Here is a 461,373-nt window from a genome sequence, read left to right on the forward strand (position 1 = left end):
ACCGGCCGGAAAAAAGCTGCGGCTGTCAGTGAAAGCCAGCAGATCGCCGACCTGAGCTTTCTGCCAGGTGCCATCGGCGACGCGTGCCGCCAGCACCTGGTTGAACAGAAAACTGCGCGCGGTGGAGAGCAGGCGCGAACGCACATTGCGCTGTTCCGGCAACGCTTTACGTGCCGCCCAACCGCGGGCATCGACCACGTTGCCGCCGTCAAAGCCGAAACGCTGGGCGCCGAAATAATTCGGAATACCTTTTTGGGCGATCAGTTGCAGGCGTTCTTCGATTGCCGCTTTATCACCCGCGAACTGGGTCAGGCGCAACGTGAAGCCATTTGCCGAGTGGGCACCGCGCTGCAGCTTGCGCTTGTGCCGACCGGTCTTGAGGATTTTCAACGTGTCGTTTTCGGCCGCCGACAGATCGGGATCGGCCTTGCCCGGCAGTTGCACGCTGAACCACTGGCGGGTCAGCGCCTGACGATCCTTCAATCCCGCATAACTGACGGTACGCAATGGCACGCCCGCCGCCTTGGCGATCCGGCGTGCAGCTTCTTCGGTATTCAAACCGCGCTTTTCGACCCAGATCCACAAGTGCTCGCCATCACCGCTGAGGGGGATATTGAGCACTTCATCGACCTGAAAATCTTCTGCCGTGGCTTTTAGTACCGCCGTGCCGAGGGCTTCACCATAGGCTCGTGGGCCGAGCAATTGCAGCTCGTTCATGCGCGCAGCAACAAGGCAACGGAATGCACGGCGATGCCTTCTTCGCGACCGACAAAGCCAAGCTTTTCAGTGGTGGTAGCTTTCACGTTCACTTGATCCAACTCAACTTGAAGATCCGCGGCAATCAGCGCGCGCATCGATTCGATATGCGGGGCCATTTTCGGCGCCTGGGCGACGATGGTGTTATCGACGTTGCCGATTTTCCAGCCTTTGGCGTGGATCAGTGCGACGACGTGACGCAACAGCACACGGCTGTCGGCGCCCTTGAACGTTGGGTCGGTGTCCGGGAAGTGCTTGCCGATATCACCCAGCGCAGCAGCGCCGAGCAAGGCATCGCTCAAGGCGTGCAGCAGGACGTCACCGTCGGAGTGAGCGAGCAGCCCGAAGCCGTGTGCAATGCGCACGCCGCCCAGAGTAATGAAATCGCCTTCAGCGAAACGGTGCACATCATAGCCGTGGCCAATACGCATAAAAAAACGCCCCGATTTTTGTCAGGGCGTGATTCTACCTGCATTAGGCGCCTAGGGCGCGCGCGTGATGCTGTAAGTGATCGCCTATAAAGCTGGCGATGAAGAAATAGCTGTGGTCGTAGCCCGGTTGCAGGCGCAACGTCGGCGGATGACCAGCCAGTTTGGCGGCCTGTTGCAGGGCTTCAGGCTTGAGCTGGGTGGCGAGGAAATCGTCGCGATCACCTTGGTCGACCAGCAACGGCAATTGCTCATCGGCTTCAGCGATCAGTGCGCAAGCATCCCACTCGCGCCACTTCGAACGGTCTTCTCCCAGGTAGCGGGAGAACGCTTTCTGCCCCCACGGGCAATCCATCGGGTTGTTGATCGGCGAAAACGCCGACACCGACTGATAGCGCCCCGGATTGCGCAACGCACAGACCAGCGCGCCGTGACCTCCCATGGAGTGACCGCTGATGCCGCGCTTGTCCGACGCCGGGAAATGCGCTTCGACCAATGCCGGCAATTCCTGCACGACATAGTCATGCATCCGGTAGTGCCGGGACCACGGTTCCTGCGTGGCATTCAGATAGAAGCCGGCGCCAAGGCCAAAATCCCAGGCGCCATCCGGATCTGCCGGTACATCAGCGCCGCGCGGACTGGTGTCCGGCGCAACGATGATCAGCCCCAACTCGGCGGCCATGCGCATGGCGCCGGCCTTTTGCATGAAGTTCTCGTCGGTGCAGGTCAGGCCGGACAGCCAATACAGCACTGGCAACTTGCCGCCCTGCTCCGCTTGCGGCGGCAAGTACACGGCGAACACCATGTCGCAGCCGAGCACGTCGGAGCGGTGCCGATAGCGCTTGTGCCAGCCGCCGAAACTTTTCTGGCAGGAGATATTTTCCAGGCTCATGAGCGACCTCAGAAATGGATGACGGAACGGATGCTCTTGCCTTCATGCATCAGGTCAAACGCCTTGTTGATATCTTCCAGGCCCATGGTGTGGGTAATGAAAGTATCCAGCGGGATCTCGCCGGTTTCGGCCATTTCAACGTAGCTTGGCAACTCGGTACGCCCGCGCACGCCGCCAAACGCCGAACCGCGCCAGACGCGACCGGTCACCAGCTGGAACGGACGGGTCGAGATTTCCTGGCCAGCACCGGCCACACCGATGATCACCGACTCGCCCCAACCCTTGTGGCAGCACTCAAGGGCCGCGCGCATCAATTGCACGTTGCCGATGCACTCGAAGGAAAAGTCGACGCCGCCATCGGTCATGTCGACGATGACTTCCTGGATCGGACGATCGAAATCTTTCGGGTTAACGCACTCGGTTGCACCCAGTTGCTTGGCGATCTCGAACTTGGCCGGGTTGATGTCGATAGCAATGATGCGCGCAGCCTTGGCTTTCGCTGCACCGATTACCGCTGACAAACCGATACCGCCGAGGCCGAAGATCGCGACGGTGTCACCCGGTTTTACTTTGGCGGTATTCAGCACCGCGCCGATGCCGGTGGTGACACCACAGCCCAGCAGGCAGACTTTTTCCAGCGGCGCTTCCTTTGGGATCTTGGCGACGGAGATTTCCGGCAACACGGTGTACTCGGAGAACGTCGAGGTGCCCATGTAGTGGAAAATCGGCTGGCCCTTGTAGGAAAAACGCGAAGTGCCATCCGGCATCAGGCCTTTGCCTTGGGTAGCACGAATGGCCTGGCAAAGGTTGGTTTTACCCGACAGGCAGAATTTGCACTGGCGGCATTCCGGGGTGTACAGCGGGATTACGTGATCGCCGACGGCCACCGAGGTCACGCCTTCGCCGATGGCTTCGACCACCGCGCCACCTTCGTGACCGAGGATCGACGGGAAGATGCCTTCCGGGTCGGCGCCGGACAAGGTGTAGGCGTCGGTGTGGCAAACACCGGAAGCCACCACGCGCAGCAGGACTTCACCGGCCTTCGGCATGGCGACATCGACTTCAACGATCTCGAGGGGTTTCTTGGCCTCGAAGGCAACGGCGGCGCGCGACTTAATCATGCTGACTCTCCAGTGAATAAAAACGAGACAGGGAGTGTAATACACAGCCGTACGATGAATAATCAGGACAAATGCAAAATATTATTGCCGTACAGGGATAATCCTTAATGTCGGAAAACCGCTGGGAAGGGATCGACGAATTTGTCGCCGTCGCCGAATGCAGCCAATTCACCGCTGCGGCTGAACGCCTAGGGGTTTCTTCCTCGCATGTCAGTCGACAAATCGTACGCCTGGAAGAACGACTTCAGACGCGCCTGCTGTATCGCAGCACCCGTCGGGTCACGCTGACCGAGGCCGGGCAAACATTCCTGCAACATTGCCAGCGTCTACAGGATGGTCGCGAAGAAGCGTTGCGCGCGGTCGGTGATCTCACCAGCGAACCCAAAGGCATGCTGCGCATGACCTGCGCCGTGGCTTACGGCGAGCGCTTTATCGTGCCGCTGGTAACCCGCTTCATGGGGCTTTACCCGCAATTGCGGATCGACATCGAGCTGAGCAATCGCCAACTCGATCTGGTGCATGAAGGCCTGGACCTGGCGATCCGTCTTGGTCGCCTGCAGGACTCACGACTGGTGGCGACACGCCTGGCACCGCGACGCATGTATTTGTGCGCCTCCCCGTCCTACGTGGAACGGTACGGTCGGCCACACAGCTTGTCGGAATTGAGTCGGCACAACTGCCTCATCGGCAGTTCGGACCTGTGGCAACTGGAACAGAACGGGCGGGAGTTTTCCCAGCGGGTGCAGGGAAACTGGCGTTGCAACAGTGGGCAAGCAGTATTGGATGCGGCGCTGCAAGGGGTGGGGTTGTGTCAGTTGCCGGACTATTACGTGCTGGAGCATCTGAAAAGCGGAGCATTGATTTCGCTGCTCGATGCGCATCAACCGCCGAATACGGCAGTGTGGGCGCTGTATCCGCAGCAGCGGCATCTGTCGCCGAAGGTGCGCAAGTTGGTGGATTTTTTGAAGGAGGGATTGGCTGAGCGACCGGAGTATCGGGTTTGACGGTTGAAGATCAAAAGATCGCAGCCTCGTTGCACTCGACAGCTCCTACAGGTGCCATACGGTGAGCGCGTGCAATGTAGGAGCTGTCGAGTGCAACGAGGCTGCGATCTTTCAGCGCCGGTTAGCCCAACGCTGACGCAACCACTCCAGATCTTCGGGGCGGGTGACCTTCAGATTATCCGACCGACCTTCAATCAAGCGCGGCGCCAAACCTGACCATTCCATCGCCGACGCTTCATCAGTGATCACTGCATCGGCCACCAGACTATCAGCCAATGCCCGATGCAACGCGCCGAGACGAAACATCTGCGGCGTATAGGCTTGCCAGATCACGCTGCGATCCACGGTTTCAACCACACGACCGTGCTTATCAATCCGCTTCAAGGTATCGCGTGCCGGCACTGCCAGCAGTCCGCCGACCGGATCGTCCGCCAATTCACTCAGTAACTTATCGAGATCGTCCCGGGCCAGATTCGGTCGAGCAGCGTCATGCACCAACACCCAATCCTCATCATCAGCACCCAGCGCATGCAAATGCAGCAACGCGTTGAGCACCGACCCGGAACGCTCGGCACCACCCTCTACCCGCTGAATGCGAGGGTCGGAGGCACAGGCCAGGTTCGGCCAATAAGGATCATCAATCGCAAGACTGACCACCAACCCCTTCAGGGCAGGATGATCAAGGAAACAGCCGAGGCTGTGTTCGAGAATAGTGCGCCCGCCCAGTTGCAAGTATTGCTTGGGACGGTCCGCGGCCATACGGGCACCGACGCCCGCGGCAGGAATTACGGCCCAGAAGGCCGGTAACGACTGGATCATTGAGCCAACTGGTAAAGGGTTTCACCGTCCTTGACCATGCCCAACTCATGACGAGCCCGCTCTTCAACGGTCTCCATGCCTTTTTTCAACTCACTGACTTCAGCGTCCATCACCCGATTGCGCTCGAGTAAACCTTCGTTCTCGGCGTGTTGATCCGCAATCTGCTGAGTCAGCTCGGCCACTTGCGCCAGACTGCCATTTCCCACCCACAGGCGGTACTGCAGGCCAGCCAGCAGCAGGAGCAAGACGAGGAACAACCAATTGGGACTGCGCATCGAATATCAGGTATCCAGTGAAAAAAGACAGCCATGCCAAAACTATGAAGCTTCTGATAGCACGAAGCCTGGAAGACCCAGGCTTGTGCTCTTAAGGCATCAGATTAGTGGCAAAAACGTCGCTGTCGCGATTTTTTCGACACAATCCGCTGTCTTTTTTACCATTTAACAATCAGCCGCGGAACTCGCTGCGACCGTTGTACTTGGCTTTGCCGTTCAACTGCTCTTCGATACGCAGCAGTTGGTTGTACTTGGAAACGCGATCGGAACGGCACAGGGAGCCGGTTTTGATCTGGCCAGCCGCGGTGCCCACAGCCAGGTCGGCAATGGTCGAATCTTCGGTTTCGCCGGAGCGGTGCGAGATGACGGCGGTGTAACCAGCGGCCTTGGCCATCTGGATGGCTTCCAGGGTTTCGGTCAGGGTGCCGATCTGGTTGAACTTGATCAGGATCGAGTTGGCGATCTTTTTATCGATGCCTTCTTTCAGGATCTTGGTGTTGGTCACGAACAGGTCGTCGCCCACCAGTTGGATTTTCTCGCCGATCTTGTCGGTGAGGACTTTCCAGCCAGCCCAGTCGGACTCGTCCAGGCCATCTTCGATGGAGATGATCGGGTAACGTTCGGTCAGACCTTTGAGATAGTCAGCAAAACCTTCCGAGGTGAACACGTGGCCTTCACCGGACAGGTTGTATTTACCGTCTTCGTAGAATTCGCTGGCCGCGCAGTCCAGTGCCAGGGTCACGTCGGTGCCCAGCTTGTAACCGGCGTTGGCCACAGCTTCGGAGATCACTTTCAAAGCGTCTTCGTTGGAGGCCAGGTTGGGTGCGAAACCACCTTCGTCACCGACCGCAGTGCTCAGGCCACGGGCCTTCAGCACAGCTTTGAGGTGATGGAAAATCTCGGTGCCCATGCGCAGACCTTCCGAGAAAGACTTGGCGCCAACCGGCTGAACCATGAATTCCTGGATGTCGACGTTGTTATCGGCGTGCTCGCCACCGTTGATGATGTTCATCATCGGAACCGGCATCGAGTAGACACCCGGAGTGCCATTCAGGTTGGCGATGTGAGCGTACAGCGGCAGGTCCTGGTCCTGTGCTGCTGCCTTGGCCGCGGCCAGGGAAACGGCGAGGATCGCGTTGGCGCCCAGGGAACCTTTGTTTTCAGTACCGTCGAGCTTGATCATCGCGTGATCGAGGGCTTTCTGGTCGCTTGGGTCTTTACCCAACAGCAGGTCGCGAATCGGACCGTTGATGTTGGCTACGGCTTTGAGTACGCCCTTGCCCAGGTAACGGCTTTTGTCGCCATCACGCAGCTCGAGTGCTTCACGCGAGCCAGTGGAAGCACCGGACGGCGCGCAAGCGCTGCCGATGATGCCGTTATCGAGAAGCACGTCCGCTTCGACGGTGGGATTGCCACGGGAGTCGAGAACTTCACGACCTTTGATGTCGACGATTTTTGCCATTGTTGTAAACACTCCAAAGTTGACGAAAACGACGCAGCTAGAGGAAATCTTTTACCGTCGGCAAGTGATGTGCAGCGGGCAGGCTTGCGGACGATAAGGCTCAGGCCCGAGGGCCTGAACATTAAATCGTGCGGTACTTTACCGGAGAAATGAGGTTTACGCGGTTTCTACCGTCGGAAAACTCTTAACCAGTTCGTCCAAAGCTTTGAGCTGGGCCAGGAATGGCTCCAGTTTGTCCAGGCGCAAGGCGCAAGGGCCGTCGCATTTGGCGTTGTCCGGGTCCGGGTGGGCTTCGAGGAACAGGCCCGCCAGGGACTGGCTGATGCCAGCCTTGGCCAGGTCGGTGACCTGGGCGCGACGACCACCAGCGGAATCGGAACGACCGCCAGGCATTTGCAGCGAATGGGTCACGTCGAAGAACACCGGGTATTCGAACTGCTTCATGATGCCGAAGCCGAGCATGTCGACGACCAGGTTGTTGTAGCCGAAGCTCGAACCGCGTTCGCAGAGGATCAACTGATCGTTACCCGCTTCCACGCACTTGCTCAGGATGTGTTTCATCTCGTGCGGCGCGAGGAACTGGGCTTTCTTGATGTTGATCACGGCGCCAGTCTTGGCCATCGCGACCACGAGGTCGGTCTGGCGCGACAGGAAGGCCGGCAGCTGGATGATGTCGCAGACTTCAGCGACGACCGCGGCCTGTTCAGGCTCGTGGACGTCGGTGATGATCGGCACGCCGAAGGCTTGCTTGATGTCCTGGAAAATCCGCATGCCCTCTTCCAGGCCGGGGCCACGGTAAGAGGTCACGGAGGAACGGTTAGCCTTGTCGAAACTGGCCTTGAACACGTAAGGGATACCGAGTTTCTCGGTGACCTTGACGTACTCTTCGCAGACCTGCATCGCCATGTCGCGGCTTTCCAGCACGTTCATGCCACCGAAAAGCACCATTGGCTTGTCGTTGGCAATCTCGATATCGCCTACACGGATGATCTTCTGCGCCATCGGATTTATGCCTTCTTCTGGTGTTGAGTCAACGCTGCCTTGACGAAGCCGGTGAACAACGGGTGACCGTCGCGCGGTGTCGAGGTGAACTCAGGGTGGAATTGGCAAGCGACAAACCAAGGATGATCCGGCGCTTCAACCACTTCAACCAGCGCGCCATCACCGGAGCGACCGGAAATTTTCAGGCCGGCTTCCATGATTTGCGGCAGCAGGTTGTTGTTCACTTCGTAGCGATGACGATGACGCTCGACGATCACGTCTTTGGCGTAGCAATCGTGAACCAGCGAACCCGGCTCCAGCAGGCATTCCTGTGCGCCAAGACGCATGGTGCCGCCCAGATCGGACGCTTCGGTACGGGTTTCGACAGCGCCGGTGGCATCTTCCCACTCGGTGATCAGGCCCACGACCGGGTGACCGCTGGCGCGATCGAACTCGGTGGAGTTGGCATCTTTCCAGCCCAGCACGTTACGAGCGAACTCGATCACGGCCACCTGCATGCCCAGGCAGATACCCAGGTACGGAATCTTGTTTTCACGAGCGAATTGAACGGCGGTGATCTTGCCTTCCACGCCACGCAGACCGAAGCCGCCCGGTACGAGGATCGCGTCGACACCTTCCAGCAGCGCGGTGCCCTGGTTTTCGATGTCTTCGGAATCGATGTAGCGCAGGTTGACCTTGGTGCGGTTGCTGATGCCGGCGTGACTCATCGCTTCGATCAGCGACTTGTAGGCGTCCAGCAGTTCCATGTACTTGCCGACCATGGCGATGGTGACTTCATGCTCAGGGTTGAGCTTGGCGTCCACCACGGCTTCCCACTCGGACAGATCGGCGCCGCCACATTGCAGGCCGAAACGCTCGACGACAAAATCATCCAGGCCTTGCGAATGCAGGATGCCCGGGATCTTGTAGATGGTGTCGGCGTCTTCCAGTGCAATCACCGCACGTTCTTCAACGTTGGTGAACTGGGCGATCTTGCGACGCGACGAGATGTCGATCGGGTGATCGGAGCGGCACACCAGCACGTCAGGTTGCAGACCGATGGAACGCAGTTCCTTGACCGAGTGCTGGGTTGGCTTGGTTTTGGTTTCGCCGGCAGTGGCGATGTATGGCACCAGCGTCAGGTGCATCAGCATCGCGCGCTTGGCGCCGACTTCGAAACGCAATTGACGGATCGCTTCGAGGAACGGTTGCGATTCGATGTCACCCACGGTGCCACCGATCTCGACCATGGCCACGTCGGCATCGCCGGCGCCCTTGATGATCCGGCGCTTGATTTCGTCGGTGATGTGCGGGATCACCTGGATGGTGGCGCCCAGGTAATCACCACGGCGCTCTTTGCGCAGGACGTGTTCGTAGACACGGCCGGTGGTGAAGTTGTTGTTCTGGGTCATGGTCGTGCGGATGAACCGCTCGTAGTGGCCCAAGTCCAGGTCGGTCTCGGCGCCGTCGTGGGTGACGAACACTTCACCGTGCTGGAACGGGCTCATGGTGCCCGGGTCAACGTTGATGTACGGGTCCAGCTTCAGCATGGTGACCTTAAGTCCCCGCGCCTCCAGGATGGCCGCCAATGAAGCCGAGGCAATGCCTTTCCCCAATGAAGAAACAACACCGCCCGTGACGAATATGTAGCGCGTCATGAAAAACCCTAGAAGTCTGCGTTAAAGCGGTCCGAGCCGCCGGGGAAAGCGAAGGAAGGCCGAAGCCCCCGATCACCTGCATTAATCACAGTGCATCTTTCAAAAAAACCGCCGCGTTGGGACAGACCGGGAGATGAAACACCGGTGCGTTGCTCGCTACACATTTTTTGGAATCGCCCAGCAAAGACTGCTTGGTAATCGGCAACTCCTGCAATTCAGGCGAATCCACAGAAGTTGTATCAAGAAGGGAGCGTAGTCTACCGGAAAGCCCCTTTCAGCTCAAACCTTGATCTTCGCTCGGCGGCTGCCAATGTAAATTCCAGCCATCCCGCGCGCTGCCGTTCAATCCCCGCAACCCCGCCACCGCCAGCAATTGCTCGCCGCGATAGAGCAGCGGCAATCTGCCACGGGCAAATGACGGTACACCACTTTCATTAAGCAAACGCTTCAGGTCGCGGTGGCCGCGCTCAGGCAAATTCATGATTTCACCACCTTCACGATAGCGGATATGCAGCGAGCCATCGGGGATCGGGCCGGTCAATGAGAGCAGGCCGTTATCGAGCAACGCCAGCGGCAACGTGGGATCAGCCCAACGCCCGACCACCGGCGGCGTGCGCAACCATGCACCGGACAGCCACCAGATACGCCCGTTCGCGCGATGCAATTCACCGTCCGCCAGTCGCCAGATAGGACGGGCATCGCCGGTGGCATCGCGAAGATCTTGCCAACCCGACCAATGGTCGCTGTCCGGCAACCGCGTCCGGGTCGCCAACCAGTGACTCAAGGCATTGCGCTGACGAGCGGCAGAGAGCTTTTCCAATGACGCCAGCTCCAGGGACGGCAAGCCCAGCCAATCGAAATCATTGCGGTGACCCGCCTCATCCAGATCGATCTGCGCCAACTCATCGAGCAGTCCTTGGGCTTCGCGCAGATGCGCCGCGCTGCGGGCCATGGTCGCCTGCGCCTGCGGCCAACGCTCGGTCAACACCGGGAATACTTGATGCCGCAGGTAATTGCGCGAAAATTGCCGATCCTCATTCGAGGGATCTTCGATCCATCTCAATTGGTGCGCAGCGGCGTACACCTCAAGGTCCGCCCGCGTGACATCCAACAGCGGTCGCAGCAAATGCCCCTGCCCCAATGCCCGCTCACTCGGCATGCCCGACAACCCTCGCACCCCGGCCCCGCGCAACAGTCGAAACAGCAGGGTTTCGGCCTGGTCGTCACGGTGCTGGGCGGTCAGCAGTACTTCATTGGCGTGAGTGCACTTGATGAAGGCGCCATAACGCGCGTCCCGGGCGGCACGCTCAAGGCTGGCGCCTGACTGAACCTTGACGCGGACAACCTCGAGCGGCACACCCAGCGCATCACAGACTGACTGACAATGCGCCGGCCACGCATCAGCAGCAGCCTGAAGACCATGGTGAACATGGACAGCATTGAGCGTTGGCAGGGATTGGGTTTTGGCGAGGTGTGCGAGAAGGTGCAGCAGGACGGTGGAGTCGAGGCCTCCGGAGAAGGCGATGCGCCAAGTGGTGGCGGTGCGCCAAGGCTTGAGGTTCAGCAGAAGCCTGGCAGACAGATCAATCATGGACTGGCTCATATCGATCACTTCACACAAAACAAATGTGGGAGCGGGCTTGCTCGCGAAGGCTGCCTAACATTCAACACACCAGTTGAATGTTATACCGCTTTCGCGAGCAAGCCCGCTCCCACATTGAAGCCGAGGTCAGATCAGAGACCGTAGCTCATCAGTCGATCGTAACGACGCTTGAGCAGCGCTTCGTTGTCGAACTTCTTCAGCATCGCCAGTTGCGAGCTCAGCTCGGCACGGATCGATGCCGCCGCAGCAGCCGGGTCGCGGTGAGCGCCGCCCAAAGGCTCGCCAATTACTTTATCGACGATGCCCAGGCCTTTCAGGCGCTCGGCGGTGATGCCCATGGCTTCAGCGGCATCCGGGGCCTTCTCTGCGGTTTTCCACAGGATCGATGCGCAACCTTCCGGCGAAATCACCGCGTAGGTCGAGTACTGCAGCATGTTCAACTGATCGCAAACACCGATCGCCAATGCACCACCAGAACCGCCTTCACCGATTACGGTGGCGATGATTGGGGTCTTCAGGCGCGCCATTACGCGCAGGTTCCAGGCAATCGCTTCGCTCTGGTTGCGCTCTTCGGCGTCGATACCCGGGTAAGCACCCGGAGTGTCGATGAAGGTCAGGATCGGCATTTTGAAGCGTTCGGCCATTTCCATCAGGCGGCAAGCCTTGCGGTAGCCTTCCGGACGCGGCATGCCGAAGTTGCGGCGAACCTTCTCGCGCACTTCACGGCCTTTCTGGTGACCGATGATCATCACCGGCTGGTCGTCCAGACGGGCAATACCGCCGACGATGGCAGCGTCGTCGGAGAAGTGACGGTCGCCGTGCAGTTCATCGAACTCGGTGAAGATGTGTTCGATGTAGTCCAGGGTATATGGACGTTTCGGGTGACGCGCCAGACGCGCGATCTGCCAGCTGGTCAGCTTGCCGAAGATGTCTTCGGTCAAGGTGCTGCTTTTGTCCTGCAGGCGGGAGATCTCATCGCCGATATTCAGCGAATTGTCATTACCGACCAAGCGCAACTCTTCGATCTTGGCTTGCAGGTCGGCGATCGGCTGTTCGAAATCTAGAAAATTCGGGTTCATAGGCGTCCGTCTTGGGTCGACATCCAAGAGAGCTTGGGCCGGCCGGTTGTCTATTCGCGCCCTACCTTAAGGGAGAGGCGCGTTCAGGTCGAGATTAAAAATTCAGGTCGAGATCAGGGCCATTCAAAGACACCTGACCGTCAACGGTATTGGAGGAAGACGTTGTCTCGCCCGAACTGGTCACGCAGGGCTTGAATCAAGGCATCCGCCGGGTCGATCCGCCAGGTCTCGCCGAACTGCAGCAAGGCCTTCGCATCAGGACTGGTGTACTCCATGGTGATCGGGCACGCGCCACGGTGACGCTTGAACAGCTCACCGAGCCAGCGTAGCTGATCGCCTTTCAAATCCTTGGTGTGCAGCTTCAAGCGCAGGCTTTCGGCCAGGTTGGTGCGCGCATCTTCCATGCTCATCACCCGCTTGACCCGCAGGCGCAAGCCACCGGAGAAGTCATCGTTGCTGACTTCGCCTTCGACCACCACCATCGCGTCAGTCTGCAACAGCGACTGCGCGGAATGGAACGCCTCGGCGAACAGCGACGCTTCGATCCGGCCAGAGCGGTCGTCGAGGGTGATGAAACCCATCTTGTCGCCCTTTTTGTTCTTCATCACCCGCAACGCGATGATCATGCCCGCGACCGTCTGCGTATCCCGCGCCGGTTTCAGGTCGATGATGCGCTGGCGAGCGAAGCGGCGGATCTCGCCTTCGTATTCGTCAATCGGGTGACCGGTCAGGTACAGGCCGAGGGTGTCTTTCTCGCCTTTCAGGCGCTCCTTGAGCGTCAGTTCCTTGGCCTTGCGGTGATTGGCGTAGACATCGGCGTCTTCTTCGACGAACAGACCGCCAAACAGGTCAACGTGACCGCTGTCTTTGGTACGCAGGGTTTGTTCGGCGGCTTTGATCGCCCCTTCCATGGCGTTCAGCAGGACCGCGCGGTTGCGGTCGATGTTGGCCTGATAGGCTTTCTGCTCGTCATGGAAGTAAGGACCGAGACGGTCCAGCGCGCCGCTGCGGATCAAGCCGTCCAGAGTACGTTTGTTGATGCGCTTGAGGTCGACACGGGCGCAGAAGTCGAACAGATCCTTGAACGGACCGGCCTGACGCGCCTCGGTGATAGCTTCGACCGGACCTTCGCCCACACCCTTGATCGCGCCGAGGCCGTAGATAATCCGGCCTTCTTCGTTCACCGTGAACTTGAATTCCGAAGTATTCACATCCGGCGCGTCGAGACGCAGCTTCATGGTGCGAATTTCTTCGATCAAGGTCACGACCTTGTCGGTGTTGTGCATATCCGCCGACAGTACCGCGGCCATGAACGGCGCCGGGTAGTGGGTTTTTAGCCATGCCGTCTGGTAAGACACCAGACCGTAAGCGGCGGAGTGAGACTTGTTGAAGCCGTAACCGGCGAATTTCTCTACCAGGTCGAAAATGTTACCGGCAAGGTCGGCGTCGATATTGTTGGTGGCGCAACCTTCAATGAAACCGCCGCGCTGCTTGGCCATTTCTTCGGGTTTTTTCTTACCCATGGCCCGACGCAGCATGTCCGCACCGCCGAGGGTGTAACCGGCCATGACCTGGGCAATCTGCATCACCTGTTCTTGATACAGGATGATGCCGTAAGTCGGTGCCAATACTGGCTTGAGGCCTTCGTACTGGTAGTCCGAGTGCGGGTACGCCAGTTCGGCGCGACCGTGCTTACGATTAATAAAGTCGTCCACCATGCCCGATTGCAGCGGGCCCGGACGGAACAGGGCCACCAGTGCGATCAAGTCTTCCAGGCAGTCGGGCTTGAGCTTTTTGATCAGCTCCTTCATACCCCGGGACTCGAGCTGGAACACCGCGGTGGTTTCAGCTTTTTGCAACAGCGTGTAAGTCGGTTTGTCGTCCAGCGGGATGAACGCGATGTCCAGCGGCGGCTGATCGACCTTGGCGCGATCACGGTTGATGGTTTTCAGCGCCCAGTCGATGACCGTCAGGGTCCGCAGACCGAGGAAGTCGAACTTCACCAGACCGGCAGCCTCGACGTCATCCTTGTCGAACTGGGTTACCAGGCCATCACCGGCCTCGTCGCAGTAGATCGGCGAGAAGTCAGTCAGTTTGGTTGGCGCGATAACCACACCACCGGCGTGCTTGCCGACGTTACGCACAACACCTTCGAGCTTGCGAGCCATCTCCCAGATTTCCGCAGCTTCTTCATCGACCTTGATGAAGTCGCGCAGGATTTCTTCCTGTTCGTAGGCTTTTTCCAGGGTCATGCCGACTTCGAACGGAATCATCTTCGACAGACGATCCGCCAAACCGTAGGACTTGCCCTGCACCCGCGCCACGTCGCGGACCACAGCCTTGGCGGCCATGGAACCGAAGGTGATGATCTGGCTTACCGCGTTGCGACCGTACTTTTCGGCCACGTATTCAATAACCCGGTCACGACCATCCATGCAGAAGTCGACGTCGAAGTCGGGCATCGATACCCGTTCCGGGTTAAGGAAACGTTCGAACAGCAGGTCATATTCCAGCGGATCAAGGTCGGTGATCTTCTGCACATAGGCCACCAGCGACCCGGCACCCGACCCCCGGCCCGGACCTACCGGCACGCCATTGCTCTTGGCCCACTGGATAAAGTCCATAACGATCAGGAAGTAACCGGGGAAACCCATCTGGATAATGATATCCAGCTCGAAATTCAGCCGGTCGACGTAGACCTGGCGCTTGGCTTCGTAGTCTTCGGTGGTGTCTTTGGGCAGCAGTACGCTCAGGCGATCTTCCAGGCCATCGAAGGACACCTTGCGGAAATACTCGTCGATGGTCATGCCATCGGGGATCGGGAAGTTGGGCAGGAAGTGCTTGCCCAGCTTCACTTCGATATTGCAGCGCTTGGCAATCTCAACGGTGTTTTCCAGCGCCTCGGGAATGTCGCTGAACAGCTCGGCCATTTCCTCGGCGCTTTTGAGGTATTGCTGATCGCTGTAGTTCTTCGAGCGCCGCGGATCGTCGAGGGCGCGGCCTTCACCGATGCAGACGCGGGTTTCGTGGGCTTCGAAGTCTTCCTGCTTGATGAAGCGCACGTCGTTGGTCGCAACCAAAGGCGCGCCGATCTTCTCGGCCAAAGCAACGGCGCCGTGCAATTGTTCTTCGTCATTGGGACGGTTGGTGCGCTGGATTTCCAGATAGAAGCGATCCGGGAACACTGCCATCCATTCACGGGCCAGGGTTTCCGCTTCAGCCGGGTTGCCGCCGAGCATGGCCAGGCCGATCTCGCCCTCTTTTGCCGCCGACAACATGATTAAGCCTTCGCTGGCCTCAGCCACCCACTCGCGCTCGATGATGATCGAACCATTGCGCTGACCATCAATGAAGCCGCGCGAGATCAGCTCGGTGAGGTTGCGATAACCCACGGCGTTCATCGCCAGCAGGCTGATCCGGCTCAACGGGTTGTCCGGATCCTTGTTCGACAGCCACAGGTCGGCGCCGCAGATCGGCTTGATGCCCGCGCCCATGGAGGCTTTATAGAATTTGACCAGGGAACACATGTTGTTCTGGTCAGTGACCGCCACGGCAGGCATGTTCATGCCGACCAGGGTCTTGACCAGCGGTTTGATCCGCACCAGACCGTCGACCAGGGAATATTCAGTGTGCAGGCGTAGGTGAACGAATGAAGCCGGCATAGTGATCCTGCGTTAAGTCATGAAAACAACAAGGCCCGGATTGTACCGGGCCTTGAGTAAAACATCAGCCTTGCGACTAACTCTCGATCAGGTTTTCCCGCGCCTCGTAGGCCAGGCGAACCGGGGCGAACGAGCGTCGGTGAATCGGCGTTGGCCCCAGGCGAGCCAGAGCTTCCAGATGAACGGGGGTCGGGTAGCCTTTGTGGCCGCCGATGCCGTAACCCGGGTAAATCAATTCGAAAGCAGCCATTTCACGGTCGCGACTGACCTTGGCCAGAATTGAGGCCGCAGCGATGGCCGGCACCTTGCCGTCGCCCTGCACCACCGCTTCGGCACGCATGGACAGTTTCGGGCAGCGGTTGCCGTCGATCATCGCCAGTTTGGGCTGAATGTGCAGGCCTTCGATCGCGCGCTGCATGGCCAGCATGGTGGCATGCAGAATGTTCAGCTCGTCGATTTCCTCGACTTCGGCGCGAGCGATATGCCAGCTAAGGGCCTTCTCGCAGATTTCGTCGTAGAGCTTTTCGCGGCGTGCTTCGGTGAGCTTCTTAGAGTCGTTCAAGCCGAGGATCGGCCGATTCGGATCGAGAATCACCGCAGCCGTGACCACGGCGCCGCACAGCGGGCCGCGACCGACTTCATCGACGCCGGCAACCAAGTCTTCCACTTCAGCGACCAAGGTGAAATCCAGCCCCATTTGCATGCTTGTTTTACTCATTGTACTTGGCCGATCAGTTTCAGCACGGCATCCGCCGCCTGGTTGGAGGCGTCCAGACGCAAGGTGCGGTGGATTTCATCGAAGCCGCGGGTCTGTTCTTCACCGCCCTCGATCAACGGCGACAAGGTCTGGGCCAGGGCTTCGACTGTCGCATCGTCCTGCAACAATTCGGGCACCAGCAGCCGTTGGGCCAGCAGATTCGGCAGCGAAACGTAAGGACTTTTCACCATGCGCTTGAGAATCCAGAACGTCAGCGGCGCCAGGCGATAAGCGACGACCATCGGCCGCTTGTACAACAACGCTTCAAGCGTAGCGGTTCCGGAGGCGATCAATACCGCATCGCAGGCCGCCAGGGCCAGATGGGATTTGCCGTCGAGCAAGGTCAGCGGCAGATCGCGGCCAGCCAGCAGCTCTTCGAGCTGGGCCCGGCGTTCGGGGCTGGCGCAGGGCATGACGAACCGCACGCCGGGGCGCAAGGCACGCAGGCGCTGGGCGGTATCGAGGAACAACGCACCGAGGCGCCCTACCTCACCGCCACGGCTGCCCGGCATCAGCGCCACCAGCGGACCATCAGGCAAACCCAACTCGGCCCGCGCCGCAGCGCGATCTGCCTCCAGCGGAATGGCATCGGCCAGGGAGTGCCCGACAAACCTAACCGGCACGCCTTTCTCTTCGTAGAATTTGGCTTCGAACGGGAACAGCGTCAGCATCAGGTCGCAGCCTTCGCGAATCTTCAGCACCCGCTTCTGACGCCAGGCCCATACCGACGGGCTGACGTAATGCACGGTCTTGATCCCGGCCTGACGCAGCTTGAGTTCGATATTGAGGTTGAAGTCCGGGGCATCGATACCGATGAACACGTCCGGCTTCTCGGCGATCAAGTCGGCGATCAGCTTCTTGCGCCGGGCCATCAGCTCACGCAATCGGCCCAGCACTTCCACCAGGCCCATGACCGAGAGCCGTTCCATCGGGAAGTAGGAGGTCAGGCCTTCGGCCTGCATCAGCGGGCCGCCAACGCCAATGAACTCCACCGCCGGATGCTGTGCCTTGAGTGCACGCATCAGACCGGCGCCCAGAATGTCACCGGAAGCCTCACCCGCTACCAGCGCAATACGCAGATTAGCCATGATTAACGGGTGATGCCGCGGGTCGAAGACTGGATGGAGTCACGGAACACTGCGACTTCCGGAAACTGTGCCGAGGGCTCGGCCAGTTCGGCGAGCGCTTGCTCGACCGTCAGCCCCTGGCGATAAACCACCTTGTAGGCGCGGCGCAGGGCGTGAATCGCGTCTTCGCTGAAACCACGACGGCGCATGCCTTCGAAGTTCATGCTGCGGGCTTCGGCAGGGTTACCGAATACCGTAACGTACGCGGGGACGTCCTTGCCAATGGCGGTGCCCATACCGGAAAAGCTGTGGGCGCCGATGTGGCAATACTGGTGAACCAGCGTGAAACCGGACAGGATCGCCCAGTCTTCAACATGCACATGGCCCGCCAACGCGGTGTTGTTGACCAGGATGCAGTGGTTGCCAATAACGCTGTCGTGACCGATGTGGGCATAGGCCATGACCAGGTTGTGATCACCCAGGGTAGTTTCCGAACGGTCCTGCACAGTGCCACGGTGAATCGTCACACCTTCACGGATGATGTTGTGATCACCAATGACCAGGCGGGTTTCTTCGCCTTTGTATTTCAGATCGGGCGTGTCCTCACCTACCGAGGAAAACTGGTAGATACGGTTGTGCTTACCGATTCGGGTCGGGCCCTTGAGAATCACATGCGGCCCAATCACTGTCCCCTCGCCGATTTCCACACCTGCGCCGACGATCGACCAAGGGCCGACTTCGACACCCTCAGCCAGTACGGCCGTCGGATCGATGATTGCGCGAGGGTCAATCAAACTCATAGTTTGCGTTCCGCGCAGATGATTTCAGCGGAGCAGACCGGCTTGCCGTCGACCGAAGCCTGGCATTCGAACTTCCAGATCTGGCGCTTGCAGCTGATGAAGCGGGCTTCGAGGATCAACTGATCGCCTGGGGTGACAGGCTGGCGAAAACGCAGCTTGTCGGAGCCGACGAAGTAGTAAAGCGTGCCGTCGGCAGGCTTCACGTCGAGCATTTTGAAACCAAGGATACCGGCAGCCTGAGCCATCGCTTCGATGATCAGTACGCCCGGCATGATTGGATGCGCAGGGAAGTGACCATTGAAGAACGGTTCGTTGATGCTGACATTCTTGTAGGCGCGAATGCGCTTGCCTTCCACATCCAGTTCCACGACCCGGTCCACCAGCAGGAACGGGTAACGGTGTGGCAGGTATTCGCGAATCTCGTTGATGTCCATCATTTCGGGGGGAAGCCTATGTAAAGATTGGGAGAGCGCGACTGACGCGCACCCCTCTAGCAAATCAAGGAGGCAGTCTAGCGGCTGTGCACACTTGATATGGAAATGGTATCAGCCATCTGATGAAGCATTACCGCCAGGGGTCACTTCCCCTACTCGCTTTTCCAGCTGTCGCAGACGTCGCGCGATATCATCGAGCTGACGGATGCGTGCCGCGCTTTTGCGCCACTCGGCAGCCGGTTGCATGGCTGTACCGGAAGAATAGGAACCGGGCTCGGTAATCGAGTGGGTCACCATGGTCATCCCGGTCAGGAAAACGTTGTCGCAAATCTCGATATGCCCCACCAGCCCTACACCGCCGGCGAGCATGCAGTGCTTGCCGATCTTGGTGCTGCCGGAGATTCCCACGCACGCTGCCATGGCAGTGTGATCACCGACCTGGACGTTGTGAGCGATCTGGATTTGATTGTCGAGCTTCACGCCGTTGCCAAGAACGGTATCGGCCAGGGCGCCACGGTCGATGGCGGTATTCACGCCAATCTCCACATCGTCACCGACCAGCACACCGCCAATCTGGGCGATTTTCTGCCAGACACCCTTCTCGTTGGCGAAACCGAAACCTTCACCACCGAGTACGGCGCCCGACTGAATCACCACGCGTTTGCCAATGCGCACGTCGTGGTACAGCGTGACCCGCGGAGCCAGCCAACCGCCCTCGCCAATCTCGCTACGCGCACCGATGAAGCAATGTGCCCCTACGGTCACGCCCGCCGCAATACGCGCGCCGCTCTCGATCACCACAAAAGCCCCAATGCTCGCCGCCGGGTCCACCACCGCGTCCGCTGCCACTACCGCTGTCGGATGAATACCGGCAGCAGCCTTTGGCTTGGGATCGAAAAGATGGGAAACACGGGCGTAAGCCAGGTACGGATCCGGCACGACCAGCGCATTACCGGCGAAACCTTCAGCGTCAGCGGCCTTGAGTAACAAGGCTGCGGCTTTGCTGTCCGGCAGGTATTTACGGTATTGAGGGTTTGCCAGAAAGCTCAACTGAGCTGGGCCAGCCTCTTGCAAAGTGGCTAGCCCAGTAATTTCTTTCTCCGGGTCGCCACGGAGGGTGGCGCCGAGGAACTCGGCCAATTGGCCGAGCTTTATAGTCGCTGTCATGGATTACTTCAGCTGATTCATGCGCTCGATAACCTGGCGGGTGATGTCGTATTGAGGCTTGACATCAATCACTGCGCCACGCTCGAAGACCAGGTCAAAAGCACCTTTCTTGATGACTTCTTCCACAGCGCTGTCCAGTTTCGGCTTGAGCTGCTTCAGCATTTCACGGTCGGCAACGGCTTTGGCTTCGTTCAGCTCCTTGGACTGGAACTGGAAGTCGCGGGCCTTTTGCTTGAATTCAAGCTCCAGACGCTCGCGCTCGCCTTGTTGCATCTTGTCGCCACCGGCTACCAGACGATCCTGGATACCTTTGGCACTGCTTTCGAGGGTTTTCAGCTTGGTCAGTTGCGGACCGAACTTCTTCTCGGCATCCACGGCGTACTTCTTGGCCGCGTCGGATTCCAGCAAAGCCATCTGATAGTTCAGAACGGCGATTTTCATGTCGGCAAAAGCCGGGCCTGCTACCAGTACGGTCGCCAGGAGAACCAATTGAGTCAACTTACGCACGATGCACTCCTACAAAATCCATTGTCGTTATCTTGGGTCAGACGCTTAGAACGTCTGGCCGAGGGAGAATTGGAACACTTGAGTTTCAGCGTCATCCGGTTTCTTGATCGGCATGGCCAACGCGAAGCTCAGAGGGCCCAGTGCGGTAACCCAGGTCACGCCTACACCGACGGAGCTGGCCATGTTGGTCAGGCTGATGTCGTTGCACTTTGTTTGAGAGCTCGAGCCAACAGTGGCGTTCGTCGTTTTCTGGCACGTGGAATCAAATACGTTACCCACATCCCAGAATACCGAAGTGCGCAGGGAACGCTGATCCTTGACGAATGGCAGCGGGAACAGCACCTCGACACCACCCTGGATCAGGACGTTACCACCGAACGGCAGCGGATCCTGGTCCGGGTCGGCCAGCGTACCGGCGTTGCCTGTTATACCTTGACCACGACTAGGCGTACTGCGTGGACCCAAGGTACTGTCCTTGAAGCCGCGAACCGAGTTGAAACCACCAGCATAGTAGTTTTCATAGAACGGCAAGCCGTCGGTCGAACCATAACCATCGCCATAACCCAATTCGGTGTGCAGACGCATGGTGTAGTTTTCGCTCAATGGCTGGAACAACTGGCCACGGTAGTCGAGCTTGAAGAACGACAGGTCGCTGCCCGGGGTCGTGGTTTCCAGCGTCAGGCTCTGGGAATGACCACGGGTAGCGAGCACGCCTTTGTTCAAGGTGGACTCGGACCAACCGGCCGACGCCTTGAAGTTCAGGTAGCTGTCGCCTTCCTTGTTAACGAAGTCGAAAATCTCGTCGACGGTGTATACGCCCGTCTTGATCTTGTCTTGTTGCGCTGTCAGGCCGAAGGTCAGGCGCGACGTCTCGCTGATCGGATAGCCGACGCTGACGCCAGCACCCAGGCTGTCTACCGCATAGCTTGCTACGTCGACGTCGAGGTCTTTGTAGTCAGTAGTGCGATAGAAAGCGTTGTAACCCAGGCTCACACCGTCAGCAGTCCAGTACGGGTCGACATAACCGAAGTTATAACGGCTCTGGTATTCGCTTCGGGTCAGACCGATGCTGACCCTGTTACCGGTACCCAGGAAGTTGTTCTGGGTGATCGAACCACCGAGGATCAGACCGGCACTCTGGGCGAAACCGACACTGGCGGTAATCGAACCGGAGGCTTGCTCTTCAACGCTGTAGTTCACGTCAACCTGGTCATCCACGCCCGGAACGGCCGGGGTCTCGACGTTGACTTCCTTGAAGAAGCCCAGACGATCAAGACGGGTCTTGGATTGGTCGATCAGGTAAGTCGAAGCCCAACCACCTTCCATCTGACGCATTTCACGACGCAGCACTTCGTCTTCGGACTTGGTGTTGCCACGGAAGTTGATACGGTTCACGTAGGCACGCTTGCCCGGATCGACTGCGAAAGTGATGTCTACGGTGTGATCGTCATCGTGAGGCTGAGGCACGCCGTTGACGTTGGCGAAGGTGTAACCCTCGTTACCGAGACGACGGGTGATCAGTTCGGAAGTCGTGGTCATCAGCTTGCGCGAGAATACCTGGCCTTTCTGAACCAGCAGCAGGGACTTGACCTGGTCTTCAGGCACTTTCAGGTCGCCGCTGAGCTTCACGTCACGAACGGTGTACTTCTCGCCTTCGTTGACGTTGACCGTGATGTAGACGTGTTTCTTGTCCGGGGTGATGGACACCTGGGTCGAAGCGATATCCATGTTGATATAGCCGCGATCCAGATAGTAGGAGCGCAGACGCTCCAGGTCACCGGAGAGTTTCTCACGAGCATACTTGTCATCGTTCTTGAAGAACGACAGCCAGTTGGTGGTCTTGAGTTCGAACAGGTCGATCAGGTCGTCATCAGGGAAGACGGTGTTACCCACCACGTTGATGTGCTGGATAGCAGCAACGGTGCCTTCGTTGATGTTGACCTTCAACGCAACGCGGTTACGCGGCTGCGCCACCACTTCGGTGTCGACGGTCGCCGAGTAGCGACCCTGAGCGACGTACTGGCGCTGCAGTTCGTTACGCACACCTTCAAGGGTGGCGCGCTGGAAGATCTCGCCTTCGGAGAGACCGGATTGCTTGAGGCCCTTCATCAGGTCTTCAGTGGAGATGGCCTTGTTACCTTCGATCTCGATACTGGCGACCGACGGACGCTCGACTACCGTGATAACGAGGACATTGCCTTCGCGACCCAGCTGGATATCTTGAAAGAACCCGGTTTTGAACAACGCACGAGTGGATTCCACCAGGCGACGATCATCCGCCTGTTCACCGACGTTCAACGGCAAGGCACCAAAGACACTACCCGCGGAGACCCGCTGGAGGCCATTGACGCGAATATCAGAGATAGTGAAGGACTCGGCGTGAACTTCGGCGATCATCAATACGGTGAGAACCGCAGTTAGCAGCAGACGTTTCATGAAGTCCTTTCTTATTCCAACTGGCAATAAACAAACTGCCGCAAAATGCGGCAGATTCGCAATTCAGCGAAGCGTTACAGTCGACCCAGATCATTGACCAGAGCAAGCAACATCACCCCGACCACCAAACTGATACCGATCTGTATCCCCCAACCCTGCACCCGATCTGACAAGGGACGACCACGCGCCCACTCGATCAGATAAAACAACAAATGCCCCCCATCCAGTACAGGAATGGGCAACAAATTCAGAACTCCCAAGCTAATACTCAGATAAGCAAGGAAATTCAGGAAATCAGCGACACCCGACTGGGCAGAAGCGCCCGCCACTTTAGCAATGGTTATCGGTCCACTCAAGTTTTTTACCGAGAGCTCGCCGAACAACATTTTCTTGAGCGAATCGAGGGTCAGTACACTCATGGTCCAGGTGCGTCGGGCACCCTCCCCAATCGCGGCTATCGGACCGTAGCTGACCTCGCGAATCATCTCTGGTGGCCAATCGACTGCTTTCACCCCGGCACCCAGGTAACCTGTAGGTGCTTTGCTGCCACCACGAGCCGCCAGCGTCACTGGGACGTCGATTTGAGCACCATCGCGCTCGACGCGCAGCATGATTTTGGTATCCGGATGCATACGCACGGTATCGACGACTTGCTGCCAGTCATCCAGCGCCTTGCCATCAAGGGCCAACAACCGGTCACCGGTCTTCAGGCCCGCAGCTTGTGCCGGCCCTTTCGAATCAAGTTCCGCGAGGATCGGCGGCAATGCCGGACGCCACGGACGAATACCCAGCGAGCGGATAGGATCTGGTTCATCGGCACCTTTAAGCCAGTGATCCAGCGCCAGCTCACGAGGCGAATCTGCTGTAGAGCCCTGTTCGCGCACCAACAACTGCAAGGTACCGCTCTCACCCAGGCGACGGACCAGTTGCAGGTTTACCGCCGACCAGCCGGAAGTCGGCTCGCCGTCAATGGCAACGATTTCCTGATTGGCGCTCAACCCGGCCTTGGCCGCGATGCTGCCCGACTCCACGGCACCGATGACAGGACGTATCTGTTCGCTGCCGAGCATGGCCAGCACCCAGAAAAACACCATCGCCAACAGAAAGTTGGCGATTGGGCCGGCAGCGACGATGGCGATCCGTTGGCGCACGGATTTACGATTGAAGGATTGATCGATCTGGTCGGCCGGCACTTCGCCTTCGCGCTCATCGAGCATCTTAACGTAGCCGCCCAACGGAATGGCGGCCAGCACGAACTCGGTGCCTTGCTTGTCGTGCCAGCGCAGCAACGGCATGCCAAAGCCCACGGAGAAACGCAGCACTTTGACCCCACAGCGACGCGCGACCCAAAAGTGGCCGAACTCGTGGAAGGTGACCAGCACGCCCAGGGCTACCAGGGTGCCGACAATCATATAGAGCGCGCTCATCTACTTTCTCCGCAATCCTATCCAGTGCTGCATTGGGCCAACGTACTGCAGCACTTATTGCCCGTGACGACTCAACCACTGTTCAGCCAGCACACGCGCCTTGGCGTCTGCAGTGAACACCGCCTCGAGATCATTCACCGCAACCACAGGCTCAAGATTCAAGACTTCCTCGATGATACTCGCGATTTCCGGGTAACGAACCCGTCCGTCGAGAAACGCGGCGACTGCCACTTCATTTGCCGCATTCAGCATGGCCGGCGCACTGTTACCGGCCTCTGCCGCTTGTCGAGCCAGGCGCAGACACGGGAAACGCTCCTCATCGGGCGCCTGGAAATCCAGACGGGCGATGGCAAACAGATCCAGCGGGGCAACCCCCGAGTCGATGCGCTCCGGCCAGGCCAAGGCGTTGGCAATCGGCGTTCGCATGTCCGGATTACCCAACTGCGCAAGCACCGAACCGTCGATATAGTCCACCAGCGAGTGGATGACACTCTGCGGGTGAATCACCACTTCGACCTGGGATGGCTTGGCATCGAACAACCAGCAGGCCTCGATCAGCTCGAGGCCTTTATTCATCATGCTGGCCGAATCGACCGAAATCTTGCGCCCCATGGACCAGTTCGGGTGAGCACACGCTTGATCGGGGGTAACATGCGCCAATTCCGCCATCGGAGTCTGCCGGAAAGGGCCACCAGAGGCTGTCAGTAAAATCCGACGCACACCGACCGCACCCAGTCCGCGAGCGAAATCGTTGGGCATGCACTGGAAAATCGCGTTGTGCTCGCTGTCGATCGGCAGCAACACCGAACCGCTTTTGCGCACTGCCTGCATGAACAACGCGCCAGACATCACCAGCGCTTCCTTGTTGGCCAGCAGGATCTTCTTGCCGGCCTCGACCGCCGCCAGGGTCGGGCGCAAGCCCGCCGCACCGACGATGGCCGCCATGACTGCATCGACTTCAGAGTCGGCGGCGACCTGACACAGGCCCTCCTCCCCCACCAGCACGCGAGTCGAGAGGCCCGCAGCGCGCAAGTCGTCCTGCAGGACACGGGCAGCCACGACCTCAGGCACGACCGCAAACCGCGGCGTATGCCGGACGCACAAAGCCAGCAACTCACTCAACCGAGTGAAACCGCTCAATGCATAAACCTGATAGCGCTCGGGATGACGGGCAATGACATCGAGAGTACTCAGGCCAATCGAGCCCGTCGCCCCCAAAACGGTAATCTGTTGTGGGCGGCTCACGGTGCAGCCATCCACAACAACACCGCGAAGATCGGGATCGCTGCCGTCAGGCTGTCGATGCGATCCAGCACACCGCCGTGACCGGGCAGCAGATTGCTGCTGTCCTTGATCCCTGACTGACGCTTGAACATGCTTTCGGTGAGGTCGCCCACCACCGAAATGAACACGATCAATGCGGCGCCAACCAGACCTTTAAGCAGCTCTGCCACGGTCCAGTCGCGAACCAGGCCGACCACCAGCGTGATCACCAGGCTCAACGCCAGGCCACCATAGACGCCTTCCCAGCTCTTGCCCGGGCTGACTTGCGGCGCCAACTTGCGCTTGCCGAACTTGCGACCGGAGAAGTAAGCACCAATGTCAGCGCCCCAGACCAGCACCATGACGGCCATGATCAACCAGTTACCCAAGGGCTCCTGCTTGATCTGGACCAGACCTTGCCAGGCCGGCAGCAGGATCAACAGGCCGATAACCAGTTTGCAGGCGGCACTGGACCAGTGTTCGCTGGAGCGCGGATAGGTCAGCACCAGGTAAGTCGCGACACCCCACCAGAGCACCGAGGCGCCCAGCACCCAAGGCGCGAGCCCGGGAAGGATGTGCATGACAAACAGCATCAGCGCGACCACAGCCGCGTAGGCCACGCGAGCCGGCTGGGCGGTGAAACCCGCCAGGCGAGCCCACTCCCATGCACCCAAGGTCACGACCAGCCCGATGAACAGCGCAAAACCGGAGCCTTCGAGCAGGAAAAACCCGCACAAGGCGATCGGCAGCAGGATCAGTGCAGTGATGATTCGTTGTTTAAGCATTAAACCCGGGCTCCAGACTCGACCTGCTCGCTCGTTTTACCGAAGCGGCGCTGACGAGAAGCGAAATCGGCCAGCGCGGTGCGCATGGCGTCGTGTTTGAAGTCCGGCCAGAACAGGTCGGAGAAATACAGCTCGGTGTAAGCCAGCTGCCAGAGCAGGAAATTGCTGATGCGGTGTTCACCGCCGGTACGAATGCACAAGTCCGGCAACGGCAGGTCGCCGGTCACCAGACAGGTTTGCAGTAGTTCCGGGGTGATGTCTTCCGGGCGCAGATGCCCGGCCTGAACTTCCCGAGCCAGACGCTGTGCAGCTTGCGCGATATCCCACTGACCGCCGTAGTTGGCGGCGATCTGCAGGATAAAGCGATTGGCGCCGGCGGTAATCGCCTCGGCTTCGCGCATGGCTGCTTGAAGCTCAGGGTGAAAACGCGAACGGTCGCCAATGATGCGCAGGCTGATGTTGTTGTCGTTCAGGCGCTTGGCCTCGCGACGCAGCGCCTTGAAGAACAGGTCCATCAAGGCGCTGACCTCATCGGCCGGACGCTGCCAGTTCTCACTGGAGAAGGCGAACAGGGTCAGCACCTCGACCTTGGCCTCAGCGCACACTTCAATCACCGCACGAACTGCATCCACACCCGCTTTATGCCCGGCGACACCCGGCATAAAGCGTTTTTTCGCCCAGCGATTGTTACCATCCATGATGATCGCGACATGGCGCGGCACCGCGGACGGCGCAGTCTGCTTGGTCTTTTCCATGAAAACGCGACCCTTATACGGCCATCAGGTCCGCTTCTTTTTGCTTGGTCGCTGCATCGATATCGGCCTCAGCCTTGTCGGTCAGCTTCTGGATATCAGCAGCGGCACGACGCTCTTCGTCTTCGCTGATTTCCTTGTCCTTGACCAGTTTCTTCAGGTCGCCAAGTGCATCACGACGAATATTGCGCACGGCAACACGGGCATCTTCAGCTGCGCTACGCGCCTGCTTGGTGAAGCCCTTGCGGGTTTCTTCAGTCAGGGCAGGCATGGAGATCAGCAGCAACTCGCCCAGGTTGGTCGGATTGAGGTTCAAACCGGCACTTTGGATCGCTTTGTCGACTGCCGCGAGCATATTGCGCTCAAACGCCACGACCTGAAGGGTCCGGGAGTCTTTTACGGTGATGTTGGCCACTTGAGTGATGGAAGTGTCTGTGCCGTAGTACGGCACCATCACGCTGCCCAGAATGCTTGGGTGAGCCTTGCCGGTACGAATCTGACCAAATGCATGGTTCAGAGAGTCCAGAGATTTCTGCATGCGCTCTTGAGCGTCTTTCTTGATTTCGTTGATCATTGTTGGCCTTCCTCGATCAGGGTCCCTTCAGCGCCGCCATGCACGATGTTCAGCAGGGCGCCGGGCTTGTTCATGTTAAATACGCGCAGCGGCATTTTGTGGTCGCGGCACAGGCAGATAGCTGTCAGATCCATCACACCCAGCTTGCGATCCAGTACTTCATCGTAAGTCAGATGATCGAACTTCTCGGCATGCGGGTCTTTGAATGGGTCAGCGGTGTAGACGCCATCGACCTTGGTCGCCTTGAGCACGACATCGGCATCGATTTCGATTGCACGCAGGCAGGCTGCCGAATCCGTGGTGAAGAACGGATTGCCCGTACCGGCCGCGAAAATCACGACTTCCTTGGCATTCAGGTGGCGCATGGCTTTGCGGCGGTCGTAATGATCGGTCACGCCAACCATGGAAATGGCCGACATCACGATGGCCGAGATATTGGCACGTTCCAGCGCGTCGCGCATGGCCAGGGCGTTCATCACAGTGGCCAGCATGCCCATGTGGTCGCCGGTAACCCGATCCATGCCGGCCGCGCTCAGCGCTGCGCCACGGAACAGGTTGCCGCCGCCGATCACCAGACCGACCTGCACACCGATGCCGACCAATTGGCCCACTTCGAGCGCCATGCGATCCAGAACTTTCGGGTCGATCCCGAACTCTTCCGAGCCCATCAGGGCCTCGCCGCTAAGCTTGAGTAGAATGCGTTTATAGCGAGCCTGATAACCACTGCCCTGCTGAGCCATTGCGAATCTCTCCTGCGGCGTATTTTAAAAAATTCTTTGCGAGCTGTTTACAGCTGGCGTTCACTCTAGCTTGGCGCTGCTTCAGCGCCATCGGAACATGGCTTTGTAAGCCAGTTCCAAAGGGAAACCAATAAAAATTGGCAGCCCATCTGAAAAGAGGCTGCGCGCGTAAGCGGGCAGCCTCTTCAGGGCGACAGTTAAAAAACCGTCTTATTGCTTGGCGGCAGCCAGCTGGGCAGCAACTTCTTCAGCGAAGTTGTCGACCGGCTTCTCGATGCCATCGCCTACTTTGAAGTAGGTGAAGGAAACGATTTCAGCACCGGCTTTCTTGGCCAGTTCGCCAACCTTGATTTCAGGGTTCTTGACGAACGCCTGTTCAACCAGGCTCGCTTCAGCCAGGAACTTGCTGATACGGCCTTTGACCATGTTTTCAACGATGTTTTCTGGCTTGCCAGCGATCTTGTCAGCGTTGAGGGTCAGGAACACGCCTTTCTCGCGCTCGACCGCTTCAGCGGAAACTTCCGATGGCAGCAGGAATTCAGGGTTGGTCGCCGCTACGTGCATAGCGATGTCCTTGGCCAGCTCAACAGTGCCGCCTTTCAGGACAACTGCAACACCGATCTTGTTGCCGTGCAGGTAACCACCAACAACGTCACCTTCAACGCGTGCCAGACGACGGATGTTGACGTTTTCGCCAACCTTGCCGACCAGTACCAGGCGAGCAGCTTCTTGAGCTTCGATCAGCGGAGCAACATCAGTCAGCTTGTCAGCGAATGCTTTTTCAACGCTGGAAGCAACGAATGCCTTGAAATCGTCCTGCAAAGCCAGGAAGTCGGTCTGCGAGTTCACTTCCAGCAGAACGGCGGATTTACCGTCTTCTTTCAGAGTGATCGCGCCTTCAGCAGCTACGTTGCCTGCTTTCTTGGCAGCCTTGATGGCGCCCGAAGCACGCATGTCGTCAATGGCTTTTTCGATGTCGCCGCCGGCCTTGGTCAAGGCCTTTTTGCAATCCATCATGCCTTCGCCAGTACGCTCACGCAGTTCTTTAACCAACGCTGCAGTAATCTCTGCCATTTCAAAAATCCTCTTGGATAGGTTATCAACCATTCCACCCGATCGAACGGGCGTTCAATTCTTCCCGAAACACCTTTGTAAGTCGCTGCACGTTACAGAAGCTGTAGCTGCGCTACCGACAAATGGTTTTCGAGGTGGCAAAAAGGGGGCCAAGCCCCCTTTTTGCTTACTGAGTTAACGCCAAGGCGTCAATTACTCAGCTGCTGCTACCGGAGCTTCTTCAACGAACTGCTCGGTGCCGCCAGCAACGTGGTTGCGACCGCGGATTACAGCGTCAGCCATCGAACCCATGTACAGCTGGATAGCGCGGATTGCGTCATCGTTGCCTGGGATGATGTAGTCAACGCCTTCCGGGCTGCTGTTGGTATCGACTACGCCGATAACCGGGATACCCAGTTTGTTGGCTTCGGTGATCGCGATGCGCTCGTGATCAACGTCGATAACGAACAGTGCGTCTGGCAGACCGCCCATGTCCTTGATACCACCCAGGGAACGATCGAGCTTCTCAAGATCGCGAGTGCGCATCAGCGCTTCTTTCTTGGTCAGCTTGGCGAAAGTACCGTCTTCGGCTTGCACTTCAAGGTCACGCAGACGCTTGATGGAAGCACGGATGGTTTTGAAGTTGGTCAGCATGCCGCCCAACCAGCGGTGATCGACGTACGGCGAACCGCAACGTGCTGCTTCTTCAGCAACGATCTTGCCAGCGGAACGCTTGGTGCCGACGAACAGAATCTTGTTTTTGCCCTGGGCCAGGCGCTCTACGAAAGTCAGAGCTTCGTTGAACATTGGCAGGGTTTTTTCAAGGTTGATGATGTGAATCTTGTTACGCGCGCCGAAAATGTATTTACCCATTTTCGGGTTCCAGTAACGGGTTTGGTGACCGAAGTGCACACCGGCCTTCAGCATATCGCGCATGTTGACTTGGGACATGATAGTTCCTTAATAAGTCGGGTTTGGCCTCCACGTATCCCAATGACCAACCAGCAGCATCAGCTGAAGGCACCCAGGTCATCGTGTCGACACGTGTGTGGATTTAAGCCTTTCGGGGTATCCCCGGAAAGCGGCGCATTTTATATCACAAGGCAGGAAAAAACGGAACCCGGATTCTGAATTCCTGGCGCGCGCCTTTATCCACGCCCTTGGAATCGCCCAAGAATGCGCCTATCTATAGAGAGAAGCGACGCACAGAGGCTCAGATTTGCGCTGATCGTCTGTTAGAATCGCGTTTTTCAGGGCTGCGAAGATTGACCGCGCAACGCCCATTCCGAATTAGTAAGCGCCGTTGAGCGCAGAGAGAGCCTGTATGACCGTCACCCTCAAGACCCCCGAGGACATCGCAAAAATGCGGATCGCCGGCAAACTGGCCGCCGATGTGCTGGAAATGATTGCCGAACATGTCAAACCGGGCGTCACCACCGAAGAACTGGACCGCATCTGCCACGACTACATCGTCAACGAGCAGAAAGCCATCCCTGCCCCGCTCAACTACAAGGGCTTCCCGAAGTCGATCTGCACCTCGATCAATCACGTGGTGTGCCACGGCATCCCGAATGAGAAGCCGCTGAAGAATGGCGACACCGTGAACATCGACGTGACCGTGATCAAGGACGGCTACCACGGCGACACCAGCCGCATGTTCCACGTCGGCACCGTGCCGGTCTGGGCCGAGCGTCTGTCGCAGATCACCCAGGAATGCATGTACAAGGCCATCGAAATCGTCAAACCCGGCTGCCGACTGGGCGACATCGGTGAAGTGATCCAGAAGCACGCGGAAAAGAACGGCTTCTCGGTGGTTCGCGAATTCTGCGGCCACGGCATCGGCAAGGTGTTCCACGAAGAGCCGCAGATCCTGCACTACGGCCGCGCCGGCACCGGCATGGAACTGAAAGCCGGCATGACCTTCACCATCGAGCCGATGATCAACCAGGGCAAGGCCGACACCAAGGTGTTGGGCGACGGCTGGACCGCGATCACCAAAGACCGCAAGCTCTCGGCGCAGTGGGAACACACCCTGCTGGTCACCGAAACCGGCTACGAGATCTTCACCCTGCGCGCCGATGACACCATCCCCCGCGTTTCGGCCTGATCGACCCGCACAGTTCACAGCCTTATAGAAAGGAAAGCCAATCGATGCCGCAGGTGGATCCCGAACTCTTCGACCGTGGCCAGTTCCAGGCGGAACTGGCCCTGAAGGCCAGCCCGATTGCGGCCTTCAAGAAGGCGATTCGCCAGGCCCGCGAGGTTCTCGACGGGCGTTTTCGCAGCGGGCGGGACATTCGCCGGTTGATCGAGGATCGTGCCTGGTTCGTCGATAACATCCTGCAAAAGGCCTGGGAGCAGTTCAACTGGAGCGAAGACGCCGACATCGCGCTGGTTGCGGTTGGCGGCTACGGTCGCGGCGAGTTGCACCCGTATTCCGACATCGATCTGCTGATCCTGCTGGACAGTGCCGACCACGAGGTTTTCCGCGATTCCATCGAGCGTTTTCTAACGTTGTTGTGGGATATCGGCCTGGAAGTCGGTCAGAGCGTGCGCTCGGTGGACGAATGCGCCGTCGAGGCCCGCGCCGACCTGACTGTCGTCACCAACCTGATGGAGAGCCGCACCATCTGCGGCCCCGAGCGCCTGCGCCAGCGCATGCTCGACGTCACCAGCACCGCGCACATGTGGCCGAGCAAGGAGTTTTTCCTGGCCAAGCGCGCCGAGCAAAAGGCCCGTCACCACAAGTACAACGACACCGAATACAACCTGGAACCTAACGTCAAAGGCTCGCCCGGCGGCTTGCGGGATATCCAGACGATTCTGTGGGTCGCCCGTCGCGAGTACGGCACCCTGAACCTCCGGGCCCTGGCCGGCGAAGGCTTTCTGGTAGAAAGCGAAAACGCCCTGCTGGCCTCGTCCCAGGAATTCTTGTGGAAGGTTCGTTACGCCCTGCACATGCTCGCTGGCCGCTCCGAAGACCGCTTGCTGTTCGACCACCAGCGCTCCATCGCCGGGCTGCTGGGGTTTGAAGGTGATGACGCCAAGCAGGCCATCGAAAACTTCATGCAGCAGTATTACCGCGTGGTCATGAGCATCGCCCAGCTCAGCGACCTGATCATCCAGCACTTCGAGGAAGTCATTCTCGCGCCGGAAGACGAAGCGCCACCGCAGCCGATCAACTCGCGATTCCAGCTGCACGATGGCTACATCGAAGCACGTAACAACAACGTGTTCCGCCGTACGCCGTTCGCCATGCTCGAAATCTTCGTGCTAATGGCCCAGCAACCGGAAATCAAAGGCGTGCGGGCCGATACCATTCGTCTGCTGCGGGAAAACCGTCACCTGATCGACGATGACTTCCGTAACGATATTCGCAACACCAGCCTGTTTATCGAGCTGTTCAAGTGCAAGATCGGCATCCATCGCAACCTGCGGCGGATGAACCGTTACGGCATCCTCGGGCGCTACCTGCCGGAGTTCGGCTTTATCGTCGGGCAGATGCAGCACGACCTGTTCCACATCTATACGGTCGATGCCCACACCCTGAACCTGATCAAGCATCTGCGTAAGTTGCAGTACACCCAGGTGTCGGAAAAATTCCCGCTGGCCAGCAAGCTCATGGCCAAGCTGCCCAAGCCGGAACTGATCTACCTGGCCGGCCTGTACCACGACATCGGCAAGGGCCGGCATGGTGATCACTCGGACATCGGCGCGGTGGACGCCGAAGCCTTTTGCCAGCGTCATCAATTGCCAGTGTGGGACAGTCGCCTGATCGTCTGGCTGGTGCAGAACCACCTGGTGATGTCGACCACCGCCCAGCGCAAGGACTTGTCCGACCCACAGGTGATCCATGATTTCGCGCAGATCGTCGGCGATGAAACCCATCTCGATTATCTGTATGTGCTGACCGTCGCCGACATCAACGCCACCAACCCGACGCTGTGGAATTCCTGGCGTGCCAGCCTGTTGCGCCAGCTCTATACCGAAACCAAGCGCGCCTTGCGTCGCGGCCTGGAAAATCCGGTGGACCGCGAAGAGCAGATCCGCCAGACCCAAAGCGCGGCCCTGGACATTCTGGTGCGCGGCGGCACCGACCCGGACGATGTCGAGCAGCTGTGGGCACAGTTGGGCGATGACTACTTCCTGCGTCACACCGCCGGCGACGTGGCCTGGCACAGTGACGCGATCCTGCAGCAGCCGGCCGATGGCGGTCCGCTGGTGCTGATCAAGGAAACCACCCAGCGCGAATTCGAGGGCGGCACGCAGATCTTCATCTATGCGCCCGACCAACACGACTTCTTCGCCGTGACCGTGGCCGCGATGGACCAGCTCAACCTGAACATTCACGACGCGCGGGTGATCACCTCCAGCAGCCAGTTCACCCTCGACACCTACATCGTGCTCGACACCGACGGCGACTCGATCGGCGACAACCCGACGCGGGTCAAGCAGATCCGCGAAGGCCTGACCGAAGCCCTGCGCAACCCGGACGATTACCCGACGATCATCCAGCGTCGGGTGCCGCGCCAGCTCAAGCACTTTGCGTTCGCGCCACAAGTGACGATCCACAACGACGCCCAGCGTCCGGTGACCGTGCTAGAACTCAGCGCCCCGGATCGCCCGGGCCTGCTGGCGCGCATTGGTGGCATCTTCCTCGAGTTCGATCTGTCGCTGCAAAACGCCAAGATTGCGACCCTGGGCGAGCGCGTGGAAGACGTGTTCTTCATCACCGACGCGAACAACCAGCCGCTGTCCGACCCGTTGCTGTGCAGCCGCTTGCAGGATGCAATCGTTGAGCAACTGAGCGTCAGCCAGGAACCCGATATCAAACTGTCTCGGATCAGCATCTGAACCAACATATTTCCCCTGTGGGAGCGGGCTTGCTCGCGAAAGCGGTGGGTCAGTCGACATTAACCTGTCTGACACACCGCATTCGCGAGCAAGCCCGCTCCCACATTAGAAGAGGCCCCCGATGAACAACGCTCTGAACCAGTTGCAGCCCTACCCGTTCGAGAAGCTCCGCGCCCTGCTCGGTAGCGTCACGCCCAACCCGGACAAGCGCCCTATCGCGCTGTCGATCGGCGAGCCGAAGCACCGTTCGCCAAGCTTTGTCGCCGAAGCCCTGGCCAGCAATCTGGATCAGATGGCCGTGTATCCGACCACCCTCGGCATCCCGGCCCTGCGCGAAGCCATCGCGGCCTGGTGTGAACGTCGCTTTGACATCCCGAACGGCTGGCTCGACCCTGCGCGCAATGTGCTGCCGGTCAATGGCACCCGTGAAGCGCTGTTTGCCTTCACCCAAACCGTGGTCAACCGTGGCGACGACGCGCTGGTGGTCAGCCCGAACCCGTTCTATCAAATCTACGAAGGCGCGGCATTCCTCGCCGGGGCCAAGCCGCATTACCTGCCGTGCCTCGACGAAAACGGTTTCAACCCAAATTTCGATGCGGTTTCGCCCGACATCTGGAAGCGTTGCCAGATCCTGTTCCTGTGCTCGCCGGGGAACCCGACCGGCGCACTGATCCCGGTCGACACCCTGAAGAAGCTGATCGCCCTGGCCGACCAATACGACTTCGTGATCGCCGCCGACGAGTGCTACAGCGAACTGTACTTCGACGAACAAACCCCGCCGCCGGGCCTGCTCAGCGCTTGCGTGGAACTGGGCCGCAAGGACTTCAAGCGTTGCGTGGTGTTCCACAGCCTGTCCAAGCGCTCCAACCTGCCGGGCCTGCGTTCGGGTTTCGTCGCCGGTGACGCCGACATTCTCAAAGGCTTCCTGCTGTACCGCACCTATCACGGCTGCGCGATGCCGGTTCAGACCCAGCTGGCCAGCGTCGCCGCGTGGAACGACGAAGTGCACGTGCGCGCCAACCGTGCGCTGTATCGCGAAAAATACGATGCGGTCCTGGAAATCCTCAGCCCGGTGATGGATGTACAACGTCCGGACGGCGGTTTCTACCTGTGGCCGAACGTTGAAGGTGATGACGAGGCGTTCTGCCGGGATTTGTTCGTTGAAGAACACGTGACGGTGGTCCCGGGGTCGTACTTGTCTCGCGACGTGGACGGCACCAATCCTGGCGCTGGCCGGGTGCGTATGGCGCTGGTTGCGCCGTTGGCCGAGTGCGTTGAAGCCGCCGAGCGGATTCGCGCCTTCATCCAGCGCCGCAAATAAAACCCCACCTGTAGGAGCGAGGCTTGCCCGCGAAAGCGTCTTATCTGACACACCGCTTTCGCGGGCAAGCCTCGCTCCTACAGGGGGCGGTGTTATTTCACCTGGCCGAGGTTTGCTTCGCTCAGGTCCAGCTCGCCCAGCACTTCACGCAAAACGTCATCACCAATCTGGTGGTGACGGCTGAGGCTGTATAACTCCAGACGCTGCGCCCGCAGCGCCTTCAAGCGCAATCGCCGCTCCAGCAGGTCCATCTGAAACGCCAGGGCCTGGGCTTCGGCGGAGTCGTTGAACACCTCCAGTTGATGCCGATATTCGGACATGATTCGCGCCTTGAGTTCAGCCGCCAGCGCCGCTTCCGCCGCATCCGCAGGCTTGGCTTCTTCGACTTCCAGCGCATGAATCGCCGCTTCTGCGGTTTTGCGCCAAGCCTCACGCACTTCGTTACGGCGCTTGTCGTCGGGGCTTTTCTCGATGCCACGCAGTAACAGCGGCAAGGCAATGCACGCCGCGATCAGCGACAGCAGAATCACCCCGGCAGCGATGAAAATCAGCAGGTCACGCTCGGGAAACGCATCAGCCCCCATTAATAGCGGCACCGACAGCACGCCCGCCAGGGTCACCGCACCGCGCACGCCGCCGACAGTCAGCAACCAGCAAGATCGCGCCGTGGGCACCAGCGTCAACTCGCCCTTCCCGCGCCAGCGGCGCAACAGTCCCGAGAAGCGCCACGTGCTCTGCACCCAGATAAACCGCAGCACCAGCAACACCAGGAAAATCGCCACCACATCCAGGCAACGGTAGAGCAGCGTCGGCCACAACGAGGTTTCGTGACTGGCCACAGCCTTGATGATGTCTGGCAGTTGTAGGCCCAGCAGCAGGAAGATCAGGCCGTTGAAGGCGAATTCCAGCAACGACCAGACACTGCGATTGAGCAATCGGGTACTGGTTTGGCGTGGCAGCAGGTCGAGCCAGCTCTGCATCATCCCCGCTGCGACTGCAGAAAGAATGCCGGATGCACCAAGACGTTCGGCCAGCACATAAGCGGCGAACGGCAGCAGCAACATGAACACCACGTGAGTCGCCGGGTCATCCCAGCCCCGGGCGATCATCCACGAGCGCAAGCGCCCGACCAGCCAACTGAGCGCCACGCCAATGGCCAGGCCACCGACCGCCACCAGTACGAAGGTCAGACTGGCGTTGGCCAGGGAGAACACGCCGGTCACCGCGGCGACCAAGGCAAACTTGAAGGTCACCAGGCCCGACGCGTCGTTCATCAACGCCTCGCCCTGCAGCATGTGCATCAGCGGTGTCGGCAAACGGTTCTGGGAAATCGCCGACACCGCCACGGCATCAGTTGGCGACAACACCGCCGCCAACGCGAACGCCACCGGCAGCGGGATACTGGGGATCAACCAGTGAATGAAATACCCGGCGCCGACCACCGTGAACAGCACCAAACCGACGGCCAGGGTCAGGATCGGCCCGCGCAGACGCCACAGTTCGCGCTTGGGCATGCGCCAGCCATCGGAAAACAGCAGCGGCGGCAGAAACAGGAAGAGGAACAACTCGGGGTCCAGCGCTACATGCAGCCCCAACGTGGGCCAGGCGAGTAAAGCACCCGCGCCGATCTGCACCAATGGCAGGGGCAGCGGGATCACCCGTCCGATCAGGCGTGAAACGCCGACCAGCATCAACAGGATCAGGACGGTGTAGGCGGTTTGCATAAAGCGTTATTCCCAGACAATCGACAGCATTGAAGTGCCATATTAGCCGCTTAGACTGCTGGCTGGCCGTTGCACCAATGTCGCATCGCCCCGCTACACCGCAAAACCACTGTGGGAGCGGCGGTGCGACGATTCGACTTGCTCGCGAAGGCGTCGTGTCAGCCGCCATCACTGCTACCTGACACGACGCCTTCGCGAGCAAGCCCGCTCCCACAGGTTTTGCGCTTTAACCGGAAGGCCATGGCATAATCCGTCACCATTTTTTTCCAGCACCTGCAAAGGGGGCAATTCCTTGACCGATTCAAGCAAAACGTTGCACCTTTTCGGCATCAAAGCCTGCGACACCATGAAAAAGGCGCGCACCTGGCTCGATGAACACGCTGTCAGCTATGACTTTCATGATTACAAAACGGCCGGTATCGACCGTGAACACCTCAACCAATGGTGCGACGAGCACGGCTGGCAAGTGGTGTTGAACCGCGCAGGCACGACCTTTCGCAAACTCGACGACGAACGCAAAGCCGATCTCGACCAAGCGAAAGCCATCGAGCTGATGCTCGCACAACCCTCGATGATCAAGCGCCCGGTGCTTGATCTCGGTGACCGAACCCTGATTGGCTTCAAGCCAGATATCTACGCGGCCGCACTCAAGTAAGGCAGCCCGTTCTTTTTGTTAGAGGTATCAACATGTCCAATTCCCTGTTCAGCCTGGCCTTCGGTGTCGGCACTCAAAACCGTCAAGGCGCATGGCTGGAAGTGTTTTACGCACAGCCGCTGCTCAATCCGTCGGCCGAGCTGGTCGCAGCCATTGCACCGGTCCTGGGCTACACCGAAGGCAACCAGGCCATCACCTTCACTACCGCACAGGCTTCGCAACTGGCTGAAGCGCTGAAGAACGTCGATGCCGGCCAAGCCGCGCTGCTGACCCGTCTGGCCGAAAGCCACAAGCCGCTGGTCGCGACCATCCTGGCTGAAGACGTGCAACTGACGTCCACGCCTGAGGCTTACCTCAAGCTGCACCTGCTGTCCCACCGTCTGGTCAAGCCTCACGGCCTGAACCTGGCCGGCGTGTTCCCGCTGCTGCCAAACGTTGCCTGGACCAGCCAGGGCGCCATCGACCTCGCCGAACTGGCCGAGCATCAACTGGAAGCCCGCCTGCGCGGCGAGCTGCTGGAAGTGTTCTCGGTGGACAAGTTCCCGAAAATGACCGACTACGTGGTTCCGGCCGGCGTGCGTATCGCTGACGCCGCGCGGATTCGCCTGGGCGCCTACGTGGGCGAAGGCACCACGGTGATGCACGAAGGTTTCGTCAACTTCAACGCAGGCACCGAAGGCCCGGGCATGATCGAAGGTCGTGTGTCGGCTGGCGTGTTCGTCGGCAAGGGTTCGGACCTGGGCGGCGGTTGCTCGACCATGGGCACCCTGTCGGGCGGCGGCAACATCGTGATCAAGGTTGGCGAAGGCTGCCTGATCGGCGCGAACGCCGGTATCGGTATCCCGTTGGGCGACCGCAACACTGTTGAATCGGGCCTGTACGTGACCGCCGGCACCAAAGTCGCGCTGCTCGACGAAAACAACAAACTGGTCAAAGTCGTGAAGGCTCGTGAACTGGCTGGCCAACCTGACCTGTTGTTCCGTCGCAATTCGGAGACCGGTGCGGTGGAATGCAAAACCCACAAATCGGCCATCGAACTGAACGAAGCGCTGCACGCTCACAACTAAGCAGAGCATCAAACGATCACCTGTGCCTTGCCCTCGATCTTGATTTTGATCTTGATCTTGATCTTGATCTTGTAGGAGCGAGGCTTGCCCGCGAAGCTTTTGGGCGTCAGTGAAGACGCCTTCGCGGGCAAGCCTCGCTCCTACAAGGGCAAGGGCGAGGAATATCAAGGTCAGGCGCTCCCCCCGCCCATGTTCAACAGGGCCCGATAGCATGATGATTCCTTCTCCCTGGCGCGCCGATTTTCCGGCCATCGCCGCCTTGCAACGGCAAGACCAGACCTATCTGGACAACGCCGCCACCACGCAAAAACCTCAAGCCCTGCTGGATGCCCTGACGCATTACTACGCCAACGGCGCGGCCAACGTGCATCGGGCGCAACACCTGCCCGGCGCCCACGCCACCCAGGCGTTCGAGGACAGCCGCAGCAAAATCGGCCAATGGCTGAATGCCGGCGATTGCGGGCAGATCATCTTTACCCACGGAGCGACCTCCGCGCTGAACCTCCTGGCCTATGGCCTGGAACACTTATTCAATCCGGGCGATGAGATTGTCATCAGCGCCCTGGAGCACCACGCCAACCTGCTGCCCTGGCAGCAACTGGCCCTGCGCCGCGACTTGAAGCTGATCGTTTTGCCGCTGGACGCCGACGGTTTGATTGACCTCGCGACCGCCGCGCAGTTGATTGGCCCGCGAACCCGGTTGCTCGCGGTCAGTCAGCTCTCCAACGTGCTCGGCGCTTGGCAGCCATTGCCCGAATTGCTGGCGCTGGCCCAAGCGCACGACGCGTTGACCGTGGTCGATGGTGCTCAAGGCATCGTCCATGGCCGGCATGATGTGCAGGAGTTGGGTTGCGACTTTTATGTGTTTTCCAGCCACAAGCTCTACGGCCCTGACGGTTTGGGCGTGTTGTTCGGCCGCAATGAAGCGCTCAAGCAGCTGCGTCATTGGCAATTCGGCGGTGAAATGGTGCTGGACGCCAATTACCACGACGCCCGTTTCCGCCCGGCACCGCTGGGTTTCGAAGCCGGAACGCCGCCGATTGCGAGTGTGATTGGCCTCGGCGCGACCCTGGATTACCTGAGCGGACTGGATCAGGACGCAGTGAACGCCCACGAAGCGGCGCTGCATGACTATTTGCTCAAGGGTCTTGAGGCACGCAACGGCATTCGATTGCTGGGCAAGCCGCAACTCGCGTTGGCCAGTTTCGTCGTCGAGGGTGTGCATAACTCCGATCTGGCGCATTTGCTGACCGAACAGGGTATCGCCGTGCGCGCCGGTCATCACTGCGCCATGCCGCTGCTCAAAAGCTTCGAATTGGCCGGGGCGATTCGGGTATCGCTGGCGCTGTATAACGACTCCGAGGATCTGGAGCGGTTCTTTGAAGCGCTGGATCAGGCGCTGGAGTTGCTGCGATGAGCTTGCCGGCCGATGCGGCGTTGGCGCTGGAAACGTTCGAACAAGCCGGAAGCTGGGAACAGCGGGCGCGATTGCTGATGCAGTGGGGCGATCGCCTGCCGGCGTTGAGCGATGTGGATAAGGTTGACGCCAACCGCGTGCATGGCTGTGAAAGCCAGGTTTGGTTGGTGGGCGCATTGCAGGATGGACATTGGCAGTTCGCCGCAAGCAGCGATGCGCGTTTGATTCGCGGATTGGTGGCGTTGCTGCTGGCGCGGGTTAACGGGTTGTCGGCGGTAGAGTTGCAGCAGGTGGATTTGCCGGATTGGTTTAGTCAGCTTGGGCTCAGTCGCCAGCTCTCCCCTTCGCGCAGTAATGGCCTGAATGCCGTGTTACAGCGGATGAATGAGTTGGCTGGTTAATCGCCTTCGCGAGCAAGCCCGCTCCCACAGGGAAATGCATTCCAATGTGGGAGCGGGCTTGCTCGCGAAGAGGCCATCAGCCACACCGATCAAGCCTCAGGTTTGACTCGGTCTGCCGGGCGCCGCACACCCGCCACAATCTTATCCACAGCCTTGGTCGCCGCGACCATGCCGAACGTCGCCGTCACCATCATTACCGCGCCAAACCCGCCGGCGCAGTCGAGCTTCACGCCGTCGCCGACAAAACTCTTCTGCAAGCAAATGCTGCCATCCGGTTTCGGGTAGCGCAGCTGTTCGGTGGAGAACACGCACGGCACGCTGTAATGGCGGGTCACGGTGCGGGAGAAGTTGTAGTCGCGGCGCAACGTCGAGCGCACTTTCGAGGCCAGCGGATCGTTGAAGGTCCGGTTCAGGTCGCAAACCTGGATCAGCGTCGGGTCAATCTGCCCGCCCGCGCCACCGGTGGTGATGATCTGGATCTTGCGCCGCTTGCACCAAGCGATCAGCGCAGCCTTGGCATTCACGCTGTCGATGCAGTCGATCACGCAGTCGATATTCGGCGTGATGTACTCGGCCATGGTCTCACGGGTGACGAAATCCGCCACCGCATGCACCGTGCAGTCCGGGTTGATCCCGCGCAGGCGCTCGGCCATCACTTCGACCTTGGGTTTGCCGACGGTGCTGTCCAGCGCGTGCAACTGACGGTTGGCGTTGCTGACGCAGACGTCATCGAGGTCGAACAGCGAAATCTCGCCCACGCCACACCGGGCAATGGCTTCCGCCGCCCAGGAACCGACGCCGCCAACGCCGACAATCGCCACGTGGGCCGCGCGCAAGCGGTCCAGGCCTTCAATGCCATACAACCGAGCGATGCCGGCAAACCGCGGATCTTCTGTACTCATGACCATTACCCCAAAAACCGGCGCGCATTATAGGGCTTCGCAGCCACAAGTTTTAAGCTTCAAGCTACAAGTGTAAGAACTTAAGACAAACTTCAGTGCCAAATGTGAGGCTTTTCCTTGCTTGCTGTACGGTAAGTGAAAGCACGGTGTAGGATGCGCGCCCCCTTGGCCAACCGCCGACCCGTTCCTTCGTTCCACAGCCTTTGGAACCTGAAATAGCTATGTCATCGCGTAAATTTGGACTCAACCTGGTTGTGGTGCTCGCCATCGCTGCCTTGTTTACCGGCTTCTGGGCGCTGATCAACCGCCCGGTCACCGCTCCCAACTGGCCTGAACAGATCTCCGGTTTTTCGTACTCGCCGTTTCAACAAGGCCAGTACCCACAGAAAGACCAGTACCCGACCGACGATGAAATGCGTCGCGATCTGGAGATCATGAGCAAGCTGACGGACAACATCCGCACCTACTCGGTCGACGGCACGCTGGAGGACATTCCCAAACTGGCGGAAGAGTTCGGCCTGCGCGTGACCCTAGGGATCTGGATCAGCCCGGACCAGGAACGCAACGAACGCGAGATCCTGCGCGCCATCGAATTGGCCAACACCTCACGCAGTGTGGTTCGCGTGGTTGTAGGCAACGAGGCGATCTTCCGTAAGGAAATTACCGCCAAGGACCTCAGCGTCATCCTCGACCGCGTCCGCGCCGCCGTGAAAGTGCCGGTGACCACGTCCGAGCAGTGGCACGTCTGGGAAGAACACCCGGAACTGGCCAAGCACGTCGACTTGATCGCCGCGCACGTCCTGCCTTATTGGGAATTCATCCCGGTGGACAAGGCCGGTCAATTCGTCCTCGACCGCGCCCGGGACCTGAAAAAGATGTTCCCGAAAAAACCGCTGCTGCTTTCGGAGGTTGGCTGGCCGAGCAACGGCCGCATGCGTGGCGGCACCGATTCGAGCCCGGCAGACCAGGCGATTTACCTGCGCACCCTGGTTAACAAACTGAACCGCCAGGGCTTCAACTACTTCGTGATCGAAGCCTTTGACCAACCGTGGAAGGCCACTGACGAAGGTTCGGTGGGCGCGTATTGGGGCGTGTTCAACGCCGCGCGCCAGCAGAAATTCAACTTCGAAGGCCCGGTGGTCGCGATCCCGCAATGGCGTGTACTGGCGATCGGCTCGGCCGTCCTGGCCTTGCTGTCGCTGACTTTGCTGATGATCGACGGCTCGGCCCTGCGCCAGCGTGGCCGTACCTTCCTGACCTTTATCGCGTTCCTGTGCGGTTCGGTTCTGGTGTGGATCGGTTATGACTACAGCCAGCAATACAGCACCTGGTTCAGCCTGACGGTGGGCTTCTTGCTCGCCCTCGGTGCGCTCGGGGTGTTTATCGTATTGCTGACCGAAGCCCACGAGTTGGCGGAAGCGGTCTGGACTCACAAGCGCCGGCGAGAATTCCTGCCGGTCGTGGGGGATTCGGACTACCGACCGAAAGTGTCGATCCACGTACCGTGCTACAACGAACCACCGGAGATGGTCAAACAGACCCTCAACGCCCTGGCCAACCTCGACTATCCGGACTTCGAAGTCCTGATCATCGACAACAACACCAAGGACCCGGCGGTCTGGGAACCGGTGCGCGATTACTGCGAGACCCTCGGCCCGCGCTTCAAGTTCTTCCACGTCGCCCCGTTGGCCGGTTTCAAGGGTGGCGCGCTGAATTACCTGATCCCGCACACCGCCAAGGATGCCGAAGTGATTGCGGTGATCGACTCCGATTACTGCGTCGACCCGAACTGGCTCAAGCACATGGTGCCGCACTTCGCCGATCCGAAAATCGCCGTGGTGCAGTCGCCACAGGATTATCGCGACCAGAACGAAAGCACCTTCAAGAAGCTCTGCTACGCGGAATACAAAGGTTTCTTCCACATCGGCATGGTCACCCGTAACGACCGTGACGCGATCATTCAGCACGGCACCATGACCATGACCCGACGTTCGGTGCTCGAGGAACTGGGCTGGGCTGACTGGTGCATCTGTGAAGACGCCGAACTGGGTCTGCGGGTATTCGAAAAAGGTCTGTCGGCGGCGTATTACCACACCAGCTACGGCAAAGGCCTGATGCCGGATACCTTTATCGACTTCAAGAAACAGCGTTTCCGCTGGGCCTATGGCGCGATTCAGATCATCAAGCGCCACACCGCCAGCCTGCTGCGCGGCAAGGACACCGAGCTGACCCGTGGCCAGCGTTACCACTTCCTCGCGGGCTGGTTGCCGTGGGTGGCGGACGGCATGAACATCTTCTTCACCGTCGGCGCCCTGTTGTGGTCGGCGGCGATGATCATCGTGCCGCAACGGGTCGATCCACCGCTGCTGATCTTCGCGATCCCGCCATTGGCGCTGTTCGTGTTCAAGGTGGCCAAGATCATCTTCCTGTACCGCCGTGCGGTCGGGGTCAACCTGAAGGACGCGTTCTGCGCGGCGCTGGCCGGGCTGGCGTTGTCGCACACCATCGCCAAAGCGGTGCTATACGGCTTCTTCACCAGCAGCATTCCGTTCTTCCGTACGCCGAAAAACGCCGATAACCACGGCTTCTGGGTGGCGATTTCGGAGGCTCGCGAAGAGGTGTTCATCATGCTGCTGTTGTGGGGCGCGGCGCTGGGGATCTTCCTGGTGCAGGGCCTGCCAAGCAACGACATCCGCTTCTGGGTGACCATGTTGCTGGTGCAGTCTCTGCCGTACCTGGCGGCGCTGATCATGGCGTTCCTGTCTTCGCTGCCCAAACCGGCCGCCGAGCCTGAGCCTCTACCAGCCGTCTAAATCAGTACAGATGCACTAAACGGCGGCCAATGGCCGCCGTTTTGCTTTAAGATAACCGCCATTTTGCAGGCCTTGGCGGGATATACGGTCCTTCTGACCGTACTCAAAACCTGTGGGAGCGGGCTTGCTCGCGAATGCGGTGTAACAATCAACATTTATGCTGACTGACACACCGCATTCGCGAGCAAGCCCGCTCCCACATTTCGACCGCGCCCAAATTCATGTTTCCGGAGTTTTCCATGACGGCCCACGCCGACCTTTCGCCGACCCTTCAACTCGCCATTGACCTGATCCGCCGTCCGTCCGTGACGCCGGTCGACGCCGATTGCCAGAAGCAGATGATGCAGCGCCTGGGCGATGCCGGTTTCCAACTGGAACCGATGCGCATCGAAGATGTGGATAACTTCTGGGCCACACACGGCAAACACGACGGTCCGGTGCTGTGCTTCGCCGGTCACACCGACGTGGTCCCGACCGGTCCGGTCACCGCGTGGCAGATCGACCCGTTCAACGCGGTGATCGACGAACACGGCATGCTCTGCGGCCGTGGCGCGGCGGACATGAAAGGCAGCCTCGCGTCGATGACCGTGGCCGCCGAGCGTTTTGTCGCCGACTACCCGGATCACAAGGGCAAGGTCGCTTTCCTGATCACCAGTGACGAGGAAGGCCCGGCGCACCACGGCACCAAGGCTGTGATCGAACGCCTCGCCGCGCGCAAGGAGCGTCTGGACTGGTGCATCGTCGGCGAACCGTCGAGCACCACCCTGGTCGGTGACGTGGTCAAGAACGGTCGTCGCGGTTCCCTCGGCGCCAAGCTGACCGTGCGCGGCATTCAGGGCCATGTGGCCTACCCGCACCTGGCGAAGAACCCGATCCACCTCGCCGCCCCGGCCCTGGCCGAACTGGCCGCCGAGCATTGGGACCACGGCAACGACTTCTTCCCGCCGACCAGTTTCCAGATTTCCAACGTCAATTCCGGTACTGGCGCGACCAACGTGATTCCAGGTGATCTGGTGGCGGTGTTCAACTTCCGTTTCTCCACCGAATCCACCGTCGAAGGCCTGCAAAAGCGCGTTGCTGACATCCTCGACAAGCATGGCCTGGACTGGCACGTGGATTGGGCGCTGTCGGGCCTACCGTTCCTCACCGAACCGGGCGCGCTGCTGGATGCCGTGGCGTCGAGCATCAAGGACATCACCGGTCGCGAAACCAAGGCGTCCACCAGTGGCGGGACGTCCGACGGTCGTTTCATCGCGACCATGGGCACGCAAGTAGTTGAGCTGGGACCGGTCAACGCGACGATTCACCAAGTCAACGAACGTGTGCTGGCCGCCGACCTCGACGTGCTGACCGAAATCTACTACCAGACCCTGATCAAGTTGCTCGCCTGATGCTGGCCTGCCCGATCTGCAGCGAACCGCTGAACGCGGTGGACAACGGCGTGGCCTGTCCCGCCGGGCATCGTTTCGACCGCGCGCGCCAGGGTTACCTGAACCTGCTGCCGGTGCAGCACAAGAACAGCCGCGACCCTGGGGATAACCTGGCGATGGTCGAGGCCCGACGCGACTTCTTGAACGCCGGCCATTACGCGCCGGTGGCCAAGCGTCTGGCGGAACTGGCGGCGCAGTACGCGCCCCAGCGCTGGCTCGACATCGGTTGTGGCGAGGGTTATTACACCGCGCAAATCGCCGAAGCCTTGCCGAATGCCGATGGTTACGCACTGGATATTTCCCGGGAAGCGGTCAAACGCGCCTGCAAGCGTAATCCGCAGTTGACGTGGTTGATCGCCAGCATGGCGCGGGTGCCGTTGGCGTCCGGCAGTTGCCAGTTTCTGGCGAGTGTTTTCAGTCCGCTGGACTGGGAAGAAGCCAAGCGCCTGCTGAGCCCTGGCGGCGGTTTGATGAAAGTCGGGCCGACCAGCGGCCACCTGATGGAGTTGCGCGAAAGTCTGTATGACGAAGTGCGTGAATACACCGACGACAAGCATTTGGCCCTGGTGCCGGAAGGCATGACGCTGGCGCACAGTGAAACCCTGGAATTCAAACTGACGCTGGCAAGCGGTCAGGATCGTGCCAACCTGTTGGCCATGACGCCCCACGGCTGGCGCGCCAGTGCTGAACGCCGGGCAGCGGTCATCGAGCAGGTCGAGCCGTTCGAAGTCACGGTTTCGATGCGTTACGATTACTTCGTACTTCAATAATTTTTGGTCTTGAGCAACAGCTTGAGGCCGGCTAAATCCGCGAATGGATTTTTCAAGACCGCAGTGAGGACATCCATGCGCCAACCCGATATCGAGATTTACCTGAAAGACGCCGACGTCGACTACAAGACCGTCGCCGATTGGCTGAGCGCCGCGTTGGGCCCGTGCAGTGAGTGGGTCAAGAAAGGCCAGACCTACAAGTGCAAGGCCGGCAGCGTGCCAGTCACCTGGCTGCCGAAAGCCGTGGGCAAGTGGAACAGCCTGTACCTGGAAAGCGACCAGACGCCGTGGGAAGACGACATCGCCTGCGCCCGTGCAGCCTTCGCCGCGCTGAACGTCGAAGTGCGTTGCGCGCCGGGAACGTGGGTCGAGGAAGAAGGTGAAGAAACCGCAGATCGCTGGATGCGCATCAGCGCTGATGGTGAAGAAGAAATCACCTGGAAGACCGCGTAAAACCAGCAACACCCATCAAATGTGGGAGCGGGCTTGCTCGCGAATGCGGTGTATCAGTCGCCATCAACGTTGACTGATACACCCCATTCGCGAGCAAGCCCGCTCCCACAATGGTTTTTGGGTGATCTGAAGAGCGGGTTTACAGACCTACAACATCCTCAGCCTGCAATCCCTTCTCGCCCGTTACCACGGCGTACTCAACCTGCTGGCCTTCAGCCAGCGAACGGTGGCCTTCACCGCGAATCGCGCGGTAATGCACGAACACGTCCACCCCGTCCTCGCGTTGAATAAAGCCGTAGCCCTTGGCGTCGTTGAACCACTTCACATTGCCGGTCTCGCGCGTAGCCATGTCTCGTTACCCCCCTTGTTTTTATTTTGAGCGGTCGAGTATATGACAGCCGCGAAAACTCTCAACTCAAGTTTACTTGACCGCTTTTTTGCCGATTTTCGGCGAATACGGCACACTATCGACCGCCCGAGCATTTGCTCGGTTTTATTCACTCAAGCAGAAGCCGTATGACCCGTTCCCCGTTCCGCCGTCTTGTGTTTGGCACCCTGCGCCGACTGTTGTACCTCTGGGTTCGCTCGGAGACGATCAACCAGTCGTCCCTTACCCTCAACCTCGACCGCAGCCGTCCGGTGTTCTACGTCCTGCAAAATCCTTCGCTGACCGACCTGGCCGTGGTCGACACCGAGTGCACCAAGGCCGGCCTGCCGCGTCCGGTGCTGCCGGTATCGGTGGGAACGTTGATCGAACCCGCGGCGTTCTTTTACCTGACGCCGGAGCCCGACTGGCTCGGCCGCCAGGACAAACGCGGCGCGCCGCCGACCCTGACCCGTCTGGTCAGCGCCTTGAGCCAGAACGCCGCCGAAGATGCGCAGATCATTCCGGTCAGCGTGTTCTGGGGTCAGTCGCCGGACAGCGAGTCGAGCCCGTGGAAGCTGTTGTTCGCCGACAGTTGGGCGGTCACCGGGCGCCTGCGCCGCTTACTCAGCATCATCGTGCTGGGGCGCAAGACCCGCGTGCAGTTCTCGGCGCCGATTCATCTGCGCGAACTGATCGAGCACAACAAGGGCCACGAACGCACCGTGCGCATGGCCCAGCGGATCCTGCGAGTGCACTTCCGCAACCTCAAAGCTGCCGTAATCGGTCCGGACATTTCCCACCGTCGCAATCTGGTCAAAGGCTTGCTCAATCAGCCCTTGGTCAAGCAAGCGATTCTGGACGAAGCCGAGCGCGAGAAAATCTCCCCGGAAAAAGCCAAGGCCCAGGCCCTGCGCTACGGTAACGAGATCGCCTCGGACTACACCTACACCGCGATCCGCTTCCTGGAAGTGGTGCTGAGCTGGTTCTGGAACAAGATCTACGACGGGATCAAGGTCAACCACATCGAAGGCGTGCAGAAAGTCGCCCAGGGTCACGAAGTGATCTATGTGCCGTGCCACCGCAGCCACATCGATTACCTGCTGCTCTCGTATCTGCTGTTCCGAAACGGCCTGACTCCGCCGCACATTGCCGCCGGGATCAACCTGAACATGCCGGTGATCGGCAGCCTGCTGCGCCGTGGCGGTGCGTTTTTCATGCGCCGTACCTTCAAGGGCAACCCGCTGTACACCTCGGTATTCAACGAATACCTGCACACCCTGTTCACCAAAGGCTTCCCGGTCGAGTACTTCGTCGAGGGCGGCCGTTCGCGCACCGGGCGCATGCTGCAACCGAAAACCGGGATGCTGGCGATCACCCTGCGCAGCTTCCTGCGTTCGTCACGCATGCCGATCGTCTTCATTCCGGTGTACATCGGTTATGAACGTGTACTGGAAGGCCGGACCTACCTCGGCGAACTGCGTGGCGCGAGCAAGAAGAAAGAATCGATTTTCGACATCTTCAAAGTCATCGGCGCCCTCAAGCAGCGCTTCGGCCAGGTGGCGGTGAACTTCGGCGAACCGATCAAACTCGCGGAGTTCCTCGACAGTGAGCAACCAGATTGGCGCCAACAGGAGCTCGGTCCGCAGTTCAAACCGGCCTGGCTCAACGAAACCACCAACCGCCTCGGCGAGAAAGTCGCGCAGCATTTGAACGAAGCCGCGGCGATCAACCCGGTGAACCTGGTGGCCCTGGCGCTGCTGTCCACCAGCCGTTTGGCGCTGGATGATCGTGCGATGGCGCGGGTGCTGGATTTGTATCTGGCGCTGCTGCGCAAAGTCCCGTACTCGCCGCACACCACATTGCCGGAAGGCGATGGTCGGGCGTTGATCGAGCATGTGAAGGACATGGATCTGCTGTCCGAACAGAGCGACGCGCTCGGCAAGATTCTGTACCTGGGCGAGCAGAACGCCGTCCTGATGACCTACTACCGCAACAACGTGTTGCACATCTTCGCCCTGCCGTCTCTGCTGGCGAGTTTCTTCCAGAGTGCGTCGCGCATGAGCCGCGAACAGATCCTGCGCTACACCCGCGCGCTGTACCCGTACCTGCAATCGGAACTGTTCATCCGCTGGTCCATGGATGAGCTGGACGGCGTGGTCGATCAGTGGCTCGAAGCCTTTGTCGAGCAAGGCCTGCTGCGTTTCGAGAACGACGTGTACCTGCGTCCTGCACCGAGTTCGCGGCATTTCGTGTTGCTGACCCTGCTGTCGAAAAGCATTGCCCAGACCCTGCAACGCTTCTACATGACTGTGTCCTTGCTGCTCAACAGCGGCCAGAACAGCATCAGCGCCGAAGAACTGGAAGACCTGTGCACGGTCATGGCCCAGCGCCTGTCGATCCTCCATGGTTTGAACGCCCCGGAGTTCTTCGACAAGAGCCTGTTCCGCCACTTCATCCAGACCATGCTCGATCTGGACGTGCTCAAGCGCGACGAAGCCGGCAAGCTGAGCTACCACGAACTGCTCGGCGAACTGGCCGAAGGCGCGGCCAAGCGCGTACTGCCGGCGGAGATTCGCTTGTCGATCCGTCAGGTGGCGCTGCATCGCAGTGAAGATGCGGCGGATCAGGTCGCCACACCGCCTGAGGCTTGATGCAATAACGGTGGGAGTAAGCTCCCACCCATCCACTGATTTCCCTTATTCGTACAAGGAAGCCGCCATGCTCCGCCCTACCCTTCGCTTCGCCGGCCTCTGCGCAGGCTTGATGATTTCCGCCAGCGCACTGGCGCTGTCCCTCAGCGACCTGTCGCAGAACGACGCCACCGGCGGCCTCAAGGACGCCCTGACCCAAGGCGCGCAACTGGCCGTTAAACAACTCGGCACACCGGGCGGCTTCAGCAACAACCCGGACGTGAAGATCGAACTGCCGGGCAAACTCGGCAAAGTCGCGAAAAAAATGAAACAGTTCGGAATGGGCGACCAGGTCGATCAGCTGGAAACCAGCATGAACAAAGCAGCTGAAACCGCCGTGACCCAGGCCCAGCCGATCCTTGTCGATGCCGTGAAAAAAATGAGCGTGTCCGATGCCAAGGGCATCCTCAGCGGCGGCAAGGACTCGGCCACCCAGTACCTGGACAAATCCAGCCGCGAACAGATCCGCGCCAAGTTCCTGCCGATCGTCAAACAAGCCACCGACCAGGTTGGCCTGGCCAAGCAATACAACTCGTTCGCCGGCCAAGCCGCGACCCTCGGTGTGGTAGACGCGAAGAGCGCCAACATCGAAAGCTACGTGACCGAACAAGCGCTGAATGGTTTGTTCGAGATGATTGGCAAGCAAGAAGAAACCATCCGCCAAAACCCGGCGGCTGCGGCAACCAGCCTCGCCAAGAAAGTCTTCGGCACCCTATAAGCCTCACAGCAAAACCCTGTGGGAGCGGGCTTGCTCGCGAAAGCGGTGTATCAGTCAACGTTGATATCGACTGACACACCGCTTTCGCGAGCAAGCCCGCTCCCACACAGGCTCGCTCCTGCAGTAAGTCAGGCTTTTGCGGTAGACCTCGGTAAAGCCAGTCACCGCCCGCAAAACGACCGAACACTGGAAATCGATGAAGTAAGTCAGGTCCAGGTCATCGGCTTCGGTGTGTAGATAAGAGCGTCCATACTTCACCGGCGCATTGCGCAGCAGTGTGCTGATGGCGATGTAGCGAAAGGCCGAAAAGTCATTTTTGAACATGGACCAATAAAACAGCGCTCGGGCGACGCGGCCGTTGCCGTCGCGAAACGGATGCTCGTAGCCCAAGGCAAAATGTAGCGCGATGGCTTTGATCAAGGGATGAATGTAATCCGCATGGAGGGGGTCGTTATTGGCTTGATTGATCCACTTCGCCAGCGCTTGCAAGCGTAATGCGAGCCCCGCCGCGGGAGGCGGTGTGTGGACGGTGTTGCCCTCGCCGTCCTGCACCACCACATCATCTTTGACCCTGAAAGTCCCGGGACTGTATTTCGCGTCGTCGATGCCTTCGACACCCACGCAATGGATCGCCGCGATCAACTCGACGCTCAAGGGTCGGTCACGCATTTCCCAGGCGAAATTCATCATCTTGTAATTGCCGATGACCATGCGTTCATCCGGCGTGCGCGGCAGGCGCTTGCGCTTGAGCATGTCCTTGGCTACCCGCGTGGTGGTGGCCGCGCCTTCCAGCTGACTGCTGCTGATGGCTTCGTCTTCGATCAGGTCATTGAGCAGGTAGCTGAAGTGCGCCTGCTCACCAATCTGGCGACTCATGTACGCCAACGCTGCGGTCGTCGCCTCTCGGTCGACGGTGGATATCGCGATTTGCGCGACCGGTGTCAGCACAAAGGTGGCCCATTGGATCGGCTCGCCCAATGGCAGCAGGCTTGCGTACTGGGCGGTGCGAGCCTTCTTGACCAGTGCCCAACAGAGACGGGTATCCAGGCCCGGCGCCCAGCGATGGCGCAAGTCTTCAAACGGAAGGTAACGGCCCTGACCGTCCAGAGGTTTCAGCAGTACGAGGTAATCCGAAAGGCGTTCTTTGTGCGGCGATTGCGCCAGCAGGTCAAACACAGGGTCGGACCTGCCTCTCAGCGCAGGGGGCTTTTTCATTACGACTGCCTCAAGAACTCATCAAAACCGAGTCCGGAGTACAGCATTCAGCCCTCTGCGACTCAATATCAGAGCATTCTGAAAATCCTGTAGGAAATCTAATGTGGGAGCGGGCTTGCTCGCGAAGGCGGCCATCCATTCAGAAATGTATTGCCTGACACGACGCCTTCGCGAGCAAGCCCGCTCCCACAGTTTTGAGTAGTGTTCGGCGGCAAAAAGCAGGCGGCCCTTAGGCCGCCGAGATCACTCGGTTTCTTTTTTGATCCTGAACCACGCCGCATACAGCGCCGGCAGGAACAGCAGCGTCAACGCTGTCGCCACGATCAATCCGCCCATGATTGCCACTGCCATCGGCCCGAAGAACACGCTGCGCGACAGCGGGATCATCGCCAGCACGGCGGCGAGTGCCGTCAGCACGATGGGCCGGAATCGGCGCACGGTGGCTTCGATGATCGCCTGCCACGGTTTGAGCCCGGCGGCGATGTCTTGTTCGATCTGGTCCACCAGGATCACTGAGTTGCGCATGATCATCCCGGACAAGGCAATGGTCCCGAGCATGGCGACAAAGCCGAACGGCTGGCGGAACACCATCAGGAACAGGGTCACGCCGATCAAGCCCAATGGCGCTGTCAGAAACACCATCGCGGTGCGTGAGAAACTGCGCAGTTGCAGCATCAGCAAGGTCAACACGACCACGATGAACAGTGGTACGCCAGCCTTCACCGAGTTCTGTCCGCGAGCCGAATCCTCCACGGTGCCGCCGACTTCCAGCAAGTAGCCGTCCGGCAGTTCGGCGCGAATCGGGTCGAGGGTCGGCATGATCTGCTGCACCAGGGTCGCCGGTTGTTCCTTGCCGTAAATGTCCGCACGAATTGTCACGTTGGGCAGGCGGTTGCGGTGCCAGATGATGCCTTCTTCGAAGCCATATTCCAGGGTCGCAATCTGCGACAGCGCAACGCTTTTGCCGTTATCGGTCGGCACCGCCAGGCTCGGCAGCAGCGACAATTCGGTGCGTTCATGCACGGTGCCGCGCAGCAGGATTTCGATCAACTCGTTGTCTTCGCGGTACTGGCTGACGCTGGAACCGGTCAGGGAGCTTTGCAAAAACTTCGACAGGTTGGCGGTACTCACGCCGAGCGCGCGGGCGCGATCCTGATCGACGTTCAGGTACACGACTTTGCTCGGTTCTTCCCAGTCCAGATGCACGTTGACCACGTGCGGATTCTCGCGCACCTTCTCCGCGACTTTGCGCGCCAGGGCCCGGACTTCTTCGATGTGTTCACCGGTCACGCGGAACTGCACCGGGTAGCCAACGGGCGGGCCGTTTTCCAAGCGCGTAACCCGCGAACGCAGGGCCGGGAATTGTTCGTTGAGGGTTTCGATCAGCCAGGTGCGCAGGGTTTCGCGCTCTTCGATGGTCTTGGCCAGGACCACAAACTGGGCGAAGCTCGCTGCGGGAAGTTGCTGATCCAGCGGTAGGTAAAAGCGCGGCGAACCGGTACCGACGTAGGCCACGTAATTGTCGATGCCGGCGTGATCCTTCAAGAGACCTTCCAGGCGTTTAACCTCGTCGTTGGTGTTGCTCAGGGACGCGCCTTCGGCCAGTTTGAGATCGACCATCAGTTCCAGACGCCCCGAGGCCGGGAAGAATTGCTGCGGCACGAAGCGGAACAGGAAGATGGAGCCGATAAACAGCACCACGGTCAGCACGATCACGGTCTTGCGCCAACGCACGCACCACTCCACCAAGCGCCGAACGCGTTGATAGAACGGCGTGCCGTAGGGGTCCGGCTGACCGCCCGTGGTGCCGTGTTTGGCGGCGTGAATCTTCGCCAAGTCCGGTAGGAGTTTTTCCCCGAGATACGGCACAAACACCACCGCGGCAATCCACGAGGCCAGCAGTGCGATAGTCACTACCTGGAAGATCGAACGGGTGTATTCACCAGTGCCCGACTGCGCGGTGGCAATCGGCAGGAACCCGGCTGCGGTGATCAACGTGCCGGTGAGCATCGGGAACGCGGTGCTGGTCCAGGCGAAGCTGGCGGCTTTGATCCGGTCAAAGCCCTGCTCCATTTTGATCGCCATCATTTCCACGGCAATGATCGCGTCGTCCACCAGCAAGCCCAAGGCCAGTACCAGTGCGCCGAGGGAAATCTTGTGCAGGCCGATGCCGAGGTAATACATGCAGGCGAATGTCATCGCCAATACCAGCGGAATCGCCAGCGCCACCACCATCCCGGTGCGCACGCCGAGGGAGAAAAAGCTCACCAGCAACACAATCGCCAGGGCTTCCACCAGCACTTGGACGAACTCGCCGACACCGGTTTTCACTGCGGCGGGCTGGTCCGAGACCTTGCGCAGTTGCATGCCGGCCGGAAGGTTTTTCTGGATACGGTCGAACTCCACTTCCAGGGCCTTGCCCAGTACCAGAATGTCGCCACCGTCCTTCATCGCTACGGCAAGACCGATCGCGTCTTCAGCCATGAAGCGCATACGCGGCGCCGGGGGATCGTTGAAACCGCGACGCACGTCTGCGACATCGCCGATGCGGAACGTACGATCACTGACCCGGATCGGGAAGTTCTTGATCTGATCGACCGTCTGAAAATTCCCCGAGACCCGTAGCTGCAATCGCTCGCTGCTGGTTTCGAAGAATCCGGCGGTAGACACCGCGTTCTGTTCCTCAAGCGCCTGCTGCACAGCGGCCAGCGGCAAGCCGAGGGTGGCGAGCTTGACGTTGGACAGCTCGATCCAGATCTTCTCGTCTTGCAGGCCGAGCAGATCGACCTTGCCCACATCCTTGACCCGTTGCAGCTGAATCTGGATACGGTCGGCATAGTCCTTGAGCACCGCGTAGTCAAAACCGTCGCCGGTCAGCGCGTAAATGTTGCCGAACGTGGTGCCGAATTCATCGTTGAAAAACGGCCCTTGAATGCCCGGCGGCAGAGTCTGTCGGATGTCACTGATCTTCTTGCGGACCTGATACCACAGCTCCGGGATCTGCGCCGAGTGCATCGAATCCCGGGCCATGAACGTCACTTGGGATTCCCCTGGACGCGAGAACGAGACGATGCGCTCGTACTCGCCGGTTTCCATCAGCTTCTTTTCAATGCGCTCGGTAACCTGACGCGAGACTTCCTGGGCCGTGGCTCCCGGCCAGTTGGTGCGAATCACCATGGCTTTGAAGGTAAACGGCGGGTCTTCGCTTTGGCCGAGTTTGGTGTAGGAAAGTGCCCCGACGATTGCCAGCAAGAGCATCAGGAACAGTACGATCTGGCGATTGCGCAGCGCCCATTCGGAAAGATTGAAACCCATCGGGGATTACTCCTTGTCCGCCAGATTGACCACGCGGTTGGAGCGATCCACCGGGCGCACTTGCTGCCCGTCATGCAGCACATGAACGCCGGCCGCCACCACCCAATCGCTGGCATTCAACCCTTCCAGCACCGGCACGGTTTTCTCACCGAAGGCACCGACCCGGACCGGGACTTTTTTCAAGGTGTTGTTGGCGCCGACCACCCACACGTAGGTGGCACCGTTTTCGGCGGTAACCGCCGACAAAGGCACTGCCAGTGGCACGACGGCGGCAGTCTGGATAAACACCCGGGCGCTCTGGCCGAGTTCGGCGGGGACTTTGCCGGAAGTGAAGGCGATACGCGCCGCGAAGGTCCGGGATTTGGGATCGGCGGCGGGCGACAGTTCGCGGATGCGTCCGGTAAAACGCTGGTCAGGCTGGGTCCAGAGTTCCACCGACACCGGTTGATCGACCTTGAATCGACCGAAGCTTTGCTCTGGCAGGCTGATCAACACTTCACGCTCGCCATCGGTGGCGAGGGTAAACACGGTTTGCCCGGCAGCGACCACTTGGCCGACTTCCACCGCACGTTTGGCGACCACGCCGTCCTGAGGCGCACGCAGCACCGCGTAGCTCGCCTGATTGGTCGAGACGCTGAATTCGGCTTTGATTTGTTTGAGGCGCGCTTCACCGGATCGGTAAAGGTTTTCGGAATTGTCGTACGCAGACTTGCTCACCATCTGACGGTCCATCAGCGTCTTGTAGCGATCCCGCTCGGCACGAACCAGGCTCAGATTGGCTTCGGCGGCGGCGACCTGAGCGCGAGTCGCTTCCAGTTGCAGGCGCACGTCCTGGGGATCAAGCTCGGCCAGGGGTTGATCGGCCTTGACCCGCTGGCCTTCATCGACCAGTCGTCGGCTGACTTTACCGCCAATGCGGAACGCCAAATCCGGCTCATAACGGGCGCGAACTTCACCGGGGTAGCTTTCCATCGCCTGTGCCGAAGGCTGCGGCTGCACCACCATGGCCGGGCGCACGCTGACTTGCGGCGCCTCCTCGTGACCGCACGCCGACAATAAAAAAGCCAGGCTGACTGGCAACGCGAGGGGCAAGGCATAGCGGAACATGGTGAAGGACCTTTCGCTAATGGTGCTTGGAATAATTATACTGGCGGGTATGTTATTAATAGCAAACTCACCAGTCCAGTATTAAAAGCGAAGAATGTCGAACAATCTTTCAGCATCTAATGGTCCGGGCCGCCCCAAGGATCTGGCCAAGCGCCAGGCCATCCTCGATGCGGCGAAAATTCTGTTCCTGAGTAATGGCTATGCCAGCACCAGCATGGATGCCGTGGCGGCCGAGGCCGGGGTGTCTAAACTGACGGTCTACAGCCACTTCAACGACAAGGAGACGCTGTTCTCCGCTGCCGTGGTGGCCAAGTGTGAAGAGCAACTGCCACCGCTGTTCTTCGAATTGCCCGACGGCATCGCGGTGAAAACGGTGCTGTTGAACATCGCCCGCGGCTTTCATCACCTGATCAATAGCGATGAGTCGGTGAACCTGCACCGCTTGATGATCAGCCTGGGCAGCCAGGACCCGAAGCTGTCGCTGATCTTTTTCGAGGCCGGACCGGAGCGCATGCTGAATGGCATGGAGCGATTGCTGGGCCAAATCGATCAATCGGGCGCACTGAGCATCGATAAACCGCGCAATGCCGCCGAGCATTTCTTTTGCCTGCTCAAGGGCGCGGGGAATTTTCGCTTGTTGTATGGCTGCGGCGAGCCGTTGATCGGGGATGCGGCCGAGGAGCATGTGCTGGAGGTGGTGGAGTTGTTTATGCGGGCTTATCGGACTGAGGCAGTCTGAGAGATTGCCGGTGTTTGATCGGACGTCTTCGCGGGCAAGCCTCGCTCCTACAGGGTTAGCGCAGATCCTGTAGGAGCGAGGCTTGCCCGCGAATGGGTCGACGCGGTCCTAAGGCTTAAGCGCCTTCTTCGGATAAATGTCATACCGACTGGATTTACCATCCAGCGCATGACTCGGCTTCGGCCCGGCAATACACGGCGCCTTGCGCGGGCGCTTGACCACCACCCGATGGCTGGCCAACGCCAACGCTGCTTCGAGCAAGGCCGGCGCATCCGGGTCATCCCCCACCAGCGGGCGAAACAGGCGCATTTCCTTCTTCACCAGCGCGGTTTTCTCACGGTGCGGGAACATCGGGTCGAGGTAGATCACCTGCGGCGGCTCGCCTTCCCAATTTTGCATGACTTCAATCGAATTGCCCTTGAGCAAGCGCATCCGCGCCACGATCGGCGCGACGTCGAAATCTTCCGCGCCACGGGCCAGGCCATCTTCGAGCAATGCGCCGATCAGCGGCTGACGCTCGATCAGGCTCATCTCACAACCCAGGCTCGCCAGCACAAACGCATCCTTGCCCAGCCCCGCCGTGGCATCCAGCACCCGTGGGCGCACGCCTTGGGCGATGCCGACGGCTTTGGCGATCATCTGCCCCGTACCGCCACCGAACAACCGACGATGCGCCGCACCGCCCTCGACGAAGTCCACCCGCACCGGCCCCGGCGCGTCAGGCCCCAGCTGTTGCAGCTGCAAACCCTGTTCGCCGACCTGTAAGGCAAACTCGCCGTCATCCACCTGCAAAGGCAAGCCCAGGCGCTCGGCCCATTGCTCGGCCTGTGGCTGAAACGCCGGGGCCGAGGCCTCGACATGGATGCGGCAGGCCGCGGGTTGTTCAATCATGGGGAAAAGTGCTCAAAAAATTAATGATCGGCAAAAAATGTCCGATAACAAAACTATCGAGCATTTTGCCAGAGCTGAGCGTCGACCGAGAAAAATGTCAGACATTCAAACCACATCCGTAGGCTACATATCGCGTCATGGCGATTATGGCCTGCGAAACTCCCAAGCACTGAGCGGCGTCAGTCACCTGTGGCAAGATTTCTTTGCCCAGGCCCTGGCCGAACAGTCGAGTGATGTGGTGCCTGCCTGCGGGACCTTTCCACCGGTGGATCTGGAAAGCCCGGTCGAGCCGACCGTCGGCAGCGAGCTCTACGCGCACATCGTGTCCCAGCGTGAATGCGATGTGACAGAAACCCAGGTCAAACCACCAGAGCCGCTGTTCCTGCCGATTGCCGAGTTCGAAATGGACCTGGCCGACAAACCTTTCCCACCGTTCCCGCCGGAAGAAATCGTCGCCCAGCAGAAACAGCAGGACTTCGAAAGTGGCTGGGTACGCCCAATCGTACTCACAGCTGGCCAACCTGTACCCGAAGCCGGCCCGGCACCGCAGCCGCGTCCGCTGCACCTGCCAATCGCCGAATTCGAACTGCACCTGCTGGACAAACCGTTCCCGCCGTTCTCGCCCGAAGAGCTGGTGGCGCAACAGAAACAACTCGATTTCGATAACGGCTGGGCACGCCCGATCATCCTGCAGAACCTGCGCATCGCTGCCTGATCCCTCAGAATCTCTCAGCGACACACCCACCACGGCCCCACATCCAGATGAAAGTGATTGCGATGGGCGGCGTTGTAGTCCGGGCTCAATACCACACTGAACATATCGCAGGCGCCGTCGCGGACCTGGCGTAGAAACCGCGCGTCCTGATTATCCTTGGGCCAATCCTTGAGCACGCTGATCGCTCGGCCATCGGCCAGACGAAAACCGGCGATATCCAGCGCGTTGGCACCGGCATGCTGGCTGCGGGCACCGTTCTCGCGGTTGTACATGTTGCGGCAGGCGAAACTGCCGAGGTGATCGACCCGCGTCACCGCCTGGCCGTAAACCGCCTGAGACGCCGGTTGCAGGGCGTGGCGCTCGAACAGGGCGAACGCCACCGCCAACGGACAACTGGCGAGGAAACTGCTGCTCAGGGCCACCTCGCCACCTTGTATGCGCAAGGTGTTGGTCAACGGACATGTCGCGTCGGGACTATCGGCCTGGCGGGTGACTCGTAGACCAGAGCTGCTGAGGGCCTTATCGCACAGCTGTGGATCATCGCGCAGACGCATCAGTTTGTAGCGGGTCAGAAAATTCGGCGCGGCGTTGACGTCCAGCGCTGCCCAGGGATTCCATTGCGCGGGCACGGCAATCCACCCGCGCCAGACGCTCAGCCCCGCCGCCCCCACGATCAACAACACCAGCAGCAATCCCTTGGCGGCCCGCATCGTCAGCCTTTGAAAAACTGATTGGCCTTCGCGTAGGGCATGGAACGCGACGTGAAGCTGAAGGTGCCAGACGTCTTGATCTCTTCAGCCGCGCGGAAGAATTCGCCGTACGCCGCCAGGGCGAGCGCCGATCCGACGCTGATGCGCTTGACGCCCATCTCGCTCAGTTGCTCGACCGTCAACTTGAGCCCGCCGGACATCAACACATTGACCGGTTTTGGCGCCACGGCGCGGACCACCGCCAACACGTCTTCTGCACTGCGCAGCCCCGGCGCGTAAAGCACATCGGCGCCGGCTTCCGAGAACGCTTGCAAGCGGCGGATGGTGTCAGCCAGATCAGGATTGCCGTGCAGGAAATTCTCCGCGCGGGCCGTCAACATAAACGGGAATGGCAGGCTGCGAGCTGCTTTCACGGCGGCTTCAACACGCGCTACCGCATGCTCGAAGCAGTAGATCGGCGCCTCTTCACGACCGGTAGCGTCTTCGATCGAACCGCCGACAGCGCCCGCCTCGGCCGCACGCAAAATGCTCTGCGCGCACTCGGCCGGATCGTCGGCGAAACCGTTTTCCAGATCGACAGCGACAGGCAGATCAGTCGCCGCGACAATCGCCCGAACGTTGGCCAGGGTGTCGTCCAGCGACAATCCGCCATCGGGGCGAGCATTGGAAAAAGCATATCCGGCACTGGTGGTCGCCAGTGCCTCGAAGCCCAGGCTGGCGAGCATTTTCGCCGAGCCGGCGTCCCACGGGTTGGGAATCACAAAAGCCCCCGCGCGTTCATGCAGCGCTTTGAACGCCTGGGCTCGAAGGGTTTGCGCATCCATTGGCAGGCTCCTGAAAAGAGGAAGAATTCACCTCAGAGCAGGCCAAGTTGCTCCGCGGCGGGTTCTCTGTATAGCTCAGGCAGCGGCGGCAAGCCAGGCAAACGCAGCATCAGTTTTGCGTGGAAACGTTGCGCGAGTTTCGCCGCCAGCAGGTTGTCGGCGGTGTGCAGGAAGATGTAAGGCGTGCGGCCCTCTTCGATCCACACGGCAATTTTCTCGACCCAAGGCACCAGGAACGGGTCATTGGCCTCCAGTTGCGGATGGCCGATAAAGCGCACTTGCGGACATTGCGTAAACGCTGCCGGGCGGGTTGGCACGTTGGGCTTTTTCGATTGGGCGTGGAGCACCGAGGGATCGGTCGAGATGCAACTGAACAGCGCGCGCGGATCGAGGCAGATACGCTCGACTCCCCGATCCAGCAACAGGCGATTGAGCATGCGCTCGGCATCGCCCTTGGCAAAGAATTCGGGGTGTCGCACTTCGACCGCCAGCGGTCGGTCCACGGCGTCGATAAAACCGGCCAGCTCCGACAGCCGCTGCGGAGTGAAGCTTTTCGACAATTGCAGCCATACCGGCGACACCCGCTCGCCCAGCGGGCTGAGCAATTGCAGGAAGGTTTCGACGGCGGTCAGTTGTTCGCGCAAGTCGCCGCTGTGGCTGATATCGCCGGGGAACTTGGCGGTGAAGCGAAAGTGTTCGGGCATGGTCTCGGCCCAGCGCTGCACCGTGGTGGCAGCCGGGCTCGCGTAGAAGGTCGTATTGCCTTCAACGGCGTTGAACACTTGGGAATAGAGATTGAGGAATTCGGCGGGTTTGGCGTCTTGCGGGTAGAGATAGTCGCGCCAGGCGTTTTCACTCCAGGACGGGCAACCGAGGTAGTAAGGCAGCAACATCAGATATACAGGTCGAGGCCCAGCACATCGGCATCCCAATCGACAAAACCGGCGGTGCTCAGGTAGCTGGCCAGGGCCATCGCCACGCTTTTGCTCATAGCGCGGTGGTAAATCATGTCTTGCTGACGGGCGGGAAGATTGCTCAAGCGTTGCGCGGAGGCTTTGGCAGCGCGGGCGGCCAATTGCTCTTCAGTCGGGATTTCCAGCTCGCCGTCGATGTCATCGACGGATTCATCCAGCGCTACATTGCCTTTGCGAGGCTTGCGCTTGATGGGGTAGGACTGAGAGGAAAGACCGTCTATACGCATAAGTGCATCTCGGTATCAGTGATGGCAGTTTAGTGGCGCGCGGACCACTTCGCAAACTGTCGAGTGATAACTAGAACACATAAAAGGAAAAAGGTTTAACGCTGGGGGTTAGAAACTGACGATTGGCGGTATCCGTCAGATCGCTTTCGCGGGCAAGCCTCGCTCCTACAAGGGTTAGCGCAAATCCTGTAGGAGCGAGGCTTGCCCGCGAAGGCGGCGTGTCAGTCAATAATGATGTCGCCTGACACTACGCCTTCGCGAGCAAGCCCGCTCCCACATGGGTTCGCTTTGATCAACGTGCCTTCGGGGTCGCAACCTTGTCGCGCAGATAAACCGGCTGAGCCTCATCCGCGACAATCGCCTCGCCCCGCTCCCAGGCAAACCGCGCCAGGGTCAGCAGGTCTTCGGCATGCGGCAACATCCCCGCGTCCTGCCCGCTCAGGCTGACACCGATGCGCTCGGCATAGCCCCAACCGGTGCCCGCGCCAAACCACTCGCCACTGGCATCCGCCGGCAACGCCGCCACCTCGGGTGGCAACACGGCTTCATTGCCGACGAGGCGCATCTCCCCCGCCGTTTCGCGGTAGCAACCCCAATACACTTCGTCCATCCGCGCATCGATGGCTGCCGCGACCTGGCTCACACCGTGTTCACGATAGGCGCGCTGGGCCAGCACGGCCAGGTTCGACACCGGCAACACCGGGCGTTCCAGGGCAAAGGCCAAACCCTGTACCACACCGATGGCGATCCTCACGCCGGTGAAAGCCCCCGGCCCGCGACCAAACGCGATGGCATCCACCGCTTGCAGGGTGGTCCCGGCGTCGGCCAGCAGTTGCTGGATCATCGGCAACAGTTTTTGCGCGTGCAGGCGCGGGATCACCTCGTAATGGCTCGTAACCTTGCCGTCGTGCAGCAAGGCAACGGAGCAAGCTTCAGTCGCGGTGTCCAGGGCCAGCAAGGTGCTCATCGATGTTTCCGTAAGAGAGGTCAGAAAAAGTGCGCCAGTATAAACAACTACGGCCCGCAAGCGGGCCGTAGAAGATGAAGCGTTTCAGACTTTTCAGTTCAGCGCTTCAAGCACCTTGCCGGTGATCGCTTCAACCGAGCCAACACCTTCGATGTGGCTGTACTTCGGCTTACCCTGAGCGGTGGACAGTTCCTGGTAGAACTTGACCAGAGGCTCGGTCTGCGCGTGGTAGACCGACAGGCGATGACGCACGGTTTCTTCGGTATCGTCTTTGCGCTGTACCAGCTCGTCGCCGGTGATGTCGTCTTTACCGGCAATTTTCGGCGGGTTGTAGACGATGTGGTACACGCGGCCAGAAGCCTCGTGCACACGGCGACCGGCGATACGCTGGACAATGTCTTCGTCTTTGACGTCGATTTCGACCACGTGGTCCAGTTCGACGCCGGCTTTCACCAGGGCTTCAGCCTGGGGAATGGTGCGCGGGAAACCGTCGAACAGGAAACCGTTGGCGCAATCAGCTTGGCTGATGCGTTCTTTAACCAGGTTGATGATCAGGTCATCGGAGACCAGACCACCACTGTCCATGACGCTTTTGGCGATCAGGCCCAGCTCGGTGCCGGCCTTGACCGCTGCACGCAGCATGTCGCCAGTGGAGATTTGCGGAATGCCGAATTTCTCGGTGATGAACTTAGCCTGAGTACCTTTACCGGCCCCGGGAGCTCCCAGCAGAATGACGCGCATCGATGTGCTCCTCAATTTTTTATATAGATAACGTCAGATTCGCCTCGTGGGGCCAATCTCAAAAATAGGGTCGTGGCCGCCCAAACGGCCAAAGGCTGATCAAGATACACAGCAGGCCCTGACCACACAAGCCGCCGAAAGTCGGAGAAACCCGCGCCGGTTGCGACCTTTGGACGGGGTACCCCAAGTCGCAACCCCGTCATTAACTGTCGCCTGCCAGACCTTTTCGGCCCTTCGCCCACAGGCACGCGGCGCAGGTGCCAAGTGCCCGGACCCAAGAGGAAAACCTTAGCCGGTATTTCGCAAACCGGCGGCAATCCCCGCCACAGACACCAGCAACGCCTGTTCTACCGGGCTGCCCTGCGCCACTTCCTGTTGCCGCGAACGGGCCAACAACTCGGCCTGCAATAGATGAAGCGGGTCGAGGTAGGTGTTGCGCAGGCGAATGAATTCCAGGGTGTCTGGGCTATGTGCCAGTAGCTGCGACTGACCGGTCAGCCCAAGGACCACTGCGCAGGCCTGCGACAATAGGTCGCGTAAATGCGCGCCCAAAGGAAGCAGATCGGGCTCGACCAGCCGCTGATCGTAAGACTGGGCGATGTCCGCGTCGGCCTTGGCCAGCACCATTTCCAGCATGTCGATGCGGGTACGGAAGAATGGCCACTGCTCGCGCATCTGCCCCAGCAACTCACCTTCGCCACGTTCCAGCGCCTTGCTCAGGGCCGCTTCCCAGCCTAGCCAGGCCGGCAACATCAGGCGCGTCTGGGTCCAGCCGAAGATCCACGGAATAGCGCGCAGGCTTTCGATTCCGCCCGCACGGCGCTTGGCCGGACGACTGCCCAACGGCAAACGTCCGAGTTCCTGTTCCGGGGTCGATTGACGGAAATACTCCACAAATTGCGGATTTTCCCGCACCACGGCGCGGTAAGCCTTGACGCCATCGGCGGCCAATTCGTCCATCAAGTGGCGCCAGGCCGGCTCCGGCGGAGGTGGCGGGAGCAAGGTCGCTTCAAGCACTGCCGCCAGATACAGATTGAGGTTTTGCTCGGCGATGTCCGGCAGGCCAAATTTGAAACGAATCATTTCCCCCTGCTCGGTGGTGCGGAAACGTCCCGCCACCGACCCTGGTGGCTGCGACAGAATCGCCGCGTGAGCCGGACCGCCGCCACGGCCTACAGTGCCACCGCGACCGTGGAACAACAGCAGCTCCACTTGTTGCTCGCGGCAAATATCCACCAAGCGTTCCTGCGCTCGATATTGCGCCCAGGCCGCCGCCGTGGTGCCGGCGTCCTTGGCCGAGTCGGAGTAACCGATCATCACTTCCTGCGGCCCTTGCAGACGCGCACGATAGCCCGGCAGCAGCAACAGTTTTTCAATCACCGGACCGGCGTTGTCGAGGTCGGCGAGGGTTTCGAACAATGGCACCACGCGCATCGGCCGCAGCACGCCAGCCTCTTTAAGCAGCAATTGCACGGCCAGTACGTCGGAAGCGGCGCCAGCCATGGAGATCACATACGAGCCGAGGGACGCGCCCGGTGCGGCGGCGATTTCCCGACAGGTCGCCAACACTTCGGCGGTGTCAGCGGATGGTTTGAAGTAAGCCGGCAGCAAGGGGCGACGGTTGTTCTGTTCACGCATCAGGAAAGCGATGCGCTCTTCCTCGCTCCAGTCTTCGTAGCGACCGAGGCCCAGGTAATCGGTGATTTCGGTCATGGCGGCGGTGTGGCGGGACGAGTCCTGCCGCACGTCGAGACGCACCAGGAACAAGCCGAAAGTCACCGCACGGCGCAGGCAATCGAGCAGCGGGCCGTCGGCGATCACGCCCATGCCGCACTCGTGCAGCGAGTTGAAGCACAGCTCCAGTGGATCGAGCAGGTCGCGGTTGTTTTGCAACACATCAGCCGGTGCCGGTGTGCTGTTCGTCAAAGAGGCATGCGCCCAATTGCGCGTCGCCCGCAGACGTTCGCGCAGTTGCTTGAGTACCGCGCGGTAAGGTTCGGCGCTGTCGCCGGCCTTGGCTTTCAGGGCTTCGCTGGCCTGCTGCATCGACAACTCGGCGGCCAGGTGATCGACATCGCGCAAGTACAAATCAGCGGCCATCCAGCGCGCCAGCAACAGCACTTCGCGGGTCACGGACGCCGTGACATTCGGGTTGCCGTCGCGGTCGCCGCCCATCCATGAGGCGAAGCGGATCGGCGCCGCCTCCAGAGGCAAACGCAGTCCGGTCGCCGCGTGTAGCGCTTGATCGGCTTTGCGCAGGTAGTTGGGGATTGCTTGCCACAGCGAATGCTCGATCACCGCAAAACCCCATTTGGCTTCGTCGACCGGGGTCGGGCGCGTGCGGCGGATTTCTTCGGTGTGCCAGGCTTCGGCGATCAGGCGCTGCGATTTCGCCTGGATCTGCTCACGCTCGGCGGTGGTCAGGTCACGGTGGTCCTGAGCTGCCAGTTGCGCGGCGATGGCATCGTATTTCTGGATCAGGGTGCGACGTGCGACTTCGGTCGGGTGCGCAGTCAGCACCAATTCGATTTCCAGTCGACCGAGTTGCCGGGCCAGGGATTCGGCGCTGTGGCCTTCGGCGCGCAGGCGGGCGAGCAGTTCCGGCAGCACCCGGGCTTCGAACGGCGCGGGCTGCGACTCTTCGCGGCGGTGGATCAGCTGATATTGCTCGGCGATATTGGCGAGGTTGAGAAACTGGTTGAACGCCCGCGCCACCGGCAGCAACTCGTCTTCGCTCAACTGGTTGAGGCTGGCGCTGAGTTCGGCGTCCATCGAGCCGCGACGGTCGGCCTTGGCGCCCTTGCGAATCTGCTCGATCTTGTCGAGAAAACCGTCCCCGTACTGTTCACGAATGGTGTTGCCCAACAGCTCACCCAACAGGTGAACGTCCTCGCGCAAGCGTGCATCAATATCGGTCATCAGCAGTTCTCCAGCAAAAAATCCGGGCGGCTTTAACAGCATGCTTTGAAGTCCAAGAGTGCCGCCGTAAAGCGCTTCTTACAAGCAAACGACGAAGGGACTTTAAACCTTAGGCGATAAAGCTAGTCTCAACAGTAAGCCGTACAACGGCTTACCGGCAGCCACCGCCGGACACTCACCCTGCCTGCCACCCGCAGGTGCGACATGAGGTCTTTATGAAAATCCGTGAGCTAGCCCAGCATTGGGAAGAAAACGCCAAGGGTCGCCTGACCGACACTGGCTACGCGATTCACCTGGACGTGGAAGCCGCCGCACGGCTGGCAGCGATCACCGAGATGTACCCGAAACGGCATCCCGAAGAACTGCTGGGCGAATTGATCGGCGCGGCGCTGGAAGAACTCGAAGCGAGCTTCCCGTATGTGAAAGGACAGACCGTGGTCGCCACCGATGAAGAAGGCGATCCGCTTTACGAAGACGTCGGTCCGACCCCGCGTTTCCTCGCGTTGTCCCGTCGGCATTTGCATGATTTGTCGGCCAGTGACGACAAGCCAAAACACTAAAATTTGACACCGAACCTGTGGGAGCGGGCTTGCTCGCGAAGAGGTTGTATCAGTTGAAATAAATGTCGACTGACACACCGCTTTCGCGAGCAAGCCCGCTCCTACATTGGCCTGCATTTCCCTTCAAAAATGGTGTAATCCTGAGCGCTTGAATGTCCGGGAATACCGCCGCACATCGCGAAAGTTCCCGTCCTAGAGCCTTGTCCGCTCGGTCAAAGTTTTTTTAGGCAATACGCCATCTTCTCTGAACTTTTGAAAAACCCCTCGGGTCGTACCCATTAACCACGCCTGGTACGGCCGTTTCAAATCACGCTTTGAAAGTACGGTTACGGCTCCTAACACCAGGATGGATTTAGATGTTTTTCAGGAGATATCCAATGGAGTTGAAGACCATGACGACCAGCACTGCCAAATCCTCGTTTACCCACCTGCGCGGTCTGAAATTGGCTGCCTTGGCGATCGGCAGCACCTTCGTACTCGCCGGTTGCGCTGGCAACCCGCCGACCGAGCAATACGCCGTGACCCAGTCCGCCGTGAACAGCGCTGTCAGCGCCGGTGGTACTGAATTCGCAGCGGTGGAAATGAAGTCCGCCCAGGACAAGCTGAAACAAGCCGAAATCGCCATGCACGACAAGAAGTATGAAGAAGCCCGCACCCTGGCCGAACAAGCCGAGTGGGACGCTCGTGTAGCAGAACGCAAAGCCCAGGCGATGAAAGCCGAACAGGCTGTGAAGGATTCCCAGAAAGGTGTTCAGGAACTGCGTCAGGAAAGTCAGCGCACTGTGCAGTAAGCGCGCATCCGGACCACACGCCTGAAGCTCTTATCGATAGAAAGGACGAACCATTATGCGTAAACAATTGATGATCCCCGCTCTCCTGGCCGCAAGCGTCGCACTGGCTGCTTGCTCCACCCCGCCGAACGCGAACCTGGAACAGGCCCGCGTGAACTACTCCGGCCTGCAAGCCAACCCGCAAGCCAGCAAAGTCGCTGCCCTTGAGACCAAAGACGCCAGTGATTACCTGGACAAGGCCGACAAGGCTTACCAGGACAAACAGGACCAGGCCAAGGTCGATCAACTGGCTTACCTGACCAACCAGCGCGTGGAAGTGGCCAAGCAGACCATCGCCCTGCGCACCGCTGAAAACAATCTGAAAAACGCCGCCGCCCAACGTGCCCAAGCGCGTCTGGACGCTCGCGACCAGCAGATCAAGCAACTGCAAGACAGCTTGAATGCCAAGCAAACCGATCGCGGTACCCTGGTGACCTTCGGTGACGTGCTGTTCGCAACCGACCGTGCCGACCTGAAATCCAGCGGTCTGGTGAACATCAACAAACTGGCGCAATTCCTCCAGGAAAACCCGGACCGTAAAGTGATTGTCGAAGGCTACACCGACAGCACCGGTAGCGCTGGCCACAACCAGCAACTGTCCGAGCGTCGTGCCGATTCGGTACGTACCGCACTAGTGAAAATGGGCGTTGATCCAGCGCGCATCGTCGCTCAGGGTTACGGCAAGGAATATCCGGTTGCCGAAAACGGCAGTGTCTCGGGCCGTGCAATGAACCGTCGGGTGGAAGTGACCATTTCCAACGACAACCAGCCAGTGGTGCCACGTTCGGCTGTTAGCTCGAACTAAGCGTCACGCTGAAACACAAAAGCCCCGCCTGATCTGATCAGGCGGGGCTTTTTTTGGATCAAAAGATCGCAGCCTCGTTTCACTCGACAGCTCCTACCCGCCTCCGCGTAGTCCGCGTGCTTTTTGTAGGAGCTGTCGAGTGAAACGAGGCTGCGATCTTTCCGGGGCGCGTTACTGCTCGAGCTTCTGTGGGGTTTCCTGGCCCATGCAGCGCACGGCTTTTTTCTGACCGTTGATCAATACGCCGGTCAGGCCTTTCTGTTCGGTGTCGAACAGCACCAGCACGCCATCAATGCACTGGGCCACTTGTGGCGCGGGGTCCAGGGCGACTTTGTAGTCTTCGCCCGGCACGGTCTTGAGCATGGTGAATTCGTTGAGCAGCAGCGCATCCTCGGGCTTGGCGAAGTGCAGGTAGCCGTAGTACCACAGCACCCCGACGGTGCCGAGGATGGTGCAGATACCGGTGATGATCAGCGGGATGGCGTTACGTTCTTCACTCATTGCGGACTCTCTGGTGGTTCATCTTTTGAGTTGACGGGCACCGGGTAATTCGGGATTTCACCCAGGCGGCGCAGACCATTGAAATGCTGCGGGTCTTCGAGATAGCGCAGCATCACCTGACGCCAGACCGGGTCGGCGAAAGTCTGCACGTGACCGCCACGGGTCAGTTGCAGCACCCGCGGCGGCGGCGCAGCTTGATACAGACGAATGCCGTTGGAAAGGGGCACGAGGTTGTCGTCGATGCTGTGGTAGATCAGTTTCGGTACGCCTTTGAGCTGCGCCATGGAGTTGATCGCGCTATCGCTGTCCGGCACCAGCCACGACAGCGGCACCTGGAACGGCCAGGTCAGCCATGAGGTGGTCAGGGCAAATCGACCGACATCGCGGTAGCTGGCGGGCGCGCCGTCGAGGACCAACGCCTTGATTTGAGGCTGGCGTTCCGGGTGCTGGACCAGGTAATGCACGGCCATCGAACCGCCAAGGCTCTGGCCCAGAACGATCACCGGCTTGCCCTTGACCTCGGGCGCCTGATCGAGCCATTTGAACGCAGCGTCGATGTCCTGATAGATCTCCGGCAGGCTCGGTTTGCCTTCGGACAGACCATATCCGCGATAGTCCACCAGCAACACTTGGTAACCCTCTTTCGGCAGCCACCAACTGCCGCCCAAGTGATAAGACAGGTTGCCGCCATTGCCATGCAGGTGCAGCACGGTGCCTTTGACCTCGACGCCTTTGGCCACCGGCAGCCACCAACCGTGCAGCTTCACGCCGTCGGCGGTGGTCAGGGTGAGGTCGCGGAATTCGAGTTTGGCCTTGTCCGGGGTGAACGGCTGGCCGGGTTCGGGGTAGAACAACAGCGAACTGCAACCGCCGAGGGTCAGGAGCAGGCAGACGATGCCGAGGATTCTCATCCGTTGAAACCTCGCAGAAATTTGGGTTGGAACTCATTCCCCATTGTGGGAGCGGGCTTGCTCGCGAAAGCGGTGTGTCAGGCAACATCAATGTTGAATGTTAAGCCGCTTTCGCGAGCAAGCCCGCTCCCACAGGGGGTATTGTGGTGCTTACAGGATGTTGGAGTAATCCGCTTCGATCCGGTCCAGACTCAAGTGATTGAGGAAGTTGGAGAAGCACATCCACGCCGACAGTGCATTCAAGTCACGGAATTGGTCCGGCAAATACTTGGGCGCGACCACCAGGCCTTCGTCTACCAATTGGCGCAGGGTGCGCATGTCTTCCAGCGTGGTCTTGCCGCAAAACAGCAGCGGTATCTGCTCAAGCTTGCCCTTACGCACGGCCAACTGAATGTAGTTGTAAACCATGATAAAGCCCTTGAGGTAGGACAAGTCTTTGGTAAATGGCAGACCATTCGGCACCGAGCCACGGAAAACCCGGCTGGCGTTGCCATAGCTTTCCGCCATTTCGAAGCCTTGCTCGCGGAAGAACTCGAACACCTGCAGGAAGTCCGCGCCCTCCTCCACCATGTGAATGGCGCGGGTACGGTTGGTCAGTTTGCGCAAGCGGCTCGGGTAGGAGGCGAAGGTGATGATTTCCATCAGGATCGCCAGGCCTTCCTGGGTCACCGTCGACGACGGCGGGCCCTTGGACAGGAAGGTGCAGATCGGCTGGTTCAAGCCGTTAAGGGTCGTGCCCACGTGCACCAGCCCTTCATGGACTTCCAGAGCGCGCACGTCACGTTCGTTGAACATCGCATCGGTGCGGATCTTGATGTAGTCGGCACCGGCCGCCGCATCGGCGACGATCCCGTCGGACTCGAACACCCGAATGGTTTCCTCGGCCTCGCCAAACACCTTGTTCAAGCGGGTTTGCAGCAAGTGCACGGCGTCCTTGGCAGTGAGGATTTTCGGCTCATCCTTCAGATCGCCACGGCCATCGATGTTGTTCAAGTAGTCGGACATCATCAGGCCAAGGTCGGCCAGGGTCGGGTCGCCGGCGTGGAACGCGTCGGACGCGGCGCCATACAACTCCTGGGAAATCAGGCCAAAATCCTCGGTGCCGCGCGCTTCGAGCATGCGCACCACCATCCGGTATTCCTTGCACATGCGCCGCATGATCTGGCCGACCGGGTTGAACTGACCGAGCTGGCGGGTGATGTCGCGCTCGATGTTCTGGAATTCCAGTTTGACCTTGCTGGAATCGAAGGACAGCGGCCGGTTCAGGTAATAGTCGCGGTCCACGGCCGGCATTTCCTTGCCCTTGCCCTTGAGAAAACCCTTGCGGATGCTGTCGTCCCACTTGACCGCATCGAGGACGCGAATCGGCGTCTGCGCCAGCACTATGCGATCGGACAAAATGCGTATCGTCTGCTGGTAATCGTCCACCCGAAACTCCTGTAGAAAAACCGTTAGGTGCTGGATTTATTTGGCTTTGGCCAGGCGCTGGTAGCGCACCGCTTCGACGAACACATCGGAATTGGCCGGATCGTCGAGGTAAGCGAAGACTTGGTTCATGCCAGTGTTGATCAGCACACCATCGCCATCGTCAGTCTGGAAGCCTTCACCGCTGAGGGCTTTTTGCCCCAAGGCCTGGTTGATTTGCTCGAGGTCGAGGTTGTAGACCACCAGTTCGTGCTTTTCGTTGAGCTCGAAGCCGGCAATCGTGAAATGCCCGCCGAATCTGGCTGGCACCGGCGCCGACAAATACCAGCGATTGCCATGGCGGGACACCGTGAAGGGATAGGCCTCGCGCTCGCGGGGCTTGGCCTTGAAGTAACTGACGGCCTGATAGCGGTTGTCGCCGAGGCGTGTGAGCTCAAGGTTCATCGGTTCGCCCCAGGCATTGGTGCTGGTCCATTTGCCGAGCAGCCCGTTAGGCGCGGGTTCGCTCGAAGGCAGCGGTTCCTTGAAAGTCACCAGACAGCCACTGAGCAGCAGGAACGACAAGGCGATCACAACGACGCGCCAGGCTTTCATTCAATACTCCCTATGAACAACAGTCCCCAAGGTCACCGCCCCCATGTGGGAGCGGGCTTGCTCGCGAAGGCGGTTTAACATTCAACATCTACGTCGACTGTCACGCCGCTTTCGCGAGCAAGCCCGCTCCCACAGGGTTTGTGGGTTCCCACAAGGGGTTACACCGACGCCAATACCAAATGCATATACCGCGTGAGGATACCGAGCATTTCGGCTTCGGTCGCAGGCTCGGCGTCGTTGAGCAGGCCCTGATATTCCATCCGTCCGATAATAGCCGTCAACACTTTGGCATCCTGTTGTGGCTCGCGGGAGCCCAATACTTCGAAAAGCTGGCAGGTGCCCTGCAACAGAATCTGCTGATGGGAGCGCACCAACAGGGCCAGGCGCGGGTTGAGCAACGCTTCCTGGCGGAAGGCTTGCTCGGCCATCAAGTGCTCACGACGATTGATCAACTGCCGGTGCACATAGTCCGCCATCAGCCGCGCAATATCATCGGCCAACTGCGAGCGAGACTCCGGAGTGCCATCGCCGCTGACGACCATTTCGCGCAGCAGGCCTTCGTTGCTGGCCCACAGCTTGCCCATGTAAGCGGCGCTGCGCTCCACGTATTGGGCGAAGGTATCGGTGAGCAGATCATCGATATCCTTGAAATAGTAAGTGGTGGCCGACAACGGCACACCGGCCTCTGCCGCCACCGCACGGTGACGCACGGCCCGCACGCCATCGCGCACGACAATGCGCATGGCCGCATCGAGAATGTCCTGTCGACGCTGTTCGCTGCCCTGTCGGCTGGCCTTGCGGCCCTGGTACTGAACACTTTCAGCGACCGCAGTGGCGATACCCGCTGCACCTTCTTGAGCCATTGCACGATTCACGACAGGTAATCCCTCTTACGTCAAAAGTAACCAATTGATACGTTTGTACCAGACAGGCAATAAAAAGCCGCCTGTTTTAGGCGGCTTTTTAACTGAAACGTTTACGCTTGCGGCCGCATGTGCGGGAACAGGATCACGTCTCTAATCGACGGTGAGTTGGTCAGCAACATCACCAGGCGGTCGATGCCGATCCCTTCACCGGCCGTTGGCGGCATGCCGTACTCCAGCGCGCGAACGAAGTCGGCGTCGTAGTGCATGGCTTCGTCGTCGCCGGCGTCCTTGTCGGCCACCTGAGCCATGAAGCGTTCGGCCTGGTCTTCTGCGTCGTTCAACTCGGAGTAGGCGTTGGCGATTTCACGGCCGCCGATGAACAGTTCGAAACGGTCGGTGACGTTCGGGTTGTCATCGTTGCGACGGGCCAGCGGCGACACTTCGAACGGGTACTGGGTAATGAAGTGCGGCTGTTCCAGCTTGTGCTCGACCAGCTCTTCGAAAATCATTACCTGCAACTTGCCCAGGCCTTCGAAGCCCAGCACCTTGGCGCCGGCCTTCTTGGCGATGGCGCGAGCCTTGTCGATATCGGTCAGGTCGTCAGCGGTCAGCTCAGGGTTGTACTTGAGGATCGAGTCGAACACCGACAGACGCACGAACGGTTCGCCGAAGTGGAACACTTTGTCGCCGTAAGGCACGTCGGTGCTGCCCAGAACCAGCTGCGCGAGTTCGCGGAACAGTTCTTCGGTCAGGTCCATGTTGTCTTCGTAGTCGGCGTAGGCCTGGTAGAACTCCAACATGGTGAATTCAGGGTTGTGACGCGTCGAAACACCTTCGTTACGGAAGTTGCGGTTGATCTCGAAAACTTTCTCGAAACCACCGACGACCAGACGCTTGAGGTACAGCTCCGGCGCGATACGCAGGAACATTTCCATGTCCAGCGCGTTGTGGTGCGTTTCGAACGGCTTGGCCGCCGCGCCACCCGGGATGGTTTGCAGCATCGGGGTTTCGACTTCGAGGAAGTCACGCTTCATCAGGAAGCTGCGGATGTGCGCAATCACTTGCGAACGTACGCGGAAGGTCTGACGCACGTCTTCGTTGACGATCAGGTCAACGTAGCGCTGGCGGTAGCGCTGCTCGGTATCGGTCAGGCCGTGGTGCTTGTCCGGCAGCGGACGCAGGGATTTGGTCAGCAGGCGCACTTCGGTCATTTCGACGTACAGGTCGCCCTTGCCGGAACGCGCCAGGGTGCCAACGGCGGCAATGATGTCGCCCATGTCCCAGGTTTTCACCGAGGCCAGGGTTTCTTCGGACAGGGTTTTACGGTTGACGTAGACCTGGATGCGCCCGGTCATGTCCTGGATCACCATGAACGAACCACGGTTGAGCATGATGCGACCGGCAACCTTGACCGGGATTGCAGCCTCTGCCAGCTCTTCCTTGGTCTTGTCCGCGTATTGCTTCTGCAGTTCTTCGCAGTAGTTTTCGCGGCGGAAGTCGTTCGGGAAGGCATTGCCCTTGGCGCGCTCGGCAGCCAGCTTTTCCTTGCGCAGGGCGATCAGGGAGTTTTCTTCCTGTTGCAGGGCTTGCGGGTCGAGTTCTAGGTCGCTCATGTCTTTAAATATTCCATCAGGTTCGTTGCCCCCGGCATTCGCCGGGGTTCGCGGGCAAGCCTCGCTCCTACAGGTATCCGAAGATCCTGCAGCGCGTGCTTTAGAGCCCTTGTTTCAAGCTTGCTACCAGATATTCGTCGATATCGCCGTCGAGCACCTTGTCGCAGTCACTGCGTTCGATGTTAGTGCGCAAATCCTTGATTCGCGACGCATCGAGCACGTAAGAGCGAATCTGGTGACCCCAGCCGATGTCCGACTTGGTGTCTTCCAAGGCCTGGGAGGCGGCGTTGCGTTTCTGCACTTCCTGCTCGTACAAGCGCGCCCGCAACATTTTCATCGCGGTGTCTTTGTTGGCGTGCTGGGAGCGTTCGTTCTGGCAGCTGACCACGGTGTTGGACGGTACGTGGGTGATACGTACGGCCGAGTCGGTGGTGTTTACGTGCTGACCACCGGCACCGGAGGAGCGGTAGGTGTCGATGCGCAGGTCCGACGGGTTGATGTCGATTTCGATGTTGTCATCGATTTCCGGCGACACGAACACGGCCGAGAACGAGGTGTGACGGCGGTTGCCCGAGTCGTACGGGCTCTTGCGCACCAGACGGTGCACGCCGATTTCGGTACGCAACCAGCCAAAGGCGTATTCGCCCTTGATGTGGACGGTGGCGCCCTTGATCCCGGCGACTTCACCGGCCGACAGTTCCATGATGGTCGCGTCGAAACCGCGTTTGTCAGCCCAGCGCAGGTACATGCGCAGCAGGATGTTGGCCCAGTCCTGGGCCTCGGTGCCGCCGGAGCCGGCCTGGATATCCAGGTAGGCGTTGTTGGCGTCCATCTCACCGCTGAACATACGACGGAATTCGAGTTTTTCCAGGGACTCGCGCAGACGCTCGACTTCGGTCGCGACGTCATCGACGGCGGCCTGGTCTTCTTCTTCGGCGGACATCAGCAGCAGTTCTTTGGCATCGGCCAGGCCAGTGTGCATCTCGTCGAGGGTTTCGACGATCTGCGCCAGCAGCGAACGCTCGCGCCCCAGTTCCTGAGCGTACGACGGATTGTTCCAGACTGCCGGATCTTCAAGCTCGCGATTGACTTCAGTCAGACGCTCATGCTTTTGATCGTAGTCAAAGATACCCCCGAATAGTTTCGGAGCGCTCGGACAGGTCCTTGATACTGTTAAGGATCGGGTTGATTTCCATGGCGGGCAGCACTCGTTGGCGAACTTTTGAAAGCCGGCGAGTATAACGTAATCAAGCTGTCACGGCAGCCCGCCTGGCGGCTTTAGCTGCGCGCAAAAGCCAGAAGCGCAACGTAATCGCCCTTATCGGCTTCCCGCAGGGACTTGATATAACGATCACGCACCTCACACATCGAAACCAGATTGCCACTACCCCAAGAAAACTCAGGGCAGCCGCACTGCGTTAGCAAGGCATCTGTCATGTACCGGGCATGACGGCCATTGCCGTTCGGAAAGGCATGTATCCACACCAACTCACGATGAAATCGAACAGCTATTTCATCGAACGAAAATACCTTGTGTTCTATCCAGTACGCCACGTTTCCTAAAAGGTGATTGAGCTTGATCGCGATCTGGATCGGTTCGCAGCCAATGTTTTTCTCAGTCCTGCGAAATGTCCCAGCCCAGCGCCACGTATCGCTGAACATCCTTTTGTGAAGGTCACGGCAAAACCCCTCGTTGAGCACGTCGAGGCTTTTCTGACGATTCAGCCATTGCCTTGCCTTGAGTATGTTTTCCGCTTCCCACTCGTCAAGCTCGCCTTGGGTACTGATATGTCTTGGCTTGAGGCCCGCAATTTCGTCCGGGTCCAGTGGCGTCTGGCCGGGTTTGAGTTCTAGCTCTACCGCCACAGTCGAGACCACGCTCCAGCGAGTAATTCCTGGCGACGTTCACTCACCTTGCGCTCGACAAATGAGTCGGACGGACGTTGGTCTTCAAGGGCCATCATGTGTGAAACCCCCATGATTTCTTTTCTGGCTAGCCATTCAGCGCGCTCTTCGACCATGTCATGCAAGGGTTTCTTCGGTATCAATGCGTAAACCAGTTCGCAATCCAGACCGTTGGCGAGCTTCCTCAGTTGTCCGAGGGTAATTCGATCATCCGCTTCTGATTGTTCGGACTTTTGCAATGTAGCGGGCGCCACACCGACAAGAGCAGCCTGCCCTCGCACCGTCCTGCCCAATGCCTCCCGAATCGAGCGCAACCAGCCTCCAGGAGGCGGTATTTTTCCCTTTGCGGGTAAATAAGGTTCGATAGCTCTGTCTACCTGGGTCAGGCGCAGTTTGTTGAGCGCGGAATTACGCATGGGTCACCTTTGTCATGAACTTAAACTATCACTCAAGAGGCATTTGTAAGCCTATAGGCTTTTATTCTGAATATTTCTGAACGCCTATAAGCATACAAAATAAAATTAAATGTATACCTATAGGCTTACATAAAACAATAAAAAGTATGCCTATAGACTAACAGCCGCCCTTCAGTCAATTTCAACTGACTGACATTACGCGGTCAGTTACCGGAGCCCAGGGGACTTGGCCCGCTTTACCCTGCTCCACGACCTGACCCTGGAACAGAACAGCGGATTTCCGACCTGGCGGACCTGGCTTGATGCGGCTGGTTTTCCTGCGATCGAGGCCGAGCATTGGCCTGCGTATCAACAACTCGGCAGCGGTGCTGCAAGCGGCTATCGACAGCCAGGGCGTGGCGCTGGGCCGTAGCGAGATGGTGCGCGATGATCTGGCGGCGGGGCGACTGGTGCGGCCGTTTGGCGACCTGACTTGTCCGATTGATCTGGCGTATTACGTGGTGTATCGACCGGAGTGTGCGGCGAAGCCGAGGATTGCGGCGTTTCGGGATTGGTTGCTGGCTGAGGCGCGGATGGCTCGATAAATTTCAAGTGAACACAAAACCCTGTGGGAGCGGGCTTGCTCGCGAAGGCGGAGTGTCATTCAACATCAGGGTTGACTGACAGGGCCCCTTCGCGAGCAAGCCCGCTCCCACAATTAGAATCAGAGCAAGCCGCTACTCAATCCCCACCTGATTGCGCCCATTATTCTTCGCCAGATAAAGCCCTTTATCCGCCGCCGAGATCAATTGCCGGCAATCACTGCCCGCCTGCGGGGTAATCGTCGACAGGCCAATACTGATTGTCAGATTCGAACCCTCAGCCGGGAACACATGCGGAATCTTCAACGCTGCCACGGTCTGGCGCAGTTTCTCCGCCACCAGTCGCGCGCCGCCTGGCGAGGTATTCGGCAGCACCAGGGCAAACTCTTCGCCGCCGTAACGCGCAGGCAGATCAGAAGGACGGGCACTGGCGTCGCGAATGGCCGTGGCGACTTTGCGCAGGGCCTCGTCGCCTTCGAGGTGGCCGAAGCTGTCGTTGTAGGATTTGAAGTAATCCACGTCGATCATCAGCAATGACAGTTGAGTCTGGTCGCGCAGCGAACGGCGCCACTCCAGTTCCAGGTATTCATCGAAGTGCCGGCGGTTCGACAGGCCGGTCAGGCCGTCGGAGTTCATCAGGCGTTGCAACACCAGGTTGGTGTCGAGCAACTGCTGCTGGCTGACCCGCAACGCCCGATAAGCCGCATCCCGTTGCAACAAGGTCATGTAGGAGCGCGAGTGATAGCGGATGCGCGCCACCAGCTCGATGTTGTCCGGCAGTTTCACCAGGTAATCGTTGGCCCCGGCCGCGAAGGCCGCGCTTTTGATCAGCGGGTCTTCCTTGGTCGACAGGACAATGATCGGAATGTCCTTGGTCGCCGGATGGTTGCGGTATTCGCGCACCAGGCTCAAGCCGTCGAGACCGGGCATTACCAGGTCCTGGAGGATCACCGTCGGCTTGATCCGGATCGCCTGGGCAATGGCCTGGTGCGGGTCGGCGCAGAAGTGGAAGTCGATGTTCTCCTGGTTCGCCAGACCGCGCCGAACCGCCTCGCCGATCATCGCCTGATCGTCCACCAGCAACACCATGGCGGCGTTTTCATCGGTCTTGAAGTCGTCGAGCTGTAAGTCATTCATGTGCGGTCACCTGAGTACTGCCTGGGCCAGGATTGCTGTGAAAAGTCTTCATTTAGGGAATATCTCCAGCAATCGTGGCGCTATCTTTTCCAGTGGGCGAATTTCTACGGCGGCATCGATGGCCGCAGCCGCTTTCGGCATGCCGTACACCGCACTGCTGTTCTGGTCCTGAGCGATGGTCAGGTAGCCCTGTTGGCGCATGAGTTTAAGCCCCTGCGCCCCGTCGCGCCCCATGCCGGTCAGCAAAACGCCAACGGCATCGCCGTTCCAGTAACTGGCCACGCTCTCGAAAAACACATCGATGGAGGGCCGGTAAATCTCGTTGACCGGTTCGGCTGTGTAGGCCAGCGTCCCGTTTTTCAACAAGCGAATATGGTGGTTGGTGCCGGCCAGCAACACCGTGCCAGCCTGGGGCGGTTCACCCTCCAGCGCCAGGCGAACATCGAGGCCGCTGGCGCTGCTGAGCCACTCGGCCATGCCGGCGGCGAACACTTGGTCCACGTGCTGCACCAGCACGATGGCCGCCGAAAAATCCTGCGGCAGACCTTTGAGCAACACTTCCAGCGCCGCCGGCCCGCCCGCGGACGAACCGATGGCCACCAGTTTTTGTCGGGAGCCGGAACTGCGCAGCGTGCTCGGCGCTGATCGCACGCGGTTGCCCTTGTCGCCGATCAGCCAGCCGATGTTCATGATTTTGCGCAGCAACGGCGCCGCCGCTTCCACCGGATTGCCGGCCCCGATCGCCGGCGTATCGACCACATCCAGCGCGCCGTGGCCCATGGCTTCGAACACTCGGTGCACGTTCTGCTGGCGGTCGACGGTGACGATCACGATGGCGCACGGGGTTTCGGCCATGATCCGCCGGGTCGCCTCCACGCCATCCATCACCGGCATGATCAAGTCCATCAGGATCAGGTCCGGGATATTCTCGGCGCAACGTTGCACCGCCTCGGCGCCATTGCTGGCGACCCAGATCACCTGATGCGCCGGTTCGAATGCCAAGGCGCGGCGCAGGGCCTCTACCGCCATGGGCATGTCGTTGACGATTGCGATTTTCATGCCCGCGCTCCTCCGATGAGCTCAACCACCGCATCAAGCAGGGCGTCGTCATGAAAACTGGCTTTGGCTAGATAATAGTCGGCTCCGGCGTCCAGTCCACGACGACGGTCTTCTTCTCGGTCTTTATAGGACACCACCATAACCGGCAGCGATTGCAGGCGATTGTCCCGGCGCAATAAAGACACCAGTTCGATGCCGTCCATGCGCGGCATGTCGATGTCGGTGATCAGCAGATCAAAATCCTCCGAACGCAGAGCGTTCCAGCCATCCATACCGTCCACCGCGACGGCCACGTCGTAGCCGCGATTGAGCAGCAACTTGCGCTGCAACTCGCGCACGGTCAGGGAATCGTCCACCACCAGAATCCGCTTGCGCGCTGCTTCCGTGGCCTGGTTGCTGTGGCGGGCAATGCGTTCCAGACGCCCGGTGTTGAGCAGTTTGTCCACTGAACGCAGCATGTCTTCGACGTCGACGATCAACACCACCGAACCATCGTCGAGCAAGGCGCCGGCGGAAATGTCCTGAATCTTGCCCAGCCGCTCATCCAGCGGCAATACGACCAAGGTCCGCTCACCAATAAAGCGCTCAACCGCCACGCCGTAGATCGCATCGCGCTCGCGAATCACCACAACCTTGAGGGTCTGCGGGCTGTTCTGGCTCGCCGGACGCTGCAACAACTGACTGGCCGCGACCAGCCCGACATGCCGGCCTTCGTGCCAAAAGTGCTGGCGGCCTTCGAGCTGGACGATGTCGTCCGGTTCCAGGTCGCACATGCGCTCGATGTGCGCCAACGGGAAGGCGTAAGCCTCGTCGCCGACTTCCACCACCAGGCTGCGCACCACCGACAGGGTCAGCGGCACTTCCAGATGGAAACGACTGCCCTCGCCCGCCGTCTGCTCCAGCACCACCGCGCCGCGCAACTGGCGAACCATGTGCTGAACCGCATCGAGGCCCACGCCGCGCCCGGAAACTTCGGTGACCTTGTCCCGCAGGCTGAAACCGGGCAGGAACAAGAACGTCAGCAGTTCTTCCTCGCTCAACTGCGCTGCGGTTTCTGCTGGGGACAATTGGCGCTCGATGATGCTGCGGCGGACCTTCTCCAGATCGACGCCATTGCCGTCATCGCTGAGTTCCAGCACCAGCAGACCGGCCTGATGGGACGCACGCAAGCGGATCAGGCCTTCCGCCGGTTTGCCAGCCAGCAGCCGTTGCTCCGGGGTTTCAATGCCATGGTCCACGGCGTTGCGCAGCAGGTGGGTCAGCGGCGCTTCGAGTTTTTCCAGCACGTCGCGGTCAACCTGGGTCTTTTCCCCTTCGATCTCCAGGCGCACCTGTTTGCCGAGGTCACGGCCTAGATCGCGGACCATCCGCACCTGGCCGGTCAGCACATCGGCAAACGGCCGCATGCGGCAGGCCAGTGCCGTGTCGTACAGCACCTGCGCACGCTGACTGGCGTGCCAGGCGAATTCATCCAGTTCGGCGTTCTTTTCCACCAGCAATTGCTGGGCTTCCGCCAACAACCGACGGGCATCGTCCAGCGATTCCTGGGCTTCCAGGCTCAACGTCATATCCTTGAGATGGACGTTGAGGTTTTCCAGGGCACGCAGGCCATTGCTCTGCGTGCGTTTGAGCCGTTGCATGGTGGCCAGGTGCGGTTTGAGCCGCAGGGTTTCCACCAGGGATTTGCTCGACAGATCAAGCAGGCTGTTCAGTCGCTCGGCAGTGACCCGCAGCACCCGCTCACCGTTTTCGGTGGTGCGTTTGGTCTTGCGCGGCGGTTCAGCCGGAGCAATCGCTGGCGACTCGATGACCGGAATCGGCACTTCGATCGCTGGCGGCTGCAACTGCTGCTCGTCCATGAACGGTGCGATCGGCGTGCTGATTGGCGGCGCCAGGGCCATCGGGTCGAGCAAGCGCCCCATCAGCGCCACATAGGCGTCGATTTCCACCGCCGACGGTGCGTTGTTCGGCGTGGCGATGCGCATCAGCAGATCAGTGCCTTGCAGCAAGGCGTCGATGTGTTCCGGGCGCAGATACAGCCGCCCTTCCTGGGCGCTGACCAGGCAATCTTCCATGACATGGGCCACGCTGACCCCGGCATCCACGCCAACAATCCGCGCCGCGCCTTTGAGCGAGTGCGCCGCGCGCATGCACGATTCCAGGTGATCGGCCTGAGTCGGATCGCGCTCAAGGGCCAGCAGACCGGCGCTCAGCACTTGGGTCTGGGCCTCGGCTTCCAGACTGAACAGCTCCAGCAAAGACGAGTCGCGCATTTGCTCGGGGGTCATGTGAGGCTCCGGGTCACGGCGGACAACAACTGTTCTTCATCCAGCCAACGCAGGCTGCGATCTTTGAATTGCAATACGCCACGGGTGTACTTGGCGCTGGCCTGGGCGCCGGATTGCGATGCCGCCTCGAGGATGCGCTCGTCAATGGCGTGAATCCCGTCGACTTCGTCCACCGGCACCACCACTGGCCCGCCCCGTGCCGCGATGATCAACATGCGCGGCATTACCCGCGCACCCGATGCCGCATTGTTGGTGGTGTCGAGCCCCAGCAACTCAACCAGCGACAGGCACGCCACCAACGCACCACGCACATTCGCCACGCCGAGCAAGGCCCGGGAGCGCTGGTGCGGCAAGGAGTGAATGGTTTGCAGCGGCGCCACTTCCACCAGACTGCGAGTGGCCAGCCCCAGCCATTCTTCGCCGAGGCGGAACATCAGCAGCGAGCGGGTCTTGACGTCGGTTTCGACCACCGTCGCCACCTGCTCGCGATCTTCCTGCTGCAAGGCGTAGCGATCAAGCAAACGGGTGGCGGCCGCCGAATACACCGCGCAATTGCGGCAATGAATATGCTCGACAAGCAGCGGGCAGGACTTGTCACCGTGGATACCGATGCGGTTCCAGCAGTCGTCGATGGCCTGGGCATCTTCGCGGGTGACACTCAAGGAATCGGAGACGATCATCGTTTACGCTCACTGTCAGCGGCGCGCTCGCTACGAGCGGCGCGTTCCTGCAATCGTCTGGCGCCCGCCGTGTCGCCCTGGGATTGCAGCAAAGCCGCCAGGTGCATCAACGCGTCAGGGTGTTGCGGTTCGAGGTACAACGCCTTGCGATAAAACCCTTGGGCCTCAAGTGCGCGGCCGGCGACATCGCTGAGCAGCCCCAGCCAATAAAACACTTGGGCCACCGGTTCGTGGCTACGCAGATAACTTTCACACGCGGCGCGGGCTTCGGCACTCTTGCCCTCGTTGGCCAGCGCGGCGATGTTCGCCAGCAGCGTGGCGGCGTCGGGGTTAGCGGTTTTCAAGCTGTTCGGCAACGGCACAACGGTGGAGAACGGACGATTGCGTACCGGCGGCGGGGCCACGCTGCGCACCGGTTGGCGCACCGGCAGCGGGGTCGGCACGAACGTCGTTGGATAAGGCTCCGGCTCCGGCGCGCTTTGGCGGCTGAAGGCAAACGACTGCGGGATGCCGATCGAACGCATGCCCAAACGCCCAAGCAAACTGCCCTCGGCCGGACCGATAAACAGCACGCCGTCAACGTGGGTCAGGCGCTTGAGCACTTCGAAGACTTGTTGCTGGGTCGGCTGGTCGAAATAGATCAGCAGGTTGCGGCAGAACACGAAGTCGTAGGCCGGCTCGTTGGCCAGCAAGGCCGGATCGAGCAGATTGGCGACCTGCAAACGCACTTGTTCCAGCACCCGCTCATTGAGCCGATAGCCGTCCTCTTCAGCACTGAAATGCCGGTCACGAAATTCGATGTCCTGCCCGCGAAAGGAGTTCTTGCCGTACAGCGCGCGCTTGGCTTTCTCCACCGAGAGCGGGCTGACGTCCATGCCTTCGACTTTGAATTGATGGGGCTTAAGCCCCGCGTCCAGCAAGGCCATGGCGATGGAATACGGTTCTTCGCCGGTGGAACACGGCAGGCTGAGAATCCGCAGGGCGCGCATGTTGTTGATGTCGGCCAAGCGCTTAGTCGCCAGTTTCGCCAGGGTCGCGAAGGATTCCGGGTAACGGAAAAACCAGGTTTCCGGGACGATCACCGCTTCGATCAGCGCCTGCTGTTCATCCCGCGAGCCTTGCAAGGTGTGCCAGTACTCATCGGCGGTCAGCGCCTGGGACGCCGTGGTGCGCTGACGCACCGCGCGCTCGATGATGGCCGGGCCAACCGAGGCGACGTCGAGGCCGATACGATCCTTGAGGAAATCGAAAAATCGCTGGTCGCTGCTCATGAAGGCTCCTTAAGCAGATCCAGGGGCTGCGCCGGGAACAGCAACGCACGCACTTGCTCATCGAGCAGATCGGCGACGCGTACCCATTGCAGTAAACCCTGGGCATCCTTGCGTACCGGACCGAGGTACGGTGCCTGGCGATTGTCCAGGCCATAGGGCTGAAAATCCGCCGGGTTGCAGCGCACGGTGTCGGTGGCCTGTTCCAAAATCAGCCCGAGCAACTGTGTCGGCGTTGCCTCATCCGGGCGATAGTGCACCAGCACCAGACGCGTGCTGGTCCGGGCCTGGGCCGGTTGGCCAAAGGTCAGCGCGCTGAGGTCGATCACCGGCACCACGGCGCCGCGATAGGCGAATACCCCGGCAACCCACTCAGGGGCCCGGGCAATCGGTTTCAACGGCAGGCGCGGCAGCACTTCCGCCACTTCGACGGCTTGCAGGGCATACCGCTCGTTGCCGATGCGAAACACCAGGAACAGCGCAAGCCTGGCCGCTGTCACGGCACTGCGTTTAGCCGTGAGCTCGCTCATCAGACTTTGAATCGCGAGACGCCGCTGCGCAGCCCGACCGCCACCTGACTCAGTTCGTCGATGGCGAAACTGGCCTGACGCAAGGACTCGACGGTCTGGCTGCTGGCATCGCCCAACTGCACCAGCGCGTGGTTGATCTGTTCAGCGCCGGTGGCCTGGGCCTGCATGCCTTCGTTGACCATCAACACCCGTGGCGCCAGCGCCTGGACCTGATGGATGATCTGCGACAGTTGCTCGCCGACCTGCTGCACTTCGGACATGCCGCGACGCACTTCTTCGGAGAACTTGTCCATGCCCATGACCCCGGCCGACACCGCCGACTGAATCTCACGGACCATTTGCTCGATGTCGTAAGTCGCGACGGCAGTCTGGTCCGCCAGACGCCGAACTTCGGTGGCGACCACGGCGAAGCCGCGACCGTATTCACCGGCCTTCTCGGCCTCGATCGCAGCGTTCAGCGACAGCAGGTTGGTCTGGTCGGCGACTTTGACGATGGTCACCACCACCTGGTTGATGTTGCCGGCCTTCTCGTTGAGGATCGCCAGTTTGGCGTTGACCAGATCCGCCGCGCCCATCACCGAATGCATGGTGTCTTCCATACGCGCCAGGCCTTGCTGCCCGGAACCGGCCAGCACCGAGGCCTGATCGGCGGCGGTGGAGACTTCGGTCATGGTGCGCACCAGGTCACGGGACGTGGCGGCGATTTCACGGGAAGTCGCGCCGATTTCCGTGGTGGTGGCGGCGGTTTCGGTCGCAGTGGCTTGTTGTTGCTTGGAGGTCGCGGCGATTTCCGTCACCGACGTCGTGACCTGCACCGACGAGCGCTGGGCCTGGGACACCAGGGCGGTGAGCTCGGTCATCATGTCGTTGAAGCCGGTTTCCACGGCGTTGAATTCGTCCTTGCGCTCAAGGTTCAGGCGGCTGCTGAGGTCGCCGGTGCGCATGATTTCGAGGATCTGCACGATGCGATTCATCGGCGCCATGATCGCCCGCATCAGCAACAGGCCACAGAGGCCGGCGGCCAGCACCGCGATCAGCAGGGACACGCCCATGATGACCTTCGCGGTGACCACGGCGTTATCGATGTTGACCATATCCTGGTCAGCCACGGCTTTGTTTTCGCGCAGGATGTCATTGAGCTTCATGCGCCCGGCGGTCCAGGCTGGGGTCAGTTGTTCGTTGAACAACTTGATGGCCTCGGGTTCCTGATTGCGCTTATGCAAGTCGAGTACAGCCGCGAGGATCGTGCCGTATTGCTCATGGAGTTTTTCGAAGGAGGCGAATTCGACCTTGTCTTCTTCGGTGGTCACCGTGCTGCGATAGCTGGCCATCGCTTCCTGGACGCGCACCTCGAAGCTTTTGAACTCGGCAGCGTCTTCGGCACTGATGCCCTGCCCTTCCTTCAAGCCCAGCATTTCCTGGGTCTGCAGAAAACTGTCGACCCAGGCGCCACGAATAGTCGAACTGTAATAGACCCCGGGCAGTGCGTCGTCACGCACGCTTTGTTCGCTTTCTTCAATCTTCAGCAGCCGGGAATACGAGACCACCACCATCAACAGCATGATGGCAATAATGACCGCAAAGCTCGCCAAGATGCGTTGGCGCAACGTCCAGTTCTTCACAGTAAGTCCTCGGGCCATTTTCAAATGCTGCGGAGTATAGCTGAGGGCGGTGTTTCATTTATAAGACGGATGCGCGTCGCCCGCCGTCCCACGTGTAAATTGCCGGGACGTGCTCTGGAATGGGACTTTCCGCTAGATAGGGGGATGCTTGCCAGTGGTGATTTGGCAGAAAGGGGCGGTGGATTGGCCATTGGATGATGCGGTGCAGCTGAAAATGCTTTCGCGAGCAGGCTCGCTCCTACAGTTGATCGCGGTGAATACCAATCTTGTATTCGCTGTAGATCTCCTGTGGGAGCGGGCTTGCTCGCGAAGGCGGTGGTTCAGCAACAGATGTTTTGCCTGCCACGACGCTTTCGCGGACAAGCCTCGCTCCTACAGCTTTGTGGTGTGTGCGAACAATGACCTGTAGGAGCGAGGCTTGCCCGCGAAGGCTGCTTAAGGGTTTACATCGAAGCCTGCTGCACCTGCTTCTCCAGCTCAACCTTCAACCCCGGCTCCAGCTTCAACTGCCGAGCCAGTTCATCGAGGTAGGACTTCTCCATGAAGTTCTCCTCGTCCACCAGCATCACGCTGGCGATGTACATTTCGGCGGCCATTTCCGGGGTGCTGGCGGCGCGGGCGACGTCGGTCGGGTCCAGGGGTTTGTTGAGTTCGGCGTGCAGCCAGTGCTGCAGTTCCTGGTCGTTATCGAGTTTGGTGAATTCGCCTTCGATCAACGCGCGCTCGCGCTCATCGACGTGGCCATCGGCTTTGGCTGCGGCGACCAGTGCCTTGAGAATCGCCTGGCTGTGCTGTTCAACCTGAGCGGCTGGAACGCGGTCGACGGTTTGAGGCTCGTTCTTCGGTGTCGAGCCCTGCTGGGCCTGCCAGTTGCCGTAAGCCTTATAGGCAATCACGCCCAATGCCGCGAGACCGCCATAGATCGCGACCTTGCCGCCCACCTTGCGCACCTTCTTGTTACCGATCAGCAGCCCCATCGCGCCAGCCGCCAACGCCCCGCCACCGGCACCCGAAAGCAAACCCCCGAGGCCACCCGAGCCACCGCTGCCGCCGAGCAAACCGCCCAGCCCGCCGCCGGAAGCCTTGTTCTGATTGCCGCCAGTCTTGTTCTGCAACAGGTCCTGGCCGGACTTGAGTAGTTGATCGAGCAATCCACGGGTGTTCATTTGTTGCCTCCACGAATTCGGGGTAACCGGATCATTCAGGCCACCAGCCTAGATCGAAAGTGCCCGCAACTTGCCCGCGAGAGTGCTTCCAGATGTTGCTCGCTCGCCGAGGCGCCCAACTGGGCCATCGATTAAAAAGATATACACTCGAACGAATCTATAAAAACCGCCCACCGGGTACTTTCCCCATGATGACCCTGCGTCAGATCCGTCATTTCATCGCTGTGGCCGAGACAGGCTCGATCTCCGCCGCCGCGCAAACCGCGTTCATTTCCCAATCCACCCTGACTTTGGCGATCCAGCAGTTGGAGCAGGAAATCGGTGTCAGCTTGTTTAACCGACATGCCAAAGGCATGACGCTGACGCACCAAGGTCATCAATTCCTACGTCAGGCACACCTGATTCTCGCCACGGTCGATAACGCCAAACGCAGCCTGCAACAAAGCACCGACCAGGTTGCCGGGCAGTTGATCATCGGCGTGACCAGCCTCGTCGCCGGTTATTACCTGGCGGATTTGCTTACCCGGTTCCAGCGCGCTTATCCCAACGTCGAGATTCGGGTGATGGAGGACGAACGGCCCTACATCGAGCATTTGCTGGTCAGCGGCGAGATCGATGTCGGCGTGCTGATCCTCTCCAACCTCGAAGATCGCCACGCCTTGCAGACCGAAGTCCTGACCCATTCGCCCCACCGCTTGTGGCTACCGGCCCAGCATCCGTTGCTGGAACACGACAGCATTAACCTTGCCGACGTGACGCGAGAGCCGCTGATCCAGCTCAACGTCGATGAAATGGACCGCAACGCCCAGCGCATGTGGTCGGCGGCCTCGTTGCAACCGCGCATCACGTTGAGGACCGCATCCACGGAGGCCGTGCGAAGCCTGGTCGCGGCGGGGTTGGGCGTGTCGATCCAGCCCGACATGACCTACCGCCCCTGGTCACTGGAGGGCGACATCATCGAAGCCCGGCCCATCGCCGACCTCAGCCAGACCCTCGACGTCGGCCTGGCCTGGCGCCGTGGCACCGCGCGACCGGCTCTGGTCGATCCGTTCCTGACCGTCGCGCGTGAGCAGCCTCACGGCGGGCGCAAGCCATCTATTTAATCGAACGCCACCTTCAGTATTAAGAATTTGTCGACCTCGGGCCCGCGCACTAGTCTTGTGACATCTTTATAAGACGGCCGGGCCCCAGTCACTGGGAGCACCATGGCCACACAAGAAAAGAGAACCCGAAAAATGGCTGGCGCGCAGACCCCGTTGTTCACCGCGTTGTTGATCGATGGCGAATTGGTCGCGGGCCAGGGCTTTGTCGAGCCGATCCTCAACCCGGCCACCGGGGAAGTGCTGACGCACATCGCCGAAGCCAGCACCGAGCAAGTCGAAGCCGCGATCCTCGCCGCCCACCGCGCCTTTGCCAGTTGGTCGCGGACCACGCCGCAGCAACGCTCCAACCTGTTGCTGGACATCGCCAACGCCATCGAAAAAAACGCCGACCTGCTCGCCCGCCTCGAATCCCTGAACTGTGGCAAGCCGTTGCACTTGGCCCGTCAGGATGATTTGAGCGCGACGGTCGATGTGTTTCGTTTCTTTGCTGGCGCCGTGCGTTGCCAGACTGGCCAGCTCAGCGGTGAATACCTGCCGGGCTACACCAGCATGGTGCGGCGCGATCCGATCGGCGTCGTGGCGTCCATCGCGCCATGGAACTACCCGATCATGATGGCCGCGTGGAAAATCGCCCCAGCCCTCGCCGCCGGCAACACCTTGGTATTCAAACCGTCCGAGCACACGCCGCTGTCGATCCTGGCCCTGGCGCCAGCGTTGGCGGAAATCCTGCCGCGCGGTGTGATCAACATTGTCTGTGGCGGCGGTGAAGGCGTTGGCAGCCATTTGGTCAGCCACCCGAAAGTCCGCATGGTCTCGTTGACCGGCGATATCGTCACCGGGCAAAAAATCTTGCAAGCCGCGGCGAAAACCCTGAAGCGCACTCACCTCGAACTCGGCGGCAAGGCTCCGGTGATTGTCTGCAACGACGCGGACATTCAAGCGGTGGTCGAAGGCGTGCGCACTTACGGTTATTACAACGCCGGCCAGGACTGCACCGCCGCCTGCCGGATTTATGCACAGGCCGGGATTCATGACCGTTTGGTGGCGGAATTGGGCGCAGCGGTCAGCAGCCTGCGTTTCGCCGGTAAACGTGATGCCGACAACGAGATCGGCCCGCTGATCAGCACCCGTCAGCGCGACCGCGTGGCCAGTTTCGTCGAACGTGCCCTCGGCCAGCCACACATCGAACGCGTCACTGGCGCGGCGGTGCATTCCGGCGCCGGCTTCTATTACCAGCCAACCCTGCTCGCCGGTTGCAAACAGAGCGATGAAATCGTCCAGCGCGAAGTGTTCGGACCGGTGGTCACCGTCACCCGTTTCGATGAACTCGAACAAGCCGTGGACTGGGCCAACGATTCGGAATACGGCCTCGCCTCGTCGGTCTGGACCCAGAACCTCGACAAAGCCATGCAGGTCGCGGCGCGCTTACAGTACGGCTGCACTTGGATCAACAGCCATTTCATGCTGGTCAGCGAAATGCCCCATGGCGGCCTGAAGCGTTCGGGCTACGGCAAAGACTTATCCAGCGATTCGCTTCAGGACTACAGCGTGGTGCGGCACATCATGGCCCGCCACGGCCAGCATCTCTGACTACGCTAATAACAAGCCGCTCACGGCACGCTTCACCACGTTCACAACTGCCCCGACCATAATTAAAGAAGAGGGAATCCCCATGTTCGTGCACAAGACCGCACTGCTCAGTGCAATCACCACTGCATTGCTCGCCAGTGCCAGTATCCAGGCCGCCGAACCGCTGAAAGCCGTCGGCGCCGGCGAAGGTCAGCTGGATATCGTGGCCTGGCCCGGCTACATCGAACGTGGCGAGAGCGACAAGGCCTACGACTGGGTCACCGGTTTCGAGAAGGAAACCGGCTGCAAGGTCAATGTGAAAACCGCCGCCACCTCCGATGAGATGGTCAGCCTGATGGCCAAGGGCGGGTACGACCTGGTCACCGCGTCGGGCGATGCCTCGTTGCGCTTGATCGTCGGCAAACGGGTGCAGCCGATCAACACTGCGTTGATCCCGAACTGGAAGGGCCTCGACCCACGCCTCAAGGATGCGCCGTGGTACGTGGTCAACAAGCAGACTTACGGCACCCCGTATCAGTGGGGCCCGAACGTGCTGATGTACAACACCAACGTGTTCAAGACCGCGCCGACCAGTTGGGGCGTGGTGTTCGACGCGCAAAACCTGCCGGACGGCAAGGCCAACAAGGGTCGCGTGCAGGCGTATGACGGCCCGATCTACATCGCCGACGCGGCGCTGTACTTGAAAACCACCAAGCCTGAGCTGGGCATCAAAGACCCGTATCAATTGACCGAAGCGCAGTACAAAGCGGTGCTCGATCTGTTGCGCGCCCAGCAGCCGTTGATTCACCGCTACTGGCACGACACCACCGTGCAGATGAGTGACTTCAAGAACGAAGGCGTGGTCGCGTCAAGCGCCTGGCCGTATCAGGTCAACGGCCTGATCAACGAGAAACAGCCGATCGCCTCGACCATCCCGAAAGAAGGCGCTACCGGGTGGGCGGATACGACCATGTTGCACGCCGAAGCCAAGCACCCGAACTGCGCTTACAAATGGATGGATTGGTCGCTGCAACCAAAAGTCCAGGGTGACGTAGCGGCGTGGTTCGGTTCGTTGCCAGCGGTGCCGGCAGCGTGCACCGGCAGCGAATTGCTCGGCGCCGAGGGTTGCAAGACCAACGGTTTCGACCAGTTCGAGAAGATCGCTTTCTGGAAAACCCCGCAGGCTGAAGGCGGCAAGTTCGTGCCGTACAGCCGCTGGACCCAGGATTACATCGCGATCATGGGCGGCAGATAAACCCCCTGTGTAGCAGCTGCCGAGGCACGAGGCTGCGTTGCGTGTCCGCAGGACCGCCCCGGGGGCCGCTGCGCAGCCCGACGCAGCCTCGTACCTCGGCAGCTGCTACGGATCTTCACCACGATTCAGATTTTCAGAGTCCAGGCAGGGGTCGCCGCGACGACCTTTGCCTTTTCGGAGTTCCGCACCATGACGCTTGCAGTCCAGTTCACCAACGTTTCCCGGCAGTTCGGCGAAGTGAAGGCCGTTGACCGGGTTTCCATCGATATCCAGGACGGCGAGTTCTTTTCCATGCTTGGCCCTTCCGGCTCGGGCAAAACCACGTGCCTGCGCCTGATCGCCGGGTTCGAACAACCGAGCGCAGGCTCGATCCGCATTCACGGCGAAGAAGCCGCCGGGCTGCCGCCGTATCAGCGTGACGTGAACACCGTGTTCCAGGATTACGCGCTGTTCCCGCACATGAACGTTCGCGACAACGTCGCCTACGGTTTGAAAGTCAAAGGCGTCGGCAAGGCTGAACGCCACAAGCGCGCCGAAGAAGCCCTCGACATGGTCGCCCTCGGTGGCTACGGCGAGCGCAAACCGGTGCAACTGTCCGGCGGCCAGCGCCAGCGTGTGGCCCTGGCCCGCGCCTTGGTCAATCGTCCGCGAGTGTTGCTGCTCGACGAACCTCTCGGCGCGCTGGATCTGAAGCTGCGCGAACAGATGCAAAGCGAATTGAAAAAGCTGCAACGCCAGCTCGGCATCACCTTCATTTTCGTCACCCACGACCAGACCGAAGCACTGTCGATGTCCGACCGCGTGGCCGTATTCAACAAGGGACGCATCGAACAGGTCGACACCCCACGCAATCTCTACATGAAACCGGCGACCACGTTCGTGGCGGAATTCGTCGGCACGTCCAACGTGATTCGCGGCGATCTGGCCAAGCAGTTGAGCGGCAATCCGCAGCCGTTTTCGATTCGCCCGGAACACGTGCGTTTTGCCGAAGGTCCGCTGGCCAGTCATGAGATCGAAGTCAGCGGCTTGCTCCACGACATCCAGTACCAGGGCAGCGCCACTCGCTATGAAGTGACACTGGAAAATGGCCAGACCCTGAACATCAGCCAGGCCAACGTGCAGTGGCTGGACACCAGCGCCCAACACCAGACCGGGCAGCGCATCAACGCACGCTGGGCTCGCGAAGCGATGATTCCGCTGCACGACAATATCGTCGGCGGGGTGTGAGATGAACACCTTGGCAATCTCACAAACCCCGGCCAACGGCTCGCCGTTGCGGCGGTTTTCCAACCTGCTGTATCGCCGGCCGAACTTTTACCTGGCGTTGCTGCTGGTGCCGCCGCTGCTGTGGTTCGGCGCTATCTATCTCGGCTCGTTGTTGGTGCTGTTGTGGCAGGGTTTCTACACCTTCGACGACTTCACCATGGCGGTCACCCCTGACCTGACCTTGGCGAATTTCGCCGCACTGTTCCAGCCGTCGAACTTCGACATCATCCTGCGCACGCTGAGCATGGCGATTGTGGTGTCGATTGCCAGCGCCATCGTCGCGTTCCCGATTGCCTACTACATGGCGCGCTACACCACCGGCAAGACCAAGGCGTTTTTCTACATTGCGGTGATGTTGCCAATGTGGGCCAGTTACATCGTCAAGGCCTACGCCTGGACCTTGCTGCTGGCCAAGGGCGGGGTGGCGCAGTGGTTCGTTCAGCACTTGGGCCTGGAACCGATTCTGCAATTCATCCTCGGTATTCCCGGCGTCGGCGGCAGCACTTTGTCGACCTCGCACCTGGGGCGTTTCATGGTGTTCGTCTACATCTGGCTGCCGTTCATGATTTTGCCGATCCAGGCCTCGCTGGAACGCCTGCCACCCTCTTTGCTGCAAGCCTCTGCGGACCTCGGAGCCAAGCCGCGCCAGACCTTTATGCAGGTGATTCTGCCGCTGTCGATTCCGGGCATTGCCGCCGGTTCGATCTTCACTTTCTCGCTAACCCTGGGCGACTTCATCGTGCCGCAACTGGTGGGCCCGCCAGGGTACTTCGTCGGCAGCATGGTTTATGCGCAGCAGGGTGCGATTGGCAATATGCCGATGGCCGCCGCCTTCACGCTGGTGCCGATTGTGTTGATCGCCGTTTACCTGACCATCGTCAAACGACTGGGGGCCTTCGATGCACTCTGAGAAAGCATCTATTGGCTTGCGCATCGCAGCCTGGGGCGGGTTGGTATTTTTGCACTTCCCGATCCTGATCATCTTCCTCTACGCCTTCAACACCGAAGACGCGGCGTTCAGCTTCCCGCCGAAGGGCTTCACCCTGAAGTGGTTCAGCGTGGCGTTTTCGCGGCCCGACGTGCTGGAAGCGATCAAGCTGTCGGCAGAAATCGCCGCCATCGCGACGCTGATCGCGATGGTCCTCGGCACCCTCGCTTCGGCGGCGTTGTACCGCCGGGAGTTCTTCGGCAAGCAAGGCATCTCGCTGATGCTGATCCTGCCGATTGCGTTGCCGGGGATCATCACCGGGATCGCGCTATTGGCGACGTTCAAGACGTTGGGGATCGAGCCGGGGATGTTCACCATCATCGTCGGCCACGCGACCTTCTGCGTGGTGATCGTCTACAACAACGTCATCGCCCGCTTGCGCCGCACCTCCCACAGCCTGATCGAAGCCTCGATGGACCTCGGCGCCGACGGCTGGCAGACCTTTCGCTACATCGTCCTGCCGAACCTCGGCTCGGCGTTGCTGGCCGGCGGCATGCTCGCGTTTGCGCTGTCGTTCGACGAAATCATCGTCACCACTTTCACCGCCGGCCACGAACGCACCCTGCCGCTGTGGTTGCTTAACCAGCTCAGCCGCCCACGGGACGTGCCGGTGACCAACGTCGTCGCGATGCTCGTGATGATGGTGACCATGCTGCCGATCCTGGGTGCGTATTACCTGACCCGGGGTGGCGAGAGTGTGGCGGGGAGTGGCGGGAAATAGATCAATCACTGACAACGACTATTACCTGTGGGAGCGGGCTTGCTCGCGAAGAGGCCATCACATCCAACATTGATGTTGCCTGACACACCGCTTTCGCGAGCAAGCCCGCTCCCACAGGGGACCGAATTCCATAGCCGACAAAAACAATAGTTTCGATGAGGACACGTCATGCAAACCAAACTCTTGATCAACGGCCAACTGATCGACGGCGACGGCCCCGCCCAACCGGTGTTCAACCCGGCGCTCGGCCGCGTACTGGTAGAAATCAACGAAGCCAGCGAAGCCCAGGTCGATGCCGCCGTACGCGCCGCCGACAACGCCTTCGAAGCCTGGTCGCAGACCCCGCCGAAAGAACGCTCGCTGCTGCTGCTCAAACTCGCCGATGCCATCGAAGCCCACGGCGAAGAGCTGGCCAAACTGGAGTCGGATAACTGCGGCAAACCCTACAGCGCCGCGCTGAACGACGAGATCCCGGCGATAGCCGACGTGTTCCGTTTCTTCGCCGGCGCCAGCCGTTGCATGAGCGGTTCAGCGGGCGGTGAATACCTGGCCGGCCACACCTCGATGATCCGTCGCGACCCGGTGGGCGTGATCGCCTCCATCGCGCCGTGGAACTACCCGCTGATGATGGTCGCCTGGAAAATCGCCCCGGCCCTCGCCGCCGGTAATACCGTGGTGCTCAAGCCGTCGGAACAAACCCCGCTGACCGCGTTGCGTCTGGTGGAACTGGCGTCGGATATTTTCCCGGCGGGCGTGCTCAATCTGGTGTTCGGTCGCGGTCCTACGGTTGGCAGTCCGCTGGTCACGCACCCGAAAGTGCGCATGGTCTCGCTGACCGGCTCCATCGCCACCGGCGCCAACATCATTTCCAGCACGGCCGACAGCGTCAAACGCATGCACATGGAACTGGGAGGCAAAGCTCCGGTAATCATCTTCGACGACGCCGACATCGACGCTGCCGTGGAAGGCATTCGTACTTTCGGTTTCTACAACGCCGGGCAGGATTGCACCGCTGCTTGCCGCATCTACGCGCAAGCAGGCATCTACGAGAAATTCGTCGAGAAACTCGGTGCGGCGGTCAGCAGCATCAAGTACGGCTTGCAGGATGATCCGGCGACCGAGTTGGGGCCGCTGATCACCGCACAACATCGCGACCGCGTGGCCGGGTTTGTCGAGCGCGCCGTGGCGCAATCGCACATCCGATTGGTCACGGGCGGCAAGGCTGTGGAAGGCAATGGTTTCTTCTTTGAACCGACGGTGTTGGCCGACGCGCAACAGGACGACGAAATCGTGCGTCGCGAAGTGTTCGGGCCGGTAGTTTCCGTGACCAAGTTCAACGATGAAGCGCAGGTACTGGGCTGGGCCAACGATTCGGACTACGGCCTGGCGTCGTCGGTCTGGACCTCGGACGTCGGTCGCGCCCATCGTCTGGCCGCGCGCTTGCAGTACGGCTGCACCTGGGTGAACACGCATTTCATGCTGGTCAGCGAAATGCCCCACGGCGGTCAGAAATTGTCCGGGTACGGGAAGGACATGTCCATGTACGGGCTGGAGGACTACACCGTCGTGCGGCATGTGATGTTCAAGCATTAACAGCTTCGCGGGCAAGCCTCGCTCCCACATTTGGAATGCATTCCCCCTGTAGGAGCGAGGCTTGCCCGCGAAGGCCTCACCGCAACCTCAAGGAAGAAACCGGCACCCAGCACCACCAGGCTCAACCCCAGACAAACCAAAACAATAACCACCGACCCGGGCGGCGCCTGACAGCCCCGCCACGGTTTCGGACATCCGAAATCTGCCGATTTTCCGGAGCTGACAGACCATGAGTACATCACCCGAACTCTCCCCCGCCGTTGCCGACAGCGATGCCGAACAACTGCGCAAACTGGGCTACACCTCGAACTTCAACCGCAGCATGAGCCTGTGGGAAAACTTCGCCCTGGGCTTCACTTATCTCTCGCCGGTCGTAGGGGTTTATACCCTGTTCGGCCTGTGCCTCGCCGCCGGCGGGCCACCGATGTTCTGGGCCTATCTGCTGGTCGGTTGCGGCCAGTTGCTGGTGTGCCTGATCTTCGGCGAAGTGGTTTCGCAATTCCCGATCTCCGGCGGCGTCTACCCGTGGGCGCGCCGCTTGGTCGGCAAAAAATGGGCGTGGATGGTCGGCTGGATCTACTCCATCGCCCTTTGCGTGACCATCGCCGCCGTTGCGGTCGGTGCCGGTCCGTACCTCGCCGCGATGATGGGTTTTGAACCGAGCAACAACACCAACATCGTCATCGCGCTGTTCCTGACGTTGTTCGCCACACTGGTCAACCTCAGCGGTACCAAAGTGCTGGCGCGGATCGCCATGTTCGGCTTCCTTTGCGAACTGATCGGCGCAGTGATCGTCGGCGTCTACTTGCTGATCTTCGAGCGTCATCAACCGATCAGCGTGTTGTTCAACACCTTCGACATCAGCATCGACGGCTCGTACCTGCCAGCCTTCCTCACCGCGTCACTGGCCGGGATGTTCCTGTACTACGGCTTCGAAGCCTGCGGCGACGTCGCCGAAGAAACCCCGAACCCGAGCAAGCAAATCCCGATTGCCATGCGCATGACCATCTACATCGGCGGCATCTCGGCGATGTTCGCTTGCCTGGCACTGATCCTCGCCGTGCCCGACATGCAAGCCGTGATCAACGGCACCGACAAAGACCCGGTCACCACCATCCTCAACAACGCCTTCGGGCCGGTGGGTTCGAAAGTGGTGATGGGCGTGGTGATGATTTCCTTCATCTCCTGCGTCATCAGCTTACAAGCGGCGGCCAGTCGCCTGCTGTATTCCTACGCCCGGGATGAAATGGTCATCGGCAGCGCACTGCTGAAGAAGATTTCCCCTACGACTCAAGTGCCGGTTGCGGCGCTGTTTGTGTCGGGTGTCCTGCCGGCGTTGATCATCGCGCTCGGATTCTTCCTGCAAGATGCCGTGGCGACCATCGTCAGCTTCGCGGCCATAGGGATTTACCTGGCATTCCAGATGATCGTCCTCGCGGCGCTGTATGCACGGATGAAAGGCTGGAAACCGAGCGGCAAATTCACCCTGGGTGCATGGGGTTTGCCGGTGAACATCGGCGCGCTGGTGTATGGCGTCGGCGCGATCATCAACATGGCCTGGCCGCGTACGCCGGATGCGGCTTGGTACATCAACTATGCGATGGTGCTGAGCACGGCGATTGTGATCGGGTTGGGGCTGATCTACATGTTGATTGCCAAGCCGTACGACCACGGGACTGCGCCTGCGGGGGATGCTTGGAAGGTTAGTCGGTAAATGAAGATGCCCAGCCCGCAGTGATGCGGGCTGGGTTGTTAGATCGGTTGAGGTTTGGAGAGGGTTTCAAACTCGTCCATCAGAAGATGGATTTCGGTGCTGGGGTTGGGTTCGCCGCTGATGGCAACGTCCTCGATAATCCTTGGTGCCAACTCCCTCGCCCTTTGAAATGGCTCACCCAAAAGTTGGGAAAAATAGTTGGTGTCTTCGCCCTTCTCGTATTTTTCCATGCTGGGTTTCTCTCTGAGGCTCTTGGCAACCAAGTCGCCTGGAGAATACTTCCCGACCGCTCGAAATGGCTTTCGATTGAAGCCGAAGTGCAGGAGTAGCCAGAACTCGAAGCAGGGGTACGAAGCGATTACTGTAATTTTCGGATGCGGCTTCGCCAGATTTATTGCCCTCTCGAAACAAAGATGTGTATCGCGATCAAATGCACAAAACACTTTGTCGAAGCCTTTCTGACGGGCGATGGCTGTTTCGACAATGCCACTTGGGTGTGTGACACCGCAGTGGGAAATTTCCACTTGAGCATTGGCGCGGAAGTGAAATGCAGCCTCCTCCAGATATCGTTTTCCTGACTTGCTGTCTTCACAGAGGATCAGCACTTTGGGTTGAGGCTTAAACCGTGGAGGCTTTCGATCAAATAGCCGTATCGAACGAGCCATGATCAACCCCGCCTTATCAATGGCAACCCACGATAACGGCCTTCAAAGTAGCGTTTCTCGACGTCTTCCCCTTCCCGTCCTTCAAAATCATGAACAGAAAAAAGACTGGTTGCGCCATTGGCATCTCGCTCAGTAATCCAGAACTGATCGCGGCGAAGCGCTTTGGCGTTCATTAGATGAGTGTCGTGTGTGGTAAAGATCAGTTGAGTATCCAGCCCACTGTCCAAGTGCTTTGCAATCAAGTCATCAACTATTGAGGGGTGAAGACAGCTGTCCAACTCATCGACAGCGAGTATTCCGCTCCCATCGGCGTGATTGATCATGAACCAGGGTAACCAAAAGCCAATCAGGTTTTTCGTACCGCCGGACTCCTCGGAAAAATCGAACTCGGCTTTGCCTAGAAGACTGGTATGGGTCAGGGTTACTTTGTCTTTTTGTGCAGCAGCGAAGAACTCTTTCAGAGTAAGTTTTTTGGTGCCTTGAACAGACTCTGCGTCTTCGGTATTGAGTTGAATGGCGGACACCGGAATATCCACGGATCTTAGAAAGTTTCGTAAGTCCTGTGTGCAGTCTGATGCCATCCGAAGAAATCGAATGGACGCAGCGGACAGCCCCATCATGTTGTTCTGCTCAATAACCAGTAGACCGGTTTGGAACCAGCTAAACAGACTCCGTAACTGCGTCAGCTCTTCGCTGCTATTCGCAACCGCTTGTGAGAGGAACAGAGTTTTGGGGTTCGTCAGACGCCGCCATGCGTTGTGAACATCTTTGCCCCCCTCAAGGCTTGCCCCAAAAACATACTGCTCACCCTCCTCCGCAAAACGTCGCTGATACAGCAGCGTTTCCTTGCCTTTGGGATATGAAACCAGTTGTTCCTCGATAATTCGCTGCGCAGTCATGCGCAGAACAAATCGATAGCGGAGCCCGCGCTGAATGAAGTTGTATTCAAAGAAGCTCGGTTCGTTTTGAAGTTTTGGATCAAAACGAAAGGGCGAAACAGGTAGGGGTTCATCACTTGAGGACGGTGGCGCTGCAAGCAGTTGCCCCATGATACCCATCGCCCGGATAAGCGAAGATTTGCCCGACGCGTTCGGTCCGTAGATTGCAGCCACCTTCAATAAGTCAGGCAGTTTTTCTCCATTTACCGGTGGCGCGAACAGATTGCGCTTTTTGCTCAAGCGCGGCGTCGCAGCCATGGATAGGGTTTGCTTGTCTCGGAAGGAGCGATAGTTGGAAACAGAAAATTCGATCAGCATGCAGCGAACCCGCAGTTCATTTCTGAAGGAACAAAAAATAAAGGAGAAAACAGGTGTTTGGTGCAGTTGCGCTGCAGGTCATGCAAAAACAGGAAATTCCTACAGACCAAGCCTTCCGCTAAAAGCACCAATTCCTACAACACGTGGCGCCAGAGTAGACTTGGCGCCGCGAGCGCCTGAACGATAGGCTTTACCTCGTCGCTGCCAAATCAGCGACCCGGTGTCGAAGCTGGGAAAAGTCAGAACGGTGCTCGCGTGCCCTCCATAGAACTGCGGCTGTTTATGCCTATAGTTCTGCTTTATGGCGGGCCGTGTGGCGCGGGCCTTCCGGCTTTGCCGTTTTGACAGGAAGTATCCCGACTTCGAACGCCACTCGGTCCGCCACCCAACCTGTCGAAGGGTTGGTGGCGACTTTCCTAATCGAAACGGAAGTTACCTTCATGCCGAAGCACGCTCAAAATTCGCCTTACTTCACCCCAACCGTCTTCACCCGCCACAACCGCTTCCTCCACGCACTCATGCAAGACAACCAAGCCTGGTTCTGCGTCCACGATCTCGGGCGCCTGATGGGCCGCCCAATGGACGAACGCCTCACCCTGAAACTCGACCCCGATCAGCGTCGAAACGTCTGGCTGCTGAAAAGCGGCAACACCGTCGAATCCCTGATGGTCAGCGAATCAGGGATGTACGCCCTTCTCGTCCACCACTTCATCCCGGAAAACCGAAACCTGCGCCAATGGCTGAGCAATGAAGTCATACCGATGCTGCGTGAGTCGAACGCGGCGTCTGTGGATAACATTCCAAGCCTGAGTTCGCTGCAATGGGCCGGCATCTCGGTGCCGCTGCTGCACTGGCAGCATCAGGCCTGGATCAAGTGGCGGGATATGCCTGATCTGATGCAGGTACAGCGCCCGTTCAAGATCATGGGTACTTGCAGTTGAGGGCCAGGTAAATGCAAAACCTGTGGGAGCGGGCTTGCTCGCGAATGCGGTGGGTCAATCACTATCAATGTCGACTGACACACCCTCTTCGCGAGCAAGCCCGCTCCCACAGGGATTCAGGTGTGTCTGACAAAATTGAAAAGGGGCAGACTTTAAAGTCCGCCCCGCTGGTTAGTCGCCTTTCCAAATATCTTCCGCGCCTTCTCCAAACATCAATCCTCGTCCCGCAACAGCGCCATCAGTTCATCGGTCCGCCACTTGATGTCTGCTTTACCTCGCGCGGCTTCGAATTGATCGAGAGCGACGGTCTCGCAAGACTCGTCTTTTTGCTCAGGAATCGTAATTTCGTCGTCATTGTTCATAATTGTCTCCCGAACGTTGTTCGCTGAAAGGTCGGTTTTTCTGCCGCTAGTCAGGACACGGCCGCAACACAAGGTCACGGCCCAATCCCACTCCTCCTCAAAACCGCGAAACACTCCTCATCGCATCCACTAGATACCTCATCGCAATCCGATCACTCTCGGACAGCTCCCGATACCGCTCCACCAATTTCATCTCCTCCGAATTGAGGCGGCGCCTGCGCCTTACATTCGACAGAAACGGAAATATCCCTAACAGCTCGGTGATGCCTTGTACTTTCGACATGGACGATGTCCTTCTAATACGTCAAAGAAAACTTCAGAAAACCGCATCGCCCTACTACTTTTTCAGCAGTCGCTTGGTGCGCGCTGAACCCACCGGCCTGAAGGGCCGAAACCGGTCATGCCCATAGGATAGGAATTAAATCGGCGCTGAAAAGTGGTTTTTAGAGTAATTAGTCGAAAAAGGCACAAATGCCTTATAAAACAGAAAGTACTGTGGGAAACGTTACCGGACACGTCTTGTTTCATAGCCGCAACATTGTTGTGCTATCAATCATTTTTTCTCCGGGACCGAACGGTTTAAGCTATTTGGCATCTGTTTAAAGTCCGTTGCGTTTGGCCGAAGGCATGTCCGAACCTCCATTTTTGATCCAGCAGTGCCAGGAACGGCGCGGGATTGTTCACGACAGGTTGTACTTATGCACCGCAGGAATTTGCTCAAAGCGTCCATAGCTATCGCCGCCTACACCGGTTTATCGGCCACTGGCCTGTTGGCCGCTCGGGCCTGGGCCGGGAATGGCGCGGCGGATGGCGACGCGCAGGCGTTCGACTTCGAAGCGCTGAAGATTCAGGCCAAGCAGCTCGCCGGCAATCGTTATCAGGACACCAAGCAGGTGCTGCCGCCGACATTGGCGACCATGGCGCCGCAACAATTCAACGCGATTCAGTACGACGGCAAGCACTCGCTGTGGAACGACTTGAACGGCCAACTGGACGTGCAGTTTTTCCACGTCGGCATGGGCTTCAAGCAACCTGTGCGCATGTTCAGCGTCGATCCGAAGACGCGTCTGGCGCGGGAAGTGCATTTCCGTCCGTCGCTGTTCAACTATGAAAAAACCACGGTCGACACCAAGCAGCTTGGCGCTGACCTGGGCTTTTCCGGGTTCAAGTTGTTCAAGGCTCCGGAGCTGGACAAGCACGATGTGCTGTCGTTCCTGGGCGCCAGCTATTTCCGCGCGGTAGATGCTTCTGGCCAATATGGCCTGTCGGCTCGCGGCTTGGCGATCGATACTTACGCCAAGAAGCGTGAGGAATTCCCGGACTTCACCAAGTTCTGGTTCGAGACGCCGGACAAGGACAGCACCCGTTTCGTGGTCTACGCCTTGCTCGATTCGCCGAGTGCTACCGGTGCTTACCGTTTCGACATCGACTGCCAGGCCAGCCAAGTGGTCATGGCCATCGACGCGCACATCAATGCGCGCACCGCCATCGAACAACTGGGCATCTCGCCGATGACCAGCATGTTCAGCTGCGGTACCCACGAGCGGCGCATGTGCGACACCATTCACCCGCAAATCCATGACTCCGATCGCCTGGCCATGTGGCGCGGCAACGGCGAGTGGATCTGCCGTCCGCTGAACAACCCGGCGACCCTGCAGTTCAATGCCTTCGCCGACACCGACCCGAAAGGTTTCGGCCTGGTGCAGACCGATCACGAGTTCGCCAGCTATCAAGACACCGTCGACTGGTACAGCAAGCGTCCGAGCCTGTGGGTAGAACCTACAACCGCGTGGGGCGAAGGCTCTATCGATCTGCTGGAAATTCCTACAACCGGCGAAACCCTGGATAACATCGTCGCGTTCTGGACGCCGAAGAAGCCAGTGGCGGCCGGTGACTCGCTGAATTACGGCTACAAGCTGTACTGGAGCGCATTGCCACCGGTCAGCACGCCGCTGGCACGGGTCAACGCGACCCGTTCGGGCATGGGTGGGTTTATCGAAGGTTGGGCGCCGGGCGAGCATTACCCGGAAGTCTGGGCCCGTCGCTTTGCGGTGGACTTCACTGGTGGCGGTCTGGATCGCTTGCCGCCGGGTGCGGCGATCGAGCCGGTGGTCACTTGCTCGAATGGCGAAGTGAAAGACTTCAACGTGCTGGTGCTCGATGACATCAAGGGTTACCGGATTACGTTTGACTGGTTCCCGACCAATGACAGCGTGGCACCGGTGGAGCTGCGGTTGTTTATTCGCACCAATGACCGGACGTTGAGTGAAACCTGGTTGTACCAGTATTTCCCGCCGGCGCCGGAGAAGCGTAAGTACACCTGAGGTTGACCGGTCGTCTGGGCGGGCCTCTTCGCGGGCAAGCCCGCTCCCACAGTTGGAATGCATTCCCCTGTGGGAGCGGGCTTGCTCGCGAAGACGGCCTGACCGACAACAAAAATCCCGCTCCAGAAACGCAAAAGCCCCGATCAATCCGATCGGGGCTTTTTGTTTTTACAGCGCTATTCAGTCTCGCAAATCAGACTCATGAATCGGCTGATCACGATGGGTCGCCCGCTGATACTGCGACGGCCACACCGCTTTGCGTCCACCCAGGTCATCATCGGCATGCAGCGGCCAGTACGGATCGCGCAACAACTCCCGAGCCAGGAAGATGATGTCCGCCTGACAGGTCCGCAGAATGTGCTCAGCCTGCGCCGGCTCGGTAATCATGCCCACGGTGCCCGTGGCGATGCCTGACTCCTTACGCACGCGCTCAGCGAAACGTGTTTGATAACCCGGGCCTGTAGGAATTTCCGCGTTGGCCGCCGTACCGCCCGACGAGACGTCGATCAGATCCACGCCCAGGTCCTTGAGGCGTCGAGCCAGCTCCACGGTTTCATCCGGGTTCCAGCCGTCTTCCACCCAATCGGTGGCCGATACCCGCACAAACAGCGGCAACTCTTCCGGCCATACCGCACGTACCGCTTCAGTGACTTGCAGCACCAGGCGAATACGATTCTCGAACGAGCCGCCATATTGATCGCGCCGCTGATTGCTCAGGGGCGACAGAAACTGATGCAGCAGATAACCGTGGGCGGCGTGGATCTCGGCCACTTTGAAACCGGCGGTCAGTGCGCGTTTGGCCGCATCGACGAAGGCCTGGATGACTTCAGCGATTTGCCCTTCATCGAGCTGTTTAGGTGGCGTGTGTTGCGGATCGAAGGCAATCGGCGAAGGCCCGACCGGGGTCCAGCCGCCGTCTTCGGGCTTGAGGCTGCCGTGCTTGCCGATCCACGGCCGATGGGTGCTGGCCTTGCGCCCGGCGTGGGCCAGTTGAATACCGGCGACGGCGCCTTGGGCTGCGATAAACCGGGTGATGCGTTGCAGCGGTTCGATCTGTTCGTCATTCCACAGGCCGAGGTCTTCGGCAGTGATTCGACCATCAGCGGTAACCGCTGTCGCTTCGGTAAAAATCAGACCGGCCCCGCCGACCGCGCGGCTGCCGAGGTGGACCAGGTGCCAGTCATTGGCCAGGCCATCGACGCTGGAGTACTGGCACATGGGCGATACGGCAATGCGGTTAAGCAGGGTCAATTGGCGAAGGGTATAGGGTTCAAGCAGCAGACTCATGGGGCACCTCTCGAATCAGTGGGCAGGCTCCAGGGTTCTGTTTGAAAAGTCGACGAGTGACAGTAAAAGGTGCAGCACCCGCCCCCGCGGGCAAAAAATTCGACAAGACGTCACAAGGCCAATCAAGCAGTGCTTAGAGCCTAGTCGACAACGGGGGATGAGGGAGGGTTCCGGGGATATTTGGTGTCTGGGAGAACGCTTCGCGGGCAAGCCTCGCTCCTACAGGGGTCTGCGCAATTCCTGTAGGAGCGAGGCTTGCCCGCGAATGCCTTAACGCGGTTCGATGTGAGCAATCATCAGTTGAACAGTTTCATTCCCACGAAACTCGTTGAGATCGAGTTTGTAAGCCAACTCCACCCATTTGATCGTTGGATTCGGCCAGATATCACGGTCGATGCCAAAAGCGATGCCATCCAGCTTCACCGAACCACACTCACTTCTCAGCACCACTTTAAGGTGCCGCTCGCCCACCACCCGCTGCTCGACCAACTGGAACACGCCGTGAAACAACGGCTCCGGGAAGTGCTGACCCCAAGGGCCGGCATGGCGCAAAGCGCGGGCCAGTTCCAGGTGGAATTCCTCGACAGCCAAAACCCCGTCAGACAGCAAGCGCCCGGTCAGGTCTTCTTCGCGCAATTGCCTACGCACTTCAGCATCAAAGGCTTCAGCGAACAGCGGAAAATTCGCTTCAGGCAAGGTCAAACCGGCCGCCATCGCGTGGCCACCGTACTTGCTGATCAGGTTTGGATGCTGCGCCGCCACCACGCTCAAGGCGTCGCGAATGTGAAAGCCTTGGACCGAGCGACCCGAGCCTTTCAACAAGCCATCGCCAGCATCGGCAAAGGCAATCGTCGGACGGAAATAGCGCTCTTTCATCCGCGAAGCGAGGATGCCGATGACGCCCTGGTGCCACTCGGGATCGAACAGGCACAAGCCGAATGGCATCGATTCCACCGGCAGATCCTTGAGCTGCGCCAGCGCTTCACGCTGCATGCCTTGCTCGATGGATTTACGATCCTGGTTCATGCCGTCGAGCTGGGACGCCATCTCGCGGGCAAGCCCTGCGTCGTCGGTAAGCAGGCATTCGATGCCCAGACTCATGTCATCCAGGCGTCCTGCCGCATTCAAGCGCGGGCCGACAATGAAGCCCAGATCGGTAGAGGTAATCCGCGCCGGCTCACGCTTGGCGACTTCGAGAATCGCCTTGATCCCGGGCCGGGCGCGACCGGCGCGAATCCGCTCCAAACCCTGGTGCACCAGAATCCGGTTGTTGGCATCCAGCGGCACCACGTCGGCGACACTGCCCAGCGCCACCAGGTCCAGCAACTCGCCGATGTTCGGCTGAGGTTTGCTCTCGTACCAACCGAGACTGCGCAGGCGTGCACGCAGGGCCATCAACACATAGAAAATCACCCCGACCCCGGCCAACGCCTTGCTTGGAAAGTCGCAACCAGGCTGGTTCGGATTGACGATGGCATCAGCCAGCGGCAGCTCATCGCCGGGCAAGTGGTGATCGGTGACCAGCACTTTGAGCTTGGCCTTTTTCGCCGCCGCCACACCTTCGACGCTGGAAATCCCATTGTCCACGGTGATCAGCAGCTGCGGATCACGGGTCAACGCCACTTCGACGATTTCCGGGGTCAGGCCGTAACCGTACTCGAAACGGTTCGGCACCAGATAATCGACATGAGCCGCGCCCAGCAGACGCAAACCAAGTACGCCGACGGTACTGGCCGTGGCGCCATCAGCATCGAAATCGCCGACGATCAGAATCCGCTGACGCTGCTCCAGCGCCGTCACCAGCAGATCCACCGCCGCGTCGATGCCTTTGAGTTGCTGAAACGGAATCAGCCGGGCCAGGCTCTTGTCCAGTTCAGCCTCGCTCTGCACGCCCCGCGCCGCGTACAGACGGGTCAGCAGCGGCGGCAGATCACCGAGGAATGGCAGGGTGTCGGGCAACAGGCGAGGTTCGATGCGCATGGGGTGACAGGTGCTTCTCTTGAATACGTAGGATAAAACCGGATGACGCGTAGTACCGGCGAATGATCAGCCGCGTTCGCCGCTCAGCCACTGCAGCTGGACTTCATGTTGACCACGGTCGTCGGTGACGAAAATCGTTCCTTCGCTGATCATCACGTCCCACTTGATAACGCGGGGCATGTCTTTGGCCAGGGTTTCCAGGATGTCCTGCGGCACGGCCGCGATGTGCACGTTTTTCAGGTTCTTGATCGCCGGGATCACTTTGGTTTCCCAGACACGCAGGCTGCCGTACGCCAACAGGCTGGTGCGCTCGGTGCGACGCGAGCACCAGGTCAGGCGATCGGCGTCTGGCTGACCGACTTCGATCCAGTGCAGGACGCGGTCATCCAGGCTCTTTTCCCACAGGGCTGGTTCATCCACGTCTGACAGACCGCGCCCAAACGACAGCTGCTCGTTGTACCAGAAGGCGTAGGCCAGCAGCCGCACGGTCATGCGCTCTTCGGTTTCCGAAGGGTGACGGGCGATGGTCTGCTTCACGCTCTCGTAGATGCTGCGGTCGAGGTCGGTGAGGTTCAGTTCAAACTTGTAGGTCGTGGACGGCTGGGCCATGAACGGGCTTCTTGATACGAGGAAAGGCCGCAAGTCTAACCGATGCGACGGGCAATCAGAGCATTGACGGCCATCAACTTCGGGCGACTGACACGCGGCTATGTTAAAACGCACTACTCACACGACTTTGTCCTACAGGATCGCGCATGCCATTCACCGGAAAACCACTCTCAGGCCTGAAAGTCATCGAATTGGGTACGTTGATTGCCGGGCCGTTTGCCTCGCGCATTTGCGGCGAGTTCGGTGCTGAAGTGATCAAGATTGAATCCCCGGATGGCGGTGATCCGTTGCGTAAATGGCGCAAGTTGTATGAAGGCACCTCGCTGTGGTGGTTCGTCCAGGCGCGCAATAAGAAGTCCCTGACCTTGAACCTGAAGCATCCGGACGGCCTGGCGATTCTGAAAAAACTGCTCAGCGAAGCGGACATTCTGATCGAGAATTTTCGCCCCGGCGTGTTGGAAAAGCTCGGCCTGGGGTGGGAAGTTTTACATGCACTGAACCCAAAACTGGTGATGGTGCGCCTCTCTGGATTCGGCCAGACCGGGCCAATGAAAGACCAACCGGGGTTTGGCGCAGTCGGGGAGTCCATGGGCGGTCTTCGATACATCACCGGGTTCGAGGATCGACCGCCGGTGCGCACAGGGATTTCCATCGGCGACTCGATTGCCGCGCTGTGGGGCGTGATCGGCGCGCTGATGGCCCTGCGTCATCGCGAGGTCAACGGCGGCCTGGGCCAAGTGGTGGACGTGGCGTTGTATGAAGCGATCTTCGCCATGATGGAAAGCATGGTCCCGGAGTTCGATGTGTTCGGTTTCATCCGCGAGCGAACCGGCAACATCATGCCCGGCATCACGCCCTCCTCCATCCACACCAGCGCTGACGGCAAGCACGTGCAGATTGGCGCCAATGGCGATGCGATCTTCAAGCGGTTCATGTTGATTATCGGTCGGGAAGATTTGGCCAACGACCCGGTGCTCGCCAGCAATGACGGGCGTGACGGCCGCCGCGACGAAATTTACGGAGTCATCGATCGCTGGGTCAATTCGCTGCCGCTCGATAGCGTGATCGAGCAGTTGAACCAGGCCGACGTCCCGGCCAGCCGGATCTTCAGCGCCGAAGACATGTTCAGCGATCCGCAGTACCTGGCCCGGGAAATGTTCCTGCACGCCAAGCTGCCTGACGGCAAGGACTTCAAGATGCCGGGGATCGTGCCGAAACTCTCTGAGACACCTGGCTCTTCCGAATGGGTCGGACCGCAGTTGGGTGAACACAATGCGCAGGTACTCCACGATCTTGGCTACGACAAGGGACAGATCGCAAAGCTGCGTGAAGACGGAGCCATTTAAGCTGAAGCGCTTGCTTGCATCAGCGGCCAAACCTGCTCTGCACCGGTGTGCGTGGGTGGTTATCGCACTATTGGCAGGTTTTGCGTCAACCGCTTCGGCACAATCCAAAGAGACGCTGATCTGGCTCTTGAGGGACCTGCCGCCCATGACGATCTTCGAAGGCCCGAAAAAAGGCCAGGGCGTGATTGATCAACTGATGCCGCTGTTGATTGCCGGCATGCCGCAATACGAGCACAGCCTGATGAGGGTGAACCGCGCTCGCGGCATGCAGATGCTCCATGAAGAATCGTTCACCTGCGATCCTGCGCTGATCTGGACCAAGGAACGGGAAAAGTGGATTGCGTTTTCCACGCCGGCATTTCTGGCGGTGACCAATGGATTAGTGGTCCGTCAGACAAATCGCTCGGCACTGGAACCGTTTCTTGTCGATGGCGAAGTCGATCTCCCCGCATTGCTGGGTAGCGGCAGTAACAAAGTCGGCGTCATCGCCGAACGCAGCTACGGCCCCTACCTCGACGACCTGCTGCAAAAGGCGCCGACCGGTGCCTTGACCGCTCATTACGGTAATGATGCGCTCGGCAGTCTGTTACAGATGCAGCGCCTGGGGCGGCTGCAGATGGTGCTGGGCTACTGGCCGGAAATCCGCTATCGAGCCAGTGTTGAACACATTGCCGACAATGAATTGGCGTTCTACCCGGTCAAAGGCACTGGCAAGTACCTGCCTGGCTACATTGGTTGTTCCGCCACAGCGCAAGGCCGGCAGGCCATCAGCGAGATCAATCAGCTATTGCGCACCCTGCCCCACGAGCGACTGGCGCATGCCTACGCCGACTGGCTCGACCCGGAACGCCGCAGCGACTACCTGGGCGAAGCCAAGCGCTTTTTCGAGCATCAGGATACGCAATGACAAATTTTGGGCAAAAGAAACCCCGAGAAGTGGGGAGACGACTCGGGGTTAAACGTGGCCTACATAAAGACCAGTAGCAGCAAGCTACAAGCACCGGAGCACAATGCTTGATCCTGCTGTTACATGGTCTGACGACCTTGGCGCAGGAAGGTTCCCACAAAAAGGTAATTCAATTTCGATTAGCCAGGATCTTGTCCTGGGCCGCATTGCGCAACGCCGCGATCACACAGGGCTCCAGGCGACCTTCGGCAATCAGCACATCGCGATGCAATCCGTCGACGACATCCGTCAGTTGCCGCTTATCGGTCAACTGCGCCTGATTGAACTCGCGTTCCACCACAATCGCGCCGGCCGCACTCTTCAGGATCACCAGGCATTCGCCATGGGTGCCCGACGGGGTCAACGTCACTTGATACGGGCTCAGAGCCTCACCGAGCAATAGGCTGATACTTTCCATCTAGCGATCACCACTCAATAGTCCGAAAACAAAGTGCCTGGGAGGGCGTGTCTACAGTTAATGACCTCTGGCCCGAGAAGAAAGTTCTGAATACCGCATGGCAGCGGTATTGGCTTCTGAGGGGAAATTGAGCATGCACCGCAAAGATGACAAGGAAAAAACAGCCGGTTTCAGGCCCTGGCTTGAAGCATCGACTCCAGCAGATAAACATCCAGCAGCCGGCGCAGCAACACGGCGGAAACGGGTGTGTGCAAGTGCCCGAGGAGTCTGACCTCACTGTCGGCCAGTATGGACGTCACGTGCGGCATGATGCTCGACGCCACGTTGCCAAGCAGAATCAGCGCCCGGGCTTCGCGCTCCTCTGCCAGATGCCGCACCAATGCCAACCCGTCGCCGCCCTTGAGTTGCGGATCACAGAAGGCGATATCGACCGTGCCCCTGCGTCCCAGGGAACGTAGCGCCGCCGACATCGACGGCGCCGTCAGCACGTCATAGACACCAATGGCGTTGAGCATCTGGTGCAACGCCATCATCTGGAAAGGATTGTGTTCGAGGATCAGGATTTTGAGCGTGCGCATAAGCGACCTCTGGAACGACACGCGCGGACTTTCACCGCAGTTGCCGATCACTCTAGGGGAGCATCCTTCAGCATCCCATCGGAAAAGTAGCTACATCCCATAGGAAAATTCCGAAACTTACCGCGAACACTGACACCCCCCTTCACTCCGTCGCTGAGCGATATCCGTCCATCCACCCAACAACCCGCGCACCTGCCCGTCAGCACCGTAAAAAGGCACCGTCCATTGGTAGATGTCGCGCACACCGTTGTTGAATTTCAACTGGCGCTGGGTGAACCGGGGCTTGCGGGTGTCGAGCTGGGCGATGAACTCGGCATGCAGCTGCTCGGCCGTCTCCCTGGGCAACACATCGACCTCAATCAGCTGTCGGCCTTGAACCTGGTCCAACCGGATCGACAGGGCTTCTTCGTAACTTTTGTTGCACATGATCAAACGCCCCTCCAGATCACGGACAAACATGGGATCGGGCATGGCATCAATCAGCGCATGTTGAAAGGCGAGTTGATCGCTAAGGTGTTTCTCGACGTCCAGACGCTGCTTGATCAGCATCGCGAGCCGACGGTTCCAGAGCAAGGACAGCAAGCCGAACAGGCTGACGACAAACACGCCCCAACAGCCCCAACGGGTCACCCGTTGCCAGAAAGAAAGTGCCGGACTGGGGGCGATGCCATCCAGCCACTTAAGGCGAATGGCCCGCAACTCCGCCGCAGGGAAGGCTTCAAGCGCCTTGTTAAGGATGCTCAACAACTCCGGCTGCCCTTTACGTACAGCCAGATGGTCGGCTTCCCACGAGCCTTCCACCGTATGGCCTATCTTCAGTTGCCCGGTCGGATAGAGCTGCGCCCCGGTTTCGTTTTCGATAGTGGCGTCGGCCTCGCCACTTTCGACCAACGCCCGGGCTTCGGCATAGGTCTTGACCGAACGCAGCTCGATGGTCGGGTGCTCACGCTGAATGGTTGCCTCCATGGCGTGTCTGGCCGGCAATACCAGTTTCTTTTCCGACAGCTGTTCCAGGGAATGGAGAAGCGGAGCGCCGGCATGCCCCACCAGCACCCAGGCAGACCCGCCAAAGGCATGGCTGAAATCCAGGAACAACTTGCGCTCATCATTGAGCGCCAGCGTCGTGGTCATGTCCGCGGCACCGCTTTCCAGGCGACGGAGTAAATGTTCGGTGGAGAATGTCTCTTCATGGACGAAATTCAGCCCCGTCATTGCACTGATGCGCTGAAGCACATCGATGTTCAAGCCACTCCATTGACCGTGCTCGTCCTTGAACTGGTACAGCGGATATTGCTTCGAAGCCACGATGACTTGTGGGTGGGCGCGAATCCATTGCAGCTCTTCGGCGTCCAGCTCAATGGCATCGACGGTCATCGGCGCCGCAGCCTCGAAACCCATCAGTTGTGCCGCCCGTGCGCAGTGTCCGAGGCCCATTGCGCCCAGCAAAAATATCCAGCACATGGCTGGTCTGAACCCTCTTAAAAACCGCATTGCCACTTCCTTGGTGATCAACTCGCCCGTCCTTCAGGGGCGAAAACGCGACAAGTGTGGCACGCAGAAACAAGAAAGCCCGTCAGGAGACGGGCTTCAAAATGTGACAGCGTTGCGGGCTTAAAGTGGCTTGCCGCGGTTGCCATGCTGACTGACAAAGGCCTGCACGGCTTTCAGGTCATTCGGCAACACGGTGCAGCGCTCTTCTCGCTCAAACAAATCAGAAAGATGTGCAGGTAGTTCGAGAGCTTTTCCTACACCGGCTTTTAACACGGCGTCCGGGAATTTGACCGGATGGGCCGTGCCAAGGATCACCATCGGGATATCCAGGCTGCGACGGCATTCCCGTGCAGCCTTGACGCCGATGGCGGTGTGCGGGTCCAGCACTTCGCCGGTTTGCTCGTAAACCTCGGCGATGGTTTCGCAGGTTTGCGCGTCATCCACGGCCAGGGAATCGAACAGCTTGCGGGCTTCGGTCCAACGCTCTTGCTCGACGCTGAAACCACCGCCCTGCTTGAAGTTGTCCATCAGGCCAGCAATCGCTGCGCCGTTGCGACCGTGCAGGTCGAACAGCAGGCGTTCGAAGTTCGACGACACCATGATGTCCATCGACGGCGACAGCGTGGCGTGCAGGGTTTCCTTGACGTACTGATTGCCGCTCATGAAGCGGTGCAGGATGTCGTTGCGGTTGGTGGCGACGATCAACTGGTTGATCGGCAGGCCCATGTTGCGCGCCAGGTAACCGGCGAAGATGTCGCCGAAGTTGCCGGTCGGCACCGAGAACGACACCGAACGCGCCGGGCCACCCAGTTGCAGGGCTGCGTGGAAGTAGTAAACGATCTGGGCCATGATCCGCGCCCAGTTGATCGAGTTCACCGCTACCAGGCGCGTGCCTTTGAGAAAGCTCTGGTCGGCGAAGCTATTCTTGACCATTTCCTGGCAGTCATCGAAGTTGCCTTCGATGGCGATGTTGTGGATGTTCTCGCCGAAAATGGTGGTCATCTGGCGACGCTGCACTTCAGACACACGGTTGTGCGGGTGCAGGATGAAGATGTCGACGTTTTCGCAGTGCTTGCAGCCTTCGATGGCGGCCGAACCGGTATCACCGGAGGTGGCGCCAACGATCACTACGCGCTCGCCGCGTTTTTCCAGCGTGTAATCGAGCAGGCGACCGAGCAGTTGCAGGGCGAAGTCCTTGAACGCCAGGGTCGGGCCGTGGAACAGCTCCAGCACCCATTCGTTACCGTTCAGTTGACGCAACGGCGCCACGGCGTTGTGCGCGAACACACCGTAGGTTTCTTCAAGAATCTTTTTGAAATCGGCATCAGGGATGCTGCCGGCTACAAACGGGCGCATCACCCGGAAGGCCAGCTCGTGATACGGCAGGCCGGCCCAGGACGCGATTTCTTCCTGGGTGAAACGTGGCAGGCATTCCGGCACATACAGGCCGCCGTCCGTGGCCAGACCGGCCAGCAGGACGTCTTCGAAATTCAGGGCCGGTGCCTGGCCGCGGGTACTGATATAACGCATGACTGGCTCCAATAGACAGTGTTCGCAATACCGGGCCCGCAGGCGAGCCCGGTGAACGATAACGGCTTAGTTCAGGTGCTCGACACGAATCCGCACAACCGGACCGACAACGCCCGCCAAAGCTTCCAGGGCGGTGATCGCGTCGTTCATGTGCTGCTCCAGCACACGGTGGGTCAGCAGGATCATCGGCACCAGGCCGTCGTGTTCTTCGACTTCCTTCTGCATGATCGATTCGATGTTGATGCCGCGCTCCGACAGGATGCTCGCCACCTGGGCCAGCACGCCTGGATGGTCCTTGGCCTGGATCCGCAGGTAGTACGCGCTTTCGCAGGCTTCGATCGGCAGGATCGGGTGGGCCGACAGCGAATCCGGCTGGAAGGCCAGGTGCGGTACGCGGTTTTCCGGGTCGGAGGTCATGGCGCGAACCACGTCCACCAGATCGGCAATGACCGAGGAAGCGGTCGGCTCCATGCCGGCGCCAGCGCCGTAGAACAGGGTCGAACCGGCAGCGTCGCCGTTGACCATCACCGCGTTCATCACGCCGTTGACGTTGGCGATCAGGCGATCAGCCGGGATCAGCGTCGGGTGCACGCGCAACTCGATACCGGCGGCAGTGCTGCGCGCCACGCCGAGGTGCTTGATGCGATAACCCAAGGCTTCGGCGTAGTTCACGTCAGCGGTGGTCAACTTGGTGATGCCTTCGGTGTAAGCCTTGTCGAACTGCAGCGGGATGCCGAACGCAATGGACGCCAGGATCGTCAGCTTGTGGGCTGCGTCGATGCCTTCAACGTCAAAGGTCGGATCGGCTTCGGCGTAACCCAGGGCTTGCGCCTCGGCGAGTACGTCTTCGAAGGTGCGACCCTTCTCACGCATTTCGGTGAGGATGAAGTTGCCGGTGCCGTTGATGATGCCGGCGACCCAGTTGATACGGTTGGCGGACAAGCCTTCACGGATCGCCTTGATCACCGGAATGCCACCGGCCACGGCCGCTTCGAACGCAACGATCACGCCCTTCTCGCGAGCCTTGGCGAAAATCTCATTACCGTGAACGGCGATCAGTGCCTTGTTCGCGGTGACCACATGCTTGCCATTCTCGATGGCCTTGAGTACCAGCTCGCGGGCAACGGTGTAGCCGCCCATCAGCTCTATAACGATGTCGATCTCAGGGTTCGTGGCCACTTCGAACACATCGTTGGTAATCGCAATACCGGTCGTCTGGAACTGAGGCTTTGGCGTGCGCGTGGCAATTTGTGCCACTTCGATTCCACGCCCGGCACGACGAGCAATTTCCTCGGCGTTGCGCTGAAGTACGTTGAAGGTTCCGCCACCGACGGTCCCTAACCCACAGATGCCTACTTTGACCGGTTTCACTGTGAACTCCCCATAAAACGGCCGACGCAAGGTCGGCCGTGAAAACAGCCGCATACTCGCGGCTCTCTATTAATGGCCAGGCGGATGACCGCCGGACCATGATCGTCAAAGGCTGACCGTGACGATGCGAATTATTTCGCGCCCAGTGCCAGTTTGGCGACTTGTGGCGCAGGCTGGTAGCCCGGAATTACCTGACCGTCAGCCAAAACGATGGCCGGCGTACCATTGACACCGATCGATTGACCAAGGGCGAATTGCTTGGAAACCGGGTTATCGCACTTGGCGGCCTTGATTTCCTTGCCATCGACCATTTTGTCCATGGCCGCTTTTTTGTCCTTGGAGCACCAGACCGCTTGCAGTTGTTCGTCACCCGGCGAGCCCAGGCCCTGGCGCGGAAACGCGACGTAACGCACTTCGATGCCGCGCTTGTTCAGCTCAGGCACTTCGGCGTGCAGCTTGTGGCAGTACGGGCAGGTGGTGTCGGTGAACACGGTGATGTGCGACTTGGTTTCGCCGATAGCCGGGTAGACCACGGTTTCCGCGACCGGAATCTCGTTGACCAGTTTGGAAACGCCCAGGCGCTCGGTCTTCTCGGTCAGGTTGACCGGCTTGCCGTCCTTGAGCTGGAACATGTAGCCCTGCATCACGTACTGGCCATCGGCGCTGGCGTAGAGCACGCGGCTGCCTTTGAGTTTGACTTCGTACAAGCCGGCCAGCGGGCTCGCGCTGATGGCTTCGATCGGGGTTTCGAGCTGGAGGCTTTCCAGGCTTTTACGAATCGCTTTGTCGGCCGCGTCATCGGCGACGGCAAAGGTACTGACCAACGCAATGGCTGCGGCGGCGAAAATCTGGGTCAGACGCATGAGAACTCCTGAAGGCGGACAAATGGGACGATCAGAACGCCCGTGCCGAAACACCGGGTCATAATCGCCCATCGTGCAAACCGGCAAAGCCTACCACATAAGGCTGGTGGGGCCGAATGCGGGTGATGCACAACATTGAAGCGAGGGCGCTCAACGCTTCTGTAGCAGCTGGCGAAGCCTGCGTTCGGCTGCGAAGCAGTCGTAAACCCTGAGCTCTCGGTTTAACTGAATATTCGCAGCGTCTGATTTCACGACTGCTGCGCAGCCGAACGCAGGCTTCGCCAGCTGCTACGCAAGCGTGCGGGCGCGGCCAGAGGTTGTGTCAGCCGCGCGGATGGTGTTTGGCATGCAGGTCCTGCAAGCGGGCGCGAGCGACGTGGGTGTAGATCTGGGTGGTCGAGAGGTCGCTGTGGCCGAGCAGCATTTGCACCACCCGCAGGTCGGCGCCGTGGTTGAGCAGGTGCGTGGCAAAGGCGTGGCGCAGGGTGTGCGGCGACAGCGACTTGCTGATCCCGGCGACTTTGGCCTGATGCTTGATGCGATGCCAGAAGGTCTGGCGGGTCATCTGTTCGCCGCGCTGGCTGGGGAACATCACATCGCTGGGCCGCCCGTTGAGCAGTTCGCCTCGGCCGTCACGCAGGTAGCGTTCGACCCAGACAATCGCCTCCTCGCCCATCGGCACCAGCCGCTCCTTACTGCCCTTGCCCATCACCCGCAGCACACCCTGACGCAGGTTGACCTGTTCCAGGGTCAGGCTGATCAGCTCGGTGACCCGCAAGCCGCAGGCGTAAAGCACTTCCAGCATGGCGCGGTCACGCTGACCGATGGCTTCGCTCAGGTCCGGGGCATTCAGCAGTGCCTCCACATCGGCTTCCGACAAAGACTTGGGCAACGGCCTACCGAGTTGCGGCATATCGACGCGTAACGTCGGATCGACCGCAATCAGCTTTTCCCGCAACAGGTAGCGATAAAAGCCACGCACGCCGGAGAGAAATCGTGCCGTGGAACGGGGTTTGTAGTTTTGCTCCAGGCGCCAGGCCAGGTGATCGAGGATCAGCTCGCGGCCGGCGTTGATCAGTTCGAGGTTTTTTTCCTGCAGCCAGCCGTTGAATAGCGCCAGATCGCTGCGATAGGCATCGCGGGTGTTATCGGAGAGGCCTTTTTCCAGCCACAGCGCGTCGAGGAATTGGTCTATCAGGGGATGGTCGATGGCGGGCATAGAGGCTCAGGTAGCGGGAATCCGGGGCTAAGTCTTTCATAGCCGGACGGGGCTTTACAGTGCCTGATGTTATTGCGGTGCCGGGTAGATCGATTCGCGGGCAAGCCACGCTCCCACAGGTAAATCGCAGGCAACAAAAAAGCAGCCCTCAGGCTGCTTTTTTTGCATCGGAAGCTGGACTTAAGCCAGTTTTTCCTTGATGCGAGCTGCTTTACCGGACAGGTCACGCAGGTAGTACAGCTTGGCTTTACGTACGTCACCGCGACGTTTAACGGCCATGCTGTCGATTTGCGGGCTGTAGGTCTGGAAAGTACGCTCTACGCCAACACCGTTGGAGATTTTACGAACGGTGAAAGCACTGTTTACGCCGCGGTTACGCTTGGCGATAACAACACCTTCGAACGCTTGCAGACGCGAACGGTCGCCTTCCTTCACTTTCACCTGAACGACAATAGTGTCGCCCGGGGCAAAGGTAGGGATCTCTTTGGTCATCTGCTCTGCTTCGAGTGCAAGGATGATTTTGTTAGTCATGCTGTGCTCCTAAGGTAAATCGTCGGATTTACCATCGATACGTTGTTAACTATCGTCCCGCTCGCGGATGTATTCCTCGAGCAGCTTCTTCTCTTCTCCAGAAAGCGAGCGGCTTTCCAGAAGATCGGCGCGTCGTTCAAAGGTCCTACCAAGGGACTGCTGCAAACGCCAACGCCGGATATGCGCGTGATTGCCACTAAGCAACACGTCGGGAACACGCTGATCCGCATACACCTCCGGTCGGGTGTAGTGCGGGCAATCCAGCAGACCGTCCGTAAAGGAATCTTCCTCGGCGGAGTCCGCATGCCCTAAAGCTCCAGGCAGCAGTCGTGTAACCGCATCGATCAGGACCATCGCCGGCAGCTCGCCGCCAGACAGTACATAGTCGCCAATCGACCACTCTTCATCGACGTGAGCATCTATAAAACGCTCGTCAATGCCTTCATAGCGGCCGGCAATCAGGATCAATGCATCCAGATTCGCCAACTCGCGGACCGCCGACTGAGTCAGCTGACGGCCTTGGGGGGACAGGTAAATTACCTTCGCCGCCTCCCCGGCTGCTGCCTTGGCCTGAACCAGAGCATCTTCCAGGGGCTTGATCTTCATCACCATGCCCGGGCCACCGCCAAATGGGCGATCGTCCACAGTGTGATGTCGATCCGTCGTGTAGTCTCGCGGATTCCAACAGGTGAGCTGCAACAGCCCCTGTTTCACCGCACGACTGGTGATGCCGTACTCGCTGATGGCGGAGAACATCTCGGGAAACAAACTGATCACTTCTACGCGCAAGTTAGCCACGCTTAGAAGTCCGCATCCCATTCCACCTTCATCTCGCCTGCGGCAAGGTCGACTGCCAACACGCATTGCTCCGTATAGGGCAACAGGCGTTCGCGATCGTCCAGGCTGCCAGCGCAAGGCTTGACCACCATTACATCATTGGCGCCGGTTTCCAGAAGATGATCGATTTTCCCGAGCAGTTGCCCGAGTTGATCAATAACCTTCAGACCTTCCAGCTGGTACCAGTAGTACTCGCCGTCGGTCAATTCAGGGAACAGGTTGCGCGGCACGCAGATCTCATAACCGGCCAGAAGACGCGCTTCTTCACGATCATCGAGACCCTTGAGCTTTGCGACCAGGAACTTGTCGTTCCCGCGTCCGCTGACCAGCTCGACCTGTTTGACATTGCCTTCGCGCTTGAGCGTCCAGGTTTTGTACTGCAACAGGTTTTCAGTCGGATCAGTAAAGGAATAAACCTTCACTTCGCCGCGAACGCCGTGAACAGAGTAAATCTTGCCGATAACGATCAAATCATCAGCAACAGCAGGCGTCGCGCTCATATTGCTCAGGCCGCAGCCTTAGATGCATCCTTCAACAACTGAGCAACACGCTCAGAAGGTTGTGCACCAACGCTCAGCCAGTAGGCTACGCGCTCTTGGTTCACGGACAGACGAACTTCTTGACCACGAGCAACAGGGTTGAAGAAACCAACCTGTTCCTTGTGCGAACCGTCGCGCGGGTTGCGGCTGTCGGTTACGGTCAAGTGGTAAAACGGGCGCTTTTTGGAGCCGCCAAGGGCAAGACGGATTGTTAGCATGTGAACATCGTTCCTGTAGTCGGTGCTGCAAATCTAAAGGCACAGCGGGCATAGGTGCCCGAAAGGCCGCATATTCTAAGGAATATCCGGACTTTTGCAAATGTCTTTTTCCGGCGGCCTTCCGGTCGCCATCAAGATTTGCTATAGAGCCGTCGTTGAAAACGGCCAGTCAGCTCCCGCCAAGTGCGGGTTTGCTGGAGTTCCCACATTGCTGTGGTACTGCACCGACATCGCTGTCGGTGCGGATTCTTTACATTTTTGGCATGCCGCCGCCGGGCAACATACCGCCCATGCCGCGCATCATTTTGGCCATTCCGCCTTTCGCGGAGAATTTCTTCATCATCTTCTGCATCTGCTTGTGTTGCTTGATCAAGCGACCGATGTCCTGCACCTGAGTGCCGGAACCCATGGCGATCCGGCGTTTGCGCGAACCGCTGATCAGCTCAGGGTCGCGGCGCTCGGCCGGGGTCATGGAATTGATGATGGCTTCCATTTGCTTGAATTGCTTCTCTGCCGCGCCTTGGGCATTGCCCATTTGCGCCAGGTTCACACCGCCGATGTTCGGCAGCTTGTCCATGAGGCCGCCGAGGCCGCCCATGTTCTTCATCTGTTGCAGCTGATCGCGGAAGTCTTCGAGATCGAAGCCCTTGCCCTTCTTCAGCTTCTTGGCCAGTTTGTCGGCCTTGTCCTTGTCGAGGGTCGCTTCGGCCTGTTCGATCAGACTGAGCACGTCGCCCATGCCGAGGATGCGCGAAGCAATACGCTCAGGGTGGAACGGTTCGAGCGCTTCGCTCTTCTCGCCCATACCGATGAACTTGATCGGCTTGCCGGTGATGGCGCGCACCGACAGGGCGGCACCGCCACGGGCGTCGCCGTCGACTTTGGTCAGGATCACACCGGTCAGCGGCAGTGCATCACCGAAGGCCTTGGCCGTATTGGCGGCATCCTGGCCGGTCATGGCGTCGACCACGAACAGGGTTTCGACCGGGTTGATCGCAGCGTGCAGCGCCTTGATCTCGCCCATCATCTCTTCGTCGATGTGCAGACGACCGGCGGTATCGACGATGACTACGTCGATGAATTTCAGTTTTGCTTCTTTAATAGCGGCTTGCGCAATCTCGACCGGCTTCTGGCTCAGGTCGGACGGGAAGAAGGTAACACCGACTTCACCGGCAAGCATTTCCAGCTGTTTGATCGCCGCAGGACGGTAAACGTCGGCGGACACGACCATGACCGTCTTCTTCTTGCGCTCTTTAAGGAAGCGCGCAAGTTTGCCGGCGGTGGTGGTTTTACCCGCGCCCTGCAAACCGGCCATCAGTACGACGGCGGGCGGAACGGCGCTCAGGTTCAAGTCTTCGTTGGCCGCGCCCATCAGGCTTTCGAGTTCGGCCTGGACGATCTTCACGAAGGCCTGGCCCGGCGTCAGGCTGCGCGACACTTCGGTGCCGACGGCGCGTTCCTTGACCGAATTGACGAAGTCCTTGACCACCGGCAGGGCGACGTCGGCTTCGAGCAACGCCATGCGCACTTCGCGCAGGGTGTCTTTGATATTGTCTTCGGTCAGCTTGGCCTTGCCGGTGACATGGCGCAGCGTCTGCGAGAGACGGTCGGTTAAGTTTTCAAACATTGCGCGATCCTTTCAGGCCCTGTGTAGACCGGGATAATGGCGGCCCAGACCGGAATAAACATGTGCTCGGCGAGCCTGCGGCGTGGGCAGGTCGCGGATTATAGCGAAGACTGCGTCTGGCGGACACCTCGCTGTCAGGTTCTATGGTCTTTCGTGCGATGTGGGTTCTATGCCAAACTCAGCGCCTTTCGGGCTTGCCTAACAGGATTTATGCTCCCCTTGTCACCCAGTTTGCTTACCACCCTCGCCGCCGCCTGCTTATATGCCGCTGCGACTATCTATCAAGGCACTCGCCTGGCCTCCGGTGCCAAGGCGAACAAGCGTCTGCTGGTCACGCTCGGCGTGCTGGCCGTGCTGGCTCACAGTGCCAGTCTGTTCACGCATCTGCTGACGCCGATCGGCCTGGGCCTGGACTTCTTCAGTGCCGCCAGCCTGATTGCCGCAGCCGTTATCGCCCTGACCCTGCTGGCCTGCTCGCGGATTCCGGTGGAGAACCTGCTGATATTGCTGTTCCCCCTCGGCGTCGCCACCGTGCTCCTGGCGCAGTTCGCCCCGGCCGGCACCGTGCAGATCATCGACGAAGAGCCGGGCATCCTCGCCCACATTCTCCTGTCGATCCTGGCCTACGGCATGTTCACCATCGCGGTGTTCCAGGCCTTGCTGCTGCTGGTACAAGATCACCAGCTCAAGCACAAGCATCCGTCTGGGCTGATCAAGAACTTCCCGCCGCTGCAAACCATGGAAAGCCTGCTGTTCGGCTTTCTCTGGGCCGGTTGGACCCTGCTGTCGCTGTCGCTGATCTCCGGCTGGCTGTTCGTCGAGAATCTGTTCGCGCAGCATCTGGTGCACAAGACCCTGCTGGCCTGCCTGGCCTGGATCGTGTTCAGCGTATTGCTGTGGGGCCGTAATCGCCTCGGCTGGCGCGGACACAAGGCGATCCGCTGGACCCTCGCCGGTTTCTGCCTGCTGATGCTGGCCTATTTCGGCAGCAAGCTGGTTCGTGAATACATTCTGCACATCTGACGGGCGGCAATAATGGACGACTTGCCCATAGGGCCGATGCTTGCAGTGATCGCCCTGCTGATTTTGTGGTCGGGGCTGTTTACCGCCATCGAAGTCGCGCAACAGTATTTGCTGGCCCAACGCACGGCCTCACGGTCGAGCGACAAGCCCCTGGCGAAGCTGAGCTTTCCGCTGAACAGCCTGATCCTCTGCAACACCCTGTGCCGCGCGTTGGTCATGGTCATCAGCACCTTGCTGGCGATTTTCACCTGGGCGGAAAACGGCCCATGGGCAGCCTGCGTCGGTGCCGGCGTGATCCTGCTGGTGTTCGCCGACTACCTGCCGCGCACCCTGGCCGTGCGCTACCCGGACGCGATCCTGAACCTGGGCAACACCTTGCTCGGCGCGCCGCTGAAAATCATCTACCCCGCAGCCTGGCTGCTCAATGGCTTCAGCCAATTGCTGATGCGCCCGTTCGCCCGCAAAGTCAAAGTGGTGCAGCAAAGCGAAGACGAGGCACAGGCGGATCGGCACGACGATCATGAACATGCGCCTTCCCGCCCGCACCCGCTGTCGGGCATTCATGCGCTGGACAACATCACGGTCAACGACATCCTGGTACCGCGCAGTGATGTCGACGGGATCAACCTCGACGACACCCTCGAAGAGATCATCGAACAACTGCGCAACAATCGCCGCACGCGCCTGCCGGTGTTCCACAGCGACATCAATCAGGTCGAAGCGGTGCTCAATACCCGGCAGATCCGCCACTTGTTGCCGGATGCCAGCCTGACGCTCGAAGCGTTGCTGGCGGCCTGCCACGAACCGTACTTCGTGCCGGAAAGCACGCCGTTGCAGCTGCAATTGCTGAACTTCCACAAGCAACAGCGGCGCCTGGGCATGGTGGTGGACGAGTACGGCGAAGTGCTCGGCATCGTGACCCTGGAAGACATCCTCGAAGAAATCGTCGGCGAGTTCGAAAGCGAGCACAGCCTGGACAACCCGCACGTTCACCCACAGGCCGATGGTCGATTGATGATCGAAGGTGCGGCGTCGATTCGCGAATTGAATAAAAGCCTGGGCTGGCACCTGCCCAGCGACGGTCCGAAAACCCTCAACGGTCTGGTGACCGAGGCGTTGGAGACGATTCCGGAAAGCTCGGTGTGCCTGAAGATCGGGCGTTATCGGCTGGAGATTCTCGAGACCGAAGACAACCGCGTCACGCAGGTGTTGGTCTGGCATACCAGTTCGGTGCCGGTCCTGTCCAAAATCTGAAGCCCCCTATGTGCAAGGCTCGATACCTGTGGGAGCGGGCTTGCTCGCGAAGGCGATTTCATATTCAGCAGAGATGGTGATTGATAATCCGCTTTCGCGAGCAAGCCCGCTCCCACATGGGTGCTGGCGGACTTTACCAATCCAGCCCCCCTTGTTGAATCGTTAGCCGCCTTCCTATAATCGAGCCGCTTACCCAAGCCCCGCCCCACCCCGTGCTACCCGCACGCTGCGTTAAACCCACATCCCTGGGTGTTCGACCATAATAATTCGCTCCACTGGAGCATGACTGTCAGGGATCACCGCATGACGACCAGCACCGCTTACAGCGACACCACGCCTGCCCAGCCGACGAACTCCGCCACGCGAGTGGCCACCGCGAGCTTCATCGGCACCGCCATCGAGTTCTACGACTTCTACGTCTACGCCACCGCCGCTGCGCTGGTGATTGGGCCGGTGTTTTTCCCGCAGACCTCCGGCACTGCGCAGATGCTCTCGGCGTTTCTCACCTTCGGTATCGCGTTCCTGGCGCGACCACTGGGCTCGGCGCTGTTCGGCCACTTCGGTGACCGCATCGGGCGCAAATCGACTCTGGTCGCATCCTTGCTGTTGATGGGTGTGTGCACCACGCTGATTGGCGTGCTGCCGGGTTACGACAGCATCGGGGCCTGGGCGCCGATCCTGCTTTGCGTGCTGCGGTTTGGCCAAGGCCTGGGACTGGGCGGCGAATGGGGCGGCGCGGCATTGCTGGCGACGGAGAATGCGCCGAAGGGCAAACGCGCCTGGTTCGGCATGTTCCCGCAGCTCGGCCCTTCGATTGGCTTTCTGGCGGCCAACGGGTTGTTCCTGACGCTGGCCATGACCCTGAGCGACGAACAGTTCCGCTCGTGGGGCTGGCGGATTCCGTTCCTGCTGAGCGCGGTGCTGGTGATGGTCGGCCTGTACGTGCGCCTCAAACTCCACGAAACCCCGGTGTTCGCCAACGCCATGGCGCGCCAGGAGCGGGTGAAGATTCCGCTGGTCGAGCTGTTCAGCCAGTACTGGGCGCCGATGTTGCTGGGTGCCGGGTCGATGGTGGTCTGCTATGCGCTGTTCTACATCTCGACCGTATTTTCCCTGAGCTACGGGGTTTCGACCCTCGGCTACACCCGCGAAACTTTCCTCGCGCTGCTGTGTTTTGCGGTGCTGTTCATGGCGGCGGCGACGCCGTTGTCGGCCTGGGCCAGTGACCGTTACGGGCGCAAACCGGTGCTGATCATCGGTGGCGTGCTGGCGATTCTGTCCGGTTTCCTGATGGAACCGCTGCTCACCCACGGCACGACCTGGGGCGTGGCGCTGTTCTTGTGCATCGAACTGTTTCTGATGGGCGTGACGTTTGCACCAATGGGCGCCTTGTTGCCGGAGCTGTTTCCGACCCACGTGCGGTATACCGGTGCGTCGGCGGCCTACAACCTGGGCGGCATTGTCGGGGCCTCGGCGGCGCCGTTCTTTGCGCAGAAACTGGTGGCGATGGGCGGTTTGAGTTATGTCGGCGGGTATGTGTCGGGGGCGGCGGTGCTGAGTTTGATTGCGGTGCTGTGCCTGAAAGAGACACGGCATAACGATTTGAATCGGGTGGCCTGAAGTAAAGCAGAAGCTTCGCGAGCAAGCCCGCTCCCACATTGGATCTGTGTCGGTCACAAAACTAATGTGGGAGCGGGCTTGCCCGCGAAGGCCGCGCCTCGGTTTACAGCTCTACAACAACAGCCTGAGAAGCACGTGTCGCTTTGGCACGAGCCGCTTCAATCGACTCATCCCGCGCCAATGCCACGCCCATCCGGCGCTGGCCATTCACTTCAGGCTTACCAAACAGACGCAACGCCGTGTCCGGCTCGCTCAAAGCAGCGCCCAGATTGGCAAACGCGGTCTGGGTCGATTGCCCTTCCACCAGGATCACCGCCGACGCAGATGGCCCGACCTGACGGATCAACGGAATCGGCAGACCCAGGATTGCCCGTGCGTGCAGGGCGAATTGCGACAGGTCCTGAGAAATCAGGGTCACCAGGCCGGTATCATGCGGGCGCGGCGAGACTTCGCTGAACCACACCTGATCACCTTTGATGAACAACTCGACGCCAAACAGACCACGGCCACCCAAGGCTTCAGTCACGGCTTTGGCGACGCGCTCGGACTCAGCAAGGGCAACCGGGCTCATGGCTTGTGGCTGCCAGGATTCCTGGTAGTCGCCCTTCTCCTGACGGTGACCGACCGGTGCACAGAACGTGGTGCCGCCGATGTGGCGCACAGTCAGCAGGGTGATCTCGTAGTCGAAATCGATAAAGCCTTCGATGATCACCCGACCTTTACCGGCACGCCCGCCTTCCTGGGCGTAATCCCACGCGGTTTTCACGTCGTCGGCGCTGCGCAGCAGGCTCTGGCCTTTGCCCGAGGAGCTCATGACCGGTTTGACCACGCACGGGAAGCCCAGGTCTTCAACGGCTTTGCTGTAGTCCTCGAAGGTGTCGGCGAAGTGGTACGGCGAAGTCGGCAGGTCCAGCTCTTCAGCAGCCAGGCGACGGATGCCTTCGCGGTTCATGGTCAACTGCGTGGCGCGAGCGGTCGGGATCACGGTGAAGCCTTCGGCTTCCAGTTCAACCAGGGTCGCGGTGGCGATGGCTTCGATTTCCGGCACGATGAAGTGCGGCTTTTCGGCCTCGATCACAGCGCGCAGGGCCGCACCGTCGAGCATGTTGATCACATGGCTGCGGTGGGCGACTTGCATCGCCGGCGCGTTGGCGTAGCGATCCACGGCGATCACTTCAACGCCCAGGCGTTGCAGCTCGATCACCACTTCCTTGCCCAACTCGCCACAGCCACACATCAATACGCGGGTCGCGGTGGGCGACAATGGAGTTCCGATACGGGTCATCTGAAGGTCCTCAAAGAAGCGGATCATCGAGGGACGCAACGCTTGGCGCGCTTCCCATGGGGAGAAAGCGCGGCATTTTACATGAACCGCAGGGTTTGGCTTCAGCTGGCGACGGCCTGTTTGCGCAGGCGCCAGGCCATGATCAGCCAGACGACCGTTACGCCGGCGAACTTCGAGCCCATGGCAGTGAGGATCACGGCCGGGGTGAAGGCGTCGATCATGCCGAAAAAGATGAAGGTATCGAGGGGAATGCTCAGCGCCGAACTTATCCACAGGCGATCGTGCAATGGACGTTTGGTGATGCTGAACACCAGCCAGTCGATGCACTCGGATATTGCAAACGCTGTGGCGCTGGCCAGGGCGATGGACGGGTCGGACGTCACGTAGGACAACACCAGCGCCGCCAGCATCGCGGCAATGGCGCCGTGGCCGAAGCGGGTTTGCACCATGTCGCGCAGGACAAACACCAAGCCACCCCAGGCCGACCAGATGATGTCCAGGTGCGGGGCGGTGGAAAAGGCGTAGTTGATCAGCACGACGCTGCTGATGTAGGCGATCAGGAAGAGCATGGGGATACCCTGTCAAATTTGGGGCACAGAGTACCGTAGGAGCTGACGAGTGCAACGAGGCTGCGATCTTTTGATGTTGTTTTTTAGGAGCAAGATCAAAAGATCGCAGCCTCGTTGCACTCGACAGCTCCTACAGGTCAGGGGTTTTGCCCAGCATCCAGATCAGGCCACTGGATTTGGCCCGCTCATGACACAACTCCAGCACCTTGCGGCGCTCGGCATTGTCCATCCGGCTCCAGCGGGTAATCTCTTCCACCGTACGCTGGCACCCGGTGCAGATATCGTCGTCATCCAGTGCGCAGATGTTCACGCAGGGCGATAGCACCGGCCGTTCAGTGGCGTTCATTCTTCCTGCTCGACCAGGTCGCGGGCATAGCGCTGCGAGTTGTGCACATAGTGTGCGGCGCTGGCTTCGAGCATTTTCTTCTGCGGCTCGGTGAGTTCGCGTACGACTTTGCCCGGCGAGCCCATGACCAATGAACCGTCGGGAATCTCTTTGTTTTCGCCGATCAGCGAATTGGCGCCGATGATGCAGTTCTTGCCGATTTTCGCGCCGTTGAGGATCACCGCATTGATGCCAATCAGGCTGTAATCGCCGACGGTACAGCCGTGGAGCATTGCGTTGTGGCCGATGGTCACGCCGGTGCCGATGGTCAGCGGGTAGCCCATGTCGGTGTGCATCACGGTGCCGTCCTGGACGTTGCTGTTCTTGCCGATCAGGATCAGTTCGTTGTCGCCACGCAACACGGCGTTGAACCAGACGTTGGCACCCTCTTCCAGTTTGACCTTGCCCACCAGCACGGCATTGGGCGCAACCCAGCTCTGTGGATGGGTTTCGACGCGGGCGTCGCCCAGGCGGTATTTCATCGTGTTGTCCTCAAGGCTCAGGCCGGGTTCACGCCATTCGAACGATGGCTTCAGGTGTTGATAAAACTCTTGGGCGGATGATGCAGGCTGATGTCGGCGTCATACAGCAGATTGATCAACTCGACGATCATGATCGCGGTCAGCCCCCAGATCTTGTACTCGCCATAACGATAGCTCGGCACGTACCAACTGCGGCCCTGGTAATCGATGCGGTGGGTGTGTTCCCGTGGGTCTTCGCGAAAGAACTCCAAGGGCACGCTGAACACGGCGGCGATTTCGGCATCGTTGGCCAGGTATTCAACGTAATCGGGAATGACGCCGACATAAGGCGTGACCTTGATGCCGTGCAGGGAGATCAGTGGGCTGAGCGGGCCGATCACTTCCACCAGACCCGGCGGCAGACCGATTTCTTCTTCGGCTTCGCGCAGGGCAGTGAAGATCAGGTCAGGGTCTTCGGGGTCGCGGCGTCCGCCGGGGAAGGCAACTTCACCGCCATGGGTCGAGAGCCCGCTGGCGCGCAGGGTCAGAACCAGTTCCGGTTCGTCACTGCGGGTGATTGGCACCAAAACCGCAGCCTCGGGGAAACGTTTGTCGGTTTCCAGGGTGCGTGGCGTGTGGTTGCTTACCCGATGCAGTAGCTCGTCCAGCATGAGTGTTCTCGATCTGTGCCTTACCCTGCATCATGCACCAATCACACCGACCGCCCAACCCCCGAACTGCCCCATGTCGCGAAACGACAACTTGCCGACTGACACCGCCGCACGCCAAGATAGGCGCAGCCTCCAGGAACCCAAGCATGAAATTTTGCAGTCAGTGCGGTAACCCGGTCACCCAGCGCATTCCCGAAGGCGATTCGCGCCTGCGATTTGTCTGCGACAGCTGTCAGACCATTCACTACCAGAACCCCAATATCGTCGCCGGTTGCGTCGCCACTTGGGGTTCGAAAGTGTTGCTGTGTCGCCGCGCTATCGAGCCGCGACTCGGCTACTGGACCCTGCCCGCCGGTTTCATGGAAAACGGCGAGACCATCGAGCAGGCGGCCGTCCGCGAGACGGCCGAAGAAGCCTGCGCCCGGGTACGCAACCTGAGCATCTACACGCTGATCGACGTGCCGCACATCAGTCAGGTGCATGTATTCTTCCGCGCCGAACTGGTGGACCTGGACTTTTCCGCCGGCCCCGAGAGCCTGGAAGTCATGTTGTTCGAAGAAGCCGACATCCCTTGGTCCGAGCTGGCTTTCCGCACGGTGGGCCGTACCTTAGAATGCTTCTTCGCTGACCGGCAGACGGAGGTCTACCCGGTGCGATCCGAGTCGATTCCACCGCTCGCCCAAGCCGCCATCACTTAAGCGTCAGTTAATCCAAAACCATCTATAACTTATAAACAGTCGCGACACCTCTAGGGATATCGTTTCAATGCGCTGGTTGCTTGCTTTGTTTTGCCTGTCGTTCGTCGTGGTGTCCCAGGCTTCCACCGTGGTCACTCTGGACGGCAAACCCATTGAAAAAGTGCTGGTGCTTAAATCCGCCCATCAACTGCAACTGATCGCCGACGGCAAACCGCTGCGAACCTACCGTATTTCCCTGGGAAAAAACCCTCGGGGCACGAAGCTGATGGAAGGCGACAAGCGTACGCCAGAGGGGTTTTACTGGGTCGATTGGCGCAAGGTCAGTGACCGCTTCAACCTCGCCATGCACATCTCGTATCCGAACATTACCGACTCGGCCCGCTCCCGCCGTGAAGGCGTCGATCCCGGCGGCATGATCATGATTCACGGCACCCCCGACACCTACGACTACCCGGAAGACCTGTTCCACACCCTGGACTGGACCGACGGCTGCATCGCCATGCGCAACATGGACATGCGTGAGGTCTGGGGACTGGTGCCGGATGGGACGATGATCGAGATTCGGCCTTAACTCCCCATCTGTCGAATGGGCTTCTGTGGCGAGGGGGCTTGCCCCCGTTGCGCTGCGAAGCAGTGCCAAATCCTGCAACCGGGTTTCAACTGACACACCGCGCGTGCTGAATTTACGACTGCTGCGCAGCCGAACGGGGGCAAGCCCCCTCGCCACAGTAGACCGAGTCGCCAGTTAATCCGTGTTCCAACCGCTACCTTCTGTCGCCCTCCGAAAAAATAAATCAAAAGATCGCAGCCTGCGACAGCGCCTACAGGGTTGATACCACTCCCACCTGTAGGCGCTGCCGCAGGCTGCGATCTTTGCTTTGAAAACCCCAACTCGTAATACCACTTAAAGCCAATCCCCATTCAACCACCCCGAAAGCCCCGGTTTTCCTGCGCCTTGAGCAAAGTGGTCTCATTGACATGGTATTTAAGTGGTATTAGGTTTCGCCCTACAACCGAGCGACAACAATCCAACATCCGCATCGGAAAAGCCCTACATGAATGACATCCAGGCCCTACGTCCTGACGAAACCCAGCCGACGCCGCTGTACCTGCAACTGGCGCGTAACCTGGAAGCGGCGATCCACGCCGGCCAATGGAAAGCCGAGCAAGCGATGCCGTCGGAGCGCAGCCTCAGCGAGTCGCTGGGCATTTCCCGCGTCACCGCCCGCAAAGCGCTGGAAGTGCTGTTCGAGCAAGGCCTGATCCGCCGCAACCAGGGTTCCGGCACCTTCATCACGCCGCGCCTGGAACAACCGCTGTCGCGCCTTTCCGGTTTCAGCGAAATGCTGCGCCTGAAAGGCTTCGTCCCTGGCTCGCAATGGCTGGAACGGGAAATCACCCCACCGACCCACGAAGAACTGATCCGCCTCGGCCTCTCGCCCAACGATAAAGTCGCGCGGCTCAAGCGCCTGCGCAAAGCCGACGACACGGTGATGGCGATCGAGATGAGCACCCTGCCCGCCTCGATCATTCCCAAGCCGCAAGCGGTGGGCGATTCCCTCTACGAATACCTCGATGGCATCGGCAAACCGATTGTTCGCGCCCTGCAACACATTCAGGCAATCAACGCCTCGGATGAGTTCGCCGCACTGGTCGGCATCGCCCCCGGCACCGCCATGCTGCTGATGACCCGGGTCGGCTACCTGGAAGACAACACGCCCATCGAAGTCACCGACACCTATTGCCGCAACGACTACTACGACTTTGTCGCAGAGCTTCGTCGATAAAGAGCTTCGTCGCTAACCAAGCTACCGAGAACCGATCATGTCCGAAGACAACATCCTCACCGCCCACGGCTGGGTTCGCGGCCGGCTGATTCACCAGCACGGCAAAGTCGTGTCCATCGAAGGCGTGCCCTGCGATCCGGCCGACAATGACCTGCCTTACCTGCTGCCGGGTTTCATCGACCTGCACGTTCACGGTGGCGGCGGCAAAGACATCATGGAAGGCGCCACGGCCTTCGAAACCATCACCAAAACCCACGTGCGTTTCGGCACCACCTCGCTGCTGGCCACCACCATGACCGCGCCGAGCGAAGAGATTTCCAGCGTGCTCAAAGCCGTCGGCGAGTTCTGCGAGCAGCGCCCGCAAGGCAGCGCCCGAGTGCTCGGCGTGCACCTTGAAGGCCCGTACATCAACCCCGGCAAACTCGGCGCCCAACCGAATTTCGCCCACACCGCGTTGATGGCTGAAGTCGAAGCGTACCTGGCGCTGGCACCGATCCGCGTGATCACCATTGCTCCGGAAATCGCCGGTCATGACGCGTTGATCCGCGCCCTCAGCGCTCGCGGCGTGCGCATGCAGATCGGCCACACCCTCGGCAGTTACGAGGAAGGCGTGGCCGCGCTGGATGCCGGCGCCACCAGTTTCACCCACCTCTACAACGCCATGAGCCCGCTGCATCACCGCGAACCCGGCATCGTCGGCGCGGCGCTGGCTCACGCCAAATATGCCGAACTGATTCCGGATTTGTTGCACGTGCACCCCGGCGCCATGCGCGTGGCCCTGCGCTCGATCCCGTGCCTGTATTGCGTCACCGATTCGACCGCCGCCGCCGGCATGCCCGACGGTGAATACAAACTCGGCAGCCACACCGTGACCAAATGCCTGGGCGGTGTGCGCCTGGCCGACGGCACGCTGGCGGGCAGCACCCTGACCATGGATCAGGCCCTGCGCAACCTGGTGAAGATCGGTTTGCCGATCGCCGAGGCCTCGCAGCGACTGTCGCAATTCCCCGCCGACTACCTCGGCATTACCGAACGCGGGCGCCTGCAACCCGGCGCCTGGGCCGACTGCGTGCGGCTGGATCGCTCACTCACACTGACCGCCGTCATGGTCGAAGGAGAAGACATTGACTTCAAAAATGCTTGAGGAGGCGCTGTCCTCGTTGGAGGCCGTGCAAGCCCAACTGCAGCAACTCGACCCGCAGATGATCGAGATCGCCGGGCGCCTGCGTCGTCAGCCGCCGCAAGTGGCGATGACCGTCGCCCGTGGCAGCTCCGACCATGCCGCCAGTTATTTCGCCTACCTGACCATGCAGCAACTGGGCATCCCGGTGGCGTCGTTGCCGATGTCGGTGGTGACCATGCAACAGGCCCCGTTGAAGGTCAGCGGCCAGGTCGCGTTTGCGTTCTCGCAATCGGGGCAAAGCCCGGATCTGGTGAACAGCCTGCGTCTGTTGCGCAAACGCGGCGCCCTGAGCATTTCCATGGTTAACGCCGCCGACTCGCCTCTGGAAGCGGCATGCGAATTCAGCCTGCCGCTGCTGGCCGGCACCGAAAGCAGCGTCGCGGCGACCAAGAGCTTTATCGCCACCCTCAGCGCCAGCGCCCGGTTGATTGCCCATTGGAAAGAAGACGTGGAATTGCTCGAGGCGGGTCTGGCTCTGCCGGAAGGTCTGCGCGACGCGGCGAAACAGGATTGGAGCGTGGCCATCGAGGCCCTGCGCGACTGTCAGCGCTTGATGGTGATCGGCCGTGGCGCCGGTTTTGCCATCGCCCAGGAAGCCGCACTGAAATTCAAGGAAACCTCGGCGATCCAGGCCGAAGCCTTCAGCAGCGCCGAAGTCCGTCACGGCCCGATGGCGTTGATCGGCGAGCAATACCCGCTGCTGGTGTTCGCCCCGCGCGGTGCCGAGCAGGCCGGTTTGCTGAGCCTGGCGGCAGACATGCGTCAACGCGGTGCTCGTGTGTTGCTGGCGGCGCCGGATGACGTCAGCGAACGCGACCTGACCCTGACCCGCGCCGAACACCCGGCCCTCGATCCGATTTTGGCGATCCAGAGTTTCTACGTGATGGCCGCCGGTTTGGCCGTCGCCCGTGGCATGGACCCGGACCAGCCGCGACACCTGAGCAAAGTGACGCGCACCCATTGATTGAAGGATTCCCGTAGGAGCTGACGAGTGAAACGAGGCTGCGATCTTTTGACTTTGGTTTTTAAAAGCAAGATCAAAAGATCGCAGCCTCGTTTCTCTCGACAGCTCCTACACAGGTCCTACACAACCCCTACAGGGGCGAGTGAACCGAACCGAATTGTTTACTGATGAGTACCGAGCCATGCACAACAACAATAAAGAGCTGACCCTCAGCGCCCCGCTCAGCGGCCCGGTGCTCACGCTCGCCAAAGTCCCGGACCCGGTGTTCGCCAGCGGCGCCATGGGTGACGGGATTGCTATCGATCCGATCAACGACACCCTCCACGCCCCGTGTGCCGGCGTGGTGGTGCACGTCGCCCGCACCGGCCACGCGGTGACCTTGCGTGCCGACAACGGTGCCGAACTGCTGCTGCACCTGGGCCTCGACACTGTCGAGTTGCAGGGTGAAGGTTTTTCGATGCTGGTCAAGGAAGGCGCACGCGTCGCCAACGGCCAACCGCTGCTGCGCTATGACCTGGACAAGGTCGCGCAGCAATGCAAAAGCCTGGTCAGCCTGATGATCCTGACCAACAGCCAGGATTTCCAGGCGCGGCCGATCACGTTGAAATCGGTGAAGGTCGGCGATCCATTGCTGCACATCGTGCGGCGGTTGGCTAATGGCGCTCAGGTCGAAGTCGACCTTTCCGGCATCGAAGTTCACGGCCACGTGCGCATCGCCCATCGCGGCGGTTTGCACGCTCGGCCGGCGGCGCTGATTCGCCAGACCGCGCAAGGTTTCAAGAGCAAATCGCAGCTGCATTACGCCGGCAAGTCGGCATCTTGCGACAGCTTGATCGGGCTGATGAGCCTGGCGGTTGGGGAGCAGGAAGAAGTGCAGGTCAGCAGTCAGGGCCCGGATGCGGAAGCGGCGCTGCAAGCATTGCTGACGGCGTTATCCACCGCCCTGGCCGAAGACACTCACGCCGCTGCGCCGACGCCGATTGCCCAACGTCATCGCCCCGCCGAAGCGGGTGTGTTGCACGGAGTTTGCGCGGCGCCCGGCCTGGTCGCCGGGCCGCTGTTGCGCTTGAACGCGATCAGTTTGCCGGTGGATGCCGGCAACCACGATCCCGAGCAACAACTGCAAGCCCTCGACACCGCGCTGAGCGTGGTGCGCAGCGAAATCGACCACACGCTGACCCAGGCCAGAAAGCACAAGAACACTGATGAAGAAGCGATCTTCGCTGCGCACCTCGCGCTGCTCGAAGACCCGGCGTTGCTCGACGCGGCGGCGCAATCCATCGACAAGGGCATGGCCGCGACTCACGCCTGGAGTCAATCCATCGAGGTGCAGTGCGACGTCCTCCAGCAACTCGGCAGTCCGTTGCTGGCCGAGCGTGCCAACGATCTGCGCGACCTCAAGCAACGGGTGCTGCGCGCCCTGCTCGGGGAAACCTGGCACTACGATATTCCGGCTGGCGCCATCGTCGCCGCCCATGAACTGACCCCGTCCGACTTGCTGCAATTGAGCCAGCACGGTGTCGCGGGGTTGTGCATGGCGGCGGGCGGCGCGACCTCGCATGTGGCAATCCTGGCTCGGGGCAAAGGCCTGCCGTGCCTGGTGGCATTGGGTTCGACGCTGCTGGATCAGGAGCAAGGCCAAGCGGTGGTGCTGGATGCCGACGGCGGTCGGCTTGAATTGACGCCGACCACCGAACGTCTGGCCGAGGTGCGTCAGGCACAACTCGATCATCAACAACGCCGCACTCAACAACAGGCGCAGGCCCACACTCCGGCGTTGACCGTTGATGGCTTGCACATCGAAGTCGCGGCCAATGTGGCGTCCAGCGCCGAAGCGGCGGATGCGCTGGCCAATGGCGCCGACGGTGTCGGTTTGTTGCGCACCGAGTTTCTCTTCGTCGACCGCAACACCGCGCCGGACGAACAGGAACAACGCCTCGCCTACCAATCCGTGCTCGATGCCATGGGCGACAAGTCGGTGATCATCCGCACCATCGACGTCGGCGGCGACAAGCAACTCGACTACCTGCCACTGCCGACCGAGGCCAATCCGGTACTCGGTTTGCGCGGCATTCGCCTGGCCCAGGTGCGCCCGGAATTGCTCGACCAGCAACTGCGCGCGCTGCTGCACGTCAGCCCGTTGTCGCGCTGCCGGATCCTGTTGCCGATGGTCACCGAAGTCGATGAGCTGCTGCACATTCGCCAACGCCTCGATGCCTTGTGCACCGAGTTGGAATTGACCCAGCGTCCGGAGCTGGGAGTGATGATCGAAGTCCCGGCCGCCGCGCTGCTGGCCGAGCAACTGGCCGAACACGCGGACTTCCTGTCCATCGGCACCAACGACTTGTCCCAGTACACCCTGGCCATGGACCGCGACCACGCCGGCCTCGCCTCGCGGGTCGATGCGCTGCACCCGGCGTTGCTGCGATTGATCGCCCAGACCTGCGCCGGCGCGGCGGTGCATAACCGTTGGGTCGGGGTGTGCGGCGCCCTCGCCTCCGATCCATTGGCCACGCCAGTGCTGATTGGCCTGGGGGTCAGTGAGTTGTCGGTGAGCCCGGTGCAGATCGGTGAAATCAAGGACCGCGTCCGCCATCTCGACGCGAGCGAATGCCGACGCATCAGCCAGGACCTGCTCAAGTTGAGCAGTGCCGGCGCGGTGCGTCATGCCTGTCACCAACATTGGCCTCTGAGCTGAACAAAAAGCTCTAAAACAAAAAGAACACAGGGAGATCCGCCATGTACCAATACTTTATCGAAGGCTTGCAGCGCCTCGGTCGCGCGCTGATGCTGCCGATCGCGATCCTGCCCATCGCCGGCCTGTTGCTGCGCCTGGGCGACACCGACCTGCTGAACATCGCGATCATCCACGATGCCGGCCAGGTGATCTTCGCCAACCTGGCGATGATCTTCGCCATCGGCATCGCCGTCGGGTTCGCCAAGGACAACAACGGCACCGCAGGTCTCGCCGGGGTGATTGGTTACCTGGTGATGATCTCCACGCTCAAGGTGCTGGATGCGAGCATCAACATGGGCATGCTCGCCGGGATCGTCAGCGGTTTGATGGCCGGCGCGTTGTACAACCGCTTCAAGGACATCAAGTTGCCGGAGTACCTGGCGTTCTTCGGTGGCCGACGCTTTGTGCCCATCGTCACCGGTTTTGCGGCTGTAGGCCTCGGCCTGGTTTTTGGCTATATCTGGCCGCCGATCCAACAAGGCATCAACAGTTTCGGCGCGTTGATGATGGAAAGCGGCAGCTTCGGCGCGTTCGTCTTCGGCGTGTTCAACCGCCTGCTGATCGTCACCGGCCTGCACCACATCCTCAACAATATGGCGTGGTTTGTCTTCGGCAATTTCACTGACCCAACCACCGGCGCCATCGTTACCGGCGACCTGTCGCGCTACTTTGCCGGCGATCCGAAGGGTGGCCAGTTCATGACCGGCATGTTCCCGATGATGATCTTCGGCCTGCCCGCCGCGTGCCTGGCGATGTACCGCAATGCCTTGCCGGAGCGGCGCAAAGTCATGGGCGGGATCTTCCTGTCGATGGCGCTGACCTCGTTCCTGACGGGTGTGACCGAGCCGATTGAATTCGCTTTCATGTTCCTCGCGCCGATGCTGTACCTCGTGCACGCCGTACTGACCGGCCTGTCGATGGCGGTCACCAATATGCTGAACATCCATCTTGGTTTTACTTTCTCCGGAGGCTTCATCGACATGGTGCTGGGCTGGGGCAAGTCCACCAACGGCTGGTTGGTGGTGCCGGTGGGGTTGGCGTATGCGGTGATCTACTACGTGGTGTTCGACTTCTGTATTCGCCGTTTCAACCTGAAGACTCCGGGGCGTGAAGATGTAGTTTCTGGTGAGCGGGTCGTGGTCGCCGAGAATGAACGTGCCGGCGCTTACATCAAGGCATTGGGCGGCGCTGCCAACTTGATCACCGTGGGTGCATGCACCACCCGATTGCGGCTGGACATGGTGGATCGCAACAAGGCCAATGATGCGGAATTGAAAGCGCTGGGCGCGATGGCTGTAGTGCGTCCGGGCAAGGGCGGGAGTTTGCAAGTGGTGGTCGGGCCGATGGCGGACAGCATTGCCGATGAAATTCGACTGGCGATGCCGGCGCTGGGTCGCGCAGTGATTAGCGCCCCAGCCGCCGCCGTCGAAACGGTAAAACCCGTCGCGCTGCCAGAAGCGCAACAGTGGCTGAATGCGTTGGGCGGTGGCGACAATGTGCTGCAAATGGACTGCATCGCCATGACCCGGATTCGCCTGCATCTGGCGGATGGCAAGGCGTTATCGGAATGTGAACTGAAGGCGCTGGGTTGTCAGGGTGTCAGCCAGTTGGAAGGTGGGGTTTGGCACCTGCTGATTGGCGACAAGGCGCCGAGTTTGAGTGGGGCACTGGAGGCGTTGGTCAATCGTAGTGAAGTGAGTGCGAAGGTCTAAAATCTCTGGCGCCTGTTAGTCCGTCTTCGCGGGCAATGAGTCGAGCACAAAGGTCTGTCCATACAAAACCTGTGGCGAGGGGGCTTGCCCCCGTTGAGGTGCGAAGCGCCTCCAAATGGGACTGCTGCGCAGTCCAACGGGGGCAAGCCCCCTCGCCACAGTTGCTCGCCGCTACTCCCGTGGATCTATCTGATCCAGCACCCGATTGGCGGTGATTTCCGCCAGCATCACGCTGTTTGAAATGCCCAGCAGGGCATTGCGCGAGCTGCCGTCCAGGAGGTCGATCAGGTTGTGGACCATTACGTCGACCGAGGCCAGGGTCTCGACTAGGTAAGCCATCAGGGTTTCGCGGGTGGCTTCGGGGCTTACGGCAAACAGGCTGCCGGGTGTGCGCGGGGTGGCTTTGATGTCGGCGAAGGAAGGGATGCGCTCGTCTAAGTCGCTGGGCGTTGTTGAATCGGTTTCAGGCGGGTTGGGCGTTACTTTGAACATGACTAACTCCTGAGGTGGAGCCGTTCACTCGTCGCTGCTAAACGAAGGGTGGCGGCTGTGCGCGGGTTAGCAGACCGGGAAGTTAGCAAACCGGCGCGTCCGAGGACGCCCCGCGCACAGCCACCATCAAGTTCAGGGATATGAAGACCTGACCGAAGGGAGCGTTATGCACCTCACTAACAAACGCGGGCTGCTAAACCCGATCACTGATGGGCAGTGACAGGATTCAAGTTACCGAGCAGCCCCAAGGCGCACAAGCCGGCGGATTCTGGCGTAGCCGTAGGCAAAGGCGCAAGAATTTGTAGCTCTCAGGAAGTTACCCGGAGGCGGTTTTAAACAAACACCCGTCATTTCCGTTTAATCATCGGACAGGCACATCCCACACTTCGAAAAACGATAAATATGTACCGCCACACCCCTCACCGCCCAACCCATGCTGATGGTTTCCGCCACCCACATGGAGCCTGTGCCAATGAGTCCCCCCGTTACTGCCCCGTCCTTCAGCGAGATCAAAGGCTATCTCAACCAGATTGGTCATCACCTGTTCAAGACCGACACCGCGCTGGTGCCCGAACAAAAACCCTCGGTCGAACAGCTCTATCTGAAGCGCCTGAACGGCATCCTGAAAAACGACCGCGAGCACTTCCTGCGCAAAAGCCGTACGCACTATCAAGCCCTGGAAAACAGCGATCTGCGCAGCCCCGCCGGCCTGAGCCTGCTGGCCACCCTCAAGACCGGGCTTAACGCGAAACTGCTCGACCTGGACCTGCGCGAGCAGATCGAGGGCAAGGGTCGCAGAGCGTTCATGAACGATGATGCGGGCTTCACCGCCATTGGCCACGAGGCCCGGCTCGGCGTTCAGGATCGCCTGCTGCACCCGCAGGAAGGCACCTTGCTTGAGAGTCTGGCGCTGGGCCCGACCCTGCGGCCGGGGCTGTATGCCTTGCAGTTCAGTTATCAGCAGAAGACCGTCGAGCTGGCGGGCGCCTTTGTCGCCACACAAAAAAACAGCCCCGTGGCCACAGCTTTGACGGACACCGCGAATGTCGGCCAGGTCTTGCTGTTCACGCCGTTGCGCGGCATCGAATCCTTCGCCTCCCTGGCCGAACTGGATGCCCATCTGTTGCAGAACCTGGCCAGCAACGCAGGACGCAACGAGTTCATGACGATGCTGCCTACTCGTTATCACGCGTTGAGCGCAGCGGGGACCTGGCCTCTGCAACTGTCGCCCATCGACGCAGAACCGTTGTTTGAACACACCTGCAATGCACTGATCGACAAACGTTCGCAGGATATCGAACAGGCCTTGAGCCTCGCGGACAACCCGGAACACGACCCTGCCCGTTTGATCAGCGCCCTGGACCGCGCCATCGGCGCCGCGTTGCCGGACCTCACCGCCCGCCTCGAACTGCGCGCCCAGGCCTTGCTCGAACGGTGCCTGCGCCACAGCGCCCCGGACTGGTATCGCAGCGCCAGCGAAACCCGACGGGCCACGCTGGCCGAGCATTTGAGCGAATACGACCAGTCACGCCAGCGCTTGCTGGACCTACTGGGGTCTGCCGGGTCCCCACAAACCCTGGCCCGGGATCAGTGGCTTGAACGGCTGAGCGATGAACTGGAAATCGATGACCTCGACCCACAACACGTGTACATCAACACCCGGCGCCAAATCGCCGGCATCGGTGCCCATGAGCACACTCGAAATCTGATCGACCTGGCGTTGCGCGGTCTGCACATTGGCGACGACCTGCCCGGTTCGGATTTCCTGGACAGCAGCACGCTCAGTTACAACGGGGCGCCCCTGCCCGCGTCCTACAAGGACCTGACACCGAGATGGCTCGCGCAGCAGTTGGCCACCCTGCAACCCCGGGTCGATTTTGCCGACGTGCAGAAACAGGCCCACGCCCGACCCGATGTCAGGCAGGCCATCGAACACATGCTCGACCGCCGGATCAATACACTGGCCTGGACCGCAGTGTTGCAGGGGCATTTGCGCGACGAGGATTTTGAATTGATCCAGCGTCTGCGCGCAGCCACCGATACACAGTTGAGCGCCGCCACCCTGGGTTCCAGCGCTTTGTCGCTGCACGGCGCGCAGCTGCTGGATATCTGGATACTGCGCCAGACTGACGCTGACGGCGTGGTCAAGCGAGTGCTGCTCTGCACACCCCAAGCGCCCGACAATCAGCATTTCCGCGCCTTCGACAGCGAACTGGCCTGCCGGCAGCACATCCTTGGCTGGGCCGGGGAATACGGTCCTGAGGCGCCTCCCGACAGCATGATCGACTACTTGATCACACGCGCCCCGCTGCGTTTTCGCGAGCACATGAAGCAGGTCGTCGCCGGCTTGAGCGTTCCTCCTCAAGCCCGCAAGGATAAAGAGCTGACGTTCAAGCAGGCCGACAGCCATCGCCAGTGCCTGAAATCGATGGCAGAACATCTGCTGGCCACGCGCACTGACGACTACGAATTCAGCACGCCGCTCTGGTATCGCTCCGCCGGCGCCAGAGCCCGAAAGAAACTCACGACCCTGGCCGAGCAGGCCGATGGCGCGTTGCAGATCTATAACGACCATCCATGGTCCGACAGCCGCTTTCCGGCCTTTGCCACCTACCTGCATGACCAGGCCAGGCAAAGCTTGAACCGACTGTTGGGTCGCCCCCGCAACGATGTCGATCCGGACACCGTCTGGGCATTTTCACCGCCCGATCTTATTGGCAACTGGACCCTGCCGCCGGTGACGTACACCCAGCTGTACCGCGACGGTTACGACCACAGCGTGGGTTTTATCGATGACAATTTCTCGCGCATGGCACGCTTCAAAGGCCCACAAGGGATCGACCTGGGTGCCCTGACCGCCGAAAACGTCACGCGCTCCGTCACCGGGATCTGGATTGGCCAACGTTACATCGACAAGCTCAAAACCGAACTGCTGAGCGCCCACGGTCGGGGCTATGCATTCAGACGTTATGCCGCACTGACGATCACCCAACGGCAGATGCAAAGCGCCGCGCTTGAGTCGCAACTGCAAGGGCACATTGCATCGGCTGACCTGCTATGGCTGGAACAAAGCATCGCCAGCATGGCCGATACCAACGCGACGACCCGTAACAGATACGCCATCCATCGCCTGCTGATCGATGGCGACTGGGTCATCGACACTTACCTGTTTCGTCACGCCGACAACCCTGTTCTGCTCTATACCCCCCAAGCACCCGACGGCATCTGTTTTCGGGAGGCCAGGCTGTTCAATTACTTGCTGAAAAAGCAGCCGGGCATCATCACCTATCTCACCGAGCGTGTCGGCGTGCAATCGCAGAACAGGGTCCGCGCCTTTTTGGAAGACGCGCAACGAAAGCTGCCTGAACACCTGAATAAAACCACGCCCAGTCCCGCGCGTTACGACTCTATCCACCGAGTGGCGCCGGTGCCCGACCTGCATCAGGTGCTGTACAACATGAAGCTGCAGCGCAAGATCGACGACGTGGCCGCCACCACCGTCAACCGCACGCAGATGATCACCGATATTCTCTGGACCTGCGTGGAATGGGTGGCGACGGTGGCCACCGCGCCGTTCCCGGTCTTGAGTCTGAGCGTCGGCCTGCTCCTGGCCTTCAAGGACGCCATGCTTGCGCTGCATGCTTACAACCAGGGTGATACCTCGGCCGCGCTTGAACACTTCATCGGTTATCTGCTTAACAGTGCGGGGGCGTTGTTTACGGATTTGCGTCCAGCCTTGCGCTCGCTCACCCCCATTGGCAAATCGTTGCGCCCGGCCATGGCCGCTGCAGAGCACGGCAAGTCCATGGCACTGATCCGCCAACTGGAACCCGTCGCGCCCGCTCCGGCAGACATGCAGCCGGTGTTCTACGGCGGGCAATCGCTTTGGGCGCCCAAGACCCCGGATGCAATCGGTCGCTACTTGTTGTATCGCCTGGACCCTGGCAGCGGCCAACTGGTTTCGACGACTCGCCTGGCCACACCGAACAGCGATGGCGTTTGGAAGCGCAGTGGCGTTTCTGGAGGAGCACCCAAGTATGAAACGGTGCCCGAAACACCCGGCCCGCATAAAGACTACGGGATGCCGTCAAAATATCGGGGCCAGCTTGAAAGTGTTCTGGACCCACAGACGCGGGCCAATGTGATGAGGTATAGCGAAGACCTCTTCGGGCGCCCCGGTATTGTCCTGGACACCGCCGCCCTGGAGTTGCGCAAATTGCGTGAGGTTTACCTGCAACAGGTCAGGCACCTGAGGAAAGACGCCGAGAAATTTTTCAACGAGCTTGCGCCTCTGCCCTCCCGTGCCGACGTCCCTCCCGTCGAAGCCAGTGCGTCGCTGGCGCAACTGATCGCCAGCGACACCTTTAGCGGCAACAAGCACTTGATCATCGGCGCCGTACCGGACTCCATTGCCAGCAAACAGGCGCTGATCATGCACATGGACGCCCTGGTCGACAAAGGCTACAAGCGTCTGTATCTGGAGTACCTGCCGGGGGACGTGTTCAGGCTCAAGCTGGAAAAACTCAACAGCGGCCAATCGTGGCGCCACATCGAGCTGCATCTGAAAGCCATCGACAATGCCTTCGGCTTCGCCGCGGACGCTGAATATTCCTACTTCGCCCTCGTGCGCAAGGCGCGGGAAAAGGGTGTGAAAATCATGGCGCTGGATGCCTCGGTTTCCTATCAACTGGACGATGCGCTGGTCATGGGCGAAACCCCGCCCACGACGACACGGGACAACCGTCTGAGAAACTTCTACTCGCACAAAGTCATCGAAGCCGATGCGAGCGATGTGGCGGACGAACGCTGGATGGCGCTGGTCGATCAGTCCCGCATGACCACGTTCAACCAGACCCCAGGCCTGGCAGACCTGCATAAAGCCGTGGCGCTGCGCATCGAAGACGTCGGACTGGAACAGCCCGTGGGCCTCTGGGTGGACGCCCCCGGCGCGATACCGGGCGACGTTCTGGCCAAGGGCGATTACCGCCTGACACTGCAAACGCCCTACAAGGCACCCAAGCCTGTCGCGCCGGCAGCCCCTGCGCCTGCACCTGCCGTGCAACATTTCAGCGACTTCGACATTGCGCCGTCACTCACCGATGACATTGTCCGGCTGCTGGATGATCCCCATGGCATGGACTCCCGGTACACGCCGTTCAATCCGGCGCGTCAGCAAGCCTTCAACAAATTCGTCGAACTGCGCTCAACGCTCAAGGCCAAGGCCGAAGGTTTCTTTACCGACTATGCCGCGCCTTCCAGACCGACTCTCCCGGCCATAACGTCCAGCACCACAGCGGAGTCATTCCTGAAACAGGTGGGTAGCGACAGCCAGTTGTCGGGGCTGGTCATTGGGGAGGGGCATATCCATCAGTCGAGCAAACGCTTGCTGAGGGAAAACATGAAACTCATCCGGGAAGCGGGGTTCAAGACACTCTACGTTGAGCACCTGCTGACGGATCTGCATCAGGCTGAACTGGATCTGTTTCAGCGAACCCAACAGCTTCCCCGCCGACTCAAGGCCTATCTCGGACGACAGGACCGTGGTCATATGCCCAACTACGGCGGGCCCGATACCTATACCGAAGTGGTTCAGGCCGCTGCCAAATACGGCCTGCGCATCAGGGCGCTCGACTGCACCGCCAGCTATCACCTCAAAGGTTTGCGGGGCTCAATGGACAAAACGCGAAACCAGATGTTCAGCTATTTTGCCACCCAAGTCATCCAGGCCGATCAGGTGGCCTACGGCCCGCATAAATGGATCGCCTTCGTCGGCAGTGCCCACACCAACAACAACCTCGGTGTGCCGGGGCTGGCCGAGATGCTGGGCGCGGTCGGCCTGCATGTCAGCGATGTGGCCCCGGCAATGGCCAGGAATATTCACGCCGGTTCATGGGAAGCATTTAGCTCGGGTACCCCGTGGAGGGCACTGCGTGGCGACTTTAAACTGCAAGTCGGTACGCTCGGGATGCCAGTGCCTGCGCCGTTTCTCGCTGTCGAACGGTCAAGGCTGACCCACACCGGGTATTTCCTGATCGAACGGCCTTCCGCCGCCGAGACTCGACTGGTGCACCGTTCCAACACCGGAGAAATTATTGCCACGCCCATCCAAGTGGACGATAGCGGGCTGTTCTATATCGATCGCTGGGGCAAGAAGGACCTGCGCTTCGAGTATCAGGACAGCTTGATTGCCATGCTGAGTGCGGAGGTCAACCTGACCCCTGTGCCGTAACGTCACGATCACGCCCAACAAAAAACCCGCTGGCCCTGATGGCCCAGCGGGTTTCTTGTTAAAGCAGCTGTCGGATCAGAAATCCTCCAGCTGCCACACTTCATAAGCCGGCGTCTCGTAGGGGTGACTGAGTTTCAACGCAGCCACTGCGGCCACGATCAACTCATCCGCCACCACCAGTTCTACTTTCCATTCTTCAACCTGCTCGACCTGCCCCGCTTCGCCAATAAACGGCTGACTGCCGTCAAGTGGACGAAACTGACCCAGGCCCAACACCTGCCATGCGCAGTGATCATAAGCGCCTATCCGTCCGCCACCGGCGGCGAATACGGCGCTTTTGACCTGTTCCACATGACTGGCCGGAACAAAAAAGCAGAGCTTGTACACAGCTATCAGTTAACCCAGACGCGCGCATTACGGAACATACGCATCCAAGGTGCGTCTTCGTTCCAGTCTTCCGAGCGCCACGAGTTCTGCACGGCGCGGAACACACGTTCCGGGTGCGGCATCATGATGGTTACGCGACCGTCGCGGCTGGTCAAACCGGTGATCCCGCGCGGCGAGCCGTTCGGGTTGGCCGGGTATTTCTCGGTGACCTTGCCGTGGTTGTCGACGAAACGCATGGCCACGCAACCCGACAGATCGGCTTCCAGCAACGCTTCTTCGCTGGCGAACTCGGCGTGACCTTCACCGTGAGCGATGGCGATCGGCATGCGCGAACCGGCCATGCCTTGCAGGAAGATCGAATTCGATTCCTGAACCTGAACCATGGCGACGCGGGCTTCGAACTGCTCGGAACGGTTGCGCACGAAGTGCGGCCAGAACTCGCTGCCCGGGATCAGCTCGTGCAGGTTGGACATCATCTGGCAACCGTTGCACACGCCGAGGGTGAAGCTGTCGTTACGTTCGAAGAAGCCCTGGAACGCATCGCGAGCACGGCTGTTGAACAGTGCGGATTTGGCCCAGCCTTCACCGGCACCCAATACGTCGCCGTAGGAGAAACCGCCGCAAGCGACCATGCCCTTGAAGTCGTTCAGGTCGACACGGCCGGCCAGAATGTCGCTCATGTGCACGTCGATCGCGTTGAAACCGGCGCGGTCGAAGGCAGCAGCCATTTCCACCTGACCGTTGACGCCCTGCTCACGCAGTACGGCAACCTGTGGGCGGATGTTTTTCTTGATGTAAGGCGCGGCGACGTCCTGGTTGACGTCGTAGCTCAGCTTGACGCTCAGGCCTGGGTTGTCTTCTTCCAGCAGCACGTCGAACTCTTGCTCGGCGCAGTCGGCGTTGTCACGCAGACGCTGGATCTGGTAGCTGGTTTCAGCCCAGGTACGTTGCAGCAGACGACGCTGGCCTTCGAAAACGGTTTCGCCGTTGAAGGTGATGTTGATCTGGCCGTTGTTCATCGGCTGACCGATCACCGACACGCAGTCACCCAGACCGGCCGCGCTGAATTGCGCGAGGATGTCTGGAGTAGCGTCCTGGCGAACCTGGATCACCGCGCCGAGTTCTTCGTTGAACAGAATCGCAGCGATGTCGGCGGACGTTTCCGCCAGGCCATCGAGGTTCAGGCTCAGACCGCAGTGACCGGCGAAGGCCATTTCCACGGTGCTGGTCAGCAAACCACCGTCGGAACGGTCGTGGTAAGCCAGCAGGTGACCGTCGGCGTTGAGGCCCTGGATCACGGCGAAGAAGGCTTTCAGGTCTTCGGCATCATCGACGTCCGGCGCTTGCGAGCCGAGCTTGCCGTGAACCTGGGCCAGGATCGAGGCACCCATGCGGTTCTGGCCACGGCCCAGGTCGATCAGGATCAGGTCGGTGGTGCCCTTGTCCATGCGCAGTTCCGGGGTCAGGGTCTGACGGATGTCAGCCACTGGCGCGAAACCGGTCACGATCAGGGACATTGGCGAAGTGACAGTCTTGTCGACGCCTTCATCGTTCCAGCGCGTGGCCATGGACATCGAGTCCTTGCCCACCGGAATGGTAATGCCCAGGTCCGGGCACAATTCCATGCCGACTGCTTTCACGGTGTCGTACAGACGCGCGTCTTCACCCGGGTGACCGGCGGCGGACATCCAGTTCGCCGACAGCTTGATGTCGGAGATCTTGTTGATGCGCGACGCAGCGATGTTGGTCAGGGTTTCGCCGATGGCCATGCGGCCCGACGCCGGAGCGTCCAGCAGGGCCAGCGGAGTGCGCTCGCCCATGGCCATGGCTTCACCGGTGTAGACGTCGAAGCTGGTGGCGGTGACGGCAACGTCGGCCACCGGAACCTGCCACGGGCCGACCATTTGGTCACGGGCCACGAGGCCGGTGATGGTGCGGTCGCCGATGGTGATCAGGAAGCTTTTGCTTGCGACAGCCGGGTGATGCAGAACGCGTTCAACGCAGTCGGCAATCTCCAGCGTCGACGGATCGAAGTCGTCGCCCAGTTCGTTTTCACGAACGGCAGAACGGTGCATACGCGGGGCTTTGCCCAGCAGCACTTCGAGGGGCATGTCCACCGGGCTGTTGCCGAAGTGGCTGTCGGTGACCGTCAGTTGCGGCTCGGCAGTGGCTTCGCCGACGACGGCAAACGGGCAGCGCTCACGTTCGCAGATCGCCTGGAAGCGTTCGAAGTCCGCCGGGCCAACCGCCAGAACGTAGCGTTCCTGGGATTCGTTACTCCAGATTTCGTGCGGGGCCATGCCCGGCTCGTCGTTTGGAATGTTGCGCAGTTCGAAGCGGCCACCACGGTTGCCGTCGTTGACCAGTTCCGGGAAGGCGTTGGACAGACCGCCCGCACCCACGTCGTGGATGAAGCTGATCGGGTTGTTTTCACCCAGTTGCCAGCAACGGTCGATGACTTCCTGGCAGCGGCGTTCCATTTCAGGGTTTTCGCGCTGTACGGATGCAAAGTCCAGGTCCGCCGAGCTAGTGCCGGTGGCCATGGAGGAAGCCGCGCCGCCGCCCAGGCCGATCAGCATCGCCGGGCCACCAAGAACGATCAGCTTGGAGCCGACGGTGATCTCGCCTTTCTGTACGTGTTCGGCACGGATGTTACCCATGCCGCCAGCCAGCATGATCGGCTTGTGGTAACCGCGAACTTCGTCGCCACGCGGGGTGGTGATCGACTGTTCGAAGGTACGGAAGTAACCGGTCAGGGCTGGACGACCGAATTCGTTGTTGAACGCGGCGCCACCCAGTGGGCCTTCGATCATGATGTCCAGCGCGGTGACGATACGCTCAGGTTTGCCGTACGGCACTTCCCACGGCTGTTCGAAGCCCGGGATCTGCAGGTTGGATACGGTGAAACCGGTCAGGCCAGCCTTTGGCTTGGCGCCACGACCGGTAGCGCCTTCGTCGCGAATCTCGCCACCGGAACCGGTGGATGCACCCGGGAACGGGGCAATCGCGGTCGGGTGGTTGTGAGTCTCGACTTTCATCAGGATGTGCACCGGTTCCTGCACCGCGCCGTACTGGCGGGTTTCAGGGTCCGGGAAGAAACGGCCGGCAACGTTGCCGACGATCACAGAAGCGTTGTCCTTATAAGCCGACAGAACGCCTTCGCTGTGCATCACGTAGGTGTTCTTGATCATGCCGAACAGGCTTTTTTCCTGGCTCTGGCCGTCGATGTCCCAACTGGCGTTGAAGATCTTGTGACGGCAGTGCTCGGAGTTCGCCTGGGCGAACATCATCAGTTCGATGTCGTGCGGGTTGCGCTTCAAGCCGACGAAGGCGTTGACCAGGTAATCGATCTCGTCTTCGGCCAGGGCCAGGCCCAGCTCGGTGTTGGCTTTTTCCAGCGCGGCGCGGCCGCCACCCAACACGTCGATCGCGGTCAGGGGCTTGGGCTCGGCATGGCTGAACAGGCCGGCAGCCTGTTCGAGGTTGCCCAATACGATCTGGGTCATGCGGTCGTGCAGCACATCGGCAATCAGCTGCGCGTCGGCGTCGCTGAACTGGCCAGCCACGTAGAACGCGATGCCGCGTTCCAGGCGCTGGATTTTGCTCAGGCCGCAGTTGCGAGCGATGTCGCTGGCTTTACTGGACCATGGCGAAATGGTGCCGAAACGCGGCAACACCAGGAAAAGACGTCCGGTCGGTTCTTGCACCGGGACACTTGGGCCGTACTTCAGAAGGCGCGCAAGCACCTGCTGTTCGTCGCCGGTCAGGACGCCGGTGACTTCGGCGAAGTGAGCGAATTCAGCATACAAGCCGCTGACAGCCGAAACTTTCTGGCTCAGTTGCTCAAGGAGTTTGCTGTGGCGAAAGGCAGAAAGGGCAGGAGCGCCGCGCAGGATCAACATCTTCGGGACAGCCTCGGGAAGGGGTGTGCTTTGAGGCCGTGCATTCTAGCCTAAACAGCTCGCGACATCACCCGAAACGGTACGGGCGGCATGACCCGGACGTCGGGCAGGGTATCGGGGCCCGGAATGGGTGCTTATCAGGGGTTATTTTTTCTGTCACAAAATGCGCTTTCGGCCCATTCCTGCGGGCTCCGGACGGGTTTTCGACTCTCTAGCAGACTCGCCCTTCTCTGTCGAGATATGGCGCTTGCGGTCCTTTGCGTATACTGCGCAGATGTTTTCCCCAACGGCTTTGCGTCCGCGGTACGCCAAATGGCTGATCGCAACCGGACTCTTCCTGATGCTCAGTGGCTGTGTTGATAAACCCAACACGCTGGAGCGCGTAAAGGAGGATGGCGTGCTGCGGGTGATTACCCGGAACAGTCCCGCCACCTACTTTCAGGATCGCAACGGTGAAACCGGCTTCGAATACGAGCTGGTGAAGCGCTTTGCCGACGATCTGGGGGTCGAACTCAAAATCGAGACGGCTGACAACCTCGACGACCTGTTCAATCAGGTGGGCAAGCCTAACGGCCCGGTGCTGGCTGCTGCCGGTCTGGTCAGCAGCGAGCAACGCAAGAAGCAGGTACGGTTTTCCCACTCCTACCTCGAAGTCACCCCACAGGTCATTTACCGCAACGGCCAGTCACGGCCTACGGATGCCGGCGACCTGGTCGGCAAGAAGATCATGGTGCTCAAGGGCAGCACCCACGCCGAACAACTGGCGGAGCTGAAAAAGAAATATCCAGGCATCGAGTACGAAGAGTCTGACGCGGTTGAAGTCGTCGACCTGCTGCGGATGGTGGATGAAGGCCAGATCGATCTGACCCTGGTCGACTCCAACGAAGTGGCGATGAACCAGGTCTACTTCCCGAACATCCAGGTCGCTTTCGACCTCGGCGACGCCAGCAATCAGAGCTGGGCCGTGGCCGCCGGGGAAGACAACAGCCTGCTCAACGAGATCAACGCCTACCTCGACAAGGTGCAGAAGAACGGCACCCTGCAACGCTTGAAAGACCGTTATTACGGTCACGTCGATGTCCTCGGCTACATGGGCGCCACCACGTTCGCGCAGCACTTGCAGCAACGCCTGCCCAAATACGAACAGCACTTCAAGAACTACGCCAAGAAAGAGAAAGTCGACTGGCGCCTGCTGGCGGCGATCGGCTATCAGGAATCGCTATGGCAACCGGCGGTCACGTCCAAGACTGGCGTGCGCGGCCTGATGATGCTGACCCAGAACACGGCGCAAGCCATGGGCGTATCGAATCGTCTTGATCCCAAGCAGAGCATCATGGGCGGCGCCAAGTACCTGGCTTACATGAAGGATCAACTGGACGAGTCGATCCAGGAACCGGATCGCACCTGGTTTGCCCTGGCGGCCTACAACGTCGGCAGCGGTCACTTGGATGACGCGCGCAAACTGGCGGCCAAGGAAGGGTTGAACCCGGATAAATGGCTGGACGTGAAGAAGATCCTGCCACGGCTTTCCGAGAAGAAGTGGTTCAGCAAGACCCGCTATGGCTACGCCCGTGGCGGCGAGCCGGTGCACTTCGTGGCGAACATCCGTCGTTACTACGACATCCTGACCTGGGTGACCCAGCCGCAGCTTGAAGGCGATCAAGTGGCCGAAGGCAACCTGCACGTGCCGGGGATCGACAAGACCAAGCCGAATCAGGAAACGCCACCGCTCTAACAGTCACCACAAACCAATGCGGGAGCGGACTTGCTCGCGAATACGGTTCAACATTCAACATCGTCGTTGACTGTCACACCGCTTTCGCGAGCAAGCCCGCTCCCACATTTTGGTTTTGTGTTTGGCTTTTAAGCTTTTGCGGCGGCAGCCAGAATCAATGCCTTCATTTCCGACACCGCCGACTTGAACCCGACAAACAGCGCATGCGCCACCAGCGCGTGGCCGATGTTCAGTTCATTGATGCCCTTGATCGCGGCCACGGCTTCGACGTTGTGGTAATGCAGGCCATGGCCGGCATTTACGATCAAGCCTTGAGTCATGCCAAACGCCACGCCATCCGCTACGCGCTTCAGTTCCTCAGCCACGTCGGTCGGCGTCTCGGCATCCGCGTAACGGCCGGTGTGCAGTTCGATGGCCGGCGCGCCCACACGTTTGGACGCCGCGATCTGCCGCTCATCGGCATCGATAAACAGCGACACTTCGCAACCGATCTTCGACAGGCGCTCCACCGCGGCCTTGATCCGCGCTTCCTGCCCGGCCACGTCCAGGCCACCTTCGGTGGTCAGTTCCTGGCGGGTTTCCGGCACCAGGCAAATGTGCGCCGGGCGGATGCGTTCGGCGAACGCCATCATTTCTTCGGTGACGCCCATTTCGAAGTTCATGCGGGTTTGCAGCACATCCTTGAGCAGCAGCACGTCGCGCTCCTGGATGTGTCGGCGGTCTTCGCGCAGGTGCACGGTGATGCCGTCAGCGCCCGCCTCTTCCGCGTCCAGTGCTGCCTTGACCGGATCCGGGTAACGCGTGCCCCGGGCCTGGCGCAGGGTGGCAACGTGGTCGATGTTCACGCCAAGAAGAATGCGATTGCTGGTGGTCACGGAAGCGCTCCTGAAGAAGAGGAAATTCGGTGCACAGCATACACGGGGATTTTACGGCTTTCGAAACAACTCTCGGGAAACCAGCGGCCGACCGCCCAGATGCACGGCCAACGCCTGACGCATCAGACGCTTAGCGGCCGATAGCGCGCCAGGGGCCGACCAATCGGCCTCGGCCATGGCCAGCAACTCGGTGCCGTTGAACAGACCGGGTTGCAGCAGGTAGACGCGCTCCAGACCCGCATCCACCTGCAAACGATAGAGCCCGTCTGGGGCGATGGGCTCACCGTTGATGTCGGTGTTCAGCGCGAAGCCGTAGCCGAGATCGTCCAGCAGTCGCCATTCGAAGGAGCGCAGCAACGGTTCCAGCGGACGACCTTCAGCCAACGCAAGCAGGGTCGCGGCGTAGTGATCGAACACGCCGGGGTGCGGATCTTCAGCCGGCAACAGGCGAATCAGCAGTTCATTGAGGTAGAGACCGCTGAACAGCGCCTCGCCGATAAGCCATGTAGAAGTCCCCGAGCTTTCCATGCGCCCGACATTCTTCAGCTCACCCCGCCCACGGAATTCGACTTCCAGCGGCACAAACGGCCGCGCCAGTGTCCCGGCCTTGCCCCGCGCACTGCGCAACACCGCCCGCAGCCGACCTTGCGGCGTGAGGAAATCCAACAGCGCACTGGTTTCACGGTAGGCGCGGCTGTGGAGCACGTAGGCGAGTTGGCCGATTGGCTGGGACATGGAGCTCTCAATGGCGGAACGCAGTTTTTACAAACAACCCAAAACCAAATGTGGGAGCGGGCTTGCTCGCGAAAGTGGTGTGACAGTCAACATCAATGCTGAATGTTACATCGTCTTCGCGAGCAAGCCCGCTCCCACAGGGGTTCACTGGTATAGCTGGAACCGGGTGTTACAGGTCGCCATACCCCAGCGAACGCAGGGCGCGTTCGTCGTCGGACCAGCCGCCTTTCACTTTCACCCAGAGGTTGAGCATGATCTTGGAGTCGAACAGCAGCTCCATGTCCTTGCGCGCCTCGGTGCCGATACGCTTGATGCGCTCGCCCTTGTCGCCAATGATGATCTTCTTCTGGCCGTCACGTTCGACGAGGATCAAGGCATGGATGTGCAGGGTTTTACCCTGCTGCTTGAACTCTTCGATTTCGACGGTGATCTGGTACGGCAGCTCGGCGCCCATCTGGCGCATGATTTTTTCGCGCACCAGTTCAGCGGCGAGGAAACGGCTGCTGCGGTCGGTGATCTGGTCTTCCGGGAAAAAGTGCTCGTTCTCCGGCAGGTAACCAGCGATCACGCGCTCCAGTGCTTCGAGGTTGTGCCCGTGCTGGGCCGAGATCGGCATGATCTGCGCGTTCGGCAGCTGTTCCTGCAACCAGCTCAGGTGTGGCATCAGCTCGGCTTTGTCTTCGATGCGGTCAGTCTTGTTCAGCGCCACGATCAAAGGACCGGTGACGTACTGGACGCGCTCGAGGACCATCTGGTCTTCGTCGGTCCACTTGGTACGGTCAACCACGAAGATCACCACGTCGACGTCTTTCAACGCCGCCGAAGCGGTCTTGTTCATGTAGCGGTTCAGGGCTTTCTCGCCACCTTTGTGCATGCCCGGGGTATCGACGTAGACGGCCTGGATGGCGCCTTCGGTCTTGATGCCCAGCATGTTGTGACGGGTGGTTTGCGGTTTGCGCGAGGTGATCGCCAGTTTCTGACCCAGGATGTGGTTCAGCAGCGTGGACTTGCCCACGTTGGGACGGCCGACGATGGCAACATAGCCACAGCGTGTTGCGGTTGTATCAGTCATTGCCATTCTCCACACCCAGGGCAATCAGTGCTGCGGCGGCCGCTACCTGTTCGGCAATACGACGACTCACACCCTGACCTCGGCTTTTTTCATTCAATAAGGTGATTTCGCATTCGACGAAGAAGACTCGGCAATGCGGTTCACCCTGGATATCCACCACTTCGTAACGTGGCAGCTCACAGCCCCGGGACTGCAGGAATTCCTGCAGGCGGGTTTTCGGATCTTTGTTGGTGTCGACCAGGGTCAGGCCCTCGAACTCCCCGGTCAGCCAGGCCAGCACGCGTTCGCGCGCCATGTCCATGCCGGCATCCAGGTAGATCGCACCAATCAACGCTTCCAGGGCATCGGCCAGAATCGACTCGCGACGGAAACCGCCACTCTTCAATTCACCGGAACCCAGACGCAGGTAATCGCCCAGATCAAAACCACGGGCCAGTACGGCCAGGGTCTCACCTTTCACCAGGCGTGCGCGCAAACGCGACAACTGGCCTTCGCGGGCCAGCGGGAAGCGATCGAACAACGCCTCGCCGGCAACGAAGTTGAGGATGGCATCACCGAGGAATTCCAGGCGTTCGTTGTTGCGCCCGGCAAAGCTGCGGTGAGTCAGGGCCAGGACCATCAGTTCCTGATCCTTGAAGGTGTAGCCGAGCTGACGCTCTAGACGACTTAAGGAGACGCTCACGGTTTACCCACGCTGAGTTCGTGGTTGGATTCCACCGCCATCGCCTTGATGCGGCGCAGGCTTGGGACAATTAACGCTGTGTTCAAAAATAACGTCCTGAATATCATTGGCTTCATGCCTTCGGGGTCGATTGTGGCGACTCCAGAAATGCATTCGGCGCTGTGTTCAACAGCGCCGTGTGTGATTACTTGATCAGGCCAACCCGCGAGAAATTCGGCAGGTGACTGAGTTTAGGTTCCGGCCAGCTCATCCAGACTGCGAAGGCCTTGCCGACGATATTCTTGTCGGGAACCATGCCCAGCAGATCCTTGGGAATCGTTGGATCATCCCAGTAGCGACTGTCGTTGGAGTTGTCGCGGTTGTCGCCCATCATGAAGTAGTGCCCGGCAGGCACGGTCCAGGTATGGTCCGGCGTTGCGCGGTAGCGGCTCATTTCCTTGCGGATCAAGTGCTCGGCCGCGCCGAGTTTTTCCTTGTAGAGCTCGGCGCTGCCCAACGTGCCCGGCTCGGAGCCGACCAGTTGCTCGGCGATCGACTCGCCGTTGACGAACAGGCGCTTGTCGGCGGTGTAGCGAATTTGGTCACCCGGCAGGCCCACTACACGCTTGATGTAGTTGACGTTCGGATCACTCGGATAGCGGAACACCATCACATCGCCGCGTTGCGGATCACCGACTTCGATGACTTTCTTGTCCATCACCGGCAAGCGGATCCCATAGGAAAACTTGTTCACCAGGATGAAATCGCCAACGTCCAGGGTCGGTTTCATCGAGCCGGAAGGAATCTGGAACGGTTCCACAAGGAACGAACGCAGCACCAGCACGATGAACAACACCGGGAAGAACGACTTGCCGTATTCAACCAGCAGCGGCTCTTTGTTCAGTTTCTCGACCACCACCCCATCAGGCTGGCTGACGCTGCCCTGATAGGAGGCAATGGCGGCACGCCGACGCGGCGCCAGGAAAACCAGATCGAGCAACGCCAACAGGCCGCAGACGAACACGGCGATGACCAGCAACAGCGGGAAATTTAGTGACATAGGACCTAACTATCCAACCTGAGCACTGCAAGGAAGGCTTCTTGTGGAATTTCCACGTTACCGACTTGCTTCATGCGTTTCTTACCGGCCTTTTGCTTTTCCAGCAGTTTTTTCTTACGGCTAACGTCACCGCCGTAGCATTTGGCCAATACGTTCTTTCTGAGAGCCTTGACGGAGGTCCGCGCAATGATCTGCCCGCCAATGGCGGCCTGGATCGCGACGTCGAACATCTGGCGCGGAATCAGTTCTTTCATCTTCTCGGTCAACTGGCGACCTTTGTAGTGCGCGTTATCCTTGTGCACGATCAGCGCCAGGGCGTCGACCTTGTCACCGTTGATCAGCACATCCAGTTTCACCAGATTAGCTGATTGATAACGATCGAAATGGTAGTCCAGCGAAGCATAGCCGCGACTGGTGGACTTCAGACGGTCGAAGAAGTCCAGGACCACTTCGTTCATCGGAATATCGTAGGTCACCTGGACCTGAGACCCGAGGAACAGCATGTCGTGCTGCACGCCACGCTTCTCGATGCACAGGGTAATGACGTTGCCCAAGTGCTCTTGCGGCACAAGAATATTGGCCCGCACGATCGGTTCACGCATGTCTTCGATCGAGGACAGGTCTGGAAGCTTCGACGGGTTATCGACGTAAATCGTTTCACCGGTTTTCAGCAACAGCTCGAAAATAACCGTCGGCGCCGTGGTGATCAGGTCCAGGTCGTACTCGCGCTCGAGGCGCTCCTGGATGATTTCCATGTGCAGCATGCCGAGGAACCCGCAACGGAAGCCGAAGCCCAGTGCGTCGGAGCTTTCCGGGGTGTACTGCAGCGACGAATCGTTGAGGGTGAGCTTTTGCAGGGCTTCACGGAAATCTTCGAAGTCGTCGGAGCTGACCGGGAACAGACCGGCGTAAACCTGCGGCTGAATGCGTTTGAAGCCGGGCAGCACGTCAACGTCGGGAGTGGAGCTCAAGGTCAGGGTGTCACCAACCGGTGCACCGTGGATGTCCTTGATACCGGCGATGATGAAGCCCACTTCGCCGGCCTTCAGGTCAACGGTGGCGGTGTGTTTCGGGTTGAAGACACCGACGCTGTCCACCAGGTGGATCTTGCCGGTGGACTTGACCAGGATCTTGTCGCCCTTACGCACGCGACCGTGGCGCACACGTACCAGGGAAACAACGCCCAGGTAGTTGTCGAACCAGGAGTCGATGATCAACGCTTGCAGCGGATCTTCGTAGTTGCCGGTCGGCGCAGGAATGGTGTGAACCAGGCGCTCGAGTACTTCGTCGACGCCCAGGCCAGTCTTGGCGCTGCACTCGACCGCATCGGTGGCGTCGATGCCGATGATTTTTTCGATTTCTTCTTTGACGCGGTCCGGATCAGCCTGTGGCAGGTCGATCTTGTTCAGGACCGGCATGACTTCCAGGCCCTGCTCGATCGCCGTGTAGCAGTTGGCAACCGACTGCGCTTCAACGCCCTGACCGGCATCGACCACCAGCAATGCACCTTCACAGGCCGCCAGCGACCGGCTGACTTCATAGGTGAAGTCAACGTGGCCCGGGGTGTCAATGAAGTTCAGCTGGTACTTGATGCCATCGCGAGCGGTGTAATAAAGGGTGACGCTGTGGGCCTTGATGGTGATCCCGCGTTCACGTTCCAGGTCCATGGAGTCCAGCACTTGGGCTTCCATTTCGCGCTCGGCAAGGCCGCCGCACATCTGGATGAAGCGATCGGCCAGCGTCGACTTGCCATGGTCAATGTGGGCGATGATGGAGAAATTGCGGATATGACTCAAATCACTCACGGATCAACACTCAAAAAGGCTGCAGGCATAGCCCGCCGAAAAATAGCCGGGAATTGTACCTGATCCACGGCGCAAGCGTCACGTTCGCAGGTCAGACGGCTAATACAAAAACGCCCCGGTCTTGCGACAAGGGCGTTTTTTACGAGCGGCAAGGTCAGGAAAACCCCGGAATCAACCGGCCCGACGCAACAACCAGACCCCGGCCAAGGCACAGACCCCGGCCGGCACCAGCACCGCAAACAGCGGCGAGAAACCGAACACCAGGCTCGAAGGCCCGAGCAAATCCTGGACGATACGGAAGGTGAAGCCCACCAACACACCGGTAAACACCCGCTGACCCAGGGTCACCGAACGCAACGGACCGAAGATGAAGGAAATCGCCATCAGCACCAACGCGGCGGTCACCAGCGGTTGCAACACCTTGACCCAAAATGCCAGCCAGTAGCGACCGTTGGCCAGACCCTGGTCAGCCAGGTAATGGATGTAGCCCCACAAGCCGCTGATCGACAGCGACTCTGGCGCCATTACCACGGTGCTCAGCAACTGCGGGCTCAAGGCCACTTCCCAGCGCTCGACCGGCGTGTTGACCACTTCAGTATTCTTTTCATGGAACAGCGTGGTCGTCACTTCGCTCAGTTGCCAGTGATCCTTGTCGAACTCCGCGCGCTTGGCGAAGCTCGCCGACAGCATGTGGCGCTCTTTGTCGAAGTGGTAACGGGTCACGCCATACAACAGGCCATTAGGCTGCACGGAGTTGACGTGAATGAACTCGTCACCCTGGCGGTGCCACAGGCCGTGTTTGGCGCTTTGCGCATCACCACTGCCCTGGGCCAGCGAACGGTTGGCCTGGGCGGTGACTTCGGTGGCCGGCGCCACGTACTCGCCAATCAGCACACCGACAACCATCAGGATCAGCATCGGCTTCATGACCGCCCAGACAATCCGACCGATCGACACGCCAGCGGCGCGCATGATGGTCAGTTCGCTGTTGCTGGCCAGGCTGCCGAGGCCGATCAGGCAACCGATCAGCGCCGCCATCGGCAACATGTCGTAAAGACGCCGTGGTGCGGTGAGCAGCACGTAGCTCAGGACATCAATCAAGGTGTAGGTGTCGCTGGCGTCGCCCATTTCATCGATGAAGGCAAACAGTGTCGCCAGACCGAGAATAATCCCCAGCACCGCCAGGATCGCGACAAATACGCTGCTACCAATGTAGCGATCGAGCTTAACCACGAGCCACCTCCAGCGCATCGCGGCGACTCGCCAGTTTCAAGCGCATCGGCTCCCAGTAGAGCAAGCCCAGGCCAATAACCAGGAAGATCCCGTGCACCCACCACAGGCCCAGCGCAGCCGGGATCTTGCCCTTCTCGAGGGCGCCGCGAGCGGCAATCAGGATGGTCAGGTAAGCCATATAAAGAAGAATCGCCGGCAACAGCTTGAGGAAACGGCCCTGGCGCGGGTTGACGCGCGACAGCGGCACCGCCATCAGGGTCACGATGAAGACCAGCAACGGCAGGGACAGGCGCCATTGCAGCTCGGTGCTTGAGCGGATGTCATCACTGCCCACCAGGGAGCTGGTGGGCATGGCATCACGGTCGGTCACTTCGTCACTGACGTCAGGCTTGGGCAGCAAAACGCCGTACTCGTCGTACTTGATCTTCCGGTAGTCGGCCTGCCCCGGATTACCGTCGTAGCGGTAGCCATTGTCGAGAATCAGGTAGCGGTTGCCGTCAGGGCGGATTTCCTGACGGCCCTTTTGGGCCACCAACACGGAAATCCCGCGATCCTTCTGGTCGGACGAAATATTCTTTTGCGAAATGAACACGCCACCCAGATTGACGCGGTCATCGGTCAGGGTTTCGGTGTAGGTCACCCGCGTACCGTCGCGCAATGCCTGGAAGCGACCGGGCTCCAGAGTATCGAATTCGGTCAGGGCGTCCTGCTTGTTCAGCAGCAACTGGAACTGATTGGCCCCTTGTGGCGCCAGGCTCAGGCTCAGCCACGCAACCACCAGCGCCACCAGGGTGGCCGGAAACAGGGTGATACGAAACAGACGCTGCTGGCTCATGCCGGTGGCCGACAGCACGGTCATTTCGCTTTCCAGGTACAACCGGCCATACGACAACAGGATCCCGAGGAACAGGCCCAATGGCAGGATCAACTGCAGGAAGCCCGGCAGGCGAAAGCCCATGATCAGGAACAAAGAACCCGGATCCAGTTGGCCCGAAGCCGCCTGCGCGAGGTATTTGATGAAGCGACCGCTCATGATGATGACCAGCAGCACGGCGCTGACGGCGCTCAAGGTCAACAGGACTTCGCGGGATAGATAACGGAAGACGATCAAACCAGACACTCCAGGGTTGTCAGGCTAAGGCGGCCAAACAAACAAACGTATCAGCCGGCCCGCAAGGCAGGGCCGCCGAAAAAGATGGCGCATTATCCTGTGATTGGGTGCGCCTGTCACTGCGCAAGCTCAAGCACGTGCCCAAAGCACCGAAGATCGTACAACCGAGGGTTGTCAGGCGCTGGTAGCGAGGTTCAAACTGCGGCCTTTGTCGCGGGCCGTGACCTGCGTCTTTACATCTATATAAGCAGGCGTTTGCGCACACTGTCGAACGCCGCGTGTTGACCATTAATTCAGGGACCCGGACATGGAACTGGTTGTAAAAAGCGTTAGCCCAGAAACGTTGAAAACCGCCACTCTGGTGGTCGCCGTCGGCGAAGGCCGCAAACTCGGTGCCGTCGCCAAACAACTCGACGAACTGAGCGGTGGCGCCATCAGCGCCGTACTGAAGCGCGGCGACCTGGCCGGCAAAGTCGGTCAGAGCCTGTTGCTGCACAGCCTGCCGAACCTCAAGGCCGACCGCGTGTTGCTGGTGGGCGTGGGCAAGGATGAAGAGCTGGGCGACCGCCCGTTCCGTAAAATCATCGCTGGTATCCTCAACACGCTCAAAGGCCTGGGCGGCAGCGATGCCGTACTGGCGCTGGACGAAGTCGTGGTCAAAGGTCGCGACAGCTACGGCAAGACCCGCCTGCTGGCCGAAACCCTGGTGGACGGCGAATACACTTTCGACCAGTTCAAGAGCCAGAAAGCCGAACCTCGCGCCCTGAAGAAAGTCACCCTGGTGACCATCAAGGCTGCACAAGCAGAAGTCGAGCGCGCCGTGGCCCACGCCACCGCAATCGCCAACGGCATGGCGTTTACCCGTGACCTGGGCAACCTGCCGCCGAACATCTGCCACCCGACGTTCCTCGGCGAACAAGCCAAGAACCTGGGCAAGGAATTCAAAAGCCTGAAAGTCGAAGTCCTCGATGAGAAGAAGATCAAGGACCTGGGCATGGGCTCGTTCTACGCCGTGGGCCAGGGCAGCGCCCAGCCACCGCGCCTGATCGTCATGCAATACAACGGCGGCAAGAAATCCGAGAAGCCGTACGCACTGGTCGGCAAGGGCATCACGTTCGACACCGGCGGCATCAGCCTGAAACCGGGCGCCGGCATGGATGAAATGAAGTACGACATGGGCGGCGCCGCCAGCGTGTTCGGCACCCTGCGTGCCGTGCTCGAACTGAAACTGCCGATCAACCTGGTGTGCATCCTGGCTTGCGCCGAGAACATGCCGAGCGGCAACGCTTCGCGCCCTGGCGACATCGTCACCACCATGAGCGGCCAGACCGTGGAAATCCTCAACACCGACGCCGAAGGCCGTCTGGTGCTGTGCGATGCCCTGACCTACTCCGAGCGCTTCAAGCCGCAGGCCGTGATCGACATCGCGACCCTGACCGGCGCTTGCGTAGTTGCTCTGGGCGCTCACACCTCCGGCCTGCTGGGCAACAACGACGAACTGATTGGCCAACTGCTGAGCGCCGGCCAATCGGCTGACGATCGCGCCTGGCAACTGCCGCTGTTCGATGAGTACCAGGAACAGCTGGACAGTCCGTTCGCCGACATCGCCAACATCGGCGGCCCGAAAGCCGGGACCATCACCGCTGCCTGCTTCCTGTCGCGCTTCACCAAGAACCTGAACTGGGCGCACCTGGACATCGCCGGCACTGCCTGGACCAGCGGCGGCAAGGACAAGGGCGCCACTGGCCGTCCGGTTCCATTGCTGACCCAATATCTGCTGGACCGCGCCAAAGCCTGAAACCGATGACCCTGGGCGGCGTTGCTTTCGGGCAACGCCGCTCATGGCTCAGGAACCGCAATGACCAAAGTCGACTTCTATATCCTGCCCAGCGCCGATCCGTCAGCGCGGCTGGACTTTGCCTGCAAGCTCACCGAAAAAGCCTGGCGCATGGGCCACCGCATCTACCTGCATTGCAGCGATGTCGCCCAGCGTGAGGACCTCGATGCGCGGCTGTGGGCGTTCAAGGGTGAAAGTTTCGTGCCCCACGGTCCCGCCGAAAGCGAACCGGATAGCTTGATTGTCCTGGGCCTGGGTGATGACTGCGGTCCGCATCAGGACCTGCTGGTCAATCTGGACCTGAAAGTCCCGGCCTTCGCCAACAAATTCGCCCGGGTGGCGGAAGTGGTGGTGGAAGATCCGACGATCCGGGCGGCTGCGCGGGAGAGTTTCCGTTTCTACCGCGAACAGGGCTATCCTCTGCAAGATCACCGTTTACAGCGACTCTGAGCATTCCGATGGACACTCCAAAACCGCCACAAAAGTCCGCGCACCTGCTGGATGACCTTGAGTCGATCCGCCAACTGCTCGGTGATGACAACCTGCAACCGCCATTGCTGACCGACACGGTCAATGAAGACGAACAAGAACAGATTCCGATGCTGTTCGAAACGGCAGGCGCCACGCCTGACGCCGTCGATCCGCCTCACGCCCCTGCCGTCCAACCGGCAGCGGCCGCCAGCAAGGGCCCCGACGCCCTGCTGCACCTGGACAGCGAACTGCGCGCCGCCGCGCAACTGATCATGCAAGACGTGATCGACGACTTCGCCCCGCACATCGAAACCGAGATCAAGCGTCGCCTTGATGCGCGGATGGAACGGTTACTCAGTCAGTACGAATAAATCCCTGTGGGAGCGGGCTTGCTCGCGAAAGCGGTATATCAGTCGACTTAAATGGTGACTGACACGCCCTCTTCGCGAGCAAGCCCGCTCCCACATTTGATGTGTGCCCGGTCTGGCCCTGCTCGCCCTCGGCCCCATGCCCCGCTATACTCGTCGGCTTTTCCTGAATTGATGCCAATAGGGTCCCGCCGCGCATGGATAAGACCTACCAGCCGCACGCCATTGAAACTTCCTGGTACAACACCTGGGAGTCCGAGAACTACTTCGCCCCGCAAGGCGCGGGCGAGTCCTACACCATCATGATCCCGCCGCCGAACGTCACCGGCAGCCTGCACATGGGTCACGGCTTCAACAACGCGATCATGGACGCCCTGATCCGTTTCCGCCGCATGCAGGGTCGCAACACCCTGTGGCAGCCGGGCACCGACCACGCCGGTATCGCCACGCAAATGCTGGTGGAACGCCAACTTGAAGCCCAGGGCCAGAGTCGTCACGACCTGGGCCGCGAGAAATTCCTCGAGAAAATCTGGGAATGGAAGGATCAGTCCGGCGGCAACATCAGCCGTCAAATCCGCCGCCTCGGCTCCTCCGTCGACTGGAGCCGCGAGCGCTTCACCATGGACGACGGCCTGTCGGAATCGGTGAAAGAAGCCTTCGTGCGCCTGCATGAAGACGGCTTGATCTACCGCGGCAAGCGCTTGGTGAACTGGGACACCAAGTTGCACACGGCGATTTCCGACCTCGAAGTGGAAAACCACGACGAGAAAGGTTTCCTGTGGAACCTGAAGTACCCGCTGGCCGACGGCGCCAAGACCGCTGAAGGCAACGATTACCTGATCGTCGCGACCACTCGCCCGGAAACCATGCTCGGCGACGCCGCCGTGGCCGTTAACCCGAACGATGAACGCTACAAAGCCCTGATCGGCAAATTCGTCGAGCTGCCGCTGGTCGGCCGCCGCATTCCGATCATCGCCGACGATTATTGCGATCCTGAATTCGGCACCGGCTGCGTGAAAATCACCCCGGCCCACGATTTCAACGACTACGAAGTCGGCAAGCGCCACAACCTGCCGCTGCTGAACATCTTCGACAAAAATGCCGCCGTATTGCCGGCCTGTCAGGTGTTCAACCTCGACGGCACGCTGAACGAAAGCATCGACGGCAAGATCCCGGCCGAATACGCCGGTCTCGACCGTTTCGAAGCACGCAAGCAAATCGTTGCTGCATTCGATGCTGCCGGCCTGCTGGTCAGCGTTGACGATCACGGCCTGAAAGTGCCGAAGGGCGATCGCTCCGGCACCATCATCGAGCCGTGGCTGACCGACCAGTGGTACGTATCGACCAAGCCATTGGCCGAGCCTGCGATTGCAGCCGTTGAAGACGGCCGTATCCAGTTCGTGCCGAAACAGTACGAAAACATGTACTTCTCGTGGATGCGCGACATCCAGGATTGGTGCATTAGCCGTCAGTTGTGGTGGGGCCACCGGATTCCGGCCTGGTACGACGAGTCGGGCAAAGTCTACGTCGGTCGCGACGAAGCCGAAGTGCGCGCCAAGCACAACCTCGGCCCGGACGTTGCGCTGCAACAGGACAACGACGTTCTCGACACCTGGTTCAGTTCGGGTCTGTGGACGTTCTCCACCCTGGGCTGGCCTGAGCAGACCGAATTCCTGAAGAAATTCCACTCCACCGACGTGCTGGTGACCGGTTTCGACATCATTTTCTTCTGGGTCGCCCGGATGATCATGCTCACCATGCATTTGGTGAAGAACGAAGACGGCACGCCGCAGGTTCCGTTCAAGACCGTGTACGTACACGGTCTGGTGCGTGATGGCCAAGGCCAGAAGATGTCCAAGTCCAAGGGCAACGTCCTGGACCCACTGGACATCATCGACGGCATCGAGCTGGAAGAATTGGTGCAGAAACGCACCTCCGGCATGATGCAGCCGAAACTGGCGAAGAAGATCGAGAAGCAGACCCGCGACGAGTTCGCCGACGGTATCGCCAGCTATGGCACCGACGCCCTGCGCTTTACCTTCTGCTCGCTGGCGTCCACCGGTCGCGACATCAAGTTCGACATGGGCCGCGTCGAAGGCTATCGCAACTTCTGCAACAAGATCTGGAACGCCGCGCGTTACGTTCTGGACAAGGGCGAAGACTGCGGCCAGAACGGCGAAGCCTACGAGCTGTCGCTGGCGGATCGCTGGATCATCTCGCAACTGCAACGCACTGAAGCCGAAGTCACCCGTCAACTCGACCAGTTCCGTTTCGACCTGGCGGCGCAAGCCTTGTACGAGTTCATCTGGAACCAGTATTGCGACTGGTACCTGGAACTGTCCAAGCCTGTGCTGTGGGACGAAAACGCGCCGGTTGAACGTCAGCGCGGCACTCGCCGCACGCTGGTTCGGGTGCTGGAAGTCGCATTGCGCCTGGCGCACCCGTTCATGCCGTTCATCACCGAAGAAATCTGGCAGCGTATCGCGCCGCTGGCCGGTATCGAAGGCAAGACGATCATGCTGCAACCTTGGCCAGTGGCCAATGAAGCGCGCATCGATCAGGGCGCCGAAGATGACATCGAGTGGCTGAAGACGCTGATGCTCGGCACGCGCAACATTCGCGCCGAGATGAACATAGGCCCAGGCAAACCGCTGAACCTGTTCCTGAAAAACGTCAGCGCCGAAGACCAGCGTCGTCTCACCGAGAACGAAGCGCTGCTGAAGAAGCTGGCGCGTCTGGAGTCGATCACCGTGTTGGCCGCTGGCCAAGAAGCACCGCTGTCCGCCACCGCGCTGGTTGGCGAGATGGAAGTGCTGGTGCCGATGGCCGGTCTGATCGATAAAGATGCCGAACTGGCTCGTCTGGACAAGGAAATCCTGCGTCTGCAGGGTGAAGTCCAGCGCGTTGGCGGCAAGCTGTCGAACGCCGGTTTCGTTGACAAGGCCCCGGCCGAAGTCATCGACAAGGAACGCGCCAAACTGGCTGAAGCTGAACAGGCTTTGGGCAAGTTGGCCGAGCAGCATGCGCGGATTGCCAGTCTGTAACGGCACATCGCAATGAAAAAGGGAGGCCAGATGGCCTCCCTTTTTTTGTGCCACTGTCCCGTCCTGTAGGAGCTGTCGAGTGAAACGAGGCTGCGATCTTTTGATTTTGTTTTTAAAAAGCAAAGTCAAAAGATCGCAGCCTCGTTTCACTCGACAGCTCCTACGGGGGATATGCGTCATCGGGGAGCTAATGTGGGACAATGCCCCCCACTTTCAGCCATACCCGAATCGATCACACCCATGAACGCCCCCCGCACACCCCGCCCTGCGCGCAAGAAGCCTGACTCCGCCACCCCGGCCAAAGCCGTGGAACCACGTCCGAAGGCCAGCCTGCACCCGCGCAACCGCCACCAGGGTCGCTACGACTTCCCGGAGCTGATCAAGAGCACGCCGGAACTGGCGAAGTTTGTGATCCTCAACCCGTACGGCAAGGAAAGCATCGACTTCGCCAGCCCCGACGCGGTGCGGGTGTTCAACCGGGCGTTGCTCAAATCGTTCTACGGCGTGGCTCACTGGGACATTCCGGCTGATTACCTCTGCCCGCCAGTTCCGGGGCGTGCCGACTACGTGCACTTCCTGGCTGACCTGCTGGCCAGCGTCAACGATGGCGAAATCCCGCGCGGCGCACCGGTCAAGGTGCTCGACATCGGCATGGGCGCCAACTGCGTTTATCCGCTAATCGGCTACAGCGACTACCGCTGGCACTTCCTCGGTTCGGAAATCGATCCGACTGCCGTGGCCGCCGCCAAAGCCATCGTCCAGTCCAACGGGCTGAACAAGGCCATCCAGTTGCGCCAGCAGAGCAACCCCAAGCACATTCTGTTGGGCCTGCTGGAGCCGGGCGAACGCTTTGACCTGACCATGTGCAACCCGCCGTTCCACGCTTCGATGGATGAAGCGACCAAGGGCAGCGAGCGTAAATGGCGCGCCTTGGGCCGTGCCGACCCGAAACGCAAACTGCCAGTGCTGAACTTTGGCGGGCAATCGGCGGAATTGTGGTGTGAAGGCGGCGAAGCTCGCTTTGTGACGCAACTGATCGCCGAGAGCGCGCACTTCCAGCACAAAGTGCTGTGGTTCAGCACCCTGGTGTCGAAAGCCTCGAACTTGCCGGCGATCCAGACTGCGCTGAAAAAGGCTGGCGTGCTGGAAAGCCAGGTCGTGGAAATGTCCCAGGGGCAGAAGCAAAGCCGCTTCGTAGCTTGGACCTTCCAGACCAAGTCAGAACAGCAAGTGTGGCGTGAACGTTGGGCTCGCAAGTAACTGATAGATACAGATCAAAAAATGTGGGAGCGGGCTTGCTCGCGAATGCAGTGTCCCAGTCAACTTAAATGGTGACTGATACACCGCTTTCGCGAGCAAGCCCGCTCCCACATTGGTTTCGAGGTGCCTGAAAGACCAAATCACAGACACAAAAAAGCCGTGCCCGGATTGCTCCGGAGCACGGCTTTTTGTTACTGCGTCTTACTTGTTAACAGCGTCGGTCAGGCCTTTGGCCACAACCAGCTTGATAACTTTCTTGGCAGCGATTTCGATGGCAGCGCCAGTCGAAGGGTTACGGCCGGTACGGGCAGGACGCTCGGTCACTTTCAGTTTGCCGATACCTGGCAGAGTGATTTCGCCGCCGTTTTCCAGCTGATCGGCAACGATTTGGCCCAGTTGGTCCAGAGCGTTACGCGCGGTGGTTTTTGGCGCGTCGATAGCTTCAGCGATGTCGGCGATCAGTTGGTCTTTAGTAAGAGCCATGTAGTGTTCCTTCCCTATCAAATTCATATGGATTGCAGAGTGCAGTGTCAGCCATCGAGCCCGATCTTCTGGATCTGGCACCCTCGGCCATAACCGCGACGAGTCGGGGTAATAGATACCGAAATCAGGGTTTGGTTCGACCTGACAAATGCTGAATGCACGCTTAACGCAGTGACTTCGCGTAAGACCGGGCAAAACTAGCACAGAGACGGGGAAATATCCGCCTCTAGCTACCCATTTGGTCAGCTTTATTGCTCTAAACCTGGAAAAAACTGCATAAGGGCCGTTCTGAACTCGGGATTTACCCTTCGAGCCGCGCCAAAACCAGTGGTTGCGGTACACTTGGCACTTTTTGGGGGAGCACGCCCTCCTCTCTTCAATCAGCCGAGAAGCCCATGCCGATCCGTCATTGCATCGTCCACCTGATCGACAAAAAACCCGACGGCACACCTGCGGTTCTTCACGCTCGCGACTCCGAACTGGCGGAGTCCACGGCCATCGAGAACATGCTCGCCGACCTCAACGAGAGCTACAACGCCAAACAAGGCAAGGCCTGGGGTTTCTTCCATGCCGAGTCCGGGGCGCATCCGTTCAGCGGCTGGCTGAAGGAATACCTCGACGGCGGCAAGGATTTCACGGCGTTCAGCCGTGTGGCGGTGGAACACCTGCAAAAGCTGATGGAAGAGTCGAATCTCTCTGTGGGCGGCCACGTGCTGTTCGCGCATTACCAGCAGGGCATGACCGATTACCTGGCCATCGCCCTCCTGCACCACAGTGAAGGGGTTGCCGTGACGGAGGAGCTGGACGTGACAGCCTCGCGCCACCTGGACCTCGGCCAGTTGCACCTCGCGGCGCGGATCAACGTGTCCGAGTGGCAGAACAACAAGCAGTCCAAGCAGTACATTTCGTTTATCAAAGGCAAGAACGGGAAAAAGGTTTCGGAGTATTTCCGCGACTTCATCGGCTGCCAGGAAGGTGTCGACGGCCCCGGCGAAACCCGCACTTTGCTCAAGGCCTTCAGCGATTTCGTTGAAAGCGAAGATTTGCCGGAAGAATCCGCCCGCGAGAAGACCAAGACCCTGGTGGATTACGCCAGCAGCCAGGCCAAACTCGGCGAGCCGATGGGCCTGGAAGAACTCTCGGAGTTGATCGACGAAGAACGCCCGAAGGCGTTCTACGATCACATCCGCAACAAGGATTACGGCCTGTCCCCGGAGATTCCGGCGGATAAGCGCACCCTCAACCAGTTCCGTCGCTTCACCGGGCGCGCCGAAGGGCTGTCCATCAGCTTTGAAGCGCACCTGCTGGGCTCGAAGATCGAATACGACGAAGAAGCCGGCACGCTGATCATCAAGGGCTTGCCGACCCAACTCACCGACCAGCTCAAGCGACGCAACTGATGCTCAACGGCATCCTGAAGAAATTCCTGCTGATCCTGCTGGTGGTCGTGGTTTACCAGAACTGGGGCAAGATCGAGCGCTACCTCCACCCGGCGCAAGTGGTGTCCGAGCAGACCCAGGCCAAGGCCAATGTCGTGCTCTACGCCACCGACTGGTGTGGCTACTGCAAGCTGACACGGCGCTTTCTCGACCAGAAAGGCATTCCGTACAAGGAATTCGATATCGAGAAGGATGCCGTGGCGCGCAAGGCCTATGAAGCGCTAGGCGGGCGTGGGATACCGTTGATCGATGTGAACGGGACGTTGATTCGCGGCTATGACCCCGACGAAATCCTTGCCGCACTGAAATAACTACTGTGGGAGCGGGCTTGCTCGCGAAAGCGGTGTGTCAGGCAACATTTATATCGACTGATACGCCGCCTTCGCGAGCAAGCCCGCTCCCACATTTGAAGATCAGCGTTTTTCGATACGGAACCCAAACCGCGGAAAGTGCACATGCACCACACCCGCACGCTCATCTTCGCGCCGCAAAATCAATTCCTCACGTCCCGCAAACACCAGCTCACCGACCACCGGATCACAGCCATAATCGGTCGCCGCAATCACCACCTGCTGGCCCGCCTCAAAGCCGTTAGGCTCGTCGAACGCTTCATCCGGCAACGCAGAGGGCGTGGCATTGCGCGACACCTCCAGTGCCTCCTCGGCCGTCATCTCGCTGAACGCGCCATGACCAAACCCCATCACCCGCCCGAACCACGCCGACACCGCCGGATACGCATCAACCAATGGCGCAGTGACAGGTGTGGCCTTGAGAAACCACAAACAATGCGCCAGTGAAAAATCGGCAATCGATGGCTCGCCGAACAGAAAATCACCCTGCTCACGCTGAAGCTGCAATTCCAGGCGTCCCATGATCGTCGGCCACTGGTGCAGCGCCTGTTCCGCCGACAACTTCCTCGCACTGCCACCGCTGAACAACCCGGCGCGATCGGCCAGGAAGGCCTTGATCGCTTCCGGCGGCAACTTGCCGAAGCGCACCGCGACTGATTCCGGCTGGAACACCAGGCTCACCGCATGTTGGAAAACCACCGAATCGACCCACGTGGCGAAGGTCGCGGCGATCATTTCCTGACCTTCCGGGAAAAACGCCGGCAAGGCTTTTTCCTGTTCCAGACGCCGGGCGATCAATGCGGTATCGCAATAAATATCGGCACCGATCTGCAACACCGGCGTCTTGCGATAGCCACCGGTCAGCGCGGTCAGGTCAGGTTTCGGCATCACCGGCGAGATCTTCACCGAGCGCCACGACAGCCCTTTGAAACCCAGCAGCAGGCGGGCCTTTTCGGCGAAGGGGGAAGTCGGGTAGTTGTGAAGAATCAGCTCTGACATGCTCGGCTCCGCCGCTCGGATAAGGAGCTGGCAGCTTAGCGCGCAATCGGCGGGCGGCCTACGGCTGCGCCTGATGGGAACTTATCAGTCAGATTGATAAGTCAGCACCAGGCATTCCTTGGCGCTTTTCTTGAGCTTCTTGATCAACCGTTCCTGGCGCAGCGCTTCGCTTTTATCGCGACAGAGTTCGGTGTAGACCAGCGCCATGGCCGGGCTGGAAAGGAAAAACCGCGCGCCCTTGCCGCTTTGGTGCTTGGCAAAGCGGCGCACCGGATCGTCGCTGATCCCGCAGTAGAGCGAACCATTGGCCGCGCGAACGAGGTAGACGAACCAGGGTTTGCTGGCAGGCATCAGTTCGACGGCAAGGACGGGAGATTCGCTCAGGGTGTTCACGTGACGATCAAGGCTTGAAAGGAAACAAGCCGCGATCTTATCAGCGACTGGCCTGGAATGCCTTCAGCCCCTTCAAGGCCTGGGCGCGAACGGCGTTGCGCACCAGCGGCGTCCAGCCCAACAACAGGCCTTTGGTGCCCAGCGCCTGACGCGACCAACGCCACAGGTCGAAGCTGTCGTGGTGCTCGCAAATCTTGCCATCGCGAAACACAAAGCGCGCCTGGATGTCGTTGACCACGGTGTTGCCGGTCTGGCTGAACAGATACGTCGCCACCCAATGGGCGCCGCCCGTACGCTCATCGCTGCGCACGTTATCGAAGGTCAGGGAAAAGTCTTTCGCACGGGTCGTGAGCATGCGCCACATGTCACCGGCATCGCGGCCGCGCAACTCACCGAACGCCGGATCACTGAACACCACATCGTCGGTGTAGCAAGCGGCCATCGCCTCGGCATCCAGCCGCTGGAAGGCCTGGTAGAAACGGGTGATCAAGGCGTTGTGGGCATCGCTCATGGGCAGGCTCCCTGCATTATCAAAATGGCTACAAAAGATTGCCTGCACGATAGTCTGCAAATACTCACAAGACCACTGGCATTCGTGGGCCGAATGCCAGCAGTGCGTAAATCAGACTTTTTCGCTGTTCACCTGAACGTACAGCGAACGCCCGGCGCCGAGGCCGGCGATGATCGCGCCGAGACCGATGATGCCGAAGATCCAGCCCAGCGCATTCCAGCCGCCGGTCAAGTCGTGGACGATGCCGACGGCAAACGGCCCCATGGACGCCAGTGTGTAACCGAAACCCTGGGCCATGCTCGACAGGTTGGCGGCCACGTGGGAATCCCGCGAGCGCAACACGATCAGGGTCAGCGCCAGACTGAACGTGCCGCCCTGCCCCAGGCCCAGCAGGATTGCCCAGCCCCACAGACCTTCGATCGGCGCGTAGAGACAGCCGAACAAGCCGCCGAGGGTCAGCAACATCACGATGACAATCGCCAGTCGCTGGTCTTTACCGCGCGTTGCAAGCCACGGCGCAGCCAACGAACTGGCCAACTGGATGATTACCGAGCCCGAAAGTACGAGACCTGCCTGGGTCGGCGTCAGTCCACGGCCGATCAGGATCGACGGCAACCAGCCGAACACGATGTAGGCCAGGGACGATTGCAGGCCCATATAAAGCGTCACTTGCCAAGCCAATGGATCGCGCAACAGGCCGCGAACCCGATAGGCGACGTTATGCGAGCCGTGTTTCTGCCCCACTTGCGGCAACCAGAAAATCGCCGCGACCACTGCCGGCACCGCCCAGAAACCCAGACCCAGCACCCAGCTCTTGTCGAAATGTTCACTCAACGGCACGGTCGCCCCCGCCGCCATCGCCGCGCCCAGGCACAGGGCCATGGTGTAGACGCCGGTCATGGTGCCGGCCTGTTTCGGGAAGTCGCGTTTGACGATGCCGGGCAGCAACACGCCAATCACACCGATGCTGGCCCCGGCCAACACACTGCCGGCAAACAGGCCGATTTCACCGAAGGAACTGCGCAGGATGATCCCGCCAGCCAACACCAGCAAAATCCCCAGCACCACGCGCTCAGCGCCAAAGCGCCGGGCCAGGAGCGGCGCCAGTGGCGCGAACAAGCCTAGGCAGAGCACCGGCAACGTGGTCAGCAAACCGGCTTCAGCCGCCGATAAACCGAGGGTCTTCGACACCTCGCTGAGCATCGGCGCCATGCTCGACAGCGCCGGACGCAGGTTCAGCGCCACCAGGATCAGCCCCAGCAGCAACAGCCATGGCCGGCGCAGAATCGGGTGACTTTGCTGGACCTGTTCGTCATCGGCCTCGGCATCGATCAGCAGCTCTTCGAGCTCCGACGTGCGCTTGGGTTGTGGGAGGTTGCTGGGATTGGCAGGCATGGAATTCTCGGTTTCAAGGTTCATTGATCAACTGCCTCGACAGGGCTTTGGCCCGTTCCGGGTCGCGTTGCTCGACGGCATCCAGCAGTTCGATATGCAGATCGAACACCTCTTGGCGTCGCGGGAAAATGTTCAGGCTCTGGCGCAATTGCGCGCCGACGATGCTGGAGAAATAGCGATACAGCTCGCTGAGGGTCGGGTTGTGCGCGGCGTCCACCAGACGGCGGTGGAACACCAGGTCGCAGGCGATGTAGCTATCGAGATCGCCATGGTAATGACTGCCGCTGACGCCCAAGGCTTCGCGCAATGCGACCAAGTCTTCATCAGTGCGGCGCAAGGCAGCCAGGCCAATGGCCTCGACTTCCAGAATGTGCCGGGTTTCCCGGGCCTGTTCATGCGTGCATTGCGACAAGGCTTTCATGGTGTCGAGCGGATCGATCACCGCCCGCAGGTAACTGCCGTCGCCCTGGCGGATCTCGATCAACCCGGAAAACGCCAACACGCGCATGGCTTCACGCACGGTGTTGCGGCTGATGCCCAGCTCGGCGGACAGCTCGGGCTCGGTGGGTAAACGCTGGCCAACGGTCCAGACGCCTCGGGTAATGCGCAGGCGCAACTGGTCCAGGGCCTGATCGACCAGGGATCGCTTAACGAGTGGAGAAATGTCTGACATAGGATTCGCCCTTTCATCCAATCATAGGATGAATTTTCTGACATGTTAGTCAGCTCCGTGTAGGACGGCAACCGCCTACCGTCAAAGCAGCAACATTCAGAGGGATTTTCGATTGGTCAAAATTACCCTTTAAGGGTAATTTCAGGGATAGGGTTTACCGCTTCTTATGGAAAAGAACACGCCCCACTACGCCTTGTCCGTCATTAAGGATGAGGTCCGCAGGCAAGGAGCCAAAGCGTTTACACACGTCGCATTGAGTTCCGGCAAGCGAATGGGATTGGCCCTGCGAGATATGGAGTCAGTCATTTGTTCGCTGGAGCGCCGGATGCTCTACAAGTCGATGACGTGCTACACCGATCACCGAAACTGGCAAGACGTCTACCACACAAACTTTCACGACATGGAGCTCTACATCAAAGTGACCTACTGCTCCAACGGAGGGCCCCCTGTGATCTCTTTCAAGGAGAAACAAGTATGAACACGCGGCAATGCATGAGTTGTGGCGCTCACGACGCAATGCAACATTTCGAAGGTCGCAGTCTCAGTGTCGACTACAAGAACGTTTCACGATGGGTGCACGATATAGCCGGCTGGGAGTGCAAGGTCTGCAGTGAAATCATTTTTGATAACGATACCGACAGCGCCGAGCGCTACTCCGACGTTGGCGACAAATTGCTCAAAGATTGTTTTCAGATCATGGGCACCGAGATGAAACGCATCCGACGCAAACTGCACCTCACGCAAAAGGAAGCGGTGAAACTGCTTTCCGGCGCTGGGCACAACGCGTTTTCACGATACGAGCGCGGCGAACTGCAACCGCCTCAAGCGTTGTTTACGCTGATGCGCTTGCTGGATCGTCATCCTCACTTGCTGGTTGAAATACAAGCGATGAACGAAGGCACTGACTTGAAACGGCTACTGGCCGCACGCTTTCCGGAACAGGAAACGGTGTTGGCGTCCTGACCCTAAACACCAGACAAAACAAACCCGGAGCTCAGTCCGGGTTTATTTCACTGCCTGACTTCGATCAATGCAAAATCTGGCTCAAGAACAACTTGGTCCGATCATTCTGCGGATTATCGAAGAAGTCGTTCGGCGCTGCCTGCTCAACAATCTCCCCTTTGTCCATGAAGATCACGCGATTCGCCACGGTACGAGCGAAGCCCATTTCGTGGGTTACGCAAAGCATGGTCATGCCGTCTTCGGCCAGGCCGATCATGGTGTCCAACACCTCTTTCACCATCTCAGGGTCGAGTGCCGAAGTCGGTTCGTCGAACAGCATGATTTTCGGTTTCATGCACAGCGCACGGGCAATCGCCACACGCTGTTGCTGACCGCCGGACAGTTGCCCCGGGAATTTATGCGCCTGCTCCGGAATGCGTACGCGTTCCAGGTAGTGCATGGCGATTTCTTCGGCCTTGCGTTTCGGCATCTTGCGCACCCACATCGGCGCCAACGTGCAGTTCTGCAGGATGGTCAGGTGCGGGAACAGGTTGAAGTGCTGGAACACCATGCCGACTTCACGGCGGATCGCTTCGATCTGCTTGAGGTCGTTGGTCAGTTCCACGCCATCGACCACGATGCGACCCTGCTGGTGTTCTTCCAGGCGATTAAGGCAACGGATGGTGGTGGATTTGCCGGAACCCGACGGGCCGCACAGGACGATACGCTCGCCCTGCTTGACGTTCAGGTTGATGTCTTTCAACACGTGGAACTGGCCGTACCACTTGTTTACACCCTGCATCTGAATAATGCCTTCAGGGCTCACAGGCTGTTTGATCGCTTCGCTCATCACTTAACTCCTAACGCTTGTGGCCAGTGTCCAGCTTACGTTCCAAATGCATGGAGTAGCGGGACATACCAAAACAGAAAATCCAGAACACCAGGGCCGCGAACACGTAGCCTTCGGTCGCCATGCCCAACCATTTCGGGTCGGCGGCGGCTTGCTTGACGCTGTTGAGCAGGTCGAACAGGCCGATGATGATCACCAGGCTGGTGTCCTTGAACAGCGCAATGAAGGTGTTGACGATGCCAGGAATCACCAGCTTCAGGGCTTGCGGCAGAATCACCAGGCCCATGCTGCGCCAGTAACCGAGGCCCATCGCTGCGGCCGCTTCGTACTGACCTTTAGGGATCGCTTGCAGACCACCGCGCACCACTTCGGCCACGTAGGCGGACTGGAACAGGATCACGCCGATCAGGGCCCGCAGCAGTTTGTCGAAGTTCATGCCTTCAGGCAGGAACAACGGCAGCATCACCGAGGACATGAACAGCACCGTGATCAACGGCACGCCGCGCCAGAATTCGATGAAGGTCACGCAGACCACCCGAATCGCCGGCATGTTGGAACGACGACCCAGCGCCAGGACGATCCCCAGCGGCAACGCACCGGCAATACCGACGGTGGCGATCACCAGGGTCAGCATCAGGCCGCCCCATTGGCTGGTCGCCACGTTGGTCATGCCGAAGATGCCGCCATGCAACAGGAAGTAGGCAATGATCGGGTAGGCCACCAGGAAGCTCAGCCCGTACACCGCTTTACGGTGGAAACGCGAGATGAACAACGGTGCCACGCCAATGACCGCCAGCCACACGGTCAGGTCCACACGCCAGCGCAGTTCCGGCGGGTAGTAGCCGTACATGAACTGGCCGAAACGCTGCTGGATGAACACCCAGCAGGCGCCTTCCTTGGTGCAGTCGGCGCGGGTGGTGCCGACCCAGTTGGCGTCCAGGATCGCCCAATGCAGCAGCGGCGGAACCACCAGGTAGATCAGGTAGAACGCGAACAGGGTCAGCAGCGTGTTGATCCAGCTGGAGAACATGTTGGCGCGCATCCATGCCACGACACCGATGCTACTGCTCGGTGGAGGCATGTCAGGCTTGAAAGTATGAGTACTCATGCGCTTTTCCTTACCGCTCGATCAGCGCAATGCGCTTGTTGTACCAGTTCATCAGCAGGGAAATGCTGATACTGATCGCCAGGTACACGCTCATGGTGATCGCAATCACCTCGATCGCCTGCCCGGTCTGGTTCAGCACCGTACCGGCAAACAACGAGACCATTTCCGGATAACCGATACCGGCCGCCAGCGAGGAGTTCTTCGCCAGGTTCAGGTATTGGCTGGTCAGTGGCGGGATGATCACGCGCAGGGCTTGCGGGATGATCACCTTGCGCAGGGTCGGACCGTTGCGCAGCCCCAGGGAGCGCGCCGCTTCGGTCTGGCCGTGGCTGACCGACTTGATGCCCGAACGCACGATCTCGGCGATAAACGCCGCGGTGTACACGGTCAGGGCCAGGGTCAACGCCAGCAGTTCCGGGATCAGTACCCAGCCACCGACAAAGTTGAAGCCTTGCAGCTTCGGCAGTTCCCAGTGCAGCGGAGCACCGAAGACCAGCGCGCACAGCGCCGGGATCACCAGGAACAGCGCCAGGCCGACCCAGAACTTGTGGAACGGTACGCCGGTCGCTTCGAAGCGTTTGTTGGCCCAGCGAGCCATCAGCACGATAGCGACGATGGCCACCACGACACTGACCACGAACGCCCAGAACCCGTCCGCCATTTGCGCGGCCGGCATGTTCAGGCCACGGCTGCTGACGAAGAAGGTGTCGCCGAAGTTATGGCTGGCACGCGGCCCAGGCATGGTCAGGAACACCGCGAAGTACCAGAACAGGATTTGCAGCAGCGGCGGAATATTACGGAAGACTTCCACGTAAACCGTCGCCAGCTTGCTGATGATCCAGTTCGGCGACAGCCGTGCCACGCCGACGATGAAGCCGAGGATGGTCGCCAGGACCACGCCGATGACAGTTACCAGCAGGGTGTTGAGCAGACCGATGACAAACACCCGGGCATACGTGTCCGATTCGGTGTAGTCGATCAGGTGTTGAGCGATGCCGAACCCGGCACTGCGATCCAGAAAACTGAAGCCGGAGGTAATGCCCCGGTGTTGCAGGTTGGTTTGCGTATTGTCGAACAGATACCAGCCCATCGCGACGACCGCGACAATCGTGATGATCTGAAATAGCCACGCACGCACTTTCGGATCGCTGAGGCTGAGCCTCTGCTTTGGTGCGCCGATTGATTTTTGCATGAAGTGCCCCGGAAATAATGGAACAGAACATCACCCGGTGGTTGGCCCACCGGGTGACAGAACCATCAGCGCACTGGTGGTGCGTATTGAATGCCGCCGTTGGTCCACAGGGCGTTCAAGCCACGGTCGATTTCCAGCGGAGTGCCTTTGCCGAGGTTTTTCTCGAAGATTTCGCCGTAGTTACCGACTTGGGAAACGATCTTGACGACCCAATCCTTAGGCAGTTTCAGATCTTTGCCGTATTCGCCGTCAGCACCCAACATACGGGCAACGTCCGGGTTCTTGGTGGACTTGGCTTCAGCCAGAACGTTTTTCGAAGAGATACCGGCTTCTTCGGTGTTCAGCAGTGCGTAGCCAACCCAGCGAACGATCGCCAGCCACTCGTCGTCGCCGTTACGTACGACTGGACCCAGTGGTTCTTTGGAGATGGTTTCTGGCAGAACCACGTAGTCTTTTGGCGAAGCCAGCTTGCTGCGTTGTGCGTACAGTTGCGATTTGTCGGAGGTCAGCACGTCGCAACGACCGGATTCCAGCGACTTGGCGCTTTCATCGGAGGTGTCGAAAGTGATCGGGGTGTATTTCAGGTTGTTGGCGCGGAAGTAGTCGGAAACGTTCAGCTCGGTGGTGGTACCGGCTTGAATGCAGATGGTTGCACCGTCCAGTTCCTTGGCACTTTTCACGCCCAGCTTGCTGTTGGCCAGGAAGCCAACGCCGTCGTAGTAAGTAATGAAGCCAGGGAATTTCAGGCCCATGCCCGCGTCACGGGAACTGGTCATGGTGGTGTTACGCGAAAGAATGTCGATTTCGCCAGACTGCAGCGCGGTGAAACGCTCCTTGGCGTTCAACTGGCTGAACTTGACCTTGGTAGCGTCGCCGAACACAGCGGCTGCCACAGCGCGGCAGACGTCAGCGTCGATCCCGAGGATCTTGCCGGTGGAGTCCGGAACCGAGAAACCCGGCAGACCGTCACTCACGCCGCACTGAATGAAACCTTTTTTCTGCACTGCATCCAGGGTTGCACCCGCCTGAGCGAACCCACTGACACCGAGCACTGCGGCTGCAGTCACGATAGCCAGGGTGGATTTCAACATTTTCATTCAAACCTCCAGTTTTGCTCTTGTTGTGTCGGAGCGAGAGTCCCGTCGCACCCTTTTGAGGCGTTGTTGACCCGTGTTGGCTTTTTTTGGGGTCAACCGACGTAGGACCTTAGCTATGAGTCTAGTAGGAGAAAATCCACATCATGGACAACTCACTTCTCACCAATCGGCCGAACGGGCTGTAGCCCTTTCACGTTCGCTAAGCCCGTAACGGCCACTGGCGAACATCCATCACCGGATTCTTTGCTATCCCGTCGTCAGCAGTACACTGATAGTGTTACCGCCAGGCGCGAGATTGGTTGCACAGGTTTCCCCATAGCAAAGCCCGTACCACGTCGCCCGCTAAAGCGATTCAGCGACAGGTCAATAGCAAAACTTGTAGCCTTGCGACATCTTCTTAACTGATCAACCTGACGCGCACTCGGATCACGCACTCAATGAGAGCGCACGCACAAAATTGGAGCAGACATGACCCAGCCCTTGATTCTTCAGCCCGGCAAGCCCGTAGACGCCTGCGTTATCTGGCTGCACGGCCTGGGCGCCGATCGCTATGACTTTCTGCCGGTGGCCGAAGCGCTACAGGAAACCCTGCTGACCACCCGCTTCGTCCTGCCCCAGGCGCCGACCCGCGCGGTCACCATTAATGGTGGCTACGAGATGCCGAGCTGGTACGACATATTGGCCATGAACCCGGCACGCGCCATCAGCCGCGAGCAGCTGGACGAGTCGGCGAACATGGTGATCGAGCTGATCGAAGAGCAGAAGGCCAGCGGAATAGACGCCTCGCGCATCTTTCTCGCCGGTTTTTCCCAAGGTGGCGCAGTGGTCTTACACAGCGCTTTCCTGAAATGGCAGGGAGCGCTGGGCGGGGTACTTGCCCTGTCTACTTATGCACCGACGTTCAGCGATGAACTGGAGCTTTGCGCCAGCCAGCAGCGCATTCCTGTGCTATGCCTGCACGGCCAGTACGATGACGTTGTGCAAAACGCCATGGGTCGTAGCGCTTATGAGCATTTAAAGCAGCGTGGTGTCACCGTGACATGGCAGGAATACCCAATGGGCCACGAAGTGTTACCCGAGGAAATTCGCGATATTGGCACCTGGCTCGCAGAGCGCTTGCGTTAATACCTATCCTTTGATCATCCCGCTACGCCGCGCCTGATTCTTGCATTACACTGGCCGGCGTACATTCCTTAACCAATTGATGAGATGACCGTGCTCAAAGCACTCAAAAAAATGTTCGGTAAAAGCGAGACTGAGCAGCTCGCGCCAGTCGCCAGCGCTCCGTCTCACACCCCCAGCCACCGCACCGACGGTCGTCAGCCTGGCCGGACCGCAGCCGCAGCGGCACCGAAACAAGAGCCCGTGACCACACCGGCCGCCCTACCTGTCGAGCCAATCGCTGCCGAGCAACCGCTCAGCGAAGCGCCGAAACCTGCAAAACCGCGTCGCGAACCGAAGCCAAAGGCGCCGGTTATTCCCTGGAAGCTCGAAGATTTCGCCGTCGAGCCGCTGGAAGGCAAAACCCGTTTCCACGATTTCAAGCTTGCCCCTGAACTGATGCACGCCATCCAGGACCTGGGCTTTCCGTACTGCACGCCGATCCAGGCGCAAGTCCTCGGTTTCACCCTGGCCGGCAAAGACGCCATCGGTCGTGCCCAGACCGGCACCGGCAAAACCGCCGCGTTCCTGATTTCGATCATCACCCAGTTGCTGGAAACCCCGCCGCCCAAGGAACGCTACATGGGTGAACCGCGGGCGCTGATCATCGCGCCGACCCGCGAACTGGTAGTGCAGATCGCCAAGGACGCCGCCGACCTGACCAAGTACACCGGCCTCAATGTCATGACATTTGTCGGCGGCATGGACTTCGACAAGCAGCTCAAGCACCTCGAAGCCCGTCACTGCGACATCCTCGTCGCCACCCCGGGCCGACTGCTGGACTTCAACCAGCGCGGCGACGTGCACCTGGACATGGTCGAAGTCATGGTCCTGGACGAAGCCGACCGCATGCTCGACATGGGTTTCATCCCACAAGTGCGTCAGATCATTCGCCAGACCCCGCCGAAGAACGAGCGTCAGACGCTGCTGTTCTCCGCGACTTTCACCGAAGACGTGATGAACCTCGCCAAGCAATGGACCACCGACCCGTCGATCGTCGAGATCGAGTCGCAGAACGTGGCCAGCGAAAACGTCGAGCAACACATCTACGCCGTGGCCGGTGCCGACAAATACAAGCTGCTCTACAACCTGGTCACCGACAATGGTTGGGAGCGGGTGATGGTCTTCGCCAACCGCAAGGATGAAGTGCGCCGCATCGAAGAACGCCTGGTGCGCGATGGCGTCAACGCCGCGCAACTGTCCGGCGACGTGCCGCAGCACAAGCGTATCAAGACCCTGGAAGGTTTCCGCGAAGGCAAGATCCGCGTGCTGGTGGCTACCGATGTTGCCGGTCGTGGTATCCACATCGACGGCATCAGCCACGTGATCAACTTCACCCTGCCGGAAGTGCCGGACGACTACGTGCACCGCATCGGTCGTACCGGTCGCGCGGGCGCCGATGGCGTGTCCATCAGCTTCGCCGGTGAAGACGATTCCTACCAGCTACCGTCTATCGAGGCGCTGCTGGGTCGCAAAATCAGTTGTGAAACGCCACCGACGCATCTACTGCGGGCGGTTGAGCGCAAGCGCCCTTAACTCAGGCGCATCAAAAAGAGGCGCAGCCGGCAACGGACTGCGCTTTTTTTACGTCTGGAGATTGCTCAAGACAACTAAATGTCCATAATAGACAAATTAGTTTACTTTCAGCGCCCGGAGCCGAACATGTCCAGTACGCCTTACGTGATCAATCAACTTCAGGCCCGCGAGTTGCTGGCACAGGTCGATGTACCGCAGATCCTGCGCAAGCTGTTCCGAGACCTGGCCGCCGGGCAAGCGGTACAACCGGCGCAGCAACTGGTGGAGTTCCCTCAGGGCGCTGGCGACTTCATCAACTACTTGGGTGTGCTGGCTGAGGACGGCGTGTATGGGGTCAAGACTTCGCCTTATATCGTGCGCGAGCAAGGTCCGCTGGTGACGGCGTGGACGCTGTTGATGTCGATGCAAACCGGCCAGCCGTTGTTGCTCTGTGATGCCGGCGAGCTGACCACCGCCCGCACCGCCGCGACCACCGCTGTGGCGGTCGATGCCCTCGCCCCGTTGAACGCCCGGCGCCTGGCGATTATTGGCAGCGGCAAAGTGGCCCAAGCGCACTTGCACTACGTCAAGAATCTGCGGGAGTGGCAGAGCATCAGCCTGTACTCGCCAAGCCTGAGCGAACTGGCCCCCGAAGCGTTGGCCCAACTCACAAGCCTCGACTCACGCCTGACCCTCGTCGACAGTCGCGAAGCGGCGATTCAGGACGCGGACGTGATCATGCTCTGCACCTCGTCCGCAGGGCCTGTGATTGATCCAGCGACGCTGACCAAACCGGCACTCATTACCTCGATCAGCACCAACGCGCCACGGGCCCACGAAGTACCGCCCCAGAGCCTCAACGACATGCAGGTGTTCTGCGACTATCGTCAGACCACCCCGGGCTCGGCAGGTGAAATGCTGATCGCTGTCGAACAACATGGCTGGGACAAGGACGCCATTGTTGGCGACCTGCCCGATCTGCTCAGCGAAAAAGTGCAACGTCCCGGTTATGACCGCCACGTATTCTTCCGCTCTATTGGCCTGGGCCTGGAAGACATTGCGCTGGCGAATGCCCTCTATCGCCTACAGCCCTGACACCACAATTCCCATGTGGGAGCGGGCTTGCTCGCGAAAGCGGTGTGTCAGTCGACATCAAGGGTGAATGTCAGACCGTATTCGCGAGCAAGCCCGCTCCCACAAGGGGATTTTCAACATTTTGGTATTTACGCCCCACAGGAGACGTTCATGAGCCAGGCAGACTTCATCATCATCGGCGGCGGGATTGCCGGCGCCTCTACCGGTTACTGGCTGTCGCAGCACGGGCGCGTCATTGTGCTGGAGCGCGAAACCCATCCGGCTTATCACTCCACCGGACGTTCCGCCGCGCTGTTCACCGCCGCCTACGGCACGCCGCAAGTGCGCGCGCTGACCCAGGCCAGCCGCGACTTCTTCGACGCCCCGCCCAGCGGTTTCTGCGATCACCCGCTGCTGACCCCGCGCGGCGAGATGACCGTGGATTTCACCGGCGACCCGGCCGAGCTGAACAATCAGTACCTGAGCGCCAAAGCCACGGTGCCGGAAATGCAATTGCTAAGCGCCGAAGAAGCCTGCGCGCGCCTGCCGATCCTGCGCCGGGAAAAAGTCCATGGCGCGCTCTACGACCCGACCGCTTGCGACATCGACACCGACGCCCTGCACCAAGGTTATCTGCGTGGCATCAAGCGCAACAAGGGTGAAATCCATACCGACAGCGAAGTGCTGAGCCTGAGCCGTGACACCGAAGGCCAATGGCAGGTGCAAACCAACGGACAGACTTTCACCGCGCCCGTGATCATCAACGCCGCTGGCGCCTGGGCCGACAAGATCGGCGAACTGGCCGGTGCCACGCCTTTAGGCCTGCAACCGAAACGCCGTGCAGCCTTCATCTTCGCCGGCCCCGAGGGCGTGGACATCCATCATTGGCCGATGCTGGTGGCGCTCGACGAATCCTTCTATATGAAGCCTGACGCCGGCATGTTCCTCGGCTCGCCTGCCAACGCCGACCCGGTGGAACCCCACGACGTGCAGGCCGAAGAACTGGACATCGCCATGGGCATCTACCAGATCGAAGAAGCCACCACCCTGTCCATCCGCCGCCCGACCCGCACCTGGGCCGGTTTGCGCAGTTTCGTGGCTGACGGTGATTTGCTCTCCGGTTTCGATACCCAAGTGCCGGGGCTGTTCTGGGTCGCGGCGCAAGGTGGCTATGGCATCCAGACGTCGCCGGCCATGGGCCAGGCCAGCGCTGCGCTGGTTCGCGGCGAAGCCTTGCCGGAACAACTAAGCCGTTTCGGCCTCGATGCTGCGATGCTCTCCCCGGCGCGCCTGGCTTGAGCGCGGACTTGGGTGACGTGCCGCCACGATTGCGGCAAACTTCCAGCGCCCTGCCTGATGGGGCGCTGACGTTGCCTGGAGCTCCCTGTATGAATGCACCTGAAAAAGACCCGGCGCTGGACAACTTCCGAGCGATCGCCGACGCCATCGCCACACTGTTCTTTCCTCACGCCGAGGTGGTGCTGCACGATCTGCGCACGCAAAAAATCGACTACATCGCCAACAACCTGTCGAAGCGGGAAATCGGCGATGACGCGGCGCTGGAGGACATGCTCAGCGACGATGTCAGCGAACGAAATATCGGACCGTACGAAAAGCTCAATTGGGACGGTCAGAAGATTCGCAGCCTCAGCAGCGTGCTGCGCGACAGCGACGGCCATCCGCTGGCCGTGCTGTGCATCAACCTGAATATTTCGCTGTTCGAGAATGCCAAGGCTGCGCTGGATCTGTTCCTGTCGCCGACCAAGCTGATCCCGCAACCGGACTCACTGTTCCGCGATGACTGGCAGGAGCGGATCAACACGTTCCTGCATGCCTGGCTGCGCGAACGTCAGTTGAGCCTGAATGTGCTGAGCCGTGACCACAAACGCGAACTGGTGCTGGCGCTGCACGCTGAAGGCGCGTTCAAAGGCAAAAGCGCCTCCAACTATGTGGCCAACGTGCTGAACATGGGGCGGGCGACGGTGTACAAGCATTTGAAGGAATTGAAGGGCTAGGCTTTTAGATGTGTGTTGGTTGATCGGGCCTCTTCGCGGGCAAGCCTCGCTCCTACAGGGGAAACGCATTCCCATGTAGGAGCGAGGCTTGCCCGCGAAGGCGATTGATCAGTCGCCGTAGATGTCGGACTTGAAATACTTGTCGGAAATCTTCTGGTATTCGCCACTCGCGCGAATGCCATCAATGGCTGTGTTCAGCTCACTGACCAACTCTGTATTGCCCTTGCGCACCGCAATCCCGGCGCCCTCGCCCACGTATTTCGGGTCCTTGAGCTCCGGACCGACAAACGCATAACCGGCGCCACGCGGCATCGACAGGAAATCATTCAGCGGAATGGTGTCGGCAAAAATCGCATCGAGGCGACCGGCGGCCAGGTCCATGTAGATTTCTTCGTTGTTGCCGTAGCGCTTGACGTTGATGCCCTTCGGTTCGAAAACCTCAGTGGCGTAACGGTCAGTGGTGGTGGCGCGCTGCACGCCAATGGTCTTGCCCTTGAGGCTGGCGTACTGGTCATCCACCACCGCGCCTTGCTTCATGACCAGGCGTGACGAGGTGAAGTAATACTTGTGGGTAAAATCCACCGACTTCTTGCGGTCTTCGTTGATGGTCATGGACGACAGCGCCATGTCGATTTTCTTCACTTTCAGGGAAGGAATCAGGCCATCGAACTCACCTTCGACCCAGACGCACTTGACCTTCATCTGCGCACACAGGGCATTGCCGATGTCGTAGTCGAAACCGACGATCTCGCCCTTGTCGGTCTTGGAGGCGAACGGCGGATACGCTGCTTCGATGCCGATGCGCAGGGTTTTATCGGCGGCGAACGCTGAGCTGCACGCTAACAGGCTCAGGGCCAGACCGGTGATGAGGGGGAATTTCTTCATGTTCGTTTTCTCGCGGTTGTTGTTGGTTTGGCAAGACAGAAGAAAGAACGGAAACGTGGGGAACGCCTTTTTTGTACTTATAATTCCATACTGGACTTTTATGTATAAATCGTCAATCGGGCAAGCGGCATCATACCCGGCCGATGGTCGGGTGCTCAGTCAGTAGATTATTGGGTGAAGCGAAGGGCCTCTTCGCGAGCAAGCCCGCTCCCACAGGGGAATGCGTTTCCCTTGTGGGAGCGGGCTTGCTCGCGAAGGCGGCAGAGCGGACAACAAAGAAACAACAGGCTGACTTACTTCTTCCAGCGATCCGCCGCCGCATGATCACTGTCCCGCCCTTCCACCCAACGCGGGCCGTCGCTGGTGTTTTCTTTCTTCCAGAACGGTGCGCGGGTTTTCAGGTAGTCCATGACAAACGCGCAGGCATCGAACGCGGCCTGGCGGTGGGCGCTGGCGGCGCCGACGAAGACGATCGGCTCACCCGGCTCCAGCGCGCCGATGCGGTGCAGCACTTCAAGCTTGAGCAGCGGCCAGCGCTGTTCGGCCTCGAGTGCGATCTTGCCCAAGGCCTTTTCGGTCATGCCCGGATAATGCTCGAGAAACATCCCGGCGACGTCGAGTCCGTCATTGAAGTCGCGCACGTAGCCGACAAAACTCACCACCGCGCCAACGCCGACATTGGCAGCGTGCATGGCGTTGACTTCAGCACCTGGATCGAATGCCGTGGACTGCACGCGAATCGCCATGGCTCAGCCCCCGGTCACGGTCGGAAAGAACGCCACTTCATCACCATCGACCACTGGCTCGTCGAGCTGGCAGAGGTCTTCGTTGCGCGCGCACATCAGGTTCTGTTCGCTCAGGACATCAGCGCCATCGCGCTGGGCCAGCAACGCCCGCACGTCATCCACGGTGGCGAAATTGCCTTCGACCTTGATGGAGTCCACGCCCAGCGCTTCACGGTAGCGGGCAAAAAACTTAACCGTAATGTTCATGACGGGTCTGCCTGAAAATGCCCGCTCTTGCCGCCGAGTTTCTCCAGCAAGCGCACGCTTTCGATGGTCATGCCGCGATCCACAGCCTTGCACATGTCGTAGATGGTCAGCGCGGCGACGCTGGCAGCGGTCAGGGCTTCCATCTCAACGCCGGTCTGCCCGGACAGCTTGCACTTCGCGACGATGCGCACGGTGTCGTCGCCTTCGGCACTGAGCTCGACTTTGACGCCGGTGAGCATCAGCGGGTGGCACAGGGGAATCAGGTCGCTGGTTTTCTTCGCGGCCTGGATACCGGCAATGCGCGCCACGGCGAACACATCACCTTTTGGGTGACCGCCACTGACGATCATCTGCAGGGTTTCGGGCAGCATGCGCACCAGCGCTTGGGCCGTCGCCTCACGGAACGTCACGGCTTTTTCAGTGACGTCGACCATGTTGGCGCGACCTTGGGAATCGAGATGAGTCAGCACAGGTTTACTCCTGATCAGGAGCGTCGATTGTAAACCTGCGGGTCAATTTTCCGCACGTTTGATTATCGGGTCACCACGATCCAAAAATGTGGGAGCGGGCTTGCTCGCGAAAGCGGTGTGTCAGTCGGCACACGTATTGACTGACACACCGTATTCGCGAGCAAGCCCGCTCCCACAGGGGATTTTGGTTGGGGCATAAAAAAACCGGGCGGCTTTTAGGGCCGCCCGGTTTGTCTGATGCGGTTACAGATGCGTTTCGGCGTATTCGGCCAGGATCGAGCGAGGCACCCCTTGCAGGGTGATGTGCACACCATTAGGGAAATCTTTGAAGCGTTCGGTCAGGTACGTCAGCCCGGAGCTGGTCGCGGACAGGTAAGGGGTGTCGATCTGCGCCAGGTTGCCCAGGCACACCACTTTGGAACCGGCGCCGGCACGGGTGATGATGGTTTTCATCTGGTGCGGCGTAAGGTTCTGGCATTCATCGATCAAAATCAGGCTCTGCTGGAAGCTGCGACCCCGGATGTAGTTGAGGGATTTGAACTGCAACGGCACTTTGCTGAGGATGTAGTCGACGCTGCCATGGGTGTTTTCGTCATCCATGTGCAAGGCTTCGAGGTTGTCGGTGATGGCGCCCAGCCAAGGCTCCATTTTTTCCGCTTCGGTGCCGGGCAGGAAGCCGATTTCCTGATCCAGGCCCTGCACGCTGCGGGTAGCGATGATGCGGCGATAGCGTTTGCTGACCATGGTCTGCTCGATCGCAGCGGCCAGGGCCAGGATGGTTTTACCGGAACCGGCCGCGCCGGACAGGTTGACCAGGTGAATGTCCGGATCAAGCAAGGCGTAAAGCGCCAGGCTCTGATAGATGTCACGCGGTTTCAGGCCCCAGGCTTCCTGGTGCAACAGGGGCTCCTGATGCAGGTCGAGAATCAGCAGACGGTCTTCTTCAATCTCCTTGATCCAGCCGACAAACCCTTGTTCGTCGATGATGAATTCGTTGATGTGCACCGCCGGCAGGTTGTCGATCAGCTTCACCTGGTGCCAGGTGCGGCCGTGGTCCTGACGGGTTTCGACCTTGCTCACGAGGTCCCAGAAGGAGCCGGTCATGTTGTGGTAGCCGTTAGGCAGCAGCGAAACGTCGTCGACCAGTTGGTCGGTGCTGTAATCCTCGGCCGCAATCCCGCACGCCCGGGCCTTGAGGCGCATGTTGATGTCTTTGGTCACCAGCACCACGGGCAATTTTGGTTCGCGCGCGTGCAGGTCGATCAACTGGTTGATGATGATGTTGTCGTTCAGGTGCTCGGGCAGAATGATGTTCGGCTCAGCGCGCTTGCTCATCAGAATTGACAGCAAACCCTTGGGCCCACTCTTGCCGCGCTGGATCGGCACACCGAGTTCGACATCCTCGGGGCTGGCATCGCCCAGGGTCTTGTCGATCAGGCGGATCGCCTGACGGCATTCGGCCGCAACGCTGTGATGCCCGCTCTTGAGCTTGTCCAGCTCCTCAAGCACGGTCATCGGGATCGCAACGTGGTGTTCTTCGAAGTTAAGCAGGGCGTTTGGATCGTGAATCAATACGTTGGTATCGAGTACATAAAGGATTGGCTGGTTGGAAGAAGAACTACGTCCGTGATCATCCATACTCGGTCACCTTTGTGGGAGCCATTCGACGCAATACCGTGACAGTGCTGCGCCTCGAAGTGGCCACCGAATTCACCTGTTGGGACTCAAGTGAACTGCTCACAAATGGGTCTTGGAAGACGCCACCTGTGTTGCAGGTTTCGGCGGTCTGTCTTCGTAATACTCCAAAACCCATGACAGAAAAAAGTACTTTGACGTTTTTTTGAAGTTTATTTTTCAGAGTGACGAATAGCCCTTGGCGTGCAGGCATTGTGCCGTTAAAGTCGGAAGTCCGCCTGCATCGAAATTCCTTTCAAATTCGCCCCGCCCTGCCCTCTGCCCCAATGATTGCGGGCTTTTGCGTATTTCAGCGAAACGCCACCTGACAGTCCTCCCAACCGATCCCGCTTTGCGCCGTTTGGCCGATCAGCCAGGGCATCGAGGTTTTCACCGCGTCCTGCTTCACATTGAAATTGATCACACCGTGACGCCACAACAGCATCAGCGTCAGCACTCGCTGGGCGCTCTGGCTGCCCTTGAGCTTGCCCGCGCCGTCCTGGGGATCGATGTCCCACAGCGCCACCTGCAAACCCTGCGACTCAAAGAAGCCCTGCGCATCGGAACGACGCTGGCCGTCCGGCGGGCGGAACAGCGGCACATAGTTTTCCGGCAGTTTGCTCTTCACCAGTTCGGCGCTGCGTTTGACCGAGTCCTGCCAGTCTTGCCAATGGCTGTGGGAGCGGAACTCCCAGCCCTGCACACCGAGGCATTGCTGTGAATACATCGCTTGCAGACTGGCCACTGATCCTTCGACCAGACGCGCCTGGATGTCCTTGCCGAGCACGAAGAACGTGCCGCTGATGTTCGACTTGCGCAGGTACTCGGCGACCCACCCGGTGTTGTCCGGAATGGCATTGGCCGCACTGTCGAAGGTCAGCAGAAACAGGCGGTCATGCATCTCGTCGCCGTTGCGTTCATAGTCGCCGAAACGATCGACTTCGCTGCTGGTTTGCGGAAACAGCGCGGCTTTGCGCAATTGCTCGTCCAGGTACTGGGCGTGGAACAGGCGGCTCGGCTCCGACCACTTGATATAGAAGCTGTCGTCACTGACCTGAAACTTGGCCGCTTGCTCGCGCAAGGTCGGCAGGTCTTCGACCAGGAAACAGAACGACGCGTCCTGATCGCAGCTCTGCTGGGCGAAGTTGTAGTTGGTCAGCAGACGCTGCCACATCCGCTCGCGCAGGCTGTTGACCGCGTCCAGATTGATCGTGCGCAGGCCCAGGCGTCGTGCCAGGCTGGCTTCATCCAGGGACTCACTGGCCAGCAGGACGCGGGCAAACATGAGGATTTCGGCCCGCGACGCGACGTCGAACAGCGTCGGGCTGGTGAGTTGTTCCGGCCAAGTGCTGCGATCAAGGGTCGCGACATCGCCGGGCGCCGCCAGGGCACCGAAGCTCAAGAGCCAGGCCGAGAATAAAAAAACGATACGCAAAGGGATGTCTCCATAACAAAACCCGCGCGGCACTATATATCGCGATATCGCAGTGGGGCTAAAAGATCGCAGCCTCGTTTCACTCGACAGCTCCTACACAGCACCTACAAATCCGATTTCGCGCCAACTCGGTCCGTAGGAGCTGTCGAGCGCAGCGAGGCTGCGATCTTGTTCCATGACACCACCGATCACCTATGACACCCATAGCTGGAGTCAACACCAACAACCCCCTAGAATCGCCGCACGATTAAAGGAGACGACTTCATGCTGATGGTGATTTCCCCCGCCAAGACCCTCGATTACGAAACACCGCCGGCCACCCAGCGTTTCACCCAGCCGCAATACCTGGACCATTCCCAGGAGCTGATCATGCAGTTGCGCGACCTCACGCCGGCGCAGATCAGCGAGTTGATGCACGTCTCCGACAAGATCGGCGGGCTCAACGCCGCGCGTTTTGGCAGCTGGACACCCGCGTTCACCCCGGAAAACGCCAAGCAGGCGCTGCTGGCCTTCAAGGGTGACGTATACACCGGCCTGAATGCCCAAACCTTCACTGAAGCCGATTTCGATTACGCCCAGCAGCATTTGCGCATGCTCTCCGGTCTGTATGGCCTGCTGCGTCCCCTGGACCTGATGCAGCCTTATCGGCTGGAAATGGGCACCAAACTGGCGAATGCCCGTGGCAAGGACCTGTACGCCTTCTGGGGCACGCGGATCAGCGAATGGCTGAACGAAGCGCTGGCCGATCAAGGTGACGACGTGCTGCTGAACCTGGCCTCCAACGAGTACTTCTCGGCGGTCAAACGCGGCGCCTTGAACGCGCGCATCATCAATACCGAGTTCAAGGACCTGAAGAACGGCCAGTACAAAATCATCAGCTTCTACGCGAAGAAAGCGCGCGGGATGATGAGCCGGTTCGTTATCGAAGAACGCATCAACGACCCGGACGCTCTCAAACAGTTTGATATCCAGGGTTATCGTTACAGTACCGAACAGTCCAAACCGGACAACTTGGTATTCCTGCGCGATCACACTCCCGAGTAACGCACTCATTCAGCGCACGACCGTCGGTCGTGCGCACTGTTTAATCGTCCGACAATTCCCCGCCTGTTTCGCCATTCTCTTGGCGCCAAAAATACATCATCCAACTTTCTAACTTTTCTTTCACTCGACATTCATGATTTTTTTCAGTAGTGGCACCGAAAATTTTTATCGGTAGTGGCACATACACATCCAATTCGATAATTACCCTATATATAAAGGGCCAAACGGTAAGTGCTATCAATCTGAAAGCAGTGCCATCTTTTTCAATATTTCAAGAAATTTCAGGATTCACGATGGGCGGACAGGAACTATGTCCAAATGCGTCGCTCATACCACCGGTAACTATTTTCCTTGAGGTTGTAGGAAATAACTTACGCAGAGACGACAACCATGTAGCGAAGTTGTCACACGAACTTCCGCTTAATGGCCTCTGATTCAGGCAGTACCAATAGGACAGGAGATACGCACCATTACTATCCCCTATACGGCCAAGGCAGCGCCCCTATAAACGTGCTCAACCGAGCACCCAACCGCTTGATTTACGGGCCCTCAGCCTGACATTGAGCGCGCATGACCTTTGCACGATTGTCCTCTGAACAGGGGGCAGGATGCATAACAGGGCATACATAATAATAAGGCCTAGTTGCGCACATCTTGAGTGCACCTATTTAGTCACTCGGAACTTTGTTTGCCTGCACGCTGCATTGTGGCGCCTGTAAGCACGCACTTGCGAGTGCACTACGACCGCTGAACACCATTAACTCCGGCCATTTAATGGCTTGATAATTACAGAGGTAAATGCGATGCGCATCAGCATATTTGGTTTGGGTTACGTCGGTGCAGTATGTGCCGGTTGCCTGTCTGCACGTGGCCATGACGTCATTGGCGTCGATGTTGCCAAAGACAAGATCGATATGATCAACGCCGGCAAATCGCCAATCGTTGAACCGGGCCTGGGTGAACTTCTGCAGAAGGGTATCGAGACGGGCAAACTGCGCGGCACGACCAACTTCGCCGAAGCGATTCGTGACACCGACCTGTCGATGATCTGCGTCGGTACGCCAAGCAAGAAGAACGGCGACCTGGAACTGAACTACATCGAAGCCGTGTGCCGCGAGATCGGTTTTGTCCTGCGTGACAAGACCACCCGCCACACCATCGTGGTTCGCAGCACCGTTTTGCCGGGCACGGTCGCAAACGTTGTCATCCCGATTCTCGAAGACTGCTCGGGCAAGAAAGCCGGCGTCGACTTCGGCGTGGCGGTCAACCCTGAATTCCTGCGTGAAAGCACCGCGATCGCTGACTACGACTTGCCACCGATGACCGTCATCGGCGAGTTCGACACGGCCAGCGGCGACGTGCTGCAAGCCCTGTACGAAGAACTCGACGCGCCGATCATCCGCAAGGACATCGCCGTCGCCGAGATGATCAAGTACACCTGCAACGTGTGGCACGCCACCAAGGTGACCTTCGCCAACGAGATCGGCAACATCGCCAAGGCTGTCGGCGTCGATGGTCGTGAAGTGATGGAAGTGGTCTGCCAGGACAAAACCCTGAACCTGTCGCAGTACTACATGCGCCCAGGTTTCGCGTTTGGCGGCTCTTGCCTGCCGAAAGACGTGCGTGCACTGACCTTCCGTGCCGGTTCCCTGGACGTCGATGCGCCGCTGCTCAACTCGCTGATGCGCAGCAACGTGTCGCAAGTGCAGAACGCCTTCGACATCGTGTCCAGCCACGACAAACGCAAAGTCGCCCTGCTCGGCTTGAGCTTCAAGGCCGGCACCGATGACCTGCGCGAAAGCCCATTGGTTGATCTGGCGGAAATGCTGATCGGCAAGGGTTACGACCTGAGCATCTACGACAGCAACGTCGAGTACGCCCGTGTCCACGGCGCGAACAAGGACTACATCGAGTCGAAGATCCCGCACGTTTCATCGCTGCTCAACTCCGACTTCGACGATGTGATCAACAACTCCGACGTGATCATCCTCGGTAACCGTGACGAGAAATTCCGCGCCCTGGCGGAACAGGCTCCACACGGCAAGCAAGTGATCGACCTGGTTGGCTTCATGTCTCAGGCCACCAGCGTTAAAGATCGCACCGAAGGTATCTGCTGGTAACAAGCAGCCCTCTGTAGGAGCCAGGCTTGCCGGCGAACCAGACGACGTGATGTGTCAGGTACGCCGTCTTCGCGGGCAAGCCTCGCGCCTACGGGTCCGAGGGAATTGACCTGGTTTTTTCGCCTGCCTTAACCCCATCGGGCCACCCCACAGGCTCGCCCGAGATAGAGACGGATGCAGATTATGCACAGGCTAAAGCACGGCCTTTTACAGGCCGCCGGTTGGCTGTTTTACCTAAGTTTATTGATGGGCATCGCCATGGCGTTGCCTTCGTCCACATTCGACTCCGAGTCGAAGGACTTTATTTTCCTGATCGGTTTCATCGGGATCTGGCGTTACTCGATGGGTGCCACGCACTTTCTGCGCGGCATGCTGTTCCTGTACGTGGTCTACCCGCACCTGCGGCGCAAAGTGCGCAAGCTGGGTAAAGCGGCAGACCCGTCGCATGTGTACCTGATGGTCACCAGTTTCCGTATCGACGCCCTGACCACTGCTCAGGTCTACGCCTCGGTGATTCGCGAAGCGATCGACTGCGGCCTGCCGACCACCATGGTCTGCTCCATCGTGGAAATGTCCGATGAGAAGCTGGTGAAAAGCCTGTGGACCAAAATGAATCCACCGGCCCGCGTCAAGCTCGACTTCGTGCGCATTCCCGGCACCGGCAAGCGCGATGGCCTGGCCTACGGTTTCCGCGCCATCTCCCGCCACTTGCCGGATGACCGCGCAGTGGTTGCAGTGATCGATGGCGATACCGTGCTCGCCCCTGGCGTCGTGCTCAAGACCGTGCCGTGGTTCCAGCTGTTCGGCAATGTCGGCGGCCTGACCACCAACGAGTTCTGCGAAGTACGCGGCGGCTACGTCATGGCTGAGTGGCACAAACTGCGCTTCGCCCAGCGCCACATCAACATGTGCTCGATGGCCCTGTCCAAACGCGTCCTGACCATGACCGGCCGGATGTCGGTGTTTCGCGCAACCGTGGTGACCGACCCGGACTTCATCGCCGACGTGGAAAGCGACTCGCTGCAACACTGGCGCCTGGGCCGCTTCAAGTTCCTGACCGGTGACGACAAGTCGAGCTGGTTCAGCCTGATGCGCCTGGGCTACGACACCTTCTACGTACCGGACGCGGCGATCCACACCGTGGAACACCCGCCGGAAAAAAGCTTCATCAAGGCCAGCCGCAAACTGATGTTCCGCTGGTACGGCAACAACCTGCGTCAGAACTCCCGCGCCCTGGGCCTGGGGATGAAACGCCTTGGCCTGTTCACCTCGGTAGTGCTGTTCGACCAACGCGTGTCGATGTGGACTTCGTTGCTCGGCCTGACCGTAGCAATCATCGCCAGCTTCAAGTACGGCGGCGCGTTCATCCTCGCTTACCTGCTGTGGATCGGCATCACCCGCCTGATTCTGACCCTGCTGTTGTCCTGCTCCGGTCACCGCGTCGGCCCGGCCTATCCGATGATTCTCTATTACAACCAGATCGTCGGCGCGCTGGTGAAGATCTATGTGTTCTTCCGCCTCGACCAACAATCCTGGACTCGCCAGGACACCAAATTGACCCGTGATCTCGCCAGCTTTCAACGTTGGTTCAACACCTGGTCGTCTCGGACCATGACCTTCTCCGCCGGCAGCGTTTTCGTCGCCGTGCTGCTGATGATGGTCTGACCGCCCCCTTATTGAATTAACCAGGAAATTGCCCCTATGAATACCGCCGTCAATGCCAACGTAGTGCACGAATCCGAAGCCCAGCGCCAACACGCCCGAGTGAAAATCCCGGCCAAGCTGCGGTTCTTCGGTCCAGACCGTACGCCGGTCGAAGCCCGGGTCCTCGACCTGTCTGCTGGCGGCCTGGCGTTCAACGCCGGTCAGCTGCCGCTGAAGATCGGCGACGTGCACAAGGCTCGCCTGCAATTCGTCATCGATAACCTCGGCCTGGCCATGGACGTGGAGTTGCAGATCCGCTCCTTCGATCGCCAGACCGGTCGCGCCGGTTGCCAGTTCCAGAACCTGGAAGCGCAAGACATCTCGACCCTGCGTCACCTGATCACCTCTCACCTGTCCGGCGACATCGTCAGCATGGGTGAAGTGCTGGCGACCCTGCAGCGCGACAACTTCACCAAGGCGCGCAAGGTCAAGGATGGCGGCCACGGCATGACCCCGTTCGGTCGTCTGCGTGCAGTGACGTTCAGCTTCGCGATTTTCCTCGTCGGCCTCGCGGCGTTCGGTTTCATCTTCAAGTCGGTGTACGGCATGTACTTCGTCAGCCACGCCCAGGCCGGCATCGTCAGCGTACCGGGCATGAACATCACCATGCCGCGCGACGGCACCGTGCAGAGCCTGATCAAAGCTGACGGCATTGCCGCCAAAGGCGCGCCACTGGCGACCTTCAGCACCAGCATGCTCGACGTACTCAAGGGCCATCTGGACGAAGACCAGTTGCAACCGGCCAAGGTTGAAGAACTGTTCGGCAAGCAAATGACCGGCACCCTGACTTCGCCGTGCGATTGCACCGTGGCGCAGCAACTGGTTGGCAACGGTCAGTACGCCAGCAAGGGCGACGTGATCTTCAATCTGGTGCCGCGTAACAGCGAAGCCAACATCGACGCGCGCTTCACTTATCGCCAGTTCGCCGACGTGCGTCCAGGCGCGCCAGTGACCTTCGAAATCGCCGGCGAAGACAAGGTCCGCACCGGCAAGATCGTCAGCAGCACCAGCCTGAAAAGCGCCGACCTGTCCTCCGACATCCGCGTACAGATCAAGCCTGACGAGCCGCTGGACACCACCTTCGCCGGTCGCCCGGTGGAAGTGAACAGCGATCGTGGCCCGAGCTTGAACTGGCTGATCGACAAAGCCATGGCCGCCGGTATTTAAGTCGAGGACATGCCTGTGACGATTATCAGTCTCCTGAAAACACCGCAAACCTTGTGGGAGCGGGCTTGCTCGCGAAGGGATCAGCGCGGTCTGCCTGATGCACCGCAGCGCCTGCTTCGCGAGCAAGCCCGCTCCCACATGGGTTTTGCATTCTGCTCGCTGGCCCTTGCCGTCAGCCTCAGCGGCTGCGCCGGCCTGCCCGACCAACGCCTGGCGAACGAAGCCCTGAAGCGCGGCGACACCGCGCTGGCGCAGCAGAACTACCAGCAACTGGCGGACCTGGGTTACAGCGAGGCCCAAGTGGGCCTGGCCGATATCCAGGTCGACAGCCGTGACCCGGCGCAGATGAAACAGGCCGAGGCGACTTACCGCGCCGCAGTCGGCGTTTCGCCGCGAGCCCAGGCTCGTCTCGGTCGCCTGCTGGTGGCCAAGCCCGGTTCCACTGAAGCCGAACAGCACGAAGCCGAAGGCCTGTTGAAAAAAGCCTCGGCCAATGGCGAAGGCAATACGCTGATCCCGCTGGCGATGCTGTACCTGCAATACCCGCACAGTTTCCCGAACATCAACGCCCAGCAGCAGATCAGCCAATGGCGCGCCGAAGGCAAACCGGAAGCGGGCCTGGCCCAAGTGCTGCTGTATCGCACCCAAGGCACTTACGACCAGCACCTGGACGAAGTCGAATCCATCTGCAAAGCCGCGTTGAACACCACCGACATCTGCTACGTCGAACTGGCCACGGTTTACCAGAAACAAGCCAAGCCAGAACAGACCGCCGAGCTGATCAAGCAGATGCAAGCCGCCCATGCGCGTGGCACTGTTTCCGCTCAACGCGTGGACAGCGTCGCTCGCGTTCTCGGTGATGCGACCCTGGGCAAGACTGACGAGAAAACCGCGCAGTCGCTGCTCGAAGACATCGCCCCTGGCTACCCTGCTTCCTGGGTCAGCCTGGCGCAATTGCTTTACGACTTCCCGGAACTCGGTGACGTCGACACGATGATGAAGTACCTGGACAACGGTCGCGCCGCCGACCAACCCCGCGCCGAACTGTTGCTGGGCAAGCTCTACTACGAAGGCAAATGGGTGCCGGCTGACGCCAAGGTCGCCGAAGAACACTTCCAGAAAGCCGTCGGCCGTGAAGTCGCCGCCGATTACTACCTCGGCCAGATCTACCGCCGTGGTTACCTGGGCAAGGTCTATTCGCAGAAAGCCCTGGATCACTTGCTGACCGCTGCGCGCAACGGCCAGAACAGCGCCGACTTCGCCATCGCCCAACTGTTTTCCCAAGGCAAGGGCACCAAGCCCAACCCGGTTAACGCCTATGTCTTCAGCCAGCTCGCCAAGGCTCAGGACACCCCGCAAGCCAATGAGCTTGCGACAACACTCGAAGCCCAACTGCCGCCTGCCCAGCTCGCCGAGGCCCAACGCCTGTTGAAACAAGAACAGGCCGTTCGTGGTTCCTCGAGCCAGAACAAGCTGGATTTGCATGCCCTGCAAGAAGAAGACGGCGAGGAAACCCTATGAAGCTGAATCCATTCGTCAAGGCCGGTATTGGCCTGACATTCGCCCTGCTGTGGTCGTGTCCGACCCTGGCCGCGATGACCGAAGCCAAAAACTACGGCCTCGAAGTTAAAGTCACCGGCCAGTCCGAAGACGACGCCGACCTCGGCACCGCCAAGGGCGGCGACGTCAATGGCCTGGGCCTCGACCTGCGTCCATGGGTCTACGGCGAACGCGGCGCGTGGAGCGCCTATGCGATGGGTCAGGCGGTGACGTCCACCGACATCATCGAAACCGACACCCTGCAACAGTCCGACAGCGACGGCACCCAGGCCACCGACAACGGTGATCGCAAGTCCAAGAAAAACTACTTGGCCATGCGCGAATTCTGGGTCGGCTACAGCGGCCTCACGCCTTACCCGGGCGAGATGCTCAAGCTCGGTCGCCAACGCCTGCGCAATGACGACGGCCAATGGCGCGACACCAACATCGAAGCCCTGAACTGGACCTTCGACACCACCCTGTTGCGTGCCAACGCCGGTGTTGCCGAACGCTTCAGCGAGTACCGCACCGACTTGAAAGAGCTGGCGCCAAAAGACAAGGATCGCCTGCACGCTTACGCCGATGCAGCGTATCAGTGGACCCCGGGCAACTGGGTCGGCATTCGCGGTCATCACACCCACGATGACGGCAAGCTCGACTACCCGGAACCGGGTGTGGCCGGCGATTCGCTGGACAAAAAACAGAATGGCGACATCAGCTGGCTCGGCCTGACCGCTGACAGCGATGCCTACAACTGGCGCAACACCAACACCGTCAACTACTGGGGCAGCATCACCGGTATGAGCGGCGACACCGACACAGTCAACGCGCTGAATGCCGACGGCACCCGCCCGACCGAAGCCAAGACCGGTGAAGACCTCAACGGCTGGGCTACCGATGTCGGCGTGCGTCTGCGCCTCGATCCGCAATGGCAAGTCGGTGCAGCCTATGCCCGCGCCAGCGCCGATTACGAACAGAACGGCCTGGAAAGCAACCGCTCGAACTACACCGGTACTCGCTCGCGGGTTCACCGTTTCGGCGAAGCCTTCCGTGGCGAAATGAACAACATGCAAACCGCGACCCTGTTCGGCTCGTGGATGCTCAACGACGAATACGACGCCAGCCTCGTGTACCACAAGTTCTGGCGCGTTGACGGCAGCAAACCGGTGGGCAGCAACGGTATAAACGCCGTCGAGAACAACACCGACGACGCCACTGGCGCGATCCTCTCCAGCACTTCGCTGCCGCTGCAGGATGGCAACAAGGACCTCGGTCAGGAAATGGACCTAGTGGTCACCAAGTACTTCAAGCAAGGGCTGTTGCCTGCCGCTTTGAGCCAGTCGATCGATGAGCCTTCGGCCCTGGTGCGTTTCCGTGGCGGTGTGTTCAAGCCCGGCGATGCCTATGGCAAAGAAGTCGATTCGTACATGCACCGCGCGTTTATCGACGTGATCTGGCGCTTCTGATGCGAGCCGCGAAAGGAGTGCCCGACATGACCTATCCGAAGAGAGGTTCGATCACGTTGCTGGCCGGCGCCATGCTGCTGGCCAGCTCGGTCGCCTTCGCCAACGCGGAGCCGGTTGCGCCTGCACAAAAAGGCCAGCCGGCCACCCTGGCCAAAGGACTGCAACAAGCCAAGACCTACACCGTCACCAGCGCGCCGACCGCGCCGCTGGAGTTGGCCAAGCCGAAGCTGCCGGATACTTCCGGCTACACCGCCGAAGCCATCGCCGCGAAAATCGTGCGGACCAAACCGGGCAAGGTCAGCGTGCGCCGGATGATGCAGGAAGACGCCTTGAAGGACTTCATCGGCGGCGACAACAAGATGGCCGAGTGGGTAGTGCGTCAGCACGGTATCCCGCAGGCGATCTTCGTCGACGACGGCTACATGAACCTCAAAGACCTGGCGAAGAAAGAACCGAAGTACATCAGCGAAACTTCGCCAGGTGTATTCCTGGCGAAGCTGCCGATTGTGGTTGGCCGCAAGGGCATCCTCGAAATCGACAAGCAGACCCAGGAATTGCGCCTGTCCCAAGAGGCCGGCTCGTTCCTGGTCAACGACGGCCAGTTGTTTGTGCGTGACACCAAAATTACCGGGTGGAGCGAGAAGAACAATGGGCCGGCGCTGTTCAAGACGCCGAAGGAATTCCGTCCGTTCCTGCTGTCCTGGGGCGGCACCGAGACCTACATCGCCAACAGCAAGATCGCCAGTTTCGGCTACGCCAACAGTAAGTCCTACGGCGTGAGTATTTCCCAGTACACGCCGAACATGGCCAAGGTGCTCAAGCGTTCTGAACCGACTGGCTGGATCGTCGGTTCCGAGTTCTCGGACATGTGGTACGGCTTCTACTGCTACGAAGCCCGCGACTTCGTGGTCAAGGGCAACACCTACAAAGACAACATCGTCTACGGCATTGACCCGCATGACCGTTCCCACGGCCTGATCATCGCGGACAACACCGTATACGGGACCAAGAAGAAGCACGGGATCATCATTTCCCGTGAGGTCAACGACAGCTTCATCTTCAACAACCGCAGCTACGACAACCACCTCTCGGGGCTGGTGATCGACCGTAACAGCGTGAACAACCTGATCGCCTACAACGAGATCTACAAGAACCACACCGACGGCATCACCCTCTATGAGAGTGGCGACAACCTGTTGTGGGGCAACAAAGTGATCAGCAACAAGCGCCACGGCATCCGGATTCGTAACAGCGTGAACATTCGCCTCTACGAAAACCTCGCCATGGCCAACGGCCTGACCGGTGTCTACGGGCACATCAAGGACCTGAGCGACACCGACCGGGACATCAAGCTCGACCCGTTCGACGCCCAGGTGTCGCTGATCGTGGTCGGCGGCGAACTGGCCGGCAATGGCAGCGGACCGCTGTCCATCGACTCGCCGCTGAGCGTCGAGTTGTACCGCGTGTCCATGCTCGCGCCGACCAAATCCAGTGGCATCAGCTTCAACGGGATTCTTGGCGAGCGCCAGGATGAAATTCTCGACCTGCTGGTACGCCAGCAGAAAGCCGTGCTGATCGACCCTGTCGAACGCCAGACCGAAATGCAGGACTGAGGATAATTTTATGCACCCACACTTGATCAAATTACTCAGCCTGTCGGGCCTGACACTCGGGATTCTCGCGGCCAGCGCTGGCGCCCGTGCCGACGATGCAACTGCCAGTGCAACTGCGCCGAAGTTCACCGCCGACCCGTGCTGCAACCTGTGCCCGGAAGCCCACGACGCGAAGAATTACACCACGCGCTATCAGCAGAACTTCACCACGCTGGTGCAGGCCCAGGGCGATTGGTTGTTCCGTACGCAAGAAGACTTGCGCACCGAGTTCGACACCTCCCCTGCCGGCTACAAACGCATGAAAGAACTGCACGATGCGTTCAAGAGCAAAGGCGTGGAACTGGTGGTCGTCTACCAGCCGACCCGTGGCCTGGTGAACCGCAACAAGCTGAATCCGGAAGACAAGGCCAAGTACGATTTCGACAAGGCCCTGAAGAACTACAAGACCATGCTCGGCCGCTTCGCCGCCATGGGCTACACCGTGCCGGACCTGTCGCCGCTGACCAACGAGACGCTGCCCGACACCCTGCCGGCCCACGATTTCTACTTCCGCGGTGACCAACACTGGACGCCATACGGCGCCCAGCGCACAGCGAAAATCGTTGGTGAGCAAATCAAGAAAATGCCGGCCTTCGCCGACGTGCCGAAGCGCGAATTCGAGAGCCATAAGTCGGGTCGCATGGGCAAGACCGGAACATTACACAACATGGCCGGTCAACTCTGTGGCACGAGCTACGCGATCCAGTACATGGATCAGTTCACCACTGAGCCAAAAGGCGAAGCGGCCGATGGCGACCTGTTCAGTGACTCCGGCAATCCGGAGATCACCCTGGTCGGCACCAGCCACAGTGGCAAGAACTACAACTTCGCCGGTTTCCTCGAAGAGGCAATCGGTGCCGACATCCTCAACGTGGCATTCCCTGGCGGTGGCCTGGAAGGTTCGATGCTGCAGTACCTGGGCAGCGACGAGTTCCAGAAGAAGCCGCCGAAAATCCTCATCTGGGAATTCTCGCCGCTCTATCGCCTCGACCAGGAAACCATCTACCGCCAGATGATGGCGCTGCTGGACAACGGTTGCGAAGGCAAGGAAACACAAATGACCGGTAGCACCACATTGAAGCCGGGCAAAAACGAATTAATGGTCAACAGCAAGAACCTGAACCTGCAAAACGGCAGTCACCAGGTCGACATCCAGTTCGCCGATGCGTCGGTGAAAGTCCTGCAAGCCACCCTCTGGTACATGAACGGTCGCCACGAGGACATCAAAATCGAAAAACCGGAAACCTCCGACACCGACGGGCGTTTTGCCTTTGAGTTGCGTACGGACGAAGACTGGGCCACGCAGAACCTGCTGGCCGTTGAAGTCCAGGGCCCTGAAGCGGGTGCCGCGCCACAAAAAGTCGAAGCGAAAATCTGCAAACGCAACGTGTTCTCCGGCAATGAGCAGCGCACCGCTCAAGCCGGACAATGAGGCTACCTCTTATGACATGCATGCAAACCCGAACTTTGAAAAAGTTGCTCGCTCCTTCCCTGCTGACGCTGGCGATGTTCGCCGGCGCCACCCAGGCCGCCGCGCCACTGCGTCCGCCCCAGGGCTACTTCGCGCCGATTGAAAAAGTCAAAACCGGCGACAACAGCGAAGGCTGTGACGCGATGCCGACGCCTTACACCGGCGCCCTGCAATTTCGCAGCAAATACGAAGGTTCCGACAAGGCCCGTTCGACCCTGAACGTGCAATCGGAAAAAGCCTTCCGCGACACCACCGCCGACATCACCAAACTGGAACGCGGCACCAGCAAGCGCGTTATGCAGTACATGCGTGACGGTCGCCCGGAACAACTCGAATGCACGCTCAACTGGCTGACGGCCTGGGCCAAGGCCGATGCCTTGATGTCCAAGGACTTCAACCACACCGGCAAATCGATGCGCAAATGGGCGTTGGGCAGCATGGCGTCGGCGTACATTCGCCTGAAGTTCTCCGACTCGCATCCGTTGGCCAATCACCAGCAAGAGTCGCAGTTGATCGAAGCCTGGTTCAGCAAAATGGCAGACCAGGTCGTCAGCGATTGGGACAACCTGCCACTCGAGAAAACCAACAATCACTCGTACTGGTCCGCCTGGTCGGTGATGGCAACGTCCATCGCCACCAACCGCCGCGATCTGTTCGACTGGTCGGTGAAGGAATACAAAGTCGGCGCCAACCAGATTGACGCCGATGGCTTCCTGCCGAACGAACTCAAGCGCCAGCAACGCGCACTCGCCTATCACAACTACGCCCTGCCGCCGCTGTCGATGATCGCCAGTTTTGCGTTGGTCAACGGTGTGGATTTGCGTCAGGAAAACAACGGCGCGCTGAAACGCCTGGGTGATCGAGTGCTGTCCGGTGTGAAAGATCCGGAGGAATTCGAGAAGAAGAACGGCAAGGAACAGGACATGAAAGACCTCAAGGTCGATTCGAAATTTGCCTGGCTTGAACCGTTCTGCACGCTCTACACCTGCTCGCCGGATGTGCTGGCGCAGAAGCACAAGATGCAGCCGTTCAAAACCTTCCGCCTCGGCGGGGATTTGACCAAGGTCTACGACCCGGCCAATGAAAAAGGCAACAAGGGGAGCTAGCCCCCACACCTGTAGGAGCGAGGCTTGCCCGCGAATTCGGTCTGACATTCACCAAGGATGTCGACTGATACATCGCCTTCGCGGGCAAGCCTCGCTCCTACAGGGAACGCAGCGGGTTTGAATGCAATACACCCCCCGTTTTTTCGTGGGGGGTTTGGGGGGGCCGTTGGCCCTTGACTGTTGGTTAAACATGGAGAGACCGGGATGGTATTTTCATCCAACGTATTCCTGTTTTTGTTCCTGCCGATCTTTCTCGGCATGTACTACTTGAGCGGAATACGCTATCGCAACCTGCTGCTGCTGATCGCCAGTTATGTGTTCTATGCCTGGTGGCGCGTCGACTTCCTTGCGCTGTTCGCCGCTGTCACGCTGTGGAACTACTGGATCGGCCTCAAAGTCGGCGCGGCAGGCGTTCGGACCAAACCGGCCCAGCGCTGGTTGCTCCTGGGCGTGGCCGTCGACTTGTGCATTCTCGGCTACTTCAAGTACGCCAACTTCGGTGTCGACAGCATCAACGCGATGATGACTTCGGTCGGTCTGTCGCCGTTCATCCTGACCCACGTGCTGTTGCCGATCGGGATCTCGTTCTACATCTTCGAGTCCATCAGCTACATCATCGACGTCTACCGGGGCGATACCCCGGCGACCCGCAACCTGATCGACTTTGCTGCATTCGTCGCGATCTTCCCGCACCTGATTGCCGGCCCGGTCTTGCGTTTCCGCGACCTCGCCGACCAGTTCAACAACCGCACCCACACCCTCGACAAGTTCTCCGAAGGTGCCACGCGGTTCATGCAGGGTTTCATCAAGAAAGTGTTCATCGCCGACACCCTCGCGGTGGTGGCCGACCATTGCTTCGCCCTGCAAGCCCCGACCACCGGTGACGCCTGGCTTGGCGCCCTGGCCTACACCGCGCAACTGTATTTCGACTTCTCCGGCTACAGCGACATGGCCATCGGCCTGGGCTTGATGATGGGTTTCCGCTTCATGGAAAACTTCAAGCAGCCGTACATCAGCCAGTCGATCACCGAGTTCTGGCGTCGCTGGCACATCAGCCTGTCCACCTGGTTGCGTGACTACCTGTACATCACGCTGGGCGGTAACCGCAAAGGCACGTTGATGACCTATCGCAACCTGTTCCTGACCATGCTGCTCGGTGGTCTGTGGCACGGCGCGAACATCACCTACATCGTCTGGGGTGCATGGCACGGCATGTGGCTGGCGATCGAGAAGGCCCTGGGCCTGAACACCTCGCCACGCAGCATCAACCCGATCCGCTGGGCACTGACCTTCCTGCTCGTCGTCATGGGCTGGGTGATCTTCCGCTCGGAAAACCTGCACGTTGCCGGCCGCATGTACGGCGCGATGTTCAGCTTCGGCGAATGGTCGTTGTCGGAACTCAACCAGGCCAGCCTGACCGGCCTGCAAGTGGCGACCCTGGTGGTGGCTTACATGACCCTGGCGTTCTTCGGCATCCGCGATTTCTACACCAATCGTCCGCCGGAAAAAACCAAGCCTGTGGTGAACGTCGAGGCCGATGGCCCGGCCACCGCAACGCCTGGAATGATCAAAGCCGTACCGGGCGATAACCCGGGCAGCATCCATCAGCCGGGTTACACCGTGGGCGTTGAAGCCACCGTGCAACCGGCCTACTGGTCCGCTGACTGGCCGCGCTACCTGATGCGCACGCTGGTGCTGGTGTTGTTCATCGCCTCGATTTTCAAACTCTCGGCGCAAAGCTTCTCGCCGTTCCTTTACTTCCAGTTCTGAGGGATCTGACCATGACCCGCTCATTACGCATCCTCTACATCGCCCTATTCCTGGTGACGCTGTTGGTCCTGGGCCTGTGGTCTACGCGCAGCTTCTTGGGCTTCAGCACCAGCGCTGAAACCACGGTGCTGAATGGCCGTTGGACCAAAGCCGTGGAGACGCATTACGACGCCGAGTTCCCGATCAAGCGCCTGGGCACCAACCTCTGGGCCGCGCTGGATTTCAAACTGTTCAACGAAGGTCGTCCGGGCGTCGTGCTCGGTCGCGATCAGTGGTTGTACAGCGATGAAGAATTCAACCCGATCGTCAACGAAGAGCTGAACCTGCAAGGCAACTACGCGCTGGTCGAAGGCGTGCGCCAGGAACTGAAAGCCAAAGGCGTGAAACTGGTCATGGCCATCGTGCCGGCCAAGACTCGCCTGTACCCGGAACACCTGGGCGAAGTGAAGCCTTCGAGCATTCACGCCAACCTCTATGAAGACTTCCACGCTCGTGTGGCAGCCGACAAGATCCTCGCCCCCGACCTGTACGGCCCGATGCTGAAAGCCAAGCTGGACGGTCAGCAAGTGTTCCTGCGCACCGACACTCACTGGACTCCGGAAGGCGCGCAAATCGCCGCCGAAACCCTGGCCAAGACCATTGCCGAGAAAACCCCGCTCAGCGGCGAACCGCAAAACTTCGTCACTGCCCCAGCGGAAAAAGTCACCCACAAAGGCGACCTGCGACTGTTCCTGCCGCTGGACCCGCTGTTCGAAAACATGATGCCGGCCACCGAGCCGCTGCAGAAGCGCAACACCGTGGCGGCTGATGACCAGCCTGCCGCTGACGACGCGCTGTTCGCCAACAACGAAGTGCCGGTGGCCCTGATCGGCACCAGCTACAGCGCCAACCCGAACTGGAACTTCGTCGGTGCGCTGAAACAAGCGCTGAAAAGCGACGTGGTCAATTACGCCGAAGACGGCCACGGCCCGATTCTGCCGATGCTCAGCTACCTGAAAAGCGATGCTTTCAAGAACAGCCCGCCACAAGTGCTGATCTGGGAGTTTCCTGAACGTTATCTGCCTGTGAACAACGAAATCGGTGACGCCGACCCGCAGTGGGTCGCAGAGCTCAAAGAAGCTGGCGTGCGCCAACAAAACGTAGCCGCAAACACTAAATCCGAGACGCCCGACCGGGCGCAAAACTGAAAGAGAGAGGTACTACCATGACTTTCACTACTACTCCTCGCCGTCTCGCCGCTCGCTCCTTAAAAGCAGTCGCACTCGTTGCAGGCATGAGCGTGTTGTCGATGTCCGCCTTCGCTGGCGACGCCGCACTCTATGGCCCGACCGCACCGAAAGGCTCGTCCTTCGTACGGATCTACAACGCCGGTAATGCTGAAGTCAGCGCCACCGTCGGCACCACCAACCTGAGCGATGTTGCGCCACTGGCCAGCAGCGACTTCAGCTTCATGCCGGGCGGCGACTACAGCGCCAAGGTCGGCAGCCAGACCCTGCCGGTCAAACTCGCCGGCGACCACTATTACACCCTGGTCAACAACGCCAGCGGCGCGCCACAACTGATCGAAGAGCCGCCGTTCAAGAACAAGCAGAAGTCCCTGGTTCGCGTACAGAACCTGAGCGACAAGGCCCTGACCCTGAAAACCGCCGATGGCAAGACCGAAGTGGTTCCGTCGGTAGCGGCCAAGGGTCGTGGCGAGCGTGAAATCAACCCGGTGAAAGTCAGCCTAGCCCTGTATGACGGCGCGACCAAAGTCGGCGACGTGAAACCGGTTGCCCTGGAACGCGGCGAAGCGGCCGTGCTGTACGTCACCGGCAAAGGCAGCAGCCTGTCGCCAGTGTGGGTGAAACGTCCGGTTTCGACGCGCTAATAATTTTTCTGGATTGACCCGTTTCCATGTGGGAGCGGGCTTGCTCGCGAAAGCGGTCTGACATCCACCCATGATGTCGACTGATACACCGCCTTCGCGAGCAAGCCCGCTCCCACAGTGGACCGAGGTGTCATCCGGATACGGAACAAGAACAAGAGTGAAACGACAGAACGCAGTAGCTCTAACCAATCGATTTTAAGGAGTAACAACATGATTCCGGTAATCTTGTCAGGTGGTAGCGGCTCACGTCTTTGGCCGCTTTCGCGCAAACAGTTTCCTAAACAGTTCCTGGCCTTGACCGGCGAACACACCCTGTTCCAGCAAACCCTGGAACGCCTGGTGTTCGAAGGCATGGACTCCCCGATCGTGGTCTGCAACAAGGACCACCGCTTCATCGTCAACGAGCAACTGAACAATCGTAAGCTCGAAGTTCAGCGCATCCTGATGGAACCGTTCGGCCGCAACACCGCGCCGGCCGTGGCCCTGACCGCGATGATGCTGGTCAATGAAGGTCGCGACGAGTTGATGCTGGTGCTGCCAGCCGACCACGTCCTCGAAGACCAGAAAGCCCTGCAACGCGCGTTGGCCCTGGCCACCGTTGCGGCCGAAAACGGCGAGATGGTGCTGTTCGGCGTACCGGCCACCAAACCGGAAACCGGCTACGGCTACATCAAGTCGACCAATGACTCGCTGCTGCCTGAAGGCGTCAGCCGTGTTTCGCACTTCGTCGAAAAACCTGACGTCAAGCGCGCCACCGAATACGTCGAGTCCGGCGGTTATTTCTGGAACAGCGGCATGTTCCTGTTCCGCGCCAGCCGCTTCCTCGAAGAACTGAAAAAGCACGATCCGGACATCTACGACACCTGCCTGCTGACCCTTGAGCGCAGCGAGCAAGATGCCGACACCATCACCTTCGACGAAGCCACTTTCGCCTGCTGCCCGGACAATTCCATCGACTACGCCGTGATGGAAAAAACCCAGCGCGCCTGCGTCGTACCGTTGACCGCTGGCTGGAGCGATGTCGGTTGCTGGGCGTCGTTGTGGGAAGTGAATGAAAAAGACGCCAACGGCAACGTGTCCAAAGGCGACGTGGTCATCCAGGACAGCAGAAACTGCATGATCCACGGCAACGGCAAACTGGTGTCGGTGATTGGCCTGGAAAACATCGTGGTCGTCGAAACCAAGGACGCCATGATGATCGCCCACAAGGACTCGGTCCAAGGCGTGAAACAGATGGTCAACACCCTCAACGAACAGGGCCGCAGCGAAACCCAGAACCACTGCGAAGTCTATCGTCCGTGGGGTTCCTACGACTCGGTGGACATGGGCGGCCGCTTCCAGGTCAAGCACATCTCGGTCAAGCCGGGCGCGTGCCTGTCGCTGCAAATGCACCACCACCGCGCCGAACACTGGATCGTGGTCAGCGGCACGGCTGAAGTGACCTGCGACGAGAACGTGTTCCTGCTTTGCGAAAACCAGTCGACCTACATCCCGATCGCCTCGGTCCACCGTCTGCGCAACCCGGGCAAGATTCCACTCGAGATCATCGAAGTGCAATCGGGCAGCTACCTGGGTGAAGACGATATCGAGCGCTTCGAAGATATCTACGGTCGCTCGACCCCGATCGAACGCGGCGTGTCGGTGAAAACCATCGCGCAGTGATTGATCTGTAAAACAAGAAGCCCCCGTCCAGCCCGCTGCGTTTTCCCTATCCGCAGCGGGTTGGGCGGGGGCTTTTTTTTGTCCAGATTTTCGCTGCCTGACAGGGCCCCTTCGCGAGCAAGCTCGCTCCCACAGGTGACCGCGTTTCAATGTGGGAGCGAGCCTGCTCGCGAAGAGGCCCGACGAACCGCTGAAAATTAATCCCCATCGCCAACCGCACCCACGCTTAGGTAGGATGACCCTCTCCCCTCCCGAGGTTGTGCGACATGTTCATCGGCGTCCTGCTGGTCATTACCTGGCTGATCCTGTTGCTGCGCTACCCGGCCAAAGCCTTGCCGGTCTCCGTGGCTGCCGCCATCGGTCTGGGCCTGGTCGCCACGTGGGTAATCTGGCTGGACAACCGCGAGGTCAAGCAACTGGCGCGCCTTGAATTGCGCATCACCTACGCGCCGGAACAGTGCCCGGCGGATCGCCCGTTGCAGTTGACGATGAACAACGGCAACGACGTGCCGCTCACCGAATTGCGCTGGCGCATCGCCGCTTACGCGCCCGGCGACACAGTCAACCTGGCCGACAATCAATACGCCGCCCCGCGTTATCGTGGCCCTGGCGAATTGCAGGCTGGCGCCAATTGGGAAGATTGCTTGCCGCTGCCACCACTGCGTCCCGGTTATCGCCCGCAAACGCTGGAGTTTCGCGCCGAGCGTTTGCAGGGTAGTTTCTCCGACTGATCCCCCACTTCTTATTGCACAAGGACCGCGCCATGCCCGTTGCGTTGATTACCGGTTGTTCCAGCGGCATCGGCCGCGCCCTGGCGGATGTGTTCAAAACCGCCGGTTACGAAGTCTGGGCCAGCGCCCGCAAAGCGGAAGACGTGGCCGTTCTGGCGGCTGCCGGTTTCACGGCGGTGCAACTGGACGTCAACGATGGCGCCGCACTCCAGCAGTTGGGCGAGCGCATCAACCAGCAACATGGCGGCCTCGACGTGCTGATCAACAACGCCGGTTATGGCGCCATGGGACCGCTGCTCGATGGCGGCGTGCCGGCGATGCAACGCCAGTTCGAAACCAATGTGTTCTCGATTGTCGGCGTCACCCAGGCGTTGTTCCCGGTATTGCGCCGGGCCAAGGGGCTGGTAGTGAACATCGGCAGTGTTTCGGGGGTGCTGGTCACGCCGTTCGCTGGCGCCTACTGCGCCTCGAAAGCCGCGGTGCATGCCTTGAGCGATGCGCTGCGCATGGAACTGGCACCGTTCGGCATCCGCGTGATGGAAGTCCAGCCTGGCGCCATCAACACCAGTTTTGCCAAGAACGCCGGGCATGAAGCCGAACAATTGATCACCGAACAATCGCCGTGGTTTCCATTGCGCGAGGGTATTCGAGCACGGGCAAAGGCGTCACAGGACAAACCAACCCCCGCCAGCGAATTTGCCGCCGATTTGCTCAAGGCTGTACAGCAGAGCAAACCGCCGCGCCTGCTGCGTCTGGGTAATGGCAGCCGGGCGTTGCCACTGCTGGCAACGTTGCTGCCCAAGGGGTTGCTGGAGTCGACCTTGATGAAGCGGTTCGGGTTGCGTGGGCAGCTCTGAGACCGAGTCGAGGCCTTCGCGGGCAAGCCTCGCTCCTACAGGGCGGAATGCATCCCAAATGTAGGAGCGAGGCTTGCCCGCGAAGAGGCCAGAACAACCACCACAAAACCTCAACCCCACCCCTTCATGAAATCAATAAACGCCCGCACCTTCAGCGGCAGATGCCGGGTGTCCGGGTACAACGCATACACCCCCTGCTGCGTGAATCGATGATCCGCCAACAAGCGCTGTAATCGCCCCGCCTCCAGATCTTCCTGAATCAGCCACTGCGGCAGAATCGCCACGCCCTGGCCGGACAACGCAAAGGCCCGCAGCGTCGCCGAGTTGTCGGCGACTATCGCGGTTTTCCCCGGTTTCGGCTGGTACAGATGCTCGACTCCGGCCGGGTCGTTCACCGTCAGTTCAGGCACTCGCCCATGCCCCAACGTCGGCAACGACTCCAATGCCGCCAGCGTATCGACCGTCCCGAAACGCTCGACCAACCCCGGCGCCGCCACCGCAAAAATATCGAACGTCGACAACTGCACCGCTCGCAGGTTGGAATCAAGCATCCGGCCCAATCGGATCGCCACGTCGAAACGCTCGGAAATCAGATCGGCGTGGGTCGAGGAGGTGGATAAATGGATGTTCAACTGCGGATGCTGCTCACGAAACACACCCAGCGCGGGCACCACCTGAGCCAAGGCAAACTCCACCGTGGTGGTAATCCGCAGCGTGCCCTTGAGCTGTGAATGTTCGGAACGGGCTTCCTCGATGGCCAGTTGGGCCTCGTCCAGGGTGCGCAAGCAGCGCCGATAAAAACGCTCGCCGGCATCGGTCAACGCCAATTGCCGGGTGCTGCGAGTCAGCAAAGTCACGCCCAGTTCTTCCTCCAGGCGCTTGAGGTTGAAACTCACCACCGCGCGGGTTTGCCCCAACGTCTCGGCCGCTGCGGTCAACGACCCGGCCTCGACCACGGCTTTGAAGGTGTCAAAACGGTCCAGGCTGACCATGCTCGCGGCACTCCTTTGTCAAAATAATTTTGACAAACTAGCAGGCAAACCAGCGTTTTCCTAACGCCGCAAGCGCCCTACCCTGCACGTCTTATTACAGGGAAAGTGCCCATGGCCTATCGCTCGAAAGTCGCGCTGGTGTATTTGCTGGGGTTCGCCCTCGACTTGCTGAACATGTTCGTGGCCACCATCGCCTACCCCGACATTGCCCGGGAATTAGACGCTTCGGTGACCGAACTGGCGTGGATCAGCAACGCCTACATGCTCGGGCTGACGCTGATCATTCCGATGAGCGTGTGGCTGGCGGCGCGGCTCGGTGAGCGGCGGTTGATCCTCGGTTCGCTGCTGGTGTTCGGGATCGCTTCGGCATTGGTGGCGCAGGCAGGATCGATTGAAAGCCTGATCGGCTGGCGATTGCTGCAAGGGCTCGGTGGCGGGTTGCTGCTGCCGGTCGGCCAAGCGTTGGCCTATCGACAGTTGCCTCCGGCCCAGCGTGCGCATTTCACCGGTGTGGTGTTGCTGGTGGCGCTGATGGTGCCAGCGCTGTCACCGGCGGCCGGCGGATTGATCGTCGAGGAGTTGTCCTGGCGCTGGATTTTCTACCTGAATGTGCCGGTGGCGTTACTCGCAGTGAGCCTCGGCATGCTTTGGCTGAAACCTGATCAAGCCTCGAGCGAACGCCCGACCCTCGATGCTCGCGGCTTACTCCTCGCAGTTTCGGGCCTTAGTCTGATGTTGATTGCCTTGAGCCTGTTGAGCGAGCCCGACACTCGCGCATTCGGTCTGCTTGGCCTGGTCCTCAGCGCCGCGGTCACGGCGTTGTACGTGCGCGACGGCTGGCGAAAACCCGCTGCGATCCTCGACCTGCAACTGATCAAAAATCCGTCACTGCGCCTGGCGATGCTGATCTACCTGTGTGTACCCGGCATTTTTACCGGCACCAACCTGATTGCCGTGTTGTACCTGCACGGCCTCGGTTTCGGCGCGGCGCAAACCGGTGCGTTGATGTTGCCGTGGGCGGCGGGCTCGGGGGTGGCGATCATGCTGGGCAAACGCACTTTCAACCGCATAGGCCCCAAGCCCTTGCTGATCGCAGGCATGGTCTTGCAATGCCTTGGTATTGTGTTGCTGATGCGGATCGAACCGCCTGCCGGCTCGCTACTGATCATTGCCTACGCCGTGATGGGCCTGGGCGGCAGCTTGTGTAGCATCACCGCGCAGACCTTGGCGTTTGTCGGCATAGCGCCTGAAAAAATGGGTCACTCCAGCGCGCTGTGGAATATCAATCGCCAGCTCGGCTTCTGCCTCGGCGCCGCGCTGTTGAGCTCGTTGCTCGGCGCGTTGGGCACCGATGGTTTCAACTACTGCTTTCTCGCCGCCGCGCTGATCACTTTAGTGCCGATAGCCGCTGTCCTGCGCCACGACTCGACGAAAGTGCTCGCCCTGCTAACCTCACCTCTCATTCAGGAAAAATCCGTATGACTGACTACACCGACTACTTTGACGAAGTGATCCAGGCCCACATTGTGATCGAACAATGGTTTGCCGTGGAAGAAGACGAAGCCGCACTGGAGCGATTACTGGAACGTTTTTCAACGCAGTTTTCCATGGTCTCACCGTTGGGCCGAGTGCTCGATCTGGAGGCACTGCGTGCGTTGTTTCGGATGGCGGGCGGGAAGAAGACCGGGTTCAAAATCGAACTCAGCGAGCTGTGTGGAATTGCCCTGCACGAACGCGGCGCGACGGTGAGTTATCGCGAGCAACAGACCGATGCGACAGGGTTGCACTCGGATCGACGGTCGACGGCAGTGTTTGAAAAACTCGAATCCGGGCGGGTGGTTTGGCGGCATTTGCAGGAGACGTTTTACCAAGGCTGACGCAACCGCCAGCGCCCGTGCATCCATGGCTCATTGCCTGGTTGTTGTCTGAGGCAATACCCGTAGAATGCGCGCACTCAATCGCATGGAAGCGCTGGCACATTGGAGCAAGGAACGGCTGAAATTCACCCTCCGCCCTTCTCCTGAAAATCCAGGCTCCCTCCTTTGCGCAATTGCACCTCAGGGAACTGTCATTGAAATTCAATAATGTGCTGCCATTGGCAATTGTCGCCTTGCTTGTTGGCTGTGATGCTTTGTCACCGGACGAGAAGCTGAACAAAGAGCTGCCCAACTTAAGTATCCAGGAGCTATTGCCCAAGCCCGTTGCCAACCAATACTGCAAGCCAGGCATGGACAGCGAACTTCTGTATGGCTTAGGCAGCATGCAATACGATGAAGACGAACGTCTTTATGGCATAGGACGTGTGCTGATCGAAAGCAAGGAACTGCAAATGGCCAAGAACTGTATGATCATGGCCGCCCCGGAGTACACCCGAAGTCTTTGCTTTCTGGCAGGTATGGTTGGCAGTAGGCCAAGTCCGGAAAACAATCGCGAAGCTTTCAATTACCTGGCTTACGCGGCATCAAAAAATGAGTCCTGCGCAGAATCGGGTCTGTCCGACGTCTACATCGTCGGCAAGTTGGACCAGGAACAGGACAAGACTTTGGGCATGCGCTGGTTGGAACGCGCCGCACGGCATGGCGACTTCGATTCACGACAAGATTTGATCAGTTTGAGCAGCGAGCAGGGCAATATGCCCGTCGCCTATGCTTGGGCGAGAATTCAGGATGACGCAGAAAAGATCGCCACACTAAAAATAAATATGAATCCCGGACAAATCGCTGAAGGCGATCGGCACTACAACCAACTGCTCAGCCAAATCACCAGCCAGGAAGTCTTGAAACAGGCGCATCGCAAAGAACAAATCGCGCTGCATTCGGCGGACGTTTACATCAATCATCCAGAGGCGTTCGAGGGCATGTCCCCCGTGGAGCGTCGTGCCCTCATGGCCAGTGTTGTGGATACATTGAGCCTCTACCCGGACTTCACCAAACGCCAGCAACTTTACGCTTACGTGCTGATCGCCAGACGCACGCAATCCACTGGCCCAGCTGTGGATCTATGGCAGAACCCGGCAGTGCGTGCGGTGCTGAACGATAAAAATATGAACATCGATGAAGTTGTGGCCAAGGCCTTGGCTATCTTGGCCAAGAATAGTAAATAACACAGGAACCTGGATCGTCGGCGGTGTTTGAAAAACTCGAATCCGGGCGGGTGGTTTGGCGGCATTTGCAGGAAACGCTCTGTCAGGGTTGACACCATACCTTTGTGGCGAGGGAGCTTGCTCCCGTTCGACTGCGAAGCAATCGACAAAGCTAAATACGCGGAGTGCCTGACAGAATCGGGATAACGGTTTTGGGGCTGCTACGCAGCCCAGCGGGAGCAAGCTCCCTCGCCACAGGGGTTATTCGCCGCCCTCTTGTTTCACCACGACCGTGCAGGTAATCCCCGCCGCCAACAGCACGCCCTCTGGCACTTCATCAATATGAATCCTGACCGGGACACGCTGGGCCAGGCGCACCCAGTTGAACGTCGGGTTCACATCGGCAATCAGCTCACGGCTCTCCGGGTTATCCCGGTCGTAAATCCCGCGCGAAATGCTCTCGACATGCCCCTTGAGCACCTCGCCGCTCATCAATTGCATATCAGCCTTATCGCCTACGCGAACGTGAGGCAATTTGGTTTCTTCGAAGAAGCCATAGACCCAGAACGAGTTCATATCGACCACGGCCATTTTCGCTTCGCCGATACGCGCGTAGTCGCCGCGATGGACGTTGAGGTTGGTGACGTAGCCGTCCACGGCGGCGCGGACTTCGGTGCGTTTGAGGTTGAGTTCGGCGGCTTCCAGTTGCGCTTGTGCGTGCTGGTAATCAGCCAGCGCCGAGTCGGCGATGTTACTGGCGTCGTCGCGGTTTTCCTTGGAGATCACCAGTGCGTCCATGTCGGCGCGACGATGGGCGTTGACCTTGCGCATCTCCCACGTGGCCTTGCGCGACGCCACCAGCGATTGCGCCTGTTTGACCGCGATGCGGTAGTGCTCGGGGTCAATCTGCATCAGCAAATCGCCCTTCTTCACCAACTGGTTGTCGCGCACCGGCACGGCGACCACTTCGCCGGTGACGTCGGCGGCGACGTTGATGATGTCGGCGCGCACGCGACCGTCGCGGGTCCACGGCGTGTCCATGTAATGCACCCACAGGGTCCGGCCGATCCATATCGCGAGGGCCAGTACCAGCAGGGTCGCGAGCAGGCTGAAAAGCTTTTTCATCAGTACATTCTCAACGGTAAACCGTCAGCGCCAGGGCGCCGAACAGACAGGTAAACAGACTCAGGCGCAGCAGCGCCGGGTGCCAGAAGAAGCGATACAGATCGAACCCGGACAAGAATCGGTCGAGCGCCCAGGCCAGCGCGGCGGCGATGAAAAACATCAGCGTCATGGTCGGCATGTACACGCCGTGGAAGGCGATTTCACGCGGCATGTGAAAGTCCTTTGGCGGTATTTTTCAAATAGCCGGAAAGCGGTGATTGCGGATCGAGCAACGAGGTGCGGATGAAGTGCAGATAGCTCTTCACCCGACGCAATGCCGAGGTATCGAAGTGCGGAGCGAACGGTTCATCGGTGGCTTGCACGCGACTGATCGCATGATCGACCGCGATCAAACTGCGCTCCAGATTGCTCTGGCTCGGTTGCAAAAACAGCCGCACCAGCGAGCGTCCCATTACGCGAATTGCCTGACGCCACGGCTGGGATTCGGCATACGCCGGATGCACCGGCAGAATCGCCTGTTCCTTGCGCAACTCGATGATCGCGTGGCCGACTTCCAGCACCACGAACATCCAGCGCAACAAGTCCCGCTGCACCTGTGGCGAACCTACCGCCAAGCCATAGGCCTGGTGCAGCAGATCGCGGGTGCGGCTTTCGAAACTGGAACCCAAGCCCTTGAGCTTGCCGCTGATCGCGTACACCACCTGCTCGCGCAAATCCTGCTCCAGCCGACGCCACAGCCAGCGGCTGTTCGGCGGCAGGATGATCGCGCCGGCGGCGGCGCACACCAGCATGCCGAGAACCATGGCGATGTAGTCGTTGATAAAGGTGTAGGGGTTGTAGACCGTGAGGTTGTCCGGCACCGAACCGGTGCTGAAGAAGATCAGCAAGCCGAGGCCGACCCCGGCGTATTGCGGGCGTGAAGTGAGGAACGACCCGAGCACGATCACCGGCGCGAGCATCACGCACAGCAACGGAAAACCATCGATCCACGGGAAGATGAAAAACATCTCGACGAAGCCGATCAGCGCCCCGAGCAGCGTGCCGCAAGCCATCTGGAACGCCATGCGTTTCGGGTTCGGTGTCGCCGCCGAAAGGCCCACGGTGGCGGCGGCAATCAACGTCATCGTCGCCCCGCTCGGCCACGCGGTAGCGACCCAATAACTGCCGAGCACCACCAGGATAAACGTCGCGCGAATCCCCGACGCCGCCGACGCCATCCAGTTGGTTTGCGGGGTGAACGGCTCGTCCCATTGCTCCCGCGCGTGACTGTGATCGGCCAGGGACGCGTGGGTCTGTGCATAACTGTGCAGGTCGTCGACGAAGCGATAGAGCAGCTCGTACGCGGTGTGGAAATCCAGTTGCTCGGCGTCGCTCGGCTCGCTCTCCTGGAAGGTCGCGCGCAGGCTGCGCACCCGCGCCGGCAAGCCTTCCTTGTAAGCGCTCAGCGCCGTGACCAGCCGCGCGGCATCGGCATTGGTCAGTGCCCGACCGCTGAAGCCGTCGAGCAATTCGGCGAGGTCCTGCAAACCCGGTTTGATCGCCGCCACCACGTGGTCCGCCTCACTGCTGCGCAAGCGTTCGAGCAATTGGTGCAAGGCGTTGAAGCGCGTGGTGATGCTCATGAATTCGCTGTTCAAGCGACTGAGGCGACCGTTGCGCCGACGCATGTGCGGGTCTTCGAAAACCGTCACGCTGCGCAAGCCTTCAAGGCCCACCGCTTCGGCGATGAAGCGCACGTTGCTCGCTTCAAAAGCCTCGCGTTTGCTGCGACCGCGCAAGCCGTCAGTGACGAACAACGCGAACACGCCGAAGCGCTGATACAAGGCGTTGCGCATCGCGGCGCTGGCGGTTTGCGGCAGGATCGCGGCGCTGATCAGGGTCGAGCAAATAATCCCCAAGGAGATTTCCAGCACCCGCCAGACCGCCGCCATGAATGCGCCGTCCGGATGCGCCAATGCTGGCAAACCGACCATCGCGGCGGTGTAGCCGGCGAGCACAAAACCGTAGGCGCGGAAGTTGCGATAACGCGCTGCGCCGGCGGTGCACAGGCCAACCCAAATCGCCAATGAGCCGAGGAACAGTTCCGTGTTCTGCGCAAACAAGGCGATCAGCAACACCATCACCGCCGACCCGGCGAGGGTGCCGAGGAAGCGATAAAAACTCTTGGCCAGCACATGGCCGCTTTGCGGCTGCATGACGATGAACACCGTGATCATCGCCGTGCGCGGTTGCGGCAATTCCAGACGCATGGCCAGCCACAGGGTCAGGAACGCCGCGAGCAGCACTTTGAAAATGTAGACCCAGGTCACGCCATCGCTGCGTGCCCAGTCGTAGAAGCCACGGCGCCATTCGAGGGAATACAGCCAGCGCAGCGGTGCGGGCAAGGGGGTCATCGAGTCCTGCTCATTGATATTTCAGTCGGGCCGGGACCCTGTGGGAGCGGGCTTGCTCGCGAAAGCGGAGTGTCAGGTGACATCAGCATCGACTGACACACCGCATTCGCGAGCAAGCCCGCTCCCACAGGTGTTGTGTTCAATTCGAGAGGCTCTTAAGCAGGTCCGGGGTTTTCGGGGCCTGGGTCTGACTGTCTTTCGGCACATCACTACCCGCACCAAGTCCACCACCCAACGCCGTCACCAATTCCGCATGCGCACTCAACCGCGCCGCCTGCACCTGCTGCTGAACCTGTTGCTGTTTGAACAGCAACGTCTGGGCATTGAGCACATTGAGGTAATCCGTGAGCCCGCGCTGATAGGCGATCATCGCGATGTCGTAGGTCTTCTGCGCCGTGGCCACCGACTCGGCGGCGAAGGTTTGCTGCTTGTCCATCGACTCGCGGCGGATCAATTGGTCGGAGATGTTCTTCAGCGCATTGACCAGGGTCTGGTTGTACTTCGCTACCGCGATGTCATACCCGGCAGACGCTTCACCCAGTTCCGAACGCAAACGTCCACCGTCGAAAATCGGCAGCGAGATCGCCGGGCCGACGCTGTAGTTGAGTTTCTTGCCGGTCAAAAACTCCAGCGCGCCGCCGCCCGTGGCCATGTAGCCGAGGCTGCCGACCAGATCGACGTTGGGGTAGAAACCAGCGTGCGCCACATCGATGCCTCGGGCCTGGGCCGCGACTTGCCAGCGACTGGCGACTACGTCCGGGCGTTGGCCGAGCAATTGCGCGGGCAGTGACGACGGCAATTTCAGTACGGCGCCCAATGACAACGTTGGCCGCTGCAACTGCGCGCCCTCGCCCGGACCTTTGCCGGCAAGGGCCGCGAGTTGATTGCGGCTCAGGGCGATTTCTTCGTCCAGGGCGTCGATCTGCCGATGGGTTTCCGGCAGCGGCGTTTCGGCCTGGCTGACTTCGAAATGCGTGCCGATCCCGCCGTTCAAACGTTTTTGCGCGAGGTCGAGGATCTGCTGTTGCTGTTTCAACGTCGCGGCGACGATGTCCCGTTGCGCGTAATGCAACGAGAGTTCGATGTAGGCGCGCACGATGTTGTTCTGCAATTCGAGCTGCGCCAGCCGTGCTTCGGCGGCGGTCATGTGCGCCATGTCGACGGCGCGCTCGGTGGCGTTGCTTTCGCGACCCCAGAGGTCGAGGGCATAGCTGAAGCCCAGCGAGGCGTTGTTGTCCCAAGTCGTGGTGTTGGACAGTTCGCCGGGGCCGTAGAACTGATCGGTGGGCCAGTTGTGGCGCTTGAGGCTCGATTCGCCATTGATCTGCAACGACTCGGCAGATTCGGCGATGCCGGCCATGGATTTGGCCTGGCGCACCCGGGCGGCAGCCATGGCCATGGTCGGGCTGCCTTGCACGGCGAGGTCGATCCAGCGATTCAGTTGTGGGTCGCCATAGGCCTGCCACCATTGCGCGGTGGGCCAGTAAGCGTCCTGTGCAGCGTTCTGGATGGCTTCGTCGGTGGCCAGCGAATCAGCCTCCAGCGCCTTGCCCTGCGGGGCAATACCTCCGGTACCGATGCAGCCGCTGATTGCCAGGGTTAAAGCCAAAACACTGAGCGTCTTGAGCGCTCTGTTGATGCGACGCGGCACTGCTGCAAATTCCTGAAATAGGGAGATGGCCCCTGTAGGAGCTGTCGAGTGAAACGAGGCTGCGATCTTTTGATTCTGTTTGTAAAAGCAAGATCAAAAGATCGCAGCCTCGTTTCACTCGACAGCTCCTACAGAGGTGGGCGCAATTCTAGGGGGCGACCCGAACGGCGATAAGCTGGGATTCCTGTGAATCTTTGTTACCGTTAGCGCGATAATCCCTTGGTCGGGGTCTCCGCCCCGGTAACTTCGTGTCACAATTTGCCATCGAACCCGAGAGCACCTCATGGACACCTTGCAAAACATGCGCGCCTTCAGTTACGTGGCCCAGGCCGGCAGCTTTACCGCCGCCGCCGTGCAACTGGACACCACCACGGCCAACGTCTCGCGCGCGGTCTCCACCCTGGAAGCCCACCTGCAAACCCGCCTGCTCAACCGCACGACCCGCCGCATCGCCCTGACCGAAGCCGGCAAACGCTACCTGTTGCGCTGCGAGCAGATCCTGGCCTACGTCGAAGAAGCCGAAGCCGAGGCCAGCGACGCCCACGCCCGCCCCGCCGGGCAGTTGAAAGTGCACACCATGACCGGCATCGGCCAGCACTTCGTGATCGATGCGATCGCCCGCTATCGCAAGACCCACCCGGACGTGACCTTCGACCTGACCATGGCCAACCGCGTCCCGGACCTGCTGGACGAGGGCTACGACGTGTCCATCGTGCTCGCCAGCGAACTGGCGGACTCGGGCTTCGTATCCCAGCGGTTGGGCATCACCTACAGCATCGTTTGCGCCTCGCCGGCCTATGTAAAAGCCAACGGCTGTGCGCAAAAGCCCAGCGACCTGCTCAACCACGCCTGCCTGCGCCTGGTGAGCCCGGTGATCCCGTTGGAGAAGTGGACGTTCGACGGCCCGGAAGGCCAGGAAATGGTCACCATTAACAGCTCACCGTTTCTGGTGAACTCCGCCGACGCGATGAAAACCGCGATCACCAGCGGCATGGGTGTGGGCGTGTTGCCGGTGTACGCGGCGATTGAAGGGCTGCGCAACGGCACGCTGGTGCGGATGATGCCGAACTACCGCTCGCAGGAACTGAATCTGTACGCGATCTACCCGTCGCGGCAGTACCTGGATGCGAAGATCAAGACGTGGGTCGAGTACTTGCGCGGGTCGTTGCCGGAGATTCTGGCGGCGCATCAGGCGGAATTGACGGCGTATGAATTGAGCGGAAGTCTGGCCGGCGCGCGACTGGCGAATTGAGCTACGGACGGTCCTACAAACTGCGGATTTCATCGGACGTTTCCGACGTGTTTTGACGGTTGTTGTGTGGGAAGGGAAGTGGATAGGCTTTGGGGGTCACTGACGCATCAGTGACCGGGTCTGGAAAACCCGAATCGATACCTCACCTCAGCACATGGCATACTGCGGCGCTTTTTTCCGCCAGCAATGTTATGGCGGCTGTGCGCGGGAGACCTTCGGGTCTACCGGGTTTTTGGTGAGGTTTGACCGGTTTTTCCAGTCCGCGCACGGCTGCCACCCTTCGTCTGGAAAACGAAAGTGGCAGCTCCATAACCTCACGATGGAGTAGCACCTTTATGTTCAAGCCAACACCGAATCCTCCGCACACTCCCAGCCACCTATTCCAGGTCGTCCCAGAAGCCACCACCGAAGCCCTGATGGTCTACGCCAGCGAATCCCTCGCCTCGGCCAGCGTCATGGCCAGTGACTTCGCCGGATTCGTCGACGGCACCCACCGCAACACCCTGCTCGGCATCCAGCAAGTCATCATGCTGGCCGAACTCTCGGTGAACCGGGTGCTGGACACCATCGACCCGCAAGACTGACCAACACCATCGCTCCCACAGGGGATAGCTGTTATTCACAAGTGTTGTGTTCGCTGAAGAACCCTTGTGGGAGCGGGCTTGCTCGCGAAAGCGGTGTGTCAGGTACATCAATGTTGAATATCAGACCGCATTCGCGAGCAAGCCCGCTCCCACAGGAGATTCGTGTACACCCGGGACCTCGCATAAATCCCAAAAAGAATGTTAGCGTGCTTGGCATTCACCACTGCCCGCCGAGTCGCTTCCCATGAAAAAAACCGTCCTCGCCTTCAGCCGTGTCACCCCCGAAATGGTCGAGCGCCTGAAACAAGATTTCGACGTGATCGTGCCGAACCCGAAAAACGGCGACATCAACGCCCAGTTCAACGAAGCCCTGCCCCACGCCCATGGCTTGATTGGCGTCGGTCGCAAACTCGGCCGTGAGCAACTGGAGAACGCCGCCAAGCTGGAAGTGGTTTCCAGCGTTTCGGTGGGCTACGACAACTATGACGTCGCCTACTTCAATGAACGCGGGATCATGCTGACCAACACCCCGGATGTGCTCACCGAAAGCACCGCCGACCTGGCCTTCGCCCTATTGATGAGCAGCGCCCGCCGGGTCGCCGAACTGGACGCCTGGACCAAGGCTGGCCAGTGGCAGGCGACCGTCGGCGCGCCGTTGTTTGGCTGCGATGTGCACGGCAAGACCCTGGGCATCGTCGGCATGGGCAACATCGGCGCGGCCATTGCCCGTCGTGGTCGGCTGGGTTTCAATATGCCGGTGATCTACAGCGGCAACAGCCGCAAGACTGAAATTGAACAAGAGCTCGGCGCGCAGTTCCGCAGCCTCGACCAACTGTTGGCCGAAGCTGATTTCGTTTGCCTGGTGGTGCCGCTCAGTGAGAAAACCAAACACCTGATCAGCCATCGCGAACTGGCGTTGATGAAGTCGAGCGCTATCTTGGTGAACATCGCGCGCGGCCCGGTGGTGGACGAGCCAGCGCTGATCGAGGCGCTGCAGAACAACCGGATTCGTGGCGCCGGCCTGGATGTCTACGAGAAAGAACCGCTGGCCGAGTCGCCACTGTTCCAACTGAAAAACGCCGTGACCCTGCCGCACATCGGCTCGGCTACCGATGAAACCCGCGAAGCGATGGCCAATCGCGCCTTGGCCAACTTGCGCAGCGCCTTGCTCGGTGAACGCCCGCAGGATTTGGTGAACCCACAAGTCTGGAAAGGCTGATTAATAAAAACGGGCAGGTGTATGAAACAGCTGCCCGTTTTTTATTAACGCTGACAACTTCAAGTTAGATACACACCTTGAAAACCAGTGCATCACCAAAAACTGGGTACCCACTATAAACTCCGCGCCATTCTCGACTATCACGAGTTCTGGCTACGGAGAGCATTTACATTGAACAACCTGAGCACTGACCAACTCATCAGATACAGCAAAGTCTTGCTGATGGCGTCCTTCAGTTTTTTTGGACTGTTAGTAATGATCAGCAACTTCACCGACTACCCTTCAAACTATGAATATGTCGGTCATATTCTGAGCATGGACACCACCCGAGAGAACCACCAAATAAGCTATCGTGCAATTACATCGCCGATACTCCACCACCGTATTTACTGGATCATCATTACGCTGGAAGTGGTCTACACCTTGTATTGCCTGATGGGCACTTATCAACTGCTCAAACATAGAAATGCTTCAGCCGAAACATTCCACGAGGCTAAAAAACTTTCTATCGTCGGCTTGTTGGTAGCCCTGTTTATTTATTACGTCTGCGTGCAAGTGGTCGGCGTCGAGTGGTTCGACATGGATGAATCGCCAACGTGGAATGCCAAGGACTGGGCGCGGCATGTTGTCGATTTCATTGTGCCTTTGTTGATTTTCCTGGCCCTGAAGACCGAGCGCTGACGGCGCCAGCGCTCAAGCTTCAAATCGGCTCAGGCCAGTTTACCGCTGCCCTGCACCAGCGCTGCCTTGGGCTTGCGGAACACCAATACGTTACCCAGCATCACCAGCACCAGGCCCACCAGCGCCGGCGCAGTCCATTGGTAACCTTCGGCGAAGGCCGAGACGTTCAGTGCCACCACCGGGAACAACACCGTGCAATACGCCGCGCGCTCCGGGCCCATGCGCCCGACCAGGGTCAGGTAGGCGGTAAAGCCGATCACTGAACCGGGAATGACCAGGTACATCAGCGAGCCGAGGTAGCGGGCGTTCCATTCGATGTCGAACGGGATGCCTTTGACCAGGCACCACACCGACAGCATCGCCGCGCCGTAGGCCATGCCCCAGGCGTTGGTGGTCAGCGGTTTGAGCCCGGCCTTCTGTTGCAGGCTCGACAGCATGTTGCCGGCCGAGAAACACAGGGTCCCGAGCAAGGCCAAACCCAAACCGAGCAATGTTTCAGGGCTCGCTGTGTGACCGGCAAGTTCCGGCCAGAACAACAAGCCAAGCCCCGACAGGCCAAGCGCGCCGCCCATCAACACATTGCGCGCGATTTTCTGACCGAAGAACACCCGCGCATTCAGGGCGTTCCACAGCGTGGCGGTGGAAAACACCACGGCGACCAGACCGCTGGGGATCCATTGGCTGGCGGTCAGGAAGCACATGAAGTTGACGCAGAACAGGCACAAGCCCTGGGCCAGGCAGATCAGATGCCCGCGACGGTTCATCACTTGCAGGCGACGGCTGAGCAGCAGCATCACGAACAGCACCAGCGCGGCTAGGCCGAAGCGATAGACAATCGACACCGGAATGGCCACCACGCCCAGTTGCCATTTCAAGGCAATCCAGGTGGTGCCCCAGATGAGCACGGTTAGTAAATACAACGACAGGTTCATGGCAACAACTCCTGGATGGGGCAATGCGGCGCGCTTTGTGGCAAGAAGGCTTTTGTGGCGAGGGGGCTTGCCCCCGTTGGGCTGCGAAGCGGCCCCCAAAAATTTCGGCATCCGTTGCGAATCTTGTGAGCGCTTCGCACTCAAGCGGGGGCAAGCCCCCTCGCCACAAAAGCTCGCTCGCCACAAAAGTGCCTTAGCCACAGGAACCGTGCTCGCCAGCACTGCCTGATTAGGAATCCAGTGTCCTGCGCCGGCGTCGGGTGCACTTGCATAAACTTGCGCTTTTGTCGGCCGACGGGCTGGCAGGCCAAGGTCTACGGAGTAGGATGCAAAGCGTTGGAGAGAAAACGATCATGCCCGCACTGGAAACCCTGCAAGTTTTTCAAGCCCTCAACCGCTCGCCGAATGCTCGCCTTGAGCACAGCGCCGAGCTCGGTGACGGCATGGCTGCAGCTTTGTGGAGCAACCATCACGACGCTCAGGATTACGAAGCGCCGACTCACCACACCTTGTCCTGCTACATCGCCGGCGGCACCGGGACCTTTCGTCGTGACCAGCCCGGAAACAAGGGCGGCCCGGACAAACTGTGCATCCTGCCCGCCGAGCATCAGTCCGGTTGGGTGATCAACGGCGATATTCGCCTGGCTCATCTGTATTTCAGCCCCGAACAATTTGCCCTCGGCTGCGTCACGCTGCTGGACCGCGAACCGCGCGAACTTCAATTGCGTGAGGGCACCTTCCTCGACGACCCACAACAGGCCCGGCGTTTTCGGCAGATGCTCACCCTCAATTGGGAAGAGCCCAGCGAGCGCGTACTGACCAGCAGCCTGGCCCACGAAATGCTCAGCCACGCGCTGCTCAATCAGGTTGGCATGCGCCAGGGCTTACGACTCAAGGGCGGATTGGCAGCGCATCAGCGGCGGCAGTTGGTGGAGTTCATCGACAGTCAGTTGGCCGAACCCATCAGCCTGGGGCAGTTGGCTGGGTTGTGTGCGTTATCCGAATATCACTTTGCGCGAATGTTTCGCGAGAGTTTCGGCTTGCCGCCGCATCAGTATGTGCTGGCACGGCGCATGAGCCGGGCGCGGGAGTTGTTGCGCTCGACTTCCCAGCCGTTGGGCGAGATTGCGCTGGCGTGCGGGTTTGCCAGTGCGAGTCATTTCACCAACCGGTTTCGGCAGGTGTTGGGTGGGACGCCGGGGGAGTATCGGTTGGCGTTTTTGCGTTAGGGCAGGAGATTAGCGGTGCCTGTGAGGGCCTCTTCGCGAGCAAGCCCGCTCCCACATTTGATCGCATTCCCATGAAAAAACGCGGTCACCTGTGGGAGCGGGCTTGCTCGCGAAGAACGATGACGCGGTGCCTGATCAGAACTCCAATGTGCTGGACAGCGAAATCTGCCGCGAATCCCCCATCGACACAAAGAACCGGCTCGCCGCCGAGGTGTAGTAGGTGCGATCAAACAGGTTCTTCACATTGAGCTGAAACTTGACCTTCTGCCCTTCGACTTTGGTGTCGTAAGTAGCAAACGCATCAGCCACGGTGTAGCCCGGCAAGTCGAAATCATTCGGCGCATCCCCCGCCCGCTCGCCGACATAACGCGCCCCCGCGCCGACCCGCAGTTGATCACCGCCGACAATGGTGCCGAAGTCGTAGACCGCCGACAGCGAGCCGGTGTTCTTGGCGACGTTTTGCAGTTTCTTGCCTTTGTAGTCCGGGTCTTCGGTGACTTCGGCATCGGTGTAGGCGTAGCTGCCGATCATGCTCCAGCGGTCAGTGAGTTGGCCGGTCAGGTCGATTTCCAGGCCACGGGAACGCACTTCACCAGCGGCGCTGTAGATCGTGGTGGGGCCTTCGGAATTGGCGATCAGCACGTTGCGCTTCTTGATATCGAACAACGCGATGTCACCAGTGATGCGCCCCGGCATGTCGAGTCGGGCGCCGATTTCCCAGGACTTGGCTTCTTCCGGCGCGATGCTGCCGTCGAGTACCACGGTGCTGCCGCTCAGAGGTGCGATGGTCGAGTTGGGTTTGAACGATTCGGTGTAGCTGCCGTAGAACGACAGTTCATCGGTGTAGCGATACACCAGGCCGGCGCGGGGCACGAATTTCTGGCCGTTGTTGTCGGTGTTCGCCTTGAACGGCACGCCTTTTCCGGCGTACTGGTCGTACTCCTGGAAGCGCCCGCCCGCGACCAGAATCCACTGGTCGGTGAGGTGAATCGAGTCCTGGGCGAAGATCGAATCGCTGCGCAGTTCATCGGTCTGGGCACTGTCGGGTGCGCTGACGGTGGTGCCGGCAACTTCGCGGCCATACACCGGATTGACGTAGCTGAAGGTGGTCCGGCTTTTCTGGCGGATCAGGTCTTCGCGGTAGATCTTGCGGTATTCGTCATCGACACCGAACACCAGGTCGTGTTGCATGCCCAACACGTTCACCTTGCCTTCTAGGCTGGCAGTGGTGAAACGGTCGGTGCTGATCGCATTCTGAGTGCCGTCCATGCTGCGGGTCAGGGTGCCATTCTTGGTGTCGATGGCGGTGACGCGCACCTGGCTGGCGTCGTAGGTTTCGCGGTTCCAGCTGTAGCCGAAGTGGGCTTTCCAGTTGTCGTTGAGCTCGTGATCGGCCTCGAAGTGATACAGGTCCGAACGCCCTTCCATGTTGTTGAACGGTTCGTCGAGGCGCTCGTTGCGCGAGATGTCCAGCGGATGGTTGGTGCGCGGATCGATGACCGTGCCACGGTCAAACGGGGTGAGGAATTCCCGATGTTCGTAGGAGAACAGCAGCTTGGTGCTTTCGCCGAACCAGGCCAGGGACGGCGCCACCAGGGTTTCTCGGTGGGTGCCGAAGTTGCGCCAGTAGTCTTCGTCTTCGTGGTCCAGGACCATGCGATAGGCCAGCCCGGAATCGCCCAGTGCGCCGGTGCTGTCGAGGCTACCGCCGCTGCCGTTCTTGCCGTCGCCGTAGGTCGAACCGCGCAGCGTCAGGGCGTTGTATTGAGTCAGTTCGGGTTTCTTGCTGACCATGTTGACCACGCCGCCCGGGTCCTGGATGCCGTAAAGCAAGGAGGCGGGGCCTTTGAGCACTTCGACCCGGTCCACGGTGGCGTTCATGCCACGGCCCTGCACGATCGGCATGCCGTCGCGCATGATCGAGCCGTTGCGGTTGTCACCGAAACCGCGAGTCATCACCGAGTCCTGAGTGCTGGCCAGGGTGTTGCCTTGGGTGATGCCGCTGACGTTGGCCAGGGCATCATCCAGATTGCGCGGTGCCTGGTCGCGAATGACTTGGGCCGGAATCACGTTGATGGTCTGCGGGGTTTCCTGAAGCAACGCCGAGCTGCGCATCACCGAACTGGTGGGCGGCGGCTGATAGCTCATGGTTTGATCCATCACCGAAGTGATGGTGGTCGCGCCCAGGTTGAGGGTGCCTTCGGTTGGCACGGGTTCCAGCGCCAGGGTGTGGGCGTCGGTGCGGCGGAAGGTGAAGCCCGAACCGCTGAGCAAACGCTGGATCGCCTGTTCGGCGCTCATCTGCCCGCTGATCGCCGGGGCGTTGATGCCGTAGGGCGCTTCGTCGGTGTAGACCACGCTGATGCCGGTGATCCGGCTGAAGTCGCTCAGGGCCTGGGGCAGCGGTTTGGCGGCCAGGGCAAAGTTGAATTGCGTGCGCTGTTGCGTGCTGGCGGTTTCAGCGGCGATCGCCACGCTCAGCGGCAGCAATGCCAAAGCCGAAAAACTCAGCGCCGAGGCACCGAACCACTGTTTGACCGAACCCGATTTTGCCCTGGACTTCATTGCTCATGACCTGTGTAGAACCGCTACGGGATGCGAATGACTCGCAGTTTCAGTCACTACACGGATGGGGCTTGGGTTTACCTCACTAAAATTTTGAAATTATTTTTATCCTGGATTCTGTGGTGTCTGGTCTGACGCCTTCGCGAGCAAGCCCGCTCCCACATTTGGAATGCATTCCCCAGTGGGAGCGGGCTTGCTCGCGAAGGGGTCGGTCGCCTCACCGCAAAATAATCAAATGCCCCATAACACTGTGCTGCTCAAACCCCATCACCCCCTGCAACGAACTCAACACTGCCTGCGGATCCTTGCTCGGAAAACTCCCGCTGACCCGGCGCGCCGCCAGTTCATCGTTGAGCAGCACAATCCGCCCCGGGTAATAGCGGCGCAAATCCTCCACCACTTCCGCCAGGCTCGCCTTGTAGTAATTCAGCCAACCCTGGCGCCAGGCCAGTTGCGCTTCACTGTCCACGGCATGCAGTTTTTCCGCCGCACCTTCGCCGTAGGCAACTTGCTGCCCAGCGGTAAGGATTTGCTGCTCGGCATTACGATCCGCCGTCACGCCAACCCGCCCGGACAACACCGTGACCTGCGCGCCATGCGGTTGCAGGCGCACTTCGAACTGCGTGCCCAGCACCCGCGCCTGACCCTTTTCGGCCTCCACCACAAACGGCTCGCCGGTGTGGGTCACGCTGAAAAAACCGGCGCCGCGTCGCAGCTGCACATGGCGCTCGCCACGGCTGAAATCCACGGCAATCGCGCTGTCGGCGTCGAGGGTGACTTGGGTTTTATCCGCCAGAGTCACCGTGCGAACTTCCCCCGGCGCCGAGACATAGTCCGCGCCCAGATCATCCGCCCAACGCAACGGCTGCCACCCTGCGCCGAGGCCGACCATCAGCAACAGGCACGCGGCCATCGCCAACGCGCCGGACCAGCGCCGCACATCGGGGCGCCGCGAGCGATTCATCGCATTGAGATAACCCTGCAGGGCCAACGCTTCTTCGTCGGCCAGTTTTCGCGCCGGCACTTCGCTCAATTCCCACACCACTTGCGCCTGGGCGTAGGCCTCGGCATGCGCGGGATCGGCCTGCAGCCAGTGGCTGAACGTGAGTTGATCGCCACTGCTGGGCTGATCGTGCAACAAACTCAGCCAGGCGAAAGCAGCCTGTTCCTGGGCGGGCGTCGGGGTGACGCGTTCGGCGTGGTTCACGGTGCTTTCCTTGGCGTGCGCGGTTCGGGTTCCCGCAGGCTGGCCTTGCAGGCGTCGAGGGCGCGCATCATATGTTTTTCCACGGCACTTTGGGACAAACCCATGGCCTTCGCGATCTCGGCGTACTTGCGGCCGTGAATGCGATTGAGCAAGAAAATCTGTCGCGTACGCTCGGGCAAAGCACGCAACGCGGCTTCGACATGGCGCAAATCGTTGCCAGCCTCCAGCGCGGCTTGCGGCTCGCTGCCCTGGCTGTCCGGCGCATCGGGCATCCAGCCTTCGTTGACCCGCACCCGCGTACCTTCGCTGCGCAGATGGTCGATGGCAATGTTGCCGGCGCAGCGCAGCAGATAGGTGCTGAGTTCTTCGACCTGCACCAGTGGTCGGCGCCAGAAGCGCAGGAACAAATCCTGCACCAGATCCGCCGCTGTCGCCCGGCAACCCACGCGTCGACTCACCAGCGCTTCCATCTGCGAACGCTGGGACAGAAACACCTGGAGGAAATGCGCGCGGGCGCCACGATGTTCGTCATCGTGGGATTCCGGAGGGCTGGCGAGCATCAGGTCAGCACTGCACAAACGGGGCTGGCGACCAGGCCCAACGCCGCCAACCACAAGGCCAGGCGCGGGCGATACGGCAGCAGCAACACCAGCAGCAAAGCGCTGAGCATCAGGACTGCAAACCACTCGACCAAGCCGAGGCCCCAACCGGTCGCGGACACCGCCGCCCACAATGACAAGCCGAGCAACAGCCAGCCGCCAAGTTGCAGGTTGGATCGGCGCCGAACCGAGGGTTTACGCCCGAGCAGGTCGGCGTGATGCCGGTCCATCGACAGACAGAGCGCGGTGAAGCCGCCGTAACAGAGCAACAGGGCGAGCAGCATTCAGGTCGCCTCGCGCTCAAGGGTGACAGGTCGGGCACGCGCTCGGGTGACCGGTTCAGTGCGTCCCGAACGCTGCATTTTCCACGCGGCCCACGCCAGGAACAGGCCGCTGCCCAGGCACGTCAGGTCGAAACCGGCCATGGCCCAGTCGCCTTGGCGCAGCGAAACGCCCAAGTGATGCTGCGAGGTCAACGCGTTGAGCAACGGCACCGCGCCGAACAACACTGCCGCCAGCGTCAATTGCTCGACCCACGCCGCTCGGCCACGGCGGACCATCGCATGCAGCACGCTCAGCCCCCAGAGAATGAAGAAGCTATTCACCTCCCAATGCGCCCGTTCTGCCAGCCCCACCGGCAACAATCGATTGGCCCAGAAGAACGCCGCCACGGCAATCACCAGCCCCGACATGCTGGCGATGTTCAGCACTTCCACCAGCCGCAATTCGAACGGCATCACGCCGCTTTTCGCATGTTTGAGCTGGCGCTTGCCGAGCCAGATCACTAGGCCGGTGCCGATCATCGCCGTGCCGGCCAAGCCGCAAATGAAGTACAACCAACGCAGCACCGGACCGGCGAAATGGCCCATGTGCAAACCATAGAAACCGCCGGCAATTGCCATCGGAATCGGCTGCTCCGCAGATTTGCTCAGTAGCTGGCCAGTCACGCCATTGAACGTCAGCGCGCGGCCAAAGTTGTAGACCACGCCATCGGCGCCATCGCGCTCCAGCACCACCGAGGCATTCGCATCGCCGGGATTGTTCACCACCAAACTGCCGACTCGCCCGCCCGACCATTGCTCGCGGGTCTGGTCCAGCAACGAGGCCAACGGCGCCAACGTTCCCGGTTGGCCTGCAGCGGGCGGCGTGTTGGCCGCCGGGAACACGTCTTCGAAAAACTTCCCGGTCTGACCGTTGTACGAAGCGAGGATGCTGGCCGGCATCACCATCGACATGAAAATCACCAGGCTGCTGTAGGTGATCATCAGGTGAAACGGCAACACCAGCACGCCCACCGCGTTATGCCCGTCGAGCCAGGAACGCTGGCCCTTGCGCGGGCGGAAAGTAAAGAAGTCCTTGAAGATTTTCTTGTGGGTGATGATCCCGGTGATCAGCGCGACGAACATCAGCATGGCGGCGAGGGTCGACAACCAGCGGCCCCACGGGTAAGGCATTTGCAGCTCAAAGTGGAAACGGTAGAAGAACTCGCCGCCCAGGGTGACCCGGCCCTGCACTTCGGCGCCCGTCAGCGGGTCGAGGGTCTTTTTGCTGAACTGACCGCGCTTGCCCGGTTCGGCCGGGGCTTGTTGCCAGCGCACATTCAGGCCGGGCTCGCGAGCGGTCGGCAGGTCGATGACCCAGCGCGACGCGTTGGCGGCGTGCTGCTGAAGATAGGTTTGCGCCACGCTCAGGCTGGCTTCGGAAGACACTGAGCGCGCGGGAATCTCCGGCTGCATCCAGTGAGTGGTCTCGGCCTTGAAATACGCGAGGGTACCGGTCAAAAAAATCGCGAACAGCAACCATCCGAAGATCAGACCGACCCAGGTATGCAACCAGGCCATCGCCTGACGAAAGCCCTCTTTCATGGCTGGCCCGCCCAGTACGCCAACCCGGAAATCGCGCCCAGCACCAGACTCGGCACGAGCATGCCGATCCACGCCCGCCTGGCACTGCGGCAGGCAAAGCACCAGAGCACCGCGACCAGATAGGCGAGAAACGAGGTCATCATCCCGGTGATCACCGCTTCGGCGCGGGCCATGGGAAGCAACAGGCTGAGGCTGACACTGGCCAGCGCGGCGACGACATAGCCGCCCAACAAGGCAGCCAACACTCGCGAGGTAACCGCCAATCTGTAGGAAACGGGGAGCGTGCTGATCTTGCCTTTCATGTTTCGACCTTGAAACCGGGTGAGGCCCCGTGCACATCGCAGGACCAACAAGCGCGCAATATTAATGATAAATATTCTCATACGCAAAAGAGATCCGATTGCCGGATGCGCGATCGCACCATTACAATACGAACAATTCTTGTTCTCTAACGTGTCCGTATGTGTCGGAGTGGTCCTGTTGCAGCCCGCCAATCCCGTCGAAGTGCTTTATCACGACCATCACAACTGGCTCACCGGTTGGTTGCGGCGCAAGCTCGGCTGCCCGGACAGCGCCGCCGACCTGGCCCAAGACACGTTCATGCGAGTGCTCACGGCTCGGGAAACCCCACAGATCATTGAGCCGCGCGCCTTCCTGACCACCATCGCCAAACGCGTGCTGTTCAACCATTACCGTCGTCAGGACCTGGAACGCGCTTACCTCAATGCCCTCGCGCAGCTGCCGGAATGCGTTGCGCCGTCGGAGGAAGAACGGGCGATCATCCTGCAAACCCTGATGGAGCTCGACCAGTTGCTCGACGGCTTGCCGCGTCTGGTCAAGCGCGCCTTTTTGCTGGCGCAGGTCGATGGCCTGACGTATCCACAGATCGCCGCCGAGTTGGGGATCTCCATCGCCACGGTCAAGCGGCACCTGAATAAAGCGGCGATGCGCTGCTACTTCGCCCTATGAACCCCCCGCCAGATTTTTCCAACCGTGTCGCCGAGCAGGCGGTGCACTGGCTGCTGGAAATGCAGCAAGGGCCGTTGAGCCCGCGCCAGCAACACGCCTGGCAGCAATGGCACGACGGGCACAGCGAACATCAACGGGCGTGGGAGCATATCCAGCGGGTCAATCAGCGCTTGCGCGGGTTGTCCTCGCCGCTGGCTCACGCGGCGTTGAATGCGCCGAAGTCCGGCAGTCGTCGCCAGGCGTTGAAGTTGCTGCTGATTCTTGGCGCCGGGTCTGCGGTGACCTGGGGCATGCGCGAACACAATCCGCTGACGCCGTTGCTGGCGGACTATCGCAGCCCGGTGGGTCAACGGCGCAAAGTGGCGTTGGGCGATGGCAGCCAGTTGCAGCTCAATACCGCGACGTCGGTGGATGTGCAGGCGGACGGGCTGATTCGTTTGCTCGAAGGCGAGGTGCTGCTGACTGCCGCTAGGAGTTTTGAAGTGCGCACGGCTCAGGGTTTGTTGAAAACCCAAGGCGCGCGGATGAACGTGCGGCAATTTGCGGATCGGACCCAGGTTGCGGTGTTTGAAGGGCGGGTGGAATTGACGCCCGACGGCGGTGCTCCGTTGTTGCTGCAAAGTGCGCGGCAATTGAGTTTTGGGCCTCGCGGCGTCAGCGCGCCCCTGCCCCTCGACGCCAACAGCGGCGCCTGGGCCGATGGCATGTTGGTGGCGGCGCATATGCGTCTTGGGGATTTTCTGGATGAGCTGGGTCGTTATCGTCGCGGGCAGCTTAATTGCGACGCGAAGGTGGCGGATTTGCTGATCTCCGGGACGTATCCGCTGGATGACAGTGAACGGATTCTCGATCTGTTGGAAATCAGTTTGCCGGTGAAGGTGCGGCGGTTTACGCGGTATTGGGTGAGCGTTGAGGCGAAGGTTTAAGACCAGTTAACACAACCTCTGTGGCGAGGGGGCTTGCCCCCGTTGGGTTGCGGAGCGACCCCAATACCTGACGCTGCAGTCATTCTGGAGGATCGTGTGCATTGGTTTTACGACTGCTGCGCAGTCGAACGGGGGCAAGCCCCCTCGCCACAGGAATCGGTCAACCAAAATAATTCGTACTACGTGAGCCGTTTTTCAGATCTGGCGTGACAGAGAAGGAAAGCCCCCTTGATTCCACCTTCTCAGGATCGTCGTCCATGCAACCGACTCGCCTCACCCCGCTGGCCCGCACCTTGCGCCAACTCTTGCTGGGCGCCAGCCTGAGCTTCGCCGCCGTCTCTTTGACTCAAGCCGCCGACGCCAAGCCGTACCACATCGCCCCCACCTCCCTGGAAAACGCCCTCAACCAGTTCGGCCGTGAAGCCGGGGTGCTGATTTCGTTTGGTTCGCAAGTCACCAGCGGCGTGAAAAGCCGTGGCCTGGAAGGCAACTACACGACGGAACAAGGTTTGAATGCGTTGCTCGAAGGCACCGGCCTGCAAGCCCGATCCGAGGGCAATAATGCATTCAGCCTGCAACCGGCAGGCGACACCGCGCTAGAGCTGGGCACTTCGACAGTGGTCGGTGACTGGTTGGGGGATGCGGCGCAGATCAACGTGTTCGAACACCCCGGCGCGCGGGACGTGATCCGCCGTGAAGAGTTCGAACGCCAGGGCGCGACCCAGGCCAAGGACGTGCTTAACCGCATCCCCGGCGTCAACGCCCCGGACAACAATGGCACCGGCAGCCATGACATGGCGCTGAACTTCGGCATCCGCGGCCTCAACCCGCGCCTGGCCTCGCGCTCCACGGTGTTGATGGACGGCATTCCTGTGCCGTTCGCGCCTTACGGTCAGCCACAGTTGTCGTTCGCACCGATCAGTATGGGCAACATGGACGCAGTGGACGTGGTGCGTGGCGGCGGTGCGGTGCGTTATGGGCCGCAGAACGTCGGCGGCGTGGTCAACTTCGTGACCCGCGCGATTCCCGATGCGCCAACGGTCAAGGGCGGTTTCCAGACTGAAACCAGCCCGTCCTCCAGCCATGACGGCTTTAAGACCACCGGCAATCTGCTGGCCGGCGGCACCGCCGATAACGGCTTGGGCGGCGCGCTGCTGTATTCCGGCACTCGCGGTGGCGACTGGCGCGAACACAGCGATACCGAAATCGACGACCTGATCCTCAAGGGTAAATACCAGCTCGACGAGGCCAACAGTTTCAACGCCATGGCCCAGTATTACGAAGGCAAGGCCGATATGCCCGGCGGCTTGAACGTCGCCGATTACGATGCCGATCCGTACCAGTCCACGCGCCCGAAAGACCAGTTCTGGGGTCGCCGCACGATGTTCAACTTCGGCTATCACTATCAGGAAGATCGCCGCGAATTCACCGCAAACACTTTCTTCACCAAAACCCTGCGCAGCGGTTATCTGGATCAGGGCACGTTTCTTTCGTTGTCGCCTCGCGAGTATTGGGTGCGTGGCCTGGAAACCCGTTTCGCCCAGGGCTTCGATCTTGGCCCGACCAGCCATGAAGTCGGCGTCGGCTAACGCTACATCAACGAGGCCGGCCACGAACTGCGCTACCGCACGCCGATTGCCAGCAATGAATTGCCGACCACCAACAGCCGCAACGACCGCGACACCCGTGGCGGCACTGAAGCCAATGCGTTCTTCGTCGATGACCGGATCGACATCGGCAAGTGGACCCTCACGCCGGGGATCCGCTACGAGATGATCGAGTCGCAACAGACCAACAACCTGACCAACGTGAAGTACAAGGGCGACTACAACACCGCGCTGCCGGCGTTGAACGTGCTCTATCACCTGACCGACAGCTGGAACCTCTACGCCAACACCGAAGGCTCGTTCGGTAGCGTGCAGTACAGCCAGATGCCCAACCGAGTGACCAGCGGCGAAGTCAAACCGGAGAAGGCCCGGACCTGGGAACTCGGCACTCGCTACGATAACGGCGCGCTCAGGGCGGAAATCGGTGCGTTCCTGATCAACTTCGACAACCAGTACGAAAGCAACCAGACCAACGACTCGGTGATCGCCCGGGGCGAGACGCGGCATCAGGGTATCGAGTCGAGCATCAACTATGCCCTCGATGACTTGAGCCCTGCATTGGCTGGTTTTGATGTCTACGCCACTTACGCCTATGTGGACGCGACCATCCGCGAAGACGGACCGAACAAGGGCAATCGTGTGCCGTTCTCCTCAAAACATAAGGGCACGCTCGGCGTCGGTTATACCGAAGGCGCGTGGAAGCTGAACCTGGACAGCAGCTACCAGAGCGACCAGTTTGCCGACAACGCCAACACCTCGGAGGAAAGCGCCGACGGCAGCACCGGACGGATTCCGGGCTACATGCTGTTCAGCAGCCGCGCGGCGTATGACTTTGGGCCGAAGTTGTCGGATTTGAATGTGGCAGTGGGGGTGAAGAACATCTTCAACCACCAGTACTTCACTCGCTCGTTTGATGACAACAACAAGGGCAAGTACGTGGGAGAACCGCGCACGGTTTATGTGCAGACGTCGGTGGCGTTCTAAGCAATGAATATCTCGCAACCATGCGACCTGTAGCAGCTGTCGAGCACCGCGAGGCAGCGTTCGGCTGCGCAGCAGTCGCAAAATCAGGCAGTGCGGTGATTCAGGCAAACCGCGTGCTCAGGGTTTACGACTGCTGCGCAGCCGAACGCTGCCTCGCGGTGCTCGACAGCTGCTACGGGGGTTGCGTTGCGTTGAGGGGCACAAACAAAAACGGGCCTGCATAAGCAGGCCCGTTTGTCAGTGGAAGGGTAAAAAGTGAATCAGGCCTCAGCCGTTTTGTGCAGCCTGTTCGTTTTCGAGAAATTCATCTTCCAGCAGCGCATCGGCTGCAACTCTCTCGAATGGCACCACAGCGGCACGTGGTTTGCCCCGCAGTTTGCCGAACAGATGCTCTAGTGCGTGTTCAAGTTTTTCAGCCGCCCCGTCGATCGCTTGTTCAAGGGTATCGGCTTTATGGGTCACGGAAATTGGTTGATGGCCTTTAGGCCGCGCTTCCAGCTGGCAGCGCATGTCATGCGGTCCGGGCTTGTCGCCGTTTTCGTCCCGCAAGTGAACCTCAACGCGGGTCAGGTCCTCTTCGTAACGTTCGAGCGTGCTCTCAATGGTAGTACGTACCCACTCCTCCAGTCGGATGCTGCTTTGAATATGGTTATCACTGTTGACTTGGATTTGCATAGTTCATCCCTTATTTCAGCTAGCTCGCGAGAGGCCGATCGGCTGGCCCTTGGGCGTCATCACCGTGACCTCTTACTTACACAATCGGTGTGTGCGCAGAACATTTCAACCCCTAAAAAAAGATAAATATGGATTCGCAAAAAAAGCCGGACAACGGCCAAAAGCGCTGTTAAGGTCGGGAGTTGGGTCGCAACGCTTCTTTGTCACAATTCCTCACATCTGCTGCTCCGCCAGTGGATGCAGACTCCGAAAAATCCCCGCCTCTTCCACCAGCCAGTCATGCACCGCCCGCACGCCCGGATGGCTCAGCGCCCCTGGCGCATACAGCAGCACGTAGCGTTTGTGGTTCGGCACCGCCAGGCCAAACGGCACGATTAACGTCCCCCGCTCCAACTCATCGTTCAGTAGCGTACGCCGCGCAATCGCCACGCCCATGCCGGCAATTGCCGCTTCGATGGTCAGGTGATTGCGATTGAAGGTGTGCCCGCGCCGTACGTCGGCGCCCTCGAAGCCGATGGCGTTGAGGTAGAACTCCCATTCCGCGTACTCGTAACTGCCACGCCAGGCGGTGATGTCGTGCAGCAAGGGGAAATGCACAAGGTCTGCCGGGCCGTGCAGCGGCGGGCGACCGCGCAACAGGCTCGGCGCGCACACCGGGAAGATCTGCTCGTCGAGCAAGGCTGTGGATAACAATCCGGGATAACTGCCGTCGTTCAGGTCGATGGCCAAGTCGAAGTCGCCCTCGTGCAACGGCACGCTGCTGTCCTCGGCCACCAGGCGCAGCTGAATGTCCGGGAATCGTTGCTGCAAACGTGGCAGGCGCGGGGTCAGCCACTTGCTCAGGAAGGATGGAATCGAGCGCAACCGCAAAATCCCGCTGATCATCCCGGCGTCCAGTCGTCGCAATTCCGCATCGATGCTGCCGTAAGCCTCGTTGACGGTGATGGCCAGTCGCTGGCCCTCAGCGCTCAATTCCACGCCACGCGCGCGCCGATGAAACAGGCGAAAGCCCAGGCGCTCTTCCAGTTGTCGGATTTGCTGGCTGACCGCACCCGGCGTGATGTGCAGTTCTTCGGCGCAACGGGTGAACGACAAGTGCCGCGCGGCACAGGAAAACACGTGCAACCAGGCGTAAGTCTGGGCGTGTAATTGACGACTCATCGTTTAGTCCTGCTAAAGGCTGTCTTAGGAAGTTTCGTTGGTCACGTAGGACCGAGGTGGGCAGTATCGCCGACATTGCGCTTGTCCTACAAAAATGGCAGCGATTTCTCTTCCATTGCTTGTATAGGCTTTAGCATGGCTATCAGTGTTTTCGATCTCTTCAAAGTTGGCATCGGTCCGTCCAGCTCCCACACCGTGGGCCCGATGCGCGCCGCCGCGACCTTCGCCCAAGCCTTGATTGACCAGCAATTGCTGGCCGACGTACGGCGCGTGGAAATCCGTCTCTACGGTTCCCTGTCGGCCACCGGCGTCGGTCATGCCACCGACCGCGCCTGCGTCATGGGCTTGATGGGCGAGTGGCCGGACAGCATCGATCCGACCAGCATCGATAGCCGCATCCAGCACCTGCGCGAAACCGGCGAACTGTCACTGGCTGGCAACACCACGATTGCCTTCAACTGGCAACGCGATCTCCTGCTGCTCGACGAGAGCCTGCCCTACCACCCCAATGCGATGTCTCTTACAGCCTTTGGCGAAACCGGTGAGTTGTGGGAGCAAACGTACTACTCGGTTGGCGGCGGTTTCATCATCGAAGCAGCCGAAGCCGAGTCCGGCATCGCGCCGACCAGCGACGTGGTGCTGCCCTACGATTTCTCCAGCGCCGCCGAGTTGCTCAAGCTGTGCAACCAGCATGGCCTGCGGGTTTCCGAGTTGATGATGGAAAACGAGCGGGCCTGGCGCAGCGACGCCGAGATCCGCCAGGGCTTGCTGCATATCTGGTCGGTGATGCGCGAGTGCGTCGAACAAGGCCTGCTGCATGAAGGCATCCTGCCCGGCGGTCTGAATGTTCCGCGTCGCGCGGCGAAATTGCACCGCAGTCTGTTGGAAATCGGCAAACCGAATGTCATCACTTCGACGCTGTCGGCGATGGAATGGGTCAACCTGTTCGCCCTCGCCGTGAACGAAGAAAACGCGGCGGGCGGACGGATGGTCACCGCACCTACCAACGGCGCGGCGGGGATCATTCCGGCGGTGCTGCACTACTACATGAAATTCAACCCGGACGCGTCTGACGATGACGTGGTCGCGTTCTTTCTGGGCGCGGCGGCCGTCGGCATTCTGTGCAAGAAAAACGCCTCGATCTCCGGTGCCGAAGTTGGCTGCCAGGGTGAAGTCGGCTCCGCCTGCGCGATGGCTGCTGCGGGTTTGGCCGACGTGCTCGGCGCAACGCCCGAGCAACTGGAAAACGCAGCTGAAATCGGACTGGAACATAACCTAGGCCTGACCTGCGACCCGGTCGGCGGCCTGGTGCAAGTGCCGTGCATCGAGCGCAATGCCATCGCGGCAGTCAAGGCGATCAACGCCACGCAAATGGCCCTGCGCGGCGACGGCAAGCACTTCATTTCCCTGGACCGAGTGATCCGCACCATGCGCGATACCGGCGCCGATATGCACGACAAATACAAAGAGACTTCACGGGGCGGCCTGGCGGTGAGCTGGGTGGAGTGCTGAGGCGCACTTCCGACCGTCCGTAACGCGTGAGCCCGAGCAAGAATAATAACGAGGCCAAAAACGATGACCGATGTACGTACACCTGCTGCCGATAACCCTGCTGTAGACCTTACACGCGATAGCGAAATTGCCCACAAAGGCTGGAGTAAATTCGACACCACCTGGATGCTTGGCCTCTATGGCACGGCGATCGGCGCGGGCACGTTGTTCCTGCCGATCAACGCCGGTGTCGGTGGTTTCTGGCCGCTGTTGATCCTCGCGTTGCTGGCGTTCCCGATGACTTTCTTTGCCCACCGAGGCCTGACCCGCTTCGTGCTGTCCGGGCGTTCGGGCGACATCACGGAAGTGGTGGAGGAACACTTCGGCATCGGCGCCGGCAAGCTGATCACGCTGCTGTATTTCTTCGCGATCTTCCCGATTCTGCTGGTGTACAGCGTGGCGCTGACCAACACCCTGAGCAGTTTCATGGAGCACCAGTTGCACATCGCCCCGCCGCCCCGGGCGATCCTTTCGCTGGTGCTGATCCTCGGCTTGATGGCGATCGTGCGTTGCGGTCAGGGCGTCATCGTCAAATGCATGAGCGTGCTGGTTTACCCGTTCGTCGCCGCGTTGCTGCTGCTCGGCCTGAGCCTGATCCCGAACTGGAACGGCGCGTTCTTCGCCACCGCCAGCGAAGGCATGCCGCTGCCGTTGTTCTTCAAGACGCTGTGGCTGGCGATTCCGGTGATGGTGTTCTCGTTCAACCATTCGCCAATCATCTCGGCGTTTGCGGTCGATCAAAAGCAGCGCTACGGCGCCCAGGCAGAACGTAAAAGCAGCGGCATCCTCGCCATCGCCCACGCGATGATGGTGGTGACGGTGATGTTCTTCTGCTTCAGTTGCGTGCTGGCCCTGTCGCCGGCTGATCTGGCCGCCGCCAAGGCGCAGAACATCTCGATCCTGTCGTACCTGGCCAACCACTTCCAGACCCCGGTCATCGCTTACGCCGCGCCGTTGATTGCGCTGGTGGCGATCACCAAATCTTTCCTGGGCCACTACATCGGCGCCAGCGAAGGCTTTCAAGGCTTGATCGTGAAAAGCCTGCGCGGCCGTGGCCGGGTGATGTCGTCGAGCTGGCTGAACCGCATCACTGCGCTGTTCATGATTCTCAGCTGCTGGGCCGTGGCCACGTTCAACCCGAGCATCCTCGGCATGATCGAAACCCTCGGCGGGCCGATCATCGCGTGCCTGTTGTTCCTGATGCCGATGTACGCGATCCGCCGCGTGCCGGCCTTGCGCCAGTACTCCGGCCAGGCTTCGAATGTGTTCGTGGTGTTGATCGGCTTGATTGCACTGTCTGCGATCATCTATTCATTCCTGCCCTGAATCGGGCAGATAAAAATACGGCGGGCCATAGTGCCCGCCGTTTTTTTGCCGTGATCATTGTCCGACAGTTTTCCCGGCATGGCCCTTGCTACATCCGTTATGCGACACGGACGAAAGCGCATGAACATGGAATGCCGATGGTCTGGTATTGCGAACCAACCCGATCACGGCCGGTCAACAACTGCACGTTCAATCAGGCGGTGACGCATCATGGACAACCCTTTTCAGCTCATTACCGATGCCTTTGCGCCGGACTATCAGATCAACCTGAGCATTCAGGGGCTGGACGGCAGCATCATGCTGACCCTCTCCAACAGTGGCCGCGTGGTCGCCAAACGCATGATCAGCGCCGAACAGCGCAACGACCCCAAGCGCCTCAAGCGCCTGGTGCAAAGCATTCAGTTCGGCATCGCCATCGAACAGGGCCACAGCGCCATGGCCATCCTCGAAGCCATGACCGACGGCGACAATCGCAACCTGCCGCCGCCTCAAGTCAAAGGTCACGCACGGCCAGCCATGCGCCTTTAGAGCTCGCCCTTCTCCCCTTCCGGGCACTGATCGGTCGGAAGGGAAGCGGTGACTATCACATGTCTATTCATCAGAATATTCAGCATAAAAAGCATATTTACTGTGCAGCAAATATAGCTTTAAGCGAATCCAGCGCTGACCCCATCCTTAGGCAAGGCATGAATTTGTCAAAGCTCGCCCTTCTCGACCTCGGGATGTTCACTGGAACCCGTGCCGATCTTGCGCTGCGGGTTCTCGATCTTCACCGAGGGAAATTGTGACGAGGCGTAACGCACCACCAGAATCGAAAACGCCAGCAGCAGAATCCCGCCGCACAGGTAGATGATGCCGATGTCCGGCGGGTTGTGGTGCGAGACGTTGGAAATCAGCAGTCGCGTCAGCGCAGTGATCGCCACGTAGATCAGGAAGCGCACCGGCATGTGGTTGGTCTTGAAGTAAATCCCGACCATTGCCCCCAATTCCAGGTAGATGAACAGCAGCAGGATGTCATCGATCTTGATGTGCCCCGCCTCGATCATCTGCAAGAATTCCATCACCGCCGCCCATGCGGTCACCGCTCCGATGGCGAACAGCGCCAGGTAGTGGAAGGTCTCGACGAACAGGTTGCCCAGTGACTCGGCCAGTTGATGCACGTTTTGCCGCAGGTTCTCGGCCCAGTTGATTTTCACGATGATTCTTCCTTAGCTCGGTTCGAGCGGATGATGCGGGTTGGACGTGACGGTTGTTCTGCATGCAGAAAAAAGGCCAGAGGCTGCCGCAACATGATGGCGATGTGCTCTAAAACCCGCGCCGTGGCGTTTGGTCGCACCCTTGTGGGAGCGAGCCTGCTCGCGAATGAAACGACACGGTGCACCTGAACAAATGCCAATTTCGGTCTACATTGAAATGCCACTACCCAAAGCGCAGGGATTCGCTTATCCTTTTCGCTGTATATAGATACAGTAGTCGCGAAGACAACTTAATGTGAAGGCATGTGAGGTGGTGAATGGCCGTCGAAGTGGTATACCGCAGCAGCCGAGATCTGGAGCGCTTGTTCATGGATAAAGCCGAAGCTGACCGTCATGACAAAATGCTCGAACTGGCCGAATTGCTGGCTGAAGTGTTGCAAAAAGCCGTGCCGTCCCTGAGCGAGCAGCAAGTGGAAGAAGCCGGGATTTATATGGCGAAGAACCGCGATGTGTTCGCCAAGGCGTTCAAGAGCCAGCCGGACGCCTTGTCCGAATTGCTGAGCGCGCCTGCTGAAGTCGTTGAAACAGCGAAACCTGAAGAGGTGGCTGAAGCCGCCGAGCCGGTCAAGCCTGCGAAAGCAGTCAAAGCCGTCAAGTAAGCAGAGCCCGAATTGAATAGGCCCTGAGTCGAATGGCTCAGGGCCTTTTTAATGACCGGAAATCAGCGATACAACACTTTCTCCGCCAACTCATCCGCCACCCGTGCCGGCGAGCGTTTTTCCGCTTGGGCATGGGCGAAGACTTCGGTCAGCCGCGAGGCGATTTTCGACAGGTGCGCGGTGATGGTCGCCAGCTCTTCACCACGGTGTTTGAGCGACACGTAAATCAGCCCACCGGAATTGATCACGTAATCCGGCGCATACAGAATCCCGCGCCGCTCAAGCTGATCGGCAACGTCCAGGTGCGTCAGTTGATTGTTGGCCGAGCCGGCCACTGCCGAGCAGCGCAGTTGCGTCACGCTGTGGCTGTTGAGCACACCGCCCAGACCACACGGCGCGAGGATGTCGCACGGGGTGCTGAGCAACGCGTCGTTGGCAATCGGGTGGGCGCCGAGTTGTTCCATGGCGAGTTGCACCTTGCCGTGATCAATGTCGCTGACCAGCAGTTCGGCACCGGCGGCATGCAGTTGCTCCGCCAAGGCAAAACCGACGTTACCCAACCCCTGAATGGCCACGCGCAAGCCTTCGAGGTTATCGCTGCCGAGCCGGGCCATGGCGGTGGCACGAATGCCGGTGAACACGCCCATCGCCGCGTGAGGCGCAGGGTCGCCCGCCGAGGTGGTGCTGGTGACGTGTTGGGTCTGTTGGGCGATGCAATCCATGTCCGCCACCGAAGTGCCGCTGTCGATCGCCGTGATGTAGCGGCCGTCGAGCTGATTGATGCAACGCCCGAAGGCTTCGAACAGCGCCCCACGGTTTTCCACATGGGCCGGGCGCACGATCACCGCAACGCCACCGCCTTGGGCCAGGCCAGCCAGGGCCGCTTTGTAGCTCATGCCTTGGGCGAGGCGAATGGCGTCCTCGACGGCGGATTCGTCGCTGGGATAGGCAAGGTAACGACAACCGCCCAGGGCAGGCCCCAGGTGGCTGTTATGAATGGCAATCACTGCCTTCAACCCGGTGACCGGGTCTACGCTAAGGTGTAGCGATTCAAGGCGAGTGCTTTGCATGAGAGCGAACATCGTAGGGCTCCCGAATCACTTCTGGTAGTCGCCAGTATAGGCTTGCGCCTGAAAATTGCTGAAGCGCACCGGAATAAGCAGCGAGCCTTTGAGGGCTTTCGGACATAACCTGCAACCGTCCGCGCGCGACACTGGACGAAAGCGTTTGGCAGGGCTAAAACGAGGCATTCCCCGGAGATTTTGATGACCCCGCGCCAACGCTTCTTCGCCTGTCTGCAACGCTCACCGCCCGCGCTGTTCGAGGCGGCGCTGTGGATTGCGGCCGAACACGATGTCGAGATGAATCCCGAGGTCGTACTGGCAGAATTCACGGAGCTGCAACTGCGGGTCAGTGCCGGCCTGCCGATGCTACCTGTGAGCGAACTGGCCCAGCCGTTGTTGCGGCGCATGAATGACCTGGGGTTCGCCCAGGACGATTTCACCCCGCTGCGTCCGCAAGTTGCCTTGATTCACAAAGTGCTGGAGCGCCGTCGCGGCCAACCGCTGGCCTTGGGCCTGATTGCGCTGGAGCTGGCCAGAAGGCTCGAGATCCCCATGGTCGGGGTCAACTTTCCCGGGCATTTCCTGCTGCGCGTGCAGGGCGCCGATCACCTGCTGGACCCGTGTGGCGGGCGCCGCTTGTATCCCAACGACTGCCGCGATTTGCTGCAGCGCCAGTACGGACCGAACATCAAACTCAGTGCCGAACATTTGCTGACGGCCGATCCGGTGCACATGCTCCAGCGCCTGTCACGCAACCTGCGCCAGTTGCACCTCACCAACGATGACTACATCGGCGCCCTGGTGGACGCCGAGCGCGTGCTGGAACTGGGCAACGGCAGCGCCTCCGATTACCTGGCCCGGGCCAGCCTCTATCAGCGGCTCGACTGCCCGAACGCCGAGCGCTTCGACCTGGAACATGCCCTGCTGCTCAGCGACGACCCGATCCAGCGGATTCGCCTGACGGAGCGATTGGGGCACCTTCCGCCAAACTCCGTCGTTCACTGACCGCCCTTGTAGGAGCGAGGCTTGCCCGCGAAAGCGGTGTGTCAGCCAACATCAATATTGGATGTCCCGCCGTCTTCGCGGGCAAGCCTCGCTCCTACAGGGGTTGGGGTTGTTCCTGATGGCGAACGCACCTGAATGATGAACAACGCCGCAATCACCGCCGGTATCGCGCAGAAGAAGAATATCTGCTGCACAGGAATGTGCATCGCCAGCAGCATGCTGCCAAACAGCGGCCCGAGGATCGAACCGAAACGTCCCACGCCCAACGCCCAACCGGTGCCGGTGGCGCGCACCTGTGCCGGGTAGAAATTACTGGCGAAGGCGTTGAGGGTCAGCTGCCCGCCGATGATGCAGAACCCGGCAGCAAACACGCTGGCCACCAGATAACGCGGGTTGTCGTGATTGAGGCCCAGCAGAATCGTGCACAGCGCCGCCGCAGCCAGCACGCATGACAACAGACGCACTTTGCTTTTGAGGCGGTCGGCAAACCAGGCCATGCAGATCGCGCCAACAGTGCCGGCAAACAGGAACATCGACGTTACCAAGTTGGCTTCATTGAGTTTCAAGCCACTTTCCAGCAACAGCGTCGGCAGCCAACTGATCATGAAATACAGCAGGATCAGGCTGACAAAAAACGTCGCCCAGATCAGCAGCGTCGGGCGCGCATAACCGTTGCGAAACAATTCCAGCACCGTCAGTTTGCTGCCCTGCTCTTGTTCGTTTTGCGCGATTGATACGGCGGGCGGTTGCCAGTCTGGCAGCATCCGCGCGGTGACTTTGCGCAAGCGTGCGTAAGGAGGCGCATCGCGCAGCAGGCGCGGCAAGGATTCAGGCAGAAACCAGGCCAGAAACGGGAACAGCAGCAACGGCGTGACACCACCGGCAAGGAACACCGCTTGCCAGCCAAAGCTGTCGATAAAACCCGCCGCGACAAACCCGCCCGCCGCGCCGCCGAAGGAAAACCCGCAAGCCGCCAAGGCCACCATCAACGTGCGCAGACGTGGCGGCGAATATTCCGACATCAACGCCATCGCGCTGGGCATCGCCCCGCCCATGCCGATCCCGCAAATGAAGCGCGCGGCCATCAAGGTGTTGAGGGAATCGGCGAACACCATCAGCACCGTGAGGGTGGCGTAGATCAGCACGCAGCACAGCAGAATCCGCCGCACGCCGAAGCGATCCGCCAACGGTGTCACAGCAAGGGAGCCGAGGGTCAGGCCCAGCAGGTTGGCGCTGAACACCGGGCCGAACGCGGCTTTTTCCAGGCCCCAATCCTGAGCCAGGGCAGGCACCACGTAGCCGAGGACTTGCGCGTCGTAGCCGTCGGTGACGAGCAACAATGCCAGAAGCAACAGGAGCAACCACTGATAACGGGACACAGGACGGGCGTCGAGTGCCGCCCGGAAGCTGGCAATCTGGTTGTGCATCGCGAGGTACCTGTTTTGTTTTTATGGTGTTGATGCAGCCCCGAATTCCCCCTGTGGGAGCGGGCTTGCTCGCGAAGAGGGAGTGTCAGTCAGCATCTATGGAGCTGACACACCGCATTCGCGAGCAAGCCCGCTCCCACAATGGGGATTGGGGTGATGCTTTAAGGGGTGTCGGGCTGGTTGGCCGGGTGCGCTTTTATGAACGCCGGGTGTGTCGCGGCCAGCGCTGCAACCCGACGAATCCTCGGATACGCCTCCAACGAAATGTTGAAACGCTGCGCCGCATACAACTGCGGGATCAGGTAAACGTCCGCCAGCCCCGGCTCACCACCGAAGCAATAACCGGCATCACCGATCAACTGCTCCACCGTCGCCAGGCCCAGGCTGATCCAGTGCCCGATCCACTCCACCACCTGCGGTTCGTCGTGACCCAACTGGCGCAGTTTGTTGAGCACGCTGACGTTGTGCAGCGGATGCACATCGCAACCGATGACCGCCGCCACGCCGCGTTCGTGAGCGCGGGCGGCGAGGTCTTTCGACAGCAGCGGCATCTGTGGATAACGTTCCTCCAGGTACTCGATGATCGCCGGCGACTGGATCAGCAGCTCACCTTCGTCAGTGCGCACAGCCGGCACCCGACCTTGCGGATTGATCGCCAGATACGGCGGCTGTCGATGCTCGCCACCGGGCGGTGCGATCAGGTTGATCGGAAGGGCCTGGTAATCCAGCCCCTTCAGCGCCAACGCAATACGCACACGGTACGACGAGGTCGAACGGTAGTAGGTATAGAGTTCCATGCCCCGCTCCTCTTAACGCGCCGGCACGACTTTGCCACGGCATTCGCCGAAACCGATCGAGGCAAAACCGTCGCGGCTGCAGCGAGCGCGGAGGATGATTTCATCACCGTCCTCAAGGAATTTACGGACTTCGCCGGAAGCCAGCTCGATCGGCTTTTTGCCGCCCTCGGTGATTTCCAGCAAGCTGCCAAACTGACCGCTTTCCGGGCCGGACAACGTGCCCGAACCGAACAGGTCACCGGCCTGCAATTGACAACCGTTGACGCTGTGGTGCGCGACCATTTGCGCCACGGTCCAGTACATGTGTTTGGTGTTGCTCAGGGTCAGGCGATGAGCCGGCAGGTTTTGCTCGCGCATGGTTTCGGTGAGCAGCAGCACTTCCAGTTCGATGTCGAAAGCACCGCCATCCTGATCGCGTTTGTCCGTGAGGTACGGAAGCGGCAGCGGGTCGCCTTCCGGACGTGCCGGTTGCGCGCGACGGAATGGCTCCAGCGCTTCGGCCGTCACCACCCACGGCGAAATGCTGGTGATGAAACTTTTCGACAGGAACGGCCCCAGCGGCTGGTATTCCCAGGCCTGGATATCCCGCGCAGACCAGTCATTGAGCAGGCAGAAACCGGCGATGTGATCCGCCGCATCGCCAATCGCGATGGAGTCGCCCATCTCGTTGCCCTGACCAATCCAGATCCCCAGTTCCAGTTCGTAATCCAGGCGCGCGCATGGGCCGAACGTTGGCTCGGTCTGACCGGCCGGCAGGGTCTGGCCCTTCGGACGACGCACGTCGGTGCCCGACGGGCGAATGGTCGAGGCGCGGCCGTGATAACCGATCGGCACGTACTTGTAGTTCGGCAGCAAAGGGTTGTCCGGGCGAAACAGTTTGCCGACGTTTTGCGCGTGCTCGATGCCGACATAGAAGTCGGTGTAGTCGCTGATCTTCGCCGGCAGGTGCATCACGCAATTCGCCGCCAGTGGCAGCAGTTTTGCGCCCTGGGCTTCGATCTTGCCGTGCAGGGTGCTGCCCTCGGCGAACAGTTCCAGCAGGCGTTCGCGCAGGGCAACGCGGGCGTCGCGGCCCAATTCGAAGAACGCGTTGAGCTGACCGCCACGGGTCGCTTCAACCGCTGTGCGTGCGGCGCCGTCAAACAGACCGGCGTCCAGCGCCGCTTCCAGATCGAAAATATGTTCGCCGATGGCCACGCCGCTGCGCGGTGCCGAACCCTTCGCGCTGAACACGCCCAATGGCAGGTTCTGCAACGGGAAATCGGTGTGGCCGTTGGCGGAGGCAACCCAGCTACGAGGGATGGAAGTCTGAGTCATGGGTTATCTCCGGGTCGGATCAAAAGTGACGGGCAGCGTAGCCCAGCAGGCGTCATAACTGGATTGCAATTGCGGGCATTCGAGGGCGAACTGGCTCGGGCGCAGCACTTGGCTGGTCTCGAACATGAAGGCCATGGTGTTGTCTATTTTCGCCGGGGCGAGTTCGGCGTTGATCGCTTTGGTGCAACTCTCGCCGTCCGGGCCGTGGGCGCTCATGCAGCTGTGCAGCGAAGCACCGCCGGGCACGAAACCTTCGGCCTTGGCGTCGTATTCGCCCTTGATCAGGCCCATGAATTCGTTCATCAGATTGCGGTGGAACCAAGGTGGGCGGAAGGTTTTCTCGGCCACCATCCAGCGCGGCGGGAAGATCACAAAGTCCAGATTCGCCAAGCCGTGGACGCTGGTCGGCGAGGTCAGGACGGTGAAAATCGACGGATCCGGGTGATCGAAACTCACCGTGCCGATAGTGTTGAAACGGCGCAGGTCATATTTGTACGGCACGTTATTGCCGTGCCAGGCCACCACGTTCAGCGGCGAGTGATTGAGCTCGCAGCCCCACAACTGACCGAGGAATTTCTGCACCAAGGTGGTCGGCTGCTTGAGGTCTTCGTAACGCGCCACCGGAGTCAGGAAGTCCCGTGGGTTGGCCAGACCGTTGCTGCCGATCGGCCCGAGGTCCGGCAGGCGCAGCGGAGCACCGTGGTTTTCGGCGATGTAGCCGCGAGCGTGCGGGTCGAGTAGTTCGACGCGGAATTTCAGACCGCGTGGCAGCACGGCGATTTGCAGTGGCTCCAGCTCCAGCACGCCGAGTTCGGTGGCGATGCGCAGACGCCCCAGTTCCGGCACCAGCAGCAATTCGCCGTCGGCATTGAAGAACACACGCTCCATGGAGCGGTTGGCACGGTAGCTGTAGATGCTGATCCCGGACGGTTTTTCCGCACCCGAGTTGGCGGCCATGCTCACCAGCCCGTCGATGAAATCAGTGGGCTCGCTCGGGATGTCCAGCGGGTTCCAGCGCAGGCGATTGGGGGTCACTTCACCCAAGGCGCCGCCGGCCAGTTGCCGGTCAAGTTTGACGAACGCCGGGTGATTGGCCGATGGCTGAATGCGGTACATCCAGGTACGCCGCGCTTCGCTGCGGGCCATGGTGAATGCGGTGCCGGAGAACAGTTCGGTGTAGAGGCCGTACGGGACTTTTTGCGGGGAGTTCTGGCCGACGGGCAATGCGCCGGGCAACGCTTCACTGCTGAATTCGTTGCCGAAGCCTGACTGGTAAGCCAGCGCTGGCGCCGTTGAATCGAGGTTCATGGAGCCTCCTGAACAGGGAGTAGGCAATGGCCTGTCGCTCTGTTGCAGAGGTCTTGGCACGCCCGGGTTATTTTTATCGTAATCCAATTACGCTTAACGTAATTTGATTGGTATTGACCGTCAAGCTATAAAGACGCCCATTCGTCCCGGGATCACACCGCCTCCATGGAAAAGCCGCGCAACAACGATAAACAGAAAGTCCGCTCGGCCGAGGTCGGCACTGACATCCTCAAGGCCCTGGCCGAACTGTCGCCGTCGACCTCGTTGTCGCGCCTGGCCGAACACGTGCAGATGCCGGCGAGCAAGGTTCATCGCTATTTGCAGGCTTTGATCGCCAGCGGTTTTGCCGAGCAGAACACCGCCACCAACCATTACGGCCTCGGCCGTGAAGCCCTGCGCGTGGGCCTCGCCGCACTCAACAGTATGGACGTGCTGAAAGTCGCCGCCCTGCCCCTGGCCGAGCTGCGCGATGACTTGAACGAAACCTGTTTTTTGGCGGTGTGGGGCAATCAGGGCGCGACCGTGGTGCACATCGAACCGGCGGTGCGCGCGGTAACCGTCGTGACGCAACTGGGGTCGGTGCTGCCGTTGCTGAGTTCGTCCACAGGACTGGTGTTCAGCGCATTCCTGCCGAGCCGGGAAACCGTGGAATTGCGCGAGCTGGAAATTCAGGCCAGTGCAGCGCATGCACTGGCTGACGATCAGGTCTATGCAACCTTGTGCGAGCAGATCCGTGATCGCGGCTTGCACCATGTTCACGGCTTGCTGATGCCCGGCGTCGATGCGTTGTCCGCGCCAGTGTTCAATGCCGTGGGCAACGTGGCTGCGGTGCTGACCATCGTTGGCCCGACTTCACTATTCCACGCAGATGAAGACGGCCCGGCGGCGCAGCGCTTGCTGGCGGCGACCCGGGCCGTGAGTTGGCGGATGGGTTATCACCCAACACCTGGGCTTTGAATTGACTCAATGAAAAAAGGCACTGATCAGTGCCTCTTTTCAACTGCGTAAAACTGCGTGTCCGTTGCGGGTATCAACTAATACGAGTGGTTGCCATCCCGTGCGTACTTGGAATCGTTTGGCTGGCCACATAAGTCAGATAATTCACGCCCACGGTTACCCCGGTCGCGGCCGAAACAAGGTTGGCGTAATCGTTTATCTTCGAGAAGGTATCCATGCCGGCCCCAATTCCACCGATGCCCGATGCCTTGCCCAGGTATGCAGTAATAAGCCCTACCCAGGCCGCGGCGAAGTGAGCATTCGCCGCTTTATCATCGCCATTATTGTAGGCGCCTATTCCTAGTACGATGGAACGGGTGGCTTTAAGCAAGCTTGCCACCAATCCCACCGGAGGAATGAACAGCGAGGCAACATCAGCGACAAACTCGACCACTATCATCGTGTCGCGCCAGAACGCTTCGGAAAAACTTGTCGTCTGATGATCTACATCGGCAATAAAGCGATCCACCATCGGCGCGTATTCATAGTGAAGAGCGGTAATCGCCATTTTCAACCCGGAAAGCTCGAGCGCTGATTTGCGCTGCCGAATTTCGTGAAAGTAATTCTCCACTGTTGCTCGGTCTTGCAACCGAACACACTCCAGAATGGTGTTTTTTAAAGCGCCGCCACGCAGATCCGCATTGATATCGTCGGCCGTACGGAACATTTCTTCTTCTACCGAGCCTGGTAGATACAGTATGTTTTCCGAACGCCCGTTGACTGTCCCAGCGAACCAGTAAGCGCCATCTACACGTTTTCCCTTCAAGTAGCAGCCATATATCCAACCGTTTGAAGGAAAAGAATGGGTATCAGTATCCAGGCGATCCAGGATTGTTTTTAACCAGTCATAGCGCTCCGGCGTAAGCTTGCCTTTGACTTTCTGAACCAGCGCATCCCTCTGCATCCTGTTCTGCTTAAGCTTGCCGTATAAAGCAGCACGAGCAGAACGGTCCTCGGGCTTACCGCCGACGAAGTCTTTTTTCAGATACGCAATATATTTATCACCAGGCAATAAATCGATCAGTTCACTGATGACTGCACCATTGAGCCTGTCGAGGTTTTTCCCATCCCTCGATTTGAACGTTGCGGTACGCACCGTATCTTTGATCTGCACAACTACACTCGCCGCAGGGTGAACCCAGGCAAATGCCTGAATAAAAGGGCTGGTATCGGATCGCCACGCTTCCCAGTTTATAAAGAGCTGAGTCAGTGTCATGGCACTGTGGCCTTTGAGATTGACTTCAATCTGATCCGGATCCAGTTCCGCGTGCGGACCCGAGCGGCGTAGATATTGATTGAGTTCACGCTTTACCAGGTCACGAGCAAACGTTTGAAACGGAATGATGTTTCCCTGCTCTTTGGTCAGCGCAAAAATGGCCTTGTGCTCGGTGTGCAATCGCGCAAACGTCTGGCGGTCTGCCAAAGTGGCTGCTTTGAACCAGTCAGGGGTCGAGGTCCTTTGCGCCTGATCAGCCGATTCAATCGCTTGTTGAACACTCATGCGCAAGGGCCTTTTCGGTTCAACTCTCCAGTCGACAAACTTGATGTCGTTGGTCTTGCCTGCCATGGCCAGCGCACCAGATTCTTTTAACTCGCGCTCTATCTTTACTTGGTCAGCAGGAATGGATTGCTGAACGACATACTCAAGCCCTGCTGACCCCGCGCACCAGCCGGCAATGTGTTTCTGCAAATCGAGATAACTTGCAAACTCAAACCAATCCCGACCACCCGGCGCACCGGGGGCGTACAAGACATGCGGAAACTGTGTCTGATGGTTTGGCTGGGAATAGACAATCATGTCTTTGAACGGAGTGTGACCATTACGGAACAACACACCCCAGACCACGAATGCCGGATCACCCAGATTGCAGCGCTGGACCACCTCCAGGCCCTTCGGCTTGAGATGGTTTTGAAGTTGTGCGCTGAAAACCGACAACGCCGTGAGCCTGCCCGCTGTTTCAATCAGTGCATCCTGTACCGCCGTCTGACGATAAACCGAATGGCGATAGTCGGGATACTTCACACGCAGGTCGAGAGTTTCAATAACCGACTCGACAAAGCCCTGCGTCAGCACAGCAGCCGTCGGCCCTTCAACGCGGAAGATAAAACGGGCATTCTTATCGTGCAGCCCGCTGATAGAAAGCTCTGTCAGCGTCATCCGTTCTTCGTGCTCGATCTTTTTTGCCCCGAGTCGGAAGGCATGACGAATCGTTACAAGAATATGGTCTGGATCGATCTTCGTCCCCGTTCGTTGAAAAACATGCTGCTCAACACTTGCGCGTGCGTAAGCCTTTAGTGAAACGGCGTTGCCTACCCGCTCATGCAGTTCGACTTCACTTTGCAGATGCGCTTTTTCCAGTGCCACATAACGCTGCTGGTCAGCTTTTGAAGCAACTTTCAACCACTGCGGCCAGTCATTCATTGTGGCTTGTTGCAAATAGCGAGCGGCTCGCGCGCTGCCATTGGCCGCCACCTGAATCAAACCTTGTGTGCGGCGAAGTGAGTCCATGACTGTTGCATAGTCACTGCCGGTCTCCTGGGTTTTCTTCCAGTAGTGAGTGATATCGAGCGCCTGCTTTTCGAGCTGCCCGGTCGCGCAATAATTGAACAGATCATCTTTGATATTAAAGAACCGCACGCCAAGCGTTCCCTTTAAAGTGCTGGCCCCCTCAACAGGCAATGCTTCAAGCAAGGCGTTACGGCTGCTTTCAACGCTCAACAGTTCTGTAATGGCCCGGTGAAGACTCAAAGAGTCCGAGAACCTCCTGAGCCCATCGTTCGGCAGGTAAAGTGCACAGGTACGCCCGTCATTAGCAGGAATAAGTTCATTCTTGGTAGCGCCATCAATTTGTATAACAAATGCAGCAGGTAAAACCTGAACCTCCCCATTAATCCCGACAATAGACACATTGGAAATTGATTGTGGCCAGACACGCGATGCTAAATACGTTCGATTGATCCAGCCTTGTTCATCTGCGGTGAAGTGTCCGTTGTGTACCACCAGATCAAGCTCAGCCCAAAATGCCTTGGCGTATAGCTGCTCCAGCCGATCCTTCGGCGCCAGTAATTGCCGTCCCTGGGCATCGGTTCCGATGGCGCTCACCCAATAGTCATTCAAGTGAAACCCGTACCCCGGCACTAGGTTTACGAGAATGGTTTCAATCAGCTTCTCAACGTCATAGATACCAAGTGTCTTGATTTGCGCCGAAAACGAAGTCGAATTTGGCTGATCGTACACGCCATAAACACCGATCGTGTATTGGGGTTTTAGCCCTCGTTCGAGACACTCCTGGACAACTTGAAACAGCGCCCCCACGGGTTGATAACCACCCTTGGGATCGACAGCCACTCTATTGATGTAGATTTTATTCACATCAAGATCAGGTTTAATTTGTCTCAGCGCATTCGTTAACAGCGCATGAAACATTACGTCAACCGCCGGCACTGCATTGCACTCGTCAGCGATCATCGAATTCACATCATTCAGCACGATCATCTTTTCGTGGACAATCGAAAACGGCTTACTTTCATTACTCACGCGCACATTCCTTTGTTAACCCTGAAGTGACTTTCTGCCACCCCTCGAATGCGCCAACCTTATAAATTTAAAATAAAAAAAAGAAGCCGAAAGCTATTTCCAACTATATGTAATAAACAATTAAAAAACACGACACCCATAAACCAACGGTCAATCGACAACACCGTTAATTAACATGACTACCCGACAATACCCAGACGTTTGGCCTTGGCTACCGCTTGCGTTCTGCGCTCCACCCCCAACTTCCCATGAATCCTTCGAGCATGAGTCTTCACCGTGTGCAGCGATATATATAACTGCTCAGCAATCTGTTGATTGGAATTACCCAAGGCAATCAACTCAAGCACCTCCCGCTCTCGCAGGCTCAGGGGATTTTCATTACTGATCGGTCGAAGTGATTCCGACTTCGCAGCGTGATCAGACAGATGGCGAACAAGTTGGGGCTGACGCCGGCTCACATCACTCAATGCCTGTTGCAAGTGCCAACGGGCAATCAGTTCCCGAGCCTTTTCCCACGCCACGCGTGCTGTCGCTTCATCACCGGCCAGCCAGGCAAGTTCTGCCTGCGCCAGGCGCAATTCCGTTTCAAGGTTCGCCATACCGTGCAGCCTGGCTTGATCGAGCAAATCCTCAAGTTGCACGTGAGGAACCTGTCCCAGTTGGACTTCAGCCAACACCAACAAATATTCAATCCGTGGAATCAATTCCAGCGTCGCCGGTGGCGCCTGCCGCGCATTCGGACGACGGTAATGACGCAACACCCGACTCAGCGCCTCAAGCGCCAGTTCCGGCCGCCCCTGTTGCAACCAGAACTGACTGCTGAGTTGTAACAGCACCCCGCGATACACCAGGTCAGGAATCTGCCGCTGCTGCATCAAGCGTTCGGCGTCGCGTAAGCGGATAAATGCCTGGGCGTAGTCACCCTGATTGGCCGCCAATTGCGCCTGGCCGAGAAAACCGAACAACACGCGTTTGTCCTGGCTGCGCAGGCAAGCGTGCAGACCCGAATCAAAAAACTCGGCGGCTTGCTCATCGTGGCCCTGGCTCAAGGCCAGACGCCCCCGGCGCAAGGCGATACGCCCCAACAGTGGCGTCGCCGGGTCGGCCTCCTGACTCAGCAGTTCGTGAATATTGGCCAGCAGGCTTTCGGCACGTACGGCAGCGCCGCGCTGCTCCAGCAACTGCGCGTGATCGAGTTCAAGCAACCCTTCGAACAGCAGCGAATTGTGCGCCCGCGCCAGGCACAACGCCTCGCGATTCAGGGCCTGGGCGGCTTCAAGGTCGGCGTTGAGCAGCGCTTGCTGGGTCAGTCCGGACAGGCACAACAAACGCGCGGGCCAAGCCTCGGCCCCAAGAGCTGCAAGCGCTTCGAGGAAGTGCTCGCGAGCAGATTCCCCGCGTCCCTGCAAATGCAGCAACCAGCCCATCTGAGCTTGCCAACGCGCGAGCAATTGGCGCTGTAGGGTCGCGCTCGGTTGCGGGGCGAATCGCTCCAGTTGTTCGATACAGGCCGACGCCTGTTCAAAGCGACCGGCGAACAGCAACGCCGCCGTGACCAGCCCGACCAATTGCGGCGAACCGAGCATCAAGTCATCGCCATGTTGCTCATGCAAGCGCAACAGCAACGCCGCGTTCTGGCCGCGAAACAAATGCTCGAGATTGAAATGCTGCAGCAAGCTGACGGCCACCTCGAACTCTTCGGCCAACAACGCCTGTTCGAACGCCGCTTGCCAGTCTTCCTGAGCGCAAAACCACTGACAGGCACGCCGATGCCAGGAGCGCCCGCCCGACCATGACTCATCGCGCATCAACCGACTCAGCGGCGCGAACACCTGCAACCAGTCCGGCGACTCTTGCCACGCTTCGATAAAACAGCCGCGCAGTTGTAACTCGTGCATCCAGCGCGCGCCCTCCCCGGCGCCGAACAGGTGCTCGCACAGGCTGGCATTGAACCGTGGCAGATGCGCCAGCACTTGCCAGGCTTCGATCAGTTCAGCGGGCAAGTTGCTGAACAATTCATGTTGCAGATAATCGAGCAAGGTCGCCGTGCGGCCAGGGTGATTCAGGTCCTTGGCCCATTGGCAGCCATCGAGCAAGGCGATGCGCACGGCGGCGCACCAACCCCCACTGCGCTGGAAAATTCGCCGCGCGGTTTTCGCCGCCAACGGTGCCTCTAAGTGATGCAGCAGTTGCTCGATTTCAGCGGCCGTCAGCGCCAGCGTGCGACCTTCGAATTCATGCAGTTCGTCGTCCAGCAACAGGCGTGGCCAGTTGCAATGAGGGCGCCGCCGACCACTCAACCACCAGGTGATCTGTGGGTTGCTGACCGCCAGAAGCTGATCAAGCAGCCCGTCCAGTTCCGGTGCGGGCACTCGGCAGTAGTCGTCGACAAACAACCAGATGGGCGTCTGTATCCGCGCCAGATGCGCCAATAATGCCGTCTCGTTTATCGCCGGCAGTTCAAGCGCCTCCGCCAGCCGCAGGCAAAAATCGGCTCGGCTCAACGCCACGCCGGATAACGCCAGCCACACCACCCGACACTGCGCTGGCGCCTGCAACAAGCACTCGGCCAGCAGCGCACTCTTGCCACTGCCCGCCGGTGCGCACAGCAGTTTTACCCGCGCGGGCGATGCCAGCAGCGGTTCGCTCAGCCGGGTTCTGGAGAGGTGATGGGACGACAGGCGAGGAAGAAATCCAGGCCGGTCCAGACACGGGGTCATGGCGGTCATAGCGGCGTGCCTTTTTATAGTTGTGCCGCCACCCTAGCCCTCTGCAACGCGCTTGTTGAGAAACATTCAGAACGCTGATTGCTGCCCATAAAAAAGCGCGACCCGTTGGTCACGCATCTATCACTCATGGGCAACACTGAACCTGTGGCGAGGGAGCTTGCTCCCGTTGGACTGCGCATAAGTTCCTCTTTCAGGAAAAAGCGGGGCCGCTTCGCAGCCCGACGGGAGCAAGCTCCCTCGCCACAGGATTCCCATTGTTCACTCTGTCTTCATGCTTCCAGCCCCTTAGCGAACCCCCTCTGCACGCAGGGCCGATGGCGTGTAGTCCGCAGCCTTGGCTTCGAAGCCGAATTCGAAGCTGTGTTTCTCTTCGTTCTTCATGCCCAGGGCGATATAGCGACCGGCGATGATGTCGTAGAGCGCTTCAAGGGTGTAGGCCTGGGCCTGGTGATCGTAGTAGTACTGGGCGTGACCTTCGGCGACGCGCCACAGTTGGCCGCGACCGTCATAGTGGTCCACCAGCGCCACTTGCCAGCTGTCCTCGTCGATGTACATGTGGCGTTTGGCGTAGATGTGCCGCTCGCTCGGCTTGACCGTGCCGACCACTTCCCAGACCCGGTGCAATTCATAGCGCGTCAGGTCCTGGTTGATGTGCCCGGCCTTGATGATGTCGTCGTACTTGAGGCTCGGCGAGTCGAGTTTGTAGCTGTTGTACGGGATGTACATTTCTTTCTTGCCGATCAGTTTCCAGTCGTAGCGATCCGGTGCGCCAGAGAACATGTCGAAGTTATCGGACGTGCGCAAGCCATCGGCGGCAGTACCCGGCCCGTCATACGCCACTTGCGGTGCACGACGCACACGGCGCTGGCCGGCGTTGTAGATCCACGCCAGGCGCGGTTCCTTCACCTGGTCGAGTGTCTCGTGCACCAGCAACACGTTACCGGCCAGACGTGCCGGTGCGGTGACGGATTGTTTGAAGAAGGTCAGCACGTTGGCTGCTTTCTCTGGGTCCAGATCCTTCATCAGTTGCGGCACGGCGATCTCTTCTTCGAAGCGGATCGGCGTGTAGCTGCCGTTGGTCTGCGGGGTCACTTGGGTGATGATGCGCCTGAGGTTGCCGCCGTGATAACGGGTGATGTGGTTCCACAGCACCTCGACGCCATTCTTCGGAATCGGGAACGCGTAGTAGCGGTTGCCAGTGAAATTGGCCAGGCCATTACCGTCGTTGATGCTGTTCACGTTCAACGCACTGCGCTTGGCCGACTCGTAGATTTCCGGCGGCACGGCCACGGTGCGGTGGGTCGGGTAGACCGGGATCTTGTAGGTTTCCGGGTAGCGCTTGAACATCGCCACCTGGCCTTCCGAGAGTTTGTCCTTGTACTTGTCGACAGTGGCCGCCGTGATCACGAACAGCGGTTTCTCACTGGCGAACGGGTCGGCGAGGAAGCCTTTGCTGTCCACCGCACCAGCGTTTTTCGGGATGCCGCCAGTCCAGGCCGGAATCGAGCCATCGGCGTTGCCGGCCTTCTCCGCACCCAGTGGCGTGAGGCTGGTGCCGAGCTTGCTCGCCTCTTCCGGCGACACCGCCGCCATCACGTTGGCCGCCAGCAGGCTCAGGGCCAGGGCGCCGCATTGCAGAATCATCTTGCGCATTAAAATCATCCTTCTCAGCCAGATCAGAAGTTCACGCCGAAGCTCAGCGCCAGGAAGTCGCGGTCAGTCAGGGTGTTGTAGTCCCCGCCAAAAAAGTCGGTGTAACTCAGGCTCGCGGTGTAGGTGTTGCGGTAGTCGGCATCGACACCGACGCTGATCGCCTTGGCGCCTTCGTTGAACAGACCGTTGGGGCCGTAGCCGCTGACGTCATGGGACCAGGACAGGTTGGGCTTGAGGTTGATGCCGCCGATCACGTTGGCGTAGTCGAGGATCGCCCGGGCGCGGTAGCCCCAGGAGGTCGAGGTGACGAAGCCATCGGTGTCGCCGCCGAAACCGTACTGGCCGTAGACCGAGTCACGGCCGTAACGCAGTTTGTTCCGCGACTCCAGGCCACCAACCCGCACCACCGCCGCTTCACCGACCAGGGTCAAGCGCTGGGCGCCCAGCACCTGATCGAAGAAGTGCGTCAGGGTGCTCTGGAGCTGGGTCACTTCCTTGCGGCGATAACCTTTGTTGTCAGAGCCCGGCCCGGAGGCAATCGGCGAGGCCGCGCCGCCAGCAATCGGATTGATCATGGCCAGGGTCAGGTCGTTGGTGTTGACCTGTACCGGGGCGTTGGGGCGGTAGCTGATCTCGCCGGTCCACGCGGTGCCGGTGGGCAAGGTGGTGGAGAAGCTCGCGCCGTACAGGCGAATGTCTTCCGGGTATTCGAGGTAGTACTGGCCGCGACCCAGCATCACGCTTTGAGCCAGGCCCGAACCGCTGCCCGGTGCCAGTCGGTTGGCAATGCTGACCATGCCCGGAAGGCTGGCCAGGGTCGACGCGCCGGCGGTGACGGTGCCGACCGTCGGTGTGCGGCTGTGGTAATTCATGAAATACAGGCCGTACTCGGTATCGTCACCGAGCCAGCGCAACGCCGTGCCCCACTGCCCCGAATCCCGCGCATCACGGTCGCCGCCACGCGGCACCACCACCCCTTCGCGGGTGACCTGGATCGGCTGGCCAAAGGCTGCTGCCAGCGGTGCCAACGGTGCAATCGCCGGGCTGCCGACGGTGTAGTTGTTGTTGCAACCGTCCGCCGCCACATCGACACCGAAGTAGGTGCCGCAGTTGTCGAGAACGGTCTGGTCCCATTCCAATTGGTAGAAACCTTCAACGGTCAGTTGATCGGTCAAACCCTGGGAACCGAACAGCATGTTCACCGGGATCAAGCCTTCCTTGATCTCCGCACCGGGACGCCGAAATGCGGAAACGTCGATCGGGTTGATGCTGTTGATCGAGTTGCCGATGAAGGTACTTTCGCCCCAGCTCACCACCTGCTTGCCGGCACGCACGGTGCCCGGCAAATCGGCGATGGAATAGTTGTGATAGATAAAGGCGTCGAGGATCTGTGCCCCGGACGACTTGGCGCCTTCCTTGCGGCCGCTGTCGCTGATCTGCTTGAACTCGCGGTCCTCGTCCTTCAGTTCGAAGTCGTACCAGTACTTGCCGCGTACAAACACACCGGTGTCGCCGTATTTCAGTTCAAGGTCGTGGATGCCCTTGACGATCTTGGAGAAGGTTTCGCCCTTCTTGAAGTTCAGCCGCCCGTCATCACCAGTCGAAGACTGCCCCGTACCGCCGTTGACCGTGCCGACCAACGACTTGTCCGCATCACGCATGCCCCAGCTCGCGCCGACGGACAGCGAAGAATCGAACGTGCCCTCGATTTCCCCGACATTGAATGCAACGGCCTGGGCTTGTGCGCAGCAACCCAAAGCCACCGCAGCGGCGAGCGCCTGCGGCGTGAAGATGGCGCGCATTGTTGTTTTTGTCATGCGTCTTCCCCGGTGAGTGACAGAAGGCCCCACCCTACTGCCGCCAATGGGGAGCGATAAGCGCACCAAGGAGGTATTCGCGTTGTACCTCTAAAGGATGAATGCCCATACGGGGCGGGGTTTTGCGCGGGGTATGGATGGGCTGGATGGAGGGTTATCAGTTGAACGCATGACGCCGGGCTGACGCTTGTTTATGTAGCAGCTGGCGAAGCCTGCGTTCGCCTCTGTAGCAGCTGCCGAAGCCTGCGTTCGGCTGCGAAGCAGTCGCGAATCCAGACGATGCGCTACATCAGGATGACCACGTGCACAGGTTTTACGACCGCTTCGCTGCCGAACGCAGGCTTCGCCAGCTGCTACAAAACCGGGCGATCCCTGGTAATCCGGGACTGTTACACGCCCCGTAACAGTGCATGTCTCTAATCGCTATTTTTCCTTTGGGCTCAAACCCTTATTCTTGCCGGGCTTTCACGGGAAACCACCGGGAAGCACGAAGCCGTGGCGTGGTGATCGATCCATGCCATGGGCGAAAGATTTCAGATGAGTTGAAGCGGTTTTTCAGGTCATCACTACCGTGTTCACTGACGTTGATTTATTGCTCCTTGATCAATCGTCTTACTTTGGCCGCTGCGGTTGCAGCGGCCTTTTTTATGCCTGTTGAAAAGTCGATATTCTCGTCCTTCAAAACTCTTCCGAAAATAATGTCGGACGTTTCTTTTTGCGCAGAAGAATTCAGCCATAGATCTTATTGACCTGCGAACGCTCTCTCAAAACAAACCTCCCGTTTCTCACAGACTTATCAGATCCAATAACCTCAACTCTGCTGTAACTTGAAACGCATCAAATCTTCTGGTGACAAGGATGTCGCTACCGGTCGAGACCGCACATTCCGCGCTATCGAGCACATTCAAAAGGACATGAATATGCAAAAGCCTCCACCCTTTGTACTGACAGAAGCTGTCCATACGACAGCGATAGCTCCTTCGAACACATCAATAATTCGCGGGATATCCTCAACTCTTCCCCATAGCGGCATGTTTGGCATTCCGACCAACGTTGTAGTCAATTCGCGGGAGTTCACTGCCCACAGCATGAAAACTTCCAGGGAGTTTCAAACTCGCACGGAACAGCTGGCGCAATCTATTGAACAAGATCTGGCCACCACCCGATTAGAAGGCCCCACTCATCCACTCCCTCCCGCAGATGCAATAATTCGGGAGTTAGGAATACGTCACACACTTATTCTCAGGAAGACCGATGAGCTCTATCAAAAAACAGCGCTCGCCCATCATTACTTTGGGGATGATCCGCTCAATAAAAACTTTCATGACTACTTTCGAAAAGCCCGAAGCATCGATAAAACGATCAATCCGCGAGGGATTGCGATGCAGGCTTGGGCGACGTCGTACAGAGCGGCCCACGAAGCTGGTTTGCTGTCGAAATCAATCCAAATGCTTAACCAGCAACAAATCGAAGTTCACCAGTGGCTCGCTGCCGTGCAGGCCAACGACCGGGAGCGAATCGCTGCTGAGCAGCAAGCACAGCGTGCAGCAGCCGAGCGGGCGCGATTAGCGGCAGAAGCTGAAACCCGGCGACTCGCTGCCGAACAAGCAAAACTTTCCGAACAACGTCGCCAGCAAGCTTTGGTCGAGGCAGCGAGGCGCCAAAAGGAAGAAGAACAGATCCGGATTCGTGAACAGGCCCGGCTGGCCGCGTTGGCGGAGAAACAACGTCAGGATGCCCAACTGGCGAGTCTGGCTGCCGAAAGGGCACGGATAAATGCTGAAGCCGAAGTTCAAGAAATAGCGCGGATTGCGGCGGTGAAGACAGCGTTGGCCGAAGCCGAGTCAAAAGCTGAAGCAGCCGCACACGCATTCGCTGCCGAACAGGCTCGTCTGCACGCTGAAATGGAACAGCGTATCGAGGCAATACAAAACAAACTTCTCGCCGAAAAACAGAGTCTGGAAATTCGCCGCAAAGTCATTGATACGGCGATTGGCGTGGCCAAACGCCAAGCGCAGCTGGCGACATCGAAGATCCAGCAACGAAAGGAAAACGCACAAGATCAGCAACGGGTTCAACCGGAGTTACAAGCTGAGGCAGAACTCCAGCAATGGCAAAGCCAGACGCCGCAAACCCAACGTGTTTACCCGGCCTCAGGAGCTGTGGCTTCCACCAGCCCGATTTTCTCCTTCACCTCGACGGCCATTCGCCTTGCCCCCGCAACGTCATTCGCAATTCTCACCGCACTGCGAACCGGATTACTGACCGTGACAGCGGCGGGAGCGGCGCTGATCAGTCCGGTACTGGTTGGCTTCGCCGCTCTACTGATGCCATCGCGCCTGGGCAATGGCGAGCGCTTGTCCATGAGCGTTCCCCTTGCCGAACTCTCGTCGGCGTCCTCACAGACACTGCGCGAACTAGCAGACCGACAAGGCACGCTGGAAATGCCCGTGGGGCTAGGTGTCCGGCCACTCGGCCCTGGCGCGGAAGCGTTCGTCGCCACGGCCGACGACTTCCATATTCGCTCGAGTGTCCCGGTTCTGAATGCTGCTTATAACTCGCTGAATGACGTTTACGAAACCGCACTACCGGACTCGCCAACGGACCTCCTCACCTGGACACCCGCCATCTCGCCGGGTAACAGCTCGACCGAATCGCCCATGGTTGAAACCGAGCTACCGGCGTATTCCGGCGGGACGATTGTTCCCGTTGAAGGGCGACTGGATCTGCATCCGATACTGGTCGAGGGCTGGGAAAGATTCATCATCGTGTTTCCTGATGACTCGGGGATTGCTCCGCTGTATGTGGTGTTTAGTAGTCCTTACGAGGGAGCAACTGTCGAAGGAGAACATAGCGGACGTGAATTCAACCCTGATCAAATCGGGGGAGAGATTTTGAATCTGGATTGGGCCCCCTTAACCATTTCACAAGACGGAATAAGTATCGTGAGATTACACACTTCTAAATTTCTTCAGTCAGACGCAAATAAAGTGATGATTGATCGGCTAGATTGCATTGCTAGCGGAGAACTCGTGGCCACGGATACTGACAAACGTTTCTACACTCATGAAATAAGGGAATTCGAACGATTTAAAGCTTTAGGTTTTGGTGATACCGAGATGCCAGATGCTGGATCTCCAATTTGGAATAACGTTCATACTGCAACCTTGGAAGATTTCAAGCTAAAAGACGATCCCACTCTTCTTTACACCTCTGAAGCCTTGGCCGCCGCTGCCGAGCAGGACGAACGTGATTATCAAAATTTATTAAAGGAGATGTGGCAATGAGCACCGTTGAGATGATTGTTAAAAATGAATCCCTTGATGACATCGTTACCGTGTTCGCGTTACTGAAACCAACCCCTCATCTGGATATGATGATAAGAAGCCATAATCCGGAACTCCTCAGGGAATATGGCTCACTCGAAGGCGCCTATGCACGGCTCATCAAAGCGGGCGTATTGGCAAACGGAGAGAATGGGCTCGCGAGGAAAGGTCCAAACTGGAAAGCACCCGCCTACATGACCGAAAAAAGATACGTTTGAAGTCGGAGGCCACCAAGCCCAAGCTTGGTGGCCTCAGGACTTAAAGCGAGTACTTCTGCAAATTCCCCATCATTTCCTTCAACGCTTCAATGTTGTCCTTCGGATGCGCCGCCCCTTCGAAATCACAGATCTGTTGCCAGTGCGCCGCGACGTCTTCCGGCGAAAACCCAACACGCGGATCAAACCCGGCGCCGAGGCTGCGCTCCCAACGCACCTTGCCCATCCAGCCGCCGCCGACCTCAAACAGCCCTGAGGTTTCCTGGCAGTTTTCGCTGGCCAGGTACACCACCAACGGGCTGACCAGTTCCGGCTTGAGTTGTTCGAACACTTGCGGCGGGATCAGGCCTTCGGTCATACGGGTGCCGCCGGTGGGGGCAATGGCGTTGACCAGGATGTTGTTCTTGCGACCTTCGATGGCCAGGGTGCGGGTCAGGCCGTAGAGGCCGAGTTTGGCCATACCGTAGTTGGACTGGCCGAAGTTGCCGTAGATGCCCGAGGTCGAGGCGGTGAAGATCACGCGGCCATAGTTTTGCTCGCGCATGTGCGGCCAAGCGGCGCGGGTGACTTTGTAAGCGCCTTCGACGTGAACGCGGTAAACCAGGTCCCAGTCGGCGTCGTCCATTTTGTGGAAGGTCTTGTCGCGCAAGATGCCGGCGTTGTTGACCACGACATCGACACGGCCAAACACGTCGAGGGCGTTTTGCACCAGTTTGTCGCCGTCGGTGACGGAGTCGTGGTTGGCTTCGGCAATGCCGCCCGCCTCGCGAATTTCGGCGACCACACGGTCTGCTGCCGAGGCGTTGGCGCCTTCACCCTGAGCCGTGCCGCCGAGGTCGTTGACCAGCACTTTGGCGCCCTGTTTGGCGAACAGCAGCGCATGGGCCCGCCCCAGACCGCCGCCGGCGCCGGTGATGATCACGACTTTATCTTCGAAGCGCATAGACTCATTCATGGGGGAACTCCAGCAGGCCAAAAGGACGATGACCTCGAGTGTCAGGCACAGGGCGGCGGGTCACAATCAAGACGAGGAGGCTGAATGGTGTGCGATAAGGCTGGGGGATGATGACCGCAATGCTGCGGTATACGGGCCTGGAACAAAACCTGTGGGAGCGAGCTTGCTCGCGATAGCGGACTGGCAGACAACACAGGTGTGAATGTCAGACCGCTATCGCGAGCAAGCTCGTTCCCACAAGGATTGCGGGGTGCAAATGTTTAGGCTCACGAACACGCCCGCTTGAGCGGCGCTGCAACCTGCCGATCCCGAAACTCCAGGTAATGCTTGAGCACCTGCACGGGCGCTTCGGTCTGTGGGTAGTGGCCAATCCCGGGTAACAACACGGTGTCAGGATTGGGGATCAGCTCGCGATAACGCTCGACCATGTGCGCACCGGAAATCGGATCGACCTCGCCATCAATCACCCGCAAAGGCACTACGCCGCGCTGCATGGCGCTGACCCAGCGATCGCGCTGGACTCGTCGCTCCGGAATGTAGCCGATCAATTTATGCATGATCCGGGGCCCGTGATTGCTGTCGATCAGGCTCCAGAAATCATCCATTTCGCTTTCGGTGGGCCGGGTCTGGGGACCGAAGATCTGCCGGAAGTTTTTCACCAGTGCGTCACGGGTGAAGGCGCGGCCGATCATCCAGCCCAATGGGCTGAGCAAGAGTTTTTGCGTCAGCAGCGGGCGATGGGTTTCAGGGAACAGGCCGCCATTGAGGAACACGCAACTGGCGATGTCCACCCGTGCTTCGTGATGCCGGGCCAGCAGTTCCTGGGCGACGCTGTCGCCGTAATCGTGAGCCAGCAGGTGCACCGGCTGCTCGATGTTCAGGTGCGCAAGCAAGGCCTGTTGCAAATCGGCTTGCTCCAGCAGGCTGTACTCGTGGTTCACCGGTTTGGCCGAGTCGCCGAAGCCGAGCATGTCGCAGGCAATCACCCGATAGCGCTGCAGGAGCGGCTGCCACAGGTAATGCCAGTCCCAACTGGCGGTCGGAAAGCCGTGAATCAACAACAGCGGCTCACCCTGCCCGGCCGTCCAGTAGCGAATGGCCTGGCCACGGAATACAAACGTCTGGCCGCGTTTGCGCCAGACACACAGCGGGATCTCGGCGAGTGGCATTAGAGTTTATAACCCGGGTCTTGTTTATCGAGTTTGCGCAGCAACGCCGGCCAGGCCAGCGCGCCACCCATCCCTTGAGCACTTTTGGTAACGCCGGCAATCATCGCCTTGGCGCCCGCCAGAATCTGCGGCTCGATGGCGATCAGTTCGGCACCACCGTTTTGTGCGAGCACCTGGATATCGCAGGCGCGCTGGAAGGTGAACATCATCAGAAAGGTGTCGGCGATGGTGCCGCCACAGGTCAGCAGACCGTGGTTGTGCAGCATCAGGAAATTGTTTTCGCCGAGGTCGGCTTGCAGGCGCGCCTTCTCTTCGTGGTTCAGCGCAACACCTTCGTAAGCGTGATAAGCCAGGCTGGACAGGACGAACAACGACTGCTGGCTGATCGGCAGGATCCCCTGTTTCTGCGCCGACACCGCCACGCCTGCAGCGGTGTGGGTGTGCAGCACGCAGACCACGTCGTGACGCACTTCATGCACGGCGCTGTGGATGGTGTAGCCCGCCGGATTGATTTCGTAGGGACTGTCCATCAGCTTGTTGCCGGCCTGATCGACCTTGACCAGGCTCGACGCGGTGATCTCATGAAACATCAGCCCGAACGGGTTGATCAGGAAGTCTTCGGTGCCCGGCACCTTGGCGGAAATATGGGTAAAGATCAGATCATCCCAGCCATGCAGCGCGACCAGACGATAACAGGCCGCCAGATCGACGCGGGTCTGCCACTCGGCGGCACTCACCTGATCTTTGACACTGTGGGGGGATTGGACGGGGGCGACACTCACGGCAGGAACCTCCTGGTTTTTATTATTTTTGCTCTCGTGTCAGCAGTCTAGTCAGCCCCCGGAATTCGTGTAGTTGCATTCGCAGCCAGCTTGATGGCCGAGCGAGTCAGCTGCGCAATGAGCTTGGATCCATGTCAAAGGATCGACGCCAACAAGGGTGCCGCGAACAGATTCAGCAACCCTGTCAGAACCATGACCAGCCCCGCCACCGAGCCTTCTTCACCGCCCACTTCATGCGCCCGACTGACCCCGGCACCGTGCGCACCGACACCGAACAGTGCCCCGCGTGCCAGGGCGCTGCGCAGCGGCAGCCACTTGAGCAGGATGCCGCCGAGCATCGCCCCGAATACACCGGTGAACATCACGAATACTGCGGTCAATTCCGGCACGCCGCCGAGGTCGTGGGCCAGCGGCATGGCGAAGGGAGTGGTGATCGAACGTGGCACCAGCGACATCGTCACCGAGCTGTCCAGCGCCAACGCCTTGGCCAGCCCGAACGAACTGCCGATGGACGCCGCGCTGCCTGCCAGCATCCCGAGCAACAGCGCCGACCAGTGCCGCGCCAACATCTGCCGCTGCTGCCAGATCGGCACGGCGAACGCCACGGTGACCGGCCCCAGCACCAGCATCAGCCAATGGGTGTTGCTCGAATATTCGGCATAGGCGGTGTGCAGCGGCACAGCGAGCGCCAGCAGCAAGGCCGGGACCAGAATCAGCGGCGACAATAAATAGCGGCCGGTTCGCCGGTAGGTCCAGCGACTGAATAAATAGGCGAGCAACGTGAAGGCCAGCCAGAACATCGGCATCAGCTCAAGCTTCATGGGGCCTCCTCACACGCACGACCAGCTCCACGGTAAACGCCGTCACCAACATCACCATCAAAGTGCTGACGCCGATCACCAGCAGAATCCGCCAGCCGTCATCGCGCAGCAGGCCGCCGTAGTCGAGCAGGCTCATCAACGCAGGAATAAAGAACAACAGCATCTCGGCCATCAACAACCCGGCGCCCATCTGCAATGCGGCGGGTTTCACCCAACCGAACGCGAACGCCAGGAGCAACAACGCCATGCCGATCACCCCACCCGGGATCGGCCAGGCAAACCAGGCAGCCAATTGACAACCGAGCAGGTAGATCGCCAGCAGCACGGCCAGCTCGGCAATCAGTCGGGCGAGGTATTTCAGGGTTGATGCGTTCATGGTTTCGGTCCTCACAGGCGCTCATTTTACGGAGCGGGCTGCTATCCCCGAAACGAATTGTTAGACTCAGCCTCATTCCAAAATGGAATCCGGTCGATGGAATTCAAACAGCTCCGCAGCTTCATCGAAGTGATGCACCAGGGTGGTTTCACCCAGGCCGCCAAGACCTTGCACATCAGCCAATCGGCGGTGAGCAAGCAGGTCGCACAACTGGAGCAAAGCCTCGGCACCCCGCTGCTCGAACGCCTCGGCTCACAATTGCGCCTGACCGCCGCTGGCAGCGTGGTCTTGCAACGGGCCGAAGGCATGCTGCGCCTGCGCAACGAATTGCTCAGTGAACTGGACGATTTGAGCCAACTGGCCCGAGGAGAACTGCGCCTGGGCTTGCCGCTGCTGGGCAGCGACGCATTGTTCGCCGGGCTGTTCGCCGAATACCGGCGACGCTACCCGAACATCAGTATCCAATTGCTCGAAGGCGGCAGCCTGAACATCGAGCAAGCCGTGTTGAGTGGCGAACTGGAACTGGGTGGCAGCCTGTTGCCGAAGGATCCGCAATTCGCATTCCAGCCGTTCTGCGATGAACCGCTCGACGCTCTGCTACCAGCCGATCACCCGTTGGCAGCGAAGACAGTGATTGGTCTGGAGGAATTGGCCGACACGCCGTTCCTGCTGTATCAGCGCAGCTTCGTGCTGAATGACCGCTTGCTCCAGGCTTGTCAGCAGATGGGGTTTACGCCCAAGGAAGGCGGACGTAGCGGCCAGGCGGATTTTCTCGCGGCGCTGGTGGCCGCCGGGCAAGGCGTGGTGCTGTTGCCAAGTGTGGTCGCGCGCGGGTTGGTGCGGCCAGGCGTGGTGCGCCTGACCTTGAACGCACCGGCGTATCTGCGCTGGGACATTGCCTTTATCTGGCGCCAGGGCGCGTACCTGTCAAAAGCCGCCCAAGCCTGGCTCGCACTGCTGCGCGAGCGTCCGGTCAGCCCCGCAGAGCGCTGACCAGTTCCGCCAGCCAAGGCTCGGCGTCGGTTTCCGGGGTGACGCTTTCGCTGGCATCCAGGCGCAGCATCGGCAGCACTTCGCGCAGGCCCAGTTCGCCGAACAATTCGCGCATCTGCTCACCACCGCCGCAGAACGTATCGCCATAGCTCGCATCGCCCAAACCGATCACCGCGCCGGGCAAACCACGCCAGGCGGCGGGCAATTGGTCACGAATCATCGAGTACAACGGTTGCAGGTTGTCCGGCAGTTCGCCCATGCCCGTGGTCGAGGTCACGGCCAGGAAGGCTTGCGGGCCGAACGCCTGAAGGTCAGCCAGGCTGGCGCGAGGGTTGTGCCAGGTATCGAAACCGGCTTCTTTTAAAATATCCGCAGCATGCCGGGCGACTTCTTCAGCCGTGCCGTACACCGAGCCGGAAAGGATGGCGACTTTCATCAATCTGATCCTGAAGCTGTATAAAGACGGGCGATATTAACAGCACGGGCAAAAAACCTGCGATTGCCTCTCTATTAGAGTTGATGGCCAGTAGACAGCCCTGATTGTTCTTCTAGAATGCAGCCCTTATCAACTTGGAAAGGATTCTCGGATGATCAACGCCCAACTGCTGCAAATGGTGATCAACGCCTCCAACGACGGCATCGTGATTGCCGAGAAGGAAGGCGAGCAAGACGCCATCCTGATTTACGTAAACCCGGCCTTCGAACGCCTGACCGGTTACACCAGCGAAGAAATCCTCTACCAGGACTGCCGCTTCCTGCAAGCCGGCGACCGCGATCAAGACGCGCTGGCGACGATTCGCCAGGTATTGGCCAGCGGCGGTTCGTGTCGGGAGGTGCTGCGCAATTACCGCAAGGATGGCACTCCGTTCTGGAACGAGCTGTCCCTTTCGACGGTTAAAAACGAAAGTGACGGACAAACTTATTTTGTCGGTGTACAAAAAGATGTGACCGTTCAAGTCAAGGCACAGCAGCGAGTTGCGCAGTTGGAAGCACAGGTGGCTGAATTGCAGGCCGAGTTGGCGGCACTTAAAACGACGAGCGGCGCAAACAAATCTGCGAATTAATTGTCATTAACTACAATCACCGATGACTTTGTAACTTTTATTTACGAGCAAGCCATGCAACGCGACGCACTCTTGACCCAGGATGAGCTGGATTTCATCCAGACCATGCAGCACAACCCGCAGCTAAATGTGCGGGATGCAACGTCGAGCCTGCTCGTCAACGGTGGCTCGCAAATCCGCGATCTGCTCACGCGCCTCGCCGCCCACGAACAGGTCACCATCCAGGCCAACTTCGAAAACCAGCAAATGACCTTCCCGCTGCATCTGGTGGAGGATGAATTCCACGCGCTGCATTTGCGGTTGGGCGTGCCGAGTATTTTTGAAGACGGGCCGATGGTCCGACCATGGCGCCTGACACTTGAGGAGCCGGTCGCGCTGGAAAATGCCAAGGGCCAGCCCGGCACGATGTGGGTCCACGAAGTGTCATTCAAAGGGGTTTTGCTGGAAGTTCGCAACAAGACCAAACCGCCGAAGCATTTCGCCCTGTGGTTCAGCCCGTCAGGTTATGAGCGGATCGCGTTGCGCGGCACGTTCGAAAGGGAAACCGAGCAAGGCTTCTTCGCCTACCAGTTAAGTCAAAGCGACAAGGACGAAACCGAACGCTTGCGTCAGTTCATCCTGCAGCAACATCGCCTGACCCATCCTGCCCTGCACGTTTGAGTTTCAGGTATCCAGGCGACCTGCCAGGAATTGCTTCAGACGCTGGCGCATCAACAAACCTTCGTTACCCAGACAACCGATCGACGACCCGGCCAGGTGCTCCTGTGCCAGGTCGGACGCATCACCGGCGAGCATCAGTTGGCAATCCAGGCTCATGGCCAGGCGATTCAAGCGTCGTGGCAATTCCGGCGCAGGCAGGTGATTGGAAAACAGCACCAGCGCCAGGGGTTTGATTCTTTCGCAGACCAGGGTCAGCTCATCGAATGGCTGGCCGATCGTCAGCACACGCACACCCGAATCCGCCCCGCTCAAAAACAGCGCCGCCACCAGCAATTCCAGTTCATGACATTCACCGGCCAGCGCGCTGACAACGACCCGGCGCGGTGAAGTATCTCGAATCAGCAACAGACGCTGCGCCACTCGTGAACGCAGGAACGCATCGAAGAACAGCCATTCGCTGGTCTGGCCGAACGCTTCCTGACGCTGCAACAATTGCTTCCAGAGCGGCATCAGAATGTCCTGGAACACCACGGGCAGTGAGTAGCTGGAAAAAATCTGCCCGTAGACCCGCTCCAGTTGTACGTCGTCAAACGCACTGACCGCGGCCTCGACCTGCTGCCGCCATTGGTGGTAGTCGGCAAGCACCAGCTCGTTGGGAAAGATGTGCGAGAGCACTTTGAGCGGTTCGGTCTTGGCCAGTATCTTGCCAACTTTGCTCACCGCCACACCACGATCGATCCAGCCCAGAATGCTGCGAACCGTCTCGATATCGACCATGGAGTACAGCCGATGCCCACTTTCGGTGCGCGTCGGCTGGATCAGGCCATAACGACGCTCCCAGGCGCGCAAGGTCACCGGGTTGATACCGGTCAGGCGAGCCACTTCTCGAATAGGAAAAAGTTCTTCCCGTTCAAGGGAAGCCGCTGGCAGCAAGCCAGGGCCAAAGTCAGTCAGGGCCGGCATTTGGGGGAGATCATCCGTGGTCAAATTGGATCCTATACTAGCGCTTATTTTTCTCACTCATTCAAGCCATTGATGGATGACACACAAGAAATTGATGAGTCGACAAACGCCACTGGTTTAATTTTCATATTCGGGAATAATCCTTGCTTGTCTCAGGACGCAGCCCATCACCCCGGCGCTGTGTCTGGCGAAACTCCTACCCGGAGCGACGCAACTGCCTTACGGAGATACACAATGTCTACCTCACCCGTCACGCTGATGGTGGCGCGTCGCGTTGCCGATGGTCGTTATCAGGACCTGATCGCCTGGTTGCGTGAAGGCGAACAATTGGCCACCGACTTCCCTGGTTATCTTGGTTCAGGCGTGCTCGCTCCGCCACCCGATGATGACGAATTCCAGATTATCTTCCGCTTCGCCGACGAGCAAACCCTGCATGCCTGGGAGCATTCCGTCTCGCGCACCGCCTGGTTGGGCCGTGGCAGCGACTTGTTCGCGCATCCGACGGAACATCGGGTCAGCGGTATCGAAGGCTGGTTCGGCGCGGTGGGTCAACGCCCGCCCCGCTGGAAACAGGCCGTGGCGATCTGGCTGGCATTCTTCCCGGTTTCGCTGTTGTTCAACTTTGTCCTTGGGCCGTTGCTGGGCGAAATGAGCCTGCTGCCGCGCGTGCTGATTAGCACGTTGTGCCTGACGCCATTGATGGTCTATTTGTTTATTCCCCTGTCGACCCGCTTGCTGGCCAACTGGCTGCACAGCACGCCGACGCGGCCGTTGCCTGCGGCGCCCACCACCCAGAATCACTGATCCCCCCTGTGGGAGCGAGGCTTGTGTGGCGAGGGGGCTTGCCCCCGTTAGGCTGCGAAGCAGTCGTAAACCAGACACCGCAGTTCCAATCAAAGATTGCAGTCACTGGTTTTAGGGCCGCTTCGCGACCCAACGGGGGCAAGCCCCCTCGCCACACAATCCCGCCCTACATTGGCGAGTCCCACAATAGGTGTACGTCGCCGCGCGCTGGTATAGTTTTGCTCTAACCGCGATGCGAGCCGTTCATGACCTCTTCCGCAGCCCCAATCCTCATCACCGGTGCCGGCCAGCGTGTCGGTCTGCACTGTGCACAGCGTTTGCTCGAAGATGGCCATCGGGTGATCTTCAGCTACCGCAGCGAACGCCCCGGCGTGCAAGCGTTGCGCGATCTGGGCGCGACGGCGGTGTTCGGGGACTTCTCCAGCGAAAGCGGCATCCTCGCGTTCATCAGCGAACTCAAGTCCCACACCGACAGCCTGCGGGCGATTGTCCACAACGCCTCCGAATGGCTGGCCGAAACCCCGGACACCGACGCCCAGGCTTTTACCCGAATGTTCAGTGTGCACATGCTCGCGCCCTACCTGATCAACCTGCACTGCGCCGACTTGCTCGAACGCTCTAGCCCCGCCGACATCGTGCACATCAGCGACGACGTGACCCGCAAGGGCAGCAGCCAGCATATCGGCTACTGCGCCAGCAAAGCCGGACTCGACAGCCTGACCCTGTCCTTCGCCGCGAAATATGCACCAACGATCAAGGTCAACGGCATCGCGCCAGCCCTGCTATTGTTCAATCCCGACGACAACGCGGCGTACCGCGCCAAGGCTTTGGCCAAGTCCGCGCTGGGCATCGAGCCCGGCAGCGAAGTGATCTATCAGAGCCTGCGGTATCTGCTCGACAACCCTTATGTCACCGGCACGACCCTGACCGTCAACGGCGGACGGCACGTCAAATAAGCCGCCCCGCGAGGATGTTTCATGACGTTATCCCTGCCTCAGAACGACTTGTCCCAGAGCTATCGAGAAATCCTCATTGGCCTGGGTGAAAACCCCGACCGCGAAGGCCTGCAAGACACACCGATGCGCGCCGCCAAGGCCATGCAATACCTGTGTCATGGCTACGAGCAAAGCGTCGAGCAAATCGTCAACGGTGCGCTGTTTTCATCGGATACCGACGAGATGATCATCGTCGCCGACATCGAGCTCTATTCGCTGTGCGAGCACCACATGCTGCCCTTCATCGGCAAGGCGCATGTGGCTTATATTCCGACGGGCAAGGTGCTGGGCCTGTCGAAGATTGCACGACTGGTGGACATGTTCGCCCGTCGCCTGCAAATTCAGGAAAACCTCACCCGGCAGATCGCCGAAGCAGTGCAACATGTGACGGACGCCGCCGGTGTCGCCGTGGTGATCGAGGCCAAGCACATGTGCATGATGATGCGTGGCGTCGAGAAACAGAATTCGACCATGAACACCTCAGTGATGCTCGGCGCCTTCCGCGAGTCGAGCAACACCCGCCAGGAGTTCCTGCAATTGATTGGACGGAGCAAGTAGCAATGCCACAACTTCAACCAGGAATGGCGCGCATCCGGGTCAAGGACCTGTGCCTGCGCACCTTCATCGGCATCAACGAGGACGAAATCCTCAACAAGCAGGACGTGTTGATCAACCTCACCATCCTGTACGCGGCGCAAGAAGCGGTGCGCGACAACGACATCGATCACGCGCTGAACTACCGCACCATCACCAAGGCGATCATCGCCCACGTGGAAGGTAATCGCTTCGCCTTGCTCGAACGCCTGACCCAGGAAATTCTCGATCTGGTCATGGTCAACGAATCGGTGCTGTACGCCGAAGTGGAAGTAGACAAACCCCATGCCCTGCGATTTGCCGAGTCGGTGTCGATTACGCTCGCGGCAAGCCGCTAAGCTTCAAGCTTCCAGCTTCAAGCGGTAAGCTAACGGCCAACGCATCCCCAACTTGCAGCTTGAAGCTTGCCGCTTACAGCTGTCTCGCAGAGACCCCTATGACCGATCAACAACGCCTGGAACTTGAAGCCGCCGCCTTTCGCCGGCTGGTCGCCCATCTGGACAGCCGCAAGGATGTGCAGAACATCGACCTGATGAACCTCTCGGGTTTCTGCCGCAACTGCCTGTCCAAGTGGTACAAGGCCGCCGCTGACGAACGCCAGATCGAAGTCACCCTCGACGACGCCCGTGAAGTGGTTTACGGCATGCCTTACGCCGAGTGGAAAGCCCAATACCAGCAAGAAGCCAGCGCCGAACAACAAGCGGCGTTCGCCAAAGGAAAACCCAATGAGTGATTTGAACACCCTGCGCGCCAGCCTCAACAGCGGCGAACACGCTTTCGCCGACACCCTGGCCTTTATCGCCGCCGGTTACGACTATCAGCCGCAAGCCTTCAACAACGGTGGCGTGGAAAACGCCGCCGGGCAGAACGAAGGCTCGTGCAAGACTTTGGGCTTGGCACTGCTGGAAGGCTTGAGCGATGAAGAAGCGCTGCTGGCGTTTGGCGAACACTATCGTTCGGTAGTGGCCACGCCTGAGGGCAACGATCACGGCAATATCCGCGCGCTGATCGCGCAGGGTCTGGCCGGCGTGAAATTCACCCAGCAACCACTGACCCGCCGCTAACCGCCTTTGATGGGCGCACGGCCTGCCCACGATTAAACGCTTTTCTGTAGGAGCGAGGCTTGCCCGCGAAGGCAATCTCAAGACCGCCATCGCCGGCAAGCCGTGCCCCTGCAACACATCCCGACTTTTAAGATTGACCCGGCGACTTTATTTCGTTTGCCGGTGCCCCCTGCTCACGGCTTAGATAAAAAGAAGCAACCCTTCTTCTGAGTCAGGTATCCATGAGCAGCGAAACCATCAGCCAGTCGATCAACGTCGTGCATCCCGTCACGCTCAGCCACGGCAAAAACGCCGAGGTCTGGGACACCGAGGGCAAACGCTACATCGACTTTGTCGGCGGCATCGGCGTGCTGAACCTCGGCCACTGCAACCCGCGCATCGTCGAGGCCATTCGCGAACAAGCCACCCGGCTGACCCACTACGCGTTCAACGCAGCCCCGCATACGCCCTACCTCGAACTGATGGATCGTCTGACGGCGTTCATTCCGGTGAGCTACCCGGTCAGCGGCATGCTCACCAACAGTGGCGCAGAAGCGGCGGAAAACGCCCTGAAGATCGTGCGTGGTGCCACCGGCCGCACAGCTGTCATCGCGTTTGATGGCGCCTTCCATGGCCGCACGCTGGCCACCCTCAACCTCAATGGCAAAGTCGCGCCCTACAAACAGAAAGTCGGCGTGCTGCCGGGCCCGGTGTATCACCTGCCTTTCCCAAGCAAGGACAACGGCGTGACCTGCGCCGAAGCGCTGAAGGCGATGGATCGGTTGTTCAGCGTCGAGATCGACGTCAATGACGTGGCGTGTTTTATCGTCGAACCGGTGCAGGGCGAAGCGGGTTTCCTGGCGATGGACGTGGAATTCGCCCAGGCGTTGCGGCGCTTCTGTGACGAGAAAAACATCCTGCTGATCGCTGATGAAATCCAGTCCGGGTTTGGCCGTACCGGCGAACGTTTTGCCTTCTCGCGACTGGGCATCGAACCGGACCTGATCCTGCTCGCTAAAAGCATCGCCGGCGGCGTGCCGCTGGGTGCGGTGGTCGGGCGCAAGTCCTTGCTCGACACCTTGCCCAAGGGCGGACTGGGCGGCACCTATTCAGGTAACCCGATTGCCTGCGCGGCAGCACTGGCAACCCTGGACGAGATGACCGATGCGAACCTGAACGCCTGGGGTTCACAGCAGGAAGAAGCCATCGTCAGCCGTTACGAAGCCTGGCGCGTCAGCAAGCTTTCGCCGTATCTGGGGCGCCTGACCGGCGTCGGCGCCATGCGCGGCATCGAGTTGAGTAACGCCGATGGCTCACCGGCCTCAGCGCAATTGACGCAGTTGCTGGCCCTGGCCCGGGATGCGGGCTTGCTGCTGATGCCGAGCGGAAAGTCGCGAAACATCATTCGGCTGCTGGCGCCGCTGACCACCGAGGCTACGGTTCTGGAAGAAGGCCTGGACATCTTCGAGGCATGCCTGAAAAAACTGACCTGATCACACATCCCCTGTGGGAGCGGGCTTGCTCGCGAAAGCGGTGTGTCAGCCGACATCAATATTGAATGTTGCGCCGCCTTCGCGAGCAAGCCCGCTCCCACACTAGTCCTGTATTGACCATGAAATCGCGGGCACAAAAAAACCGGCCGAGGCCGGTTTTTTCATTTCAACGCGATCAGAACTTAACGTTCTGCAGATCGTCGAGGTAACGCTCGGCGTCCAGTGCCGCCATGCAGCCAGCGCCAGCGGAGGTGATCGCTTGACGGTAAACGTGGTCAGCCACGTCACCGGCGGCGAAGATGCCTTCGAGGTTAGTTGCAGTGGCGTTGCCTTCACGGCCGCCGTGCACCACCAGGTAGCCGTCTTTCAACGTCAGTTGACCTTCGAACAGCGAAGTGTTCGGGGTGTGGCCGATGGCGATGAACACGCCATCGACTTTCAGCTCGTCGAAGCTGCCGTCGTTGTTCTTCAGGCGAGCACCGGTCACGCCCATGTTGTCGCCCAGGACTTCGTCCAAGTTCGAGTTCAACTTGAGGATGATCTTGCCTTCAGCAACCCGGGCATTCAGCTTGTCGATCAGGATCTTCTCGGCGCGGAAGGTTTCACGACGGTGGATCAGGGTCACGGTGCTGGCGATGTTGGCCAGGTACAGCGCTTCTTCCACAGCGGTATTACCGCCACCGACCACAGCCACTGGCTTGTTGCGGTAGAAGAAACCGTCGCAGGTTGCGCAGGCCGAAACGCCTTTGCCCATGAACGCTTCTTCCGACGGCAGGCCCAGGTAACGAGCGCTGGCGCCGGTGGCGATGATCAGGGCGTCGCAGGTGTAAGTCGCGCTGTCACCGGTCAGGGTGTACGGCTTGGCAGCGAAGTCCACGGCATTGATGTGATCGAAGACGATCTCGGTTTCAAAGCGTTCGGCGTGCTCTTTCATCCGCTCCATCAGCGCCGGGCCGGTCAGGCCATGGACGTCGCCCGGCCAGTTGTCGACTTCGGTGGTGGTGGTCAGTTGACCGCCAGCCTGCATGCCAGTGATCAGCAGTGGCTTGAGGTTGGCGCGGGCGGCATACACCGCAGCGCTGTAACCGGCAGGGCCGGAACCGAGAATAATCACTCGCGAATGACGGACTTCAGACATGACCTGCTCCTGTTAACCGGCCCGAATATCTGGCGCGGAACGCCGGGTTTGCCGGCGGGAATAAAAAAGGACTGTTGAAAGCACTTGGGGAAGGCTTGAGCTCGACAGTCCTGTAAAAAGAATGGGTGCAGCGTATCGAGGGGGCGAAGATTAAGGAAATACGGTTTAACAATCCAGCTCATAGGCGGTCTCTATCCCGTTACCGTGATTTTATAGACGCCTTTGTTACAGTGAATGTCGATGCCAATGCCGCGCTTTCACCCGCCCGGCAAAGTCGGTAAGGTCGGCGCGTTTACCCTCTGCTCGGAGCACCCTATGCCCGCCCCTGTTCTGTCCGGCCCGCAATACCTGCGCGAAGGCCTCAAGCTGGTCCTGAGCCCGGGCCTGCGTTTGTTCGTGTTGCTGCCGCTGATGATCAACCTGGTGCTGTTCGTCGGATTGATTTACCTGGCCGGCCATCAATTCAGTCTGTGGGTCGACACACTGATGCCGTCCCTGCCCGACTGGCTGAGTTTCCTCAGTTACATCCTCTGGCCGATTTTCGTGGTGCTGGTGGTGCTGATGGTGTTCTTCACCTTCACCATGCTCGCCAACGTCATCGCCGCGCCGTTCAACGGCTTCCTCGCGGAGAAAGTCGAAGTGGTGGTGCGCGGCACCGACGACTTCCCGGCCTTCAGTTGGGGCGAACTGATCGAAATGATCCCGCGCACCCTCGCCCGGGAAATGCGCAAGCTCGGCTACTTCCTGCCGCGTGCCATCGGGCTGTTCATCCTCTCGTTCATCCCGGTAGTGAACATCATCGCCGCGCCGCTATGGCTGCTGTTCGGCGTATGGATGATGGCGATCCAGTACATCGACTACCCAGCGGACAACCACAAGCTCGGCTGGAACGAGATGCTCGCCTGGTTGCGCGAGAAGCGCTGGCAGAGCATGAGCTTCGGCGGGATCGTGTATCTGGTGTTGCTGATTCCAGTGGTGAACATCCTGATGATGCCTGCGGCCGTGGCCGGGGCGACGCTGTTCTGGGTGCGTGAGCGTGGCGCGGAAAACCTGGTGCCCCAGCGTACGACGTCATAAATCCATCACCGCAATGACACAATGACGACATGGCCTCAGCCGACACTGAGGTCATGACGACAGCTCTGCATATCACCCTGATCACCGAAACTTTCCCACCGGAAATCAACGGCGTGGCCAATACCCTTGGCCGCTTGTGCGATGGTTTGCGCGCGCGCGGGCATCAGGTCGAGCTGGTGCGACCGCGCCAGGGCTGTGATCGCCAGATGGGCAGTGACGATGAGTTGCTGCTGTGTCGCGGCTGGCCGCTGCCGGGTTATCCGGGGTTGCAGTGGGGTCAGTCGTCGATGCACAAATTGCTGCGCCGCTGGAAACGCCATCGCCCCGACGTGCTGTACATCGCCACTGAAGGGCCGCTGGGTTTGTCGGCCTTGCGTGCCGCGCGACGCTTGGGGATTTCGGTGGTCAGCGGTTTTCACACCAACTTCCAGCAGTACTCAAGCCAGTACGGGCTCGGCCTGCTGACGCGCCTGCTGACCCACTACCTGCGCTGGTTTCACAACCGCTCGACCCTGACTTTGGTGCCCAGCGTCAGCCAGCGGCTTGAACTGGAACGCCGGCAGTTCGAACGCCTGGCGCTGTTGTCTCGAGGCGTCGACAGCCAACTGTTTCACCCGGCCAAACGCCTGAACGCGCTGCGTGAGCAGTGGGGATTGGCGGACGATGACGTTGCAGTGATCCATGTCGGTCGCCTGGCACCGGAGAAGAATCTGGGATTGCTCAAACGCAGCTTCGAAACGTTAAAGGAGACTTATCCACAGCGAAACCTGAAGCTGATCGTGGTCGGCGACGGACCGTTGCGGATGGCCCTGGAGAAGGAATTGCCGGAGGCGATTTTCTGCGGCTCACAGCGCGGGGAAGCCTTGGCCAGTCACTACGCGTCAGGGGATGTTTTTCTGTTTCCGAGCATGACCGAAACCTTCGGCAATGTGGTGCTGGAGGCGCTGGCCTCGGGGTTGGGTGTGGTGGCGTACGACATGGCGGCGGCGGGTCAGCACATTCGCCACGGCTACAACGGCGTGTTGGCGATGCCGGGGGATGAAGAGGCGTTTTGCGATGCGGCGCGCTGGTTGCTGGAGGAAAGGGAAACCTTGCGCTGCGTGCGGCTGAATGCGCGTCAGCATGCGAGTCGCCAGGGTTGGGCAGCGATTATCGAGCAGTTTGAGGGGCAGTTGCGGGGGGCTTGTGTGCAGGGGCAGTCTCTGCCGAATGCCGCGTTATTGCCTTAAAAGCTTCGCGGGCAAGCCTCGCTCCTACAGGGTTGAGTTGTGTCGATCGGTTGTGATCGACATCAATCCCGTAGGAGCGAGGCTTGCCCGCGAAGAGGCCCTTCCAGTCGCGGCTTAAACCAGCGTCATCAACGCTTCACGGCTGAACGGCAGGATGTCTTCCTCACGACCATCACGCACTTTCTGCGCCCAGTCCGGGTCCACCAGCAGCGCACGACCGACAGCCACCAGGTCAAACTCATCGTTGTTCAAACGCTCCAGCAGTTTTTCCAGGCTGGCCGGTTGGGCGATCTTGTCGGTGTTGACCATGAACTGCAGAAACTCGCCATCCAGGCCAACGCTGCCCACGGTGATGGTCGGTTTGCCGGTCAGTTTGCGGGTCCAGCCAGCCAGGTTCAGTTCGGAACCGTCGAACTCCGGCTCCCAGAAACGTCGCGTCGAGCAGTGGAAAATATCCACGCCGGCGTCGGATAACGGCTTGAGGAATTCACCCAACGCATCCGGGGTCTGCACTAGGCGCGCGGTGTAATCCTGCTGCTTCCACTGGGAGAAACGGAAAATAATCGGGAAACCTTCGCCAACCGCCGCACGCACGGCTTGAATCAATTCGATGGCGAAACGCGAACGGTTGGCCAGGCTGCCGCCGTACTCGTCGGTGCGCTGATTGGTGCCTTCCCAGAAGAACTGATCCACCAGATAGCCGTGAGCGCCATGGATTTCCACGCCGTCCATGCCGATGCTTTGCGCGTCTTTGGCAGACTGGGCGAAGGCGGCGATCACGTCCTGGATATCTTGCTTAGTCATGCCGTGAACCACGACCTGACCGTCCTTGAGTTTTTCCGACGGGCCGTAACCTGGAACGCTGGCGTCCGGCTCAGTGCCGATACGACGCACACTGCCCACGTGCCACAGTTGCGGAACGATCTTGCCGCCTTCGGCGTGCACGGCATCAACGACTTTCTTCCAGCCGGCTAACGCAGCTTCACCATAGAAGTGCGGCACGTTCGGGTAGCCGTTCGAGGCTTTGTGACCGACGGTGGTGCCTTCGGTGATGATCAGGCCCACACCCGCAGCGGCGCGGCGACGGTAGTACTCGATCACTTTGGAGTTGGGAACGCCGCCTGGAGAAAAGGAGCGGGTCATCGGCGCCATGACGACACGGGTCGGCAGTTCGAGGGTGCCGAGGTGGAACGGTTTGAACAAGGCTTTGACGGGCATGGGACGCTCCACGGGGAAATGACTTTATGACGGCGATAATATGGAGAGTTGCCAGCCTTGAACAGCACTATTGATTGCGGTGATTAAGGTCTAAAAGGTCGAATACATGTAGGAGCGAGGCTTGCCCGCGAAGGCGTCAGATCAGCCGCTATCAATGCTGAATGACATGACGCCTTCGCGGGCAAGCCTCGCTCCTACAAGTGCAGGGGGGATTAGCTCAGAGCTTTTTCAATCGCATGGATGATCGTCGGATCATCCGGTGCCGTGCGTGGCGAAAACCGCGCCAAGACACGCCCGTCTTTGCCGAGCAGGAATTTTTCGAAGTTCCAGGTGATGTCCCCTGGAAACTCCGCGCCCTCGCCCGCCAGCAAACGGTACAACTGATGACGCTCATGACCGTTGACTTCCAGCTTGCTGGACAACGGAAAAGTCACGCCATAGTTGAGGCTGCAGAATTCCTGGATCTCTTGCTCGGTGCCCGGTTCCTGTCCTGCAAACTGGTTGCACGGCAAGCCCAGCACGCTGAAACCTTTACCTTTGTATTGCTGGTAGAGGTTTTCCAGCGCCGCGTACTGTGGGGTCAAACCACATTTGGAGGCAACGTTGACCACCAGCACGACGTGACCCTTGAAGGGTGCCAGAGGTAGATCCTGACCATCCAGGGCTTTCAAATTAAGGTCGTGGAAAGCACTCATGACGAACTCCAAATTCCCGTGTTCTTCTCGAAACAGCCACTTGGCGGCGCCGTCTGGGACAGCCGCGGACTAAAAAGGCGCCCTCGGGCGCCTCTCCAGTACTCTGAGCTTAGCGCAGAAATCAGTGGTGATGGCCACCTTCGCCATGGACGTGACCATGCGCGATTTCTTCCTGGCTGGCGTCACGGATGTCGATGATCTTGACCTGGAAATTCAGGCGCTGACCGGCCAACGGGTGGTTGCCGTCGACGGTGACATCGTCGCCGTCCAGGTCACGGATGGTGACAATTTGCATCTGGCCGTCCGGAGCGGAAGCGTGGAACTGCATGCCCACTTCCAGTTCGTCGACGCCTTCGAACATGCTGCGGCTCAAGGTGCTGACCAGTTCGGCAGCGTATTCGCCGTAGGCATCTTCAGGTTCTACGGCAACGGTCAGTTCGTCACCGACGGTTTTGCCTTCCAGGGCTTTTTCCAGGCCCGGGATAATGTTACCTGCGCCTTGCAGGTAGACCAGCGGCGCGCCGCCGGCGGAGCTGTCGATGACCTCACCAGCGTCGTTGGTCAGGGTATAGTCGATGGAGACAGCCTTATTGGCGGCGATCAGCATGGGGCGAGACCTTTTGCAGAAGAATATAGAAAGAACGAGTTTAGCGAAGCAATCGCCCGAAAGCGAACACAACCCGGACAGACGGATCGCCATGAAACCCTCAACGGTCACAGGCTTTCATCAAGACGAGGATGGACATTGGGTGGCCGAGCTTTCCTGTGGCCACACCCAACACCTGCGCCATCAGCCGCCCTGGCAGTCTCGGGCCTGGGTCCTCGACCCGGCACAACGTATTGAAAAAATAGGCCAACCCTTTGCTTGCGGTTGGTGCGCACAAGGCTCGGTTAGCGATAACCTTGGCGACTGAATTTCGGTAGACGGCCAGCCATAGGCCGCCGCCATTGCCATGCACCTCCAGAGAATCCGCATGCAAACTTTTTTTATCGCGCCCACCGATTTTGGTGTGGGTCTGACCTCCATCAGCCTCGGGCTGGTGCGTACCCTTGAGCGAGCCGGGCTGAAAGTCGGCTTTTTCAAACCGATCGCCCAACCGCATCCGGGCGACACCGGCCCTGAGCGTTCCACCGAATTGGTGGCGCGCACTCACGGCCTCAAGCCGCCGCAACCGCTGGGCCTGGCCCATGTCGAGCGCATGCTCGGCGACGGTCAGCTGGATGAGTTGCTCGAAGAAATCATCACCCTGTATCAGCAGGCGGCCGTCGGTAAAGATGTGCTGATTGTTGAAGGCATGGTCCCGACCCGCAGCGCGAGTTACGCCGCGCGGGTCAATCTGCACTTGGCCAAAAGCCTCGACGCCGAAGTGATCCTGGTCTCGGCACCGGAAAACGAAGTGCTGACCGAGCTGTCCGGCAGGGTGGAATTGCAGGCGCAATTGTTCGGCGGGCCGAAAGACCCGAAAGTCCTCGGCGTGATCCTCAACAAGGTCAAGACCGATGAAAGCATGGAAGCCTTCGCCTCGCGCCTGAAGGAACACTCGCCGTTACTGCGCAGTGGCGACTTCCGCTTGCTCGGCTGCATCCCGTTCCAGCCAGAACTGAACGCCCCGCGCACGCGCGATGTGGCCGACCTGATGGGCGCGCAGATTCTCAATGCCGGTGACTACGAAACCCGGCGCATGACCAAAATCATCATCTGCGCCCGCACCATGCGCAACACCGTGGAGCTGCTCAAGCCCGGCGTACTGGTGGTGACGCCGGGCGATCGCGACGACATCATCCTCGCGGTCAGCCTTGCCGCCATGAACGGCGTGCCCCTGGCCGGCCTGTTGCTGACCAGCGACACTCTGCCCGACCCACGGATCATGGACCTGTGTCGCGGCGCCTTGCAGGCGGGCCTGCCAGTATTGTCGGTGAGCACCGGCTCCTACGACACCGCCAACCAGTTGAACGGCCTGAACAAGGAAATCCCGATCGACGACCGCGAGCGTGCGGAGATCATCACCGACTTCGTCGCCAGCCATCTCGACGCCAAGTGGCTGCATCAGCGTTGCGGCACGCCACGGGAAATGCGCTTGTCGCCGGCAGTGTTCCGTTACCAATTGATCCAGCGCGCCCAGGCCGCCAACAAGCGCATCGTGTTGCCCGAAGGCAGCGAGCCGCTGACCGTACAAGCCGCCGCGATCTGCCAGGCCCGAGGCATCGCCCGTTGCGTGTTGCTGGCGAAACCGGAAGATGTTGAAGCCGTGGCCCGCGCACAAGGTATCGAGTTGCCGCCGGGGCTGGAGATTCTTGACCCGGACCTGATTCGCGGCAATTACATCGAACCGATGGTGGCCCTGCGCAAAAGCAAAAGCCTCAACGCGCCGATGGCCGAGCAGCAACTGGAAGACACCGTGGTGATCGGCACCATGATGCTGGCGCTGGATGAAGTCGATGGCCTGGTGTCCGGGGTCATTCATTCCACCGCCAACACCATCCGCCCGGCTCTTCAACTGATCAAGACCGCGCCGGGCTGCACGCTGGTGTCGTCAGTGTTCTTCATGCTGTTCCCGGAGGAAGTGCTGGTCTACGGCGACTGCGTGATGAACCCGCACCCGAGCGCCAGCGAACTGGCCGAGATCGCGTTGCAAAGCGCCGACTCGGCAGCGGCGTTCGGGATCATTCCACGGGTGGCGATGATCAGCTATTCCAGCGGTGAATCCGCCAGCGGCGAAGAAGTCGAGAAGGTCCGCGAAGCGACGTTGCTCGCCCACGAACAACAGAACTCGCTGCTGATCGACGGCCCGTTGCAGTACGACGCCGCCGCCAACGAAACCGTGGCCAGGCAATTGGCGCCGAACAGTCAGGTCGCCGGTCGCGCCACGGTGTTCGTGTTCCCCGACCTCAACACCGGCAACACCACCCACAAAGCCGTGCAACGCAGCGCCGATTGCGTGAGCCTCGGCCCGATGCTGCAAGGCCTGCGCAAACCGGTGAACGACCTACCGCGCGGCGCGCAAGTCGATGACATCGTCTACACCATCGCGTTGACCGCGATTCAAGCTGCCAACCGACCTATGGATCTTTAAATGCTGGATTTCCTGCCTGCCGCCGTGCGCGGTGTGATTGCCTCTTTGTTGTTGGCGCTGAACACCATTCTGCTGTGCTCGTTTCTGTTCATCGTGGCACTGTTCAAAGTGCTGCCCTTCGCCCTCACCCAGCGTTTCACGCGTTGGCTGATGAGCCACACCCACGAAGCCTGGATCAGCAATAACAAAGCGTGGATGAACCTGGTCTGCCGCACCCGCTGGCACCTCAGTGGTCTTGAGGGGCTGGACTATCAGCACTCGTACCTGATCACCAGCAACCACCAGAGCTGGGTCGACATCATGGTGCTGCAATACGTGCTCAACCGCCGTATCCAGCCGTTGAAGTTCTTTCTTAAACAAGAGCTGATCTGGGTCCCGGTGATTGGCCTGGCGTGGTGGGCGCTCGGCTTCCCGTTCATGAAACGCTACTCCAAGGCCTATCTGGAAAAGCACCCTGAGAAGAAAGGCAAAGACCTGGAAACCACCCGCAAGACTTGCGACAAGTTCCGCAACAACCCGGTGGGGATCTTCAACTTCGTCGAAGGCACGCGCTTCACCGAAGGCAAGCATGCCCAGCAGAAATCGCCGTTCAAATACCTGCTCAAGCCCAAGGCCGGTGGCATTGCGTTTGTGCTGGATGCGATGGGTGAACAGCTGGAGTCGATCGTCAATGTGACCATTCACTACCCTGCTGGTCGTCCCGGGTATTGGGATTTGCTCTGCGGTAACGTGAAAGACGTGGTGGTGCATTTTCAGGAGCTGAAAATACCGCCGCAGTTCATTGGCAAGAATTACGACCAGGACGGCGAGTATCGATTGCAGTTCCAGGGCTGGATCAATCAGCTGTGGGAAGACAAGGATGCGTTGCTGGGGCAGATGCATCGCGAATACCCAGCCAAACGCTGATCCCCTGTGGGAGCGGGCTTGCTCGCGAAAGCGGTGTGTCAGTCGACAACAGTGTTGAATGTCAGTCCGTATTCGCGAGCAAGCCCGCTCCCACATTGGAAAATCACCTGGCACAAAAAAACCCGCCGATGATCACTCATCGGCGGGTTTTTTATGTGCAGCTAACGCTTAGATCGCGCCACGCTGACGCAGCAGATCCAGCACTCGCTTGACGCTTTCTTCCAGCGACAGCGACTGGGTGTCAACCACAAGGTCAGCGTCCAGCGGCACGTCGTACGGGAAGGAGTCGCCCGGGATGTTGTCGCCACCGGCGGCATACAGCCCTTGCGGATCACGTTCGGCACACACGGTTGGCGAGGCCTGGACGTAGACCGTCAGCAGACGCTCCTTGCCGATCAGGTCCTTCGCCTGCTCGCGACCTTCGGCACTCGGCGCAACGAATGCCGCCAGGGTCAGCAAACCGGCTTCGTTGAACTGACGCGCAACGTGCGCCGCACGACGCCAGTTCTCGGTACGCCCGGAACGATCCTGCGGCAGACCTTTGTTCAGGTCGTGACGCAGGTTCTGGCCATCCAGTACGAACACCGCACGGCCCATGTCGAACAACTTGCGTTCAACCGCGTAAGCCAGGGTGCTTTTGCCCGCGCCGGACAAGCCGCTGAACAACACGGTAGCCGGTTGCTGGCCGAAGCGCTGGGCGCGTTCCTCGGTAGCGACGTGCGCCAGTTTGCCGTGGTGCGTGCTGCTGCCATGGGCCAACGGTTGAGCGATGATCATGCCAGCGGCGACGGTGCCATTGGTCAAACGATCGATGACGATGAACGAGCCGGTGGTGCGGTTGCTCGCGTAACCGTCCAGTGCGATGGCGGCGTCGAGGCTGACCTTGACCCGACCGATCTCGTTCAGATTCAGCGAACTCGCCGGACCTTCTTCCAGCGTGTTCACGTCAACGCGGTTGACGATGCTGGTGATCGAACCCGGCACGTAGGACGTGGCGCGCTTGATGTCGTATTTCTTGCCCGGCAGCATCGGTTCTTCGGCCATCCACACCAGCATGGCGTCGAAGGCGTCGGTCACTTGCGGCAGGTTGTCGGCGTGCACCAGCAAGTCGCCGCGAGAGATGTCGATCTCGTCTTCCATGGTCAGCGTTACAGCCTGACCCGGACCTGCGTGCTCCAGCTCACCTTCGAAGGTGACGATGGATTTCACGCGGCTGCTCTTGCCCGACGGCAGCACCACGACTTCGTCGCCCTTGTGCACGATGCCGCTGGCCAGGGTGCCGGCAAAACCACGGAAGTTCAGGTTCGGACGGTTGACGTACTGCACCGGGAAACGCAGGTCGGTGTAGTTGCGGTCGTTGGCGATCTCGACGGTCTCGAGAATTTCCATCAGCGACTGGCCGGTGTACCACGGCGAGCGCTCGGACTTGTTCACCACGTTGTCGCCCTTCAGCGCCGACATCGGCACGAACGCCATGGTGGTCGGCTTGAATGCGATGCCTTCGGCGAACTTCAGGTAATCGGCCTTGATCGACTCGAACACGCTTTCATCGAAGCCGTTGATGTCCATCTTGTTGACGGCAACCACGATGTGCTTGATGCCCAGCAACGAGGCGATAAAGCTGTGGCGACGGGTCTGGGTCTGCACGCCGTAGCGGGCGTCGATCAGGATGATCGCCAGGTCACAGGTGGAGGCACCGGTGGCCATGTTGCGGGTGTACTGCTCATGGCCGGGGGTGTCGGCGATGATGAATTTACGCTTGGCGGTGGAGAAGTAGCGGTAGGCAACATCAATGGTGATGCCCTGCTCACGCTCAGCCTGCAGGCCGTCGACCAGCAAGGCCAGGTCGATGTCGTCGCCGGTGGTGCCGGACTTTTTCGAATCGCGGGTGATGGCTTCCAGGTGATCTTCGTAGATCATCTTGGAGTCGTGCAGCAGGCGCCCGATCAGGGTGCTCTTGCCGTCGTCGACGTTGCCACAGGTCAGAAAGCGCAGCATTTCCTTGCGTTCGTGCTGGCCCAGGTAGGCGAGGATGTCCTCGCTGATCAAATCAGATACGTGCGACATGACAACCCCTTAGAAATAACCCTGACGTTTCTTTTCTTCCATCGAGCCTGCGCCATCGTGGTCGATGACCCGGCCCTGGCGTTCGGAAGTTCGCGTCAGGAGCATTTCCTGAATGATGTCGGTCAGGCTGGTGGCCTCGGACTCGACCGCACCGGTCAACGGGTAGTCGCCCAGCGTACGGAAACGCACTTTTTTCTTGACGATGCGCGCCTTGTCTTCATCGCTCAGGTGATTGAGCAGACGTTCGTCGTCGATCATGATCCAGGTGCCATTCATCTCGATAACGTCGCGCTCGGCGGCGAAATACAGCGGCACAATTGGGATGCCTTCGAGGTAGATGTACTGCCAGATATCCAGTTCGGTCCAGTTCGACAACGGGAATACACGAATGGATTCGCCCTTGTTGACGTTGCCGTTGTAGACGTTCCACAACTCCGGACGCTGGTTTTTCGGGTCCCAGCGGTGCTTGGTGTCGCGGAAGGAATACACGCGCTCTTTGGCACGGGACTTCTCTTCATCGCGGCGGGCACCACCGAAAGCGGCGTCGAAACCGTACTTGTCGAGGGCCTGTTTCAGGCCTTCGGTTTTCATGATATCGGTGTGTTTGGCACTGCCGTGGGTCAGCGGATTGATACCCTGCGCAACGCCATCGGGGTTGACGTGGACGATCAGGTCCAGGCCCAGTTCTTCGACCATGCGGTCGCGGAATGCGTACATTTCCTGGAACTTCCACCGGGTATCGACGTGCATCACCGGGAACGGCAGTTTGCCCGGGAAGAATGCCTTGCGCGCAAGGTGCAGCATCACGGCGGAGTCTTTACCGACGGAGTACAGCATCACCGGGTTATCGAACTCGGCGGCGACCTCGCGGATGATGTGGATGCTTTCGGCCTCCAGCTGTTTCAGATGCGTCAGTTTGTCGACCATGGCTACTCACGAAAACGATCTTATGGACGGCCAGCGGGCCGTGTTCGAGCGGGGAATCCTAGCACAGCGGCCCCCTTCTAATCAGGACGCCAACTAGATCGAAAGGGTATATGAATATACCCCCTCGTTTGGGCTACAGCCCTTGTAGGAGCGAGGCTTGCCCGCGAAGACGATTACACGGTGTCTCGGGGAAACCGCGTTATCGTTCTTCGCGGGCAAGCCTCGCTCCTACAGAGGGACGGTGGTTTCAGATCGGGTTCGGGCAGTCGATGAAGATGTGCTCCAGGGCAAAGCGTCGCGCCAGGTAATCGCCCAAGGCCTGAACCCCGTAGCGCTCGGTAGCGTGATGCCCGGCGGCGATGAAGCTGATGTCGTTTTCCCGGGCACTGTGGAACGTCTGTTCGGACGCTTCACCGCTGAGGTACAGATCGACCCCCGCCAACACCGCCTGATCGATATAGCCCTGACCGCCGCCCGTGCACCAGCCGACCCGACGAATCATTTCGCTGCCTTCAATCAGCAACGGTTCGCGCCCCATGACTTCCTGCACGCGACGGGCAAAGTCGCGGGGGCTCATCGGTTCGCTCAACGAGCCGACCAGGCCGACGACTTTCAGGTTGTCGGGGTCCAGCGGGCCTTCGACAGTGATGTCCAACTGACGCGCAAGCTGCACGTTGTTGCCGACGTCCGGGTGCAGATCCAGCGGCAAGTGATAAGACAGCAGACTGATGTCGTGCTTGAGCAGGGTTTTCAAGCGGCGCTGCTTCATCCCGGTGATGCAGGGGTTCTCGCCCTTCCAGAAATAGCCGTGATGCACCAGCACCAGATCGGCCTTGGCCTCGACCGCCGCGTCCAGCAGCGCCTGGCTGGCAGTGACGCCACTGACGATGCGCATCACTTGCGGACGGCCCTCGACCTGCAAGCCATTGGGGCAGTAGTCGGCGATCTTTGAACTGTTAAGGTAACGGTCGGCTTCTTCGACCAGGGTGCTCAGGGCGACGGCCATAAAAGACTCCTAAATATCCCGTTCAGAGGCGCGCTCGCCTCGTATAATGCGCGACATTATGGGCGGTCTCATACCACCTGCAACCTTTCCAGGACTTGCTTAATGCTTAAGGCGCTGCGTTTTTCCGGCTGGCCGCTGTTGGCCGGCGTGCTTATCGCTCTGTTGATAATCCAGCGTTACCCGCAGTGGGTCGGGCTTCCGAGCCTTGATGTCAATCTTCAACAAGCACCGCAAACCACCAGCGTGCAACAGGGCCCGGTGTCTTATGCCGATGCCGTGGTCATTGCCGCGCCGGCGGTGGTCAACCTGTACACCACCAAAGTCATCAATAAACCGAATCATCCGTTGTTCGAAGACCCGCAGTTCCGCCGCTTCTTCGGCGACAACTCGCCCAAGCAGAAGCGCATGGAGTCGAGTCTGGGTTCCGGCGTGATCATGAGCCCGGAAGGCTACATCCTGACCAACAACCACGTGACCACTGGCGCCGACCAGATTGTCGTGGCGCTCAAGGATGGCCGTGAGACTTTGGCGCGGGTGATCGGCAGCGACCCGGAAACTGATCTCGCGGTATTGAAGATCGACCTGAAAACCCTGCCGGCGATCACCATCGGCCGTTCCGACAACATTCGCATCGGCGACGTCGCGCTGGCCATCGGCAACCCGTTCGGCGTCGGCCAGACCGTCACCATGGGCATCATCAGCGCCACCGGGCGTAACCAGCTCGGCCTGAACAACTACGAAGATTTCATCCAGACCGACGCCGCGATCAACCCCGGCAACTCCGGCGGTGCGCTGGTGGATGCCAATGGCAACCTGACTGGCATCAACACTGCGATCTTCTCCAAATCCGGCGGTTCCCAAGGCATCGGCTTCGCGATCCCGGTCAAACTGGCGATGGAAGTGATGAAGTCGATCATCGAACACGGCCAGGTGATTCGTGGCTGGCTCGGGATCGAAGTGCAGCCGCTGACCCAGGAACTGGCGGAATCGTTTGGCCTGTCCGGGCGTCCGGGGATTGTGGTGGCAGGGATTTTCCGTGACGGTCCGGCACAGAAGGCCGGCCTGCAATTGGGCGACGTGATCCTCAGCATCGACGGCGAACCGGCCGGTGATGGCCGCCGCTCGATGAACCAGGTGGCGCGGATCAAACCGACCGACAAGGTCACGATCCAGGTGATGCGTAACGGCAAGGAGCTCAAGTTGAGCGCCGAGATTGGCCTGCGTCCGCCGCCGGCCCCGGTCAAAGAAGAAGAGTAAGCACCACCACAAACCAATGTGGGAGCGGGCTTGCTCGCGAAAGCGGTATGTCAGTCACATCATTGCTGGATGTGCTGCCGTCTTCGCGAGCAAGCCCGCTCCCACATTGGGTTCCGTGGTGTGTTAGAGGTCGCCGAGGCCGTCGATCAGCGCCTGGTTTTGCTCTGGCGTGCCGATGGAGATTCGCAGGAACTGGGCAATCCGCTCCTGCTTGAAGTGCCGGACAATCACACCCTGCTCACGCAACTTCGCCGCCAGCCCAGCCGCATCGTGCTGCGGATGCCGGGCGAAGATGAAGTTCGCCGCCGACGGCAGCACTTCAAAACCCTTCGCTTGCAACTGCGCGACAACCTTCTCGCGATTCTCGATGACCAAGCGGCAAGTCTTGTCGAAGTACTCGCGATCCTCGAACGCCGCCGCTGCCCCGACATTCGCCAAGCGATCCAGCGGGTAGGAGTTGAAGCTGTTCTTGATCCGCTCCAGCGCCTCGATCAGGTCCGGGTGCCCCACCGCCAAACCGACGCGCAGGCCCGCCAGGGAACGGGACTTGGACAGGGTCTGGGTCACCAGCAGGTTCGGGTAACGGTCCACCAGGCTGATCGCGGTATCGCCGCCGAAGTCGATATACGCTTCATCGACCACCACCACCGAATCCGGGCTGGCCTTGAGGATTTGCTCCACGGCGTCCAGCGCCAACAGGCATCCAGTCGGCGCGTTCGGGTTTGGGAAAATGATCCCGCCATTCGGCTTGGCATAGTCCGCCGGGTTGATCTGGAACTGCGCGTCCAGCGGCACAGCATCGAACGCAATGCCGTACAACCCGCAGTAGACCGGGTAGAAGCTGTAGCTGATGTCCGGGAACAACACTGGATTGTCGTGTTGCAGCAGGCCGTGAAAGATGTGCGCCAGGACTTCATCGGAACCGTTGCCGAGGAATACCTGATTGCTCTGCACGCCGTAATAAGTAGCCACGGCGTTCTTCAGCAGATCGCTGTTCGGGTCCGGGTACAGGCGCAGGTTGTCGTTCAGTTCGGTCTGCATCGCGGCCAAGGCTTTGGGCGATGGACCGTACGGGTTTTCGTTGGTGTTGAGCTTCACCAGTTTCGCCAGTTTCGGCTGCTCGCCCGGCACGTAAGGCACCAGACTCTTGACGAAAGGGCTCCAGAATTTACTCATGTTCAGTCAACCTTCTTATCGTCAACGATGCGGTATTCGGCGCTGCGGGCGTGAGCAGTCAGCGACTCGCCACGGGCCAGCACGGAAGCGGTCTTGCCCAGTTCGGAAGCACCCTGCTCGGAACAGAAGATGATCGACGAGCGTTTCTGGAAGTCATACACACCCAGCGGCGACGAGAAACGCGCGGTGCCGGAGGTCGGCAACACGTGGTTCGGCCCGGCGCAGTAATCGCCCAAGGCTTCAGAGGTGTGGCGACCCATGAAGATCGCACCGGCGTGACGAATCTGCGGCAACCAGGCTTGCGGATCAGCGACCGACAATTCCAGGTGTTCCGGCGCGATACGGTTGGCCACTTCGATGGCTTGTTCCATGTCGCGCACGAGGATCAATGCGCCACGGCCGTTGATCGAGGTTTCGATGATCTCGGCGCGCTCCATGGTCGGCAGCAACTTGGCGATGCTCGCGGCGACCTTGTCGAGGAACTCGGCGTCCGGGCTGACCAGGATCGCCTGGGCGTCTTCGTCGTGCTCAGCCTGGGAGAACAGGTCCATGGCGATCCAGTCCGGATCGGTCTGGCCGTCGCACACCACGAGGATTTCCGACGGGCCAGCGATCATGTCGATGCCGACCTGACCGAACACGTGGCGCTTGGCGGTGGCGACATAGATGTTGCCCGGGCCCACGACCTTATCGACCTTCGGCACGCTTTCGGTGCCGTAGGCCAGCGCGGCTACCGCTTGGGCACCGCCAATGGTGAACACCCGGTCCACGCCAGCGATGCAGGCTGCGGCCAGCACCAATTCATTGAGTTCACCGCGCGGGGTCGGCACGACCATGACCACTTCGGTCACGCCGGCGACCTTGGCAGGAATCGCATTCATCAGCACCGACGACGGGTACGACGCCTTGCCGCCCGGCACGTACAGGCCGGCGCGATCCAGCGGCGTGACTTTCTGGCCGAGCACCGTGCCATCGGCTTCGGTGTAGCTCCAGGAGTCTTGTTTCTGCTTTTCGTGGTAACTGCGCACCCGCGCCGCGGCTTTTTCCAACGCTTCGCGCTGGGGCACGGTGATACGAGTCAGGGCCAGCTCCAGGCGTTCGCGCGGCAGGATCAGGTCGGCCATGGACGCGACTTGCAAGCCATCGAACTTCTGGGTGAATTCAACCAGCGCCGCATCGCCACGCTCGCGCACAGCCTTGATGATGTCCAGCACCCGCTGATTGACCGAGTCGTCAGACACACTTTCCCAGCTCAGCAGATGATCCAGATGATGCGCGAAATCCGGGTCAGCAGCGTTGAGTCGGCGAATTGCAGTCGGTGCGGTCATAGCGAGAGCCTCATAGGAATGGCAAAAACTCAGGCGCCCTAACTTAGCAGTCGTTTCCGCTTGGGCACCTGAGAATTCTGGCTATGAGGCGGATAGACGGGCGCGACTTAACGTCGCGCAGGTGAATCAGCCGCGGTGTCGAGACTCCACTGCCTTGCGCAGGGTGTCGATCAACGCCTGGATACGGGCGTGCTGCATTTTCATCGAAGCCTTGTTGACGATCAGCCGGGAGCTGATGTCAGCGATGAATTCCTGTGGCTCCAGGCCGTTGGCCCGCAGCGTGTTGCCGGTGTCGACCACGTCGATGATCTTGTCGGCCAGGCCAATCAGCGGTGCCAGCTCCATCGAGCCGTAAAGCTTGATGATGTCGACCTGACGACCCTGCTCGGCGTAATAGCGCTTGGCAACGTTGACGAACTTGGTGGCGACGCGCAGACGACCCTTGGGCTCAATGGCGCCAACCTTGCCGGCGGTCATCAGTTTGCACAGGGCAATTCGCAGGTCGAGTGGCTCATAGAGGCCTTGGCCGCCGTATTCCATCAACACATCTTTACCGGCGACGCCCAAGTCCGCGGCACCATGCTCGACGTAAGTCGGCACATCGGTGGCGCGCACGATCAGCAGACGGACGTCAGGCTGGGTCGTGGGGATGATCAGCTTGCGGCTCTTGTCCGGATTCTCGGTCGGCACGATGCCCGCTTCAGCCAGAAGCGGCAGGGTGTCGTCAAGGATGCGGCCCTTGGACAGTGCGATGGTCAACATGGGAAACGTCAGTCCTTATCAAGGTACTCATGCCCGGTCGCAAACGGCGCCGGACACACATCGAGGCCATCACAGCCTCGATGAAGCAAATCAGTTAACAGCAAACTGTGGCGAGGGAGCTTGCTCGCGCTGGGTCGCGAAGCGGCCCCAACAGCGGGACTGCTGCGCAGTCCAACGGGAGCAAGCTCCCTCGCCACAATTGCAGCAGAAACTAGCCCGGTACGCGGCGGATCTTGGCGCCGAGCATCTGCAGTTTCTCTTCGATGCACTCGTAACCACGGTCGATGTGGTAGATGCGATCGATCAGGGTGTCGCCTTCAGCGATCAACGCCGAGATCACCAGGCTGGCCGAAGCACGCAGGTCGGTGGCCATGACTGGCGCGCCTTTGAGCTTCTCGGTGCCGGTAACGATGGCAGTGTTGCCTTCGACCTGGATCTTGGCGCCCATGCGGTGCAGTTCATACACGTGCATGAAGCGGTTTTCGAAGATCGTCTCGATCACTGCACCCGTGCCTTCGGCAATGGCGTTGAGGGAGATGAACTGCGCCTGCATGTCGGTCGGGAACGCCGGGTACGGAGCGGTCCGCACGTTAACGGCTTTTGGCCGCTTGCCGTGCATGTTCAGCTCGATCCAGTCGTCGCCGCAGGTGATTTCTGCACCCGACTCACGAAGTTTTTCCAGAACGGCTTCGAGGATGGTCGGATCGGTGTCCTTGACCTTCACACGACCGCCGGTCACGGCAGCCGCGACCAGGTAGGTACCGGTTTCGATCCGGTCCGGCATCACTTTGTAAGTGGCCGGGTGCAGACGCTCAACGCCATCGATGGTGATGGTGTCGGTGCCGGCGCCAGTGATCTTGGCACCCATAGCGATCAGGAAGTTCGCCAGGTCGATGACTTCAGGCTCGCGCGCGGCGTTAGCCAGGACGCTGCGGCCCTTGGCCAGTGCAGCGGCCATCATGATGTTTTCGGTGCCGGTCACGCTGACGGTGTCGAAGAAGAAGTGCGCACCGCGCAAACCACCTTCCGGCGCCTTGGCCTTGATGTAGCCGCCTTCGACGTCGATGACCGCGCCCATGGCTTCAAGACCACGGATGTGCAAGTCGACCGGACGCGAACCGATGGCGCAACCGCCAGGCAGTGCGACTTCGGCTTCACCGAAACGCGCAACCATCGGGCCCAGCACCAGGATCGAGGCACGCATGGTTTTCACCAGTTCGTACGGTGCGATCAGGGTCTTGATGGTGCGCGGGTCGATTTCAACGCTCAGCTTCTCGTCGATCACCGGCTCGATGCCCATGCGACCGAACAACTCGATCATGGTGGTGATGTCGTGCAGGTGCGGCAGGTTGGCCACGGTGACCGGGCCGTCGCACAGCAAGGTGGCGGCGAGGATCGGCAGGGCAGAGTTCTTTGCCCCGGAGATGCGGATTTCGCCATCAAGACGAACGCCGCCAGTAATAATCAATTTATCCATAAGAATCTCGACGCCCTTGGGCTCAGGTGCGCTCGGCCCAGGCCGCGCTGCTGAAAAATTTCATAGTGACCGCATGGATGCTGCCATCGGTGATCCATGGGTTCAAATGGGCATAGATCTGCTGCTGACGCTTCACCGGGCTCAACGCCGCCAGTTCATCGCTAATCACGTTCAGCTGAAAGTTGCAGCCTTCGCCTTCAACTTCGACTTGAGTTCCCGGCAGCTTTCCTTCGAGAAAGCTCTTCACTTCTACGGCCTGCATGCTCAACCTCAATCGGCGCCCTGTGCGCGCGGGTCGGACATCATACAAAAAAGCCCCGCGCCTGCGAACCCCGCATTCACAGGACTCTGACGGGGGGCTTCTTTAATGGATGTCGTTAGGGGTGCGCCAACAGCTCGGTCAATTCGCTGACCTGAGCGATTTCACGCATGTCTTCAGGCATTGCGCGGATGCTCAGGGCCTTGCCGGCCGCCTGGGCATCGCGCATGAAGCACAGCAGCAGCGACAAGCCGACACTGCTGGACTTCACCACTGCCGAACAATCAACCACCACGGCTGCGGCATTGCTGGACTTGATCAGCGCCTGGCCCTGCTTGCGCAAGTCAGGGCCGGTGCGGTAATCCAGCACGCCGCTGAGCAGCAACTCGCCGGTTTCGCTCATGCGAACGGCCGACTCGCTCATTGTGCTTTCTTCTCGGTGGCTTCCTTGGCTTTAGCGACTTCCCCGGCCCAATTGTTGATGGTCTTGTCCAGGTCGTTGCCATTGCGCTGCATCGCGTCAGCGAACTGATCGCGGAACAGCTTGCCAATGTTGATGCCATTGATGATCACGTTGCGCAGTTTCCACTCGCCATTGATCTTCTCGAGCGTGTACTGCACTGGGTAAACCGCACCATTGCTGCCCTTGACCGTCATGCCAACGCTGGTGCGGTCGCCCGACTCGTCCTTGGCTGGCTCAACGGTGATGCCCTGGTTGTTGTACTCAAGCAAGGCGTTGCCATAGAACTGGAACAGGCCTTTCTTGAAGTTTTCCTGGAACGTCTGCATCTGCGCTGGTGTTGCTTTACGCGAATACTTGACCGTCATGATGCTCTTGGAAATACCTTCGGCATCCACCACAGGCCCGACGATGGTGTTCAGCGCCGTGTAAAAGTCTGCGGGATCCTGCTTGTACTTCTCTTTATTGGCCGACAGGTCGGCGAGCATCCGGGTCGTGGTGTCCTGAACCAGATCGTGCGCCGAAGGCGCCGCCACGGCGTTAGCCATCAACGGCAGGGCCGCCAGTACAACCAACAGGCCACGTCGCAAGGTAGAGATCATTCAAAAGCTCCTCATTTGGCGTCTTTGCTAACGGTATTGAGCAGGAATTTACCGATCAGGTCCTCGAGCACCAGCGATGACTGGGTGTCATGGATAGTCCCGCCATCCTTGAGCAAGGCTTGTTCCCCGCCCACGCTGATACCGATGTACTTCTCGCCCAACAGGCCAGCCGTCAGGATAGATGCAGTGGAGTCAGTCGGCAGATTATCTACGCGCTTTTCCAGTTGCATGGTCACCCGGCCGGTGAAACTGTCGCGGTCCAGATCGATTGCCGTGACCTTGCCGATGGTCACACCGGCCATGGTCACTTTAGCTCTGACAGTCAAACCGGCGATATTGTCGAAGTACGCATAAAGTTTATACGTTTCGGCGTTTGCAGTCGGGGACAGGCCACTGACTCGCAGCGCAAGCAACAGCAAAGCCAGAATGCCAGCCAGCAAGAAAAGGCCGACACCGATTTCCAGGGTGCGGTTTTGCATCAGAAATCTCCAAACATCAAGGCGGTCAGAATAAAGTCCAGGCCGAGCACTGCCAAAGAGGCATACACCACGGTCTTGGTTGTGGCACGACTGATCCCCTCGGAAGTGGGCTCGCAGTCATAGCCTTGGAATACGGCAATCCAGGTCACGACGAACCCGAAAACGATGCTTTTGATGATGCCGTTGAGCACGTCGCCATTGAACGTCACGCTGTTTTGCATGTTCGCCCAGTAGGAGCCGTCATAGACGCCCAGCCAGTCGACTGCCACCCACGAACCGCCCCAGATCCCGACGACGCTGAAAATCATCGCCAGCACCGGCAGGGAAATGAAACCGGCCCACAGGCGCGGGGCAACGATGTACTTGAGCGGGTCGACGCCAATCATTTCCAGACTGGACAACTGCTCGGTGGACTTCATGTTGCCGATTTCGGCGGTCAGGGCCGAACCGGCACGCCCGGCGAACAGCAGTGCCGTCACCACCGGCCCCAGTTCACGCAGCAATGTCAGGGCAACCATCTGCCCGACAGCCTGCTCCGAACCGTAGCTGGACAGGATGTTGAAGCCTTGCAGCGCCAACACCATGCCGATGAACACCCCGGAAACCACGATGATCACCAGGGACATCACGCCGATCGAATGCAGCTGTTTGATCAGCAAGCCGAAACCGCCGCCAATACCGCCGCGACCCAGCAACGCATGAAACAGGAAAATCGCCGCACGCCCGAACACCCCGACGGCATCTATCGCCGCCCGGCCGAACCGGCGCACTTTTTCTATTAGTGAAATCTTGCGCATCAGCGCTTCCCCAGAAGATCTGCGCGGTAATCCGTCGCTGGAAAGTGATAAGCGACCGGACCATCGGGTTCGCCTGTCATGAATTGACGGATACGCGGCTCTTGCGAGTTCATCAGCTCTTCAGGCGTGCCCTGCCCCAACACTTGCCCCTCGCCGACCACATAGATGTAGTCGGCAATGCTCGCGGTTTCCGCCAGATCGTGGGAAACCACGATACTGGTGATGCCCAGCGCGTCGTTGAGCAGGCGGATCAGGCGCACCAGCACGCCCATGGCGATCGGGTCCTGCCCCACAAAGGGCTCGTCATACATGAGGATCTGCGGATCAAGGGCAATGGCCCGGGCCAGCGCGACACGACGCTTCATGCCGCCGGACAATTCGTCCGGCATCAGGTCGATGGCGCCACGCAAACCCACGGCCTGCAATTTGAGCAGGACGATGTCACGGATCATTTCTTCCGGCAGCTCGGTATGAACCCGCAGCGGAAAGGCAACGTTCTCGAATACATCGAGATCGGTAAACAGCGCGCCGCTTTGAAACAGCACGCCCATGTGCTTGCGCGCATCGAACAGGTCGCTGCGAGACAATTTGGGCAAATTTTGGCCGTTGACCCAGACTTCGCCGCTGGTAGGTCGCAACTGTGCGCCCATCAGCCGTAACAGCGTGGTCTTGCCACACCCGGAAGGACCCATGATGCCGGTGACCTTGCCGCGCGGGATGCGGATATCGACGTTATTGAAAATGCTGCGCGTACCGCGCTTGAAGGTCAGTCCCTTCAGCTCGACCGCGTAGGCGTTATCGGCACTCATCTAAACTCCTTGCGATGCAGCCTCTCACTCGGACGCCTGACTTTCTGACGAAAGCACATACCTCCCCGGGCAGGCCGAACTGGCGGCGAACTATATCACTGCAACGGGCAAGCGCCAAAGGCCCAAGCCGGCGCATGTTCAGCAATATGACAGGCGAAAACGCTGATTTGGAGGGTTTCCGTAACAGGGATTTACAAAGCACGACGAACTAGCGTGAGGGTTTCGATCATTACCGCTATAATCGCCGCCTTTTCATCGGGCTATACGATTCTGACATGAGCCAATCCAGCGACCTGATTCAATCGGCACAACGCACCATCCGCCTCGAAGTGGAAGCCGTAAAAGGCTTGTTGCCCCATATCGACGCAGATTTCGTACGCGCTTGCGAGATGATTCTGGCCAGCAAAGGCCGCGTGGTCGTGCTGGGCATGGGCAAATCCGGCCATATCGGCAACAAGATTGCCGCCACCCTGGCCAGCACCGGCACCACGGCTTTCTTCGTTCACCCGGCTGAAGCCAGCCACGGCGATATGGGCATGATCACCCGCGACGACATTATCCTGGCGCTGTCGAACTCCGGCTCCACCAATGAAATCGTCACCCTGCTGCCGCTGATCAAGCGCCAGGGCATCAAGCTGATCAGCATGACCGGTAATCCAGACTCACCGCTGTCCAAGGCCGCCGAGATCAATCTCAACGTTCACGTGGAGCACGAAGCCTGCCCCCTGAACCTGGCGCCGACCTCCTCGACTACCGCCGCACTGGTGATGGGCGATGCCCTGGCCGTTGCGCTACTGGAGGCGCGCGGCTTTACCGCTGAAGACTTCGCGTTTTCCCATCCGGGCGGCGCGCTGGGCCGACGCCTGCTGCTGAAAGTCGAAACCGTCATGCACGCCGGCGCAGAATTGCCCCAGGTGCAACGTGGCACGCTGCTCAAGGACGCCTTGATGGAAATGACCCGCAAGGGCCTGGGCATGACCGCGATCGTGGAGGCCGACGGCAAATTGGCCGGGATCTTCACCGACGGCGATTTGCGCCGCACCCTCGACCGGACCATCGATATCCACCACACGACCATCGACGAGGTCATGACTGTTCATGGCAAGACCGCCCGGCCCGATATGCTGGCAGCTGAAGCCCTGAAAATCATGGAAGACCATCGAATCAACGCACTGGTAGTCGTCGACAAGGATGACCGCCCGGTAGGCGCGTTCAACCTCTCCGATCTTCTGCGTGCAGGAGTAATGTAATGAGCGACGACCTGCTGCAACGCGGCAAGAACATCAAGCTGGCGGTTTTCGACGTCGACGGCGTCCTCACCGACGGGCGCCTGTACTTCCTCGAAGACGGCAGTGAATTCAAGACTTTCAGCACCCTCGACGGCCAGGGCATCAAGATGTTGATGGCAGCCGGCGTGCAGACCGCTATCATCAGCGGCCGTAAAACCCCGGTAGTCGAACGTCGAGCGAAAAACCTCGGCATTCCACATCTTTACCAGGGTCGCGAAGACAAACTCGTTGTACTTGACGAGCTTCTTGGCCAACTCAACCTAAGCTATGAACAGGTTGCCTACCTCGGTGACGATCTACCGGACCTGCCGGTGATTCGCCGCGTCGGCCTGGGCATGGCGGTGGCCAATGCCGCCAGTTTTGTGCGCGAACACGCCCACGGTGTCACTCTGGCCCGTGGCGGCGAAGGTGCCGCCCGCGAATTCTGCGAACTGATCCTGCGCGCCCAAGGCCGCCTGGATGCGGCCAACGCCGCGTATTTGTGAGCCAATTATGTTTATTCTGAGCAAAAAGTTTCGCAGGTTCATGCTCTTCGGTTGCATCGCTGCGATATTCGCTGCGGTCGGCTACTGGAACATCAGCCCGGAACGCTTCCTCGACAAGCCAGTGGCAAAAGTCGATGAAAGCGCAATCGACTATTACGCACTCAACGCTCACAGCGTTCAGTATCTGCCCGACGGCGGCTTGCAGTACGACCTGACGTCCGACAAGGTCGAGCACCTCAAGGCGACCGACGTGTCGCTGCTGACCAACCCGGACCTGAACATGTATCGCGGCACCGAATTCCCTTGGCATGTCACGAGTTTGCGTGGCGAAGTGAATGCAGACGGCACACAGGTAGAGCTGATCGACTCGGTCCGCATTGCGCGCACCGATGAACAGAAGCGTGAATTGATTGTTACCAGCACCCGTATGACAGTGTTCCCGCAGCAGCAATATGCGCAGACCGACCAACCCGTTAGAATCGACGGCGCTGGCGGTGTATCGACTGGCAACGGAATGAAAGCGTATTTGAAAGAAAGCAGGATACACCTGCTATCGAACGTAAGAGGACAGTATGAGGCTCGTTAAAACTCTCCCTATTTTGCTCAGTCTGGGCGCAGCACTGGGAAGCGTGAGCGCCTGGGCTCTGCCGAACGATCAAGAGCAGCCTATCCGCATTCAGGCCGACGATGCCCAGCTGGACGACAAGAACGGCGTTGCCACCTATAAAGGCGACGTGATCATTACCCAGGGCTCGATGAAGGTCACCGGCAACACCGTGACCATCACCCGCACCCCGGCCGGTGACATCGATGTCGTGACCTCGGTGGGCAACCTTGCCTACTTCGAGCAACTGCAGACCGCTGGCGACTCCAAGCCTGTCCAGGGCTGGGGCGTGACCATCCAGTACCACGCCGCGCAAAACCGCGTCGTGCTGATCGACAAGGCCAAGGTTGTCGACAAAGACAACAACACCACCCAGGGCGAGAAAATCGTCTACGACACGGTCAAGAAACTGGCGAGCGCCGGTCGTGCCACGGGTAACAAGGTCACCGAATCGCGTCCGCGCATTGACATGGTGATCCAGCCGAAGCCGAAAACCGACCAGAAAAAGGCCAATTAATGGCAACCCTGAAAGCTCAGCATCTGGCCAAGAGCTACAAGAGCCGCCAGGTCGTGCGTGATGTCAGCCTGTCTATCGACAGCGGTCAGATCGTCGGCCTGCTGGGCCCGAACGGCGCCGGCAAGACCACCTGTTTCTACATGATCGTCGGCCTGGTACAGGCCGATCAGGGCCGCGTACTGATCGACGACCTGGACGTCAGCCACCAGCCGATGCACGGTCGTGCAAAGGCCGGTATCGGCTATCTTCCGCAGGAAGCGTCGATCTTCCGCAAACTGTCGGTGGCCGACAACATCATGGCCATCCTCGAGACCCGCAAGGAACTCGACAAGGCCGGTCGCCGCAAAGAGCTGGAAAGCCTGCTGCAGGAATTCCACATCAGCCATATCCGCGACAACCTGGGCATGAGCCTGTCCGGTGGTGAACGCCGCCGGGTAGAAATCGCCCGCGCGCTGGCCACCAACCCGAAATTCATCCTGCTCGACGAACCTTTCGCCGGTGTAGACCCGATTTCGGTAGGCGACATCAAACAGATCATCCATCACCTCAAGGCCAAGGGCATTGGCGTGCTGATCACCGACCACAACGTCCGTGAAACCCTGGATATCTGCGAAACCGCCTACATCGTCAACGATGGCCAGCTGATCGCCGAAGGTGACTCTGCCACCATCCTGGCCAACGAACTGGTCAAGGAAGTGTACCTGGGCCATGAGTTCCGCCTTTAAGCACTGAGGTGTCTGGCTGGAAGCCCGAGCGCTTGTATCGATAAAAAATCAACATTTTTTTATTGTTACAGCGCTCTAGGCAAACCCTGCAGTATCGGGCATATAATTTGCTTAAGTTTGGCGCTCCGGCGCCCTGTAGTGGATGGCGCATGCGCGCCGGCGAATAAGGTGTTAAGCCCCTGCCATGAAACCATCGCTAGTCTTGAGAATGGGCCAGCAGCTGACGATGACACCTCAGCTGCAACAGGCCATCCGCCTGCTCCAATTGTCGACCCTGGACCTGCAACAGGAAATCCAGGAGGCCCTGGAGTCCAATCCGATGCTCGAACGCCAGGAAGAAGGCGACGACTTCGATAACGCCGACCCCTTGGCCGACAAAGCCGAACAGCAACCCAACGCCGATGTTTCGGAACCCTCCTACCAGGAAACCGCCCCGACGGTGGATAACCTCGAGGAAGGCGACTGGAACGAGCGCATTCCCAACGAGCTGCCCGTCGATACCGCGTGGGAAGACGTCTACCAGACCAGCGCCAGCAGCCTGCCGAGCAACGATGACGACGAGTGGGATTTCACCACCCGCACATCGGCCGGCGAGAGCCTGCAAAGCCACCTGCTCTGGCAACTCAACCTGGCACCGATGTCCGACACCGATCGCCTGATCGCCGTGACCCTGATCGATTGCATCAACAATCAGGGCTATCTGGACGAAACCCTCGAGGAAATCCTCGAAGCCTTCGATCCGGAACTGGACATCGAACTGGACGAAATCGAAGCCGTCCTGCACCGCATCCAGCAATTCGAACCGGCCGGAATCGGCGCCCGCAACCTGGGCGAATGCCTGTTGCTGCAATTGCGCCAACTGGCCGCCAAGACGCCTTGGCTGGCCGAGGCCAAGCGCCTGGTCACCGATTACATCGACCTGCTCGGCAGCCGCGACTACAGCCAGTTGATGCGCCGCATGAAACTCAAGGAAGATGAACTGCGCCAGGTCATCGAACTGGTCCAGAGCCTGAACCCGCGTCCGGGCTCGCAAATCGAGTCCAGCGAAGCCGAATACGTCGTTCCCGACGTGATCGTGCGCAAGGACAACGAGCGCTGGCTGGTGGAGTTGAACCAGGAGTCGGTGCCACGGCTGCGGGTCAACGCCCAGTACGCCGGTTTCGTACGCCGCGCCGACACCAGCGCCGACAACACCTTCATGCGCAATCAGTTGCAGGAAGCCCGCTGGTTCATCAAGAGCCTGCAAAGCCGCAACGAAACCCTGATGAAAGTGGCCACCCAGATCGTCGAGCACCAACGCGGCTTCCTGGAATACGGCGACGAAGCCATGAAACCGCTGGTCCTGCATGACATCGCCGAAGCAGTGGGCATGCACGAATCGACGATTTCGCGGGTAACTACCCAGAAGTTCATGCATACCCCTCGGGGCATATATGAGCTGAAATACTTTTTCTCCAGCCATGTCAGCACCTCTGAAGGCGGTGAATGCTCGTCCACAGCGATCCGCGCGATCATCAAAAAACTGGTTGCCGCGGAAAATCAGAAAAAGCCGTTGAGTGACAGCAAGATCGCTGGTTTACTGGAGGCACAAGGCATTCAGGTGGCTCGCCGCACCGTCGCCAAGTACCGCGAGTCCCTCGGGATCGCGCCTTCGAGCGAACGCAAGCGGTTGATGTAAGCCACAGCACAGCGTTCCAGTGGCAGGTACCTCTACCTGCCGCTTTATGCACTGGCAACGAAGGAGAAGCTGTATGCAAGTCAACATCAGTGGACACCAACTGGAAGTGACCGAACCCCTGCGCGCCTACATCGGCGAAAAACTCGAACGATTAGAGCGGCATTTCGACAAGATCACCAATGTGCAGGTGACGATGACGGTCGAAAAGCTGAAGCAGAAAATCGAAGCCACCCTGCATATTCCCGGCAGTGAAGTGGTCGCCAACGCGGAACATACCGATATGTACGCGGCGATCGACTCACTTACCGACAAGCTGGATAAACAACTCAAAAAGCATAAGGAAAAGACCCAGAGCCTCCTCCAGGGCGCGACCGGTCGTTAACACTCCCTACCCATGATCCGACTTGAAAATATCCTGACCCCCGGCCGTTCCCTCGTGAACGTGCCGGGCGGCAGTAAAAAGAAAGCCCTCGAGCAAATTGCCAACCTGATCGCCCGGGAAGTGCCGGATCTGGAGATGCAAGATGTCTTCGAGGCTCTGATTGCCCGTGAAAAACTCGGTTCGACCGGTTTTGGCAACGGCATCGCCATCCCCCACTGTCGCCTCAAGGGTTGCAACTCCCCCATCAGCGCCCTGATGCACCTTGATGCACCTATCGATTTCGACGCCATCGACGGCGCCCCGGTTGACTTGCTGTTTGTCCTGCTCGTCCCGCAAGCCGCCACCGATGCGCACCTGGAGTTGCTGCGCCAGATCGCCAGCATGCTCGATCGCAAGGAAGTACGCGAAAAACTGCGCAGTGCCCCGAGCAACGAAGCCTTGTATCAGGTTGTCCTGGACGAGCAAAACGGTCACTAATCATGCGCCTGATCATTGTCAGTGGCCGTTCCGGCTCCGGTAAAAGTACCGCGCTCAATGTCCTTGAGGACAACGGCTACTACTGCATCGACAACCTGCCCGCCGGTTTGCTGCCGGAACTGGCCGAACGCGCCCTGATTCATACCGAGCTGGCACAGCCGCTGGTCGCCGTGTCCATCGACGCGCGCAACCTGCCCAGCCACCTCTCGCGCTTTCCCGAATTACTTGAAGAAGTTCGCAGCCGGCATATCCAGTGCGATGTGCTGTACCTGGACGCCGATGAAGAAACCCTGCTCAAGCGTTTCTCGGAAACCCGCCGCCGCCACCCGCTGAGCAACGCCAATCGCTCACTGGCCGAGGCGATCGAAGACGAGACGCAGTTGCTGGGGCCGATCGCCGATCTGGCTGACCTCAAGATCAACACCACCAGCCTGAACCTGTACCAGTTGCGCGACACCATCAAATTGCGCCTGCTGAACCAGCCGGAGCCCGGCACGGCGTTCCTGGTGGAGTCTTTCGGGTTCAAGCGTGGCATGCCGGTAGATGCCGACGTGGTGTTCGACGTGCGTTGCCTGCCCAATCCGTACTGGAAACCGGAGCTGCGAGCGCAATCAGGACTCGATCAACCAGTGGCCGAGTACCTGGCTGCGCAGCCGGACGTCGAAGAGATGTTCCAGGATATCTACGGTTACCTGTTCAAGTGGCTACCGCGATTTGCCGCCAGCAACCGCGCCTACGTCACCATTGCCATTGGCTGCACCGGCGGTCATCACCGCTCCGTCTACCTGACCGAACGTCTGGGTCAGGCCCTGCAACAATCCCTGAAGAACGTCCAGGTTCGCCACCGCGACCTCAGCTAAAGGATTCACAACGCGATGCCTGCTCTGGAAATTGAAATCATCAACAAGCTGGGCCTGCACGCCCGCGCTTCTGCAAAATTCGTTGGCGTTGCCGGTGAGTTCAAGGATTGCTCGATCAGAGTAGGACGCACGCCGGAATCCACAGTCGACGGTAAAAGCATCATGGCCATGATGATGTTGGCGGCTGGCAAAGGCACAAAGATCCACCTGAGCACTGAAGGCGAACAGGCTGAAGAGGCGCTGCAAGCATTGGTGGCACTGATCAACGACTACTTCGGCGAAGGTGGCTGATCCGCATCCTTGTGTAGCAGCTGGCGAAGCCTGCGTTCGGCTGCGAAGCAGTGGTGAAATCAGACAATACGGTCTCACACGCAAACCGCTTGCACAGGATTGACGACTGCTTCGCAGCCGAACGCAGGCTTCGCCAGCTGCTACAAAACCCGCGTCAAGCCAGCGCCGTATCCATGACCATCATCAAGCAAAACCCCATCAACAATCCCAGGCTAGCCAGTTTGTCGTGACCATTGCGTCGCGACTCCGGGATGACCTCATGGGTCACCACCAGCAGCATTGCCCCGGCCGCCAGCGCCAGACCCAACGGCAATAGCAATTCAGCCAGGCTGACCAGCCACGCACACAACAACGCGAACACCGGTTCGACCAACCCTGACGCGGCACCGATCAGGAACGCCTTGACCCGCGACATCCCCGCCCCGGCCAACACCAAGGCAATCACCAGTCCTTCGGGTACATCCTGCAAAGCGATGCCCATGGCCAGGCTGTCGGCATCAGGCATTCCGCCACCGGCCGAAACCCCGACCGCCATGCCTTCAGGAATGTTGTGGGCAATGATGGCAAACACAAACAGCCAGATTCGCGGCGGGATCACCGGTCGTTCCAACGTACCGACGAGCATTTCCGGGCTGGCCCCAGAGACCTTGCGGTCCACCAGAAATAGCCCGAATGCACCGAGCATGATGCCGAAGCTGATCAGGCCACTGGCCGCCCAAGGTGTCAGCCCCAGGCTTTCGGCCGCAGAGATGCCGGGCACGATCAGCGAAAACGCCGTCGCCGCGAGCATCACCCCGGCACCGAAACCGAGCAAGGTATCGCTGAGCGCTTGGGGCATGCGCCGAATCACCAGCACCGGCACCGCTCCCAACGCAGTACCCAAGGCGCATATCGCCCCACCCTGCAAGGCACGCAGCAGTTTCGGCTCAAGGTCCAGCCATGCCAATCCCTGGGCACCCAACAACGTCATACCCGCCAGCAGTAACAGCGATCCCAACGCGTAACGAAACATTCGTCCGCTGCCAATCGCCAGTGTTTCAGTGCCCATAGTCAGCCTTGGATTGTTTTTATAGATGACTTAAACCAGCGCAGCCTGATAGCGCGCTGCAACTTCAGGCCAATTGATCACGTTGTAGAACGCGTTGATGTATTCCGGACGACGGTTTTGATAACGCAGGTAATAGGCGTGCTCCCAAACGTCCAGACCGAGGATCGGCGTGTTGCCGTTCATCAGTGGACTGTCCTGGTTGCCGCTGCTTTCCACGACCAGGGTCTTTTGCGGCGTGACGCTCAACCACGCCCAGCCGCTGCCGAAGCGAGTCAGCGCGGCTTTGGTGAAGGCGTCCTTGAAACTGTCGAGGCCGCCCAGTTGTTCATCGATGGCCGTGGCCAGCGCACCGTCAGGTTTTCCGCCGGCGTTGGGCGCCATGACTTCCCAGAACAGCGAATGGTTGGCGTGGCCACCACCCTGGTTGATCACTGCAGCGCGCAGTTTTTCCGGGAGTTGCTCGACGCTTGCCACCAGTTTCTCCACCGACCACTCGGCAAACTCGGTGCCTTCGACCGCAGCGTTGAGGTTGTTGATATAGGTCTGGTGGTGCTTGGTGTAGTGGATTTCCATGGTTTGCGCATCGATATGCGGTTCCAGGGCGTCGTAGGCATACGGCAAGGCAGGCAGGGTAAAAGCCATTTCAATGGACTCCATGTTGAAGGGGGACAGGCGGATGCCGGGGCGACGCAGCATCCATGTGCAGCAAACGATGGGTGCGCGGGTACTCGCCGTGTTCACTGATGAAATTCAGCAGTTCGACGTAGGTTTTGCTGCTCTGGCGCAATGCGGCTTCGCGCAGGGCCGGGGCCAGCCGCGAGTCCTGCATGGTCTGCAACAGCCGTTGATGGATCGCGCACAGGTACTCTGCGCTCTCCTCCGGCTGGTTCAGACGCAAGTGCAGGTCCGCCAGGTTGTGATGGGAAATCACGCAAGCGGCCACCGCTTCGTCTGCATCCGCCCAGCGCTCGAACAACACCTGGGCCAGCGCCAGTGCCTGCAAGTAAGCCTCGCGGGCATCGACGAACTCGCCCTGCATGAAATGGCGATTAGCCCTTTCGATCGTGCGTTTCCAGTGCTCCATGGTGTGCCTCCAAAGCGGTAGCGGTGATTACACGCCGCCTGCGGTGAGCTTCTCTGGGTTGAGCAACTCTTCCAGTTGGCTGCGCGACAGGTCGGTGTGTTCCAGGGCGACATCAATCACCGGACGGCCCTGCTGATACGCCTTCTTGGCGATCTCCGCGGCTTTTTGGTAACCGATGATCGGGTTGAGAGCGGTGACCAGAATCGGGTTGCGCGACAGCGCCTCCTTGAGCCGGGCCTCGTTGACCTTGAAGCTGGCGATGGCTTTGTCACCCAGCAGGCGGCTGGAGTTGGCCAGCAACTCGATGCTGCTCAGCAGGTTCTGGGCGATGATCGGCAGCATCACGTTGAGTTCGAAATTGCCCGACTGACCGGCGATCGTGATCACGGTGTCGTTGCCGATCACCTGAGCGGCGACCATTGCCGTGGCTTCCGGGATTACCGGATTGACCTTGCCCGGCATGATCGACGAGCCCGGCTGCAACGCTTCGAGTTCGATTTCGCCGAGGCCGGCCAATGGTCCGGAGTTCATCCAGCGCAGGTCGTTGGCGATTTTCATCAGCGACACGGCGGTGGCCTTGAGCTGACCGGACACAGCGACCGCCGTGTCCTGGGAACCGATCAGCGCAAACAGGTCCTTGCCTGGCTGGAATTGCACTTGGGTCAGTTTGCTCAGTTGCTGACTGAACAACGCCGCGAACTGCGGATGCGCGTTGATCCCGGTGCCGACTGCGGTGCCGCCCTGGGCCAGGGATTGCAGGCTCGGCAGCAGGTCTTGCAGATGGCCAATATTCGCCTTGAGCTGTTGCGCCCAACCATTCAGCACCTGGCTCATGCGCACGGGCATGGCGTCCATCAGGTGCGTACGGCCGGTTTTGACGTGGTGATGGACCTGCTCGGCCTTGTGCTCGATCACTTGCACCAGGTGCACCAGCGCCGGCAGCAATTGTTCATGCAAGGCCAGCGCGGCACTGACGTGGATGGTGGTCGGGATGATGTCGTTGCTGCTCTGGCCGCAGTTGACGTGATCGTTGGGGTTCACCGGCTCGCCGAGTAGACGGCTGGCCAGGGTGGCGATCACTTCGTTGGCATTCATGTTGGAGCTGGTGCCGGAACCGGTCTGGAAGATATCCACCGGGAAATGCTGCATGAAGTCGCCTTCGAGCAAGCCTTGCGCCGCATCGACGATGGCTTTGCCCTGGGATTCGCTGATCTGCTTGAGCTCGACGTTGGCCCGGGCAGCGGCGGCCTTGGCCAGGATCAACGCGCGAATGAACTGCACCGGCATCGGTTTGCCGCTGATCGGGAAGTTATCCACCGCACGTTGGGTTTGTGCGCCGTAGAGAGCATTTTCCGGGACCTGAAGCTCGCCCATGCTGTCGCGTTCGATACGAGTGTTACTCATCGGGAAATCCTTGCACCAGTTCTATGAGGGGAATCGAGGGCTGCAACTCGCAGGTCGCCAGTTGCCAGGTGTAGCTCTGCCAGCGTTTGAGCCGGCATTTACACAGGGAGAGACGTTCGAGTTCGCGCAACGGGCGCCAGGCCTGGTCGAGACAACAGGTGCGCCAGTGCCACGGCAGCGCGACATCGGCGGCGGTGTCGAGCAGCAAACGGAAGGAAGTTTCAGCGATGGTCCAGGGCGAGGTTGCCGTACAACAGGCCAGATACCGGCCTTCGGCCAAGTAATGTTCGATCAGGCGCGGCTCATCGGGATCCATCGCGCAACGGATCTGGCGACTCATCCAGCGCCAGCTTTCGAGGTACGGCTGCTCGTGCAAGGCAGAACTCATAATCCGGGCTCATTCGGTAATGAGATTTATTATTAGATGATAATGAGAACCAAAACAACCCCGAAGGCATACACAGATCCATTGTGGGAGCGGGCTTGCTCGCGAAGGCGGTGTGTCAGTCACCATCATTTGCGGCTGACCCGCCGCCTTCGCGAGCAAGCCCGCTCCCACAAGGGGACTTTCGCAAGGCCCATAAAAAAAGGCGCGCCATCCGATGGGATGGCGCGCCTTTTTTGTAACGGTCGGGGCTTAGCTACCCGCCACCGTCATCCGCTCGATCAACACCGAGCCGGTGCGAATGTTGCTGCGCAGTTCCAGGTCATTCCCCACCGCAACAATCTGCTTGAACATGTCGCGCATGTTGCCGGCGATGGTGACTTCCTGGACCGCGAACTGGATTTCGCCGTTCTCGACCCAGAAACCCGCCGCGCCACGCGAGTAATCGCCAGTGACCATGTTCAGGCCCTGCCCCATCAGTTCGGTGACCAGCAAGCCACGGCCCATGCGGCGCAGCAGCGCAGCCTGGTCTTCGTCGCCATGGGTGACGAACAGGTTGTGCACGCCGCCGGCGTTGGCGGTGCTTGGCATACCCAGTTTGCGACCGGAATAGGTGCCGAGGATGTACGACACCAGCACACCATTTTCGACGAATGGTTTGGCGTAGGTCGCCAGGCCATCGCCATCGAACGCCGAACTGCCCATGGCGCGCATCAGGTGCGGACGCTCATCGAGGGTCAGCCATTCCGGGAACAGTTTCTGCCCGAGGGTGCCTTCGAGGAACGACGATTTGCGGTACAGGCTGCCGCCGGACACTGCCGACAGGAAGCTGCCGAACAAACCACCGGCCAGTTCCGCCGAAAACAGCACCGGCACTTCGCAAGTCGGTACCGGACGCGCGCCGAGGCGGCTCGCCGCTCGTTGTGCGGCGCGCTGGCCGATGCTCACCGGATCGGCCAGCAAGCTGCCCTGACGGCTCACGTCGTACCAGTAATCGCGCTGCATCTGGCCTTCGGCCTCGGCGATCATCACGCAACTGAGGCTATGGCGGGTCGACGCATAACCGCCGATAAACCCGTGGCTGTTGCCGTAGACGCGGCAGCCCTGATGCGTGCTGAGGGTCGTGCCGTCAGCGTTCTTGATCCGGCTGTCGGTGGCAAACGCCGCCGCTTCACAGCTCAGGGCCATCTCGATGGCTTGCTCGGGGGTGATGTCCCATTCGTGGAACAGGTCGAAATCCTGCAGATCCTTGGCCATCAGCGCGGCGTCTGCCAGGCCCGAAGCTTCGTCTTCAGAGGTGTGCTTGGCGATGGCGAGCGCGGCGGCCACGGTTTCGCGAATCGCTTCCGGACCGCTGGCCGAGGTACTGGCCGAGCCTTTGCGCTGGCCGACGTACAAGGTGATGCCAAAACCCTGGTCGCGGTTGAATTCTACGGTTTCGACTTCCCGCTGACGCACCGACGTGGACAGGCCCTGCTCCAGCGACACCGCGACTTCACAGGCACTGGCACCTTGGCGCTTGGCTTCAGCGATGATCTGCTCGACTTGCTCTTGCAGTGCCGGCAACGCTTGTGGGCCGACGCTTTCAACTGCACTCATGCTGTTCTCCACTCAAATTCTGCTTTCGGCTGGGGCCTTCGAGCGACCGGGCCGGACAAGCGGCCCCCGACTGGTTATCATGGCGGCGTTTCTTTGCGGACGGCCACCATGGTTGATTCTTACGACGACTCCCTCGATACGGGAGAAAAAAGCAAATCCCAGGTTAAACGCGAGCTGCATGCTCTGGTTGACCTCGGCGAACGCCTTACAACGCTCAAGCCTGACTTGCTGGCAAAACTGCCGTTGACCGACGCTATGCGCCGGGCCTTGGCCGATGCGCCCAAGCACACCGCGAATATCGCGCGTAAACGGCACCTTATGTTCATCGGCAAGCTGATGCGCGATCAGGACACTGACGCCATTCTGATGTTGCTCGATCAACTCGATGCCTCCACCCGGCAGTACAACGAACGTTTCCATGGCCTGGAACGCTGGCGCGATCGCTTGATCGCTGGCGACGATGCAGTCCTGGAGAAGTTCGTGCTCGACTACCCGGAGGCTGATCGTCAACAGTTGCGCTCCCTGATCCGTCAGGCCCAGCACGAACTGGCGACCAACAAGCCACCGGCATCGAGCCGTAAAATCTTCAAGTACATCCGTGAGCTGGACGAGACTCAACGCGGTCTGCGTTAAGTCCCGAATCGGGCGGGTTGCCACGCAACTCGCCCGAAGCTCCATCCCTTACGATCCTGTGCCACCCACAGTGATCGCATCGATTTTCAGCGTTGGCTGGCCGACACCCACCGGCACCGACTGCCCATCCTTCCCGCATGTCCCCACACCGCTGTCCAGCGACAGATCGTTACCGACCATCGACACTTTGCTCATGGCTTCCGGCCCGTTGCCGATCAACGTCGCGCCTTTGACCGGGGCAGTGATCTTGCCGTCTTCGATCAGGTACGCCTCGCTGGTGGAGAACACGAATTTACCGCTGGTGATGTCCACCTGGCCGCCGCCGAGGTTGGCGCAATAGATGCCGCGTTTTACCGAAGCGATGATTTCTTCCGGGTCGCTTTCGCCCGCCAGCATGTAGGTGTTGGTCATCCGTGGCATCGGCAGGTGCGCGTAGGATTCACGACGACCGTTACCGGTGCGGGCAACGCCCATCAGGCGCGCGTTGAGCTTGTCCTGCATATAGCCCTTGAGTACGCCGTTTTCGATCAGCGTGGTGCACTCGGTCGGGGTGCCTTCGTCATCGACACTCAGCGAACCACGGCGACCGGCCAGGGTGCCGTCATCGACGATGGTGCACAGCTTGGAGGCCACCATCTCACCCATGCGCCCGCTATACGCGGAACTGCCCTTGCGGTTGAAATCGCCTTCCAGGCCATGGCCGACGGCTTCGTGCAGCAGCACACCAGACCAGCCCGAACCCAATACCACCGGCAACGTACCGGCCGGTGCCGGAATCGCTTCCAGGTTCACCAGCGCCTGACGCAAGGCTTCACGGGCATAACCCATGGCGCGGTCATCGCTGAGGAAATAACGGTAATCGGTACGACCGCCGCCGCCATGACCACCGCGCTCGCGACGGCCATTCTGCTCGACGATCACGCTGACGTTGAAGCGCACCAACGGCCGCACATCCGCCGCCAGGCTGCCGTCGGTGGACGCCACCAGAATGCGTTCCCACACCCCGGCCATGCTCACGGTGACTTGCTGGATACGCGGGTCGAGGGCGCGGGTCGCGACGTCGATACGCTTGAGCAGGTCGACTTTCTCGGCGCGGGTCATCACTTCCAATGGGTTGTCCGGCCCGTACAACTGGGCGACGTCCTGAGTAGTGAACGCTTGCACCGTGCCATTCTGCCCGGCACGAGAGATTGAGCGGGCTGCACGGGCCGCCGCGCCCAGCGCTTCGAGGGTGATGGCATTGCTGTAGGCAAAACCGGTTTTCTCACCCGATTGCGCACGCACGCCGACGCCTTGGTCGAGGTTGAAGCTGCCTTCCTTGACGATCCCGTCTTCCAGCGCCCAGGACTCGGAAATCTGGCCCTGGAAATACAGGTCGGCAGCATCGATACCCGGACCGGCCAGATCACCGAGCACACTTTGCAGGCTCTCGATGGTCACGCCGCCGGGCGCCAACAGGTGGTCACTGACTGAGGACAACAACTCGCTCATATGCTTTACGCCTTAAATTCATCGTTCTGAGGCAGGTCGCTGGGCGCCCTGCGAGAAAAAGCGCCGGTGACTGGACACCGGCATCCGCGCCCTGATCGACGCCTGTTCGCTGCTATCGCGTTCGGCCAGCAGCACGGCCTCGCCTTGATCCTGTTGCGCCACCACACGACCCCACGGGTCGACAATGGCAGCGTGTCCATAAGTTTCACGCGGCCCCGGATGGGTACCACCCTGGGCGGCCGCGAGTACATAACACTGGGTTTCGATGGCCCGTGCGCGGATCAGCACATCCCAATGGGCCGCGCCGGTCACGGCGGTGAAGGCCGACGGCGCGGTGATCAGCTCCGCTCCGGCGGCACGCAATTCGCTGTACAGCTCAGGGAAGCGCAGGTCATAACACACCGTCAGGCCGACCCGACCGACGGGCGTGTCCGCCACCACCACGCCACTGCCATAAGCATAGTCATCGGATTCACGGTAACGCCCGCGATTGTCCGCCACGTCGACGTCGAACAGGTGCAACTTGTCATACCGTGCAACGGTTTCGCCCTGGTCATCCACCAGCAGCGAGCAGGCATGCACTTTCGCCATCGGCTGATCCACCGGCGGCAACGGCAAAGTGCCGGCAACTATCCATAACTTGAGGGCGCGGGCGGTCTGTTTCAACCACGGCAGGATCGGACCTTCACCCAACGCTTCGGCGCGGCCGATATCGGCGATGTCGCGACGGCCCATGGCCGCGAAGTTTTCCGGGAGCACCGCGAGCCTCGCGCCAGCGTTCGCCGCTTGTTCAAGCAGACGACGGGCCTGGGCCAGATTAGCCAGCACATCGCTCTGGCTGACCATTTGAATCACCGCTACAGACATGGACATTTCCTTATCTCGAATCAACGCTTACCTGTAGGAGCGAGGCTTGCCCGCAAAGGCGTCTTTCCTGATACACCGTGGTGTATCGGTTCGCGGGCAAGCCTCGCTCCTACAGGGGTTTGAGTCGGCGCATTAGAACCTGAGGGCCATGCTACTCCATCAAACGCAGAGGAGGCTTTTCAAAAAGGCTTGTCCAGGGTGATCTTCGGCTCTTTCCATGGACCTTTGACGGTGTATTTGACGCTGGCAAAACGCGCCACGCGGTCGCCAATCAGCTTGTCGATCAGGAACAGCGCGCCACCAATGGCCGGCGCGCCGACAATCAGCGCGGCAATCGGCAGGTTGTTGGTCAGTGGCAAGGTCACCAGCAACTTGGCATCGACCTGATCGCCGACCAGATCGAGGGTGCCATTGAGCTCAAGGTTGCTCGACGGGCCGGTCAACAGGATCGGCTCACGGGTCACGTAAACCCCGTTGCTTGCCACCAGCAGGCCTTTGACCCGGTCGTAACTCAGGCCCTTGCCAAACAGGTCGGAGAAGTCCAGGCGCAGGCGGCGGCCGATGGAGTTGAAGTTGAGCAGGCCAAACACCCGCAACGCCTGGGCACTGCCCTCGACTTCAACGAACTGACCTTTATTCAGCGAAGCATCGAGGCTGCCGGAGAAACGCTTGGTGGCCAGCCACGCCGGCGAACCGGGCCAGCGACCGTCGACGTCCATGTGAAACTCTTCACTGGTCACGCTCGGCGCAAAGCCCCAGCCCTTGAGCACATCGGCGAGGTTTTTGCCGCTGATCCGGCCCTTGTACCAACTGCTGGTGGCGCCCGGCGTGCCTTCCCAGCCACCGCTACCCTGCAACAGGATGCCTTTGAGGCCCATATCCAGCGTATTAAGCGCGATGCCCTTGGCGGTCGGCCGGACTTTCAGCGACCAGGCACCCACCAGGTCAGTGCCCTGAAACAGCTGATTGATGGTGATATCCAGCGCCGGGATCTTGCTCGGGTCCACGGAAGCCAAGGGGTCTGGCGAGTTTTCGTCGGCCAGCACGGTCGGATCGGGCGCCGGCAACCGCACGTATTGCAGATTGATCGCAATCGGCGCGGCTTTCGCGTCGGGGATGTTCACATTGCCCTTGGCTTGCTGACTGTCGAGCTGCAAGGCCCAGGCTGACGGCTTGCGGGTCAACTGCACCGAGGCTTGATCGAGGGTCGTACCGAAACCGCTGAGCTTGTCGACCTTGAAGTCCGCGCCGCTGAGCAACTGCTTGGCACTGCCGCCCGGATCCTGGCCGGCATACTTGTCCGCCAGATCCTTCCACGGGCCGATATCCAGCTCCGACAGCACGCCGCTGACGCGCAGGCCTTTGTTCGCCGGCAACACCGCATTGCCGCCACCGAGGAACAATTCACCGCGACCGTCGGCAAAATTACCGGCGGGTGCTGCGAACGTGAAGTTCGCCAAGTCGCCATACGTGACCCAATAACGCCGCTCCGGCCCTTGCAGGGTCATGCGGAACACAGTGTCACGGCCCACATCCGCAGCCATGCCGAACGGTGCCGGCAAATCGACGGCGACGCCTTTGAGGTTAGAGCTGACGATCAACTGGCTGTCGGCGCCATTGAGGTTCAGTTGCAGTTGGTAAGGAACGACGCCGGTTACCGGTAACGGCTGGGTCACGTTCAGCCAGTCGGTGAGTTTCTTCACCTCGACCTGACCGGAAGCGGTGACCCGGGTATCGAGCTTGCCCGGACTGCCATCGGCGAAGATTTGCGCGGTGACCGGTTTGTCGAACGCCTTCGCAGTGATGTTCTGCCCGCTCAAGCCCTTGCTGCTGTCGAAACGGAAATCGCCCTTGAGCTGCGTCAGCTCCAACGTCGGTTCGGCCAGTTTCAGCCGCGCCTTGTTGGTCTTGAAGTCGACGACAATCTTTGGCTGATCGCCCTTGGCCAACGGGATATCGAGCTTGAGCTTGCCCTGCAAATCGCCCTCGCCTTCCCAACCGGCGAAGGTGTCGGCGGTGCCGATCGGTGCTTGCTGCAGAATCTTCAGGCCATCGCCCAAGCCGCCGGCAAACCCGCCATCGAGGAACATGTGGACGTTCTGCCCGGCCGGCACATGCGGGATATTGACGTAGACATCGCTGACCTGGGTGTCGAGCAACTGGCCTTTGCTGGCCAGAATGCGCACGCCGCTGTCTTCGATAAACACATCGCCACTGACCTTGCTGACATGCGGCCAACCCGGCTGGAACGCCAGTTCGGCGTCGTGCACCTTGAAGAACAGGCTGATGCTGCGCGCGGTGTCTTCGGCGCCATGGTTCAGCGAGCCCTGATACTGGAAGAAGCCCTGGTCCACCGCACCTTTGAGGATTGCCGTACGTAACCATTCGTCCAGCGCCGGGCTGAGCACGGTCGGCAGGTACTTGGCGGTGTATTTGCCGTCACCGTCCACCAGGCCGACCCGCAGGTCCATGTAGTCTTCCTGAGTGTGGTCGAAATGCAGGCGGATCAGAAAGTCGCCGGCAATCTTGCCCTCTTCGCCCAGTACCTTCAGGTACGGCGCGATCAGGGTGAAGCCTTCTTTATCGAGTTTCCAGGTCAGCCGGGCATTGGCTTGAATGTATTGCCATGGCTTGGCGAAAATCGGGTCCAGGTGCAGGGAAAAATCCTTGCTGTCCATGCGCAGCTCGCCGTGACCAAGGTCGCCGCTGATGCTGCCGCTGACATTCCGCGCGGCCGGTGCGCCGTGATAGGCGTCGAAGCCGACCCGCTCCAGATTGGCGGCGAAACTGAATTTGCTGTCGTCGGTGGCGTTAGGCCGCATGTCGATCAGCACGTTGCGCAATGCACCGGTGACCTTGAGTTTCTCCACCGCGGTGGCCACGCCTTCAGGCAACGGTCCCAACGCATTGAGCAGCGGCGTGAGCGGGGTCAGGTCCAGTCGATCGGCTTGCAGGTGCCAGAGTTCTTCGTTTTTGTCAGTGGCGACGCTTTGCTTGAGTTGCAGATGGGTTTCCCAGCGAGTGTCACCAAAATTCATCGACAGGGAATCGAGGATCACCAGGGCACCTTCGTCGCTGCGCTGGAAGAACGCGTTGAGCGCGAGGTTGTTGAGCTGGATCGGCTTGCGCTCGGCGTAGGCGCCCTTGATTTGCGGAGCATTCAGGCGAATCGCCGCGCTTTGCATAGCGCCTTTGTCCCAGTTTAGCCACAGCTCGCCACCGGCCTTGATCTCGGAGAAATTCCATTGCCGGGTCAGGCGTGCGGGCAACCATTTCGACCAATCGCTTTGCGGCAGGCTCAGGTAAGCCTCCGCCGCGCCCTCCTTCCAGGCGCTGGCCCGCACGCGGGTACGCAGGCTCATGGCCACGGGTTGACCATCGGGCAGGGTCAGGCGCGCGTCGAGGCGTTGACGAGAGGCGCCGGTTTTCAGATTGATGCCAACGTAGGTCAACGTCAGCGGAAGATGATCCACCGGTTGCAAGGTGATCTGGCTATCAAGGATCGACAGCTGTTCGACCATCTGCATGCGATTGAGCAACTGCTCAGGGTCCATTGGCTGGTCTTGCTGCACCGGCAGACCTTCCAGCGCCCAATGGCCGTCCTCGCCTTCCTTGAGGCTGATCTTCAGGCCGTTGAGTTCCAGGTGAGCGATGCGCACTTCCCGGGCCAACAGACTGGCCCAAAGGTCGGGCACGGCACGCACGTTATCCAGGCGCAGGGTATTGGTGCCCGCGCCGACCGTCACGTCGTGGGCCAGCAGAATGGGCGCAAAACCGCTCCAGTTGCCCTCAAGCTTGCCGATTTGCAGGGGCATGCCCAGCGCGGCACTAGCCTTGGTCTCGACGTCGGCGCGGTATTCGGCCACCAGCGGCGTCAGCTCCCGACCGAGGCTGACGTACAACGCCATCAGCACCAGAACCAACGCACACAGGCCCAATCCCCAGCGGGTCAGTGCGGCCAAAAGGCGTGTCAGACGGTCCATGTCAGGTGGCTCCCATGGCAAAAATACTGCAAAAAGCTGAGGCCAGCCGTTCTAGTCGCGGTGAAACCTGGAGATTCAGAGCAGCACCACGTCGTATTGTTCCTGGGAATACATGGTTTCGACCTGAAAACGAATGGTGCGACCGATAAACCCTTCCAGTTCGGCGACGTTGCCCGACTCTTCGTCGAGCAAGCGATCCACTACTTTCTGATTCGCCAATACACGATAGCCTTCCGCCTGATAGGCGCGGGCTTCGCGGAGGATTTCGCGGAAAATTTCGTAGCAGACCGTTTCCGGAGTCTTCAGCTTGCCGCGACCCTGACAACTGCTGCACGGCTCACACAACACTTGCTCAAGACTTTCGCGGGTGCGCTTGCGGGTCATCTGCACCAGGCCCAACTCGGTGATGCCGATGATGTTGGTCTTGGCGTGATCGCGCTCCAGTTGCTTCTCAAGGGTACGCAACACTTGCCGTTGGTGCTCTTCATCTTCCATGTCGATGAAGTCGATGATGATGATCCCGCCAAGGTTGCGCAGGCGCAGCTGACGAGCGATGGCGGTGGCGGCTTCGAGGTTGGTCTTGAAGATGGTTTCTTCGAGATTGCGATGGCCGACGAACGCCCCGGTGTTGACGTCGATGGTGCTCATGGCTTCCGCCGGGTCCACCACCAGATAGCCGCCGGACTTGAGCGGCACTTTGCGCTCCAGGGCTTTCTGGATTTCGTCTTCGACGCCATACAGGTCGAAAATCGGCCGCTCGCCCGGATAATGCTCAAGGCGATCAGCGATTTCCGGCATCAGTTCGGCGACGAACTGTGTGGTTTTCTGGAAGGTTTCCCGGGAGTCGATGCGGATCTTCTCGATCTTCGGGCTCACCAGGTCACGCAAGGTGCGCAGGGCCAGGCCGAGATCTTCGTAGATCACGCTCGGCGCTCCGATGGTTTGGATCTGGGCGTTGATCTGGTCCCACAGACGGCGCAGGTAGCGGATGTCCATGAGGATTTCATCGGCCCCGGCACCTTCTGCGGCGGTGCGCAGAATAAAGCCGCCGGCTTCCTTGATGCCTTCTTTGGCCACGCAGTCGGTGACCACTTGTTTGAGGCGCTCGCGCTCGGCTTCGTCTTCGATCTTCAGGGAAATGCCGACGTGCGCCGTGCGCGGCATGTACACCAGATAGCGCGATGGAATCGACAACTGCGTGGTCAACCGCGCACCTTTGGAACCGATCGGGTCCTTGGTGACTTGCACTACAAGGCTCTGGCCTTCGTGCACCAGGCTGCTGATGCTTTCCACCGCAGGGCCTTCACGCAGGGAGATTTCCGAAGCGTGAATGAACGCGGCACGGTCCAGGCCGATGTCGACGAAAGCCGCCTGCATGCCCGGCAATACCCGCACAACCTTGCCTTTATAAATGTTGCCGACGATGCCGCGCTTTTGTGTGCGCTCGACGTGAACTTCTTGCAGGACACCGTTTTCAACCACCGCCACGCGCGATTCCATCGGCGTGATGTTGATCAGGATCTCTTCACTCATGGCAGGGTCTCGTTCAGGCATGTTCACGATAATGGCCGCATCTAGTCAGTACGACGCTCAGCGCGCGTTAAGGGTTTGCCAACAGGGTATGCCGAAATGGCCGAGCAGTTCTGCGCTTTCGCACAGCGGCAATCCAACCACCGCCGAATAGCTGCCATCGAGCCCGGCGACAAACACTGCGCCCAACCCTTGAATGCCATAGCCGCCAGCCTTGTCGTGGGGTTCGCCGCTGGCCCAGTAGGCCGCCACTTCCTCGCGACTGATGCTGCGAAAACGCACCAGGCTGCGCACCACAAGCGATTCGCAACGCTCGCCGTCAAGCACGGCAATCGCCGTCAGGACTTCGTGCTCCTGCCCCGACAACATCATAAGCATGGCGCACGCATCGGCTTCGTCCACTGGCTTGCCGAGAATTTTCCCGTCCAGGACCACGGCGGTATCCGCACCCAATACGCAAAATGCTGCGTCGGAGACGACCGTACGGCGCCCGGCCTCGGCCTTGCCGCGCGCCAGACGCTCGACATAGGCCGATGGGGTTTCGTTGAGCAAAGGGGTTTCATCAATGTCCGCGCTGATGGCGGAGAACGGCACGCCGATCTGCGTGAGCAGTTCACGCCGACGCGGCGAGCCTGAGGCGAGGTACAGCAATTTCTGTTTCATCCAGACATCTCCCTGTCGAGGTACGGGCGCATGCCTGACCGATTTAATTGATCTTGTAACGCCGACGCAGACCACGCAAACCGAAGCTGATCCACGGCCAGAGCAGTGCGCTAACCAACGCCGGTAGCACCAAAGCCAAGGTTGGCTGGCGATTGCCGGTCAGGGCGCTGAGCCACAGCTGGACCAGTTGGGCCAGGCCGAAGATCACCAGAAGCACCAGGCACTGCTGCCACATCGGGAACATCCGCAGGCGCTGTTGCAACGCCAGCACCAGATAGGTGATGAGCGTCAGAATCAACGCATTCTGGCCAAGCAAGGTGCCATAGAGCACATCTTCAGCCAGCCCCAGGCAAAACGCGGTGACCATGCCGACTTTCTGCGGCAGGGCCAACGCCCAGAATGCCAGCAGTAACGCCAGCCACAGGGGACGCAGGATTTCCATGAATTGCGGCAACGGCGAAACGCTGAGCAGCAGGCCGATGGCGAAGGTCAGCCAGACGATCCAGCCGTTCCGGGATGAAGTAGCACCCGCCATTATTCTCTTCCCCCAGTGGTGGCCGGTGCAGAGACAGGCGGTTTGGCAGCGGGTTTCGCAGCAGCCGGTTTGGCGACAGGCTTGGCCGGATGAGTAGGCTTGGCCGGTGTCGTTGCCGCAGGTGGCGTGGCTGCTGGCGCAGTGACCGGCGCAGCAACGGCCGGAGTCGGCACGACCGCAGGAATCGGTTTAGGCACCGTGGCCGGAATGATCGGCCCGCCGCCATGCTGGTCCAGTGCTTCCTGAGCCTGGGCGGCGTCGTTGGCACGTTCTTCTGCAGTGCGACCATCGCTGAACACCAGCAACAGATAACGGCTGCGGTTCAGGGCGGCGGTCGGCACGGCGCGGACGATGGCAAATGGCTGGCCGGAATCGTGGATCACTTCCTTGACCGTCGCCACGGGGTAACCTGCCGGGAAGCGCTGGCCGAGGCCGGAGCTGACCAACAGATCGCCTTCTTTAATGTCGGCGGTGTCGGCTACGTGACGCAGTTCGAGGCGCTCAGGATTACCGGTGCCGCTGGCGATCGCCCGCAGACCGTTGCGGTTCACCTGCACAGGAATGCTGTGAGTCGTATCCGTCAGCAACAGCACGCGGGAGGTGTACGGCATCAACTCCACCACCTGACCCATCAGGCCACGGGCGTCGAGAACCGGCTGGCCGAGGATCACACCGTCGCGCTCACCTTTGTTGATGATGATGCGATGCGTGAAGGGGTTGGGGTCCATGCCGATCAACTCGGCCACTTCGACCTTCTCGTTGACCAACGCGGAGGAATTGAGCAACTCGCGCAGCCGAACGTTCTGCTCGGTGAGGGCGGCAAGCTTTTGCATGCGACCCTGCAACAGCAGGTTTTCGGTCTTGAGTTTTTCGTTCTCGGCAACCAGTTCGGTACGGCTGCCAAATTGGCTGGCCACACCTTGCCATAGCCGCTGCGGCAGGTCGGTGATCCAGTAAGACTGCATCAGCACCAGCGACATCTGACTACGCACTGGCTTGAGCAGTGTGAAGCGGGCATCGACGACCATCAGCGCGACCGATAGCACGACCAGCACCAACAAGCGCACGCCCAGTGAGGGGCCTTTGGCGAAAAGCGGTTTAATAAGCCGCTCCTCCCAGGCAAATGTTCTCTTTATTCATACGGCATCAAACCGGCCTGGATGCAGACTGACAGAAGATAAACGCAACAGGCAGCACTGCAAAGTGCTGCCTGCGCGCTCACAGCATAGATGCATCGGGCGAGATCACTCGCTCGACAGCAGGTCCATGGTGTGTTTATCCATCATTTCCAGGGCACGACCACCACCGCGAGCCACGCAGGTCAGCGGGTCTTCGGCAACGATCACCGGCAGACCGGTTTCCTGGGCCAGCAACTTGTCGAGGTCGCGCAGCAACGCGCCACCACCGGTCAGTACAAGGCCACGCTCGGCGATATCGGAAGCCAGTTCCGGCGGCGATTGCTCCAGGGCACTTTTCACAGCCTGAACGATGGTGGCCAAAGACTCTTGCAGAGCTTCCAGCACTTCATTGGAGTTCAGGGTGAATGCGCGTGGAACGCCTTCGGCCAGGTTACGACCACGTACGTCGACTTCACGTACTTCGCCGCCCGGGTAGGCTGTACCGATTTCCTGCTTGATGCGCTCGGCGGTGGATTCGCCGATCAGGCTGCCGTAGTTGCGACGCACGTAGGTGATGATCGCTTCATCGAAGCGGTCGCCGCCAACGCGTACGGATTCGGCGTAAACCACACCGTTCAGGGAGATCAGCGCGATTTCAGTGGTACCGCCACCGATATCGACAACCATCGAACCGCGTGCTTCTTCAACCGGCAGGCCGGCACCGATCGCAGCAGCCATCGGCTCTTCGATCAGGAACACTTCACGCGCACCGGCACCAAGGGCCGATTCACGGATGGCACGACGCTCCACCTGGGTGGATTTGCATGGAACGCAGATCAGCACACGAGGGCTAGGCTGCAGGAAGCTGTTTTCGTGAACCTTGTTGATAAAGTACTGCAGCATCTTTTCGCAAACGCTGAAGTCGGCAATGACGCCGTCTTTCATCGGACGAATGGCTGCAATGTTGCCCGGCGTACGGCCGAGCATGCGCTTGGCCTCGGTGCCGACAGCAACGACACTTTTCTGGTTACCGTGTGTCCGAATAGCCACAACCGATGGCTCATTCAGGACGATTCCGCGCTCGCGCACGTAAATAAGGGTGTTGGCAGTGCCCAGGTCAATGGAAAGATCGCTGGAAAACATGCCACGCAGTTTCTTGAACATGGGAAAGGGACCCTAGGCAACGCGTGGGTAAAAAAGTGCGGCAAACTCTAACAACGACAGGGATTTTGGGCAAGGCGCCAATATGTTAAATTGGCCGCTTTTCTGTGCACCAACCCCCACAATCGCGGCCTTATGACCGTAGAAATGCGGTAGTGTTCCGACAATCTAACACACGGACGCCGTCCGTTCTGTTTTCCACTGGAGAATCGCAATGGCGCTTGAACGCTCCGACGTGGAAAAAATCGCTCATCTGGCCTGCCTTGGCCTGAATGATACCGATCTTCCACACATCACTTCGGCCCTGAACAGCATTCTCGGGCTGGTCGACGAAATGCAGGCAGTCAATACCGATGGTATCGAGCCGCTGGCCCACCCACTGGAAGCCAGCCAGCGCCTGCGCGCAGACGTCGTGACCGAGACCAATCATCGCGAGGCCTATCAGTCCATCGCACCAGCGGTCGAAAACGGCCTGTACCTGGTTCCGAAAGTCATCGACTAAAGGGAAAGAGCCTGCAATGCATCAAATGACTCTGGCCGAGATCGCCCGCGGACTCGCCGATAAAAAGTTTTCTTCCGAAGAGCTGACCAAAGTCCTGCTGGCGCGCATCGCGCAGCTCGATCCACAGCTCAACAGTTTCATCAGCCTCACCGAAGACCTGGCGCTCCAGCAGGCGAAAGCCGCTGACGCACGCCGGGCCAATGGTGAGAGCGGCGCCCTGCTCGGCGCGCCGATCGCCCATAAAGACCTGTTCTGCACCCAGGGCATCCGCACCAGCTGCGGCTCGAAGATGCTCGACAACTTTAAAGCACCGTACGACGCCACCGTGGTTGCCAAGCTGGCCGCCGCCGGTGCCGTGACCCTCGGCAAGACCAACATGGACGAATTCGCCATGGGTTCGGCCAACGAGTCGAGCTATTACGGCGCGGTGAAAAACCCGTGGAACCTGGAACACGTCCCAGGCGGTTCGTCCGGTGGTTCGGCAGCCGCCGTTGCCGCTCGTCTGCTGCCAGCCGCGACCGCCACCGATACCGGCGGCTCGATCCGCCAACCGGCTGCGTTCACCAACCTTACCGGCCTGAAACCGACGTACGGTCGTGTTTCGCGCTGGGGCATGATCGCTTACGCCTCCAGCCTCGATCAGGGCGGCCCATTGGCGCGCACCGCCGAAGACTGCGCGATCCTGCTGCAAGGCATGGCCGGTTTCGATGCGAATGACTCCACCAGCATCGACGAACCCGTGCCGGATTACAGCGCCAGCCTGAATAGCTCGCTGCAAGGCCTGCGCATCGGCGTGCCGAAGGAATACTTCAGCGCCGGTCTCGACCCGCGCATCGCCGAGCTGATCCACAACAGCGTCAAGGAGCTGGAAAAGCTCGGCGCCGTGATCAAGGAAATCAGCCTGCCAAACATGCAGCACGCGATCCCTGCGTACTACGTGATCGCCCCGGCTGAAGCTTCTTCCAACCTTTCGCGTTTCGACGGCGTGCGCTTTGGCCATCGCTGCGAAGACCCGAAGAGCCTGGAAGACCTATACAAGCGTTCCCGTGGTGAAGGTTTCGGCGCGGAAGTACAGCGCCGGATCATGGTCGGTGCTTATGCGCTGTCCGCCGGTTACTACGACGCCTACTACCTTAAGGCGCAGAAAATCCGTCGCCTGGTGAAGAACGATTTCATGGCTGCTTTCAATGAGGTCGACATCATCCTCGGCCCAACCACGCCGAACCCGGCCTGGAAGCTTGGCGCCAAGAACAGCGACCCGGTTGCTGCCTATCTGGAAGACGTCTACACCATCACCGCCAACCTCGCCGGTCTGCCGGGCTTGTCCATGCCAGCCGGTTTTGTCGATGGTCTGCCGGTCGGCGTGCAATTGCTCGCCCCGTATTTCCAGGAAGGCCGTTTGCTCAACGTTGCGCACCAGTATCAGTTGAACACTGACTGGCACACCCGCACCCCAACCGGCTTCTGAGGAGAAACACATGCAATGGGAAGTCGTGATCGGGCTGGAGATTCATACCCAGCTCACCACCCGGTCGAAAATCTTTTCCGGTAGCTCCACCACTTTCGGCTCCGAGCCGAACACCCAGGCCAGCCTGGTAGACCTGGGCATGCCCGGCGTACTGCCGGTGCTGAACCAGGAAGCGGTGCGCATGGCGGTGATGTTCGGCCTGGCCATCGATGCCGAGATCGGCCAGCACAACGTGTTCGCCCGCAAAAACTATTTCTACCCGGACCTGCCGAAGGGTTACCAGATCAGCCAGATGGAATTGCCGATCGTCGGCAAGGGCCACCTGGACATCGCCATGGAAGACGGCACGATCAAACGTGTCGGCGTGACCCGTGCGCACCTGGAAGAAGACGCCGGTAAAAGCCTGCACGAAGAGTTCAACGGCGCCACCGGCATCGACCTGAACCGTGCCGGCACGCCGCTGCTGGAAATCGTGTCCGAGCCGGACATGCGCAGCGCCAAGGAAGCCGTGGCCTACGTCAAGACGGTCCACGCGCTGGTGCGTTACCTGGGCATCTGCGACGGCAACATGGCCGAAGGTTCGCTGCGTTGCGACTGCAACGTGTCGATCCGTCCGAAAGGCCAGGTTGAATTCGGCACTCGCTGCGAGATCAAGAACGTCAACTCGTTCCGTTTCATCGAGAAGGCGATCAACAGTGAAGTGCGTCGCCAGATCGAGCTGATCGAAGACGGCGGCAAAGTAATCCAGCAGACGCGTCTGTACGATCCGAACAAGGACGAAACCCGTCCGATGCGCAGCAAAGAGGAAGCCAACGACTACCGTTACTTCCCGGATCCGGACCTGTTGCCCGTGGTCATCGAGAACTCGTTCCTCGACGACGTGCGCGCCACCCTGCCGGAATTGCCACCGCAGAAACGCGAGCGCTTCCAGGCGCAGTTTGGTCTGTCGGTGTATGACGCGAGCGTCCTGGCCACCAGCCGCGAGCAAGCCGATTACTTCGAGAAAGTCGCAAGCATTGGCGGCGACGCCAAACTGGCGGCCAACTGGGTCATGGTTGAACTGGGCAGCCTGTTGAACAAACAGGGCCTGGACATCGACCAGTCGCCGGTTTCCGCCGAGCAACTGGGCGGCATGCTGCTGCGCATCACCGATAACACCATCTCCGGCAAAATCGCCAAGGTTGTGTTCGAAGCGATGGCCAACGGCGAAGGCAGCGCGGACGAGATCATCGAAAAACGTGGCCTCAAGCAAGTGACCGACAGCGGCGCGATCTCTGCGGTGCTCGACGAAATGCTCGCGGCCAACGCCGAACAGGTTGAACAGTACCGCGCGGCAGACGAAGCCAAACGCGGCAAGATGTTCGGCTTCTTCGTCGGCCAGGCCATGAAAGCCTCCAAAGGCAAGGCCAACCCGCAACAGGTCAACGAACTGCTGAAAAGCAAGCTCGAAGGCTGATGGACATGGAGCCAGATTTAATGCCTGGCTCCAATCCCCTGTGGGAGCGGGCTTGCTCGCGAATGCGGTTCGGCACTCAATACAAGATTGACTGTCAGAATGCATTCGCGAGCAAGCCCGCTCCCACATTTGTTTCAGGGAAACTTTGAATGAAGCGTCTACTCGGCGCCTGCGCCCTGCTCTCCCTGCTGGCCGGTTGCGCCAGCAACGACATCGTCGATCCACACGGCTATGACAAGACCGGCACGGCGTCCTATTACGGCGCCAAACACCAAGGCAAACGCACCGCCAGTGGCGAGCGTTTCGACAAGAATTCCCTGACCGCCGCCCACCGCCAGTTACCGTTCGGCACGCGGGTGAAGGTCACCAATCTGAATAACGACAAATCCTGCGTGGTCCGTATCAACGACCGTGGGCCGCATACCCGTGGGCGCCTGATCGACGTGTCCCATGCCGCTGCAGTGCGGCTCGGCATGATCGGCAGCGGCACCGCCAAGGTTCGCGTGCAGGCCCTCGATGACTGATCCCCGCCACCACGGAGCGCGACCATTTACGGTTTAGAAGACATCCCCCTGCTGAGCTTGATCGAACTGCTCAGCGGCCTGTTTCTGCTGATCGCCGGCGCCGAGCTGATGGTGCGCGCCGCCGTGCGCCTGGCCGCGCGCCTGCATGTGCGGCCGCTGATCATCGGCCTGACCATCGTCGCCCTCGGCAGCAGCGCGCCGCAAATGGCCGTCAGCCTGCAAGCGATGCTCGCGCAAAACGCTGACATCGCCGTCGGCAGCGTAATCGGTAGCAGCATCTTCAATATCCTCGTCACCCTTGGCCTGTCAGCGCTGATCATTCCATTGCGCGTGTCGCGGCAATTGGTGCGTCTGGACATCCCGCTGATGATCGGCGCCAGCCTGCTGGTCTGCGTATTGGCCTGGAACGAAGAACTGACCCGCACCGACGGCGTGATCCTGTTAGGCGCGCTGGTGTTGTACTTGGGTTTGCTGCTGCGCCAGTCGCGGCACTCGGCCCGGCCGCCATCGAGCGATGAATCGAAGGCACAGGCGCCGTGGATCAGCAGTCTGTTGATGATCGTCGCCGGGCTGGCGATGCTGGTGTATGCCGGGCATTTGTTGCTGGGGGCCGCGGTATCGGTCGCCACCGACCTGGGGCTGTCGGAGCGCATCATCGGCCTGACCATCGTCGCCATCAGCACGTCCCTGCCGGAACTGGCCACCTCGTTGATCGCCGCGTTGCGCGGTCAGCGCGAGATCGCCGTGGGCAACGTGATCGGCAGCAATCTGTTCAACCTGTTGGGCGTGCTCGGCTTTACCGCATTGGTGGCGCCGTCGCCGCTGTCGGTGTCGCCCAACGCGCTGGCTTTCGACTTGCCGGTGATGCTCGGCGTCGCCGTGCTGTGCCTGCCGGTGTTCTATTCCGGTTATCGGGTCACCCGCGCCGAGGGCCTGCTGTTTTTGGGTTTGTACCTGGCGTATGGGTTGCACGTGGTGTCGTTCACCACCGGCATGCCGCTGGCCGGCAAGCTTGAACACTTGATGCTGATTTTCGTCCTGCCGGCGCTGGTGGCGTTCTTGCTGTTTACGTCGCTGCGCGCCTGGCGTCGCCAACACCACAAGAGGGATGTGCCATGACCGAAAACAAAAAGCCCGGCGTTGAAGTCCGCCGCCAAGTGATGGGCGATGCCTTCGTCGACCGCGCGTTGGGCAATGCTACCGAGTTCAGTCAGCCGCTACAGGATTTCGTCAACGAACACGCCTGGGGCAGCGTCTGGAATCGCGAAGGCCTGTCGCTGAAAACCCGCAGCCTGATCACCCTCGCCGCGCTGACCGCGCTGAAGTGCCCGCAAGAGTTGAAAGGTCATGTGCGCGGCGCGTTGAACAACGGCTGCACCGTGGAAGAGATCCGCGAGGCGCTGCTGCATTGCGCGGTGTATGCCGGCGTGCCAGCGGCGATTGATGCGTTTCGCGCGGCGCAGGAAGTGATAGATAGTTACCAGAAGCCGGAGTAAATCGCAGGTATTTGTGGTGACTGTTCCGCCGTCTTCGCGAGCAAGCCCGCTCCCACAGTAGATCGAACCGAACACAAATTTTGTGTCCACTGGAGATCCACTGTGGGAGCGGGCTTGCTCGCGAAGGGGCCCTCAAGAACACCAAAAAACCTGAAGCTAGATCCACCCACCCCACTGCAACACAAAGATCCCGATATTGGTGGTCACCGCCGCCATCAACGTGGTGATCACAATGATCGCCGCCGCCAGTTCATGGTTGCCGTTAGCCTGGCGCGCCATGACAAAACTCGCCGCCGCCGTCGGGCTGCCGAAGTACAGAAACAGAATCCCCAACTCCGCCCCGCGAAAACCCCACAACCACGCGCCAACAGTCGCGAATACCGGCAGGCCGATCATCTTCACCAGGCTGGAGCTCAGCGCCATGCTGCCGCTTTTGCGCAACGCCGCGAGCGACAAAGTGCCGCCGATGCAGATCAGCGCCAATGGCAAGGTGGTTTGCGCCAGGTACTGGCCGGAGGTTTCCAGCCACCCCGGCAAACCGATTTTGAAATAGGCAAACGGCGCCGCCGCAAACACGCTGATGATCAACGGGTTGCTGAACACGCTTTTGCAGATGCTCCACGGATCGGACTTGATCACCGGGCTGTACACCGCCAGTACGATGGTCGAGAGGGTGTTGTAGAACAGGATCACTAGCGCTGCGAGAATCGCCCCGAGGGAAATCCCGTAGTCGCCGTACATGCTCGCCGCCAGCGCGAGGCCGATCACGCCGTTGTTGCCGCGAAACGCGCCCTGGGTGTAGATGCCGCGATCTTCGCGCGGACACTTCCAGATCGCCCAACCCCAGGCGCCGGCAAAACTCACCAGCGTGGCCAACGAGAAATAGATCAGCAGCGCCGGTTGCAACGCGGCGTGCAGGTCGGCATGCAGGATGCCCAGAAACAGCAACGCCGGCATGGTGACGTTAAACACCAGGGCCGACGCGGTATGGATGAAGTTGTCGTTGATCCAGTCGATGCGCTTGAGCAGCACACCCAGAAACAGCATGGCAAACACCGGCGCGGTGATGTTCAGGGTTTCGAGGAAGATTGCCAGCATGCCGGGGAGAACCTTGGGTGGGTGTCGTTAGTGGGCTAATGATAAGCCACCGAGGACTTCGGCGTCTGGTCGGCCGCCTTCGCGAGCAAGCCCGCTCCCACAGGGGAATGCATTTCAAATGTGGGAGCGGGCTTGCTCGCGAAGAACGATAACGCAGTCTTACGTGATCGGCGCCGGGTTAAACAACGTGATGTCGTTATGCAGTTTGTGCTGCTCGGCCCACGTTTGTTTCTTGCCGCTGGCCACGTCCAGGTAGTAGTGAAACAACTCCCAGCCCAGATCCTCAATTGAAGCCCGGCCAGTTGCAATCCGCCCGGCATCGATGTCGATCAGGTCCGGCCAGCGCTGCGCCAGTTCGGTTCGGGTCGACACCTTCACCACCGGCGCCATCGCCAGACCATACGGCGTACCGCGCCCGGTGGTGAACACGTGCAGGTTCATCCCCGCCGCCAGTTGCAACGTCCCGCAGACAAAATCACTGGCCGGGGTCGCGCAGAAGATCAGGCCTTTGCGCTTGAAGCGTTCGCCAGGGCCGAGCACGCCATTGATCGCGCTGCTGCCGGATTTGACGATCGAGCCCAGGGACTTCTCGACAATGTTCGACAACCCACCCTTCTTGTTCCCCGGCGTGGTGTTGGCGCTGCGGTCCGCTTCGCCCTTGGCCAGGTAACGGTCGTACCAGTCCATTTCCCGCACCAGTTCCTCGGCGACTTCCTTGGTTTCGGCACGGGACGTCAGCAAGTAAATCGCATCGCGTACTTCGGTGACTTCGGAAAACATCACCGTCGCACCCGCTCGCAACAACAAGTCCGAGGCATAACCCAGCGCCGGGTTGGCGGTGATGCCGGAAAACGCATCGCTGCCGCCGCACTGCATGCCCAGGATCAACTCGGACGCCGGCACGGTTTCCCGGCGACGTTGATCGAGCTTCTTCAGACGGGTTTCGGCCAGCGCCATGATCTGCTCGATCATTTCGGTAAAACCGTGACTCGAATCCTGCAAGCGATACAACCACGGCTCGCTCAGATCCACCGAGCTGTCGTTGTCGTGCATCACCTGCCCGGCCTGCAACTTCTCGCAACCGAGGCTGATCACCAAGGCTTCGCCACCCAGGTTCGGGTTGCGCGCCAGGTTACGCACGGTGCGGATCGGGATGTAGGCGTCGGTGGCCGTGATCGCCACGCCACAGCCGTAACTGTGGGTCAGCGCCACCACGTCATCGACGTTCGGGTACAGCGGCAGCAACTCGTCCTTGATGCGCTTGACCGCATGATCGAGCACGCCGGTGACGCACTGCACGGTCGTGGTAATCCCCAGGATGTTGCGCGTGCCGACGGTGCCGTCGGCGTTGCGATAACCCTCGAAGGTAAAGCCTTCCAGCGGTGCCTGGCTCGCCGGCACATCGGTGGACAGCGGCAGGCTGTCCAGCGGTGGCGCGGTGGGCATGCGCAGTTGATCTTCCTTGACCCAACTGCCGCGCGGAATCGGCTGCAAGGCGTAGCCGATGGTCTGGCCGTAACGAATCACCTGACCGCCCTCGGGAATGTCCTCGAGGGTGACCTTATGGCTCTGCGGCACAAAATCCACCGTCACCAGGCCATCGGGAAATTCGGTGCCGGCCGGCACGCCCTGGTCGTTGACCACGATCACCACATTGTCCCGCTCGTGCAGGCGGATGTAGCGCGGCGAGTCGGAATGTTCAATCAACTGCATGACGCCGCTCCTCAGGAATGCGCTTGAGACAATTTGTTGGTCACTTCAGGACCATTGACGGGTGGCTCTTTCAACACCACGCGTTTGATCGGGCCAACGATCACCAGGTAGCTGAACACTGCGACCAGTGCGTTGCAACCGACAAACACCAGCGCCCATTTGAACGAACCGGTGGAGCTGATGATGTAGCCGATCACGATCGGGGTAGTGATCGAAGCGATGTTGCCGAACATGTTGAACAGGCCGCCACTCAAACCGGCAATCTGTTTTGGCGAGGTGTCGGAAACGACCGCCCAGCCCAGTGCACCAACGCCTTTACCGAAGAATGCCAGGGCCATGAAGCCGACGACCATCCATTCGATGTCCACGTAGTTGCACGCGACGATGCTGCTGGAGACCAGCAGGCCGGCGATGATCGGCGCCTTGCGGGCGAAGGTCAGGGAATGGCCCTTGCGCAGCAGGTAATCGGAAATCACTCCGCCGAGCACACCACCGATAAAGCCGCAAATCGCCGGCAACGAGGCAATGAAACCGGCCTTGAGAATGGTCATGCCGCGTTCTTGCACCAGGTACACCGGGAACCAGGTCAGGAAGAAGTAGGTGATGCCGTTGATGCAGTATTGGCCCAGGTACACGCCGAGCATCATGCGGTTGGTCAGCAACTGGCGGATGTAGTCCCACTTCGGACCGTCGACCTTTTTGCCTTTGCCTTTGTCCTGGTCCATATCGACCATACCGCCGTTATCAGCGATGTGCTTGAACTCGGCTTCGTTGATCATCGGGTGCTGGCGCGGGCTGTGGATAACTTTCAGCCAGATCAGCGAGAACACGATGCCGATGGCACCCATCACGATGAACACGTGCTGCCAGCCGAAGCTGTAGACGATCCAGCCCATCAGCGGTGCGAACAACACGGTGGCAAAGTATTGCGCCGAGTTGAAAATCGCCGAGGCGGTGCCGCGTTCAGCGGTCGGGAACCAGGCTGCCACGATACGTGCGTTGCCGGGGAAGGATGGCGCTTCGGCCAGACCCACCAGGAAGCGCAGCATGAACAGCGCAACGATGGCCGTGGACATGCCGAATTCACCGACATAGCCCTGGAGCACGGTGAACAGCGACCAGGTGAAGATGCTCAGTGCGTAGACTTTTTTCGAGCCAAAACGGTCGAGGAGCCAGCCACCGGGAATTTGCCCGGCCACGTAGGCCCAACCGAATGCAGAGAAGATGTAGCCAAGGGTGACCGCGTCGATGCCGAGGTCTTTTTGCAGGCTGGAGCCCGCGATGGCGATAGTGGCCCGGTCGGCGTAGTTGATCGTGGTCACCAGGAAAAGCATGAGCAAAATCAAATAGCGGACGTGGGTCGGCTTGGTCGCTTGCATGTAGATGTACTCCCACTGATTATTTTTATGCGCGGGTGAATCTTGGTGTGTTCCCTGCCGGACTGTAGGAGCTGTCGAGTGAAACGAGGCTGCGATCTTTTGATCTTGATCTTTAAAAACAAGATCAAAAGATCGCAGCCTCGTTTCACTCGACAGCTCCTACGGTCCTATAGGCCAGCAGGGTTGCGGTATCCGGGGATACCGCGATGTATCAGGAGCCGATGTAGCTGGTTTTCACGACCGTGTAGAACTCTTGCGCGTAGCGACCTTGCTCGCGGGAACCATAGGATGAGCCCTTACGCCCACCGAACGGAACGTGGTAATCCACGCCGGCTGTCGGCAGGTTGACCATCACCATCCCGGCCTGGGAGTGGCGTTTGAAGTGGTTGGCGTACTTCAGCGACGTGGTGGCGATACCCGCCGACAGACCGAATTCGGTGTCGTTGGCCATGGCCAGTGCCGCTTCGTAATCCGCCACGCGAACCACGTTGGCCACCGGGCCGAAGATTTCTTCACGGCTGATGCGCATCGCGGCTTCGCTGTCGGCAAACAGCGTCGGGGCGAGGTAGTAGCCTTCGGTGTCGCAGGTGACCAAGCCACCGCCGCTGACCAGACGTGCACCTTCGGACTGGCCGATATCGATGTACTTCAGGTCCTGTTCCAGCTGAGCTTGCGAGACGACCGGACCAATGTCAGTACCGGTTTTCAGCGCGTGACCGACCTTGATCGACTTCATGCGCTCGGCCACGGCTTCGACGAATTTATCGTGAATCCCGGCGGTAACGATGAAGCGGCTGGAGGCGGTGCAACGCTGACCGGTGGAGTAGAACGCGCTCTGTACCGACAGCTCGACCGCTTGTTTCAGGTCGGCATCGTCGAGAATGATCTGCGGGTTCTTGCCGCCCATTTCCAGCTGGACTTTGGCTTGGCGCGACACGCAGCTGACGGCGATCTGACGACCCACACCGACGGAACCGGTGAAGCTGATGCCGTCGACTTTCGGGCTCTGCACCAGCGCATCGCCAACCACACGACCGCTGCCCATCACCAGGTTGAACACGCCGGCCGGGAAGCCTGCGCGGGAGATGATTTCGGCCAGTGCCCAAGCGCAGCCCGGTACCAGATCGGCAGGTTTCAGCACGACGCAGTTGCCGTAGGCCAGAGCCGGGGCGATTTTCCACGCAGGAATCGCAATCGGGAAGTTCCACGGGGTGATCAAGCCAACCACGCCCAGTGCTTCGCGAGTGACTTCGACGTTGACACCCGGACGCACCGACGGCAGGTAGTCGCCGGACAGACGCAGGGTTTCACCGGCGAAGAACTTGAAGATGTTGCCAGCGCGGGTCACTTCGCCGATGGCTTCAGGCAGGGTCTTGCCCTCTTCCCGAGCCAGCAAAGTGCCGAGCTCTTCGCGACGGGCGAGAATTTCAGTGCCGACTTTATCCAGCGAATCGTGGCGAGCCTGAATGCCCGACGTGGACCAGGCCGGGAACGCGGCGCGGGCGGCGTCGATAGCGGCGTGGACTTGGGCAAGATCTGCCTTGGCGTATTCACCGATGGTATCGGTCAGTTCGGACGGGTTGATGTTGGCGCAGTATTCACCGCCCGCAACCCATTCACCGTTGATGTAGTTATCAAAGCGCTTTGCATCTGCCACGGAATTTCTCCTACGCAAAAGGCCGCTGATCACTCAGCGGCCTTGTTTAATCGGTTGTGTTACTGAGCACCTTGCTTGTCGATCAGCGCGGCGAGCATTTCGTACTCTGCGCCGGTCAGATCGGTCAGCGGTGCACGCACAGGACCTGCGTCGTAGCCGGCAATTTTTGCCCCGGCCTTGACGATGCTCACTGCGTAACCGGCCTTGCGGTTACGGATGTCCAGGTATGGCAGGAAGAAGTCGTCGATGATCTTGCCGACGGTGGCGTGATCTTCGCGGGCGATGGCGTGGTAGAAATCCATCGCGGTTTTCGGGATGAAGTTGAACACCGCCGAGGAGTAAACCGGTACGCCCAGTGCCTTATAAGCAGCGGCGTAGACTTCAGCGGTCGGCAAACCACCCAGGTAGCTGAAGCGATCGCCGAGGCGACGACGGATCGACACCATCAATTCGATATCGCCCAGGCCATCCTTGTAACCGATCAGGTTCGGGCAGCGCTCGGCCAGGCGTTCCAGCAATGGCGCGGTCAGGCGGCACACGTTGCGGTTGTAGACCACCACGCCGATTTTCACCGATTTGCACACGGCTTCAACGTGGGCGGCAACGCCGTCCTGGCTGGCTTCGGTCAGGTAGTGCGGCAGCAGCAACAGGCCTTTGGCGCCGAGGCGCTCGGCTTCTTGAGCGTATTCGATGGCTTGACGGGTCGAACCGCCAACACCTGCCAGGATCGGCACGCTGGTTTCGCAGGTGTCGACCGCAGTCTTGATGATTTCCGAATATTCGCTGGCCGCCAGAGAGAAGAACTCACCGGTGCCGCCTGCGGCGAACAGCGCCGTGGCGCCGTATGGGGCCAGCCATTCGAGACGTTTGATATAGCCAGCGCGATGGAAATCGCCCTGAGCATTGAAGTCGGTGACCGGGAAAGACAGCAGACCGGAAGAGAGGATGGACTTCAGTTCTTGTGGATTCATTATTCGAACACCCTGGGTTGCGACGTTTGTGTGTGAGAAAACCGTTCAGCCTTGGCCGAAGTTGTAAGTCATCGTACAACTTAAAATACAACCGTCAACTGCATTTCATCGCCGACAGCAAAATTTGAGTCACAACAGGTGATTTCTTGACGTAGGAAGATTCTCGACTAGGCTCGTTTCTACTGTATATACATACAGCATATTAAGAACCTACCTACGACATATCAAGGAGCTAGAAATGTCAGGTCTACACACTCAAACCCAGGAAAAACCGAAACAGGTGATTGCCCGTTTCGATGATCTTTTTTCTGAACACGGCATCGCCATTGCCGGAGACGATCATCTGGTGCTGCACATTGCCGAGCATCGCAGTCATCAACCTACCCCACTTCCCGGCAACGCCCTGAAAGGCAAACCGGTGCTGAAGTTCGAGGGTGGCGAACACACCGCTATTGGCGACCAAACCTTGCTGCGCTTCGTCGAAAACGCCGCGCCAATCCTCGCCCATGACGTGCAACTGCATCTGCCCAATGGGCTCGCGCCAACTTACGGCCAGGTGCTGGCATTGGGCGGTGATTTCTATGGCATTCCCGATCGGCCAGTGAGCGACGGCGCCACGCCGGCGGATCGCCTGAACCGGTTTATTGCTGCCTTCGACACGCTGGCCGTGTTGTCCGCATCAAAAGTCGAGGCAGTGAAAATCCTCGCGGTGATACAAAAAGAGATCGATGCGGTTAAACAGGCAATCAAGGACGGCAAACACCCCCACGAAGCCTATGACGCCCTCGGTGATACGTTGTCGGAAGAGTGGAACAAGATCACCGGCGGCGGCAGTTTCGTTTCGGCCCTGTTCCCGTTGGGGCGTTATCTGAAACTGGCGGCGAACAACGCCGACCACTTTGGCGAATGGGCGCAACAGGCTTACATCGCTGGTCATATCGCGGCGCTGCAACACGCAGCGGCGGCCCACGCCAGTCGTGACGAAAAACAGCTGGAAGTCGCCTACGCGATGAATGCGTTTGCCGATCACTTCCTCACCGACCTGTTCTCCGCCGGCCACCTGCGAGTGCCGCGCAAAGCCTTGGCAGCGGCAGTAACGCCAAGTGATCTGGGTTCGCTGATCACCCGCTTCATGCACGACGAAGACAGCAAGTTCGGCCTCAACGTGCGTAATGCCAACGGCGAGCAATGGCACGCCTATGGGGACAAGCGCTACTTCGACGCCATCGACAGCGCCAATCGCTTGCACGTCAACGCAGCGGTTCAGTTGTCGGCGGATGAAGTGTTCGCGGCTTACCTCAGCGGCACGGTGCCGGTGCCCAGCAGCTTTGCGGCACTGAAACAGTTGCCCGACCTGCAAGCGGCGCTGAACCTGGCGAGCAACTTCTCGCCACTGTTCCGCATCGAGGGCAGCAAAGTGCTGCGGCGCAAGGATGTGAACAACCTCAACGACACCGCCACCGTGGATGACTGGTGGGGCTGGAGCACTTACTTGCTGCTCAAGGACTACCACCCGACTGGCAACGTGGCCTGATAAGGAGATCTGAAGATGACGATTAAATTGAAACTGGAATTGGCTTCGGGGCAATCACTGAAGGGTGCACCGTTGGAGTTGTTGTCCAAGGGTGAGCCGATTGCGCGAGGGGTTGTGGATGCTCAGGGGTTGGTGGCTTTTGAGGCCAAGGCTGGGGCTGCTGAGTTGGCGGTGCGGGTGGATCGGTCGATTTTGAAGACTGGCTGAGGGTACTGCATTAAGGCTGCCGGCCTCTTCGCGAGCAAGCCCGCTCCCACATTTGATCGATGGTGTTCACACATTGTGTGTCCACCGAAGACCCCCTGTGGGAGCGGGCTTGCTCGCGAAAGCGGTCTGTCAGACAACCAATCAGCCAGCGGAAAGAATCTATCCCCGCTGCGCCTCAGCCTCTTCATGCGCATGGCGCAGCCGCTCGCGGCTATTCGTCAAATGCAACCGCATCGCCGCACGCGCCGCATCGGAATCCTGCCGCGCAATCGCGTCGTAGATTTCTTCGTGTTCACGGCTCAGGCGATTCATGTAGTGCTGCTGGTCGTCATGGGCCAGGCGCGCCGAGTTTAACCGCGTGCGCGGAATGATGCTGGTGCCCAGGTGGGTCATGATGTCGGTGAAGTAGCGGTTGCCGGTGGCCAGGGCGATTTGCAGGTGGAACTGGAAGTCCGAGGCCACGGCATCGCTGGCGTGGGACGCGCTTTCGTTGAGGGCGTCCAGTGCCGCACGCATCAGGCCCAGTTGCTCGGCGCTGCGGCGCTGGGCGGCGAGGCCGGCGGATTCCACTTCCAGGCTGATGCGCAACTCAAGAATCGCCAGCACATCACGCAGGGTGACGACGGTGGCCGGGTCGATACGGAAACCGCTCGGGCTCGGCGTGTCGAGCACGAAGGTGCCGATGCCGTGACGGGTTTCAACCTGCCCGGCGGCCTGCAAACGGGAAATCGCTTCGCGCACCACCGTACGGCTGACGCCATGGGCGTCCATTATCGCCGACTCGGTGGGCAACTTGTCGCCACGCTTGAGCTGACCGTCGCGGATCTGCTCGGACAGCACCGTCACCAGTTCCTGAGCGAGACTGCGGCGCTTGCGAGGGAGGCGAGGTGCGTCGATCGGGTTTTCCATGGTGAACGTCTGTCTCGAAAAATTCGGCTGAAAGCGCATCATAGCGCAAGCGGGTTGTACGATCACCGTCGGGCTTGAACACCATTCATCTGTGTGAGGTGGCCTGTGGCGAGGGGGCTTGCCCCCGTTGGGTCGCGAAGCGGCCCCAAAAACTGGGACTGCTGCGCAGTCCAACGGGGGCAAGCCCCCTCGCCACAAAAGCCGCTCCCACAGGGGGATTTATGGTGTTCAGGCGGTTACGGCCTGATCCACCAGATGCCCGTTGTCGATACGGATATGCCGTGGGTGGAAACGCTTCAGGCTGCTGCGATGCCCGACGCTGACAATGCTCAGCCCCGGCAATTCATCGATCAACGCCTGATACAGCGACGCCTCGTCCTCTTCATCCATCGCCGACGTGGCTTCGTCCATGTACAGCCATTGCGGTGCATATAACAGCGCACGAGCGAAGGCCAAGCGTTGCTGCTCACCCGGCGACAACATGCGCTGCCAGTGATTGGCCTCATCCAGACGCGCCACCAGGTGTGGCAAGCGGCAGGTTTCCAGCACTTCCACGTAACGCTCAGGCGGATAGGTGTCGCCGGGCTGTGGATAACTTAGCGCTTCACGCAAGGTGCCAATCGGCAGGTACGGCTTCTGCGGCAAGAACAGATAACGCGCCGCCGGCAGTCGAATGTTGCCGTGACCCGCTGGCCACAAATGCCCCATCGCCCGCAGCAACGTCGATTTACCGCTGCCGGAACGACCGCTGAGCATGACGCGGTCACCCTCTTCCACGGTCATGTCGGCGTTAGTCAGCAAGTGACGACCGTCGGCAAGGTCCAGACCGAGGTTGTGGATTTTCAGCTCAGAGCCCTGGTTCTGCACGTCGATGGCTGGCGCACGCTCTTCGTTATCGCGCATGGCCTGATGGAAACTCAGCAGACGATCACAGGTGGCACGCCACGCCGCGAGGTTCTGGTAGGCACTGATAAACCAGCTGAAACTTTCCTGCACGTTGCCGAACGCTGAACTGATTTGCATCAGTTCGCCGAGTTCGATCTTGCCCGCGAAATAGCGGGGTGCGGCGACCATGAACGGAAAGATAATGGCGGCCTGGCTGTAACCGGCGGTAAAGAAAGTCAGGCGTTTGGACACCTTCATGATGTCCCAGAAATTGTGCCAGACCAGGCCGAAGCGGCTGCTCAAGCGCCGATTTTCATTCGGCTCGCCGTTGTACAGGGCGATGCTTTCAGCATTTTCGCGAACCCGGACCATGGAGAAACGCAGGTCGGCTTCGAAGCGTTGTTGTTGGTTGTTGAGGCCGATCAAACGACGACCGATCAAATGGGTCAGCCAGCTACCAACCACTGCGTAGACCAGCACGCACCAGAACATATAGCCGGGGATGGTGAAACCGAGCACTTCAATACTGCCCGACACGCCCCACAGAATGATCGAGAACGACACCAGGCTGACAATGTTGCGCAGTAAACCGATGCCCAGTTCCAGGGTATTGGAGGTGAAGTTGTTGAGGTCTTCGGAAATCCGCTGGTCCGGGTTATCGGTGTAACCGCCCTGCTCCAGCTGGTAGTAATTCTTGTTGCCGAGCCAGCGGGCGAAGTGCTTTTCGGTGAGCCAGGCCCGCCAGCGGATGGTCAGCATCTGCGTCAGGTAGAGCCGGTATACCGCGCCGACAATCGCCACCGCCGCAATCGCGCAGAAATACAGGATCAGCCGCCAGAAGGCCGCTTCATCTTTCTTTTGCAGGGCGTTGTAAAAATCCTTGTACCAGGTGTTGAACCACACCGAGATCCCCACGCTGAGCAGCGACAACGCAATCACCGCGATCAACAGCGTCCAGGCCTTGACCTTCTCTTCGCTGGACCAATACGGCGTGATCATCGCCCAGACTTTGCGGAAAAACTGCCCGCGCACCGCATCATTGACCGCGGAATATTCAGCGTTCTGATTCATGGATAAGGCTCGATAGAGAAAAGAACACACACGAACCGATCATAGATGATCGGTTCGGTTCCCCGCGAGGAGCGGCCTGCATTCATTCAGCGCAGGTTCAGCGACGAACGGGACGCTTCTGCAGTTTGCGCTGCAGCGTGCGGCGGTGCATGCCCAGGGCGCGGGCCGTGGCGGAGATGTTGCCTTCGTGCTCGGTCAACACCCGCTGGATGTGCTCCCACTGCAGGCGGTCCACCGACATCGGGTTTTCCGGCACCAGGGTGTCGAGGTCGGCGTGCTCGGACAGCAGCGCCGCCAGCACGTCATCGGCATCGGCCGGCTTGCATAGATAGTTGCAGGCGCCGCGCTTGATCGCCTCGACGGCGGTGGCGATGCTCGAATAACCGGTGAGGATTACCACGCGCATTTCCGGGTCGAGTTCGAGCAACTTGGGCAGCAGCACCAGACCCGAATCGCCGTCCATTTTCAGGTCGAGCGCGGCGTAGTCCGGCAGGTCGGCCTGGGCAATGGTCAGGCCTTCTTCGGCGGAACCGGCGGTGCTGACACGAAAACCCCGGCGGGCCATGGCGCGGGCCATCACGCGGGTGAAAGTGGCGTCGTCATCGACCAGCAACAAATGCGGCAGTTCTTCGCCTTCTACTTGGATCTCGTCACTCATGTTCGTCTCCTCGGGCGACACGGGGCAGGCGCAGCTCGGTGAGCGTGCCGCCTTCCTCATGACTGTAGAGTTTCACTGAGCCGCCGGCGCGTGTCACGCTGGCCTTGCTCAAAAACAGGCCCAGGCCGAAACCTTTGCCCTTGGTGGTAAAAAACGGTTTGCCGATCTGCTCGGCGATAGCCAACGGCACACCGGCGCCGTGGTCGCGAATGCTGATGGTCAGATCTTCGGCATTCCAGTCCAGGGTCACTTGCAACCCTTCGGGGCAGGCGTCGGCGGCGTTGTTGAGCAAATTCAGCAATGCCTGGGTCAAGTCTGGCGGCGGCGCCATGCGCGGCACCGTGCCCTGGCCGAGGCGCTGGAAGCGGTAGCTGGCCTCCGGGCGCATCAGGTGCCAGCGGTTCAGGGCTTCGTCGAGCCAGTCGGTGACGTCCTGCATTTCCACGGCCAAGCGGCGATTGGCCTCGGCGGCGCGCACCAGTTGTTGCAGAGTCTCTTTGCAAAGTTTGACCTGATCCTGCAGCACCTTCAGATCGTCCTGCAACATCGGGTCGGGATGATCCTGCTGCATCTCTTTGAGCAACACGCTCATGGTCGCCAGTGGCGTACCCAATTCATGAGCAGCACCGGCGGCTTGCGTCGCAACGGCCAACAACTGCTGATCGCGCAGGCCTTCTTCACGGCGAATGGCGCGCAACTCTTCCTGACGGCGCAACTCTTCGGCCATGCGCGCGGCGAAAAAGGTGATGACAGCCGCTGCGAGGGCGAAACTCAGCCACATCCCGTACACCTGCAGGTTTTCCCGAGCGATCGGGAAGGTTTGCAGCGGGTAGAACCGCGCCAGCAGCAGGGTGTACATGGCCAGGGCGATGCCGGACAAGATCAGCGAAAAGCGCCAAGGCAAGGTCACGGCAGCGATGGTCAACGGCACCAGGTAATAAGAGACGAACGGGTTGGTGGAACCGCCTGAGAAATACAGCAAGGCACTGTGGATAAACAGGTCACACGCCAGTTGTACGGCGTATTCGAGTTCGGTAACCGGCCACGAGGTGCGCAGGCGAATGGCCGTGAAGGCGCACAGCAGCATCGAACAGCCGAGGGTCATCGCCAGTTGAAACCAGGGCAATGGCAGCAAATCGAACCAGTAGGCCAGGCCCACGGAACCGGCCTGGGCGGCCAGCACTAAAGTGCGGATGAACGTCAGCCGCCAGAGATTCTGGCGAGTCGCGGAAGTGATTTGAACGGCGGCGAGCATGAGCTCTCCTGATGAGCGCTCCAGGCGGATCGCACGGAGTATAACCAAGCACGGGGGCTGACAGGCAAAAGTGCGGCAAACGGCCACATGGCAGTGGCCAACTTCATACCTTTGTAGCAGCTGCCGAGGCACGAGGCTGCGTTCGCGTGTAGCAGCTGTCGAGGCACGAGGCTGCGTTCGGCTGCGTAGCAGTCGTAAAACCTGAGCTTGCGGTTTTACTGAAACACCGCGTTGCCTGATTTCACGACTGCTTCGCAGCCGAACGCAGCCTCGTGCCTCGACAGCTGCTACACGCGAACGCAGGTTCGGCAGCTGCTACACAGGATCGCGTTCATCTGTATAGAAGTTGTAACTGTGCGAACCGGATCATAAAAGCTAGAGTCTGATGGTTTCACGCAGGCTCGGACCTTAACCCCTGCGCCCCTTCAAGGAGCTTTCCATGCACACACTTCGCCGCAGCGCCGCCCTCCTAGCCCTTAGCGTTGGCACCATCGCCAGCCTCCCGGCCCTGGCCGCCGACGAACTTCACTACAACCAGATTGCCCTGCGCGCCGAAGTCAGTCAGGAAGTGGCCCGCGACCTGATGATCGTGACCCTCTATACAGAAGAGCAAAACACCGACCCGGCCAAACTCGCCGCCGACGTCAGCACCACCATGAACAAGGCCCTGGCCCAGGCCAAACAAGTCAAAGACATCACCCTGCGCCAGGGCAGCCGCAACAGCTACCCGATCTACGACACCAAGGGCCAGAAAATCACCGGCTGGCGTGAACGCGCCGAACTGCGCCTGGAAAGCTCCGACTTCGCCGCCCTGTCGAAACTGACCGGCGAACTGCTCACCGACCTGAAAATGGGCGGCATGGACTTCGCCATCGCCACCCCAACCCGCAAAGCCAGCGAAGACGCGCTGCTCAAAGACGCCGTCACCGCCTTCAAGGCCCGCGCGCAACTGGCTACCGACGCGCTGGGTGGCAAAGGCTACAAAATCGTCAACCTGAACCTGAACAGCAACGGCTACCCGCAACCCTACATGCGCGCGCCAATGATGATGAAAGCCGCGGGCATGGACTCGGCACCGGTCACACCAGAAGTTGAGGCCGGCACCAGCCAGGTCAGCATGACAGCGGATGGATCGATTGAAGTATTGATGACACCTTGAATCGATAAACCCGAACATAAGAACGGCGATCACAGTAGTGATCGCCGTTTTTTATTGCCCATCAGTTTTTGTGGTGAATGATCTGCCGCTTTCGCGAGCAGGCTCGCTCCCACAGTTGGATCGAGGGCATTCGGGAGGGATTGGTCGTCTGTCAGGACGCCTTCGCGGGCAAGCCTTGCTCTTACAGTTTGACCGGGTACATTCGGGAGAAATGGGTCGTCTGTCAGGACGCCTTCGCAGGCAAGCCAGCTCCCACAGTTTTGACCGAGTACAGCCGGGAGAAATGGGTCGGCTGTTGGGGCGCCTTCGCGGGCAAGCCTTGCTCCTACAGTTTGACCGGGTACATTCGGGAGAAATGGGTCGTCTGTCAGGACGCCTTCGCAGGCAAGCCAGCTCCCACAGTTTTGACCGAGTACAGCCGGGAGAAATGGGTCAGCTGTTGGGGCGCCTTCGCGGGCAAGCCTTGCTCCTACAGTTTGACCGGGTACATTCGGGAGAAATGGGTCGTCTGTCAGGACGCCTTCGCGGGCAAGCCTTGCTCCTACAATTTGATCGAGGGCAGTCGGGATGGATTGGTCGTCTGTCAGGACGCCTTCGCGGGCAAGCCTTGCTCCTACAGAAACAAAAGCAGAGCGGCATACACCGCCCCGCTCCTAACCACTCAAGGCCGAGCGTTAGCTCGCCTGCCGTTGATCTCGCTCTACCCGCCCCTTCGGGAGGCTGAGTGGAGGTGTTCATCTGGGGGGAAGGCGCGTAGCGCCGTGCGGCGAAGCCGCACACATCGAGAGGAGGTCGAAGCGAAGCCGACCGTAGGCGATGCCCCCAGATGAACACCGGAACGAAGGAACGCCGAGCCTAAGCGAGGGGCCGGACGCCGGGGCGAGACCTTTTGGTTCCTTTTGGGGCGTTTGCCAAAAGGGACTCGCCGTAAGGGCGAAACCGCCAGCAGCCCTAACCGCAAAAACGGATATACACCCAAACCACCAACAACATGGTCGGCCCAAAGGCCGCCACTACCCACGCCTGCTATGCCCAGAAACAGGGGTCCCCCTGAAAAAACGATATTTCCGCCCAACCGCTCAACAACGCTACTCTCAGCGTATACCGCTACCCAATCCCCCGGGGACTCCATGGAAAGAACCACCGTCAAACATCTCCTGCTCGCAATCGCCCTCGCCACCGCAGCCCCCTTCGCCCAAGCCGCCACAACATTGGTCTACTGCTCCGAAGCCAGCCCCGCCGGCTTCGACCCCAGCCAATACACCAGCGGCACCGACTTCGACGCCTCGGCCGAAACCGTCTTCAACCGCCTCACCCAATTCAAACGCGGCGGCACCGAAGTCGAACCCGGCCTGGCGACAAGCTGGGACGTAAGCCAGGACGGCCTGAGCTACACCTTCCATTTACGTGACGGCGTGAAATTCCACACCACCGACTATTTCACCCCGACCCGAGACTTCAACGCCGACGACGTGCTGTTCACCTTCCAGCGCCTGCTCGACCCTGAGAACGCGTTCCGCAAGGCCTACCCCGCCGAGTCGCCGTACTTCACCGACATGGACCTGAACAAAACCATCAAAAGCGTCGACAAGATCGACGACCACACCGTGCGCTTCAGCCTGAACAACGTCGATGCCGCCTTCATCCAGAACCTGGCCATGAGCTTCGCTTCGGTGCAATCCGCCGAGTACGGCGCGCAGCTATTAAAGGAAGGCAAAGCCGCGGACATCAACCAGAAGCCGGTCGGCACCGGGCCGTTCGTGTTCAAGCGTTATCAGAAGGACTCGCAGATCCGCTACACCGGCAACAAGGCTTACTGGAAACCCGAGGACGTGAAAATCGACAACCTGGTGTTCTCGATCACCCCGGATGCTGCCGTGCGCTTGCAGAAGCTCAAGGCCGGCGAATGCCAGGTCAGCGGCTACCCGCGCCCGGCGGACATCGAAGTCATGGAGAAAGACCCGAACCTGACGGTGCTCAAGCAGGCCGGTTTCAACCTCGGCTTCCTGGCTTACAACGTGACCCACCCGCCGCTGGATCAGCTCAAGGTCCGCCAGGCCCTGGACATGGCCATCGACAAACCGGCGATCATCAAAGCCGTCTACCAGAGCGCCGGCCAACTCGCGCAGAACGCCCTGCCACCGGCGCAATGGTCGTTTGATCCGAACATCAAGGACGCGCCCCACGACCCGACCAAAGCCAAGGCGCTACTGAAGGAAGCAGGGGTTGCGCCGGGTACCACCATTAATTTGTGGGCCATGACCGTGCAACGTGCCTCCAACCCGAATGCGCGGATGTCGGCACAGATGATCCAGCAGGATTGGGAGAAGGTCGGGATCAAGGCCAACATCGTCAGCTATGAGTGGGGCGAGTACATCAAGCGCGCCAAGAACGGCGAACACGACGCGATGATCTACGGCTGGACCGGCGACAACGGTGACCCGGATAACTGGCTCGGCGTGCTGTACAGCTGTGCAGCCGTGAAAGGGAGCAACTACGCTAAGTGGTGCGACCCGGCGTACGACAAACTGGTCCAGCAGGCCAAGGTGTCGACCAACCGTGACGAGCGGGTCAAGTTGTACCAGCAGGCGCAGAAAATCCTCAAGGAGCAAGTGCCTATCACACCGATCGCCAACTCAACGGTGTTCCAGCCACTGCGCAAGGAAGTGACCGACTTCAAGATCAGCCCGTTTGGCCTCACGCCCTTCTATGGCGTGGGTATAAATAAGTAACACCGCGCGCCAACCGGGTGCGCCATACGCCCCGGTTGCCCTGTCGTGGGGCGCCTTTTGCACCGTAAAAAACGTGCGCAAACGGTCAAATGCGTCAATATTTATACATATGCGACATTAAGGTACGTTCGTGCCACTGTTTAAGACTTGTGGCCGTTCTGGATCTTGCAATGGGTATGGCCCCTGCATAAGTATCCGCAGGCACGACTCACGAGGTCGTCCTCTAATTCCAAAAATGACAACAAATCATGAGGCCACCATGCTTAAACACGCGGTCATTCCGTTTTTAGTCGGCGCCAGCTTATTAGCTGCCGCACCTTTCGCCCAAGCGGCGACTAACCTGGTGTTTTGCTCCGAAGGGAGCCCGGCCGGTTTTGATCCTGGTCAGTACACCACCGGAACCGACTTCGACGCCTCTGCAGAAACCATGTTCAACCGCTTGACTCAATTCGAGCGCGGCGGCACCGCTGTTATTCCAGGTTTGGCGACCAGCTGGGACATCTCCACCGATGGCCTGACGTACACCTTCCACCTGCGTGAAGGCGTCAAGTTCCACACCACCCCGTACTTCAAGCCTACTCGTGAGTTCAACGCCGACGACGTGCTGTTCACCTTTAATCGCATGATTAACAAGGATGATCCGTTCCGCAAAGCGTACCCGACTGAATTCCCGTACTTCACCGATATGGGGATGGATACCAACATCACCAAAATCGATAAAGTCGATGACAAAACCGTCAAGTTCACTCTGAAAGAAGTTGATGCCGCGTTCATCCAGAACATGGCCATGAGCTTCGCGTCCGTGCAATCCGCCGAGTACGCTGCCCAGCTGCTCAAGGAAGGCAAAGCCGCCGACATCAACCAGAAGCCGGTCGGCACTGGTCCGTTCGTGTTCAAGAGCTACCAGAAAGACTCCAACATCCGCTACACCGGGAACAAGGACTACTGGAAGCCTGACGACGTGAAGATCGACAACCTGATCTTCGCCATCACCACCGACCCGTCGGTACGTATTCAGAAGCTGAAAAAGAACGAGTGCCAAATCACTCTGTTCCCACGTCCGGCCGACCTGAAGGCGCTGCAAGAAGACAAGACTTTGAAAGTGCCTAACCAGGCTGGTTTCAACCTGGGTTACATCGCCTACAACGTGATGGACAAGATCAAGGGCAGCGATCAGCCGAACCCGATGGCCCAACTGAAAGTGCGTCAGGCACTGGACATGGCCGTCAACAAGCAGCAGATCATCGACTCCGTTTACCAAGGTGCTGGTCAACTGGCCGTCAACGCCATGCCGCCAACCCAATGGTCCTACGACACCACCATCAAGGATGCGCCGTACAACCCTGAGAAAGCCAAAGAGCTGCTCAAGGAAGCGGGCATCAAGGAAGGTACCGAGATCAACCTGTGGGCCATGCCGGTTCAGCGTCCGTACAACCCGAACGCCAAACTGATGGCTGAAATGCTGCAGTCCGACTGGGCCAAGATCGGTATCAAGGCCAAGATCGTGACCTACGAGTGGGGCGAGTACATCAAGCGCTCCAAAGGCGGCGAAAACGGCGCGATGCTGATTGGCTGGAGCGGCGACAACGGTGACCCGGACAACTGGCTCAACGTGCTGTTCGGCTGCGACTCGCTGCAGGGCAACAACTTCTCCAAGTGGTGTGACAAGAAGTTCGACGGCATCGTAAAAGAAGCCAAGCGCACGACCGACCAGGGCAAGCGCACCGAACTGTACAAACAGGCGCAACACGTCCTCAAAGACGCTGTTCCGATGACACCTATCGCTCACTCGACGGTGTTCCAACCCATGCGCGACAACGTGCAGGACTTCAAGATCAGCCCATTCGGCTTGAACTCCTTCTACGGCGTCAGCGTCAGCAAATAAGATTTGGCAACGGCGGCGTATTTCACGTCGCCGTTGCTTTATCTGCCGGGAATGTAGGAATTCTCTGACAGCCAAAACCACTGCGGACTACCGCAGACGTTTAGGACGTGTCGGCTTTTCCTACGAGTTTTTCAGGCTTTTCCGCATTTACTGCCAGACCCACGGCCAATACCGTCGGGTTCTGACCAGTTTATGCGTGGGCCTTCGGTTTGCTGCGTGCATTGGTTTGAGATCAATGAAGCCTCCACGTCTCAGGACGGGACGGCGGCTCATTGTTAACCACTAAAAAAAGAGGGAGCGTTATGCGCCATACCTTGGTTTTATCCGCATTGCTGGGCACCGGCCTGTTGGCCGCCACTTCCATCAGCCAGGCCGCCAACAACAGCCTGGTCTTCTGCTCTGAAGGCAGCCCCGCCGGTTTCGACACGGCGCAGTACACCACTGCGACCGATAACGACGCCGCCGAGCCGCTATACAACCGGTTGGCAGAATTTGAAAAGGGCGCGACCAATGTCGTACCGGGCCTTGCAACGCGCTGGGATATTTCCGAAGACGGCCTCACGTACACCTTCCACCTGCGCGAAGGGGTGAAATTCCACACCACGCCCTACTTCACGCCGACCCGCGACTTCAATGCCGATGACGTGCTGTTCACGTTCAATCGCATGCTCGATCCGCAACAACCTTTTCGTAAGGCTTATCCAACCGAGTTCCCGTATTTCAACGGGATGAGCCTGAACAAGAACATCGCCAAGGTCGAAAAGACCGGGCCGCTGACCGTGGTCATGACGCTCAACAGCGTGGACGCCGCGTTCATCCAGAACATCGCCATGAGCTTCGCCGCCATCCTGTCCGCCGAATACGCCGACAAATTGCTGGCCGAAGGCAAACCGAGCGAGATCAACCAGAAGCCGATCGGCACCGGGCCGTTCGTGTTCAAGAGCTACCAGAAAGATTCCAACATCCGCTACACCGGCAACAAACAGTACTGGGACCCGAGCCGGGTCAAGCTCGACAACCTGATTTTCGCGATCAACACAGACGCGTCGGTGCGGGTGCAGAAGCTCAAGGCCAACGAATGCCAGATCACCCTGCATCCGCGCCCGGCCGATGTGACGGCACTGAAGAACGACCCGAAACTCAAGCTTATCGAGAAGCCTGGTTTCAACCTCGGCTACATCGCCTATAACGTGCGACACAAACCGTTCGACCAGCTCGAAGTGCGTCAGGCGCTGGACATGGCGGTGAACAAACAAAGCATTCTCAACGCCGTGTACCAGGGCGCCGGGCAGTTGGCGGTCAACGCCATGCCGCCGACCCAATGGTCCTACGACACCAGCATCAAAGATGCCGCCTATAACCCGGAAAAAGCCAAGGAATTGCTCAAGGCTGCCGGCGTGAAGGAAGGCACCGAAATCACCCTCTGGGCCATGCCGGTCCAGCGCCCGTACAACCCCAACGCCAAGTTGATGGCCGAGATGCTCCAGGCTGACTGGGCGAAAATCGGCCTCAAAGTGAAGATCGTCAGCTACGAATGGGGCGAGTACATAAAGCGCACCAAGAATGGCGAGCACGACATCAGCCTGATCGGCTGGACCGGTGACAACGGGGACCCGGACAACTGGCTGGGCACGCTTTACAGCTGCGACGCCATTGGCGGCAACAACTACTCCATGTGGTGTGATCCGGCTTACGACAAGCTGATCAAGCAGGCCAAGATCGTCACCGATCGTGACCAGCGCACCGTGCTTTACCAACAGGCGCAGCAATTGCTCAAGCAGCAAGTGCCGATCACGCCAGTCGCTCACTCGACGGTCAACCAGCCGTTAAGCGCCAAAATCGACGGGTTCAAGGTGAGCCCGTTTGGTCGCAACGTGTTCTCGGGTGTCAGCATAGAAAAATAACCGACTAGCCAGAAACGCTGAGGGCGGATTCCGTCCTCACGCAAGCGTATTGCCGTAATTCGCCGATCCGGCCTACAGCAAACGTTTGCGATGCTTGAAATGAGTTCTAACCAAATAGCCGGATCACCAAAAAAGACCGGCATTAAAAAAAAGAAAGAAAGGAGCTTCACCCATGAAACTGAGCAATACCGCGATCCTGGCCTTGGCCATCAGTAGCATCACCGCCACGGCGTACGCGGAAACCCAGAGCCAGGAATACACCCCGGTGACGGTCAATACCTCCAGCGCCCAAGCCGATGCGACCGGCTTCCTCGAAGGCTCCACGGTTAAAGGCACGACCCGTAACTGGTACGCCAACGAGCAACTGAAACGTGGCGGCACTTTCACCTACCGCAAGGACGGCGTAGCAACGCCGACTGATCGCCGGATCAACTGGGTGCAAGGCACCATCGTCAACTTCACCTCTGGCTTCACCCAGGGCACCGTGGGTGTGAGCACTGAAGTTGCAGCCTACAACGCCATCGCGCTGGATCGCGACCGCAAGGACCTGGCGTCCAACAACGGTGGCGCACCGGGCACCCGTCCAGGCGCCGGTAACAACCGTACCCTGACCAAAGAAGGCGGCGACGCTCAAGGTCAGTGGAGCAAAATCGGCCTGGCCAACGTCAAGTTCCGCGTATCGAACACCACCCTGACCGCGGGTCGCCAGAACTTCAGCACCCCGATCGTCGACACCATCGGCAACCGTCCGCTGCCGTCGAGCTTTGAAGGTGTGAGCATTCACAGCGAAGAGCTGAACAACCTGTCGTTCGACGCCGGCACCTTCGATCGCGTATCCCCGCGTACCGAAGAGAGCCTGTCGAAATTCCGCTCCGAGTACACCAACAACAACGCTGAAACCGACCACGTCAACATCGTCGGCCTGAACTATCAGCCGTTGAAAAGCCTGAAGACCAGCCTCTACGCTTCCCAGGTTGAAGACTTCTGGAACCAGTACTACTTCGGCGCTACCCACGAACTGGGCGACAGCCAGGTTCTGAGCCTGACCACCGGCCTGAACTACTACAAAACTGTCGATGCCGGCAAAAAAGAGATGGGCGAAATCGACAACGACACCTACTCCCTGTCGTTCGGCCTGACTCACCAGGCCCACAGCCTGACCTTCTCGTACCAGGAAGTTAACGGTAACGAGTACTTCGACTACCTGCACGAAACCAACGGCATCTACCTGGCCAACTCCCTGCTGTCCGACTTCAACGGCCCGAACGAAAAATCGTTCCAGATCGCTTACGGTCTGAACATGGCTGAATACGGCGTGCCAGGCCTGAAGTTCAACATCTACCAGGCTCGCGGCTGGGGCATCGACGGTACTCACTACACCGGCACCGCCTACGACGTACGCAACATGGACGGCGAACACCATTACGAATACGGCATCGGTACTTCGTACGCCGTACAGAGCGGCCCACTCAAGGCCACCACTGTTCGTGCGACCTACACCACTCACCGTGCCAGCGAAAACCAGGCTGACGGCAGCATCAACGAGTTCCGTCTCGTGACCACCGTTCCATTCAACATTCTGTAAAAAACACCAGCCAACGGCTGACTCATGACGAGTCGGCCGTTTGGCTTTTATCTGTTCAACCGATTGCAGAGGGTTTTTGATGAAAATGCTTCCCCTACGTGCGGCCATCGCTGCCGCGTTGCTGAGTGTCGCTGTTGGCGTCTCGGCGAAACCCCTGGTGGTCTGCACCGAAGCCAGTCCGGAAGGCTTCGATATGGTCCAGTACACAACTGCAGTCACAGCCGATGCGGTGGCCGAAACCATCTTCAATCGTCTGGCGGACTTCAAGCCCGGTACCACTGAAGTGATTCCGGCACTGGCCGACTCCTGGGACATCAGCGAGGACGGTCTGACCTACACGTTCCACCTGCGCAAAGGCGTCAAGTTCCACACCACCGATTACTTCAAGCCGACCCGCGACATGAACGCCGACGACGTGGTCTGGAGCTTCCAGCGTCAGCTGGACCCGAATCACCCGTGGCACAAACTGTCGAGCGTGGGCTTCCCGTACTTTGAAAGCATGGGCTTCAAGGAACTGCTCAAAAGCGTCGAGAAAGTCGACGACAACACGGTCACGTTCACGCTGACCCGTCGCGAAGCACCGTTCCTGGCCGACATCGCCATGGCGTTCTCCTCGATCTACTCCGCCGAGTACGCCGACCAGTTGCTCAAAGCCAACAAGACCGGCGACCTGAACAACAAGCCAATCGGCACCGGCCCGTTCATCTTCCAGCGTTACGCCAAAGATGCTCAGGTGCGGTTCAAGGCCAACCCGGAGTATTTCCGTGGCAAGCCACCGGCTGAAGCGCTGATCCTGGCCATCGCCACCGACAACAACGTGCGCCTGCAAAAGCTCAAGGCCAACGAGTGCCAGATCGCGCTGTATCCGAAGCCGGATGACATCCCGAGCATCAAGAAAGACCCGAACCTGAAGGTCGATGAACTGAACGCGATGACCGTTTCGTACATCGCCATGAACACCACCCACAAGTACATGAGCGACGTGCGGGTGCGTAAAGCCATCGACATCGCCTTCGACAAAGCCGCCTACGTCAATGCGCTGTTCGGCAAAGGCAACGCGACCGTCGCGGTCAACCCGTACCCGGACACCCTGCTGGGCTACAACCACAAGCTGACCAATCCGCCTCGTGACCTGGACAAGGCTCGCGCCCTGCTCAAGGAAGCCGGCGTACCGGAAGGCACCACGTTTACTCTGTTCACCCGTAACGGCGGTGGCCCGACCAACCCTAACCCGATGCTCGGCGCGCAGATGATGCAGGCTGACCTGGCCAAGGTCGGGATCAAGATCGACATCCGCGTCATGGAGTGGGGCGAGATGCTCAAGCGCGCCAAAAACGGCGAGCACGACATGGTTTCTGCCGGATGGGCGGGCGATAACGGCGACCCGGATAACTTCCTGACGCCTATGCTCAGTTGCGAGGCGGCCAAAAACGGCGAAAACTACGCGCGCTGGTGCAGCGAGAAATTCCAGACGCTGATCGACGAAGCCCGCGCTAAAGTGAACCCGGCCGAACGAGCAGCGCTCTATGAACAAGCCCAGGAGGTCTTTAACCAGGACCAACCCTGGATCAGCATGGCTCACACCCGTATGTTCACCGCAATGCGCAACAACGTAGAGGGCTACCACATTAGCCCCCTCACCACTAATAACTTCGCCACCACCCAGGTGAAGTAGATAAGAAAACTCCCGGCGTCCCTGACACCAGGGACGCCAGGCACGCCTAACCGGCTGATGAGGTAGCACACAAGATGTTTAGTTTTATTGCCCGCCGACTGGGGTTACTGATCCCCACGTTTTTCGGCATCACCCTGCTGACTTTCGCGTTGATTCGCATGATTCCGGGCGACCCCGTGGAAGTAATGATGGGCGAACGTCGGGTCGACCCCGAAATGCACGCTCAGGCAATGGAACGCCTAGGTCTGAACAAACCCCTGTATGCCCAATACCTGGATTACATCGGCAAGTTGGCCCACGGCGACCTTGGTGAATCCCTGCGTACCCGTGAAAGTGTCTGGACCGAGTTCAGCTCTCTATTCCCCGCGACCCTGGAACTGTCCATGGCCGCACTGTTGTTCGCCGGCATCCTGGGCCTGTTGGCCGGGGTGATTGCGGCACTCAAGCGAGGATCCCTGTTCGACCATGGGGTGATGGGCATCTCCCTGGCGGGATATTCGATGCCGATCTTCTGGTGGGGCCTGATCCTGATCATGTTCTTCTCGGTGTCCCTGGGCTGGACCCCGGTGTCCGGGCGGATCGATCTGCTTTATGACATCGAGCCGCGCACCGGTTTCATGCTCATCGACACCCTGCTGGCCGATGACGTCGGCGCGTTCTTCGACGCCCTGCACCACCTGATCCTGCCGGCCATCGTGCTCGGCACCATCCCGCTGGCGGTTATTGCGCGGATGACCCGTTCTTCGATGCTCGAAGTGCTGCGTGAAGACTACATCCGTACCGCCCGCGCCAAAGGCCTGTCGCCAGCGCGCGTGGTGTTCGTGCACGGCCTGCGCAACGCGCTGATTCCGGTACTGACCGTGGTCGGCCTGCAAGTCGGCACGTTGCTGGCCGGTGCGGTCCTGACCGAAACCATCTTCTCCTGGCCCGGCATCGGCAAATGGCTGATCGAAGCCATTGGCGCACGGGATTATCCCGTGGTGCAAAACGGCATCCTGTTAATCGCCTGCCTGGTGATTCTGGTCAACTTCGTAGTGGACATCCTCTACGGCTTTGCCAACCCACGCATTCGTCACCAGCGCTGAGATCATCATGACCATGACCACTCCAATTCCAGCGGTAGCAGTCGATCAAAGCCTGCTGTACCCGTCTCCGTACAAAGAATTCTGGCAAGCATTCTCCAAGAACAAAGGCGCCGTCGCCGGCCTGCTGTTCATGCTGCTGGTGATTTTCTGCGCAATCTTCGCGCCGTGGGTTGCCCCGCATAACCCGAGCGAGCAATACCGTGACTTCCTGCTGACCCCGCCGTCCTGGCTGGAAGGCGGGCAGATCCAGTTCCTGCTCGGCACCGATGAACTGGGTCGCGACCTGCTGTCGCGCTTGATCAACGGTTCGCGCCTGTCCCTGCTGATCGGCTTGTCGTCGGTAGTGATGTCGCTGATTCCGGGCATCCTGTTGGGTCTGTTCGCCGGGTTCTTCCCGCGCGTGCTCGGCCCGACCATCATGCGCCTGATGGACATCATGCTGGCCCTGCCATCCCTGCTGCTGGCCGTGGCGATTGTCGCCATCCTCGGCCCTGGCCTGATCAACACCATCATCGCCATCGCCGTGGTTTCGTTGCCGTCCTATGTTCGTCTGACCCGCGCCGCGGTGATGGGTGAACTGAACCGCGACTACGTGACCGCCGCGCGCCTCGCCGGTGCCGGCCTGCCACGCCTGATGTTCGTCACCGTGCTGCCAAACTGCATGGCACCGTTGATCGTTCAAGCGACCTTGAGCTTCTCCTCGGCGATTCTCGATGCCGCCGCCCTGGGCTTCCTGGGCCTTGGCGTACAACCGCCAACCCCTGAGTGGGGCACCATGCTGGCTTCGGCTCGCGACTACATCGAACGCGCCTGGTGGGTGGTAAGTCTGCCTGGTTTGACCATTTTGCTCAGCGTGCTGGCAATCAACTTGATGGGCGACGGTCTGCGCGATGCGCTGGACCCGAAACTCAAGAACGCCGCCTGAGGAGATTCAAATGTCACTGTTAGAAATCAAGAATCTCAACGTTCGCTTTGGCGACAAGAACGCCGTTCCGGTGGTCGATGGCCTCGACATTACCGTGGATAAAGGCGAAGTCCTGGCCATCGTTGGCGAGTCGGGTTCCGGTAAATCCGTGACCATGATGGCGCTGATGGGCCTGATCGAGCATCCGGGGATCGTCACTGCCGACGCCCTGAATTTCGACGGCAAGAACATGCTCAAACTCAGCAGCCGTCAGCGTCGACAAATCGTCGGCAAAGACCTGGCCATGGTGTTCCAGGACCCGATGACCGCGCTGAACCCGAGCTACACCGTCGGTTTCCAGATCGAAGAAGTGCTGCGCCTGCACCTGAAAATGTCCGGCAAGCAAGCGCGCAAGCGTGCTATCGAGCTGCTGGAAAAAGTTGAAATCCCGGGCGCTGCCAGCCGTATGGAGGCCTACCCGCATCAACTGTCTGGCGGTATGAGCCAGCGTGTTGCGATCGCCATGGCGATTGCCGGCGAACCGAAACTGCTGATCGCCGACGAACCGACCACGGCCCTCGACGTGACCATCCAGGCCCAGATCATGGACCTGCTGCTGGCCTTGCAGAAAGAGCAGAACATGGGCCTGGTGCTGATCACTCACGACCTCGCGGTCGTGGCTGAAACCGCCCAGAGCGTGTGCGTGATGTACGCCGGTCAAGCGGTGGAAGTGGGTCAAGTGCCGCAACTGTTCGACATTCCGGCGCACCCGTACAGTGAAGCGCTGCTCAAGGCGATTCCGGAACACAGCCTCGGCGCCACGCGCCTGGCCACGTTGCCGGGCATCGTTCCCGGTCGCTACGACCGTCCGCAGGGTTGCCTGCTGTCGCCGCGTTGCCCGTACGTGCAGGACTCCTGCCGTCAGCAACGTCCTGGCCTTGACCCGAAAAGCAACAGCCTCGCCCGCTGCTTCTACCCGCTGAACCAGGAGGTGGCGTAATGGCCGTCGTACTTACCGCCCGCGACCTGACCCGTCACTACGAAGTGTCCCGTGGCCTGTTCAAGGGCCATGCGACCGTCCGCGCCTTGAACGGCGTGTCGTTTGAACTGGAAGCCGGCAAAACCCTCGCTGTCGTTGGCGAATCGGGTTGCGGCAAATCCACCCTGGCCCGCGCCCTGACGCTGATCGAAGAGCCGTCCTCCGGTTCCTTGAAAATCGCCGGGCAAGAAGTCACCGGCGCCGACAAGGCCCAGCGCAAGCAACTGCGCAAAGACGTGCAGATGGTGTTCCAGAGCCCGTACGCCTCGTTGAACCCACGGCAGAAAGTCGGTGACCAGCTCGGCGAACCGCTGCTGATCAACACCAACCTGAGCGCGGCCGAACGTCGCGAGAAAGTCCAGGCGATGATGAAGCAGGTGGGCTTGCGTCCTGAGCACTACCAGCGTTATCCGCACATGTTCTCCGGCGGTCAGCGCCAGCGGATCGCCCTGGCTCGCGCGATGATGCTGCAACCGAAGGTGCTGGTGGCGGATGAACCGACCTCGGCGCTGGACGTGTCGATCCAGGCGCAGGTGCTGAACCTGTTCATGGATCTGCAGCAAGAGTTCAACACCGCCTACGTGTTCATCTCGCACAACCTGGCAGTGGTTCAACACGTCGCCGATGACGTGATGGTGATGTACCTCGGTCGCCCGGTGGAAATGGGCCCGAAGAACGACATCTACGAGCGTCCGCTGCACCCGTACACCCAGGCGTTGCTGTCGGCCACCCCGACCATTCACCCGGACCCGAACAAGCCGAAAATCAAGATTGTCGGCGAGTTGCCCAACCCGTTGAACCCGCCGTCGGGTTGCGCTTTCCACAAGCGTTGCCCGTACGCCACCGAGCGTTGCAGCACTGAAGAGCCGGCCCTGCGCCTGCTCGACAGTCGGCAGGTGGCTTGCCACTACGCCGAGCAGTTTCTCGACGGCGCGGCATAAAAAATGTGGGAGCGGGCTTGCTCGCGAATGCGGTGTGTCATGCGACTGTGATGTCGACTGACACGGCCTCTTCGCGAGCAAGCCCGCTCCCACAGGGACTGCGGTTGTTGCATTAGCCGTTGATCAAACCCCTTTTCCCGGACTGCGCATCAGTCCGGTAAAAGGGGTTTTCTTTTGTCTGCGGTTTAGGCTTTACGTCTGGCTGTCGCCTTCATCGTCGTCGCTGTCAGGCTCGTCCGTCGTCGAGTCGTCATCGTCAGCGCTACCGCCCTGCCCCTGATCACCGGCCTCCGATTCAGACTTGGCGATCATCATCCCCGTGTGCACCGCTTGCCCACTGGACGCCTGCTCGCCATGCTCCGGGCATTCGGCCCACGCCGCCGACATACCCACGGACAGCATCACCAAAACCTTAAGCAACAGCACAATTCGTTGAAAAATGCTCATAGCCGATTCCATCCCTTCTAAGGTGCAGCATGGGTGCCTGACGGCGCATGACCCGATTGCCGTGGCGCTGACTGAAATCTAGTTCCGATCGGCAGGGTTCACCAGATAGGACGCTAACGAAGGGCGGGAATTGCCGTGAATGGGCAGATTGGTTTGGAATAAGGTCTATACCCAAACCCGATAAAAACACCGACCCCCTGTGGGAGCGGGCTTGCTCGCGAAGGCGGTGGATCAGTCAACATCATTGCTGAATGACACACCGCCTTCGCGAGCAAGCCCGCTCCCACAAGGGGATTTGCTTTGTCAGGGGAATCGGGGCAATAAAAAACCCCGCAGCTTTCGCAACGGGGTTTTTGGTGTAGCCAATCAGCGCTTAGTGATGTTCACGCGTCGCACGGAATTTCACGTCCGGCCAGCGCTCTTCCATCAGCGCCAGGTTAACCCGGGTCGGCGCCAGGTAAGTCAGGTGACCGCCGCCGTCGATGGCGAGGTTTTCCACTGCCTTGACCTTGAACTCTTCGAGCTTCTTCTTATCGTCGCAATCGATCCAGCGCGCGGAGTACACGGTGATCGGCTCGTAGGAGCATTCGACCTTGTATTCCTCTTTCAAGCGGCTGGCGACCACATCGAACTGCAGCACACCGACGGCGCCGAGGATGATGTCGTTGCTGCGTTCGGGGAAGAACACTTGCGTTGCGCCCTCTTCCGCCAATTGCTGCAAGCCCTGGCGCAGTTGCTTGGATTTCAGCGGATCACGCAGACGCACGCGGCGGAACAGTTCCGGGGCGAAGTGCGGAATGCCGGTAAACCCGAGCACTTCGCCTTCGGTGAAGGTGTCGCCGATCTGGATGGTGCCGTGGTTGTGCAGGCCGATGATGTCGCCGGCAAACGCTTCTTCCAGTTGCTCACGCTCGGAGGAGAAGAACGTCAGCGCATCGCCGATCCGCACGTCTTTGCCGGTGCGCACGTGGCGCATCTTCATGCCTTTTTCGTACTTGCCGGAGCAGATACGCATGAAGGCGATGCGGTCGCGGTGTTTCGGGTCCATGTTCGCCTGGATCTTGAACACGAAACCGGCGAATTTCTCTTCGACTGGCTCAACGGTGCGCTCATTGGCAACACGGGCCAGCGGTTTCGGCGCCCAGTTGACCACGGCGTCGAGCACGTGATCGACACCGAAGTTACCCAAAGCAGTCCCGAAGAACACCGGGGTCAGTTGGCCGTCGAGGAATTCCTGTTGATTGAATTCGTGACAGGCGCCCTGCACCAGTTCCAGCTGATCGACAAAACGGTCGTACTCGTCGCCCAAATGCGCGCGGGCTTCATCGGAGTCGAGCTTCTCGATGATTTTCACATCGGTGCGCTCATGGCCGTGACCGGCGGTGTACACGATGATGTAGTCGTCGGCGAGGTGATACACGCCCTTGAAGTCGCGGTAGCAACCGATCGGCCAGGTGATCGGCGCAGCCTTGATCTTCAGGACCGCTTCGATTTCGTCGAGCAGTTCGATCGGGTCGCGGATGTCACGGTCGAGTTTGTTGATGAAGCTGACAATCGGCGTGTCACGCAGACGGCAAACGTCCATCAGCGCGATGGTCCGAGGCTCAACACCCTTACCGCCGTCGAGGACCATCAAGGCTGAGTCCACTGCCGTCAGGGTGCGGTAGGTATCTTCGGAGAAGTCTTCGTGGCCCGGGGTGTCGAGCAGGTTGATCATGTGATCGCGATACGGGAACTGCATGACCGACGTGGTAATCGAGATACCACGCTGCTTTTCCATTTCCATCCAGTCGGAGGTGGCATGGCGGTCGGACTTGCGGGATTTCACCGTGCCCGCAATCGCAATCGCCTTGCCCATCAGCAAGAGCTTCTCGGTGATGGTGGTTTTACCGGCATCGGGGTGGGAAATAATGGCGAAAGTGCGGCGTTTCGCGACTTCGGCGGCCTGTTTGGTCATGGGAAATCGCCTGGCAGGTGATTCAAAAAAGGGCGGCGAGTATAGCCCAAAACGTTACCTCCGAACCACCGTTCGCCCTGTAGCAGCTGCCGAGCCTGCGAGGCTGCGTTCGGCGACGAAGTCGTCGTAAAACCAGACGCACGGTGTATCAGGCAGACCGCGACAGGTGACTCTACGACGACTTCGTCGCCGGACGCAGCCTCGCGAGCTCGACAGCTGCTACATCGGGTAATCGAGATCAAAGGTGGCTAAATGCTGTTAATTATGGAACCTTTTAAAAGGTGGAGGCGTCCACTCCCCTGTTACAGCTCTCGTAGCAGGGTTTGCAAAACCTGCAAGTTAGCCTGACGAGGCTGCGCTTATGGCTCGATCTCATGCGGTTGCACCAGCATGAAGAGCTGCTTCTCGCGAACGTTGATATCCCGGCAGCCAGGAATGGTATTGCCACACGGGACTGCGTTCGCCGACAAAGAAAAAAAGGAGTCCGCCTGTGGCTATTCGCTATGGCAAGGGGCTTATTGGAGGTGCGGTTGTCGTCGCACTCCTGGCCCTGCTGGTCCACTGGATTGGCATCAACACGATCGAACATTACCGCGACGATTTGTTGTTTTACCTGCAAGCTCACTTGATTCTCGTCCTTGTTTCCATGCTGGCCGCCCTCGTAGTGGGCATCCCTGCCGGTATCTTCCTCAGCCGCCCGACCATGGTGGGCCGCGCTGAACGCTTCATGCAGATATTCAACATCGGCAACACCGTGCCGCCTCTCGCCGTACTGGCCATCGCCTTGGGGATTCTGGGCATCGGCAGCGGCCCCGCGATCTTCGCCCTGTTCCTTGCCTCGCTGTTGCCGATCGTGCGCAACACCTATGAAGGCCTGAAAAACGTCCAGGGTTCGCTGAAGGAAGCGGCGGTCGGCATCGGCATGACCCCGACGCAAGTGCTGTGGCGGGTCGAACTGCCGAACGCTGTGCCGATCATCATCGGTGGCGTGCGCGTGGCCCTGGCGATCAACGTCGGTACAGCACCGCTGGCGTTCCTGATCGGCGCCAACAGCCTGGGCAGCCTGATTTTCCCTGGCATCGCCCTGAACAATCAGCCGCAACTGCTGCTCGGCGCGGCTTGCACCGCCCTGCTGGCCTTGCTGCTCGACGGCCTGGTGACACTCGCCAGCCGCCTCTGGCTCGAACGCGGCCTACGCCCGTCTTAAGCCTCGGCAAAGGAATAATCATGAAGAAATTAAGCTTTCTAATAGGCTGCGTTCTGCTGTTCTCGGGAATCGCCCAAGCCGCTGAAAAACCGGTGATCCGCATCGGCGCCCGGGTGTTCACCGAACAAACCCTGCTCGCCGAAATCACGTCCCAGTACCTGCGCACCAAGGGTTACGACACCCAAGTGACCGGCGGTCTGGGCAGCAACCTCGCCCGCAGCGCCCACGAAAGTGGCCAGCTGGATTTGATGTGGGAATACACCGGCGTGTCGCTGGTGGCTTACAACCACGTCACTGACAAGCTCGACAGCGCTCAGTCCTACGCCCGGGTGAAAGAACTCGACGCGAAAAAAGGCCTGGTCTGGCTCACGCCGTCGAAATTCAGCAACACCTACGCCCTGGCCCTGCCGGAAACCACCGCGAAGGCTTATCCGCAGATCAACACCATCAGCGAGCTGAACACGGTGATGCAGGCTGAGGCGAAGACTAATCACCTGGTCGCGCTGGACACCGAGTTCGCCAACCGTTCCGACGGTCTGGACGGCATGGTCGATCTCTACGGTATGAACCTGACCCGCAAGAACATCCGGCAGATGGATGCTGGCCTGGTCTACACCGCGCTGCGTAATGGCCAGGTGTTTGCCGGTCTGGTGTACACCACCGACGGTCGCTTGAACGCTTTCAAACTCAAGCTGCTCGAAGACGACAAGCATTACTTCCCGGACTACACCGCAGCCCCGGTCGTGCGTCAGGTTTACCTCGACGCCCATCCCAAGCTTGCCGAAGAACTCAAGCCACTGGCTGAACTGTTCGACGACGCGACCATGCGCCAGCTCAATGCGCGGGTCGATGTCGATCACGAAAGCCCTTCATCCGTTGCCGCAGATTTCCTGCGCCAGCATCCACTGAACTGAGGAGAAGACATGGAATTTCTGAACGCCTTTTCCCATCTCGATTGGCCGCTGGTGCTGCACCTGACCTTGCAGCACATCACCCTGGTCGGCATCGCGGTGACGCTGGCGATCCTTGTTGGCGTGCCGCTGGGCGTGCTGATGACGCGCTTCCCGACGCTCGCCGGCCCCTTGCAAGCCAGCGCCACAGTGCTGCTGACCGTGCCGTCGATTGCGCTGTTCGGCCTGCTGCTGCCGTTCTACTCCAAATTCGGCCAGGGCCTGGGCCCGATGCCAGCGATCACCGCAGTGTTTCTGTATTCGCTGCTGCCGATCATGCGTAACACCTACCTGGCGCTGACCGGCGTCGAACCCGGCATTCGCGAAGCCGCCCGCGGTATCGGCATGACCTTCGGCCAGCGCCTGCGCATGGTTGAACTGCCAATCGCCGTGCCGGTGATCCTCGCCGGCGTACGCACCGCCGTGGTCATGAACATTGGTGTCATGACCATCGCCGCGACCATCGGTGCCGGTGGCCTCGGTGTACTTATTCTCGCTTCAATCAGCCGCAGCGACATGTCGATGCTGATCGTCGGCGCCGTGCTGGTCAGTCTCCTGGCCATCTTCGCCGACCTGCTTCTGCAATGGCTGCAACGCACGCTGACTCCAAAAGGACTGCTCAAATGATCGAACTTCAAAACCTCAGCAAGACCTTCCAAAGCAACGGCAAAGATGTGAAAGCCGTGGACTCGGTAAGCCTGACCGTCAATGAAGGCGAAATCTGTGTGTTCCTCGGGCCATCGGGTTGCGGCAAAAGCACCACGCTGAAGATGATCAACCGCCTGATCAAGCCGACCTCCGGCAAGATCCTGATCAACGGCGAAGACACCACCGACCTCGACGCCGTGACCCTGCGTCGCAACATCGGTTATGTGATCCAGCAGATCGGTCTGTTCCCGAACATGACCATCGAAGAAAACATCACCATCGTTCCGCGCCTGCTCGGCTGGCACAAACAGAAATGCCACGACCGTGCCCGCGAGTTGATGAGCATGATCAAGCTCGAACCCAAGCAATACCTGAATCGCTACCCGCGTGAATTGTCCGGTGGTCAGCAGCAGCGGATCGGCGTGATTCGCGCACTGGCGGCAGATGCACCGCTGTTGTTGATGGATGAACCGTTCGGTGCGGTCGATCCGATCAACCGCGAGATGATCCAGAACGAGTTCTTCGAAATGCAGCGCGCGCTGAACAAGACCGTGATCATGGTCAGCCACGACATCGACGAAGCCATCAAGCTGGGCGACAAGATTGCGATATTCCGCGCCGGCAAGCTGTTGCAGATCGATCACCCGGACACCCTGCTCGCGCACCCGGCGGACGACTTTGTCAGCAACTTCGTCGGCCAGGACAGCACGCTCAAGCGTCTGTTGCTGGTTAAAGCCGAAGACGCGGCGGACAACGCGCCGTCGGTGAGCCCGGAAACCCCAGTGGCTGAAGCCCTGGAGTTGATGGACGAACTCGACCGTCGTTATGTGGTGGTCACGGACGGTGAGAACAAGGCGCTCGGTTATGTACGCCGTCGCGACTTGCACCGTCAGACCGGGACTTGCGCGCAATACCTGCGCGAGTTCAACGCCACCGCGGCGTTCGACGAGCATTTGCGCATCCTGCTGTCGCGCATGTACGAGTTCAACCGCTCGTGGCTGCCGGTGATGGATGCCGAGCGGGTATTCCTCGGTGAAGTGACCCAGGAATCGATTGCCGAGTACCTGAGCTCCGGCAAGTCCCGTGGCGGCAAGACCAGCATTGTTTCGCCAGCCGAGACTGCGTTGGCCTGACCGACGCCTTCGCGAGCAAGCCCGCTCCCACATTGGATTTGTGTAGCAACACATATCCCCTGTGGGAGCGGGCTTGCTCGCGAATGAAGGCAACACAATTCCCCCTGAAGCCCGGCAAATATCCCTGTCAGGGGAACATCACACTGTCATGCAGGTCGGTTACATCAGTAGCTGTCAGGGACCGCACGACGGAAGCGTGCAAAAACGCGACATTTTTTGTTGATCTCAAGCCCCTCACGCCCTAAAGTTCGCGCCGAACGTCCATGCTGGAAACGATCCATCCGGCTCAAGTACTGACGACGAGACAGCAAGGCCAAGGGAAGCACCATTTCCCATGGCCTTTTTGCTTTCGGCGACATGCCTTGGGAAGTAGGCGAACCAAAGTGGGGATACGGAGGACGTTCATTTGCGCCCATTGATTAATTTAGTTTGCCAGTAGGAGATCCCAGCATGTCGATCAACGTCGAAGACTATTACGCGCGCGAAACCTTCCAGAGATTGAAGGCCTTCGCCGACACCCAAGAAACCCCGTTCGTGGTGATCGACACCGCGATGATCAGCCAGGCCTATGACGACCTGCGCGCCGGTTTCGAATTCGCCAAAGTCTATTACGCAGTCAAGGCCAACCCGGCCGTTGAAATCATCGACCTGCTCAAAGAGAAAGGCTCAAGCTTCGACATCGCGTCGATCTATGAGCTGGACAAAGTGATGGACCGCGGCGTCAGCCCGGACCGCATCAGCTACGGCAACACCATCAAGAAATCCAAGGACATCCGCTACTTCTACGACAAGGGCGTGCGCCTGTTCTCCACCGACTCCGAAGCCGACCTGCGCAACATCGCCAAGGCTGCGCCGGGTTCGAAAGTCTACGTGCGCATCCTGACTGAAGGCTCGACCACTGCTGACTGGCCGTTGTCGCGCAAATTCGGCTGCCAGACCGACATGGCCATGGACCTGCTGATCCTCGCCCGCGACCTGGGCCTGGTGCCTTACGGCATCTCGTTCCACGTCGGCTCGCAACAGCGCGACATCAGCGTCTGGGACGCAGCGATCGCCAAGGTCAAAGTGATCTTCGAACGCCTGAAAGAAGAAGACGGCATTCACCTGAAGCTGATCAACATGGGCGGCGGCTTCCCGGCCAACTACATCACCCGCACCAACAGCCTGGAAACCTACGCTGAAGAAATCATCCGTTTCCTCAAGGAAGACTTCGGTGACGACCTGCCGGAAATCATCCTGGAACCGGGCCGTTCGTTGATCGCCAACGCCGGCATCCTGGTCAGCGAAGTGGTATTGGTCGCGCGTAAATCCCGCACTGCGGTAGAGCGCTGGGTGTACACGGATGTGGGCAAGTTCTCCGGCCTGATCGAAACCATGGACGAAGCCATCAAGTTCCCGATCTGGACCGAGAAGAAAGGCGAGATGGAAGAAGTCGTCATCGCCGGCCCGACCTGCGACAGCGCCGACATCATGTACGAAAACTACAAGTACGGTTTGCCGCTGAACCTGGCCATTGGTGATCGTTTGTACTGGTTGTCCACCGGTGCCTACACCACCAGTTACAGCGCGGTTGAATTCAACGGCTTCCCGCCGCTGAAGTCGTTTTACGTGTAAGCGTTACCCGCTGAAAACAAAAAGCCCATGACGAGTCATGGGCTTTTTTGTGCCTGAAATCCGCCCCTTGAAAACACCCCAACCCCGTAGGAGCTGGTAGGAGCTGGTAGGAGCTGTCGAGTGCAACGAGGCTGCGATCTTTTGATCTTTTTTTTTTAAAATCAAAGTCAAAAGATCGCAGCCTCGTTGCACTCGACAGCTCCTACGAGCTCCTACAGGGGTTTGAGGTCGTACTCCAGTTCGACGCAGCGCTGGGCATAATCCGCCACCAATGCTCGAATGTTCGGATCCGTTGCGTTTGCCAATGCCTTGCTCGCGACCCGCAGGAAATTCAGATTCCCGCCGGCCAATGCCTTGCGCAACCAATCCAGCGCCTCTTCGATATGGCCTTCATCCGCCAGCACCGCCGCATAACTGAACTGCCCACGAAAGTCCCCGCCCACCGCCGAGCGCCGATACCAATCACGCGCAGCTTGCGGATCCGCCGGACATACCCGCCCTTCCTCCAGATAACGGCCCAGCAGGTTCATCGATTTCGCGTGGCCCATTTCAGCGGCACGCCGATAAAGACCCAGCGCTTGCACCTGGTCTTCAGCAACACCGCGCCCGGTCGCCAGCAGATTGGCGTAGTTGTACATCGCCCAATCCAGGCCCTTCTCGGCCGCCAGCCGATAATGCCCCGCCGCCACTGCAGCATCGGCGCTGCAACCCCAGCCATGTTCATGGCAACGACCGAGCATGTTGCGCGCCATCAAGTGTCCGCCACTGGCGGCAATCCCGAACCAACGCACCGCCAGCGGCGGATCCTGTTCGATGCCCTGCCCGTCCAGCAAAATCTGCCCGAGCAATGCCTGGGCATCGAGCACGCCTTCGCGTGCAGCGATCAGAATCGCTTGGGCCGCCCGCGCCGGACTTTCCTCAAGCATGGCTTTGAGCCGATCACCGTCGAGGACTTCCTCGCGGCGCAGTTGATAACTCATACCTCGACCCAGCGGCGCAGCAGGTTGTGATAAGTGCCGGTGAGGCGGATCAGCGAAGGGTGGTCAGGCATGTCCTGGGTCAGTTGCTGGATCGCGCCGTCCATCTCGAACAACAAGGCGCGCTGGCTGTCTTCACGGACCAGGCTTTGGGTCCAGAAGAACGAGGCATAGCGCGTACCGCGAGTGACGGCGTTGACCTTGTGCAGACTGCTGCCGGGGTACAGGACCATGTCGCCGGCGGGTAACTTGACCCGTTGGGTGCCGAAAGTGTCCTGGATTTCCAGCTCGCCGCCGTCGTAGTCCTCCGGCTCGCTGAAGAACAGCGTCGCCGACAGGTCAGTGCGCACCCGCTCGATGCTGCCCTTGGGCTGGCGCACGGCGTTATCGATATGGAAGTCGAAACTGCCGCCCGCCGTGTAGCAGTTCAGCAGCGGCGGGAAGACTTTGTGCGGTAACGCGGCTGACATGAACTGCGGATTTTTCCACAAGCGTTCGAGCATCGCCGCGCCGACTTCCTTGGCCAGCGGGTGACCTTCCGGCAGTTGCAGATTGTGCTTGGCCTTGGCCGACTGGAAGCCGGCGGTGATCTTGCCGTCCGCCCAATCCGCCTGTTCCAGGGCTTCGCGAATGCGCTGCACTTCTTCTTTCGCGAACACGCCGGGAATGTGCAGCAGCATGGGACGACACCTGGTGGTCAAAGGGGCGCCAATGGTATTGATTCTTATTGACCGTGTAAAACCCCACAGACGAACGAGACAGCAAAAACCGTAAGGTTAAATTGTAAAGAATGTAAATTCGTCGCGAATAGTAACGTTTCGCAATTGATACAAATACCTGTTTACCCTATATTCCGCGACCTCAAATCCTTGGGGAGGGGAATTCACATGTCACGCCAATTACAACAATCACCGGTCAGTTCACCACGTTTGCTCGCCTCTGCCATTGGCATGGCGATCACTGCCGGTTCCGCTGGGCACATGGTGTTCGCTGCCGAGAAGACGGACGAAAAAGCCTCGGGCAATGCGATTTCCCTGGACGCCACCAGCGTGGTTGGCGAGGAGCAAGACACCTCCTACAAGACCGACACCTCGGCTTCGAAAAAATACACCGCACCGCTGCGCGAGACGCCGAAAAGCGTCACCGTGATCCCGCAACAAGTGATTCGCGACACCGGCGCCACCAGCCTGGTCGACGCGTTGCGCACCACGCCGGGCATCACCTTCGGTGCCGGTGAAGGCGGCAACCCGGCCGGCGACCGTCCGATCATTCGCGGCTTCAACGCTGAAAGCGATGTATTCGTCGACGGCATGCGCGACCCGGCGTCCCAGAGCCGTGAAATCTTCGACGTTGAATCCGTCGAAATCAGCAAAGGCCCTGGCTCGGCCTTCACTGGCGCCGGTTCCACCGGTGGCAGCCTGAACCTGGTGAGCAAGACCGCCAAACTGGGCAACTTCTACAATGGCGGCTTCACTTGGGGTTCGGACCAGACCAAGCGCACCACCCTCGACCTGAACCAGCAGATCAACGACACCTCGGCCTTCCGTCTGAACCTGATGAAGCACGAAGCCAACGTCGCCGGGCGTGACGGCGTGGACGTCAGCCGCTGGGGCGTGGCGCCGACCTTCTCCTTCGGCCTGGGCACCGACACCCGAGTGACCGTCGGTTACTACCACGTCGAAACCGACGACATGCCGGACTACGGCGTGCCGCTGACCTTGAGCCCGAACCGCAGCAAGTACCACGTCGACAAACCGGCCAACGTCAATAAAGACAACTTCTACGGCCTCACCGGTCGCGATTATCGCCAGACCAAAAACGACAGCGGCACGATCAAGATCGAACACGATCTGAATGAAGACCTGACCGTTTCCAACAGCTTCCGCATGTCCCGTTCGACCCTCGACTACATCGTCACCAACCCCGACGACAGCAAGGGCAACGTGGCCAACGGCAGCGTTTACCGTGGCTCGAAAAGCCGTAACTCGACGTCCAGCGGCTGGGTCAACCAGACCGACCTGAGCGCCAAGTTCAACACCGGCGCGATCGAACACAGCCTGGTCACCGGTCTGGAGTTTTCCTATCAGGACACTCACAACCGCCCGTATATCCTGACCTCTACGGCTGCTGGCACCACGTGCAACCGCGCGCTGTTCAACTCCGGCGACTGCACCAACCTGTACAAGCCGACGCCTGGGGATAACTGGTCGGGCTCCATCAAAGACAGCAATGCCTTCACCGACACCGACACCAAAACCGCCGCGGCTTATGTGTTCGATACGCTGAAGTTCAACGAGCAATGGTCCCTGAACCTGGGCCTGCGTTACGACAACTACCAGACCGAATCCAGCGGCTACGCCAATGCCGGTCGTACCACCCCGGCGGGCAGTTTCTCCCGGGAGAACACCACCGACCTGGTCAACTATCAGATCGGCGTGGTCTACAACCCGCTGCCTAACGGTAGCGTGTACGCGGCCTACTCCACCTCCAGCAACCCGGCCGGTGAAACCAGCGGTAATGGCAGCCTGGAACTGGCAGCGAACAACAGTGACCTGGACCCGGAAAAGAACCGCAACTACGAGATCGGCACCAAGTGGGACTTCTTCGGTGACGACCTGTCGCTGACCGCCGCACTGTTCCGCACCGAGAAAACCAACGCCCGTATCGACGATCCGGACGGCGCCACCACCCAAGTGCTGGACGGCGAACAAACCGTCAACGGTCTGGAGCTGACCTACACCGGCAAACTGACCCGTAACTGGAAAGTCTTCGGCGGCTACACCTACATGGAAAGCGAAGTGGTCAAGACCACCCTCGCCGCCGACAAAGGCAACCATATGCCGAGCACGCCACGGAACAACTTTACCCTGTGGTCGACCTACGACCTGATTCCGGAAAAGTTGACCATCGGTGGCGGCGCAACCTTCGTCGATTCGCAGTTCGGTAACGTCGCCAACTCGGTGGAGATCCCTTCCTACTGGCGCTACGACGCCATGGCCAGCTACGCGCTGACCAAGAACGTCGACCTGCAACTCAACGTACAGAACCTGACCGACAAGCGTTATTTCGACCAGGTGTTCCAGACGCACTACGCCCACGTGGCAGCGGGCCGTACTGCCCTGCTGAGTGCGAACTTCCACTTCTGATTGCCAGCCACACCCGCAATCCCCCTGTGGGAGCGGGCTTGCTCGCGAAGAGGGAGTGTCAGTCGACATAAATGCTGTCTGACACACCGCTTTCGCGAGCAAGCCCGCTCCCACAATGAGATGTGTGTGAAGGCTGACATCTGGGACAGGCCCCGTTCATTCAATTGAACGGGGCTTTTGTACGTAATAAAGAATGTTTCTCGACAACCCACGGCATAATGCGCGCCGTGATGATTACTTTCGAACGAACAAGGCGAGCGACGTGTTGAAGAAAACCCTGTTCCAGTTGCACTGGTTTTTTGGCATCAGTGCCGGACTGGTCCTGGCCCTGATGGGCATAACCGGTGCGGCCTATTCGTTCCAGGATGAAATCCTGCGGGCGCTGAATCCTTCTGTGCTGCAGGTCGAGAAACAGGTCGCCGGTGTCTTGCCACCCGCCGAGTTGGTGGAACGCATCGAAGCCACCTCCGGCAAGAAAGTCTCGATGCTCTGGGTCGAGACCGACAGCGGCAACGCCGCGCGCGTGATTTTCACCCCGCCTCCGGGCGAACGTCGCGGTGAGATGCGTTACTTCGACCCGTACACCGCCGAATTCCTCGGCGACGCCACCGGCCAAGACTTCTTCGGCTTGATGCTGCAACTGCACCGGTTCCTCGCCATGGGCGACACCGGTCGGCAGATCACCGGCGCCTGCACGCTCATCCTGGTGTTCTTCTGCCTGTCCGGGCTTTACCTGCGCTGGCCGCGCCAGTGGAACAAATGGCGCGCCTGGCTGACCCTGGACTGGAAGAAAAAGGGCCGCAGCTTCAATTGGGATTTGCACTCGGTGGCGGGCACCTGGTGCCTGGTGTTTTACCTGTTGGCCGCGCTGACCGGGTTGTCCTGGTCCTACGAGTGGTACAACAAGGGACTGACCAAGTTGCTGTCCGACGCGCCGCAGAACGAGCGGGTTCGCAACCGTGGCCCGGCGCCGAGCGGTCCTGCGCCGAGCGCCGATTACGCAGCAATGTGGAGCAGCATCTACAGCGCCGCCGGCCCGAACCTGTCCGCCTACAACATCCGCATGCCGCCCCTGGCCGGCCAACCGGCGACCGTGTTCTACCTGCTGAGCACCTCGCCTCACGATCGCGCACTGAACGAGATCAGCCTCGATCCGGCGACCGGCATCGTCAAACGCCACGACCGCTACAGCGACAAGAGCCTCAAGGCGCAGTTGCTGACCAGTATCTACGCGCTGCACACCGGCAGTTACTTCGGCATCGTCGGGCGGATCGTCCTGACAATTACCGCGCTGACCATGCCGCTGTTTTTCGTCACAGGCTGGTTGCTGTACCTGGATCGTCGGCGCAAGAAACGCCAGATCAAGGACGCGCGTAACGGCCTCGTGCAACCGGGTAGCGATGCGCCTGCGTGGCTGATCGGTTTCGCCAGCCAGAGCGGATTCGCCGAGCAACTCGCGTGGCAGACCGCCGGGCAATTGCAGGCCGCCGGATTGCCGGTGAAAGTGCAGCCGCTGGCGAGTGTCAGCGAGCAGGATTTGCGCGATTCGAACAATGCGCTGTTCGTGGTCAGTACCTTTGGCGATGGCGAAGCGCCGGACAGCGCCCGGGGTTTCGAACGCAAAGTGCTGAGCCAGGCGTCGAGCCTGGAAAGCCTGAACTACGCGGTGCTCGGTCTGGGTGACCGCCAGTATCAACATTTCTGCGGTTTCGCCCGACGCCTGCACACCTGGCTCGGCGAACACGGTGGCAAGACCCTGTTTGCCCCGGTGGAAGTCGACAGCGGCGACCCCTACGCCTTGCGTCACTGGCAGCAGCAACTCGGCCTGGTGACCGGACAGGCGCCAGTGGACACCTGGCAGGCGCCCAGCTACGACAACTGGACGCTGACCCGTCGCGAACTGATGAACCCGGACAGCTGCGGCTCGCCGGTGTACAAGATCGGCCTCAGCGCCCCGAACACCAGCAGTTGGCTGGCCGGGGACCTGGTGGAAGTCATGCCACGCAATTGTCCGTGGGCGATCGAGCACTTCCTCGATGGCCTGGGGATTGATGGTCGGGCCATGGTTGAGCTCGATGGCCTGTCGCAACCACTGGACCAGGCCCTCGCCAGTCGCCAGATGCCCGAGAACCGCGCGCATCTGGTCGGCCTGCATGCCCAGGCGCTGGTGCAGGCCTTGGTGCCGCTGGCGATGCGCGAATATTCCATCGCCTCGATCGCCGCCGACGGCATTCTGGAACTGATCGTCCGCCAGGAAGTACACCCCGACGGCAGCCTCGGCATCGGCTCCGGCTGGCTCACCGAACATGCGCCCGTGGGCGGCAGCATCAGTTTGCGAGTGCGGCGTAACAGCGGTTTCCATCTGCCGACCGAACCGGTGCCGATGATCCTGCTGGGCAACGGCACCGGCCTGGCCGGGCTGCGCAGTTTGCTCAAGGCGCGAATTGCCGACGGGCAACAACGGCATTGGCTGCTGTTTGGCGAGCGCCAGCGTGAGCACGATTATTTGTGCCGCGATGAGCTGGAAGGATGGTTGATCGAAGGCGATCTCGAGCGACTGGACCTGGCGTTCTCCCGGGATCAGGCCGAGAAGGTCTACGTCCAGGACCGCCTGCGCGAATCCGCCACCGAGCTGAAGAAATGGCTGGCCGAGGGTGCGGTGATCTACATCTGCGGCAGCTTGCAAGGCATGGCCTCAGGCGTGGACCACGCGCTCAACGAAATACTCGGGATCGACGAAGTAGACCGCCTGATCGAACAGGGCCGCTACCGCCGCGACGTCTACTGAAAACACGCAGTTCCCTGTGGGAGCGGGCTTGCTCGCGAAAGCGGTTTGACAGCCAACATATTCGTTGAATGTTAATCCGCCATCGCGAGCAAGCTCGCTCCCACAATTGAAATTGCATCGAACACACAATCCGAGACCCACCGTAATTCCTGTGGGAGCGAGCTTGCTCGCGATGGCGATCTGTCAGCAAACATCTGTGTTGAATGCAAACCCCTCTTCGCGAGCAAGCCCGCTCCCACATTTGATCGGTGACAAGGTTGGTGATGTGTCAAACCGGCTGCAACTTCTGCTCAAACACACTCACCCCATCCAGATCCCGCAACACCACGCTCATCTCCCCGCTCTGCCCATCAATATTCACCTCACCAAAAAACTGAAACCCGGCAAACGGCGAGGTGTTCTGCGCGGGCGGAGCTTTCTCGAACACCACCTCCGGCCCAAAGGTTTTATCCAACGGATTCGGCCCGAAGCTCCCGGCATTCAACGGCCCGGCGACGAACTCCCAGAACGGTTCGAAGTCCTGGAACGCCGCGCGATCGGGGTGGTAGTGATGCGCCGCGCAGTAGTGCACATCCGCCGTCAAAAACACGAAGTTGCGCACCTGCTGTGCCCGCAGAAAACCCAACAACTCAGCGATTTCCAGTTCACGTCCCTGCGCCGGTCCCGGATCACCGTTGGCCACCGCTTCCCAACGCGCCACACCCGGGCTGACCTCACCATCCGGCACGCCGAGGCCGATCGGCATGTCTGCCGCGATGACTTTCCATTGCGCATTCGAGGCTTTCAACGAAGCCTTCAGCCAGTCCAGTTGCTCACGCCCGAGGAACGGTTTTTCACCGCCCAAATTGTCGTCGTTCGCCCCGCGATAACTGCGCATATCCAGCACAAACACATCGAGCATCGGCCCATAGCTGAGCTGGCGATAAATCCGCCCGCCGTTGTCAGCACTCTGTAATCGCATCGGCGCGTATTCGAGCCAGGCCTGGCGCGCGCGGCCGACCAGGCTGTGGATATCTTTGCTCTTGTAGCGCTCGTCCAGCTGCTTGCCCGGCGACCAGTTGTTCACCACTTCGTGGTCATCCCACTGCCAGATCTGCGGTACTTCGGCGTTGAAGCGGCGGATGTTTTCGTCCATCAGGTTGTAGCGATAATTGCCGCGGTATTCATCGAGGGTTTCGGCGACTTTGCTCTTGGCTTCGCTGGTGATGTTGCGCCACACCCGACCGCTCTCGGTGGTCAGTTGCGCCGGCACCGGGCCGTCGGCGTAGATGGTGTCGCCGCTGTGGATAAAGAAGTCCGGCAGGCGCAGGCGCATGGCTTCATAGATGCGCATGCCACCGATGTCCGGGTTGATGCCGAAGCCCTGGCCGACGGTGTCGCCGCTCCAGACAAAACGCAGATCGCGACGGGTCGTCGGCACGCTGCGCAAGTGACCGAACCAGGGTTCGCTGCTCGTTCCGTTTTGGGCGTCTTCGAAGTGCACGCGATAGAAAATCGCCTGATCGGCGGGCAGACCGGTGAGTTCGACGCGAGCGGTAAAGTCAGTGCGCGAATCCGCCAGGGGCGAAACGAAACGACGGGGGTTGGTGAACAGGCTGCGGGTGTCCCATTCCACCACCATACGCGCGGGACGGTCGCTGCGGCTCCAGACCATCGCACGGTCGCCCAGCAAGTCGCCGGACTGCACGCCGTCGGTGAGTTGCGGCCGATCCTTGACCGAGGCGATCACCGCCGGGGCCAAGCCGGGCAGCAACAAACCGGCGCCGACGGCTTGCATGACACGCCGGCGGCCGAGGTTGAATTCGCTCATGGTGTTCTCCCTGAAAAAGGGAAACTTAAGCATGTGCGCATGACGCCCGTGTGAAAACACAGTTCCCTTGTGGGAGCGGGCTTGCTCGCGAAGGCGTCGTGTCAGTCAACATCCTTACCAACTGACAGGCCGCCTTCGCGAGCAAGCCCGCTCCCACAGGGTTTGGTGTTAGGCGTTAACGGGTTCTACCGCCAACTCCACCACTTCCGGCCGCTTGATCACTGCATACACCACCGCCGTCAGCAAACTCCCCGCCACTATCGCGAGCAAATAAAGCAGCGCATGGTTAATCGCGTTCGGGATCAGCAGCACGAACAATCCACCGTGCGGCGCCATCAACTTGCAGCCGAAATACATCGACAACGCACCGGTCAGCGCGCCACCCGCGATGCTCGCCGGGATCACTCGCAATGGGTCTTTCGCAGCAAACGGAATCGCGCCTTCAGAGATGAAACACAGCCCCAGCACAAACGCCGCTTTGCCGGCCTCGCGCTCGGTCTGGGCGAACTTGCGACGAGCAATAAACGTGGCGATGCCCAGGCCAATCGGCGGCACCATCCCGGCGGCCATGGTCGCGGCCATCGGTGCATAACTCTGCGACGCCAACAGCCCTACCGAGAACGCATAAGCAGCCTTGTTGATCGGCCCGCCAAGGTCGACGCACATCATGCCGCCGAGCAGCACACCCAGCAGAATCGCGTTGGTGGTGCCCATGCTGTCGAGGAAGTGCGTGAGCGCTAAAAGCATCTCCGCCACGGGTTTGCCGACCACGTAAATCATCACCAGGCCAGTGATCAGACTCGCGAACAGCGGGATGATCAGAATCGGTTTCAGCGCCTCAAGACTCTGCGGCAATCGCGCATAACGATTGATCGCCTGGGCCGCGTAACCGGCGATAAAACCGGCAATGATCCCGCCGATAAAGCCGGCGCCCAGGGTGCTCGCCAGCAGACCACCGATCATCCCCGGCGCCAGGCCCGGACGGTCGGCAATCGAGTAGGCGATGTAACCCGCCAGCAACGGCACCATCAACTTGAACGCGGTCTCGCCGCCGATCTGCATCAGCGCCGCCGCCAGCGTGCCCGGCTCCTTGAACGCGGTGATGCCGAACACGAACGACAGCGCAATCATCAAGCCGCCCGCCACCACCATCGGCAGCATGAACGACACACCGGTCAGCAGGTGTTTGTAGACGCCGGTCTTCTCTTGTTTGGCCGGACCTTTCGAACCGCTCGAAGCGGTTTCCTGCTTGCCTTCAGCCAGGGCTTTGTTGAGCGTGGCTTCGGCCTGTTTCAACGCGATGCCGGTGCCGCAACGGTAAATCTTCTTGCCAGCGAAACGCTCGGTGGCGACTTCGATATCGCAGGCCAGCAGCACCACGTCAGCATCGGCAATCGCCGCCGCGCTCAGGGGGTTGCGTGCACCCACCGAGCCTTGGGTTTCGATCTGCAAGTCGTAGCCCAGACGCTTGGCCGCTTGCTGCAAGGCTTCGGCGGCCATGAAGGTGTGGGCCACACCGGTCGGGCATGCGGTGATCGCGACCAGCCGCGGTGCGTTTTTAGCGACCTCGGCAGGCTCGGCGACGGCTTCGGTGGCGACGTAGACTTCTGCCTCTTCCGCACCACGGCGCAGCACCGCTTCAACATCTTGCAGAGCCTGGGCCGGGGTGCTGCGGAACACCCGTTTGCCGACGAATCGAGACATATCCACAGGCGCGCTGGTCACCAGCAACACCCACTCGGCGGACTCAATGGTGGCCGCCGACAACTGACGTTCCGGGTGCGCCGCGTCGTTGACTTCGACGCACGTGCTCCAGCCCTGACGCTGGGCGGCGGCATCGAGCAGCCGAGCGCACAGCACACTGGTGACCATGCCGTTCGGGCAGGCCGTAACAATGGCTAACTTCATGACAACCCCTCTTATTGTTCTGTCAGGAGGCGCACGCGCACGCCCTGTTCGAGTTGCGTCAACTGCGCGGCATCATTGATGCCGAAACCGATTTGCGTGACCGCCATCGCGGCAATCGCCGTGGCGGTGCGCAGGGTTTGTTCAGGCGTATCGGCACTGAGCAAACCGTGGAGCATTCCTGCCAACAGCGAATCACCGGCGCCCACCGTGCTGACCACGCTGACCCTCGGCGGCGTGGCATGCATCGCCGCGCCGACACTGAACCAGTTCACGCCATCGGCACCGTGGGAAATCACTACGTGCTCGATGCCTTGGGCGTGCAAACGGCTCGCTGCTTCCGCCTGGGCCGCCACCGAAACCACATCGCAATCGAGCGCGTCCGCGAGTTCTTCGGTGTTCGGTTTGATCAGCCACGGACCTGCCGCCAACCCTGCCCGCAAGGCTTCGCCGCTGGTGTCCAGGGCCACGTTCAAACCGAGGTTTTTCAGGCGCACGATCAACGCCTGCAACCACTGCGGACTGACGCCGCGCGGCAAGCTGCCAGCGACTACAACCGCGTCATGCCCCGGCGCAATCTGGTCCAGGCGATCGAGCAACGCTTGCTGCGCCGCTTCATCGACCTGTGGCCCCGGACCGTTGATGTCGGTGATGCGCCCGTTGCTTTCCGCCAGTTTGATATTGCTGCGGGTCTCGCCGGGGACGCGAATGAACGCGTCGACAAAACCACGCTTGGCGAACAGCGTTTCGAACGCCTGGAGATTGTCTTCACCGAGAAAGCCACTGACCGTCAGTTGATGCCCGAGATCGGCCAGCACTTGCGCCACGTTCACGCCTTTGCCGGCGGCGTGGGTGTGCATCTCGTCGCTGCGGTTGACCTGACCGGGAGCAAGCACTGGCAACTGGACGGTGAGGTCCAGTGCCGGGTTGAGGGTCAGGGTTAAAATCTTGGCCATTACAGGGCCTCCACTAATGCGCGCACTTCATTGGCGCTGCCCACGGCCAGGGCCTGTTGGGCGAGAATTTGAGTCTGGGCCAGGCTGAGTTCGCGGACCCGTGCCTTGACCTCGGCGATGCTGCGGCCGGACACGCTGAGTTCATCGACACCGAGGCCGACCAGCACCGGCACCGCCAGCGGATCCGCCGCCAGTTCGCCGCATACGCCGACCCATTTGCCATGGGCATGGGCCGCGCGCACGGTGATGTCGATCAGTTGCAGCACCGCCGGGTGCAAGCCGTCAGCTTGAGCCGACAGGGTCGGGTGCCCACGGTCGATGGCCAGGGTGTATTGGGTCAGGTCGTTGGTGCCGACGCTGAAGAAGTCGACTTCCTTGGCCAGCACGGGCGCGAGCAACGCCGCCGACGGCACTTCAATCATGATCCCCAGTTGCAGGTCTGCAACCGGAATTTCCAGACGCAGACGCTCGGTCATGTCCCGAGCCTGACGCCACTCATCGACGCTGCCGACCATCGGGAACATGATGCGCAACGGACGGTTGTCGGCGGCACGCAGCAAGGCGCGCAATTGCGCTTCCATGATCTGCGGACGTTGCAGGGTCAGGCGAATGCCGCGCACGCCGAGAAACGGGTTTTCTTCCTTGGCGATCGGCCAATACGGCAGCGGTTTGTCGCCGCCCACGTCGAGGGTGCGCACCACCAACGGGCGACCGGCCAGGCCATCGAGGACACGACGGTATTCGACTTCCTGAGTGGCCTCGTCCGGCGCTTGCGAGTGGGCCATGAAAATCAGTTCGGTGCGCAGCAGGCCAATGCCTTCGGCGCCCTGCTCCACCGCGCTGGTGACACCGGCGCTTTCTCCGATATTGGCGAACACTTCCACGGCGTGACCGTCGGTGGTCAGCGCCGGTTGATGGCGTTGCTCGGCGGCCGCTTTCAGCCGTAGCTCGCGGGTGTCGCGTTCTTCGGTGGCGCGCTGCAAGGTCGCAGCATCGGCGTCCACGTGCAGGCGACCGCGTTGGCCATCGATCAACAACGGCGTGCCCGGTGCCAGCAGCAACACCGCTGCACCGGCACCGACCAGCGCCGGAATCCCCAGCGCACGGGCGACGATGGCACTGTGAGCGGTGGCGCCGCCACGTGCGGTGAGAATGCCGGCGACGCGCGCCGGGTCGAGACGCGCGACGTCGGACGGACCGACTTCGTCCATCACCAGAATGTACGGTTGCTCCGGTTCGCTCGGGGTTTCGACGCCACACAACTGCGCCAACACCCGACGACCGATATCGCGCAAGTCAGCGGCGCGCTCGGCGAGCAAAGCGTCTTGCAGGGATTCCTGTTGTTTGGCGGCGGCTTCGATCACCGTCATCCACGCCGCTTCGGCGCTCTCGCCTTGTTTGAGGCGGGTGTCGACTTCGTCGGTCAATTCCGGGTCGTCGAGCATTTCCTGGTGGGTGATGAAAATCTCGCGAATTGCCTTGGATTTGCTGCGCTCGATCAAGCCTTCGATGTCGCGACGCACATCGGTCAGCGCTTGTTTCAGGCGTTCGCGCTCGATGGCGGCAGACTCACCGCGCAGCGGGTAATCGATGGCTTGCAGCACTTGAATATGCGCCGGCCCGATAGCGATACCCGGGGCAGCGGCGATGGCCTGGACCAGGCTGCCGGACTTTGGCGCCAGCAGTACTTCGGCGATATCGGCCATCACTTCGCGCTGCTGACTGACCGCCGGCAACGGCTCGACTTCTTCACCGAGGCCTTCTTCAATGGCCGCTAGCAACGCCGGCAACGCATCGGCGGAGATGCTCGGTTCGGCGATGAATTCCAGCACCTGACCGCGACGGGCGCCGAGGCTCAGCAGTTTGCTCAGGCTCTTCACCGACACCGCGCTGTCCTGGCCATCGACGATGCGCACGCGAATCTCGCCTTCAAAGCTTTTCGCCAATTGCGCAAGGATCTTCGCCGGGCGCGCATGCAAACCGTGGGCGTTGGCCAGGGCGATGCGTGCGCTCGGCCAGTCGGCGGGCACTTCACCGCCGAGCACTTCGAGGACTTTGCGGCTGCTGGTGGCGCGGCCCAATTCGTGGCCGCGACCTTCGATCAGCAGGGCGCACAGGCGTTCGAGCAGGGCTTGATGCGCTTCGCCGAGACTGGCCAGACAGAACAGACCGCTCAACGGCTGGCCCAGGTAACGCATCGGTTTGTCCGGCGTGACGAAGGCCAGGCCCGGACGTTTCACGGTTTGTTCGCTGTGCAGCCACCACAAACCATCACCCAGCGGCAGCGCTTCGACCTGTTGCAACACGGCGGAGAAACCGTTGCTCACGCAATCGGCCTGACGCAGCAAACGCGCACCGCGCCAGACCAGTTCTTCGAAATCATCGGCAGACACGCCGAGGCCGATCATCTGTGCATCCAGCGCCAGCTCTTGCGGCGCGCCTTGCAGCAGCTTCAGCAGCGCTTCGGCGGAACTGGCGCGACGCAGGGCCTGGCCCAGGTCGGTTTCGCCGAGGGCGCGGGTCAGCAGTTGCAGCAGACGCAGGTGCTCATCGGATTTGGCCGCGATACCGATCGCCAGATAAACGATCTGGCCGTCGCCCCAGTCCACGCCCTCGGGAAATTGCATCAGCCGCACGCCAGTGGAAAACACCTGGTCGCGGGTTTCCGGAGTACCGTGGGGGATGGCAATACCTTGACCGAGAAAGGTCGAGCCCTGGGCTTCGCGCGCCTGCAAACCGGCGAGATAACCTTCTGCTACCAGACCGTCGGCAACCAGATGCTGGGCCAGCAAGTGCAACGCGGCTGACTTATCCACAGCCGACTGGCCCATGGATATCTGCTCTATGGTGAGCTCGAGCATGCTTTCTCCTTTTTGGCGCCTTGGGACGCCAGGTATTGTTTTGAATGATTCAGCTTAGGCTCTTCGTGATCACATTTGGCGGTTTCGCGGCAGAACCGGTCAAAGGAACCTATAACGCAGAAAATACGCTTGCTGAAACGTTTAATCTAGAATGATTGGCACGTTACTCGATAATGCACCATCCTTGAAGTCCAACTTGTCGGAAGCGTTGCGACATTGGTCGCCTGCTCGAATCGGGTAGGATTGGCGAAAATGTCGGGGCAAGCTCGAAAAAACAAGGAAATCCCGAGTTGAAACTCAGTGATATCGCACAGTTGGCCGGTGTGTCCGTTACCACCGCCAGTTATGTCATCAATGGCAAGGCCACACAGCAACGTATCAGCAGCGCTACCGTCGAGCGTGTGCGTGCCGTGGTCGAGCAACATGGCTTTACACCCAATCCCCAAGCGGCCGGGCTGCGCAGTCGGCACACCCGCACCTTGGGCTTCATCCTGCCGGATCTGGAAAACCCCAGTTACGCACGGATCGCCAAACTCCTGGAGCAAGGTGCCCGGGCACGCGGCTATCAGTTGCTGATCGCCAGCTCCGACGATGCGCCGGACAGCGAGCGGCAGTTGCTCAAACTGTTCCGTGCCCGGCGCTGCGACGCGCTGATCGTCGCCAGTTGCCTGCCAACGGACGATGACAGCTATCGTCAGCTGCAGGCCAAAGGCATTCCGATCATCGCCATCGACCGGGTCATGGAGCCCGAGCATTTCTGCTCGGTGATCAGTGACGACCGCGAGGCCAGCCTGCAACTGACCCGCAGTCTGCTCGAACCGTTGCCCAAGCAAATCGCGCTGATCGGCGCCCGCCCGGAACTGAGCATCAGCCAGGAACGGGCCGCCGGTTTTAAAGAAGCGCTGAGCGGGTTCAAAGGCGAAATATTGATCGAACACGGCGAGTCGTTCAGCCGCGAATGCGGCAAGCAATTGATGGACGAATTGCTCCAGCGCCTGGGGCATTTGCCGGATGCGCTGGTGACCACGTCCTACGTGCTGCTGCAGGGTGTATTCGACGCCTTGCATGACTTCCCGCTCAAGTCTCGTCCGCTGCGCCTCGGCACGTTCGGCGATACTCAGTTGCTGGATTTCCTGCCGTTGCCGGTCAACGCCATGGCCCAGCAACATCAGTTGATCGCCGACAAAGCGCTGGAACTGGCACTCGCCGCCATCGAACAATCGGATTATCAACCCGGCGTTCAGGCCATCGCGCGGACCTTCAAGCAACGCATCCTTCAGGACTGAGCCGTGGAGCTGATCGACAGCCACACGCATCTGGATTTTCCGGACTTCGACGCCGATCGCTCGGCGTTGTTGGCCGAAAGCCGCGCCCTCGGGGTGCGGCGGATGGTGGTGCTGGGGGTTTATCAGGGCAATTGGCAGCGAGTCTGGGATTTGGTCCAGAGCGATCCGGATCTGCACGCGGCGTTCGGCTTGCATCCGGTGTATCTGGAGGATCATCGCCCCGAAGACCTGACCGCGCTTGGCGACTGGCTGACCCGGCTGGCCGGCCATCGACAGGTGTGCGCAGTGGGCGAGATCGGCCTGGATTACTTTATCGAAACCCTTGATCGCGAACGCCAGCAGGCGTTGTTCGATGCTCAGTTGCAACTGGCGGTGGATTTCAATCTGCCAGCGCTGATCCATGTGCGGCGCAGCCATGCGGCGGTGATCGCCACGCTCAAGCGCTTTCGCTTGAAACGCGCGGGCATCATCCATGCCTTCGCTGGCAGCAAGGAAGAGGCGCGGGAATACATCAAGCTCGGTTTCAAACTGGGTCTCGGTGGCGCGGCGACCTGGCCTCAGGCGCTGCGCATGCACCGTGTACTCGCCGAGCTACCACTGGAATCGGTGGTGCTGGAAACCGACTCCCCGGACATGGCGCCCGCCATGTTCCCCGGCCAGCGCAACAGCCCGGCGCACTTGCCGGCGATCTGCTCGGCACTGGCCGAGATCATGGCGATCAGCCCCGAACAACTGGCCGCGGTCAGCACGGCCAATGCCTGCGAGTTGTTCAACTGGTAATCAGTCGACGTGGGCCTTGGCCGCTTCAAGCGTCAGGGTGATGTGTTGCCGGTGCCGGGCAAACCTAACCACGGCGAAGTAGACGAAAATCGCCAGCAGCGAGAAATTCAGCTGTTCCATCACGCTGAGCATCCCGACCCATTCCATCACCAACGCCACCAGTAACGCGGTGCAGACCATCACCAGCGTGCTCGCCCTTAACAATGCCAGGGAGTCGAGGGACTTGAAGCGCCTGATCTGCTTGGGATCGTTCAGTTGCAGGGTGTTTTCACAGTGTGAACAGGTAAACGGCTCGTTGATCGCGATGGCGTTGAGTTGCCAGGGCTCCAGCAACAGCGTGCGCTGGCAATGGGCACAGCGACCCAGGATTCCAATCGTAGCGGCAGACATAACCGGGCCTCCTCAGGGCAGGTCTAAGAAATGGATCTTGCTTCATTGAAGACCAAAAACCAGAGCCTGCAGGAAAACAGGAAATGACGTACTGGCGATGGGAATAAGTACTACAGATTGTTCGGTACCGACGTTGGAACACATTCCCCTGTGGGAGCGGGCTTGCTCGCGAAGGCGGTGTGTCAGTCAAGGAAGATGTCGACTGACACTCCGTCTTCGCGAGCAAGCCCGCTCCCACATTTGATCCGGTTTATGCTTCAGACCCGGAACGCGCTGATCAATTGTTTCAACTCCACCACCTGCGCCGACAATGCGCGGCTGGCATTTTCGGTCTGGTGCGCGCCCTCGGCCGTGCGCTCGCCGGCGCGGTTGATTTCGACGATGTTCTGGTCGATGTCATGGGCCACAGCGGTTTGCTGTTCCACGGCGGCGGCGATCTGCTGGTTCTGGTCGACGATCATGCCTACAGCCCCGAGGATGTTTTCCAGGGCTTGCTGTACCTTTTCCGATTGCCCGACGGTGCCGTTGGCCATTTGATGGCTGACGCCCATGGCTTTGACTGCCGCACCAACACCGCCGTGGAGCTTGGCGATCATCTGCTCGATTTCTTCAGTCGATTGCTGGGTGCGCTTGGCTAGTGTGCGGACCTCATCCGCCACCACCGCAAACCCACGGCCCTGCTCCCCCGCTCGTGCCGCTTCGATGGCCGCGTTCAGCGCCAACAGGTTGGTCTGCTCGGCGATGCTTTTGATCACTTCCAGCACCCGACTGATGGACTGGCTGTCGCTGGCCAGTTGATTGATCACCAGCACCGACTGATCAATCTCGCCAGCCAATGCCGCAATGCTGCCCTGCTGGGACTCCACCAACCCACGCCCGCTGAGGGTTTCGTCGTTGACGCTGTGGGCGCTACTCACCGCTGCCGCAGCACTGCGCGCCACTTCCAGCGAGGTGGCCGACATCTGGTTCATCGCGGTGGCGACCTGTTCGATCTGACTGCGCTGCCCGGCCACGGCCTGGTTGCTCTGTGCGGAAACGCTTTCCACCTGCCCGGCCTGACGCTCGACTTCGCCGACGGTCTGCCCGACCCGCTCGATCAAGTCGTGGATTTTCTTCACCGTGCCGTTGAACACCTCGCCCAACTCGCCCAGCTCATCGCGGCTGTGGGCGCTGAAGGTCACGGTCATGTCGCCGGCCGCCACTTTGTCCATCACCGCGCCGAGGCGCTTGAGGGTGGTGCGGGTCGAGTAGTAAAAACCGCCGTAGAGATAAAAGATCAGCACAAACACCACCGACAGCGCCACGGCCTGCATGACCATGTGGGTGCGGTTCTGCTCCAGCCGCTGCTGTAACTGGCTGCCGAGGAACTTCAAGGTCGCTTCATTGAGCTGGTAGGTCTGGTCCATCAGGCCGGTGACCTGATCGTAAAAACCCTGCCACGGCGCATCGAGCGTGTCGGCCATCACCACTTGTTCTTCGAACAGTTCGCTGGCCTTTTTCAGGGATGCCTTGCTGCTGTCAGCCTGCGCGGCCAGGGTTTCGTTCGCTGCCTTGCTGGAGCCCAAGGCATCGTGCAACTTCAGCCCATATTCCGCCTGAAGCTTCTCGATCTGCGCCAGCAATTCATCGAAACGCGTACTCGACGCCGAGTTGAGAAAACCCTGCCCCAGCGACAGCGAGCCCATGGCCCGGCCTTCGCCCAGAAGTTGCGTCACGGGCGGGGTGACATTGGTGATCAGTTCGCTCAGCTGGCGCATGTCGCTCTGGGTGTCGCGGCTCAGACCGGCCTGACTGGCAATGATCTGGCTGAAAATCTGTGCATTACCGAGCAACTTGCCGATCAGCGCACTTTTGCTTTGCAGGGAGTTTTCCGCTTGCTGGGCCTTGAACGCGGTAATCATTTCATCGCGTTTGCCATCGAAAACCGTGATCTGTTCCGGGTCGATGCTCATTGCCGTCAGGCCTTGCAGGCGCGTCAGAACGCTTTGCTCCAAGGCGCTGATCTTGGTCTCGACATCGCCGGCCTTGCCGGACTGCCCGAGGGTGACGTTGATTTGCACGAGGTTGTTCAGGGTTTCGAGATCCCGACGCAGGGTCAGGCTGCTGCCCAGCAGATCGAGGCTTTGCAATTCGACACGGGTGCCCTGGAACTCACGATAGGAATCGCGCACCAGGTAAAAATTGGTCACCAGCATCGGCACCAGAAACAGCACGCTGATCAGGCTGAACTTCATGCCGAAGCTCAGGCGGTTCATCAGCGCGACAGCGGGATAGAGCAAGCTCTTCACTGTGAAGTCTCCCTTGGATTTCTTATTTTTATTGGCAGGCGCACAGATACAGCAGATAGCCACTATTGGGCGCTATCTCTGTATAGCTCAAATCGGAGGGAGGTTTTGTAACTTAAGGTTAACGGCAGCACACACAACCCTGTAGCAGCTGGCGAAGCCTGCGTTCGGCTGCGAAGCAGTCGTAAATACTGATACTTCGGTTTACCTGATACACCGCGAAGCCTGAATTGGCGACTGCTTCGCAGCCGAACGCAGGCTTCGCCAGCTGCTACAGGGCCGGCGTAATCAGGGAAGGACCGTCCACAACGCAAACCCTGCATACCACAGCACCGCCGCTCGCAGCAGCAGTTCCCAGATGCGGTCCAGGCTGTTGATGCCATCCGGCCCGACCACCGGCGCGGGAATCTCCCCGGCCACCAGCCCGACCTTTTCGATCAACTGGGCGGCGCTGATGTTCCAGTTCAGCAGCTCATGCAACATCACCCGACCGACCGCGACAAAGTTGCCAACCAGGGCAAAACTCGCCGCCAGCAAGCGCACTGGCACCCAATCGAAGGCATGGCGCAGTTGTGCGGCGCGTTCGACCACTGCCGGGTTCTGCCCGTGCTCTTCGGCCAGGGCGAGCAAGCGATAGCTCAACGCGGCCACCGGCCCCAGCAGGAAGTACCAGAAAATCACTGCGAAAAAGCTTTGGTAGGCCTCCCACAACAAATGTCCTTGAACCCGCTCCAGCAGTTGCTCGCCACTGTCGGCGCAGATGTCCAGGTCGCGCTTGGCCACATGGGCGGCGGCTTGCAGGTCTTCACGGCGCCAGGCGTCGCGAAACGGACCGAGACCGCCGAGCAGATCGCCGCGTCCCAGGCTGTAAATCACCACCAGCAAATGCACCGGCAGGGCCAGCAAGCCATAGGCCACGGGCTCCAGCACCACCAGCAGCAAACCGAGCAGCGCCACCGGCAACAACACCAATATCAGCAACACCAGCCACGGTTGGTCTTTCAGACGAGGGTTGGCTTCAAGCTTGTGCAGCTCGCGCACCCAACCGCCATCACGTTGAACCCGATGGCGCAGGGCCGAGAATTTCTCGATCCAGACAGCCAACAGCAACACCAGAAAACTCATTGTTGTTCCTCTTTTGCCAAAGCGGCGCGGTAGCGTGCCCAATCGAACGCCGGTCCCGGATCAGTCTTGCGCCCGGGCGCGATGTCGCTATGTCCGCAAATTCGCTGTGCAGTAATGCCCGTGAAAGCGCTTTGCAATTGTCGGGTCAGGGTCGTCAACGCCTGATATTGCGCGTCGGTAAACGGCAGATCATCCGTGCCTTCAAGCTCGATGCCCACGGAAAAATCATTACAGACTTCGCGCCCGTCAAAACTCGACACGCCGGCATGCCAGGCGCGCTCAAGACAGGAGACAAACTGAGTCACCGTGCCGTCACGTTCGATCAGAAAATGCGCAGACACCCGCAGGTCAGCGATCCCTTCAAAGTAGGGATGCTCCGTGACATCCAGGCGATTCTGGAAAAATTCCTGCACCTTGCCCGTGGCGAACTGCGCCGGCGGCAGGCTGATGTTGTGGATCACCAGCAGGGAGATTTCATCTGAGGGGCGCGCATTGAAGTTGGGCGAGGGGCATATGTTTACGCCCTGGCACCAACCGCTCGCGGGGTCCAACTGCATACAGGTTCCTTCAACGACGACCGTGTTGGCGCCCAGTATGCCGCGATAGACCCTCGGCGCGCGATCACTTGGCGTGATTGAGACGCCGCAAGTTGCCGATCACCGATTCCAGGGCCCGATCGAACAGCAACGTATCGTCCAGCGTGCGCACCACGCCACGGCGAAATTCCAGGGCGAGCCCGGTGCGGCTGCGCTCCAGCACTTTCATACCGGTGCGATTGACGAAAATGTACTTGCCGGTGGCTTCAATGATCGCCGCGAGTTTGCAGCGCAGGGTGTTTTCTTCGTCTTCCTGGAACTCGACCCAGCAACCCAGGCGCAGCTGATCGACCTGAAGCAGGTCCGCATCGTCCGCTGGCAAACGCGCCGAGGCCGTTTCGACCGGGCCTTCATCGGCGGTGCGCAAAACGATTTCCTCGCGCACCTCGACCATCACTGGCGCATCCGCCTGCTCCGGCGGCAGGGTTGGGCGTTCGAACAGCTGAACGTGCAAGGCTTCCAGCTCACTGAAAAATTCGCTGGTGGCAAAGGGATCGAACGCCGAGCTGCTCAGACCATCGCGCAGGGATTTAAGCAACCCCGGCACCATCGACAGCAGACGCAGACTCGCATCGGCTTCGTCATGACGCTGCACGCTCCAAATCAATTGCGCCATGGTCTGCACATCGGCGTGCCATTCAGCGGACTGATCGCCGTGCTTGAGGCAGGTCAGCAACAGCACCTTGCTCCAGGCGTCCTGGACGAACGCCACCACCCCTTGCGGCAGTAACTTGCCCAGCAATGCCTCGTTCAGCGCTTGTTCGACCCGCTGACGCGCCAGTTCAGTTTTGGCCCGGCCTTCTTCGGCATCGCGGGTGCGCTGCTCCAGCAGTTCGCTGCGACGGCGCTCGTCACTGGTAAAGGCCAGGAAGTCCGCCAGCAACTCGGAGAAAATCGCCGGGTCATCGACAAAGTCATTCAACAGCCGCTGCACCACTTGCTCGATGCGCAGGTACAAAGTGTCGCGCTCATGATCGTCGCACTCGCCCCAGCCCATGGCCGCGTCGGCGATTTCGTTGAGCAGGCGCCGTGCTGGATGGCTGCTGCGGCTGAAAAAGCTCTTGTCGAGCACCGCGACTTTCAGCATCGGGATCTGCAAGCGTCCGATCAACGCCTTGAGGGAATCCGGCAGATTGCGGTCATCGAGAATGCATTCGAAGAGCATCGCGATCAGGTTGATCACGTCTTCATCCGCGACTCCGACCACCCGGGACTTGCCACTTTTGACGCTGACCCGGGTCAGCAGTTGTTCGAGCTGGTTGCGCAGGTCGAAGTCATCCTGAGCCGCCAGGGCCGGGACGTATTGCTGCAAGTGCGACAGCAGGCGCAGCAGGTCGCGGGTGGAAATCGGCTGGGCCGGGGCGCTGGCTTCGAGCGTCGGCGCGACACTGCCGCGCACGTGAAACAGCAGCTCCTGCAATGCGGCGAAAACTTCCTGCACGCTGTCATCAATGTGCGCACTGCCGGATCGGACAACCGACTCGACGGGCTCGGCATGCGCGCTGGCCGCCGCACGATCCGCAGCGCGCCTTGCCGGAGCTGGCTTGAGCTCGGGCAGCACGCCGGTGGCGATCAGCAGTTGGTTAGCTTCGGCGTAGAGCTGATCGGCGCTGCTGAGCACATAGCGCTCGAACAGTTTGAGGATGATCAGCTTGACCTTGATCTCCACGCCCAGATTGCGCCCGGCCTGCAGGAAATATTCGCACAGCAGCGCCGGGCCCAGCGGGTTGTGCTGCTCGAGCAATTCCTTGCCCAACAGCACGCTGAGCCGCGTGGTCAGTTGATCGAGGGCGAAACCTTCCCGGTTCAGCACCTTGCTGACCATGCCTTCCACGGCGACGTTGCGCTCCAGGTCGTCGTTGGGCAGCGCTGCGCCAGCATCGAACGCCAATGCCTGAGGCAAGGCTGACTGGGTGACGTCGTATTGCGTGAGGCTGATGAACGCCTCGAAGAATTGTTCAAGAAACCCGCGCTCAATGCTTTTGCGCTTGAGGCGCAAGTCGCGCATGGCTTCGAAAAAGATGTTCTGTTCGACGTCGTTGCGGGCCCGGTCGGCCATTTCGAACAGGGTGTCGTCGGCGTTATCGAACAGTTCCTGCAAACCATGCCGCAGCTGTTGCGCAGCCTTGTCGCGAACCTGAAGCAGAATCACAGGCAGGCGGGCGAGCGGCGAGTGAGTCGCCTGGTCGGTAGCTGCCTTGTGCAAAGGCACTACATTCCCGTCGTTGTGCATCCAAGCCTCCTGGAACGGTGATGCTTCGGTTCGTTAAGAAAGATCGATTTGCGCAAGCCGCACAGCCGACGCCCAACGGGGAACAGTGCCCACCCGCTGTCATTCAATAATCGGGGACCCAAAGGGACGTCAAAGCTATGACGTCAAATGCAAGGCGGATTATCTGCAAAACAGGTCGCTTGTGCCAGCGGACTCTACGTCCCACATTGAAATAGACGTACAGAACAGACCCTGGCTTAGCGGTAAATGCTCACGCGAATCGACCAAATGCAGGTTTCAGAGCGATCTGGGCACCCGGCATGCCTTGGGTTGCTTCGCGCCATGGCCCTATAATCGAGCCACTTTGTTTGTGGAGCCCGTTATGCCGAATCTACGTCTCGCCGATTTGACCGCCGAAATCGAAGCCAACGTGCGCCGTGCGTTGCTCGAAGACATAGGCAGCGGCGACATCACCGCGCAACTGATCCCGGCCGAACGCCTGGCCAAAGCCACCATCATCACCCGCGACGCAGCCGTCATTGCCGGCACCTCTTGGGTCGATGCCGTTTTCCGGCAACTGGACCCGCGCGTGGCGGTGCACTGGCAGGTGCGCGATGGCGAACGGGTGCAACCCAATCAGCCGCTGTTTCACCTCGAAGGCCCGGCGCGCTCGCTGCTGACGGGCGAGCGTTGCGCGCTGAATTTCCTGCAACTGCTGTCTGGCGTGGCGACTCGCGCGCAGTTTCTGGCGGATTTCGTCGCCGAGACTCAAGTGAAGCTGCTGGACACGCGCAAAACCCTGCCAGGGCTGCGTCTGGCGCAAAAGTACGCCGTGACCTGCGGCGGCTGCCATAACCACCGCATCGGTCTGTATGACGCCTTCCTGATCAAGGAAAACCATATCGCTGCCTGCGGTGGCATCCCTGAAGCGATTAAAGCCGCGCACAAGATTGCCCCGGGCAAGCCGGTGGAGATCGAAGTGGAAAGCCTGGATGAGCTGAAGGAGGCCCTTGAGGCTGGCGCCGACATCATCATGCTCGACGAACTGAGCCTGGATGACATGCGCGAGGCGGTGCGCCTGAACGGCGGCAAGGCGAAACTGGAGGCCAGCGGCGGGATCAACGAAAGCACCTTGCTGCCGATCGCCGAAACCGGGGTGGATTACATCTCTATCGGTGCGATGACCAAGGATGTGAAGGCTGTGGACCTGTCGATGCGACTCAGCCTCTGATCAAACAATGTGGGAGCGGGCTTGCTCGCGAAAGCGGTGTATCAGACGACAATGATGTCGATTGACACACCGCTTTCGCGAGCAAGCCCGCTCCCACAGGTGTTTCACATTTGTTGGGTCAAACCACCAGATTATTCATCTCGCAGTACTCTTCCCACTCGACGCCCAATACTTCGGCCGCCTCCTTGTGCAGAACAAGGCGCGCCGCCTCGAACTCCTCAGGAGTCGAGGTGTACTTGAGCGTCAGCTCCCAAGGCTGCAGGCCCTGGGATTCCGCTTCATCCTCGAACGCCCACTGGATCTGGTCTTTCTGATCGTCAGCCGGCAGGTCTTTGATCTCGCCGGCTAGCTGGGGCGACTCCAGCAGGTACTTCTTCAGCGCTTCTTCGTGTCTGGCTTCTTGGGTCAATTCTTTAACAGTCATGTCGTTCTCGCTGATCTGGGGAATGGAAGATGGATCTGGATCATCAAGGATCTCTCTGACGCAAAAAACCGTGTGAAGCCCGGCTTATCTGGCCTTCAGAACCATTCGGGATCATCTGAAAACAGCTCGGTGGTGCTCATGCGAGCACCGAATATAGGACCTTTGGCTGACGATTTATATGCATGTTTACATCAAATCTACAAAAAAGCGGATGCCCTCGCCAGCCATGCCATTTTTACGCGCCCTGAGGAACATGTTTCGAAAACCGAAGTCATAGCGATGTGCCATATAGGCACTCCACAAGGAACTCAGGTGATGCGCAATTTCCCAAAGCTTTCGTCTTCCCTGTTTGCAACCGGCATGGCCGCCCTTCTGCTCGGCAACCTGGCACTGACCAATACGGCTCAGGCTATCGAGCTTAGCTCCGAAAGCACTTCATACAACGATACGCTCGTCGCCCTCCATAACTCGTATGGCAAGAGCGTACTGGTCAACACCAGTCTTAGTGTTGATGAACTGGAAAAGTTACAGGGCACCGCTAAATCCAATGCGGCTGAAATCGAAACCCTGAAGAAAACCGTCAGTGAACAAACGCGCCTCATCGAAGAACTCCGACGCAACACCGGCACCAGCACCGGCTCGAGCACCAATGAAATATCCAGCCTCAAGCGTACTGTCGAGGAACAGGACAAAAACCTGAAAGACCTTGCCAAGCAGATGGAGGAGTTCAAGCGCAACACTGGCTCAAGCTCCAGTTCCAGCTCGAGCGAAGTGTCCAACCTCAAGCGGGAAGTCAGCGATCAGGACAACGACCTGAAGAAACTGGCCAGTCAGGTGGAAGACCTCAAGCGCAGCGCCGGATCGAGTTCCAGCTCAAGTTCCAGCGACCTGTCCAACCTGAAGCGGGAAGTCAGCGACCAGGACAATCAACTCGATCAGCTCAAACGCACAGTCGAAGACCTGAGCCGGAAGGTGAAATAACAGCAGCGGTGGTGCCCGAGACAGGAGTCGAACCTGCGACCTTCGCGTTACGAGTGCGCTGCTCTACCAACTGAGCTACACGGGCGGTGAGCTAAACCTAGCACAGCTTTCGCGAGTCGCAACCGCCAGCCCTGCCTCGGTTAATCGCAGACAAAAAAAGGCCCCGTCGTTTTCACGGCGGGGCCTTTTTTACAACGTTGAAGCGTTCAGGCGGGGGTGATTAAACGCCCGACGCCTTGGCTGCTGCTACGTCTTTGATGGACAGCTTGATACGGCCGCGGTTGTCCACGTCCAGTACCAGTACTTCCACTTCCTGGCCTTCTTTCAGGATGTCGGTCACTTTCTCAACGCGAGCATCGCTCAACATGGAGATGTGAACCAGACCGTCCTTGCCAGGCAGGATGTTGACGAATGCGCCGAAGTCGACGATGCGCTCAACCTTACCGACGTAGATCTTGCCGATTTCAGCTTCTGCGGTGATGCCCAGAACGCGCTGACGTGCAGCTTCAGCAGCTTCTTTGGTTTCGCCGAAGATCTTGATCGAACCGTCGTCTTCGATGTCGATCGAAGCCTTGGTCTCTTCACAGATCGCACGAATGGTCGCGCCGCCTTTACCGATAACATCACGGATTTTGTCGGTGTCGATTTTCATCGCGATCATGGTCGGAGCATTTTCCGACAGCTCGGTACGCGACTGACCAATGATCTGGTTCATCTGACCGAGGATATTCAGGCGCGCTTCCAGGGCTTGGCCCAGAGCGATTTCCATGATTTCTTCGGTGATGCCTTTGATCTTGATGTCCATCTGCAGCGCGGTAACACCTTTGGCGGTACCCGCTACTTTGAAGTCCATGTCGCCGAGGTGATCTTCGTCACCCAGGATGTCGGTCAGGATGGCGAATTTCTCGCCTTCTTTAACCAGACCCATGGCGATACCGGCAACCGGTGCCTTCATCGGAACACCAGCGTCCATCAGGGCCAGGGAAGCGCCGCAGACCGAAGCCATGGAGCTCGAACCGTTGGACTCGGTGATTTCCGACACAACACGAATGGTGTACGGGAACACGTCGGCGGCCGGCAGCATGGCTGCAATCGAACGACGGGCCAGACGGCCGTGACCGATTTCGCGACGACCAGCGCCACCCATGCGACCACACTCACCTACCGAGAACGGAGGGAAGTTGTAGTGCAGCATGAACGGGTCTTTTTTCTCGCCTTCCAGGGTGTCCAGCAGTTGTGCGTCACGGGCGGTGCCCAGTGTAGCAACGACCAGAGCCTGGGTTTCACCACGGGTGAACAGAGCCGAACCGTGGGTTTTAGGCAGAACACCGACTTCGATGTTCAACGGACGTACGGTCTTGGTGTCGCGACCGTCGATACGTGGCTTGCCGTTTACGATGTTTTCGCGAACGGTGCGGTATTCGATTTCGCCGAAAGCCGCTTTGACTTCGCTGGAAGAAGGCTGGCCTTCTTCACCGGACAGCTTGGCAACAACCTGGTCTTTCAGCTCACCCAGGCGAGCGTAACGGTCGGCCTTGATGGTGATGGTGTAAGCCTGGGAGATAGCGTCGCCGAACTCGGCACGGATAGCGCCCAGCAGAGCAGTAGCTTCTGGCTGTGGAGTCCAGGTCCAGGTTGGCTTGGCCGCTTCAGCAGCCAGTTCTTTAACGGCGTTGATCACAACCTGGAACTCGTCGTGAGCAAACAGTACTGCGCCCAGCATCTGGTCTTCGGTCAGCTCTTTGGCTTCCGATTCAACCATCAACACAGCTTCCGAAGTACCGGCAACGACCATGTCCAGGCTCGAAGCTTTCTGTTGTTCGTAAGTCGGGTTCAGCAGGTAGCCGGTGCTTTCGTGGAACGCAACGCGTGCACAGCCGATAGGGCCATCGAAAGGAATGCCGGAGATGGCCAGGGCAGCCGAGGTACCGATCATCGCAGCGATGTCCGGATCGGTCTTCTTGCTGGTGGAAACGACGGTGCAGACTACCTGCACTTCGTTCATGAAGCCTTCTGGGAACAGCGGACGGATCGGACGGTCGATCAGTCGGGAAGTCAGGGTTTCTTTCTCGGAAGGACGGCCTTCACGCTTGAAGAAACCGCCAGGGATCTTACCGGCAGCGTAAGTCTTTTCCTGGTAGTGAACGGACAGCGGGAAGAAGCCTTTGCCTGGATCGGCTTGCTTGGCACCAACGACGGTCACCAATACGCTGACGTCATCGTCAACGGTGACCAATACTGCGCCGGAGGCCTGACGGGCGATACGGCCAGTCTCGAGGGTAACGGTCGACTGACCGAACTGGAATTTTTTGATTACCGGGTTCACGGTGTCCTACCTTCTTTGTGGCTCTTGGGGAACTTGTCTTCTTGCGAAATTCTTGGGCAATGTCGGGAATCGGCCCAACGCCTGTCCAGGGTAAAACGTGTATCCAGATAAAACTTGAGGCTGGGAGCCTGCCATGTACCGGCGGGAAACCCGCTGGCACACAGCAAACAACCAACCTCTAGCGCAATCGCTTATTAGCGACGCAGACCCAGGCGACCGATCAGAGCCTGGTAACGGCCCAGATCCTTGCCTTTCAGGTAGTCCAGCAGCTTACGACGCTGGTTTACCATGCGGATCAGACCACGACGGGAGTGGTGATCTTTACCGTTGGCCTTGAAGTGACCTTGCAGCTTGTTGATGTTGTGGGTCAGCAGTGCAACTTGCACTTCTGGCGAACCAGTGTCACCAACAGCTTGCTGGTAGTCAGCTACGATTTGAGCTTTTTCTTGTACGTCGAGAGCCATGAGGCAATCCTTTTATCAGGAAACCATCCAGAGGACGGTTTCAACAGGCCAGGGACAAATCCCTGTATCTATAAATGAGGAAGTGACCGTGCCTGTTAACAGCCACCCTCGTTCGGTCATTCTGACCGAATCAGTCGACGCGGCGCGATGCGCCCGTCTTCGCTCACTTCACCAATACCGATGAAGCGACCATTGTGATCCTGTACCCGTACCATGCCGAACTTCGGTGCATCCGGGGCTCGTACCGGTTGGCCGTTAAGCCAGTAGAACGAGCTGTGCTCCGAGAACTGCAACAGCGGCCAATCCAGCAGGCCGCTGTCCGATGGCATCAGGAAGCGATCGACCGCTTCGTTGCCGCCTTCGGCGTGTACGGCTTCCAACTCTTCAAGCGTGACAGTCTGCGCCAGCGTGAAAGGCCCGGCCTGGGTACGTCGCAATTCTGCAACGTAAGCGCCACAACCGAGTTGCTCACCGATATCCTCCACCAGGGTGCGAATATAGGTGCCTTTGCTGCAATCCACCGCAAGTCGCGCAGTATCACCCTCGAAGGCCAGCAATTCCAAGCGCGCAATAGTAACAGAACGCGGTTCGCGCTCCACTACTTCGCCTGCACGGGCCAGCTTGTACAGCGGCTGGCCATCACGCTTGAGCGCCGAGTACATCGGCGGTATCTGGCTGATTTGCCCACGAAAACCGGGTAATGCAGCTTCGACATCGGCGCGACCAACGGTCACTGGGCGTTCCTGCAAAACTTCACCTTCGGCATCCGCCGTGGTGGTGGTCTTGCCCAGTTGCGCCAGGGTTTCATAGGCCTTGTCGGAGTCGAGCAGGTATTGCGAGAACTTGGTGGCCTCTCCGAAGCACAACGGCAGCACGCCGGTGGCCAGCGGATCGAGACTGCCGGTGTGCCCGGCTTTCTCGGCGTTCAGCAACCAGCGGACCTTCTGCAACGCCGCGTTGGAGGTGAACCCCAGCGGCTTGTCGAGCAGGATGATGCCGCTGACGTTACGACGGATACGTTTGACCTGAGCCACCGATTACTCCTTGGCGTCTTCGGGTTCAGCCGTTACCGGGTGCTGATTGTCTTCAGCCACCGCACGCTCGATCAGGGCCGACAGATGCGCGCCACGCACGACGCTTTCGTCGTAGTGGAAGTGCAACTGTGGAACGCTGCGCAACTTCATTTCGCGAGCCAACTGCATGCGCAGGAAACCAGCGGCGGAGTTGAGCACCTTGATGCTTTGTGCGATGTCTTCGGCGTTGTCCTGGCCCATCACGGTGATGAAGATCTTGGCGTGACCGACGTCACGGCTGACTTCAACAGCGGTAATGGTGACCAGGCCTACGCGCGGGTCTTTGACTTCACGACGGATCAGCTGTGCCAGCTCACGCTGCATCTGATCGCCGATACGTTGGGTACGGCTGTATTCTTTTGCCATGTCTTGTTACCTGTTACTGCCTCACGGTGAAACCCGTGGGGTCTGAAAGCGGCAAACGCCCGGCCTGACAAAAGCCAGACCGGGCGTTGCGTTTAGAGTCCTGACGCCGTGCCGCGCACTTGCATGCGGCGGCTCGCCGTGGCCCTTGAAGTGCGCGAGTTAGAGGCTGCGAGCAACCTGAACCTTCTCGTAAACTTCGATCTTGTCGCCAGCTTTGACGTCGTTGTAGCTCTTGACGCCAATACCGCATTCCATGCCGGCACGTACTTCGGAAGCGTCATCCTTGAAGCGGCGCAGGGATTCCAGCTCGCCTTCGAAGATAACGATGTCTTCACGCAGTACACGGATTGGACGGTTACGGTGAACAACACCTTCGATAACCATGCAACCGGCGATCGCGCCAAACTTCGGCGAACGGAACACGTCACGCACTTCAGCAGTACCCAGGATGTTCTCGCGAACATCGCTGCCCAGCATACCGGTGAGGGCTTTCTTGACGTCTTCGATGATGTCGTAGATCACGTTGTAGTAACGCATATCCAGACCTTCCTGCTCGACGATCTTGCGAGCGCCAGCATCGGCACGCACGTTGAAGCCGAACAGTACAGCGTTGGAGGCCAGTGCCAGGTTAGCGTCGGACTCGGTGATACCACCAACGCCGCCGCCCACAACACGCACTTGCACTTCGTCGTTACCCAGGCCGTTCAAGGCACCGTTCAACGCTTCCAGCGAACCACGGACGTCGGATTTGAGGACGATGTTGAGCGTCTTCTTCTCTGCCTGACCCATGTTTTCGAAGATGTTTTCAAGCTTGCCAGCGTGAGCACGGGCCAGTTTGACTTCGCGGAACTTGCCTTGACGGAACAGAGCCACTTCACGGGCTTTCTTCTCGTCCGACAGCACGCTCATCTCGTCGCCAGCGTCCGGGGTACCGTCCAGGCCGAGGATCTCGACAGGGATGGAAGGACCGGCTTCTTTGATTGGCTTGCCGTTCTCGTCGAGCATGGCACGTACACGGCCGTAGTTCGAACCGACCAGAACCATGTCGCCTTGGCGCAGGGTACCGTCTTGAACCAGAACGGTAGCAACCGGGCCACGACCTTTGTCGAGACGCGATTCAACCACAACACCACGACCTGGGGCCGAAGGGGTTGCCTTCAGTTCCAGAACTTCGGCTTGCAGCAGAACAGCTTCGAGCAACTCGTCCACGCCAGTACCGACTTTCGCCGAAACCGATACGAACGGGGTGTCGCCGCCCCACTCTTCCGAGGTCACGCCGTGAACCGACAGTTCGCTACGGATGCGATCGAGATCAGCGCCCGGCTTGTCGATTTTGTTCACTGCGACGACCAGAGGAACACCGGCAGCCTTGGCGTGCTGGACCGCTTCAATGGTCTGCGGCATTACGCCGTCGTCCGCTGCAACGACCAGGATCACGATGTCAGTTGCCTTGGCACCACGAGCACGCATTGCGGTAAACGCAGCGTGACCCGGGGTGTCGAGGAACGTGACCATGCCGCGATCAGTTTCAACGTGGTATGCGCCGATGTGCTGGGTGATACCGCCGGCTTCGCCAGCAGCTACCTTGGCACGACGGATGTAGTCGAGCAGCGAGGTCTTACCGTGGTCAACGTGGCCCATTACGGTCACAACCGGCGCACGGGAGAACGTCTCACCTTCAAACTTCAGGGACTCGGCCAGGGAATCTTCCAGGGCGGTGTCGCTGACCAGGGTCACTTTGTGGCCCAGCTCTTCGGCAACCAGTTGGGCAGTTTCCTGATCCAGTACCTGGTTGATGGTCGCTGGAGTACCCAGTTTGAACATGAACTTGATGATTTCAGCAGCCTTGACCGACATCTGTTGGGCGAGATCGCCAACAGTGATGGTCTCGCCGATCTGCACATCACGCACGACAGGGCCGGTTGGGCTCTGGAAACCGTGAGCGTTGCGTTTCTTCAGCTTGGCCTTGCCGCGACCACCACGACGGAAGCCATCGCTTTCTTCGTCGGTAGTACGTGGCGCAACACGTGGAGCAGGCGCTTTCTCTTTGACCGAAGCACGATGCGGAGCGTTTTTGCGCTCGCCATCGCCACCGCCGCTGCGACGATTGTTATCGTCTGCACGTGGTTTGTCCGGACGACGTTGATCGTTCGGCTTGCGGTCCGCAGAAGGAGCCGGTGCAGCCGCCACGACCGGTGCGCTTTCGCGTACTGGCTCGGCAACCGCAGCAGGCGCTGCGACAGCATCGTTAGTACCGGTTTGCGCAGCAGCAGGCTGGCGACGCGCTTCTTCTTCGGCGCGACGCTTGGCTTCTTCTTCAGCCTTCTGACGGGCAGCATTTTCTACTGCGCGACGCTCATCCAGTTCACGTTTGCGCTCGGCTTCAATTTCTTCCGGGCTGCGCTGTACGAAAACTTTCTTTTTACGGACTTCAACGCTGATGCTTTTGCTGCCAGCAACACGCAGGGTGCTGGTGGTTTTACGCTGCAGCGTGATCTTGCGTGGTTCTTCCACTTTCGCCTTGTGGCTGCTTTTCAAGTGAGTCAGCAAAGATTGCTTCTCACTGTCAGTCACATGTTCTTCGGCGGCGGTGTGCGGCAGACCTGCCTCACGCATCTGCTGCAACAGGCGCTCTACCGGTGTTTTGACCTCATCGGCCAGTTGTTTCACCGTGACTTGCGTCATGCACTTCTCTCCTCAGGCCGCGCCTAATTACTCGAACCAGTGGGCTCGGGCGGCCATGATCAACTTGCCGGCACGATCATCGTCAATGCCGTCGATGTCGAGCAGATCGTCAATAGACTGCTCGGCCAGGTCTTCGCGGGTAATTACGCCGCGCACCGCCAGTTCCATCGCCAAATCCTTGTCCATACCCTCAAGCGAGAGCAGGTCTTCGGCCGGATGGGCGTCTGCCAGCTTTTCCTCAGTAGCGATGGCTTTGGTCAACAAACGATCCTTGGCGCGAGCGCGAAGCTCGTTGACGGTTTCTTCGTCAAAGCCGTCGATGTTGAGCATTTCTTCCAACGGTACGTAGGCAATCTCTTCCAGGCTGGTGAAGCCTTCATCTACCAGCACCTGTGCCAGATCTTCGTCGACTTCCAGCTCGTCGATGAAGTTGCGCAGGATGTCGCCGGTTTCTGCTTGCTGCTTAGCCTGGATGTCCGATTCGGTCATCACGTTCAGGGTCCAGCCAGTCAACTGGCTAGCCAGACGCACGTTCTGACCACCGCGACCAATGGCCTGAGCCAGATTGTCTGCGCCAACGGCGATATCCATTGCATGGGCATCTTCGTCAACGATAATTGCCGCCACTTCAGCCGGCGACATTGCATTGATCACGAACTGAGCCGGGTTATCGTCCCACAGGACGATGTCCACACGCTCGCCGCCCAATTCGCCCGACACTGCCTGGACGCGCGAACCGCGCATACCGATGCAAGCGCCTTGCGGATCAATGCGTTTGTCTTTGGAGCGGACCGCGATCTTGGCGCGCGAACCCGGGTCGCGGGACGCAGCCATGACTTCGATCAGGCCTTCAGCGATTTCCGGCACTTCGATGCGGAACAACTCGATCAGCATTTCCGGCGCGGTACGCGACAGGATCAGCTGCGGGCCGCGGTTCTCGGTGCGGATTTCCTTGAGCAGCGCACGCAGACGCACGCCAACCCGGAAGGTTTCGCGAGAGATGATGTCTTCACGAGCCAGCAACGCTTCAGCGTTGTTGCCCAGGTCGACAATCACATTGTCGCGGGTAACTTTCTTCACGGTGCCGGAGATGATTTCCCCCAGGCGCTCGCGGTAAGCGTCAACGACTTGCGCGCGCTCGGCTTCACGAACTTTCTGCACGATGACTTGCTTGGCAGTCTGTGCAGCAATGCGGCCGAACTCGATCGATTCGATTTTTTCTTCGACTACGTCACCGACCTGAGCGCCAGGATGCGTTTCGGCAACCTTGCTCGGCCAGGTTTCGATGGCCGGATCGTCCAGATCTGCTTCTTCGACGACCGTCCAGCGACGGAATGTCTCGTAAGCACCGGTGTGGCGATTGATTTCCACACGCAGATCGACTTCGTCCTCGAAACGTTTTTTGGTAGCAGTGGCCAGAGCCAGCTCCAGCGCTTCAAAAATTACGTTTGCCGGTACGCCCTTTTCATTGGATACCGACTCAACAACCAGCAGTACTTCTTTGCTCATCGTACGCCTCGCCTTTCGCAAGCCATTGGATCCGCGGGATCCGCGTCTCAGTCAAAACTGGGAATAATGTTGGCCTTGTCGATCATATCGATCGGCAACAGGAACTCATGGTCTTCTACCTGCACCACGACGTCCTGCTCTTCTACACCGCGCAGAAGGCCCTGAAAGTTGCGTCGGCCTTCGAAAGGCGAGCGCAGCTTGATCTTCACTTGTTCACCGGCAAATTTTGCAAACTGCTCAATAGTGAACAGTGGGCGTTCCATGCCAGGCGAGGAAACTTCAAGGGTGTACTCAACGGCGATCGGATCTTCAACATCCAGGACACCGCTGATCTGGCGGCTGACGATGGCACAATCGTCCACCAACACGCCGCCTTCTTTATCGATATAAACGCGCAACATTGAGTGGCGACCTTGAGCCGAAAACTCAATACCCCAGCATTCATAGCCTAGGGCCACGACCACCGGGGCCAGCAAGGCCTGCAACTCTTCTAGCTTGCTCGACACCTGAACCCCCTCGTGCATGTATGTGCATGCTATGCAAAATAAAAAAATGGGCGAAACGCCCATCCTTGAAACGCCGTCGAACAGCGGCGTTGAAAGTGTCCAGCTAACAAAAAGCCCCTTAAAAGGGGCTCCTTAAACTGGTTGCGGGGGCCGGATTTGAACCGACGACCTTCGGGTTATGAGCCCGACGAGCTACCAGACTGCTCCACCCCGCGACAAAGCTGGGGCGGAAGTATACGACCGATCCCTGACAGGGTCAATGTAACCTTCCACCTACAAGAAAGCCCGCAACAGCGGGCTCTCCTGATAATTGGTACCGAGAAGGGGACTCGAACCCCTACACCCTATGGGCACAACCACCTCAAGGTTGCGTGTCTACCAATTCCACCACCTCGGCAATACTACGTTTGAAACCCTTCTTACTTTTGCTCTTGAGCTGGAGGCACGTCAGTCGCTGGAGTAGCCGACTTTTGCTCTTGAAGCACCGGGACATCATCAGAAGCCGGTTGTTGCTTTGGAACTTCCAACACTGCTGGGTTTGGCAAACCTACTTGAGTCAGCTGGTGAGCTTTCTCTTTAGCAAAGTAACCTAACCCTAAGCTGGTTATGAAAAAACCTGCGGCAAGTATAGCAGTAAACTTACTAAGAAAGGTAGAGGAACCTTGGCTTCCGAACACAGTATTTGAAGCACCTGCACCGAAAGACGCGCCAGCATCCGCACCTTTACCCTGCTGTAGCAATACCAGAGCAACTACGCCCAATGCACCCAGCAGATGAAAAACGACTACGACTGTTTCCAGCATTTTTTCAGTTTCCCGCGGCGCGACAAATCGCACCGAACTCATCTGCATTCAGGGAAGCTCCACCAATGAGCCCCCCATCGATATCCGGCATGCCGAACAGTTCGACCGCATTGGCCGCCTTCACGCTGCCGCCGTATAGAAGCCGCACACCTTGTGCGACCTCAGAATTCTCTGCCGCCAACTGAGCGCGAATGGCTGCGTGCACATCCTGCGCCTGTTGCGGCGAAGCAGTCAGCCCGGTGCCAATGGCCCAGACCGGCTCGTAAGCGATTACTGCCTTTGCAAAAACCTCAACACCCAGCTTCTCGATGACGCTGCCCAGCTGATGCCCGACAACCTCAAGCGTTTTACCGGCTTCGCGCTGCTCAAGGGTTTCCCCTATGCACAACACCGGAATCAAGCCACATGCCTGTGCTGCTGCAAACTTGCGAATGAGTGTTTCATCACTCTCGCCGATGATCTGGCGTCGCTCGGAATGCCCGACGAGCACCAGGGAACAACCTTCATCAGCCAACTGACTCGGAGCAACTTCACCGGTCAGTGCACCTTGTTCGGATTCCACCGCAGCGTTCTGCGCGCCGACCTTGATCGACTTGCCTTCCAGACCGCCAATCACTTGATTGACATGCAGGAAAGACGGAAATACCGCTACATCAACACCGCTCGGCAAGGCCAGATTACGCAAGCCTTCGATCAGCTCAGCGACGCTGGCGCGGGTACCGTGCATCTTCCAGTTACCAGCTACCATAGGGCGACGCATGCTGTACCTCGTCGGTCAAAGTGGGCGCAGATGTTACCCAACACAATCATGGCTGGCAAGCCGAATTCAGGCAGAAACTTCAGTAACCAGTTTTGCCAGCTCTTCAGCGTAACCACGAACCAGTGTTTCGTCCTCGCCTTCGACCATGACCCGCACCAGCGGCTCTGTCCCAGACTTGCGCAACAGCACGCGCCCACGACCGGCCATGGCCTGGGTTACACGCTCGCTGGCTTCCTTGACCGACGGATGATCGAGGGGGCTCGCCCCACCACCGAAACGGACATTGATCAGTACCTGCGGGCATTTGCGCAGCGCCTGGCGGGCCTGAGCCAACCCTTCGGAGCGAGTCTTGAGCGCCATCAGCACTTGCAACGCTGCGATGATCGCATCGCCGGTTGTGGTGTGGTTGAAGCAGACGATATGCCCCGAGTTCTCGCCACCGACCAGCCAGTTGCGCTCCAACAGGTCAGCGATCACATAACGGTCACCGACATTGGCGCGTACAAAAGGAATCGCCAGATCCGCCAGAGCCAGTTCCAGCCCCAGGTTACTCATCAACGTCCCGACTACACCGCCCTGCAACTTGCCGCGCTCATGCAGATCGCGAGCAATAATGAACAACAGATCGTCGCCATCGACGATAGCGCCAGTGTGATCGACCATCAGCACCCGATCACCATCGCCGTCGAAGGCAATACCAAGATCCGCATGCTCAGCCATTACAGCAGCCTGCAACTGGCCCATATGGGTCGAACCGCAGTTTTCGTTGATGTTCAGGCCATTCGGCTGGGCCGACAGCACGACAACATCGGCACCCAGCTCACGAAACACACTAGGCGCCACTTTGTAGACCGCGCCATGTGCGCAGTCGATCACGACCTTCAGGCCCGCGAAGCTGGTGCCGGTCGGGACGCTGCTCTTGCAGAATTCAATGTAGCGACCCGAAGCGTCGTTGATGCGCGAAACCTTGCCGATCTTGCTCGACTCAACCACGGTCATCGGGGTGTCGAGCAACTCTTCAATCATCAGCTCGACTTCATCCGGAAGCTTGGTGCCCTTCCCGGAGAAAAACTTGATGCCATTGTCATCATGCGGATTATGCGAAGCACTGATCACGATACCGGCTTCGGCATGGAACGTGCGCGTCAGATAGGCGATAGCCGGGGTCGGCATCGGCCCCAGCAGCATCACATCGGCGCCTGCGGACGTAAGCCCGGCTTCCAGCGCCGATTCAAACATGTACCCGGAGATGCGCGTGTCCTTGCCGACCAGTACCTTGCAGGCACCCATCTTGCGGAATGCCATACCGGCCGCCCAGCCAAGCTTGAGCATGAAGTCCGGAGTGATCGGATATTCGCCGACCCGACCACGAATGCCGTCGGTACCAAAATATTTCTTAGTCATAAGTGCTCCATCATTCTTATTCGGCTGATTCCACTGCAGCGATCATCCGCACCACATCGACTGTTTCGGCCACATCATGGACACGCAAGATACGCGCGCCCTTGACCGAGGCCAGCGCTGCAAGTGCCAGACCGCCAAAAAGGCGCTCTCCAACCGGACGATTCAACGCCAGCCCAATCATGCTCTTTCGCGAAACCCCGACCAACAGGGGCCGCCCCAAGGCATGCAAGGCTTCCATATGTTTGAACAAGCTTAGATTGTGCTGCAGGGTTTTGGCGAAACCGAAACCCGGATCAAGGATGATCCGCTCTGCCGGGATCCCCACGGAAGCACATTGCGTCATGCGCTCGGCAAGGAATTCGCCAACTTCTTTTGTTACATCCCGATACTGCGGGTCGTTCTGCATGTCGCCCGGCTCGCCGAGCATATGCATCAGGCATACCGGCAACCCCGTGGCCGCAGCAGCATCCAGGGCACCGTCTCGCCGTAATGAGCGCACATCATTGATCAAGCCCGCACCCAGTCGTGCGGTTTCGCGCATGACGGCTGGCGTGGAGGTATCAACAGAAATAATGACATCCAGCTCACGATGGATGCGCTCGACGATCGGCGCAACGCGCTCGAGCTCTTCGAGCGGCGAAACCGCCCTGGCGCCGGGTCGGGTTGACTCGCCACCGACATCAATCAGTGTCGCGCCAGCCGCCACCATCGCTTCGGCGTGGCGCAAAGCCGCATCGAGCTGACTGTATCGGCCGCCATCGGAAAAAGAATCGGGGGTGACATTGAGAATGCCCATGACATGCGTATGGGCTAAATCAAGAACCCGGTTGCCGCAAGGCAACCGGGTCAGGGACTGAACAGAAGTCATTTCAAACCTTAAACGTCAGCAGCCGGACCGCCGATCGGTGTTTCTGGACGCGGATCCTGCGCCACCGGAGGCGTACCGGAAGTGCCGGCACCACCACCTGACCAGTCACGCGGCTCACGCGGCGTACGACCGGCCATGATGTCATCGATCTGATCGGCGTCGATCGTCTCGTACTTCATCAAGGCATCCGCCATGGCGTCGAGCTTGTCACGGTTGTCCGTCAGGATTTGCTTGGCCGTGCCGTAGCACTGATCGATGATGCTACGCACCTCGGAGTCGATCAGCTTCGCCGTCTCGCCAGAAAAGCTTGCACTCTGACCGCCACCGCCGCGACCGAGGAACACTTCACCCTCTTCTTCGGCATACATCAACGGACCGAGTTTTTCCGACAGGCCCCACTTGGTCACCATGTTCCGCGCAATCTGACTTGCACGCATGATGTCGTTCGACGCACCAGTGGTGACGCCGTCGAAGCCCAAAGTCATCTCTTCAGCAATACGGCCGCCGTACAACGAGCAGATCTGGCTGATCAGTGCACGTTTGGACAGGCTGTAACGATCTTCTTCCGGCAGGAACATGGTCACACCCAGCGCACGACCGCGAGGAATGATCGACACTTTGTAGACCGGATCATGCTCAGGCACAACGCGACCGACGATAGCGTGGCCAGCCTCGTGGTAAGCAGTGTTCTGCTTCTCTTTCTCGGACATGACCATCGATTTGCGCTCGGCGCCCATCATGATCTTGTCTTTGGCCAGTTCAAATTCCTTCATTTCGACGATGCGCTTGCCGGTACGGGCAGCGAACAACGACGCTTCGTTCACCAAGTTGGCGAGGTCGGCACCGGAGAAACCCGGAGTACCACGAGCAATCACGGCCGGAGCGACATCGTCACCCATTGGCACTTTGCGCATGTGGACCTTGAGAATCTGCTCACGACCACGAATGTCCGGCAGACCGACCACAACCTGACGGTCGAAACGGCCTGGACGCAGCAACGCAGGGTCCAGTACGTCCGGACGGTTGGTTGCAGCAATGACGATAATGCCGTCATTCATTTCAAAGCCGTCCATCTCTACCAGCAACTGGTTGAGAGTCTGCTCGCGCTCATCGTGACCGCCGCCCATGCCGGCGCCACGGTGGCGACCAACGGCGTCGATTTCATCGATAAAGATGATGCATGGCGCGTGTTTCTTGGCTTGTTCGAACATGTCGCGAACACGGCTTGCACCGACACCCACGAACATCTCGACGAAATCGGAACCGGAGATGGTGAAGAATGGCACCTTGGCTTCGCCGGCAATCGCCTTGGCCAGCAAGGTTTTACCAGTACCCGGAGGGCCAACCATCAGCACGCCGCGAGGAATGCGACCGCCCAGGCGCTGGAACTTGCCCGGATCGCGAAGGAACTCGACCAGTTCACCGACTTCTTCCTTGGCTTCGTCGCAACCGGCAACGTCACCCAGGGTGGTTTTCACCTGATCTTCGGAGAGCAGGCGTGCCTTGCTCTTGCCGAAGCTCATTGGCCCACCCTTACCGCCGGCACCGCCCTGCATCTGCCGCATGAAGAACATGAAGACGGCGATGATCACCAGGATCGGGAAGCTTGCGACCAGGAGTTGAGTCCAGATGCTTTGCTGCTCAGGCTGCTTGCCTTCGACCACAACATGGTTATCCACCAGGTCGCCGATCAGGCCATTGTCCTGAATCGCCGGACGAATGGTCTTGAAGCTGTCGCCATCGTTGCGTTTGCCGGTAATCACATAGCCGTCTACAGCTACGCGCTCGACCTTGCCATCCTTGACCTGCTGGATGAAGTCGGAATAGTTGAGGGTCTGCGGCTCGTTAGGGCTGGAGAAGTTGTTCATCACCGTCACGAGGACAGCCGCGATGATCAACCACAGGATCAGATTCTTTGCCATATCGTTCAATTAACTACCCTCTGAAGCAAGCTCCGCTGTTGGCGCGCGCTTCGCATGATATTCACCGGCCTAACTTACTACATTACCTACGACTCTGGCAGGCGCCGTCTGTAACCCTTTGTGAAACACTTTCTACACATTATTCGCTAATGCCCGCGGGGCGAAATACGAAAAACCTATCGACCCGCTGAAAAACCTCGATTTACTCACTACGGCCGCGATAGCCCCAAGCCAGCATGTATTGCTCGCGGGAACTGCCGCGGGAAGAGTCCGGCTTGATCATCTGGACCTTGTCGAATTTCTGACGAGCGTCCTTCACGTATGCATCAAACCCTTCGCCCTGAAACACCTTGATCACGAAATTACCACCTGGCTTGAGTATGCGAGCTGCCAGATCAAGAGCCAGCTCACATAGAAACATGGCTTTTGGCATGTCCACTTCAGGCGTACCACTCATATTGGGGGCCATATCGGAAATCACAAGGTCCACCTGCGAATTACCCACGGCTTCAAGGATCTGAGCGAGCACGTCGTCCCGGGTGAAGTCACCCTGGATGAAGGTCACGTCCGGAATGCTGTCCATTTCCAGGATGTCCGAGGCGATCAGACGCCCCTGACCACCGATCAGCCGACTGGTGACCTGCGACCAGCCGCCGGGCGCCGCTCCCAGGTCGACAACGCTCATACCCGGACGGATCAGTTTGTATTTCTCCTGGACCTCCAGAAGCTTGTAACTCGCACGCGAGCGGTAACCATCCTTCTGCGCCTGCTTTACGTAGGGATCATTGACATGTCTTTGCAGCCACTTAAGGCTTGTCTTGGAACGGGCCACGGGCCACCTCTAAAATAAAACGGGTCGTGATTAACTGGGCGGTCCCGGACTCGCTCGGGTAAACTGGCCGCCGCTTTTTACAAGATCAGACGCAGGGGTCAGATTATGCCGCTCAAACCAGAGCAGAAGAAACAATACAAATCCATTGGCCACCATCTGAAACCAGTTTTGACTGTGGCTGACAACGGTTTGACTGAAGGTGTGTTAGCCGAACTTGAACGCGCGCTGGCGGATCACGAGCTGATTAAAATCAAGCTCAACATCCTCGATCGCGAATCCCGCCTGGCCACCGTTGCAGAAATTTGCAAGGCCGGCAAAGCGGACCTGGTTCAGGTCATCGGCAAGATGGCATTGATTTACCGCAAGAACTTCAGCGTCAACAAGCAGCTGTCGAACGTCCATCGCTTCGCGTGATGACAAGAGTCAAGGGTGTGCTTCGCGCACCCTGCCACTCCATCCAGGCACTGGTTGCAATACCAGCACCAGCCCGGAAAACCCCAGTACCAGATAGCTGAACGTTTCCCAGCGCACCGCTTGCGGCCAGCCAAAGCGCACGATGAAAAACATCCCGCACGCATACAGCGCCATCAGCAGCAATTGTCCGCGAATATCGCGCCATAGACTGACAAGGCCCTCGGCCTGAACCAGCACCAAAGCCTGAAAAATCACACACGCTGTGGCGAATCCCACCATCAGCGCATCCAGCATGCCTTCAATTTCGTCGATCAGCAGCGGCGCCATGCCAACCTTGCCCAGCACCGGCAGCAGACCGATATGCAACAACCACACGCCGCCCACCCATAACATCTGAGTCAGTTGCCAAAGCATGGCGCCCGCACGGAGCGGGCGCCTTCTTTCAGATGTGGCGGACTTCGACAATCTCGTACTCGATAACGCCGCTAGGCGTTTTGACCGCGACCACGTCACCTTCTTCCTTGGCGATCAAGGCGCGAGCCAGTGGCGAACCCACCGAAATCTTGCCCAGTTTGAAGTCAGCCTCGTCCTCACCCACGATGTGGTAAGTGACGGTTTCGTCGGTTTCGACGTTGGCGATTTCAACGGTGGTGCCGAAAATCACTTTGCCGGTGTGAGGAATGGTCGTGACATCGATGATCACCGCATTCTGCATACGGCCTTCGATATCACGGATCCGCGCCTCGACCATACCCTGCTGCTCGCGAGCAGCGTGGTATTCGGCGTTTTCCTTCAGGTCACCCAACTCGCGAGCCGTGCCGATGTCCTGGCTGAGCTTCGGGCGGACGACCTTGGTCAGGTGAGCGTGTTCTTCTTCCAGGGCTTTGGCGCCCTGGACAGTCATTGGGTATTTGATCATGCCTTCAATCCTGCGTGTAGGTCCTGCAAGCGGCGCACGGTCTTCTCGGGACCGAACTTCAGCGCTTCGCAGATAGCTTCGCCAGCAGCGATGGTCGTGGTGCAGTAGATCTTGTGCTGCAAGGCATTACGACGAATGGAGTAGGAATCAGCGATCGACTGACGACCTTCGGTGGTGTTGATGATCAGGGTGACTTCGTCATTCTTGATCATGTCGACCACGTGCGGACGACCTTCGGTCACCTTGTTCACACGACGCACTTTCAGGCCTGCGGCTTCGATCAGCTTGGCAGTACCGGCAGTGGCGACCACTTCGAAGCCCAAGTTGATCAGATCACGGGCCACGCCTGCAACCAGCGGTTTGTCGTCGTCACGCACGCTGATGAACGCGGTACCGCCAGTCGGCAGCACTTCGCTCGCGCCCATCTGGGCCTTGGCGAAGGCTTCACCGAAAGTATCGCCCACGCCCATCACTTCACCGGTGGACTTCATCTCTGGGCCCAGGATCGGGTCCACGCCAGGGAATTTGGCGAATGGGAACACTGCCTCTTTCACGCTGTAGAAGTTCGGAATAATTTCCTTGGTGAAACCAATTTCTTTCAAGGTTTTACCGGCCATCACGCGAGCCGCGATCATGGCCAGGGAAACACCGATGCACTTGGACACGAACGGTACGGTACGGGAAGCGCGCGGGTTGACCTCGATGACGTAGATGTCTTCGCCTTGCAGCGCCAACTGTACGTTCATCAGGCCGACAACGCCCAACTCCAGGGCCATTTTCTTGACCTGTTCGCGCATCTCGTCCTGGATGTGTCCAGGCAGCGAGTACGGCGGCAGGGAGCACGCGGAGTCACCGGAGTGAACGCCGGCCTGCTCGATGTGCTGCATGATTGCGCCGATCACCACGTCGGTGCCGTCGCAAACCGCGTCCACGTCCATTTCGATGGCGCAGTTGAGGAAGTGGTCAAGCAGCACCGGGCTGTCGTTGGACACTTTCACCGCGTCACGCAGGTAGCGCTTCAGCTCTTCTTCTTCGTAAACGATTTCCATCGCGCGACCGCCCAATACGTAGGACGGACGAACCACCAGCGGGTAACCGATCTTGGCCGCAGCACGAATCGCTTCGTCTTCGCTGCGCACGGTGGCGTTTGGCGGCTGACGCAGGTTCAGGCGCTCGACCATCTGCTGGAAGCGCTCACGGTCTTCAGCACGGTCGATGGCGTCAGGGCTGGTGCCGATGATCGGCACGCCGGCTTCTTCCAGGGCGCGAGCCAGTTTCAGCGGGGTCTGGCCGCCGTACTGGACGATCACGCCTTTTGGCTTCTCGACTCGGCAGATTTCCAGTACGTCTTCCAGGGTCACTGGTTCGAAGTACAGGCGATCGGAGGTGTCGTAATCGGTGGAAACGGTTTCCGGGTTGCAGTTGACCATGATGGTCTCGTACCCGTCTTCGCGCAGCGCCAGTGCCGCGTGAACGCAGCAGTAGTCGAACTCGATACCCTGGCCGATACGGTTAGGACCGCCGCCGAGGATCATGATCTTGTCGCGGCCCGACGGAGCTGCTTCGCACTCTTCCTCGTAGGTCGAGTACATGTAGGCAGTGTCAGTGGCGAACTCGGCCGCGCAGGTGTCAACGCGCTTGTAGACCGGGTAAACCTCGAGCTTGTGGCGGTGGCGACGCAGAGCCTTCTCGGTCACGCCCAGCAGCTTGGCCAGACGCATGTCGGAGAAGCCTTTGCGCTTGAGCTTGAACATCAGGTCGCGGTCGATGCTGGCCAGACCCAGGGTCTTGACCTTCTCTTCTTCCTTGATCAGATCTTCGATCTGCACGAGGAACCACGGGTCGATCATGTTCATGCCGAAGATGTCTTCGACCGACAGACCCGCGCGGAAGGCATCAGCCACGTACCAGATACGCTCGGCACCCGGCACGGTCAGTTCGCGCTTGAGGATGCTCATGCTTTCCGGATTGCTCAGGTCGAGCTTCTCGTCCAGGCCGCAAACACCCACTTCCAGACCGCGCAAAGCTTTCTGCAGGGATTCCTGGAAGGTCCGGCCGATGGCCATGACTTCACCGACCGACTTCATTTGAGTGGTCAGGCGCGCGTCGGCTTTCGGGAATTTTTCGAAGGCGAAGCGTGGCAGCTTGGTCACGACGTAGTCGATGGACGGCTCAAAGGACGCAGGAGTAGCGCCGCCGGTGATTTCGTTCTGCAATTCGTCCAGGGTGTAGCCGATCGCCAGCTTGGCAGCGATGCGCGCAATCGGGAAACCAGTGGCTTTCGAGGCCAGCGCCGAAGAACGGGATACCCGCGGGTTCATCTCGATGACCACCATACGGCCAGTGTCCGGGCAGATGCCGAACTGGACGTTGGAGCCGCCGGTTTCCACGCCGATTTCACGCAGTACCGCCAGGGAGGCGTTACGCATGATCTGGTATTCCTTGTCCGTCAGGGTCTGTGCTGGCGCAACAGTGATCGAGTCACCGGTGTGCACGCCCATCGGGTCAAAGTTTTCGATGGAGCAGACGATGATGCAGTTGTCCTTCTTATCGCGGACAACCTCCATCTCGTATTCTTTCCAGCCGATCAGGGATTCGTCGATCAGCAGCTCTTTGGTCGGCGACAAGTCGAGACCACGGGCGCAGATTTCCTCGAACTCTTCGCGGTTGTAAGCAATACCGCCGCCGGTGCCGCCCATGGTGAAGGACGGACGGATGATGCACGGGAAGCCGAGCTTCTCGAGCACTGCGTTGGCCTCTTCCATGCTGTGGGCGATACCCGAGCGCGGGCAGTCCAGGCCGATGGATTTCATCGCCTTGTCGAAGCGCGAGCGGTCTTCGGCCTTGTCGATGGTGTCAGCGTTGGCGCCGATCATCTCTACGCCGAACTTCTCCAGAACGCCTTCGCGCTCCAGATCCAGTGCGCAGTTCAGGGCGGTCTGGCCACCCATGGTTGGCAGCAGCGCGTCCGGACGCTCTTTCTCGATGATCTTGGCAACGGTCTGCCATTTGATCGGCTCGATGTACGTGGCGTCGGCCATGTCCGGGTCGGTCATGATGGTCGCTGGGTTGGAGTTCACCAGGATGACGCGGTAACCCTCCTCGCGCAGGGCTTTACAGGCCTGGGCGCCGGAGTAGTCGAATTCACAGGCCTGGCCGATAACGATCGGGCCAGCGCCGAGAATCAGGATGCTTTTTATGTCTGTACGTTTTGGCATGGGTTTGTCACTCAAATCCGCAGGTCAGTCGGCAAGCCGTCTTGTTCAATCTGTGAAGCCTTGAGGGGGCCACCGGTGTCGGGACCACCCTCAAGCTTTGCTGCATCAAGGCGAGCGATCAGCGTCGCTTGGCCATTTCGTTGATGAAGCGATCAAACAGAGGCGCTACGTCGTTCGGGCCAGGGCTGGCTTCAGGGTGACCCTGGAAGCTGAAGGCGCTCTTGTCGGTACGCTCGATCCCTTGCAGGGTGCCGTCGAACAGCGATTTGTGGATCGCCCGGACGTTGGCTGGCAGGGTCGCATCGTCTACCGCAAAACCGTGGTTCTGGCTGGTGATCATCACAACGCCGGTGTCCAGGTCCTGGACCGGGTGGTTGGCACCGTGGTGGCCGTGACCCATTTTCAGGGTCTTGGCGCCGGAGGCCAGGGCCAGCAGTTGGTGACCGAGGCAGATGCCGAATACCGGAATCTCGGTTTCGAGCACGTCCTTGATCGCCTGGATCGCGTAGTCGCAAGGCTCCGGGTCACCCGGGCCGTTGGACAGGAACACGCCGTCCGGCTTCAGCGCCAGAACGTCGGCGGCTGGCGTTTGAGCCGGCACTACGGTCACACGGCAACCGCGCTCGACCAGCATGCGCAGGATGTTCAGCTTGACGCCGTAGTCGTAGGCAACCACGTGGTACGGCAGCTCGGAGGCGTCGATGGTCGCGTGGCTGTCGGTCTTCAAGTCCCAGACAGTCGAGCGCCACTCGTACTTCTCTTTGGTGCTGACGACTTTCGCCAGGTCCATGCCTTTAAGACCAGGGAAACCCTGGGCAGCGGCGATGGCAGCTTCTTCGGAGATGTTGTCACCGGCCATGATGCAGCCGTTCTGCGCGCCTTTCTCACGCAGGATGCGTGTCAGGCGACGGGTGTCGATACCCGCGATCGCCACAACGTTGTTGGCTTTCAGGTAATCAGACAGGGACATCGTGTTACGCCAGTTACTCGCAACCAGAGGCAGGTCACGGATGACCAGGCCAGCGGACCAGACGCGGTCGGACTCGGCATCTTCCGGTGTAGTACCGGTGTTGCCGATGTGCGGGTAAGTCAGGGTAACGATCTGTTGGGCGTAGGAAGGATCGGTAAGGATTTCCTGATAGCCGGTCATGGCGGTGTTGAACACCACCTCACCAACGGTTTGACCGTCGGCTCCAATTGCTTCGCCGCGAAAAATGCTGCCATCAGCAAGGGCGAGTATGGCTGGCTTAGTCAAGAAGACCTCCCGTAAATAAAGCCTGAAAGGGCGATCGCAGGTGTAAAAAAGCGGAGTGACGTATGGACACGTCACCCCGCTCATTCACTGAATTATTCTGCGCGCTTTTAGTGAACACACTAAAGCTGTAGCTTACAGAAAAAGGCTTTTTTGGTCTACCGCCAATGAGCCTTAAAGGCTATGGAATGCGACAGGGCGTCGCTTGGCGGAGTAAAACCGGGCTCAAACACAGAGTTTGAACCCGATTTCGGGCGCATCTTAACGCAGGTCGAGCACGTCTTGCATGTCGTAGAGGCCAGGCTCGCGCCCATCCAGCCACAATGCGGCACGCACCGCGCCCTTGGCGAAGGTCATGCGGCTGGACGCCTTGTGCGTGATCTCGAGTCGCTCGCCTTCACAGGCAAACAGAACCGTATGATCACCGACCACATCACCACCGCGAACGGTGGCGAAGCCGATGGTCTCGCGCTCGCGAGCACCGGTATGGCCTTCACGACCGTAGACTGCGACCTTCTGTAGATCACGACCCAACGCACCGGCAATCACTTCACCCATGCGCAGCGCCGTGCCCGAAGGTGCATCGATCTTGTGCCGATGATGAGCCTCGATGATTTCGACATCCGCCTCATCACCCAGCACACGCGCTGCCATATCGAGCAGCTTCAGCGAGAGGTTCACACCCACGCTGAAATTGGCCGCGAACACGATTGGAATATCCTTGCCCGCCTCGGCCAGCAGCTGCTTCTGCGCAGCGTCCAGCCCAGTGGTGCCGATCACCATGGCTTTGCCCGCCTTACGACAGAACGCCAGGTTTTTCAGCATCACTTCCGGCAACGTGAAGTCGATCAACACATCGAACTCTTCAGCCACCGCCTCGACATGACCGGACAATGGCACGCCAATCCGCCCCAGCGAAGCCAGCTCACCGGCATCCACACCGATCAGCGTGCTGCCGGGGCGCACGATGGCCGCCGTCAGACCGGTCAGCGGCGCGCGTTGCTGCACCGCTTCGACCAGAATCTTGCCCATGCGCCCGGCAGCGCCCATCACCGCAATACGTCGCATGCTCACTCCTTACAAGTCGCCGAAGAAGCGCTTCACGCCTTCGAACCAACCGGTGGTTTTCGGCGAATGGCTGTTGTCGTCCGCCAGGGAACTGCGGAACTCTTCGAGCAATTCGCGCTGACGACGACCCAGGTTGACCGGGGTTTCCACCGCCACACGACACATCAGGTCGCCAGCACCGCCACCACGCACGGGCGCAACACCCTTGCCGCGTACACGGAACTGCTTGCCGGTCTGAGTCCCTTCCGGGATTTTCAGTTTGACCCGACCATCGAGGGTCGGAATCTCCAGCTCGCCACCCAGCGCCGCGTCGACAAAGCTGATCGGCACTTCGCAGAACAGATGCTTGCCGTCACGCTGGAAGATCGCGTGCTCGCGCACGTTGATCACCACATACAGGTCACCAGTCGGGCCGCCCTGAGCGCCCGCCTCGCCTTCGCCGGACAGGCGAATGCGGTCACCGGTATCAACACCGGCCGGCACTTTCACGGAAAGGGTCTTGTACTCTTCGACACGGCCTTCGCCATGGCAGGAATCGCATGGATCAGAAATGATCTTGCCCTGGCCGTGGCAGCGCGGGCAGGTTTGCTGCACCGAGAAGAAGCCTTGCTGCATACGAACCTGACCGATACCACCGCACGTTGGGCAGGTGATCGGCGAGGAGCCTTTCTTGGCACCCGAACCATCACACGGCTTGCAGTTGACCAGTGTCGGAACGCGGATATTCACGGTCGTGCCGCGCACCGCTTCTTCCAGGTTCAGTTCCAGGGTGTAGCGCAGGTCGCTGCCGCGCTGGGCGCCGCCACGGGAACCGCCGCGACCGCCACCGAAGAAATCACTGAAAACGTCGCCAAAGATGTCGGAGAAGTTCTGACCGCCAAACCCGGCACCGCCGCCGCCCATGCTCGGGTCGACACCGGCATGACCATACTGGTCGTACGCCGCGCGCTTGCTGGAATCGGACAGCACTTCGTAGGCCTCGTTGGCCTCCTTGAACATCTCTTCCGACGCTTTGTCGTCAGGATTACGGTCCGGGTGATGCTTCATCGCCAGGCGACGGTAGGCCTTTTTCAGGTCTGCTTCGCTTGAGCCACGCTCAACACCCAATACTTCGTAATAGTCACGCTTTGCCATAAGTCTTCGCACTCTTAAGGACGTTCGGCAAATCCCTCCTGAGCTTCGCCAAACTCGTTGAGCCCCAATACAGGCCCGGACCCAACTCACGTCAATTCAACGATCCTGGTCTTTGTTCATTGCGGTACTTTCGGCTCGAAAAGCAGGAGCATTCCCGGCCATACCACCAACATCCGAACGCTGTCGCATGCTGTAAAAATTCGCTAACTCCAGACACGCCAACGCGGGAGCAAGCCCCCGCGCGGCGACATCCTACCAGTCACTGCCCAAAGGCAGTCAACCGGCCGACCAACAACTTACTTGTGGTCTTTGACTTCTTCGAACTCAGCATCGACAACGTCGTCAGCCTTTTCAGCCGATTCGCCTTGCGGTGCAGCGCCTTCAGCTGGCTGAGCCTGCTCGGCGTACATTTTCTGAGCGACTGGCGCGGAGACTTTCGACAGCTCTTCAACCTTGGCGTCGATCGCAGCCTTGTCGTCGCCTTTTACAGCGGCTTCCAGGGCAACAACAGCCGCTTCGATTGCAGTCTTCTCTTCAGCGCTTACTTTGTCGCCAGCATCAGCGACCATTTTGCGCGTCGAGTGAACCAGTGCATCGCCCTGGTTACGAGCAGCAGCCAGCTCTTCGAACTGACGGTCAGCGTCGACGTTGGCTTCAGCATCGCGAATCATCTGCTGAATTTCTTCCTCGGACAGACCGGAGTTGGCCTTGATCACGATCGACTGAGTCTTGCCAGTAGCCTTGTCTTTGGCGCCTACGTGCAGAATGCCGTTGGCGTCGATGTCGAAGGTCACTTCAATTTGTGGCACGCCACGTGGTGCTGGTGGAATCTCAGCCAGGTCGAACTTGCCCAAGGACTTGTTCTGAGCGGCTTGCTTACGCTCACCTTGCAGCACGTGAATGGTCACAGCACCTTGGTTGTCATCGGCAGTCGAGAACACTTGCGATTTCTTGGTAGGAATCGTGGTGTTTTTCTCGATCAGCGCAGTCATCACGCCGCCCATGGTTTCGATACCCAGGGTCAGAGGGCTAACGTCCAGCAGCAGAACGTCTTTCACGTCGCCGGCCAATACTGCGCCCTGGATAGCAGCACCCATGGCAACGGCTTCGTCCGGGTTCACGTCTTTACGAGCTTCTTTACCGAAGAACTCCGTTACCAGCTTCTGAACCAGTGGCATACGGGTCTGACCGCCAACCAGGATCACGTCGTTGATTGCGCCAACGTCGATACCGGAGTCTTTCAGAGCGATGCGGCAAGGTTCGATGGTGCGTTGAACCAGGTCTTCTACCAGCGCTTCGAGCTTGGCGCGGGAGATTTTCACGTTCAAGTGCTTAGGACCGGTAGCGTCTGCAGTGATGTACGGCAGGTTCACGTCGGTCGAATTGCTCGAAGACAGTTCGATCTTGGCTTTTTCAGCGGCTTCTTTCAGGCGCTGCATGGCCAGCGGGTCACCTTTAAGGTTCATGCCGCTTTCTTTCTTGAATTCGTCAACGAGGTAGTCGATCAGACGAATGTCAAAGTCTTCACCGCCCAGGAACGTGTCACCGTTGGTGGCCAATACTTCGAACTGGTGCTCGCCATCGACTTCAGCGATTTCGATCACGGAAACGTCGAAAGTACCGCCGCCCAAGTCGTAAACGATCACGGTGTGATCGCCTTTCGCCTTGTCCATACCGTAGGCCAGAGCGGCTGCGGTTGGTTCGTTGATGATACGTTTAACGTCCAGGCCCGCGATGCGGCCGGCGTCTTTGGTCGCTTGGCGCTGGCTGTCGTTGAAGTAGGCCGGAACGGTAATTACCGCTTCGGTCACTGGCTCGCCGAGGTAGTCTTCGGCGGTTTTCTTCATTTTCTTCAGAATTTCAGCCGAGATCTGTGGCGGCGACATTTTCTGGCCGTTCACTTCAACCCATGCGTCGCCGTTGTCAGCCTTGGCGATTTTGTACGGGACCATCTTGATGTCTTTCTGTACGACTTCTTCGTCGAACTTACGACCGATCAAACGCTTCACCGCGTACAGGGTGTTGTGCGGATTGGTCACAGCCTGACGCTTGGCCGACTGGCCAACGAGGATTTCGCCATCGTTGGCATACGCGATGATCGACGGCGTGGTACGCGCGCCTTCAGCGTTTTCAATAACTTTGGCTACGCCGTTTTCAAGTACGGAGACGCAGGAGTTGGTAGTCCCCAGGTCGATACCGATAATTTTGCCCATGTTAACTCTCCCGAAACTTTGGATTTGGTTGCCGCAGCAGTGGTGGCTAACTGCGGTAGCACTTAAACGCTTGACTTATAAATGGGGGCCTTGCGGCTGATTTCAAGCCTGCTCATCAATAGAAGGCGAAACCGGCGCTGGGGCCTTGCTGACCACGACCATAGCCGGGCGCAGCAGGCGACCGTTGAGCTGGTAGCCCTTCTGGAACACCTTGAGCACGCTGTTCGGCTCGACATCGGCGCTTTCCTGCATGGCCATCGCCTGATGATGAACGGCGTTGAACGGTTCGCCATGCGGATCGATCGCTTCCAGCTGATAACGCTTCAGGGTGTCCTGGAACATTTTCAGGGTCAGTTCGATACCTTCGCGCATTGGGCGGATGCTTTCGTCATCCGGGTTGGACAACTCCAGGCCACGCTCCAGGCTGTCGATGATCGGCAGCAGGTCGCCAGCGAATTTTTCCAGCGCAAACTTGTGAGCCTTTTCGACATCCTGCTCGGCGCGACGGCGGACGTTCTGCAGATCAGCCGCTACACGCAAAGCCTGATCATGAGCACCAGCCAATTGCTCTTCGAGCACTTGTACACGAGCCGTCAGCTCATCACCCGAAACCTGGGCAGCCTGATCGGCGTCGAGATTTTGCGTATCTACTGTCTGTTCGTCAGCCATAGAATTTCTCCTTTCAATATCGTCCGCGAGCTCAACTCGCGCTTCTGCCCAGCTATATGGGGCCGCAAAATTCAGCTTCAAGGGGCACCGGAGGATTAACCCTACAAAAAGAGCAGCATTGTCATTCCCTGGCGCGCTAACGATTTCGTCGGACCAAGCAAATCGAGCTAAGGAAGGGCATTGTCAGGCGCAAATAAAACACTGTATAAATAACCAGACCTAAAGCCTGGGAGCGGCCTTTATGCTGGTGCACCTGTCCGTACATAACTACGCCATCGTTGAACATCTCGATCTCGAACTCGATCGCGGGATGAGCGTGATCACAGGGGAAACCGGCGCCGGCAAGTCGATCATGCTCGACGCCCTGGGCCTGACCCTGGGTGATCGCGCCGACAGCGGCGTGGTCCGCCCCGGTGCCGACAAGGCCGACATCCTGGCGACCTTCGACCTGGTCGATATCCCGGAAGCCAGTGCCTGGCTGGCCGAGCGCGACCTGGAAAGCGACGGCCCGTGCATCCTGCGCCGGGTGATTACCGCTGAAGGCCGTTCACGCGGCTATATCAACGGCACGCCCTGCCCCCTCGGCGACCTCAAGTCCCTCGGCGAGCTGCTGATTGATATCCACAGCCAGCACGAACACCAATCCCTGCTCAAGACTGACACCCACCGCCGCCTGCTCGACGAGTACGCCGGCGCCACAGATCTCGCCCGCCAGGTTCAACTGGCCGCCCAGCGCTGGCGCCAGACCCGCCAGGAGCTGGAGCGCCTGTCCAACTCCGGCGACGAGCAGCGTGCCCGCCATCAATTGCTCAGCTATCAACTCGAAGAGCTGGAAAACCTTGGCCTCGGCGAAAACGAACTGGAACAACTGGAGCAGGAACACAAGAATCTGACCAATGCTGAAACCTTGCTGGGCATCTGCCGACAAGTAGTCGAGCAATGCAGCGAAAGTGATTCCGGCAACGTACTGAACGCCCTGACCGCCAGCCTCAACCGCTTGTCGAGCGTAAACAACTCGATCGGCGCCTTGGGCGAAGCCAGCAGCCTGCTGACCAGCGCGCAGATTCAGGTTGAAGAAGCCGTCGGCGAACTTAACCGGTTCCTTGATAACTTCGACGCCGACCCGGCGCGCCTTCAATATCTGGAGGAACGCCTCGATGCGATCTACACCCTGGCGCGCAAACACCGCATCCAGCCGACCGAAGTCGCCGAGATGCAGCAAAAGCTGCTGGATGAAATCGAAACCCTGAATGCCAATGACGAATCCATCGAACGCTTGAGCGATGAACTCGCTTCCTATGCCCGTCATTATCAAGAGAAGGCTCGGGACTTGAGTGATCTGCGCCATCAGGCCTCAGGCAGCCTGGCCAGCGCCGTGGAGCAGGAAATCCAGCGTCTGGGCATGCCTGGCGGGCGCTTCACCATTGAATTGCGCCCCAACAGCAGCAACGAACTGCTGCCCAACGGGCTGGAACAGGTAGAACTTCTGGTCAGCGCCAACCCCGGGCAACCGATGAAAGCCCTGGCAAAAGTGGCGTCGGGCGGTGAGCTGTCGCGGATCAGCCTGGCGATCCAGGTCATCACCGCACAAACCTCCCGGGTTCCGACCCTGGTGTTCGACGAAGTGGATGTGGGCATCGGCGGCCCGACGGCCGAGATTGTCGGTCAGTTGCTACGCCGGCTCGGAGAGCGCGGACAGGTGCTGACGGTCACTCACCTGCCGCAAGTGGCGGCGCAGGGTCACCAGCATCTATTTGTTCATAAGGTACGCGGCGAGGATGCAACGCATACAGCCGTGTCCAAGCTGAGCAAGAATGATCGCGTCGAAGAAGTTGCACGCATGCTCGGGGGTATCGATCTGACGAAGGAATCCCTGGCTCACGCGAAGAAAATGGTCATCACCGCCAAAATTTAAGATCAGCAGAAAGCACGAAGGCGACCCTTGGGTCGCCTTCGCTCGTTTCGCGAACATCCTGTTCGCGCGACATGCTTACTTTTTCTTGCGCACGTACAGCACGAGATTGTGATCCACCATCTCGAAACCGTACTTGTCGACGATCGCCTTCTGAAGACGCTCGATTTCTTCGTCGAAGAATTCGATCACTTCACTGGTTTCGACGTTGACCATATGATCGTGATGCTTGCCGTCGTCCAGCTCGAAGACGGCATGACCGCCGTCGAAATTGTGTCGCACCACAAGCCCAGCTGCCTCGAACTGAGTCAGTACACGGTAAACCGTGGCCAGACCGACGTCCTCACCAGCCTCCATCAGCGCCTTGTAAACATCCTCGGCACTCATGTGGCGTTGCTCGGCGGAATCGAGCATTTGCAGAATTTTGACCCGTGGCAGGGTCACTTTGAGGCCGGCTTTGCGTAGTTCGCTATTTTCAACCATGGTCAGCTTTCTCGCGATGCTGCTTCGCAGCTTCTCTTAATGCGGGTATGATCGGCGTTTACGTTGTCCCAGCCAAGATAGTGGAAGTCGCCCACCGATGCAAAACACCAAGCTCTTGCTAACCAGTTTCACCTTCGTGGGACTGCTCGCACTCGCCGGTTGTTCATTCCCCGGGGTTTACAAAATCGACATCCAGCAGGGCAATGTCGTCACGCAGGACATGATAGACCAGTTACGCCCGGGAATGACCCGTCGGCAAGTACGGTTTATCATGGGTAACCCTCTGCTGACCGACACGTTCCATGCCGATCGCTGGGATTACCTGTATAGCCTGCAACCGGGTGGTGGTGAACGCCAACAGGAACGCATAAGCGTTATCTTCAACCCTAATGACCAGCTTGTCAGCCTGTCGGGCGATTTTATGCCCGGTGTGAGCCGCGACGAAGCCATTCTCGGCAAGGAACCCGGCACTACTGTGACCGCTCCTGCAGAAAACACCGAGAAGCCAAAACCGGAAAAACCGGTGAAACCAGGTTCGCTGCTGGACCAGATCCAGAAGGACGTCGACGGTGTAGAAACCGTTCCAGTCCCGAGTCCGGAACCACTGGACACCACGCCGCAATAATTTGCGACGCAATAAAAAACCCGGCATGTCCGGGTTTTTTATTGTCTGGCGTTTGATCAGGTCATTGATTGCGCGCTTTGGCCTCGGCAGCCTTGGCGGCACGCAAGCGGCGGACCTCTTTGGGATCGGCGAGCAGCGGTCGGTAAATCTCGATGCGATCACCCGCCTGAACCACGCGGGTATCGGGGTCAACGATCACTTTGCCGAAGATTCCAACCGGACAATCGGCCAGATCCAGCTCAGGAAACTCGGCACCTACGCCGGATTCGAGCAGAGCGGCCCGAACCGTAGAGCCCGCTGGTACCGACACAGTCAGCAACACCTGGCGATCAACGGCGGCATACACCACCTCAACCTCGATCACCGGATCAACCATGCATCTGCTTTGCGCGCTGACAGAACGCGTCCACCAGGGTGTTTGCCGCCTGATTGAACAAAGGCCCCAACGTTGCGCGCACGATCGGCCCGGCGTAGTCGAACGACAGGTCCAGGCTGATCTTGCAGGCCTTTTCGCCCAATGGCTTGAACACCCAGACGCCATGCAACTGGTTGAACGGACCTTCTTCAAGATTCATCTCGATCGAATGCCCGGGCACCAGCGTGTTGCGCGTGACGAAATGCTGGCTCAACCCACCCTTGGCCACACCCACACTGGCACGCATGTGCTCAGGGGAGCTTTCCAGCACTTCGGCGGCGGAGCACCACGGCAGGAATTCCGGATAACGCGCCACGTCGTTGACCAGGTCATAGAGGGCTTGTGCCGGATACGGCAACAGGGCCGAGCGTTGAATATGTGTCGTCATGTCAGCGTCACTTCCACAGCTGGGCGGCAAACACTACGAGAATGCCGATGGGCGCCACATAGCGCATCAAAAACAGGGACAGGTTGAACAACATCGGGTTACGGATCGACAACTCATCGCGAACCGCTTCACGCCCCATGATCCAGCCTGCAAATACCACGAAACACAAACCACCGAGTGGCAGCATGATCCGCGAGGTGAAGAAGTCGATCACACCAAAGAAGTCCAGGCCACCGGCCGCACCCCATTGGTAGAGATGGAACATTCCACCTTCGTTCACGAAAAACTTGGCTTCCTTCCATATATTGAAGGAAAACACCGTGCCCAGACCAACGAACCAGCAGGTGAATGCCAACCAGAACGTCACCCACGCGCGGCTGATTTTGGTGCGTTCAACCAGGTAAGCCACCATCGGTTCGAGCAACGAAATAGCCGAACTCCAGGCGGCAACCGCCACCAACACGAAGAACACTACGCCCATCAACTGGCCAAACGCTACGTTACCGAAGGCAAATGGCAGGCTGACAAACATCAGGCCAGGGCCTTCGCTAGGGTTCAGGCCCGCGGCGAACACAATCGGAAACAATGCCAGGCCAGCTACCAGCGATACGAAGGTATCAAGCAACGCCACACCGACCACGGTGCCGGAAATCGACGAGTTCTTCGGCATGTACGCGCCGTAGATCATGATCGAACCCACGCCCACGCTCAGGGAGAAGAACGCGTGCCCCATGGCGGGCAACAAGCCATCGAGGACTTTTTCCGGGTGGAAGTCGAACATGAAATGCACGCCTTCCATGAAATGGCCGGTGGTCATGCTGTAACCGAGCAGCACAATCACCATCACGAACAGCAACGGCATCATGATTCGCAGGCTGCGCTCAAGTCCGGCGACCACGCCTTTGGCGATCACCACGGCAGACAACAGCATAAATATCGTGTGCCAAAGTGTCAGGCGCCAAGGATCGGCGATTACATTGCCGAAATAAGCGCCGACCTGATCCGCCGTCACGCCCTGGAAATCGCCCCGGCCCATGTCGATGATGTAATCCAGCGACCAGCCGCCGACCACACTATAGAAAGACAGGATCAGCAACGCCGTGATCATCCCGGCGAATGCGCCCCAGGACCACTTGCCGGAATGCCCCGCTTCCTGCGCCAATACCTTCAGGGCATTCGCCGGACTTTGACGCGCGCGGCGGCCGATCAGGGTTTCCGCCAGCATGACCGGCACCCCGATCAGCGCGATGCAGGCCAAAAACATCAGCACGAAGGCGCCGCCGCCATAGACGCCAACCATGTACGGGAATTTCCAGATGCTACCCAGCCCCACGGCCGAACCGGTCGCGGCGAGTATGAAGACCCAGCGGCTAGCCCAACTGCCGTGGACAGAAACCTTGTCTGTCGACATCGTTATCACGCCCAAGCGTTCAAAAAAGAGGCCGCATTGTCCGGGATTCAATCAACCTGCTCAAGCACGTAGCGATACCGTAGCCGACTCGCGCGCAACTCCCTATAATGCCGCCCCTATGGCTAAACAGAAGAAACACCCAACAGGGACCATCGCGCAAAATAAAAAGGCGCGACACGATTACTTCATCGAACATAAGTTCGAGGCTGGTCTGGTCCTGGCCGGCTGGGAAGTAAAAAGTCTGCGGGCAAGCAAGCTACAGCTTGTTGACAGTTACGTACTGCTCAAGGATGGCGAAGCCTGGCTGCTCGGCAGTCACATCACGCCGCTGATGACCGCCAGCACCCACGTAATTGCTGATCCGACCCGCACCCGAAAATTGCTGCTCAACCGCCGCGAGCTGGAAAAGCTCGCCGCCGCCGTGCAGCAAAAAGGTTATGCCTGCGTGTGCCTGTCCTGGTACTGGAGCAAGCACATGGTCAAGTGCGAGATTGCTCTGGGCAAGGGCAAGAAGGAATACGACAAGCGTGATACCGAACGCGAACGCGACGCCGGTCGCGAGTTGCAGCGTGCGGTGCGGAACAAGGGCAAGGAAGATTAATCTTTCTGCCTGATCGCGGCTCCTGTGGCGAGGGAGCTTGCTCCCGCTCGGCTGCGAAGCAGTCGCCATCTATTTTCATGGCGACATCGACAAGCGAAGGCCGCTTCGCGCCCTGGCGGGAGCAAGCTCCCTCGCCACAATGAACTGAAAACCCACTACATCCCCTTGCGCCGCTCCGCCCGAGCCATGCGCTGCACTTCCTGACGCACCTCCTCCAACACTTCCTGCACATACAAAATGTGTCGGCTGGAGACTTCCCGCGCCTGTTCCGCACGCCCTTCGATAATCGCCAGGTACAACTCACGATGCTGACTGATCAGCATGTCGCGGGTCTCGGTGCGCTGCTTGTACATCCCGCCAATGTTGGTCACCACGTTGCGCTTGAGCAAATCGAACAGCCCGCGAATGGTGTGCAACAACACGGCGTTATGACTGGCCTCGGCGATGGCCAGGTGAAATTTCGCATCCGCCGCGCCCTCTTCCACCCGGCTCACTTCATCGTGGCGCGTGTAGCAATCCTGCAATTCTTCGAACGCCGCCGTCAGCCGTTCGCGATCCACATCGGTGGCGCGCAACGCGGCGTAATAGGCGCAGGAGGCTTCCAGGGTATGGCGAAACTCCAGCAGATCACGCTGCGCCTCGGGGTTGCTTTCCAGCAGATGCAGCAGCGGATCGCTGAAGGTCGAGCCAAGGGAATCCACCACATAATTGCCGCCGCCCTGGCGACTGACCAGCAAGCCTTTGGCCGCCAGCTTCTGAATCGCTTCGCGCAACGAAGGGCGTGACACGCCGAACTGCTCGGCCAACGCGCGCTCGGCCGGCAAACGTTCGCCGGACTTCAGCGTGCCCTCGAGAATCATCCCCTCGAGCCGCTCGACAATATCGTCAGACAAACGGCGCTGACGAATCTGATCAAACCCCATAACTCAATTCTCCACGATCCCGGCAGCTCGCCGGGCTCTCTATTCTGGCCTATCGGCGCTGTGGCAGCACCTACCAGACGACGCTTGATCGAACAGATCAGATGCGTTGTGCACCGCTTATTCGACAAAAGTTTTAGGGCGGCAAATTGACACACCCCATACAAGGCTTTTACCCTAGCCAACAGCGATTGTAAATTGGTATTACCAATTAACCAAGAACGCTGACAGTGCCTGACCAACAACAATTAGGGGCCACCCCATATGCAAACCTGGCAACAGCTCTACAGCCCGCTCGGCAGTCTCGGCGTGTCCGCACTCGCGGCCGTCATCCCCATTGTATTTTTCTTCCTGGCCTTGGCCGTGTTCCGCCTCAAAGGCCACGTAGCCGGCAGCATCACGCTGGCCTTGTCGATTGCCGTAGCGATCTTCGCCTTCCAGATGCCGGTAGACATGGCCTTCGCCGCTGCCGGATATGGCTTTGCGTATGGCCTGTGGCCGATTGCGTGGATCATCGTCGCGGCGGTGTTCCTCTACAAACTGACGGTCAAGAGCGGCCAGTTCGAAGTGATCCGCAGCTCGGTGCTGTCGATCACCGACGACCAGCGCCTGCAAGTGCTGCTGATCGGCTTCTGCTTCGGCGCATTCCTGGAAGGCGCCGCCGGTTTCGGCGCGCCGGTAGCGATTACCGCCGCACTGCTGGTAGGACTTGGTTTCAACCCGCTGTACGCCGCCGGCCTGTGCCTGATCGCCAACACCGCGCCCGTCGCGTTCGGCGCCCTGGGCATTCCGATCATCGTGGCGGGACAAGTGACTGGGATCGACGCGTTCAAGATCGGCGCCATGACCGGTCGCCAACTGCCGCTGCTGTCGCTGTTCGTGCCGTTCTGGCTGGTGTTCATGATGGACGGCCTGCGCGGCGTGCGGGAAACCTGGCCGGCCGCATTGGTCGCGGGCTTGAGCTTCGCCATCACCCAATACTTCACTTCCAACTTCATCGGCCCGGAACTGCCGGACATCACATCAGCACTGGTCAGCCTTATTTCCCTGACGCTGTTCCTGAAAGTCTGGCAGCCAAAACGCGCTGCAGGCCAGCACATCGCCGGCGCTGTTTCGGCATCCGTTGTGACCGCCAGCGCCGGTGGTTTCGGTCAGCCGCGCAGCACCGTGGCGTCACCGTACAGCCTGGGTGAAATTTTCAAAGCCTGGTCGCCGTTCCTGATCCTCACCGTGCTGGTCACCATCTGGACCCTGAAACCGTTCAAGGCGATGTTTGCCGCCGGCGGTTCGATGTACAGCTGGGTGTTCAACTTCGCCATCCCGCACCTGGACCAGATGGTGATCAAGGTCGCGCCGATCGTGACGGTTCCGACCGCCATTCCAGCGGTGTTCAAACTTGATCCGATTTCCGCGACCGGCACGGCGATTTTCTTCTCCGCGCTGATCTCGATGCTTGTACTGAAGATCAATTTCAAAATTGGTCTTACCACATTGAAAGAGACCTTCTACGAACTGCGCTGGCCGATCCTGTCCATCGGCATGGTGCTGGCGTTTGCGTTCGTCACCAACTACTCGGGCATGTCATCGACCATGGCCTTGGTGCTGGCGGCAACCGGTGCGGCGTTCCCGTTCTTCTCGCCGTTCCTCGGCTGGCTGGGCGTGTTCCTGACTGGCTCCGATACCTCCTCGAACGCACTGTTCAGTTCGTTGCAAGCGACCACCGCGCACCAAATCGGTGTCAGCGATGTGTTGTTGGTGGCCGCGAACACCAGCGGCGGCGTGACCGGCAAGATGATCTCGCCGCAATCGATCGCCGTGGCCTGCGCCGCGACCGGGCTGGTGGGCAAGGAGTCGGATCTGTTCCGTTTCACCCTCAAGCACAGCCTGTTCTTCGCCACGATTGTCGGCTTGATCACCTACATCCAGGCCTACTGGCTTACCGGGATGCTGGTGCATTAAGACTACGAGCAACACGGAAAAAACCGACGCCGGATCACGTTTCCGGCGTCAGCTATTCACTACCCGGTCTGTAAGGCTGCTGAAAGCTTGCCGCTCTATATTCAGCAGCCTCAACGGACGGATAACCGGGACCACCCGGAGACACGCCTGATGAGCGAGCTTTTTTACAACGCTGTGCCGAACGCGACCCGCGTCGCGCCGCCACTGCCCAAGCCTCGGCAATACCCCAGCGAAAAACCGTCACGGGTCTACCTGTTCGGGACCTGCGTGGTGGATTTGTTCTACCCCGAAGCCGGGATGGACGCGATTCACCTGCTGGAACGCGAAGGCATCCGTGTCGACTACCCGCAAGGGCAAAGCTGCTGCGGACAACCGGCTTACACCTCCGGTTACACCGAACAGGCCCGGACCGTGGCGCGCTCGCAACTGGCATTGTTTGCCGGGGATTTTCCGGTGGTGGTGCCGTCGGGCTCTTGCGCAGGCATGTTGCGCGAACACTACGCCGACTTGTTCAAGGACGAGCCGGACACGCTGAAACAGGTCCTGGCCCTCGCTGCCCGGACTTATGAATTGGCGGAGTTCTTGCTGTTTGTCTGCAAGGTGCAGCTCAAGGACAGCGGCGAACCGGTCAAAGTGGCGCTGCACACTTCGTGCTCGGCACGTCGCGAGATGAACACGCACCTGCACGGCCGCGAGTTATTGGCGCAGTTGGGCAATGTGGAACGGGTCGAGCACAGCCACGAAAGTGAATGCTGTGGCTTTGGTGGGACTTTCAGCGTCCGTATGCCAGACATTTCCGGCGCGATGGTGGCTGACAAGACCCGCTCGTTGAAGGAATCTGGCGCACATCAGGTACTGAGTGCCGATTGCGGTTGCCTGATGAACATCAACGGCTCGCTGGAGAAACAAAAGGAAGCGCTGCGCGGCCAACACCTGGCCAGTTTCCTTTGGCAGCGCACCGGAGGTGTTCAATGAACGCTTCCGCGATTATTCCTACGGTTGCCGTGGAAGAAGATTTCCGTGCCAGGGCTCACGAGGCTTTGGCTGACACGCAACTGCGAAATAACTTTCGCAGTGCGATGGATTCACTGATGACAAAACGGGCAGCGTCTTTCAGCGATGCCCACGAAAGAGAACATTTGCGTGTGCTGGGCAATGCTGTCCGCGCCCGCGCATTATCCAAGTTGCCCGACTTGCTCGAGCAGCTTGAACAGAACCTGACCCGCAACGGTGTGACAGTGCACTGGGCGGAAACGGTGGACGAGGCCAATGGCATCGTCCTCTCGATCATCCGCGCTCACGAGGGGCGGCAAGTGATCAAGGGCAAATCGATGGTCAGCGAAGAAATGGAGATGAATCATTTCCTCGCTGAACAGGGCATTGAATGTCTGGAATCGGACATGGGCGAGTACATCGTCCAGCTCGACCACGAGAAGCCTTCACACATTATTATGCCGGCGATCCACAAGAATGCCGGTCAGGTCGCGTCCTTGTTCCACGACAAACTTGGCGTGGAATACACCAAGGACGTTGACCAACTCATTCAGATCGGTCGCAAAGTCTTGCGACAGAAATTCTTCGAAGCGGACATCGGCGTCTCCGGCGTCAACTTCGCCGTGGCCGAAACCGGCACCCTGCTGCTGGTGGAAAACGAAGGCAATGGGCGCATGACCACCACGGTCCCGCCGGTGCACATTGCCGTGACCGGCATCGAAAAAGTCGTTGAAAACCTGCGGGACGTGGTCCCTTTGCTGTCGCTGCTGACCCGCTCCGCGCTGGGCCAGCCGATCACCACTTACGTCAACATGATCTCCGGCCCGCGCAAGGAGCATGAACTTGATGGCCCACAGGAAGTGCACCTGGTATTGCTCGACAACGGTCGCAGCCAGGCCTTTGCCGACAGCGAACTGCGCCAGACCCTGAACTGCATCCGCTGCGGCGCGTGTATGAATCATTGCCCGGTCTACACTCGAATCGGCGGCCACGCCTATGGGGAGGTTTACCCTGGGCCTATCGGAAAAATCATCACCCCGCACATGGTCGGCCTGGCGAAAGTCCCGGACCATCCGAGTGCCTCGTCGCTGTGCGGCGCCTGCGGTGAAGTCTGCCCGGTAAAAATTCCGATCCCGGCATTGCTGCGGCGCCTGCGCGAAGAAAACGTCAAAGCCCCGGACAGCCCACATAAAGTCATGCGCGGCCAGGGCAGCAAGTATTCGCGCAAAGAACGCTTTATCTGGAATGCCTGGGCGAAACTCAACAGCTCGCCGACGCTCTATCGTTTGTTCGGCTTCTTCGCCACTCGCCTGCGCGCCCTCGCGCCGAGCAATGTCGGCCCATGGACGCAAAACCACAGCGCGCCAAAACCCGCTGCCCGCTCGCTGCATGACATGGCCCGCGAGCATCTGGCCAAACAGGGAGACCGTTGATGAGCGCCAAGCAAAATATCCTCGCCAAATTACGCAATAGTCTGACCGGAACTACACCAGTGCCTGACGAGTTCGACGTCGAACTACTGACCGCGCCCTACACCTACACGCCTGAGCAACGCATCCCGCAACTGCGCAAACTGATGGAAGCGGTGCACACAGAAATTCATCTGACCTCGGGCGCAGATTGGCCCGAGCTGCTGGCGCAACTTTTAAGGGATCGCCAGTTGCCGAGCCTGTTGATCGCGCCAACGACACCTCACGGTCAACGGATCACACAGCACTGGTCGAAAAATCCCGGTCTGCCGACGCTCAAATCCTACGATCGCCCGGTCGAAGAATGGAAAGCCGAATTGTTTAACGACACCCCGGCCAGCCTGACCACCACCCTAGGCGCAATCGCCGCGACGGGTAGTCTGATTCTCTGGCCGACACGGGAAGAACCGCGCCTGATGAGCCTGGTACCGCCGGTGCATTTCGCCCTGCTCAAGGCCAGTGAAATCCGCGACAACTTCTATCAAGTCCAACAGGAATTCGAGTGGGCCCAGGGCATGCCGACCAACGCCTTGTTGGTGTCCGGTCCGTCGAAGACCGCCGACATCGAACAAGTGCTGGCCTATGGCGCCCATGGTCCGAAAGACCTGGTGGTATTGATCCTGGAGGACCAATGACCTTACCGGCGGCTTTCCTGCGTGATGCGCAGCAACTGATTCCCCAGGACCGACGTTTCGACGATCCTCTATCGACGCTGGCCTTCGGCACCGATGCGAGTTTCTATCGGCTGATTCCGCAACTGGTGATCCGCGTCGAGTCTGAAGACGAAGTGGTCGCACTGCTGAAACTGGCACAACGGGATCAGGTCCCGGTGACGTTTCGCGCGGCCGGCACCAGCCTTTCAGGGCAGGCCATCAGCGATTCGGTATTGATCGTGCTCGGGGATAACTGGAACGGTCGCGAGATTCGCGGTTTGGGCACGCAGATTCGTCTGCAGCCCGGCGTAATCGGTGCACAGGCCAACGCTTGGCTGGCGCCATTCGGACGCAAGATCGGTCCGGACCCGGCTTCGATCAATGCCTGCAAAATCGGCGGCATCGTCGCCAACAATGCCAGCGGCATGTGCTGTGGCACGGCGCAAAATACTTATCACACGCTAGCCGGGATTCGCCTGGTGCTGGCCGACGGCAGCCGTCTCGATACCGAAGACGCCGCCAGTGTTGCCACGTTTCGCCAGAGCCATTCCGAACTGCTGGAGCGCCTGGCGACATTGGGCCGCGAGACCCGCGCCAATTCCGAACTGGCTGCAAGAATTCGCCACAAATACCGTCTGAAAAATACCACCGGCCTGTCGCTCAATGCGCTGGTGGATTTCGACGAGCCTGTGGATATCTTGAGCCACTTACTGGTGGGCTCCGAAGGCACGCTCGGCTTCATCAGCGCGGTGACTTACGACACGGTGATCGACCACCCGAACAAAGCCTCGGCGTTGATCGTGTTCCCGGATGTGGAAACCTGCTGCAACGCCGTGACCGTGCTGAAAAGCCAACCGGTGTCGGCGGTGGAGCTGCTGGATCGCCGCAGTCTGCGCTCGGTGCAGGACAAACCCGGCATGCCCGCTTTCGTACAGCAATTGTCGAATAATGCTTGCGCCCTGCTGATCGAATCCCGCGCCGCGTCGCCCACTTTGTTGCGCGAACAGCTGGCGCAGATCATGACGTCCCTGGCTTCCTTCCCGGTGGAGAAGCAAGTCGATTTCACCGAGGATCCAGTGGAAAACGCCCGGCTCTGGGCGATCCGCAAGGACACCTTCCCCGCGGTCGGCGCGGTGCGCAAAACCGGCACCACGGTGATCATCGAAGACGTGACCTTCCCGGTGGAACAACTGGCCATCGGTGTGAACCGCTTGATCGAGTTGTTCGACAAACATCACTACGACGAAGCGATCCTTTTCGGACACGCACTGGAAGGCAATCTGCACTTCGTCTTCACCCAAGGCTTCAACAATCCGGAAGAAGTCGCACGCTACCAGGCGTTCATGGATGACGTGGCGCAGTTGGTGGCCGTGGAATTCGGCGGCTCGCTGAAGGCCGAACACGGCACCGGTCGCAACATGGCGCCGTTTGTCGAACTGGAATGGGGCAGCGATGCCTATCAGTTGATGTGGCAACTCAAACGCCTGCTCGACCCGAACGGCATTCTCAACCCGGACGTTGTGCTCAGCGAAGATCCGCAGATCCACCTCAAACACTTGAAGCCGCTACCCGCCGCCGACGAGATTGTGGATAAGTGCATCGAGTGCGGCTTCTGCGAGCCTGTCTGCCCGTCGAAAGGCCTGACCCTGAGCCCGCGCCAGCGCATCGTTATCTGGCGTGACATTCAGGCGAAGAAACGTGCCGGCGTCGACACCGCTGAACTCGAAGCTGCTTACGAATATCAAGGCATCGACACCTGCGCCGCCACCGGGCTATGTGCGCAACGCTGCCCTGTAGGAATCAATACCGGCGAACTGGTGAAAAAGCTGCGCAGCCGTAAAGCGACGTATACGAAAACCGCCAATTGGCTTGAAGGAAATTTCGCCACTGCGCTGCAAGGTGCGCGGTTCACTTTGCACGTCGCCAATGGCGCGCGGATGCTGCTCGGGGCGCCGCGCCTGGCGAAGCTCTCGGCTACGCTGACGCGGTTGTCCAAAGGCCAGGTCCCACAATGGACCAACGCCATGCCGCAACCGGAAAAAGCCATTTGCTTCAGCCCGGCAGTGTCGGACGAACGCCCTCGGGTGGTGTACCTCGCGGCCTGCGTTTCGCGGGCAATGGGCCCGTCGGCGGGTGATAAAGAGCAGATGTCGCTGTACGACAAAACCCGTGGGTTGCTGGAAAAGGCCGGTTACCAGGTCGTGTTTCCGGACAACCAGGACAACCTCTGCTGCGGTCAGCCGTTCGCTTCCAAGGGCTACGCCGAACAGGCCGAACACAAACGCCAGGAACTGATTGGCGCGCTGCTGCACGCCAGCCGTGGCGGGCTCGACCCGATTTATTGCGACACCAGCCCCTGTACGTTGCGGCTGGTTCAGGACCTCGGCGAAGTGCGCCTGGACCTGTACGACCCGGTGCGTTTCATTCGTACGCATCTGATGGATCGACTGGATTTCACCCCGCAGGAAGCGCCGATCGCGGTGCACGTCACCTGCAGCACTCAGCACTTGGGTGAGAGCCAGGCGTTGATCGATCTGGCACGCAAATGCAGCAACAACGTGGTCATTCCTGAAGGCATACATTGCTGTGGGTTTGCCGGCGATAAAGGCTTCACCACGCCGGAGTTGAACGCGCATTCGCTGCGCTCGCTCAAGGAGGCGGTGCAGCATTGCAGCGAGGGGATTTCTACCAGCCGCACCTGTGAGATTGGTCTGACGCAGCACGGTGGAATTGACTACCACGGGCTGGTCTATCTGGTGGATCGGGTGACCCAAGCGAGGCACATGCAAGAAAAATAGAACCCTGACGAACCGCCGTAGTCCACAGAGTAAGCCCGGTAAATGCCGGGCCTTACCCAAACTCGGCAGCCCGTCCTGATGGCCAGCGATGCCTGGACCCTCAGTTCAAGGAGATACACATGAAACGTTCTGTACTGTTAGGTCTGTTCGTTACTGCTTCGCTGATGGCATCCACCTCGTTTGCCGCCGAAGACCTCTGTGCGGTCAACTTGAAAACCATCGAAAATGCCAAAGCTCAGATCTCTCCGGAGATGACTGAGCAGGTACAGGCTTCCGTCGAAAAAGCCAAAGCCGATCACGCGACGGGCACCAAAAAAGGCACTGAAGATTGCATCGCCGAAACCACCCAGACGATTCAGGATATTCAGAAGTCCAGTGACGGCGGCAAACAATAGTCCCCCGCCAAGGCCAACCTTCGGGATGGCCTGCTTCGCAGACGCCGATGTAAAGCACACAGGCTTGTTGCTCATCTGAATTCAGAGAGCAACAGGCCTGTCGTCGTTCACGATTCTCTAAACCGAATTACTTCGCAGCGCCGTGGTCTTTTAAGTAGGCCCCATCCATCGTGGCCAGTTTTCAGACCTCGGCCGAGCCGCCCACTCATACGGCAGCACCGAGACCATCAGTCTTAGGAGATATCCATGAAACGTACCGCACTCGCTGGTCTGTTCATGTCTGCTGTTATGTTGGCCTCACCCGTATTTGCTGCGGACAACAACCTGTGTACGAGCAAGCTGCAAGAACTCGAAGCCAAAGTGAATTCGCTGCCAGCGACCTCCCCCAACGCACCGGAGATCAAACGACTGCTGGCCAGCGCCAAAGCTTCACAGGCTTCCAAAGACGACAAGAAATGCGCCACTGAGGCCAGCCAGGCATTGTCGATGGCAAACTGAGCAGCGAACCCTGATCACTCGCGGCTAACCTTCGGGTTGGCCTTCTGACGCGTGTTGGCGTACACTGCACACGTCTGTTGCTCACTTGATTCACCGAGCAACGGACACGGGGCCGTTTAGGATTCGACGCCGGTCGCGAAACTTTAGGTGCATGCCGAGTTGGTAACAGAACTCGTAAATCCACTGTTGCAACTTCTTATAGTTGCCAATGACGAAACCTACGGCCAGGAATTCTCTCTCGCTGCGTAAGCAGCTTTAGACCTGAGCTTCTGGTACCTTCGGGTCCAGCAATCACCAGGGGATGTCTGTAAACCCAAAGTGATTGTCATATAGAACAGAATCGCCGTGCAGTACGTTGTGGACGAAGCGGCTAAAACTTACACAACTCGCCCAAAGCACCCTGCCCTTCGGGTCGCTGAGGGTTAACTTAATAGATACGGCTACGCATGTAGTACCGACAGCGGAGTACTGGCGGACGGGGGTTCAAATCCCCCCGGCTCCACCACTTCATCATCTAAAGACGTCCACGGACGTCTTTTTTTGTGCCTGAAATTCAGTAAACACAGGAATTTCAGGGCTATTCGCGTAAGCCAAAGAGATCCCGCCCTCGTTCACACGGCATGTTTTTCCCAGCATGAAATCAACGCCATTATCGGAAGCGGACGAACGGGTGTAGATCAACCCGTCGCGTCCTGTTCACGCGCAGTAGATACCTGCTAATAGACGATTTCGCTGCGAATGGCCTGGGTGACGATGCACGACAGTCGTTCAGTCAGCAAATCCGGGCTGGCCTCTCGTCGATGCAATGTCAGAGGGATGCTGGGTAAAGGTGGCAACCCTCGTTCCTCGGCGGCCAGAAGTGCTGTTCCTGATTGCATCCCCAAGGATGTTCTGATGGTGTAGCCCAACCCTGCCTCCGTGGCCGCCGACAGGCCATTGAGGCTGGAGCTGGTGAACGACAGCCGCCATGGAATGCCCTCGCGGCTCAGGGCCTCGGTCGCCATCGAATGAAAGGGGCATGGAGCATCGAAGGCAATGATCGGCAACGGCTCGCCCGAGTCGATATTCCAGTCAAAGTACTCGTGGGCAGAGCCGATCCATTGCATTTGTAAATCTGCGACGCGCTCTTGGTACCCACCTTTGTGCCCATCGCCCCACACTACCGCCAGATCGAGCGACCCACTGTCGATGCGACTCAACAAGTCGGCATTACGCGCGATCCGCGCTTCGACACGAACATCAGGATGGGCTCTAGCGAATCGGCCCAATACCGTTGGCAAGAAACTACTCAGATCTTCCTGAAGCCCGAGGCGTACCCAGCCCTTGAGTTTGAGCTCGGACACGGCAGTGACGGTCTCATCGTTGAGGCTCAAAAGACGTCGCGAATAGTTGAGCAGCACCTCCCCGGTATCAGTCAGGGCAAGCCGCCGACCGGCCTTCGTGAACAGCGGTGATCCCGCCTGGGCTTCGAGTTTTTTCAGCTGAGCGCTGATGGCTGAAGTCGAACGGGCAAGCTTCTGCGCGGCCTTGGCGAAGCTACCCAATTCAACGCCTGTGACGAAGCTGCGCATGACATCCAAATCAAAATTCACTGGCCTCATAACAATCCTGTTTTTTGGGACTAACACGCAAAATAATTTGATATTCAGCACGATGGACCCATGAGAGCCTTTTGCCAACAAATATTGAGCTTTTTTATGGGGGGCCTATGCCTGTCGATAATAGTCACCGGTGGAAGGTGCTGGGAGTTGGTGTTGCGGCCAACGCCAGTTTTTCCAGCGTCGTTGGGGGGCTGCCGGCAACAGCCATTTACATGCGTGCCACCTATCAGCTCGACAATACCGAGTTGGGGTTGGTGCTGGGAGTCTTGGGACTTGGCATTGCCATTAGCGAAATTCCCTGGGGTCTGCTGACTGACCGCTGGGGGGATCGGCCGGTATTGCTCACCGGGCTTCTGAGTTCCGGGATAGCCCTGTTGGTACTGGCGATGCTGGCGCTGTATGCGCCTACCTTGGTATTGCTGGCCGTAGGGTTATTTATCGTGGGACTGCTGGGAAGTAGCGTCAATGGCGCCAGTGGCCGGGCGATCATGGCATGGTTCAAGGAGGGCGAACGGGGACTGGCCATGAGCATCCGGCAAACAGCGGTCCCGGGCGGCTATGCCTTGGGGGCGGTGATACTGCCCTATCTTGCCCACCGATACGGCTTTGTCGAAGTGTTTGTTGCCAGCGCACTGTTCTGCCTGGTGGCGGGCCTGTTTGCCTGGCTTTGGCTCTACGAGCCGGACTTCTCCGGTGCGGCAGCTAAAAAGCAGAACGCGGCATCCAGCAACAGCCCGCTGAAAGACTCTCGGGTCTGGCGAATCGTATTAGCCATAGGGCTGCTCTGCGCCCCGCAGTTTGCGATTCTCACCTACGCAGCCGTGTTCTTTCACGACTTCAGCAACCTCAATATCACCCTCGTATCCGCGACCCTGGCGGTCATACAAGTTGGCGCTATCGTCAGCAGGATCTGGAGCGGACGCTGGACCGATAAAAACAAAAACCGTCGCAGCTACCTCAAAGCCTGTGCCTGGTTAAGCACCGTGACGTTCCTTCTGCTCGGCATCACGGTATCGGCAACCAGCTTTTACGGCATGGGCGAGTCGCCGCTGGCCAGCGCCATCATCATCGGTGTAATGGTCGTCGCCGGAATCAGCGTATCGGCGTGGCACGGAGTGGCCTACACCGAACTGGCCACACTGGCGGGCGCCAGTCGAGCCGGCACCGCCTTGGCAATGGGTAATACCTGCGTCTTTGTCGTGCTGTTCGCCACCCCTATCGCAGCGTCGGCCCTTATGACGCACTTTTCCTGGGGCATGGTATGGCTGGCTGCAGCCTTCTGCGCACTGTTGACAGTGCCGCTATTTCCCCGCGTGGAAAAAACCTACGCGCTGGAATTGGGTTCAGCTTGAATTCACCCGCGTCAACGCTTCACAACTTCATGGCAATCGAAGCAACACTCGTCGCAACAAAATGAATAAAGGCTGATTGGATCAGCCTTTATTTATCTGGACTTATACTCATTCCATTGGAGGAAACCATGATCCCTCGATTCATCTTTACGCCTGATGAAAAGGCACAGCTGCTCAGCCTTCTAGAACAATCTCGCCTCTCTCCCTATAAAAACTACCCGGAGTTTTCCCAGGAAATAAGAAACTTGCATCACTTGGTTCCCCCGCGCTTCGTCAAGGAGTGCCAAGACATCAGTCATGAACGAGCCAGCCATCAACAAAAGATCCACGTCATTCGCAACTGCCCTCTGGACCCGGTAATTCCCGAGTTGGACCCTGAGGATCCGGTGACTGATAAACACCTTAAAAAAAACCGATTCATCAGCGAAGCATTCCTTGAATTATTCGCCCAACTAACCGTCACCCCGTTGCTGTCTTACGAAACAAGAAACAAAGGGGATTTTTTCACCGATGTGATTGCCATCAAAAAATACAGCGGTCAACTGACCGGTTTCAGCGACAGTGAGCTGGTTTTCCATAATGACCGTACGGCACATAAAGTCAGGGCAGACTACATCACGCTGCTGGGCATGCGCTGCCCGGATGACGACTTGATTTATACGGGCTACATCGACGGCGCCGATATCATAAAAAACCTCGAGCCCGCGCACATCGAGTACTTGCGTCAACCTCACTTCTTCACCGTTTTCGATGTGTTCTCCCGCGACATGAACAAACAACTCAGCACCTCGGGGAAACATCCGATCCTGAGCAATGCCCATTCCATTCGCTATCTGGACACCATGACCTGTGTCGCGCCAGAGGCGCCGCTTGAAGCACGAGATGCATTCATTGCCTTTAAAAATGCAATGACCCGTTCACAGTGCAAGCGCCACCGAATCCTCACAGGGGATTTGCTGACATTCGCTAATCAGGACGGCCTGCATAACCGCGAAAAGATTGACGTACTAAATCCTGAAAGTGCCTCCTCCCGCTGGCTGTTGAAAACCTACGCTTTTAAAGACACCGATACGGCTGAGAGTTTCAGACCCTTCTGGTCCGAGAACCGAGCAGGTTGTGTCATCGACTGAACGCAACATAAACGCAACTTCCCACTTACAGTGTGACTATATAAAACTTTATATCAGGGTGATTTAAATGCGTTTACGCGCAATCTCCAAACGGGTTCAACACCTGGAGCTTTCGGAAACTTATGCGATTTTAGACAGAGTGCGTAAATTGCGGGAACAGGGTGAAGATGTCGTCGATCTCGGCGGCGGTGAACCTGACTTCAGGACACCTGATAATATAGTCCATGCTGCTGTAGATGCACTTAGCAACGGCGAAACCCATTACACCGCCAGTCGTGGAACCAAGGCGCTGCTTGATGCAGTCGCGCAAAAATACAAAACCGAACACGGTCTTGAGCTCGACGCCGACAAAAACATCATCATCACGCCCTCGGCCAAACACGCGCTGTTCATCGCGCTGATGACATTGCTGGATGACGGTGATGAACTCATTGTCCCGACCCCCAGTTGGGTGAGTTACAAGGCAATGGCAGCAATGGCCGGTGCAACCGTCAAGGCCGTGCCGTTGGACGGTACAACAGGCTTCATGCTTGATCCTCAGGCGCTGGAACGGGCGATCACGCCTCGTACCAAGGCGATTCTGATCAACAACCCCAACAACCCTACCGGTCGCGTGCTGACCCGCGAAGAAGTGCTCGGTGTAGTCCAGGTGGCGCTGAAACACGGCTTATACATTGTCAGCGATGAAATCTACGAAAAGGTCATCTATGACCAATCGCGTCATATCAGCATCGCCAGCATCGAAGGCGCTGCGCCGATCACCGTGACGATCAGCGGTTTCTCCAAAGCCTATGCGATGACCGGTTGGCGCTTGGGCTATGTCGTGAGTTCCGAGGAAATCTCCCACCAGATGCTCAAGGTTCAACAACACACCGTGGGTTGCGCCGGCTCCTTTATCCAGAGCGGCGGCGTCGCGGCACTTGCTGGCTGCCAGCGACGGATCACGGAGATGGTTGTTTCTTATCAGCAGCGTCGCGACAGACTCGTGAGCGGGCTTGAAAAGATCAACGGCATTACCTGTATAGCGCCCGAGGGCGCGCTGTATGTATTTGCGTCGATATCCGCAATGGGGTTTGAAAACTCAATGGCGTTTACACGCTGGTTGCTGGACACGGTGAAAGTTGCCGTCACCCCGGGCACCGCGTTTGGCGAAGGTGGCGAAGGTTATATCCGTTTGTCCTTTGCGGGCAGTGATGAAGACATCGACGAGGCAATCCGCCGACTTCATTTCGCTTTCCAGTAACTGCCCCAATCGCGTTCAACCTCTTCACACATACCGACAGGAGTGAGTATGCCTTTAATCAATGACGCACCTTTTCCATCCGCGCACCGCATCGCAATCATCGGCAGCGGCCCGCGTGGTTTGTCTGTTCTCGAGCGTCTCGCTGCACTCATGCTGACCCAGCCACCTGTCCGCCAGGTGATGGTCTATCTGATAGACAGCGCACCGATGGGTACTGGCCGGATCTGGCGAACCGATCAGCCTCGTCACTACGTGATGAACACCGTAGCCGAAGAAGTTTCTTCCTTCTCCGGCCCCCTGGATGACGGCCCCCTGCGGCCCGGTGCCGGTCCTTCGCTGGCGCAATGGTGGAGCGCCGTGGATCCGGCCTATCCCGGCCCGAACTCGTACGCGCCGCGCGCAGTGCATGGCGAGTACATGCAATTTGTCTTGTCGACCATCGAGGCCAGTTTCAAGTCGAACATCTCGTTGCACCGGATCGGCGGACGAGTCGTGGATCTGCTCAACACCACACAAACCCGAGTCCTGGAGCTGGACAACGGCCAATCACTTGAAGTGGACAAAGTCGTCATCGCAACCGGGCACCCGACTCCGGAATTGACCGGCTGGGAAAAGGAACTGCAGCAGTTCGCCAGCCAGACACAAGGCTTGGCCTTCATCCGGGGTGACTCCGCTGCGGACATGCCGCTGTCTCTCATCGAGTCACACCACCACGTGGGCATTGTCGGCCTGGGCCTGGCGTTTCACGATATCGTCGCCGCCCTGACAGTCGGTCGCGGCGGCAGATTCAGCGTAGTCAACGGCGTCACTTCGTATATTCCCTCGAACCTGGAACCCAAGTTGTTCGCCGGCTCGCGCAGTGGGATGCTCATTCCGGCCCGAGGACGAAACCAGAAAGGCCCCAACTTTCAATACCAGCCAATGTGCATCACCCGGGAAAAGATCGACGCGTTACAAAAGCGCGGTGACATCGACTTCTCCACCGAAGTGCTGCCGCTGCTGCTGATCGAAATCAACATTGTTTACTTTGCGACCGCCATCCGAATCCAGAAAGGCGCGGCAGCAGAGTTGCAATTCAAATCCTGCGTAGCCCAACTGCCGTCGTTGTCCCTGCAAGCGCTGGCGGACGAGGCTGCGCGATTTGGCGTGAGCGAACTTGCGGTGCTGGACCTGAACCGACTGGCGCGGCCCTTCCAGTCGGAACACTTCAGCAACCCCGCCGACTTCGCCCAGGCCCTCGATCGAGTCCTGCTGGAAGATCTGCACAACGCCCGCGAGGGCAACGTAGACAATCCGCTCAAAGCCGCACTGGATACCATTCGGGATACGCGAGCGCTGATCAGGAGCGTGGTGGACTTTGGAAGACTTACGCCCCGCACGCATCGCATGGATTTTTTGCAGGAGTACGCCCCCACCAGCCTGTTCCTGACTGCTGGGCCTCCCCTCTACCGTACGGAGCAGATTCGCGCACTGATCGCAGCGGGCGTGTTGACCCTCGTGGGGCCCGAAACGATCTATAGCACCGATATCGAGCAGCAGAAGCTGACCATCGAATCTCCTCGGGTAAAAAATTCCCGGCACTTGCTCGATGTGGTCATCGATGGGCGCATTCCATCACCCGATCTGCTCCGGGATCCATCGATCCTGACTCGCAACCTGGTGCGACGCGGGTATTGGAACAACTACATCAATCAGGGCGCAGATGAGGAGTTTGTCACAGGCGGTGTCAGTGTCACGCCCGCCCCTTATCACCCTGTCAACCAACACGGCCAACCGATGCAGGACCTCTATGTCCTCGGCTTGCCTTCCGAACACACCCGTTGGTTCATGCAGGCAGGCAGCAGCCGGCCCGGCTTCTGGACCGATTTTGCCCAGGATGCGCATCACGTAGCCGCACACGCCATGCAGCCTGCCTGGGTGGATGTACCCGTTCAACTTGCCGAAATGGCCTGATCGCCCGCATTTAAAGGAATAAATGATGTCTGCAAAAAAAGCATTACTGGTCATGGATTTCATCAACGAAATTGTCCACCCCGAAGGCGTTTATGCACGCGAGGGCTACTACCAGCAAACTCAGGAGCGCGGCGTGCTGAAGAACGCTGCCTCGGCCCTCAAGCATGCACGCGAACTACAGCTGCCCGTCATTTTCATCGTCGTAGGGTTCAATGCGCACTATAAGGAGTTCCCCCCTCACTCCAGAGTGTTTGCACCCGCCAAGGAACACAGCGTGCTGAAACTGGACACTTGGTCGACCCAAGTACACGACGACCTGAAGCCACATGAAGACGAAATCGTTATTGCCAAGAGCCGGGTCAGTCCGTTTTACCAGACCAATCTTGAATTGGTTCTGCGGACCCAGGGCATAGAGGAATTGATATTGACCGGAGTCTCGACCGAGCACGTCGTCCTCGCCACGACGCTCGACGGGCATGACCGAGACTTCATCGTCACCGTGCTCGAAGACGCCTGCTCGGCGGTTACGCAGGCGCGTCACCTGGCGGCCATGGAAAGAATCTCGCGCACGGCCAACATCAGCTCCACCGCCCACTTCATCACTTCGTCCCGATAACAGGCCTCGACCATGACCCCTACAGTTTTCAATCTGTTGAACGTTGCCAATGAACCTGACTTGATCACCTGGTCAGCACACGCGCAACTGGATCGCAACGGCGCCCGTATTCATACCCTGTTCGAATGCACCGAAAGTGCCCAGCGCATTGCGTTGATTCGTTGCGATGCGGGCGCCAGCGCGGCGGCACATCATCACAATGGCCATGAAACCTTTTTGATCCTCGACGGTGACTTTGAAGACGAAAACGGTGTGTACCTCAAAGGAGACTTGGTCATTTACCCACCGGGCAGCACCCACGCCTGGAAGTCATCCACCGGCGCGCTGATTTACGCGACGTGGGGTGGCACGGTGACCTCGGCACAGATTACACCGGCCGTTGCCGCTAATTCGGAAGAGTATGACAACAGTGTCTACGATGGCCGGCACTTGGTATGAACCTGACGCAGACATGTTTTCGAGGTGAAATTTCATGCCCTTGAGCCGTAATCCAAAATTGCTGTTTCTGAGCCAAGATCCGTTGAAAATGTCACGGCAACTGGGGGGCGAAGCGCTGACCCTGGAACAGGCCGCACCGTTACGTGACGACATTTCGACCGATGAAATAACGCCAATTCCCGTGCTCGCGTATTTTGACGATCGCCTGGCGTCATACCCCTATGTCGGTCTGAAGGCTGGCGCAATGCTGCCCATCGGCAAGGATGATGTGCTTTCCCGGGGCTATGAAGTGACTGTCGCGGGCAAACGCTACGGCAAGGGCTCGTCACGTGAACACAGCCCCCTGGCGGAAAAAAAGGCTGGTATCCGCCTGGTGATTGCCGAAAGCTTCGAGCGCATCTACCGACAAAATGCCGACAATATCGGGCTCTTGACCTCAACCGACTTGTCATTGGTCCCGCGCTTGCTGGCCGGCGAAGAAATACCGGTCAGTGAATTGATCGGTACGAGAGACGCGCTGTCCACCGCCATTCTCAAAAGCGGGGGCCTGTTGCACTACGGCCGCGAACACCTGAGCAATGAGGCCGACTTACCCGCCGATCGCTCCCAGGAACTGCCCGCCGGCCCCCTGACCTTTGCCGAAAAAATCATCCATCGGCATTTGATCAAGGCCCGCGGAGCCGAGCGCGTCGACTACGGTGCGGGCATTTTGATGCGGACCGACTGGCGTTTCATTCATGAGTACTACACCGGACTCTGCGCTCATCTGCTCCACGATTGCTTCGGCGAGACGTTCGAACTTCACCAGCCACAATCGATCCTGGCGTTTGAGGACCACCTGTCTTACAAGCGCCGAAGCCCGGCGCACGTTGGACAAAACCTGGTGGGTGAACTCGATGCGTTATCTCGCGCTCATCGTGACTTTGCACAACAGCATGGGTTGAAGGCTCACGGCTATCTGTCTGGCGAAGGCAGTGAGGGCATATCCCACGCCATGATGGCGGAGACCTACGCGTTGCCTGGGCAAGTCGTTGTCGGCACGGACTCCCATACGCCTCACAGTGGTGCGTTGGGCTGCCTGGCGTTTGGCGTGGGCACCACCGACATGGCCAATGCCTTCATGACGGGGTCGGTAAGGGCCGCTTACCCGCAAAGCCTGCGCATCTCGCTGCTCGGCCGGTTATCAGCCGGGGTGACGGCCAAGGATCTGGTCTTGGCGCTGCTGTCTGACAGCCGCATCAAAGCCGGCCTGGGGGTGGGTAAAATTTTTGAATTCAGCGGCCCCGCCGTGCCTTATCTTTCGACCGATGAACGCACCACCCTGACCAACATGACGGCAGAGCTGGGGGGCTTCACCGGCATCGTCGTACCCGACCAGGAAACCGTGCGTTTTCTCAAAGAGCGACGCAACCTCGACTTCGCGCTCGAGTCCTGGATGACCAGCGATCCTGGCGCCATTTATGCCGATACGATAGAACTCGACTGCGGTGAAATCCTGCCGATGATCGCCTCGCCCGGAGACCCCGGGAATGGGCGCAATCTCACCGACATGACGGAGCGAGTCGCTATCGATATCGCTTATGGCGGCTCATGCACCGCTGGCAAGCGCGACGACTTCGATCACTACTTTGACGTGATCAAGTGGGCGCTCGGACAAGGGCTGAAGTGTCATCCCGACGTACAGTTGTTTTTGCAGTTCGGCACGGTCGATGTACGTGAATACTGTGAACAGAAGGACTACCTCGCTGCTTTCCGGCAATTCGGCGTAGAACTGCTGCAGCCGGCCTGCGGGGCCTGTGCGAACTGCGGGCCGGGGTCATCGGTCGACAAGGACCAAGTGACCATCAGCGCCATCAACCGCAATTTCCCGGGGCGCTCCGGTCCCGGTCAAGTGTGGTTGGCAAGCCCGCCTACCGTGGTCGCCAGTGCGATTGCGGGGTACATCACCTCGTTCAGCGCACTGCGCGCCCAACACCAACCCCGCAGGGTAGTTGGTGAGGACTGCCACGCGTGATCGACAAAACGGAAGGCGCACACCCATGCGCCTTCCGGTTCGAGCCCGACTTTCAGACCCGTCGCTTGATCGGTTGGGTATCCTGTGGGAGCGGGCTTGCCCGCAAAGAGGCCAGTCAGACCAACATACCCTCTGGAGAAGCCAGTGAACCAAGCCCTCCTCATCATCGACGTACAACCCAGCTTCGCGCCGCCGCAGTGGCTGATCCACGGCATCCAGTCCCTCATTGGCACGCTCCCCAGCGTCGCCACGGTCGAGCGCCATGACGAAGCCAAAACCCCGTTCCAGAAACAACTCGGCTGGCACCCTGCACCGGACGACGACAGCCTGATCCGGGCCGATCGCGTCTTCATCAAGTACGGTTACGCGCCGACACCAGAAACCATCGAATATTTGAAAAGCCTGAAGGTGGATCGAGTGTTGGTTTGTGGGTTGCAGACCGAGACTTGCTGCCTGGCGGCCGGGTTTGCGCTGTTCGATGCGGGGTTGCAGCCGACGTTGATCACGGATCTGACGGTGGGATCATCGCTAGATCGTACGGGCGGGTTGGGGGTGCGGCTTTGGGAGCATCATTTCGGGCACACTGTGAGCTCGCGTGATTTGTAAGTCCTACCTTCCACGTCCTAGGAAATTTCCCTCAAGTTGTGTCGAACTCCATGAAGTATCGAGCAACCAGCCGAGAAGATAACCTCCGATTTGTGCTGCAACCCGGCGAACGGTTTTGACAGACCGTAAAGCGTAGGGACACTCAATCTTTCGGAGTTCTTCCATGAAAAAGCCCCGCTTGACCTTGATTAAAAATCCGAACTTCTCAGATTCGGACGCCCTCGATCTGAATGAACTCACCGAAGCCGTCGAACGCTATCGCAGCGCTCGCCAGAGCAACCCCAGATCTTCTGTTCCGATGCAAAATATTTTCGTCGTCAACCCGGATATCGACACGCGCACTCTGCTCGCTTACGCCAGCGAGAACGTGGCCTTGGCGACGTCTATCGCTGCCGATCTGACCACCCAGCTCGAAGAGCCGCATCGCAGCGTGGCATACGCGATTCATCGGCTGGCAGTTTTGGCAGAATTGTCGCTCAATCAATTGCTGGCAAACATAGAAGCGTCTGAGTCCGGGATCAAACCGGTCTGACGCTGAGTGGGCGCATTCGCTAATCAACTGACCGGTTCATCAACCAAAAAAATGGCACCTTGCGAGAATATCCCTGGTGCCTTTGTGTTTGAACGAATACCGCTAGCCCGAAGACTCAACAGAAGGTTTCACAAACTGTAACTTTCTGTCGAGCACCCACACGGGCAAACCCGAGCGGCTTATCGGACAGCTTCTTCGGAAATTTCCTGCAAGGCGTGACGACTCAGAGCTGATTGTGCTACCCAGGTTTCAAACCTACTCTGTGTCAACAAAACAGCTGGTCGTCCTAGACAGGTTGCATGAGTGCATCCTTACGACCAGAATCCCAACCCACTGGATTACCTACCGACAAGGAGGCCTCATGCAAAACATCAAATCGCCCAGCCGCCTTGTCGGTATTGGCCTGTACACACCCGCAGAGGCCTCGCTGTACACCGGTATTCCATCTACCGATATACGCCGGTGGCTATTCGGCTACACAACTCATGACGTTCAGCACCCCGGACTTTGGAACTCGGAGCTCGCAGATGTTGATGAGTGCGTTCTTGGCTTTCATGACTTACTGGAAATTCGTTTCGTTCATGCCTTCCGGCAACATGGCGTCAGCCTGCAAGCTATCCGCAGCGCCTCGCAACAAGCCAAAGAAATGTTTAACCAAGCTTACCCATTTACCTGCAAGCGCTTTCAAACTGATGGCCGAAGCATCTTTGCGACCGTTTTGAGTGAAACGGGAGATGAGGCGCTTCTGGACCTGGTCAAGCGGCAGTACGCGTTCGAGCAAATCATCAAGCCTTCGTTGTATGAAGGCATCGATTACACCGGATCAGGTGATGCTCAACGTTGGTATCCGGTAACGCGCAGTAAGGCCATTGTTCTAGACCCTTCCAGAAATTTCGGAAAGCCCGTTCTCACTACCGTGGGAATCGACACGGCAGCTATTTTTAGTGCTTATAAAACTGAAGGTCAGAGTACCAAGCGTGTAGCACTTCTATACGAGATCCCCACTTCCTCAGTTGCGGCAGCCGTACGTTTTGAGCAGAGCATGGCGGCTTGAAGTTCCTATTGGATAATAATCTGCCACCCGCCTTGGCCCGTGCGTTGAATGAACTGACCAAAGCTCACGCCGAAGGGCATTCGGTATTGCCTTTAAAAGATAAATTCCCACAGGGCACCGCAGATATCGAGTGGATTTCAACGCTAAGCGATGAAGGCGGATGGGCTGTCATTTCTCAAGACAAATTTACAAAAGGTGATATCGAAAAGAGAGCGTTCCGCGAATGCGGACTACCTATTTTCTGCCTGGCCAAGCACTGGGGGAACGAATCCTATTGGAACAAAGCCCATAATCTGGTGCGTTGGTGGCCCGCGATCATGAATCAAGCCGAGTTGATCCGTGGCGGAGCTGCCTTTCGCGTGCCGTGGAAATTCCCCACACACGGAAAGTTTGATCAGATAAAGATGTAAAGCCCGGCCTCCACCGGGCTTTTTTCACTTCAACGATTACAACGTCACGCCGAGCCCCTTCTACACTCACTCCGCACACGCCCTCCCCAACGCGGACCGAATACCCCCATGACCAACCTCAAAGACCGCCTCAAACAAGGCAAGGACGCGCGAAAAACCTGCCCCCGCAACACGCAATCGGCCTTGGGCAATATTGATCGCGACCCACTGCCGCTGATCAAGGCATCCAGCGAGGGCCGGATAAAATCGCTGGTCGAGTTGCGCTACGGGCGCATGCTGGTTTCCCCGTTCACCTTCTATCGCGGTAACGCGCTGCTCCAGGCCCATGACCTGGCGGGCACGTCGAGCATGGGCCTGATTTCGCCGATCTGTGGCGACAGTCACTTGATGAACTTCGGCGGTTTTGCCACGCCCGAGCGCAATCTGCTGTTTAGCGTCAACGACTTCGACGAAGCGCATCCGGGGCCGTGGGAGTGGGACCTTAAAAGGTTGGTGGCGAGTTTTTTGATTGCGGCGCGAGATCTGCGCCATGGTGAGACGGTCGAGGAAGATGTCTGCCGCCAAGTGGTCGCGGCCTATCAGAAGACCATGACCGAGTGCGCCGAACAGAGCGCACTGGAAACCTGGTACGAGTCCATCAGCTACGACGATTTACTGGAGCAAGCGAGCAAAGCCACCCTGGAACATGTGGAGCGGGCCATCGAGAAGGCCGAGCGCCGCACCCATGCCGAGTTGCTGCCAAAAATCTGCGAACGCGATGCACACGGCCGTCTGACGATTCGCGATGACTTGCCGGAAATCTTCCACCTGCACACCACCACGACGCTGCTGGATGCCGACGATGACTGGCTGCGTCTCTCGGACTGGAAGCCACTCTTCGACACCTTCATGGGCGACTATCGGGCCACGCTGCAAGCGGACCGTCGTGAGTTGTTGTCACGGTTTCATGCCCACGACATGGCGTTCAAAGTGGTGGGTGTGGGCAGTGTCGGCACCCGTTGCCTGGTGGCGCTGTTGACTGACGAACAGGAGAACCCGTTGTTCCTGCAATTCAAGGAAGCGCGGCGCTCGGTACTCGCCGGTTACGTCAAGACCAAGTCGCGGGTGCAGCACAACGGCCAGCGTGTGGTGAACGGCCAACGGCTGATGCAATCGGCCAGCGACCTGTTCCTCGGCTGGACCACCGGGCCGAGTGGTCGACATTTTTATGTACGCCAATTACGCGACATGAAAGTCTCGGCGGAGCTCGAGACGTTCGATGCACCCACCTTCGCCGCCTACGCACGCACCTGTGGCCGTGCCTTGGCCCGAGCCCACGCCAAATCCTCAGGACACGCCGCGCAGATCAGCGGCTACATCGGCAAAAGCGATGCACTGGCCGATGCGCTCTTCAAGTACGCCGAAGGCTATACCAAACAGAACGAGCAGGACTTCGAGCGCTTCCAGCAGGCGTGTCGCAAGGGTCGCTTAAGGGCGCGTTCAGATGCCGATTTTGCGGCGGATCATCTGCCCTAGAGGCTGCTATTGGCCGAGGCGTTAACGTAGATGAATTTTTCTTCACCCTATCGCCCCGCGCCAACCGGTACATTGCCCTCGCTCATTCAAGAAACTACGGTTTGCCCGCCCTCCCGCGGGCTTTTTTTTGCCTCGCGATTGGCCCCCGACGGCTGCGCCTACAGGTGTTTCAAGCGATACAAGTAAGTGTCCTGAACGCCATGACCTGATGTCTGCCGCGCTCGCGCAAACACCCTGATCAACTGAAACCCTGCCGCCACCGCCAGCCGCTGACTGGGCAGGTTTGCCGAGGATGTGGTCAGGTAAAACGTCTGGCCAGGCAGGCTTTTGACCAACGCTTCCAGCGCCCGGCGCATGTAACCTTTGCCCGAATACTCGGTATTGGCCCAATACCCCACCTCATGGCGATTGCGCCCCCGAGGCTTCAGGCCAATGCAGCCGATGATCGCCGCGCCCCGATCCGCGACGATAAAAAACCGCCGCTCGCCTGTTTCACTGTTGAAGTCATCGACCGAGCGCAGCATGAATGCCCGCGCTTGATCCTCGCTGGTATAGGGCTTGGCCCAGGGCAGAAACTCGGAATGCGCTGCAAAACTGAGATTCAGCGCATCCTGCAGTGCTGTGCACAAGACTGGGTCCGGCGCCCGCAAACTCATCAAGGGCAAATCCGTTGGTAACGAGAGCTCCATATTTCATCCTTAAAACAGCGTCCGTCATCAGCGACGTTTAGATATTTGTGCGGTAAGTCGTGGAATTTTTCAGACCCGACAGGCTCGAAGGCCCCTGTTTGCGGGGCGTGATTTTATCGTTGATGCAAATCACGTCCACCCTCCCCATAGGGTGTACCATCAAGTTCTGTCAATCAGATATCAGTTAGCCATGTCCACGCTGAGCGAAGAGAGCCGCCAGATCGTAGCTTCTCTGGCGCACCGTGTTGGTCCCAACGCTGACCCCGCAAGGATTGCCCAGGCGATCGTTACCACCTTGCAGGATATGAACGCAGCCCTGACGCCGATCATCGGCCAGCAAGGGGTTGTCGCGCTATACCGTCGCAGCCTCCATCTGTGCGCTTCCACTCATCCGCGTCTGGCCGACACCTTTGGCAGTGTCCAGGCCGCGCTGGATCTGATTGCCCTCAAATCCGTACTCGTCGAGCAAAACGAAGTCGATGCGCTGTTTTTCGGTGAAGTGTTGCTGACTACGTTTTACGAGTTGCTGACCACGCTGATCGGGCCCTCGCTCACCGCACGTTTGCTTCGTAGCTGGTGGGAACCTTCTTTGAGCGACACCCCTTCGCAGGAAACTTTGCCATGAGCACCAAAGTGACTATCAACCGTCTGGCCACCGGCGTGCCAGGCCTGGACGAGGTGCTGGGCGGAGGTTTGCCGGAATTTTCGTTCAACCTGATCGCCGGTCCTCCTGGCTGCGGCAAAACCACCCTGGCGCACCAGATGATGTTTGCCCTGGCGACGCCTGAACGCCCGGCATTGTTCTTTACCGTACTCGGCGAGCCGCCGCTGAAGATGCTGCGCTATCAGCAGCAATTCGACTTTTTCGACAGCGAAGCGATCAATCAGTCGATTCGCTACGTCAACCTGGCCGACGATACCCTGGCCGGGGATCTGGACGAGGTGCTGCGGCGCATCGTCAGCGAGGTAGAGGCTCACTCGCCGTCGCTGGTGTTTGTCGATTCGTTCCGCTCCGTGGTCCTGGCCAGCCAGACCCAGGACAACCCCAACAACAACCTGCCGCAGTTCGTTCAGCAACTAGGCATGTTGATGACCACCTGGCAGGCGACGACCTTCCTGATTGGCGAATACTTCACCGAAACCGACACCAACCCGATTTTCACTGTGGCCGATGGCCTGATCTGGCTGCGCCAGAGCGTTCAGCGCAACTCAATGGTGCGCAAGATGGAAATCATGAAGATGCGCGGCCAGCCGACATTGCCGGGGCTGCACACCTTCCGTATTGCCACATCGGGGATCAAAGTCTTCGCGCCCGCCCCACTCAGCCCGGTTGAAGCACCGCTGGAATTCCCGATCAAACGCCTGAAAATGGGCGTGCCGCAGCTCGACGAGATGCTCGGCGGCGGTTTACCCCGGGGTTATTCGTTGCTGGTGGCCGGGCCGTCGGGTTCGGGCAAAAGCATTCTGGCGGCGACCTTCCTCGCCGAAGGCGCACGCAATGGCGAAACCGGCGTGATCGCCGTGTTTGAACAACGGCCCAACCATTCGCAAAACGCTACGCTGGCCAGTTTGATCCAGAAGGGTCAGGTCGGCCTGGTGGATAGCCGTGCACCGGACCTGTCCATCGATGAAATCGTCCAGTTGCTGCTCAGCGAGATCCGTCGACTGAACGCCACCCGGGTGGTCATCGATTCGTTGTCGGGCTTCGAGCTGGCACTGGCCCCGACCTTCCGCGAAGACTTTCGCGAATCGCTGTCACGCATGGTCACCGCGCTGACCAGCGCCGGGGTCAGCGTTCTGATGACCTCGGAGCTGGAAGACCGCTACACCGACCTGCGCTTTAGCCCCTACGGCACAGCGTTTCTGACCGACGCCATCATCGTGCAACGCTACATTGAAGTAGAGAGCCGTCTGTTGCGCATCATGGCGGTGGTCAAGGTACGCGCCAGCGCTCACTCCGATGAGCTGCGCCAGTACCACATTGACGATAACGGCCTGCAGATTGGCGAGATGCTGCCGGACCAGGAAGGGCTACTCGGCGGCCGGCCGACCCGGCAGCGCAGCAAAGACAGGGTGTAAGCCAGGATCATGACTGAGGCCAATGGCGCGAATGCACAAGCGATGGCTACGGCTGCTCGCGAGTTGTTCCTGCTCGGCCAGAAAACCGTCGAAGCCCGCGCGGTGCTGGCGGCGCTGCAGAAAGAACTGAGCGACACCAACAACCGTTTGGTGGACGCCCAGCAAATCGAACAACTGGTCGAAGCCAATCAGCAACTGGTGTTGGCGATTCTGCTGGCGCAAACGGACGCGGAAAAACCCCAGCGCTCGAAAGAAGAGCAACGGCTGTTCCTTGAAATGCGCGAGGCCAACGCCCAATTGGTGATCGCCGCCCTCAGCGCGCAGAACCTGCAAGCCTCGGCAGAACATACGCTGTCGCAGCAACGCAACATCCTCACCCTGGTCGCCCATGAATTGCGCAACCCGCTGACGCCCATCAGCATGATCGCCGGCCGCCTGGTGCGGGTGCCCGCCGAAGAGTTGCCGCGCATGCAGGCGCTGATCGAAAGCCAGGTGGCGCACATGTCGCGGCTGGTGGACGATTTGCTCGACGTGTCCCGCGCCAGCACCGGCAAGTTGCGCCTCGATTGCGAGATCGTCGACATGGTGCAGATCATCCAGAGCGCCATCGACGTGTGCAGGCCGGTGATGAACACCCGACACCTGCACTTCAACGCTGAACTGCCCGCTTGCGCGCTGTCGGTGGACGGTGATCCGGTGCGGCTTACGCAGATCCTCGGCAACCTGCTGGGCAACGCAGCCAAATACACACCGGCCGGGGGTAATGTCACGCTGTCGGTCACGACTACGGACGATGTGCTGGAGATGCGCATTTGCGATGACGGCATCGGCATTTCCGCCCAGGCCCTGCCGTATATCTTCGAGCCGTTTGTGCAAGACGTGCATGCTATCGGCTTCAACGGCGCGGGCCTGGGCATCGGCCTGACCGTGGTGCGTGAATTGGTCGAAGCCCATGGCGGCACCGTTGTCGGCATCAGCGATGGCGATGGCCGGGGCAGCACCTTTATCGTGACATTGCCGCTGGTGGTTTGAGTTTTTCCGCTGACCACGCAATGCTTGCGCATCGACCCCGTAACCCGGAGCGCCCATGCCGCTGCTGACCCTGCCCTGTAAACGCCTGACGCTGGCCGTCCTCGCCCCTGAAGAGGCGGCGCTGGAAAGCGACTTCTATCGGCGCAACCAGCGGCACCTGGCCCGCTGGTCACCGATTCGCCCCGCCGATTACCACAGTCCTGAACGCATTCGCCCGCGCCTCGAAATACAAGCCAGCGCTTTGATCGCCGGTTTGGCGGTGCACTTCGCACTGCTGGATCTGGACAGCGGCCAAATGATCGGCGCGTGCAATTTCAGCGGCATTACGCGCGGAGCGTTCCAGGCTTGCTACCTTGGTTACCACATCGACGAAGCGCATCAAGGCCAGGGCTTGATGCAGGAAGCACTGGAAGCGGGCATCGGCTATATGTTCGATGAGCAGAAACTGCACCGGATCATGGCCAACTACATTCCCGGCAATGAACGCAGTGCGCGGCTGCTGGAACGCCTGGGATTTGAACGTGAGGGTTACGCCAAGGCTTACCTGAGCATCGCCGGGCGCTGGCAGGATCATGTGCTGACGGCGTTGATCAATGATCGCTTTGAAACACCGGAACAGCGCTGGTCCAGACCTCTCGCGTAATACTTCGCAGCCGTTCACAATTTGTTAAGTATTCACCCCGTATGCTCGGGCTTCCCGTTCCCTGTCCGGTAGCCAGAAGCCCATGTCACGAGCCGTCTCCTCTTTGTTTCTGCTTGCCGCGCTGCTGTTTTTCTTCGCCCTGGGCAATCATCAACTGCAAGGTTCCACCGAAGCCCGGGTCGCCGGGATCGCCATGGAAATGCACGTCGATAATGACTGGGTAACCCCTCGCCTGTTTGGCGAACCCTTCCTGGAGAAACCGCCCCTGAGCTTGTGGCTCGATGCCGGAGCGATCCGTGCATTTGGCGGCACGCCGTGGGCCGTGCGACTGGCGTCGGCGTTTGCCGGGTTGTTCAGCGTGATGGTGTTGTACGGCATGCTGCGCCGGTTTGGCCGGCCCAAGGCCGTGGCCTGGAGCGCGGGTTTTATGCTGGCGACCATGGCCAGTTATTGGAGCAACACCCGTGGCGTCGGTGAGGACGGCTTGCTGACCCTTGGCGTGACCATGGCATTGCTGGGGTTTTTCCAGGGGCTGCGGCATTCGACCGTCGGTACCTCGCTGCTGTTTGTCGCCGGGATTACCATCGCCACCCTGAGCAAAGGCGTGCTGGGCCTGGCCATGCCGGGGGTGGTTATCTTCTCGTTCCTGCTGGCCGAGAGTCTGATGGATAAACGCCTGAAGGTCGGCGACTGGCTGCGCCCGGGCCTGTTGACGCTGGCGGGTTTGATCCCGCTGCTGATCTGGCTCGTGGTGCTGTATCAACGCGGCGGCGCTCACGCGGTCACAGAAGTGCTGCTGACCAACAGTGTCGGGCGCTTCAGCGGTTCCTTCGTCGAGGCGGGGCATTACGAGCCGTTCTATTACTACCTGATCAAACTGCCCCAAGCCTTTCTCCCTTGGAACATTCTGGTGTATCTGGGCCTGTGGCACTTTCGTAAAAGCCTGATGGCCAATCGGTATTTGCTGTTTTTCACGGTGTGGATACTGGCGCAGTTCCTGATGCTGACCCTGGCGTCGAGCAAGCGCACGGTCTACCTGATGTCCCTGGCGCCGGCTGCGGCGGTGATCGCTGCCGAATATGCGCGGGTGTTGTATGAAAAGTTGCAGGCCCACGAAGGTGCTTCAAGCCTGATCGGCCGCATCGCACGTCACCGGCATGCTTTGATCGGTGGTTTGTTGGTGGTAGTGGTCGGTTGTTATCTGATCAGCGCGCAATGGCTGCTGCCCCACGCGGATCGCAAGCTGTCGTTCGTGCCTCTGGTCGAGCAGATTCAAGCGCTGCAAGCCAATGGGCAAAACGTTGCACTGTTCCAGGCGGACGAGCGGGTCGGTGGTGCCAGCGTGTTTTATACCCAGCGGGTAATCAAGGGGTTGGACACTGGGGCGCAGTTGCATGCGTTTCTGACCGCTTCACCGACGAACGTGGCGGTCATAGCGGGTGAGAGTGAGCCGGTGGCACCGTTGAAGGTGCTTAAGGTCATGATGGTCGGGCGGCAGCCGTACTACTTCGTTGGGGAGTGAGTCTTTTCAGATGGACCGCGTTATCGTTCTTCGCGGGCAAGCCTCGCTCCTACAGATCCGCTGATCCCCTGTAGGAGCAAGGCTTGCCCGCGAAGGCAATCTCCCAGCCACCACAAGCCTCAGCCAGACAACAAAAAACCCGCCACCCTCGATCAGGGCTGGCGGGTTTTTTCATTCAAAATGTTGGTCAGCCAGCAACCTGCGCCTGCGCAACCGGTTCTGCCCGCTCATGCCGCTGCAACACCGGCACTTCCAACCGCGCCCGCCCATAAAACGCCAGCGCCGTCAGCAAACACGCCAGCCACACAAAGATCCCGGCCCAGAACGTGTGGGACATGTAGTGCCATCCCTGCAGGACCCGCGTAGTGCCGTAGATGAAACCCAGCAACAACGAGCCCCACATCACGGCTTTAGCAAAGCGCCAGCGATAACGACGTGCCACAAAATACAACGCCAGCATGGTGAACCCGCCCGAGGCATGCCCGCCCGGCCAGCAGCGACCGTCGCCCGCCTCTTTGAACAATTGGAAATTGTTGTACCACTCCACATGGGCGAGTTTGCCGCCATACAGGGTGGTTTCAATCGGGCAATACACGCTGGTGTGGGCCTTGAGGAAATGGATCACGCCAGTGCAAATGGCAAATGCGAACACCACAAACAGAAAATCCCTACGGTGCCCGTGAGCAAATCGCAGCACCGGCGCGACTTTACTGCGCTCAAGAAAACCGCCAAGCCGAGGACGCTTTTGCGGGTTGATCAGCGGCCAGACGAACGACAACATCGCGCCGATCAAAGCGATTTCCGCCGTCCAGTTCGGAATGATCCGCGCCCACTTGTGGGTGAGCTTTTCAAAGAAGTGCACCTTGTCCAGCGGGAAGGTCTGGCTGACCGGATCAAACAGCAGATTGCTGAAGGCGATGTCGATTTTGGTCATGTCGAACATCAGGAACACCACCGCCGCGCAGGCCAGTGGAATACCGAAGTTCACCCAGTAAAAGCGGTAAGGGGAAACAGTCTGCATTGTCAGTCCTGAACCAAAGAAATATGAGTCATAAAAATTATCGGGTCGTCACCGAGCGCCAGTCAGAGGCCTCGATGTAACCGAGAATGGTGGGCGCTTGCGGGGTTTCGGTGGAAACGAACAGCGAGGCGCCATAACCCAGCGTGTCTGTCGAAACGTTCATACTTTTTTCCAGTTCGGTCATGCACTCGCTGTGGGTCACCAGGATCAGGTTGCGGCCCGGCACCTTGTGCGCAAGAGCGTCGCGCAGCATCGTGCCCTTGCAACTGATCAACCAGTCTTCACCCACGCCCACCGAGTTGAACATGTAGCCGGCGGTCTGCGCGGTACGCACCATCGGGCTGTTGTAGATATCGGCCTTGGACAGGCCCAGGCGTTCGAAATGAGAACCGACGGCCACCGCAACGCCGCGGGAGCGATCGGTGATGCCATCGTTGCCGCTCAAACAGGCAGCCGTGGAGTGATCGCATCGCTCGACGTGACGCACCAGCACGATCATGTCGCCCTTGGCCCAACCCGACATCAACGCTTTGGCACCGGCCACATTGCCATGGGCCAAATCAGGGACAGCGGCGGGCGCCAGCAGCCAGAGCGTCAGTGGAATGACCAACAGCGCCGAGGCGAGTACCACCCAGGCATTGCGATAGCGGGCAAAAAAGCTCAGATCAATCGAGCGTTTTATCCCGAACAGACTCAGTCTCAATTCCACAAAAAGCCGCCCCGCCGGCATGTCGCACCTGTCATTAGATGCCGCGAGGGTAGAGAGGCAGGCGTCGCCAGCAGGTGAAACCCATGTGAAAAAAAGCTTAAGACCTGCCACAAGTCTTGTTACAGGATCTGTCCGACAAAAACCTTTCAGCTCTCGGGATTGCTGCCGATACAGGTCTGCAACACACCTTGCTGGCACCTAAAAACAACAATCTTCCAGCCAACTGACGATAAAGAAACACTACGTTCCTGGAGGAATTGTGATGAATAGCTGGTTCGGTAACATCAGTGTGAATATGAAACTCGGCCTGGGGTTCGGCCTGGTCCTGGCACTGACCTGCATCCTCGCCCTGACCGGCTGGACGAGCCTGGGCGGCTTGATTGACCGCAGCAACTGGATGAGCGATATCACCCAGCTCAATGCCGGCCTGACCAAGCTGCGCGTGGTGCGCCTGCAATACATGCTGACCAACGGCGACGAAACCGCCGCGCAAAACGTACAGACCACCCTCGACAGTTTTGTGACTCAGCAAACCGCTTTGCTGGGCAGCTTCAAAAACCCTGAAAACGTCAAGATGCTCAAAGAGCAGGCCGCGACCATCGCCGCCTACCAGACGTCCCTGAACAAAATGCGCAGCGCCTACCGCACCGGTAACAGCGCCCGCGACGCCATGGGCGCCAACGCCGAAAACGCCAGCGCGCTGATCAACACCATCAGCACCCGCGTGCAGGACATGCCCCTGAGCGATCAGCGTTTCGAACAGTTCCAGGCCATCACCCAGGCCAAGGAAGCGTTCATGCTCGCGCGTTACGAAGTGCGTGGCTACACCGCCAGCACCAACGCCGAGACCGAGCAAAAAGCCATCGGCCAACTGGACGCGGCCATCGCCAGCCTGAAGCCGCTGAACGTGCATTTCGCCGACACCCAGCAAGACACCCTGCGTCAGCTGGACACCGCGCTGACCAACTACCGCAGCGCCCTGATGGCTTACAAAGCCGCCAGCACCGATGCCGTGCAGGCGCGCAAGGAAATGACCGACCAGGGCACCGCCATCGTTGACCTGAGCGACAAGCTGTATCAATTCCAGCTCGATCGTCGTGACGTCGAAAGTGCCCAGGCGCGCACCCTGCAACTGATCAGCACCTTGCTCGCATTGCTGGTCGGCGTGATCGCTGCCGTGGTCATCACCCGTCAGATCACCGGTCCGTTGCGTGACACCATGACCGTGGTCGACCGTATTGCCAGCGGCGACCTGACCCAAGACGTCAAAGTCACCCGCCGCGACGAACTCGGTGTGTTGCAGCAAGGCATCGGCCGCATGGGCGTGACCCTGCGGGACCTGATCAGCGGCATCCGCGACGGCGTCACCCAGATCGCCAGCGCCGCCGAAGAGTTGTCGGCCGTGACCGAACAGACCAGCGCCGGGGTCAACAGCCAGAAGATCGAAACCGATCAGGTGGCCACCGCGATGCACGAGATGACCGCCACCGTGCAGGAAGTCGCGCGTAACGCCGAAGAAGCCTCCCAGGCTGCCGCCGCCGCTGACGGCGAAGCCCGCGAAGGCGACAAAGTGGTCAACGAAGCCATCGCCCAGATCGAACGCCTGGCCACCGAAGTGGCACGTTCCACCCAAGCCATGAGCGTGCTGCAACAGGAAAGCGACAAGATCGGCAGCGTCATGGACGTGATCAAGGCTGTGGCCGAACAGACCAACCTGCTGGCGCTCAACGCGGCAATCGAAGCGGCCCGTGCCGGTGAAGCCGGTCGTGGTTTTGCCGTAGTGGCCGACGAGGTCCGTGGCCTGGCCCAACGCACGCAGAAATCCACCGAAGAAATCGAAGGCCTGGTGGCCGGTCTGCAGAACGGCACCCAACAAGTGTCGGCGGTAATGAACAACAGCCGCGCCCTGACCGACAGCAGCGTCGCCCTGACCCGCAAGGCCGGCGTCTCCCTGGAAAACATCACCCGCACGGTGTCGAACATCCAGTCGATGAACCAGCAGATCGCCGCTGCCGCCGAAGAGCAAAGCGCCGTGGCTGAAGAAATCAGCCGCAGCATCATCAACGTGCGCGACGTCTCCGAACAGACCGCCGCCGCCAGCGACGAAACCGCAAAATCCAGCGTGGAACTCGCGCGGTTGGGCGGTCAGTTGCAACAGATGGTCAGCCACTTCCGGGTCTGACCTTCACTGTGCGGTGAATGAAAGAACCATTCGCGAGCAAGCCTGCTCCCACATTGGAATGCATTTCAAAGTGTGGGAGCGGGCTTGCTCGCGAAAGCGGTGGGTCAGTCAACAACTTCGCTGGATGTGACGTCTCTTCGCGAGCAGGCTCGCTCCCACAGTGGAGGGTGGGTGTTCACAAAATATGTGATCGATATCGCCTCCCTTGTGGGAGCGAGCCTGCTCGCGAAGGCTATCTAACGCACAACCGAGAGAATCGGTTGTAGTCCACTTTCAAACACTGATCGCATTGGTAAACACCAACCGATTCCCGAACGGATCGGTCACGGTCATGTCCTGGCTGCCCCACGGCATGGCCTGGATCTGGGGTTTGGCAAACATGTATTCCTTGGCGACCAATTGCTGCTGGAACGCTTCCAGTTCGTCGGTCTCGATACGCAGTGCCGAGCCCGGTGTGGCGTCGCCGTGGTGTTCGGACAGGTGCAGCACGCATTCGCCCCGGGAGACTTGCAGGTAGAGTGGGAAGTTGGCTTCGAAGCGGTGCTGCCAGTCGATCTTGAACCCCAGGAAGTCGACGTAGAACGCCACTGCCTTGGCTTCATCGAAGATCCGCAGGATCGGAGTGGTTTTGCCGAAGCTCATGGGGGTGCTCCCTGGTTGGAATAGCCCAGTGTAGCTGGGCTGGATGTCAGCACTTCGGCTTGGCGATGGCTTTCTTTAATTGCACAGTGCCATCAGTGTGACGCACCACTCGAAATGCTTACTGAAAGCCATCCCGCAAATCCCCATCCCGCGCCAGAAACCGCCCTTCCCTGCGCCCGTTCGCCTGGCCATCCACATAACTCAGTGCACCGTTGACCCACACCCCGTCAATCCCTTCCGCCGCCCGTTGCGGGTCATGAAAATCCGCCACATCGCGAATGGCCAGCGGGTCAAACAACACCAAGTCCGCCCAGTAGCCTTCTCGAATTTCACCCCGCTCCTTCAGGCCAAAACGCGCCGCCGACAACCCGGTCATCTTGTGCACGGCGGTGTGCAGCGGAAACAGCCCGACATCACGGCTGAAATGTCCGAGCACCCGAGGGAACGCGCCCCACAAGCGTGGATGCGGAAACGGGTCTTCCGGCAAACCGTCGGAACCCACCATCGACAAAGGATGCGCGAGGATCCGCCGTACATCTGCCTCATCCATGCCGTAATACACCGCGCCCGCCGGCTGCAGGCGTCGCGCGGCATCGAGCAGCGGCATGCCCCATTCTTTGGCGATGTCGATCAAATCGCGGCCACTTACCTCCGGATGCGGCGTCGACCAGGTGATGGTGATGCGATGAGCATCGGTGACTTGCTTGAGGTCCAGGGTCGAGGAACTCGCCGCGTAGGGATAACAATCGCAGCCCACCGGGTGAGTTTTGGCGGCGTGTTCAAGGGAGGCCAACAACTGTGGACTGCGGCCCCAATTGCCGACGCCAGCACACTTGAGGTGGGAAACGATCACCGGGGCTTTCGCGTGACGGCCAATCTGGAACGCTTCGTCCATGGCCTCCAGCACCGGTTCGAACTCACTGCGCAAATGGGTGGTGTAGACCGCGCCGAAAGCCGTCAGCTCTTCGGTCAGTTGCATGACTTCATCGGTCGACGCCGAGAACGCGCTCGCGTACGCCAGGCCTGTGGATAACCCCAACGCGCCGGCCTCGAGGCTTTCACGCAGTTGCTCGCGCATCGCGTTGATTTCATCGGCAGTTGCAGTGCGAAACAGGTCGTCGAGGTGGTTGCTGCGCAACGCCGTGTGACCCACCAGCGCCGCCACGTTGAGCGTGGTATTCGCCGCTTCGACCGCCGTGCGGTAGTCGCGGAACGTTGGATAAACAAACGCCGCACGCGTGCCGAGCAGGTTCATCGGGTCCGGCGGATCGCCGCGCAAACTGACCGGCGAGGCGCTGATCCCGCAGTTGCCGACAATAACCGTGGTCACGCCTTGGCTGAGCTTGGGCAGCATCTGCGGCTGACGGATCACCACGGTGTCGTCATGAGTGTGCACGTCAACAAAACCCGGTGCCAACACCCGGCCGGCAGCGTCGATTTCTGCTGTGGCGCGGGCGTCATGCAAGTCGCCGATGCGCGCAATGCGGCCATCCAATATCGCCAAATCAGCGGGATAGCCGGGGTGGTTGCTGCCGTCAATGATGAGGGCATTGCGGATCAGCGTGTCGTACAACATCTCAGTCTCCTTGGGTCAGCTCCTGCCTTTGATCAAATGGTGATCGAAGCCTTGCTCCACCAGATAACGCCAGGCGACCTGGACGTTTTCGGGAATCACCTGCTCGGCCTGAAAGCCCAACGAAGGGTAAACCATGATGCGGTGCACATCACCGACCATTTCGTCGATCAACCCCAGGACGCCGATCAGGTTACTGACCTCGCCGGGAAAACCGAACGACGGCGCATCTACGCAAGCCTCGAGCCCCGGCCACTGAATGGGCAGGGTCAGGGCCACGCGGCGAATCGAGTTCGGCTTGGTCAGGAAGGTCGCGCGGCGCACCTGCGGAAACAGTGCCTTGGCAAACGCGATGTTCTCGGCGAAGTTGGTGGCGCGAGGCTCCAGGGTGAATTGATCCGCCGTCACACCCAGCGCCAGCGCCCGTTGCGCAAAAATGTCGGCTTCAGTTCTTTCCCACAAATGCTTCGTCCAGTTTCCGGTATTGCCGGTAAACAAAAGATGCGGGGCGACGCCGTTTTTCAGCAGCTCGCAAGCGTAATCGCAGACCCGTAGATCGTACGATCCACAGACCACGATCAGCTCGCTATCCCGATGTTGGCGCCCCGCGCCGAGGAAGTCCCAGAGGACCGTGGCGTGTTGCAATGTGAGCGTCATGAGTGAGCAAACCTGCGGGCAACCGGCCCGCTGATAAACAAACCGCCGTCAGCATAGGCGTGTTTTCCCAGCTCGGTCATCGAAACCGGAAGCACCGTGAAATCCGCGTGCAACTGTGTTGCGCCGTGACCGGGCAACGATTGATCGTCGCCGATACCGATGCACAGCGCGCCGCTACTGACGGCCGCCCGTACGCCGCTGACAGAGTCTTCGAACACCAGGCATTCATCGCTCTGACGCTCCAATTGTGCCGCCGCCAAGCGGTAGGCGTCGGGCGCCGGTTTGCCACGACGCACATCATCCCGACAGATGATGCTGTCGAAAGCCGAGGTCAGGTCGTGTTGCTGCAAGACGTTGTCGACGCGCTCTCGCCAACTGCTGGTGACCAGCGCCATGGGCACCGCGCACGCCTTCAACTGGGCGATAAACGTAGCGACACCCGGTACCAGATCACAGGTCGAAACCTGCTCGATGGCGTCGACTTCCTTTTTGATCATCAGGCGTTTCTGCTCGTCAAACTGGCCGAACAGGGCCTGCAAGGTGTGGCCGCCCGGGCGACCGTGGATGTGGTCGTTGATAAATGCCTGATCGACGGCCACACCGTGGTGCCGCGCGACGGTGGTCCAGGCGAATTCAATGACTTCGCGGGACTGGATAAGTACGCCATCCATATCAAAGCAGACGGCTGTAAACGTTCGTTGTGTCATGAGTTGAATTTCGCATCCTCTGATGAGCAATAAACGCCAGCACTGTGCCGATCAAGGCGAACAGCGCCATCACGTAGTAGGACCACTGCGGCTGCGTTTCATACAAATAGCCGGCAAAAGGCGTGGCCAGGCCCATGGGCAGCGCAACGGCCAGGGAGTAATAAACGCCCTGGGTAAAGACCTGGATATCCTGCGGCGCATGGTCGCGAATAAACCTCATGATCGCCGAGTGATAGGCGGCAAAACTCAAGGCATGCAGGCACTGCCCCAACAGGATTACCGACATCGCATCACTGTTGGAAAACAACGCCCAGCGCAGCGCCGCACACACACTGGAAAAGATCACGATGGACAACGGCGAGCAATACGACAGGACTTTATTGGAGAGCGCGAAATACGTGATTTCGGCGATCACCGCCACCGACCAGAACGCCCCGATAGACTCTGAAGAGTAGCCCTTCACGCCCCAGCCGATAGACGCGGTGGAAAAGTACAGGGTGTGGCTCAGTTGAATAAAACTCGCCGCCGCAATCGCGATCAACAGACTTTTTTGCGCGAACAGCGCTTTCCAGTCCGGTCGCTTAATCGTGCGGCTGAGCGGTTGCAGATGTGCTTTGGAGACTTGGCGCTTCAATCGCAAACAGGCCAGCGCGGTGAACAACATGCTCGCCGCAATCACGATCGGCACCCAGGATTGGCTGTATTGCGCAAACAACAAACCGCCGAGGGTCGAGGTCAGGATAAACGCCGAAGAGCCCACCGCACGGACCCAGCCATAGTTCTGCAACGCTTGTTTGTCACGCTTGAGCAGATAGGACTCGGACAATGGCAACACCACCATCCACAGCCCGCCAAACAGAACGCTCAGGCACACGAAAATCCACAGGTGCGCCGGCATAAAATAAAACAGCAACGTACAGAACGCCGCCGAGAACCCGAGAAAAGCCGCGAGACGCAGTTGGTCCACGCGCCAATCGGCCACGTAAGTAATAAACACCCCGGTAAACACCTGGGGCCAATAAGCCGCCGCAATCAACAGGCCTATCTGGCTGGCGCTGAAACCCAGCGAGTCCAGCCACGTCGGCCAAAATGGATAGATGATCCCTTCTGCCGCAAAAAACCCGAAAAAGATTAAATACATTCGTTAACCATACGCTCGAAACTCCTATTCAGGGCTCCACAGGAGCCCTGAAAATATCCATGCATTACTCGAAGCGTTGCTGGGTGAAACTGTTTTTGCCTTTGCGCCAAACGATCAGCGATTCACTCATCACCACCAGATCGACCATTCCTTCTTTCAACGCATCCAGGGCATCTTGGGAAGAACACACGATCGGCTCCTCATGGCGGTTGAACGAGGTGTTGATCAACGCCGCCTGACCGGTCTTGTCGTACCAGGCATTCAACAAACGGTGCATAAACGCATCGCCTTGCGGGCGAATGATCTGTGGCCGGGCCGTGCCATCGATGTGCACCACCGCCGGGCTCGCCTCGCGAAACTGCGGATGACAATCGTAGGTCATGGTCATGGTGTCCGCCGCCACTTGATCCGCTTCCCAACCCACGTAACACGCAGGCGCCTGCTCAATGGCCGTGACCGGGCCGAACGGCATGAACTCGGTGCGGTGCATGCGCTTGTTGAGCCAATCGTTCACCTCGGCATCCTGGGCGTGATAGACGATGCTGCGGTTGCACAGCGAACGCGGGCCGAACTCCATCTTGCCCTTGAACATGCCCAGTACCTGACTCTCTGCCAATGCGTCGGTCAGGACCTCGATGATGTTCGAGGGCGTGTAGTAGCCGAGTTCAGGGTAGTCGCGAATGATCAGGTTGATGTTCTGCGAAACACTGCGCGACTCCGGCCCGAGGGTCATCGCCGGGTTCTTGAAGCGGGTGCCGTTTTGCAGATAGGCCGCGCCAACCGCCGCGGCCAGCGCCAGGCCGCCATCACCCATGCAGGGCAGCACATAGACGTTTTTCACCCCGGGAATTTCCCGCAGGCGCTGATTGAGTTTCACGTTACCGAACACGCCACCGGCCAGGCACAGGTTGGTGCTGCCCCGTTGGGCCAGGTGATGCGTGACCGTCGCCACCAGCAGGTTTTCGGTATGACGCTGTACCGCTGCGGCGATGTCTTCCGGGGTTTCCCGGGCGAACAGGGTTGCCAGCGGTTCGCTGTAGTGGTTGTAGGACGGCAGGAACAGATCGCCGCAGCACGCCTTGATGCGCCCGTCCTCAAAACGGATCATCTGCTGCATCACCCCCAGCAGTTTTTGCGGATCGCCAAACGCGGCCAAGCCTGTGACTTTGCCTTCATGCCGATTGGGTTTGTAACCCAGCAAGTGGGTAATCCGGCCATAGAAATAACCCAGGCTGTCGATGCTGGTTTCACGCTGCAACACAGTGGTTTCGGTCGGGCTGTACCAAGTCACGGTCAGGGACTGGAAATCGCCGCGCCCGTCGCAAGTCAG

405 protein-coding genes, 3 tRNA genes, 1 other RNA gene and 5 pseudogenes (2 of these 414 running past the window's edge) are annotated in these 461,373 nt (G+C 59.5%); 179 read left to right on the forward strand and 235 right to left on the reverse strand.

Going from position 1 to position 461,373, the window contains the following annotated elements; genetic code table 11:
• The 4 genes in view from truD to NK667_RS21510 are tightly spaced (at most 43 nt apart) and all read right to left on the reverse strand, a layout consistent with a single transcriptional unit that may run on beyond the window.
• On the reverse strand, positions 1-717 hold the 5' portion of the coding sequence (gene truD, locus NK667_RS21495; protein WP_054047148.1) for a tRNA pseudouridine(13) synthase TruD. 342 nt of this gene lie to the left of the window's left edge; only the first 717 of its 1,059 coding nucleotides appear in the window; the start codon lies at positions 715-717; its stop codon lies beyond the left edge, outside the window.
• Positions 714-1,187, reverse strand: coding sequence for a 2-C-methyl-D-erythritol 2,4-cyclodiphosphate synthase (ispF, locus tag NK667_RS21500; protein WP_054047151.1), 474 nt, complete (start codon positions 1,185-1,187; stop codon positions 714-716). The genes truD and ispF overlap by 4 nt, the downstream gene beginning before the upstream one ends.
• 43 nt (positions 1,188-1,230) lie before the next feature.
• A complete protein-coding gene (gene fghA / locus NK667_RS21505; RefSeq protein ID WP_054616001.1) occupies positions 1,231-2,076 on the reverse strand; it encodes an S-formylglutathione hydrolase in 846 nt (281 codons plus the stop codon).
• Between the two features lie 8 nt (positions 2,077-2,084).
• Entirely contained in the window at positions 2,085-3,197 is a 1,113-nt protein-coding gene (locus NK667_RS21510; protein ID WP_054616002.1) for an S-(hydroxymethyl)glutathione dehydrogenase/class III alcohol dehydrogenase, read from the reverse strand.
• A gap of 107 nt (positions 3,198-3,304) precedes the next feature.
• Here NK667_RS21510 and NK667_RS21515 point away from each other — a divergent pair, with 107 nt between their 5' ends.
• A complete protein-coding gene (locus tag NK667_RS21515; protein ID WP_054047157.1) occupies positions 3,305-4,201 on the forward strand; it encodes a LysR family transcriptional regulator in 897 nt (298 codons plus the stop codon).
• A 111-nt stretch (positions 4,202-4,312) separates the two neighbouring features.
• Here the strand turns inward: NK667_RS21515 and ispD are convergent, their stop codons facing one another.
• The 23 genes from ispD to rpsB all read right to left on the reverse strand — a co-directional run bounded on the left by ispD (position 4,313) and on the right by rpsB (position 30,453).
• The gene (ispD, locus tag NK667_RS21520) at positions 4,313-5,020 is read right to left on the reverse strand and encodes a 2-C-methyl-D-erythritol 4-phosphate cytidylyltransferase (protein ID WP_054047159.1); all 708 of its coding nucleotides are present in this window, start codon (positions 5,018-5,020) and stop codon (positions 4,313-4,315) included.
• Positions 5,017-5,295, reverse strand: coding sequence for a cell division protein FtsB (gene ftsB / locus NK667_RS21525; RefSeq protein WP_008028992.1), 279 nt, complete (start codon positions 5,293-5,295; stop codon positions 5,017-5,019). Before ftsB ends, ispD begins: the two co-directional genes overlap by 4 nt.
• Before the next feature lie 172 nt (positions 5,296-5,467).
• Positions 5,468-6,757 carry a phosphopyruvate hydratase gene (eno, locus tag NK667_RS21530; protein ID WP_054047161.1) on the reverse strand — a complete coding sequence of 430 codons (1,290 nt, stop codon included), beginning with the start codon at positions 6,755-6,757 and terminating at the stop codon, positions 5,468-5,470.
• A 156-nt stretch (positions 6,758-6,913) separates the two neighbouring features.
• Positions 6,914-7,759 (reverse strand): 3-deoxy-8-phosphooctulonate synthase, encoded by an 846-nt coding sequence (gene kdsA, locus NK667_RS21535; protein WP_054047163.1) that lies wholly within the window; start codon positions 7,757-7,759, stop codon positions 6,914-6,916.
• Between the two features lie 5 nt (positions 7,760-7,764).
• On the reverse strand, positions 7,765-9,396 hold the full coding sequence (locus NK667_RS21540) for a CTP synthase (RefSeq protein WP_054047165.1): 1,632 nt from the start codon (positions 9,394-9,396) through the stop codon (positions 7,765-7,767).
• A 274-nt stretch (positions 9,397-9,670) separates the two neighbouring features.
• A complete protein-coding gene (gene tilS, locus NK667_RS21545) occupies positions 9,671-10,999 on the reverse strand; it encodes a tRNA lysidine(34) synthetase TilS (protein ID WP_054616003.1) in 1,329 nt (442 codons plus the stop codon).
• A 131-nt stretch (positions 11,000-11,130) separates the two neighbouring features.
• Positions 11,131-12,078, reverse strand: a complete 948-nt coding sequence (locus NK667_RS21550; RefSeq protein WP_054047168.1) for an acetyl-CoA carboxylase carboxyltransferase subunit alpha — start codon at positions 12,076-12,078, stop codon at positions 11,131-11,133.
• Positions 12,079-12,218: 140 nt separating this feature from the next.
• On the reverse strand, positions 12,219-15,740 hold the full coding sequence (dnaE, locus tag NK667_RS21555; RefSeq protein WP_054047170.1) for a DNA polymerase III subunit alpha: 3,522 nt from the start codon (positions 15,738-15,740) through the stop codon (positions 12,219-12,221).
• 76 nt (positions 15,741-15,816) lie between these two features.
• A complete protein-coding gene (rnhB, locus tag NK667_RS21560) occupies positions 15,817-16,443 on the reverse strand; it encodes a ribonuclease HII (protein ID WP_054047172.1) in 627 nt (208 codons plus the stop codon).
• Positions 16,444-16,454: 11 nt separating this feature from the next.
• On the reverse strand, positions 16,455-17,585 hold the full coding sequence (gene lpxB, locus NK667_RS21565) for a lipid-A-disaccharide synthase (RefSeq protein WP_054616004.1): 1,131 nt from the start codon (positions 17,583-17,585) through the stop codon (positions 16,455-16,457).
• A 2-nt stretch (positions 17,586-17,587) separates the two neighbouring features.
• Positions 17,588-18,364, reverse strand: a complete 777-nt coding sequence (lpxA, locus tag NK667_RS21570) for an acyl-ACP--UDP-N-acetylglucosamine O-acyltransferase (protein ID WP_054047176.1) — start codon at positions 18,362-18,364, stop codon at positions 17,588-17,590.
• Positions 18,361-18,801 (reverse strand): 3-hydroxyacyl-ACP dehydratase FabZ, encoded by a 441-nt coding sequence (gene fabZ / locus NK667_RS21575; RefSeq protein WP_017336708.1) that lies wholly within the window; start codon positions 18,799-18,801, stop codon positions 18,361-18,363. Before fabZ ends, lpxA begins: the two co-directional genes overlap by 4 nt.
• Positions 18,802-18,909: 108 nt before the next feature.
• Complete coding sequence (lpxD, locus tag NK667_RS21580) at positions 18,910-19,965, reverse strand: UDP-3-O-(3-hydroxymyristoyl)glucosamine N-acyltransferase (RefSeq protein ID WP_054047178.1); 1,056 nt, start codon at positions 19,963-19,965, stop codon at positions 18,910-18,912.
• 3 nt (positions 19,966-19,968) lie between these two features.
• Complete coding sequence (locus tag NK667_RS21585; RefSeq protein ID WP_054047181.1) at positions 19,969-20,472, reverse strand: OmpH/Skp family outer membrane protein; 504 nt, start codon at positions 20,470-20,472, stop codon at positions 19,969-19,971.
• A 45-nt stretch (positions 20,473-20,517) separates the two neighbouring features.
• A complete protein-coding gene (gene bamA / locus NK667_RS21590; RefSeq protein ID WP_054047183.1) occupies positions 20,518-22,908 on the reverse strand; it encodes an outer membrane protein assembly factor BamA in 2,391 nt (796 codons plus the stop codon).
• 74 nt (positions 22,909-22,982) lie between these two features.
• Positions 22,983-24,335 carry a sigma E protease regulator RseP gene (rseP, locus tag NK667_RS21595; RefSeq protein WP_054616005.1) on the reverse strand — a complete coding sequence of 451 codons (1,353 nt, stop codon included), beginning with the start codon at positions 24,333-24,335 and terminating at the stop codon, positions 22,983-22,985.
• 54 nt (positions 24,336-24,389) lie between these two features.
• Positions 24,390-25,580, reverse strand: coding sequence for a 1-deoxy-D-xylulose-5-phosphate reductoisomerase (ispC, locus tag NK667_RS21600; RefSeq protein ID WP_054616006.1), 1,191 nt, complete (start codon positions 25,578-25,580; stop codon positions 24,390-24,392).
• Positions 25,577-26,383 carry a phosphatidate cytidylyltransferase gene (locus NK667_RS21605; protein WP_054616007.1) on the reverse strand — a complete coding sequence of 269 codons (807 nt, stop codon included), beginning with the start codon at positions 26,381-26,383 and terminating at the stop codon, positions 25,577-25,579. Before NK667_RS21605 ends, ispC begins: the two co-directional genes overlap by 4 nt.
• Positions 26,383-27,138 carry a polyprenyl diphosphate synthase gene (gene uppS / locus NK667_RS21610; RefSeq protein WP_054047192.1) on the reverse strand — a complete coding sequence of 252 codons (756 nt, stop codon included), beginning with the start codon at positions 27,136-27,138 and terminating at the stop codon, positions 26,383-26,385. Before uppS ends, NK667_RS21605 begins: the two co-directional genes overlap by 1 nt.
• A gap of 13 nt (positions 27,139-27,151) precedes the next feature.
• On the reverse strand, positions 27,152-27,709 hold the full coding sequence (frr, locus tag NK667_RS21615) for a ribosome recycling factor (RefSeq protein ID WP_007949335.1): 558 nt from the start codon (positions 27,707-27,709) through the stop codon (positions 27,152-27,154).
• On the reverse strand, positions 27,706-28,449 hold the full coding sequence (gene pyrH, locus NK667_RS21620; protein ID WP_003172271.1) for a UMP kinase: 744 nt from the start codon (positions 28,447-28,449) through the stop codon (positions 27,706-27,708). Before pyrH ends, frr begins: the two co-directional genes overlap by 4 nt.
• Before the next feature lie 210 nt (positions 28,450-28,659).
• Positions 28,660-29,523: a translation elongation factor Ts gene (gene tsf / locus NK667_RS21625; RefSeq protein ID WP_054047193.1), complete on the reverse strand. Its 864-nt coding sequence runs from the start codon at positions 29,521-29,523 to the stop codon at positions 28,660-28,662.
• Positions 29,524-29,715: 192 nt separating this feature from the next.
• Positions 29,716-30,453 carry a 30S ribosomal protein S2 gene (rpsB, locus tag NK667_RS21630; RefSeq protein WP_003219330.1) on the reverse strand — a complete coding sequence of 246 codons (738 nt, stop codon included), beginning with the start codon at positions 30,451-30,453 and terminating at the stop codon, positions 29,716-29,718.
• Between the two features lie 373 nt (positions 30,454-30,826).
• Between rpsB and map the strand changes: the two genes are divergently transcribed.
• The 3 genes from map to dapC all read left to right on the forward strand — a co-directional run bounded on the left by map (position 30,827) and on the right by dapC (position 35,677).
• Positions 30,827-31,609 carry a type I methionyl aminopeptidase gene (gene map, locus NK667_RS21635; RefSeq protein WP_054616008.1) on the forward strand — a complete coding sequence of 261 codons (783 nt, stop codon included), beginning with the start codon at positions 30,827-30,829 and terminating at the stop codon, positions 31,607-31,609.
• 44 nt (positions 31,610-31,653) lie between these two features.
• Entirely contained in the window at positions 31,654-34,356 is a 2,703-nt protein-coding gene (locus tag NK667_RS21640) for a [protein-PII] uridylyltransferase (protein WP_054047198.1), read from the forward strand.
• A 121-nt stretch (positions 34,357-34,477) separates the two neighbouring features.
• Entirely contained in the window at positions 34,478-35,677 is a 1,200-nt protein-coding gene (gene dapC / locus NK667_RS21645; RefSeq protein ID WP_054616009.1) for a succinyldiaminopimelate transaminase, read from the forward strand.
• Positions 35,678-35,769: 92 nt separating this feature from the next.
• Here the strand turns inward: dapC and NK667_RS21650 are convergent, their stop codons facing one another.
• Positions 35,770-37,401 carry a Na+/H+ antiporter gene (locus tag NK667_RS21650; protein ID WP_054616010.1) on the reverse strand — a complete coding sequence of 544 codons (1,632 nt, stop codon included), beginning with the start codon at positions 37,399-37,401 and terminating at the stop codon, positions 35,770-35,772.
• Between the two features lie 292 nt (positions 37,402-37,693).
• Here NK667_RS21650 and NK667_RS21655 point away from each other — a divergent pair, with 292 nt between their 5' ends.
• Both NK667_RS21655 and dapD read left to right on the forward strand, forming a co-directional pair.
• Positions 37,694-38,056 (forward strand): ArsC family reductase, encoded by a 363-nt coding sequence (locus NK667_RS21655; RefSeq protein WP_054047203.1) that lies wholly within the window; start codon positions 37,694-37,696, stop codon positions 38,054-38,056.
• A gap of 32 nt (positions 38,057-38,088) precedes the next feature.
• Complete coding sequence (dapD, locus tag NK667_RS21660) at positions 38,089-39,123, forward strand: 2,3,4,5-tetrahydropyridine-2,6-dicarboxylate N-succinyltransferase (protein ID WP_054047205.1); 1,035 nt, start codon at positions 38,089-38,091, stop codon at positions 39,121-39,123.
• Positions 39,124-39,131: 8 nt separating this feature from the next.
• Here the strand turns inward: dapD and NK667_RS32595 are convergent, their stop codons facing one another.
• Positions 39,132-39,254: a hypothetical protein gene (locus NK667_RS32595; protein ID WP_269084490.1), complete on the reverse strand. Its 123-nt coding sequence runs from the start codon at positions 39,252-39,254 to the stop codon at positions 39,132-39,134.
• Positions 39,255-39,334: 80 nt separating this feature from the next.
• Between NK667_RS32595 and NK667_RS21665 the strand changes: the two genes are divergently transcribed.
• Together NK667_RS21665 and NK667_RS21670 are read left to right on the forward strand one after the other, a co-directional pair.
• Positions 39,335-40,540, forward strand: a complete 1,206-nt coding sequence (locus tag NK667_RS21665; protein WP_054616011.1) for an aminotransferase class V-fold PLP-dependent enzyme — start codon at positions 39,335-39,337, stop codon at positions 40,538-40,540.
• Positions 40,537-40,941, forward strand: coding sequence for a SufE family protein (locus NK667_RS21670; protein WP_054616012.1), 405 nt, complete (start codon positions 40,537-40,539; stop codon positions 40,939-40,941). The genes NK667_RS21665 and NK667_RS21670 overlap by 4 nt, the downstream gene beginning before the upstream one ends.
• Positions 40,942-41,030: 89 nt before the next feature.
• Here NK667_RS21670 and tcdA read toward each other — a convergent pair whose 3' ends face one another.
• Positions 41,031-41,849: a tRNA cyclic N6-threonylcarbamoyladenosine(37) synthase TcdA gene (gene tcdA, locus NK667_RS21675; protein WP_054616013.1), complete on the reverse strand. Its 819-nt coding sequence runs from the start codon at positions 41,847-41,849 to the stop codon at positions 41,031-41,033.
• 215 nt (positions 41,850-42,064) lie between these two features.
• Here tcdA and NK667_RS21680 point away from each other — a divergent pair, with 215 nt between their 5' ends.
• The 4 genes from NK667_RS21680 to NK667_RS21695 all read left to right on the forward strand — a co-directional run bounded on the left by NK667_RS21680 (position 42,065) and on the right by NK667_RS21695 (position 47,309).
• Positions 42,065-44,656 (forward strand): glycosyltransferase, encoded by a 2,592-nt coding sequence (locus NK667_RS21680; protein WP_054047214.1) that lies wholly within the window; start codon positions 42,065-42,067, stop codon positions 44,654-44,656.
• Between the two features lie 239 nt (positions 44,657-44,895).
• Positions 44,896-46,047: a succinyl-diaminopimelate desuccinylase gene (dapE, locus tag NK667_RS21685; RefSeq protein WP_054616014.1), complete on the forward strand. Its 1,152-nt coding sequence runs from the start codon at positions 44,896-44,898 to the stop codon at positions 46,045-46,047.
• The gene (locus tag NK667_RS21690) at positions 46,047-46,856 is read left to right on the forward strand and encodes a putative RNA methyltransferase (protein ID WP_054616015.1); all 810 of its coding nucleotides are present in this window, start codon (positions 46,047-46,049) and stop codon (positions 46,854-46,856) included. Before dapE ends, NK667_RS21690 begins: the two co-directional genes overlap by 1 nt.
• Positions 46,857-46,931: 75 nt before the next feature.
• Positions 46,932-47,309, forward strand: a complete 378-nt coding sequence (locus NK667_RS21695) for a hypothetical protein (RefSeq protein WP_054047220.1) — start codon at positions 46,932-46,934, stop codon at positions 47,307-47,309.
• Positions 47,310-47,448: 139 nt separating this feature from the next.
• Here NK667_RS21695 and NK667_RS21700 read toward each other — a convergent pair whose 3' ends face one another.
• A complete protein-coding gene (locus tag NK667_RS21700; RefSeq protein WP_010462862.1) occupies positions 47,449-47,658 on the reverse strand; it encodes a cold-shock protein in 210 nt (69 codons plus the stop codon).
• 167 nt (positions 47,659-47,825) lie between these two features.
• On the opposite strand from NK667_RS21700, the gene plsB reads away from it, so the two are divergent.
• Positions 47,826-50,327, forward strand: a complete 2,502-nt coding sequence (gene plsB / locus NK667_RS21705; RefSeq protein WP_054047221.1) for a glycerol-3-phosphate 1-O-acyltransferase PlsB — start codon at positions 47,826-47,828, stop codon at positions 50,325-50,327.
• Positions 50,328-50,394: 67 nt separating this feature from the next.
• Positions 50,395-51,084 carry a DUF4197 domain-containing protein gene (locus NK667_RS21710; RefSeq protein WP_054047223.1) on the forward strand — a complete coding sequence of 230 codons (690 nt, stop codon included), beginning with the start codon at positions 50,395-50,397 and terminating at the stop codon, positions 51,082-51,084.
• 54 nt (positions 51,085-51,138) lie between these two features.
• Here the strand turns inward: NK667_RS21710 and NK667_RS21715 are convergent, their stop codons facing one another.
• The 3 genes from NK667_RS21715 to NK667_RS21725 form a co-directional block, all read right to left on the reverse strand.
• Entirely contained in the window at positions 51,139-52,299 is a 1,161-nt protein-coding gene (locus NK667_RS21715; RefSeq protein WP_054616016.1) for a Fic family protein, read from the reverse strand.
• A 243-nt stretch (positions 52,300-52,542) separates the two neighbouring features.
• Positions 52,543-55,614 (reverse strand): efflux RND transporter permease subunit, encoded by a 3,072-nt coding sequence (locus tag NK667_RS21720; RefSeq protein WP_054616017.1) that lies wholly within the window; start codon positions 55,612-55,614, stop codon positions 52,543-52,545.
• 6 nt (positions 55,615-55,620) lie between these two features.
• Positions 55,621-56,721 (reverse strand): efflux RND transporter periplasmic adaptor subunit, encoded by a 1,101-nt coding sequence (locus tag NK667_RS21725; RefSeq protein ID WP_054616018.1) that lies wholly within the window; start codon positions 56,719-56,721, stop codon positions 55,621-55,623.
• A 94-nt stretch (positions 56,722-56,815) separates the two neighbouring features.
• On the opposite strand from NK667_RS21725, the gene NK667_RS21730 reads away from it, so the two are divergent.
• On the forward strand, positions 56,816-57,460 hold the full coding sequence (locus NK667_RS21730) for a TetR/AcrR family transcriptional regulator (protein WP_054616019.1): 645 nt from the start codon (positions 56,816-56,818) through the stop codon (positions 57,458-57,460).
• A 108-nt stretch (positions 57,461-57,568) separates the two neighbouring features.
• Here the strand turns inward: NK667_RS21730 and NK667_RS21735 are convergent, their stop codons facing one another.
• On the reverse strand, positions 57,569-58,351 hold the full coding sequence (locus NK667_RS21735) for a class I SAM-dependent methyltransferase (RefSeq protein WP_054616020.1): 783 nt from the start codon (positions 58,349-58,351) through the stop codon (positions 57,569-57,571).
• Positions 58,352-58,445: 94 nt separating this feature from the next.
• On the opposite strand from NK667_RS21735, the gene NK667_RS21740 reads away from it, so the two are divergent.
• Entirely contained in the window at positions 58,446-59,066 is a 621-nt protein-coding gene (locus NK667_RS21740) for a hypothetical protein (protein WP_054616021.1), read from the forward strand.
• A gap of 14 nt (positions 59,067-59,080) precedes the next feature.
• On the opposite strand, the gene NK667_RS21745 is transcribed toward NK667_RS21740, so the two are convergent.
• The 7 genes from NK667_RS21745 to ppc all read right to left on the reverse strand — a co-directional run bounded on the left by NK667_RS21745 (position 59,081) and on the right by ppc (position 66,428).
• On the reverse strand, positions 59,081-59,776 hold the full coding sequence (locus NK667_RS21745) for an extensin-like domain-containing protein (protein ID WP_054616022.1): 696 nt from the start codon (positions 59,774-59,776) through the stop codon (positions 59,081-59,083).
• Positions 59,777-59,778: 2 nt separating this feature from the next.
• Entirely contained in the window at positions 59,779-60,600 is an 822-nt protein-coding gene (locus NK667_RS21750) for an isocitrate lyase/PEP mutase family protein (RefSeq protein ID WP_054047238.1), read from the reverse strand.
• A gap of 32 nt (positions 60,601-60,632) precedes the next feature.
• Complete coding sequence (locus NK667_RS21755; RefSeq protein WP_054616023.1) at positions 60,633-61,493, reverse strand: DUF72 domain-containing protein; 861 nt, start codon at positions 61,491-61,493, stop codon at positions 60,633-60,635.
• Positions 61,493-61,801 (reverse strand): hypothetical protein, encoded by a 309-nt coding sequence (locus tag NK667_RS21760; RefSeq protein ID WP_054047242.1) that lies wholly within the window; start codon positions 61,799-61,801, stop codon positions 61,493-61,495. The genes NK667_RS21755 and NK667_RS21760 overlap by 1 nt, the downstream gene beginning before the upstream one ends.
• Before the next feature lie 292 nt (positions 61,802-62,093).
• A complete protein-coding gene (tsaB, locus tag NK667_RS21765) occupies positions 62,094-62,768 on the reverse strand; it encodes a tRNA (adenosine(37)-N6)-threonylcarbamoyltransferase complex dimerization subunit type 1 TsaB (protein WP_054047244.1) in 675 nt (224 codons plus the stop codon).
• Positions 62,769-62,861: 93 nt separating this feature from the next.
• On the reverse strand, positions 62,862-63,509 hold the full coding sequence (gene adk / locus NK667_RS21770) for an adenylate kinase (RefSeq protein ID WP_054047246.1): 648 nt from the start codon (positions 63,507-63,509) through the stop codon (positions 62,862-62,864).
• Positions 63,510-63,797: 288 nt separating this feature from the next.
• Positions 63,798-66,428 carry a phosphoenolpyruvate carboxylase gene (ppc, locus tag NK667_RS21775; RefSeq protein ID WP_054616024.1) on the reverse strand — a complete coding sequence of 877 codons (2,631 nt, stop codon included), beginning with the start codon at positions 66,426-66,428 and terminating at the stop codon, positions 63,798-63,800.
• A gap of 215 nt (positions 66,429-66,643) precedes the next feature.
• On the opposite strand from ppc, the gene NK667_RS21780 reads away from it, so the two are divergent.
• The 3 genes from NK667_RS21780 to lptF (NK667_RS21790) all read left to right on the forward strand — a co-directional run bounded on the left by NK667_RS21780 (position 66,644) and on the right by lptF (NK667_RS21790) (position 68,623).
• On the forward strand, positions 66,644-66,988 hold the full coding sequence (locus NK667_RS21780) for a hypothetical protein (protein ID WP_054047250.1): 345 nt from the start codon (positions 66,644-66,646) through the stop codon (positions 66,986-66,988).
• A gap of 377 nt (positions 66,989-67,365) precedes the next feature.
• Positions 67,366-67,779, forward strand: coding sequence for a DUF4398 domain-containing protein (locus tag NK667_RS21785; protein ID WP_054047252.1), 414 nt, complete (start codon positions 67,366-67,368; stop codon positions 67,777-67,779).
• Positions 67,780-67,834: 55 nt separating this feature from the next.
• A complete protein-coding gene (gene lptF, locus NK667_RS21790) occupies positions 67,835-68,623 on the forward strand; it encodes a lipotoxin F family OmpA-related lipoprotein LptF (protein ID WP_054047254.1) in 789 nt (262 codons plus the stop codon).
• Positions 68,624-68,794: 171 nt separating this feature from the next.
• Here lptF (NK667_RS21790) and NK667_RS21795 read toward each other — a convergent pair whose 3' ends face one another.
• The 9 genes from NK667_RS21795 to NK667_RS21835 form a co-directional block, all read right to left on the reverse strand.
• Complete coding sequence (locus NK667_RS21795) at positions 68,795-69,124, reverse strand: PA3694 family proteiin (RefSeq protein ID WP_054047257.1); 330 nt, start codon at positions 69,122-69,124, stop codon at positions 68,795-68,797.
• On the reverse strand, positions 69,121-70,035 hold the full coding sequence (locus NK667_RS21800; protein WP_054616025.1) for an alpha/beta hydrolase: 915 nt from the start codon (positions 70,033-70,035) through the stop codon (positions 69,121-69,123). Before NK667_RS21800 ends, NK667_RS21795 begins: the two co-directional genes overlap by 4 nt.
• Before the next feature lie 150 nt (positions 70,036-70,185).
• Positions 70,186-71,463 (reverse strand): flavohemoglobin expression-modulating QEGLA motif protein, encoded by a 1,278-nt coding sequence (locus NK667_RS21805; protein ID WP_054047261.1) that lies wholly within the window; start codon positions 71,461-71,463, stop codon positions 70,186-70,188.
• A gap of 36 nt (positions 71,464-71,499) precedes the next feature.
• A complete protein-coding gene (locus NK667_RS21810) occupies positions 71,500-72,054 on the reverse strand; it encodes a hypothetical protein (protein ID WP_054616026.1) in 555 nt (184 codons plus the stop codon).
• 158 nt (positions 72,055-72,212) lie between these two features.
• The gene (locus tag NK667_RS21815; protein ID WP_177331448.1) at positions 72,213-72,929 is read right to left on the reverse strand and encodes a TetR/AcrR family transcriptional regulator; all 717 of its coding nucleotides are present in this window, start codon (positions 72,927-72,929) and stop codon (positions 72,213-72,215) included.
• 101 nt (positions 72,930-73,030) lie between these two features.
• On the reverse strand, positions 73,031-74,533 hold the full coding sequence (gene lysS / locus NK667_RS21820) for a lysine--tRNA ligase (protein WP_054047268.1): 1,503 nt from the start codon (positions 74,531-74,533) through the stop codon (positions 73,031-73,033).
• A gap of 100 nt (positions 74,534-74,633) precedes the next feature.
• Positions 74,634-75,729, reverse strand: a protein-coding gene (prfB, locus tag NK667_RS21825) for a peptide chain release factor 2 (RefSeq protein WP_123507983.1) whose coding sequence is annotated in 2 segments (ribosomal slippage) — positions 74,634-75,656 and positions 75,658-75,729 — 1,095 coding nt in all. Because the reading frame shifts where the segments join, the coding sequence is not laid out codon by codon here.
• An 82-nt stretch (positions 75,730-75,811) separates the two neighbouring features.
• Positions 75,812-76,411: a mobile mystery protein B gene (locus tag NK667_RS21830; protein ID WP_236708613.1), complete on the reverse strand. Its 600-nt coding sequence runs from the start codon at positions 76,409-76,411 to the stop codon at positions 75,812-75,814.
• Positions 76,390-76,854, reverse strand: a complete 465-nt coding sequence (locus tag NK667_RS21835) for a mobile mystery protein A (protein ID WP_054047274.1) — start codon at positions 76,852-76,854, stop codon at positions 76,390-76,392. The genes NK667_RS21830 and NK667_RS21835 overlap by 22 nt, the downstream gene beginning before the upstream one ends.
• A 302-nt stretch (positions 76,855-77,156) precedes the next feature.
• Here NK667_RS21835 and NK667_RS21840 point away from each other — a divergent pair, with 302 nt between their 5' ends.
• Positions 77,157-77,438: a LysR substrate-binding domain-containing protein gene (locus tag NK667_RS21840; RefSeq protein ID WP_054047275.1), complete on the forward strand. Its 282-nt coding sequence runs from the start codon at positions 77,157-77,159 to the stop codon at positions 77,436-77,438.
• A 132-nt stretch (positions 77,439-77,570) separates the two neighbouring features.
• Here NK667_RS21840 and NK667_RS21845 read toward each other — a convergent pair whose 3' ends face one another.
• From NK667_RS21845 to NK667_RS21880, 8 genes are all read right to left on the reverse strand, one after another.
• Positions 77,571-78,572 carry a response regulator gene (locus NK667_RS21845; protein WP_054616027.1) on the reverse strand — a complete coding sequence of 334 codons (1,002 nt, stop codon included), beginning with the start codon at positions 78,570-78,572 and terminating at the stop codon, positions 77,571-77,573.
• A 48-nt stretch (positions 78,573-78,620) separates the two neighbouring features.
• A complete protein-coding gene (cheB, locus tag NK667_RS21850; protein WP_054616028.1) occupies positions 78,621-79,631 on the reverse strand; it encodes a chemotaxis response regulator protein-glutamate methylesterase in 1,011 nt (336 codons plus the stop codon).
• Entirely contained in the window at positions 79,628-81,919 is a 2,292-nt protein-coding gene (locus tag NK667_RS21855) for a hybrid sensor histidine kinase/response regulator (RefSeq protein WP_054616029.1), read from the reverse strand. Before NK667_RS21855 ends, cheB begins: the two co-directional genes overlap by 4 nt.
• Positions 81,916-82,599: a chemotaxis protein CheW gene (locus NK667_RS21860; RefSeq protein WP_054047284.1), complete on the reverse strand. Its 684-nt coding sequence runs from the start codon at positions 82,597-82,599 to the stop codon at positions 81,916-81,918. The genes NK667_RS21855 and NK667_RS21860 overlap by 4 nt, the downstream gene beginning before the upstream one ends.
• Positions 82,596-83,870: a CheR family methyltransferase gene (locus tag NK667_RS21865; protein ID WP_054616030.1), complete on the reverse strand. Its 1,275-nt coding sequence runs from the start codon at positions 83,868-83,870 to the stop codon at positions 82,596-82,598. Before NK667_RS21865 ends, NK667_RS21860 begins: the two co-directional genes overlap by 4 nt.
• Positions 83,867-84,397: a chemotaxis protein CheW gene (locus NK667_RS21870; protein WP_054616031.1), complete on the reverse strand. Its 531-nt coding sequence runs from the start codon at positions 84,395-84,397 to the stop codon at positions 83,867-83,869. Before NK667_RS21870 ends, NK667_RS21865 begins: the two co-directional genes overlap by 4 nt.
• On the reverse strand, positions 84,397-86,019 hold the full coding sequence (locus NK667_RS21875) for a methyl-accepting chemotaxis protein (protein ID WP_054047290.1): 1,623 nt from the start codon (positions 86,017-86,019) through the stop codon (positions 84,397-84,399). Before NK667_RS21875 ends, NK667_RS21870 begins: the two co-directional genes overlap by 1 nt.
• A gap of 443 nt (positions 86,020-86,462) precedes the next feature.
• Complete coding sequence (locus NK667_RS21880) at positions 86,463-87,185, reverse strand: tellurite resistance TerB family protein (protein WP_054616033.1); 723 nt, start codon at positions 87,183-87,185, stop codon at positions 86,463-86,465.
• Positions 87,186-87,373: 188 nt separating this feature from the next.
• Between NK667_RS21880 and NK667_RS21885 the strand changes: the two genes are divergently transcribed.
• From NK667_RS21885 to NK667_RS21920, 8 genes are all read left to right on the forward strand, one after another.
• Positions 87,374-88,288, forward strand: a complete 915-nt coding sequence (locus tag NK667_RS21885; RefSeq protein WP_054047295.1) for a LysR family transcriptional regulator — start codon at positions 87,374-87,376, stop codon at positions 88,286-88,288.
• 132 nt (positions 88,289-88,420) lie between these two features.
• On the forward strand, positions 88,421-89,878 hold the full coding sequence (locus NK667_RS21890) for a gamma-aminobutyraldehyde dehydrogenase (RefSeq protein WP_054616034.1): 1,458 nt from the start codon (positions 88,421-88,423) through the stop codon (positions 89,876-89,878).
• A gap of 82 nt (positions 89,879-89,960) precedes the next feature.
• On the forward strand, positions 89,961-91,112 hold the full coding sequence (ydcS, locus tag NK667_RS21895) for a putative ABC transporter substrate-binding protein YdcS (RefSeq protein WP_054616035.1): 1,152 nt from the start codon (positions 89,961-89,963) through the stop codon (positions 91,110-91,112).
• A gap of 189 nt (positions 91,113-91,301) precedes the next feature.
• The gene (locus NK667_RS21900) at positions 91,302-92,339 is read left to right on the forward strand and encodes an ABC transporter ATP-binding protein (protein WP_054616036.1); all 1,038 of its coding nucleotides are present in this window, start codon (positions 91,302-91,304) and stop codon (positions 92,337-92,339) included.
• Position 92,340: 1 nt separating this feature from the next.
• Positions 92,341-93,288 carry an ABC transporter permease gene (locus tag NK667_RS21905; protein ID WP_054047302.1) on the forward strand — a complete coding sequence of 316 codons (948 nt, stop codon included), beginning with the start codon at positions 92,341-92,343 and terminating at the stop codon, positions 93,286-93,288.
• Entirely contained in the window at positions 93,278-94,087 is an 810-nt protein-coding gene (locus NK667_RS21910) for an ABC transporter permease (protein ID WP_054047303.1), read from the forward strand. Before NK667_RS21905 ends, NK667_RS21910 begins: the two co-directional genes overlap by 11 nt.
• Before the next feature lie 168 nt (positions 94,088-94,255).
• A complete protein-coding gene (locus NK667_RS21915; RefSeq protein ID WP_054047304.1) occupies positions 94,256-95,680 on the forward strand; it encodes a gamma-aminobutyraldehyde dehydrogenase in 1,425 nt (474 codons plus the stop codon).
• A gap of 229 nt (positions 95,681-95,909) precedes the next feature.
• Positions 95,910-97,394: an APC family permease gene (locus NK667_RS21920; RefSeq protein ID WP_054616037.1), complete on the forward strand. Its 1,485-nt coding sequence runs from the start codon at positions 95,910-95,912 to the stop codon at positions 97,392-97,394.
• 38 nt (positions 97,395-97,432) lie between these two features.
• On the opposite strand, the gene NK667_RS21925 is transcribed toward NK667_RS21920, so the two are convergent.
• Positions 97,433-98,059, reverse strand: coding sequence for an RloB family protein (locus tag NK667_RS21925; RefSeq protein ID WP_054616038.1), 627 nt, complete (start codon positions 98,057-98,059; stop codon positions 97,433-97,435).
• A 2-nt stretch (positions 98,060-98,061) separates the two neighbouring features.
• Positions 98,062-99,315 (reverse strand): AAA family ATPase, encoded by a 1,254-nt coding sequence (locus NK667_RS21930; RefSeq protein WP_054616039.1) that lies wholly within the window; start codon positions 99,313-99,315, stop codon positions 98,062-98,064.
• A gap of 440 nt (positions 99,316-99,755) precedes the next feature.
• Here NK667_RS21930 and NK667_RS21935 point away from each other — a divergent pair, with 440 nt between their 5' ends.
• Positions 99,756-100,256, forward strand: a complete 501-nt coding sequence (locus tag NK667_RS21935) for a BRO-N domain-containing protein (RefSeq protein WP_054616040.1) — start codon at positions 99,756-99,758, stop codon at positions 100,254-100,256.
• 212 nt (positions 100,257-100,468) lie between these two features.
• Here the strand turns inward: NK667_RS21935 and NK667_RS21940 are convergent, their stop codons facing one another.
• Together NK667_RS21940 and NK667_RS21945 are read right to left on the reverse strand one after the other, a co-directional pair.
• Entirely contained in the window at positions 100,469-100,618 is a 150-nt protein-coding gene (locus tag NK667_RS21940) for a hypothetical protein (protein WP_201783194.1), read from the reverse strand.
• A gap of 97 nt (positions 100,619-100,715) precedes the next feature.
• Entirely contained in the window at positions 100,716-100,901 is a 186-nt protein-coding gene (locus NK667_RS21945; protein ID WP_054047310.1) for a hypothetical protein, read from the reverse strand.
• A 415-nt stretch (positions 100,902-101,316) separates the two neighbouring features.
• Here NK667_RS21945 and NK667_RS21950 point away from each other — a divergent pair, with 415 nt between their 5' ends.
• Positions 101,317-102,942: a glucan biosynthesis protein D gene (locus NK667_RS21950; protein ID WP_054616041.1), complete on the forward strand. Its 1,626-nt coding sequence runs from the start codon at positions 101,317-101,319 to the stop codon at positions 102,940-102,942.
• Positions 102,943-103,122: 180 nt separating this feature from the next.
• On the opposite strand, the gene NK667_RS21955 is transcribed toward NK667_RS21950, so the two are convergent.
• The 3 genes from NK667_RS21955 to NK667_RS21965 form a co-directional block, all read right to left on the reverse strand.
• On the reverse strand, positions 103,123-104,229 hold the full coding sequence (locus tag NK667_RS21955) for an NADH:flavin oxidoreductase/NADH oxidase (RefSeq protein WP_054047314.1): 1,107 nt from the start codon (positions 104,227-104,229) through the stop codon (positions 103,123-103,125).
• A gap of 270 nt (positions 104,230-104,499) precedes the next feature.
• The gene (gene recJ, locus NK667_RS21960; RefSeq protein ID WP_054616042.1) at positions 104,500-106,209 is read right to left on the reverse strand and encodes a single-stranded-DNA-specific exonuclease RecJ; all 1,710 of its coding nucleotides are present in this window, start codon (positions 106,207-106,209) and stop codon (positions 104,500-104,502) included.
• A gap of 66 nt (positions 106,210-106,275) precedes the next feature.
• Positions 106,276-106,818: a YaeQ family protein gene (locus NK667_RS21965; protein WP_054047319.1), complete on the reverse strand. Its 543-nt coding sequence runs from the start codon at positions 106,816-106,818 to the stop codon at positions 106,276-106,278.
• Positions 106,819-106,964: 146 nt separating this feature from the next.
• Here NK667_RS21965 and NK667_RS21970 point away from each other — a divergent pair, with 146 nt between their 5' ends.
• Both NK667_RS21970 and NK667_RS21975 read left to right on the forward strand, forming a co-directional pair.
• Positions 106,965-108,164: a CaiB/BaiF CoA transferase family protein gene (locus NK667_RS21970; RefSeq protein WP_054047321.1), complete on the forward strand. Its 1,200-nt coding sequence runs from the start codon at positions 106,965-106,967 to the stop codon at positions 108,162-108,164.
• Complete coding sequence (locus NK667_RS21975; protein WP_054616043.1) at positions 108,145-109,071, forward strand: TIGR02285 family protein; 927 nt, start codon at positions 108,145-108,147, stop codon at positions 109,069-109,071. Before NK667_RS21970 ends, NK667_RS21975 begins: the two co-directional genes overlap by 20 nt.
• A gap of 169 nt (positions 109,072-109,240) precedes the next feature.
• Here the strand turns inward: NK667_RS21975 and NK667_RS21980 are convergent, their stop codons facing one another.
• The 12 genes from NK667_RS21980 to ffh form a co-directional block, all read right to left on the reverse strand.
• Positions 109,241-109,528, reverse strand: coding sequence for a DUF3509 domain-containing protein (locus NK667_RS21980; protein ID WP_054616044.1), 288 nt, complete (start codon positions 109,526-109,528; stop codon positions 109,241-109,243).
• 170 nt (positions 109,529-109,698) lie between these two features.
• Complete coding sequence (locus tag NK667_RS21985) at positions 109,699-110,106, reverse strand: response regulator (RefSeq protein ID WP_054047326.1); 408 nt, start codon at positions 110,104-110,106, stop codon at positions 109,699-109,701.
• A 117-nt stretch (positions 110,107-110,223) separates the two neighbouring features.
• Complete coding sequence (locus NK667_RS21990; RefSeq protein WP_054616045.1) at positions 110,224-111,597, reverse strand: transporter substrate-binding domain-containing protein; 1,374 nt, start codon at positions 111,595-111,597, stop codon at positions 110,224-110,226.
• Between the two features lie 120 nt (positions 111,598-111,717).
• Complete coding sequence (thrC, locus tag NK667_RS21995) at positions 111,718-113,127, reverse strand: threonine synthase (RefSeq protein WP_054047329.1); 1,410 nt, start codon at positions 113,125-113,127, stop codon at positions 111,718-111,720.
• Between the two features lie 66 nt (positions 113,128-113,193).
• On the reverse strand, positions 113,194-114,498 hold the full coding sequence (locus NK667_RS22000; protein ID WP_054047702.1) for a homoserine dehydrogenase: 1,305 nt from the start codon (positions 114,496-114,498) through the stop codon (positions 113,194-113,196).
• Positions 114,499-114,629: 131 nt separating this feature from the next.
• Positions 114,630-115,361 (reverse strand): bifunctional protein-disulfide isomerase/oxidoreductase DsbC, encoded by a 732-nt coding sequence (gene dsbC / locus NK667_RS22005; RefSeq protein WP_054047331.1) that lies wholly within the window; start codon positions 115,359-115,361, stop codon positions 114,630-114,632.
• A gap of 322 nt (positions 115,362-115,683) precedes the next feature.
• The gene (gene xerD, locus NK667_RS22010) at positions 115,684-116,580 is read right to left on the reverse strand and encodes a site-specific tyrosine recombinase XerD (protein WP_054054727.1); all 897 of its coding nucleotides are present in this window, start codon (positions 116,578-116,580) and stop codon (positions 115,684-115,686) included.
• Positions 116,581-116,760: 180 nt separating this feature from the next.
• A complete protein-coding gene (rplS, locus tag NK667_RS22015; protein ID WP_003175895.1) occupies positions 116,761-117,111 on the reverse strand; it encodes a 50S ribosomal protein L19 in 351 nt (116 codons plus the stop codon).
• A 45-nt stretch (positions 117,112-117,156) separates the two neighbouring features.
• Positions 117,157-117,930 carry a tRNA (guanosine(37)-N1)-methyltransferase TrmD gene (gene trmD, locus NK667_RS22020; protein WP_173860472.1) on the reverse strand — a complete coding sequence of 258 codons (774 nt, stop codon included), beginning with the start codon at positions 117,928-117,930 and terminating at the stop codon, positions 117,157-117,159.
• Positions 117,912-118,448 (reverse strand): ribosome maturation factor RimM, encoded by a 537-nt coding sequence (gene rimM, locus NK667_RS22025; protein ID WP_007897576.1) that lies wholly within the window; start codon positions 118,446-118,448, stop codon positions 117,912-117,914. The genes trmD and rimM overlap by 19 nt, the downstream gene beginning before the upstream one ends.
• 5 nt (positions 118,449-118,453) lie before the next feature.
• Entirely contained in the window at positions 118,454-118,705 is a 252-nt protein-coding gene (gene rpsP / locus NK667_RS22030) for a 30S ribosomal protein S16 (RefSeq protein WP_010463010.1), read from the reverse strand.
• Between the two features lie 250 nt (positions 118,706-118,955).
• Positions 118,956-120,332 (reverse strand): signal recognition particle protein, encoded by a 1,377-nt coding sequence (gene ffh, locus NK667_RS22035; protein ID WP_054054731.1) that lies wholly within the window; start codon positions 120,330-120,332, stop codon positions 118,956-118,958.
• 210 nt (positions 120,333-120,542) lie between these two features.
• Between ffh and NK667_RS22040 the strand changes: the two genes are divergently transcribed.
• From NK667_RS22040 to NK667_RS22050, 3 genes are all read left to right on the forward strand, one after another.
• Positions 120,543-121,355, forward strand: a complete 813-nt coding sequence (locus NK667_RS22040) for a cytochrome C assembly family protein (protein WP_054054733.1) — start codon at positions 120,543-120,545, stop codon at positions 121,353-121,355.
• Between the two features lie 12 nt (positions 121,356-121,367).
• A complete protein-coding gene (locus NK667_RS22045) occupies positions 121,368-122,609 on the forward strand; it encodes a transporter associated domain-containing protein (protein ID WP_054616046.1) in 1,242 nt (413 codons plus the stop codon).
• Between the two features lie 303 nt (positions 122,610-122,912).
• A complete protein-coding gene (locus NK667_RS22050; RefSeq protein ID WP_054616047.1) occupies positions 122,913-124,229 on the forward strand; it encodes an MFS transporter in 1,317 nt (438 codons plus the stop codon).
• Positions 124,230-124,332: 103 nt separating this feature from the next.
• Here NK667_RS22050 and purT read toward each other — a convergent pair whose 3' ends face one another.
• From purT to NK667_RS22075, 5 genes are all read right to left on the reverse strand, one after another.
• The gene (purT, locus tag NK667_RS22055; protein ID WP_054054740.1) at positions 124,333-125,514 is read right to left on the reverse strand and encodes a formate-dependent phosphoribosylglycinamide formyltransferase; all 1,182 of its coding nucleotides are present in this window, start codon (positions 125,512-125,514) and stop codon (positions 124,333-124,335) included.
• A 101-nt stretch (positions 125,515-125,615) separates the two neighbouring features.
• Positions 125,616-126,083, reverse strand: coding sequence for a VUT family protein (locus tag NK667_RS22060; RefSeq protein WP_054054741.1), 468 nt, complete (start codon positions 126,081-126,083; stop codon positions 125,616-125,618).
• Between the two features lie 130 nt (positions 126,084-126,213).
• Positions 126,214-126,429 (reverse strand): DUF1289 domain-containing protein, encoded by a 216-nt coding sequence (locus NK667_RS22065; RefSeq protein WP_054054743.1) that lies wholly within the window; start codon positions 126,427-126,429, stop codon positions 126,214-126,216.
• Complete coding sequence (locus NK667_RS22070; RefSeq protein ID WP_054616048.1) at positions 126,426-126,950, reverse strand: gamma carbonic anhydrase family protein; 525 nt, start codon at positions 126,948-126,950, stop codon at positions 126,426-126,428. The genes NK667_RS22065 and NK667_RS22070 overlap by 4 nt, the downstream gene beginning before the upstream one ends.
• A 50-nt stretch (positions 126,951-127,000) precedes the next feature.
• Positions 127,001-127,600: a CoA pyrophosphatase gene (locus NK667_RS22075; RefSeq protein ID WP_054054747.1), complete on the reverse strand. Its 600-nt coding sequence runs from the start codon at positions 127,598-127,600 to the stop codon at positions 127,001-127,003.
• A gap of 146 nt (positions 127,601-127,746) precedes the next feature.
• On the opposite strand from NK667_RS22075, the gene NK667_RS22080 reads away from it, so the two are divergent.
• The 7 genes from NK667_RS22080 to nagE all read left to right on the forward strand — a co-directional run bounded on the left by NK667_RS22080 (position 127,747) and on the right by nagE (position 136,681).
• Positions 127,747-128,298: an NUDIX hydrolase gene (locus NK667_RS22080; RefSeq protein ID WP_054054749.1), complete on the forward strand. Its 552-nt coding sequence runs from the start codon at positions 127,747-127,749 to the stop codon at positions 128,296-128,298.
• A gap of 67 nt (positions 128,299-128,365) precedes the next feature.
• Positions 128,366-128,869, forward strand: coding sequence for a L,D-transpeptidase family protein (locus NK667_RS22085; RefSeq protein WP_054054751.1), 504 nt, complete (start codon positions 128,366-128,368; stop codon positions 128,867-128,869).
• A gap of 484 nt (positions 128,870-129,353) precedes the next feature.
• Complete coding sequence (locus NK667_RS22090) at positions 129,354-130,085, forward strand: GntR family transcriptional regulator (RefSeq protein ID WP_054054753.1); 732 nt, start codon at positions 129,354-129,356, stop codon at positions 130,083-130,085.
• Positions 130,086-130,122: 37 nt separating this feature from the next.
• Positions 130,123-131,229 carry an N-acetylglucosamine-6-phosphate deacetylase gene (gene nagA, locus NK667_RS22095; RefSeq protein ID WP_054054755.1) on the forward strand — a complete coding sequence of 369 codons (1,107 nt, stop codon included), beginning with the start codon at positions 130,123-130,125 and terminating at the stop codon, positions 131,227-131,229.
• Positions 131,210-132,232, forward strand: a complete 1,023-nt coding sequence (locus NK667_RS22100) for an SIS domain-containing protein (RefSeq protein ID WP_152981023.1) — start codon at positions 131,210-131,212, stop codon at positions 132,230-132,232. Before nagA ends, NK667_RS22100 begins: the two co-directional genes overlap by 20 nt.
• A gap of 181 nt (positions 132,233-132,413) precedes the next feature.
• The gene (gene ptsP, locus NK667_RS22105) at positions 132,414-134,930 is read left to right on the forward strand and encodes a phosphoenolpyruvate--protein phosphotransferase (RefSeq protein ID WP_054616050.1); all 2,517 of its coding nucleotides are present in this window, start codon (positions 132,414-132,416) and stop codon (positions 134,928-134,930) included.
• Positions 134,931-134,971: 41 nt separating this feature from the next.
• The gene (gene nagE, locus NK667_RS22110) at positions 134,972-136,681 is read left to right on the forward strand and encodes an N-acetylglucosamine-specific PTS transporter subunit IIBC (RefSeq protein ID WP_054616051.1); all 1,710 of its coding nucleotides are present in this window, start codon (positions 134,972-134,974) and stop codon (positions 136,679-136,681) included.
• Between the two features lie 171 nt (positions 136,682-136,852).
• Here the strand turns inward: nagE and NK667_RS22115 are convergent, their stop codons facing one another.
• Positions 136,853-137,173 (reverse strand): DUF6124 family protein, encoded by a 321-nt coding sequence (locus tag NK667_RS22115; RefSeq protein ID WP_054616052.1) that lies wholly within the window; start codon positions 137,171-137,173, stop codon positions 136,853-136,855.
• A gap of 472 nt (positions 137,174-137,645) precedes the next feature.
• Between NK667_RS22115 and NK667_RS22120 the strand changes: the two genes are divergently transcribed.
• Entirely contained in the window at positions 137,646-143,402 is a 5,757-nt protein-coding gene (locus tag NK667_RS22120; protein ID WP_054616053.1) for a membrane-targeted effector domain-containing toxin, read from the forward strand.
• Positions 143,403-143,477: 75 nt separating this feature from the next.
• On the opposite strand, the gene NK667_RS22125 is transcribed toward NK667_RS22120, so the two are convergent.
• Together NK667_RS22125 and purL are read right to left on the reverse strand one after the other, a co-directional pair.
• Positions 143,478-143,789, reverse strand: coding sequence for a YqfO family protein (locus NK667_RS22125; RefSeq protein WP_054054767.1), 312 nt, complete (start codon positions 143,787-143,789; stop codon positions 143,478-143,480).
• Positions 143,790-143,794: 5 nt separating this feature from the next.
• Entirely contained in the window at positions 143,795-147,691 is a 3,897-nt protein-coding gene (gene purL / locus NK667_RS22130; RefSeq protein WP_054616054.1) for a phosphoribosylformylglycinamidine synthase, read from the reverse strand.
• Between the two features lie 274 nt (positions 147,692-147,965).
• Between purL and mltF the strand changes: the two genes are divergently transcribed.
• On the forward strand, positions 147,966-149,426 hold the full coding sequence (mltF, locus tag NK667_RS22135; protein WP_054054772.1) for a membrane-bound lytic murein transglycosylase MltF: 1,461 nt from the start codon (positions 147,966-147,968) through the stop codon (positions 149,424-149,426).
• Between the two features lie 128 nt (positions 149,427-149,554).
• Here mltF and pdxJ read toward each other — a convergent pair whose 3' ends face one another.
• The 8 genes from pdxJ to lptF (NK667_RS22175) all read right to left on the reverse strand — a co-directional run bounded on the left by pdxJ (position 149,555) and on the right by lptF (NK667_RS22175) (position 157,978).
• Entirely contained in the window at positions 149,555-150,301 is a 747-nt protein-coding gene (gene pdxJ / locus NK667_RS22140) for a pyridoxine 5'-phosphate synthase (RefSeq protein ID WP_054616055.1), read from the reverse strand.
• 51 nt (positions 150,302-150,352) lie between these two features.
• The gene (gene recO, locus NK667_RS22145; RefSeq protein ID WP_054616056.1) at positions 150,353-151,036 is read right to left on the reverse strand and encodes a DNA repair protein RecO; all 684 of its coding nucleotides are present in this window, start codon (positions 151,034-151,036) and stop codon (positions 150,353-150,355) included.
• A 169-nt stretch (positions 151,037-151,205) separates the two neighbouring features.
• Positions 151,206-152,108, reverse strand: coding sequence for a GTPase Era (era, locus tag NK667_RS22150; RefSeq protein WP_054054777.1), 903 nt, complete (start codon positions 152,106-152,108; stop codon positions 151,206-151,208).
• Positions 152,101-152,790 (reverse strand): ribonuclease III, encoded by a 690-nt coding sequence (rnc, locus tag NK667_RS22155; protein WP_054054779.1) that lies wholly within the window; start codon positions 152,788-152,790, stop codon positions 152,101-152,103. The genes era and rnc overlap by 8 nt, the downstream gene beginning before the upstream one ends.
• 184 nt (positions 152,791-152,974) lie before the next feature.
• Positions 152,975-153,829: a signal peptidase I gene (gene lepB, locus NK667_RS22160; RefSeq protein WP_054054781.1), complete on the reverse strand. Its 855-nt coding sequence runs from the start codon at positions 153,827-153,829 to the stop codon at positions 152,975-152,977.
• A gap of 5 nt (positions 153,830-153,834) precedes the next feature.
• Complete coding sequence (gene lepA, locus NK667_RS22165; RefSeq protein ID WP_054054783.1) at positions 153,835-155,634, reverse strand: translation elongation factor 4; 1,800 nt, start codon at positions 155,632-155,634, stop codon at positions 153,835-153,837.
• A gap of 171 nt (positions 155,635-155,805) precedes the next feature.
• Entirely contained in the window at positions 155,806-156,867 is a 1,062-nt protein-coding gene (gene lptG / locus NK667_RS22170; RefSeq protein ID WP_054616057.1) for an LPS export ABC transporter permease LptG, read from the reverse strand.
• Positions 156,860-157,978 (reverse strand): LPS export ABC transporter permease LptF, encoded by a 1,119-nt coding sequence (lptF, locus tag NK667_RS22175; RefSeq protein ID WP_054054787.1) that lies wholly within the window; start codon positions 157,976-157,978, stop codon positions 156,860-156,862. Before lptF (NK667_RS22175) ends, lptG begins: the two co-directional genes overlap by 8 nt.
• A gap of 307 nt (positions 157,979-158,285) precedes the next feature.
• On the opposite strand from lptF (NK667_RS22175), the gene NK667_RS22180 reads away from it, so the two are divergent.
• From NK667_RS22180 to rlmF, 5 genes are all read left to right on the forward strand, one after another.
• The gene (locus tag NK667_RS22180) at positions 158,286-159,776 is read left to right on the forward strand and encodes a leucyl aminopeptidase (protein WP_054054790.1); all 1,491 of its coding nucleotides are present in this window, start codon (positions 158,286-158,288) and stop codon (positions 159,774-159,776) included.
• A 60-nt stretch (positions 159,777-159,836) separates the two neighbouring features.
• Complete coding sequence (locus NK667_RS22185) at positions 159,837-160,265, forward strand: DNA polymerase III subunit chi (RefSeq protein ID WP_054054792.1); 429 nt, start codon at positions 159,837-159,839, stop codon at positions 160,263-160,265.
• Between the two features lie 8 nt (positions 160,266-160,273).
• The gene (locus tag NK667_RS22190; RefSeq protein WP_054616058.1) at positions 160,274-160,657 is read left to right on the forward strand and encodes a hypothetical protein; all 384 of its coding nucleotides are present in this window, start codon (positions 160,274-160,276) and stop codon (positions 160,655-160,657) included.
• A gap of 194 nt (positions 160,658-160,851) precedes the next feature.
• Positions 160,852-163,698: a valine--tRNA ligase gene (locus tag NK667_RS22195; protein ID WP_054616059.1), complete on the forward strand. Its 2,847-nt coding sequence runs from the start codon at positions 160,852-160,854 to the stop codon at positions 163,696-163,698.
• Between the two features lie 240 nt (positions 163,699-163,938).
• The gene (gene rlmF / locus NK667_RS22200; RefSeq protein WP_054049668.1) at positions 163,939-164,958 is read left to right on the forward strand and encodes a 23S rRNA (adenine(1618)-N(6))-methyltransferase RlmF; all 1,020 of its coding nucleotides are present in this window, start codon (positions 163,939-163,941) and stop codon (positions 164,956-164,958) included.
• Between the two features lie 201 nt (positions 164,959-165,159).
• On the opposite strand, the gene NK667_RS22205 is transcribed toward rlmF, so the two are convergent.
• Positions 165,160-165,441, reverse strand: a complete 282-nt coding sequence (locus tag NK667_RS22205) for an HU family DNA-binding protein (protein WP_007905514.1) — start codon at positions 165,439-165,441, stop codon at positions 165,160-165,162.
• Positions 165,442-165,836: 395 nt separating this feature from the next.
• Between NK667_RS22205 and yejK the strand changes: the two genes are divergently transcribed.
• Both yejK and NK667_RS22215 read left to right on the forward strand, forming a co-directional pair.
• Positions 165,837-166,841: a nucleoid-associated protein YejK gene (gene yejK, locus NK667_RS22210; RefSeq protein WP_054049670.1), complete on the forward strand. Its 1,005-nt coding sequence runs from the start codon at positions 165,837-165,839 to the stop codon at positions 166,839-166,841.
• Entirely contained in the window at positions 166,841-167,191 is a 351-nt protein-coding gene (locus tag NK667_RS22215) for a glutaredoxin family protein (protein WP_054616060.1), read from the forward strand. The genes yejK and NK667_RS22215 overlap by 1 nt, the downstream gene beginning before the upstream one ends.
• A 102-nt stretch (positions 167,192-167,293) precedes the next feature.
• Here the strand turns inward: NK667_RS22215 and NK667_RS22220 are convergent, their stop codons facing one another.
• The 5 genes from NK667_RS22220 to NK667_RS22240 all read right to left on the reverse strand — a co-directional run bounded on the left by NK667_RS22220 (position 167,294) and on the right by NK667_RS22240 (position 171,201).
• Entirely contained in the window at positions 167,294-168,229 is a 936-nt protein-coding gene (locus NK667_RS22220; protein WP_054616061.1) for a glutathione S-transferase family protein, read from the reverse strand.
• A gap of 84 nt (positions 168,230-168,313) precedes the next feature.
• Positions 168,314-168,622 carry a GIY-YIG nuclease family protein gene (locus NK667_RS22225; protein WP_054616062.1) on the reverse strand — a complete coding sequence of 103 codons (309 nt, stop codon included), beginning with the start codon at positions 168,620-168,622 and terminating at the stop codon, positions 168,314-168,316.
• 40 nt (positions 168,623-168,662) lie between these two features.
• Positions 168,663-169,133: a nuclear transport factor 2 family protein gene (locus NK667_RS22230; RefSeq protein WP_054616063.1), complete on the reverse strand. Its 471-nt coding sequence runs from the start codon at positions 169,131-169,133 to the stop codon at positions 168,663-168,665.
• Positions 169,134-169,244: 111 nt separating this feature from the next.
• Complete coding sequence (locus NK667_RS22235) at positions 169,245-170,552, reverse strand: CynX/NimT family MFS transporter (protein WP_054616064.1); 1,308 nt, start codon at positions 170,550-170,552, stop codon at positions 169,245-169,247.
• The gene (locus tag NK667_RS22240) at positions 170,542-171,201 is read right to left on the reverse strand and encodes a FadR/GntR family transcriptional regulator (RefSeq protein WP_054616065.1); all 660 of its coding nucleotides are present in this window, start codon (positions 171,199-171,201) and stop codon (positions 170,542-170,544) included. Before NK667_RS22240 ends, NK667_RS22235 begins: the two co-directional genes overlap by 11 nt.
• A gap of 166 nt (positions 171,202-171,367) precedes the next feature.
• Between NK667_RS22240 and NK667_RS22245 the strand changes: the two genes are divergently transcribed.
• Entirely contained in the window at positions 171,368-171,679 is a 312-nt protein-coding gene (locus NK667_RS22245; protein ID WP_054049683.1) for a type II toxin-antitoxin system MqsR family toxin, read from the forward strand.
• Positions 171,676-172,164 (forward strand): type II toxin-antitoxin system MqsA family antitoxin, encoded by a 489-nt coding sequence (locus NK667_RS22250; RefSeq protein ID WP_054616066.1) that lies wholly within the window; start codon positions 171,676-171,678, stop codon positions 172,162-172,164. The genes NK667_RS22245 and NK667_RS22250 overlap by 4 nt, the downstream gene beginning before the upstream one ends.
• A 64-nt stretch (positions 172,165-172,228) precedes the next feature.
• On the opposite strand, the gene NK667_RS22255 is transcribed toward NK667_RS22250, so the two are convergent.
• From NK667_RS22255 to NK667_RS22270, 4 genes are all read right to left on the reverse strand, one after another.
• Entirely contained in the window at positions 172,229-172,993 is a 765-nt protein-coding gene (locus NK667_RS22255; protein ID WP_003171943.1) for an amino acid ABC transporter ATP-binding protein, read from the reverse strand.
• 10 nt (positions 172,994-173,003) lie between these two features.
• Positions 173,004-174,101: an amino acid ABC transporter permease gene (locus NK667_RS22260; protein ID WP_054616067.1), complete on the reverse strand. Its 1,098-nt coding sequence runs from the start codon at positions 174,099-174,101 to the stop codon at positions 173,004-173,006.
• 10 nt (positions 174,102-174,111) lie between these two features.
• Positions 174,112-175,293, reverse strand: a complete 1,182-nt coding sequence (locus NK667_RS22265; RefSeq protein ID WP_054049690.1) for an amino acid ABC transporter permease — start codon at positions 175,291-175,293, stop codon at positions 174,112-174,114.
• Positions 175,294-175,358: 65 nt separating this feature from the next.
• The gene (locus tag NK667_RS22270; RefSeq protein WP_054049693.1) at positions 175,359-176,390 is read right to left on the reverse strand and encodes an amino acid ABC transporter substrate-binding protein; all 1,032 of its coding nucleotides are present in this window, start codon (positions 176,388-176,390) and stop codon (positions 175,359-175,361) included.
• A 468-nt stretch (positions 176,391-176,858) separates the two neighbouring features.
• On the opposite strand from NK667_RS22270, the gene NK667_RS22275 reads away from it, so the two are divergent.
• The 5 genes from NK667_RS22275 to NK667_RS22295 all read left to right on the forward strand — a co-directional run bounded on the left by NK667_RS22275 (position 176,859) and on the right by NK667_RS22295 (position 182,155).
• A complete protein-coding gene (locus NK667_RS22275) occupies positions 176,859-177,515 on the forward strand; it encodes an alpha/beta hydrolase (RefSeq protein ID WP_054049695.1) in 657 nt (218 codons plus the stop codon).
• Between the two features lie 84 nt (positions 177,516-177,599).
• Positions 177,600-179,087, forward strand: coding sequence for an ATP-dependent RNA helicase RhlB (rhlB, locus tag NK667_RS22280; RefSeq protein WP_054049698.1), 1,488 nt, complete (start codon positions 177,600-177,602; stop codon positions 179,085-179,087).
• Positions 179,088-179,213: 126 nt separating this feature from the next.
• Positions 179,214-180,161, forward strand: coding sequence for an ornithine cyclodeaminase family protein (locus NK667_RS22285; protein WP_054616068.1), 948 nt, complete (start codon positions 179,214-179,216; stop codon positions 180,159-180,161).
• A gap of 150 nt (positions 180,162-180,311) precedes the next feature.
• Complete coding sequence (locus tag NK667_RS22290) at positions 180,312-181,439, forward strand: NAD(P)/FAD-dependent oxidoreductase (RefSeq protein ID WP_054616069.1); 1,128 nt, start codon at positions 180,312-180,314, stop codon at positions 181,437-181,439.
• A gap of 89 nt (positions 181,440-181,528) precedes the next feature.
• Positions 181,529-182,155 carry a helix-turn-helix transcriptional regulator gene (locus NK667_RS22295; protein ID WP_054049704.1) on the forward strand — a complete coding sequence of 209 codons (627 nt, stop codon included), beginning with the start codon at positions 181,529-181,531 and terminating at the stop codon, positions 182,153-182,155.
• A gap of 108 nt (positions 182,156-182,263) precedes the next feature.
• On the opposite strand, the gene NK667_RS22300 is transcribed toward NK667_RS22295, so the two are convergent.
• The 6 genes from NK667_RS22300 to NK667_RS22325 form a co-directional block, all read right to left on the reverse strand.
• Positions 182,264-183,040 carry an ABC transporter substrate-binding protein gene (locus NK667_RS22300; RefSeq protein ID WP_054616070.1) on the reverse strand — a complete coding sequence of 259 codons (777 nt, stop codon included), beginning with the start codon at positions 183,038-183,040 and terminating at the stop codon, positions 182,264-182,266.
• Positions 183,041-183,333: 293 nt separating this feature from the next.
• Positions 183,334-183,786 (reverse strand): molybdopterin synthase catalytic subunit MoaE, encoded by a 453-nt coding sequence (gene moaE, locus NK667_RS22305; protein ID WP_054049707.1) that lies wholly within the window; start codon positions 183,784-183,786, stop codon positions 183,334-183,336.
• 3 nt (positions 183,787-183,789) lie between these two features.
• Complete coding sequence (gene moaD / locus NK667_RS22310; RefSeq protein ID WP_054616071.1) at positions 183,790-184,032, reverse strand: molybdopterin converting factor subunit 1; 243 nt, start codon at positions 184,030-184,032, stop codon at positions 183,790-183,792.
• Positions 184,029-184,502, reverse strand: coding sequence for a cyclic pyranopterin monophosphate synthase MoaC (moaC, locus tag NK667_RS22315; protein WP_054049711.1), 474 nt, complete (start codon positions 184,500-184,502; stop codon positions 184,029-184,031). The genes moaD and moaC overlap by 4 nt, the downstream gene beginning before the upstream one ends.
• Positions 184,503-184,745: 243 nt before the next feature.
• Entirely contained in the window at positions 184,746-186,140 is a 1,395-nt protein-coding gene (locus NK667_RS22320) for a PhoH family protein (protein WP_054049712.1), read from the reverse strand.
• Positions 186,141-186,486: 346 nt separating this feature from the next.
• Positions 186,487-187,611, reverse strand: a complete 1,125-nt coding sequence (locus NK667_RS22325) for a polysaccharide deacetylase family protein (RefSeq protein ID WP_054049714.1) — start codon at positions 187,609-187,611, stop codon at positions 186,487-186,489.
• A gap of 264 nt (positions 187,612-187,875) precedes the next feature.
• Between NK667_RS22325 and yaaA the strand changes: the two genes are divergently transcribed.
• From yaaA to NK667_RS22400, 15 genes are all read left to right on the forward strand, one after another.
• Positions 187,876-188,655: a peroxide stress protein YaaA gene (gene yaaA, locus NK667_RS22330; RefSeq protein WP_054616072.1), complete on the forward strand. Its 780-nt coding sequence runs from the start codon at positions 187,876-187,878 to the stop codon at positions 188,653-188,655.
• Between the two features lie 803 nt (positions 188,656-189,458).
• A complete protein-coding gene (locus NK667_RS22335; protein WP_054616073.1) occupies positions 189,459-190,775 on the forward strand; it encodes a nucleotide sugar dehydrogenase in 1,317 nt (438 codons plus the stop codon).
• Between the two features lie 183 nt (positions 190,776-190,958).
• Positions 190,959-192,440, forward strand: a complete 1,482-nt coding sequence (gene alg8 / locus NK667_RS22340; protein ID WP_401326791.1) for a mannuronan synthase — start codon at positions 190,959-190,961, stop codon at positions 192,438-192,440.
• A 36-nt stretch (positions 192,441-192,476) separates the two neighbouring features.
• Positions 192,477-193,646, forward strand: a complete 1,170-nt coding sequence (locus NK667_RS22345; RefSeq protein WP_054616074.1) for an alginate biosynthesis protein Alg44 — start codon at positions 192,477-192,479, stop codon at positions 193,644-193,646.
• A 15-nt stretch (positions 193,647-193,661) separates the two neighbouring features.
• On the forward strand, positions 193,662-195,167 hold the full coding sequence (gene algK / locus NK667_RS22350) for an alginate biosynthesis TPR repeat lipoprotein AlgK (protein WP_082356678.1): 1,506 nt from the start codon (positions 193,662-193,664) through the stop codon (positions 195,165-195,167).
• The gene (locus NK667_RS22355) at positions 195,164-196,651 is read left to right on the forward strand and encodes an alginate export family protein (protein WP_054616075.1); all 1,488 of its coding nucleotides are present in this window, start codon (positions 195,164-195,166) and stop codon (positions 196,649-196,651) included. The genes algK and NK667_RS22355 overlap by 4 nt, the downstream gene beginning before the upstream one ends.
• Positions 196,652-196,677: 26 nt before the next feature.
• The gene (algG, locus tag NK667_RS22360) at positions 196,678-198,264 is read left to right on the forward strand and encodes a mannuronan 5-epimerase AlgG (protein ID WP_054616076.1); all 1,587 of its coding nucleotides are present in this window, start codon (positions 196,678-196,680) and stop codon (positions 198,262-198,264) included.
• 10 nt (positions 198,265-198,274) lie between these two features.
• Positions 198,275-199,735: an alginate O-acetyltransferase gene (locus NK667_RS22365; RefSeq protein WP_054616077.1), complete on the forward strand. Its 1,461-nt coding sequence runs from the start codon at positions 198,275-198,277 to the stop codon at positions 199,733-199,735.
• 11 nt (positions 199,736-199,746) lie between these two features.
• Positions 199,747-200,880, forward strand: a complete 1,134-nt coding sequence (locus tag NK667_RS22370) for a mannuronate-specific alginate lyase (protein WP_054616078.1) — start codon at positions 199,747-199,749, stop codon at positions 200,878-200,880.
• A 204-nt stretch (positions 200,881-201,084) separates the two neighbouring features.
• Positions 201,085-202,650, forward strand: a complete 1,566-nt coding sequence (locus NK667_RS22375) for an MBOAT family O-acyltransferase (protein WP_054049733.1) — start codon at positions 201,085-201,087, stop codon at positions 202,648-202,650.
• Between the two features lie 11 nt (positions 202,651-202,661).
• Positions 202,662-203,837: an alginate O-acetyltransferase gene (locus NK667_RS22380; RefSeq protein ID WP_054616079.1), complete on the forward strand. Its 1,176-nt coding sequence runs from the start codon at positions 202,662-202,664 to the stop codon at positions 203,835-203,837.
• A 17-nt stretch (positions 203,838-203,854) separates the two neighbouring features.
• Positions 203,855-204,520, forward strand: a complete 666-nt coding sequence (locus NK667_RS22385; RefSeq protein WP_054616080.1) for an alginate O-acetyltransferase AlgF — start codon at positions 203,855-203,857, stop codon at positions 204,518-204,520.
• Positions 204,521-204,730: 210 nt separating this feature from the next.
• Positions 204,731-206,182 (forward strand): mannose-1-phosphate guanylyltransferase/mannose-6-phosphate isomerase, encoded by a 1,452-nt coding sequence (locus NK667_RS22390; RefSeq protein WP_054616081.1) that lies wholly within the window; start codon positions 204,731-204,733, stop codon positions 206,180-206,182.
• Positions 206,183-206,448: 266 nt separating this feature from the next.
• Complete coding sequence (locus tag NK667_RS22395) at positions 206,449-206,913, forward strand: hypothetical protein (RefSeq protein WP_054616082.1); 465 nt, start codon at positions 206,449-206,451, stop codon at positions 206,911-206,913.
• Between the two features lie 32 nt (positions 206,914-206,945).
• On the forward strand, positions 206,946-207,770 hold the full coding sequence (locus NK667_RS22400; RefSeq protein WP_054616083.1) for an SDR family oxidoreductase: 825 nt from the start codon (positions 206,946-206,948) through the stop codon (positions 207,768-207,770).
• A gap of 110 nt (positions 207,771-207,880) precedes the next feature.
• Here NK667_RS22400 and NK667_RS22405 read toward each other — a convergent pair whose 3' ends face one another.
• Complete coding sequence (locus tag NK667_RS22405; protein WP_054616084.1) at positions 207,881-208,762, reverse strand: LysR family transcriptional regulator; 882 nt, start codon at positions 208,760-208,762, stop codon at positions 207,881-207,883.
• 111 nt (positions 208,763-208,873) lie between these two features.
• On the opposite strand from NK667_RS22405, the gene NK667_RS22410 reads away from it, so the two are divergent.
• The 3 genes from NK667_RS22410 to NK667_RS22420 all read left to right on the forward strand — a co-directional run bounded on the left by NK667_RS22410 (position 208,874) and on the right by NK667_RS22420 (position 211,865).
• Positions 208,874-210,244, forward strand: coding sequence for an MFS transporter (locus NK667_RS22410; RefSeq protein ID WP_054616085.1), 1,371 nt, complete (start codon positions 208,874-208,876; stop codon positions 210,242-210,244).
• Positions 210,241-210,639 carry a hypothetical protein gene (locus NK667_RS22415; protein WP_054049750.1) on the forward strand — a complete coding sequence of 133 codons (399 nt, stop codon included), beginning with the start codon at positions 210,241-210,243 and terminating at the stop codon, positions 210,637-210,639. The genes NK667_RS22410 and NK667_RS22415 overlap by 4 nt, the downstream gene beginning before the upstream one ends.
• Positions 210,640-210,833: 194 nt before the next feature.
• Positions 210,834-211,865 carry a hypothetical protein gene (locus NK667_RS22420; RefSeq protein ID WP_054616086.1) on the forward strand — a complete coding sequence of 344 codons (1,032 nt, stop codon included), beginning with the start codon at positions 210,834-210,836 and terminating at the stop codon, positions 211,863-211,865.
• A 240-nt stretch (positions 211,866-212,105) separates the two neighbouring features.
• Here the strand turns inward: NK667_RS22420 and NK667_RS22425 are convergent, their stop codons facing one another.
• Genes NK667_RS22425 through NK667_RS22435 form a run of 3 tightly spaced genes read right to left on the reverse strand, consistent with a single transcriptional unit; the run spans position 212,106 to position 215,362 of the window.
• Positions 212,106-212,969 (reverse strand): efflux RND transporter periplasmic adaptor subunit, encoded by an 864-nt coding sequence (locus tag NK667_RS22425; RefSeq protein ID WP_054049753.1) that lies wholly within the window; start codon positions 212,967-212,969, stop codon positions 212,106-212,108.
• Between the two features lie 10 nt (positions 212,970-212,979).
• On the reverse strand, positions 212,980-213,180 hold the full coding sequence (locus NK667_RS22430) for a DUF1656 domain-containing protein (protein ID WP_007896379.1): 201 nt from the start codon (positions 213,178-213,180) through the stop codon (positions 212,980-212,982).
• A complete protein-coding gene (locus NK667_RS22435; protein ID WP_054616087.1) occupies positions 213,170-215,362 on the reverse strand; it encodes an FUSC family protein in 2,193 nt (730 codons plus the stop codon). The genes NK667_RS22430 and NK667_RS22435 overlap by 11 nt, the downstream gene beginning before the upstream one ends.
• Before the next feature lie 13 nt (positions 215,363-215,375).
• On the opposite strand from NK667_RS22435, the pseudogene NK667_RS22440 reads away from it, so the two are divergent.
• Positions 215,376-215,495, forward strand: a pseudogene (locus NK667_RS22440) (metal ABC transporter ATP-binding protein); the annotation flags it as partial.
• Between the two features lie 6 nt (positions 215,496-215,501).
• Here the strand turns inward: NK667_RS22440 and NK667_RS22445 are convergent.
• On the reverse strand, positions 215,502-217,013 hold the full coding sequence (locus NK667_RS22445) for an efflux transporter outer membrane subunit (RefSeq protein WP_054616088.1): 1,512 nt from the start codon (positions 217,011-217,013) through the stop codon (positions 215,502-215,504).
• Positions 217,014-217,296: 283 nt separating this feature from the next.
• Between NK667_RS22445 and NK667_RS22450 the strand changes: the two genes are divergently transcribed.
• The 4 genes from NK667_RS22450 to NK667_RS22465 all read left to right on the forward strand — a co-directional run bounded on the left by NK667_RS22450 (position 217,297) and on the right by NK667_RS22465 (position 220,749).
• Entirely contained in the window at positions 217,297-218,265 is a 969-nt protein-coding gene (locus NK667_RS22450) for a LysR family transcriptional regulator (RefSeq protein WP_054049759.1), read from the forward strand.
• A gap of 335 nt (positions 218,266-218,600) precedes the next feature.
• A complete protein-coding gene (locus tag NK667_RS22455) occupies positions 218,601-218,849 on the forward strand; it encodes a DUF6124 family protein (protein WP_054049760.1) in 249 nt (82 codons plus the stop codon).
• Between the two features lie 244 nt (positions 218,850-219,093).
• Complete coding sequence (locus NK667_RS22460) at positions 219,094-220,068, forward strand: 2-hydroxyacid dehydrogenase (RefSeq protein ID WP_054616089.1); 975 nt, start codon at positions 219,094-219,096, stop codon at positions 220,066-220,068.
• Positions 220,069-220,239: 171 nt separating this feature from the next.
• Positions 220,240-220,749 carry a DUF2165 family protein gene (locus NK667_RS22465; RefSeq protein WP_054616305.1) on the forward strand — a complete coding sequence of 170 codons (510 nt, stop codon included), beginning with the start codon at positions 220,240-220,242 and terminating at the stop codon, positions 220,747-220,749.
• 29 nt (positions 220,750-220,778) lie between these two features.
• Here the strand turns inward: NK667_RS22465 and NK667_RS22470 are convergent, their stop codons facing one another.
• Complete coding sequence (locus NK667_RS22470; protein ID WP_054049763.1) at positions 220,779-221,681, reverse strand: DMT family transporter; 903 nt, start codon at positions 221,679-221,681, stop codon at positions 220,779-220,781.
• Positions 221,682-222,034: 353 nt separating this feature from the next.
• Between NK667_RS22470 and NK667_RS22475 the strand changes: the two genes are divergently transcribed.
• Positions 222,035-222,910 (forward strand): helix-turn-helix transcriptional regulator, encoded by an 876-nt coding sequence (locus NK667_RS22475; RefSeq protein ID WP_054050189.1) that lies wholly within the window; start codon positions 222,035-222,037, stop codon positions 222,908-222,910.
• Positions 222,911-223,045: 135 nt separating this feature from the next.
• Here NK667_RS22475 and NK667_RS22480 read toward each other — a convergent pair whose 3' ends face one another.
• The 6 genes from NK667_RS22480 to NK667_RS22505 all read right to left on the reverse strand — a co-directional run bounded on the left by NK667_RS22480 (position 223,046) and on the right by NK667_RS22505 (position 229,448).
• Entirely contained in the window at positions 223,046-225,475 is a 2,430-nt protein-coding gene (locus NK667_RS22480) for a TonB-dependent siderophore receptor (RefSeq protein WP_054616090.1), read from the reverse strand.
• 217 nt (positions 225,476-225,692) lie between these two features.
• Entirely contained in the window at positions 225,693-226,682 is a 990-nt protein-coding gene (locus tag NK667_RS22485) for a FecR family protein (RefSeq protein WP_054616091.1), read from the reverse strand.
• Positions 226,679-227,242 carry an RNA polymerase sigma factor gene (locus NK667_RS22490; protein ID WP_152981027.1) on the reverse strand — a complete coding sequence of 188 codons (564 nt, stop codon included), beginning with the start codon at positions 227,240-227,242 and terminating at the stop codon, positions 226,679-226,681. Before NK667_RS22490 ends, NK667_RS22485 begins: the two co-directional genes overlap by 4 nt.
• Entirely contained in the window at positions 227,242-227,565 is a 324-nt protein-coding gene (locus NK667_RS22495) for a DUF3325 domain-containing protein (RefSeq protein WP_054616092.1), read from the reverse strand. Before NK667_RS22495 ends, NK667_RS22490 begins: the two co-directional genes overlap by 1 nt.
• The gene (locus NK667_RS22500) at positions 227,566-229,146 is read right to left on the reverse strand and encodes a PepSY-associated TM helix domain-containing protein (RefSeq protein WP_054616093.1); all 1,581 of its coding nucleotides are present in this window, start codon (positions 229,144-229,146) and stop codon (positions 227,566-227,568) included. It lies immediately after the preceding gene.
• Positions 229,143-229,448, reverse strand: coding sequence for a DUF3649 domain-containing protein (locus NK667_RS22505; protein WP_054616094.1), 306 nt, complete (start codon positions 229,446-229,448; stop codon positions 229,143-229,145). The genes NK667_RS22500 and NK667_RS22505 overlap by 4 nt, the downstream gene beginning before the upstream one ends.
• Positions 229,449-229,626: 178 nt before the next feature.
• On the opposite strand from NK667_RS22505, the gene NK667_RS22510 reads away from it, so the two are divergent.
• The 3 genes and pseudogenes from NK667_RS22510 (at position 229,627) to fecA (ending at position 233,632) form a co-directional block, all read left to right on the forward strand.
• Positions 229,627-230,115, forward strand: a complete 489-nt coding sequence (locus NK667_RS22510; protein WP_054616306.1) for a sigma-70 family RNA polymerase sigma factor — start codon at positions 229,627-229,629, stop codon at positions 230,113-230,115.
• The gene (locus NK667_RS22515; RefSeq protein ID WP_054616095.1) at positions 230,112-231,041 is read left to right on the forward strand and encodes a FecR domain-containing protein; all 930 of its coding nucleotides are present in this window, start codon (positions 230,112-230,114) and stop codon (positions 231,039-231,041) included. The genes NK667_RS22510 and NK667_RS22515 overlap by 4 nt, the downstream gene beginning before the upstream one ends.
• A gap of 257 nt (positions 231,042-231,298) precedes the next feature.
• A pseudogene (gene fecA, locus NK667_RS22520) lies at positions 231,299-233,632 on the forward strand (TonB-dependent Fe(3+) dicitrate receptor FecA).
• A 267-nt stretch (positions 233,633-233,899) separates the two neighbouring features.
• Here fecA and NK667_RS22525 read toward each other — a convergent pair.
• A complete protein-coding gene (locus tag NK667_RS22525; protein WP_054049780.1) occupies positions 233,900-234,307 on the reverse strand; it encodes an HPF/RaiA family ribosome-associated protein in 408 nt (135 codons plus the stop codon).
• A gap of 213 nt (positions 234,308-234,520) precedes the next feature.
• Positions 234,521-235,468, reverse strand: coding sequence for a LysR substrate-binding domain-containing protein (locus NK667_RS22530; RefSeq protein WP_054616096.1), 948 nt, complete (start codon positions 235,466-235,468; stop codon positions 234,521-234,523).
• A gap of 135 nt (positions 235,469-235,603) precedes the next feature.
• Here NK667_RS22530 and NK667_RS22535 point away from each other — a divergent pair, with 135 nt between their 5' ends.
• The 3 genes from NK667_RS22535 to NK667_RS22545 all read left to right on the forward strand — a co-directional run bounded on the left by NK667_RS22535 (position 235,604) and on the right by NK667_RS22545 (position 238,873).
• Positions 235,604-236,980 (forward strand): L-serine ammonia-lyase, encoded by a 1,377-nt coding sequence (locus tag NK667_RS22535; protein WP_054616097.1) that lies wholly within the window; start codon positions 235,604-235,606, stop codon positions 236,978-236,980.
• Positions 236,981-237,043: 63 nt separating this feature from the next.
• Complete coding sequence (locus NK667_RS22540; RefSeq protein WP_054616098.1) at positions 237,044-238,345, forward strand: serine/threonine transporter; 1,302 nt, start codon at positions 237,044-237,046, stop codon at positions 238,343-238,345.
• A gap of 210 nt (positions 238,346-238,555) precedes the next feature.
• Entirely contained in the window at positions 238,556-238,873 is a 318-nt protein-coding gene (locus NK667_RS22545; protein ID WP_054616099.1) for a DUF3509 domain-containing protein, read from the forward strand.
• Between the two features lie 167 nt (positions 238,874-239,040).
• Here NK667_RS22545 and NK667_RS22550 read toward each other — a convergent pair whose 3' ends face one another.
• Positions 239,041-239,541, reverse strand: coding sequence for a phosphate-starvation-inducible protein PsiE (locus NK667_RS22550; RefSeq protein WP_054616100.1), 501 nt, complete (start codon positions 239,539-239,541; stop codon positions 239,041-239,043).
• A 317-nt stretch (positions 239,542-239,858) separates the two neighbouring features.
• Between NK667_RS22550 and NK667_RS22555 the strand changes: the two are divergent.
• A pseudogene (locus NK667_RS22555) lies at positions 239,859-240,113 on the forward strand (YebG family protein); the annotation flags it as partial.
• Between the two features lie 149 nt (positions 240,114-240,262).
• Here NK667_RS22555 and NK667_RS22560 read toward each other — a convergent pair.
• Positions 240,263-241,282: a Leu/Phe/Val dehydrogenase gene (locus tag NK667_RS22560; RefSeq protein WP_054049794.1), complete on the reverse strand. Its 1,020-nt coding sequence runs from the start codon at positions 241,280-241,282 to the stop codon at positions 240,263-240,265.
• 183 nt (positions 241,283-241,465) lie between these two features.
• Between NK667_RS22560 and NK667_RS22565 the strand changes: the two genes are divergently transcribed.
• Positions 241,466-242,269 carry a SirB1 family protein gene (locus NK667_RS22565; protein WP_054616101.1) on the forward strand — a complete coding sequence of 268 codons (804 nt, stop codon included), beginning with the start codon at positions 241,466-241,468 and terminating at the stop codon, positions 242,267-242,269.
• 41 nt (positions 242,270-242,310) lie between these two features.
• Here NK667_RS22565 and NK667_RS22570 read toward each other — a convergent pair whose 3' ends face one another.
• The 4 genes from NK667_RS22570 to hmgA form a co-directional block, all read right to left on the reverse strand.
• The gene (locus NK667_RS22570; protein WP_054616102.1) at positions 242,311-243,696 is read right to left on the reverse strand and encodes an MFS transporter; all 1,386 of its coding nucleotides are present in this window, start codon (positions 243,694-243,696) and stop codon (positions 242,311-242,313) included.
• 161 nt (positions 243,697-243,857) lie between these two features.
• Positions 243,858-244,493: a maleylacetoacetate isomerase gene (maiA, locus tag NK667_RS22575; RefSeq protein ID WP_054616103.1), complete on the reverse strand. Its 636-nt coding sequence runs from the start codon at positions 244,491-244,493 to the stop codon at positions 243,858-243,860.
• Between the two features lie 12 nt (positions 244,494-244,505).
• Positions 244,506-245,810 (reverse strand): fumarylacetoacetase, encoded by a 1,305-nt coding sequence (gene fahA, locus NK667_RS22580; RefSeq protein ID WP_054616104.1) that lies wholly within the window; start codon positions 245,808-245,810, stop codon positions 244,506-244,508.
• A gap of 3 nt (positions 245,811-245,813) precedes the next feature.
• Positions 245,814-247,118, reverse strand: coding sequence for a homogentisate 1,2-dioxygenase (hmgA, locus tag NK667_RS22585; RefSeq protein WP_054616105.1), 1,305 nt, complete (start codon positions 247,116-247,118; stop codon positions 245,814-245,816).
• Positions 247,119-247,283: 165 nt separating this feature from the next.
• On the opposite strand from hmgA, the gene NK667_RS22590 reads away from it, so the two are divergent.
• Positions 247,284-248,075 carry an IclR family transcriptional regulator gene (locus NK667_RS22590; protein ID WP_054616106.1) on the forward strand — a complete coding sequence of 264 codons (792 nt, stop codon included), beginning with the start codon at positions 247,284-247,286 and terminating at the stop codon, positions 248,073-248,075.
• 73 nt (positions 248,076-248,148) lie between these two features.
• On the opposite strand, the gene NK667_RS22595 is transcribed toward NK667_RS22590, so the two are convergent.
• The 4 genes from NK667_RS22595 to NK667_RS22610 all read right to left on the reverse strand — a co-directional run bounded on the left by NK667_RS22595 (position 248,149) and on the right by NK667_RS22610 (position 257,851).
• Complete coding sequence (locus NK667_RS22595) at positions 248,149-251,652, reverse strand: dermonecrotic toxin domain-containing protein (RefSeq protein ID WP_054616107.1); 3,504 nt, start codon at positions 251,650-251,652, stop codon at positions 248,149-248,151.
• A 179-nt stretch (positions 251,653-251,831) separates the two neighbouring features.
• On the reverse strand, positions 251,832-254,381 hold the full coding sequence (locus tag NK667_RS22600) for a LuxR C-terminal-related transcriptional regulator (protein ID WP_054616108.1): 2,550 nt from the start codon (positions 254,379-254,381) through the stop codon (positions 251,832-251,834).
• Between the two features lie 285 nt (positions 254,382-254,666).
• Positions 254,667-256,034: a DUF1329 domain-containing protein gene (locus tag NK667_RS22605; RefSeq protein ID WP_054616109.1), complete on the reverse strand. Its 1,368-nt coding sequence runs from the start codon at positions 256,032-256,034 to the stop codon at positions 254,667-254,669.
• 23 nt (positions 256,035-256,057) lie between these two features.
• Complete coding sequence (locus NK667_RS22610; RefSeq protein ID WP_054049815.1) at positions 256,058-257,851, reverse strand: DUF1302 domain-containing protein; 1,794 nt, start codon at positions 257,849-257,851, stop codon at positions 256,058-256,060.
• 827 nt (positions 257,852-258,678) lie between these two features.
• Between NK667_RS22610 and NK667_RS22615 the strand changes: the two genes are divergently transcribed.
• Together NK667_RS22615 and NK667_RS22620 are read left to right on the forward strand one after the other, a co-directional pair.
• Positions 258,679-261,138: an S-type pyocin domain-containing protein gene (locus tag NK667_RS22615; RefSeq protein WP_236708614.1), complete on the forward strand. Its 2,460-nt coding sequence runs from the start codon at positions 258,679-258,681 to the stop codon at positions 261,136-261,138.
• Positions 261,135-261,395 carry a hypothetical protein gene (locus NK667_RS22620; RefSeq protein ID WP_054049819.1) on the forward strand — a complete coding sequence of 87 codons (261 nt, stop codon included), beginning with the start codon at positions 261,135-261,137 and terminating at the stop codon, positions 261,393-261,395. Before NK667_RS22615 ends, NK667_RS22620 begins: the two co-directional genes overlap by 4 nt.
• Positions 261,396-261,435: 40 nt before the next feature.
• On the opposite strand, the gene NK667_RS22625 is transcribed toward NK667_RS22620, so the two are convergent.
• The 5 genes from NK667_RS22625 to NK667_RS22645 all read right to left on the reverse strand — a co-directional run bounded on the left by NK667_RS22625 (position 261,436) and on the right by NK667_RS22645 (position 265,495).
• A complete protein-coding gene (locus NK667_RS22625) occupies positions 261,436-262,347 on the reverse strand; it encodes an SDR family oxidoreductase (RefSeq protein WP_054616111.1) in 912 nt (303 codons plus the stop codon).
• A gap of 266 nt (positions 262,348-262,613) precedes the next feature.
• The gene (locus NK667_RS22630) at positions 262,614-263,516 is read right to left on the reverse strand and encodes an alpha/beta fold hydrolase (RefSeq protein WP_054049825.1); all 903 of its coding nucleotides are present in this window, start codon (positions 263,514-263,516) and stop codon (positions 262,614-262,616) included.
• Positions 263,516-264,298, reverse strand: coding sequence for a class II aldolase/adducin family protein (locus NK667_RS22635; RefSeq protein WP_054049827.1), 783 nt, complete (start codon positions 264,296-264,298; stop codon positions 263,516-263,518). Before NK667_RS22635 ends, NK667_RS22630 begins: the two co-directional genes overlap by 1 nt.
• A gap of 134 nt (positions 264,299-264,432) precedes the next feature.
• Positions 264,433-265,119 carry an LrgB family protein gene (locus NK667_RS22640; protein ID WP_054616113.1) on the reverse strand — a complete coding sequence of 229 codons (687 nt, stop codon included), beginning with the start codon at positions 265,117-265,119 and terminating at the stop codon, positions 264,433-264,435.
• Entirely contained in the window at positions 265,109-265,495 is a 387-nt protein-coding gene (locus NK667_RS22645) for a CidA/LrgA family protein (protein WP_054616114.1), read from the reverse strand. The genes NK667_RS22640 and NK667_RS22645 overlap by 11 nt, the downstream gene beginning before the upstream one ends.
• A gap of 96 nt (positions 265,496-265,591) precedes the next feature.
• Between NK667_RS22645 and NK667_RS22650 the strand changes: the two genes are divergently transcribed.
• Entirely contained in the window at positions 265,592-266,488 is an 897-nt protein-coding gene (locus NK667_RS22650; RefSeq protein ID WP_054616115.1) for a LysR family transcriptional regulator, read from the forward strand.
• Here the strand turns inward: NK667_RS22650 and NK667_RS22655 are convergent.
• Positions 266,469-266,924 (reverse strand): flavodoxin, encoded by a 456-nt coding sequence (locus NK667_RS22655; protein WP_054616116.1) that lies wholly within the window; start codon positions 266,922-266,924, stop codon positions 266,469-266,471. The genes NK667_RS22650 and NK667_RS22655 overlap by 20 nt on opposite strands.
• 151 nt (positions 266,925-267,075) lie before the next feature.
• On the opposite strand from NK667_RS22655, the gene NK667_RS22660 reads away from it, so the two are divergent.
• Together NK667_RS22660 and NK667_RS22665 are read left to right on the forward strand one after the other, a co-directional pair.
• Positions 267,076-267,552 carry a PAS domain-containing protein gene (locus NK667_RS22660; protein WP_054616117.1) on the forward strand — a complete coding sequence of 159 codons (477 nt, stop codon included), beginning with the start codon at positions 267,076-267,078 and terminating at the stop codon, positions 267,550-267,552.
• A 54-nt stretch (positions 267,553-267,606) separates the two neighbouring features.
• Positions 267,607-268,212, forward strand: coding sequence for a hypothetical protein (locus NK667_RS22665; RefSeq protein ID WP_054616118.1), 606 nt, complete (start codon positions 267,607-267,609; stop codon positions 268,210-268,212).
• A gap of 3 nt (positions 268,213-268,215) precedes the next feature.
• On the opposite strand, the gene NK667_RS22670 is transcribed toward NK667_RS22665, so the two are convergent.
• Positions 268,216-269,175 (reverse strand): MerR family transcriptional regulator, encoded by a 960-nt coding sequence (locus tag NK667_RS22670; RefSeq protein WP_054049840.1) that lies wholly within the window; start codon positions 269,173-269,175, stop codon positions 268,216-268,218.
• 234 nt (positions 269,176-269,409) lie between these two features.
• Here NK667_RS22670 and NK667_RS22675 point away from each other — a divergent pair, with 234 nt between their 5' ends.
• The 7 genes from NK667_RS22675 to NK667_RS22705 all read left to right on the forward strand — a co-directional run bounded on the left by NK667_RS22675 (position 269,410) and on the right by NK667_RS22705 (position 274,104).
• A complete protein-coding gene (locus NK667_RS22675; protein ID WP_054049842.1) occupies positions 269,410-269,979 on the forward strand; it encodes an antibiotic biosynthesis monooxygenase in 570 nt (189 codons plus the stop codon).
• Between the two features lie 245 nt (positions 269,980-270,224).
• The gene (folM, locus tag NK667_RS22680; protein ID WP_054616119.1) at positions 270,225-270,935 is read left to right on the forward strand and encodes a dihydromonapterin reductase; all 711 of its coding nucleotides are present in this window, start codon (positions 270,225-270,227) and stop codon (positions 270,933-270,935) included.
• Between the two features lie 21 nt (positions 270,936-270,956).
• On the forward strand, positions 270,957-271,532 hold the full coding sequence (gene folE / locus NK667_RS22685; protein WP_054616120.1) for a GTP cyclohydrolase I FolE: 576 nt from the start codon (positions 270,957-270,959) through the stop codon (positions 271,530-271,532).
• Between the two features lie 2 nt (positions 271,533-271,534).
• Positions 271,535-271,906 (forward strand): dihydroneopterin triphosphate 2'-epimerase, encoded by a 372-nt coding sequence (gene folX / locus NK667_RS22690; protein ID WP_054049847.1) that lies wholly within the window; start codon positions 271,535-271,537, stop codon positions 271,904-271,906.
• Positions 271,907-272,004: 98 nt separating this feature from the next.
• Positions 272,005-272,301, forward strand: a complete 297-nt coding sequence (locus NK667_RS22695; RefSeq protein ID WP_054049849.1) for a DUF1244 domain-containing protein — start codon at positions 272,005-272,007, stop codon at positions 272,299-272,301.
• On the forward strand, positions 272,294-272,632 hold the full coding sequence (locus tag NK667_RS22700; protein WP_054049851.1) for a HopJ type III effector protein: 339 nt from the start codon (positions 272,294-272,296) through the stop codon (positions 272,630-272,632). Before NK667_RS22695 ends, NK667_RS22700 begins: the two co-directional genes overlap by 8 nt.
• 221 nt (positions 272,633-272,853) lie before the next feature.
• Entirely contained in the window at positions 272,854-274,104 is a 1,251-nt protein-coding gene (locus NK667_RS22705; RefSeq protein WP_054616121.1) for a 2-aminoadipate transaminase, read from the forward strand.
• Positions 274,105-274,279: 175 nt separating this feature from the next.
• Here the strand turns inward: NK667_RS22705 and trxB are convergent, their stop codons facing one another.
• Positions 274,280-275,242 (reverse strand): thioredoxin-disulfide reductase, encoded by a 963-nt coding sequence (gene trxB / locus NK667_RS22710; protein WP_054049855.1) that lies wholly within the window; start codon positions 275,240-275,242, stop codon positions 274,280-274,282.
• A gap of 315 nt (positions 275,243-275,557) precedes the next feature.
• Here trxB and cysZ point away from each other — a divergent pair, with 315 nt between their 5' ends.
• A complete protein-coding gene (gene cysZ / locus NK667_RS22715) occupies positions 275,558-276,319 on the forward strand; it encodes a sulfate transporter CysZ (protein WP_054616122.1) in 762 nt (253 codons plus the stop codon).
• A 29-nt stretch (positions 276,320-276,348) separates the two neighbouring features.
• Positions 276,349-277,548: a glycosyltransferase family 4 protein gene (locus NK667_RS22720; RefSeq protein WP_054616123.1), complete on the forward strand. Its 1,200-nt coding sequence runs from the start codon at positions 276,349-276,351 to the stop codon at positions 277,546-277,548.
• Between the two features lie 114 nt (positions 277,549-277,662).
• Here NK667_RS22720 and NK667_RS22725 read toward each other — a convergent pair whose 3' ends face one another.
• The 3 genes from NK667_RS22725 to NK667_RS22735 all read right to left on the reverse strand — a co-directional run bounded on the left by NK667_RS22725 (position 277,663) and on the right by NK667_RS22735 (position 280,068).
• Positions 277,663-278,766 carry an NADH:flavin oxidoreductase gene (locus NK667_RS22725; protein ID WP_054616124.1) on the reverse strand — a complete coding sequence of 368 codons (1,104 nt, stop codon included), beginning with the start codon at positions 278,764-278,766 and terminating at the stop codon, positions 277,663-277,665.
• Positions 278,767-278,978: 212 nt separating this feature from the next.
• Positions 278,979-279,461, reverse strand: coding sequence for a glutathione peroxidase (locus tag NK667_RS22730; protein ID WP_054049864.1), 483 nt, complete (start codon positions 279,459-279,461; stop codon positions 278,979-278,981).
• A gap of 121 nt (positions 279,462-279,582) precedes the next feature.
• The gene (locus NK667_RS22735; RefSeq protein WP_008150718.1) at positions 279,583-280,068 is read right to left on the reverse strand and encodes an FKBP-type peptidyl-prolyl cis-trans isomerase; all 486 of its coding nucleotides are present in this window, start codon (positions 280,066-280,068) and stop codon (positions 279,583-279,585) included.
• Between NK667_RS22735 and NK667_RS22740 the strand changes: the two genes are divergently transcribed.
• Genes NK667_RS22740 through NK667_RS22750 form a run of 3 tightly spaced genes read left to right on the forward strand, consistent with a single transcriptional unit; the run spans position 280,037 to position 283,441 of the window.
• A complete protein-coding gene (locus NK667_RS22740; RefSeq protein WP_083471363.1) occupies positions 280,037-280,375 on the forward strand; it encodes a DUF3565 domain-containing protein in 339 nt (112 codons plus the stop codon). The genes NK667_RS22735 and NK667_RS22740 overlap by 32 nt on opposite strands.
• 60 nt (positions 280,376-280,435) lie before the next feature.
• Positions 280,436-282,535, forward strand: a complete 2,100-nt coding sequence (gene pta / locus NK667_RS22745) for a phosphate acetyltransferase (protein ID WP_054049868.1) — start codon at positions 280,436-280,438, stop codon at positions 282,533-282,535.
• Entirely contained in the window at positions 282,536-283,441 is a 906-nt protein-coding gene (locus NK667_RS22750; RefSeq protein ID WP_054616125.1) for an acyltransferase, read from the forward strand.
• A gap of 168 nt (positions 283,442-283,609) precedes the next feature.
• On the opposite strand, the gene cysN is transcribed toward NK667_RS22750, so the two are convergent.
• The 3 genes from cysN to NK667_RS22765 all read right to left on the reverse strand — a co-directional run bounded on the left by cysN (position 283,610) and on the right by NK667_RS22765 (position 287,441).
• Entirely contained in the window at positions 283,610-285,508 is a 1,899-nt protein-coding gene (cysN, locus tag NK667_RS22755; RefSeq protein ID WP_054616126.1) for a sulfate adenylyltransferase subunit CysN, read from the reverse strand.
• Positions 285,509-285,517: 9 nt separating this feature from the next.
• A complete protein-coding gene (gene cysD / locus NK667_RS22760; RefSeq protein ID WP_054049875.1) occupies positions 285,518-286,435 on the reverse strand; it encodes a sulfate adenylyltransferase subunit CysD in 918 nt (305 codons plus the stop codon).
• Positions 286,436-286,682: 247 nt separating this feature from the next.
• Positions 286,683-287,441, reverse strand: coding sequence for a Nif3-like dinuclear metal center hexameric protein (locus NK667_RS22765; RefSeq protein WP_054616127.1), 759 nt, complete (start codon positions 287,439-287,441; stop codon positions 286,683-286,685).
• A gap of 102 nt (positions 287,442-287,543) precedes the next feature.
• Between NK667_RS22765 and algW the strand changes: the two genes are divergently transcribed.
• Positions 287,544-288,698, forward strand: coding sequence for a Do family serine endopeptidase AlgW (gene algW / locus NK667_RS22770; protein WP_054049878.1), 1,155 nt, complete (start codon positions 287,544-287,546; stop codon positions 288,696-288,698).
• A 123-nt stretch (positions 288,699-288,821) separates the two neighbouring features.
• Here algW and hisC read toward each other — a convergent pair whose 3' ends face one another.
• The 10 genes from hisC to NK667_RS22820 all read right to left on the reverse strand — a co-directional run bounded on the left by hisC (position 288,822) and on the right by NK667_RS22820 (position 296,847).
• Complete coding sequence (gene hisC / locus NK667_RS22775; RefSeq protein WP_054616128.1) at positions 288,822-289,874, reverse strand: histidinol-phosphate transaminase; 1,053 nt, start codon at positions 289,872-289,874, stop codon at positions 288,822-288,824.
• 2 nt (positions 289,875-289,876) lie between these two features.
• Positions 289,877-291,202 (reverse strand): histidinol dehydrogenase, encoded by a 1,326-nt coding sequence (gene hisD, locus NK667_RS22780; RefSeq protein WP_054049882.1) that lies wholly within the window; start codon positions 291,200-291,202, stop codon positions 289,877-289,879.
• A gap of 126 nt (positions 291,203-291,328) precedes the next feature.
• On the reverse strand, positions 291,329-291,964 hold the full coding sequence (hisG, locus tag NK667_RS22785; RefSeq protein ID WP_054049885.1) for an ATP phosphoribosyltransferase: 636 nt from the start codon (positions 291,962-291,964) through the stop codon (positions 291,329-291,331).
• A 211-nt stretch (positions 291,965-292,175) separates the two neighbouring features.
• Positions 292,176-293,441 carry a UDP-N-acetylglucosamine 1-carboxyvinyltransferase gene (gene murA, locus NK667_RS22790; RefSeq protein WP_054049887.1) on the reverse strand — a complete coding sequence of 422 codons (1,266 nt, stop codon included), beginning with the start codon at positions 293,439-293,441 and terminating at the stop codon, positions 292,176-292,178.
• A 22-nt stretch (positions 293,442-293,463) separates the two neighbouring features.
• Positions 293,464-293,703 carry a BolA family protein gene (locus NK667_RS22795; protein ID WP_046052891.1) on the reverse strand — a complete coding sequence of 80 codons (240 nt, stop codon included), beginning with the start codon at positions 293,701-293,703 and terminating at the stop codon, positions 293,464-293,466.
• A 115-nt stretch (positions 293,704-293,818) separates the two neighbouring features.
• Positions 293,819-294,124: an STAS domain-containing protein gene (locus NK667_RS22800; RefSeq protein WP_054049889.1), complete on the reverse strand. Its 306-nt coding sequence runs from the start codon at positions 294,122-294,124 to the stop codon at positions 293,819-293,821.
• Positions 294,121-294,762: an MlaC/ttg2D family ABC transporter substrate-binding protein gene (locus NK667_RS22805; RefSeq protein WP_054049891.1), complete on the reverse strand. Its 642-nt coding sequence runs from the start codon at positions 294,760-294,762 to the stop codon at positions 294,121-294,123. The genes NK667_RS22800 and NK667_RS22805 overlap by 4 nt, the downstream gene beginning before the upstream one ends.
• A gap of 11 nt (positions 294,763-294,773) precedes the next feature.
• On the reverse strand, positions 294,774-295,241 hold the full coding sequence (gene mlaD, locus NK667_RS22810; RefSeq protein ID WP_054049893.1) for an outer membrane lipid asymmetry maintenance protein MlaD: 468 nt from the start codon (positions 295,239-295,241) through the stop codon (positions 294,774-294,776).
• The gene (gene mlaE / locus NK667_RS22815) at positions 295,241-296,038 is read right to left on the reverse strand and encodes a lipid asymmetry maintenance ABC transporter permease subunit MlaE (protein WP_054049895.1); all 798 of its coding nucleotides are present in this window, start codon (positions 296,036-296,038) and stop codon (positions 295,241-295,243) included. Before mlaE ends, mlaD begins: the two co-directional genes overlap by 1 nt.
• The gene (locus NK667_RS22820; protein WP_054049897.1) at positions 296,038-296,847 is read right to left on the reverse strand and encodes an ATP-binding cassette domain-containing protein; all 810 of its coding nucleotides are present in this window, start codon (positions 296,845-296,847) and stop codon (positions 296,038-296,040) included. Before NK667_RS22820 ends, mlaE begins: the two co-directional genes overlap by 1 nt.
• Before the next feature lie 275 nt (positions 296,848-297,122).
• On the opposite strand from NK667_RS22820, the gene NK667_RS22825 reads away from it, so the two are divergent.
• The 10 genes from NK667_RS22825 to NK667_RS22870 all read left to right on the forward strand — a co-directional run bounded on the left by NK667_RS22825 (position 297,123) and on the right by NK667_RS22870 (position 304,155).
• Positions 297,123-298,097 (forward strand): KpsF/GutQ family sugar-phosphate isomerase, encoded by a 975-nt coding sequence (locus tag NK667_RS22825; protein ID WP_054049899.1) that lies wholly within the window; start codon positions 297,123-297,125, stop codon positions 298,095-298,097.
• The gene (locus NK667_RS22830; protein ID WP_054049900.1) at positions 298,097-298,621 is read left to right on the forward strand and encodes a KdsC family phosphatase; all 525 of its coding nucleotides are present in this window, start codon (positions 298,097-298,099) and stop codon (positions 298,619-298,621) included. The genes NK667_RS22825 and NK667_RS22830 overlap by 1 nt, the downstream gene beginning before the upstream one ends.
• Before the next feature lie 13 nt (positions 298,622-298,634).
• Positions 298,635-299,207 carry an LPS export ABC transporter periplasmic protein LptC gene (lptC, locus tag NK667_RS22835; RefSeq protein WP_054050195.1) on the forward strand — a complete coding sequence of 191 codons (573 nt, stop codon included), beginning with the start codon at positions 298,635-298,637 and terminating at the stop codon, positions 299,205-299,207.
• The gene (lptA, locus tag NK667_RS22840) at positions 299,194-299,742 is read left to right on the forward strand and encodes a lipopolysaccharide transport periplasmic protein LptA (protein ID WP_054049903.1); all 549 of its coding nucleotides are present in this window, start codon (positions 299,194-299,196) and stop codon (positions 299,740-299,742) included. Before lptC ends, lptA begins: the two co-directional genes overlap by 14 nt.
• Positions 299,742-300,467, forward strand: coding sequence for an LPS export ABC transporter ATP-binding protein (lptB, locus tag NK667_RS22845; protein WP_054049904.1), 726 nt, complete (start codon positions 299,742-299,744; stop codon positions 300,465-300,467). Before lptA ends, lptB begins: the two co-directional genes overlap by 1 nt.
• Positions 300,468-300,651: 184 nt before the next feature.
• A complete protein-coding gene (locus tag NK667_RS22850) occupies positions 300,652-302,145 on the forward strand; it encodes an RNA polymerase factor sigma-54 (RefSeq protein WP_054616129.1) in 1,494 nt (497 codons plus the stop codon).
• Between the two features lie 73 nt (positions 302,146-302,218).
• On the forward strand, positions 302,219-302,527 hold the full coding sequence (gene hpf / locus NK667_RS22855; RefSeq protein ID WP_054049907.1) for a ribosome hibernation-promoting factor, HPF/YfiA family: 309 nt from the start codon (positions 302,219-302,221) through the stop codon (positions 302,525-302,527).
• Positions 302,528-302,539: 12 nt separating this feature from the next.
• Positions 302,540-303,004: a PTS IIA-like nitrogen regulatory protein PtsN gene (gene ptsN / locus NK667_RS22860; RefSeq protein ID WP_054049909.1), complete on the forward strand. Its 465-nt coding sequence runs from the start codon at positions 302,540-302,542 to the stop codon at positions 303,002-303,004.
• Positions 303,005-303,006: 2 nt separating this feature from the next.
• Positions 303,007-303,864: an RNase adapter RapZ gene (gene rapZ, locus NK667_RS22865; RefSeq protein WP_054616130.1), complete on the forward strand. Its 858-nt coding sequence runs from the start codon at positions 303,007-303,009 to the stop codon at positions 303,862-303,864.
• Positions 303,865-303,879: 15 nt separating this feature from the next.
• Positions 303,880-304,155, forward strand: a complete 276-nt coding sequence (locus NK667_RS22870; protein WP_054616131.1) for an HPr family phosphocarrier protein — start codon at positions 303,880-303,882, stop codon at positions 304,153-304,155.
• A 154-nt stretch (positions 304,156-304,309) separates the two neighbouring features.
• Here the strand turns inward: NK667_RS22870 and NK667_RS22875 are convergent, their stop codons facing one another.
• The 6 genes from NK667_RS22875 to pmbA form a co-directional block, all read right to left on the reverse strand.
• A complete protein-coding gene (locus tag NK667_RS22875) occupies positions 304,310-305,203 on the reverse strand; it encodes a ZIP family metal transporter (RefSeq protein ID WP_054049914.1) in 894 nt (297 codons plus the stop codon).
• Positions 305,204-305,233: 30 nt separating this feature from the next.
• Positions 305,234-305,845: a superoxide dismutase gene (locus tag NK667_RS22880; protein ID WP_054049917.1), complete on the reverse strand. Its 612-nt coding sequence runs from the start codon at positions 305,843-305,845 to the stop codon at positions 305,234-305,236.
• 1 nt (position 305,846) lies between these two features.
• Complete coding sequence (locus tag NK667_RS22885) at positions 305,847-306,287, reverse strand: hypothetical protein (protein ID WP_054616132.1); 441 nt, start codon at positions 306,285-306,287, stop codon at positions 305,847-305,849.
• Between the two features lie 27 nt (positions 306,288-306,314).
• A complete protein-coding gene (locus tag NK667_RS22890; RefSeq protein ID WP_054616133.1) occupies positions 306,315-307,691 on the reverse strand; it encodes a class II fumarate hydratase in 1,377 nt (458 codons plus the stop codon).
• Positions 307,684-308,079: a hypothetical protein gene (locus NK667_RS22895; protein WP_054616134.1), complete on the reverse strand. Its 396-nt coding sequence runs from the start codon at positions 308,077-308,079 to the stop codon at positions 307,684-307,686. The genes NK667_RS22890 and NK667_RS22895 overlap by 8 nt, the downstream gene beginning before the upstream one ends.
• Positions 308,080-308,328: 249 nt before the next feature.
• Positions 308,329-309,675, reverse strand: coding sequence for a metalloprotease PmbA (pmbA, locus tag NK667_RS22900; protein ID WP_054049925.1), 1,347 nt, complete (start codon positions 309,673-309,675; stop codon positions 308,329-308,331).
• 108 nt (positions 309,676-309,783) lie between these two features.
• Here pmbA and yjgA point away from each other — a divergent pair, with 108 nt between their 5' ends.
• Complete coding sequence (yjgA, locus tag NK667_RS22905; protein ID WP_054049927.1) at positions 309,784-310,308, forward strand: ribosome biogenesis factor YjgA; 525 nt, start codon at positions 309,784-309,786, stop codon at positions 310,306-310,308.
• 48 nt (positions 310,309-310,356) lie between these two features.
• Here the strand turns inward: yjgA and tldD are convergent, their stop codons facing one another.
• From tldD to mreB, 8 genes are all read right to left on the reverse strand, one after another.
• Entirely contained in the window at positions 310,357-311,799 is a 1,443-nt protein-coding gene (gene tldD / locus NK667_RS22910) for a metalloprotease TldD (RefSeq protein ID WP_054049929.1), read from the reverse strand.
• Positions 311,800-311,817: 18 nt separating this feature from the next.
• Complete coding sequence (locus NK667_RS22915) at positions 311,818-312,666, reverse strand: carbon-nitrogen hydrolase family protein (protein WP_054049931.1); 849 nt, start codon at positions 312,664-312,666, stop codon at positions 311,818-311,820.
• Positions 312,667-312,845: 179 nt separating this feature from the next.
• Complete coding sequence (locus tag NK667_RS22920) at positions 312,846-316,649, reverse strand: YhdP family protein (RefSeq protein WP_054616136.1); 3,804 nt, start codon at positions 316,647-316,649, stop codon at positions 312,846-312,848.
• A gap of 75 nt (positions 316,650-316,724) precedes the next feature.
• Positions 316,725-318,182 carry a ribonuclease G gene (gene rng / locus NK667_RS22925; RefSeq protein WP_054049935.1) on the reverse strand — a complete coding sequence of 486 codons (1,458 nt, stop codon included), beginning with the start codon at positions 318,180-318,182 and terminating at the stop codon, positions 316,725-316,727.
• Between the two features lie 57 nt (positions 318,183-318,239).
• Positions 318,240-318,842 carry a Maf family protein gene (locus tag NK667_RS22930; protein WP_054616137.1) on the reverse strand — a complete coding sequence of 201 codons (603 nt, stop codon included), beginning with the start codon at positions 318,840-318,842 and terminating at the stop codon, positions 318,240-318,242.
• Positions 318,843-318,885: 43 nt separating this feature from the next.
• A complete protein-coding gene (gene mreD / locus NK667_RS22935; protein ID WP_054049939.1) occupies positions 318,886-319,377 on the reverse strand; it encodes a rod shape-determining protein MreD in 492 nt (163 codons plus the stop codon).
• Positions 319,377-320,432: a rod shape-determining protein MreC gene (gene mreC, locus NK667_RS22940; RefSeq protein ID WP_413786157.1), complete on the reverse strand. Its 1,056-nt coding sequence runs from the start codon at positions 320,430-320,432 to the stop codon at positions 319,377-319,379. Before mreC ends, mreD begins: the two co-directional genes overlap by 1 nt.
• A gap of 189 nt (positions 320,433-320,621) precedes the next feature.
• Positions 320,622-321,659, reverse strand: coding sequence for a rod shape-determining protein MreB (mreB, locus tag NK667_RS22945; RefSeq protein WP_002555108.1), 1,038 nt, complete (start codon positions 321,657-321,659; stop codon positions 320,622-320,624).
• Between the two features lie 211 nt (positions 321,660-321,870).
• On the opposite strand from mreB, the gene gatC reads away from it, so the two are divergent.
• The 6 genes from gatC to NK667_RS22975 all read left to right on the forward strand — a co-directional run bounded on the left by gatC (position 321,871) and on the right by NK667_RS22975 (position 327,102).
• Positions 321,871-322,158, forward strand: a complete 288-nt coding sequence (gene gatC / locus NK667_RS22950) for an Asp-tRNA(Asn)/Glu-tRNA(Gln) amidotransferase subunit GatC (RefSeq protein ID WP_054616138.1) — start codon at positions 321,871-321,873, stop codon at positions 322,156-322,158.
• Positions 322,159-322,174: 16 nt separating this feature from the next.
• Positions 322,175-323,626 (forward strand): Asp-tRNA(Asn)/Glu-tRNA(Gln) amidotransferase subunit GatA, encoded by a 1,452-nt coding sequence (gene gatA, locus NK667_RS22955; RefSeq protein WP_054049943.1) that lies wholly within the window; start codon positions 322,175-322,177, stop codon positions 323,624-323,626.
• A gap of 10 nt (positions 323,627-323,636) precedes the next feature.
• Positions 323,637-325,082, forward strand: coding sequence for an Asp-tRNA(Asn)/Glu-tRNA(Gln) amidotransferase subunit GatB (gene gatB, locus NK667_RS22960; RefSeq protein WP_054616139.1), 1,446 nt, complete (start codon positions 323,637-323,639; stop codon positions 325,080-325,082).
• Between the two features lie 149 nt (positions 325,083-325,231).
• On the forward strand, positions 325,232-325,606 hold the full coding sequence (locus NK667_RS22965; protein WP_054049947.1) for a septal ring lytic transglycosylase RlpA family protein: 375 nt from the start codon (positions 325,232-325,234) through the stop codon (positions 325,604-325,606).
• A gap of 57 nt (positions 325,607-325,663) precedes the next feature.
• Positions 325,664-326,725, forward strand: a complete 1,062-nt coding sequence (locus NK667_RS22970; protein ID WP_054616140.1) for a calcium/sodium antiporter — start codon at positions 325,664-325,666, stop codon at positions 326,723-326,725.
• Positions 326,722-327,102 (forward strand): carboxymuconolactone decarboxylase family protein, encoded by a 381-nt coding sequence (locus NK667_RS22975; RefSeq protein ID WP_054616141.1) that lies wholly within the window; start codon positions 326,722-326,724, stop codon positions 327,100-327,102. Before NK667_RS22970 ends, NK667_RS22975 begins: the two co-directional genes overlap by 4 nt.
• A gap of 156 nt (positions 327,103-327,258) precedes the next feature.
• Here the strand turns inward: NK667_RS22975 and NK667_RS22980 are convergent, their stop codons facing one another.
• From NK667_RS22980 to kdgD, 5 genes and pseudogenes are all read right to left on the reverse strand, one after another.
• Positions 327,259-328,200 (reverse strand): AEC family transporter, encoded by a 942-nt coding sequence (locus tag NK667_RS22980; protein WP_054049952.1) that lies wholly within the window; start codon positions 328,198-328,200, stop codon positions 327,259-327,261.
• Between the two features lie 159 nt (positions 328,201-328,359).
• Positions 328,360-329,913, reverse strand: a complete 1,554-nt coding sequence (garD, locus tag NK667_RS22985) for a galactarate dehydratase (RefSeq protein ID WP_054049954.1) — start codon at positions 329,911-329,913, stop codon at positions 328,360-328,362.
• An 11-nt stretch (positions 329,914-329,924) separates the two neighbouring features.
• A pseudogene (locus NK667_RS22990) lies at positions 329,925-331,322 on the reverse strand (MFS transporter); the annotation flags it as partial.
• A 181-nt stretch (positions 331,323-331,503) separates the two neighbouring features.
• On the reverse strand, positions 331,504-332,949 hold the full coding sequence (locus NK667_RS22995; protein ID WP_054616142.1) for an aldehyde dehydrogenase family protein: 1,446 nt from the start codon (positions 332,947-332,949) through the stop codon (positions 331,504-331,506).
• A 59-nt stretch (positions 332,950-333,008) separates the two neighbouring features.
• Complete coding sequence (gene kdgD / locus NK667_RS23000) at positions 333,009-333,920, reverse strand: 5-dehydro-4-deoxyglucarate dehydratase (RefSeq protein WP_054049959.1); 912 nt, start codon at positions 333,918-333,920, stop codon at positions 333,009-333,011.
• Positions 333,921-334,158: 238 nt separating this feature from the next.
• On the opposite strand from kdgD, the gene NK667_RS23005 reads away from it, so the two are divergent.
• Together NK667_RS23005 and NK667_RS23010 are read left to right on the forward strand one after the other, a co-directional pair.
• Positions 334,159-335,454, forward strand: coding sequence for a hypothetical protein (locus NK667_RS23005; protein ID WP_054616143.1), 1,296 nt, complete (start codon positions 334,159-334,161; stop codon positions 335,452-335,454).
• A gap of 15 nt (positions 335,455-335,469) precedes the next feature.
• Positions 335,470-335,661 carry a hypothetical protein gene (locus tag NK667_RS23010; RefSeq protein WP_054616144.1) on the forward strand — a complete coding sequence of 64 codons (192 nt, stop codon included), beginning with the start codon at positions 335,470-335,472 and terminating at the stop codon, positions 335,659-335,661.
• A gap of 159 nt (positions 335,662-335,820) precedes the next feature.
• Here the strand turns inward: NK667_RS23010 and NK667_RS23015 are convergent, their stop codons facing one another.
• The 4 genes from NK667_RS23015 to NK667_RS23030 form a co-directional block, all read right to left on the reverse strand.
• Entirely contained in the window at positions 335,821-336,570 is a 750-nt protein-coding gene (locus NK667_RS23015; RefSeq protein WP_054616145.1) for a FadR/GntR family transcriptional regulator, read from the reverse strand.
• Between the two features lie 228 nt (positions 336,571-336,798).
• The gene (locus NK667_RS23020; RefSeq protein WP_054049965.1) at positions 336,799-338,526 is read right to left on the reverse strand and encodes an ABC transporter ATP-binding protein/permease; all 1,728 of its coding nucleotides are present in this window, start codon (positions 338,524-338,526) and stop codon (positions 336,799-336,801) included.
• A 97-nt stretch (positions 338,527-338,623) separates the two neighbouring features.
• On the reverse strand, positions 338,624-339,184 hold the full coding sequence (locus NK667_RS23025; RefSeq protein ID WP_007942792.1) for a response regulator transcription factor: 561 nt from the start codon (positions 339,182-339,184) through the stop codon (positions 338,624-338,626).
• Positions 339,177-340,439: an ATP-binding protein gene (locus NK667_RS23030; protein WP_054049967.1), complete on the reverse strand. Its 1,263-nt coding sequence runs from the start codon at positions 340,437-340,439 to the stop codon at positions 339,177-339,179. Before NK667_RS23030 ends, NK667_RS23025 begins: the two co-directional genes overlap by 8 nt.
• 439 nt (positions 340,440-340,878) lie before the next feature.
• On the opposite strand from NK667_RS23030, the gene NK667_RS23035 reads away from it, so the two are divergent.
• The 10 genes from NK667_RS23035 (at position 340,879) to NK667_RS23080 (ending at position 355,348) form a co-directional block, all read left to right on the forward strand.
• Positions 340,879-341,598 (forward strand): SIMPL domain-containing protein, encoded by a 720-nt coding sequence (locus tag NK667_RS23035; protein ID WP_054049968.1) that lies wholly within the window; start codon positions 340,879-340,881, stop codon positions 341,596-341,598.
• A gap of 1,130 nt (positions 341,599-342,728) precedes the next feature.
• The gene (locus NK667_RS23040) at positions 342,729-344,330 is read left to right on the forward strand and encodes an ABC transporter substrate-binding protein (protein ID WP_054616147.1); all 1,602 of its coding nucleotides are present in this window, start codon (positions 342,729-342,731) and stop codon (positions 344,328-344,330) included.
• 259 nt (positions 344,331-344,589) lie between these two features.
• Positions 344,590-346,215 (forward strand): ABC transporter substrate-binding protein, encoded by a 1,626-nt coding sequence (locus tag NK667_RS23045; protein ID WP_054049975.1) that lies wholly within the window; start codon positions 344,590-344,592, stop codon positions 346,213-346,215.
• A gap of 302 nt (positions 346,216-346,517) precedes the next feature.
• The gene (locus tag NK667_RS23050; protein ID WP_054616148.1) at positions 346,518-348,119 is read left to right on the forward strand and encodes an ABC transporter substrate-binding protein; all 1,602 of its coding nucleotides are present in this window, start codon (positions 346,518-346,520) and stop codon (positions 348,117-348,119) included.
• Between the two features lie 172 nt (positions 348,120-348,291).
• The gene (locus NK667_RS23055) at positions 348,292-349,704 is read left to right on the forward strand and encodes an OprD family porin (protein WP_054049978.1); all 1,413 of its coding nucleotides are present in this window, start codon (positions 348,292-348,294) and stop codon (positions 349,702-349,704) included.
• 79 nt (positions 349,705-349,783) lie between these two features.
• Positions 349,784-351,379, forward strand: coding sequence for an ABC transporter substrate-binding protein (locus NK667_RS23060; protein WP_054616149.1), 1,596 nt, complete (start codon positions 349,784-349,786; stop codon positions 351,377-351,379).
• 74 nt (positions 351,380-351,453) lie between these two features.
• A complete protein-coding gene (locus NK667_RS23065; protein ID WP_054049982.1) occupies positions 351,454-352,464 on the forward strand; it encodes an ABC transporter permease subunit in 1,011 nt (336 codons plus the stop codon).
• 13 nt (positions 352,465-352,477) lie between these two features.
• Positions 352,478-353,389, forward strand: coding sequence for an ABC transporter permease subunit (locus NK667_RS23070; RefSeq protein ID WP_054050199.1), 912 nt, complete (start codon positions 352,478-352,480; stop codon positions 353,387-353,389).
• Between the two features lie 10 nt (positions 353,390-353,399).
• Positions 353,400-354,368 (forward strand): ABC transporter ATP-binding protein, encoded by a 969-nt coding sequence (locus tag NK667_RS23075; protein ID WP_054616150.1) that lies wholly within the window; start codon positions 353,400-353,402, stop codon positions 354,366-354,368.
• The gene (locus NK667_RS23080; RefSeq protein ID WP_046045819.1) at positions 354,368-355,348 is read left to right on the forward strand and encodes a peptide ABC transporter ATP-binding protein; all 981 of its coding nucleotides are present in this window, start codon (positions 354,368-354,370) and stop codon (positions 355,346-355,348) included. Before NK667_RS23075 ends, NK667_RS23080 begins: the two co-directional genes overlap by 1 nt.
• Positions 355,349-355,540: 192 nt before the next feature.
• On the opposite strand, the gene NK667_RS23085 is transcribed toward NK667_RS23080, so the two are convergent.
• Positions 355,541-355,795, reverse strand: a complete 255-nt coding sequence (locus tag NK667_RS23085; RefSeq protein WP_054049986.1) for a hypothetical protein — start codon at positions 355,793-355,795, stop codon at positions 355,541-355,543.
• A 373-nt stretch (positions 355,796-356,168) separates the two neighbouring features.
• Positions 356,169-357,752 (reverse strand): peptide chain release factor 3, encoded by a 1,584-nt coding sequence (locus NK667_RS23090; RefSeq protein WP_054049990.1) that lies wholly within the window; start codon positions 357,750-357,752, stop codon positions 356,169-356,171.
• A 490-nt stretch (positions 357,753-358,242) separates the two neighbouring features.
• Here NK667_RS23090 and NK667_RS23095 point away from each other — a divergent pair, with 490 nt between their 5' ends.
• From NK667_RS23095 to NK667_RS23115, 5 genes are all read left to right on the forward strand, one after another.
• Complete coding sequence (locus NK667_RS23095; protein WP_054049992.1) at positions 358,243-358,959, forward strand: ABC transporter permease; 717 nt, start codon at positions 358,243-358,245, stop codon at positions 358,957-358,959.
• A 20-nt stretch (positions 358,960-358,979) separates the two neighbouring features.
• Positions 358,980-359,873: a glycine betaine ABC transporter substrate-binding protein gene (locus NK667_RS23100; protein WP_054049994.1), complete on the forward strand. Its 894-nt coding sequence runs from the start codon at positions 358,980-358,982 to the stop codon at positions 359,871-359,873.
• A gap of 9 nt (positions 359,874-359,882) precedes the next feature.
• Positions 359,883-360,536, forward strand: coding sequence for an ABC transporter permease (locus NK667_RS23105; protein ID WP_054049996.1), 654 nt, complete (start codon positions 359,883-359,885; stop codon positions 360,534-360,536).
• Complete coding sequence (locus NK667_RS23110; protein WP_054616151.1) at positions 360,533-361,690, forward strand: osmoprotectant ABC transporter ATP-binding protein OsmV; 1,158 nt, start codon at positions 360,533-360,535, stop codon at positions 361,688-361,690. The genes NK667_RS23105 and NK667_RS23110 overlap by 4 nt, the downstream gene beginning before the upstream one ends.
• 450 nt (positions 361,691-362,140) lie before the next feature.
• Positions 362,141-363,304: a type III PLP-dependent enzyme gene (locus NK667_RS23115; RefSeq protein WP_054049998.1), complete on the forward strand. Its 1,164-nt coding sequence runs from the start codon at positions 362,141-362,143 to the stop codon at positions 363,302-363,304.
• A 212-nt stretch (positions 363,305-363,516) separates the two neighbouring features.
• Here NK667_RS23115 and NK667_RS23120 read toward each other — a convergent pair whose 3' ends face one another.
• Positions 363,517-364,284, reverse strand: coding sequence for a tetratricopeptide repeat protein (locus NK667_RS23120; protein ID WP_054616152.1), 768 nt, complete (start codon positions 364,282-364,284; stop codon positions 363,517-363,519).
• Complete coding sequence (locus NK667_RS23125; protein ID WP_054050003.1) at positions 364,281-364,961, reverse strand: Fe2+-dependent dioxygenase; 681 nt, start codon at positions 364,959-364,961, stop codon at positions 364,281-364,283. Before NK667_RS23125 ends, NK667_RS23120 begins: the two co-directional genes overlap by 4 nt.
• A gap of 207 nt (positions 364,962-365,168) precedes the next feature.
• On the opposite strand from NK667_RS23125, the gene NK667_RS23130 reads away from it, so the two are divergent.
• Both NK667_RS23130 and NK667_RS23135 read left to right on the forward strand, forming a co-directional pair.
• Positions 365,169-367,427 (forward strand): TonB-dependent receptor, encoded by a 2,259-nt coding sequence (locus tag NK667_RS23130; RefSeq protein WP_054616153.1) that lies wholly within the window; start codon positions 365,169-365,171, stop codon positions 367,425-367,427.
• Between the two features lie 262 nt (positions 367,428-367,689).
• Positions 367,690-370,215: a PepSY domain-containing protein gene (locus NK667_RS23135; RefSeq protein WP_054616307.1), complete on the forward strand. Its 2,526-nt coding sequence runs from the start codon at positions 367,690-367,692 to the stop codon at positions 370,213-370,215.
• Positions 370,216-370,483: 268 nt separating this feature from the next.
• On the opposite strand, the gene NK667_RS23140 is transcribed toward NK667_RS23135, so the two are convergent.
• From NK667_RS23140 to ptsP (NK667_RS23155), 4 genes are all read right to left on the reverse strand, one after another.
• Entirely contained in the window at positions 370,484-372,025 is a 1,542-nt protein-coding gene (locus NK667_RS23140) for an alkaline phosphatase D family protein (protein WP_054616154.1), read from the reverse strand.
• A 168-nt stretch (positions 372,026-372,193) separates the two neighbouring features.
• The gene (locus tag NK667_RS23145; protein WP_054616155.1) at positions 372,194-373,933 is read right to left on the reverse strand and encodes a PTS fructose-like transporter subunit IIB; all 1,740 of its coding nucleotides are present in this window, start codon (positions 373,931-373,933) and stop codon (positions 372,194-372,196) included.
• A gap of 11 nt (positions 373,934-373,944) precedes the next feature.
• The gene (gene pfkB, locus NK667_RS23150; RefSeq protein WP_054616156.1) at positions 373,945-374,886 is read right to left on the reverse strand and encodes a 1-phosphofructokinase; all 942 of its coding nucleotides are present in this window, start codon (positions 374,884-374,886) and stop codon (positions 373,945-373,947) included.
• The gene (gene ptsP, locus NK667_RS23155) at positions 374,886-377,747 is read right to left on the reverse strand and encodes a phosphoenolpyruvate--protein phosphotransferase (RefSeq protein ID WP_054616157.1); all 2,862 of its coding nucleotides are present in this window, start codon (positions 377,745-377,747) and stop codon (positions 374,886-374,888) included. Before ptsP (NK667_RS23155) ends, pfkB begins: the two co-directional genes overlap by 1 nt.
• A 290-nt stretch (positions 377,748-378,037) precedes the next feature.
• Between ptsP (NK667_RS23155) and cra the strand changes: the two genes are divergently transcribed.
• Positions 378,038-379,033 carry a catabolite repressor/activator gene (gene cra / locus NK667_RS23160; RefSeq protein ID WP_054616158.1) on the forward strand — a complete coding sequence of 332 codons (996 nt, stop codon included), beginning with the start codon at positions 378,038-378,040 and terminating at the stop codon, positions 379,031-379,033.
• 3 nt (positions 379,034-379,036) lie between these two features.
• Complete coding sequence (locus NK667_RS23165; protein WP_054616159.1) at positions 379,037-379,813, forward strand: TatD family hydrolase; 777 nt, start codon at positions 379,037-379,039, stop codon at positions 379,811-379,813.
• On the opposite strand, the gene NK667_RS23170 is transcribed toward NK667_RS23165, so the two are convergent.
• The 6 genes and pseudogenes from NK667_RS23170 to NK667_RS23190 form a co-directional block, all read right to left on the reverse strand.
• Positions 379,814-380,203: a hypothetical protein gene (locus NK667_RS23170; RefSeq protein ID WP_054050018.1), complete on the reverse strand. Its 390-nt coding sequence runs from the start codon at positions 380,201-380,203 to the stop codon at positions 379,814-379,816.
• Positions 380,204-380,460: 257 nt separating this feature from the next.
• A complete protein-coding gene (locus NK667_RS32870; protein ID WP_413786158.1) occupies positions 380,461-381,174 on the reverse strand; it encodes a methyl-accepting chemotaxis protein in 714 nt (237 codons plus the stop codon).
• Between the two features lie 144 nt (positions 381,175-381,318).
• Positions 381,319-382,458 (reverse strand): annotated as a pseudogene (locus NK667_RS32875) (HAMP domain-containing protein); the annotation flags it as partial.
• A 318-nt stretch (positions 382,459-382,776) separates the two neighbouring features.
• Entirely contained in the window at positions 382,777-383,613 is an 837-nt protein-coding gene (gene ampE / locus NK667_RS23180; RefSeq protein ID WP_054050021.1) for a regulatory signaling modulator protein AmpE, read from the reverse strand.
• On the reverse strand, positions 383,610-384,170 hold the full coding sequence (gene ampD / locus NK667_RS23185) for a 1,6-anhydro-N-acetylmuramyl-L-alanine amidase AmpD (RefSeq protein WP_054050023.1): 561 nt from the start codon (positions 384,168-384,170) through the stop codon (positions 383,610-383,612). Before ampD ends, ampE begins: the two co-directional genes overlap by 4 nt.
• A gap of 64 nt (positions 384,171-384,234) precedes the next feature.
• Positions 384,235-386,442 (reverse strand): DUF1631 domain-containing protein, encoded by a 2,208-nt coding sequence (locus NK667_RS23190; RefSeq protein WP_054616161.1) that lies wholly within the window; start codon positions 386,440-386,442, stop codon positions 384,235-384,237.
• Positions 386,443-386,803: 361 nt separating this feature from the next.
• Here NK667_RS23190 and nadC point away from each other — a divergent pair, with 361 nt between their 5' ends.
• On the forward strand, positions 386,804-387,652 hold the full coding sequence (gene nadC / locus NK667_RS23195; protein WP_054050026.1) for a carboxylating nicotinate-nucleotide diphosphorylase: 849 nt from the start codon (positions 386,804-386,806) through the stop codon (positions 387,650-387,652).
• A 118-nt stretch (positions 387,653-387,770) separates the two neighbouring features.
• On the opposite strand, the gene NK667_RS23200 is transcribed toward nadC, so the two are convergent.
• Positions 387,771-388,076, reverse strand: a complete 306-nt coding sequence (locus tag NK667_RS23200; RefSeq protein WP_054050028.1) for a DUF6388 family protein — start codon at positions 388,074-388,076, stop codon at positions 387,771-387,773.
• Between the two features lie 162 nt (positions 388,077-388,238).
• Here NK667_RS23200 and NK667_RS23205 point away from each other — a divergent pair, with 162 nt between their 5' ends.
• Positions 388,239-389,057, forward strand: coding sequence for a hypothetical protein (locus NK667_RS23205; protein WP_249574183.1), 819 nt, complete (start codon positions 388,239-388,241; stop codon positions 389,055-389,057).
• Between the two features lie 9 nt (positions 389,058-389,066).
• Here the strand turns inward: NK667_RS23205 and NK667_RS23210 are convergent.
• The 16 genes from NK667_RS23210 to rlmE form a co-directional block, all read right to left on the reverse strand.
• Positions 389,067-389,142, reverse strand: a tRNA-Thr gene (locus NK667_RS23210).
• Positions 389,143-389,277: 135 nt separating this feature from the next.
• A complete protein-coding gene (gene pnp / locus NK667_RS23215; RefSeq protein WP_046045794.1) occupies positions 389,278-391,383 on the reverse strand; it encodes a polyribonucleotide nucleotidyltransferase in 2,106 nt (701 codons plus the stop codon).
• A 194-nt stretch (positions 391,384-391,577) separates the two neighbouring features.
• Positions 391,578-391,847 (reverse strand): 30S ribosomal protein S15, encoded by a 270-nt coding sequence (gene rpsO, locus NK667_RS23220; protein ID WP_003176135.1) that lies wholly within the window; start codon positions 391,845-391,847, stop codon positions 391,578-391,580.
• 116 nt (positions 391,848-391,963) lie between these two features.
• Positions 391,964-392,881: a tRNA pseudouridine(55) synthase TruB gene (truB, locus tag NK667_RS23225; RefSeq protein WP_054616162.1), complete on the reverse strand. Its 918-nt coding sequence runs from the start codon at positions 392,879-392,881 to the stop codon at positions 391,964-391,966.
• Positions 392,882-392,884: 3 nt separating this feature from the next.
• The gene (gene rbfA, locus NK667_RS23230) at positions 392,885-393,286 is read right to left on the reverse strand and encodes a 30S ribosome-binding factor RbfA (protein ID WP_054050033.1); all 402 of its coding nucleotides are present in this window, start codon (positions 393,284-393,286) and stop codon (positions 392,885-392,887) included.
• 159 nt (positions 393,287-393,445) lie between these two features.
• Positions 393,446-395,971, reverse strand: coding sequence for a translation initiation factor IF-2 (gene infB, locus NK667_RS23235; protein ID WP_054050036.1), 2,526 nt, complete (start codon positions 395,969-395,971; stop codon positions 393,446-393,448).
• Between the two features lie 27 nt (positions 395,972-395,998).
• The gene (gene nusA, locus NK667_RS23240; protein WP_008024459.1) at positions 395,999-397,480 is read right to left on the reverse strand and encodes a transcription termination factor NusA; all 1,482 of its coding nucleotides are present in this window, start codon (positions 397,478-397,480) and stop codon (positions 395,999-396,001) included.
• A gap of 47 nt (positions 397,481-397,527) precedes the next feature.
• Entirely contained in the window at positions 397,528-397,986 is a 459-nt protein-coding gene (gene rimP / locus NK667_RS23245) for a ribosome maturation factor RimP (protein ID WP_010463487.1), read from the reverse strand.
• A 138-nt stretch (positions 397,987-398,124) separates the two neighbouring features.
• Positions 398,125-398,201, reverse strand: a tRNA-Met gene (locus NK667_RS23250).
• A gap of 96 nt (positions 398,202-398,297) precedes the next feature.
• Positions 398,298-398,383 (reverse strand) — tRNA-Leu (locus NK667_RS23255).
• Positions 398,384-398,405: 22 nt separating this feature from the next.
• On the reverse strand, positions 398,406-398,789 hold the full coding sequence (secG, locus tag NK667_RS23260) for a preprotein translocase subunit SecG (RefSeq protein ID WP_017336473.1): 384 nt from the start codon (positions 398,787-398,789) through the stop codon (positions 398,406-398,408).
• Positions 398,790-398,793: 4 nt separating this feature from the next.
• Positions 398,794-399,549, reverse strand: a complete 756-nt coding sequence (tpiA, locus tag NK667_RS23265) for a triose-phosphate isomerase (protein WP_054616163.1) — start codon at positions 399,547-399,549, stop codon at positions 398,794-398,796.
• Positions 399,550-399,615: 66 nt separating this feature from the next.
• Positions 399,616-400,953 (reverse strand): phosphoglucosamine mutase, encoded by a 1,338-nt coding sequence (gene glmM / locus NK667_RS23270; protein WP_054616164.1) that lies wholly within the window; start codon positions 400,951-400,953, stop codon positions 399,616-399,618.
• Positions 400,954-400,969: 16 nt separating this feature from the next.
• Entirely contained in the window at positions 400,970-401,821 is an 852-nt protein-coding gene (folP, locus tag NK667_RS23275) for a dihydropteroate synthase (protein WP_054616165.1), read from the reverse strand.
• A gap of 8 nt (positions 401,822-401,829) precedes the next feature.
• Positions 401,830-403,743: an ATP-dependent zinc metalloprotease FtsH gene (gene ftsH, locus NK667_RS23280; protein WP_054050044.1), complete on the reverse strand. Its 1,914-nt coding sequence runs from the start codon at positions 403,741-403,743 to the stop codon at positions 401,830-401,832.
• A gap of 202 nt (positions 403,744-403,945) precedes the next feature.
• Complete coding sequence (gene rlmE / locus NK667_RS23285; protein ID WP_020299918.1) at positions 403,946-404,575, reverse strand: 23S rRNA (uridine(2552)-2'-O)-methyltransferase RlmE; 630 nt, start codon at positions 404,573-404,575, stop codon at positions 403,946-403,948.
• Between the two features lie 105 nt (positions 404,576-404,680).
• Between rlmE and NK667_RS23290 the strand changes: the two genes are divergently transcribed.
• Positions 404,681-404,989, forward strand: coding sequence for a YhbY family RNA-binding protein (locus NK667_RS23290; RefSeq protein WP_054050049.1), 309 nt, complete (start codon positions 404,681-404,683; stop codon positions 404,987-404,989).
• A 9-nt stretch (positions 404,990-404,998) separates the two neighbouring features.
• Here NK667_RS23290 and NK667_RS23295 read toward each other — a convergent pair whose 3' ends face one another.
• The 8 genes from NK667_RS23295 to grpE all read right to left on the reverse strand — a co-directional run bounded on the left by NK667_RS23295 (position 404,999) and on the right by grpE (position 415,462).
• Positions 404,999-405,403: a hypothetical protein gene (locus tag NK667_RS23295; RefSeq protein ID WP_054616166.1), complete on the reverse strand. Its 405-nt coding sequence runs from the start codon at positions 405,401-405,403 to the stop codon at positions 404,999-405,001.
• Positions 405,404-405,431: 28 nt separating this feature from the next.
• On the reverse strand, positions 405,432-405,908 hold the full coding sequence (gene greA, locus NK667_RS23300) for a transcription elongation factor GreA (protein WP_054050053.1): 477 nt from the start codon (positions 405,906-405,908) through the stop codon (positions 405,432-405,434).
• A complete protein-coding gene (carB, locus tag NK667_RS23305; protein ID WP_054050055.1) occupies positions 405,905-409,126 on the reverse strand; it encodes a carbamoyl-phosphate synthase large subunit in 3,222 nt (1,073 codons plus the stop codon). Before carB ends, greA begins: the two co-directional genes overlap by 4 nt.
• 118 nt (positions 409,127-409,244) lie before the next feature.
• Positions 409,245-410,381: a glutamine-hydrolyzing carbamoyl-phosphate synthase small subunit gene (gene carA, locus NK667_RS23310; protein ID WP_054050057.1), complete on the reverse strand. Its 1,137-nt coding sequence runs from the start codon at positions 410,379-410,381 to the stop codon at positions 409,245-409,247.
• 258 nt (positions 410,382-410,639) lie between these two features.
• A complete protein-coding gene (dapB, locus tag NK667_RS23315; RefSeq protein ID WP_054050060.1) occupies positions 410,640-411,446 on the reverse strand; it encodes a 4-hydroxy-tetrahydrodipicolinate reductase in 807 nt (268 codons plus the stop codon).
• A gap of 9 nt (positions 411,447-411,455) precedes the next feature.
• Positions 411,456-412,580 carry a molecular chaperone DnaJ gene (gene dnaJ, locus NK667_RS23320; protein WP_007933514.1) on the reverse strand — a complete coding sequence of 375 codons (1,125 nt, stop codon included), beginning with the start codon at positions 412,578-412,580 and terminating at the stop codon, positions 411,456-411,458.
• Positions 412,581-412,876: 296 nt separating this feature from the next.
• Positions 412,877-414,793 carry a molecular chaperone DnaK gene (gene dnaK, locus NK667_RS23325; protein ID WP_054050062.1) on the reverse strand — a complete coding sequence of 639 codons (1,917 nt, stop codon included), beginning with the start codon at positions 414,791-414,793 and terminating at the stop codon, positions 412,877-412,879.
• 102 nt (positions 414,794-414,895) lie between these two features.
• Positions 414,896-415,462 carry a nucleotide exchange factor GrpE gene (gene grpE, locus NK667_RS23330; protein ID WP_054050064.1) on the reverse strand — a complete coding sequence of 189 codons (567 nt, stop codon included), beginning with the start codon at positions 415,460-415,462 and terminating at the stop codon, positions 414,896-414,898.
• Between the two features lie 241 nt (positions 415,463-415,703).
• On the opposite strand from grpE, the gene recN reads away from it, so the two are divergent.
• Positions 415,704-417,377: a DNA repair protein RecN gene (gene recN, locus NK667_RS23335; protein WP_054616167.1), complete on the forward strand. Its 1,674-nt coding sequence runs from the start codon at positions 415,704-415,706 to the stop codon at positions 417,375-417,377.
• 75 nt (positions 417,378-417,452) lie between these two features.
• On the opposite strand, the gene fur is transcribed toward recN, so the two are convergent.
• Positions 417,453-417,857 carry a ferric iron uptake transcriptional regulator gene (gene fur / locus NK667_RS23340; RefSeq protein ID WP_003197684.1) on the reverse strand — a complete coding sequence of 135 codons (405 nt, stop codon included), beginning with the start codon at positions 417,855-417,857 and terminating at the stop codon, positions 417,453-417,455.
• A 97-nt stretch (positions 417,858-417,954) separates the two neighbouring features.
• Between fur and NK667_RS23345 the strand changes: the two genes are divergently transcribed.
• Positions 417,955-418,482, forward strand: coding sequence for an outer membrane protein assembly factor BamE (locus NK667_RS23345; RefSeq protein WP_054050068.1), 528 nt, complete (start codon positions 417,955-417,957; stop codon positions 418,480-418,482).
• 61 nt (positions 418,483-418,543) lie between these two features.
• Here the strand turns inward: NK667_RS23345 and NK667_RS23350 are convergent, their stop codons facing one another.
• From NK667_RS23350 to NK667_RS23360, 3 genes are read right to left on the reverse strand one after another with little or no spacing between them, the layout of a single operon-like run.
• Positions 418,544-418,858, reverse strand: coding sequence for an RnfH family protein (locus NK667_RS23350; protein WP_054616168.1), 315 nt, complete (start codon positions 418,856-418,858; stop codon positions 418,544-418,546).
• Positions 418,851-419,285, reverse strand: coding sequence for a type II toxin-antitoxin system RatA family toxin (locus NK667_RS23355; RefSeq protein WP_054050071.1), 435 nt, complete (start codon positions 419,283-419,285; stop codon positions 418,851-418,853). The genes NK667_RS23350 and NK667_RS23355 overlap by 8 nt, the downstream gene beginning before the upstream one ends.
• Positions 419,286-419,292: 7 nt before the next feature.
• Entirely contained in the window at positions 419,293-420,696 is a 1,404-nt protein-coding gene (locus NK667_RS23360; RefSeq protein ID WP_054050073.1) for a sodium-dependent transporter, read from the reverse strand.
• Positions 420,697-420,814: 118 nt separating this feature from the next.
• Here NK667_RS23360 and smpB point away from each other — a divergent pair, with 118 nt between their 5' ends.
• Positions 420,815-421,297, forward strand: a complete 483-nt coding sequence (smpB, locus tag NK667_RS23365; RefSeq protein ID WP_007900551.1) for an SsrA-binding protein SmpB — start codon at positions 420,815-420,817, stop codon at positions 421,295-421,297.
• 155 nt (positions 421,298-421,452) lie between these two features.
• On the opposite strand, the gene NK667_RS23370 is transcribed toward smpB, so the two are convergent.
• Positions 421,453-422,220 carry an FCD domain-containing protein gene (locus tag NK667_RS23370; RefSeq protein WP_054050075.1) on the reverse strand — a complete coding sequence of 256 codons (768 nt, stop codon included), beginning with the start codon at positions 422,218-422,220 and terminating at the stop codon, positions 421,453-421,455.
• 261 nt (positions 422,221-422,481) lie between these two features.
• On the opposite strand from NK667_RS23370, the gene NK667_RS23375 reads away from it, so the two are divergent.
• The 8 genes from NK667_RS23375 (at position 422,482) to ssrA (ending at position 431,487) form a co-directional block, all read left to right on the forward strand.
• Positions 422,482-424,176, forward strand: a complete 1,695-nt coding sequence (locus NK667_RS23375; protein ID WP_054616169.1) for a lactate permease LctP family transporter — start codon at positions 422,482-422,484, stop codon at positions 424,174-424,176.
• A 150-nt stretch (positions 424,177-424,326) separates the two neighbouring features.
• On the forward strand, positions 424,327-425,151 hold the full coding sequence (locus NK667_RS23380) for a (Fe-S)-binding protein (protein ID WP_054616170.1): 825 nt from the start codon (positions 424,327-424,329) through the stop codon (positions 425,149-425,151).
• Complete coding sequence (locus NK667_RS23385) at positions 425,148-426,602, forward strand: LutB/LldF family L-lactate oxidation iron-sulfur protein (protein WP_054616171.1); 1,455 nt, start codon at positions 425,148-425,150, stop codon at positions 426,600-426,602. Before NK667_RS23380 ends, NK667_RS23385 begins: the two co-directional genes overlap by 4 nt.
• Complete coding sequence (locus tag NK667_RS23390; protein ID WP_054050083.1) at positions 426,602-427,273, forward strand: LutC/YkgG family protein; 672 nt, start codon at positions 426,602-426,604, stop codon at positions 427,271-427,273. The genes NK667_RS23385 and NK667_RS23390 overlap by 1 nt, the downstream gene beginning before the upstream one ends.
• On the forward strand, positions 427,270-430,089 hold the full coding sequence (locus NK667_RS23395) for an FAD-binding and (Fe-S)-binding domain-containing protein (protein WP_054616172.1): 2,820 nt from the start codon (positions 427,270-427,272) through the stop codon (positions 430,087-430,089). Before NK667_RS23390 ends, NK667_RS23395 begins: the two co-directional genes overlap by 4 nt.
• Positions 430,090-430,208: 119 nt before the next feature.
• Complete coding sequence (locus tag NK667_RS23400) at positions 430,209-430,484, forward strand: hypothetical protein (RefSeq protein WP_054616173.1); 276 nt, start codon at positions 430,209-430,211, stop codon at positions 430,482-430,484.
• A 246-nt stretch (positions 430,485-430,730) separates the two neighbouring features.
• Entirely contained in the window at positions 430,731-430,982 is a 252-nt protein-coding gene (locus tag NK667_RS23405) for a hypothetical protein (protein WP_054050090.1), read from the forward strand.
• A 108-nt stretch (positions 430,983-431,090) separates the two neighbouring features.
• Positions 431,091-431,487: a transfer-messenger RNA gene (gene ssrA / locus NK667_RS23410) on the forward strand.
• 211 nt (positions 431,488-431,698) lie between these two features.
• Here the strand turns inward: ssrA and NK667_RS23415 are convergent.
• Positions 431,699-432,634, reverse strand: coding sequence for a LysR substrate-binding domain-containing protein (locus NK667_RS23415; protein WP_236708616.1), 936 nt, complete (start codon positions 432,632-432,634; stop codon positions 431,699-431,701).
• A 56-nt stretch (positions 432,635-432,690) separates the two neighbouring features.
• On the opposite strand from NK667_RS23415, the gene NK667_RS23420 reads away from it, so the two are divergent.
• The 12 genes from NK667_RS23420 (at position 432,691) to NK667_RS23480 (ending at position 445,446) form a co-directional block, all read left to right on the forward strand.
• Positions 432,691-433,935, forward strand: a complete 1,245-nt coding sequence (locus NK667_RS23420; protein ID WP_054616174.1) for an MFS transporter — start codon at positions 432,691-432,693, stop codon at positions 433,933-433,935.
• A 128-nt stretch (positions 433,936-434,063) separates the two neighbouring features.
• Complete coding sequence (locus tag NK667_RS23425; protein WP_054616175.1) at positions 434,064-435,065, forward strand: Fe(II)-2OG oxygenase family protein; 1,002 nt, start codon at positions 434,064-434,066, stop codon at positions 435,063-435,065.
• 67 nt (positions 435,066-435,132) lie between these two features.
• On the forward strand, positions 435,133-436,308 hold the full coding sequence (locus NK667_RS23430; protein WP_063869687.1) for a pyridoxal phosphate-dependent aminotransferase: 1,176 nt from the start codon (positions 435,133-435,135) through the stop codon (positions 436,306-436,308).
• A gap of 48 nt (positions 436,309-436,356) precedes the next feature.
• Positions 436,357-438,261, forward strand: a complete 1,905-nt coding sequence (locus tag NK667_RS23435; RefSeq protein ID WP_054616177.1) for an FAD/NAD(P)-binding protein — start codon at positions 436,357-436,359, stop codon at positions 438,259-438,261.
• 25 nt (positions 438,262-438,286) lie between these two features.
• On the forward strand, positions 438,287-438,877 hold the full coding sequence (locus tag NK667_RS23440) for a cysteine hydrolase family protein (protein WP_063869688.1): 591 nt from the start codon (positions 438,287-438,289) through the stop codon (positions 438,875-438,877).
• A gap of 12 nt (positions 438,878-438,889) precedes the next feature.
• Positions 438,890-439,315, forward strand: a complete 426-nt coding sequence (locus NK667_RS23445) for a cupin domain-containing protein (RefSeq protein ID WP_054050105.1) — start codon at positions 438,890-438,892, stop codon at positions 439,313-439,315.
• Positions 439,316-439,349: 34 nt separating this feature from the next.
• Positions 439,350-441,329 (forward strand): aconitase family protein, encoded by a 1,980-nt coding sequence (locus NK667_RS23455; RefSeq protein WP_054616179.1) that lies wholly within the window; start codon positions 439,350-439,352, stop codon positions 441,327-441,329.
• Between the two features lie 144 nt (positions 441,330-441,473).
• Positions 441,474-441,935, forward strand: coding sequence for an isochorismatase family protein (locus NK667_RS23460; protein WP_054050109.1), 462 nt, complete (start codon positions 441,474-441,476; stop codon positions 441,933-441,935).
• Between the two features lie 163 nt (positions 441,936-442,098).
• Complete coding sequence (locus NK667_RS23465; protein WP_054050111.1) at positions 442,099-442,467, forward strand: DUF6124 family protein; 369 nt, start codon at positions 442,099-442,101, stop codon at positions 442,465-442,467.
• A 361-nt stretch (positions 442,468-442,828) separates the two neighbouring features.
• Positions 442,829-443,521, forward strand: a complete 693-nt coding sequence (locus NK667_RS23470; protein WP_054616180.1) for a hypothetical protein — start codon at positions 442,829-442,831, stop codon at positions 443,519-443,521.
• The gene (locus NK667_RS23475) at positions 443,518-443,931 is read left to right on the forward strand and encodes a PIN-like domain-containing protein (RefSeq protein WP_054616181.1); all 414 of its coding nucleotides are present in this window, start codon (positions 443,518-443,520) and stop codon (positions 443,929-443,931) included. Before NK667_RS23470 ends, NK667_RS23475 begins: the two co-directional genes overlap by 4 nt.
• A gap of 108 nt (positions 443,932-444,039) precedes the next feature.
• Positions 444,040-445,446 (forward strand): DUF2252 domain-containing protein, encoded by a 1,407-nt coding sequence (locus NK667_RS23480; protein ID WP_054616182.1) that lies wholly within the window; start codon positions 444,040-444,042, stop codon positions 445,444-445,446.
• Between the two features lie 158 nt (positions 445,447-445,604).
• On the opposite strand, the gene NK667_RS23485 is transcribed toward NK667_RS23480, so the two are convergent.
• A complete protein-coding gene (locus tag NK667_RS23485; protein WP_054616183.1) occupies positions 445,605-446,135 on the reverse strand; it encodes a GNAT family N-acetyltransferase in 531 nt (176 codons plus the stop codon).
• 190 nt (positions 446,136-446,325) lie between these two features.
• Between NK667_RS23485 and NK667_RS23490 the strand changes: the two genes are divergently transcribed.
• The 5 genes from NK667_RS23490 to NK667_RS23510 all read left to right on the forward strand — a co-directional run bounded on the left by NK667_RS23490 (position 446,326) and on the right by NK667_RS23510 (position 451,411).
• Positions 446,326-446,760, forward strand: a complete 435-nt coding sequence (locus NK667_RS23490; protein WP_236708617.1) for a hypothetical protein — start codon at positions 446,326-446,328, stop codon at positions 446,758-446,760.
• The gene (locus tag NK667_RS23495; RefSeq protein WP_054616184.1) at positions 446,757-448,214 is read left to right on the forward strand and encodes an ATPase domain-containing protein; all 1,458 of its coding nucleotides are present in this window, start codon (positions 446,757-446,759) and stop codon (positions 448,212-448,214) included. Before NK667_RS23490 ends, NK667_RS23495 begins: the two co-directional genes overlap by 4 nt.
• A 9-nt stretch (positions 448,215-448,223) precedes the next feature.
• Entirely contained in the window at positions 448,224-449,246 is a 1,023-nt protein-coding gene (locus tag NK667_RS23500) for a sensor histidine kinase (protein WP_054616185.1), read from the forward strand.
• 55 nt (positions 449,247-449,301) lie between these two features.
• Entirely contained in the window at positions 449,302-449,889 is a 588-nt protein-coding gene (rimJ, locus tag NK667_RS23505) for a ribosomal protein S5-alanine N-acetyltransferase (protein ID WP_054616186.1), read from the forward strand.
• An 82-nt stretch (positions 449,890-449,971) separates the two neighbouring features.
• A complete protein-coding gene (locus NK667_RS23510) occupies positions 449,972-451,411 on the forward strand; it encodes an ArnT family glycosyltransferase (RefSeq protein ID WP_054616187.1) in 1,440 nt (479 codons plus the stop codon).
• A gap of 187 nt (positions 451,412-451,598) precedes the next feature.
• Here the strand turns inward: NK667_RS23510 and NK667_RS23515 are convergent, their stop codons facing one another.
• The gene (locus NK667_RS23515; protein ID WP_054616188.1) at positions 451,599-452,432 is read right to left on the reverse strand and encodes a phosphatase PAP2 family protein; all 834 of its coding nucleotides are present in this window, start codon (positions 452,430-452,432) and stop codon (positions 451,599-451,601) included.
• A gap of 37 nt (positions 452,433-452,469) precedes the next feature.
• Positions 452,470-453,141 (reverse strand): lipopolysaccharide core heptose(II)-phosphate phosphatase PmrG, encoded by a 672-nt coding sequence (gene pmrG, locus NK667_RS23520; RefSeq protein ID WP_054616308.1) that lies wholly within the window; start codon positions 453,139-453,141, stop codon positions 452,470-452,472.
• A gap of 262 nt (positions 453,142-453,403) precedes the next feature.
• Between pmrG and NK667_RS23525 the strand changes: the two genes are divergently transcribed.
• On the forward strand, positions 453,404-455,323 hold the full coding sequence (locus tag NK667_RS23525; RefSeq protein WP_054616189.1) for a HAMP domain-containing methyl-accepting chemotaxis protein: 1,920 nt from the start codon (positions 453,404-453,406) through the stop codon (positions 455,321-455,323).
• A 273-nt stretch (positions 455,324-455,596) separates the two neighbouring features.
• On the opposite strand, the gene NK667_RS23530 is transcribed toward NK667_RS23525, so the two are convergent.
• From NK667_RS23530 to NK667_RS23555, 6 genes are all read right to left on the reverse strand, one after another.
• Entirely contained in the window at positions 455,597-455,965 is a 369-nt protein-coding gene (locus NK667_RS23530; protein WP_054616190.1) for a glyoxalase superfamily protein, read from the reverse strand.
• Between the two features lie 118 nt (positions 455,966-456,083).
• On the reverse strand, positions 456,084-457,541 hold the full coding sequence (locus tag NK667_RS23535) for a D-aminoacylase (RefSeq protein ID WP_054616191.1): 1,458 nt from the start codon (positions 457,539-457,541) through the stop codon (positions 456,084-456,086).
• A 15-nt stretch (positions 457,542-457,556) separates the two neighbouring features.
• A complete protein-coding gene (locus tag NK667_RS23540; RefSeq protein WP_054616192.1) occupies positions 457,557-458,195 on the reverse strand; it encodes a YdcF family protein in 639 nt (212 codons plus the stop codon).
• On the reverse strand, positions 458,192-458,866 hold the full coding sequence (locus NK667_RS23545; RefSeq protein WP_054616193.1) for an HAD family hydrolase: 675 nt from the start codon (positions 458,864-458,866) through the stop codon (positions 458,192-458,194). Before NK667_RS23545 ends, NK667_RS23540 begins: the two co-directional genes overlap by 4 nt.
• A 1-nt stretch (position 458,867) precedes the next feature.
• Complete coding sequence (locus NK667_RS23550; protein ID WP_054616194.1) at positions 458,868-460,043, reverse strand: MFS transporter; 1,176 nt, start codon at positions 460,041-460,043, stop codon at positions 458,868-458,870.
• A gap of 64 nt (positions 460,044-460,107) precedes the next feature.
• A protein-coding gene (locus NK667_RS23555; protein ID WP_054616195.1) for a carbamoyltransferase family protein crosses the window boundary here: on the reverse strand, positions 460,108-461,373 show its 3' portion. 456 nt of this gene lie beyond the right edge of the window; the window shows 1,266 of its 1,722 coding nt (coding positions 457-1,722); its start codon lies beyond the right edge, outside the window; its stop codon occupies positions 460,108-460,110.

The organism is Pseudomonas nunensis (assembly GCF_024296925.1).
Classification (GTDB): Bacteria; Pseudomonadota; Gammaproteobacteria; order Pseudomonadales; family Pseudomonadaceae; genus Aquipseudomonas; species Aquipseudomonas nunensis.

Coding starts and splice junctions, on each gene's coding strand:
- ispF (WP_054047151.1), bottom strand. CDS start 1,187: ATGCGTATTGGCCACGGCTATGATGTGCACCGTTTCGCTGAAGGCGAT.
- fghA (WP_054616001.1), bottom strand. CDS start 2,076: ATGAGCCTGGAAAATATCTCCTGCCAGAAAAGTTTCGGCGGCTGGCAC.
- NK667_RS21510 (WP_054616002.1), bottom strand. CDS start 3,197: ATGATTAAGTCGCGCGCCGCCGTTGCCTTCGAGGCCAAGAAACCCCTC.
- NK667_RS21515 (WP_054047157.1), top strand. CDS start 3,305: ATGTCGGAAAACCGCTGGGAAGGGATCGACGAATTTGTCGCCGTCGCC.
- ispD (WP_054047159.1), bottom strand. CDS start 5,020: ATGATCCAGTCGTTACCGGCCTTCTGGGCCGTAATTCCTGCCGCGGGC.
- ftsB (WP_008028992.1), bottom strand. CDS start 5,295: ATGCGCAGTCCCAATTGGTTGTTCCTCGTCTTGCTCCTGCTGCTGGCT.
- eno (WP_054047161.1), bottom strand. CDS start 6,757: ATGGCAAAAATCGTCGACATCAAAGGTCGTGAAGTTCTCGACTCCCGT.
- kdsA (WP_054047163.1), bottom strand. CDS start 7,759: ATGGCGCAGAAGATCATCCGTGTAGGCGATATCGAGATTGCCAACGAC.
- NK667_RS21540 (WP_054047165.1), bottom strand. CDS start 9,396: ATGACGCGCTACATATTCGTCACGGGCGGTGTTGTTTCTTCATTGGGG.
- tilS (WP_054616003.1), bottom strand. CDS start 10,999: ATGAGCCAGTCCATGATTGATCTGTCTGCCAGGCTTCTGCTGAACCTC.
- NK667_RS21550 (WP_054047168.1), bottom strand. CDS start 12,078: ATGAACCCGAATTTTCTAGATTTCGAACAGCCGATCGCCGACCTGCAA.
- dnaE (WP_054047170.1), bottom strand. CDS start 15,740: ATGCCGGCTTCATTCGTTCACCTACGCCTGCACACTGAATATTCCCTG.
- rnhB (WP_054047172.1), bottom strand. CDS start 16,443: ATGCAAATGGGGCTGGATTTCACCTTGGTCGCTGAAGTGGAAGACTTG.
- lpxB (WP_054616004.1), bottom strand. CDS start 17,585: ATGGCTAATCTGCGTATTGCGCTGGTAGCGGGTGAGGCTTCCGGTGAC.
- lpxA (WP_054047176.1), bottom strand. CDS start 18,364: ATGAGTTTGATTGACCCTCGCGCAATCATCGATCCGACGGCCGTACTG.
- fabZ (WP_017336708.1), bottom strand. CDS start 18,801: ATGATGGACATCAACGAGATTCGCGAATACCTGCCACACCGTTACCCG.
- lpxD (WP_054047178.1), bottom strand. CDS start 19,965: ATGACAGCGACTATAAAGCTCGGCCAATTGGCCGAGTTCCTCGGCGCC.
- bamA (WP_054047183.1), bottom strand. CDS start 22,908: ATGAAACGTCTGCTGCTAACTGCGGTTCTCACCGTATTGATGATCGCC.
- rseP (WP_054616005.1), bottom strand. CDS start 24,335: ATGAGCGCGCTCTATATGATTGTCGGCACCCTGGTAGCCCTGGGCGTG.
- NK667_RS21605 (WP_054616007.1), bottom strand. CDS start 26,383: ATGCTTAAACAACGAATCATCACTGCACTGATCCTGCTGCCGATCGCC.
- uppS (WP_054047192.1), bottom strand. CDS start 27,138: ATGGAAAAGACCAAGCAGACTGCGCCGTCCGCGGTGCCGCGCCATGTC.
- frr (WP_007949335.1), bottom strand. CDS start 27,709: ATGATCAACGAAATCAAGAAAGACGCTCAAGAGCGCATGCAGAAATCT.
- pyrH (WP_003172271.1), bottom strand. CDS start 28,449: ATGGCTCAGCAGGGCAGTGGTTATCAGGCTCGCTATAAACGCATTCTA.
- tsf (WP_054047193.1), bottom strand. CDS start 29,523: ATGGCAGAGATTACTGCAGCGTTGGTTAAAGAACTGCGTGAGCGTACT.
- rpsB (WP_003219330.1), bottom strand. CDS start 30,453: ATGTCCCAAGTCAACATGCGCGATATGCTGAAGGCCGGTGTGCACTTC.
- map (WP_054616008.1), top strand. CDS start 30,827: ATGACCGTCACCCTCAAGACCCCCGAGGACATCGCAAAAATGCGGATC.
- NK667_RS21640 (WP_054047198.1), top strand. CDS start 31,654: ATGCCGCAGGTGGATCCCGAACTCTTCGACCGTGGCCAGTTCCAGGCG.
- dapC (WP_054616009.1), top strand. CDS start 34,478: ATGAACAACGCTCTGAACCAGTTGCAGCCCTACCCGTTCGAGAAGCTC.
- NK667_RS21650 (WP_054616010.1), bottom strand. CDS start 37,401: ATGCAAACCGCCTACACCGTCCTGATCCTGTTGATGCTGGTCGGCGTT.
- dapD (WP_054047205.1), top strand. CDS start 38,089: ATGTCCAATTCCCTGTTCAGCCTGGCCTTCGGTGTCGGCACTCAAAAC.
- NK667_RS21665 (WP_054616011.1), top strand. CDS start 39,335: ATGATGATTCCTTCTCCCTGGCGCGCCGATTTTCCGGCCATCGCCGCC.
- NK667_RS21670 (WP_054616012.1), top strand. CDS start 40,537: ATGAGCTTGCCGGCCGATGCGGCGTTGGCGCTGGAAACGTTCGAACAA.
- tcdA (WP_054616013.1), bottom strand. CDS start 41,849: ATGGTCATGAGTACAGAAGATCCGCGGTTTGCCGGCATCGCTCGGTTG.
- NK667_RS21680 (WP_054047214.1), top strand. CDS start 42,065: ATGTCATCGCGTAAATTTGGACTCAACCTGGTTGTGGTGCTCGCCATC.
- dapE (WP_054616014.1), top strand. CDS start 44,896: ATGACGGCCCACGCCGACCTTTCGCCGACCCTTCAACTCGCCATTGAC.
- NK667_RS21690 (WP_054616015.1), top strand. CDS start 46,047: ATGCTGGCCTGCCCGATCTGCAGCGAACCGCTGAACGCGGTGGACAAC.
- NK667_RS21695 (WP_054047220.1), top strand. CDS start 46,932: ATGCGCCAACCCGATATCGAGATTTACCTGAAAGACGCCGACGTCGAC.
- NK667_RS21700 (WP_010462862.1), bottom strand. CDS start 47,658: ATGGCTACGCGCGAGACCGGCAATGTGAAGTGGTTCAACGACGCCAAG.
- plsB (WP_054047221.1), top strand. CDS start 47,826: ATGACCCGTTCCCCGTTCCGCCGTCTTGTGTTTGGCACCCTGCGCCGA.
- NK667_RS21710 (WP_054047223.1), top strand. CDS start 50,395: ATGCTCCGCCCTACCCTTCGCTTCGCCGGCCTCTGCGCAGGCTTGATG.
- NK667_RS21715 (WP_054616016.1), bottom strand. CDS start 52,299: ATGAAAAAGCCCCCTGCGCTGAGAGGCAGGTCCGACCCTGTGTTTGAC.
- NK667_RS21720 (WP_054616017.1), bottom strand. CDS start 55,614: ATGGGTTTCAATCTTTCCGAATGGGCGCTGCGCAATCGCCAGATCGTA.
- NK667_RS21725 (WP_054616018.1), bottom strand. CDS start 56,721: ATGTTCCGCTATGCCTTGCCCCTCGCGTTGCCAGTCAGCCTGGCTTTT.
- NK667_RS21730 (WP_054616019.1), top strand. CDS start 56,816: ATGTCGAACAATCTTTCAGCATCTAATGGTCCGGGCCGCCCCAAGGAT.
- NK667_RS21735 (WP_054616020.1), bottom strand. CDS start 58,351: ATGATTGAACAACCCGCGGCCTGCCGCATCCATGTCGAGGCCTCGGCC.
- NK667_RS21740 (WP_054616021.1), top strand. CDS start 58,446: ATGTCAGACATTCAAACCACATCCGTAGGCTACATATCGCGTCATGGC.
- NK667_RS21745 (WP_054616022.1), bottom strand. CDS start 59,776: ATGCGGGCCGCCAAGGGATTGCTGCTGGTGTTGTTGATCGTGGGGGCG.
- NK667_RS21750 (WP_054047238.1), bottom strand. CDS start 60,600: ATGGATGCGCAAACCCTTCGAGCCCAGGCGTTCAAAGCGCTGCATGAA.
- NK667_RS21755 (WP_054616023.1), bottom strand. CDS start 61,493: ATGTTGCTGCCTTACTACCTCGGTTGCCCGTCCTGGAGTGAAAACGCC.
- NK667_RS21760 (WP_054047242.1), bottom strand. CDS start 61,801: ATGCGTATAGACGGTCTTTCCTCTCAGTCCTACCCCATCAAGCGCAAG.
- tsaB (WP_054047244.1), bottom strand. CDS start 62,768: ATGAGCACCTTGCTGGCCCTGGACACCGCGACTGAAGCTTGCTCCGTT.
- adk (WP_054047246.1), bottom strand. CDS start 63,509: ATGCGCGTCATTCTGCTGGGAGCTCCCGGGGCCGGTAAAGGTACTCAG.
- ppc (WP_054616024.1), bottom strand. CDS start 66,428: ATGACCGATATTGATGCACGCTTGCGCGAGGACGTTCACCTGTTGGGT.
- NK667_RS21780 (WP_054047250.1), top strand. CDS start 66,644: ATGAAAATCCGTGAGCTAGCCCAGCATTGGGAAGAAAACGCCAAGGGT.
- NK667_RS21785 (WP_054047252.1), top strand. CDS start 67,366: ATGGAGTTGAAGACCATGACGACCAGCACTGCCAAATCCTCGTTTACC.
- lptF (WP_054047254.1), top strand. CDS start 67,835: ATGCGTAAACAATTGATGATCCCCGCTCTCCTGGCCGCAAGCGTCGCA.
- NK667_RS21795 (WP_054047257.1), bottom strand. CDS start 69,124: ATGAGTGAAGAACGTAACGCCATCCCGCTGATCATCACCGGTATCTGC.
- NK667_RS21800 (WP_054616025.1), bottom strand. CDS start 70,035: ATGAGAATCCTCGGCATCGTCTGCCTGCTCCTGACCCTCGGCGGTTGC.
- NK667_RS21810 (WP_054616026.1), bottom strand. CDS start 72,054: ATGAAAGCCTGGCGCGTCGTTGTGATCGCCTTGTCGTTCCTGCTGCTC.
- lysS (WP_054047268.1), bottom strand. CDS start 74,533: ATGAGCGACCTAGAACTCGACCCGCAAGCCCTGCAACAGGAAGAAAAC.
- NK667_RS21835 (WP_054047274.1), bottom strand. CDS start 76,854: ATGCGTAATTCCGCGCTCAACAAACTGCGCCTGACCCAGGTAGACAGA.
- NK667_RS21840 (WP_054047275.1), top strand. CDS start 77,157: ATGCGGCTGGTTTTCCTGCGATCGAGGCCGAGCATTGGCCTGCGTATC.
- NK667_RS21845 (WP_054616027.1), bottom strand. CDS start 78,572: ATGAATGACTTACAGCTCGACGACTTCAAGACCGATGAAAACGCCGCC.
- cheB (WP_054616028.1), bottom strand. CDS start 79,631: ATGAAAATCGCAATCGTCAACGACATGCCCATGGCGGTAGAGGCCCTG.
- NK667_RS21855 (WP_054616029.1), bottom strand. CDS start 81,919: ATGACCCCCGAGCAAATGCGCGACTCGTCTTTGCTGGAGCTGTTCAGT.
- NK667_RS21860 (WP_054047284.1), bottom strand. CDS start 82,599: ATGATCGTCTCCGATTCCTTGAGTGTCACCCGCGAAGATGCCCAGGCC.
- NK667_RS21865 (WP_054616030.1), bottom strand. CDS start 83,870: ATGAGCAGCGACCAGCGATTTTTCGATTTCCTCAAGGATCGTATCGGC.
- NK667_RS21870 (WP_054616031.1), bottom strand. CDS start 84,397: ATGAGCGAGCTCACGGCTAAACGCAGTGCCGTGACAGCGGCCAGGCTT.
- NK667_RS21880 (WP_054616033.1), bottom strand. CDS start 87,185: ATGAACACCCGTGGATTGCTCGATCAACTACTCAAGTCCGGCCAGGAC.
- NK667_RS21885 (WP_054047295.1), top strand. CDS start 87,374: ATGATGACCCTGCGTCAGATCCGTCATTTCATCGCTGTGGCCGAGACA.
- NK667_RS21890 (WP_054616034.1), top strand. CDS start 88,421: ATGGCTGGCGCGCAGACCCCGTTGTTCACCGCGTTGTTGATCGATGGC.
- ydcS (WP_054616035.1), top strand. CDS start 89,961: ATGTTCGTGCACAAGACCGCACTGCTCAGTGCAATCACCACTGCATTG.
- NK667_RS21900 (WP_054616036.1), top strand. CDS start 91,302: ATGACGCTTGCAGTCCAGTTCACCAACGTTTCCCGGCAGTTCGGCGAA.
- NK667_RS21905 (WP_054047302.1), top strand. CDS start 92,341: ATGAACACCTTGGCAATCTCACAAACCCCGGCCAACGGCTCGCCGTTG.
- NK667_RS21910 (WP_054047303.1), top strand. CDS start 93,278: ATGCACTCTGAGAAAGCATCTATTGGCTTGCGCATCGCAGCCTGGGGC.
- NK667_RS21915 (WP_054047304.1), top strand. CDS start 94,256: ATGCAAACCAAACTCTTGATCAACGGCCAACTGATCGACGGCGACGGC.
- NK667_RS21920 (WP_054616037.1), top strand. CDS start 95,910: ATGAGTACATCACCCGAACTCTCCCCCGCCGTTGCCGACAGCGATGCC.
- NK667_RS21925 (WP_054616038.1), bottom strand. CDS start 98,059: ATGGCTCGTTCGATACGGCTATTTGATCGAAAGCCTCCACGGTTTAAG.
- NK667_RS21930 (WP_054616039.1), bottom strand. CDS start 99,315: ATGCTGATCGAATTTTCTGTTTCCAACTATCGCTCCTTCCGAGACAAG.
- NK667_RS21935 (WP_054616040.1), top strand. CDS start 99,756: ATGCCGAAGCACGCTCAAAATTCGCCTTACTTCACCCCAACCGTCTTC.
- NK667_RS21940 (WP_201783194.1), bottom strand. CDS start 100,618: ATGAACAATGACGACGAAATTACGATTCCTGAGCAAAAAGACGAGTCT.
- NK667_RS21945 (WP_054047310.1), bottom strand. CDS start 100,901: ATGTCGAAAGTACAAGGCATCACCGAGCTGTTAGGGATATTTCCGTTT.
- NK667_RS21950 (WP_054616041.1), top strand. CDS start 101,317: ATGCACCGCAGGAATTTGCTCAAAGCGTCCATAGCTATCGCCGCCTAC.
- NK667_RS21955 (WP_054047314.1), bottom strand. CDS start 104,229: ATGAGTCTGCTGCTTGAACCCTATACCCTTCGCCAATTGACCCTGCTT.
- recJ (WP_054616042.1), bottom strand. CDS start 106,209: ATGCGCATCGAACCTCGCCTGTTGCCCGACACCCTGCCATTCCTCGGT.
- NK667_RS21965 (WP_054047319.1), bottom strand. CDS start 106,818: ATGGCCCAGCCGTCCACGACCTACAAGTTTGAACTGAACCTCACCGAC.
- NK667_RS21970 (WP_054047321.1), top strand. CDS start 106,965: ATGCCATTCACCGGAAAACCACTCTCAGGCCTGAAAGTCATCGAATTG.
- NK667_RS21980 (WP_054616044.1), bottom strand. CDS start 109,528: ATGGAAAGTATCAGCCTATTGCTCGGTGAGGCTCTGAGCCCGTATCAA.
- NK667_RS21985 (WP_054047326.1), bottom strand. CDS start 110,106: ATGCGCACGCTCAAAATCCTGATCCTCGAACACAATCCTTTCCAGATG.
- NK667_RS21990 (WP_054616045.1), bottom strand. CDS start 111,597: ATGCGGTTTTTAAGAGGGTTCAGACCAGCCATGTGCTGGATATTTTTG.
- thrC (WP_054047329.1), bottom strand. CDS start 113,127: ATGCGTTATATCAGTACCCGCGGCCAGGCACCGGCCCTGAATTTCGAA.
- dsbC (WP_054047331.1), bottom strand. CDS start 115,361: ATGCGTCTGACCCAGATTTTCGCCGCCGCAGCCATTGCGTTGGTCAGT.
- xerD (WP_054054727.1), bottom strand. CDS start 116,580: ATGCCCGCCATCGACCATCCCCTGATAGACCAATTCCTCGACGCGCTG.
- rplS (WP_003175895.1), bottom strand. CDS start 117,111: ATGACTAACAAAATCATCCTTGCACTCGAAGCAGAGCAGATGACCAAA.
- trmD (WP_173860472.1), bottom strand. CDS start 117,930: ATGGGATGCGGACTTCTAAGCGTGGCTAACTTGCGCGTAGAAGTGATC.
- rimM (WP_007897576.1), bottom strand. CDS start 118,448: ATGAGCGCGACGCCTGCTGTTGCTGATGATTTGATCGTTATCGGCAAG.
- rpsP (WP_010463010.1), bottom strand. CDS start 118,705: ATGCTAACAATCCGTCTTGCCCTTGGCGGCTCCAAAAAGCGCCCGTTT.
- ffh (WP_054054731.1), bottom strand. CDS start 120,332: ATGTTTGAAAACTTAACCGACCGTCTCTCGCAGACGCTGCGCCATGTC.
- NK667_RS22040 (WP_054054733.1), top strand. CDS start 120,543: ATGCTCCCCTTGTCACCCAGTTTGCTTACCACCCTCGCCGCCGCCTGC.
- NK667_RS22045 (WP_054616046.1), top strand. CDS start 121,368: ATGGACGACTTGCCCATAGGGCCGATGCTTGCAGTGATCGCCCTGCTG.
- NK667_RS22050 (WP_054616047.1), top strand. CDS start 122,913: ATGACGACCAGCACCGCTTACAGCGACACCACGCCTGCCCAGCCGACG.
- purT (WP_054054740.1), bottom strand. CDS start 125,514: ATGACCCGTATCGGAACTCCATTGTCGCCCACCGCGACCCGCGTATTG.
- NK667_RS22060 (WP_054054741.1), bottom strand. CDS start 126,083: ATGCTCTTCCTGATCGCCTACATCAGCAGCGTCGTGCTGATCAACTAC.
- NK667_RS22065 (WP_054054743.1), bottom strand. CDS start 126,429: ATGAACGCCACTGAACGGCCGGTGCTATCGCCCTGCGTGAACATCTGC.
- NK667_RS22070 (WP_054616048.1), bottom strand. CDS start 126,950: ATGAAATACCGCCTGGGCGACGCCCGCGTCGAAACCCATCCACAGAGC.
- NK667_RS22075 (WP_054054747.1), bottom strand. CDS start 127,600: ATGCTGGACGAGCTACTGCATCGGGTAAGCAACCACACGCCACGCACC.
- NK667_RS22080 (WP_054054749.1), top strand. CDS start 127,747: ATGAAATTTTGCAGTCAGTGCGGTAACCCGGTCACCCAGCGCATTCCC.
- NK667_RS22085 (WP_054054751.1), top strand. CDS start 128,366: ATGCGCTGGTTGCTTGCTTTGTTTTGCCTGTCGTTCGTCGTGGTGTCC.
- NK667_RS22090 (WP_054054753.1), top strand. CDS start 129,354: ATGAATGACATCCAGGCCCTACGTCCTGACGAAACCCAGCCGACGCCG.
- nagA (WP_054054755.1), top strand. CDS start 130,123: ATGTCCGAAGACAACATCCTCACCGCCCACGGCTGGGTTCGCGGCCGG.
- ptsP (WP_054616050.1), top strand. CDS start 132,414: ATGCACAACAACAATAAAGAGCTGACCCTCAGCGCCCCGCTCAGCGGC.
- nagE (WP_054616051.1), top strand. CDS start 134,972: ATGTACCAATACTTTATCGAAGGCTTGCAGCGCCTCGGTCGCGCGCTG.
- NK667_RS22115 (WP_054616052.1), bottom strand. CDS start 137,173: ATGTTCAAAGTAACGCCCAACCCGCCTGAAACCGATTCAACAACGCCC.
- NK667_RS22120 (WP_054616053.1), top strand. CDS start 137,646: ATGAGTCCCCCCGTTACTGCCCCGTCCTTCAGCGAGATCAAAGGCTAT.
- purL (WP_054616054.1), bottom strand. CDS start 147,691: ATGTTGATCCTGCGCGGCGCTCCTGCCCTTTCTGCCTTTCGCCACAGC.
- mltF (WP_054054772.1), top strand. CDS start 147,966: ATGTTTTCCCCAACGGCTTTGCGTCCGCGGTACGCCAAATGGCTGATC.
- recO (WP_054616056.1), bottom strand. CDS start 151,036: ATGTCCCAGCCAATCGGCCAACTCGCCTACGTGCTCCACAGCCGCGCC.
- era (WP_054054777.1), bottom strand. CDS start 152,108: ATGACTGATACAACCGCAACACGCTGTGGCTATGTTGCCATCGTCGGC.
- lepB (WP_054054781.1), bottom strand. CDS start 153,829: ATGTCACTAAATTTCCCGCTGTTGCTGGTCATCGCCGTGTTCGTCTGC.
- NK667_RS22180 (WP_054054790.1), top strand. CDS start 158,286: ATGGAACTGGTTGTAAAAAGCGTTAGCCCAGAAACGTTGAAAACCGCC.
- NK667_RS22185 (WP_054054792.1), top strand. CDS start 159,837: ATGACCAAAGTCGACTTCTATATCCTGCCCAGCGCCGATCCGTCAGCG.
- NK667_RS22190 (WP_054616058.1), top strand. CDS start 160,274: ATGGACACTCCAAAACCGCCACAAAAGTCCGCGCACCTGCTGGATGAC.
- NK667_RS22195 (WP_054616059.1), top strand. CDS start 160,852: ATGGATAAGACCTACCAGCCGCACGCCATTGAAACTTCCTGGTACAAC.
- rlmF (WP_054049668.1), top strand. CDS start 163,939: ATGAACGCCCCCCGCACACCCCGCCCTGCGCGCAAGAAGCCTGACTCC.
- NK667_RS22205 (WP_007905514.1), bottom strand. CDS start 165,441: ATGGCTCTTACTAAAGACCAACTGATCGCCGACATCGCTGAAGCTATC.
- yejK (WP_054049670.1), top strand. CDS start 165,837: ATGCCGATCCGTCATTGCATCGTCCACCTGATCGACAAAAAACCCGAC.
- NK667_RS22215 (WP_054616060.1), top strand. CDS start 166,841: ATGCTCAACGGCATCCTGAAGAAATTCCTGCTGATCCTGCTGGTGGTC.
- NK667_RS22220 (WP_054616061.1), bottom strand. CDS start 168,229: ATGTCAGAGCTGATTCTTCACAACTACCCGACTTCCCCCTTCGCCGAA.
- NK667_RS22230 (WP_054616063.1), bottom strand. CDS start 169,133: ATGAGCGATGCCCACAACGCCTTGATCACCCGTTTCTACCAGGCCTTC.
- NK667_RS22235 (WP_054616064.1), bottom strand. CDS start 170,552: ATGAACCTTGAAACCGAGAATTCCATGCCTGCCAATCCCAGCAACCTC.
- NK667_RS22240 (WP_054616065.1), bottom strand. CDS start 171,201: ATGTCAGACATTTCTCCACTCGTTAAGCGATCCCTGGTCGATCAGGCC.
- NK667_RS22245 (WP_054049683.1), top strand. CDS start 171,368: ATGGAAAAGAACACGCCCCACTACGCCTTGTCCGTCATTAAGGATGAG.
- NK667_RS22250 (WP_054616066.1), top strand. CDS start 171,676: ATGAACACGCGGCAATGCATGAGTTGTGGCGCTCACGACGCAATGCAA.
- NK667_RS22255 (WP_003171943.1), bottom strand. CDS start 172,993: ATGAGCGAAGCGATCAAACAGCCTGTGAGCCCTGAAGGCATTATTCAG.
- NK667_RS22260 (WP_054616067.1), bottom strand. CDS start 174,101: ATGAGTACTCATACTTTCAAGCCTGACATGCCTCCACCGAGCAGTAGC.
- NK667_RS22265 (WP_054049690.1), bottom strand. CDS start 175,293: ATGCAAAAATCAATCGGCGCACCAAAGCAGAGGCTCAGCCTCAGCGAT.
- NK667_RS22270 (WP_054049693.1), bottom strand. CDS start 176,390: ATGAAAATGTTGAAATCCACCCTGGCTATCGTGACTGCAGCCGCAGTG.
- NK667_RS22275 (WP_054049695.1), top strand. CDS start 176,859: ATGACCCAGCCCTTGATTCTTCAGCCCGGCAAGCCCGTAGACGCCTGC.
- rhlB (WP_054049698.1), top strand. CDS start 177,600: ATGACCGTGCTCAAAGCACTCAAAAAAATGTTCGGTAAAAGCGAGACT.
- NK667_RS22285 (WP_054616068.1), top strand. CDS start 179,214: ATGTCCAGTACGCCTTACGTGATCAATCAACTTCAGGCCCGCGAGTTG.
- NK667_RS22290 (WP_054616069.1), top strand. CDS start 180,312: ATGAGCCAGGCAGACTTCATCATCATCGGCGGCGGGATTGCCGGCGCC.
- NK667_RS22295 (WP_054049704.1), top strand. CDS start 181,529: ATGAATGCACCTGAAAAAGACCCGGCGCTGGACAACTTCCGAGCGATC.
- NK667_RS22300 (WP_054616070.1), bottom strand. CDS start 183,040: ATGAAGAAATTCCCCCTCATCACCGGTCTGGCCCTGAGCCTGTTAGCG.
- moaE (WP_054049707.1), bottom strand. CDS start 183,786: ATGGCGATTCGCGTGCAGTCCACGGCATTCGATCCAGGTGCTGAAGTC.
- moaD (WP_054616071.1), bottom strand. CDS start 184,032: ATGAACATTACGGTTAAGTTTTTTGCCCGCTACCGTGAAGCGCTGGGC.
- NK667_RS22320 (WP_054049712.1), bottom strand. CDS start 186,140: ATGGATGATCACGGACGTAGTTCTTCTTCCAACCAGCCAATCCTTTAT.
- yaaA (WP_054616072.1), top strand. CDS start 187,876: ATGCTGATGGTGATTTCCCCCGCCAAGACCCTCGATTACGAAACACCG.
- NK667_RS22335 (WP_054616073.1), top strand. CDS start 189,459: ATGCGCATCAGCATATTTGGTTTGGGTTACGTCGGTGCAGTATGTGCC.
- alg8 (WP_401326791.1), top strand. CDS start 190,959: ATGCACAGGCTAAAGCACGGCCTTTTACAGGCCGCCGGTTGGCTGTTT.
- NK667_RS22345 (WP_054616074.1), top strand. CDS start 192,477: ATGAATACCGCCGTCAATGCCAACGTAGTGCACGAATCCGAAGCCCAG.
- NK667_RS22355 (WP_054616075.1), top strand. CDS start 195,164: ATGAAGCTGAATCCATTCGTCAAGGCCGGTATTGGCCTGACATTCGCC.
- algG (WP_054616076.1), top strand. CDS start 196,678: ATGACCTATCCGAAGAGAGGTTCGATCACGTTGCTGGCCGGCGCCATG.
- NK667_RS22365 (WP_054616077.1), top strand. CDS start 198,275: ATGCACCCACACTTGATCAAATTACTCAGCCTGTCGGGCCTGACACTC.
- NK667_RS22370 (WP_054616078.1), top strand. CDS start 199,747: ATGACATGCATGCAAACCCGAACTTTGAAAAAGTTGCTCGCTCCTTCC.
- NK667_RS22375 (WP_054049733.1), top strand. CDS start 201,085: ATGGTATTTTCATCCAACGTATTCCTGTTTTTGTTCCTGCCGATCTTT.
- NK667_RS22380 (WP_054616079.1), top strand. CDS start 202,662: ATGACCCGCTCATTACGCATCCTCTACATCGCCCTATTCCTGGTGACG.
- NK667_RS22385 (WP_054616080.1), top strand. CDS start 203,855: ATGACTTTCACTACTACTCCTCGCCGTCTCGCCGCTCGCTCCTTAAAA.
- NK667_RS22390 (WP_054616081.1), top strand. CDS start 204,731: ATGATTCCGGTAATCTTGTCAGGTGGTAGCGGCTCACGTCTTTGGCCG.
- NK667_RS22395 (WP_054616082.1), top strand. CDS start 206,449: ATGTTCATCGGCGTCCTGCTGGTCATTACCTGGCTGATCCTGTTGCTG.
- NK667_RS22400 (WP_054616083.1), top strand. CDS start 206,946: ATGCCCGTTGCGTTGATTACCGGTTGTTCCAGCGGCATCGGCCGCGCC.
- NK667_RS22405 (WP_054616084.1), bottom strand. CDS start 208,762: ATGGTCAGCCTGGACCGTTTTGACACCTTCAAAGCCGTGGTCGAGGCC.
- NK667_RS22410 (WP_054616085.1), top strand. CDS start 208,874: ATGGCCTATCGCTCGAAAGTCGCGCTGGTGTATTTGCTGGGGTTCGCC.
- NK667_RS22415 (WP_054049750.1), top strand. CDS start 210,241: ATGACTGACTACACCGACTACTTTGACGAAGTGATCCAGGCCCACATT.
- NK667_RS22425 (WP_054049753.1), bottom strand. CDS start 212,969: ATGAAAAAGCTTTTCAGCCTGCTCGCGACCCTGCTGGTACTGGCCCTC.
- NK667_RS22430 (WP_007896379.1), bottom strand. CDS start 213,180: ATGCCGCGTGAAATCGCCTTCCACGGCGTGTACATGCCGACCATGACG.
- NK667_RS22435 (WP_054616087.1), bottom strand. CDS start 215,362: ATGACCCCCTTGCCCGCACCGCTGCGCTGGCTGTATTCCCTCGAATGG.
- NK667_RS22450 (WP_054049759.1), top strand. CDS start 217,297: ATGGACACCTTGCAAAACATGCGCGCCTTCAGTTACGTGGCCCAGGCC.
- NK667_RS22455 (WP_054049760.1), top strand. CDS start 218,601: ATGTTCAAGCCAACACCGAATCCTCCGCACACTCCCAGCCACCTATTC.
- NK667_RS22460 (WP_054616089.1), top strand. CDS start 219,094: ATGAAAAAAACCGTCCTCGCCTTCAGCCGTGTCACCCCCGAAATGGTC.
- NK667_RS22470 (WP_054049763.1), bottom strand. CDS start 221,681: ATGAACCTGTCGTTGTATTTACTAACCGTGCTCATCTGGGGCACCACC.
- NK667_RS22475 (WP_054050189.1), top strand. CDS start 222,035: ATGCCCGCACTGGAAACCCTGCAAGTTTTTCAAGCCCTCAACCGCTCG.
- NK667_RS22480 (WP_054616090.1), bottom strand. CDS start 225,475: ATGAAGTCCAGGGCAAAATCGGGTTCGGTCAAACAGTGGTTCGGTGCC.
- NK667_RS22490 (WP_152981027.1), bottom strand. CDS start 227,242: ATGCTCGCCAGCCCTCCGGAATCCCACGATGACGAACATCGTGGCGCC.
- NK667_RS22495 (WP_054616092.1), bottom strand. CDS start 227,565: ATGCTGCTCGCCCTGTTGCTCTGTTACGGCGGCTTCACCGCGCTCTGT.
- NK667_RS22500 (WP_054616093.1), bottom strand. CDS start 229,146: ATGAAAGAGGGCTTTCGTCAGGCGATGGCCTGGTTGCATACCTGGGTC.
- NK667_RS22505 (WP_054616094.1), bottom strand. CDS start 229,448: ATGAAAGGCAAGATCAGCACGCTCCCCGTTTCCTACAGATTGGCGGTT.
- NK667_RS22515 (WP_054616095.1), top strand. CDS start 230,112: ATGAACCCCCCGCCAGATTTTTCCAACCGTGTCGCCGAGCAGGCGGTG.
- NK667_RS22525 (WP_054049780.1), bottom strand. CDS start 234,307: ATGCAAATCCAAGTCAACAGTGATAACCATATTCAAAGCAGCATCCGA.
- NK667_RS22530 (WP_054616096.1), bottom strand. CDS start 235,468: ATGAGTCGTCAATTACACGCCCAGACTTACGCCTGGTTGCACGTGTTT.
- NK667_RS22535 (WP_054616097.1), top strand. CDS start 235,604: ATGGCTATCAGTGTTTTCGATCTCTTCAAAGTTGGCATCGGTCCGTCC.
- NK667_RS22540 (WP_054616098.1), top strand. CDS start 237,044: ATGACCGATGTACGTACACCTGCTGCCGATAACCCTGCTGTAGACCTT.
- NK667_RS22545 (WP_054616099.1), top strand. CDS start 238,556: ATGGACAACCCTTTTCAGCTCATTACCGATGCCTTTGCGCCGGACTAT.
- NK667_RS22560 (WP_054049794.1), bottom strand. CDS start 241,282: ATGTTCGCTCTCATGCAAAGCACTCGCCTTGAATCGCTACACCTTAGC.
- NK667_RS22565 (WP_054616101.1), top strand. CDS start 241,466: ATGACCCCGCGCCAACGCTTCTTCGCCTGTCTGCAACGCTCACCGCCC.
- NK667_RS22570 (WP_054616102.1), bottom strand. CDS start 243,696: ATGCACAACCAGATTGCCAGCTTCCGGGCGGCACTCGACGCCCGTCCT.
- maiA (WP_054616103.1), bottom strand. CDS start 244,493: ATGGAACTCTATACCTACTACCGTTCGACCTCGTCGTACCGTGTGCGT.
- fahA (WP_054616104.1), bottom strand. CDS start 245,810: ATGACTCAGACTTCCATCCCTCGTAGCTGGGTTGCCTCCGCCAACGGC.
- hmgA (WP_054616105.1), bottom strand. CDS start 247,118: ATGAACCTCGATTCAACGGCGCCAGCGCTGGCTTACCAGTCAGGCTTC.
- NK667_RS22590 (WP_054616106.1), top strand. CDS start 247,284: ATGGAAAAGCCGCGCAACAACGATAAACAGAAAGTCCGCTCGGCCGAG.
- NK667_RS22600 (WP_054616108.1), bottom strand. CDS start 254,381: ATGACCGCCATGACCCCGTGTCTGGACCGGCCTGGATTTCTTCCTCGC.
- NK667_RS22605 (WP_054616109.1), bottom strand. CDS start 256,034: ATGCGCAAGATGATTCTGCAATGCGGCGCCCTGGCCCTGAGCCTGCTG.
- NK667_RS22610 (WP_054049815.1), bottom strand. CDS start 257,851: ATGACAAAAACAACAATGCGCGCCATCTTCACGCCGCAGGCGCTCGCC.
- NK667_RS22620 (WP_054049819.1), top strand. CDS start 261,135: ATGAGCACCGTTGAGATGATTGTTAAAAATGAATCCCTTGATGACATC.
- NK667_RS22625 (WP_054616111.1), bottom strand. CDS start 262,347: ATGAATGAGTCTATGCGCTTCGAAGATAAAGTCGTGATCATCACCGGC.
- NK667_RS22630 (WP_054049825.1), bottom strand. CDS start 263,516: ATGCCACTCGCCGAGATCCCGCTGTGTGTCTGGCGCAAACGCGGCCAG.
- NK667_RS22640 (WP_054616113.1), bottom strand. CDS start 265,119: ATGAAGCTTGAGCTGATGCCGATGTTCTGGCTGGCCTTCACGTTGCTC.
- NK667_RS22645 (WP_054616114.1), bottom strand. CDS start 265,495: ATGAACGCATCAACCCTGAAATACCTCGCCCGACTGATTGCCGAGCTG.
- NK667_RS22650 (WP_054616115.1), top strand. CDS start 265,592: ATGGAATTCAAACAGCTCCGCAGCTTCATCGAAGTGATGCACCAGGGT.
- NK667_RS22655 (WP_054616116.1), bottom strand. CDS start 266,924: ATGAAAGTCGCCATCCTTTCCGGCTCGGTGTACGGCACGGCTGAAGAA.
- NK667_RS22660 (WP_054616117.1), top strand. CDS start 267,076: ATGATCAACGCCCAACTGCTGCAAATGGTGATCAACGCCTCCAACGAC.
- NK667_RS22665 (WP_054616118.1), top strand. CDS start 267,607: ATGCAACGCGACGCACTCTTGACCCAGGATGAGCTGGATTTCATCCAG.
- NK667_RS22670 (WP_054049840.1), bottom strand. CDS start 269,175: ATGCCGGCCCTGACTGACTTTGGCCCTGGCTTGCTGCCAGCGGCTTCC.
- NK667_RS22675 (WP_054049842.1), top strand. CDS start 269,410: ATGTCTACCTCACCCGTCACGCTGATGGTGGCGCGTCGCGTTGCCGAT.
- folM (WP_054616119.1), top strand. CDS start 270,225: ATGACCTCTTCCGCAGCCCCAATCCTCATCACCGGTGCCGGCCAGCGT.
- folE (WP_054616120.1), top strand. CDS start 270,957: ATGACGTTATCCCTGCCTCAGAACGACTTGTCCCAGAGCTATCGAGAA.
- folX (WP_054049847.1), top strand. CDS start 271,535: ATGCCACAACTTCAACCAGGAATGGCGCGCATCCGGGTCAAGGACCTG.
- NK667_RS22695 (WP_054049849.1), top strand. CDS start 272,005: ATGACCGATCAACAACGCCTGGAACTTGAAGCCGCCGCCTTTCGCCGG.
- NK667_RS22700 (WP_054049851.1), top strand. CDS start 272,294: ATGAGTGATTTGAACACCCTGCGCGCCAGCCTCAACAGCGGCGAACAC.
- NK667_RS22705 (WP_054616121.1), top strand. CDS start 272,854: ATGAGCAGCGAAACCATCAGCCAGTCGATCAACGTCGTGCATCCCGTC.
- trxB (WP_054049855.1), bottom strand. CDS start 275,242: ATGTCTGAAGTCCGTCATTCGCGAGTGATTATTCTCGGTTCCGGCCCT.
- cysZ (WP_054616122.1), top strand. CDS start 275,558: ATGCCCGCCCCTGTTCTGTCCGGCCCGCAATACCTGCGCGAAGGCCTC.
- NK667_RS22720 (WP_054616123.1), top strand. CDS start 276,349: ATGGCCTCAGCCGACACTGAGGTCATGACGACAGCTCTGCATATCACC.
- NK667_RS22725 (WP_054616124.1), bottom strand. CDS start 278,766: ATGCCCGTCAAAGCCTTGTTCAAACCGTTCCACCTCGGCACCCTCGAA.
- NK667_RS22730 (WP_054049864.1), bottom strand. CDS start 279,461: ATGAGTGCTTTCCACGACCTTAATTTGAAAGCCCTGGATGGTCAGGAT.
- NK667_RS22740 (WP_083471363.1), top strand. CDS start 280,037: ATGGAGACAGCCTTATTGGCGGCGATCAGCATGGGGCGAGACCTTTTG.
- NK667_RS22735 (WP_008150718.1), bottom strand. CDS start 280,068: ATGCTGATCGCCGCCAATAAGGCTGTCTCCATCGACTATACCCTGACC.
- pta (WP_054049868.1), top strand. CDS start 280,436: ATGCAAACTTTTTTTATCGCGCCCACCGATTTTGGTGTGGGTCTGACC.
- NK667_RS22750 (WP_054616125.1), top strand. CDS start 282,536: ATGCTGGATTTCCTGCCTGCCGCCGTGCGCGGTGTGATTGCCTCTTTG.
- cysN (WP_054616126.1), bottom strand. CDS start 285,508: ATGTCGCACGTATCTGATTTGATCAGCGAGGACATCCTCGCCTACCTG.
- cysD (WP_054049875.1), bottom strand. CDS start 286,435: ATGGTCGACAAACTGACGCATCTGAAACAGCTGGAGGCCGAAAGCATC.
- NK667_RS22765 (WP_054616127.1), bottom strand. CDS start 287,441: ATGGCCGTCGCCCTGAGCACCCTGGTCGAAGAAGCCGACCGTTACCTT.
- algW (WP_054049878.1), top strand. CDS start 287,544: ATGCTTAAGGCGCTGCGTTTTTCCGGCTGGCCGCTGTTGGCCGGCGTG.
- hisC (WP_054616128.1), bottom strand. CDS start 289,874: ATGAGTAAATTCTGGAGCCCTTTCGTCAAGAGTCTGGTGCCTTACGTG.
- hisD (WP_054049882.1), bottom strand. CDS start 291,202: ATGACCGCACCGACTGCAATTCGCCGACTCAACGCTGCTGACCCGGAT.
- hisG (WP_054049885.1), bottom strand. CDS start 291,964: ATGTTGACCATCGCACTGTCCAAGGGCCGCATCCTTGACGACACCCTG.
- murA (WP_054049887.1), bottom strand. CDS start 293,441: ATGGATAAATTGATTATTACTGGCGGCGTTCGTCTTGATGGCGAAATC.
- NK667_RS22795 (WP_046052891.1), bottom strand. CDS start 293,703: ATGCAGGCCGTAGAAGTGAAGAGCTTTCTCGAAGGAAAGCTGCCGGGA.
- NK667_RS22800 (WP_054049889.1), bottom strand. CDS start 294,124: ATGAGCGAGTCGGCCGTTCGCATGAGCGAAACCGGCGAGTTGCTGCTC.
- NK667_RS22805 (WP_054049891.1), bottom strand. CDS start 294,762: ATGATCTCTACCTTGCGACGTGGCCTGTTGGTTGTACTGGCGGCCCTG.
- mlaD (WP_054049893.1), bottom strand. CDS start 295,241: ATGCAAAACCGCACCCTGGAAATCGGTGTCGGCCTTTTCTTGCTGGCT.
- mlaE (WP_054049895.1), bottom strand. CDS start 296,038: ATGCGCAAGATTTCACTAATAGAAAAAGTGCGCCGGTTCGGCCGGGCG.
- NK667_RS22820 (WP_054049897.1), bottom strand. CDS start 296,847: ATGAGTGCCGATAACGCCTACGCGGTCGAGCTGAAGGGACTGACCTTC.
- NK667_RS22825 (WP_054049899.1), top strand. CDS start 297,123: ATGAGCCAATCCAGCGACCTGATTCAATCGGCACAACGCACCATCCGC.
- NK667_RS22830 (WP_054049900.1), top strand. CDS start 298,097: ATGAGCGACGACCTGCTGCAACGCGGCAAGAACATCAAGCTGGCGGTT.
- lptA (WP_054049903.1), top strand. CDS start 299,194: ATGAGGCTCGTTAAAACTCTCCCTATTTTGCTCAGTCTGGGCGCAGCA.
- lptB (WP_054049904.1), top strand. CDS start 299,742: ATGGCAACCCTGAAAGCTCAGCATCTGGCCAAGAGCTACAAGAGCCGC.
- NK667_RS22850 (WP_054616129.1), top strand. CDS start 300,652: ATGAAACCATCGCTAGTCTTGAGAATGGGCCAGCAGCTGACGATGACA.
- hpf (WP_054049907.1), top strand. CDS start 302,219: ATGCAAGTCAACATCAGTGGACACCAACTGGAAGTGACCGAACCCCTG.
- ptsN (WP_054049909.1), top strand. CDS start 302,540: ATGATCCGACTTGAAAATATCCTGACCCCCGGCCGTTCCCTCGTGAAC.
- rapZ (WP_054616130.1), top strand. CDS start 303,007: ATGCGCCTGATCATTGTCAGTGGCCGTTCCGGCTCCGGTAAAAGTACC.
- NK667_RS22870 (WP_054616131.1), top strand. CDS start 303,880: ATGCCTGCTCTGGAAATTGAAATCATCAACAAGCTGGGCCTGCACGCC.
- NK667_RS22875 (WP_054049914.1), bottom strand. CDS start 305,203: ATGGGCACTGAAACACTGGCGATTGGCAGCGGACGAATGTTTCGTTAC.
- NK667_RS22880 (WP_054049917.1), bottom strand. CDS start 305,845: ATGGCTTTTACCCTGCCTGCCTTGCCGTATGCCTACGACGCCCTGGAA.
- NK667_RS22885 (WP_054616132.1), bottom strand. CDS start 306,287: ATGGAGCACTGGAAACGCACGATCGAAAGGGCTAATCGCCATTTCATG.
- NK667_RS22890 (WP_054616133.1), bottom strand. CDS start 307,691: ATGAGTAACACTCGTATCGAACGCGACAGCATGGGCGAGCTTCAGGTC.
- NK667_RS22895 (WP_054616134.1), bottom strand. CDS start 308,079: ATGAGTTCTGCCTTGCACGAGCAGCCGTACCTCGAAAGCTGGCGCTGG.
- pmbA (WP_054049925.1), bottom strand. CDS start 309,675: ATGAGTGCAGTTGAAAGCGTCGGCCCACAAGCGTTGCCGGCACTGCAA.
- yjgA (WP_054049927.1), top strand. CDS start 309,784: ATGGTTGATTCTTACGACGACTCCCTCGATACGGGAGAAAAAAGCAAA.
- tldD (WP_054049929.1), bottom strand. CDS start 311,799: ATGAGCGAGTTGTTGTCCTCAGTCAGTGACCACCTGTTGGCGCCCGGC.
- NK667_RS22915 (WP_054049931.1), bottom strand. CDS start 312,666: ATGTCTGTAGCGGTGATTCAAATGGTCAGCCAGAGCGATGTGCTGGCT.
- NK667_RS22920 (WP_054616136.1), bottom strand. CDS start 316,649: ATGGACCGTCTGACACGCCTTTTGGCCGCACTGACCCGCTGGGGATTG.
- rng (WP_054049935.1), bottom strand. CDS start 318,182: ATGAGTGAAGAGATCCTGATCAACATCACGCCGATGGAATCGCGCGTG.
- NK667_RS22930 (WP_054616137.1), bottom strand. CDS start 318,842: ATGAAACAGAAATTGCTGTACCTCGCCTCAGGCTCGCCGCGTCGGCGT.
- mreD (WP_054049939.1), bottom strand. CDS start 319,377: ATGGCGGGTGCTACTTCATCCCGGAACGGCTGGATCGTCTGGCTGACC.
- mreB (WP_002555108.1), bottom strand. CDS start 321,659: ATGTTCAAGAAACTGCGTGGCATGTTTTCCAGCGATCTTTCCATTGAC.
- gatC (WP_054616138.1), top strand. CDS start 321,871: ATGGCGCTTGAACGCTCCGACGTGGAAAAAATCGCTCATCTGGCCTGC.
- gatA (WP_054049943.1), top strand. CDS start 322,175: ATGCATCAAATGACTCTGGCCGAGATCGCCCGCGGACTCGCCGATAAA.
- gatB (WP_054616139.1), top strand. CDS start 323,637: ATGCAATGGGAAGTCGTGATCGGGCTGGAGATTCATACCCAGCTCACC.
- NK667_RS22965 (WP_054049947.1), top strand. CDS start 325,232: ATGAAGCGTCTACTCGGCGCCTGCGCCCTGCTCTCCCTGCTGGCCGGT.
- NK667_RS22975 (WP_054616141.1), top strand. CDS start 326,722: ATGACCGAAAACAAAAAGCCCGGCGTTGAAGTCCGCCGCCAAGTGATG.
- NK667_RS22980 (WP_054049952.1), bottom strand. CDS start 328,200: ATGCTGGCAATCTTCCTCGAAACCCTGAACATCACCGCGCCGGTGTTT.
- garD (WP_054049954.1), bottom strand. CDS start 329,913: ATGCAGTTGATTGAACATTCCGACTCGCCGCGCTACATCCGCCTGCAC.
- kdgD (WP_054049959.1), bottom strand. CDS start 333,920: ATGAATCCACAAGAACTGAAGTCCATCCTCTCTTCCGGTCTGCTGTCT.
- NK667_RS23005 (WP_054616143.1), top strand. CDS start 334,159: ATGTCAGGTCTACACACTCAAACCCAGGAAAAACCGAAACAGGTGATT.
- NK667_RS23010 (WP_054616144.1), top strand. CDS start 335,470: ATGACGATTAAATTGAAACTGGAATTGGCTTCGGGGCAATCACTGAAG.
- NK667_RS23015 (WP_054616145.1), bottom strand. CDS start 336,570: ATGGAAAACCCGATCGACGCACCTCGCCTCCCTCGCAAGCGCCGCAGT.
- NK667_RS23020 (WP_054049965.1), bottom strand. CDS start 338,526: ATGAATCAGAACGCTGAATATTCCGCGGTCAATGATGCGGTGCGCGGG.
- NK667_RS23025 (WP_007942792.1), bottom strand. CDS start 339,184: ATGAGTGACGAGATCCAAGTAGAAGGCGAAGAACTGCCGCATTTGTTG.
- NK667_RS23030 (WP_054049967.1), bottom strand. CDS start 340,439: ATGCTCGCCGCCGTTCAAATCACTTCCGCGACTCGCCAGAATCTCTGG.
- NK667_RS23035 (WP_054049968.1), top strand. CDS start 340,879: ATGCACACACTTCGCCGCAGCGCCGCCCTCCTAGCCCTTAGCGTTGGC.
- NK667_RS23040 (WP_054616147.1), top strand. CDS start 342,729: ATGGAAAGAACCACCGTCAAACATCTCCTGCTCGCAATCGCCCTCGCC.
- NK667_RS23045 (WP_054049975.1), top strand. CDS start 344,590: ATGCTTAAACACGCGGTCATTCCGTTTTTAGTCGGCGCCAGCTTATTA.
- NK667_RS23050 (WP_054616148.1), top strand. CDS start 346,518: ATGCGCCATACCTTGGTTTTATCCGCATTGCTGGGCACCGGCCTGTTG.
- NK667_RS23055 (WP_054049978.1), top strand. CDS start 348,292: ATGAAACTGAGCAATACCGCGATCCTGGCCTTGGCCATCAGTAGCATC.
- NK667_RS23060 (WP_054616149.1), top strand. CDS start 349,784: ATGAAAATGCTTCCCCTACGTGCGGCCATCGCTGCCGCGTTGCTGAGT.
- NK667_RS23065 (WP_054049982.1), top strand. CDS start 351,454: ATGTTTAGTTTTATTGCCCGCCGACTGGGGTTACTGATCCCCACGTTT.
- NK667_RS23070 (WP_054050199.1), top strand. CDS start 352,478: ATGACCACTCCAATTCCAGCGGTAGCAGTCGATCAAAGCCTGCTGTAC.
- NK667_RS23075 (WP_054616150.1), top strand. CDS start 353,400: ATGTCACTGTTAGAAATCAAGAATCTCAACGTTCGCTTTGGCGACAAG.
- NK667_RS23080 (WP_046045819.1), top strand. CDS start 354,368: ATGGCCGTCGTACTTACCGCCCGCGACCTGACCCGTCACTACGAAGTG.
- NK667_RS23085 (WP_054049986.1), bottom strand. CDS start 355,795: ATGAGCATTTTTCAACGAATTGTGCTGTTGCTTAAGGTTTTGGTGATG.
- NK667_RS23090 (WP_054049990.1), bottom strand. CDS start 357,752: ATGACCAAACAGGCCGCCGAAGTCGCGAAACGCCGCACTTTCGCCATT.
- NK667_RS23100 (WP_054049994.1), top strand. CDS start 358,980: ATGAAGAAATTAAGCTTTCTAATAGGCTGCGTTCTGCTGTTCTCGGGA.
- NK667_RS23105 (WP_054049996.1), top strand. CDS start 359,883: ATGGAATTTCTGAACGCCTTTTCCCATCTCGATTGGCCGCTGGTGCTG.
- NK667_RS23110 (WP_054616151.1), top strand. CDS start 360,533: ATGATCGAACTTCAAAACCTCAGCAAGACCTTCCAAAGCAACGGCAAA.
- NK667_RS23115 (WP_054049998.1), top strand. CDS start 362,141: ATGTCGATCAACGTCGAAGACTATTACGCGCGCGAAACCTTCCAGAGA.
- NK667_RS23120 (WP_054616152.1), bottom strand. CDS start 364,284: ATGAGTTATCAACTGCGCCGCGAGGAAGTCCTCGACGGTGATCGGCTC.
- NK667_RS23125 (WP_054050003.1), bottom strand. CDS start 364,961: ATGCTGCTGCACATTCCCGGCGTGTTCGCGAAAGAAGAAGTGCAGCGC.
- NK667_RS23130 (WP_054616153.1), top strand. CDS start 365,169: ATGTCACGCCAATTACAACAATCACCGGTCAGTTCACCACGTTTGCTC.
- NK667_RS23140 (WP_054616154.1), bottom strand. CDS start 372,025: ATGAGCGAATTCAACCTCGGCCGCCGGCGTGTCATGCAAGCCGTCGGC.
- NK667_RS23145 (WP_054616155.1), bottom strand. CDS start 373,933: ATGAAGTTAGCCATTGTTACGGCCTGCCCGAACGGCATGGTCACCAGT.
- pfkB (WP_054616156.1), bottom strand. CDS start 374,886: ATGGCCAAGATTTTAACCCTGACCCTCAACCCGGCACTGGACCTCACC.
- ptsP (WP_054616157.1), bottom strand. CDS start 377,747: ATGCTCGAGCTCACCATAGAGCAGATATCCATGGGCCAGTCGGCTGTG.
- NK667_RS23170 (WP_054050018.1), bottom strand. CDS start 380,203: ATGTCTGCCGCTACGATTGGAATCCTGGGTCGCTGTGCCCATTGCCAG.
- NK667_RS32870 (WP_413786158.1), bottom strand. CDS start 381,174: ATGAACCAGATGTCGGCCACCTCGCTGGAAGTGGCGCGCAGTGCTGCG.
- ampE (WP_054050021.1), bottom strand. CDS start 383,613: ATGAGTTTTCTGGTGTTGCTGTTGGCTGTCTGGATCGAGAAATTCTCG.
- ampD (WP_054050023.1), bottom strand. CDS start 384,170: ATGCAGTTGGACCCCGCGAGCGGTTGGTGCCAGGGCGTAAACATATGC.
- NK667_RS23190 (WP_054616161.1), bottom strand. CDS start 386,442: ATGCACAACGACGGGAATGTAGTGCCTTTGCACAAGGCAGCTACCGAC.
- nadC (WP_054050026.1), top strand. CDS start 386,804: ATGCCGAATCTACGTCTCGCCGATTTGACCGCCGAAATCGAAGCCAAC.
- NK667_RS23200 (WP_054050028.1), bottom strand. CDS start 388,076: ATGACTGTTAAAGAATTGACCCAAGAAGCCAGACACGAAGAAGCGCTG.
- rpsO (WP_003176135.1), bottom strand. CDS start 391,847: ATGGCTCTCGACGTACAAGAAAAAGCTCAAATCGTAGCTGACTACCAG.
- rbfA (WP_054050033.1), bottom strand. CDS start 393,286: ATGGCAAAAGAATACAGCCGTACCCAACGTATCGGCGATCAGATGCAG.
- infB (WP_054050036.1), bottom strand. CDS start 395,971: ATGACGCAAGTCACGGTGAAACAACTGGCCGATGAGGTCAAAACACCG.
- nusA (WP_008024459.1), bottom strand. CDS start 397,480: ATGAGCAAAGAAGTACTGCTGGTTGTTGAGTCGGTATCCAATGAAAAG.
- secG (WP_017336473.1), bottom strand. CDS start 398,789: ATGCTGGAAACAGTCGTAGTCGTTTTTCATCTGCTGGGTGCATTGGGC.
- tpiA (WP_054616163.1), bottom strand. CDS start 399,549: ATGCGTCGCCCTATGGTAGCTGGTAACTGGAAGATGCACGGTACCCGC.
- glmM (WP_054616164.1), bottom strand. CDS start 400,953: ATGACTAAGAAATATTTTGGTACCGACGGCATTCGTGGTCGGGTCGGC.
- folP (WP_054616165.1), bottom strand. CDS start 401,821: ATGACTTCTGTTCAGTCCCTGACCCGGTTGCCTTGCGGCAACCGGGTT.
- ftsH (WP_054050044.1), bottom strand. CDS start 403,743: ATGGCAAAGAATCTGATCCTGTGGTTGATCATCGCGGCTGTCCTCGTG.
- NK667_RS23290 (WP_054050049.1), top strand. CDS start 404,681: ATGCCGCTCAAACCAGAGCAGAAGAAACAATACAAATCCATTGGCCAC.
- NK667_RS23295 (WP_054616166.1), bottom strand. CDS start 405,403: ATGCTTTGGCAACTGACTCAGATGTTATGGGTGGGCGGCGTGTGGTTG.
- greA (WP_054050053.1), bottom strand. CDS start 405,908: ATGATCAAATACCCAATGACTGTCCAGGGCGCCAAAGCCCTGGAAGAA.
- carB (WP_054050055.1), bottom strand. CDS start 409,126: ATGCCAAAACGTACAGACATAAAAAGCATCCTGATTCTCGGCGCTGGC.
- dapB (WP_054050060.1), bottom strand. CDS start 411,446: ATGCGACGTATTGCGGTGATGGGCGCTGCCGGGCGCATGGGCAAGATT.
- dnaJ (WP_007933514.1), bottom strand. CDS start 412,580: ATGGCAAAGCGTGACTATTACGAAGTATTGGGTGTTGAGCGTGGCTCA.
- dnaK (WP_054050062.1), bottom strand. CDS start 414,793: ATGGGCAAAATTATCGGTATCGACCTGGGGACTACCAACTCCTGCGTC.
- grpE (WP_054050064.1), bottom strand. CDS start 415,462: ATGGCTGACGAACAGACAGTAGATACGCAAAATCTCGACGCCGATCAG.
- recN (WP_054616167.1), top strand. CDS start 415,704: ATGCTGGTGCACCTGTCCGTACATAACTACGCCATCGTTGAACATCTC.
- fur (WP_003197684.1), bottom strand. CDS start 417,857: ATGGTTGAAAATAGCGAACTACGCAAAGCCGGCCTCAAAGTGACCCTG.
- NK667_RS23345 (WP_054050068.1), top strand. CDS start 417,955: ATGCAAAACACCAAGCTCTTGCTAACCAGTTTCACCTTCGTGGGACTG.
- NK667_RS23350 (WP_054616168.1), bottom strand. CDS start 418,858: ATGGTTGATCCGGTGATCGAGGTTGAGGTGGTGTATGCCGCCGTTGAT.
- NK667_RS23355 (WP_054050071.1), bottom strand. CDS start 419,285: ATGACGACACATATTCAACGCTCGGCCCTGTTGCCGTATCCGGCACAA.
- NK667_RS23360 (WP_054050073.1), bottom strand. CDS start 420,696: ATGTCGACAGACAAGGTTTCTGTCCACGGCAGTTGGGCTAGCCGCTGG.
- smpB (WP_007900551.1), top strand. CDS start 420,815: ATGGCTAAACAGAAGAAACACCCAACAGGGACCATCGCGCAAAATAAA.
- NK667_RS23370 (WP_054050075.1), bottom strand. CDS start 422,220: ATGGGGTTTGATCAGATTCGTCAGCGCCGTTTGTCTGACGATATTGTC.
- NK667_RS23375 (WP_054616169.1), top strand. CDS start 422,482: ATGCAAACCTGGCAACAGCTCTACAGCCCGCTCGGCAGTCTCGGCGTG.
- NK667_RS23380 (WP_054616170.1), top strand. CDS start 424,327: ATGAGCGAGCTTTTTTACAACGCTGTGCCGAACGCGACCCGCGTCGCG.
- NK667_RS23385 (WP_054616171.1), top strand. CDS start 425,148: ATGAACGCTTCCGCGATTATTCCTACGGTTGCCGTGGAAGAAGATTTC.
- NK667_RS23390 (WP_054050083.1), top strand. CDS start 426,602: ATGAGCGCCAAGCAAAATATCCTCGCCAAATTACGCAATAGTCTGACC.
- NK667_RS23395 (WP_054616172.1), top strand. CDS start 427,270: ATGACCTTACCGGCGGCTTTCCTGCGTGATGCGCAGCAACTGATTCCC.
- NK667_RS23400 (WP_054616173.1), top strand. CDS start 430,209: ATGAAACGTTCTGTACTGTTAGGTCTGTTCGTTACTGCTTCGCTGATG.
- NK667_RS23405 (WP_054050090.1), top strand. CDS start 430,731: ATGAAACGTACCGCACTCGCTGGTCTGTTCATGTCTGCTGTTATGTTG.
- NK667_RS23420 (WP_054616174.1), top strand. CDS start 432,691: ATGCCTGTCGATAATAGTCACCGGTGGAAGGTGCTGGGAGTTGGTGTT.
- NK667_RS23425 (WP_054616175.1), top strand. CDS start 434,064: ATGATCCCTCGATTCATCTTTACGCCTGATGAAAAGGCACAGCTGCTC.
- NK667_RS23430 (WP_063869687.1), top strand. CDS start 435,133: ATGCGTTTACGCGCAATCTCCAAACGGGTTCAACACCTGGAGCTTTCG.
- NK667_RS23435 (WP_054616177.1), top strand. CDS start 436,357: ATGCCTTTAATCAATGACGCACCTTTTCCATCCGCGCACCGCATCGCA.
- NK667_RS23440 (WP_063869688.1), top strand. CDS start 438,287: ATGTCTGCAAAAAAAGCATTACTGGTCATGGATTTCATCAACGAAATT.
- NK667_RS23445 (WP_054050105.1), top strand. CDS start 438,890: ATGACCCCTACAGTTTTCAATCTGTTGAACGTTGCCAATGAACCTGAC.
- NK667_RS23455 (WP_054616179.1), top strand. CDS start 439,350: ATGCCCTTGAGCCGTAATCCAAAATTGCTGTTTCTGAGCCAAGATCCG.
- NK667_RS23465 (WP_054050111.1), top strand. CDS start 442,099: ATGAAAAAGCCCCGCTTGACCTTGATTAAAAATCCGAACTTCTCAGAT.
- NK667_RS23470 (WP_054616180.1), top strand. CDS start 442,829: ATGCAAAACATCAAATCGCCCAGCCGCCTTGTCGGTATTGGCCTGTAC.
- NK667_RS23480 (WP_054616182.1), top strand. CDS start 444,040: ATGACCAACCTCAAAGACCGCCTCAAACAAGGCAAGGACGCGCGAAAA.
- NK667_RS23485 (WP_054616183.1), bottom strand. CDS start 446,135: ATGGAGCTCTCGTTACCAACGGATTTGCCCTTGATGAGTTTGCGGGCG.
- NK667_RS23490 (WP_236708617.1), top strand. CDS start 446,326: ATGTCCACGCTGAGCGAAGAGAGCCGCCAGATCGTAGCTTCTCTGGCG.
- NK667_RS23495 (WP_054616184.1), top strand. CDS start 446,757: ATGAGCACCAAAGTGACTATCAACCGTCTGGCCACCGGCGTGCCAGGC.
- NK667_RS23500 (WP_054616185.1), top strand. CDS start 448,224: ATGACTGAGGCCAATGGCGCGAATGCACAAGCGATGGCTACGGCTGCT.
- rimJ (WP_054616186.1), top strand. CDS start 449,302: ATGCCGCTGCTGACCCTGCCCTGTAAACGCCTGACGCTGGCCGTCCTC.
- NK667_RS23510 (WP_054616187.1), top strand. CDS start 449,972: ATGTCACGAGCCGTCTCCTCTTTGTTTCTGCTTGCCGCGCTGCTGTTT.
- NK667_RS23515 (WP_054616188.1), bottom strand. CDS start 452,432: ATGCAGACTGTTTCCCCTTACCGCTTTTACTGGGTGAACTTCGGTATT.
- NK667_RS23525 (WP_054616189.1), top strand. CDS start 453,404: ATGAATAGCTGGTTCGGTAACATCAGTGTGAATATGAAACTCGGCCTG.
- NK667_RS23530 (WP_054616190.1), bottom strand. CDS start 455,965: ATGAGCTTCGGCAAAACCACTCCGATCCTGCGGATCTTCGATGAAGCC.
- NK667_RS23535 (WP_054616191.1), bottom strand. CDS start 457,541: ATGTTGTACGACACGCTGATCCGCAATGCCCTCATCATTGACGGCAGC.
- NK667_RS23540 (WP_054616192.1), bottom strand. CDS start 458,195: ATGACGCTCACATTGCAACACGCCACGGTCCTCTGGGACTTCCTCGGC.
- NK667_RS23545 (WP_054616193.1), bottom strand. CDS start 458,866: ATGGATGGCGTACTTATCCAGTCCCGCGAAGTCATTGAATTCGCCTGG.
- NK667_RS23550 (WP_054616194.1), bottom strand. CDS start 460,043: ATGTATTTAATCTTTTTCGGGTTTTTTGCGGCAGAAGGGATCATCTAT.